This window comes from Mesorhizobium sp. INR15 (genome assembly GCF_015500075.1).
GTDB lineage: Bacteria > Pseudomonadota > Alphaproteobacteria > Rhizobiales > Rhizobiaceae > Mesorhizobium.
In genome coordinates this window covers 860,492-1,312,349 of sequence record NZ_CP045496.1, presented here as the reverse complement: position 1 = coordinate 1,312,349, position 451,858 = coordinate 860,492, and the positions used below count along the sequence as shown (strand labels likewise).

The following is a 451,858-nucleotide window of genomic DNA, read 5'->3' as shown; positions in this document are numbered from 1 at the left end:
TGGCGTAGGGCTCGATCTCCTCGCCGTCGAGGCTTGGGATTGTCGCAACGACGATCTGGTCGGAGCCCTTGGCCTCGAAGTCCGCGAGTTTCTGGGTCAACGCCGCCTTGGTCGCGCCATCGATGATGCCGGCATTATCGACGACACGGCCGGTTAGAGCCGGCAGGTCGGCGGCGAAGGCCGGCAACGCAAGGATGAGGAGCACCAGCGCCGTAAGCGCGGCTACGGCGGAGCATATGCCGCGCGGCCCCTCGTTAACCCGCAGGATCACGACGGTTGGCCCCGGTCGTTACCCGCCCGACTTTGTGCCGAAATCGACCTTCGGCGGCTGCATCTTGTCTTCGTCGACGGTGAAATTGGCGTAGGGCTGGTTGCTGCGGAACCAGAAGGTCGCCCACAGCACCGACGGGAACGTCTTCAGCGTCAGATTGTAGTCCCTCACCGCCTGGATGTAGTCTCGGCGTGCAACCGCGATGCGGTTCTCCGTGCCTTCGAGCTGCGCCTGCAGCGCCAGGAAGTTCTGGTTGGCCTTGAGGTCGGGATAGGCCTCCGACACCGCGATCAGCCGCGACAGCGCGCTGGTCAACCCTGCCTGGGCATCCTGGAACTTCTTGAGGGCTTCGGGATCCTTCAGCGTTTCCGGCGTCACCGTTATCTGTGTCGCCTTGGCGCGCGCCTCGACCACCGCGTCGAGCGTGTCCTTCTCATGCGAAGCGTAGCCTTTGACCGTCTCTACCAGATTGGGAATGAGGTCGGCGCGGCGCTGATACTGGTTCAGCACCTCGCTCCATGCAGCCTTGGCGTTTTCTTCCGCCGTCGGAATGGTGTTGTAGCCGCAGCCGGCGAGCAGCGGCAGCACAATGGCCATCACCAGGAAAGCGGGAAGCGTGCGGAACATGGATGGTGGGGAGAGGCGCTGGGCAAACATGAGAGGTCCCTCGGCAGAAGTTGCAAGCGAAGCATTAGCACAATCGGCGCGCAAGAAAATGGCACGCTGTCATCGTCGGCGAGGCCCTGTAACTGGCCGGGCGAACACGATAAGGTCACCACCAAACAGGACATCTTCATGGCGCAACGCCAGGACAGCGACAAGGAATCGCGCCGGATCCTCGAGCGCATCGCGAGCGAGACCGATCCGGGCGGCACGTCGTTCGTTGCCAGGGCCGCGAAGGGCGCACGCGACCATGTTTCCGCGGCCGATGCCGACCGCTCGGACCCGATCGAAATCTGGGGCACCCGCGTTGGCAGGGTGATTGGCCTGCTTCTGGCGCTGGGCCTGATGGTCTGGCTCGTGCTTTTCCTCTCACGGGGCAGTTAGGAACCAAGAAACAATGAGCGCCGAAAAAACCGACGCGCCGCGTGCGGTCATCGTCATTTCCAGCCATGTCGCGCGTGGTTCGGTTGGCAACCGTGCCGCCGTGTTCGCACTGGAAACGCTGGGGTTTCCGGTCTGGGCCGTGCCGACGGTCATCCTGCCCTGGCATCCAGGCCATGGGCGGGCAACGCGGATCGTGCCGCCGCTGGATCAATTCAAGGCCTTGCTGGCCGATCTTGAGCGCGCGCCATGGCTGGGCGAGGTCGGCGCCGTGCTTTCGGGCTATCTCGGCGAAGCCGGCCAGGCCGAGGCCGTCGCCTCGCTGGTCGCGGCGGTCAAGGCCAAGACGCCTGATGCCGTCTACATCTGCGATCCGGTGATGGGCGATTCAGGCGGCCTCTATGTGCCGGAACCGACAGCCGTCGCCATGCGCGACCGGCTGATGCCGATCGCCGACATCGCCACCCCGAACCGCTACGAGCTGTCATGGATGACCGGTGCACCCTTGCCCGACCTGAAATCGGTGATCGCGGCCGCACACCATGCCGGACCATCGACCATGCTGGTCACCTCGGCGCCATCGATGATGACCGGCGGCACCGGCAACCTGCTGCTCGACGGCACCCAGGCACTGCTTGCCGAGCATCGGCTGATCGACAAGCCGCCGAATGGCCTCGGCGACCTGACAGCGGCGGTCTATCTGGCGCGCATCCTCTCCGGCCAGCCGGCGGTCAAGGCGCTGCAGTCCACGACGGCGGCGGTCTATGAAATCCTGGCGCGCACGGCCAAGCGCGGCGGCGACGAGTTGCAACTCGAAACCGATGCGCAAAGCCTGTCGCACCCAATGGCGATGGTGCAGCTGCGTCATCTCACGCATCCGGGGCGGGACCGCCGGGCGTGACATCGAGCGACGTCGCGCTGGCCGGCGTCGACGGCTGCAAGGCCGGCTGGATCGCCGTGCGGCGCGATCCGGGTTCGGCACCCTGCGTCGATGTCTTTGCCAGCTTTGCCGCATTGCTCGCCGCCCTTCCCCCGGATGCGATCATCGCGGTCGACATGCCGATCGGCCTGCCCGAGTTTTCGCAAAAGGGCGGGCGCGGGCCGGAGGCGCTGGTTCGGCCATTGCTTGGTCAGCGCCAGTCCAGTGTCTTTTCGATTCCGTCCCGTGCGGCGCTTTATGCCGATACCGATGACTTTACCACCATCGAGGCCTGGTATGCCGCGCATCGGCGCGCTAGCGCGGTGGCAAAGGCCACCTCCGATCCACCGCGCGGCGTCTCGATCCAGGCTTTCGGCATTTTCTCGAAGATTCGCGAAATCGATGCCTTGCTGATCGAAAGGCCCGAGTTGCGCGGCCGTGTTCACGAATCGCATCCCGAAGTCGCCTTCTGCCGGCTGAACGGCGATCAGGCCATGCGCCTGCCAAAGAAGATCAAGGGCAGCGTCAATCCGGCTGGCATGGATGAGCGCAAGGCGCTGCTGTGCCGGCACGGTTATGTCAGGCTCTTCCTCGATCAGGCGCCGCCACGCGGTGCCGCGGCCGACGATTTCCTCGACGCCGCGGCGATGATGCTGATCGCCGGCCGCCTCGCCAATGGCGAGGCAAAATCGTTCCCCAACCCGCCGCCCTCCGACCGTTTTGGCATCCCGGTCGCCATCTGGGCCTAGTCACGACACCCGAGCCATGCCTTTCACATGGTGATTTGCGACCCAGCCATTCGCAATTCGGCATTGCTCGCGGCAGGCTTTTGCCGTTAGAGGCTTTCTCGACCACATCGCATCGGCCCGAAATGCGTACGCAGATGTTAGAGCTGCCGACGCCAACCCGGAAAGGCTCCAGACGCCACCCATGCCCCATCTCCCGGAACACCTCCTCGCCGGCTATCGCAATTTCATGAATGGCCGCTATCTCTCCGAGAGCGGGCGCTACCGCGACCTCGCCCGCGAAGGCCAGGCGCCGGAAACGATGATTGTCGCCTGTTGTGATTCACGCTCGGCGCCCGAGGCGATCTTCGACGCCGGGCCCGGCGAACTTTTCGTGCTGCGCAATGTCGGCAATCTCGTGCCGCCCTATGCGCCTGATGGTGAGTTCCACTCGACTTCCGCCGCCCTCGAATTCGCCGTGCAGAGCCTCAAGGTCAAGAACATCGTCGTCATGGGCCATGGCCGCTGCGGCGGCATTCGTGCCGCACTCGACCCCGCCGCCGCCCCGCTGTCGCCCGGCGACTTCATCGGCAAATGGATGAGCCTGATCGCGCCGGCGGCCGAAACCGTGTCTTCCAGCACGTTCATGACCGCGACGGAGCGTCAGACCGCGCTGGAACGCATCTCGATCCGCTATTCCATCGCCAATCTCCGCACCTTTCCTTGCGTCTCGATCCTCGAGGGCAAGGGGCGGCTGTCGCTGCACGGCGCCTGGTTTGACATTTCGACCGGCGAACTCTGGGTGATGAACAAGGAAACCGGCGACTTCGAGCGGCCAAACATCGGATGAGCGGAACGGCGCGCCTGGCGAGCCGGCCGATCCTTTTTGCCGTGACGGCACTGGCGCTGTCGGCGCTCTCCGCACGCGCTGATGATGGCGCGATCATCAACCGCTGGTACTCGGCGCTTCTGGTCGCCGACCGCACCGAACTGTCCGACCTGCTCGCCGACGATGTCCGCATCAAGCTCGACGATCTCGGCATCGTCCAGAGCAAGCAGGAATTCATTGCGTCGATCGACGAGTGGCAAGGCGCCGTCGCCGGCGCCGCGATCCGCCACCGGATCTCGAAGGCGGAGGGCGGCGTCACCACGGTCATCGCCTGCTACGACTTCCCCAGCAACGACATGCTGATGCAGGAAACATTCGCTGTCACCGACAACCGCATCACCGCCAGTTCGCAAGCGGCGATCGCCGAGACCTGCGACGGCTACTGAGCCCGTCGCGGTCAATTGCCATATTGCGGGCCAGCTGACCGCGCCCTACATCGATAGCAGCCCGCCCCTCCTTGCCTTCCATCAGCGAAAGACCGCCCATGCCGTCCTCAAAAACCGTTGACCTCGCGACCCATCCACTCGCCGCATGGCAAGGGCCACTGGGCCTGCCCGACTTCGCCAGCATTGGTGACGGCGACTTCTCCCCCGTCTTCGACGCCGCGTTGAAGGCCCATGAGGCGGAGATCGAGGCGATCGCCGGCAACAAGGAGGCGCCGACCATCGAGAACACGCTTGCCGCGCTCGAACTCGGCGGCGAAGCGCTGGACCACGTCTCGTCGATCTTCTGGTGCCGCGCCGGCGCTCATACCAATGAGGCGATCCAGGCGCTGGAACGCGACATCTCGCCAAAAATGTCCAGGCATTTCTCGGCCATCTCGATGAACGAGCGGCTGTTTGCCCGCATCGACGACCTCTACCAGCGCCGCGCGACACTGAAGCTCGACGCCGAGACGTTGCGCGTCCTGGAAAAGACCTGGAAGGGTTTTGTCCGCTCTGGTGCGAAACTCGACGCCGAGGGCAAGAAACGGCTGGCGAAGATCAGCGAGGACCTGTCTTCGCTCGGCACCAGTTTTGGCCAGAACGTGCTGGCCGACGAGAGCGACTGGGCGCTGTTCCTCGATGAAGCCGATCTTGCCGGCGTGCCGGACTTCCTGAAAAGCGCGATGGCCGAAGCCGCCGAAATGCGCGGCCAGAGCGGCCGCTTCGCCATCACGTTGTCGCGCTCGATCTATGAGCCGTTCACGACCTTCTCGGAACGCCGCGACCTGCGCGAGATCGCTTTCAAAGCCTTCACCATGCGTGGCCAGAATGGCGGCGCCACCGACAACACGGCTGTGGTGCGCGACATGCTGAAGCTGCGCGCCGAGAAAGCGAAGCTGCTCGGCTATGCCTCCTTCGCCGCGCTGAAACTCGACGACACCATGGCCAAGACCCCGAAGGCCGTGCACGCGCTGCTTGACCCGGTGTGGGAAAAGGCGCTGGAGAAGGCCGCCGCCGACCAGGTCGAGTTGCAGCGGCTGGCGACCGAAGCCGGCAGCAACGAAAAGTTCGCCGCCTGGGACTGGCGCTTTTACCAGGAGAAGCTGCGCGCGGAAAAATTCGCTTTCGATGAAGCGGAACTGAAGCCCTATCTGCAGCTCGACCGCATCATCGACGCCTGCTTCGATGTCGCAACGAGGCTGTTCGGCATCACTTTCGAAGAGAAGAAAGGCATTGCCGCCTGGCATCCCGACGCGCGGGTCTTCGTGGTGAAAAATGCCGATGGCAGTGAACGCGGCCTGTTTCTCGCCGACTATTTCGCGCGACCGTCCAAGCGCTCCGGCGCCTGGATGAGCGCGTTGAAATCCGGCTATAAGCTCGGTCAGGGCTCGCGGCCGGTGATCTACAACATCATGAACTTCGCCAAGCCGCCGGTGGGCGAACCCGCCTTGCTGTCGGTCGACGAAGCCAAGACCCTGTTCCACGAATTCGGCCATGCGCTGCATGGCATGCTGACCGACGTCAACTGGCCTTCGGTCGCTGGCACCTCGGTCAGCCGTGATTTCGTCGAACTGCCCTCGCAGCTCTACGAACATTGGCTGACCGTGCCGGCGGTGCTGGAAAAGCACGCGCTGCATGTGAAGACCGGCAAGCCGATGCCGAAAGCACTGCTCGACAAGATGCTGGCCGCGCGTACTTTCGGGGCTGGCTTCGCTACGGTCGAATTCACGGCCTCGGCACTGGTCGACATGGCTTATCACGCACGGCCGAATGGTCCCGAAGAGCCGCTTCGCTTCGAGGCCGAGACGCTGGAGAAGCTCGACATGCCGGACACGATCGCGATGCGCCATCGCACCCCGCATTTCGGCCATGTCTTTGCCGGCGACGGCTATTCCGCCGGCTACTATTCCTACATGTGGTCGGAAGTGCTCGATGCCGACGCTTTCGCCGCCTTCGAGGAAACCGGTGACCCCTTCAACCCTGTTCTGGCCGAGCGGCTGCGCAAGAACATCTATGCCGCCGGCGGCTCGAAGGATCCCGAAGAGCTCTACACCGCCTTCCGTGGCAAGATGCCGTCGCCCGAGGCCATGATGGCCAAGCGCGGATTGGTCTGATCGAGGTAAGGCCGACGCTGAAGCTGCCAATCTCCCCTACGTGGGGAGATGTCCGGCAGGACAGAGAGGGCGTGAAGGGCATGAGACCGCGTCGTCTCTTAAGGCCTACCAAGCGCCTGGATGCTTCCCGCCAGCGCTGCTGGATCGCCCGTGATGCGCAGCGCCTTCAGGCGGCTGGTACCGCCGGCGACGATCGAAACGGTCGATTGCGGCACGCCAAGCGCCTTGGCGATCAGTTTTTCCAAGGCTGCGTTGGCGGCGCCGTTTTCAGGAACGGCGCGGACACGGGCCTTGAGGTGGCTCCGTCCATCCGCCGATGTCTCGACCCCCTCAAGCCTGTCCATAGCCGCCTTCGGCGTCAGCCGGACAAAGAGATCGGCGCCATCGGGCCGTGTCCTGAAAAACTCGGCCGCGGCCACCGCGTCAGTAGAACAGGCTGCGGACGGTGCTGTCGAGGAAACGCTGCAGGAAGAAGATGATCAGCAGCACAATGATGGGCGAGATGTCGATGCCGCCAAGATCAGGCAGGAAGCGCCGGATCGGCTTGAACACCGGCTCGGTCAGCCGATAGAGCATGTTGCCGACATTGCCGACGAACTGGTTGCGCGAGTTGACGACGTTGAAGGCATAGAGCCAGGAGAAGATCGCCGAGGCGATGATGATCCACCAGTAAAGGCTGAGCGCGTAGATCAGCGTATCGATAAGCGCGTTCATTCAAAGCTCCATTGATTTCGCGACATGTATCGATTGCGCGCGAAACCGGCAAGTGCCGCCATCCGCCGCACTCCGGGCCGCCAGCGGTGCCGGCCGGGCACTTCGGCAAAACCTCGCCTTGACAGGAAACCGCCACGCCCGATAAATGCGCCATCCGCTGGACGGGGCTGTAGCTCAGCTGGGAGAGCGCGTCGTTCGCAATGACGAGGTCAGGAGTTCGATCCTCCTCAGCTCCACCAGCGGAATTTTCCCAGAATATTGGTTTTATCCATATTCACTCGAACGATTGCAGCGCTCCAGGGGCGCGAACGCCGGAAAGTCGTACCTGGCATGAACGACTTCGGCTGTGGCCGGTCGACGGCAATCCTGGGTCCGCCGGCCAGTTTCGGAGAAACCGCATCGCGGTCATATCGCCGACACAGATGCGGCGCTATCCAGCATGGCATGGACTTTAGCATCGGCTGATGACGCCATAAAACGGCCATTGATCGCCGCGAGCACCCTCAACCTCGACAAGACCTGGGATTTTTGTTCACCATGACGCTTAAGCCTGAGCTGACCGACTCGAGCTATCCAGGCCCGACCGCGGATATGCTGCGCGGGCCTGAAGCGCGTCGGCAGATGTTTGGCTTCTGGAGCCGTTACCAGCATTTTGCCCTGCCCGCCGCCGGCGTCGTAATCGCGATCGTCACCGTGGTCGTGCTGCAGCAATTCCTGAGCGAGCTTTCTTTTGATCGTGTGATGGTGTCGGCCTCGGAAATCCCTGCCAAGCACCTCATGATCGCACTGGCGTTGACGGTCGTGAGTTTTGCAGCCGTTGCCTTCTACGACGTCGTGGCCGTGGAGACGATAGCACCCGGACGCATTCCCAAGTTCGTGTCCGCGTCAGTCGGCGCCGCCGGTTACGCGATCTCCAATGCGCTCGGCTTTTCGCTTCTCACCGGTGGAATGCTGCGCTATCGCATCTATGCCGGAGAAGGCATTGCCTTGTCGGACATCGGCCGAATCATCGGCACGTCATGGCTGGCGATCTGGTTCGCATTCACCGTCATGATCGCGCTTGGCCTGGTGCTGGATCCCGCACGGACACCGTTTATCGACCAGATCGATCCTCGCCTGGGCCTGGCGCTCGGCATCGTGCTGATCCTTTCGATCGGTTTCCTGGTTGGATGGCTGTCGCGCGGTGAACGCACACTGACCATCGGCAGGTTTTCGATCCGGCTGCCGAATTCACGCGGGGCATTGACGCAGATCGTGGCCGGCATGGTCGACGTCTGCGCCGCGGCGGGAACGCTCTACGTGCTGATGCCCGATACGGTCACCACCAGCCCGGCGGTCTTCGCTCTGGTTTTCGTCGTGGCGACCATCATCGGCATAGCCAGCCACGCTCCAGGCGGGCTTGGCGCCTTCGAAGCTTCGATGATCGCCGGCCTTGGGCTCGGCACCAACCCGGACGCCATCGCCGCGCTGCTTGCTTTCCGCGTCATCTATACGCTTCTGCCTTTCCTGATCGCGATCATCGGTATCGTGGCATTCGAGATTTACGTCAGACACGCCCATGTGTCGCAGCGTGTGTTGTCCGCGGGACGCATCCTCGAGCCGTTGATTCCCCCGCTTGCCGCGGGTGCGACCTTTCTCGGCGGCATCATGCTGTTGCTCTCGGGCTCCATTCCACGTGCGGCCGAACGCCTTGACCTTCTGTCCGACCTCCTGCCGCTTCCGTTCATCGAGGTCTCGCACCTCGCCGCGAGCTTCGTCGGCATCGCCATGCTGATCCTTGCACGTGGCCTCGCACGCCGGCTCCAGCAGGCCTGGGCGGCCTCGCTCATCCTCTTCATCCTGGGGGCCGTATTCTCGATCGGCAAGGGCCTCGACTGGGAGGATGCGATTGTGCTCCTGGGCTTGTCGGCAATCCTCATCGCCTTTCGCGCCACTTTCTACCGTCGTCCGATCGAGGGTGCCGGACCCTTGTCATGGGGCTGGCTCGCCAGTGTTGTCAGCATCGTCGCAATATCGATCTGGCTTGGCTTTTTCAGCTATCGCGACGTCGACTATTCCAACCAGTTGTTCTGGCAATTCGCCATCGACGGCGATGCGCCGCGCTTCCTGCGCGCCAGCATCGTGATCCTGATCGCGACGGCAGCGGCGGCACTTCACACGGCCGTCAATCGGAACGCCATCGACCGCAAGCAACGTGTGGAAATCCCTCCAGCCGTCAGCGCCATCGTCGCTTCCTCGAATGTGACCTATGCGGCCTTGGCGATGCTCGGCGATAAGCAGTTCCTGATGTCCCCGGACGATCGTGGCTTCATCATGTATGCACGCTCGGGAGGCAGCTTTATCGCGCTCGGCGGACCTATAGGGCCAATAGAAGGCGACACCGATCTTGCCTGGGCCTTTCACGATCTTGCCGACCGCTCCGCGGTCCGTACCGCCTTCTATGGCGTGCAACCGGGGCAGCTGCCAATGTATCTCGACATGGGCCTTGTCGCGCTGAAGCTTGGCGAGATCGCGCGCGTCGACCTGATGGGGTTCACCCTCGACGGCCCACGCCGCCAGCCGCTCCGCTACGCCGATCGCCGTGCCGAGAAGGATGGCCTGATCTTCGAGGTCATCAAGGCCAACCAGGTCGCACCGCTGCTTGCCGATCTGCGGCAAGTGTCGGACGCGTGGCTGGATATGAAAGCCGGCAGCGAGAAAGGCTTTTCGCTGGGCTACTTCGAGAATGACTATCTCAGCAAATTCGACATGGCTGTCATCCGCCAGCAGGGCCGCATCATAGCCTTCGCCAATTTATGGGGCAGTGCCGACAAGAGCGAATTGACCGTCGATTTGATGCGCCATGCGCCGGATGCGCCAAAGATCGTCATGGACGCGCTTCTGACCAGGCTGCTGCTCCACGGCAAGGCGCAGGGCTATCGCTGGTTCAATCTTGGCGCGGCCCCCCTGTCCGGCCTGTCCGCCAATCGGCTCGCCTCCCGCTGGAACCGGTTCGGATCCTTTCTCTACCGGCGTGGCCAGAACCTCTATCGCTTCGATGGGCTGAAGGCCTTCAAGGACAAGTTCGACCCGGTCTGGACCCCGCACTATTTCATCTGCCCGCCCGGCCTGGACACCGTACGTTCTCTTTTTGATGTGACTGCCCTGATCAGCGGCAAGCCGTTGGAACTTATCCGCAAATGACGAAGAACCTCGTGAGGGCGCTTGTGGCGGCCCTCGTGGCCGCCGCCGGATTTGGCCTTGTGCATTTCAACCTGGCGCGGGCCGTGCCGCGCTCGATCCGCGTATCCGCCGAGCGGTTGGTCGACATCGCGGTCATGGAGCCGCGGCAAGACCCGGTTGGACTGGTCATACTGTTTTCGCAAAAGGGCGGCATTGGCCAACGCGACCGAGATCTGGCGAATGCGCTGGTCGACAAGGGCCTGATCGTGCTGCCGGTCGATCTCGAAAAATATCGCCAGAAACTCGATCTGGCCGGCGGCGAATGCATGTATCTCGGCTCCGATCTGGAGAACCTGTCGAAGGAGGCCATTCGCGCGATTGGCGGCGGCAGCTATCTACACCCGGTGGTAGCCGGCATCGGCGAAGGCGGCACGCTTGCCTACGCCGCGGTTGCCGATGCCCCCGTAACGACCTTGGCGGGCGCGGTTGCCCTTGATCCGGCCAACGCACTGGTTACCTCCCTGCCGACATGCCCGGGCGCGGCGGCGACAAGGAGCCCCGCAGGCGGCTTCACCTATGCGCTCGACGCGGAATTGCCGTCGCCGGTCACACTGGTCTCGGCCATCCCGCTCACGGGAATGTCCGATCGGCCATCGGACAATGTGGCGCGGGCAAAGGCGATCGTCGCCGACAGTGCGTCAGGCCGATTCGACGCAGCCGTTGATGCCGTGCTGGCTATCGCCGCAAGCGATGCATCGTCAAATGACCTGCCAACGGTCGATATTCCCGCCAGTTCCAAGCCATACGCACTTGCCCTGTTTTTTTCAGGCGATGGCGGCTGGCGCGACCTCGACAAGGCCGTCGGCGACGAAATGGGCAGGCAGGGCGTTCATGTTATCGGCGTCGATTCCCTGCGCTACTTTTGGACGAAACGCACGCCTGGGGAAATCGCCAACGATACCGTCTCGATGATCGACCGCGCTGACCCGACCGGCAAATTGCCGATCGCGATCTACGGCTATTCGTTTGGCGCCGACACCTTCCCGTTCGCCTGGGCGCATCTGCCAGACCGGATCAAGGACCGCATCCGGTTCGTCGGACTTCTTGCCACCCAGCATACGATCACCTTCCAGGTGACAGTCGGCACCTGGCTGGGTGCCGGAGGCGACCATGCCGTGGCGCCGGCGGTGGCCACCATTCCGCGCGGGCGCGTGCTGTGCGTCTACGGCGAGGACGAGGAAGACACGGCGTGCACCGATCCGCTGCTCACTGGGATTGATACACTTAAGACCAAGGGCGGGCATCACTTCGACGGGGACTATCCCGCGCTGGCAAAGATACTTATCGCCAGCATGAGAGCGCGAATGTCGTAACCGTTGGAAGCGGTGCCGAACCCGCAGCGCACCGAGGATTCAAGGACGCGGTCTTGCCCGTGATTTTCCTTCACCGATGGCGGCAAAGCTTCACCAAGCATATGCGGCGACTGAAATGTCGCTGCGTGCGCGACCATGGCGGACGGAGGGCACTGAAAGTGCATGGCGCGGGCCGCAACGCGGTGGCGAGACCGGACTGATCAGCACGGCTCGGCTCGCCACGAGGCGAAGGCGATCGTGCTCCGACGGAAATTTCCTGTCGACCAGATTGCGCGGCGCGACCGCCCGCCGATCCAGCATGGAATGAGGCCAGCCCGGCTGTCTCGGTAGGATCACGCCATTAGGCTCTTGTAAGTTTTGCCTTACCGTTCCACACATTCGTGAACTGACAAGAGAATCGGTTGTCAATAGAACTTAGGGAGATGGCTGTTACGGGATTCGCGCTATTTTTTTTGGTAGCCGCCCCATTACATTGGCTTCGTCAAAACCTGTTTTTCTGCGCTTTGTGCCAGGGCATTCGGTAGGGGCGGCCGAAGATGCCTTGGTGGATTGCAAATCCATCATGATTTCGCCTGCGAAAGCAATGACGTGTCCATTCGCGAGAATCTCGCTGCAAATCTTAGACGGCTCTGCAAGGACCACGCTTCCGTAAGCGCGGTATGCCGTGAACTTCACATCAATCGCACCCAGTTCGAGCGTTATCTCCAAGGGCAGGCCGTTCCCAACAAGGCCACCGCCAAGCTGATTTGCGACTACTTCCGGATCGACGAAGCCGAACTGTATCAGGACCATGGCGCGCAAGAGCCCACGATCCCAGGGCTGCCGCCGATCTCCGAAAGCCTGTTCAATCAGATGATCCGGCCCCCGAGCCCATCGATCGCCGGAGGAACCTACTTCACTTATTTTTCGATCCCAAACCGCGCCGACCTTTTGATGCGCGCGGTAACCTTTGTTCGGCGCGAAGCCGAGCTTGTCACCTTCAGACGTGTGACGGGATGGTCGGAACGCCGGGGCTCGACATGGGCGCGGGCGCGCGGCAACCACTATGGGGTGGCGATCTCGCGCCTGAACTGGATCTATTTTAGCGGCATCAACCGGCGGCAAACCGGAGAACCGTCACTGATCTCCGTTCAATGGGCGCCCATCTCGGAGCCGGTCCTGATGGGCAAGGCGATGCTGCTGACGGAATCCGGTCCGGCATTCGTTTCGGTCATCATGCGCCAGGACGTTGCCAACATCAGCCCAAGGCATGCGATCCGCATGGCGCACGTTATCAGGCTCGATGATCCGAGCGTCGATCAACTGGTGGTCAGCCTGACACGGGATGGGCTTTATTAGCGTCAATCGGCTCAAACCTGACGCGAAATAAGAATAAACCTACACTGAAAAAGCGTACAATCACGGTCAGCCTACTCGGTATTTGAGTAAAATCGATATTTTTACACTTATCCCCGAAAACTATAAATGCGCTGTTGCCCACTCGACTGGCGCCGTTACTACAATTTTAACAAATCATTAACTCTTCCGACCTTACCTTTCTTCTTGTGGATCCCATTTGGGGGGTTCTTTCGACAGATCCCACCATGGGATCAGGAAAGGAATGAAAATGGCGAAGAAAGTAACCACCGCTCCGAAGCTGACGATTGCCGCCGGCACACAGACCGTCTTCTTCTCCCAGGGCATGCATTACAACAAGCGCTGAGATCCCGAGATGTCGACGGGGGATTTCCCGTCGGCATCTCGCCTTCGCAATGGCATCCGTCACCATGAAAATGCGCTCATCAAAAACACTGGTTTTCTATCCCGGACCGCAGAAGGTCACGGCCTGCAATTTTCTGACCAGGAGCGTGTTTGAGTGCAGTTCCGAAGTGGTCGGCCTGCTCGCGTCGTGGGACAATTGGGCATCCACCGCCGATATCGCCCGCGCCCATGGCTGGTCGCGCTCCGAGTTGCGGGCTGTCGTGCCTCAACTGCTTGAATTCTCAGCCCTGGTGCCGGCCGGGTCGCAACTCGCCGAACAGGAAGCGCAATTCTCCGGGCAATGGAACTGGGGCATTCCCACCGCCTTGATGCATTTCTGTGTCCAGGATGCCGAGTTCATCACCATCGAGCAATCGGAGGAGCGGCAGCTCGAACGTGCCGGCCACACCCCGCAACCGGACCTTCTTCTGAAGAATTCAGCAGGCGCCATTCAGCTGCCGAACGCATTGGACGACAATGAATTGCTCGCCTTGATGGCGCAGCGCCGCACCAACCGCACAGCGGGCGCGCCGACCATCACCGCCAAACAGCTTTCCGACTGCCTGTTCGCGGGCCTTGGGATCACCGGTGAAACCAGCAACTGTGTCGGCGCGTTGCCGCTCGGCATGACCCCCTCCGGTGGCGCTAGAAACCCCTACGAGGCCTATGTCGTGGCGCTGGCGGTCGAAGGCCTGGAGCCTGGGGTCTATCACTATTCAGCCGCCGATCATGATCTAGGCAGAATTCCGGCAAATCACCTGCCAAGGATTTCGGAGCTGATCGGGGGCCAGGAGTGGGGCGATGCAATGCCTTGCCTGATCCTGCTGTGCGCAAAGCTCGATCGCACGATGTGGAAATACGAGGACGCCAACGCCTACCGGGTTGTGCTCATCGAGGCGGGCCATATCGGCCAGAACATCATGCTGGCAGCGACCGGGCACGGCTTGTCGGCATGTCCTACCGCGGCGCTGTGTCATTCCTCGATCAAGCGACTACTTGGCCTGGAACGCCTCACCGACGCACCGATCTATGCGCTGACTATTTCGACCCCGGAAATAAATGCGAAGCCTGAAAATCAGCCTCTCAACTGAAGCATCCCAAGTAAAACCAGTGTGCGAGTAAGCGTTCCTTCAATTTAAAAAACCAGATAACAGGAGCAGAACGTGGCAAACCAGAACCTACGCCAGTCGGAAATCGACAGTCTTCAATATATTTCCTCCATGACCAATGAACTCGTGCAGATGGCCGAGGCGAGCCGCTTTCCCATGATCTCCTATCTCCTCGGCATGGCTTATGCGGAGGCCTTCGACGTTCTTCGCGGCGCGCGGCCCGTGAGGCACGCGCAACTGAGCGGCAACCCGATGCATGCGAAGGTCCTGGCAAAGGAAAGCCGCGCCCAGCCAAGGCGAGCCTAGGCCGATGCAACCGGCAACCATCTGCTCAAGGGCGGATACCGCATCCGGCCCGAACCGCTGGGACACGCTGTGCGCGTTGCAAGTACTGCTGCCGTTGCTGAAGAAGGCGGCAGCCGATCTCGACTGCGCCGACATGGTCTACTGGTTCGAGCGGGCCGACGCTGAAGTCGCCAACATCATCAGGGGTCGGCCGACCGACGCGGCCGCAATCCCCTCTCTGATCGCATCCTGCCCGATTGGCCGGCATCCGCACGCGACGACATTGGGGGATTTCGCAAAATGAACATGATTGCTCACATCCGGATTGCCGAAACCGACAGCGACGTCTTCAGCCGGCTCGAGGCATTGATTGCCATGCGCCCGGTATCCCCGGGCGCCGCCAGCACCGAGGCCCGTCAATTGGTCGCGGGCGCCATTGCCGACGTTTGCCACACCGACAATCTTTGGGGTGCCATGGACGCTTTTCACGCCCATTTCGAATTCATGATGCAGACCATCGAGATCAACGGCGCCGACGACCCGAACCTCTGGACGCTTCGCACGAAGTGCCGCTTCTACCTGGAGCAAGTCGAAGCCCTGTGCGCCTGCGGCTAGCTGACGATTCGATTGCCGTCACCCTTCAGTCCATGAATCCGCACTAGGCCATGCCCTCCGGCGTCACCTAATTGCGCAGGTTGAAGACGAAGGGCGCGCCGACGGAGGTGCCCGCGATCTCCGGGGGAGGTTTCGGCACCGTGGCGCCCTGCAGGACAGCGAGTGCGGCGCGATCGAGGTCCGCATCGCCGGAGGAACTGCTGATGCGCGCGGACGATACCTTGCCCGATGCATCGACCCGGAACGTGACATTCACATTGCCTTCGGCGCGCCGGGATCTCGCGGCGGAGGGGTAGCGGGTGTGCCGGTTGATCCATGAGCGCAACTGGGATTTCCAGTTGGCGGGGCTGACACCGGAGCGCGCGGATGCTTCAGAGGCTTTCGGCGCAGCCGTCTTGGCCGCCGCCTTTGCGTCGGCGCTGGCCACGGTCACTGTCTTTGGCGTCACTGCCTTTTCCTTTTTCGGGCGCGGCTTTGGTTTTTCGACCGGCTTTTTCACCTTGACCTCGACCGACTTCTTTTCCTTCGCCACATCGACCGGTTTCGGCTGCGGCAACGGAATGACCACATCCGGCGCGATGGCCTCGACGACGTCAGGCACCACCTCATCGAGCGGCTGTTGGTCGGCTTGTTGCGCCACCGCCGGCTGGGTCGGTTCGGTCTCGTCAGGAGGAGCCGTTTCCGCCTGCTCGACCGGTTTTTCAGGCTCCGTCGTCGGCTCGGCTTCAGCGGCCTTCTCGGCTTCCTGCACAGGCTCGGTCTGATCGGGAACTGCCGCCTCCAGCATGGCGGCCTGCTCCTCGATGGCAGGAGTCACCACCATCGGTGCCATTTCGATCATCAGAGCCGGCGGCGGCCCGCCGTCCAGCGTATCGGCGGGGCTCCAACTCTGCACGCCGTAGGCAATCGCGCCATGCGCCATAAGAACCAGTGTCGCCGCTCCCGCCCACAGACCGAGATCGCGCAGGCCAAAGCGCGACAGGCCTATCGTGGGCATGGTGGCGGCCGGCTGCGTCATGGCACGGCCACTCCGTTTGCCGTCGGCGCCAGAACGCCTGCCGCGGGCCGAGCCGAGGCATCAGCGGCCGGCAAGGTCTCGAGGCCAACCAGCGCGATCTTCAGGTAGCCGGCGCCGCGCAGCAGGTTCATCACCTCCATCAGGTCGCCATAGCCGACAGCCTTGTCGGCGCGCAGGAAGATGCGCGTCTGCTTGTCGCCCTTCGTCTTGCCGTCGAGCGTGGCGGCAAAAGCCGGCCGGGGCACGGTGTCGTTGCCGATCGCCAGGGTGAGGTCTTCCTTCACCGTCAGGAACAGCGGTGTTTCAGGCCTTGGCGCTGGCGTCGCGGTCGAGCCCGGAAGATCGACATTGACGTCCACCGTCGCCAGCGGAGCCGCGACCATGAAGATGATCAGCAGCACCAGGATCACGTCGATGAAGGGGGTGACGTTGATCTCGTGGCTCTCCTCGAGATCGTCGTCCATGGTCTGTCGGATTCTGCTTCCCATGATCTTGCCTCGCTATTCCGCCGCCAGGGCCGTTGCCGGTGCGACGGTGCGGAAATCGAGATCGCGGCTGACCAGCCGTTCGACGCCGGCCGAAGCATCGGCGAGGATCTGCCGGTAGCCGGCTATCGAACGCGCGAAGACGTTGTAGATGACCACCGCCGGGATTGCCGCAACGAGGCCCATTGCCGTGGCCAGCAAGGCTTCAGCGATGCCTGGGGCGACCACCGCGAGATTGGTGGTCTGCGCCTGCGAGATGCCGATGAAGGCGTTCATGATGCCCCAGACTGTACCGAACAGGCCAACGAAGGGCGCTGTCGAGCCGATCGTCGCCAGCAGGCCGGTGCCGCGCGACATGCGCCGCGACGCTGCCGCCTCGATGCGCGACAGCCGCGAAGCCACCCGCTCCTTCAGTCCGTCGCCAGAGACATAGTCGAGCGCCCGCGCCGAAAGCGCGGTCTCTTCCTCGGCCGCCCGCACCAGAAGGGCGCCGGGGCCGCCGCTGCGGTCGAGCGCGCGGCTTGCCTGCCTCAAAGTCGCGGCCTCGCCGATTGCGCGCGCGGCGCGGCGGGCACGCAGCTTGCCGCCCATGATCTCCAGGGATTTCGCCAGCCAGATTGTCCAGGTGACGAGGGAGGCGAAGGCCAGGCCGACCATCACCGCCTTGACGATAATGTCGGCCGCCATGAACATGCCCCATGGCGAGAGATCATGCGGCAGCGTCAGCGATGTCGTGGAAGGCCGGGCTTCAACTGGCATGCTGGTATTCGGCTGGGTGCCAGCCTGCGGCTCGGGCGAAACCGGTGAAGCCCCTGTCACAGGCACCGGTGCAGCAGGGGCAGGGGCAGGCGCAGGCGCCGGAGCTTCGATCGTGGGAGCACTGCCGCCTGATTGCTCCTGAGCCGGCGCACTGCCGGCCGACAGCATGACAGATAAGACCAGCGCCGCGAACAGACCATTTCTCGATAGGTTATTTCCAGACAAAGGGTTTCTTCCTTATTCTCGCAGCGGCCAGCCGCTTCCTATTGCCAATGACGATATGCAGATCTCGTCACTGGACATGGCTGATGGGCCAGTGATGGGGTGTGCGAACACAGCTATCTCCACGCCAAAATGCCTTGAGCGCATCGCCCATGTGATTTCGTCGGCCGCCAGGACCCGCGAGCGCTTCAGCTCGAGCGAGACCGGACCGAGCAATGTGCGCTCGCCGGCAGCGAAGCGCACCATATCGATATGGAAAGCGGTCTGAACTCCAGCCACGGTCTTGGCCTCTCCACATCGGCGCGTGTTTCTCAAAATCCGGTTTCACGCAGCCGCTGCCGGTTGACTATGAAACATGAATTTGATAGTCAAGATTAAAGATGATATTTTGAGTCACCAAGTGGCAAAGGCGGATTTTCGCGCCGAAACTCCAGACAAAAATGACACGCGCCAGCCCGCGCGCCGCCTTCGTCAGTGGCAGGTTTCATCATGCTGACACAGGGAGGCAGGCAATGAGGCCCGCGCTGGCATATTGCTGCCTGGCCATCAGCGCTTGTAGGGAACGACACCGATGGCGGGCAGCGCTCGCATTCCTCGCCCGAAAACCAAGACAGATTGCGGTTCGCCCGGATGATCAAACGTTTCCTTGCCTACTATGCGCCCTGGAAGGGGCTGTTCGCGCTTGATTTCTCATGCGCGGTGATTGCCGGCCTGCTCGAGCTTGGCTTTCCGATGGCGGTGCGTTCCTTCGTCGACAGGCTTCTGCCAGAGCAGGACTGGACGCTGATCATCGCCGCCGCCATCGGCCTGCTTGTCATCTACCTGCTCAACACGGTGCTGATGGCGGTCGTGACCTATTGGGGCCACATGCTCGGCATCAACATCGAGACCGAGATGCGGCGCAAGAGCTTTGACCATCTGCAGAAACTGTCGTTCCGCTTCTACGACAATCACAAGACCGGGCATCTCGTCGGCCGCGTCACCAAGGACCTCGAGGAGATCGGCGAGATCGCTCATCACGGCCCCGAGGACCTGTTCATCGCCGTCATGACTTTCCTTGGCGCCTTCGCGCTGATGTTCGTGGTCAATGCCCATCTGGCGCTGATCACGGCGGTGATCGTGCCTGTCGTCGCCTGGGTGACCATCCGCTACGGCGACCGGATGGAGCGCACCTGGCAAGCGCTCTACGGCCGCGTCGGCGACTTCAACGTGCGCATCGAGGAGAATGTCGGCGGCATGCGCGTCGTCCAGGCTTTCGCCAACGAGGATCATGAGCGGGCGTTGTTCGCGCATGACAACCAGCGCTACCGCCAGACCAAGCTCGACGCCTACCGTATCATGGCGGCTTCGAATTCACTGAGCTACATGGGCATCCGGCTGATCCAGCTGGTGGTCATGATCGCCGGCAGCTATCTCGTCATCACGGGCGGCCTGAGCAATGGCGGCTTTGTCGGCTTCCTGCTGCTGGTTGGCGTCTTCGTGCGGCCGATCGAAAAGATCAATTCGGTGATCGAGACCTATCCCAAGGGCATCGCCGGCTTCAGGCGTTATACCGAGCTTCTCGACACCGAACCCGATATCGCCGACCGCCCGGGTGCCAAAACCGTCAGCGACCTCAAGGGCGAGATAGAATATCGCGACGTCAGTTTCGGCTACGGCGACGGCAAGCCGGTGCTCAGCGGTGTCAACCTGACCATTCGTGCCGGTGAGACGATTGCCTTTGTCGGTCCGTCCGGCGCCGGCAAGACCACCATCTGCTCGCTGCTGCCGCGCTTTTACGAGGTTGATGCCGGCGCGATCCGCATCGATGGCATCGACATCCGCGACATGACGCTGGCCTCGTTGCGGGGCCAGATCGGCATTGTCCAGCAGGATGTGTTCCTGTTTGGCGGCTCGGTACGCGAGAACATCGCCTATGGCCGTCTCGGCGCCTCCGACGCCGCCATAGCCGATGCCGCCCGTCGGGCACAACTCGATGTCATGATCGAAGGGCTGCCGGCCGGCTACGACACGATCATCGGCGAACGCGGCGTCAAACTGTCGGGCGGCCAGAAGCAAAGGCTGGCGATCGCCCGCATGTTCCTGAAAAACCCGCCGATCCTCATCCTGGATGAGGCAACATCGGCGCTCGACACCCAGACCGAACGCGAGATCCAGCGGGCACTGTCCGAACTCGCGGAAGGCCGAACCACGCTGATCATCGCGCACCGGCTGGCGACCATCCGCGGCGCCGACCGCATCGTCGTTGTCTCGGAGTCCGGCATCGTCGAGCAGGGGTCGCATCAGGAACTGATTCACGCGGACGGTGTCTACCGGCGGCTGCACGACGCCCAGCACCTGGTGTCGTCGCGTTAAGGGGGCGCCCGACCGGAAGGCGACCAATGCCTCTTCAACTGGCTGCCCGCGTCTCCTGGCTAACAACACGGGAGACGAACGCACCAGACCGGGCCTCTTCAGCCTCGCGCCGTGCCAGCGAGTTGCGCAGCAAGGCGATCGTCTCGCTGCCCACCGTTGCGATCTCGCGCGGTGTGTCGATGCCGACCACCATGAACTCGTGGATCCCGAGCCCGGCATAGGCCAGCAGCGACAGCGCGACCTGCGCCGGCGGTCCGGCGAGATCGACAGCTTTGTGGCTGGCCGACGAGGGGCCCGGATGGATGCGCACCGGAAGCGCGAAGCGCAGCTTGCCGGCCCGGCCATATTCCGCCGCGGCCCCACGCACGCGATCCATCAGCTGCCGGACTTCATCGATCGAGCCTGGCGCCAGTTCGAAGACATCGGCATGCCGCCCGGCGACCTTGAGCGCCGTTCCCGACTGTCCGCCGAGGCGAATGGTCAGGTTGGCGCCATGCGGCCCCTTGCGCTCGATATAGCCACCCTTGATGCTGTAGAACGCCCCTTCGTGGTCAAAGGGCCGCTCGTTCGACCACAGCCGTTTCAACAGCACCAGATACTCGTCGATGCGCTGCCAGATGACGGTATGCCCGACCGGGCGTGTTTCGGCGTCATCGTCGCTCAGCGGCTCGCTGAGCATTCTGAGCGCCAGCCGGCCGCCGCTTTTTGCGTCGATGGCCGCAAGTTGCCGCGCGGCGACCGTCGGCTCGATGACCCCAGCCCAATGGGCGAGAACGACCTCCAGTGACGCGGTGCGGTCCAGCACCTGGGTGGCGAGATCCATGTTGGTGAGCAGGCCGGCTGAATCGTCAACGACGATCTTCTGGAACCCACCGTCCTCGATCAGCCCAAGCTTGGTCGCCGTCTCGGCGAAGTCATAGAAGAAAGGCACGGTGGCATCGGCGGGATGCGTTTTGCCCGGAACGTGGGTGAACTCGATCGGCATTGCCATCTCCTCCATCTCTGGAATCATTGATGCGGTGTTCGGACCACCAGCCGCGCGAAAGCGCACCAGGATCCGGCTCATTCAACTCCGATTGCCTGAAAGGGCGGCTAGCCCCGGTCGATCTGAAGGCTCAGGGGATAAGACCCAGAACAACTGCCCCGGTGAACACAAACGCGAGGGCAAAGACGAGATAGGCGAAAGCACCGGCATAGGCCGGGCGAAAGGTCTGCGCATTGGCCAGTCTCTGGCCGTTGCTGTCGCTCTGAGCGTTCTGGATATAGGACATATCGACCTCCGTCTCAGCCATTAATCTATAAAATTAGTAGACTTTGTCGATTGCTATTTTTCGGTATTTTCTGGAAATATTTTCTCCCTGAGGCGGCTCCGCTGGAATTACATACCCATTTCCATCAGCCGTATTCGCGCTACCCCTGCGAAAAACCAGCGGGATCATGGGCTTGCCATGGTTCGGTCCGGTCAGGAGGGCCCGCGGTCGACCAGCAAATGCTTGATGAAGGGGTTGAACAGCTCGGTCTGGCTGGAAATGTCGAGCTTGGCGTAGATATGCTTGCGGTGGATTTTCACCGTGCCCTCCGCGATCTCCAGGATCCTGCCGATCGACATGCTGGAGTGGCCGCGCAGGATAAGGCTGACGATGCCTTGCTCGCGCCGTGTCAGCCGCGACGGCGCGAAGGTTTCGAACGCCTGCTCCACATCATGGCCGGTGGGCTTCGGCGCGGGCTCGGCCAGGGCTTCAGCGGGCGCCAGATGCTCCCATGCCGTTGCGCCAGCGACGAGTCGAGCTTCGTCAACGGAACGCACCTGTTCGTGGACAATGGTTTTGCCGCGATGTGAGGCACCCCAGGGCACAGCTTGGCGCCCTTCCTCTACCCCGTCGATCGGGGGAGAGGAAAGGACGCCAAGTCAACTCGCCTACCGCTCTTCCCGCCGGAACGGTTTCAGCAGCGCTGACGGCGCCACCGCGTTGCGCGACATCACCGCCATGGCGACGATGGTGAAGATGAAGGGCAGCATCAGGAACGCTTCATAGGGGATGTGCCCGAGCCCGCTCGCCTGCATGCGCAATTGCAGCGCATCGACAAAGGCGAACAGCAGCGCCGCGCCCGCCGAGCGCCAGGGGTCCCAGCGGCCGAATACGACCAGCGCGATCGCCACCCAGCCGCGCCCGGACACGACGCCGAAGGTGAAGGCATTGAACTGCGCCATCGACAAGAAGGCGCCGGCCAGTCCCATCAGCGCGCCACCAAGGATGACGGCTTGGAAACGCGTGGCGATGACGCTGACACCGGCTGAATCGGCCGCGCGCGGGTTTTCACCAACCATGCGCACCGACAGGCCCCATGGCGTGCGGTAGAGCACAAAGGCCGCCAGCGGGATGGCCAGGATCGCCATGTAGACCAGCGCGAACTGGTTGAACACCGCCGGCCCGAGCACCGGAATGCTGGAGAGACCAGGGATCGAAAATGTCTCAAACCCCTTGATGCTCGGCGGCACCGATTGCTGGCCAAAGATCAACCGGTAGAGGAAATAGGCCAGCCCCGAACTGAACAGCGTCACCCCAATGCCGCAGACATGCTGGCTGAGGCCAAGCGCCACGGTGAACAGGGCATGCAGTGCGCCCATCAGCATGCCGGTCAGCACCGCCACCAGCACACCAATCCAAAGGCTGCCGCTGAGGCTTGTCGCGGTAAAGCCGGTCATCGCCGACAGCAGCATGATGCCTTCGATACCGAGATTGAGCACGCCGGCGCGTTCGGAGAACATTTCGCCAAGCGTGGCGAAGGCCAGCGGCGTGGCGATGCGGATGATGGCGGCAAGGAAGCCGACCTGGAATATCTGTTCGAACACCGCGCTCATCGTGCAACTCCAACACGGCGGATGCGGTAGGCGGTGAACAGCAGCGCCACCAGCATGGCGAGCAAAGCCGTGCCCTGGATGACATCGCTGAGGAAGGCCGGCACGCCGGTCGCGCGCGACATCGCTTCGGCGCCGGTCATGACGGCGGCCAGGAAGATTGCCGCCGGCACGACGCCGAGCGGATTGAGCCGCGCCAGCATGGCAACGACAATGCCGGAATAGCCATAGCCCGGCGAGATGTCGCTCATCACCTGGAAATGCACGCCGCCGACCTCACCGACGCCGGCAAGCCCGGCCAATGCGCCTGACAGCAAGGCCGTCGACAGCAGCACGCGCTGCACATTGATGCCGCCATAACGGGCGGCTTCGGGATTCTCGCCGGTGACCCGGATGCGGAAGCCGAGCGTCGTGCGCACGATCAGGAACCAGATGATCGGTGCAGCGACCAGCGCCGCCACGACACCGAGATGCAGCCGCGTGCCTTCGATCAGCACCGGGAAATTCGCCGAATCCTCGATTGGCGGCGAGATCGGGTAGCCGCTGAAGCTATCCTTCCACGGCCCTTCGATCAGCGCCATCAGCGCGTAATAGATGACCGAGTTGAGCAGCAGCGAGCTGACCACGTCATCGACCTTGAATTTGACCCGCAGCGTCGCCGGGATGAGCGCGACGGCGGCGCCGGCCGCGGCGCCAGCAATCGCCATCAAAAGAATGGCCAGCGGTCCAGGCATCGGGATGGCGCCAACGGCGCAGCTGGCCACCGCGCCGGCGAGCAATTGGCCCTCGGCGCCGATGTTCCAGAATTTGGCGCGGAAGGCGACGGCGACCGCCAGCCCGGTGAAAATCATCGGTGCGGCGCGCACCAGCGTCTCGGTAATGGCGTAGCTGTCGCCAAGCGAGGCCGAAAACATCACGCCATAGGCCTCCATGACGCCGGCGCCGGCCAGCGCGATGAGGCCGCTGCAGAGGACAAGCGTGGCGCCGATCGCCAGCAGCGGCAGCGCTAGGTTGAACCAGGCAGGCGTCGAGCTGCGGACTTCCAGGCGAAACATCAGCTATGCCCCTCCGCCCCGGTCATCAGCAGGCCGAGCCTTGCAACCGTGGCGTCAGCGCTGTCGAGCGTGCCGACGATGCGGCCCTCATACATCACCGCGATGCGGTCGCAGAGCACCAGCAATTCCTCGAGGTCTTCGCCAACAACGATGATGCCGCAGCCCTTGGCGCGCATGTCGAGGAACTTTTCGTGAATAAAGCGGGCCGCGCCGATGTCGAGACCGCGCGTCGGCTGCGAGACAACAAGCACCTTTGGATCGAAGGCGAGCTCGCGCGCCAGAAGTGCCTTCTGCAGATTGCCGCCGGACAGCGCGCCGGCGCGGGTCATCGGACCGGGGCAGCGAATGTCATAGGCCTTGATCTGCGCCTCGGCGAAGGCGCGGATCGCATCCGGCTTGAGCAAGCCCTTGCTGCTGAAGGCTGATGTGCCGATGCGCGGCAGAACCATGGAATCGGCGAGCGGCAGGTTGGTGACCAGCCCGGTGGTCATGCGGTCTTCCGGGATGCGGCCGAGGCCGAGCGCCTGGACTTCGCGCGGCGAAAAGCGCGTGACCTTGCTGCCGGCGATCGTCATCTGCCCGGCATCCGGCGTCAGCACGCCGGAAATCACCTCGGCCAATGCCCGCTGGCCATTGCCCGAGACCCCGGCGATGCCGAGGATTTCCCCGGCGCGGACGGACAGGGAAATATCCCGCAACGCCATGCCGGAATGGCGTGATGTCGAGATGCCATCGAGGGTCAGCACTGCGGCGCCAGGCGTCGATACGCCCCGCGCCGGCGGCACGATTTCATGGCCGCACATCAGCCGTGCCATTTCAGCCGATGTCGTGTTGGCTGGGTCATCGACACGGCCGGCCACCCGCCCATGCCGCAGCACGGTGCAGCGGTGCGTCAGCGCCCGGACCTCGTTGAGCTTGTGCGAAATGAAAATGACGCCGAGCCCCTGCGCCGCCATCGAACGCAGCGCCGAAAACAGGCCGTCGACCTCGCTCGGCGCCAGCACGGCCGTCGGCTCATCAAGGATCAGCAGCCTGGCGCCGCGAAACAGCGCCTTGACGATTTCCAGCCGCTGCTGTTCGCCGACCGAAAGCGCGGAGACCGGAAGATTGGGATCAAGTGTCAGCCCATGCTGCCGGCCGATCTCCGCCAGCCGTGCCAGTCCGCCGGCGCGGTCGATGCGCCCGGTCTTGCCGGGAATGCCGATCAGCAGGTTTTCCAGCACCGACAGCCGTGGTGCGAGATGAAAGTGCTGGTGCACCATGCCGATGCCGGCGGCGAGCGCGTCTGCTGAACTGGTGATCCGCACTGGCTGGCCCTGAATGAGGATTTCGCCAGCGTCGGGCGCATAGGCCCCGAACAGCACATTCATCAGCGTCGTCTTGCCGGCGCCGTTCTCGCCAAGCAGGCCAAGAATCTCGCCAGGCGCCACACTGAGGTCGACGGCTTCGTTCGCCTTCACGGCGCCGAAACTCTTGGTGATGCCGCGCATTTCGATGAGAGGGGCGGACAAGGGTACTCCTGATCGGAATTGGCTTTGCGATTCAGCTTGATGGGAATGCGCTGCACCCCCCTCTGGCCTGCCGGCGAACTCCCCTTCAAAGGGGGAAATCGGATGTCATTTCGGCTTTCGCCAGTCCTCCAACTTTAGGAGAAGAACTGCCGGCAAATCTGCCAATCTCCCCCCAAGTGGGGGAGATGTCCGGCAGGACAGAGGGGGGCGCCACGCGCCTGCCCCTCAAACAATGGCGTCAATCCGAAACCGGCGTGTTCTCGTCGACATCCACGCGGAAGTTGCCTTCGAGGATTTCGGCCTTCTTCTTCTCGACCAGATCCTTGACCTCAGCCGGCAGCGTCTTGTCGAACTTGTGGTAGGGCGCGAGGTGCGAGCCGCCCTTGGCCATGCGCGAGAAATCGCCATAGTCCTGCGCCGTGAAGACACCGGCCTTCACCAGCTTGATCGCCTGTTCGACCGTTGGATACATATCCCAGACCGGACCGGTGATGACCGTATCGGGGCCGAGGCTAGACTGGTCGGACATGTTGGAAATGGCCCAGACCTTCTTTTCCACCGCGGCCTCGATGACACCGAAGCGCTCGGCATAGATCACGTCTGCGCCGGCATCGATCTGCGCGACGGCGGCTTCCTTGGCCTTGGGCGGATCGAAGAACGAGCCGATGAAGGCGACCTTCTTCTTGATGTTGGGATTGACCTCCTTGGCGCCAGCGAAGAAGGCGTTGACCAGCCGGTTCACTTCCGGAATGCCCATCGCCGCCACGGCGCCGATCGTGCCCGACTTGGACATCTTGCCGGCAATCATGCCCGAGAGATAAGCCGGCTCATGAATCCAGTTGTCGAAGACGCCGAAATTGGGCTCCGCCGGCCCGGCACCCGAGCCGAACAGGAAGGCCGTCTTCGGGAACTGCTTGGCCGTGCGGCGCGATTCACGCTCGGCGGCGAAGGCATCGCCCAGCACCAGTTCGTAGCCGCCTTGCGCGTATTCGCGCATCACGCGGCTGAAGTCGGCGGTCTGTACCTTTTCCGACCATTTGTACTCAATGCCGAGTTCCTTCTCGGCCTTTTGCAGGGCGACATGGATCTGGTTGTCCCATGGCTCCTCGATTGGCGTGGCGAAGATCGCCGCCACCTTCAGCTTCTTGTCCTTGGCGAAGGCAGCACCCGGCATCATGGCCGCGGCCAGACCAAGTGCGCCAAGCTCCAGCACGTTGCGGCGCGACAGGCCTTCGCGTTTTATCTGGACTGAATTCTTCCGGTTTTCCATTGTATTCCCCTCTGTTCGACAGCCGTGTCGAGCCGGCCGTTCGCTCAAAAATATCAAGACGGGGAACTATGGAACGACGCCGGACTTTTGTCCACATGGTCAAATTTGGCGGCGGCAAGGAATGCCGCGCAGCCGCTTCGGCCGATCCTCAAAAGCCCGGGGTCAGACCCGTTCGAGCGCAATCGCGATGCCTTGGCCAACGCCAATGCACATCGTGGCCAGCGCATAGCGGGCACCGCGTTCGCGCAGTTCCAACGCCGCCGTTCCTGAGATGCGGGCGCCCGACATGCCAAGCGGATGACCAAGCGCGATGGCGCCGCCATTCGGGTTGACGTGCTCCGCGTCCTCGGCGATGCCGAGTTGGCGGAGCACGGCGATGCCTTGGGAGGCAAAGGCTTCGTTGAGTTCGATGACATCGAATTGCCTTGGCGTCAGGCCGAGCCGCGCGCACAGCTTTTGCGTCGCCGGCGCCGGGCCGATGCCCATGATGCGTGGCGCCACGCCGGCGGCAGCGCCGCCGAGGATGCGGGCGATTGGCGTCAGGCCGTATTTCCTAATCGCCGCTTCTGATGCAACGATCAGTGCCGCCGCGCCGTCGTTGACGCCGGACGCATTGCCGGCCGTCACTGTGCCGCCTTGCCGGAACGGAGTTGGCAGCTTGGCCAGTGACTTGACAGTGGTGCCGGCGCGGGGATGCTCGTCCTTCGAGACAACAATCGCATCGCCCTTGCGCTGCGGGATGGTCACATCAGTGATTTCCTTGGCCAGCCGGCCATTGGCTTGCGCGGCGACGGCCTTGTCCTGGCTGCGCACGGCAAAGGCATCCTGGTCCGCGCGCGATACCGCGAAATCTTCCGCCACGTTCTCGCCGGTCTCGGGCATGGAATCGACGCCATACTGCTTCTTCATCAACGGATTGACGAAGCGCCAGCCGATCGTGGTGTCATGAATCTCGGCATTGCGCGAAAACGCGGTATCGGCCTTGGGCATGACGAAGGGCGCGCGGCTCATGGACTCGACGCCGCCGGCAATCATCAGCTCCGCCTCGCCGGCCTTGATGGCACGCGCTGCGATGGTCAGCGCATCCATGCCCGAGCCGCACAGGCGGTTGACGGTCGAGCCGGGAACCTCCTTCGGCAGACCTGCCAGCAGCAGCGCCATGCGCGCCACGTTGCGATTGTCCTCGCCGGCCTGGTTGGCACAGCCATAGACGACGTCGTCAACCGCTTGCCAGTCGATGCCGGGATTGCGCTCAAGCAAAGCCTTCAGCGGTATGGCGCCGAGGTCATCGGTGCGCACCGACGAAAGAGAACCGCCGAAGCGGCCGATGGGTGTGCGGATGTAGTCGCAGATATAGGCCTCGGCCATGCTAAGCAGCTTTCCCTTTTCCGGTCCCTTCATGCGCCGCCTTGGTGCGGGCCTGCAGGTCGCGCAATGTCTTCAGTTCGAGTTCGCTTGGTGCCGGCGTTTCGTCAAGCGCCTCCGCGAACTTAACCACCCAGCCACAGGTTTCCCGCACCTGCTGGCGCGTGACGCCTGGATGCAGCGACACGACAGTGAATTCCTTGCTGGCCGGGTCTGGCTTCCAGATGGCAAGATCGGTGATGAGCAGCGTCGGGCCAGCGGTATCGATGCCGAGGCGCTGGCGATGATCGCCGCCTTCGCCATGGCCGAAGGAGGTGAAGAAGTCGATCTTTTCCACCATGCCGCGCTTGGTCTGCGCCATGGTGATGTAAATCTCCTTCGATGACGTCGCGATCTCCGGCGCACCGCCGCCGCCGGGAAGCCGCGTCTTGGGATGAAAATAGTCGCCGATGACGGTGGTGTTGATGTTGCCGAACTTGTCGAGCTGCGCGGCACCGAGGAAGCCGATGGAAATGCGGCCGCCTTGCAGCCAGTAGCGGAACATCTCCGGCACGGCGACTGTGGTGACCGCCGTTTCGCACAATTCGCCATCGCCGATCGACAGCGGCAGCACGTCGGGCGCGGTGCCGATCGTGCCGCTCTCGTAGATCAAGGTGATGTCTGGCGCATGCGTCAGCCGCGCCACGTTGCAGGCGGCCGATGGCGCGCCGATGCCGACGAAGCAGACATCATCGTTCTTCAGCGCGCGGCTGGCGGCGATCGTCATCATCTCGTTGGCGGTAAAGCCTGGCTGGACGCTCATGCCGCTTTCCTCAGATGTTCGACGCGACTAGCAAAGTCGTCGGCGGTTCTGTTGATGACGTTCGCCTGCATCCAGGCCTGGAATTTCTCGCGGTCGGCGGCAATCTCGTCCCATTCGAGATAGGCTGCGTTGTCCCTGACATAATAGCCATGCGCGTAGGAGGGATGAGACCCGCCAGGCACGACCGAGATTGCTGAGATGGTCCAGCGCGGCAGCACGGTCAGGTTGGGGTGCAGATCGTCGAAATTGTCGACCACTTCCTCCACGGTCACAACAGCGCGCTTGGCCGCCAGCACAGCCTCCTTCTGGATGCCGATGATGCCTTCGACCAGCACATTGCCTTTCCGGTCGGCCTTCTGCGCGTGAATGAAGGTGACATCGGGCCGTATCGAAGGCACCGCCGCCAGCGCCTCGCCCGTGAAGGGACAGGTGACCGATCTGATGTTCGGATTGACATCCGCCAGCCCGGCGCCGCGATAGCCGCGAAACACCGCGCATGGCAGGCCGGCCGCGCCCGCTTCATAGGCGTTGGCCATGCCGGCATGGCTGTGTTCCTCGATCTCGATCGCTCTGGGAAAGCCGTTCTCGATGGCGTCGCGCGCCCGCCGCAGCAGGCCGACGCCGGGATTGCCGACATAGGAGAAGATGATCTTCTTCGCCATGCCCATGCCGATCATCTGGTCGTAGATCAGGTCCGGCGTCATGCGGATCAGGGTCAGGTCGCGAAACCCCTGGCGGATCGCCTCATGCGCTGCCGCCGTCGGGATCAGATGGGTGAAGCCCTCGAAGGCGACCGTGTCACCATCATTCAGGTTCTCGGCCACGGCCTGTTTGAGCGGCAGGAACTTGACCATCACAGCGGCTCCGTATATCAAAATGTTCGTATTGCGAACATATGTTTTCTATGCGATACTTTTATCGCAAGCTTTGCTGCGGAGTCAATCCGGCGGCATCGTCATTTCCGGAGTCGGCATGGACGAAGAGACCGTTTCGCGTGACCATGTCGGATCGCTGGAGCGCGGGCTGGGTGTGATGGAAATCCTCGCACGGCATCCAGCCGGCCTGACGCTGACCGAGATGGCCGACGAAGCCGGCCTGACCCGTGCCGGCGCCCGCCGCTTTCTGCTGACGCTCGTTGCCACCGGCTATGCGACCCAGTCAGCCCGCGTGTTCTCACTGTCGCCGCGCCTGCTGACCGTCGCCCGCACCTGGCTCGGTGGCGCATCGCTCTGGACGTTCGCCGCGCCCATCATGCGGGCGGTGGCGGGTGAGTTGAACGAAGCCTGTTCGGCGGCGATCCTGTCGGGCGAGGATGTCGTCTATGTCGCCCGCATTCCCGGCCGCCGCATTCTCAGCGTATCCCTAGATGTCGGAACCAGGCTGCCGGCCTATTGCACATCAATGGGGCGGATGCTGCTGGCCGGCCTTGGCCCGGAGGACTTGGAGGCATTTCTAAGCCGCGCAACGATTGAAAAGAGAACCGCCAGGACGATCACCGATAGGCGATTGCTGGCCGGCGCCATTGGCAAGGCCAGAACCGACGGTTTCGCCATCGTCGACGAAGAGCTGGAACTCGGCCTGCGCTCGATCGCGGTGCCAATCCGCGACCGCTCAGGTAGCACGGTCGCCGCCATCAATGTTTCGACCCAGTCGGCACGGTTTTCGGTTGTCGAGATGGAGCGGGAAATCCTGCCGGCGCTGCTTGGGGCCAGGCAGCGCATCGAGGATTTTTTCGTTGTCTAAGGGGCTTCTGCGGATCGGCATTTCGATGGTGCTGAAAGGGCCAATCATGAACGCCGACGCTTGCCCCTCATTGCCCTGCCGGGCATTTCTCCCCGTATAGTGACGGGGAGAAAGTAGCTGGCCGCGACGTTAGGCGCTTGTTCTGCAGCGTTGGCGATTGGCGAAATCATCCGAGACTGCGCCCCTCTCCCCGTCACTACACGGGGAGAGGATGCCGGCAGGCAGGTGAGGGGCAGCGCTAGCGCCAATAGCAATGGCGGCGACGAACCCGACGCACCCCTCAGTGCTTGATCCTGTCCCGCATCGCGTACCACAGCATCCCCAGCACATAGAGCGGACCGCGCAGGGCGGTCCCGCCCGGGAACGGCATGGGTGTGAGCGTCGAGAACAGGTCGAGCCGCGAGGCGTCGCCGGTGATCGCCTCGGCCAGCAGCTTGCCCGACAGCGTCGACAGGATGACGCCCTTGCCGGAATAGCCATGTGCGAAATAGACCTCGCCATAGTGCCCGACATGCGGCAGCCTGGATGTCGTTACCGACACCAGTCCGCCCCAGGCATGATCGATGCGGCATCCCTTGAGCTGCGGAAACGTCGCTTCCATGTGCGGCCGCACGAAGCCGGCGATGTCGGCCGGCGGCGACGGCGTGTAGCGCTCGCCGCCACCGAACAGCAGGCGTCCATCCGCCGACATGCGGTAATAGTTCACGACGAAACGCGTGTCCGACACCGCGACATTGGCTGGAATGACATTGCGTTTGCCCTCCAGCGGCTCGGTGGCGACGATGTAGTTGCCAACCGGCATGATGCGGCTGTTGACGCGCGGCTCCAGCCCGTGGAGCAGCGCATCGCCCGCCAGCACGACATGCTTCGCCCGCACCGATCCCTTTGACGTCGAGACCCGGATGGAAGGCTGCCGCTCCAGTTTCACGGCTACCGAGTTCTCGTGGATGATGACGCCAGCCGCGACCGCTGCGCGGGCAAGGCCGAGCGTGTAGTTCAGTGGATGCATGTGGCCGCCGAGCGGCTCATACATCGCGCCATGATAGGGCGTGTCGACCTTGCTTCGCGCTTGCTGCGCCGAGAGAATTTCCACGTGCGGAAACTTCATTGCGGTAACAAGGCACTCGGCTTCTTCCTCCAGGTCCCTGAGGTCGGAGCTGTTGACCGCGCCGACCAGATGGCCGGCCTGCCGCACATCGCAATCGATGGCATGGCGCTCGATGATATCGAGCACCAGCCCGCGCGCCTCGAAAGCGAGATCGAACAGCACCTTTGCCCGTTCGCGCCCGTAGAGCTTGACCAGCCCCTTGGCGCCCTTGCGCAGGCCGGGGATCATTTGGCCGCCATTGCGGCCTGATGCGCCCCAGCCGATCTTGCCGCCTTCCAGCAGCACCACCTTCAGGCCGCGCTCTGCGGCATGAAGGGCGGCGGACAGGCCGGTGCAGCCGCCGCCGACGACCACGAGGTCCGCGTCGACATCGCCGACGAGTGCCGGATGGTCCGGCGCCGGATTGGCGGTCGCGACATAGTAGGATTTGCCGATATCGAGGCCCGAATTGAAACCTGTTGAACTGGGCGCCATGATCACACCTTCAGCAAAAGGTGGTCGCGTTCCCAGCTCGTCACCACGCTCTGGAACAGGTCGAGTTCGACGCTCTTGACCCGCAGGTAGGTCTGGAAGAAATCCTCGCCGAGCAACGCCCGCACAGGGCCGCAAGCTTCGAAACGGTCAAGCGCCTCCTCCAGGGTTTTCGGCAGCGTGCTCCTTATCTTGTAGGCATTGCCCGACGCCTCGGCCGACCGTGACAGCTTCTGCTCAACGCCGAGATAGCCGGCAAGCAGGGAGCCGGCGATCGCCAGATAGGGATTGCAATCGGCACCCGGCAGGCGGTTCTCCAGGCGCCGCGCGGCGCGGCCACCAGCCGGCACGCGCAGGCCGCAGGAACGATTGTCATGCGACCATTCGATGTTGGCCGGCGCGCTGTGGTTCGGGCGGATGCGGCGGAACGAGTTCACGTTCGGCGCGAACAGCGGCATGATCTCCGGAACATACTTCTGCAGGCCGCCGATAAAATGGCCAAACATCTCGGTGTCGGCATCATCGGCACTGGCAAACAGCGTATTGCCGGCGTCGTCGATGACCGACATGTGCAGATGCATCGAACTGCCGGCCTGTGCCGCGATCGGCTTGGCCATGAAGGTGGCGTGCATGCCGCACTGCTGCGCCGCCTGGCGCGTCAGCCGCTTGAACAGCAGCACCTTGTCGGCGAGCGGCAACGCGTCGCCGTGCAGGAAATTGATCTCCAGCTGCGCTGTGCCCGATTCATGGATCAGCGTGTCGAGCGGCAGCCCGGCAGCGGCGGAATAGTCGTAGATGCGGCGGATCACCGGCTCGAATTCCTCGAGTGCCGCCATGTCATAGGGGTGCTGCACGCCCTCGGCCCGGCCATTGGCGCCGACCGGCGCGGTCAACGGCTTGTCCGGATCGGGATTGGGCGCGGTCAGATAGAATTCGAGTTCCGGCGCCACCACCGCGCGCCAGCCGCGCTGGCGATAGAGATCAAGCACGGCGCTCAGCACATGGCGCGGCGAGGCCATCCATGGCCGTCCGTCCATATGGAACGCGTCGGCAAAGACATAGGCCTTGCCGGGTGCGGCAGGCGCCAGGCAAAGCGTCGAAACGTCAGGCACCATCCGCATATCCGGATCCGAATAGGCAAAGCCTTCGTCGATCGAGCCGGAATAGCGGCCATCGATGCTGACCAGGAAAGCGCTGCTCGGCAGGAACAGCGCACGGTCCTCCAGCGCCTTGAGGAATTTGACCGCCGGCAAGGCCTTGCCGCGCAGGACGCCGTTCATGTCGGGCACTAGGCACTCGACCTCGTTGATCCCGTGCTGTGCCAGCCAGGTCTTCGGGTCGTTGATATCGAGGGTGTTCGTCGTGTGTTTGTCAGGCATTTCGTTCAAGTCCGTATCAAAGAGAGAATGGCTTGCGCGGCCACATCCGTTCCGGGCTTCAGCGCCATTTCGGCGGCATTTTCCCTGAGACGCGCGCGCATCGAGTCATCGGCCAGCAGGCCGAGAATGGCTCTCTCCAATCCCCCTTCGGTCCAACCGTCGCGGCCGATATGGTCGCCGACGCCGGTCTCTCCCGCACGTTGCGCATTGTCATGCCCATCCCAGCAATAGGGCATGATCAGCGACGGCACGCCGAAACGTAGCGCCTCGCAAAAGCTGTTGTTGCCGCCGTGATGGATGAACAGATCGGACTTCGCCACCACCGAAGGCTGCGGAAACCAGGCGTCGAGATAGACATTGTCGGGCACAGCGCGATAGGCATCGCGCAACCCGCCTGCATTGACGATGAAACGCGCCGGTAGCCTGTCGAAGACAGCCAGCATGCGCTCGATCAGGCCGACATCCATGGCGCCGAGACTGCCAAAGCTCATATAGACCAGCGGCCCGTTGTTGCGCGGAAACACCGGCACCTCGAAAGGCCCTTCCGAACGCACGCAGCCTTCGAGATAGACGAAACGCGCCGGGTCGAGCGGCTCGGCGCGCTCGCGGCGCACGATCGACGGCGTCAAAAGCAGATTGAGGTCGGGCGAGGCCTCGAGGAACAGGCCCTTTGGCAAGGGTGCAAGGCCTGCGTCGCCCCGGAAGCGGTTGAAGCGGTCATGCGCCGGCGCGGCCGCCGTCAGGTAACGTGCTTCGAAGGCGGCGCGGCGCGGGTCGTCAGCGCCAAGGCCGGAAAGATAGGGTGGCACGGCGGCATCCGGCAGTTCGGTCTCGGCGCAGGAGACGACACGCACCCACGGACAGCCGGCGGCTGATATCGCCGGGAACATGATGACATTGTCGAGCACCACCGCGTCGGGCTTGAGCCGCGCCAGCAACTGGCGCAGCGGCGCTTCGGCATTGACCGCCGTGTCGACGATCGCTTCCCAGGTCGGCGCGACGTAGGTTTCGAGCTGGTCGACCGGGCTCAGCCTGAAATGCGGCAGGTGCCGGCGCACGAAGGCCTGCCAGTAGCTTTGGCGCTCGCTGTCGCTCAGCGGCTCGTCGGTCGGCAGCTGGTATTCCTGAAAGCCATAGTCGGCGAAGACGCCGGAGAAGCCGGCGTGACAGATGAAGACAGGCCGGGCGCCCCGGGCCCGCAAGGCCTGCGCGATGCCAACGCAATTCAGCGCGGCCCCGAAACTAGCTTCGGGAAACAGCGCGATGGTCGGGCTGGCTTTACGCGTCAATTATTTCCTCTTCGATCGGGCCGGCTGATCATGCCGAACAGTGCGGGAGCCCCGCGGCTGGCCGCCTGCGGTCGCTGGCTGCGGGACAGGCGCAGATGAATGCGAAGCAGATCGGCAGCCACCTCATACTGCCGGCTTTCCAAATGGTCGAGCATGTTCAGGTGTTCGCGCAGGGATTGCTTCAACCTGAATACATTGACCCCGGCATAAATGCCCGGCAGCCGGCGCAACCTTAGATGATCCGACAGCGCATCGGCGAGGAAATGATTGGCACAGCCGTCGGCGATCATGCCGTGAAAATCGATATCCAGCCGCTGGAACTCGCGTGTGTCGAAAGCACCGTCCGGCAGCGCCGACAGCGCCTCCATGCCCTGACGCAAGGCAGCCGCCCTGGCGCCGTCCAGGCGGAAGCCAGGCGTCAGGATGGCCGCCGGCTCCAGCAGCAGCCGGAACTCATAGCTTTCGCCCTGCGCCTCGGGATCGTCCGGCGCGCGCCGAAACAGCCAGGATTGGCCGGGCGCACGATCGAGAAGATTCTCTTCGGTCAGTTTGTTCAACGCTTTTAATACCGTCTTGCGATCAGCGTTGTACCGCCGCATCAGCCCCGCTGCGGTGACCGTCTGGTCCAATCGCCGTGCCGACCGGTCGCGCAGGATCGCTTCCGCCAGCTCATCCTCCTCGGCGGCGGGCAGTTCGGCTGATATGGCCGGCTGCGCGGTGAGGTCAATCGCCAGATGGTAGCCGGAATCCGCCTCCCAGCGCACGACGCCTTGCTCCGCGAGCAGGCTGAGCGCCGCGCGCACTGGCGTACGCGAGACATTGCATAGCGACGCGATCTGCTGCTCCGGCAGGCGCGCGCCAGGCTCGAAGCCGCGCTGGCGCGCGACATCCAGGATGCGCTGCGCCAGATCGAGGTGGTTGGTGCGAGGTCGTCGGGCTGCGGCTTGCATGACAGTTTCTCGTGAACGGGCGGGCGACCATGGTTTGACCGATCGCCAGTGCGGACGCAATCGGCCAGATTCCTCGGTCGCTTGACAAATTATGGATTGACGTACTTTTTTCTGCAATAGTACTGTCTGTGTAATCGGCGAGAAAAAGACCGAGGGAACAGGATCGACGCTGCGACACGGTCGCGGCATTGGTCCGGCAAATGATTTCGACGATCAACCGGAATGGGAGTCTGTCATGACCGCTACCAGCCCGCGGCGCCGTGCGCTCAAGGTATCTTCAATGGCGCTTGGCCTTGCCCTGGCGCTCTCAGTGCCGGCAATGGCCGCCGACCTCGTCATTTCCAACTGGGATGGCTACATGGCGCCCGACGCCATGGCCGCCTTCAAGACCGCCACCGGCGTCTCCGGCGAAGTGGTGGTGCATGCCACCAATGAAGAGATCATGGGCAAGCTGATTGCCGCTGGCGGCAAAGGCTATGACGTGGTCTTCGTCTCCTCGCCCTTCGCCGAGGTGCTGAACAAGCTCGGCCTGACCGAACCGATGGATCACGCCAAGATCCCCAACCTCGCCAATCTCTACCCTGAAGCCACCAAGCTGCCGCACGATGTCGGCAACATCTTCTCCGTGCCTTACACCTGGGGCACCACCGGCCTCTGCTATCGTTCGGATCTGATGAAGGTTGCCCCGACCAGCTGGAGCGACCTTCTGGCGCCGTCCGACGCGCTCAAGGGCAAGACCACGATGCTGGCGACCGACCGTTGGCTGCTCGCCGCTGGCCAGCTCGACAAGGGTTATTCGGTCAACGAAACCGACCCGGCCAAGCTCGCCGAGGTGAAGGATCTTCTAATCTCGGCCAAGAAGACATTGCTCGCCTATGACGACACAACCTTCTACTCCAAGCTGGTGTCGGGCGAGGCCCTGATGGTGCAGGCCTGGGACGGCTGGTGCAACTACGGCATCGCCGACAACCCGCAGATCAAATACATCATCCCCAAGGAAGGTTCCGACCTGTGGGTCGACACGATGGTGGTGATGAAGGCCTCGGCCAACAAGGACGCTGCCTTCCAGTTCATCAACTTCATGCTCGACGCCAAGAACCACGCCTGGGCGGCGCAGAACATCGACTACAAGGTGCCGAACAAGCCGGCGATGGAAAGCCTGCCTGCGGATTTCCTGGCGAAATTCCCCAACATGGCGATGCCGGTGGCCGATCTCGTGAAGTTCGAACAGCTGCGTGACGTGGGCGAAGCCCAACGCGACTATTCGAAGATCGTCAGCGAGATCAAGGCCGCGCAGTAAGCGGCCTCCGGCAATCATTGTTCTGGAAGCAAGCTTGCGTTCCTTCACGCCCCCCTCTGGCCGGCCGGCCATCTCCCCCTCAATGGGGGAGATTCGCTGGCTTGCAGCCCTTCGCCAATTTTCCACGCCGCGCCCCCTCATCCGGCCGCTTCGCGGCCACCTTCTCCCCGCTGGGGAGAAGAGGTTGGCGCCGGCGCTGCCCTCCTCTCCCCTCGGGGAGAGGTCGGATTGCCCCGAATTGCCCTTTGCAATTCGGTTGGCAATCCGGGTGAGGGAGAGCTTGCCCGCTGCCACCAGAGAAGGCGCGGCATGATACGTCCCTCCCGTTCCTCCTTGCTGATGGCGCCTGCGCTGCTCTGGCTGACCGCGCTGATGGTGGTGCCATGCGCGCTGGTGCTGGCGCTCGCCTTCTTCCGGCGCGGCATCTATGGCGGCATCGACTATACGTTCACGCTGGAGAATTTCGGGCTGGTGCTGGACCCGCTCTACGCCGGCATCTTCCTCAACTCGGCGCGCATCGCCGGCACCGCCACCCTGATCGCGGTGGTGATCGGCTATGCCGCGGCCTACGCCATCGCGGCGGCACCGCGCCGCTGGCAGCCGGTCTTCCTGTTCTTCGCCGTACTACCGTTCTGGTCAAACTACCTGATCCGCACCTATGCCTGGATCGTGCTGCTCAACCGCGAAGGCCTGATCACCCAGCTGCTGCGCTGGTTCGGCTACACCGGCGAACCGCCGTCGATGCTCTACACCGAAGGCGCTGTCATTGCCGGCCTGGTCTACAACTACCTGCCCTTCGTCATCCTCGCCTGCTACGCGCCGCTGTCGCGCCTCAACCCGGAGCTTGCCGAAGCCTCGCGCGATCTCGGCGCTTCAGCCGCCACAACATTCCGGCGTGTCATCCTGCCCCTGACCGTGCCCGGCATCGCCGCCGGCGCGGTCTTCGTCTTCGTTCTGTCGATCGGCAATTTCGTCACGCCGGCGCTGCTCGGTGGCGGCCGCTTCCAGATGATCGGCAATCTCGTCTACGACCAGTTCCTCACCGCCAATGACTGGCCTTTCGGGGCGGCCCTTGCCATGGCGCTGATCGCCATCATGCTCCTGGTGCTGATGGCGCAGGCGATCGCCGCCAACCGCGCTTCAGGCCATGCCGCCGAAGCCAGGTGCAATGCCGATGGCTGAACGCTCCCCCGCGACGCGACGCACGCTCTGGCTGGTGCTGAGCCTGGTCTTCGCCTTCCTCTACATCCCCATCGCCGTGCTGGTGGCGCTGTCCTTCAACGAAGGCGGGCTGCCCACGGCCTGGTCCGGCTTTTCGCTCAAATGGTACGTCTCGCTGGCCGGCAATTCCGCGATCCTGTCCGCCGCGCTTAACACGCTGATCGTGGCGCTGGTGTCGACAGCCATCGCCACCTTGCTCGGCACCTTGCTGGCGATCGGCGTCGAGATGCGCCGGCAATACGGCAAAGGGCTCGAAGCGCTGATCTTCGCGCCGATGATCATCCCCGACATCGTGCTGGCCATCGCCCTGCTGTCGTTTTTCTCCATGCTCAACCTGACCATGGGCCTGCACACCATCATCCTCGCCCATGTCGTCTTCAACCTCGCCTTCGTCTGCTCGGTCGTGCGCGCAAGGCTGAAGAGTTTCGACTGGTCGATCGTCGAGGCTTCCGCCGATCTCGGCGCCTCCGCAGTCACAACCTTCCGGCGCGTAACCTTGCCGGTCATCCTGCCGGCGGTGATTGCCGGCGCGCTGCTTGCCTTCACGCTGTCGGTCGACGAGTTCATCATCGCCTTCTTCACCGCCGGCGCCGGCCGTGCCTCGACGACGCTGCCGATGCAGATCTACGCCATGATCCGCTTCGGCATCACGCCGGAGATCAATGCGCTGGCCACCATCGTCATGGCGGTCTCGATCACCGCGCTGACCCTGTCGCAGCGGCTCAATCGTGGGATCATCGGCCAATGAACGAGCCGCGCACATTGCTGGCCATCGACAACGTGTCGAAGAATTTCGGCCGGGTCACCGCCGTCGACGGCATCTCGCTCGATATCCGCGAGAACGAGTTCTTCGCCCTGCTTGGCCCTTCAGGCTGCGGCAAGACCACGCTGCTGCGGATGCTGGCCGGGTTCGAGACGCCAAGCGACGGGCGCATCCTGCTCGACGGCAAGGACATCGCGAGGACGCCGCCCAACAAACGGCCGGTCAACCTGATGTTCCAGTCCTACGCGCTGTTTCCGCATATGAGCGTCCGGGCCAATGTCTCCTACGGCCTCGAGATGGAACGTTTGCCGGCTAGCGAAATCCGCGCGCGCGTCGACGCCATCCTGGCAACTACCGAACTCGTTGCCTTCGCCGACCGCAAGCCCGAGCAATTGTCAGGCGGCCAGAAGCAGCGCGTCGCGCTCGCCCGCGCGCTGGTCAAGCGGCCACGGCTGCTGTTGCTCGACGAACCGCTCGGCGCGCTCGACAAGAAATTGCGCGGCGCCATGCAGCTGGAGCTGAAGCGCCTGCAGCACGAGGTCGGCATCACCTTCGTCATCGTCACCCATGACCAGGAAGAATCGCTTGTCATGGCCGACCGCATGGCCGTGCTGAAGGACGGCAAACTGCTGCAATGCGACACGCCGCACGCGATCTACGAGCATCCCGCCGACCGCTTCGTCGCTGACTTCATCGGTGTGATGAATTTTGTCCCGGGCAAAGCCGTAGCCGATGGCGTTCTGGCGAGCGATGGCACGCGTATCTCCGGCAAGGTTCCCGCCAAGCTCACACCAGGCACGTCCGCTGTGGCATCGGTGCGGCCCGAGCGCATCCGGCTGTTTCCGGAGGCTCATACCGTCAACCGCACCACCGGCAAGGTCAAGGCTCTGGCCTATCAGGGACTGGACCTGCAGCTGCATGTCCGCACGCCGCTGTCGCCAAAACCATTCCTGGTGCGTGTCACCGCCGATGCCGCCGACCGCCGGCCGGTCTCGTCGGGCGACCAGATCGAACTCGGCTGGGACGCGGCCGACGTCAGAATTTTCGCGGATTGAAGGAGAAGCTTGATGGCGCAGAAGACGATCGCGTTTTTTCCGGAGGCCGCCTATGGCCCGGCGCTCAATTCCGTCGGCATCGCCCAGGCGGTCGAGGCGCGCGGCCACAAGGCGGTGTTCCTGTCCGATCCCGGCTTTGTCGACGTCTACAAGGGCTACGGTTTCGAGGCCCATCCGGTGAATCTTTCCGAGCCGATGCCGCCCGAGCAGATGGCAAAATTCTGGGAGGATTTCATCAACGGCCACATCCCGAACTTCCGCAAGTCGCCCTACGACCAGGTCGACAATTACGTGAAGGATTGCTGGACCGCGATCGTCGACAGCGCAAAATGGGCGCAGAAGGACTTGCCGCGTGTGCTGGCCGCGATCAGACCTGACGTCATCTGCGTCGACAATGTCATCCTGTTCCCGGCGATCAAGCGGTTCGGCAAGCCGTGGGTGCGTGTCATCTCCTGCTCGGAAAACGAGATCGAGGACGAAGGCATTCCGCCACATCTCTCGGGCTGCGGCGAGAACGACCATGCCGGCCACCAGCGCTATCGCGACCACTTCAACGCGGTGATCAAGCCGATCCACGATGATTTCAATACGTTCCTCACCGCCAACAACGAAGCGCCCTACCCGATCGGCCAGTTTTTCGAAGCGTCGCCGCACCTCAACCTGCTGCTCTATCCCGAGGCGGCGAAATTCAAGCGCAGCCACCCGCTCGACCCGGCCAAATTCCAGTATCTCGAAGGCTGCGTGCGGCAGGAAAAGCCCTACACGGTGCCGACCTTCGCCAAAAACAATGACGGGCCGCTGCTCTATGTCTCCTTCGGCAGCCTGGGCGCTGGCGATGTCGACCTGCTGAAGCGCATCATCGCGACACTGGGCAGGACGCGCTACCGCGCGCTGGTGAATGTCGGCGGCTACAAGGACCAGTACACGGACGTGCCTGGCAACGTCATTGTCGACGCCTGGTTCCCGCAGCCTTCGGTCATCCCGCAGGTCGATGCGGTCATCCACCATGGCGGCAACAACTCGTTCACCGAGTGCCTCTATTTCGGCAAGCCGGCCATCATCATGCCCTATGTCTGGGACGGCCACGACAACGCAACCCGCGTCGAGGAAACCGGCCACGGGTTCGGCATGCCGCGCTATGACTGGACCGATGCCGAGCTGATCGCGAAGATCGAAACCTGCCTGAACGACGCGAAGATGAAGGTGAAACTGGCCAGGACCTCGGCACAGATGCACGCGCAAAATGGGCCTGAGAAGGCGGCCAACCTTCTGGAGACACTGCTTTGACTTCCGCACCCCACCTCCACCAAGCCTCCACCCGCACCGATCTCGTCGACTGGGGCGTCCAGGCGGATGCCTTGGAAGGCGCTTCGCATTCAACTGGCAGGCTGGTGCACAAGGGGCCGAACAACCAGCCGGAATCCGGCATCTGGGTCTGCACGCCGGGCCGCTGGCGCTTGAGCATCCCGCGTGACGAACTGTGCCATTTCGTTGCCGGCCGCGCGACCTACCGGTCTGATGTCGGCGAGGTGATAGAAGTCTCCACAGGAACCGTGGTCATGTTCCCCGCCGGCTGGACGGGCGAATGCACGGTGCATGAGGCCATGCGCAACGTCTACATGCTGGCCTGACACTTCATAGGAGCAAGACATGCCGACACCGCACTGGCCGCAGGCCTCGACGGTTGAACTGGAGGATTGGGGCGCGGGCAGCAACACGATATCAGGCTCGCCGCGTGCCTCCGGCAAGATCCTGTTCCAGAACCCGGACGGCTCGAGCGAGTGCGGCCTGTGGTCATGCACTCCGGGCACGCGCAAGGTCACCTTCCCCGCCGACGAGTTCTGCCACTTCCTCTCGGGGCGTGGCAGCTACTTCGAGGACGAAGGCGAGGAAATCCCGGTCGAGGCCGGCACGCTGGTGTTCTTTCCCGCCGGCTGGACCGGCAAATCCATCATCACCGAAACGCTGACCAAGGCCTTCATGTGTCGGTAGGCACGCCAATCCATTTCAAAGGAATATCGATATGACCACGCCCATCATGCAGTCCCCGCTCGCGATCACTGACCTCGTCGACTGGGGCGTCATCCCCACCATGATCGAGGGGCAATCCCACACCTCGGGCAAGCTGCTCTACAAGGGACCGGAAGGCCGCTCCGAATGTGGCCTGTGGGTCTGCACGCCCGGCAAGTGGCACTGCCATGTCACCCGCGACGAGTTCTGCCATTTTCTCGAGGGACGCTGCACCTATGTCCACGAATCCGGCGAGGTGATCGAGATCGAGCCGGACACGGCCGCTTTCTTCCCCCAGGACTGGAAAGGCGTCTGCACCGTCCATGAGACGATCAAGAAGGTCTACATGATCCGCTGAACCTTCTCGATACGTCTTCAAGGAGGACTGAATGGACTTTTCACCCGACCGGCCGGCCTTTTTCGTCAATCCGAGCTACCGGCCAATGGCTGGAGCGAACAAACCGGTGATCGACCCGGCGACGCTCGAAACAGTCGGCGCCATCTCTGCGCCTACAGACAGCGAGATCGACGCCGCTCTGACGGCGGCGACGAAGGCGCAAGCCGCTTGGAAAAAGCTCGACGCCAAGAGCCGTGCGAAACACCTGCATGCCGTCGCTAATGCCATCGAGGCGGCTGACTTCACCCGCTGTGCCGAGCTGATGGTGCGCGAGATGGGCAAGCCCTATCCCGAAGCGATCGGCGAGATCGCCAACTGCGCGCCGATCTTCCGCTATTACGCCGAGATCGCGCGCGACGATGCCGGCAAGATCGCCGGCACGACGCAGGCCGGTTCGTTCCAATATGCCCGCTACGAGCCTTACGGCGTCTCCGTCCACATCATGCCCTACAACTTCCCGATCCTGCTGATGTGCTGGACGGTCGCTGCTTCGCTCGCCGCCGGCAATGCCTGCGTCATCAAGCCGGCCGAGGCGACGACGTTGTCGACACTGGACTATATGACCGTGTTCCGCTCGCTGCCCGAAGGGCTGGTCTCGTGCCTGCCCGGAGGTGCCGCGACCGCGCAGGCGTTGATCGCTTCCGACCGCACCCACGCGGTCGCCTTCACCGGCTCGGTCGCCGCCGGCAAGGCGGTGGCGGTCGCCTGCGCTGAACGCATGAAGCCCTGTGTCATCGAGGCCGGCGGCAGCGATCCGCTGATCATCAGCGAACACGCGCCGCTGGAGATCGCGGCGGCTGGCAGCGTCACCGCCGCTTTTCACCTCACCGGTCAGGTCTGCACTTCGGCCGAGCGCTTCTTCGTGGTCGATGCAGTGCACGACCGCTTCGTCGAATTGTTTGCCGAAAGAACGCGCGCGCTGCGCATCGGCAACGGCATGGACAAGACCGAGATTGGACCGCTGGTCAGCGAGGCGGCAAGGGCGAAAGTCATGCGTCTTGTCGACGAAGCCGTCCGCGCCGGCGCCAAGGCCGTCACCGGCGGACGCATCCCACCGGCGCACAATACCGGCTGGTTCTATGAGCCGACGATCCTGACCGGCGTCACACCAGATATGGCGATCGTGCGCGAGGAGTGCTTTGGACCTGTCGCCGCGATCTGCCGCGTCAGGGATTTCGACGAGGCGATCCGGCTTGCCAATGACAGCCCTTTCGGGCTTGGCGCTTCGGTGTTCACCACAGATCTCGCCGAGGCGCATGAGGCCGCCGAACGGCTCGAGGCCGGCATGGTCTGGGTCAACAATCCGCTGATCGACAATGACGCCTTGCCTTTCGGCGGCTGGAAAGCCTCGGGCCTCGGCCGCGAGCTTGGCCGCCAGGGCCTGGACGCCTTCCGCCGCTCGAAAATGGTCATCATCGACCACAAACCGGCGATCCAGGAATGGTGGTATCCCTATCCCGACAGCTGGTTCCGCGAGACCGGCGGCCGCAAGCACGTGTGACGCAATTCCAGGAAAGGTCGCGTCGAAACAAGGGAGACGAGCGGCGCGGTGGAGCCGCGCTGCCACCCGGTTGAGGCTTATGCCTCGATCGCTTCCACCAGAGCCCGCGAGACAGAGGCAATCACCGCGTTGCGCTTGGCCAGCGCCTGCTTCGTGCCCGTGAGATAGACCGCCATCACAACAGGATTGCCGGGGCTCGGCCAGATGACGACGACGTCGTTGGTGCTGCCGCGCTCGCCGGTGCCGGTCTTGTCACCGCATTTCCAGCCCTTCGGCAGGCCGGCCCGGATGCGATCGTCGCCGGTCTTGTTCGCCACCAGCCATTCGACGAGCTGCGCCCGGCCTTTGTCGGACAGGCTGTTGCCGATGGCCAGCCGCTCGAGCGTGTTGATCATGGCGAGCGGAGAGGTCGTGTCGCGCTCGTCACCCGGCAGCGACTCGTTCAGCTCCGGCTCGATGCGATCCAGCCTTGTGACCTTGTCGCCGATCGAACGCAGATAGGCCGTCAACTCTGGCGGCCCGCCAAACGTTTCCAGCAGCAGATTGGCCGCACCATTGTCGCTGACGGTCACCGCCGCCTCGCAAAGCTGCGCCACCGTCATCTCGCCGCCGGCATGTTTCTTGGTCGTTGGTGAACTCGCGACGACGGCATTGTGCGGAACCTTGATGCTGCGGTCGAGCTGTTCGATGCCGCCGTCGACACGATGCAGCACAAACGCCGTCATCAGCGCCTTGAAGGTGCTGCACATCGGAAACAGTTCGTTTTCACGGTATCCAAACTGGGCGGTCGTTCCGGAGATCCGGCACGCCACGCCCAGCCGGCCACCGCTTTTTGCTTCGATCTGCCTTATTTTCGGCAAGACCCCATCAAATTTTGTCGGGCTCGCCGCTGCCCGGGCGAATGCGCCAAGCGTGACGGGAGCGGTCAAAACCACTGCGAGACCACCGATGAAACTGCGTCTGTTCGTCATATCAACACTTTCTCTAGCCCCCCGCAGCAGAACTGGACCGGTTTCGACGCCGCCGCAAACGAGTAAACATCGCCTCAGCCATAAGAAAATCTAGGGTCAGTCTCCATGAAGCGATCGCATCTTCCCTTGAACGGCCTGCGGGCCTTCGAGGCCTCCGCACGCCACCTCAGCTTCACCGGCGCCGGCCTCGAGCTGCGCGTCACGCAGGCCGCAGTCAGTCATCAGGTGAAAGGCCTGGAAGAGGTCCTTGGCGTCAGGCTTTTCCGCCGGCTGCCGCGCGGCCTCGCCTTGAGCGAGGAAGGCGAGGCCCTGCTGCCCGTGCTGAGCGATGCCTTCAACAGGATCAGCTTGACGCTTGACCGTTTCGAAGGCGGGCGCTTCAGCGACATCGTCACCATCGGTGTCGTCGGCACTTTCGCCTCGGGATGGCTGATCCCCCGGCTGCCATCGTTTCACCGGGCCTATCCGGACATCGAGCTGCGCATCTCGACCAACAACAACCGCGTCAACCTCGCCGCCGATGGGCTCGACTTCGCCATCCGCTTCGGCGACGGCTCCTGGCAGGGCACTGAGAACACGGCGCTTGTGCCCGGCGCCTTGTCGCCGGCTTGCGCGCCCGACATCGCCGCACGGCTGCGCCAACCCTCGGACCTCGCACGCGAGACGCTGCTGTGCTCCTACCGCGAGGACGAATGGCAGCGCTGGTTCGATGCCGCCGGCTGCGATTGCCCGCCCATCAAGGGTGTCGTCTTCGACTCCTCCGTCACCATGGCGAATGCCGCTGTCCAGGGCGCGGGCGTGGCGCTGTTGCCGGTAACGATGTTCAGCCGCGAACTTGGCGCCGGCCAACTCGTCCAACCCTTCGATTGTTCCGTCGAGGTCGGCAAATACTGGCTGTCCGCACAACGCAGGCGCCAGAGCTCGCAGGCGATGACGGCCTTCGCCGGATGGTTGATCGCCGAAGCGGCTTGAGGCTCCAACCTGCTGCGCCGCGCGCATATGCCGGGAAAGGCAGGCGTCTCAGCCGATGCTTTCGCCACCGTCGATCACCAGCGCCTGTCCGGTCATGAAGGATGAGCGATCGGAGACGAGGAACAGGATGGCTTCGGCGATCTCCTGTGCGCTCGCCCAGCGCTGCATCGGGATCTTGCCGCGGACGTAGTTCTCGATCGCCTCGCGCCCACCCATCTGGGCGATGAACGGCTCGTTGAACGGGGTGTCCACCCAGCCCGGGCAAAGCGCGTTGATCCGGACATTGTGCTTGGCATAGTCGAGCGACATCTGCCGGGTCATCGCGACAACCGCGTGCTTTGACGTGGCGTAGGCGATCATCTCGCGGTCATAGAACACGCCTGAATTCGAGGCGGTGTTGAGGATGACGCCGCCGCCTTGCGCGATCATCGACGGCATGACGATCCTCGCCGCGAGGAACTGCGCGCGCACATTGATCCGCCACGAGGCATCCATGCCGTCCACCGCGACCTCGGTCAGCGTGCCGCCGACCTGAACCCCGGCGTGATTATGCAGGATGTCGATGCGCCCATGCTTGCCCAGCACATCCGCGATGAGCTGTTCGACCGCGGCGTCCTCACTAACATCCGTGGCGATCGCTTCGGCGCGGCCGCCCGCCGCGACAATGTCGGCCGCCGCTGCTTCGCCGGCAGCCTGATCCCGGTCGGCGATCACCACCACCGCACCTTCCCCGGCCATGATCATGGCGCCGGCGCGCCCGATGCCGGACCCGGCGCCAGTCACCACGGCGATGCGGTCTTTGAGAATCATGATGCGGCTTTCAGTTTGCTTGCTTGCGCTGGCGCAACTGCCATTGGGCAAGCACCACGAGCAGGACGGAAGCGACGAGCACGATCGTCGCGATGGCATTGATTTCGGGCGTCACCCCACGCCGGATCGACGCGAAGACATAGATCGGCAGCGTCGTCTGTGCGCCGGCGACGAAGAAGGCGACGATGAAATCGTCAAAGGAAAAAGTGAAGGCGAGCAGGAACCCGGCAATGACAGCCGGCATGATCTGCGGCAGGACGATGCAGCGGAACGTCGTCAGCGGCGTGGCGTAGAGGTCGCCCGACGCCTCGACCAGATTGCGGTCGAGGCTGGCGAGCCGCGTCCCGACGATCATCGCCACGAGCGCCATCGAGAACAGGCCATGCGCCGCGATAATCGAGCCGTAGCCGAGCGATAGTTTTGGCGGCTGGTCGGTCGGCCAGATCGAGGCGAGGAATGGGTTCACCACCGCGAACAGCTGCACCAGCGCCACCAGCGTCGAGATGCCGATGACAACACCCGGAACCACGATCGCCGCACCAAGCAGCGCGTCGAAGACAGCGCGGGTTCGGACGCTGACGCGCGCCAGGCCAAGTGCTGCCGCGGTGCCGCAAAGCGCCGCCAGCGAAGCGCTGGTCGTGGCTATGAACAGGCTGTTTTTCAGTGCCTCGACCAGGAATGGGTTTGACAGCGCCTTGCCGTACCATTGCACAGAGAAGCCGGTGAACTCGCTGGCGTGGTGGCCGGCATTGAACGAGAACAGCACCACCAGCACGATCGGCAGGTACAGGAACGCAAAGACCGCGATGACAAAGGCGCGCATCAGATCAGATCCACCTGGCGGGCGCCCGAGACTCGGGTCGAAATACGGTTGGCGGCGATCAGCACCACCACCGAAACCAGAACCAGGGTGATCGCGATGGCCGATCCGAACGGCCAGTTGCGCGACTGCAGGAACAGGTCGACCAGCGCATTGCCGATGAAGAACACCTTGCCGCCGCCAAGCAGCGTCGGGATCAGATATTCGCCAAGCAGCAGGATCATCACCAGCGAGAAGCCGGTCATCACGCCCGGCAGCGACAGTTTCAGCGTCACGCCGAGGAACGTGGAGAGCGGCGTCGCGCCGAGATCGGCTGACGCTTCCAGCAACCGGCGGTCGAGCCGCTCGAGGCTGACATAGATCGGCAGGATCATCAGCGGCAGATAGCCATAGACGATGCCGAGCAGTACGGCGCCCGGCGTGTTGATCAGCCTGACATCCTCGATCCCGACATAGGCCAGCAGCGCCGGAATACCGCGCCCGCCAAGGATGTACATCCATGCGTAGGTGCGCATCAGCAGGCTGGTCCAGAACGGGATGACGACGAGCGCCAGCAGGATCAGCCGCCACCGCGCCGGCGCGCGCAAGGCGAGGTAGTAGGCAACCGGATAGGCAACGAGGAGACAGGCAAGCGCGCCTACCGGCGCCAGCAGCATCGTGTTCCAGAAGGCCGTCGCCCGCGCCGGAAGGTTGGCGTATTGCGCCAGCGTAAAGGCGGCCTGGTAGCCGCCCTCCGGTGCCCGCTCGCCGACGCTGAACACGGCGATGGCGATGAACGGCAGCACCAGGAACACCACCAGCCACACGGTCGCCGGACCGAGCAGCAGGGCAGTGACCAGATTTTTGCGAAGGATGTTGCCGTGCATTGAAAGTGTCCCGGCGCCGGCGGGAACGACCCGCCGGCAGGTTGGTTTTGCGTCCGCTTGAGGTCGGCTTTGCTCAGGCCGACTTGAAGCGGGCCATCAGCTCGGCGCGGCCCGGATCGGTTAGCGTCGCCGCCGCGCCGAATTCCAGTGCCGTCAAGAGGTCGGCCGCCGGGTATAGGATCGGATTGTCCAGAACCTCCTTGGGCAGAAGCTTGTTGACGCGCGCATCGGTTGACGGCGCGCCATTGGCCAGGTGCTCTTTCACCGCGACCTGCGGGTTCATCAGGTAGTTGAGCAGCGCGTAGCCCGCCGGCTTGTTCGGCGCATCCTTCGGGATGGCGTAGAAATCGGTCCAGATCTCGCCGCCCTCCTTGCCCAGCACGTAGGCGATGTCGGGAATGTCGCGATGCAGCTGCGCGCCGTCATTGGTCCAGCACATCGTCATCCAGGCATCGCCGGCGCGCATTCCCGGCTGATAGTCGCTGGAAACCGCGAACAGATGCGGCTTGACCTTGAGCAGCAACTCTTCCGCCTTGGCGAGCTCGTCCTGCTTCAGCGAGTTGAACGAGAAGCCATAATATTTGAGCGCGTTGCCGATCGTGGTCAGCTGATAGTCATGAACCATGGTGCGACTATCACCTTCCGCCATGGCCGTGTCCCAGAACTCCTTCCAGCTCGTCATCGGCTTGGTCAGCTTCTTGGTGTTGACGGCAAATCCGGTGGTGCCCCAGTTCTTCGGCACGGCATAGGTCGCGCCGTCGATCGTGCCTTCCGAGGTGAAGCGCGGGTCTTCTTGCGTACCGTCGAAATTCGGCAGCTTGGCCATCTCCAGCGGTTCGATGATGCCGAGCTTCTTGTAGGTCGAGATCGTGTAGTTGGTCGGCACGAAGAGGCTCCAGCCCGACGCGCCGGCCTGTAGCTTGGCCAGCATCTCTTCGTTGGAGCCGAAGACATTGACCTCGACGGCGACACCGGTGTCCTTCTTGAAGTTCTCGAAGGTCTGCGGGTCATGGTAATTCGGCCAGGTGGCGATCGACATGCGGTCGCCAAGGCTTTCGGCAGCGAAGGCCGGCGTCGGCATGATGCCGAGTTCACGCGCCATCACCGCCGTGGCAATTCCAAGCCCGGTAAGGCCGAGAAAGTCGCGGCGGCCGATCGAGCCGCGCTTGAGGCGCATCAATTGGTCGACGAATTTCTCAGGGCTTATCGGCAGTCCATCACGATATGATTTCGACATGTTTATCTACCCTCTGGTTGGTCCCGTTGTTCTTGGTCTCAGGAAACGCCAGCGGCGTTCCGGAGGCAAAGCCGATGGCGACGGGTTCACCCGGCTTGAAGAGAGTTCCATGACCGATCAGGTGGTCGGCCTTGGCCAGCAGCGTTCCGATACCTTGGACCTCGATCGCGTATTCCGCCGTCGAGCCTAGGAAGATCCGGTTGCGGACGATGCCCTTGAACTGGCCGGTGTCCGCTGCAGCGAGATTGAGCGACTCGGGACGCAGGCTGACCGACACGGTCTCGCCTTGCCGCAACGCCGAGCGCTTGCGCGCGGCAATGACGGTGCCGTCAGCAAGCGACACCTCGACGAGATCGCCCGAATGCCCGGCGACCGTGCCACTCAGCAGGTTGGTCTTGCCGACGAAATCCGCAACGAACAAGTCGGCGGGCTCGTCATAGATCTCGCTTGGTTGCCCCAGCTGGACGATGCGGCCACCATTCATGACGCAAACGAAATCGCTCATCGAAAGGGCTTCCTCCTGGTCGTGGGTGACAAGGACGAAGGTGATGCCGATCTCGCGCTGCAGGTTCTGCAGCTCGATCTGCATGTCGGTACGCAGCTTCTTGTCGAGCGCCGCCAGCGGCTCGTCGAGCAACAGCACGGCCGGCTTGTTGACCAGCGCGCGCGCTAGGGCGACGCGCTGCTGCTGGCCACCCGACAGCTCGTGGATCTTGCGCCGGCCATAGCCGGCGAGCCGCACCATGGCCAAAGCCTCGCCTGCCCTCAGGCCGATCTCGCGCGATGACAGGCGTGGCCGTGCCTGGCGCAACCCGTAGGCAACGTTGTCTTCCACATCCAGATGCGGAAACAGCGCATATTGCTGGAACACCATGTTGACAGGCCGCCGGTAGGGTGGCGTGCCGGCCATGTCTTGCCCACGGATGAGCACTTGCCCTTCGCTTGGCTGCTCGAAACCGCCGATCATGCGCAGGCAAGTGGTCTTGCCGCAGCCCGACGGCCCAAGCAGAGCCACAAAGGCGGAGGGCGGGACAGTGAGGTCGATCCCGCTGACCGCGGTCACCGCGCCATAGCGTTTGGTGACGCCGCGAAACTCGATATCGGGCACTGCGGTCACGGCACTGGCTCCAGCAACAGGACGATGCGATTTCAGGACGCTACCAGAGCCAATGGCTGCTAGTATATACCTCAGGGGTGGTATATCTAATCTATTTTATCGTTTGGAGGGGTATGCCATTGAGCCTGTCTCGCAGCGGCGAATACAACCAGCTGGCCAAGCTTGTCGCTGCCACGCAGGAGACGAGCGGCGACCTTTTCGGCAAGGCGGTCGTCGACTGGCTCAGGCAGCATGTCAGCTTCGACCACTGCGTCATCTTCGGCTATCGCGGCGCCGCGCGGCCGCCGCTGCTGTTCGAGACATTCTCGCCGGCGGAAAGCCATGTCTTCGTCGCGCTCTATCAGGAAGGACCCTATTTGCTCGACCCGTTCCATCACGCGGCTGTCGAGCGCAAGGAAGGGTTCTGGCGCATGCGCGAACTGGCGCCCGACCGCTTTTATGCCAGCGAATATTATCGCTCCTACTACAGCCAAACCAGGTTGGCCGAGGAGGTCGGCTTCTTCGTTCCGCTGCCGGGAAAAGACGCACTGGTGCTGTCATTGATGCGGTTGCACGCTTCCGGTCCATTCGGAACCGCCGATACCCGGCTGCTGCGCGACATGGCGCCGGCGGTGATCAGTCTTGCCAGGCTGCGCTGGCCAAATCTTCCAAGCGACGAACCGGCCGACGCGAAACCCGGCGAGGCGGCGGCTCCGGTCAATGAGTTCGACCGCGCGCACATCTGGAAGAGCCTGTCACTGACGCCGCGCGAAAAGCATGTCGTCGATCTGTTGCTGCAGGGCCATTCGACGGAATCGATCGCGCGGGCCATGCGCATCGTCCCGGGAACCGTGAAGGTTCACCGCCGCAACATCTACCGCAAGCTCGAGATCAAATCTCAAGCAGGTCTCTTCGCTCGCTTCGTCGAGATCATCGGCGCCCAGATCTGAATTGGATAACCTTCGCCCGCTCAACCGGGCCGCGCTTTATCCTGTCCACCCCAGGCCCGAAGAGATGCAATTGATCGAGACGAGCAAGGCGTCGGTCGCGCGCTTGCGATCCGCTGCACCGGTTTCTGCCCGGACCTCGCGCAGCAGGTCGACCTGCAGCCGGTGAATGTCGTCCATCTGCCGCCGCAGACTGTCGAAACGCCGCTTGAACATCGGAAAGCGCACGGAAAGATCGCCTCCGGTGACGTCGCCGATTAGCCCGCGCGTCAACTCGTATTCGGCGGCGATTCGGGCATGGATGCGCTGGGAGGCATCGCCGTCGGAGACCAGGCCGGCATAGAGCCGCGCGATGCCCATGTCGGACTGATAGAGTGTCTTTTCGGCCTCGTCGACGATCAGGCGGAAAAAGCGCGAGTGCTCGAACATACGGGCCAGAAGCGCGCGTCCCGGCTCGCCGCGCACCGTGACGAATGAACTGAGCGCGCTGCCTATGCCGTACCAGCCGGTCAGCAGATGGCGGTTCTGGCTCCAGGCGAACACCCAGGGAATGGCGCGCAGGTCTGATATACCGCTGGCGCCGAACCGACGGTCCGGCCGCGAGCCCATCTTCAGCAGTGCCAGCTCGGCGACCGGGCTCGCCTGGTTGAAATAGTCGAGGAAGCCAGGCTCGGCCATCAACCCGGCATAGGAAGCTTGCGACATGCCGGCCAGCGCTTCCAGCGCCTCGTCGAACTCCGGCGTTTCCTTCTTCTCCGTGCCGCCTGACAATCCGACGCTGTGGGCAAGCACGCCGGCCGCGAGAACCTCAAGCTGGTTGAGGCCTGTGCCCCGATTGGCGAATTTCGACGACACGACCTCGCCCTGTTCGGTCACGCGCATGGTTCCGCCGACGGTGCCTTCCGGCTGTGCCGCGATCGCTCGGCCAGTCGGCGCGCCGCCACGGCTAACGGAGCCGCCGCGGCCATGAAAGAAACTGATCCTGACCTTGTGCTTGCGCCCGACGGCAGCGAGCCGTTTCTGTGCCTTGGCCAATTCCCAATTGGAGGCAAGGAACCCGCCATCCTTGTTGCTGTCGGAATAGCCAAGCATGATCTCCTGGCGCGCGCCGAACTCACGCACCGTCTGCCTGACCAGCGACACCCCGAGCAGCTCATTCAGGATGACCGGAGCGGCCTGCAAATCGGCGATGGTCTCGAACAACGGCACGATCCGCAGCCTGACCGTACCGCCGCCATCGGGCGCGGTCGAAAGTCCGGAATGTTGCGCCAGCAGATAGACCGCGAGCAGGTCATCGGCAGAGCGGGTCATGGAGAGCACGAAACAGCCGACCGCACCGACATGCGAAGTTGAGATGTGCGCGCCAATGACCGCGAATGTCGAAAGCAGTTCGACTGCCTCGGGCGACAACCGGTTCGGGTCGATTTCGAGCCGCTCGCCCTGGCTCAATGCTGAGCGAATGCGCGCCGACCATTGCGGCGTGCTGGCGACGACTGGATCGCTGGGATCCGCCAGCGCGAACAGCTCGGCCAGCACCCGGTTGATAACGGTGGAATTCTGCCTGACGTCGAGCGAGACCGTGCGGAAGCCGAAACTTCCAACCTGCCACAACAGCGGCTGGATGAAGCGCCTGGCTACCGAATTCCCGCCAATCGCCTCAAGGACGGAGGAAAGCGCGCTGAGGTCGGCACGAAACGCATCTGCCGAGGGGTACGATGCCAGACCGCTATCGCGTGTCGCCAGCAGCCGGGCAAACAGGGCTGACGCAAACTGCCGAAGCGGCTCGTCAGGATTGCGGGCCGCGATCTCGTGCGCCTGTCCGCTCCGTTCAAGCGCCATTCTCAGCACCGGCCTGAAGCTCACCGGCAGATCGATGACGTTCGAGCTGGCGCTGAGCACCGCCACCAGCCGCTGCACCTGCGCCAGATACCAGTCGATGGCGGTGTTGCGGTACTCCGCCAGGGGATGCGCGGTGGCCGTGGCGGTCACATTCGGATTGCCGTCGCGGTCGCCGCCGATCCAGGAGGCATAGCGCATGAAGGACGGAACCTTGATCCGTTGTCCTGGATAGTGACGCGCGAAGGCGTCTTCGAGCTTGCCGTAGAGCTGCGGCGTCGCCTCGAAAATGACCTCGCGGAAGAAATGCAGCCCCCAGGCGATCTCGCGTTCGACCGTCGGGCGCTCCAGCCGCAGCTCGCCCGTCATCCACAGCAGCTCGATCTCGCTTTCGAGATCGGCGACCAGCAATTCGCGTTCACGCGGCGCCCAGCGCGGCTGGTCGAGTTCCGTCAGCTTGCGGTAGATGCGTCGGTGGATCTCCAGCACCGTGACGCGTTTGGCCTCGGTCGGATGCGCGGTCATCGTCGGCCCGACGCACAGCTCATCGACGGCCGACTGAACCGCCTCGGCCGAATGGCCGCTCGCCGCCATCTGCGCGATCACGCTGCCAAAGGAGCCCGGCACCTCGCCGACACCGGCGCCCTGTTCGAGCTCGCGGCGCGCCCGCATGGCAAGCAACTCGTCGGCTATCGCCAGGAGCTGGAACCAGACGCCGCTCGCCTGCAGCGCCGGGATGCGCTGCTCCGGCGCCAGGGAAACAAGGGACCTGCCGCCTGTGAGGACGCCAGCAATCACGGGTTCGCGCTGGCTGGCGACCTGAAGCAGCAGACGCAACAGCAGGCTGCGTTCGTCTTCGCGAAAATTGATGCGCTTGCTCTGTTCCAAAACTTTGCGCTTTCCTGATTCGTCTCAGGCGACCCGGTCGGGGACCGGCCGGCCCTCGAAGAAGGCGGTCAGGTTCTCCACCACCTTCATGCCCATCGCCACGCGTGTTTCCTCGGTCGCGCTGCCGAGATGCGGCAACAGCACGACATTCTCCAGCCGCTTCAGCGCCTCCGGAACCGCCGGCTCCTCGGCAAAGACATCGAGCCCAGCACCGGCGATTTCGCGGCGTTCGAGCGCGGCGACCAGGGCATCCTGGTCGACAACGTCGCCGCGTGCCGTGTTGATCAGGAAGGCGCTGCCTTTCATCAATCCCAGGCTGCGGGCATTGATGAGATGACGGTTCTCGGCGCCGCCGGGACAGTGCAGCGACACGAAATCCGATGCCGCCAGCACATCCGCCAGAGCGGGCATCTGCAGCGCGCCCATGGCACGCGTCTCGTCATCATCGACCGGCGACCGGTTGAAGAACACGATCTTCATGCCGAAGCCGAAATGCGCGCGCCTCGCTGTCGCCTTGCCGATCCGCCCCATTCCGACAATACCGAGGGTCTTTCCCGACACCTTGGCGCCGGCCATATGGGTCGGCGACCAGCCGCGCCATTCGCCGGCCCGCAGCTGCCGCTCGCCTTCGCCGGTCCGGCGTGCGACGGCCAGTATCAGGCTGAGCGCGAGGTCGGCGGTGCAATCGGTCAGCACGCCGGGCGTGTTGGTCACCACGATGTCGCGGTCGCGGGCCGCCGCGACATCGATGTGGCTGAAGCCGACGCCGAAATTGGCGATGATCCGGGTGCGGGCGTCCCCATTGGGGAACACCGCAACTGGCAAGCTGTCGCTCACTGTCGCCAGGATCGCGTCGAAATCCGAAAACGCCGATGTCATCGCGGCAGGGCTCAGCGGCGTATCGCTGTCGTTGAGCGTCGTATCAAAGCGCTCGGCAAGGATAGCTTCGACGGCGGACGGCCATCTGCGGGTGACAATCAGGCGCGGCTTCATCGGATTTCCTGTTGATCTTCTGGGCTGCAATTTCACGCGGCCTTGGCGCGTTCGGCCATGACGCCGGCAACCACCTCGCCGAAAGAGGACGGCGTCGGCACGATGACCACGCCGGCGTCGCGCAGGATCTCGACCTTCTCCTGCGCCGACTCGCCGAACGCCGAGATGATGGCGCCGGCATGCCCCATGCGCTTGCCTTTCGGCGCCGAAAGCCCGGCAATGTAGGCGATCAGCGGCTTCTTCATGTTGTCGCGCGCCCAAAGTGCGGCTTCCGCTTCCTGCGGCCCGCCGATCTCGCCGATCATCACCACGGCATCGGTGCCATCATCCTTCTCGAACAGTTCGAGAATGTCGCGGAAAGACGAACCGTTGATCGGGTCGCCGCCGATGCCGACGCTGGTCGAGACGCCGATGCCGAGCGCCTTCATCTGCGAGGCCGCCTCATAGCCAAGCGTTCCCGAACGCCCGACAATGCCGACGCGCCCCGGCAGGTAGATCGAGCCGGGCATGATGCCCATCAGCGCCTGGCCGGGCGTGATGATGCCGGCACAATTGGGCCCCACCAGCCGCAGCCGGTCCTCGTAACGGTAGCGGCGCATGTAGCGCTTGACCCGCATCATGTCCTGCGACGGGATGCCGTCGGTGATGCAGACGCAGAACTTGATGCCGGCGTCGGCGGCTTCCATGATCGAGTCCGCGGCGAAGGGCGGCGGCACGAAGACGATGCTGGCGTCGGCGCCGGTTTCACGGACAGCGCCCTTGACCGTATTGAACACCGGCAGGCCGAGATGCGTCTGGCCGCCCTTGCCGGGGGTGACGCCGCCAACCACCTTGGTGCCGTAGCGCTTCATGTCCTCGGCATGGAAACTGCCGATCTTGCCGGTGAAACCCTGGACGATGACGCGGGTATCGCGGTTGAGCAGAATAGCCATCTTTCTCGCCCCTCAGCTTGCTTTTTTCACGGCGGCGGCGCGCCAGGCGGCGACCGTCTTCTCGGCGGCCTCGGCCAGCGTGTCGGCAACGATGATCGCCTCGCCCGACTCTGCCAGGATGCGCTTGCCTTCCTCGACATTGGTGCCGGCCAGCCTAACCACCAGCGGCACCGGAACGCCGACCTCGCGGATCGCCTTGATGACGCCTTCCGCCACCCAGTCGCAGCGGTTGATGCCGGCGAATATGTTGACCAGGATGGCCTCCACCTTCTTGTCGCCGAGCACCGCGCGGAAGGATTTGGCGACCCGCTCCGGCGAAGCGCCGCCACCGATATCGAGAAAATTCGCCGGCTCACCACCGGCGATCTTGATCATGTCCATCGTCGCCATGGCCAGCCCAGCGCCGTTGATGATGCAGCCGATATTGCCATCGAGGCCGACATAGGAGAGGCCGCGGTCACTGGCGAACGTTTCGCGCGGATCTTCCTGGCTCTTGTCGCGCAATTCGGAAATCTCGGGGCGGCGAAACAGCGCATTTTCGTCAAACGACATCTTGGCGTCCAGCGCCACCAGGTTGCCGTCACGCGTCACCACCAGCGGGTTGATCTCCAGCATCGAGGCGTCGTAGTCACGAAACACGCGGTAGCAGCCGAGCAGCGTCTCGGTCGCCTTGCCGATCATCGAGTTCTCCAGGCCGAGGCCGAAGGCAATTTCGCGGGCCTGGAAGTCCTGCATTCCGGCACCGGGATCGACGGTGGCGCGAATGATCGAATCCGGTTCGTTCTCGGCGATCTCCTCGATCTCCATGCCGCCCGAGCCGGAGGCGACGATCATCACCCGTTCGGATTTGCGGTCGAGCACGAAGGCGAGATAAATCTCCTGGACGATGTCGACGGCTTCCTCGACATAGAGCCGCGACACCAGCTTGCCGCGCGGCCCGGTCTGATGTGTGACCAGCTTGCGGCCGAGCATTGCCTCGGCGGCGGCCGAAATCTCGTCGTCGCTTGCGCAGAGCTTGATGCCGCCGGCCTTGCCCCGGGCGCCGGAATGGATCTGCGCCTTGACCACCCATTTCTCGCCGCCGATCTCGCTGGCGCGATAGGCAGCCTGTTCCGGGCTGTAGGCCAGACGGCCGCGCGGAACATGCACCGCGTAGCGTGAGAGAAGTTCCTTGGCCTGATATTCGTGGATGTCCATGGTGAGCCCCTTATCTGCCTGATGCGGCCTGGGCGATCGCGTCGTGCACGACCAGCACATTGCGCGCCATACGCTCGGAGGCGGCGTCGATCATCTTGCCGTCGAGGGCGGCGGCGCCCTTGCCTTGCTCTTCCGCTTCCTTGAGCATCTCGATGATGCGGCGAGCGCGGGCAACCTCCTTTTCCGGCGGCGAGAACACCTCGTTGGCGAGCGCGATCTGTGACGGATGGATGGCCCACTTGCCCTCGATGCCAAGCGCGGCGGCGCGGCGGGCGGCGGCGCTGAAACCCTCCGGATCGGAGAAATCGCCGAACGGCCCATCGATGGCGCGCAAGCCATAGGCGCGGCAGGCGACCGTCATGCGCGACAACGCGGCATGCCACTGGTCGCCGGGATAATCCGGGTTGAGGCCGCCGATGCTGACGGTCCGCGCCTTGCAACTGGCGGCATAGTCGGCGACGCCGAAATGCATGGCTTCGAGCCGGCCCGGGAAAGCGGCGATGGCCTCGACATTGGCCATGCCGAGCGCCGTCTCGATCAATGCCTCCAGGCCGACCCGGGTCTTGAACCCCTTGGCCGTCTCGATCTGGCTGACCATGGCTTCGACCATGTAGAGATCGGCGGGCACGCCGACCTTCGGCACCAGGATGGTGTCCAGCCGGTCGCCGGCCTGCTCCATCACGTCGACAACGTCGCGATACATGTAGTGTGTATCGAGGCCGTTGATGCGCACTGAGACGGTCTTGCCCTTGGCGCGCCAGTCGATGTCGTTCAGTGCCTGGATGATGTTCTTGCGCGCCCGCTCCTTGTCCGGCGGCGCGACGGCGTCCTCGATATCGAGGAAGACGAAGTCGGCGGCGCTGTTGGCCGCCTTGTCGATCATTTCCGGGCTCGATCCGGGAACGGCGAGCTCGCTGCGCTGCAGCCGCAGCTTCCTCAGATGGTTGATCGTGTGGCTCATGTTCGTGTCTCCCGGGTCAGGCGGCTTTGGCGATGGCGGGCTGCTGCGGTCCGCGGAAATGCTCGATCGCGGCACCGACGCCCGAACCCGGCGCCAGCTTGACGCCGCAATCGAGCAGCGTCATTTCGGCGGCGGAGAGCGACCCCAGCACCATCACCTCGTTCAACCAGCCGAGATGGCCGATGCGGAAGACCTTGCCGGCCACCTTGTTGAGGCCGCCGCCAAGCGAGGTCTGGTACTTCTGGTAGGCGCGCTTGACCACGTCACCGCTGTCGATGCCTTCCGGCACCAGGATGGCGCTGACCGTATCGGAGTGCCATTTCGCTTCCTTGGCGCAGAGCTTGAGACCCCAGGCGCCAACCGCCTTGCGCACGCCTTCGGCAAGATGGTGGTGCCTGGCAAAGATGGCTTCGAGCCCTTCTTCGGCGATCAGGTCGAGCGAGGCGCGCAAGCCGCGCAACAGCTGGGTCGCCGGCGTGTAGGGGAAATAGCCGGTGTCATTGGTCTTGATCATGTCCTCGAAGGAGAAGAAGCAGCGCCGCCCGGTCGCGGTCTTTGCGGCGGCGAGCGCCTTCTTGCTGACCGACAGGAAGCCCAGCCCGGCGGGCAGCATGAAACCCTTCTGCGAGCCGCTGACGGCGCAGTCGACGCCCCACTCTTCCTGGCGGAAATCGATCGAGCCGATCGACGAGACGCCGTCGACGAACAGCAGTGCCGGATGGTTCGCCGCATCAAGTGCCGCGCGGCAGCCGGCGACATCGCTGGTGACGCCGGTCGCGGTTTCGTTCTGGGTGCAGAAGATTGCCTTGATGCGGTGGGCTTTGTCGGCCTGCAGTTTTTCGGCGTAAAGGTCGAGCGGAACGCCGGTTCCCCACTCGCAGTCGATGGCATCGACATCGAGGCCGAGGCGCTCGGCCATGTCGACCCATAGGTGCGAGAACTGGCCGAAGCGGGACATGAGCACCCGGTCGCCGGGGCTGAGCACATTGGTCATCGCCGATTCCCAGGCGCCGGTGCCCGACGACGGGAAGATGAAGACGCGGCCAGTCTCGTTCATGAAGACTTTTTTGATGTCCTCGAACAACGGCAGGGTGAACTGCGGAAAGCTGCCGGCGCGCATGTCCTCCATCGGCAGGTTCATCGCTTGGCGGACCTGCTCGGGAATGTTGGTCGGTCCTGGAATGAACAGATGCGTGAAGCCGGCCATGAAGTTCTCCCGATTTTGCGATGTGTCCGGGCGAAAATCCCAGTCGCCGCGATGGTGGGATTTTCAAATCTGCCAGTCCTTGCCGCAACACCTGCCCGGATAGAAACCGGCTGTTCGGGAGGTGGGTAGGGTGTGCCCGCAAGGGTGGGACAACGGACCGGGAGGATAGGACATTCCTACCCTGGGGTAGGCGCATCTGTACCGCCGGGCGCGCTTGAGCGGCTCCAGTTCTCGGCAATCAGGACAGGGAGGGACGGCGCCGCTTCTCGTTGGCGTAGAGCGCGACAGCCATGGCGCGGTTGCGCACGTCGAGCTTCTCGTAGAGGTTCTTCAGGTGATATTTGACGGTGTTTTCGGAAATGCCGGTGCGGGCCGCGATCTGCAGGTTCGTCCAGCCGTCGGCGAGCACGCCGAGCAATTCACGCTCCCGCGTTGTCAGCGCTGAAAGCGGCGTGTCGTTGACCTTGGTGACGTCGATATAGGGAATACAGATGCGGCCATGCGCGACCGCCAGAACTGTGTCGAGCAGGATGCACGGGTCATCGAACTGGTAGCAGAAGCCCGGGACGCCGAGCCGGATACATTGCTTGAGAATGGCGACGTCGTGCTCGCTGGAGAAGATGACGACGCGCGGATTGGCTTGCCGCCGCTGCAACTCGATGAAGACATCGCCGCCATCCATGTCGGACAGTTTCCAGGCCAGGATCGCGACATCGAAGGACGCCGTCTCCGCAGCCGCCAGAAAGGCGCTGCCGGTGCGCACGGATTCGGTCGGGATAAAGCGCTTGTCGCGCTCGAGCAGATCGCACAGGCCAGCGATAACCAGCGGGTTGCGTTCCCCGATCAGAACCTTGAAAGGCCTGGTGTCCACCATCGATTTTCGGCGTTCCTGAAGCATGCTCATCTGCTTCTTGCAGCATGCGTATCGGAACCCGCGCCGCTTCGATTGTCGCGTCAATATGCGACGCCCGGCATCCAAATTTCGGTCAAAAGGCGCTAGTCGATACGAATTCGACCTGGGAAAGCGTGAAATTTCCCAAAAGCAGAAGCGTTTTCGTTCAAACCCCTCATCCCGGCATCACCTGGATGTCAAACCCTAGGCGCCCCAGACCACCGCCTGCTCGTGCCGCTTGATCAGATGCTTGAGATTGTCGAAGCCGAGCCGGATGTGCTTGGCGAAAGCATCGACAGCCGGCGCACGCGGCGTCTCGGCAAGCCTGAGCAGGCCGAGTGCCCGCTCGGGATGCGGGATCGCCACCGGCAGTGCGGTGATCGACTTGTCATTGCGGAAGGCAAAGACCACGCTGTGCGGCAGCACGGTCAGCGCATCGGTCTGCTTCATGTAGTTGATGGCGCTGGTCAGCGATCCGCCGGAGTAGCGGATCTTGATCTCCGTCGCGCCAAGCGACAACAGCAGGCTGCGCAGATCCTCCAGCAGCGGGCTGCCCGGCGGCGGCGCGATCCAGGGATAGTCGAGCAGATCGACCGTCTTCAGCCTGCGCCGCAGCAGCAAGGGATGCGTGGCGCGGCAGGCAACGACATTGCGCCCGGGCAGGATCTCGCGGAACTCCATGCCGGATCCCTCCTCCAGAATGTCGATCGGGCAGACGGCGAGGTCGATGCGGTCGGCGTTGATGGCGGCGCGCAGGTCCGGCAGGTATCCGTAGCTCTGGTCGACGCGCACGTCCGGATAGGCATTCTGGAAATCAGCGATCATGCCGGAGATCAGCGCATCCATGAAGAACGGCGTGCCGCCGACCCGCACCACGCCGGAGCGTCCCTGGCTGAAATTGGCGACGATGTCGGACGCCTTGCGTGATGCCGCCAGCATGATCTGGCCATGGTCGGCCAGCGCCCGGCCGAGCGGCGTCGGCTGCAACGGCCGCCGGCCTTTGAGGAACAGCGGCTCACCCAGCCGCTTCTCCAGCATCGACAGCGTGCGCGAGACAGCGGGCTGCGACAGCCCGACGAGCGCGGCACCCTCGGTGACGCCCCCGCCCTGCACCACGGCCGCCAGCTGGATCAGATGCCTTTCATCGAGCTTCATACCAATATGGTATATTAAACCAGCCAGAAATCATCATCTTTGTGCCTGGGCTGCGCTAGTCTCTCTTCGTGAGATGGAACCGGGGAGGCGCATGTCACATCCAGGCATTCCGTCGTTCAACGAGACCAACTCCGCCGAGATGGTCGCCCAGCGCCTGCTCAAGGCCAGGGCCGGACCATTGCCGCGCTTTCTGGCGACGGTTGTCGACCATCTCCACCAGATTGTCAGGGAGACCCGGCCGACCGCGTCGGAATGGCGCGAGGCGATCGCATTCCTGACCGAAGTCGGCCATGCCAGCGACGAAAAACGGCAGGAGTGGGTATTGCTGTCGGACCTGCTTGGCGTCACTGCCCTGGTCGAGGACATCAACTCGCGCCGTCCCAAGGGCGCCACGCCCAACACCGGGCGCGGACCGTTCTATCGGCCAGACGCGCCACGGCTGCCGCTCGGCGCAAATCTTTCGCTCGATGGCGCGGGAACGCCGCTTGTCGTGTCGGGGTTGGTTACCGACCTCGATGGTTTGCCCATTGCCGGCGCGACTGTCGAAACCTGGCAGGCCAATTCGCAAGGGTTTTACGAGAACCAGCAGCCCGACCTGCAGCCGGAGTTCAATCTGCGCGGCGTCTTCACCACCGACGAGGAAGGCCGCTTCCACTACCGCACGGTCAAGCCGGCGGGCTATCGCGTGCCGGATGATGGCCCGGTCGGCCATATGCTAAGCCGGCTGAACTACCCGCTCAACCGCCCGGCCCATCTGCACTTCCTGATCCGCGCCGAGAATTTCGAAACGCTGACGACGCAGCTGTTCGAGCGCGGCGACCCGCGTCTCGGCGAGGACGCGCTGTTTGGTGTGAAACCGGAACTGGTTGGAGACTTCAACCGCGTATCCGGCAAAGACCCCGAAAGCTGGGCGCTCGATTTCACATTTGTCATGGTCATGGCACGCAAGGGGAGCCGGGCGGCATGAAAAGCTTCACTTATTCCGGCAGTCCGGCCCATATCGTCTTCGGCAACGGAGCGTCATCCGATGTCGCCACATGGGTGGAGAAGCTCGGTTGCGAACGCGCGCTCGTCCTGTCGACGCAGCATCAGGCAGCCGACGGCGAGGCGCTGGCAAAGCGGCTCGGAGCCCTTGCGGTTGGCGTCTTTCCAGGCGCGGCCATGCACACGCCGGTAGAGGTGACCGAGGCGGCGCTGGCGAAGGCAAAAGAACTGGGCGCCGACTGTGTCGTGGCGCTCGGCGGCGGCTCGACCACCGGGCTTGGCAAGGCCATCGCCTATCGCACCGATTTGCCGCAGATCGTCATCCCGACCACCTATGCCGGCTCGGAAGTGACGCCGATCCTTGGCCAGACCGAGAATGGTGCCAAGACCACCGTGCGCGACGCAAGCATCTTGCCGGAGGTCGTCATCTACGACCCGGAGCTGACGCTTGGCCTGCCGATGGCGATGAGCGTGACATCCGGCCTCAATGCGATGGCGCACGCTGCCGAGGCGCTTTACGCGCAGGACCGCAATCCGGTTTCGACACTGATGGCGACCGAGGGGCTTCGCGCCTTACTGGACGCGCTTCCTATCCTGGTGAAGGAACCGAGGCATTTGGAGGCGCGTGGCGATGCCCTCTACGGCGCCTGGCTGTGCGGCACCGTGCTCGGCACGGTCGGCATGGCGCTGCACCACAAGATCTGCCACACGCTGGGCGGCTCCTTCGACATGCCGCATGCCGAGACCCATGCGGTGATGCTGCCGCATACGATTGGCTTCAACGCCGGCGCCGTGCCCGATTTGCTTGAGCCGGTTGCACGCCTGTTCGGCGGCAGTCCCGGCGGCGGCCTCCATGACTTCGCCAGATCGGTCGGCGCGCCGCTCACCTTGAGCGAGCTCGGTCTCAAGCAGGTCGATCTGGACCGTGCCGCCGAGATCGCGACCCAGAATCCATACTGGAATCCGCGGCCTTTCGACCGCGCCGCGATACGCGCCCTGCTGCAGGACGCGTGGGAGGGAAGACGCCCACAAAACTGAAGGCAGACTGGCGCTAAAGGGAGGAACACGACATGATCACCAGACGCGAATTCATCAGGAACACCGCCGCGACCGGCGTGCTTGCCGGGACATCGGGCCTGGCCAGGCCGGCGATCGCACAGAACGCACCGATCAAGCTTGGCTATGTCAGCCCGCAATCAGGCCCGCTGGCGGCTTTCGCCGAGGCCGACAAATTCATCATCGACGGCTTTCTCGCCGCCACCAAGGCAGCCGGCCTCAACTACGAGGTCGTCGTCAAGGACAGCCAATCCAACCCGAACCGTGCCGCCGAAGTCGCCAAGGAACTGATCGTCAACGACAAGGTCAACCTGATGCTCGTCGCCTCGACGCCGGAGACGACGAACCCGGTCGCGACCACCTGCGAGGCCGAAGAAGTGCCTTGCCTGTCGACCGTGGCGCCGTGGCAGCCCTGGTTCATCGGCCAGCAAGGCAATCCCGGTGACCCGGCTTCGTGGAAGCCGTTCAACTATGCCTATCACTTTTTCTGGGGGCTGGAGGACGTCATTGCCGTCTTCACCAACATGTGGGCGCAGGTCGAGACCAACAAGAAGGTCGGTGGTCTCTTTCCCAATGACGGCGACGGCAACGCCTGGGGCGATGGCACGGTGGGCTTCCCACCGGTGCTGGCCAAGGGCGGTTACGGGCTGACCGACACCGGCCGCTACCAGAACCTGACCGATGATTTCTCAGCGCAGATCAACGCCTTCAAGGGTGCCTCCTGCGAGATCATCACCGGCGTGATGATACCGCCTGATTTCACCACCTTCTGGAACCAGGCCAAGCAGCAGGGTTTCACACCCAAGATTGCCTCGATTGGCAAGGCGCTGCTGTTCCCGCAATCGGTCGAAGCGCTTGGCAAGTCCGGCCACAACCTGTCCTCGGAAGTCTGGTGGACGCCGAGCCATCCCTTCAAGTCATCGCTGACCGGCGAAAGCTCGGCGCAGGTCGCTGAGGGCTTCACCAAGGCCACCGGCCGCCAGTGGACGCAGCCGATCGGCTTTGTCCATGCGCTGTTTGAAATCGCCGTCGACGTGATGAAGCGGGCGGGCGAGGCGGGCGATGGCGACAAGGTGGCCGCGGCGATCGCCGCGACCAGGCTCGACACGCTGGTCGGGCCGATCGCCTGGGACGGCGCCAACCTGCCGCCCTTCGCCGCCAAGAACGTCGCCAAGACCCCGCTGGTCGGCGGCCAGTGGCGGCTGAAAGACGGCGGCGGCTACGATCTGGTCATCACCGACAACAAGACCGCGCCGAACATTCCGACCGGCGGCAAGATGGAAGCCATTGCCTGACAATGGCCATCCTCGCGCTCTCCAATGTCTCGAAACGCTTCGGCGCCCTGACCGTCGCCGACGCGGTTTCATTCGAGCTGCGGCAGGGCGAGGCACTTGGTATCATCGGTCCGAACGGCGCCGGCAAGTCGACGCTGTTCAACCTGATCACCGGCAACATCTCTGTTGACGCCGGCACAATCGTCTTCGATGACCGAGATGTGACCAGGCTGCCGCCGATGCAACGTTGTTTTGCCGGCGTCGGCCGCTCGTTCCAGATCCCGCAGCCGTTCGGGAACCTGACCGTGTTCGAGAACCTTCTGGTCGCCGCCGCCTTCGGCGCGCGCAGGGCCGAGGCCGAGGTCGGCGACCGCTGTGCTGAAATCCTGGTCGAGACCGGCCTGATCGACCGCGCCAACCATCCTGCCGGAGGCTTGAGCCTGCTGCAGCGCAAGCGGCTGGAATTGGCGCGGGCGCTGGCGACCGAACCAAGGCTGCTGCTCCTCGACGAGATCGCCGGCGGCCTCACCGAAGGCGAATGCCGGATGCTGGTCGACACCATCCGCGCCATTCACAGGGGCGGCATGTCGATCATCTGGATCGAACACGTCCTGCATGCGCTGAATTCCGTCGTCGAGCGCCTCCTCGTCCTCGATTTCGGCAAAGTCATCGGCATCGGCGCACCGGAGGCGATCATGGCGTCGAGGGAGGTCCGCGAAATCTATCTCGGGATTGAAGTCTGATGGCGCTGCTTGAAACCCATGGCCTCATTGCACGCTACGGCGACTTCCAGGCGCTGTTCGGTGTCGACATCGCGCTGGACGAAGGCGAGACCGTCGCCATCATCGGCGCCAACGGTGCCGGCAAGACGACGCTCATGCGCTCCATTGCCGGCGTGCTGGTCAACCGACCGGAAGCCGTGCTGTTCGATGGCGAGAAGATCGGCGCTTTGCCGGCGCCCGACATCGTCGCGCGAGGCATCGCCATGGTTCCAGAGGGGCGAAAACTGTTCCCCTCGCTCAGCGTCGAGGAAAACCTGTTGATCGGCCGCTATGGCCGCGCGGTCGACGGTCATTGGGACCTCCAGACCGTCTATGAGCTGTTCCCGGTTCTGAAGGAACGCCGCGCCAATCCGGGCACCGCGCTATCCGGCGGCCAGCAGCAGATGGTGGCGATCGGCCGGGCGCTGATGTCCAATCCGCGCGTGCTGTTGTGCGACGAGATCAGCCTTGGCCTCGCCCCGGTGGTGATCAAGGATATCTACGCCGCCTTCCCGCGCATCCGCGCTGCCGGCGCCTCCATCATCATGGTCGAGCAGGACATCGGCCAGGCGCTGAAAGCAGCGAACCGCGTCTACTGCATGATGGAAGGCCGCATCACGCTTTCAGGCGCGCCGTCGGAGCTGACGCGCGAGGCCATTCACGCCGCCTATTTCGGAGTGGCCTGACATGGCGTGGCTCGACACCATCATCCAGGGCATTTTGCTTGGCGGTCTCTACGCGCTGTTCGCTGCCGGGCTCAGCCTCGTCTTCGGCATCATGCGACTGGTCAACCTGGCGCATGGTGACCTTATCGTGCTCGCCGCCTTCCTGATCCTTGTGCTGGTCTCCGCCTTGGGCCTCAATCCCTTCATCGCCGCGCTGGTGGCCATGCCGCTGATGTTCGCCATCGGCTGGGGGCTGCAGTTCTTCCTGCTGAACCGGACGCTGGGCACCGACATCCTGCCGCCGCTGCTTGTCACCTTCGGCCTCTCGATCGTCATCCAGAATGGCTTGCTCGAAGGCTTTACCGCCGACAGCCGCCGCATCTCCGTCGGCGGGCTGGAATCCGCTTCGATTGCGCTCGGGCCGATCAATGTCGGGGTCATGCCGCTGCTGACGCTCGCTTCGGCCATCGCGGTGATCGTCGGCCTCAACCAGCTTTTCTACCGCACATCGCTTGGCCGCGCCTTCCGCGCCACGTCGGATGACCCGGTCACCGCGGGATTGATGGGCATTCAGCCGAAGCGGATTTTTGCGACCGCCACTGGCATTGCCATGGTGGTTGTGACGATCGCCGCGCTCTATCTCGGCACACGCGCCAATTTCGATCCGACCATCGGTCCGGCTCGGCTGATCTATGCTTTCGAGGCCGTCATCATCGGTGGCCTCGGCTCGCTGTGGGGCACGCTGTTCGGCGGCATCGTCATCGGCATCGCCCAGACCTTCGGTGCGGCCATCAATCCGGAATGGCAGATCCTGGCCGGGCATCTGGCCTTCCTTGTGGTGCTGCTGGTCAGGCCACGCGGGCTCTTTCCGCGTGCGGTGGATTGAGCGCCATGACCGACGCCTCGCTCACACGCTGGAAGGTTGAAACGCGGACACGATCCTCGTCCGTGTTCGCCATCGTCGCCGCGCTCATCATCCTGCTCGCCTTCGCCGCCCCCCTCTTCGCCTCACGCAGCGTGCTGCAGGACCTGTTCTTCATCCTGACCATGCTGGTGCTGGCGCAGAACTGGAACCTGCTCGCGGGCTACGCCGGGCTGGTCTCGGTCGGCCAGCAGGCCTTTGTCGGCTTTGGCGCCTACGCGATGTTCGCGCTTGTCATCCTTGCTGGCCTTGACCCGTTGCCGTCGATCCTGCTGGCCGGTGTCGCCGGCGCCTTACTGGCCGTGCCCACCGCCTTCTTCCTGTTTCGCTTGCAGGGCGCCTATTTCGCTATCGGCAGCTGGGTCATCGCCGAAGTCGTGCGGTTGGCATTGGCGCAATGGAAGATGCTGGGCGGCGGCACAGGCACTTCACTGCCGCGCGAGGCGACACGCGACATGTGGGGCCTGAAGCCGATCGGCGATCTCTTCGGCGTCAAATCGTCCGGCGCTAGCGACATCCTCACCTACTGGCTGGCACTGCTGCTCGCCATCGTCACCATCGGCCTCGTCTATCGCCTGCTGCGCTCGAAACAGGGGCTGGGCCTGGCCGCCGTGCGCGACAACCAGGAAGCCGCGCGCTCGGTGGGCGTCGACGCGCGCCGCATGAAGACGCTGGTCTATCTCGCCGCCGGCTTTGGCACCGGCCTCTGTGGCGCCCTCATCTATGTGCAGAAGGCGCGCATCTCGCCGGACGCCGCTTTCTCGGTCGTCGACTTCACCGCCTATGTCATCTTCATCGTCGTCATCGGCGGCATCGGCACCATCGAAGGCCCGGTCGTCGGTGTCATCGTGTTCTTCGTCCTGCGCAACATCCTGGCCGATTACGGCTCCTGGTATCTGCTGATCCTCGGCCTGATCGGCATTGCCATCATGCTGTTTGCACCGCGCGGCCTGTGGGGCTTGTTCGCCGAGCGCACCGGCATCCAGCTGTTTCCCATCCGTCGCCGGCTGACCGGCGGACCTGTATCGTCAAGCAAATCAGATCCATCCAAGGGAGGGCCGCATGGCTGACATCACCACCGACGTGCTGACCATCGGCACCGGGCCGGCAGGCTCGGCAACCGCGGCACTGCTTTCGACCTATGGCGTCGAGAACATGGTCATCAACCGCTATCGCTGGCTGGCCGCGACGCCGCGCGCGCACATCACCAACCAGCGCACCATGGAAGTGCTGCGCGACCTCGGCAAGGAGGTCGAGGCGGAAGCCTACATGCACGCCACCGAACAGGACCTGATGGGCGAAAACGTGTTCTGCACCTCGCTGGCCGGCGAGGAAATCGGCCGCATGCGCAGCTGGGGCAAGCATCCGCTTTCTCGCGCCGAGCATCTCTTGTCCTCACCCTCGCATATGAACGACCTGCCGCAGACCTTCATGGAGCCGTTGCTGTTCAAGACCGCCTGTTCGCGCGGCACCCAGTCGCGCATGTCAACCGAATACCTCTCTCACGTACAGGACGCCGACGGCGTCACCACGACCTGCCGCGACCGGTTGACCGGCAAGGACATCACCATCCGCTCAAAGTACCTGGTCGGCGCCGATGGCGGCAATTCGCTGGTTGCCGAACATGCCGGCCTGCCCTTCGAAGGCAAGATGGGCGTCGGCGGCTCGATGAACATCCTGTTCAAGGCTGACCTGTCGAAATACGTCGCCCACCGCCCGTCGGTTCTCTACTGGGTGGTGCAGCCGGGCGCCGATGTCGGCGGCATCGGCATGGGCCTGGTGCGCATGATCCGGCCATGGAACGAGTGGCTGATCGTCTGGGGCTACGACATCAACCAGCCGGCGCCGAAGGTCGACGACGCCTTCGCCAGGAAGGTGGCGCGAGACCTTGTCGGCGACCCGGAACTGGAGATCGACATTCAGTCGGTATCGACCTGGACCGTCAACAACATGTACGCGACGCAGACATCCAAAGGCCGTGTGTTCTGCATGGGCGATGCCATTCATCGTCACCCGCCGTCGAACGGGCTCGGGTCCAACACCTCGATCCAGGATGGTTTCAACCTCGCCTGGAAGCTTGCCCATGTCATCAAGGGCAAGGCCGGCCCAAAGCTGCTCGACAGCTACTCGCAGGAGCGCGCGCCGGTCGCCAGGCAGATCGTCACCCGCGCCAACAAATCGATCGAGGAATTCGGCCCGATCTTCAAGGCGCTCGGTCTGCTCGATTCCATCGATCCGGTGAAGATGCAGTCGAACATGGATGCCCGCTGCGACAACACGCCGGCGGCCGAGGCGCAGCGCGCGAAGATCCGCGAGACCCTTGCCTCCAAGGTCTATGAATTCGATGCGCATGGCGTCGAGATGAACCAGCGCTACAAGTCCGATGCGGTCGTCACCGACGGCCAGAAGGAGCCAGCCTTCGAGAAGGATGCCGAGCTCCATTATCAGCAGACCTCCTGGCCGGGTGCGCGCCTGCCGCACGCCTGGGTGCATTCGGAAAAGGGTGACAAGGCCTCGACGCTCGATCTGACCGGCCATGGCACGTTCACGGTGCTGACAGGCATTGGCGGCCAAGGCTGGCTCGACGCCGCGAAGATTGTCGGCAAGGAGCTCGGCATCGGCATCGCAGGTCACCTGATCGGGCCGCGCCAGCCCTGGCAGGATTTTTCCGGCGACTGGGCGCGCGCCCGCGAGGTGCGCGACAGCGGCATCCTGCTGGTGCGCCCGGACCAGCATGTCGGCTGGCGCTGCGATGGAATGAGCGCCGACCCCACGGCCGACTTGCGCCGCGTGATGACGTCAATTCTGGACAGGTGAGGACCAACGATGGAAGCGCACGAAAAAGGCTTCTTCACCGAAGAGAATTCGGTCGAGGTCGTCACCGGCCGCAACCGCAATTCCGGGGATGAACGGCTGAAAGCGGTGATGGAGGTCCTGACCCGCAAGCTGCATGAGGCGGTGAAGGAAATCGAACCGACGCAGGAAGAATGGTTCGACGCCATTCTGTTCCTGACCAGGACCGGGCACCTGTCCACCGAATGGCGGCAGGAGTTCATCCTTTTGTCCGATGTGCTCGGCGTCTCGATGCTGGTCGACGCCATCAACAACCGCAAGCCGTCAGGCGCTTCGGAATCGACCGTGCTCGGCCCCTTCCATCTCGCCGATGCCCCGGAACTGCCGATGGGCGCCAACATCTGCCTCGACCAGAAGGGCGAGGACATGTTCATCCATGGCCGCATCCTCGACACCGAAGGCAAGCCGATCGCCAACGCCGTGTTGGATGTCTGGCAAGCCAATGACGAGGGCTTTTACGATGTGCAGCAGAAGGGCATCCAGCCCGACTTCAACCTGCGCGGCGTCTTCCGCACCGGCGCGGACGGACGCTACTGGTTCCGCGCCGTGAAGCCGAAATTCTACCCCATCCCAGACGACGGCACGGTCGGCAAGCTGCTCAACGCGCTTGGCCGCCATCCCTACCGCCCGGCGCATCTCCACTACATCCTCAAAGCCGACGGCTTCGAGACGCTGACCACCCACATCTTCGACCCCGACGACCCCTACATCAACTCGGATGCGGTGTTTGGCGTGAAGGAAAGCCTGCTCGCCGAATTCAAGCAGGTCGACGACCCGGCACGCGCCAAGGAGCTCGAATTTGCCGGCCCATTCTGGGAGGTCGAGCACGATTTCGTATTGGCGAGGGACCAGGGATAGCAGGCACCTCGCCGGGATCGCGATCAGGCCGTAGTGCTGGCGCCCCAGGAGCCTGTCTCGGCCATCGTCTTGAGCAACGGCGCCGGCTTGAAGACATCCTTGCCGGTCCGCTGATGCCAGTGTTCGAGCCGCTCGATGATCCTGGCGGCGCCTTCGAGGCCGGCCCAGAACATCGGACCACCCTTGCCTATGGGAAAGCCGTAGCCATTGACCCAGACGATATCGATGTCGGACGCGCGGGTTGCTATCCCTTCCTCCAGAATCCTGGCGCCCTCGTTGACCAGCGGATAGAGCGTGCGCTCGATGATCTCTTCGGCGCCAATCGCACGCGGCGCGATACCCTTCTCGGCAGCCTTCTCGCGAATGAGCGCCTCGACCTCGGGATCCGGGACGGGTGTGCGTCCGCCGTTCTCGTAGAGATAAAAACCCCTGCCGGTCTTCTGGCCGAAACGGCCCTGCTCGCACAGCGTATCGGCGATGACAGCCGTCTGGCCGCGCGCCTTGCGGTTGCGCCAGCCGATGTCGAGACCGGCGAGATCACCCATCTGGAACGGCCCCATCGGCCAGCCGAAATCGGTGAATGCCTTGTCGATCTGGCTGGGCGTCGCGCCTTCCAGCAGAAGCGCTTCCGATTCCGAACCCCGCGCGGCCAGCATGCGGTTGCCGACAAAGCCGTGGCAGACACCGACGACGACAGCCACCTTGCCGATGCGTCGTGCAAGGTCGAGTGATGTCGCCAGCGCATCGGGCGCGGTCTTTTCGGCTCGCACGATCTCCAGCAGCTTCATCACATTGGCCGGCGAGAAGAAATGCAGGCCGAGCACATCCTGCGGCCGCGAGGTCGACGCGGCGATTTCGTTGATGTCGAGATAGGACGTGTTGGTGGCGAGGATCGCACCGGGCTTGGCTACCGCGTCGAGCTTGCCGAAGATTTCCTTCTTGACCGCCATGTCCTCGAACGCCGCTTCGACGATCAGGTCGCAATCGGCAAGATCGGCATAGTCGGTGGAGCCCTTGAACTGGGCAAGCCGCTGACGCCTGGCCTCTTCCGTGAGAGAACCACGCGTAACCGACACGGCATAGTTTTTGTCGATCGTGCCGAGGCCGCGCTGCAAGGCCTCGTCGCTGGTTTCCAGCAAGGTGACCGAAAACCCGCCATTGGCGAAGGCCATGGCGATGCCGCCGCCCATCGTGCCGGCGCCAATAACGCCGACCCGGGCGATCCGGCGCTTGACGATATCCTTGCCGGGTAGCTTTGCCGCCTCGCGTTCGGCGAAAAACAGATGCCGCTGGGCGCGCGACTGGTCGCCGCCGACCAGTGTCACGAACAGCGCGCGCTCCGCGGCCAGCGCCTCGTCGAAGGGCAGCGTGAGCGCATTGCGCACCGCCTGCGCGCAGGCGATCGGCGCCTCGAGCCCGCGCGCCTTCCTGGCGAGGTCGGCCACCTCGGCGTCGAAGGCAGCGAGATCGGTTTCCCCAAGCTGCTCATCGCGGTCGCGCACCGGCGTGAACGGCCCGCCCTTGCGCGCCAGCTCCCGGGCGAAGTTCACGGCGTGCGTGGTCAGATCGCCTTCGAAGACGGCGTCGACAAGGCCGGCGGCATGCGCTTCTTCCGCGCCGATCGGCGTGCCGGAAACGATCATCCTGAGCGCCTGCGCCGCACCGACCAGTCGCGGCAGCCGCACCGTGCCGCCACCGCCTGGCAAGAGGCCGAGCTTCACCTCCGGCAGGCCGAGTTTGGCCTGCGCATCGGCAACACGGAAATGACAGCCGAGCGCCAGTTCCAGGCCGCCGCCGAGCGCGGTGCCATGGATGGCGGCGACCGTCGGCTTGGCGATGGTCTCGAGCGTCGCCACGATGGCGCGCAGTTCCGGCTGCTGCATCGGCTTGCCGAATTCGGTGATGTCGGCGCCGGCAACGAAAGTCCGCCCGGCGCAGGCGATGACGATTGCCGCCACATCGGAATTGTCGCGCAAGGCGGTCAGCGCCTGCATGAGCGGCTCGCGGACGTGGAAGCTGAGCGCGTTGACCGGCGGGTTGTCGATGGTGACGATGGCAACATCGCCGTCATGGCTGACGTCAAGGAAATCGGACAAGCAAGACCTCTCATTGATGTTGAACGACCACGGGCACGCGGAGGGGATTTACAGTGCCGCGGCGTCGATGGGAACCGGATGTCGGCCTGGCCTAGAGCAGTTCTTCGTTTCAAGGAAACGCCGAACTGCTCTATCTCGTTGTTATCTAGCAGTTCCGGACGGAAAACCGTTTCACACTTTTCCTGAAACTGCTCCAGCGATTAGCGCCGGCCGGCGGCCTCAACCGTGGCCAATTCCGGCATCGCGGCACCCAAGGTGCGGCCACCACACCAGGAAGCCAACGCAGCGACCAGGTATAGGACCGCCGAAAAGGTGAAGGCGAAGACCAGCCCATGCTTGAACGGCCCCGCCATCAGTTCGGGAAAGAAGGCGTGGCCGGTCAACGTGTCGATGCTTTGCTGCGGCAGCGCGTGCAGCACATCGGCCGGGATGAGTTCGCCCATCGGGTTGTAGCCGAGGAAGGCGGCAAACAGGCTGGCAACCGGCGGCATGTTGGCGATCTGGTGCGCGACCGCCTGCGGCACATGCTGCGCCAGCAGGCCGGCCTCCATGCTCTGCGGCAGGCTGGCGGCGAGGCCGAGGATCATCAGGCTGAAGAACAGGCCGATCGACAGCACCTGTCCGGCATTGGTGGTGGTGGCCCGCATGCCCGAGGCCTGGCCGCGTTCGCGCGCCGGCACCGAATTCATGATCTGCGTCGCATTGGGTGCAACGAACAGGCCCGAGCCGAGACCGTTCAGGAACAGCAGCGCGGCGAAGGCCGTGTAGGAGAAGTCGGCGGGCAGCGCCATCAGCGCAATGAAACTTGCCGCACCGGCAACCATGCCGCCGACCGCGAAGGGCACGCCGCCGACACGGTCGGAGAAATAGCCCGAGACCGGACCGGCGATCAGGAAGCCTACCGTCAGCGGCAGCATGAAGATCGCCGACCACAGCGGCGTCTCCTCGAAGGAATAGCCATGCAGCGGCAGCCAGATGCCTTGCAGCCAGACGATGAGCATGAATTGCAGCCCGCCGCGCGCGATGCCCGACGCCAGATTGGCGATGTTGCCATAGGCAAAGCCCGGGATGCGGAACAGTTTCAGGTCGAGCATCGGCTTGGCGACACGCTGCTCGATGACCACGAAGGCAATCAGCGACAGGATGCCGATGGCAAAAAGCGTCAGCACCTTGGGGCTGGTCCACGCCATCACCCGATCGCCATAGGGCTGCAGCCCATAGGTTATGGCGGTTAGGATGAGCACAAGGCCGAGCCCGAAGCTGATATTGCCCAGCCAGTCGATCGTGTGGGTGGAGCGGTTCGGCGTGTCATGCAGCTTCAGATAGGCCCAGACCGTACCGACGAGGCCGAACGGCACGTTGATCCAGAACACCAGCCGCCAGTCGGTATCGGCAAGCAGCCCGCCGATCAGCAGGCCGACGAACTGGCCGCCGATCGCCGCCACCACATTGATGCCAAGCGCGAAACCGCGCTCGTTCTCCGGAAAGGCATCGGTGAGCAGTGCCGTGGAATTGGCCATGATCAGCGCGCCGCCGATGCCCTGGATGATGCGCACGCTGATCAGGTAGATGGCGGCGAAGTCACCCTGGCCGGGAAGTAAGCTGAGCGCGATTGACGCGGCGGTGAAGATGGCGAAGCCGAGATTGTACATTTTCGCCCGGCCGAACTGGTCGCCGAGCCGGCCGAAGGCGACGACGAGCACCGCCGTTGCGATCATGTAGCCGATGATTGCCCACAAGAGATAATTGATGTTGCCGGGGTCGAGCGCCTTCAGGCCAATGCCGCGAAACACCGCAGGCAGACTGATCAGCAGAATCGAGCCATTGATCGCGGCGGCCAGCATGCCAAGTGTGGTGTTGCTTAGAACCATCCATTTGTGGCTCTGTGGGCGCTTCGGTTCGGCGGCATTCATGCTGGCAACTTTCGGACGCGCTGGCATGGTCAATGCTTGCGCTATATATGAGGATAGTCTCAGGTTTGGAAATATGAGGATGGCCTCGGAAAAAGCAAGAGCATCAGTGGCGAATCCGCGTGCACCGCAACAGAAAAGAGGCCGCGAGCGGGTCGCTGCCCTGATGGCGAGTGCGGCGCTGCTGTTTGTCGAGAAGGGTTTCGACGCCACGACGATGACCGAGATCGCCGCGCGGGCCGGTGCGGCGATCGGCACGCTCTATCTGTTCTTCCCAACCAAGGAGGCGCTGGCGGAGGCCATTCTGGCCGAACACGCGGAAGCGCTGTCCGCGCAGCTCGAGGCCTTGCGGGAGCGCGCCAGCGGTCTGGCGCCGGCGGCCATTGCCGATGCCTTGTTCGACGTGCTGGGCGACTTCCTCGCCACCCACCCGGCCTATTCGGCGCTGCTTGATCTGCCCGGAGACGACGGCTGGCGGCGCACGATGCGCACCACACGGCGCGGCCAGATCGCAGCGCTGTTCGCGCAGGCCGACCCGCCGCTGCCGGCAGGCCAGGCCGAGCGGCTCGCCGTCATCGTGCCGCAGCTGATGCGCATCCCGCTGGCGCTCGTTGGCGAGAAAAGGCTGCGCGATGGGGTGCTGGAAGAACTACGGCTGATGCTGGCCAGGCATTTGCAGGTCGTAACCTCGTCATCCTAGGGCGGAGCAAGGAGCGTAGCGACGCGGCGCAGACCCTAGGATCCATGCCGCGACATCAAGGCGTTGCCGCGGTTCAAGTGCTGCTCTTCACGCCCCCGGCGATCGGCTAACTATCGTGTTCCGCAGCATTCCTCGGCTGAGGTCGTGGCATGGATCCTCGGGTCAAGCCCGAGGATGACGAAGGTGCCCTACCGCAGTGCCTTCTGACCTCCCGCCACCGTAATCACCCCCACAATGATCAGCCCTGTCAGCAACAGCCGCACGCCGGCACTGACGCCGAATGTGTTGAGCATCGTCAACAGCAGCACCAGGAACAGCGCCGCGCCCCAGACGCCGGGCACATTGGCCTTGCCGCCCGCCACCGAGGTGCCGCCGATGACAACGACCGCGATCGAGGCGAGCAGATATTCGTTGCCGATATCGACATTGGCGCCACGGAAGTAGCCGGCGAGCAGAGCGCCGTCGATGCCGCCGAGCGCGCCTGACAGCGTGTAGGTGAGAAAGCGGATGCGCCCGACGGGAACCCCCGCCAGCCAAGCCGCGCGGATGTTCTGCCCGATCGCCAGCACCGAGCGGCCATAGACCATGCGCTGCAGCGCGATTGCAGCGCCGATGGTGAACAACACGGTGAGGATCGCCAGCACCGGAATGCCCAGCACCTGCCAGTTGGCGAAATCGGCAAAGCCGGGCGGCGGCTTGATCTGAAGCCCGCGCCCGTAGCTGATGTCGATCGACTGGATGATGAAACTCGCCGACAGCGTGGCGATGATCGGCGGAATGCGCAGCGCCCAGATCAAGAGATAATTGGCGGCGCCAATCGCCATGCCGCAGGCCAGCGCCGCCAGAAGCCCGACCGCGATCATCGAGTCATTGCCGTCCATCACCTTCATCGCGACAGCACTGGCGAGGCCGATATTGGCCGGCAGCGACAGGTCGACATTGCCGGGGCCGAGCGTGATGACGAACATCTGGCCGACACCGACAATGACGGTGAACACGGCCAGCGAAAGTGCTGCCGTAACCATGCCGCCGGCGCCATGGCCGCCGGTGAAGATGATGGTCGCCAGCCACACCAGCAAGGCGCCGGCAAAAGACCAGATCCATGGCTTGGTGAGCAGCGTTTTCAGCGATGGCATCGCTCACCTCTCCTTGCGGCTGATCAGCACCCGTGCCGCCAGCACGATGATCAGGATGGCGCCATTGGCCGCCACCTGCCAGTCCGGCGGAATGTGCATGAAAGTCAGCAGCGGCGATGCCGCCAGCGCCAAAGTCAGCGCGCCGATGACCGCGCCGATCGGCGACACCCGGCCGCCGACGAATTCGCCGCCGCCCAGAATGACGCCGGCAATCGCCAGCAATGTGTAGCCATTGCCGATATTGGCGTCCGCCGAGGTGGTGATGCCGATCAGCGCCATGCCGGATAAGACGCCGAACAGCCCGGCCAGCGCGAAGAGCACGATCTTGGTCTTGAGCAGCGACCAGCCGGCACGGCCAAGCGCCGCCGGATTGCCGCCCGAGCCACGCAATATCACGCCATAGGAGGTGCGCATCAGGCCGAAATGGACGACGAGGCCGATGACCAGCGCGGCAACGATTGGGAACGGCACGAAGGGCGGCTTGAACGCCATGACCGAAAGCAGCCAGTCTGGCGCCTTGCCGCCGGGCTTCGGCAGGACGAGGATTGCGAGGCCCTGCCAGACGAAGCTCATGCCCAGCGTCACCACGATCGAGGGCAGGTTGCGCAGATGGATCAGCGCGCCGAGCAGTGCGTAGATACCGATCGACCCGAGCAGGATGACGGCGCCGAGCAAAGGCGCGTCCTTCAGCCAGGTGGCGGTGACGCAGCCGACGAAGCCGACAAAGGTGCCGATGGACAGGTCGAGCTCGTTGCCAGCAATGACGAACATCTGCGCGATCGTCGCCAGCGCGATCGGGATCGCCAGGTTGAGCATCAGGCTGAAGCCGAAATAGCTGATCGCACGCGGGTTGAGCCAGGCGATGGCAATCAGCACGATCACCAGCGACAGCGCCGGTAACAGGCCGCGCAATAGCCGTGCCCGAGCCGCTGCGCCGCGTTCGGAATTCTTCGATCCATTGTCGACGGGTACAGCCGTCATCTCAGGCTGCGTCGCCGAACGAGGACTGGATGATCTTTTCCTCGGTCAGCTCGTCGCGCCGCAGGTTGGCGACGATGCGGCCGTTCTTGAAGACATAGATGTGGTCGCAATTGTCGAGCTCTTCGGTTTCGGTCGTGTACCAGAGGAAGGTGCGTCCATTGCGCGCCTCCTCGCGCACAAGGTCGTAGACTTCGAGCTTGGTGCCGATGTCGACGCCGCGCATCGGGTCGTCCATCAGCACGATCTTCGCATCCGATCCCAGCGCCCGCGCAAACAGCGCCTTCTGCTGGTTGCCGCCCGACAAAGAGAAGATGTTGTTGTTCATGTCGGGCGTGCGGATGCCGATCTTCTTTTGCCAGAAAGCCGCAAGCTCGGCTTCGCGCTGTGGCGAGATCAGCAAGCCGCCGCGCAGGCGCGCCAGCGAACGGATACCGATATTCTCCGATATCGACCATTGCGGAAAAATGCCGTCCGACTGCCGGTCGCCAGCGACCAGCGCCACCGGCGCCGTGACCTCGATGCCGGTTCTGGCGCGCGCGGCGGCCCCGAAGATCGCCAGCAGCAGATCGGTCTGTCCATGCCCGGCCAAGCCGGCCAGGCCGATGATTTCGCCCGCATGGGCGACCAGTTCCTTGTCATCCTGCTGGCGCGAGGGGCGGGCCCGGACGCTGAGCGCCCCCTTTGGCGGCCTGTCGGCAGCGCTCTCAACGGCCTTCTCGCGCGCCTCGGCACCGCCCATGGCCGTCACCAGCCTCTCGCGATCGAAAGCCTCCGCCTCATCGGTCACGACGACCTTGCCGTCGCGCATCACCACGATGCGGTCTGCATTCCACAGCACCTCGCCCAGCACGTGCGAGATCAGGATGCAGCTTTTGCCGCTGGCGACAAAGCGGCGGACGAAAGCCAGCAACTGGCCGGCGGTGTGGGAGTCGAGCGAGGATGTCGGTTCATCCAGAATGACAAGATCGAGACGGTCATGCGTGACCGTGAAGGCACGCGCCACCTCGACCATCTGGCGACGGCCGATGGAAAGATCACCGACGATGTCGGCTGCCGAGATACTATGGCCGGGAAAAATCTCGTCGAGCTTGGCGGCAATGAGATCGGCGGCACGGCGTCGCCAGCCGAAGCCGCGCAGCGAGGCATGGTTGATGCGCGTGTTTTCGGCGACGCTGAGGTTTGGGCACAGCGACAATTCCTGGAACACGCAGCGTATGCCGAGCTTCTGCGCCCGCGATACCGAATAGTTCTCCTCGATGCCGCCATGCACGCTGATCTGGCCGCTGTCGGGCATCAGCGTGCCCGCCACCATATGCATGAGTGTCGATTTGCCGGCGCCATTATGGCCGACCAGACCGACGCACTCACCGGCACGGACGCCGAAATCAACGCCGGCAAGCGCCCGGACCGCGCCGAAATGTTTTTCGGCACCGTCCAGTCTGACTATCTCGGTATTGGCGGCGCCGAATTGTTTTTCGGCGCCGCCCTGTTTGGCGATATCAGCGCTGGCCTCAGGCATGCTCAACGATATCCAGTCAACGATGCGGGCGGCAACAGCGTTCAGCCATCACTTGATGTTGGCTTTGATGGCCGCGACGGCGTCCTCCTGGCTGTATTCGTGGCTGGCGACGCCGCCCTTGACGATTTTCGGCAGCTCGGTCTCGAAATCGTCCTGGGTGAAGGCGAGATAGGGAACCAGCAGGTCGTGCGGGATGTCCTTGCGGCCATCGAGCACCTGCTGCGCCACCCAAAAGGCCAGCGACGAGACGCCGGGCGCGATCGACGCCGACCAGGTCTTGTAGCCGTCCTTGTCCTTCTGCTCCTTCCACCACTGCAACTCGTCCTGCCGGTTGCCCATGATGATGGTCGGGCGCGGCTTGCCGGCGGCGGCGAAGGCCTGTGCGGCGCCGTAGCCGTCACCGCCCTGGTCGACGATGCCGACGACGTCGGGCAGCGATGGCAGGATGGTCGCCACCGCCTTCTGCGCCGTGGTCTGGTCCCAGTCGCCGGTGACCGAGCCGACGATCTTGAATTCGGGATGGGCGGCGACGCCTTCGAGGATACCGGCATGAATGGCATCGTCGATAGAGGTGCCGGCAAGGCCGCGGATTTCCAGGAGATTCCCGCCCTTGGGCTGGAACTTGGCCATCTGCTCGATTTCCTGCTTGCCCATGTCCTTGAAGTCGACAACGACGCGGTAGGCGCAAGGTTCTGTCACCGTGCCGTCGAAGGACACGACGACGATGCCGGCATCGCAGGCCTGCTTGATCGCGCCGTTGAGCGCATCCGGCGAAGCGGCGTTGATGACGATCGCATCATAGCCCTGCAGGATCAGGTTCTGCACCTGGGCGGCTTGCGTCGGCACCTCCTTGTCGGCGGTGGTGAAGATGTCCGCGGCCCCGACAACCTTGTCGGCGACGGCCTTCTTGGTGACGATGCCATAGCTGTCGAGCATCGCCTGGCGCCACGAATTGCCGGCATAATTGTTCGAGAAGGCGATCTTCTTGCCGCTGGTGTCGGCCATGGCCGTACCGGCCGCGAGCACCGCCGCAAGCGTGCCCAAGACGAATAGTTTCTTCATGTTACTCCTCCCAAGAGTGATGGTCTTACTGGCTGTTGAAGGCTGCTATCTTCCCGTTCCTGTTTTTTATGTATTATCAGACAAATGCAGAATGAGCAGCGGGCTGTCAACATCAATCGCCAACCGCCTCGGGCGATCAACTTGCGGTGCAATGATTGAAAAGGGTTCGCGTCCTGGTCTAGGGAAGGGTCCAGGAGACCGAATGGAATGGCAGTGACGCCGACTGTTGCTCAAGGCGCCCCGGGAATTCCGGCGCGCTGGACGTCAAGCGCCAAGAGTGGCGTCGGAACTTCGCTTTCGCCGGCCGGCCAGGTCTGGTTCACGATAAGCCACGGCATTCTCAACGAAATCTATTATCCGCGCGTCGACAGCGCCTGCACGCGCGACCTCGGCCTGATCGTCACCGGACCGGACGGATATTTCTCCGAGGAGAAGCGGGACGCCACGCACAGCATCGAGCCGTTCGAGGATGGGGTGCCGGCCTACCGGCTGGTCAACACCGCGACCGACGGCGCCTACCGCATCGACAAGCGCGTGCTGGCCGATCCGGCCCGTCCGGCCTTGCTGCAGGAAATCACCTTCACGCCGCTCAAGGGCGCTGCCGGCGACTACCGCGTCTACGCGTTGCTGGCGCCGCATCTGGTCAATGCCGGCATGGGCAACACCGCCTGGATCGGGGATCACAAGGGCAAGCCTATGCTGTTCGCGTCGGGGCGCGGCACTTGCCTGGCACTTGCCTCGTCACTGCCCTGGCGGACCTGCTCGGCCGGCTATGTCGGTTTCTCCGATGGCTGGCAGCAACTGCATCAGGCCGGCCAGCTCGATCCGGCTTGCCAACGGGCCGAGGACGGCAATGTCGCGTTGACCGGCGAGATCGGCTTTTCCGCCACGAAGACAAAGGCCTTGCTGGCCTTGGGCTTTGGCGCGACGCCCGATGAGGCCGCTGAAAATGCCGCCGCCAGCTTGAAGCGGGGGTTCGGGCCCGCCGAAAAATCCTATGTCCAGAAATGGCGCGAATGGCAGGCAGGCCTGCTACAGCTGGATCGACAGGCCGCATCCGGGGTCAACAGCTACCGCGTCAGCACTGCCGTGCTGGCGACGCATCGCTCGATTGCCGTGCCCGGCGCGGCCGTCGCCAGCCTGTCCATCCCCTGGGGCTTCAACAAAGGCGACGACGACCTCGGCGGCTATCACCTGGTCTGGCCGCGCGACCTGGTCGAGACGGCGGGCGGCTTTCTCGCCGCCGGCGACCCGGCAACCGCGGTGAAGATCCTTTCCTATCTGCGCTCCATCCAGCAGCCGGACGGACACTGGCCGCAGAACCTCTGGCTCGACGGCACCCCCTATTGGCCCGGCCTGCAAATGGACGAATGCGCCTTTCCGCTGCTGCTTGCGGACGCACTGCGCCGCGAAGGCCACTTGCCCCACGCCCAGCTGCTCGCCTTTCTGCCGATGATGGAGAGCGCCGCGTCCTATGTCGCGCGCAACGGTCCGGTCACCGGCGAGGACCGCTGGGAAGAGGACGCCGGCTATAGCCCCTTCACGCTTGCGGTCGAGATCGCGGCACTGCTGGCCGCCGCCGACATGCTCGATATCTGCGGCAAGGCCGAGTCGGCAAACTATCTGCGCGAAACCGCCGACGTCTGGAACGACCAGATCGAGCGCTGGACCTATGTCACCGCCACGGCTGCGTGCGAAGAGGCCGGCGTCAACGGCTATTACGTCCGCATCGCGCCGCCCGACAGCGCCGACGCCGCATCGCCGAAGGACGGCTATGTTCCGATCAAGAACCGGCCGCCCGGCGACACCGATCGCCCGGCCGAGGCAATCGTCAGCCCTGACGCGCTGGCGCTGGTACGCTTCGGCCTCAGGGCCGCTGACGACCCGCGCATGGTCGACACGGTCAAGGTCATCGACGCGCAGCTGCGCCGCGACTTGCCGCAAGGGCCGCTCTGGTATCGCTACAATGGCGATGGCTATGGCGAGCACGAGGATGGCGCCCCGTTTGACGGAACCGGCCAGGGCCGGCCCTGGCCCCTGCTGGCCGGCGAGCGCGCGCACTATGAACTTGCGGCGGGCCGCAAGGCCGAGGCTGCCAGACTGCTGGCGGCGCTGGAAGGCTCCGCCGGCCCCAGCGGCCTGTTGCCGGAGCAGGTCTGGGATCAGCCGGACATGCCTGAGCGCGAATTGCTGTACGGTGGCCCTTCAGGCAGTGCCATGCCGCTGGTCTGGGCGCATTCGGAGCATATCAAGCTGTTGCGCTCGCTACGCGACGGTGCGGTTTTCGACATGCCGCGGCAAGGCGTAAAGCGCTACGTCGAGGGCAAGACCACCTCGCCGCTCAGGCTATGGCGCTTCAACAGCAAGATCCGCACGCTGCCGGCCGGCAAGGCCTTGCGCGTCGAACTGCCCGCCCGGGCGACAGTCCACTGGAGCACCGACACCTGGGCGACGGCCCATGACAGCGAGACAAAGGAGAATGCCTTCGGCATTCATCTTGCTGATCTGCCCATGGCCGGCCTCGCCGAGGGCACCACGCTCACTTTCACTTTTTTCTGGCCGGACACCGGTGATTGGGAGAATGTCGACTTCTCCGTGACGATCGGCGACTGACCAGCAGACCTTCCAACCCCTCGAGAAACCAGGACGAGAACATGCAAATCGGAATGATGGGACTGGGCCGGATGGGCGCCAACATGGTTCGGCGCCTGATGCGCGACGGCCACGAATGCGTCGTCTACGACATCAATCCCGGCAGCGTCGCGGCCCTGGTGACCGATGGCGCTCTCGGTGCGGCCTCCCTCGCGGAATTCGTCGGCAAGCTCGCCAAGCCGCGCTGCGTGTGGCTGATGCTGCCGGCGGCAATCACCGGCAAGATCGTCGATCAGGTAGCGGCGCTGATGGAACCTGGCGACATCATCATCGATGGCGGCAATTCCTACTACCATGATGACGTCGACCGGGCAGCGAAGCTCAAGGACAAGGGCCTCAGCTATGTCGATGTCGGCACCAGCGGCGGTGTCTGGGGTCTCGATCGCGGTTATTGCCTGATGATCGGTGGTCCCGACGAAGCCGTCCAGCATCTCGATTCGGTCTTCGCCACGCTGGCGCCTGGCGCCGATCCCGGTGCGCCCGCCCCCGACAAGGCCGCAGGCACCGCGCCCTTCGGCTACCTGCATTGCGGCCCGAGCGGCGCCGGCCACTTCGTCAAGATGATCCACAATGGCATCGAGTATGGCGTCATGGCCGCCTATGCCGAAGGCATGAACATCCTCAAGGCCGGCAATTCAGGCAAGGTCAAGCGCGACGCCGACGCCGAGACCAGCCCGCTGCAGAACCCGGAATATTACCAGTTCGACATCGACCTCGCCAATGTCGCCGAGGTCTGGCGGCATGGCAGCGTCATCGGTTCGTGGCTGCTCGACCTGACGGCCAGCGCGCTCAAATCCGATCCCTCGCTGGCGAATTTCGGCGGTCGGGTTTCGGATTCCGGCGAAGGCCGCTGGACTTTGAAGGCGGCGATCGACACCGGCGTGCCGGCGCCGGTCCTGTCCTCGGCCCTGTTCGACCGCTTCTCCTCGCAAGGCGAATCCGAATTCGCCGACAAGCTCCTGTCGGCCATGCGCTTCGCCTTCGGCGGCCATGTCGAAAAGCCGAAGTCGTGAGAGTGCAAGGGGAGATACGCATATGAGCCAGGAACGGTCCGATACGCTGGTGCTCTTCGGAGCGACCGGCGACCTCGCCCACAAGAAGATCTTTCCCGCCCTCTACGCCATGGTTGCCAAGGGCACACTCACCGAGCCCGTGATCGGCGTTGCTTTCGACGCCTGGGACCTCAAGCAATTGCAGGACCGGGCCCGCGACGGCATCGTCAATGCCTTCGGCACGATCGACGAGAAGGTCTTCGCCAAACTCGCCTCCATGCTGCGCTACGTCAGCGGCGACTACAGGGATGGAGCCACGTTCGAGAAGCTGAAAAGCGCACTTGGCACCGCGCAGCGGCCGCTGCACTACATGGCGGTGCCGCCGACCATGTTCGAAACCGTCGTCCAGGGGCTCGAGCAGTCAGGCACGGCGCATGGCGCCCGGCTGATGGTGGAAAAGCCTTTCGGCCATGACCTGCAATCGGCACGCTGGCTGAACCGGGTGCTGCATCTGGTCTTCGACGAACAGTCCATATTCCGCATCGACCACTATCTCGGCAAGGAAGCGATCCAGAACCTGCTCTATTTCCGCTTCGCCAATTCCTTCCTCGAACCGATCTGGAACCGCAATTACGTCGAGAGCGTGCAGATCACCATGGCCGAGGATTTCGGCGTCGAGGGACGTGGCCGCTTCTACGACGATGTCGGCTGCATCCGCGATGTCATCGAGAACCATCTGCTCAACATCCTGCTGCTGCTGGCCATGGAGCCGCCGGTCGGCCGTTCCGCCGACGACCTGATCGACGAGAAGGTGCAGGTGCTGCGCGCCATCCGCACCTTGGCCAAGGACGATGTCGTGCGCGGCCAGTTCAAGGGCTACCTCGCCGAACCGGGCGTGGCGCCGAACTCCCCGGTCGAGACTTTTGCCGCGGTGCGCTTCTTCGTCGACACCTGGCGCTGGCAGGATGTGCCCTTCTTCATCCGTGCCGGCAAGAACATGCCGGTGCATGTCACCGAAGTGGTGGTGCGGCTGAAGCGGCCGCCGCTCGATGTCTTCGATCCGATCAAGCCCGCCGACCAGAATTACGTGCGCTTCCGCATCGATCCGCAGGTGATGATCGCCATCGGCGCGCAGCGCAAGGCGCCCGGCGACGACATGATCGGCGAACAGGTCGAGCTGACGGCGCTTGATGACAGCAAGGGCGACATGCCGCCCTATGAGCGGCTGATCGGCGACGCCATGAACGGCAACGGTCAGCTGTTCACCCGCCAGGACGCCAGCGAACTTGCCTGGCGCATCGTCGGCCCGGTGCTTGGCGACACCACGCCGCCGCATCTCTATGAGCTCAAGACCTGGGGGCCGGTTGACGCCATGGCCACCTTCGGACCGCCCAATGGCTGGATCAATCCAGTCAAGTGATTTCTAGGAGATGACACCATGAGCAAGGCCGTGAAGCAAACCGTGGCGGACGCCGAAAAGATCGTGTTGTCGATCGATATCGGTGGCTCGCACGTCAAGATCCTCACCAGCGCCGGCGGAGAGGAGCGCAGAACCGATTCTGGGCCGGACCTGACGCCGCAACAGATGATCGACAAGGTGAAGACGCTTGCCGATGGCCTGTCCTACGATGTCGTGTCCATGGGCTATCCCGGCCCGGTGAACCACAACCGGCCCGTGACGGACCCCGCCAATCTCGGCAAGGGCTGGGCCGGATTTGACTTCGCCGGGGCGTTCGGCAAGCCGGTGAAAGTCGTCAACGATGCCATGATGCAGGCGATCGGCAGCTATGAGGGCGGCCGCATGCTGTTTCTCGGCCTGGGCACCGGTCTGGGTGCCGCGATGATAGCCGACAACGTCGCCCAGCCGATGGAACTTGCGCATCTTCCCTACAAGAAAGGCATGAGCTTCGAGGACTATGTCGGCGAACGCGGCCTGGAAAAGCGCGGCAAGAAGAAATGGCGCAAATCGGTCTTCGACGTGGTCGACCGGCTTCGCGCCGCGCTGCAGCCGGACTATGTCGTCATCGGCGGCGGCAACGTCGACAAGCTTGACGAATTACCCGCCGACAGCAGGCGCGGTGACAATACGCGCGCATTCGAAGGCGGATTTCGACTGTGGCGCGACAAGGCGCTGATCGTCTGATATTGTGACAACTCAGTATAGTTGTTCAAAATAACGTGTGGCATAGCCCTATATCATTGCGCTAAGCAGATTTGCCGACTACGAGTGCCACCGCACTACAGCGCCGCCTGCCCTTTATGGGCTAGGCTAGGGCTGCTGTAGCGCTTTGATTTTGTGCATGGTCCGAAACTCAATACCGACTTCCGGATTCATGAGGATAGACGGAGAAAATAGATTGACCGACGATAGCAACAACGCTCGCAAAGACATCGACCTTCTCGAGCTGACCGCTCACATCGTGTCCGCCTACGTCGAGAAGAACCGCTTGCCCGCCGCCGGCCTGGGCGACCTCATCGCCAGCGTCGCCGCCTCGATCAGCGGACTTGGCCAGCCGGTGGTTCCAGAGGCCGTACCGCTGGTGCCAGCGGTCAACCCGAAGAAGTCGGTGACGCCAGACTTCATCATCTGCCTGGAAGACGGCAAGAAGTTCAAATCATTGAAGCGCCATCTCGGCGTTCATTTCGGCCTGACGCCGGACGCCTATCGCGCAAAGTGGGGCTTGCCCTCGGACTATCCGATGGTGGCGCCAAACTATGCCGCCTCGCGCTCGTTGCTGGCCAAGTCGATTGGCCTCGGCCGCAAGGCCGCCCCCAAGGCTCCCGTCAAAGCTCCCGCCAAGGCGCGCAAGGCCAAGGCCTCGGCTTAAACCCACACGCACTGGCCCAACGCATCGGCCCGGGAATCGGTATCGATTCCCGGGCCGATGCGTATAGTCGAGATGCCGGAGTGCATTGCCCGGAAGGGCGCACGCTCCACGGCAATACAAGATCGGATTTTGTGAGCCTGCCGGCAATTGCGCCATGGCAGGCTCGATGTTTTTACGGCTTGGACGGAACCAGGCTCTGGGAGGGGCAAAGATGAATTACACCAGGATGGTGATCGAGAAAGAGGCGCCCGAGGAATACGGCTACGACCGCATCCGCTACAACCTCTCGGAAAGCTCGATCGCCGACCAGAAGCTCTCCGACCTTGGCCTGTCCCTGCCCGATCTGACGCTTTTCTATGGCGAGCATCGCGGCGACAAGGAATTGCGGGCGCTGATAGCGGCGCAAGACAAGGGCATCTCAGCCGACGACGTGCTGGTCACCGCCGGCGCTGCCGGCGCCCTGTTCATCATCTCGACCTCGCTGCTGTCCGCCAGCGATCATCTCGTCGTTATCAGGCCGAACTATGCCACCAACATCGAAACCCCTAGGGCGATCGGCTGCGCCATCAGCTTTGTCGATCTGGCCTTCAAGGACGGCTTCGCCATCGATGTTGCCCGCATCGAAGCGGCCATGCAGCCGAACACCCGGCTGATCAGCGTCACTTGCCCGCACAACCCGACTGGCACGATGATGAGCGAGGCAGCGCTCGATGCGCTGGTGACGCTGGCGGAAAGCCGGAACTGCCATCTGCTGGTCGACGAGACCTATCGCGACCTCTCCTATGGCCGGCGCCTGCCATCGGCGGCCTCGCTGAGCCCACGCGCGATCAGCGTCTCATCGCTGTCCAAGGCCTTCGGCATTCCCGGCATCCGCATCGGCTGGCTGATCACGCGAGATCCCGACCTCCAGGAAAAATTCCTTGCCGCCAAGGAACAGATCGGCATCTGCGGCAGCGTCATCGACGAGGGCATTGCGCGCGGCATGCTGCAGCGCCGCGACGCTTTCCTGGCGACACTGCTGCCCGAGATGACCAAACGCCGTGACATCGTGCAGGCCTGGATCGACGGCGAGCCGCTGGTCGACTGGGTGCGGCCAGAGGGCGGCGTGGTTGGCTTCCCCCGGTTGAATGTCGATCCCGATTTCGACCTCGACCGGTTCTATGTGAACCTGCTGGAAAATCATGGCACCTATGTTGGGCCGGGCCACTGGTTCGAAATGCCAAAACGCTTCTTCCGTGTCGGCTTTGGCTGGCCGACCGAAGCTGAACTCAGGGGTGGTCTCGACGCCATTTCGGCGGCAGTCAGGGAGTAACATCCTCGTGCGGCCGGTCGAACAGCCTGAAAATTTCTTGATACAGCGCTGATTTTGCCGCATATGCGCAGCGAACTCTGACAAGTTTCATTGGCCGGAACAGCGCCCATCCGGGAAGTGCCCCGCCGGCCATCGCATCGGCCCGAAAATCGGTTTCGATTTTCGGAAAGCGCGATGCGAAGACCAAAAAAGTGTTGCCTTCGCAACGGGGCCTTACTGCATGAATTCCCAACAGATATCACCTGATCAGCGCTACGCCGCGTTTCGTCACCGCTCGTTCCTGAGCTACTGGGCGGCGCGGTTCCTCACCACATTCGCCACCATGATCGTTTCCGTCGCGGTCGGCTGGCAGATGTATGACCTGACCCGGAATCCACTTGATCTCGGCCTGGTCGGCATCGTCCAGTTCCTGCCTTCGCTGCTGCTGGTTCTGGTCACCGGCGTCGTCGCTGACCGCTTCGGCCGCCGCCTGATCATGGCGATTGCAGTGGTCGTGGAGGCGATATCCGCTCTCACCTTGCTGGTCTTGACCGTGCGCGGCATCAGCGGACCACTGCCGATCTTCATCGTGCTTGCCATGTTCGGTACCGCCCGTGCCTTCTTTGGCCCGGCCTCGGCCTCGCTGTTCGCCAACCTGGTGCCATCTGAGGATTTCGCCAACGCGATCGCCTGGAATTCATCGGCCTGGCAGACCGCCACCATCGTCGGGCCGGTAGCCGGCGGCCTTCTCTACGGCGTGTCGGCGGAAGCCGCCTATGGCACCGCCGCCGTGCTGATGCTTGCGGCTGGAGCACTGATTTTCACCATCCCCAAGCCCTCGCAACACACCGAAGCCGAGAAGCCGACACTGGAGAACCTGTTCGCCGGCTTCCGTTACATCTGGAGCGAGAAGATAGTGCTTGGCGCCATCTCGCTCGATCTCTTCGCCGTGCTTTTGTCGGGCGCCTCGGCACTGCTGCCGATCTATGCGCGCGACATCCTCCAGCTCGGCCCGTGGGGCCTCGGCCTGCTGCGCTCGGCTCCCGGCGTTGGTGCCATCTGCGTCGCGGTCTGGCTGGCTGGCCATCCGATCCGCAATCACGCTGGCATGATCATGCTCTGCTTTGTCGGCCTGTTCGGCGCTTTCACCGTGCTGTTCGGCCTGTCGACCATCACCTGGCTGTCGATCGTGGCACTTGCCTTCCTTGGCGCCACCGACATGTTCAGCGTCTACATCCGGGAGACCTTGATCCAGCTCTGGACGCCCGACCATGTGCGCGGCCGCGTCAACGCCGTCAACCAGGTCTTTGTCGGCGCCTCCAACGAAGTCGGTGAATTCCGCGCCGGCACGATGGCGGCACTGATCGGCACGGTTCCAGCTGTGGTGATCGGCGGCATCGGCGCCATCGCGGTCGCCGGCCTGTGGATGGTACTGTTCCCGCAGCTGCGCAAGGTACGCCACCTCAATGGCAGAAACTGATGCTTTTTCTGGCTAACCGCCGGCATGTCTCATCCAAATCACAGGAACTGTCATGATCACCTGTCACCTGAAATATGTCATCGACCCCTACAAGCTTGCCGAGTTCGAGGAATACGGCCGCCGCTGGATAGGTCTCGTCAATCGCCTCGGCGGAAACCATCACGGCTATTTCCTTCCGAGCGAGGGAGCCAACAACATCGCCTATGCCATGTTCAGCTTCCCGAGCCTCGCCGCCTACGAGGACTATCGCAAGCGCATGGCCGCCGACCCGGAATGCCAGGAAGTGTTTGAAACGGAAAAGCGCAATCGCAGCATTCTCAGCTATGAGCGCAGCTTCATGCGGCCGGTGCTCGAGCCGTAAATAGCAATTCGAGGAAATCGAGCTACCGCACCGCCGGCTTGCCGAAAATCGTCCGCAAGAACTCGTCGAGCCAACGCTTCAGATGCATGTCCCAGATCAGCCGGCCGCCGAGATGGTCGCGGCCGGGCTGGGCACCCGGCAATTCGAAGCGATGCGCACCGCGCACCACCCATCGCTGCATCATCACCCTTGTCAGCTCGCCATGGAACTGGATGCCCCAGGCATTGTCGCCATAGCGGAACGCCTGGTTGGGATAGGCGTCGGCGGTCGCCAGCAGCGTTGCGTCCCTGGGCAGTGAAAAGCCCTCGCGGTGGAACTGGTAGACCATGTCGGGCCAATGCATGAGCCTCCTGCCGGCTTCGGTCGCCTTCAGCGGATACCAGCCGATCTCGACCAGACCTTCGCCGTGCCCCTCGACCTTGCCGCCGAGATGGTTGACCAGCATCTGCGCGCCAAGACAAATGCCAAGGAACGGACAGTTCTCCTTCAGCGGAATCTTCAGCCAGTCGGTCTCGCGGCGGACGAACTCATCTTCGTCATTGGCGCTCATCGGCCCGCCGAACACGACGGTGCCGGCATGGCCTTCGAGGGTTTCCGGCAGTGTGTCGCCAAGCGGCGGCCGGCGGATGTCGAGATCGAAGCCTTCTTCCAGAAGCATATGGCCGACACGCCCGGCGCTCGAATTCTCCTGATGCAGCACGATCAGGATCTTTGGCTTCGAACGCGTTCTGGGCGGCATGGGCAGGCGAGATCCTATTCGTCGCTTGACGTTCCGGTCGCGCCAGGCGCCTGCGCCGCTGCCTTGCGGCGTGCATCGACGCGATCCTGACGCTCGACGCCGATCAGTTCAGCGACGCGCCACACCGTGTTGTCTTCCAACTCGTGCAGCTCGCCATCGGCATAAACGATTTCCCACATCAGGCCGATGAAGGCCTTGCGCGCGTCGGCGTCGAGATGGCGCTTCAGCACACTGGTGAAGGCATAGAGGTCGATCGCCTCATTGTCGGCCCGCTCGCCGGCGGCGGCCAGCGCTTCGAGTTCCTCACCGCTGATCGAATAGCTTTGCGCCAGCACCGCCTTGAACCGCTCCCACTCGACGTCCTGACGCACGCCATCGGCGTTCATCACATGATAGAGAAGGGCCGACGCGGCGACGCGCGGATCATCCGCACTGGGGCGGGCACCGGCGCCATTCGGCAAGTCCTTCAGAAATGATAGAACGCGTTCGAACATCAATTCATTCCCACTGAGCCGGCCGATTCGGTCAAATCAAAACAAGCGGAACCGGCGCGGCGACTTCTCCGCCTCGTCGTCGGGATCGACACCCGGATCATCGGGCAGCCGCGCCAGCTCTTCCGCCGGGTCGACAGCTTCGGCGTCGGTCGGCACGGCGGCGAAAGCGGCGGCGGTGACCGGCGTGACGTGATCCTCGGGTTCATCCGCTGCTGGATGCTTTCCAGCGGATGTAACCTTATCCGTCGAAGCAACTGCGTGATCGATCACCTCGATCGGCTTTTCCCTGACAGGCTTCGCCGGAGCCTCGATGGCTGGCACCGGGGTGGCCGCATCGTCATGGCTGTCGATCAGATGGTCAAGGCGCTCCATCGGCGCGCGCCATTCGAAGGCGTCGAGCTTGCCTGTGACCGGCGACACCGGTGCCCAGCGCTCGGAAATGACACCGTCGGCGACCCAGGCCGGATCGCGCGGCGCCCGAACGGCTTTAGACAGCAGCTGCCGCACCTTGCCCTGGTCGCCGGTCTCGGCCTCCTCGATATCGGCCAGCAACAGATAGGCGCCTTCGCGGCGGTCCATCCGGATCGCGGCTTCCGCTTCGCTACGGGCCGTCTTGTAGTCCTGCGCATCGAGAGCCGCGCGCGCCACCGTCATCGACGATTCGGCGTGGTTCTTCTTCATCTCCTGCAGCTTCTTCGCCCGGTTCAACCGGTCGAGTACCGCGTCGCCCGGCCGGGCATGCGTATAGAGATCGGCGATCTCTGGATGCGGTTCGGCCTTCCAGGCCGCCTCGAGGATCTTTGACCCCTTGCGCACGTCGTTCTGCCGGAACAGCGTCGTCGCCGCGGCGACCGCGGCCGGGGCAAAATCGGGACACAGCCTGTTGGCTTCGACGGCAGCGGCCTTCGCTCCATTGGGATCGCTGTCGAGCAGCGCCTGCGCCTTGGCGGTGAGCAGCACGGCGCGGCGGCGGTTGGCGGCATCGCGCTCGATCTGGCGTGTCGATTTCTGCGCCTCGACCAGTTTCAGCGCACCATCCCAGTCACCGCGCGCGGTGAGCTCTTCCAGCGTCGATTCGGCGGCCCAGGCCAGTTGCGGCGCCACCGCCGCCGCGCGGCCGGCATAGTGCCTGGCCGCGTTGCGGTCGCCGAGCCGTTCGGCTTCGAGATAAAGTCCGCGCAGGCCGAGCAACCGCATTTCGGGATCGTCGAGCATGGCCTCGAATTTCTGCCGAGCACCCTCGTGATCACCCTCGAGCAGCGAGGCCTGCGCTTCGAGCAGATGGATCAGGGGCTCCTGGTCGGAACGGATGAGCTTTGCCGCTTCCTTGGTCTTCTTGCGCGCCAGCGCGCCATCGCCGGCACCGGCGGCGATCATGCCCGTCGACAGCGCCTGGTAGCCACGGTCACGGCGGCGCACGCGGAAATAGCGCGAAATCGTATAGGGACTGTTCCACAGCGACTTGAGCAGCCACCAGAAGATCATCACCGCCGCGACAACGGCGACGACAGCCACCGCCGCCACCATCAGGCTGACCTGATACTGGTAGCCGCTGAAGGTGACGACCATGTCGCCCGGCCGGTCGGCCAGCCAGGCAAAGCCCAGGCCAAGAGCGAAGACGACGATGAGGAAGGCAAGGATGCGGATCATTGTCTTGTCCTCATGCCTTCATCGCGCCGGCAATCAACGCGTCGATCAGCGTTTCGACTTCGGAGCGCGCCTTGAGTTTGCCGGCAAAGTCCGCACCCGCCGCCTTTGCTGCTTCGGGCAGCGTGTCATATTCGCTGAGCGCCTTGGCATAATCGCCTTGATTGACCGCCACTTCCATGCGCGCCACCGTTTCCGGCGCGCCCGGTCCCTGGACGGCGCCGATCGGCCGGACCTTGACCAGCGATTCGGCGCTCGACAGAAGATTCTGCAGGAAGCCGGCATTGGCATCGACAGGCGTCGCGGCGGCAATCATCGCACTGGCGGCGGCATCGACCTGGGTCGCTATCTCGACCCTGGTTTCGACGCCCTTTTCGGCATAGGCGCGCAGCGACGCCAGTTGCGGCGCCTCGGGTGAAATCGCGGCGAAGGTTTCGAGCTCGGCCGCGAACGGCGCGCCACGGTCCAGTGCTGCTTTCAGTGCAGAGGCAGCGATGGCGAGCGCGATCTTCGGCTGCGAAGCCTGCGCCTCGACCTTGCCGGAAAGCTGCGACACCGATTGCTCCAGCGTTGCCAGCCGGCCGTCCTGTTTTGTTGCCGCCTCGCCGGCCGATTTCACCAGCGCATCAAGACCGGCCAGCTTCTCGTTGAGTGGACCGAGATCGACCGGCGCCGTATTGCTCGCCTGGCCAAGGGCCGCGACCGCGCTTTCGATCTGCTTGACCTTGTCGCCCAGGGCGGCAAGGCCAGCACTGTCGCCGGCGCCACCTTGCTGAACCGCCGATTTCAACGCCGCCACATCGGTCTTGACCTGATCCAGCGCCGAGGACAGTCCAGCCACCTGGCCGGCCGTATCCGAATTGCCACCGGCTTCCCTAAGCGATGCGATTTCGCCCTTCAGAGCGGCAATCTGGCCGTTGACCCCCTCGAGCGAAGCAGCGCCGGACCCCGGCGCGCCGAGCAGGCCGGCGAATTGCAGCCCACCGGCGCCCACCAGGGCGATGACGCCACCGATGATGCCAGCGGCGATGCCATTGATGCCGCCACGCTTCGCGGCAGGAGGTGTCGGTGCCATTCTTTCAGCCCGTGTCTCGGTTTTTGCTTTGCTGTCATCAGGTTGCGCGCGCTTTGCCGCCGCATCCTCGAAACTGTAGTCGAAGGTCTTCGCCGCGCTTGCCGGAGCGTCCGAGACGCCGGGATAGCTGGCTTCCGGTTCGCTGGCGCTCTTCGAAGCCTCGGCCGGCTGTTCCGATTCGGCTTTCGGGGCATCGCTGTGCTCCCAGGGCTCGAGGTCGGTCTGGTCGGCATGCACCGGCTCGTCGGGCGTCTCGGGCTGCGACGCGGCTGCCGCGTCTTCCATCTTGCCACCTTCGGCCTGTGTCTTGACAGCCTCGTCATCGACGATGCGCGAAACCGCGCCGGGCTCAAGATCGATGGTCACCGGTTCGCGGCGGTTTTTCGAGTGTCGCATCTTCGGCGTCTTGACCATGCCTGGGCTCCGCAAATTCGCTTCGTCTCAACGCCTGGAGGCGCATGATGGTTCAGAAAGGGTCTAGCACATCACCAAGCGGTGAAAAGGGGCGGTGTGATGACGCGGCTCAGCGCCAGTCACGCAAAAGCGCCAGCAAAGCCTCTTCATCAGGCTCCGCCGCGATGCGGATTTCCTTGCCGGCAGCCTCGTCAAGAGCGCCGGCAATACGCTCGGAAAGCGCGAAAAACTGTGTTTTTTCAAAGAGCTTGGCCAGGGCAGGCCGCTTGGCGAGGGCCTGCAATGCGGCCGCCGCCTTGGCCGAATAAAGCAGCACCGCATCGGCGGGCTGGCCGGACAGATGAGCAAGGATCGCCTCGTCCGAATAGCTCACGGCAAGCGTGTCATATGTCTCGATGGCATGTACCTCAACGCCTGCCGCTTTCAACCCTTGCTCGAACGCCGGAAACCGCACACGCCCGCACAGATAAGCGATCGCCTCGCGCGAGAATTCCCGAGCAAGACTATAGGCAAGGGCTTCGGCATTCCCCGAACCTTCACTGACTGACAGAAAGCCCGCCTTGCGCGCGGCTTCCGCAGTCTTTTTGCCGACCGCGTGACAGGGCAGTCCGGCAAGTGCCGCGACGATTTCTCTCGGGGCATGGCGTACGGCATTAGCGCTGGTGATAGCGACCGCGACGGCGTTCTTGGCGGGTGGATCGGCCGGCAACGCGACCGTCTCGGTCAGCGGCAGCAGAACCGGCTGAAAGCCTTGTTCCTGCAGCAGTCGCGCGGTGCGGGAGGCGCCGGGTTCCGGTCTCGTCACCAGAACGCGGAGCATTTTAGAGCCAGCCGTCGAAGAATGTTTCGCCGGCTTCAGCCCGAACGGTCCGGGCGGCTTCGTTGCCGATGCGGGCCGCCTCTTGCGCCGGGCCTTGCATCTTGACCGTATGCGACTGCGTGCCATCCGGCGAGATGATCAGGCCGTCGAAAGACACGATGCCGTTGGCGATCACCGCATGACCAGCGATCGGCGTGCGGCAGGAGCCGTCGAGTGCAGCCAGGAAGGCGCGCTCGCAAGCCAGCGCCTGCCCGGTCGGCACATCGTGGATTGCCGCCAGCATCTTCTCGACATCGCGGTCGCCGATGCGGCTTTCGATACCGATCGCGCCTTGCCCGGGCGCCGGCGGAAAACCATCGAGCGGCATCAGGTCGGTGACGACATGTTCGAGACCCAAGCGCTTGAGCCCGGCATAGGCCAGGATCGTGCCGGCGGCGATGCCTTCGTCCAGCTTGCGCAGGCGCGTCTGCACGTTGCCGCGGAACATCACGACATCCAGATCCGGCCGCATCCGGCGGATCAACGCCTGCCGCCGCAGCGACGACGAGCCGACCTTCGCGCCACGCGGCAGGTCGGCTATGGCTTTCGCGACCTTGCCGATAAATGCATCGCGCGCATCCTCGCGCGGCAGGAAGGCGGAGAGTTCCAGGCCATCGGGGAGCACTGTCGGCATGTCTTTGGACGAATGCACGGCAATGTCGATGCGGCGCTCAAGCAGCGCTTCCTCGATCTCCTTGGTGAACAGCCCCTTGCCGCCAGCCTCCGACAGCGGCCGGTCCTGGATGCGATCACCGCTGGTCGAGATTGCGACGACTTCGAACGCCTGTTCGGGCATGCCATGCGCGGCCATCAGCCGCGCTTGCGTCTCATGGGCCTGTGCCAGCGCCAGCGGGCTGCCGCGTGTTCCGATTCTCAAGATTGTTTGCATGGCGCGCGGTCCGTGATAACCCCCGGCTGGCTTTGCGTTTCCGGGCACTCTCCTAACGAGGAACGCCCTGACATACAATCTCTAGGGATAGCGACGAATTGATCCGGGTTTTGGGCATTGAGACCAGTTGCGACGAGACCGCCGCCTCTGTGGTGACGCTCGATGGTGATGCCGCGCCGAAAATCCTCTCCAACATCGTGCTCAGCCAGATCGAGGAACATGCCGCTTTCGGCGGCGTCGTGCCCGAGATCGCCGCACGCGCCCATGTCGAGGCGCTGGACGGCATCGTCGAGGCCGCACTTGCCGATGCGGGCTTCGATCTTGCCGATATCGACGCGATCGCCGCCACCGCCGGTCCCGGCCTTGTCGGTGGCCTGATCGTCGGCCTGATGACGGCCAAGGCGATCGCCGCTGCCGCCAGCAAGCCGCTGATCGCCATCAACCACCTCGAAGGCCATGCCTTGACCGCGCGGCTGACCGACGGGCTCGATTTTCCCTATCTGCTGCTGCTGGTCTCCGGCGGCCATACGCAGATCGTCGCCGTGCGCGGTGTCGGCGACTATCAGCGTTGGGCGACGACCATCGACGACGCACTGGGCGAAGCCTTCGACAAGACGGCCAAGATGCTCGGCCTGTCCTACCCCGGCGGCCCCAATGTCGAGAAGGCGGCGGTATCGGGCAATGCCTCCCGCTTTTCCTTCCCGCGCCCGATGAAGGGCTCTGCGCAGCCCGATTTTTCCTTCTCCGGTCTCAAGACCGCGGTGCGCCAGGCAGCAACGGCTATCGCCCCGCTGAGCGATCAGGACGTCGCCGACATCTGCGCCTCCTTCCAGGTGGCGGTGGCCGATGCGCTGGGCGACCGCGTGGCCCGCGCGCTGAGCCGTTTTCGCCAGACCTTCCCGGAGACCAAGAATCCGGCGCTGGTCGTTGCTGGCGGGGTTGCCGCCAACCACACGATCAAGGCGACGTTGCAGGCGCAGTGCGACGAAGCGGGGTTCACCTTTGTCGCGCCGCCACTGAAGCTTTGCACCGACAATGCGGCGATGATCGCCTGGGCCGGCATCGAACGGCTAAGGGCTGGTATGGCGGAAGAAAACGGCTTCGATTTCGTGCCGCGTTCACGCTGGCCGCTGGACAGTATCTCGGCGCCGATGGTTGGCTCGGGCCGCCGCGGAGCCAAGGCGTGAGCGGCGGCAAAAGCAACTGGCACGTCACGGTGCTCGGCGGTGGCGCCTGGGGCACGGCGCTGGCGCTGGCCATGCTGCGCGCCGGCCACGCAGTGACGCTGTGGGCGCGTGACGCGGACACCGTCGCATCGGTCCGGCGCGGTGAGAATCCGCGCTACCTCCCGGGCATCGCCATCGAGCCCGGCATCGCGGCGAGATCAGACATCGGCGCGGCGCTCAAGGGCGCGGATTGCGTGCTGGCGGTGACGCCGGCGCAGTCGCTGCGCGCGATGCTGGCCGGTGCGAAAACCCATATGCCCAAAGGCGTCCCGCTCGTTCTCTGCGCCAAGGGCATCGAGCGCGAGACCGGCGCGCTGTTGTCGGCCATTGTCGAGGACATCTTGCCCGAGAATCCGGTCGCCGCGCTGTCCGGTCCGAGTTTCGCCACCGATGTCGCCAGGGGCCTGCCGACAGCGGTGGTGGTCGCCGCCCGCGACGAAGCGCTGGCCGCTAATCTCGCGGCCCGTTTCTCGGCCCAGAACCTGCGCTGCTATTCAAGCGACGACCTCACCGGCGTCGAAATCGGTGGTGCCTTGAAAAACGTCTTCGCCATAGCGGCCGGTGCGGTTACCGGCGCCGGGCTCGGCGCCAGCGCCCAGGCGGCAATGGTGACGCGCGGCTTCGTCGAACTGCGCCGTATCGGTGCCGCCTTCGGTGCAAGACCGGAAACACTGATGGGGCTTTCCGGTCTCGGCGACCTCTTGCTGACTTGCTCATCCGCCCAGTCGCGCAATTTCGCCTATGGGCTAGCGCTCGGGCAAGGCAAGCCGCTGGCCGGCCTGCCGCTGGCCGAAGGCGTGCCAACGGCGGCGATCGCTGCCCGCATCGCCACTGAGCGCCAGATCGATGCACCGATCATCGCGGCGGTGGCCGCCATACTGGACGGCACCATCAGCATCCGTCAGGCTGTGACCGCGTTGATGACCCGGCCCCTGAAGACCGAAACCGACGCCTGAAGAATTCAGACAAGGAGTGAAAGATGCTGTTTGCGTTGATTTGCAAGGACAAGCCCGGAAACCTGCAGGTGCGTCTCGACACGCGTCCCGAACATGTTGCCTTTCTTGAAGGGTTGAATGCCGACAAGAAACTGGCCTTTGCCGGCCCGTTCCTCGACGCCGACGGCAAGCCGAACGGCAGCCTCGTTGTGGTGGAAGCCCCTGATATGGCAGGCGCACAGGCCCTGTCCGCCGCCGACCCCTACGCCAAGGCCGGCCTGTTCGAGAGCGTCGAGATCCGGCCATGGAACTGGACCTTCAACAAACCCGCCACCGCGTGATAGACAACGGATCGAAGCAGAGGCGATCGCACAGATGAATTACTGGCTGTTCAAATCGGAGCCGTTCAAGTTCTCCTTCGACATGCTGAAGGAGAAGGGCAAGGCCGGCACGCAGTGGGATGGTGTGCGCAACTATGCGGCGCGCAACAACATGAAGGCGATGCAGGTTGGCGATCTCGGTTTCTTCTACCACTCCAATGAGGGGCTGAACGTGGTTGGCATCGCCGAGGTCTGCGCGCTGGCTCACCCTGACACCACCTCGGACGATCCACGCTGGGAGTGCGTCGATATCCGCGCCTTCAAGGATGTGCCGAACCCGCCGACGCTGGAACAGGTCAAGGCCAACCCCAAGCTCGCCGAGATGGCACTTGTCCGGCTTGGCCGGCTTTCCGTGCAGCCGGTCACCCCGGCCGAATGGAAGGAAGTTTGCCGCATGGGCGGCTTGATGCCGGCTCCGTGACAGCACTGACGCCAAACAGCGCCAGGCAATTCATTCTCGACAACACGGCGCTGATGGCGCCGCCGCATGTTCCGGAAATTCTGCTGCGCCTCGCCGACGAGGCGCATGACCTTTGGCAGCGGACGGAGGATGAGCTGGTCGAGATCGGCCTGCCGCCGCCTTTCTGGGCCTTTGCCTGGGCCGGCGGCCAGGGCCTTGCCCGCTATGTCATCGACAATCCCGAGATGGTGCGAGGAAAACGCGTGCTCGACTTCGCGTCCGGCTCCGGCCTTGTCGCCATCGCTGCCGCCAAGGCAGGCGCCGCAGAGGTGATCGCCGCCGACATCGACCCGTTCTGCGAGACCGCGATCCGTCTCAACGCCGAGGCCAATGCAGTCGGGATCGCGTTTCTCGGCGCGGACCTGATCGGCACGGATGATGGCTGGGACGTGGTCCTCGCTGGTGATGTCTTCTATGACCAATCCTTCGCCGACCGCCTGATGCCATGGTTCGCAACACTCAAGGCACGCGGCGCCGGGATTTTTGTCGGTGACCCCGGCCGTTCGTACCTGCCCAGGGCAGGATTGCAGCCGCTTGCCTCCTACGAAGTGGCGGTGACGCGCGCCCTGGAAGATTCACTGGTCAAGCGCACCACGGTCTGGCGGTTTGCTTGACGCGATCAACGAACAGGCGTTCCATCGAGGCTTGGTAGAGACATCATCTGGTGGGGGAAGTCATGGATTTTTCAGCAGTGAACTGGCTGGCGGTGGTGGTCGCGGCCGTGGTGGCGTGGCTGTTCGGCGCGGCCTGGTATATGGGCCTGAGCAAGCCATGGCTCAAAGCCGCCAGGATTGACCCGAGTGCCATGAAGAGGTCGCCGCTGCCATATGTCGTCAGCTTCGTCGCCGAGCTCATCATGGCGCTCGTCATGGCCCTTGTCGTCGGCGCCATGACAGGCGGCGAGCCGACATGGCTTGCCGGGCTCATCTTCGGCTTTGTCCTCTGGCTGGGCTTCGTCGCGACGACGCTTTCCGTCAACCATCGCTATGAAGGGTTTGGCTGGGACCTGACCATCATCGATGGTGGTCACTGGCTTGGCGTCCTGCTCATCATCGGCGCGGTGATCGGCTGGTTCGGCGCCGCCGCCATTTGATGCTGACGAGGTCTTGATGCCAGGAGAGAATTCCCGATTTCCCGACGAACTGGTGTTCACCCGGGTCTGCCACGTCAAGCAGGGCTACGAGGATCGCCGCCAGCACATCGTCAAGGAATTCGACAGGCGCGGTGTTCCGTTCGAGTTCTATACGGATTGGGATCGGCAGGACATCACGCCGGAGATTCGCGACCGGTTGATCGCGCCTGACTTTGTCCATACGGCGCGCGTTTCGTTGGCCCTCAAGCATGTCGGGATCTGGCAGGCCTTTCTCGAAACCAGGCTGCCATATTGCCTGGTTTTCGAGGATGACGTGTTCCTGGCGCGCGATTTCGTCGCCAAGTTCCGGCAAGGACTGGCCGAGTTCGGCGACCCTTCACGCAATGCCGTCATCTATCTCGGCAATGGCAGCAACTACTACACGCCGAGCTGGAAGTTGCGGAAGGGGCAGAAACTGTACCCGGCGCTGCACGCCAGATGCGCCGATTCCTACCTGATCACGCGGCCGGTGGCCGAGGCCCGCTGCGCCTGGATCGCTGAAAACAAGATATCGCTGCCGATCGACCACCAGATCGAGCAGATCGACGAGCGGCTCGGCATCGAGATGCTCTGGTTCGAACGGCCGGTTGTCGAGCAAGGCAGCGAAAACGGCGCCTTCCAGACCTCCGTTGCCGGCAAGCCGCATTCGCGCCTGTACAAAAAGCTGCAGTGGAACTGGAAGAAATACAACCGGATGATCTTCGGCCATAGCGCCCGGTCTTGAGGGTTCAGCCTATGCCGCGCCGCCTGGATTCTTGTCCACCGTGGGCGTCTTTGCGACCTCTTCGAGCAGCCATTCGCGAAAGGCCACGATGCGCGGATCGTTGACTGACGCCTGGGGGTAGACCAGGAAATAGGCGAATTCCGGCGCAACCTTGATGCCGAGCGCGAAGGGCCGGACCAGCCGGCCTTCGGAAAGGTCGTTCGCCACCATGGCGAAATCGGCGAGCGCCACGGCATTGCCGTCGAGCGCCGCCTGCGTGGCATCGGTGGACGACACGAACACCAGGGTGCGGCTGTCGTCGAAATCGTCGACGCCGGCGGCCGCCATCCACATGCGCCAGTTCGGCCATGTCACGCCTTGCCGCACCCATTCGATGTGAGCCAGCGTATGCTGGAACAGATCGCGCGGCTCGCGCAGCGGCGGGCCGGACGCCAGAAGGGCCGGACTGCACACGGGAATGATGATGTTGTCGAACAGGCGGTGCGTGCAAAGGCCCGGATATTTGCCGGCACCGAAGCGGATGCCGACATCGACGTCATCAAGGTCGAAATCCCGCACATCATAGGTGATGTCGAAGCGCAGCTCGATGCCTGGCCGCTGCTTGCGAAAATCGTCGACACGCCGCATCAGCCACTTGGTGGCGAACTGCGCATCCAGTGTCACCTTCAGCAATTCCGTGCCGCGCGTCATCTTGCGGGCGCGCGAAACGGCGCGGCCAAGCAGATCGAGCGCGTCGGTCGAGGCTTCGAACAAGACCGCGCCGGCCTCGGTCAGCCGGATGGTCCGGCTGGTGCGCGTGAACAGCGTCATCCCGAGCTGGTCTTCTATTTCCTTGATCTGGTGGCTGACGGCGGCCGGCGTCAGGCCGAGTTCATCGGCGGCGCGGGTGAAATTGAGGTGACGGGCCGCCGCCTCAAGCGTTCTGAGCGCGCGCGTTCCGGGCAGCAGCCGGGCCATCAGGGCAAACCGGAAACGGGATGGATCACAGTGCTCGATCCTCAAAGAAAACTTGATGATGAGACGAAAACTACTCGTTTCTCCTCACCATTTCAATGCTGCATGATGTGATCATCAAACCAATATCAAACCGGATTTGATGTCCGGAGCAAATGGATAGCATCATGTCACACATCGCTCTGAGAGCCCCCTAACCACCCGCACGACCTGGTTGCATGAAGTCGTTGAGTGGCTCCGCCTGGCAAGGGTCGCGGTCAACCTCCCGCATCAGGATGTCGAGAACCTCTCGGATCGCCACTTGCGTGACATCGGCGCCACCCGCAACGATGTATCCAGAGCAATGGACCGCGAGACCGGCCGACTCGGCCTCCTCGATATCGGCTGGCAGCAGCCAAGGCGAAACAGGAGGTAGCGCAGCACGGAAGCGCTCCGAAGCACCCTCCTACTGCCTACTGCCTACTGCCTACTGCCTACTGCCTACTGCCCTACCTTACCACCCTCACCACCGTACGGTCCGACAGCAACGGCAACAGCCGCGCCATGGTGCGGGCCGTCACGGCGACGCAACCTTGCGTGGGCGTGAAGCCTGGCCGCGCCAGATGGAAGAAAATGGCGCTGCCGCGCCCACGGCGGCGCGGCGCCATGTTCCAGTCCAGCACCAGGCAGGCATCATAGAGCCGGTCGTCGCGCAGCATCCGCTCATGGCTGGCGCCATAGGGGATCTTGACCGGGCGGTTGTAATTGCGGTCGTCGGGCACCTCGCACCAGCCGAGGTTGGGTGCGATCGGCGCCATTGCCAGCCTGGTACGGCGGCCGCCGGAGAACTGGTCTCCGCGAAAATATCCCGACAAAATCCGCATTGATGCCAGCGGCGTGGCGCCATCGCCCTCCCGCTTGTCGGCGGAGATGCCGCCGCGCCCCAAGGCGCATGCAAACACGGTTTTGCCGGCCTGCAGAAACCCCTGGGTTGGGTGTCCGGGCCTAGCCCGCACGGTCAGTACGCGCAGCCCTTTTGGCAAAATTGCGCCGGCTGCATTGCGATCGCGTTTTTTCTTGTATGATCGTGCCACGGAACAAATCACTGTGAACGGCTGTTACGTCGGTCAGCTTCCGCATAAACAGGCAGCGGTCAACTGAATTTTCTTTTCAAAACAACGGATTGATCCATGACTTCACGCACCATTCTAATCGTTGATGACGATGACGACCTGCGCGGCACGCTGGTCGAGCAATTGTCCCTTTATGAGGAATTCGACGTCCTGCAGGAATCGACCGCGGCAAAAGGCGTCAATGCGGCGCGCGGCGGTCTCATCGACCTGCTCATCATGGATGTCGGCCTGCCTGACATGGATGGCCGCGAGGCGGTGAAGATATTGCGCAAGGGCGGCTACAAGGCGCCCATCATCATGCTGACCGGCCACGACACCGATTCCGACACGATTCTCGGTCTGGAAGCCGGCGCCAACGATTATGTGACCAAGCCGTTCCGCTTCGCGGTGCTGCTCGCCCGTATCCGCGCGCAGCTTCGCCAGCACGAGCAGAGCGAGGATGCCACGTTCTCGGTCGGCCCCTACACCTTCAAGCCGAGTCAGAAACTGCTGCTCGACCAGCGCGGCGGCAAGGTGCGGCTGACGGAAAAGGAAGCCTCGATCATCAAGTATCTCTATCGCGCCGACCAGAAAGTGGTAACGCGCGACGTGCTGCTCGAGGAAGTCTGGGGCTACAATTCCGGCGTCACCACGCACACGCTGGAAACCCATGTCTACCGGCTGCGTCAGAAGATCGAGCGCGATCCTTCCAATGCGGAAATTCTTGTGACAGAAAGCGGCGGCTACAAGCTGGTTCCTTAAACATTTCATTATCCAATAAGCGCTCGGGGCGGGGACGCTTTTTCGGGTACGGTCCTGAAACTGGAGGCGGTTTGGATCGGACTCGCCCGCGCATCGAAAGCACGATGCGCAGGCTCAAGGTGCTAGAGCGTCCTTTGCGCGTCCAAGGGACGCGAGGCGCTCTAAAGGAGGAGCTGGACTATCGGTTCGGGGACATAGCTAGATGGCGCTGGATGACGACATCCGCATCCTGTCCGCCGTGAGGCTCTTCGAGGGTTTCACGCAGGAACAGTTGCGCCTGCTCGCCTTCGGCGCCGAGACCACCTTGCTGCAGGCCGACCGCAAGCTCTACCGCGAGGATGACGAAGCTGATTCCGCCTATGTCGTGGTCAGCGGCCGCATTGCGCTCTACCGGGAGCAGGATGGCGAGCGCGTTGCGCTCGGCACCGCCGGCCCCGGCACCATGCTGAGCGAACTGGCGCTGATCGCCGACACAAGGCGCCTGACGAGTGCCTCCGCCGCGACCGATTCGGAAGTGATCCGGCTGAGCCGCAAGATGTTCCGGCGCATCCTGGAGGAATATCCCGATGTCGCGGCGCAGCTGCACCAGCGCATCTCGGAGGAATTCCAGGCGATGATCCGCCGCATCGAGGAACTCGCGCCCCGCTTTTCAGGGTGACTTGGCACTGACGCCTCAGGTGTGCCGAGATTCAGGTCAGGCCGAGCCGAAAACGGTGGGCTCCGAGAACCGGAGCGGAGCGTACTAAAAGTACGTGAGCACCGGAAGCGCAGGAGACTGCCGTTTGCAGGCCGGCCTCACCTGAATACCGACACGCCTATTCGAGGTCGAACCGCGCAATGACAGGCACATGGTCCGACGGCCTGTCCCAGCCGCGCGCGACGCGCAGGATTTCATAGCCGGCAAAATCCGCCACCAGATTGGGCGACGACCAGACATGGTCGAGCCGTCTGCCTTTGTTGGCGGCATTCCAGTCCTGTGCTCGATAGCTCCACCACGTGTAGAGCTTCTGCTCGAGCGGCACGTTGAGCCGCATCAGGTCGACCCAGTTGCCGGCGAGCCGCATCGCTTCGAAATTCTCGGTCTCGACCGGCGTATGGCTGACGACTTTCAGCAATTGCTTGTGCGACCATACGTCATGTTCGAGCGGCGCGATGTTGAGGTCGCCAACCAGCACCGAGGCCGAAACTTCATCGTGCTCGGCGCGGATGGCATTCATCTCGGCGACGAAATCCAGCTTGTGCTTGAACTTGCGGTTGATCTCCGGGTCGGGCTCGTCGCCGCCGGCCGGAACATAGAAATTGTGCAGCAGGATCGTCTTGCCGCCGGCCCGTACTGTAACCGACAGATGCCGGCTGTCCTCGATCTCGCAGAACCGCCGCTTCTCGACGATTTCGATCGGCCGCCGCGCCACCGTGGCCACGCCGTGGTAGCCTTTCTGGCCATGAAAGGCGACGTGCTGGTAGCCAAGCTGATGGAACGCATCGACCGGAAACAGCTCGTCGGGACATTTGGTTTCCTGCAGGCAGAGCACGTCCGGCTGCTGCTCGACGAGCAGGCGCTCGACGATCGGCATGCGCAGCCGAACGGAGTTGATGTTCCAGGTGGCGATGGAAAAGGGCATGGCAAAAATCCGGCAAGCGTAATACCGCCAAAGCCGGGTGGCCCTGCGGTCAAAACGCCCTAAAAGAGTCCGCCGGGAACCTGCCAGCCACCCGAGGCAAAGACAAGCTCCGCCAGTGCGCTCATCGAGCGCGCACAAACTGGCTTAGCCATCTGATTTGACGGGAAATTATCTTCGCGTATGCGATTTCAGGGCTCGTTCGCCACGGCATGGCGAACCGCTTTCCACAACTATCGTGGCAAGCGGCCCGCCGTTTGTGCCGAGATGACGCAGATCAGCATCGGAGCCGGATGGGCCTGCAACAGGCTCTAGCGGTTAGAGCCGTTGGTGTTGAGCTGACGGTTGGCGGCGTAGTCGATGGCAAAGGTATCGGCTGCGAAGCTGACGCCTTCCTTGACGTTGAAGATCATCACCGTGGTGTCCTTGCCTTGCGCGTCGGTGATCGTCCACTGACGCAGTTCATAGGACTTCGGATCGAACATCATGGTGATCCGGGAATTGCCGAACACCGATTTGTCGGCAAGCTGGATGGTGGTGAGATCGTTCTCTTCCTTGACGGCTTTGACGCGATCTCCGGAGAGGTCGATCTTGTTGTCGAGCAACAGCTTCAGCGGCGTCTTCGACAGCGGGTAGAGATCGGACGTGTTCAGCTTCTTGTTGAGAATGACCACCGACTTGCCGTCGGAGATGACCTTGAAGTTCGAGGAACCGTCATAGTTGAAGCGGATCTTGCCCGGCCGCTCCAGAAAGAACTTGCCGCCGGTCTGCTCGCCCTTCGGGCCGAACTGGACGAACTCGCCGGACATCGATTTGACCGAGGAGAAATGGTCGGCGATCTTCTGTGCCGCCGCCGGCACAGCCGCCTGCGCCGAAGCCAGCAACTGGAACCCTGGCATCACATTCAAGGCCGCGGCACCGGCAATGGCCAGGCCAAAGCCAAGCAGCTGCCGCCGGGTCGGGGCAAAATCGCCGAGCGCGGAAAGATCGTTTTTCATGCCGGTCACTCTCATCTGATTCCTGATTTGTCGCCGTCCTTGAACCCCCACTGGGGCTGAAGTTTGGCGGGATGCACGAGCCTCAGTTGCAGCAACGCTTCGAAAGGGTCAAAGTTTCCATGGAGACGAATGTCGTCTTCCGGGCCCGTTCAGAACTTGTCGTCTTCGGTCGGCACCAGGATTTCGCGCTTTCCAGCGTGGTTGGCCGGGCCGACGATGCCTTCCTTCTCCATCTTCTCGATGATCGAGGCAGCACGGTTGTAGCCGATGCCGAGCCGGCGCTGGATATAGCTGGTCGAAGCCTTGCCGTCGCGCAGCACCACGGACACCGCCTGATCATAGGGATCGTCGGAATCCTCGAAATTGCTGTTGCCGCCGCCGTTGCCCGAACCGCCCTTGCCCGACGGTTCGTCGTCGTCCTCGCCATCGTCCTCTGTGATGGCGTCGAGATATTCAGGCACGCCCTGCAGTTTCAGATGCGCGACGATCTTCTCGACCTCCTCATCGGCGACAAACGGCCCGTGGACGCGCTGGATGCGGCCGCCACCGGCCATGTAGAGCATGTCGCCCATACCGAGCAGCTGTTCGGCGCCCTGTTCGCCAAGGATGGTGCGGCTGTCGATCTTCGACGTCACCTGGAACGAGATACGGGTCGGGAAATTGGCCTTGATCGTGCCGGTGATAACGTCAACCGACGGACGCTGCGTCGCCATGATGACATGGATGCCGGCGGCGCGCGCCATCTGCGCCAGACGCTGCACCGCGCCTTCGATATCCTTGCCCGCGACCATCATCAGGTCGGCCATTTCGTCGATGATGACGACGATATAGGGCATTGGCTCGAGATCGAGATTCTCGGTTTCGTAGATCGCTTCGCCGGTCTGGCGGTCAAAGCCGGTCTGCACCGTGCGCGAGATCTTCTCGCCCTTCTTGTCGGCCTGGCTGACACGCGCGTTGAAGCCGTCGATGTTGCGCACGCCGACCTTGGACATCTTGCGGTAGCGGTCTTCCATCTCCCGCACGGTCCATTTCAACGCCACCACAGCCTTCTTGGGGTCGGTGACCACAGGGGTCAAAAGATGCGGGATGCCGTCATAGACGGAAAGTTCCAGCATCTTCGGGTCGATCATGATCAGCCGGCATTCCTCCGGCTTCAGCCGGTAGAGCAGCGACAGGATCATCGTGTTGATGGCGACCGACTTGCCGGAACCGGTGGTGCCAGCGACCAGCACGTGCGGCATCTTGGCGATATCGACGATGACCGCCTCGCCATTGATGGTCTTGCCCAGCGCCAGCGCCAGCTTGGCCTTGGTGGTCTCGAAATCCCGGCTGGCCAGGATTTCGCGCAGATACACGGTCTCGCGCTTGGCATTGGGCAGTTCGATGCCGATAGCATTGCGGCCGGGCACCACCGCGACGCGGCAGGCGATCGCGCTCATCGAGCGGGCGATGTCATCGGACAGGCCGATCACCCGCGACGATTTGATGCCGGGCGCCGGCTCAAGCTCGTAAAGCGTGACCACCGGACCCGGACGAACGGCGATGATTTCGCCCTTGACGCCGAAATCCTCCAGCACGCCTTCGAGCAGACGGGCATTCTGCTCCAGCGCGTCCTTGGACAGGCTGGCGTCGCGCACCACGTTCTTGGGCTCGGACAGGAAATGCAACGACGGCATTTCGAACTTTTCCGAGCCGATCAGCGACGTCTGCGCTTCGCGCTGGACGCGGGCGCCGGGGGCCGGACGCGGTGCCGGTGCCTCGACACGGGTGGCTGCGTCGGAACGGAACTGCTGCACCTTGGCATTGGGCGAGGCGCGGCGCTGGCCGACAGGCTCGGACTCCGAATCAAAATCCATGTCGTCATCGGCTTCAGTCTCGAAGACATCGGCATCGTCAGGGTCGAGCGAAACGGTCCTGTCATTGACCATCGCAGCGAAGAATTCAGGCTCGACGCGGGCGCGGCCGTCGGCGCTCATGCGTGATTCGGCGAACTCGGCCGATTCGACCCGTTCGGCGGCGCGGCGCCAGGCGCTGGCGCGCGGCTCCATCTGCGGCTCGAAATCATCCTCTTCGCGGCGGCGCGCGGCGCGGCGGCGAAGGTAGGCGCGCAAGGACAGCCACCAGTGGGTGATGGCGCCAAGCGCCAGAATGCCCTCGTCGCCCTCGTCTTCCTCATTGTCGAACAGGGGATCATCCTGATCGCGCGGATCGACGACGGATTCCTCCTGGATGGCAAAGCCGTTCTTGCGGCCGATCAGGGCCGAGCCAAAGGCGAAAAGCCAAAGTGTCGGTGCCGCCAGCAAGAGGGCGATGACGCTGGCGACCAGCCCGGTCGGATAACCGCCAAGGACAAGTCCCGGAATCTTGAGCACCATGTCGCCGAACACGCCGCCAAGACCGGTCGGCAAGGGCCAGGTCTTGGGTGGCACGACGCAGCCGGCGATCGCCGCGGCAAGCAGCGCGTAGCCGAACCAGAACAGCCCGCGCTTCGGCAGCCTGTCGACCCCGCGCGCACTGAACAGCAGGAAGCCCCAGATCACGGCCGGCACCAGCGCCGCGACGGCGGCGAGGCCGAAGAACTGCATGGCAAGATCGGAAAACACCGCGCCGGCATAACCCATGGCGTTGGTGACGGTGTTGGCGGTGGCGTGCGAGAAACTTGGATCAGCGACGTTCCATGTCGCCAGGCTGGCGACGCCGAAGGCGACCACCGCGAACAGGCTGGCACCGACCAGCCGGCCGACCTGACGCCGCGCGAACGCCTGGATGCCGTGCCCCGTATCGGCTAGCGCAAGCGGTGCTGAAGCCCCTGAACGCATACCTCGTTCCCCGTCTGTCATGGACTGACCCGGGCGCATGACGCACTCCGGCAGATTCGAATGCCAGACTATCGGGGGGAAGGTTAAGGGCGCATTAACCATGGCGCATACGCCGGTGCTTCACGCAAATAACTGTCGGCCGGGCGAAGCGGCGCGGCTCTCGGCGGCCCTCAACGACGATGGCGGGCACCGCGCCCGCCATCGTTCCTTCGACATAAAACGATCAGGCGTTGGCCTGATCGCGGCGCTTAGTTGTTGCCGCCGAGCATTTTCACGTTGGCGCAGAATTCAGCATGCGGCTTGCTCATCGCCGCATCCTGGCATTCCTTCTTCATTGCTTCCTGCTTTTCCATCGGCATCGCCATGAAAGCAGTCTTGAATTCCGCCATCGGCTTCATGGTTTTCATGCCGGAATCGGTGAAGAACGGCGCCATGTTATCCGGCTCGTCGAGAGCACCGGCAAATGCCACGCCGCTGACCATGGAAAGAGCGAGTGCTCCGAGGCAGATATTCTTGAAGTTCATGAGAAAATTCCTTCCCTGTTGTTTGTCCGAGCGCCAACATGACGATCGTCCTCACAGTTCGGGGCGAAAGCGGTCGATGTTTCCTCAAAAATCCACATCACGCGAACGTGATTGCCCGGATCGCGGCATAGCCAGAACGATTCAACCAAAAAAGAGGCCCGGACATGATCCGGGCCTCAAAGCGTGAACTCCTTTCGGGAGCATCACGACGGGATTCAGAAGCAATTCCAGGAAAAGTGTTCTGCGGTTTTCCGTCCGGAATTGCGTGGGGATTGGGGACCGGCGGGAGGAGGGTTCCGCCGGTCCCCTGTTTGCATGCCGTCAAAAGCGCATAGCGGTTTTGGAACGACGGCATGCACAGACCGAGACCGGAAGCGCGTCGCCCGAAGCGGCGCGCTCCCGTCGAAGGCCTTACGGCACCACTTCGCCATGCTGGCTGATGTCGAGACCTTCGACTTCGTCCTGCTTCGTCGGGCGCAGGCCGACCAATGCCTTGACGATGTAGAGGATCACGAACGTCGCGACCGCCGTCCACACGATGGTGACGGCAACGCCGTAGATCTGCTTGCCGAGCGAAGCGCCCGACGACAGGCTGTTGATCGCCGGATCGGCAAGCACGCCGGTCAGCAAGGCGCCGACCACGCCGCCGACGCCGTGCACGCCGAAGGCATCGAGCGAGTCGTCATAGCCGAACATGTGCTTGACCTTGACCGCCGAGATGTAACACACGACGCCAGCCACGATGCCGACGATGAAGGCGCCGGTCGGATTGACGAAGCCGGAAGCCGGCGTCACCGCTACCAGGCCGGCAACGGCGCCGGAGATGATGCCGAGCACGCTCGGCTTCTTGGCGATGATCCATTCCGCGAACATCCAGGCCAGCGCCGCGGCTGCGGTGGCAACCTGCGTGTTGAGCATGGCCGCACCGGCGAGACCGTCGGCCGCGAGTTCCGAACCGGCGTTGAAGCCGAACCAGCCGACCCACAGCAACGAAGCACCGATGACCGAATAGACCAGGTTGTGCGGCGCCATGTTGGTGGTGCCGTAGCCTTCACGCTTGCCAAGAACCAGGGCGCAGACCAGACCGGCAACACCGGCGTTGATATGGACGACCGTGCCGCCGGCGAAGTCGAGAACGCCAGCTGTGCCGAGGAAGCCGCCACCCCAGACCCAATGCGCGATCGGGACGTAGACGACCAGCAGCCACAGCGCCATGAAGATCAGCAGCGCCGAGAACTTGAACCGTTCGGCGAAGGCGCCGGCGATCAGCGCAGGCGTGATGATGGCGAAGGTCATCTGGAACATCGAGAAGACGAATTCCGGAATGTTCGCCACCCCAGGCAGCCACAGGCTGGCGGTGGTGATGCCGTGGTGGAAGAATTTCGAGGTGCCGCCGAGATAGCTGTTCATGCCGCCGCCGTCGGAGAAGGCCAGCGAGTAGCCGAACATGAACCACAGCACCGTCACCAGACAGGTGATGGCAAAGCTCTGCATGATGGTGGCGAGCACGTTCTTCTTGCGCACCATGCCGCCGTAGAACAGCGCCAGGCCCGGGATGGTCATCATCAGCACCAGCGCTGTGGAGGTCAGCATCCAGGCGGTGTTGCCGGTGTCGAGCACCGGGGTGGGAGCAGCCGCCGGTGCCGCAGCGGCCACGGCCGGCGCCGCTTGCTGCGCGAAGGCGGCGACCGTGCCCAATGCTGCGAGAGCGAGCGAGCCCAAGAGGGCGGCGCGTCCCGTCGTCTTCAAGGTGGAAGGAATATTCATTGAACTCTCCATTGGAATACGTGTTCGCCGCTCAAAGCGCGTCGGTGTCTGTTTCGCCGGTGCGAATGCGCACCGCCTGGTCGATGCCGAAAACGAAGATCTTGCCGTCGCCGATCTGGCCGGTCTTGGCGGCGGCGGTGATGGCCTCGACGGCTTTGTCGACCATGTCGATGCTGACCGCGACTTCGATCTTGATCTTCGGCAGGAAGCTGACCGCGTATTCCGCCCCGCGATAGATTTCCGTATGTCCCTTCTGACGCCCGTAGCCTTTGACTTCGGTGACGGTCAGGCCCTGGATGCCGACGGCGGTAAGCGCTTCGCGTACCTCGTCGAGCTTGAACGGCTTGATGATTGCCATCACGATTTTCATAAGGTTTCACCCTTTGCTGTTGCGGTGCCCCGCGTTTGCACGACTTCACCGATCCCAAAGAGCCGGAGAGTGCTCAACAGGATTCAAGCTCCGTGCCAGTTGCCGAAGCAGGGTGTTAACCCTCTGTAAACAAAGGGATTGGAGCGCGGGCAAAGGCCGACTGCTCACGACAGCGGGGGTGCTGGTGATTAAAAATTAGGCAGTTTCTTCGAAATGCCTAATCTGCAGGCGGCCGCTTCAGCCGGATCAACCCTTCCTGGGCAACCGAGGCAATCAGCGTGCCGTCGCGGGCAAACAGCGAGCCGCGCGTAAAGCCGCGCGACCCTTGCGTCGACGGGCTGTCCTGCGTGTAGAGCATCCAGTCGTCCAGCGCATGGCTGCGGTGGAACCACATGGCGTGGTCGAGGCTCGCCGCCTGGATATCGCGATCGAAAATGGCGCGGCCATGCGCGAAGGTCGAGGTGTCGAGCAGCGTCATGTCGGAGAGATAGGCGAGCACCGCCGACTGGATGGCGCGATCGGCCGGCACAGGGCCGGTAGTGCGGATCCAGATGTTCTGCTTCGGCTCCAGTTTTTCACGGCTGGTGTAGTGCTTCAGCATCACCGGCTTCATCTCGATCGGCCGGTCGCGCTCCCAGTAGCGCTTGATGCCCTCCGGCACCGCCTCGCCGAACTTGCCCAGCAATTCGCGCTGCGACAGCAACGTGTCGGGCGCCGGCACGTCATGCGGCATCGGCACCTGGTGCTCGAGACCAACCTCATCCTGCTGGAATGAGGCTTCCAGCGAAAAGATCGCCTGGCCATGCTGGATCGCCACGACGCGCCGCGTGGTGAAGGAGCCGCCGTCGCGGATACGGTCGACCTCGTAGATGATCGGCACCTTGGTGTCGCCGGGGCGCATGAAATAGCCGTGCAGCGAATGCACGTGGCGCTCGGGTTCGACCGTCCGCTGTGCCGCGACCAGCGCCTGCGCGATGGTCTGGCCGCCGAAGACGCGCTGCCAGTCGAGCTTGGGGCTGCGACCACGATACAGATTGTGTTCGAGCTTCTCGAGGTCGAGAATGCCGAGAAGCTCGTCCATGGCCGTCATCGTCATGTTTCGTGACCTCGCCGCAAGATGCTATGGCGGGTTTCCGACAGGAACGGCGGGCCGTCAAGGTGCAATGCCCGGCCGGCGTGGAAGGATTGAACATGGTGGAACGCAAGGCGGATGCAAAATCGAGGTCGGAGCTCGACATATTGGTCGCCGGCGCCGGCTATGTCGGGCTCGCCGCCGCCGTATCGCTGAAACAGGCGCGCCCGGGGCTTGCCATCGCCCTCGTCGATGCCGCGCCGGCTGGCGCCTGGCAGAGGGATGGCCGCGCATCCGCCATTGCCGCCGCCGCTTGCCGCATGCTCGACCAGCTCGGCGTCTGGGCCGAAATCGCGCCGGAAGCCCAGGCGATCACCGACATGATCATCACCGATTCGCGCACTTCCGATCCGGTGCGCCCGGTGTTCCTGACCTTCGACGGCGAGGTCGCACCGGGCGAACCCTTTGCGCACATGGTGTCCAACCGGGTGCTGAACGGCGCCTTGCGCGACTGTGCCGAAAAACTCGGCATCGAGATCATCGAAGGCGTCGCTGTGCAGGGGTTCGAGACCAGCGGCAGCGGCATCACCGTGCGGCTGGCCGATGGCGCGGCGCTGAAGGCGCGTCTGCTGGTTGCCGCCGACGGGGTGAATTCGAAGCTGCGCGACATGGCCGGTATCAAGACGGTGAAATGGCAATATGGCCAGTCCGGCATCGTCTGCACAGTGGCGCATGAGCGCCCGCACAATGGCCGCGCCGAAGAGCATTTCCTGCCGGCAGGCCCCTTCGCCACCCTGCCGTTGAAGCCGGACAAGGACGGCACCAACCGCTCGTCGATCGTCTGGGTCGAGCGCGCCGAGGACGCCGAAAAACTGGTCTCCGGCGACGACTTCATCTTCGAGCATGAGCTCGAACAGCGCTTTGGCCTGAAGCTTGGCGAAATCCGCGTCGCCGACAAGCCGCGCGCCTGGCCGCTCGGCCTGACCATTGCCCGCGCCTTCGTCGCGCCGCGCGTGGCGCTCGCCGGCGACGCCGCCCACGGCATCCACCCGATCGCCGGCCAGGGCCTCAACCTCGGCTTCAAGGATGTGGCCGCCCTTGCCGAAGTGATTGTCGAGGCCGACCGTCTCGGCCAGGATATCGGCGCGCTCGACGTGCTCGAACGCTACCAGCAGTGGCGCCGTTTCGACACGGTGCAGATGGGCGTCACCACCGATGTCTTGAACCGGCTGTTTTCCAACGACATCGGCCCGCTGCGCGCGGTGCGCGACATTGGCCTCGGTCTGGTTGAACGCATGCCGCGGCTGAAGGATTTCTTTATCCGCCAGGCATCGGGTCTGTCCGCCAGCACGCCGCGCTTGTTGAAGGGTGAAGCGATCTGAGGCGCGGCGGCTAATTAACTTCGAAACCCAGCTTCTGCCGCAGCCGCAATATCCGCTGGTCTGAAATCTCGAGTCTTTTCTCGCCGCCTTGCGCGGCGCGGTTCACCATCTGCAGCAGGTCATTTCGTTCACCCACGTCGTAGACGTTCGCGCAGGAATGGCGCGAGCTTGTCGATGACGATTGTGGTGTCATCGATCTGCGCCGCCGCCCATTTGGCATAGACGACGGCCTCATCGGTCTTCTTCTTGTCGGCGATCTCGGAAATCACCGCGCGAATGACGGCTTCGCGCTGCGGCAGCACCGGGCCATCTTCGGACACGATCGATGTGATCAGCGTCGCGGCCGCCACCACGGGATCGTCGATCGCCGTCAGCGGTGACAGCGCCGCCTGCTTGCGCAGTTTCTTGCGGCGCACCGAGCCCTGGACCCGGCCGATGACATCGGCAACGTCCCGCGCGGCTTCGTTCATGGCCTTCATCCGGTACCACCAGAACGCCGCCGCTCCCAACAGACCGAAGATAGCAATCAGGAAAGGCATACGAGATCCCCTGGAACCCGGGCGACGATAGGGGAACTAGAGCAAAATCCGAGCGAATAGAATCGATAGGGGTTTCGTGGGGATTGGAAATCTGATTCAGCATATCTGCTGGATTAGGAGGCCGGCGTGGCATGGCGAAATCCTTATCCGAAGACTTGCGGGCTCGCGTGGTCGCAGCGGTTGATGGCGGCCTGTCGCGACGGGCGGCAGCGGCGCGATTTGGCGTGGCGGCGGCAAGCGCGGTGCGTTGGGTCCGGGAATGGCGCGCGAGCGGATCCACCTGCGCAAAGCCGCAGGGCGGCGACAGGCGGTCCCACCGCGTCGAAGCGTATCGCGACATCCTTCTGGCGGCGATCGAGAGGCGGGTGGACATCACGCTGGTCGAACTCGCCGAGTTGCTGCGACAAGAGCATGGCGCGTCGTTTGCGACGAGCACGATCTGGCGCTTTCTCGATCGTCACTCCATGACCTTCAAAAAAAACGGCGCACGCCAGCGAGCAGGAGCGACCAGACGTAGCCGCGCGACGAAACGCGTGGTTCGACGCCCAGCCCGATCTTGATCCCGAGCATCTGGTCTTCATCGACGAGACCGGAGCCTCGACAAAGATGGCTCGACTGCGGGGGCGCACGAAGCGCGGGATGCGGTGCCGATCGCCAATCCCGCATGGCCATTGGAAGACGACGACGTTCACCGGCGCCCTGCGCCTCACTGGCATGACCGCGCCAATGGTCCTGGACGGCCCGATGACGGGCGAATGGTTCGTCGCCTATGTCGAGCAGGTTCTCGTGCCGACGCTGCGGCCCGACGATGTCGTGATCCTCGACAACCTGCCGGCGCACAAAAGCGCAGCCGCCCGTGAGGCGATCGAAGCGACCGGCGCAAGGATGATGTTCCTCCCGCCCTACTCTCCTGACTTCAACCCGATCGAGAACGCCTTTTCCAAGCTGAAATCGATCCTACGCAAAGCCGCCGCACGAACCGTCGCGGAATTGTGGGATACCATCAGCGCCGCACTGCCATGCTTCACACCAACAGAGTGCGCCAACTACTTCGCCGCAACAGGATATGAGCCGGAATGATCAGATTCTGCTCTAGGGCCTTGCTTCAACACGCAAGAGTTGCGAACGGCCAGGAAACCTTTTGCCTGGCCGCACGCTGTGCGCGGCGCCTATGATCCCGGTATGTCGTAGATCGCCCGCACCTCTATGGTGCCCATCTCGGCCAGCGGAATACCGGCGGCAATTTCGAGCGCTTCATTCAGGTCCTTCGCCTCGACCATGACAAATCCCAGCAGCTGTTCCTTGGTCTCGGCGAACGGCCCGTCGGTGACCAGACTCTTGCCCTTGCGCCGGCGCACGGTCTTCGACGTGCTCACCGATTGCAGGGCCTGAGCCATGATCAGGCGGCCGCTTTCCTCCAGGGACCGGTCATAGGCCAGCGAATCGGCATCGAGCTTGGCTCCCCCTGCAGGGGTGAGCGCGTGGAGGTCTTTCTCCTCGCCATAGACCAGGCAGATATATTGCATTTCTATCTCCTTTGCGGGTTTGAACCATAGGACGAAGCGATGGAGACGCCAGCCTGGCTTCTGCCTGCCGCGACATGGTCGAGCAGGCTGAAGCCGACGGCAATGATGGCGAGTGCCAACAGCAGCCGTCCAAAGCCGGATGGCTGCACCCGCACCCAGTCCGTTTCCTGCCCGAACAGCCTTTCGCGTGTTGAAGACAACAGATCCATGTGACGCTCCATGCGGCCACGAATGGCGTGGCCACACGCAGGACGGCTGGCGCTGCGGCGACCCGACATTTCTGCACGCGAGTTTTTTAAACTCTCTATCGCTTGCCGACGTGAAAGCGCGGTGGCCTTCGAAGCCGCGCACGCTATAGTTGACCGGACGCTGATTGACAGCTCACCCACGACAACCCAGGAGGAATTCCATGGACCGCACCGCAAACGCCGTCTGGAAAGGCGATCTGAAAGAGGGCAAGGGCACGCTCGACACCCAGAGCGGCACGCTGAAAGGCACGCCCTATTCGTTCAAGGCGCGCTTCGAGGACGAGAGCGGCAAATCCGGCACCAACCCGGAAGAGCTGATTGCCGCCGCCCATGCCGGTTGCTTTGCCATGCAGTTTTCGCATTTCCTCGCCGAGAACGGCACGCCCGCGGCTGAACTCAACGCCAAGGCCGTGGTGACGCTGGTTCCCGGCACCGGCATCACCGGCAGCGCGCTGACGGTGGTCGGCAATGTGCCGGGCATCGACGCGGCGAAATTCCAGGAACTGGCCGAGAAGGCCAAGGCCGGATGCCCGGTCTCGAAGGCGCTCGGCGCCATCAATGTGTCGCTCGACGCCAAGCTGGCCTGACGCCACATCCCTGTGAAGGCCCCCCGGTGCGTTATCGACCGCGCGCCGGGGTGATGCAGGGGCCGCTCTAGGCGCCCAGCGCGTCAAGCCGGGCGCGTAGTGCCGCGACTTCCTGCTCCAGCGCCTCCAGCCTTGCTTCCAGGTCGGAAGCAGGCATGGCCGGCGCACTCCGCTGCGCCGAAAGGGCGGCGATATCCACCGGACCCGTGAGAAGCTGCACGTAACGGTCCTCGCGCTGGCCTGGCCCGCGCGGAATTTCCTGAATGAGCGGCGGCCGGCGGCCAATCAGCATGTCCAGTTCGGTTCGCAAATCCTCGATCGACGAAAACCGCGCCATGCGCTCAGCCCGCGCCAGCAACTCATGCGCCGTCTGCGGCCCGCGCAGCAGAAGCAGGCCGAGCAGGGCGGTCTGCGGCGTGGTCAGCGAGAAGCGCTGCGCCATCTGATGCTCGTAGCGCTCGACACGCGAGCCGAACATCTGCCGCACCAGCCCCTTCTGCTCAAGCAGCTTCAACGCCCGGTGCACCTCCACCTGCTCCAGTGCCATCACCGGCTCGCGCGCCGTCTTCTGGTTGGCGGCGGCAAGTGCTGCGTTGAGCGACAGCGGATAGACGTCGGGCGTCAGCTCCTTCTTCTCGATCAGGCAGCCGAGCACCCGGGCTTCGGCAGGGGACAGGATGGGAAGGTCGTCGCTCATGGATTGGCTATCCTTTCGGGGCTGGAGGGCGCGAAGGATCGCTACATATGAAGTCGAGTTGGGTCAGACCCTGCGCTCCACCATCATCTTCTTGATCTCCGCGATCGCCTTGGCCGGGTTGAGGCCCTTGGGGCAGGTTTGCGCGCAGTTCATGATGGTGTGGCAGCGATAGAGCCGGAACGGATCCTCGAGATTGTCGAGCCGTTCGCCCTTGGCCTCATCGCGGCTGTCGATCAACCAGCGATAGGCCTGCAGGAGCGTTGCCGGGCCGAGATAGCGGTCGCCATTCCACCAGTAGCTCGGGCACGAGGTCGAGCAGCAGGCGCACAGGATGCACTCGTAGAGCCCGTCGAGCTTTTCGCGGTCCTCGTGGCTCTGTAGCCATTCCTTGGCAGGCGTCGGTGACACCGTCTTCAGCCATGGCTCGATCGAAGCATGCTGGGCGTAGAAATTGGTGAGGTCGGGCACCAGGTCCTTGACCACCTGCATATGCGGCAGCGGATAGACTTTTACCGCGCCGGAAATGTCGTCGCAGCCCTTGGTGCAGGCCAGCGTGTTGGAACCGTCGATGTTCATGGCGCAGGAGCCGCAGATGCCTTCACGGCAGGAGCGGCGCAAGGTCAGCGTCGGGTCGATCTTGTTCTTGATGTAGAGCAGCGCGTCGAGCACCATCGGGCCGCAATCGTCCATGTCGACGAAATAGGTGTCGATGCTCGGGTTCTCGTCATCGTCCGGCGACCAGCGGTAGATGCGGTATTCCCGCAGATTGGTGGCGCCATCCGGCTTCGGCCAGGTCTTGCCTGCCTTGATCTGCGAATTCTTGGGGAGCGTCAGTTCGACCATTACCTCAGGTCCTTTCGGATGACGAGCTTCAGCCCAGACCAGATCTCATTCACGGCGGCGACCTTGACGTCGACAAGGTCGAGTTTAAGCGCTTCTGTGCGCACGATATGTTCGGTGACATCTGTCGGCACTTTCGATGCTTTCTTCGGCCACGACACCCAGACCATGCCGTCCCGCTTGATCGCCGTCTCGACATCGCCGAGACGATCCTCGATCTCGGCGCGCTGCCGGGTGAAGGCATGGACCGCATCATATTTCTGGCGCACGCCCGAAATCCCAGACCAGTCGGCGAGCCGATCGAGACTGGCGAAGTCGACCGCGTCAGCGAGATCATCGAGCTCCGCCGGCAAGGCGATGAAGGCAGCGACCATGCCGTCCTTCAGGCCGAGCTTGGCCGGAAGGGGCGTGCCGGAATATCCCGCTGCCGCCGGTGCCATGGTCAATACACCCGCGCTTTCGGCGCTATCTTGGCCAGGCTGATGCCGCCGTCTTCTTCCTTCAGCTGCGGCTCGGTGTGCACCGGGCGATAGCTGAGCGTCACCTTGCCATCTTCGCTGAGCCGCGCCAGCGTATGCTTGCGCCAGACCTTGTCGTCGCGGGCGGCGAAGTCTTCCCGCGCATGCGCGCCCCGGCTCTCCTTGCGCGCCTCGGCGCCATAGACAGTGGTGATGGCGTTGGCCATCAGGTTTTCCAGCTCCAGCGTCTCGACCAGATCCGAGTTCCAGATCATCGAGCGGTCGAACACTTTCACGTCCTTGAGCTCGGTCCAGATCTGCGAAATGCGTTTGCAGCCGTTTTCAAGCGACTCCTGTGTGCGGAACACGGCCGCGTCTTCCTGCATCGCCTTCTGCATCTTCTCACGCAACACCGCCGTCGGCGTCGAGCCGTTGGCGTGGCGCAGCCGGTCGAAGCGATCCATGATCTTTTCGACCGAGGCTTCGTTGGGCGCCGGGATCGAGGCCTTGCGGTCGATAACCTGGCCTGCCCGGATCGCCGCCGCGCGGCCGAACACCACAAGGTCGATCAGCGAGTTGGAGCCCAGCCGATTGGCGCCGTGTACCGAAGCGCATCCGGCTTCGCCCACCGCCATCAGCCCGGGCGACACCTTGTCCGGGCTCCTCGTGGTCGGGTTCAGCACCTCGCCCCAGTAGTTGGTCGGCACGCCGCCCATGTTGTAATGCACGGTCGGCAGCACCGGGATCGGGTCCTTGGTCAGGTCGACGCCAGCGAAGATCTTCGCCGATTCCGAAATGCCGGGCAGCCGCTCATGCAGCACCGCCGGATCGAGATGGTCGAGGTGCAGGAAGATGTGGTCCTTGTTCTTGCCGACGCCGCGGCCTTCGCGGATTTCCAGCGTCATGCAGCGCGAGACGACGTCGCGCGAGGCGAGATCCTTGGCCGACGGCGCGTAGCGCTCCATGAAGCGCTCGCCCTCGGAGTTGACGAGATAGCCGCCCTCGCCGCGCGCGCCCTCGGTGATCAGGCAGCCGGCGCCATAGATGCCGGTCGGGTGGAACTGAACGAACTCCATGTCCTGCAGCGGGAACCCGGCGCGCGCTGCCATGCCGCCACCGTCGCCGGTGCAGGTATGCGCCGAGGTCGCCGAGAAATAGGCGCGGCCATAACCGCCGGTCGCCAGCACCACCATCTTGGCCGAGAAGCGGTGGATGGTGCCGTCATCGAGGTTCCAGGCAACGACGCCGGTGCAGGTGCCGTCCGGTTCCATGATCAGGTCGAGCGCGAAATACTCGATGAAGAACTGCGCGTTGTTCTTCAGTGATTGGCCGTAGAGCGTGTGCAGGATGGCGTGGCCGGTGCGGTCGGCGGCGGCGCAGGTGCGCTGCACGGGCGGACCATCGCCGTAGTTCATCATGTGTCCGCCGAACGGCCGCTGGTAGATCTTGCCCTCTTCTGTACGCGAGAACGGCACGCCGTAGTGCTCGAGTTCGTAGACGGCGGCTGGCGCTTCGCGCACCAGGTATTCCATGGCGTCGACATCGCCCAGCCAGTCCGACCCCTTGACGGTGTCGTACATGTGCCACTGCCAGGAATCGGGGCCCATGTTGGACAGCGACGCGGCAATGCCGCCTTGCGCCGCCACCGTGTGCGAGCGGGTCGGGAACACCTTGGTGATGCAGGCGGTGCGCAGCCCCTGTTCGGCCATGCCGAGCGTGGCGCGCAGGCCAGCGCCGCCGGCGCCGACGACCACGACATCGAATTTGTGGTCGACATAGGTATAGCCGGCCGAATTGGAGGTCTTTGTGTCCTTGGCCAAGAGGTCAGCCTCCGAATGCCAGTTTGAGCAGGGCGAAGAGCGACGCAACGCCGACCGCTATGCAAAAGAATGTGTTGAGCGCGATTGTCGCCAGCTTCAGGCCTTCACTCGTCACGTAGTCCTCGATGATCACCTGCATGCCAAGCCGCATATGGGTGAGCCCGGAGATCAGCACCAGGGCCATCACCAGGGCCACGAACGGATTGGCGAGTGCTGCCCGCACCTCGGCATAGCCCGCGCCATTGAGCGCAACGAGGAAACCGACGAAGAAGAGAAGAAGCGGAATGTTGGCGAGCGCCGTCAGGCGCTGGCGCCAGAAATGCTGCGTACCCTCGCGGGCCGAGCCGAGGCCGCGGACTTTCGCCAGCGGCGTGCGCATGTCGTTCTTGTTGCCGCTCATCATCAGGCTCCCCGCGCCATATAGCCGGCGACCCAGATCAGCACGGTCAGAAGGATCGAGCCGGCCAGCGAAGCCCAGGCGATCTTCGAGGCCGTGTGCTTTTCAAGACCGGCGCCGGTGTCCCAGATCAGATGCCGGACGCCGCCCAGCATGTGATGCATCAGCGCCCAGGTGTAGCCGAACAGGATGAGCCGGCCGAGCCAAGTGCCGAAGGCCCAGTTGACGAGATCGAAAGTCGATTGCGAGCTTGCCGCCGCCATCAGCCAGACGGCGACCAGCAGCGTGCCGAAATAGAGTGCACCACCCGTGATGCGATGGATGATCGACATCGTCATGGTGATCGGCGGCCGGTAGATCGTGAGATGCGGCGAAAGCGGCCGTTCACGTCTGGCATTGGCGCGGGTGGCTGGTGATTTGCTCATGGCTCCCCCAGTTCGGCGTCAGCCTCAGGTGGAAATGCGGCGTTACCGCTTCCGGTTGCGACTTCGGACAGCCGGTTTCTAATGCTCTTTTTGCACCGCGTCAAAGCCAGAAAATCGTTTTGGAAACGTCATTTAGTCTGACAAAAAGACAGGCTCGGGCTTCAATCGATTAGGGGCTGGCGGCCGAGGCCGGCTCTATATCGCTGCAGTGCAGCATGTCTTGTCCAGAGCCCGGCTGTATTGAGATTCGCACTATCGCTTGCAGGTCTGCGGCGTCGAGCCCCTCTTCATCACCAGCGCCTCACGCCCGTCGATCACGATTGCGTTATGCGTGGCGGCTTCCTGGTAGCGGCTGGACTGGTTGGCGGGCGACGCCACGAACTCCTCGGTCGCGCCATCCGGCTCGATCACGCGCAACGACGAGCCGAGATTCTGAATGGTGATCGCGCTGCCATTGCCGCAGCCATAGGTGGCTTTACCCACAGTGGATCGCGGCGCGGTGAGGTCGGTGGTAATCTTGGTTGCCGGTGCTGAAGGCGCGGATGCCGAGGGCGCCACGGTCGCGCTGGACTGCTGAGCGGGAGCAGGCGAAGCGGGATTGGCCGCCTTCGGCGCGCCATCCTGCGGCACACAGGCAGCAACGATAGTCATCAACGGGAAAACGGACACCCAAACCGTCCGGCCTAACGCCATATGCTGTCCTCCCGTGCGGCAAACTAGCCGCGATACCGCGCCAAGATCAAGGTTGCTCCGACGTCACCTTTGGATCCACTCGGCGCCGGCTGCGATGGAGCGGGCAAGCATGGCCGAATGATGGCCATCGGGTTTTCCCTCCAGTCGGAAATTAACCATGTTTGACGAGACATCGCCGCGCAACGCGCCAGCCTCTTAACAAAGGTTAAGAAAAGGTTAATTTCTGATTCGAGGAGGCTTTCCTCCAACCACGGAGAGGACGCCATGCGTTCGAATTCAGGCCGATCGCGCCTTTCAGCGATCATCTTGGCAGCGGCAGCCATCGGCTTTGCCGCACCGGCACTGGCCGGAGCCCGTCATCAGGACCGCGTCTACGCCGATTCCTTCGGCAATCTCGTCATCGAAAGCGCCGCCGGCTACAAGCGCATCCTCGTCGGCGAAGGCAAGCTGGCCAAGGAACTGTCCGCCTACACAAGTGCTGGTCAGCCAAAGGTCATCTACGAGCACGAATCGGACGATCTGACCGGCTACAGCGATTGCTACCGGCCGCCGGTTTTCGTGAAAGGCCGCAGCTATATGTACGGGCTGTCCGACGGCGAGATGCCTGAACTCAGTCCCTGCCGTTGAGATCCTGGGGTTTGCCCGGCGCCGACGGCTGCTGCCGAGCGCCGGCCTGCCTGGTCGAGATCCGCACGCAGTCGCGTCCACCATTCTTGGCCTGGTAGAGCGCCTCGTCCGCCCGCCGCATCAGGTTGGCGAAGCTTTCTCCCTGCTGCAACTCGGCAACGCCGAAACTCGCCGTGCAGCGGCTGTCGCGCGGCAGCCCTTCGATGGGCAGCGCGCCAAAGGCGCTGCGCGTGCCTTCGGCAAAAAGCCTGGCGGCGGTAAGGTTCGTCCCCGGCAGGATGATGGCGAATTCCTCGCCACCGATGCGGCCGGCGACATGGTGGTCGGCCGCGGCCTCGCGCAGGAACCCTGCGAAGACCTCGATAACCCGGTCTCCTGAAGCGTGCCCGAAACTATCATTGACGGTCTTGAAATGGTCGAGATCAGCGATGACAAGCGCAACCGGAACACCCTGGCGCACCGCGCCGACCAGCGCGATCTCCGCATGACGAACGAACCCGCCCCGGTTGAGCAGCCGTGACAGTGTGTCCATTTCCGACTTCAATGTCACTTCGGCCAGCACATCGCGCACCAGGATGGCAAGGATCAGCAACGCCAGAGCCAGGCCGAAGACCGTGCCCAGCGATTGCGATACCTGCGCATAGCTGCTCTGCATATAGGCCTGAGGATTGGCGCCCCAGCCGCCCAGCGCATGCGCGATAAACGGCTTTGAGGCGAACTGCAGACCGCTGGCGGCCAGAACCGCCATCAAGGCGTGATCGAGCCGATCGCGTTTCTGCCGTGACGACCAGACGATGCCAAGGCCGACAAACTGCATGACCGCATAGGGCAGCTGGTAGACCATCATGCGTGCGAGCGACTGGCGCGGCAGATCCTGCACGACGTAAACCGCGACCGTGGCGGCGAACAGAAAGAACAGCATCGCCGGCCAGGGCGGCGCGACGGCGTATTTATGCGCAACACCAGCGTTGAAAGCGACTGTCGCGCCGAGAAAGACGGCAAAGGCCGCGACGACCATGGGCCGGGCATTGTCGAAGGCCGGGATGCTGAACTCGATGGCGCAATAGACCATGCCGAGGAGATAGCCAAAAGCCAGCCAGCGCGCCGAGGCGCGGCCGACATTATAGACGGCAATCGTCAGGAAGGCCGCGGCCAGCAGCCCGGCAACCGACAGGTTGATCAACAGGATGAAGTTCGCGCTGCCCATCTGGTTTCGCACTCCTGGGCGATACCAAAACATCGACGGGCGAAAAAGACGTTAACAGCGGGCCTGCCGCAAGAGGTCAGCCGGTCTTGGATGGTTCATGAACGAACATCGCTTCCGGCCGCTCGTAGGACAGGCGGACACTGTCGCGGCCATTCTTCTTGGCCTTGTACAGCGCCTCGTCGGCGCGGCGCATCAGTGGCTCCAGCCCTTCATCGCCGGTGCGCGCCGCCACGCCGAAGCTCGCGGTAACCTTGGTGCCCGGCGGCAGCCCATCGACGCTGCCGGCTGAATAGAGCGTGCGCACCGCTTCGGCCAGCAGCCGTGCCGAGGCGAGATCGCTGAGCGGCAGCAATGCGGCGAATTCCTCGCCACCGATTCGCCCGGCCACACCGCGCACGCCGCAGGCGGATCGAAGCTTGGTGGCGAAATCGGCAATCACCCGATCGCCCGCCGCATGGCCATGCACGTCGTTCAGAGCCTTGAAATGATCTAGATCGGCCAGCACCAATGCGACCGGGAACTTGGCCGTGGCGCAACGATGCAGGAGAGATACCGCACGTTCCTCGAAGCCGCGCCTGTTGAGCAGGCCCGACAAAGGATCGGTATAGGTCTCGGTCTTCAGCGCCTTCATCACGTCGAGTGCCGCGGCGGTGAACAGGCAGAGCGCGATGAGCAAGGACAACAGCGCGTGCGACAGCAGCGCCGTCGTCCAGTAGGACGAGCCATAAAACCCGTCATAGTTCGTGAACGGCCCGTGCATGGTGACGATGATGGTAGTCCGTATGAAGAAGTTGACCCCTGAGATCAACGACAGCACGAACAGGATCATTTCGGTCGGGCCATTGTTGCGCACCGTGCGCAGTTCGGCCGCCACCAGCAGGCTGATGCCGCCGAAAGCGAAATTCATCGCATAGATTCGCCAGGTCAGATCTGGCTCGACGAACATGAACCAGCAGAATGAGCCAAGGCCACCGGCCGCCAGGATGGCGATGCCGACATAGGGAACCTTGCGGCCATAGCGCGCCACGACCGCTCCGGAAAGACAGCACCCGGCGAAGGTGAAGAACAGATTGGACACCAGCTTGGTCATCACCATGCCCACCGGCAACGTGAAATATTGCAACAGGAAACCCACGGCCGAGGCTGCGTAGCTTGCGCCAAGCACAGCCAGATAGGGCCGGTGGCGCTGATACGACCAAAGCACGAGAAAGGCCGCGCCGAGCGCGAGCGCGATCGTCGGATTGAGCAGCGCTATGAACAGACCAATGTCCAAAGGACCGTGACTTCCCCTTACTTACGTCGGGGAAGAGCTTAGCCCCGCAAGCCCAAACAAGCGGTTAAGCGAAAGCGAATATGCGGCGGAAATCTCGTCGAAAGAGGCCTGGTCCCGATTTTTCGCGAGATTGCTGACGCGAGATTACAGAGATGGCGGCTGAAAGAAAAACCCGAACCGCCAAGCGGTCCGGGTTTGGCATGCACTCGAATGAAAACCGGAACTTTCCGGAATTTATTTCCAGTCGCGGATGTCGACGAAGTGACCGGCGATCGCCGCTGCCGCCGCCATTGCCGGCGACACCAGATGGGTGCGGCCCTTGAAGCCTTGCCGGCCCTCGAAATTGCGGTTCGAGGTCGAGGCGCAGCGCTCATGTGGCTTCAGCCGGTCGTCATTCATGGCCAGGCACATCGAGCAGCCCGGCTCGCGCCAGTCGAAACCGGCGGCGAGAAAGATCTTGTCGAGGCCCTCGGCTTCCGCCTGTTCCTTGACCAGGCCGGAACCCGGTACGATCATCGCATTGACATTCGGGTTGACCGTCCTGCCTTCGACCACCTTGGCCACGGCGCGCAGATCCTCGATACGGCCATTGGTGCAGGAGCCGATGAACACGCGGTCAAGCGTGATGTCGGTGATCTTCGTTCCCGGCTTCAGGCCCATGTAGTCGAGCGCCCGGTGCTTCGAGGTGCGCTTGTTCTCGTCAGTGATGTCGTCGGGGTTCGGCACGATGCCTTGCACCGACACGACATCCTCGGGCGACGAGCCCCAGGAGACGATCGGCGGCAGTTTGGCCGCATCGAGCACGATGACCTTGTCGAAATGCGCGCCTTCGTCCGACTGCAGCGTCTGCCAGTATTCGAGCGCCGCATCCCATGCCGCGCCCTTCGGCGCGCGCGGCTTGTCCTTCACATAGGCGAAGGTGATTTCGTCGGCCGCGATCAGGCCGGCACGCGCGCCACCCTCGATCGACATGTTGCAGATGGTCATGCGGCCTTCCATCGACAAAGCGCGGATCGCTTCGCCGGCATATTCGATGACATAGCCGGTGCCGCCGGCGGTGCCGATCTCGCCGATGATTGCCAGGATGATGTCCTTGGCGGTGACGCCTGCCGGCAGCACACCGTCGACACGCACCAGCATGTTCTTGGCCTTGCGCTGGATCAGCGTCTGCGTCGCCAGCACATGCTCGACTTCCGACGTGCCGATGCCATGCGCCAAAGCGCCGAAAGCGCCATGCGTCGAGGTGTGGCTGTCGCCGCAAACGATCGTCATGCCCGGCAGCGTGAAACCCTGCTCCGGGCCGATGATGTGGACGATGCCCTGGCGGATATCATTCTCGGAATAATATTCGACGCCGAAATCCTTGGCGTTCTTGGCCAGCGCCTCGACCTGGATGCGGCTTTCCTCGTTCTTGATGCCGAACTTGCGCTCGGGCGAGGTCGAGACATTGTGATCGACCACGGCCAGCGTCTTTTCCGGATGCCGGACCTTGCGGCCGGTCATGCGCAGGCCTTCGAAGGCCTGCGGGCTGGTCACTTCATGGACGAGGTGGCGGTCGATGTAGAGCAGGCAGGTGCCATCGTCCTGGCGGTCGACGATATGGTCGTCGAAAATCTTGTCGTAGAGGGTGCGCGGTGCGCTCATGTGCGTAAATCCGTCGATTTGGAATGGGGAAGAAGCAGATGCCGCAAGCCCGCGGCCGACCGGCAGGGGTCAGCGAAGTCGGCTGGTAAGCGCCCCGGACACACGCGCGGAGAAGCGTGACGGCAGGCGTTTTCTGTCCTGCAGCACGAAACCCTTGTAGGCCGGATCGCCAAAAAGCTCTTCCATGGGCCTGCTCTTATCAATCTTTGCCGATTTCGGCAATTGCGGCGTGGCTCGATGTCGTAGCTGGCGTTGACAAGCTCGCCGAACCATATCAAAGCGCGCGTCCCAAGAGGAACTGGTGATGAATACGCTTCACGACATGCACGGCCATCGCGTCCTCGAATGGCAGGCCGACGGCAATCGGGCACCCAGGGTCCTCGACCTCATCGGCGATACATCGGGGTACGATGTCGATTGGGTCATGATATCGGTCAGCGCTTTGCCGCAGGATTTTTTTCAGCTGAAGACCGGTGTCGCAGGGGAATGGGCGCAGAAATGCGTCAACTACGGTGTCAAGCTGGCGATCATTGGCGATGTCTCGGAACCCGCCAGCCGCAGCACTGCATTCGCCGACTTTGCCCGTGAGGCCAACCGGGGCGAGCAGCTGTGGTTCCTGGCCGACAAGCCGGCCCTTGCCGAACGCCTGGCCAGACGGCCGGCCGCTGGCACCGCGCACTGATAGCCGGTTAAAGAACTTCGAAGACGAAGGTTTTGACCAGCGCGTCAGGCTCGGCGATCGCGTAGCAGCGAAACCATGGGCTTTCTTCGACCGCGCGCCATTTCCCCGCTTGCTTCAGCTCGTCGAACACAGCCTGGAACCCGCCGCTTTCGAACACCTGGTCGCGCACGGTGAAAATGGCGTGGCCGCCCTTCCTGGTGATCCGGACCAGCTCGTGCAGACCTGAAGCCGGCGCATGGCTGATGGTGAACACGCCGGTCGAGAAGAACGCACGGAAATGACCGTCCGGCCAGGGCAGCGGACCACCAAGCATCGCCTCTTTCAACTCGCCATAGGCATTGCGGCTGCCGGCGATCTTCAGCATGTCCTGCGACAGATCGAGCCCGGCGATGTCGACATAGCCGAGCGCCTTCAGCGAAGGCCCCGACAGGCCGGTACCGCAGCCCGCGTCGAGCAAAGGCCCCTCGCCCGATGGGACATGGCGCGCCACCCAGGCGGTGATCAGGAACGGCAGCAGATAGCCGAGCGATGCGGTTTCGCTGTCATAGGTCGCGGCCCATTCGGCATAGGCCTCGGCGAGGGCTTCCGGCGTGTTGGCGATGTAGACCGAATCCAGCGCCGCATTGGCCTTGTCGACGATCATCGGGCGCTCCTCGTTTCAACACGCCGCTCGATGGTAGCGCCGTCTTCGCCCAAAAACTATTCCTGATGCGGGTTGCGCAGCCGCTGTTCCAACGCCCTGAGCGCGAGCGACAGGCTGACCGTCAGCACAAGATAGACATAGGCGACAATCGAATAGGTCTCGAAGAAACGAAAGGAACCGGCGGCATAGACCTTGCCCATCTGCGTGATGTCGGCGACGCCCAGCACCGAGACCAGCGAGGAATCCTTGACCATGGCGACGAAATCATTGCCGAGCGGCGGCAGGATGGTGCGGATCGCCTGCGGGAACACGATCAGCCGGAAGCGCTGCACCCGCGTCAGCCCCAGCGCCTTCGCGGCTTCGATCTGGCCCTTCTCGACGGCCTGGATGCCAGCGCGGAAGACCTCCGAGATGAAGGCTGAGTAGCCGATGGTCAGCGCCATGATGGCGCGCCAAAGCAGCGAGACGTCGCGCACCAGCAACTCACCGAAGAACCCGGCATTCTGCAGCGGCGCGGTCAGCGCATTCCAGGCGGCGACGAAGGCCGGGGCTCCGGCAAAGGCGATCCAGAACAACAGCACCAGGATCGGCACGCCACGGATGATCTCGACATAGAAACGCGCGATCTGGCGCAGCCAGTTCGAGCCGGACAGGCCCATCAGCGCGATGCCGAGCCCGATCACGGACGCCATGGCGAAGGCAACGACGGTGACGAAGATGGTGATGCCGATGCCCTTGGCGATAGTGGCGAACACCTGGGCGTAGAGGTCGCTGGTCGCGACGAAAAGAGCCGCGGCCAGCGCAAGCACGCTCGCCACGGCGAGCCACCAGGGGAAGTCGGCCTTGGCGGTTGATGATGGTGATGGCTGCATCATGCGATATGCAGCGCGCGAAGGTCGCGAAAGGAGCGCAGAGTCAACGCGAGTTCTTGTACCTTGTCGTCAGACTGCACCCGCGCCAACGAAACTACTGCCCCATCTTGTAGTCGAGGAACCACTTCTTGTTGAGCGCGTCGAGCGTGCCGTCGGCCTTGAGCGCCGCGATCGCCGCATTGACGGGCTTCACCAGATCCGAGCCCTTCGGGAAGATGAAGCCGAAATCCTCGGTGCCGAGCGGGCCGCCGATCAGCTTCAGCTTGCCGTCGGCGGCGTCGACATAGCCCTTGCCGGCGGTGCCGTCGGTCAAAACCACATCGACGTCGCCGGACTTGAGCGCCTGCACCGTCGCGCCAAAAGTCTCGAACAGCTTGATGCGCGGGTTCTGCTCGTTGCCGTCCAGCACACTGTAAACGGCGGTATAGAACGGCGTCGTGCCGGCCTGAGCGCCGACCAGCCCGTCCTTGAACGCGCCAAAGGTCTTGGCGTCGGTGAAACGGCTCTCATCGCCGCGCACCAGCATGAACTGTTCGGACCGCATATAGGGGTCGGAGAAATCGACCTTCGCCTTGCGGTCATCCTTGATGGTGATGCCGGTCATGCCGATATTGTACTGGTTGTCGGAAACCGCCTGGATCATCGCGTCCCAGGAGGTGTTCTGGTACTCGACGGTGAAGTTCAGCCGCTTGGCGATCTCGTTCATCGCGTCATATTCCCAGCCGATCTGCTTTCCCGTCTTGGCGTCGATGAACTGCAGCGGCGGGTAGGCGTTTTCCGTCACCACCACCACCTTCTTGCCGGCGAGGTCGGGCAGCGCCTGCGCCAAGGCCGCGACAGGCGTGAGGATGAGGGCCAGCAGGCCGGCCAGCAGCAGTTTCGATTTCGTCATGACACGCTCCAGGAATTGAATTGCCCGGGCGTCGCCGGGCTTGCAGGAAATCCTGCGCCGACTTTAGCTTTCCGCAAGCGTCATGCAAGCCGGTCGGCTGCGCAACTGCGCGCGAAAAAGGATTTCGATGCCTTCATTTCAGCGATTCCGAAACGGTCCGTGTCGTGAACGGCAAGGCACGTCATTCAAGGGCAGGCGCCTTGCCGGTAGCTTCGCGCAACCCACCGATCAGCCGGGTCAAGGTATGATGCAGTGATTTCAGCTCTTCGCCATCGAGCGGCGAATTGCAACGCATCGCCGCCGACACGGCTTTGGCGCTTTCGCGGAGCGCACGGCCCTGATCGGTCGGTTCGACCAGCACCCGGCGCTCGTCGGCGGCATCGCGCCGACGCGTGACCATGCCGCTCGCTTCCAGCCGCTTCAACAGCGGCGTCAGCGTCGCGGAATCGAGCCCCAGCGTATCACCGAGATCGCCCACAGTGCGCGGCGCGTGTTCCCACAGCGCCAGCATGGTCAGATATTGCGGATAGGTCAGGCCGAGCGGTTCGAGCAGCGGCCGGTAGAGCCGCGTCATCAGCCCGCTTGCCGAATAGAGCGCGAAGCAGAGATGCTGGTCGAGCTTCGGCACCCCGGCGAAATCCGCCGGGACGCCTGTCGCTTCGGTGGGTGATCTGGTGGTCATGCTGCCTTTGCTGGAAGCGCCTTTGCCGAAAGCGCCACCTCGATATTGCCCTTGATGGCGTTGGAGTAGGGGCAAACCTGGTGCGCCGCCGATACAAGCGCTTCCGCTGCCGCCTGATCAAGACCTTTTGTTTCGGCGGCCAGGGAAACGCCAAGCACAAATCCACCTTGCGCATTGGTATGCAGACTGACATTGGCCGTCACCGAGGCATCCTGCAGCGGCAATTTCTGCTTGCCGGCGATGAAGCGCATGGCGCTTTCGAAGCAAGCGGCATAGCCGGCGGCGAAAAGCTGCTCGGGGTTGGTGGCGCCACCCTTGCCGCCCAGTTCCTTCGGCATGGCAAGGTCGAGGCTAAGCAAGCCATCATTGCTCTGGACATGGCCGGCGCGGCCGCCAACGGCACGAGCTTCGGTGGAATACAGTGCGGTCATTTCGTCTCTCCATTTATATTGTACACGATCAATTAGTGTACAAGATAAATGGAGTCAACCGAGCCACACTTACTTTTCCTTGATGCCCGATATGCTGATGAAGCGCGGCACGCAGCGCCCCGCTTCGACCGGTTGGCGTCGAAGACCGCTTCCATGATCCGCAAACGAAAAAGGCGGCCGAAGCCGCCTTTCCAAATGCATATGCCTTGAAAACTTATTCGGCCGTGGCTGTTTCCGCTGCCTTGGCGGCGGCCTCATCGGCTGCTGCCTTGGCGGCTTCATCGGCGGCCTTCTTCTCGGCGGCTTCCTGCGCTGCCTTCTCGGCGGCCAGTGCCTGCACGGCGGCGACCTTCTCGGCCTCGAGGCGGGCCTTCTCGGCGTTCAGCGCATCACGCTCTTCGTCGTTCAGCTTGCGGGCGCGCACGCCGGTGTTTTCCGAAATACGGGCCGACTTGCCGCGACGATCGCGCAGGTAGTAGAGCTTGGCGCGACGCACCTTGCCGCGGCGCACGATCTCGACGCCTTCGATCATCGGCGAGAAGACCGGGAATACGCGCTCGACGCCTTCGCCGTAGGAAATCTTGCGAACGGTGAAATTCTCCTGGAAGCCGGCGCCGGCGCGGGCGATGACAACGCCTTCATAGGCCTGGACGCGAGTGCGGGTGCCTTCGGTCACGCGGACCTGGACGCGCACGGTATCGCCGGGCTGGAATTCGGGAAGCTTGCGCTTGGCTTCGATCTTGGCGGCCTGTTCGGCCTCGAGCTGACGGAGAATATCCATCTCAGAAATCCACTTCTTGTTCTTCCGACAGTCAGAGCGTCCGACACTCGCCTTGCAGTACCATTGACCGCTCGGCTATGCCCTCTGTCGTGAGACATCGGGCAGGGGCGACTACACCGCCATTGTTGACGGGTCCGGCAGATTTTTCTTCCGGTTCGGCGCGCACATACAGCTATTTCGGAGCTTTGTCACGCCTTGGCCGTGTCTTTTTTGGCTCGTCTGGCGCAATCGCATCTTCGGCGCGGGGGTTGCGTCCGCTCTTCAAGCTTCCTAATCCGTAAGAAGCAAGCATTTCTCACCGGCGGCGCCACTCTCATGTCTGTTTTCGACGCGGTCCTGCTGTTCCTGGCGGGTTTTCTGTCCGGCGCCGCCAATGCAGTCGCCGGCGGCGGCACATTTATCACATTCGGCGCCATGACCCTGGTCGGCGTGCCGCCGATCGTCGCCAACGCCACCTCCTCGGTGACGCAGTTTCCCGGCTACATCACCTCGACGCTCGCCTACTGGGCCGACATCAAGCATTTCTGGCGTGGTGCGCTGCTGCTCTGCCTGATCTCGGCTGCCGGCGCACTGGCTGGCGCGCTTATCCTGCTGGCGCTCGACAACCCATCGTTCCGCGTCCTGGTGCCGTGGCTGCTGCTGGCCGCGACGGCGCTGTTCGCCGCCGGACCATGGCTGAAGCCGGCGCCCAGGCCCGGTCAGGAGGCTGCCGTCGGATCGCTGGCCGGATCGCTGGCGCAGTTCGTCACCGCCATCTATGGCGGCTTCTTCGGCGCCGGCATGGGCGTCATGATGCTGGCGACGCTCGGCCTGACGCAATCAGGCGGCTACCACCGGCTGAACGCGCTGAAGAACATGCTGGCCATGGTCATCGCAGCGGTCGCGATCATCATCTTTGTCTGGGGCGGCGTCGTCGCCTGGCCTCAGGCGATCGTCATGATCCCTGGCGGCGCGCTCGGTGGTTATACCGGTGTCTGGATCGCCAAGCGCGTGCCGCAGAATGTGGTGCGCGGCTTCGTCATCGCGGTCGGCCTGTTCCTCGCCTTCTACTATTTCAGCAAGGGCTGAGCGGCGAGCAGGTCAGGCCGCCGCTCCCTAGTCAGCCTCTCGGACTCCGCCCGCCGCCACGCGGCGATCTTCTTGTGATTGCCCGAGACAAGCACTTCGGGAATCTCACGTCCTTCGAACTCCTGCGGCCGCGTGTAATGCGGATGTTCGAGCAGGCCGTTCTCGAAGCTCTCTTCATCGCCCGAGACCGCATTGCCCATGACGCCGGGCAACAGGCGCACAATCGCGTCGAGCAGCGCCAGCGCCGCCGGTTCGCCGCCGGAGAGGATAAAATCGCCGACGGAAACCTCTTCCAGTCCACGCGCTTCGATCAGCCGCTGGTCGATGCCTTCGAAGCGCCCGCAGAGGATGACCGCGCCGGGGCCGGCCGCCAGTTCGCGCACGCGCGCCTGCGCCAGTGGCTTGCCGCGCGGGCTCATCAGCAGGCGTGGCCGCGCGTCACTTTCAGGTGAGGCGTGGTCAATCGCCCTGGCCAGCACGTCGGCGCGCATCACCATGCCGGCGCCGCCACCAGCCGGCGTATCATCGACGGTGCGATGGCGATCGGTGGCGAAATCGCGGATCTGGACGGCGTCCAGCGACCATGTGCCGGCTTCAAGCGCCCGCCCGGCGAGCGACAGGCCAAGCGCACCCGGAAACATCTCGGGATAGAGCGTCAGCACCGAGGCCTTGAACGTCACCGGTTGCCCCCGGCGTCGCTTGGTCCTCGCGGCCTGCCTTTCGGGTCGAAGTCCTCGTCGCGGGGCGCATCGCCATCCTCGTCCTCGATCAGACCAGCCGCTGCCGGATCGATGCGGACAAAACCTTCGGCGATAGACACCTCAGGGACGGCGGCCTGCGTGAATGGGATCAGCACGCCTTTACGGCCGCCCAGCGTGACATCGAGAATATCGCCGCCACCGAAATTGTGCACGGCAACGACCTTGCCAACCACACCGCCAGTGTCGTCCCGAACTTCGAGCCCGACGAGATCGGCATGATAGAATTCATCCTCCTCGCCATCGTCCGGCAGCATCGAGCGGTCGACGAACAATTCCGTACCGGCCAGCGCCTCGGCGGCGTTGCGGTCGCTGACACCCTTGAAGCGGACCACGACGACAGTGTTGGCGGGCCGGATGTCGATGATCTGGAAGGCGCGGCCGTCCTTGGCATAGAGCGGGCCATAATCAGCCAGCGCCAGCGGCTCGCCGGTGAAGGTTTTGACACGCAATTCGCCCTTGATGCCGTGGGCGGCGCCAATCACGGCCATCTGGACGGGGTTCTGGGGCTTGGTCATCGGCATGCATCCTTTGCCTTGCTCTAGCTCTACCTCGGCGTCATTTCAATGATCGCCCGATTGTCATTTCCCTGATTGTCATTTCGATGACGGCTCTTCACCGCTTCCTAACCCGGCTGCCGGAAAATGGCGCTCGAATTGGAAGCGCGCCATGCAGGAATTCCTGATCCCGGCAAAACCCGACCTTCAGGCGGCACGCGAAAGCTGGCTGAAGATGCTGGCGCGCGAGCGCCGGCTGTCGCCCGCGACCGTCGAGGCCTATGAGCGCGACTCGAGGCAGTTTCTGCATTTCCTGACCGGCCATTGCGGTGGCGCCCCCGGCATTTCCGACATCGCCAATCTGCGCCCAGCCGATCTGCGGGGTTTCCTCGCCGCCCGCCGCGCCGAAGGTGCCGGCGCCCGCACGCTCGGGCGCGGGCTGGCCGGCATCCGCTCGCTGCTGCGCTTTCTCGAGCGGCGCGGTCTCGCCAACGCCGCCGGTGCCGCCGCCCTGCGCGCACCGCGCCAACCCAAGTCGCTGCCCAAGCCGCTCACCGCAATTGACGCGAAGCACGTCGTCTCGATCGAAGGCCAGTTGGCGGAGGAACCGTGGATCGCCGCCCGCAATGCCGCCGTCCTGACACTGCTCTACGGCTCCGGCCTGCGCATTTCCGAAGCGCTTGGCCTTGCCGGCGCCGATCTGTCATCGCCCGGTGACACGGTGCTGCGGGTCACCGGCAAGGGCGGCAAGACGCGGCTGGTGCCGGTGCTGCCGGTGGCCTTGCGCGCAATCGCCGAATACCGCCGGCTTTGCCCCTATCATCTCGACCCGAAGGGCTTGCTGTTTCGCGGCGCGCGCGGCGGGCCGCTCAACCCGGCCATCATCCAGCGCGACATGGCGAAGCTGCGTTCGGCGCTCAACCTGCCTGACACCGCGACGCCGCACGCCTTGCGCCATTCCTTCGCCACGCACCTGCTGGGGCGTGGCGGCGACCTGCGCACCATCCAGGAGCTGCTTGGCCATGCCAGTCTCTCAACCACCCAGATCTACACCGGCGTCGACACCACCAGGCTGCTCGAAATCTACGAGTCCGCGCATCCCCGCGCATGAACACGTACCCTTTCGGGACAATTTCACGGGGCGGATTAACCGTTTTGCCGCTTTTTGATCCTAGACCTGACCATGATCCCGAAAACTGGGTCCCGGTTTTCGGACAAGATCACGGTCGAGCAAGAAGATAGAGCCATGAAACGCGTCATTGCCATCGCCGACCGCGCAGCGTCAGCATCGCTGAAGCTGCTTGTTGCGGTCAATGTGCTGTTTTTCCTGTCTTTCCTCATCGTGCTCTTGTTCACGGCCGGCAAGGCGCATGCCGTAATCCCGACCTGCACCGGTGCCGACATGATGTCGGCCTTGCAGAAGAGCGATCCCGCCACCTACCGCAAGATCGAGACCGAAGCCGCCGCCACACTGAACGGCAAGGGCCTGCTGTGGAAGCTGGAAAAGCCTGGTGAAAACCCATCGTTCCTGTTCGGCACCATGCACATGACCGACGCCCGCGTCACGTCGCTGCCGCCTGCCGCGCAAACCGCCTATGACGCCGCCGGCACCATCATCATCGAGACCACCGATGTGCTCGACAAGCAGAAGATGATGACGGCGATGCTCAAAGAGCCGGACCTGATGATGTTCACCGACTCCACGACACTGTCGTCCTTGCTGTCGCCGGACGATGCGGCCGCCATGAATTCCGCCCTCGATGCGCGCGGGATTCCGCCACTGACGGTCGCCAAGATGAAGCCCTGGTTGTTGTCGGCGATGCTGGCGCTGCCGGCCTGCGAACTCGCCCGCCAGTCCGGCGGAGCGCCGGTGCTCGACGTCAAGCTGGCCGAAGGCGCCAAGGCCTCGGGCAAGACGGTGGAAGGCCTGGAAACAGCCGAAAGCCAGTTGCGCGCCATGGCCTCCCTGCCGCTCGCTTTTCATATGAAGGGGCTGGTCGACACGGTGAAGCTTGGCGACAAGGTCAACGACGTCAACGAGACCATGATCGTGCTTTACCAGCGCGGCGAGACCGGCATGTTCTGGCCGCTGTTTCGCACCGTGCTTCCTGGCGCCGACGATGACAAGGCCGGCTATGCCGCGTTCGAGGAAACGATGATCACCAGCCGCAACAAGGTGATGGTCGACCATGCCATGCCGATCCTGGCCAAGGGCAACGCCTTCATGGCGGTCGGCGCCCTGCACCTCCCCGGTCCCGAAGGCCTGGTCGAGGATTTCCGCAAGGCTGGCTATACGGTCACGCCTGTCGGGCTTTAGGACATAGCGTCCCGCCTTGGATCAGGCTTTCAGGATCTGAGCCAACACTGCCGGAACGATGATCCGGTGAAACGGCTTGACCATCGCCAGATAGGCCTGCCCAAGCAGATTGTGCGTCTTGACGATCGTCGACGCGGCCACTTCCTGGCGGCCCATGCCAAGGTCCCTGACCTCGACCAGCAAACGGAAATCAAGGTGCCGGTCGTCCAGGCCGAGGACGACCTTGCCGGGAGACTGACTGATGAGCGGAAAAATCCCGATCCTGCCATTCGGCGCGGATGCCGGCTCCTGACCGGTCTTCAGCCCCAACGGCCTGACGGCGAGGTTGCGAAGCTGGGTTAGCCAGTCGACCCATCGCGGCGTTCGCCCCAGGGAGCGTTCGGCCGCCCCGATCGCGGTAAGAGAAAGACCGTCGGTGACCAGCACGAAACGGTCGGCGAACTGGGCGCCGGCAAGAGCGCTATCGGGATCAGGGAAAGTCTGTGCGGCGGGTATCATCACGGCAAATCCTCTAAACAGATCATAGCAAGGGCAAATCCACCGCGCTGCGTGGCGAAACGCCGCCATCAAAGTCAAATTGCCCTGTTTTTGGCGCCTTGCCGGTGCTAAATGAAACCTGTTCAACGATTGCGCGTTGAAGTCTGTTGCTTGATACTTTTCATCCACGGAGGACACTTTTATGGCGAACGCACCTAATCAAAACGACTCGAGGCCGAGTGGCGGTGGCAGCACGTGGCTGATCGCACTCGTCGTCGTTATTCTTGCGGTTGTCGCGTATTATGTTTTTGGGAGAAGTGGTGAGCACCCTGCACCAGCCGAGCCACCGGCGGCGGCCACGCCCGCTCCGGCGCCTGCACCTGCGGCCGAACCTATGAAGCCTGCCGAACCGGCCAAGCCAGCCGCGCCGGCTCCTGCCGCGCCAGCACCTGCCCCGGCTCCCGCGGAGCCAATGAAGCCAGCAGCGCCCGCTCCGGCGGCACCTGCTCCGGCTCCGGCTCCTGCCGCCCCGGCCAACTGATCAGGCCAACGGCATCAAATACAAACGGCCCGCTGAAAAGCGGGCCGTTTTGCTTTCTGAGCAGACCTGAAAGGCCTTTCCAGAAACTCGCTCCGGTGAGATGGGCTGGTGTGGTTTTCGAGAACTGGAGCGCAGCGGACATTGGGTCCGTGAGCACCGGAAGCGGAGAAAACCTCGCCAGATGGCCGCCGGAGTAGCGTTTATGAAAGGCCTTAGATGTGGATCGGCTTGAAGAAGGTGGCCAACGCCGCCTCCTTCACCGCTTCCGACATGGTCGGGTGCGCATGGCAGGTGCGGGCGAGATCCTCGGACGAGCCACCGAACTCCATCAGCACCGCCGCCTCGTGGATCATCTCGCCGGCACCGTAGCCGACGATATGGACGCCGAGCACGCGGTCGCTGGCCTTGTCGGCAAGGATCTTGACGAAGCCATCGGTGTGCAGCATAGCGCGCGCCCGGCCATTGGCGGTGAAGGGAAACTTTCCGGCCCTGTAGTCGATGCCGGCCTTCTTCAGCTCTTCCTCGGTCTTGCCGACCGAGGCGATTTCCGGACTGGTGTAGACGACGCTTGGAATGACGTCGTAATTCACGTGACCCGCTTGCCCGGCAATGGTCTCGGCCACCGCCACGCCCTCGTCCTCGGCCTTGTGCGCGAGCATCGGTCCGGCGATGACGTCGCCGATGGCGTAGATGCCTGGCACATTGGTCCTGAGATGCCCGTCGGTCTTGACCCGGCCGCGCTCATCGACATCGACGCCGGCCTCCTTCAGCCCGAGACTGTCGGCAAAGGCGCGGCGTCCGGTGGCGATCAGCACCGCGTCGGCCTCGATCGTCTCGGCGGTGCCGCCCTTGACCGGCTCGAAAGTGACGGTCGCACCCTTCTTCACCTTGGCGACGCCGGTCACCTTGGCGCCGAGCTTGAACTCGAAACCCTGCTTCGACAGCAGCCGCTGGAACTGCTTGGAGACCTCGCCGTCCATGCCGCCCAGAATGGTGTCGAGAAACTCGACAACGGTGACCTTGGCGCCGAGACGCGCCCAGACCGAGCCAAGCTCCAGACCGATGACGCCGCCGCCGACCACGACCAGATGGCCAGGCACCTTTTCCAGCGACAGGGCGCCGGTCGAGGACACGATCACCTTCTCGTCGATATCGACCTTGACGCCGGGAATGCCGGCGACATCCGAGCCGGTGGCGATGACGATGTTCTTGGTCTCGATTTCCTCGACCTTGCCGTCCTCGCCGGTCACCGAGACCTTGCCCGCCGCAACCACCTTGCCGGTACCGCGAAACGCGTCGATCTTGTTCTTCTTGAACAGGAAGGCGACGCCATTGACGTTCGACGTCACGGTCGCGTCCTTGTGCGCCATCATCTTCTTCAGGTTGAGCTTCGGCGTCACCTCGACACCGAGCGTGTCGAAGGAATGGTTGGCCTCGGCGAACATCTCGGAGGCATGCAGCAGTGCCTTCGACGGGATGCAGCCGATGTTGAGGCAGGTGCCGCCGAAGGTGGCGTTCTTCTCGATCACCGCCGTCTTCAAGCCAAGCTGTGCTGCCTTGATGGCGCAGACATAGCCGCCCGGCCCCGATCCGATGATAACCACGTCATAAGCCATGATGCTTTTCCTTTGCCTGGCGCTCAGCGCCCGCCACTCACATTCAAGATAGCGCCCGTCGTGTAGGACGCCGCGTCGGATAGAAGATAGAGAACCGCGCCCGCGACTTCATCAGCCGTGCCGGCTCTTTTCATCGGCAGCGCATCCTGGAACCGCGCCACCCGGTCCGGCTGTCCGCCGGAAGCGTGGATTTCCGTATCGATGATGCCCGGCCGCACCGCATTGACGCGGATGCCTTCCAGCGCCACCTCGCGGGCAAGGCCGATGGTGAACGTGTCGATGGCGCCCTTGGACGCGGCATAGTCGACATATTCGCCCGGCGAGCCGAGCATCGCCGCCGCCGAGGAGATGTTGACGATCGCGCCACCCGGCCCGCCATGGCGGGTCGACATGCGCTTCACCGCCTCGCGGGCGCAGAGGATGGAGCCGACGACATTGATGCGCATCATGCGTTCCAGCCGCGCCACATCCATCTCGTCGACACGCGCCTTGATGTCGACAATGCCGGCATTGTTGACGAAGGCGTCGAGCCGGCCATAAGCGCGGTCCACCGCCTCGAACATGGCGACGATATCGGCCTCGCTGCCGACATCGCCCTTGACCGCAAAAGCCTCACCGCCGGCGGCCTTTATCTCCGCGGCAAGCGCGTTTGCCGCATCCTGGTTCGACGCATAGTTGATCGCCACGCGATAGCCGGCCCTGGCGGCGAGCCGGCAGATGGCGGCGCCAATGCCGCGCCCGCCGCCGGTGACCAGCAGCACCTTTTGCGTCGCGCTCATTCCTGGCATCCCTTCATGGCAAACACATCCGACGGCACTTTCGAGAAGCCGCTGCCGCCATAGGCCGGGGATTGCCGCAGCACCGGCCCGAGATCGGACAGGATCAACGTCTTCGGCGCCTCGATGCCTTCCGCCGGCAGCAGCCCGATCATGCCCTTGTCATCGCCGCTGTAGATGACGCCGGTCCACAGCGTGCAGGCGGCGAGCTCGGCGCCGGTGACATCGCCTTCGGGGCATTTGTACATCAGCGAACCGTTAGGCCTCGCCACCCCTTCGTTCCACATGACAATGCCGTTCAGCACGACATTGTTGTCGAGGATCAGCCTAAACGTGTTGGTGACGGTGGCCGACGTACCGGTCGGCGTGAAATCGATCTCGGCGCCGCTCGTCTCGGGGCCGCCTTGCGCATCACCATAGACGGCGAGCTCGATGGGGCAGGCGGCGTGGGCGGAGGAACTCGCTGCGGTGAAGTTCAGTGACCCGGCCATAAATCCGATCATGGGCGAGGTGACGTTTGCCATCAGTTCGCCTGGTTGCTCTTGCGGCCGTCGGCATTTTCCAGCACTTCGAAGTCGGTCATCAGGAGAAGTGGTTCGCCGGCCGCGTCCAATCCGCAAAAGGACCGATACGCGCCGTCACCGAAGCCAGTGTCGAACATGGCGACATTAAGCGGGTTCCCATCAATCGGACTATCGACGCAGAATCTGTCGATCGAGCACGCGACGTCAGCGAGATAGTCGTCGAGTTCCTCCGGATCGGACATCATCGTCAGGATCGACTTGTCCATGAACGACGCAACCGCGTCATCGACGATAAATTCGGACCCATAGGCCGACGGGCGATCGCGAGCGAAGCTGGCCAATTCCCAGCGCACTGGCAAGCCGGGGCCGAAACACAACACCGCCGCTGCAATGCGGCCCTGCGCCTCCAGTAGCGCGACCTGATAGCGACCCGGTCTGACCTTGCGGCTAAACGCCGGCCGTCCTAGCCCGGTGATCAAAGGGTCGCAGGCGACGATTTCGCTCGTCGGCAGCTCAAGCTCTCCGATAATAGTGACGACAATCTTCCGTTCAGCCATCTCGGCATCGCTGAGAGCGAAGACCCCGAGATTAGTGTTCTCCAGCTGCGGATCTAAAGCAGTCGATTTCGTCTGCGAAGGGATAGGTGTCGAGCCGGCTGGTCGAAAAATCCGCAGCATGCGACCGATCCGTTCTACCCAGCCGCCCATCGCGGGTCAGCTCCGATCACAGATCGAGAACCAGCCGCTCCGGATCCTCCAGGCTTTCCTTGACGCGTACGAGGAAGGTCACCGCTTCCTTGCCGTCGACGATGCGGTGATCGTAGCTCAGCGCCAGATACATCATCGGACGGATGACGATCTGGCCGCCGACCACAACCGGCCGGTCCTGGATCTTGTGCATGCCCAGGATGCCTGACTGCGGCGCGTTGAGGATCGGCGTCGACATCAGCGAGCCATAGACGCCGCCATTGGAGATGGTGAAGGTGCCGCCCTGCATATCGGCGACCGACAGCTTGCCGTCGCGAGCGGCGATGCCCAGCCGGCCGATATCCTTCTCGATCTCGGCGATCGACATCTGGTCAGCGTTGCGCACCACCGGCACGACGAGGCCCTTTTCGGTGCCGACGGCAACGCCGATATGGGCGTAGTTCTTGAAGACGATGTCGGTGCCGTCGATCTCGGCATTGACCGAGGGGATTTCCTTCAAGGCATGGGTGACGGCCTTGGTGAAGAAGCCCATGAAGCCGAGCTTCACGCCGTGCTTCTTCTCGAACACGTCCTTGTATTTGGTCCTCAGCGCCATCACCGCTGACATGTCGACCTCGTTGAAGGTGGTCAGCATGGCGGCGGTCGACTGCGCTTCCTTGAGGCGGCGCGCGATGGTCTGGCGCAGCTTGGTCATGCGCACGCGCTCTTCACGCGATGCATCGTCGCCCTGCGAAGGCGCACGCACCGCGATCGGTGCCGGTGCCGCCTTCGGTATCTCGGCCGGCTGCGACGGCGCCCCCTTGGAAATCGCGTCGAGCACATCGCCCTTCAGCACCTGGCCGCGCTTGCCCGAGCCTGAGAGCTGGTCAACCGCCAGATTGTTCTCGGCGATCAGCTTCGCCGCCGCCGGTGCCGGTGGCATCGAGCGTGGCTCGACAGCACCGCTGTCGCCGGCGATCTTGGCGGTCTCGGCCGCGGCCTGCTTGGTGGTGTGCGCCGCTTCGGGGCTCGAGGCCTGCGACACCGCTTGCGGCTTTGTCGCCGGGGCGGCAGCTGCGCCGCCCGCCCCGATCATGCCCAGCAGCGCGCCGACGCCGACCGTCTCGCCTTCCTTGACCGTGATCTCCGAAAGCGTTCCAGCAGCGGCAGCCGGCACTTCCACCGTCACCTTGTCGGTTTCAAGCTCGACCAGGGGCTCGTCGGCGGCAATGGCATCGCCAACCTTCTTGAACCATTTGCCGATGGTCGCCTCGGTGACGGATTCGCCGAGAGTGGGAACGCGGATTTCGGTAGCCATTGTGCCTGTCCGTTTCTTGTCAGTTCTGTTCTTTATTCGCCGGGATCTACCTATTCACCGAGCGCGTCTTCGAGCAAGGCGGCGAGCTGGGCGAGATGCTTCGACATCAACCCGGTCGCCGGCGATGCCGCTGCCGGCCGGCCGGTGTAGCGTACCCGCTGATGCTTGGCGTCGATATGCGCCAGCACCCATTCCAGATACGGGTCGATGAACGACCAGGCGCCCATGTTCTTGGGCTCCTCCTGGCACCAGACCATCTCCGCATTGCGGAAGCGCGACAGTTCGGTGATCAGCGCCTTGGCCGGGAACGGATAGAGCTGTTCGACGCGCAGCAGGTAGATGTCGTTGATGCCGCGCTTCTCGCGCTCTTCGTAGAGGTCGTAATAGACCTTGCCCGAACACAGCACGACGCGGCGGATCTTCGAATCCTTGACCAGCTTGATCGCCTGGCCGGAAAGCAGCTGCGCATCGTCCCACAGCAAGCGGTGGAAGGCGCTTTCGCCCGAAATTTCCGGCAGCGTCGACACCGCCCGCTTGTGGCGCAGCAGCGACTTCGGCGTCATCAGGATCAGCGGCTTGCGGAAATCCCGCTTCAGCTGCCGGCGCAGGATGTGGAAGTAGTTGGCCGGCGTCGTGCAGTTCGCGACTTGCATATTGTCTTCGGCGCAAAGCTGCAGGAAGCGCTCGAGGCGGGCCGAGGAATGTTCCGGACCCTGGCCCTCATAGCCATGCGGCAGCAGGCAGACGAGGCCCGACATTCTGAGCCACTTGCGTTCGCCAGACGAGATGAACTGGTCGAACACCACCTGAGCGCCGTTGGCGAAGTCGCCGAACTGCGCTTCCCACAAGGTCAGCGCCTTCGGCTCGGCCAGGCTGTAGCCATATTCGAAGCCGAGCACCGCCTCTTCCGAGAGCATCGAGTTGATGACCTCGTAGCCGGCCTGTGCCGCCGACAGGTTGTTGAGCGGGATATAGCGGGTTTCGTCACGCTGGTCGTAAAGCACGGAATGGCGCTGCGAGAAGGTGCCGCGCTCGGAATCCTGGCCGGACAGCCGGATCGGATTGCCGTCGAGCAGGATCGCGCCGAAGGCCAGCGCCTCCGCCGTCGACCAGTCGATGCCTTCGCCCGAATCGATCGCCTGGCGGCGGTTTTCGAGGAAGCGGATGATCGTCTTGTGCGCCTCGAAATCCTTCGGCACCTCGGTCAGCTTCTTGCCGATTTCCTTCAGCGTCTTGACCGGCACGGCGGTCTTGCCGCGCCGCTGTTCGTCCTGGTTGTCGGCGGTGCGCAGGCCCGACCACGCGCCGTCCAGCCAGTCGGCCTTGTTGGGCTTGTAGTGCTGGCCGACTTCCCATTCGGATTCGAGATGCGCGCGCCATTCAGCCTTGAGCTTGTCGAACTCGTCCTGGCTCAGGTGACCTTCGGCGATCAGCCGGTCGGCATAGATCTGCACCGTCGTCTTGTGGGTGCGGATGTTGCGATACATGATCGGCTGGGTGAAGGCAGGCTCGTCGCCCTCATTGTGGCCGAAGCGGCGGTAGCAGAACATGTCCACCACCACCGGCTTGTGGAACTTCATGCGGAATTCGATCGCCACCTTGGTGGCGTGGACCACGGCTTCCGGGTCATCGCCATTGACGTGGAAGATCGGCGCTTCGATCATCTTGGCGACGTCGGACGGATAAGGCGACGAGCGCGAGAAGCGCGGATTGGTGGTGAAGCCGATCTGGTTGTTGATGATGAAATGCAGCGTGCCGGCAACGCGGTGGCCGCGCAGGCCCGACAGGCCGAGGATTTCGGCGATGACGCCCTGGCCGGCGAAAGCTGCGTCGCCGTGCAGCAGCAGCGGCAGCACCTTGGCGCGCTCTTCCAGCGGCACGATTTCCTCACGGCTGCGGCCGAACAAATAATCCTGCTTGGCGCGCGCCTTGCCCATCACCACCGGATCGACGATTTCCAGATGCGAAGGGTTGGCGGTCAGCGACAGGTGCACCTTGTTGCCGTCGAACTCGCGGTCCGACGAGGCGCCGAGATGGTACTTGACGTCGCCCGAACCCTCGACCTCGTCAGGAGCGGCCGAGCCGCCCTTGAACTCGTGGAAGATGGCGCGGTGCGGCTTGGCCATCACCTGGGAAAGCACATTGAGGCGGCCGCGATGCGCCATGCCGAGCACGATTTCCTTCATGCCGAGCTGGCCGCCGCGCTTGATGATCTGCTCCAGCGCCGGGATCAGCGCTTCGCCGCCGTCGAGGCCGAAGCGCTTGGTGCCCTTGTACTTGACGTCGATGAACTGTTCGAAACCTTCGGCCTCGACCAGCTTCTGCAGGATCGCCTTCTTGCCGGTGGCGGTGAAGGAAATCTCCTTGTCGGCGCCTTCGATGCGCGCCTGGATCCAGGCCTTTTCCTCAGGATCGGAAATATGCATGAACTCGACACCGAGTGTCGAGCAATAGGTGCGGGTCAGGATTTCCAGCATCTGCCGGATGGTGCCGAATTCGAGCCCGAGCACATTGTCGAGGAAGATCGGACGGTCGAAATCGGCTGCCGTGAAGCCGTAATTCTCAGGCGACAGCTCGTTGTAGTCCTCGAGCGTGTTGATGCCGAGCGGGTCGAGATTGGCGTGCAGGTGGCCGCGCATGCGGAAGGCGCGGATCATCATGATGGCGCGCACGGAATCCCGCGTCGCCTGGTGCACGTCGGCATCGGAAAGAACGACGCCGTTGGTGACGGCCTTGTCCTTGACCTTCTTTTCCAGGTGCTTCTCGACGATGCCCCAGTTGCCGTCGAGCGCCGACACCAGTTCGCCATTGGCCTGCAGCGGCCACGAGGGCTTGGCCCACGAGGCGCCCTTGGCGTTCTTGCGGACATCGCCGGCATCGTCCTTCAGCCCGGCGAACACGTCCTGCCATTCGGGATCGACCGAGGAAGGATCGTCCTCATACGCCGCGTAGAGCGCGTCGATGTAATCGGCGTTGCCGCCGTAGAGGAACGAGGTGAGCGAAAACTGGTCGTTGGCCTGATCTTGTCGTGCCATTTTTTTCAGCGGAGCGCCTGCTCCGTCTCCTTAGTTGGAGGGGAGTAGGGGAACAAGGCAGTAGGGGAGTAGGGCGTTTTTTGCCGCCGACTTTTCCCTACTGCCCTACTCCCTTACTGCCCTATTCCCTTAACCCTTGATTGCCTCGACCAGCGTCGTGCCCAGCCGTGCCGGCGATGGCGAAACTTTTATGCCGGCCGATTCCATCGCCGCGATCTTGTCTTCCGCGCCGCCTTTGCCGCCGGAGATGACCGCGCCCGCGTGGCCCATGGTGCGGCCTGCAGGCGCCGTGCGCCCGGCGATGAAGCCGGCCATTGGCTTGCGGCGGCCCCGCTTGGCTTCGTCCTTGAGGAACTGCGCGGCATCTTCCTCGGCCGAACCGCCAATCTCGCCGATCATGATGATCGACTTGGTCTCGTCATCGGCCAGGAACATTTCCAGCATGTCGATGAACTCGGTGCCCTTGACTGGATCGCCACCGATACCGACGGCGGTGGTCTGGCCGAGGCCGACATTGGTGGTCTGGAACACTGCCTCATAGGTAAGCGTTCCCGAGCGCGAAACAACACCTACCGAGCCCTTGCGGAAGATGCTGCCGGGCATGATGCCGATCTTGCATTCGTTGGGCGTCAGCACGCCCGGGCAGTTTGGGCCAATCAGCCGCGAGGTCGAGCGGTCGAGCCGCGCCTTGACCTTGATCATGTCCATCACCGGGATGCCCTCCGTGATGCAGATGATCAGCGGGATCTCGGCTTCGATGGCTTCGAGAATGGCTTCGGCGGCACCCGCCGGAGGCACATAGACGACAGACGCGTTGGCACCGGTTCTTTCCTTGCCCTCGGCCACGGTGGCGAAGATCGGCAGGCTCTCGCCTTTCGAGCCGGTCCAGGTCTCGCCGCCCTTCTTCGGGTGGATGCCGCCCACCATCTTGGTGCCGTGATAGGCCAGCGCCTGTTCGGTGTGGAACGTGCCGGTCTTGCCGGTCAGGCCCTGCACCAGCACCTTGGTGTTCTTGTCGACGAGAATGGACATCGGAGCCCTTTTCTAAAAACCGTTGATGGAGGAAGGCGAGACGCGCCGGTAGACGCCGCTCACCATGTCTTGCCAGGCATCGCTGCCGACGGGCTGGAACTCCACCCGCATGCGATAACTGTCGTTGGTATCGAAGATATGACTGACGCGGGCCGCACCGCGCGGCGATGACCGCAGCAGCACCAGCTCGTTGCCGTTCCAGGCGCCGGTCGCTGGCGACACTGGCACGAAGCCCATGGAATCGAACTGGTGCATCGTGTAAGTGCCGTTCGGCTGATCGAAGCCGAAGACATTGTGCGAGCCGAATGAAATCGTGCCGTCGCGGCGCTGGCGATAGCGCTGCACCACGAACAACCCGCCGAACTCCGCCCCAGCCAGCACTTCCGAAGTCGCTGAACCGCCATCGGCCCATTGTGTATCCGCCACCTCTTCCTCGCCATGCCACGCGCCGACCAGCGCCTGCAGGCGCTGGTGATCGGAAGAGAGCGATGAGAAGGAGGCCGCGTTCATGGTCAGAGCCGCTTCAGATCGGAGACGGTGAGATCGCTCTTGGCGTTGCCGGTGTTCAGCGTCGTTGACGGCTCGAACATCAGCACCACGGGCTCGGCGGTCAGCGAGCGCGGCCGGTGTTCCGTGCCTTTCGGCACGACGATGAAGTCGCCCTCGCCAAGTTCCACAGGACCATCGCGGAAATCGATGGCGATGCGCCCGCGCAGCACGAGGAAAGCTTCGTCCTCATTGTCATGCGCGTGCCAGTCGAAAGTCTCGCCGAACTTGGCGACCTTCGCCTGGCTGTCATTGATGTCGCCGGCGATATGCGGATCGAAGACCTTGGTGATCTTCGCGTCCGCCGCCTCGACCAGGTTTATCTTGCGCGGAGGCATCCGCTCAGCCCTTCACCGCCGCTACGATCTTCTTGGCCGCATCGTCAAGGTCATCGGCCGAAACAACGTTCAGGCCGCTGTCGTTGATGATCTTCTTGCCGAGTTCGGCGTTGGTGCCTTCCAGGCGCACCACCAGCGGCACTTTCAGCCCGACTTCCTTGACCGCGGCAATGACGCCCTCGGCGATGATGTCGCACTTCATGATGCCGCCGAAGATATTGATCAGGATGCCCTTGACCGCCGGATCCTTGGTGATGATCTTGAACGCCGCCGTCACCTTCTCCTTGGAAGCGCCGCCGCCGACATCGAGGAAGTTGGCAGGCTCGGCGCCATAGAGCTTGATGATGTCCATCGTCGCCATGGCAAGGCCTGCGCCATTGACCATGCAGCCGATATTGCCGTCGAGCGCGACATAGGCGAGGTCGTATTTCGACGCCTCGATTTCCTTCTCGTCCTCTTCGGTCGTGTCGCGCAGTTCCAGCATGTCTGGGTGGCGGAACAGCGCGTTGTTGTCGAACGACACTTTCGCGTCGAGCACGCGCAGCCGGCCGTCCTTCATGACGATCAGCGGGTTGACCTCGAGCAGGCTCATGTCCTTCTCGACAAAGGCCTTGTAGAGGATCGGGAACAGCGTATCGCCGTCCTTGGCCGCATCGCCATCAAGCTTCAACGCGCCGTTGAGCGCCTTCAGGTCGGCTGGCGTCACGCCCTTTTCCGGGTCGATGGCGACGGTGATGATCTTTTCCGGCGTATCGTGCGCGACCGCCTCGATATCCATGCCGCCTTCGGTCGAGACGACGAAGGCGACGCGGCCGACCGTGCGGTCGACCAGGATCGACAGATAAAGCTCGCGCTCGATGTCGGCGCCGTCCTCGATGTAGAGACGGTTGACCTGCTTGCCGGCCGGGCCGGTCTGCTTGGTCACCAGCGTGTGGCCGAGCATCTCGTTGGTATTGGCAACCACTTCAGCCACCGACTTCGCCAGCCGCACGCCGCCCTTGGCGTCTGGCCCGAGTTCCTTGAACTTGCCCTTGCCGCGGCCGCCGGCATGAATCTGGCTCTTCACCACATAAAGCGGGCCGGGCAGCGCCTTGGCAGCGGCTTCCGCCTCGCTTGCCTTGAACACCGGCACGCCTTCGGCCACCGGCGCGCCAAAACTCTTCAGCAGCGCCTTGCCTTGATATTCATGGATGTTCATCTGGGATTATCTCCGGATTACTTCGAGGCGAGCTGCGGTGCGATCTTGACGCAGGCCTCGGTCAGGCCCTGCACCGTCGCCACCGAACTGTCGAACATCTTCTGCTCGCTCTTGTTGAGGTCGATCTCGATGATGCGCTCAACGCCGCCGGCGCCAAGCACAACCGGCACGCCGACATAGGTGTTCTTGACGCCATACTGGCCGGAGAGATAGGCCGCGCAGGGCAGCACGCGCTTCTTGTCCTTGAGGTAGGCTTCGGCCATCTGGATCGCCGAGGCGGCCGGCGCGTAATAGGCCGAGCCGGTCTTGAGCAGGCCGACGATCTCGGCGCCGCCGTCGCGGGTGCGCTGCACGATCTGGTCGAGCCTTTCCTTCGAAGTCCAGCCCATCTTGATGAGATCCGGCAGCGGAATGCCTGACACCGTCGAGTAGCGGATCATCGGCACCATGGAATCGCCGTGGCCGCCAAGCACGAAGGCGGTGACGTCCTCGACCGAGACCTTGAATTCCTCGGCCAGGAAGTAGCGGAAGCGCGAGGAGTCCAGCACGCCGGCCATGCCAACGACATGGCTCTTGGGCAGGCCGGAGAACTTCTGCAGCGCCCAGACCATGGCATCGAGCGGGTTAGTGATGCAGATGACGAAAGCCTTCGGCGCGTATTTCTTCAGGCCGGCGCCGACCTGTTCCATCACCTTCAGGTTGATGCCGAGCAGATCGTCGCGGCTCATGCCCGGCTTGCGCGGCACGCCGGCGGTGACGATGCAGACATCGGCGCCTTCGATGCCGGCATAGTCATTGACGCCGGTAAGCCTGGAGTCGAACCCATCGACCGGCGACGACTGCGCGATATCAAGCCCCTTGCCCTGCGGGGTACCCTCGGCGATATCGAACAACACCACGTCGCCGAGGTCCTTGAGGCCGATCATGTGGGCGAGCGTGCCGCCGATCATGCCCGAGCCGATAAGCGCTATCTTGTTGCGTGCCATGTCAGGATGGTTTCCCTTTGTCTGTGATGGCGCCCCAAATCCCCAGCGATTTGGATGACGGCATCGAAGAAGAGGCCGGAATGCCGCGGACAAACCGCGAATTTTCGATGCACCCAATAGCTCCGGTGCGGAAAATATTCAAACGATTATTTTGGAGCGAGTGTTTTCAATCGGTTAGATAATTCGGTATTTACGTAAACGTCAAAGTTTGTAGGCCGACTTGGGAGATTTTACACAATGCCGATCGAAATCAGAAGGCTCAACCCCGGTGATGACGCCCTTGTGATGCGGGTTGCCGACGATGTCTTCGACGAGCCGGTGAGGCCGGATCGCCTTGCCACCTATCTCGCGCAATCGGGCCATTTCATGATCGTGGCCCTGGCGGACGGCGTGGTCGTCGGCCAATGCGCCGCCGTCATCCATCGCCATCCGGACAAGGCAAGCGAACTCTACATCGATGAAGTCGGCGTATCGCCCGCTTTCCAGAGGCAAGGCATCGCCCGAAAAATGCTCGACGCCATGTTCGCGCTCGGCCGCGAACACGGCTGCGAGGAGGCATGGGTCGGCACAGAACCGGACAATGTTGCAGCGCGGGCACTTTATGAGTCGCGCAAGGAGCCTGGCGCGCCAGCCGAGCCCTTCATTATGTATGTGTACGAGCTGTAGCGATTGGCTGATGCACCTTCACATTCGTCATCCTAGGGCGGAGCAGGAGCGAAGCGACGTCGCGGAGACCCTAGGATGACGAATGTATGGTAGCTAAGCCTGCGCCAGCTTTACTTCCGCCGTCCGCGCCTTCTGGCGCTCCGCCCAGTCCTCCAGCCAATCGCGGCTCTGCATCTCGATCAGCCGCGATGCCGTGCGCTCGAACTCGAACACCTCTACGCCGCGCTTGGCGGCGTAAAGCAGTGGAGGCTGGGCTTCGGCGCTCACCACCAGCCGTATGTGATGGTCGTAGAGCGTGTCGATCAGCAGGATGAACCGCTTTGCCTCGTTGCGCCGGCCTTCGCCGAGCACGGGCACATGATCGATGAAGACGGTCGAGAAATGCCCGGCAATCGCCAGGTAATCGCGGGCGCCGAGCGGCTTTTCGCAGAGATCGGCGAAGGAAAAGCGCGCCGCTTCTCCCGCCGCGCGCGGCACGATCACCTGCCGTCCCTTGACGGTCAGCGACATTTCCTGGCTTGGCGCACCATGCGTCATCGCCTGCCAGGCCTCGTCAAGCGCCTTGTCGGCGGCGGCATCTGCCGGCGTGACATAGACCGGCGTGCGGGCGAGCTTCTCCAGCCGGTAGTCCTTGTCGGCGTCAAGCGCCAGCACCTGCGCATGCCGTTCCAGAATGGCGATGAACGGCAGGAAGAGCTGGCGGTTCAGCCCGTCACGATAGAGATTTTCCGGCGCCACGTTCGACGTGGCGACCAGCACAACGCCGCTGGCAAACAGCGCCGAGAACAGCCGCGACAGAATCATCGCGTCGGCGATGTCGGTGACCGAGAACTCGTCGAAGCACAGAACCCAGGCCTGTTCGGCCAGCGCCCTGGCCACGGGCGGGATCGGATCATCCTCCTTGACCGTGCCATCCTTGCGCGCCTGCCGGTGCTTCTGGATGCGGTCCTGCACATCGGCCATGAAATCGTTGAAATGCACGCGGCGCTTGCGCCGCACGGGAACCAGCTCGAAGAACATGTCCATCAGCATGGTCTTGCCGCGGCCGACGCCGCCATGGATGTAGAGGCCCCTGACGGCCTCGTGCGTTTCGCGCTTGCGGGCGAACAGCCAGCCCAGCGCACTCGATTTGTGCGCCAGCCGCTTTGCCGAAATCTCCTCGGTCAGCTTGTCAAGCGCCGCGGCGATCCGCTCTTGTGCCGGGTCGCGCTCGATCGCGCCGGTCGCGGCCAGATGGTCGTAGCGCTGCCTGACGGTCGCATGGGTCTGAAGGCCGTCACGCAGATGCATCGGTCACGTCGTTGTTCAGAGCAGGGCGCTTCAGGGTGGTTGAGCACCGGAAGCGCGGAAAACCGCCGTAGGCCGGCATCACCTGAATACCAGCCTACCCTAGCTTATCTTGTAAGCGAGATGGGCATGCCGTTGGAGGTCTGGCCGTCGAATTTCGACCCGCCCGAGGAATAGAGCCGTGCCAGCGTGCCGCCATTCTCGTCGTAGAGCGTCAGCTGCTTGCCGGCGACATTCCACGACTTGATGCCGTCGATCGGCGCCGGGCAGTGCAACGGACCGGCGCGGAAGCCGGCGCCGAATTTGGTTTGCGGCGTCGCCACCTTGCAGCTCTGGCCTGAAACGCTCGCATTCCAGACGCCGGCGACACTGGCCGCCGTCAGATCCGACGCACCTGCTGGCGCGGTGCCATCCGGCGGCAAGGACGCGACCTGCGTATTCGCCGGCGCGGTCGGGAATTTCGACGGGTCCGTCGTGCCCGGCGAAGCCGGCGGCGGCAGCTGGTTGCCGGTCACCTGGCCGGCCGGAGCCGGCTGCAGCGGCGCGGGCTGCTGGTCATCCATCGATGAGAACCGCGAGGTCGTGCAACCACTCGCGACAAGTGCGGCCAGCGATACGGCCACCAGGCCGCTTTTCGAAAAATTCATTCCAACCTCCGTCGGATCCGGCTGGGGGGATGCCGTCCGCGCAATCTCACCCTCACCAAGATGGAGAAGGTGGCGAAATTTCAACCCGATATGGTTAAAATACGGTTTGCAGCGACATTTGTTGCAAATTTATCGCAATCGCGCTCCCGGATCCGGTGGTGCGGCCAGCATGGATGCCGAGCATCGCATCTCGATTCGCTTGCGCGGTCCGATATCGCGCCTATGTCTTCGCAATCGAAACCTGTCGGAGACGCTAGAATTGGTAGCGAAAAAGAAAGCCGCCAATCGCTACTACAGCGGCCCGCACAGCGATCATTTCGATGGCACCTTGTTCTTCAATCCCCGCGGCAAGCCGCCCGGCCGCTTCACCGACCTTTTGAAATGGCAACTGAGCGGTGGCCGCTCGAAATGGCCGGCGGCCAACCCGAGTCCCTTTCCGCAAGCAAAACCGGCCGAACGCATGGAGGGCTCTGAGCTTCGTGTGACCATGGTTGGCCATTCGACGCTGCTGATCCAGACCGCAGGGCTCAACATCCTGACCGATCCGGTCTGGTCGCCGCGCGCATCGCCGTTTTCCTTTGCCGGGCCGAAACGCGTCAACCCGCCAGGCATCGCCTTTGCCGACCTGCCGCCGATCGATCTCGTTCTGGTCAGCCACAACCACTACGACCATCTCGACCTCGCCACGCTGAAACAGCTGAAGGCCGGCCATGACCCGCTGGTGGTGGCCCCGCTCGGCAATGACGCGATCATCAAAGCCGGCGTTCCCGGCATACGGCTTTCCCCGCAGGACTGGGGCGGCAAGGTCGACATCGGCAAGGGCGCCGTCATCCATGTCGAACCCGTGCATCACTGGTCGGCTCGCGGCGCCGGCGACCGGCGTATGGCGCTGTGGGCGGGTTTTGTCGTCGAGACGCCGGGCGGCAATGTCTATTTCGCCGGCGACACCGGCTTCCATGAGGGCATCAACTACCGGCTGATGGCTGAAAAGCATGGCGGCTTCCGCTTCGCCATCTTGCCGATCGGCGCGTACGAACCGCGCTGGTTCATGGCGCCCCAGCATCAAAACCCGGACGAGGCGGTGCAAGGCATGAGACTTTGCAACGCCGCCCATGCCGCAGGCTGCCACTGGGGCACTTTCCAGCTCACCGACGAACCGATGGACGAGCCGGCCCTGAAACTTGGCGAGGCGCTCGACCATCGAAACATCCCGCGTGACCGGTTTCGCGCCTTGCGGCCTGGCGAGGTCTGGGACGTGCCGGTGACATAACGCTCGCAACCGCCAGATGCCGGTTTACGCCACCACGATTTTCGCCGATGGTCCGCCTCGAAAACCACAAGGGGAATTCGGATGAAGTGGACAATGGCGGTGCTTGTGGCGCTGGCGATTTCGGCGCCGGCGGCTTTCGCGGGCGAAATCAGCGATCAGGCGGCTGAGGCCGAAAAGCTGCTCCAGGCCGGTGACGGCGCTGGTGCATTGGCAAAGTTCAACGGCGCCGAGGAAGCGCTCTGGAAGGCAATGCCGCTTGGCGTGATGAACGTCAGGCAGGTCGATTCGGCCACGGGTTTTGGCATCTACAGCGAGCGCGCCAACCATGTCTACAAACCGGGCGAGCAGGTCGCTCTCTATATGGAGCCGGTCGGCTATGGCTATGGCTCTGACGGCCTCGGCAACAGCTCGATCGCGCTCTCGGTCGACCTCACGGTCCTGTCTGAATCGGGCGAAAACTCGGCACCTTCGAAAAGATCGGCCGCGTCCAGGTCGCCTCACGCTCGCACAACCGCGAACTGTTCTTCAAACTCGACCTTTCCCTTGATGGCTTGCCGGCCGGCAAATACCGCTGCGACTTCGTCATGCATGACGAGAACTCAAGCAAGACGGCGCCTTTCACCACCGACATCGAGATCGCCGGCTAATCGGTCAAAGCCATAGGCCTCGCAGCCAACGGAACCGAGGCGCCACTGGCGTGTTTTCCGGCGACTTCGCCGTGACGAAAGGCGCGTTGCACTGGTAATTCCTGCCCGTTTCCGCCATATAGCGCCAAACAGACATGGATTATCCGGAGCAATGGCAAGCACGGCCCCTTTCGCCAAGATGAATGGCATCGGCAACGAGATCATCGTCGCCGATATGCGTGGCCGTGCCGAAAAGGTGTCGCCAGAGGCCGCGATCGCGCTCAACGCCGATGCCGCGACCAGGTTTGACCAGATCATGGCGATCCATGACGCGAGGACAGTGGGTACGGCTTTCTTCATCGACATCCTGAATTCCGACGGCTCAGGCGCACAGGCCTGCGGCAACGGCATGCGCTGCGTCGTCCAGGCTCTGGCCGCCGAAACAGGCCAGAAGACCTTCACCTTCGAAACCGTGGCCGGCATCCTCAACGCGAGGGAGCATGCCGACGGGTTGATCTCGGTCGACATGGGCCAGCCGCGCTTCGGCTGGCAAGACATCCCGCTGGCCGAAGAGTTTCGCGACACCCGCATGATCGAGCTGCAGATCGGCCCGATCGACGCGCCGGTGCTGCATTCGCCTTCGGTCGTCTCGATGGGCAACCCGCACGCCATCTTCTGGGTCGACCGCGACGTCTGGTCCTATGAACTGGAGCGCTTCGGGCCGCTTCTGGAAAACCACCCGATGTTTCCCGAACGCGCCAACATCACCATCGCTCAGGTGACGTCGCCCGACAGCATGATCATCCGGACCTGGGAGCGCGGCGCCGGCTTGACCAAGGCCTGCGGCTCGGCGGCTTGCGCCTCCGTGGTGGCAGCCGCCCGCACCAGACGCACCGGCCGCAGTGTCAACCTGATGACCCCCGGCGGCGGTTCGCTGCATGTCGAATGGCGCGACGATGATCACGTCATCCTGACCGGCGCCGCCGAGTGGGAGTTTTCCGGCAACTTCGATCCTTCGACAGGCGCCTGGGCCCGCGACACTGAAAGCGCCGCCTGATGACATCTCTCGCCAGAGGTGTCGCAAAGGGCGTTGATGTCGTAACCTTCGGCTGCCGGCTGAACATCTACGAATCCGAAGTGATGCGGCACGAGGCTGAAAGTGCTGGCCTCGGCGAACTGGCTGGCGGCGCCATCATCTTCAACACCTGCGCCGTAACCGGCGAGGCGGTGCGCCAGGCAAAACAGTCGATCCGCAGGGCGCGCCGCGAGAACCCGCAGGCCCGCATCATTGTCACCGGCTGCGCCGCGCAGACCGAACCACAGAATTTCGCCGCTATGGACGAGGTCGATCTTGTGCTTGGCAACGCGGAGAAGCTAAAGGCCAACGCCTATCGCGCGCTGCCTGATTTTGGCGTCAATGACACCGAAAAGGCGCGCGTCAACGACATTTTCTCGGTTCGCGAAACCGCCGCCCATATGGTCGACGCCATTGAGGGGCACGCGCGTGCCTTCGTCCAGGTGCAGAACGGCTGCGACCACCGCTGCACCTTCTGCATCATTCCCTATGGCCGCGGCAATTCTCGCTCGGTGCCGATGGGCGCAGTGGTCGAACAGGTCAAGCGGCTTGCCGGCAATGGCTATGCCGAGATCGTGCTGACCGGTGTCGACATGACGAGTTTCGGCGCCGACCTGCCCGGCGCGCCGAAGCTCGGCAAACTGGTGAAAACCATCCTGAAACAGGTGCCCGACGTGAAGCGGCTGCGGCTGTCCTCGATCGATTCGATCGAAGCCGACGATGATCTGCTCGATGCCATCGCCACCGAACCCCGGCTGATGCCGCATCTGCATTTGTCGCTGCAGTCGGGCGACGACATGATCTTGAAGCGCATGAAGCGCCGGCATTCGCGCGACCAGTCGATCCGCTTCTGCGAGGACGTGCGCAAGCTGCGCCCAAACATCGTCTTTGGCGCCGACATCATCGCGGGCTTTCCAACCGAGACCGACGAGATGTTCGAAAACTCGGAAAAGATCGTCGAGGAGTGCGGCCTGACCCATCTTCACGTCTTTCCGTTCAGTCCGCGCGAGGGCACGCCCGCCGCGCGCATGCCGCAGGTGCGCCGCGAAGTGGTCAAGCAGCGTGCCGCAAGGCTGCGCGCTGCCGGCGAAGCCGCCTATCGCCGCCACCTGGCAACGCTGACCGGAACGCGCCAGTCGATCCTGGTCGAGCGCAACGGTATCGGCCGCACCGAAGGTTTCACGCCGGCTGCGTTTCCCGTGGGCGAGCCCGGCGATATTTTCGAGGCTGAGATATCCGGCCATGATGGTATCCGGCTGATCGCGGCGCCGCTTGCCGCTCACGCCGCCTGAGAAACGCAAAAGCATGGCTGGTTTTTTCAAGAAGATATTTTCGTTCGGCAAGAAAGAGGTTGTCGAAGAGCGGATCGACGAGACCGCTCCGCTGCCGCCGATCAAATGGGAAGCGCTCGACGCGCTGAAGCCGGCCGCCGACCAGGTCGTCCCGGAATTTCTGAAGCGCGATGAGCCTGTTGCGGAAGCGGCGGCGGTGCCTTTGGCCGAGCCGGCGACGCCAGCCGAAGAGCCCGAGCCCGCGCCGGCCATTCCGGCCCAGCCCGAAATCCTGCCGGAACCTATTCCGATCGAAGTGCCGCAACCGCCGGAGCCTGCGCCGGCGATACCGGTTCAAGAGCCGCTGCGCGCGCCCGAAGAAATTCCTGCCCCGCCGGTGGAGCCAATTCCGGTCGCGCCGGCGCCGGAGGTGCCAGACCCAGCACCCGAGATTGTACCTGCCGAGCCAGAAAGGCAGCCGGAGCCCGCGCCCGTCGAGGTGCCTGCTCCACCCGTCGAGATTCAAGCGACAGTCCCTTCCGCAAAACCATCGTCGGAAGCTGGCGCGGCCCCTCATCCGGCTGCCCCCACCTTCTCCCCGTATAGGGACGGGGAGAAGGATGAAGTTCCAACGCCGACGCCCCCCTCGCCCCGTCCTTCACGGGGAGAGGGTAAGGGTGAGGGGCAGCGCCAGCCTGCGGAGATCATCCCCCCGCCGGCCGAAATCGCGCCTCCCATCCGTCAGCCCGCACCGGTTGAGACGCAGCCGATTGTCGCCGAGATAGCACCGGAGCCGCAGGCCGTCCCGCAACCGCGGCCCGAGCCGAAACCCGCTCCCGGCAAGGTGACCGTCGCCAAAAAGGTCGAGCAGAAAGCGGAACCGCAAAAGGCGCCGGAACCGGTGGCGAGGCGCTCATGGTTCCAGCGCATGAAGGACGGGCTTGCCCGCTCTTCCCGCGAACTGACCGGCAACATCGCCGGCGTTTTCACCAAGCGCAAACTCGACGACGAAACCTTGCAGGACCTCGAGGACGTGCTGATCCGTGCCGATCTCGGCATGGAGACGGCACTGCGCGTCACCGACGCGCTGGCCGCGAGCCGCTACGGCAAGGATGTCTCCGACACCGAAGTGCGCGCCATCATGGCGGCCGAGGTGGAGAAGGTGCTGACCCATGTCGCCAGGCCGCTTGAGCTTGATCTCTCGCACAAGCCGCATGTCATTCTGGTGGTGGGCGTCAACGGCACCGGCAAGACCACGACCATTGGCAAGCTGGCGGCAAAGCTGACCGATGGCGGCCTGTCGGTCATGCTTGCCGCCGGCGATACGTTCCGTGCCGCGGCGATCGAGCAGTTGAAGATCTGGGGCGAGCGGACCAAATCGCCTGTCATCGCCTCGAAACTCGGCGCCGATGCCGCCGGGCTCGCTTACGATGCCTTCGAAAAGGCTAGGGAAGCCGGCTCCGACGTGCTGATCATCGACACCGCGGGCCGTCTGCAGAACAAGACGGAGCTGATGGCGGAACTCGAAAAGATCGTGCGCGTGCTTGGCAAGCTCGATCCCGAAGCGCCGCACACGGTGCTGCAGACGGTCGATGCCACCACCGGCCAGAACGCGCTCAACCAGGTCGAGATCTTCCGCAATATCGCCGGCGTCAACGGCCTGGTGATGACCAAGCTGGACGGAACGGCGCGCGGCGGTATTCTGGTGGCAATCGCGGCAAAGCATAAATTGCCGGTCTATTTCATCGGCGTCGGCGAACAGGTCGACGACCTCGAACCTTTCTCGGCAAGCGAATTCGCCAGGGCGATCGCTGGAGTGGCCTAACAAGCATATTCCCGGGAAGCTGAGGAGCTTTCCGGATCAGATTGTGCGCAAGAAAGAGATTTTATGAACCCACCTATCCTCGAGCGCGATCCCTCCGATCCGCAAAAAGAGAAGAAGGAAGGCGTCAATCCGGTGCTCAAGCTGGTGCTTGAGCTTGGCCCCCTGATGGTCTTTTTCTTCGCCAATGCGCGCGGCGAATGGCTGGTGCAGAAATTCCCTGTCCTGGCCGAGTTCGGTGGGCCGATCTTTGTCGCCACCGGCCTGTTCATGGCCGCGACCGTCATCGCGCTGGCTGCCTCCTGGCTGCTGGTCCGCACCTTGCCGATCATGCCGATGGTGTCGGGCGTCGTCGTCCTCATCTTCGGCGCGCTGACGCTCTATCTGCAGGACGACATTTTCATCAAGATGAAGCCGACCATCGTCAACACGCTGTTCGGCGGCGCGCTGCTCGGCGGCCTTTACTTCGGCAAGTCGCTGCTCGGCTATGTCTTCGATTCGGCCTTCAGCCTCGATGCCGAAGGCTGGCGCAAACTGACCTTCCGCTGGGGGCTGTTTTTTCTCTTCCTGGCCATCGTCAATGAAGTTGTGTGGCGCAATTTTTCCACCGATGCCTGGGTTACGTTCAAGGTCTGGGGGATCATGCCGATCACGCTTCTGTTCACCTTCAGCCAGATGCCGCTGATCCTGCGCCATTCGCTTGATGACAGGACCGGAGAGAAGGCCGGTAAATAGGGAGACCGCGATGGAATTCGTCTCGACGCGCGATGAGCTGAGGACGATCTACAAGACGCCTCGGCCGACCGACGGCTCGATCCGCAAGGAACTCAAGGCGCTGGACAGCCATAGCCGTTCCTTCATCGGCAAGAGCCCGTTCGTGCTGATCGGCTCATCCGATGGATCAGGCAATTCCGACGTGACGCCAAGAGGCGATCGGCCGGGCTTCGCCGCCATTCTTGACGACAGCACCATCGCCATTCCCGACAGGCCCGGCAACAACCGGCTCGATACGCTTGAGAATATCCTGCTCAACCCGTCGGTCGGGCTGCTGTTTCTCATTCCCGGCATGAACGAGACGCTACGCGTCAACGGCGATGCCCGCATCACCATCGACGCAACCTTGCGCGAGCGCCTCGCTGTCGACGGCCGGGAGCCGCAAAGCGTCATCGTGGTCGCGGTCAAGGCTGCCTACATGCATTGCGCCAAGGCGTTCATGCGCTCCGACCTATGGAAGCCCGACACCTGGTATGACCGCGCGACGCTGCCGACACTCGGCCAGATCCTGCGCGACCAGCTGGCACTGGCCGATTCCGTCGAGGCGACCGACCGCTGGCTGGACGACAGCTACAAGCAGACGATGTGGTAGGCTTTCTCCCAACGATTCGTCCGGACTGACCTGCCTTGCTCAACCTCCTTGCCATATCGGGCAGCCTGCGGGCTGCCTCGACCAATTCGGCGCTGGTCACGGCTCTGGCGCTCAACGCGCCGGCTGGCTGTGGCGTCACCGTCTATGACGGGCTCGGCCGCCTGCCGATCTTCAACCCCGACGACGAAGGCGAGCGCACGCCCCGCGAAGCTTCCGCGCTGATCGAGGCCGTCACCAGCGCCGACGGCATCATCGTCTCCTGTCCGGAATATGCGCATGGCGTGCCGGGCGGGCTGAAGAACGCCCTCGACTGGCTGGTGTCGCGCGACGCCGCCGTCGACAAGCCGGCGATGCTGGTGCACGCCTCGCCACGATCGATGTTTGCCCGAGCCGCTCTGGCCGAGATCATGCGGACCATGTCGTTTGCGCTGTATGAAGAGACTGCGCTCGAGATCGCCCTGATCGGCAAGAAGCCACCGGAATTCGACAAGATCCTGGCGGAGCCGGCAAGCCGGCAGGCGATGCGTGACGCGCTTGCGGCTTTTGCGCACTTCATCGCCAGTCGCTGAGCAACGGTCAACCACGCCTTCGTCATCCTAGGGCGAAGCAAGGAGCGAAGCGACGCGGCGCAGACCCTAGGATCCATTCCGTGACATACGCCAAGAGAACAGCGCTCCAGAAGGGGTGCCCTACACTGCGATCCCGGGAGCGAATTCTGCACCGGGGTGACACTTGCACGTCACGGCCGCGCCGCTCGCCTCCAGCGGAGCTAACCCTTCCGCAATGTCTCGACATCCGTCTTGCCGACATACCAGTCGCGCGCGTTGACCTCCTCGAAGACCACCCAGACATCGTCGTTGCCGAGCCCGGTGGCATCCATGATGGCTGCCGTGACTTTCCTGGCGATGTCGGCCTTCTTGCCCGCCGGATCGGCGGCGATCACTTCCTTGACGATGCGAATGTTGACGAACGGCATGGCTGCCTCCCTGGTTGCCCTGTTGTCTGACTGCTCGGCGCTCGCTCAATACGTCCTGGCGCCGTTGACCATCAGCCGCACCATGTAGAGCGAGGTGGTGCCGGCGATGTAGAGGCAGTTCAGCTTGTTGCCGCCGAACACGCAATTGGCGGTGACTTCCGGCACCTTGACCTTGCCGATCAATGTGCCGTCCGGGTCGTAGCAATGGATGCCGTCGGCGGCGCTCGACCAGATCCGACCGTCCTCGTCGAGCCGGAAGCCGTCGAACAGGCCGGCGGTGCAATCGGCGAAGACCTTTTCGCCGGAGACTTTCTTGCCGCCCTTGCCGACATTGAACACCCGCATATGCGCCGGGTTCTGCGCACCGTGCGTGCGGCCTGTGTCGACGACATAGAGCTTGCTCTCGTCCGGCGAGAAGGCGAGCCCGTTGGGCCTGACCATGTCGGTGATGACAGCCTCGACGTCGCCAGTGCCGGGATCGACCCGGTAGACATGGCAGGCGCCAATCTCGCTCTCGGCCTTGTCGCCCTCATAGTCGGTGTCGATGCCGTAGCTCGGATCGGTGAACCAGATCGAGCCGTCGGATTTCACCACGGCGTCGTTGGGCGAATTCAGCCGCTTGCCGCGCCATTTGTCGGCGATGGTGGTGATGGATCCGTCAAACTCGGTGCGGCTGACACGGCGGCCTGAATGCTCGCACGTCACCAGCCGGCCCTGCCGGTCGACGGTGTTGCCGTTGGAATTGCCGGACGGCTGGCGGAACACGCTGACGCTGCCGTCGGTCTCGTCGTAGCGCATCATGCGGTTGTTCGGGATGTCGGACCAGACGACATAGCGGCCAGCCGCGAACCAGGCCGGCCCTTCCGCCCAGCGGCATCCGGTGAACAGCTTGTCCACCTGCGCGCTGCCATTGAACAGACGCGCGAAGCGCGGATCGAGAACTTCATAATAGTCTGCGGCCGCCATGCATTTCCTCCCGGCATCAGGTAACGCCGGATCAAGCCAGCCCGCGATCGATCTGGCAAGACGGGACCTTCGCAATTTGTAAGACAAAACAGACAGGAGGGGAAAACCAGCCGGTTCAGGTCCACCACGACGTGCCTTAGGACGCCATTAACCGGCTATGCGCTCAGCGCAATGGTGCATTGCAACATCTTCTTTTTGCAACGCAGCATTCCTATGTCATGTTCCGTATTGATCAAGGGAGGAAGAACCGGCCGCGAGAATGCGGCACAGAAGGAACCCTTGCTATGATCTTCGACAGTCTCGTCACCCGCGCTCGCCAGAGCATCGCCAAGCGCAAGCATTACAACCGCCTCGTCGCCGAAATCGACAGCTTCTCCAGCCGCGATCTGGCCGACATGCGGGCCGACCGCTCGGAAATGCTGTACCAGGTCCACAAGCAGATCTACGGCTGATCTTATACCCATCGACGCGCCACCCACGGCGCGTTGAGATTCAGGTCAGGCCGCGCCGAGAATGGTGGTTTCTGAGAACCGGAGCGGAGCTTACTTAAGTACGTGAGCCCCGGAAGCGCAGGAAGCCACCGTTTGCAGGCCGGCATCACCTGAATATCAATGTGCCGCAAGTGCCTTGTCGATTTGCGGCAGCAGCAGCTCCTTGGCTGACTCAGGCGTCAGCGGGCCGACATGCTTGTAGGCGATCTTGCCGTCCTTGCCGATGACGAAGGTCTCCGGCACCCCATAAACACCCCAATCAATCGCGGTGCGGCCCGCCTCGTCGACACCGATCGCCTGGAACGGATTGCCGAGATCGCCAAGGAAGCGGCGGGCATTTTCCGGCCGGTCCTTGTAGTTCAGCGCCGCCATGGTGAAGCGCTTGTCCTGAGACAATGCCAGAAGCACCGGATGCTCTTCCCGGCACGGCGCGCACCATGACGCAAAGACATTGACCAGCGTCACCTTGCCGGCAAACTGCTTCGAGTCCAGCCCGGGCAGGTTGATGCCTTCGAGTGCTGGCAGATTTGTTGTTGGCGCCGGCAAGCCGATCAGCGCCGATGGCACTTCCGAAATGTCACGCCCGGACAAAAGCTGCGACAGGAACAGTCCTGCCAGCCCAAGAAAGATCAGCAGCGGCAAAAGCACGATCAGACGCCGGCGGGCAGGCGCTGGTGTTTCCGTTTCCGTACTCATGATTTCCCTGCCTTGTCGGAGCGCCTGCGCACGCCGGCGGCCTCCAGCTCGGCGAGTTCGCGCTTTCGGGCCCGCTGGTCGATGAGAATCCAGCCGACCAGACCGGCCAGGCCGACAGCGGTGACGGCATAGGCAGCGGTCACGTAAAGCGCGTGCACGCTCATGCCGGCCGCCCCACCCGCGCACAACCACTCAACGGGAAAATGCCGTTACCTTCGATCATGCCTTCCCTTAGCCTCACCTCGCTGGCCGCGCAATAATTCACCGGACACCTCAATCCGTGCCGTGGCGCAACGCAAGTGCGGCGGCCACAGGTCCGAGCACCAGAAGAAACAGCGTCAGCGCGGCGAGAATGAGGAAGGGCTGCAGGAAGGGATCGGGGTCCGCCGTCGCACCATAGCTGGCTGAAACCCCGAAGATCAGCACCGGAATGGTCAGCGGCAGCACCAGAACCGAAATCAGCAGCCCGCCGCGCGGCAGCGCCACCGCCACCGCCGCACCCACGGCACCGATAAAGGTGATCGCAGGCGTGCCGACCAGCAGGGTCAGCGCGGTGGCGCCGATGCCGGCCGGCTCCATGTTCATGAACAGGCCGAGCAGGGGAGCCGCGATCACCAGCGGCAACACGCTGCCTGCCCAATGCGCCAGGCACTTCACCAGAACCGTCAGCGCCAGCATGTGACGGTCGTTGCCGAGCACCAGCAGATCGAGCGAACCGTCCTCGCGATCGGCCTGGAACAAGCGGTCGAGGCCGAGCAGGCAGGCGAGCAGCGCGCCGATCCACAGGATCGCTGGGCCGATGCGGGCCAGCAGCTTCAAATCCGGACCAACGCCGAACGGGATTGTGACGATGACGGCGAGAAAGAAGATCACCCCGGTCAGTGCGCCACCGCCGGCACGGATGTTGAGGCGAATGTCGCGCAGGAAGAGGGACCACATTACGATGCGGTCCCGTGTTGAGGTGGGAGTTCCTTCACGTGGAGCACCGACATCAGTCGACCTCCCCCATCCGCAATTCCTTCACGCCCTCCAGCCCCAGCGGCAGATGCGTTGCCGCGACAATCATCCCGCCTTCCGCACAATATCTGGTCATCAGCCCGGCAAACCGCTGTTCGGACGCCTTGTCCAATCCCGCCGTCGGCTCGTCGAGCAACCATAGCGGCCGATGGCTGACCAGCAATTTCGCGATCGCCGCGCGCCGCCGTTGCCCCGTCGACAAATATCCGAAGGGCAGATGGCCGAGGCCGCCCAGACCGACTTGCTCCAGCGCCTCTTCGACATCGAGCTGGCCCGCGCCATGAAAATCGCGCCAGAAACGCAGATTCTCCGCCACGCTGAGCGCTGTCTTCATCGCGTTCTGATGGCCGAGATAATGGCAGGCTGAGGCGATCGACGGGAACGCCTCGCCGCCACCCTCGAGTCGCACCTTGCCCTGCGCCACCGGCAGCAGCCCGGCAATGACCCTGAGCAGCGTCGATTTGCCCGAGCCGTTCGGCCCGGTGACGACAAGCGCCTGGCCGTCCTCCAGGGCAAAGCCGATGCCGGAAAACACCGTCTCGCCGCCGCGTTCACCGCCCAGATTTTCGGCGATAAGCCGCATCCCTTGCCTGCCCTGAAACGATTGTTCGGCGATGGTTGCCGCATCGCACAAATTTGCTCTGCAACTGTCTAGAACTATTCCAGAAAATTCTCTATATGCGGGGCATCCGTGCCAGCGGTCGGCGCGGGATCAGAATTAGCGCCGAACCAGCGCACGCGCCGCCTTGAACGGCTCGGGTTGCTTGGGAGCGGACAGCGGAAATGGCCGTACCCGCACCTTTGCGCGTGATTGCATGCCATCGGAGTCCGTTCCCTTTCAGGCTGAACAGACAAGGACGGATCGCACGTGTCAAAATCCCTCGACAGTTTCAATTGCCGCCGAACGCTCACATCGGGCGGCGCTGACTATGTCTATTTCGACCTCATCGAGGCCGAGAAGAACGGCCTCACCGGTATCGCCCAGCTGCCCTATTCGATGAAGGTGCTGCTGGAGAACCTTTTGCGCAACGAGGACGGCCGCTCCGTCACCAAGGAATCGATCCAGGCGGTCGCCGGCTGGCTGACCGACAAGGGCACCGCCGGCGTCGAAATCGCCTATCGCCCGGCCCGCGTGCTGATGCAGGATTTCACCGGCGTTCCCGCCGTGGTCGACCTTGCCGCGATGCGCGACGCCATGGCCTCGCTCGGTGGCGACCCGCAGAAGATCAACCCGCTGGTGCCGGTCGACCTCGTCATCGACCATTCCGTCATCGTCGATGAATTCGGCACGCCGATGGCCTTCGCCCGCAATGTCGAGCTCGAATACGAGCGCAACGAAGAGCGCTACAAGTTCCTGAAATGGGGCCAGCAGGCGTTCCGCAACTTCCGCGTCGTGCCCCCCGGCACCGGCATCTGCCACCAGGTCAATCTCGAATATCTCGGCCAGGTCGTATGGACCAACGCGGAAGACGGCGAAACCACCGCCTATCCCGACACCTGCGTCGGCACCGATTCCCACACCACCATGATCAACGGCCTTGGCGTGCTCGGCTGGGGCGTCGGCGGCATCGAGGCCGAGGCCGCCATGCTTGGCCAGCCCGTCTCCATGCTGTTGCCCGAGGTCATCGGCTTCCGCCTCACCGGCAAGTTGAAGGAAGGCGTCACCGCCACCGACCTCGTGCTCACCGTCACCCAGATGCTGCGCAAGAAGGGCGTCGTCGGCAAGTTCGTCGAGTTCTTCGGCCCCGGCCTGTCCAACATGACACTGGCCGACCGCGCCACCATCGGCAACATGGCGCCGGAATATGGCGCGACCTGCGGCTTCTTCCCGGTCGACGTGGAAACCATCCGCTACCTCACCATGTCGGGCCGTAGCGAGGACCGCATCGCGCTCGTCGAAGCCTATTCCAAGGCGCAAGGCATGTGGCGCGACACCGGCTCGGCCGACCCTGTCTTCACCGACCTGCTCGAGCTGGAGCTGGACAGCGTCGTGCCGTCGATGGCCGGCCCCAAGCGCCCGGAAGGCCGCGTCGCACTGGAAGGCATTCCGGCCGGCTTCGCCAAGGCGATGGAAACCGAATACAAGAAGGCCGCCGAGATTTCGAAGCGCTATGCCGTCGAAGGTACCTCGCATGATCTCGGTCACGGCGACGTCGTCATTGCCGCCATCACGTCCTGTACCAACACCTCGAACCCGAGCGTGCTGATCGGTGCCGGACTTCTGGCGCGCAACGCCAACCGGCTCGGTTTGAAGCAGAAGCCATGGGTCAAGACCTCGCTCGCCCCCGGCAGCCAGGTGGTGGCCGAGTATCTCGAGAAGTCCGGCCTGCAGAAGGAACTCGACCAGATCGGTTTCAACCTGGTTGGCTTCGGCTGCACCACCTGCATCGGCAATTCCGGCCCGCTGCCGGCGCCGATCTCCAAGACCATCAACGACAAAGGCTTGATCGCTGCCGCGGTCTTGTCCGGCAATCGCAATTTCGAAGGCCGCGTCTCGCCGGACGTGCAGGCAAACTATCTGGCATCGCCGCCGCTCGTCGTTGCCCACGCCCTGGCCGGCACTGTGACCAGGGACCTGACGACCGAACCGCTCGGCGATGACCGCAACGGCAACCCGGTCTATCTCCGGGATATATGGCCGAGCTCGGCCGAGATCCAGGAATTCATCGAGAAGAACGTCACCCGCGAGCTGTTTGCCCGCAAATATGCCGACGTCTTCAAGGGTGACGAATACTGGCAAAACGTCAAGGCGCCGGAAGGCCAGACCTATGCCTGGGACAACAACTCGACCTACGTGCAGAACCCGCCCTACTTCGCCGGCATGACCACCGGTTTCGGCAAGATCGGCGACATCAAGGGTGCCCGCGTGCTCGGCCTGTTCGGCGACAAGATCACCACTGACCACATCTCGCCGGCGGGTTCGATCAAGGCGGCGTCACCAGCCGGCAAATACCTCACCGACCACGGCGTCGGCGTTGCCGACTTCAACCAGTACGGCACACGGCGCGGCAATCATGAAGTGATGATGCGCGGCACCTTCGCCAACATCCGCATCCGCAACCACATGCTGGGCGAGAATGGCCGCGAGGGCGGCTACACCATCCACTACCCCTCGAAGGAAGAGGAATCGATCTACGACGCGGCGATGGAGTACAAGAAGGAAGGCGTGCCGCTGGTGGTCTTCGCCGGCGTCGAATACGGCAACGGCTCGTCGCGCGACTGGGCGGCCAAGGGCACCAACCTGCTCGGCGTCCGCGCCGTCATCGCCCAGTCCTTCGAGCGCATCCACCGATCGAACCTGGTCGGCATGGGCGTCATCCCCTTCGTCTTCGAGGAAGGAACCTCATGGGCGTCGCTCAACCTCAAGGGCGATGAAATCGTCGAGATCGATGGCCTCAGCGCCATCAAGCCGCGTCAGACGATGATCGCCAAGGTCACCTATGGCGACGGCACAGTGAAAAACGTTCCGATCATCTGCCGCATCGATACGCTGGACGAGCTCGACTACTTCAAGAACGGCGGCATCTTGCAATACGTGCTGCGCGACCTCGCGGCATAGCGTAAAAATATGATTTCTTTAAACGTCGGCCCCTCGGGCCGACGTTTTTTATTGCTTACTATATAATTCTGGAGTTGTATTCTCTTCGGGAGAGGGGAAATACAATGAAAAAATATTTGCGCGTTTTCGCGAGCGGCGTTCTTTTGTCTGGATGCGCGAGCGGGTCTTTTATTCCTACTGCCGCCGACAGCGCTGTCGACTACGGGCTATTGGTACGAGGATTACGGTGCGAAGTTGAAGATGTGATGGCCTTTGATCGCGTCTCGAAAGAGTCCCCCGGATATTTCTACCAGGCAGATAAAAAGCGGTATGCCTCAATTGCAATACAAATTGACGGGCACCTAGATCGAAGTGTTGGCGTGCTGGCTTCTATCGGTGGCTACAATATAGGCGGACGCAGTGTTCTCTCTGCTTCCACAGGACTCTCGGGTTCCACAAATGATGTTGGAACGGTCATCATGGGTGATAGCGTTTTGCCCAGCGAGCGTGACTGCAAGGACGGCGACAGAACCAAATACGATCTGAAGCGGCTTGGTCTGCTGGAATGGTACAAGCACATCGCCGCGAATGTCCACCCGAGGCACTCAGGCGACTATCTGGACGAAATGAAATTCGTTCGCACTGGCACGGCCATCTTTGGTCCGAACGGTGCATCCGTAGCGTTTTTTAGCCCCGGCACGGTTACACCCAGTGCGGCATTCCAGATCGCGCGTGTGGTTCAAATACAAATTGAATTTGCGGATGTGCCCAAGAAGCCAACGATTGCCCTAGACTCCGACAGCCTCAACGCGCTCGCTGAGATTATCAAGTCCGGTGGCAAAAATGGTGGCGGGAAGAAGCACTCTGCCGGGCGCAACCTCCCGGGTCCCGCAGAAGTGCTGAGAGATGGGCAAATTGAAAGACTGGACAAAAACTTGAACAATCTCGACAAATTAATCCAGCTCAACAACCTTTGAGGCAAGGTGCCCCTCGGTCTCGGACCGAGGGTGTCCGCAGCAAGCCCGGGTCCATTCCGGCTCTATCTGTATTCATCTCGCGGCGCGCCAAAACGCGCCGTCGCCGCGAGCAGCACGCCGGGCATCAGGCCGTTGAAGATATGCCACAGGAAATGCGTGCCGAGCGGGAAGCTTGCGCACACCATCGGGTCGACCATCCTGCAGACGACAGACACGACGAAGATCGCCGAACCCGCCAGGTTGTACCAGCCGGCGCGATTGCCGCTGGCCGTCACCCAGACACCGAAGAAGGCGAGCGCCAGGAACGGCGGCAGATAACCTGTCGTGCCGTTCGAGGCCTGGCGCAGCCAGTCCGGCACGGCGTAGGTGAGCAGGCCCGCGATCGCATAGAAGACAACGAAGATGGCAATCGCCTTGCCCCAATTCATGCCGAGGAACCGCCGCAGGTTGAACAGCGTGTAGGCAAGCGTGAAGCCGGCGATCGGCAGGATATCGGCCCAGATCGTGCCTTTGCTCGCAAATGTATGAAATATCGTCGAGCCGATGCCGATCGCCACCACCCACCAGGCAAGAACCTCGGCGAAGGTGCCTGTACCAAGCCGCCGCACCTCGCGCACGCCCCACAGGCCGGCGGCGATGAAGGCAAGATTGGTCAGCGCATTGACCGGCTCGGACCAGAATTCCGGACCGGTCCGCTCGCAGTAAAGATCAACGGGAGTGAGGAAGGCCTGCCACATCGCGATGTCGCCCGAATCGGTTTCTACCAGGGAACCCTCTGAATCTCCTATTGCGGCCTCATGGTTGGTTGCAACGGCAAAATTTCACCTCAACGTGACTTCCCGTTGACTGCGGCTTCTGCCACATATTTGAGCAATCAGAATAAAGCCGGCACCACCGGCGGGAATTGGAATGATCATGGCCTCGCGAAAATCATTGTGGCCGGCCGCCCTTGCGCTGGCCTTCACGGCGTTTGCCGGCGCGAGCCATGCGGGCGAATCCGACCGGGCCCAGGCCAGCAAACCCGTGGCTGACAAGCCCTTGGGCGTGGTCGAACTGTTCACCAGCCAGGGCTGCAACTCCTGTCCGCCGGCTGACGCGTTCTTCGCCGAGCTTGCCACCAAGGAAGATCTTGTCGCGCTCGCCTATCATGTCGATTACTGGGATTATCTCGGTTGGCAGGACACGCTGAGCCGCAAGGAGAACACCGAGCGGCAATATGACTATATGCGCGCTTTCGGCAGCCGCTCGGTCTACACGCCGCAAGCGGTCATCAATGGCCGCATGCACGTCAACGGCGCCAGCCGTAGTGAGGTCGATGGCGCGCTCGCTCGCATGGCGAAAGCCGGCGAAGGCATGCGGGTCTCGATCAAGGTCAGCCGAACCGCCGATCGTGTGACGATCGATGCCGGCGATGCCGGGACCGGGCCAAGCGATGCCCATGTCGTCATTGTGTATTTCGACCCGCCGCAAGAGATCAAGATCGCCAAGGGCGAGAATGTCGGCCGCGAGATGACCTATTGGAATGCCGTCACCGGCATCCAGACCGCCGGCATGTGGCACGGCAAGGCACAGCGATACGAATTGCCGATGAGCGAGATTTCCAAGAAGGGCGGCTGCGCGGTGCTGCTGCAATCCGTTGGCAAGGACGGCCTGCCCGGGCCCATTCTCGGCGCCGCCTTCATTCACAAACCCTGACACATATCGCCCAAAAAGGCGCGGCATTCTGGAACGGCGGCGCGCGAAAAGCAAAACCCTGGCGCAGGTCGCGCAGAAGCATGCGCAGGGTCTCGGTTCAAAGGGCGCAAGTTGTTGTGCAGCCGATTTGCGTGACGCAATGACTTATCGGCCAAAGCGCTCGAAAATACTGACGCGGCTTCTGTCATGCGGGCAATAAAAAACCGACGTCAGCTTGCTTCTGACGTCGGCTATTTAGGTTTTGGGATCGTCGCACCCGGTTTCTCCAAGGAAAAACCGAGGTTGGTTCGATCCGACGCAGACCCGTGGGCGGGGGGCTTGGGGTTTACGAGCCAGTGCCGGACCGAACCGTCTCAGGCAACACCGGTAAATTCGTCGGACATTGGGGCATGAGCGCGGATAAATAAAGGCGGAAATGTGGCGAAGCATCACCAATTTCAACACCGCGTTTCATAAAAGTGACTGGACGTGACGGAAAAGGCGCGGCGCGGCCCTTGCCCAGCCGGGTATTGCAATTCTGTGACGAACACGCCAACTTTGGTCGGCGAAAGATTCATTTCGAAGGATCGAGGCATGACCGATCGCGGCGGTGGCACGGAGGATGGGGACGCATCCGCGATATTGATCCCGTTGCATGAGGCCAGACGCGAGCGCTTCGACCAGCCGGTACGGTTCGACCGGCCCGAACTGGACCAGATACTCAGGCTCTACGGGCGCATGGTCGCTGCCAATGAATGGCGCGATTACGCCATCGATCACCTTACCGACCGGGCTGTGTTTTCCGTGTTCCGCCGCGCCAGCGAAGTGCCGCTTTTCCAGATCGTCAAGGACCCGAAACTGGCACGCAAGCAAGGCGCTTTTGCCGTTATCGCGGCCGGCGGCCGCATCCTCAAGCGCGGCCAGGAACTCGGCCGGGTGCTTGGCGTCTTCGACAGCAAGCTGAAGCTGGTAGAAGCTTAAGCTGGGGAATCGAGGATCTGAAAAGGCACTCAGCCCCTGATGTAACCGTCCTCTCCTCTTCAGTTCCTCAGCTTCAATTCTTCAGTTCCCTCCGGCGCTCTGCCGGAACACGCGCTCAGGCAGCGAGCCAGGATCAGGAGGAAGCGACGCGCCGCCATTCAGCGGCAACTGCATGAACACCGTTTCCAGCCAGCGCCCGTGCTTGTAGCCGGAGCCTTCAAGCCGTCCAGAATGGCGAAAGCCGAGCTTTTCGTGCAGGCGCACCGAGGCGCTGTCGGGATGGCCGTCGCCGATCACAGCGACGATCTGGCGGAACCCAGCCGCTCGTGTCGCTTCGATCAGCCGCTGCATCAAAAGCATGCCGACGCCCTGGCCTTTGGCTTGCGGAGCGAGGTAGACGGAATCCTCGACGATGAAGCGATAGGCCGGACGTGGCCGGAACGCGCCGGCATAGGCATAGCCGAGCACGCTGCCGTCCTTTTCCGCCACCAGATAGGGAAAGCCGCCTGCCGTCAGAGTGTCGAAGCGCGCGCCCATCTCGGCACGGCTGGGCGGCTCCAGCTCATAGCTCGCGGTGCCATGCACCACAGCGTCGGCATAGATTTCCGTGATCTGGTCGAGGTCGGCCGCGATCGCAGGCCGTATCGTGATATTGCTCATAATTTATGCACGCTATTACACTGCCATGAATAACAGCAAAGCTAATGCATATCGCGCAAAAGTGAACCTCGGTTTTGCGACGACGATATGCATCAAAGCGCGTCGCCTGAATCCGTTTCGACGCAACGCGCTTTAGGCGCAAAAGAAAAGGGCGGCCATTGGGCCGCCCTTCCTAAACTCAGTGGTCCATTCAGACCATGAACGAAACCGTTAGCGGCGATCGCCCATGAACTGCAGCAGGAACATGAACAGGTTGATGAAGTCGAGATAAAGCCTCAGAGCGCCCATGATCGCCTTGCGGCCGGCGACATCCGAAGCGTCGCCTTCGAAATACATCTCCTTGATCTTCTGCGTGTCGTAGGCGGTGAGGCCGGCAAACACCAGCACGCCAATCGCCGAAACAGCGAAGGACAGCGCCGACGACTGCAGGAAGATGTTGATCAGCGAGGCGATGATGATACCGAACACGCCCATGATCAGGAACGAGCCCATCGCGGTCAGGTCACGCTTGGTCGTGTAGCCGAACAGCGACAGCGCGCCGAAGGCAGCGGCCGTGGCGAAGAAGGTCTGCGAAATGCTGGCCGTTGTGTAGACCAGGAAGATCGACGACAGCGACAGGCCGACCAAGCCGGCATAGACCCAGAAGGTCGTCTGCGCGGCAGCGACGCTCATCGACTGGACGCGGAACGACAGGAACATGACGGCGGCGAGAGGGGCAAAGATCACCACCCACTTCAGCGGCGACGCAAAGATCGCATACCCGAAGGAAGTCAGCATCTCGCCGCTTGGCAGCGTCGCGACAGCCGAGGCCGGATCGGTTGTTGTGGCAAGCATGATCGTGCCGACAGCGGCAAGGCCGGTGATGAGGAGGCCAAGCCCCATCAGATTGTAGACCTTGATCATATAGGCGCGCAGGCCCTGATCGATATCGACGGCTGCGCCGGGCACGGCGCGCGTCTGGAAGTTGCGAATGGGTTCAACCATTGTGGTCCTCTATTGCTTCTGCCCCGTCCGGTGTCAGGTCCTGTTGGACATAAATCCATCGGACCCAGGCGCCGCTGGCAGGGCTCCAGCATGCCTAGGCCGAAATATGATGGTTATTCGCGTCAAGAACAAGACCGTAACCCGATGTAACGGTTCGTGAAGCGCCCAAGGCCGGATTTGCGGGCTTTTCCGGGCGAAACATTAATCCGATTTAACCAAGTCGGGCCGCGAACAGGCCTCCGTCAGAGGTTGCGCAGCACCGGCGCTGCCTTGTGGCCCAGCACCCGCCAGGTGCCGGCGAGGCCGATGCCTACCGTGACGACAAGCGAAAAGACGATCGTGGCCACCGCGACTTCAGGCATGAAATGCACCGGCAGCATCATGATGCGCGCAACAACGAACCACGCAGCGATCTCACCGGCGGCAAGCGCGAAAATCGCGGTCGCGAGGCCGATCAGCATATATTCGAGCGAGAAGGCCGAGATCAGCGTCTTGCGTGTGGCGCCCAGCGTCTTCAGCACCACCGCGTCATGGATACGGGCGCGGTTGCCGGCGGCGAGCGCGCCCGCCAGCACCAGCACCGAAGCGATCAGCGCCACGCCGGCCGCCGCCCTGATCGCCGTGCCGAGCTGCCCGACCAGCCGGTTGACGATGTCGAGCGCATCCTTGACCCGGACCGTCGTCACTGCCGGGAAGGCCCTGGTAACCGCATTGAGAAGGCGGGCATCGTCAGCCGCCGTGGCGCTCTTTTCGGTCAGTGTCGCCATCCAGCCGTGCGGGGCGCCGGCGAAGGTGTTGGGCGAGAACACCATGACGAAATTGATGCCCATGCTCTCCCATTGGACCTGACGGAAATTGGCGATCCTGGCGGTGACATTGCGCCCAAGCACATTGATGGTGATGGTGTCGCCTAGCTTCAGGCCGATCTCCCGGCCTTCCTCGGCCGAGAATGAAACCAGCGGTTCGCCGGTATAATTGTCCGGCCACCATGTGCCTTGCGTCAGCGTAGCGTTGGCGGGAAGCTTGGCGTCATAGGTCAAGCCGCGATCGCCCTTCAGCACCCAGGCGCCTTCGGCGGGGACCTTGACCTTGTCGACATCGACGCCGTTCAGCGCCATCACCCGGCCGCGCAGCATCGGCACCTTGGCCAGCGTCCCTTGCGGCGCCTGCGCGCCGATCAGCGCGGAAAAACCGTCGACGTCGCTGCTCTGGATGTCGACGAAAAAGAAGTTCGGCGCCCGTTCCGGCAAGCTGCCGGAAATCTGCCGCCTGAGGTTGCCGTCGATCAGCGCCAGCGTCACCAGCAGCGTCAGGCCAAGCCCAAGCGACAGCACCACCGAGGGCGTCAGCGCCCCTGGCCGATGGATGTTGCCGACGGCAAGGCGAAGCGCGACAAAGCGCACGCGCGGGCTCTTCCTGGCAATCCACTGCACCACTGCGCCGACCAGGCGCAGCACCAGGAAGGCGAAGATGGTGGCGCTGACGAAGATCGAGGCGATGCGCTGGTCACCGGAAAGCAGGATCGCCAGCGCCGCCAGCACAAGCGCGATGCCAAAAGCCGCCACGACATAGACCGCCCGCGGAAACCCACGGCCCTCAAGCCCCATTTCGCGAAACAGCGCCGTCGCCGGTATGTCGCGGGCGCGGCCAAGCGGCAGCAGCGCGAAGGCCAATGTCACCAGCAGCCCAAACAGCGCCGCCATGCCGAGCGCACCGGGGTAGAAACCCGCTTCGGCCGGCACCGGAATGACCGATTGCAAGGCGGCGCTCGCCGCGAACGGCATCAGCGCGCCGAGCACAAGGCCAAGCACAATGCCGAGCGCCGCGATGATCAGGATCTGTACGAGGTAAACGGCAAAGACAAAGCCGCCCGAAGCGCCGAGGCTCTTGAATGTGGCGATGACACCGCGCTTGCCGTCGAGATAGGCGCGCACCGCATTGGCGACGCCGACACCGCCGACCACCAGCGCCGTCAGCCCGACCAGCGTCAGGAACTGCGAGAACCGCTCGATGTTGGAAGACAGCGCGGGCGCTGCGTTGCTGCGCGTACGGACCGACCAGCCCGCCTCGGGAAAATCCCTGGCGGCCTGATCCTGGATTGTCTTGAGCCGCGCCTCGTCGGCATCGGCGGGGAGGCGGATCTTGTAGGCATTTTCGACGAGGCTGCCCGGCTGCACCAGGCCGGTGGCGGCCAGCCCTTGCGCCGATATCATCAGCCGCGGCGCGAAACCGAAACCCTCCGACACCGCGTCCGGCTCGGTCACAAGCCTGGCCCGCAGTTCGAATGTTGCGGTGCCGAGCTTCACCCGGTCACCGATCTGGAGATGCAGCCGGTCGAACAGAAGGTCGGGTGCCGTGGCGCCGAAAACACCGGACTGCTCGCCGAACAGCTGCTGTTTCGATAGTGCCGGTTCGGTCTCCAGCGCGCCAAAGAGCGGATAGGCGTCGTCGACCGCCTTGGCCTCGACCAGCGCCTGGTCGGAGCCGTCTTCGAGGCGGGCCATCGAGCGCATGCCGGAGCTGCGCGACACCGCGCCCAGCTCACTGAAAAAGCCTTGTTCGGCTGGCGTCGCATCACGCTGGTTGATCTGGAAACGCAGGTCGCCGCCAAGCAATGTCTGGCCTTGATTGGCGACCCCCGCGGTGATGGCGCGAGCGACCGAATTGACGCCGCCGATTGCCGCGACGCCAAGCGCGATGCAGGCAAGGAAGATCAGGAAGCCGGACAGGCCGCCGCGCATTTCGCGCAGCGAGAACCGCACCGCGAGCCTCAGCGTTTGCGACAGCGGCATCAGGCCGGCACCTTGGCCAGTTCCGGGGCCAGCCCTGGCGCATCCTCGATTCGGCCCGAACGCATTGAAACCTGGCGCGAGCAGCGCGCCGCGAGCGCCGGATCATGGGTGACCAGCACCAGCGTCATGCCGCGTTCCGCCGCCTTGGCGAACAGAAGGTCGGCGACCTGCCGCCCCGTCGCTTGGTCAAGATTGCCGGTCGGTTCATCGGCGATCAGGATGCGTGGCGAAGGCGCCAGCGCCCGGGCGATCGCCACGCGCTGCTGTTCGCCGCCCGAGAGCTCGCCGGGATAATGGGTGACGCGATCGCTCAGGCCGACCGCCGCCAACTCCCGTGCCGCCACCCCGAATGGATCGGCGTGACCGGCCAGTTCGAGAGGAACCGAGACATTTTCGAGCGCCGTCATGTTGGGAATAAGATGGAAGGACTGAAACACGATGCCAATGTTTCGGCCCCGAAACGAGGCAATCTGATCCTCGCTTTTGCCGTTGAGCAACTCACCCGCGATTCGTATCGTACCCGAATCGACTTTTTCCAGGCCGGCCAAGACCATCAGCAAAGTGGACTTGCCGGAGCCGGAAGGCCCGACGATGCCGGTCGCCTCTCCATCAGCGACATCGAGGCTGACGCCCTTCAGCACATGGACCGATGAGGCCCCTTCGCCCAATGTCAGCGATACGTCTTTCAGCGCAATGACGGCTTCTGTCAAAATGAAATCGTCCTATATGGGAGGGAGAGGGTCAGTCTCTGGTTTACGGAAACGACCTTCGCCGGAAGAATGTTCTTGGTCATATGGGGCCTGCCGCATGGCTTTCAAACACAGTGTTGCCGCCGCCCTGATCCTTTTCCTCGGGATTTGCGGCGCCATTTCGTCGGCGCGCGCCGAGCCCTTCAAAATCGTCGGCTTTGGTGACAGCCTGATGGCTGGCTTCGGCCTCGGGCCGGGCGACGGCTTTACCGACAAATTGGGTGCGGCCCTGCGTGCCAGGGGTCACGATGTGGTGATCGCCAATGCCGGCGTTTCCGGAGACACGTCGAGCGGTGGCCTGGCGCGGCTCGATTGGTCGGTGCCGGACGGGACGCAACTGGTCATCCTTGAGCTCGGCGCCAACGACATGCTGCGCGGCGTTTCGCCCGAAATCACGCAAAAGAATCTCGACGCCATGCTGGCCCGGCTGAAAGAGCGCAAGATTCCCGTACTGCTCGCCGGCATGCGCGCCGCGCCCAATCTCGGCGCCGACTATCAGAAGGCCTTCGACGCGATCTTTCCTGCATTGGCGGCGAAATATGGCGTTCCGCTCTACCCGTTCTTTCTCGACGGGGTCGCGGGCCTACCCGGCCTGCAACTCGAAGACGGCATGCATCCGAATGCCAAAGGTATCGACCAGATGGTCGAGAACATCCTGCCGACCGTCGAAAAGGCCATTTCGGCGGTGCCAGGTGGCGCCTGATGGAAGCGGCCGAGCGCCCGACATGCCGCTGTGGAAACTTTTAAGACAAAGCTGTGACGAACAAACCGCTTGCTCCGTTCGATTTTCGATGATTCGCTAGGGGCATAGTTCGATTCGAGGAAGGGAGGCTCTTCATGCCGCGTCTTTTCACCGCCCTCGAAATTCCGCGTGATGCAGCCCTTTCGCTGTCCCTGCTGCGGGGCGGCCTGCCCGGGGCCCGCTGGATCGATGTCGAAAACTACCACCTGACGCTGCGCTTCATCGGCGATGTCCCTGGCCATATCGCCGACGAGATCGCCAACGCGCTCGACCGTGTTCACCGCCCATCCTTCTCCCTAGCGCTGTCCGGTGTCGGCGCCTTCGGCCAGAAGAAGCTGCATGCGGTATGGGCCGGTGCTTCCGCCTCGCCTGAACTTGCGGCACTGCAGGGCGAGATCGACCGCATCTGCCAGCGGCTCGGCATTCCCGCCGATCCGCGCAAGTTCATGCCGCATGTGACGCTGGCCAGGTTGCGCAACTCCACGCCGCTCGACGTTGCCCAGTATCTGTCGGCGCGCGGCAATTTTTCGACACTGCCGTTCCGGATCGGCCGCTTCGTGCTGATGTCGTCGCGCGATTCCGTCGGTGGCGGCCCCTATATCGTCGAGGAAGCCTGGCCGCTGACGGGCAGTGACGCCCGCGCCGCTAGCCTTGTCGCCAATGCTTCCGACGCCTCGCGCACCATGCGGTAGACGGAGGCGAACGCTTCCACCCCGTCATAGTAGGGATCCGGCACGTCCCGTATCTTGCCCTCGGCGCATTCCATGAACAACTGCACCCGGCCGCGCTGACCGATCGGTGCGATTTCCATGAGATCCCGGACATTTGCCCGGTCCATGCCGAGGATCAGGTCGAAGCGCGAGAAATCATCCGCTACCACCTTGCGCGCCTTCTGCCCGGAAATGTCGACGCCGTGCCGCGCGGCAATCGCGATCGATCGCGGATCGGGGGCGGAGCCGGCATGCCAGCCGCCGGTGCCGGCTGAACCGAGCAGGATGTCCTGATCCAACCCGCGCTCGGCAAGCACGGCGCGGAAGACCCCCTCGGCCAGCGGCGACCGGCAGATATTGCCGAGGCAGACGAAAAGAATGGATTTTACAGGCTTCGCAGGCATTGATCCCAGGCGGCTCCGGCGCATGTCGTTGTCTCAAAACCGCGATATGCACTATGGTGGTGGCTTCAATCGAAATAGCACGGGAAGCGAACATGGCGAGAGAGAAACTGAGCAAAGACGCGGCGGCCAAGGCGCTGGCCGATGTCGCCGGCTGGTCATTGGCGGAGGATGCCGGATCCATCAGCCGCACCTTCACCTTCAAGAATTTCTCAGAAGCCTTCGCCTTCATGACCCGTGTCGCGCTTGCCGCGGAAAAGATGGACCACCATCCCGAATGGTCGAACGTCTACAAGACCGTTGAAGTCATGCTGAACACCCATGATGTCGGTGGCCTCAGCGTGCTCGATTTCGAGATGGCCGGGAAGATGAACCGCTATTTCAGCGGTTGAACTCTTGCAGTGACGGTTGGCTTTCACCACATTTTCTCCCGCGAGCATGCGCGAAACACGGCGCATGTGCTCGCAAGGAGAGATTGATGGCGCAAGAACAGGGTTTTGACTTCTTCGGCTTTGGCGGCAAGCCGGGCAACGAGAGCGAAGTGCGCGAGAAATTCTGGCGCACCGCCAAGAAGGCCGCCAGGCAGATTCCGTTCATGGAAGAGGTGGTTGCCGCCTACTATTGCGCCATGGACAAGAACACGCCGCTGCGCGCCAAGGGCATCCTTCTCGCGGCGCTGGGCTATTTCGTGCTGCCGGTGGACGTCATCCCCGACTTCATCTTCGGGATCGGCTTTACCGACGACATCGCGGTACTGACCGCCGCCATCACCGCCGTCAGCGCCCACATCACGCCGGCCCACAGGCAGGCCGCCAAGCAGGCAATCGCCGACAAAAGCTGAGTCGGGCGCCTAGCACTACTTTGGCACTTTAGGTTCGACGGCGTCGGCGAGGAGTTTCTCACAGTGGGGGCATCGCCTGGGTGGCGGCCGTGCGAAGAGGTCGAGGATGGCTTGCCTGATGGCCGGCATGCTCGGTTGTGGCGGCGGTCCTCCGACTCTTTTTTTTCCGGCCCGCTGCTTTGAGGCGGCGGGCTTGGAGGAAGGCGTAGGCGATCATGGTCATCAGGGCGTGTCGGTGTAACCCGGTCCAGGATCTGCCTTCGAAGTGGTCGAGGCCGAGTTCCTCCTTGAGCTGCTGATGCGCCTGCTCACAGACCCATCTGGCTTTGATCGTGGCAGCGAGCATCTTGAGGCTCGCATCGGCCGGCAGGTTCGACACATAGTATTTTTGCTCGCCAGTCGACCGGCGCTCGCCGACGAGCCAGACCTCGTCGCCCGGCATGCACTGCATACGATTATCGAGCATGCGGTGCTTATGGCCATCCGCAACGCGGACACGGCGGGCCGCGAAGAGACATGTCAGCCGACCCTTGGTGCCTCGCCGCCAGCTGACCCTTTGCCATTTCCCTGCGGCCAACAACGCTTCAGCACAGACCGGGGGCTGATCAGGGATGTGGTATTTGCGGGGCTTTCCAGTCTTCGCGACGGGGAAAATCAGGGCAACGTCGGCGGGATAGACGTTCTGGCGTCGCGACAGACCCACCGCCCACAGCAGACCGCGCTTGCTCAAAGCCTGTCGGAAAGGCCCACTGGAGCCGTACCCTGAATCGGCAAGCACACAGCCGAAACGCGCACCGGAGGCGATGACGCGGTCGATCTCCTCGATCGCAATCTCCGGCTTTGTCAGAGCCGTCTGTCTATCCTTCGGCACATGGGCCCGCGCCATGCGCTCAGGATCATCCGTCCAGCTCTCGGGCAGGAATAGCCGCAGGCCCACCATCACCGGCACCTCGCGCGAGGCCAGCGTTACCGAGACCAGCGATTGACAATTGGCCGTCTTCCCAAGCGACGAGGCATATTGTGGCGCGACGCCAACCGAGTGACGTCCCTTCTTGGGCAACGCCGTGTCATCGATGACAAGAAAGCCAGCCTCATCGCCAACCAGGCCATCTGCCTCCTTCAGCAGGGCAGCCTCGAGTGGAGCACTGTCCCAAACTCCGGCAGCGACGAAATGATGAAGCTGATCGTAGCCGACCTCGCCAGTGCGCGCCGCCATCGGCTGAACGCTCTTGCGATCTCCTGGACCAATCAACCCAGCGATATAGGCCGGACACATCCGTGCCCTCGTCTTGTGCCGTAGCGCCGCGATAAACGGCCCGAGCCAGCGATCCAGATCGGCTTGCCAGTCCACCTCCATTGATCGGCCCTCCATAAGCCGACCTCCCATGAATCACGCAAACCCCCTCTTGGGAATCACAAAAACTCACCCGTTGCTAAAAAATGCCAAAGTAGTGCTAGGCACCCGTCGATGGCCGCTTTTGCCGCTCGGCCAGAAAGTCAAACTCTTGCCGCTTTCGTGGCCTCCAAGTCGCGCCAGGGACATCGTGTAGGCGGCTTTCAAGGGCGGCGGCGCGGAGATGGTGGCGGTTTACTGGGTGAGGGTCCTTTTCTCGAAGGAAGTTCACCGTTTGGTAACCCAGATTAAATCAAAATGAAGCGACGGGCAGGACGCTAGCCGGCCTGCCGCCGCACCAGTTGGAATACGGGAAAAGCGATGCGCGGATTGATTGCACTAGTTTCGAGCCTGGTCCTGGTGGCCGTGGCAGCGCCGGCGCTGGCGCAGTCGGCGACCAAGATCGGCCAGCACAATGCCTGGGGCACCTACAGCTACCAGGCGTCGGGCGGCAAGGTCTGCTACGTCTTGACCGTGCCGACCGACAAGCAGCCGCCGACGCTCGACCATGGCGACATGTTCTTCTTCGTCAGCCAGCGGCCCGGCCAGCAGGTGTCCTACGAGCCGCAATTCATCGCCGGCTACAATTTCCAGGAAGGCTCCAAGGCCACTGTCACGATCGACAAGAAGTCGTTCTCGATGTTCACGCGCGGCAAGTCGGCCTGGGTCGAGAACGCCGCCGAGGAGCCGGTTCTGATCGCCGCCATGAAGACCGGCACCGACATGAAAGTGTCGGCCAAATCAGGCCGTGGCAACCCGACAACCTATGTGTTTTCGCTGAAGGGCATTTCAGCCGCGCTCTCGTCGATCGCCAAGTGCAAATAGACAATCGCCCCATTTGAACGAAAGGCCGGGCCGCAAACCCGGCCTTTTTGCTTTTCACCCCTGGGCGCCTGTCTCGGCCCGCCGGCGCCGGATGGCATCCGCGATGAAGACACGCGACAGCGCGTGATAGAGCGGCTCGTGCGAGATGAGCCGCGCCGTGCCGTAGCCCAGCATCGATGCGCACATCAGGCCGATGACGTTGTCATGGTTGCCGGTCATTTCGAGGATGATGACGAAGGCCGTCATCGGCGCCTGCACCACGCCGGCGAAATAACCGGCCATGCCGAGCAAGGCCGCGACGCCGGCGCTGCTGCCGAAGATCAGGCCGAGCGAGCTGCCGATGCCGGCTCCCACTGCCAGGGACGGCGCGAAAATGCCGCCGGGAATGCCTGATACCATCGACAAGAGCCCGGCCGCGAATTTCTCGGCGAAGAAGAACCAGGGCAGCGGCGTACCCTCCACGGCGCTGCGCGCCTGCGCATAACCTGTGCCGAAGGTCAGCCCGCCCGATGCGATGCCGATCACCGCCACCGCCAAGCCGCAGATTGCCGCCACCAACAGCGCGCGGCGCAAGGGCTGCGCCGTGTTCCAGCGGCGGATGCGCCGCGTCGCCTTCAGCGCCAGCAGCGAGAACAGCGCTCCGCAGCCGCCACCGATGACGCCGCAGGAAAGCACCAGCGGCCAGTCGGCGGCAAAGGAGATCGTGTCCTTCGAGACGCCGAAATAGGTGTAGTTGCCAACGAGCCCAAGAGAGGCGAGACCGGCCAGGATCACCGCCGTCAGCACCAGACCGTTGGTGCGGGCTTCATAGGTGCGGCCCATCTCCTCAATGGCGAAGACGATGCCGGCAAGCGGCGTGTTGAAGGCGGCGGCGATGCCGGCGGCCGAACCGGCGAGGATCAGCCCGCGCGCCTGCGCCATGCCGCCCCAGCGCGCCGATTGCAGCATCAGCGAGGCGCCCACCTGCACGGTCGGGCCCTCGCGGCCAATGGAGGCGCCGCAGAACAGGCCGACAAGGGTGAGCGCGATCTTTCCCGCCGCCAGCCGCAACGAAAGCAGATGGTTTCGATCGTCGTCATCGCGCAGATGCCGGGCAGCGATCGCCTGCGGGATGCCGCTGCCTTGCGAACCCGGAAAGAAGGCGTAAGCCAGCCACGCGCAGAGCACGAAACCGACCGGCGTCATGACCAGCGGCAGATAGAACCGCCAGCCGCCGCCATTGCCGGTGATGACATGGAACAGGCCTTGCGCCTTGTCGGCCAGCACCGCGAACAGCACGCTGATCAGGCCAATGCAGATGGCGCCGGCCCAGAACACCAGGCGCGGCTGCCAGACGCGCCGCGAGCCCCACATCGCGCGCGAACGCCGCAGCATGGGATATTTTCGCGATTTGCCGGCCATGTCTGTCCTCGCTCGGGGAAGTCCGAGCCCTAACACAGGCGGTCGAGCGATTAAACCGGCATCCCGGCGCCAACTCCAGGCATAGGCCATGACTCCGCCCGCAACCTGTGCTATGCGCCGCGCTTGTTCAAGACACTCTGCTGGATCGGCCGTGAGCCGTCCCTATATAAGCGCCGCCATGACCCTATCGCTTGATCTTACCGCCGAAGGCGCCCGTGACGCGTTGCGCGCCCGCGCCGCAACGCCCGAAAAACCGTCGCTGATCGGCCTGACCCGGGCCGAACTCGGCGCGGCCTTGGTCGCCTCGGGCGTCGTTCCGGAACGCCAGGCCAAGATGCGCACCCAGCAGTTGTGGCACTGGATGTATGTGCGCGGCGTCTCCGATTTCGCCGGCATGTTCAACATTTCCAAGGACCTGCGCGCCGAACTCGACAAGCACTTTACCGTCGCCCGGCCGGAAATCGTCGAGGAGCAGATCTCCGCAGATGGCACGCGCAAATGGCTGTTCCGCTTTCCGCCGCGCGGCGCCGGCCGCCCGGTCGAGATCGAGACCGTCTACATCCCGGAAGAGGGTCGTGGCACGCTTTGCATCTCCTCGCAGGTCGGCTGCACGCTGACCTGTTCCTTCTGCCACACCGGCACGCAGAAGCTGGTGCGCAACCTGACGGCTGAGGAAATCCTCGGGCAACTGCTCACCGCGCGCGACCGGCTCGGCGACTTCCCCGACCGCGACACGCCGGACGGCGCCATCGTGCCGGCAGAGGGCCGCAAAGTGTCCAACATCGTCATGATGGGCATGGGCGAGCCGCTCTACAATTTCGAGGCGGTGAAGGCGGCACTGCTGATCGCGTCCGATGGCGACGGGCTTTCCCTGTCGAAAAGACGCATCACGCTGTCGACCTCCGGTGTCGTGCCGGAGATTTTCCGCACCGGCGAGGAGATCGGCGTCATGCTGGCGATCTCGCTGCATGCCACCAACGACGATTTGCGCGACCTTCTGGTGCCGATCAACAAGAAGTATCCGCTGAAGGACCTGATCGAGGCCTGCCGCGCCTATCCCGGCCTGTCGAATGCCAAGCGCATCACCTTCGAATATGTGATGCTGAAGGACGTCAACGATTCCATTGAGGACGCCAAGGGCCTGATCAAGCTGCTCAAGGGCATTCCGGCCAAGATCAACCTGATCCCGTTCAACCCATGGCCGGGCACCAACTACCAGTGCTCGGACTGGGAGACGATCGAGAAATTCGCTGACTACATCAACAATGCCGGCTATGCCTCGCCGATCCGCACCCCGCGTGGCCGCGACATTCTTGCCGCCTGCGGCCAGCTGAAGTCGGACTCCGAGCGCATGCGCAAGGTCGACCGGCTGGCGCTCGAAGCCATGATGATCGCGGGGCACGGCGAGGCGTGAGCCGTCTCATTGCCTATGTCGTCCGCTTCGCCGTCATCCTGTTCGGCTATGCCGTCGCCTCATTGGCGGCCAGCGCCTTCCTCAACATCATGTTCCTGGCCTCCACCGGCTTGCTGGCAAACGATGCACCGTCGGCCGTGCCCGCTTCGTTGTGGTTCTCGGTCCCCTTTGCAGCACTGTTCGTCGCCTATTTCGCCTTCATGCCGGCGATTGTCGTCATCCTCGTTTCTGAAATCCTTGGCCGGCGCGACTGGCTGTTCTATGCCCTTGGCGGCGCCGTGACCGCCGGCGTCTTCCTCGGCTTCTCCCACAGGATGGCCGATGCCGGTTTCGCGGTCAGCGAGCCGCGCGCCATCGCCGCCGTCATCGGCGGCGGCATGGTTGGCGGCATCTTTTACTGGTTCAGCGCCGGGCGCTGGGCCGGAAGCTGGCACGAGGCCGGCAGGGCCTAGCTCCGGCTTCTCCTATTTCGCCTGCGCCGTCAGGATCTTGAGCGCGAAGGCCGAGAACACGCCGGCGAACAGATAGTCGACGACGCGTGTCACGCGCGGGCTGGCTTTCATCGCCGCCGCGAACCTTTCCGCCGCCAGCACCATCGGCACCGTCACCGGTATCGAAATCACGATGAACATCGTGCCGAGGAAGAAAAGTTTTTCCGGCGCGTTGGGGTCGTGAGCCGACACGAATTGCGGCAGGAAGGTCATGAAAAACAGGATGATCTTCGGATTGAGCAGGTTGACGCCGAGCCCGGCGGCCCAGCTGCGAAACAGCGAGATTTGCGGTCCCGTCTTCTTCTCGGGCGAAAAAGCCGAACCCTTGGTGACCGCCTGCCACGCCAGGAAAACGAGATAACCGGCGCCGAAAATCTTGAGCGCGAAGAAGGCCATCGGCGATGCGACGATCAACGCCGAGACCCCGACCACGACCAGCGTCGTGTGAATGACCGTCCCGCAGAACGCGCCCGCCATCGAGGCAAACCCGGCGGCGCGCCCCTGGCTGAGCGTCCGGCTGACGAACAGCGTCATGTCAGGCCCCGGCGTGATGGCCAGGATGAGTATGGCGATCGAGAACTGGATGAGCGTGGTGGTGTCGGGAATGAAGGACATACGCGGCCCCGAAAGGAAGACGCGCAGCCTATATAGGAAGCGTTACGCTGGCGCCAGACATCCCTGAAAGGCGCCTGCCGCGCCGACGTTCAGCTGCCGGTTCAGGCGTATTTCGGCACCGGTCCCACGCGCGAAACGGTCTCGACGTCGGCGTCGGCCAGGGCTTGGGCAAACAGGATCTGATCGATCGGCTTGGGGCGGCCAAGGAAATAGCCTTGTGCCTCGTTGCAGCCTTCCACTTGCAGGATGGACATCTGGACATGCGTTTCGACGCCTTCGGCAAGCACCGGGATTTCGAGGCTGCGCCCCAAGGTCAGCACCGCCCGGATGATTGCCTTGGCCTGCGGGCTGCGTTCGACATCGGCCATGAACGAACGGTCGAGCTTGATCTTGTCGAAGGGAAATGAGCGCAGTGTGTCGAGCGACGAATAGCCGGTACCGAAATCGTCTATGGCGATCGTCACGCCCAGCGTCTTGATCTGGCGCAGGACATGCAGCGTGCGGACCTTGTCGGCGATGATCGTCGATTCGGTCAGCTCGAGCTCCAGCCGCTTCGGCGACAGGCCGGTTTCGACCAGAATCTGGTGGACCAGCTTGGCAAGGTCGGCATGGGCGAACTGCACCGGCGAGAGGTTGACCGCGATCTTGTAGTCATTGTCCCACGATGCCGCCTGGCGGCACGCCGTCCGCAGCACCCATTCGCCGATAGCCAGGATGGAGCCGTTCTCCTCTGCGATCGGAATGAACTCGGCTGGCGGTATCATGCCATGTTCGGGATGGGTCCAGCGCAGCAGCGCCTCATAGCCGCAAATCGCGCCGGTTTGTACCGAGGTCTGCACCTGGTAGTGGAGCGAAAGCTCGCTGCGCTCGACCGCGTGACGAAGATCGGTCGCCAGTGCGCGGCGCGCCCGCGCGGTCTCGTCCATGGCGGATTCATAAAAGCAGACGGCCCGCGAGACGTCGTTCTTGGCCCGGTACATGGCGAGATCGGCGTTGCTGACCAGCCGCTCCCGATCGGCGCCGTCGCGCGGAAAGACGGCAACGCCGATGCTGGCACCCGTGGCGATTTCGAACTCCTCGATCTGCAGCGGCTCGAACAAGGACTTCTCCAGTCTCGAAACCAAGCCGATCAGATCCTTCTGCTCCTTGAAGCGCTTGATCGCGGCGAATTCATCGCCGCCCAGCCGGGCGACGAATTCGCCGTCACCGGTCAGTTTCGCCAGTCGGCGGGCCACGATCTTGAGCGCCTGATCTCCCGCCGCGTGCCCCCTGAGATCGTTGATCTCCTTGAAGCGGTCGAGATCGATGACAATGACGGCGGTCATGGTTTCCGCGTCTTCGCCGGCCCGCTCGATCTCATGGTCGAGCCGGTCGGTGAAGCTGACGCGGTTGGGCAGGCCGGTGAGCGCATCATTGAGGGCGAGGTGCTGAAGCCGCTCGAAGCTTTCCAGGCGGCCGCGCTCATCGATCAGGTAGCTGGCGAAGCCGGTGGCGGCGACAATCAGCCCGACAACGGCGACCGCGACGGCCATCGCCACGAGAATCTCCGGGTTGGTGCCGGTGCTGATGAAGGACATTGGCGTCACCGCCACCGCCGCCATCCCGGTGAAATGAAGGCCGACGATCGCCAGCACGAGCAGTCCGGCACCGACATGTTCCGCCATCCGATAGGACCGGCGCACAACCTGGCCTATGGCGGCGGCCGAGAAGACCACCGAGATGACGAGCGAAGCGGCGACGTAGAGGCTGTCCCATTCGACGATGCCGGCAACGTGATACGCCATCATGCCGGTATAGTGCATGGCTGAAATCGCCAACCCGACGATGCATCCGCCAAATTCGGGGGTGAAACGTCCGCGGTTACCGGATGCAAGAGCGAAGCCTGCCCCGGTTCCGGCAATGGCGATGACCAGCGAGATCATGGTGAGCACCGGATCGAAAGTGATCGGCGCGCCGGGCTGATAGGCCAGCATGGCGATGAAATGCGTGCACCAGATCGAAGACCCGGCAGCGACCGCCGTGAGGAACAGCCAGCCACGCATCTGCACGCCGGCGGTCTTCCTGGCGCGGTCGAAGAGCCCGACCGTCACCCAGCAGCCGGTGACGCAGATCAACGCCGCCAGAAGCACGAGCCACAGATTATGCTCCGTGGCGATACACGATATGACCCGCATCGAATGGTCCCAAGCCCGAGGAAGTGCCTGCGGCGAAACAAGCGAAGCTGTCGCGGCCTGGTTGCGGTGCCGGTGTGGCTTCGCCTTTCCGGATAGTGGCAAGGCATGAAAACTTGATTAAATCACGCCATGAAACACATCTTGCGGTTGCGGTGGGTTGCGGCTGGATAGCCTGGTCCAGTCTGTCCAGCATCGGCCATGACTTCGACCAGCTCTGGCCTGCTTGCTCGCTTTGCCGTTCCTGCTAAAAGGCGCTGCGACAATCCACGGCGCCTTTTGGGCGCGTCCGCCATCGACGGAGTAAACATGTCCAAGGGTAAAGACGTCAAGAAAGTCGTGCTCGCCTATTCCGGCGGCCTCGACACTTCCATCATCCTGAAATGGCTGCAGACCGAGCTCGGCGCCGAAGTCGTCACCTTCACCGCCGATCTCGGCCAGGGTGGCGAATTGGAGCCGGCGCGCCGCAAGGCCGAGATGATGGGCATCAAGGACATCCGTGTCGTCGACGTGCGCGAGGAATTCGTTGCCGACTTCGTCTTCCCGATGTTCCGCGCCAACACCGTCTACGAAGGCACCTATCTGCTGGGCACCTCGATCGCGCGGCCGCTGATCTCCAAGCATCTGGTCGAGATCGCAAAAGAAGTAGGTGCCGATGCGATCGCCCATGGCGCCACCGGCAAAGGCAACGACCAGGTTCGTTTCGAGCTTTCCGCCTATGCGCTCAACCCCGACATCAAGGTCATCGCGCCGTGGCGCGACTGGACGTTCAAGTCGCGCACCGACCTCATCAACTTCGCCGAGCAGCACCAGATCCCGGTGGCAAAGGACAAACGCGGCGAGGCGCCGTTCTCGGTTGACGCCAACCTCCTGCACTCCTCTTCCGAGGGCAAGGTGCTGGAAGATCCGTGGAGCGAACCGCCGGAATTCGTCCACCAGCGCACCATCTCGCCGATGGATGCGCCCGACGCCGTCACCGAGATCGAGATCGAATTCCTCAAGGGCGATCCCGTAGCCCTGAACGGCAAGAAACTGTCCCCGGCGACGATGCTGGCCGCGCTCAACGATCTTGGCCGCGACAATGGCATTGGCCGCCTGGATCTGGTCGAGAACCGCTTCGTCGGCATGAAATCGCGTGGCGTCTACGAGACGCCCGGCGGCACCATCCTGATCGTGGCCCACCGCGCCATCGAATCGATCACGCTTGACCGTGGTGCCGGCCACCTCAAGGACGAGTTCATGCCGCGCTACGCCGAGCTGATCTACAACGGCTTCTGGTTCGCGCCCGAGCGCCTGATGCTGCAGGCGATGATCGACAAGAGCCAGGAAGACGTCGAGGGCACGGTGCGGCTGAAGCTCTACAAGGGCAACGTCATCGTCACCGGCCGCAAGTCGAAAAAGACGCTCTATTCCGACGCGCTGGTCACCTTCGAGGACGATCGCGGCGCCTACGACCAGAAGGACGCAGCGGGTTTCATCCGCCTCAACGCGCTGCGGCTGAGGACGCTTGCCGCGCGCAACCGCAAGGGCTGATGTCCGAACGGCAGGGAACTGCCCCATCAAAGCAGAAGCGGCACAAGAAAAACCCGGCGCCTCGCCGGGTTTTTATTTTGTCCTCCTAATGTAAGAAAGACTAGACTTACCGAGGTCGCTTCCCGTTGACCTTTTGACAGCCCCATCTTAGTTGTCTCGCAGAATTGAGGGGCTAGATGGTGAAAGACGGTATTTTTCTTCTGCTTGCGACGGTCGCTCTCTTGGCAGGGTGCCAGTCCTCGCAAGCAGGCGCGAAGCACGACCCGAAGCTGGATATGAACGAATGCATCGCCTCCGCCCGCACCGGAGACCTTACGTTCAAGCATGACATGGCTTTGTTCATGGGCGTCTCTCAGGAGAGCATGCCCGCCCTGTTTTGCCAGCGCATTGCCGATGGGATACGCAGCGGCCGCATCAGCTATTCCGATATAAACAGGCTGCAGCTCGACCAGCCGACCGAAATCTGGATGGTCATCAAGGGCAAGTCAAAGGCGGCTGCGACCACGCAAGCCCCAACAACCAGGACGTCCAGGTTCCGTCCCTGCAACAGTGTTACCGGCACCTTCCAGGTTCCCGTTTCCCAGAAGTGCCCGCTGAGCGGCTACGCGGACCAACCGACCGAAATGGACACCAAGGGCAGGTCAAAGCCGGCCACGCGCGCGCCGACGTCGCGGACCTCCAAGTTCCGCGCCTGCCGCGGTATGGAAGGCACCTTCCAGATTCCCGCTTCCCGGAAATGCCCGTTGAGCGGCTACGCGCAGTATTGAGCCTGATGTGCCCGGCGCAGCCTCGGTGCAAGGGGCCGGGTTCTGTCCCGTGAACAAAAAAGCCCGGCGCATGGCCGGGCTTTTCAGTCGAATGGAGGTTTCAATCAGGGAGCGTCGATCGCCGTGGCGATGCGGGCGATGGCCTGTTGATAGACGCTGGCGGAATTCCAGCCGGCAATCGCGCCCATATTCGCCTCATTGCTGGCGCCCGCCCGCCAGCCGTGGCCCTTGAGGAAGTTGGCGGTGGAAGCCAGCGCGGTGTTCTTGTCGCGCAGATTTCCGTTGCCGACGCCGTACTTCAAGACATTTCCGGGCAGGAATTGCGTGTGGCCGATCTCGCCATGCGCGGCGCCGACCGACGAGGCTGTCAAAGCTCCGCGATCAACCAGCTTCAGGGCTGCAATGGCGTGCGGGTAAAAGAACTCCGGGCGGCGGCAATCATAGGCAAGCGTCAAAATGGCGGAGACCGTGTTCTGGTTGCCCATGGCGGAACCGAAACCGGTTTCCATGCCCCAGATCGCGAGCAACACGCCTGGCGTCACGCCATAGTTCGCTTCGATCTTGTCGAACAGCGCCGCGTTCGACTTCTTCAGCGAACGGCCCTTGGAGATGATCGAGGCCCCGCCACGGCGTTTCATGAAATCTTCAACCGAGCCGCTGAAAGCCTTGTGAATGCCCCTGTCGACCGAGATCGTCTTTGTCGCGTAGCTCGCGCCAGCCAGAGCGGCCAGACCCTTGGCGCCCACGCCCTCGCCCTTGGCCTCGGCGGCAAACTCCGGCTTCCAGGCCTCAAAGCCGGCGCCGTTCTTGCCGCAACTGGCCGCCGCCTGCGCACCCGTGGCCATCGCAAGCACCGCCACCACCGCGGCTGCAAACATTTTTCCCTTGGCAAGAAATGCCATGTTGTTCTCCTGGTTACCTGATTCACGTCCCGGTTGCGAATTTGCCAGCGAAAAGCCCGCTTGTCACTGTCCCCCGGCGCTGCGCTGGCGAATGCCCGGGAATTTGCCTACGATCAAGTGCATATTGTGGCAGGTTTGTCCTTCAGGACTATCGAGCGGATGAACCGCCGCCATGCTCCGGTGAACTGAGGCACGGATGAAACTCTTCGACTGCCCGCATTGCAGCCATCGTCTCTACTTCGAAAACGCCCAGTGCCTGAACTGCTCCAGTCATGTGCTCTACGATCCCGAGCATGCGCGCTTCGCCCTGTCTGGTGTCGACGGCATCTTGCCTTGCACCAATGCCGATGAATGCGCCTGCAACTGGAAAGCCGAACCCGGACAGCCCTTCTGCCGCGCCTGCGTGCTCAACCAGTTGATCCCGGATTTGTCGGTCGACGGCAACCGCCGCCGCTGGATCCGCGTCGAGGCGGCGAAGAAGCGCGCGATCTATTCGCTGCTCGCCTTCGGACTGCCGGTCGCGCCCAAGCACAACCCATCGGACGAGATTGGCCTCGCCTTCGACTTCCTCGCCGATCCGATCGGCGGCGGCCCCGGCGGCGAGCGCATTCTGACCGGTCACGACAACGGCTTGATCACATTGAATGTCGCCGAGGCTGATTCAGCCGAAAGGGAAAAGCGGCGCGTCGAGATGGGCGAGAACTACCGCACGCTGCTCGGCCACTTCCGCCACGAACTTGGCCACTACTACTGGGACCGCCTGATCCGCGACGACCCGCAACGGCTGGAGGCTTTTCGCGCGCTGTTCGGAGACGATCGCGCCGATTACGAACAGGCACTGCAGGCCTACTACACCAATGGCGCCGCGCCCGACTGGCAGCAAAGCCATATCTCGGCCTACGCCACCTCGCACCCCTGGGAGGACTGGGCCGAGACCTGGGCGCATCATCTCCACATCACCGACACGCTGGAGATGGTCCATGCGCTCAACTTCCCGCTCGGTAGGCTGGAGACGGTGGAAGCCAATGAATTGCCTCGAAGTGACACCGGCGGCGGGCTGCAGGCGGCGCCATCGGAGCCTTCCGCCATACCCGAGCCCTTCGAAAAGATCCTGGCCCGCTGGCTGGTGCTGTCGGAAGCCTCCAATTCGATCAACCGTTGCATGGGCCTGCCCGACCTCTATCCTTTCGTCATTTCGGACGTCACCGCAGGCAAGCTTGCCTTCGTGCATGATCTTCTGACCGGGCGGATGTCGCGGCAGCCGGGATGATTGCCCCCTGACGCTTTGACCTTCCGCGTCGCCTCCTGAAAATCGATTCCGATTCCTGGGGCGATGCGCTAGATCATGCGACCGACGAAACCAGCAAGGGCCATAGCGTGACGATCGACCCCGCCGCCTTCGAACGCTACCGGCAATCGCCAAACCGCAAGACGACCTTGCCACGCCTGTTGCTGGGCACGCTGATCGTCATCGTTTTCTGGACCGCGACCACAATGGCGGTGCTTTATGGCGGCACCTATGCCTTCTTCACCTGGCAGGCATCGATTGGTGCGCCTCCCCCGACGGGCGGGGTGATGCAGGGCTTCCTCGCCTCGCCTGTCGGCGTCCTCACCGTGCTCGCCTCCTTCGGCGGCATCTGGATCGGCCTCTGGATTGCCATGCGCTGGGTCCATGGCGAGCCGCTGGCGGCGCTGATTGGCAACAGCCATCGTGTCTCGTGGTCCGGCTTCCTCAAGGGCCTGATCGCGGTGCTGATCACGTCGCTGCTGTCGGAAATCCTGCTCTACCTCCTGCAGCCCGAGATCGCTCGTGGGCCTGTCAGCCTGCCAGCCTGGTTTTTGTTCTTCATCCCGATTGTCGCGCTGACGCTGCTGCAGATATCTTCGGAAGAAGTGCTGTTTCGCGGCTACCTGCTGCGCGGCCTGGCTAAACGCTTCAAGAGCCCGCTCATCTGGGCGTTGCTGCCGGGCCTGCTGTTCACCTCGCTGCACTGGAGCACCAGCTCGGCCGCCGCCATCAACGCCTGCGTGCTGGCCTCGATCGCGGCTTTCGCCCTGCTGTTGACCCTCATCGTCTATGCCACCGGCAATCTCGGGGCGGCCTTCGGGGCCCACCTTGGCAACAACCTGACCGGCTTCCTGCTGATCTCGCACCAGGAAAGCTACAATTCCTTCGCCTTGTTCAGCGCCAAGCCGCTGGAAGGCCCGGGCTGGACGACCGGGGATGCGGTCATCATCGCCTGTATCGGCATTGTCTGCAGCCTGCTGACCATCGTGCTGCTTCTACACCCGCGTTCGCCGCTGAAGGTCACGCCCGATCTTTATGAGGTGGGCCAGGCGAGCTAAAACGGCTCGATGCCAGGCCCAGCACAGGCCTCGCCTTGACTCTTTGGCCGATTTCCTGTCTACAGCCCGCAATTCCGCGACGAGTATCACTCCGAGCAAGCCGACCAGGACGCCAAACCTCTTAGAGGTGAAGTGCTGTAAATCGATCCTGGAGGCCAACACCCGGCAGCGCTGAGCGCCCCCGGGTGCTTTTTGGTTTTGGCTTTTGCTTGGACGATCGGCGCGAACGCATTACTTCTCCGGCACCATCCGGTGTCAGGGAAAAGGACAAAGAATGTTTGAATCGCTTCAGGAGCGTCTTGGCTCCATCCTGAACGGCCTTACCGGCCGCGGCGCGCTGTCAGAGGCTGATGTCTCGGCGGCGCTGCGCGAGGTGCGCCGGGCGCTGCTCGAGGCCGACGTCGCGCTCGAAGTCGTTCGCTCCTTCACCGACAAGGTGCGCGAGAAGGCCGTCGGCGCCGCCGTCGTCAAGTCGATCAAGCCCGGCCAGATGGTCGTCAAGATCGTCCATGACGAGCTGGTCGACATGCTCGGCGCCGAAGGCGTCTCCATCGACCTCAATGCGCCGGCACCCGTCGTCATCATGATGGTCGGCCTGCAGGGCTCCGGCAAGACGACGACATCGGCCAAGATCGCCAGACGCCTGTCCGACCGTCAGAACAAGAAGGTTCTGATGGCCTCGCTCGACACGCGGCGTCCCGCCGCGCAGGAGCAGCTCCGCCAGCTCGGCGAGCAGGTCAAGGTCGCGACGCTGCCGATCATCGACGGCCAGTCGCCGGTCGATATCGCCAGGCGCGCCGTGCAGGCCGCCAAGCTCGGCGGCCATGACATCGTCATCCTCGACACCGCCGGCCGTACCCATATCGACGAGCCGCTGATGGTCGAGATGGCCGACATCAAGAAGGTGTCGTCGCCGCACGAAATCCTGCTTGTCGCGGATTCGCTGACCGGCCAGGACGCCGTCAACCTGGCGAAAAGCTTTGACGAGCGCGTCGGCATCACCGGCCTGGTCCTGACCCGCATGGACGGCGACGGCCGCGGCGGTGCGGCGCTTTCCATGCGCGCCGTCACCGGCAAGCCGATCAAGCTGATCGGCACCGGCGAAAAGATGGACGCGCTGGAGGAATTCCACCCCAAGCGCATCGCCGACCGCATCCTCGGCATGGGCGACATCGTCAGCCTTGTCGAAAAGGCCGCCGAAAACATCGACGCCGAGCAGGCGGCGGCGATGGCCAAGAAGATGCAGTCGGGCAAGTTCGACCTGAACGACCTCGCCGGCCAGCTTCAGCAGATGTCGAAGATGGGCGGCATGGGCGGCATCATGGGCATGATGCCGGGCATGGGCAAAATGAAGGACCAGATGGCCGCGGCAGGGCTCGACGACAAGATGTTCGGCCGCCAGCTCGCCATCATCTCGTCGATGACCAAGGCCGAGCGTGCCAACCCCGACGTGCTCAAGCACTCGCGCAAGAAGCGCATCGCCGCCGGCTCCGGCACCGACGCGGCTGAAATCAACAAGCTCTTGAAGATGCATCGCGGCATGGCCGACATGATGAAGGCGATGGGCGGCAAGGGCAAAGGCGGTGGCCTGATGCGCGGCATGATGGGCGGGCTCGCCTCCAAGATGGGCCTCGGCGGCATGATGCCCGGCATGGGCGGGATGGGCGCGATGGGCGGCGGCATGCCGGACCTATCGAAGATGGATCCCAAGCAGCTTGAGGCGTTGCAGAAGCAGGCGCAGGCCGCCGGCCTCGGCGGCATGAAGGGCTTGCCTGGCGGTGGCGGCCTTCCCGGGCTGCCAAGCGGCATGCCAGGCCTGCCCGGCGGCATGAAGCTTCCCGGACTTCCCGGCATGGGCGGTGGTCTGCCCGGCCTCGGCAAGAAGAAGTGATGGGCAAGAAAAAGTGAGGACGCGATGAACGAAGAAAAGGACATGGCCGACGCACGCACCATCCTGGCCGACTATCGCGCCTCGATCGACAATATCGATGCCGCACTCATCCACATGCTGGCCGAGCGCTTCCGCTGCACCAAGGCGGTGGGTGTGCTGAAGGCGACGCATGGCCTGCCGCCGGCCGACCCGACGCGCGAGCAGCAGCAGATCGCCCGCCTTCGCCAGTTGGCGAAGGATGCGCATCTCGACCCGGATTTCGCGGAAAAATTTCTCAACTTCGTCGTCCGCGAAGTGATCCGCCATCACGAACAGATTGCCGCGTCTAACGGCGCAGTGACGAAAACCAACTGAACCCCGAAACAAACGAAAACAGAGCTTTTAGGAGAAAAGAAATGACACTGAAGATCAGACTGGCCCGCGCGGGCTCGAAGAAGCGTCCTTACTACCACGTCGTCGTTGCCGACGCCCGTTCGCCGCGCGACGGCCGTTTCATCGAGTCGCTCGGCTCGTGGAACCCGCTGCTGCCCAAGGACGGCGAACGCGTCAAGGTTGATGCCGACCGCGTCAAGCATTGGCTGTCGCATGGCGCCCAGCCGACCGACCGCGTGCTGCGCTTCCTCGACGAGGCCGGCCTTGCCAAGCGCGACGCCCGCTCCAACCCGAAGAAGGCCGAGCCGGGCAAGAAGGCGCAGGAACGCGCTGCCCTGCTGAAGAAGGCGCAGGACGATGCCGCCGCTGCTGCCGCTGCGGCGTCAGCCGCACCGGCCGAGGCGGAAGCCGCTTCAGCCGAATAATTCTTGCCTATCCAATCAACGAAAAACGGCGGGCCCTGTGCCCGCCGTTTTTGTTTCCATCAGCCATGGCCAGATGAGTTCTATTTCTCGGTGGCGCTCTTCAGGTTGGCGAGGCCAGCTTCGAAATCCTTGCCGATCAGCCTGTCGAAATTCATGACCAGGCCCATCAGCTTGGCGATAAAAGGCCGGCTGCCGCGCATGGCCCAGGTGACGGCGGTGTCGCCGCCCGCCGGGGTCAAGGTGAAATCGACCGTGTTGTTGGCCCTGAACGGCTTTTCAAAGTCGAGCTTCAGCGACACGCGCGACGGCGCGGTGGCGTCGGTGATTTCCATGCGCCCGGTTCCGGCCTTGCTGTTGCCGTCCCAGGCATAGGCGGCACCCTTGCCGGTCTCGGCGCCGGACAGCGTACGCCTCATCTCGGGGTCGAGCTTTTCATAAGGCGACCATGCGCTCCAATGCCTGAAATCGTTGATCATCGGGAAGATCGCTTCCGGCGTGGCCTTGATGTTGGCCGAGCGGGTGACGACGAAACTGTCCGGCCGTGTCGCGGCATAGACGAGCACGGCGGCGATCAGAACGACCAGAATGACAAGGATGGTGGTGAACATTTTCTTTTCCTTGTTCGCTTCTAGCGGGTGAAGGGGATCAGCGCACGGACCTTGGGGTCGCGCAGGAACAGGCCGCCCCACAGGATGACGGCGAGATAGACACCGAACAATGTGTGCGAGAACAACGGACTGTCCAGCCGCACTTTGGTGGCGATGGCGCCGCCCATATAGGCGGTGAGCAATATGGCGCCGAGCACCGAGGTGCGTGGCAAGGCGTAGAGCGCCGTCGAGATCAGCCCGATGACACCGAGCATGCGCGCCACATTTGGATCGGCCGGCCAGCCGATCTGCACCATCGTCTGCGTGACGATGTCGAGCGGCGGCAATTTGATGACGCCGTCAAAGATCATGAACAGCACGATGACGCCGCTCATCACGCGGCCAGTCCATAGAGCGCCTTGCGAAACAGGCGTGGTTTGAGAAGTGGTCATTGGTCGTCCTCCGGTATTCATTTCGAGCATTTGCCCTCTCAGGAAGGTCGACCCAAGGACGTGCGGGGATGCGATGATCCTACACACCGAGGGATTCTTTATGCCGCCTTCAGCTTCGGCTGCCGCCGATCTCTCCGTTCCGCAAGCATGATGCCGAGGCGTTTGGCTTCATGGTTCGACAAACCAAATGGTTATTTAACCTTTTGGTTTTGTACGAAGCCGCGGCAGGCAGGTCAGGCCTAGTCTGAGTGATCACGGAGGGATTGGAGGTTCAGCGCGCTAGGAAAAATAGAACTTCTCGGCCGGGATCATTTTCGGCGGCGTCTCGCCCAGCGCCTCGAACACCGAGATCTCGCAGACGCGGCACAGGCCGTCGAGCGCAAGGTCGTTGGCCTCGGTGCCGAACGGATCCTCAAGCTCTTCCGAGAGCGCGTCGAGACCGAAGAACGTGTAGGCGATCAGCGCCGTGAACAGCGGCGTCGCCCAGCCGGTGGTCGAGATCAGCCCGATCGGCAAAAGCAGGCACACGATGTAAGCGGTGCGATGCACCAGAAGCGTATAGGCGAAGGGCAGGGGCGTGCCGGCGATCCGCTCGCATCCGGCCTGGATGGCGGTGATCGATGCCAGCCTTTCATCCAGGATGCGAAAGCCGATCGAATCGAGTTCGCCCGATCGGCGTTGTGCGTTGGCGCGCCGGCCCATGCGCCTGACCATGTCGTCGGCGGGGTTGGAGGCGGTTCCAGCCGCATCCGCTTCCGCGTCAATGAAGGCGCGGGCATCTTTCACGCTGTCGATCTTGCGCAATTGCCCGCGCAGGAAGTGGCAGAAGGCAAGCGCTTCCATCAGAAAGGCGCGCTGCTCGGTCTGGTCGGTGATGAGACTGGTGGTGGCGCGCGCCAGGTTGCGTATCTCGAAGACCAGTGCACCCCAAAGCTTGCGCGCTTCCCACCAGCGGTCATAGGCGGCGTTGTTGCGGAACGAGAGGTAGATCGACAGCGTCACGGCCACCAGGCCGAAAGGCGTGATGTTGAAGACGCCGAGGTCGAGATGGAACCAGCGCGCGACAACCAGAATGATGGCGGAATACAGCGCAAAGCCCAGGATCTGCGGAAGGATGCGGGGCACCACCGATCCGCGCATGACAAAGAACAGCTGCAGGAATGTGGGGCGCGGGCGCACGATCATCGAAGAGCCTTTCGCGGACCTGTCTCGATCCTTGGGTACCTCTATTCTGCTCGGCAACAGATACACAAGCTCGGCCGCCAGCGACATCGCCGTGTCGTCCGCGCAGCGCCGAGCCGGCAAAGGCTATCGGCGCATGCCGGGCACGGCTATTGAGGAGAATGCGGGCTGCGGTCCGCCCCTGCATCAGCACGCGAGAAGAAAAATGGCCGGCGAGACCGATCTGAAAAAACTGCTGGCGACAATGACGCCGGAACTGCAAGCCGGTGTCCACGTCTTCGCCACGCTGGCGCCTGGCGTGCCTGTTCCCCAGGGCGTCGATCCGGTGATGCTGTTTCGCGAACGCGAGGGCACGACGCTGATCATGCTTGAGGACGAAGCCATGTCAGCTGGCCTGACGGCTTCGTTTCGCTGCCGGATGGTGACGTTGAACGTCCATTCCTCGCTCGAAGCGGTCGGCTTCCTCGCCGCCATCACCGCGCGGCTTGCCGCCGCTGGCATGGGCGTTAATCCGGTCTCGGCCTTCTATCATGATCATCTGTTCATTCCCTCCGACCGGGCCGAGGAAGCGCTGGACGCGCTGCGGCAACTGGCCGTCGACAGCGCGGGCTGACTCAGCGCCTTCGAACGTAGAGAATATCCGGAAGGCCTTCCTCGTTTCGCGAGCCGTCGCCGAAGGCTTCGGCGCGAAATCCATGGCGCTCATAGAGGCGCCGTGCGCCGCTGTTGGCCTGGAAACAATACAACTTTGTCATCGGTAAAGCGGCGGTCGCGTCCGTGAGCAACCGGCTGCCGCAATGTCTATGACGAAAAGCACTTTAAACCTGTGCTGCCCCTCATCCCCCTACCGGGACCTTCTCCCCGTATAGTGACGGGGAGAAGGGGCTGGCGGCCAATGGCCGAGCCCGCGACCGCGGGCCGCCGGTTGTCCGGCGCCCCCGCGGAGGGCCCGCCGCGGCAGCGGCGATATGGCCCGTGAGCGAAAACCAAACAGCCGTCAGGCCGCCTTCTTCTTTGGCTGGATCAGCCCCCGCTCGACCAGCAGTTCGGCGATCTGCACCGCGTTCAATGCCGCACCCTTGCGCAGGTTGTCGGAGACGATCCACATCGACAGGCCGTTGTCGATGGTCGAGTCCTCGCGGATGCGCGAGATGAAGGTGGCGTCCTCGCCGGCGGACTCCAACGGCGTGATGTAGCCGCCGTCCTCGCGCTTGTCCAAGACCTGGCAGCCGGGGGCGTCGCGCAGGATGTCACGCGCTTCGTCGGCGGTGATCGGCTTTTCGAACTCGATGTTCACCGCTTCCGAGTGACCGATGAACACCGGCACGCGCACGCAGGTCGCGGTCAGCTTGATCTTCGGATCGAGCATCTTCTTGGTCTCGGCGACCATCTTCCACTCTTCCTTGGTGGAGCCGTCGTCGAGGAAGACGTCGATATGCGGAATGACGTTGAAGGCGATGCGCTTGGTGAACTTCTTGACCTCGACGCCATCGGCGACGAACACGGCACGCGTCTGCGTGAACAGCTCGTCCATGCCTTCCTTGCCGGCGCCCGACACCGACTGGTAGGTGGCGACAACGACGCGCTTGATGGTGGCGAAATCATGCAGAGGCTTCAGCGCCACGACCAGCTGTGCCGTCGAGCAGTTAGGATTGGCGATGATGTTCTTGCGGGTGAACAACGAAATCGCGTCGGGGTTCACTTCCGGCACGATCAGCGGCACATCCTGGTCGTAGCGGAAGGCCGACGAATTATCGATGACGACGCAGCCCTGCTTGCCGATCTTAGGCGACCATTCCTTGGAGACATTGCCGCCTGCCGACATGATGCAGATGTCGGTATCGGAAAAATCATGCTGGTCGAGCGGCCTGACCTTCAGCGTGCGGTCGCCGAACGACACTTCCGTGCCCAGGCTGCGCCGCGAGGCGAGCGCCACCACTTCGTCCACCGGGAAGCCGCGCTCTTCCAGGATGTTGAGCATTTCCCGGCCCACATTGCCCGTGGCGCCGACGACTGCAATCTTGAAACCCATCGAAAAATCTCCTCTTCCCTCTCCGCTCGTTTTGGAGAAACCCGCCGGCCGGTGCGGGCTTCGCCCCCGGGCCGGACCCGGGGAGAGGGCGAGCAGGCCAAGGGAGATCAGACCATTTTAGTGGTCGTTTTGCCGGTTTTCTTGGCCAAGAACGGGGTTTTGGTGAAGCGAGCAGACGCGCCGACGCGCCCGGCCCAATGATGTGCATTGTGGCCAGGGACGTTCAACGAAGAGAGCGCCATGAGAGGGCCGCGCATCGAAACTGTCCTGTTCGGTGCCGGCTTTTACGCGGTTTGCGCCAAGAGTCAATCATCGCGCGGCATGTGCTTTGTCGCGCACCCTGTACAATGGCGGCGGCGCGAAGTACGAACGGGCAAGATTGTTTGGCTGGCACGGCGCCGGCCCCGGAATGCGTATCCTACGAGTGAACGCAGACCCCGAATTCCGAAAGACGGATATGATCAAGATTGATGGCATTGTCCCGGCGCTGGCAAAGGCGCTGGAAAAACGTGGTTATTCCGAGCTGACCCCGGTGCAGAAGGCCGTTCTGGCCCCTGAACTCGGACAGGCCGATGCGCTGGTCTCGGCGCAGACCGGCTCCGGCAAGACGGTGGCTTTTGGTTTGGCGCTGGCGCCAACCCTTCTGGAAGGCGCCGAGCGCTTCTCTCATGCGGCGGCACCGCTGGCGCTGGCCGTGGCTCCGACGCGCGAACTGGCGCTGCAGGTGACACGCGAACTGGAATGGCTCTATGAGCTGACCGGCGCCACCGTGGCGTCTTGCGTCGGCGGCATGGACATGCGCAGCGAGCGGCGCGTGCTGGAGCGCGGCGCCCATATCGTCGTCGGCACGCCCGGCCGCCTGCGCGACCACATCACCCGGCATTCGCTGGACATGTCGGCGCTCAAGGCTGTCGTGCTCGACGAGGCCGACGAGATGCTCGATCTCGGTTTTCGCGAAGACCTGGAATTCATCCTCGACGCGGCGCCGGCCGAGCGCCGCACGCTGATGTTCTCGGCCACTGTGCCGCGTTCGATCGCAACGCTTGCCCAGGGCTACCAGCGAAACGCCGTGCGCATCTCGGCGTCCGGCGAGGAGAAGCAGCATCTCGACATCGAATACCGGGCGCTGAGCGTTGCCCAGGCCGACCGGGAGAACGCCATCATCAACGTGCTGCGTTTCTATGAGGCCAAGAACGCGCTGGTGTTCTGCAACACCCGCGCCGCCGTCAACCACCTGACCGCGCGCTTCAACAACCGCAACTTCTCCGTCGTCGCGCTCTCGGGCGAGCTCAGCCAGAACGAGCGCAGCCATGCCTTGCAGGCAATGCGCGACGGCCGCGCCAAGGTTTGCATCGCCACCGACGTGGCGGCGCGCGGCATCGACCTGCCCAACCTCGAGCTTGTGATCCATGCCGATCTGCCGACCAACCCGGAAACGCTGCTGCACCGCAGCGGCCGGACCGGACGCGCCGGACGCAAGGGCGTCAGCGCGCTGATCGTTCCCAACAGTGCCCGCAAGCGCACCGAGCGGCTGCTGCAGAATGCCGGCCTGAAAGCGACATGGGCAAGCCCGCCTTCGGCCGATGACGTTATCCGCCGCGACGACGAGCGCATTCTTGCCGACTCGACGTTCACGGAGCCGCTGAAGGACGACGAGCGCGGCTTTGTCGCCGCACTTCTCGAACAGCACGGCCCCGAGCAGGTGGCGGCAGCCTTCGTGCGGCTGTGCCGTTCCAGCCGCTCGGCACCCGAGGATCTCATGGAAGTCGCGCCCTTCACGCCGTCGCGTGAAAGACCGGCGGGCGAAAAGTTCGCGCATCGCGATGAGGCGCCAAGCCGCCGCGAGGATTTCGGCGCAAGCGTCTGGTTCTCGGTATCGGTCGGACGCCGGCAGAATGCCGAGCCGCGCTGGCTGATCCCGATGCTGTGCCGCACCGGCGGCATCACCAAGCGCGAGATCGGCGCCATCAAGATGCAGCAGGAAGAAACCTTCGTGCAGATCGCTGCCGACTGGGCCGACCGGTTCTTGGCCGCGATCGGCCCCGACCGCAAGCTGCAGGACAACATCCGGGTCAAGCGGCTGGAAGGCACGCCCGACCTGTCGCGGGCCGGCTATCAGCCGCCATCGCCTGACAAGAAACCGCATCGCGGCAAGGCGCCGTTCGATCCCAACGCGCCCAAGCGCAAATTCGAGAAGCGCCCGCCGGCATCCGCCGACCAGCGCCCGGCGGCCGCCCATGACGCAACGCCGTGGGCGAAGAAGCCCGGCAAGCCAAAATTCGAGAACGCCGGCCCACCGCAGCATAAGAAGGCGAAGAAGCGCCCTTCGTAGGGCGTCGCTGCCTTCCGGCCGGTGCGGCCGAAATTCAGCGCTGACGGGATGCGCTTGCCTGCAGGCCGGCCTTGATCGCGGCCCAGCTTGCCGCCGCCGGCGTCGGCCTGTGGTGCTGGGCGATGCGGTCGACAAGCGAGGAACGCCAAGCCGTGTCGTCGGCCATCTTGCGGATCGCGGCATACCAGCCCGCCTGGTCTTCGGAATCGATCGTCGGCATCAGGCCACGGCTGGCCTCAATCAGCGCCGGCGTTGTCGAGACGATGACCGGGATGCCGAAATCGAGGCACTCCGAGGCCGCGTAGCCCCAGCCTTCGATATGTGAGGGAAACACGCCAAACGACGCGCTGCGATAATATCGGATCAGTTCCTCATCATTGATTGGACCGGTGAACGTGAGCGATTTGGCCAGCTCCGGATGTGCATCGAGATAGGCGCGCAACGGGTCCATCATCCCGCCCCAGCGACCGGCGCAGACAAGCTTCGGCAGCGTTACGCCTTCGTCGAGCGCCTGCTGCCAGATACGCGCCAGCAGGATGTGGTTCTTGCGCACGTTGATGGTCGAGCAATAGAGCACGAACGGCTCGCTGGTCTCGATGCGCGAGGTCATGCCCAGGCGGACAGCAGTCTCATGCAGGATGGATGGCATGGGAAAGCGGTGCACGACTGGCGGGTTGATGCCAGCAAGGCGCATATGATCGATCAGCATCCCGCTGGCTGTCTCCGAGGCACAGAATGCGGTTGCGCCGGATCTTACGAGAGACTCGACATTGGCTCCGAAAGCCTTCTCCAGTTTGCCCTGGTCGACAAGATCGGGACGCACGACCGGAATAAGATCGTGGCAAAGGAAGGCGATCCTGTTGATCTCACCCGAGACAGACGATCTGTTATCTCCAGCAAGCATCTGGTGAGAGATCAGGACGGTCGACTGCTCCAGCTCGGTCGGTTCCGGTGTGGGCATTTGTCTGGATGCGCCAAGCCGGACCCACGCCCGCCGGTAGAGGCGATAGGCGCGAAGCAGCAGCGCAGCCGACTTGAAACCAAACCCTGTCCGGCCATTCGTCACCATCCTCGCGAGTTGGCGATCCGCCTCGCGTTTCGCTATCGGGTATTGCCGCACCAGCTGCAGCGCCCGCGGCAAAGCCGCCATCATGGCCGTCCCGCGCTCGATGCGGCTGGGCGCAATGTCGTTGGCCGCCAATTGGGCCTGCTCGTAGGGGAAAAGTGGTCTAAACCGGTGGTTCGAAAGGTTGACCGCCACGACGCCGACGCGCGGATCGGTCTCCGCCAGCGCCGCCTTTATGATAAAACTCTCAACCCGCTGGATGCCGGCCACGGCCTGATCGCCGCCCCAGGATAGCAGGCCTGTCGCATCGATGGAAATCATCGGCGCGCGGGTGGCCGCTGTATCCGGCTTGCCAGCGGCGCTGTTCAAGATCTCCTCGGTCATTGCTTTCCGATTGCCTGCAGGCCGGTCTTGATGGCGGCCCAGCTTGCCGCCGCCGGCGTCGGCCTGTGGTGCCGGGCGATGCGGTCCACCAGCGAGGAGTGCCAGGCCTTGTCGTCCGCCATCCTGCGGATCGCTGCATACCAGCCCGCCTGATCTTCGGAATCGATCGCCGGCATCAGGCCGCCGCTCGCCTCGATCAGCGCCGGCGTTGTCGAGACGATGACCGGGATGCCGAAATCGAGACATTCCGAGGCAGCGTAGCCCCAGCCCTCGATATGCGAGGGAAACACGCCAAACGACGCGCTGCGATAGTATCGGATAAGCTCTTCGTCGCTGATCGGGCCGGTGAACGTGACCGTCTCGGCCAGGTCAGGATGCGCCTTGAGATAGGCGCGCAACGGGTCGATCATCCAGCCCCAGCGCCCGGCGCAGACAAGCTTCGGCAGCGTGACGCCTTCCTCGCGCGCCTGCTGCCAGATGCGTGCCAGCAGGATGTGGTTCTTGCGCACTTCAATGGTCGAGCAGTAGAGCGCGAACGGCTCGCTGGTCTCGATGCGCGAGGTCATGCCCAGCCGGGAAGCGGTCTCATGCAAGACGGATGGCATGGGAAAGCGGTGCACCACAGGTGGGGCAATGCCAGCTTGGCGCATATGATCGGTCAGCATGACACTGGCCGCATCCGAAGCGCAAAATGCCGTCGCCCCTGCTCGCATAAGCTGTGCAAGCTTGGTGCCGAACTCCTTCTCGGCCTTGGTGCCCGCGACCAGATCGGGACGCACTGACGGGATGAGGTCGTGGCAAATGAAGGCAATCCCGCTGGCGTCATCCGAGACGGCGGGCCCATCCCCGTAGGCAAGGACATTGTGGCAGATCAGCGTGATATCGTTGTCGATGCGTTGTGGCGGCCGCGCAGCAGCCTGACGCCGGCCGGTTCGGCCTGCGGCCCGCCTGTATAGGCGATAGAGGCGGATCAACAGTTTGACCGCCGCCCAATCGAACCCGCCGCTTCCGTTGGTCACCGTTTGGGCAAGATGGCTGTCCGCCGCGCGCTTCGCCCAGGGATACAGCCTCACCATCTGGAAGGCGGATTTCAGTGCCGCCTTGCGCCCCGGCCATTCCGTGACGCGCAAGGGCGCGATCTGACCATCCGCCAGCCGCCTTTCTTCGAAAGGCTCCAGCGAGCGGAAGCCGCCATCCCAGGATTTGAATGCCACGACCCGGACATGGCGATCGGGGTCGGCCAGCGCCGCCTTGATCAGAAAATCCTCGACGCGGGGAATGCCGGAGAGAGCTTTGTCGGGCCATGCCAACACACCCGTCGCATCAATAGCCAGTATTCTCCGGCCTGACGGCCCTTCATCTTGCGTCACACCGCTATCAGAACTCTGGACTGTCATTGCCTGCTTTTGGCGAAGGAAGAATGCAATTCGTGTCTTATGCTTCATTTGCGGCAAGGGCGGTAGCCACTTCATTTGGTGTGGCCTTGCCCTCCGCTTCAGCCTCGTGCGACACCTTGGCCCGAACAGCTGAGGTGACGAGAGGGGCGGCGGATGCGCGGTGAAGTGCTTCACTATGATGAGACTCAGGGCTTCGGCTTCATCACCGGCGCCGATGGCAACCGGTACACGTTCGGCCGCGAGGATTTGCGCCGGGGCGCATCGGTCGCCAAGGGGGCGGCTGTCGAATTCCTGGCGGGCAGCGGTCAGGCGCGTGACATTTTCTCGATTGCCGCCCAGACAGCCGCTCCAGCTGTCGCCCGCCCGCCGGCAGGTGCGGCGGCCCCGGCGGCAGCCGCGCAGACAGGGAATTTCGGCCGCTCAGCCGAAACCAACCCTGCTGAACCCACCGACCTGTGGGGTTACTTCTGGCGTAGCCTGACCCAGAACTACTTCAATTTCGCCGGCCGTGCCCGCCGCAAGGAATATTGGGGCTATTGCCTGTTCTGGACCGTGGCGCTGATCGTGATCTCCATCATCGGCCTCTTCATCGACAATGCCCTGGGCTTTTTGAACGGCAGCGAAGGGCCGGCGGTGACGATCGGCGTTTTCGGCCTGTTCATGCTGGCGACATTCTTGCCCAGCCTTGGCATGATCGTCCGTCGGATACACGATATCGGCCTGAGCGGCTGGCTTGCCCTGCTGCTTATCCTCCCGACCATTGGCAGCCTGATCATCCTGGTCTTCGCGCTGATCCCTACCCAGGACCGCGAAAACCAGTGGGGGCCGATACCGGGCGGCGTCAGGACCTAACCAGGCCGTGCATATTGCAATCAACGGCAACTCTGAGTAGAATCACCGACGCAATGCAAGGGGGCAAGGCATGCGCGGCGCGGTGTATCACTACGACAAGGATCAGGATTACGGTTATATCAACGGAACCGACGGCAAACGCTATATCTTCGCCCTCAATGACCTGAGCCAGGATGTGGCCCTCGTGAGGGGCACGCTCGTCGATTTCCAGCCAGACGACGGCACGGCGCACAATATCGCCGCCGCCTCGACCACACCGCCGCCGGGCACTGGTCAACCACCACGGTCAGGCCGGCTTGCCGGACAGAGTTCCACAGGACTGTGGGCCTATTTCGGGCGCACGGTGAGCGTGAACTATTTCAATTTCAACGGACGCGCCCGCCGTAAGGAATTCTGGGCCTTTTGGCTGTGCCTTAATCTTGTGCTGGTGGTGCTTTTGGGCTTTGGGATACTTGTCAATCTGGCCATCAGCGGCTTCGGCATCAATGCGGATAGGACGTCGATAGGATTTCTGCCCGCCGCTATCTTCATATTTGTATTCGGCCTGCCATGGATTGCGCTGACAGTGCGGCGTTTGCACGACGTCGGTCTGAGCGGCTGGTTTGTCCTGCTCTGCTTCACCCCGGCCTTCGGCGCAGTGGCCTTGCTGGTTTTGGGACTGGTGCAGTCTCAGGTCGGTGAAAACCAGTGGGGGCCGGTGCCGGCAGGGGTCAGGTTCTAGAGGCCAGCTCGGAGAAAACGAGAATGTTTCTTGCTCTAAACTGATTGAAAACAGGGACCAAGACGCGCCGGTCGGCCACCGGCTGTCAGGGTTGAAGATTCCGCTTGCCACTTAATCCGCGCACAGATAGTCTGTGCACAGATCGAATGGTCGATCGAACAGAAGCACCGATGGAGCCGAAAATGTGGAGCAATGAATACACCGCCGTTACCTCCCTTCCCGTGCAGGCGGTTTGGGCCGCGCTCAAGGCGCTGCATGAAGGCCGCCTCAGCTATGAGGGGTCGGACACGTTTGTGCTGCACGGGCCGTTCGCCAAGGGCACCCGCGTCTCGGTGACCCCGGTCGGGCAGGACACGTTTGAATCGACCATCGTCGATCTCGTCGAAAACGTAACCTATGCCGACGAAACCTCGTTCGGTGACACCCAGCTTTTGTTCCGGCACACGCTGGCGCCAGTTGCAGGTGGCACGCGGGTAACGCACCGGCTTGAAATATCCGGCCCTTCGGCCGCCGAAGTCGGGCTTGAGCTCGGCCCCCAGATCAGCGGCGATTTCGACACGTCGATGGCAAAGCTGTTCGAACAGGCGCAGGAGCTCGCCAGCCGTGGCTGAACTCGACACGCGCTTCAAGGGCGGACCATCGGAGAGCCCCGGCTTGCTGCTCTGGCGAACCACCATGCGCTGGCAGCGCGTCATGACGGCGGCACTCGCGCCGCTGGACCTGACCCATGTCCAGTTCGTGCTGCTGGCCTCGGCGATGTGGCTCGGCCGCGATGGCGAGCCGCCCAACCAGGTACAGCTCGCCGCCCAAGCCGGCACCGAGGTGAAGATGACGTCGGATGTCGTCGCCCGGCTCGAAGCCAAGGGGTTGATCGCCAGGGAGACCGACCCCAGGGATTCGCGCGCCAAGGTGATCCGCATCACCCCGGCCGGGACAGCGGCCGCACAGCGCGCCATCGTTGCCGTCGAAGCCGCTGACGCGAGTTTTTTCGAGCCGGTGGATGAGGCCCAGTTCGTCGGCCTGCTGCAGCGGCTGGCCGGTGAGATTCGCTGAGGCGGTTACAGCCTCGCCTTATCCCAGGAACTTGGCGATGATCGCGTCGCCCATCTCGACGGTGCCGACCTCGGTCATGCCCTCGGACAGGATGTCCCGGGTGCGCAGGCCTTCATCCAGCACGGCGGCGATCGCGGCTTCGACGCGGTCGGCTTCCGCGACCATGCCGAAGGAATAGCGCAGGCACATGGCGAAGGACGCGATCATGGCGATCGGATTTGCGATCCCCTTGCCGGCGATGTCGGGCGCCGAGCCATGCACCGGCTCGTAGAGCGCCTTGCGCTTCTTGGTCTTCACATCGGGCGCGCCGAGCGACGCCGACGGCAGCATGCCGATCGAGCCGGTCAGCATGGCGGCGATGTCGGACAGCATGTCGCCGAACAGGTTGTCGGTGACGATGACATCGAACTGCTTTGGCCAGCGCACCAGCTGCATGCCGCCGGCGTCGGCCAGCATGTGATCGAGCTTGACGTCGGAATAGCGGGCCTTGTGGGTCTGGGTGACGACCTCGTTCCACAGCACGCCCGACTTCATGACGTTGCGCTTTTCCATCGAGGTGACGTGGTTCTTGCGGGTGCGCGCCAGTTCGAAGGCGACGCCCGAGATGCGTTCGATCTCGAACGTGTCATAGACCTGCGTGTCGATGCCGCGCTTCTGGCCGTTGCCGAGATCGATGATCTGCTTCGGCTCGCCGAAATAGACGCCGCCGGTGAGTTCGCGCACGATCAGGATGTCGAGACCCTCGACCACTTCCTGCTTGAGCGAGGAGGACGCCGCGAGCGCCGGATAGCAGATGGCGGGGCGAAGGTTGGCGAACAGCTCCATGTCCTTGCGCAGGCGAAGCAGGCCGGCCTCGGGGCGCACCTCGTAAGGCACCGCATCCCATTTCGGACCACCGACGGCGCCGAACAGCACCGCATCCGCCGCCATCGCCTTTTCCATGTCGGCATCGGAAATCGCCGCGCCATGCGCGTCATAGGCGCAGCCGCCGACAAGCCCTTCGTCGGTGACGAAGCCGCTGCCGAGCTTGTCGTTCATCGCTCCGATCAGCTTCTTCACCTCGGCCATGGCCTCGGGACCGATGCCGTCGCCGGCGAGCAGGAGAAGGTGTTTCGAAGCCATGGAGAACCGTCCCAAAACTGTTTCTTGAACGCGGCCTTGCTAAACGGACAGCGGCGAGCGCGCAAGTCCGCGGTTCAGCGCCTACAGCAATTCCAGGAAAAGTGCGCAGCGGTTTTCCGTCCGGAATTGCGCGAAACCAGGGGCTTAAGAGCGGGCCAGCTTCTATCAAACGTTGGACCGCTCTGGGCGAAGAAGCCGTCACAGATGCGAGAGAATGTTGACCAGGCGGCCATAGGGATCACGCACATAGAAGCGCCGCACGCCCCAGGGCTCGTCGGCGGGGCCATATTCGATGGCGAAGCCCGCGGCCTTCATGCCTTCGAGCGCCGCCTCAACGTCGTCGACCTCGATCGACAGATCCGGCACCGGCGTGCCTGAGCCGCCCTGGTTGGCGAAGCTGATCTGCACATCCATGCTCTGCGCCGAGCCATAGGTAGCGATCCAGCCATGATCCATCAGCAGATCGAGCCCCAGCACGTCCTGATAGAAGCGCTTGGCCGCCGCGATATCCTGCGTGCCGATATTGGCAATGATGCGCCTGACTTTCACCATCCGCTCTTCCTTGCTCCATGCATGTCGCCGCCCCAAAGCCGCTTCGCCCTTTGGGCGGCAGGCATCAGGCCGTGCGCCGCAGTGCGGTCACTTCGATCTCGATCTTCATTTCCGGCTTGTTGAGCTGGCAGACGATCATTGTCGCCGCCGGCCTGATCTCGCCGAACGTTGCGCCGAGAATCGGGAAGACGATGTCGGCAAAGGCCTGGTCGGTGATGTAGTAATGCGCGCGCGCCACGTCGGCCATGTCGAAGCCGCCATCCTGCAAGGCCTTGCCGATCGTCGCCAGGCAATTGCGCGTCTGCGCCTCCACCGTCTCCGGCATCGTCATCGTCGCATAGTCGTAGCCGGTCGTCCCGGAGACAAACACCAGTCGCCCTGCACCACGGCGCGCGAATAGCCGGCGGTCTTTTCGAACGGTGAGCCGGTGGAGATGAGCTTTCGCATGGATGTCCTCGCTGTTTGCGGTCATCTAGCAGGGACGAGCTCCGCGCGGCCATGGGCCAGAGGGGATCAGTCTGTTGTTGCGGCCGCTACCAGGCCAAAACGGATGAAGGTGCGGGGGCGCTGCGGGGAAAACCTAGTTCGCCGAACCCAGCGCCTTGTCCAGCGCCTCTTTCACATCCGCCGGCCAGGTTGCCACTGCTGGCCATGCATCCGGCTGGCCATTGTCGCCGCGCCGCGAGAAATACAGCTTGTGGTTGGCGGTATCGACCGCCATGAAGCCGTCATTGCCGCCGCAATCATGCGGCACGCAGCCGGTGGCATAGAAGACGCCGGACGCCGTCTTTTCGGTGCCGCCGCCGACCAGCAGGCTGGTCGCCATGTCGGGCATATCCTTGCCGAGCAGCGTCTGCGCCAGCTTGTAGACCGCTTCATTATGGAAAGCGTCGATGATGTTGTCGTATTTCGACGGATCGACATCCTTCCAGTCCGTGCCGGGTTCCGGCATGTAGGTGAGATTGCCCGAAGTCGTCAGCCCGTCCCTTGGCGACCATTGCAGCGCCGGCTTCGAATCGCCCGGCAGAAGATAGGGCACGAAATAGATCGCGCTGTCCGAGATCGCGGTCGGCGGTGAGCCGCAGTCATCCTGGTCGACGGTGGTGCTCTGAATCGTGCCGCCTTCCGGCTTCCAGACGATCACCGTGGCCGGGCCGCATTGATTGCCGCCATCGCCGGCGTTGAACAGCGCCACCTTGACGCCGCCGACATCGGCGATCTTGTCGAAAAAGACCTCGTAGTTGCTGGCCAGTTCGTTGCCGTCATAGGCAAGCACCTTTTCGCCGCCATCTTCCTTCTGGGTGATGGTCAGCTGGCCGCCTTCGAACGGGATCGGCGCCTGCTTGTCGTCGTCGGAAGCAGCGGCGGCATCCGTGCCTTGATTCGTGGCCGGCGCCTCTGCCGTGGGCGGCGCCTCTGTTGTAGGCGAGGTTTGCTGCGCCGCAGGTGTTTGCGTCTGCGCTTGAGTGCCCGTCATAGGCACCAGGACAAAAGCCAGCCCACAGACCCCGGCAAGAAGCGAGCGCATCACCAATCCTCCGTTGACCGCATGAACGCCCGAGCGGGTGGCTCGAGATCATGCGGCGGCAGAAAACAACGAGGCCGGCCTTTCGGCGCGGCCCAATCCGTTCAGGCCCAAGGGCGCTGTTCGGCGTTCTTCTTCTCGAACGAGGCGATGGCGCCGGCCTTCTCCATGGTCAGGCCGATGTCGTCGAGACCATTGAGCAGGCAGTGCCGCTTGAAGTCGTCGAGGTCGAAAGTGACCACGCCGCCATCCGGGCCCCGGATTTCCTTGGCCTCGAGGTCGACCGAAACCGTGGCGTTGGAGCCGCGCGAGGCGTCATCCATCAGCTTCTCCAGGTCTTCCGGGCTGACGGTGATCGGCAGCACGCCGTTCTTGAAGCAGTTGTTGTAGAAAATGTCGGCGAACGAGGTCGAGATGATGCAGCGGATGCCGAAATCGAGCAGCGCCCACGGTGCATGCTCACGCGACGAGCCGCAGCCGAAATTGTCGCCGGCGACCAGGATCTGCGCCTTGCGGTAGGCCGGCTTGTTGAGCACGAAGTCAGGATTTTCCGAACCGTCCTCGTTGTAGCGCATCTCGGCGAACAGGCCGGTGCCGAGCCCGGTGCGCTTGATCGTCTTGAGATAGTCCTTGGGAATGATCATGTCGGTGTCGACATTGACGATCGGCATCGGAGCGGCGACGCCGGTGAGCTTTGTGAATTTTTCCATGGCTTTTGCCCGTCTTCTCTACCGTTGCGGGGGATTGCTGGCGCCCGGTTTACACAAAGCAGCGGGCAAATAAAAGGCGGCTGTTTGCCATTGCCGCTGATCCGACCAACACAACGGCTGAGATGGCGGGCTTCAAAACCATCGGCGCGTGGTGCACCTTGGCAGCATGACAAAAGATTCCAAAATCCTCTACGCCAGCGAACCGGCGCTCGACATCGCCGAATTCCGCCATGTGCTGGTCGAATCCGGCCTTGGCGAGACACGCCCGGTCGACGACGACAAAAGGCTCAAGGCCATGCTCGACGGCGCCAATCTGGTGCTGACCGCGCGGCTTGACCTGCCGGGCCGGCAGCTGCTCGGCGTAGCTCGCTGCATCACCGACTTTTCCTGGGTCTGCTATATCTCCGAACTCGCGGTTTCCGGTTCGGCGCAAGGCCTCGGTATCGGCAAGGGCCTGATGGACGAGGCGCGCCGGCAGCTTGGCCCGTCGGTTGCCATCAGCCTGATTTCCATGCCGGACGCAGCCGGCTTTTACGAACGGATCGGCATGAAACGCATGGCCGACGCCTTCTGGTTTGGCCGCAAGGGGTGACATCCAACCGTGCCAGGCCGGCCTAAGGATGCTGAACGCGCAGGCTTGACCCGCACCTCAACGTCTCCACATCCTCTTCATGGAGAGATATTTCACGGGCACTGCCGGCTGGGGGATTTCGGCCCGCTACCAAGATGATTTTCCGCAATCCGGATCGCACCTCGAACGCTACGCCGGACGCCTTCCCGTGGTCGAAATCGACACATCCTTTTCAAGATCGCATCGCCGCGAGACATATGAGCGCTGGAAAAGCGTCGTGCCGGACAACTTCCGCTTCTCGGTAAAAACGCCCAAGGCCATGACACATGAACGCCGTCTCGTTGGCTGCGAGGATCTTGTCGAGGCATTTCTCCTCGAGGTCGGAGGTCTCGGCGCCAAGCTCGGCGTGCTGGTGGTGCAGTTGCCGCCGAGTCTGCGCTTCGATGCGAACATCGCGGGGAGGTTCTTTGACATGCTGCGCAAGCGAACCGACGTGCGGTTGGCGAGTGAGCCGCGCCATTCCAGCTGGTTTGAGCCCGAAGCGGACGCGCTTTTGCTCAATGCAGGTGTTGCGCGTATCGCAGCCGACCCGGCTCCGGTTCCTGAAGCGGCAACGCCGGCAGGCCGGCCCGGCCTTGCATATTTTCGCCTGCATGGCGCGCCGCGCGTCTACTACTCGAATTACGAAGCTGAAAGCTTGATCCGGATCCGTCAACAACTGGACACGGCTGCTGCCTCAAGCCAAGAGGTCTGGTGCATTTTCGACAACACGGCCGAAGGCCATGCACTTGGCAACGCATTGGCCGTCGATGGCGCTCAGCTCGCGTCGTATTCTCGATAGCGCATGGCCGTATGCGTCAGCGGATCATCCCGCCTCTGTGCAAAGACTGGCATACCCTAGCGCGAGAACAACTGAAGTGAAGAAGACGATCCCGACGCTGGTCGGTTTTTCAGCCATCCTGACCTGGTCGTTCCTGGCGCTGCTGTCGACCGCCGCGGGCCCGATCCCGCCATTTCAGCTGGCGGCGATGGCGTTCCTGCTTGGAGGATCGGTCGGCGCCGCCAGCTGGATCTTCCGCCCCGCCGCCATCCGGTCCCTGCGCCAGCCCTGGCCGGTCTGGGCAATCGGAACCGCATCTATCACTGCGCCTATTTCTTCGCGATCCAGGCGGCCCCACCGGTCGAGGTCAGCCTGATCGCTTATCTCTGGCCGCTGCTGATCGTCGTCTTTGCCGCCTTCCTGCCAGGCGAGCGGCTGAAGGCGCACCATCTCGTGGGTGTGTTCCTCGGCCTCGCGGGTGCCATCGTCGTCATCACCAAAGGCGGCAGCGTCGGGCTGGCCAATGGCTTGATGAAAGGCCATGTCATTGCCTTGTTCTGCGCCTTCATCTGGTCCGGCTATTCAGTCCTGTCCCGCCGCTTTGGCGCGGTGCCGACGGATGTTGTCGCCGGCTATTGCTTCATCACGTCAGCAGTTGCCTTCGCACTGCACATGGCGCTTGAAACCACGGTCTGGCCGCAGACCTGGACGCAATGGGCAGCCATCCTGATCCTGGGCACGATCCCGCTCGGCGCCGGCTTCTACGCCTGGGACCATGGCTGCAAGCACGGCGACATCATGATCCTCGGCGCCCTGTCCTATGCCGCGCCGCTGTTCTCGGTGATCGTGCTTCTGCTGGCGGGCTTCGGCGTGTTTCACTGGTCCGTTGCGCTGGCCTGCGTGCTGATCACGGTCGGAGCCGTGATCGCCGCCAAGGACCTGCTGTTCGGCCCACGACAGGCCTTGGTCGAACAGGGCGCGGACGACCCGGTCGCCTGATCACGCGCTAGATCACATTCAGCTCGCGGAACGCCCGCCCCTCGGCAACCCGGCTATAACCAAAGGCCGTGCAATTCACCGTGCGATAACCGCCATGCACGATCAGTTCGGCCAGCGCCTTGCCGACCGCCGGCGCCTGCTGCAACCCGTGGCCGGAAAAGCCGTTGGCGAACAGGAAATTGCCAACCCGCGGATGCGGGCCGATCACCGCGTTCTGGTCGAGCGTGTTGTAGTCGTAGTGGCCGGCCCAGGCACGCGTCGGCTTGATCGCCTCGAAGGCCGGGATGCGGGTCGCCAGCACCGGCCAGATCACCTCTTCGAACAGCGGCCAGTTGACCTCGAAATCGCTGGGGTCAGCCGGCCCGTCGCCTTCCTCGGGCTCGGCGCCGCCGGTGATGTAGACCGAACCTTCCGGCCTGACATAGATGCCGGAGGGATCGACCAGCAGCGGCATGTCGTCGTATTTTTCGCGCGCCTCGAAGACGAAGACATTGCGCTTGCGCGGCTCGACCGGCAGCGCCAGCCCGGCCATGCCGGCAACCTTGCCGGCATTCGGCCCGGCGGCATTGACGAAGATGCCGCCCTCGATCGTCTCGCCATTGTCGAGGCTGACGCCGGTGACGCGGTCGCCTTGACGGGTGATGCCGGTAACCGAAGCGGTGATGAAATCGACCTTCTTCGCCCGCAGCGCCTTGCGGAACAGCATCAGCATCGCATGCGCGTCGAACCAGCCTTCGCCGCTGCGGCCATAGGCGCCGGCGGTGATGCCCTCGGCCGACAGCCAGGAGAAGCGGCGGACCAGCTGGTCCGCATCCTCCAGCACGATGTCGGCGCCTTCGGCCATCTGCGCGTCGTGGTTCGCTTTCAGGATCGGCAAGCCGTTCTCGCCGGCCAAGATGAGATAGCCGCCCTCCCGAAAGCCGATATCGGCATCCGCGCCGAATTCCTCGGTCAGCCGGCGGAACAGTTTCAGCGTGAACTGCGACAGCCTGATGTTTTCGGGGATGGAGAACTGCTGGCGTATGGAGGCGCAGGACAAGGTTGTCGCCGCATGGGCGAATTGCGGGTCGCGCTCGATCAGCGCGATCGAACCCGAAAATCCTTCCTCGCGCAGATAGTAGGCGATCGAGGACCCGACGATAGCTCCGCCGATGATGACAATGTCGTAGCGCACTTTTTTCTCCGCTTCCGCCGCCTGCATCATCAAGCAACCGGCAAGATGATCTCGAAGCGCGTGCCGCGCTCGGAGTCAACCAGCCGGATCGTGCCATCATGCGCTTTCAGGAGGGCCAGCACGATGCCCAACCCCATGCCGGTGCCGCCGGAATCGCGGCGCGTGGTGAAAAACGGCTCGAAGATACGGGTCCGGTTGCTTGGCGAAATCCCTGCGCCGTCGTCGCTGACCAGCACGCTCGCCTTGCCATCCAGGCTGGCGGCGGTGATGGAAACCCGCGTCGCGCCATGGCGCGCTGAATTGTCGATGAGATTGGCAAGCACGATGGCCGCGTTCTCGCCTGAAATGCGCAGGCCGATATCGCCGCCCGCCTCGATGCGAACATCCAGCCTGCTGTCGGCGGGCAAGAGCGCCAGTGCCGCCACGGGCGATGTGCTGTCGCCGCTGGGCGCCAGATTCTCGGCCCGCGCCAGGTCGAGCAGCCGCCGCACCAGGAGATTGAGCCGCCCGGCATCGGTGACGATGTTGTTGGAGAACCGCTGCCGCTCGGCATCGTCCATCGCACTGCCGGAATCCCGCAACAGTTCGGCGGCGCCCTGGATCGCCGTCAGCGGCGACTTGAGTTCATGCGAAACATGGGTGGCGAAGGTCTGGATACTGTCCGACCGCGCCTGCAGCTTTTCGGCCATGTCGAGAAAGGCGGCGGAAAGCTCGGCCATTTCGCGCGTGCCATGATGCGCCAGCGGCTTGATCGCTTGCCGGTCGCCGGCGGCGATGCGGCTGGTGCGGTCGATCAGTTCATAGATCGGCCGGCTGACGGTGCGCAGGAAGACAAGGCCGATGAGCAAGGTGCCGCCGAGGATGGCGATGGCCGCCAGCACCACCTTGCCGCGCTCGCCATAGAGATGCTTGACGATGTTGTTGGGCGTCCGCGACATGTAGACGACGCCGGCGACCTTGCCATCGATGGCGACCGGAATGGCAACGAAGACGCGCACCCTGGTGCCGCGGCTGACCGAATAGAGCGGTGGCGACGGCTCCTCGGGTATCCGCAGCCTGAGCGCGCTGGCATAGCGGCCGGCCAGGGCCGCCCGAACCTCCTCGACACCACCGAGCGACAGGCCAATCTCGCTGCGCCCGGCAATGACGATGCCATTGGGGTCGAGCAGCCGGAAGCCGGCGAGCGTGGTTTTCTGCGTCGCATCGAGAATGCCCGACAGGCGCACGCCGATCGCCGCGAAAGCCGGATCGGGTGAGGCGGCGACACCGTCCGGCCGGGTCGGCAGGACCGTATCCGAGGCCAGGTCGAGGCGCGGCTCGATCGCCAGGTAGGGATAGTTGTCTGCGTTGCGGATCACGGGCATCGCCGCGCCGAGTTTTTCGGCCGGAATGCCGGCGTCGCGCACATCTTGCGCATAGATGGCAGCGACAGCGGCACCTTGCGCGATCAGCTCCGCCTCGGTCTGGCGGATCAGCTGGTTCTCATAGAGCCGGAAGAAGAACAGGCCGACCAGCGGCAGCGCCATCACCAGGACCAGGATGGCAATGACGACCGTGGCGAGGCGAGGCCGCCATTTTCTGCCAATCCATTTGTTGCCGTTCAGGCTCCGCATCGGCCGAGCCGGAAACCGACGCCATGGACGGTCTCGATGGCATCCAGGCAGCCCGCCGCCGCCAGTTTGGCGCGGATGTTGCGGATATGGCTGTCAACAGTGCGGTCTGCGACATGGATGTTGGCGGCATAGGCATTGGCCATCACCACGTCGCGGTCGAGCACATGCAAGGGGCGGGCGAGAAACCCCTTCAGGATAGAGAACTCGATGCCTGTCAGGGCCAGCGGCCGGCCATCGAAACTGGCGGCATGGCGGGCCGGCGCCAGGATGAGCTTGCCATGCGAGAACTGCCGGTCGTCGGTTGGCTCGGGCGCTGCCGGGCGCGCGCGCCGCAGGATGACGTTGACGCGGGCGACCAGCTCGCGCGGGCTGAACGGTTTTGTCACATAGTCATCGCCGCCCATCTCCAACCCGAGAATGCGGTCGATCTCCTCGTCGCGCGCCGACAGGAACAGCACCGGCACTTCCGATGTGCGGCGCAGCTGCCGGCAGACCTCCAGTCCGTCCATTTCCGGCATGCCGATGTCGAGCACGATCAAGTCCGGCGCGCGGCGCTCGACGGCTTGCAACGCCGCCGCGCCATCGGCGACTGAAACTGTCTTCATGCCGGCCTTCTCCAGCGCGAAACAGATCACCTCGCGGATGTGCGGATCATCGTCGGCGACCAGTATGTGATGCGGCATGGATCAGCGGCCCGGCAGGGAAGGTTCGGAGACCCTAGGAACCACGGGCGGACCTCTCCTGTCGAGATAGCGCAGAAGCCGCCAGTCGCGAAAGCTCCACGCACGCCAGTTTTGCAGGAGCAGGCGAAACGCGTCGTCTTCCTCTATCCGCACGCCCGCGAGTTGGCGCAGGGCGGGATCGCCGGCTGTCTTGCCTTGATGATCGAGGAAGCGATCGAAGGCAGGAAACGCAGCCGGGCCAAGCGAACGCAGATACCAGGTGTCGAGCTGGGTGCCCTGGCCGGTCATTTCGAGGGAGTGGTCGACATTGTAATTGGCGATCAGTACGGCGAAGTTGATGAAGCAGCAGGCATAGAGCGTCGCCGATAACGTCAGAAGATTGGCGGACAGCAGCCATTCATTGCGTTTTTCCATCGCGATGCGGGCGATGATCAGCGCAAGGCCAGCCGCCACCAGCCCCATCCAGACGAAGGCGGCGACGCGCCAGTAGGTCAGCGCATAGATGCCGATATAGAGATCGAGCCGCAGGATCGACGAGATGACCAGCACGATGTTCTGCGCCACCCAGAGATAGACAAGCCGCCGGATCAACGGGTCGGCGGATGTCGCGCTGCCCGGCCGGAGCGCTGCCAGCACGAAGCCGGCGGCGAGCAGCGCTGTGACGATCAACGGGTAGGCGCCGCGATGCGCATAGGCGGCATAGGTCAGCCCGTCGGGCAAGGCGATGCCGCCCCATAGGTAAGCGCCGTCAAGCACTGTCTGCACCGCGAACAGGACGTTGAAGACAATCAGCGCACGCAGGATGGCGGCTTTGCCGAACAGGACCTCCTCGACCACGTGCCGGCCCGGATTGGCCTTCGGGTGGGCATTGGCAAGCCCGGATCTCAGCCGTGCGATGCGGCGCGGAAAACGCGGCAGGCGCGGCCGCAGGAAGACCCAGACGCCGGCCAGAATGAACAGCCAGAAGGCAATCCGGACAAGCTGGATCAGATCGAGCAGTTTGAAAAGGTCGATCAGCGACAGCCAGTATTCGATGACCGGATTGGCGGCGCCGAACAGGGCGAGAAAGACCGCGCCAAGCGTCAGCGGCATCACCCAGACGGCGATTGCCGCGAAGCGGATGCGGCGCCGTCCGAACCGACGCGCCGTCCGTCGCCAGCGGATGAAATCATGAATGAAGCGGACCGGCGCGGCCAGCAGGAAAAGCGCGATCTGGCCGGCGATCCGAGCAGCCCCGCCGCGCCGCCGCGCGCTCATCGAAAGCGCGAACACGCTCAGCGCCGCGAGCGCGATCGACACGGACAGGGCACTGACATTTTCGGCGAGCGGCAGCAGGGCGACGAGCAGGGCGGCGGGTTTGATCCACAGCCTGCCATCGCTGAACGCTGCCGGATGCACGGCAACGACTGCGGCGGCGATCAGGATGGCGAACAGGAAGACCGTGATGCCGGCGGGCTGGCCGTAGAAGAGAAAATCCGCCAGCACGACCAGCAGCACGGCGACCCCGAAACGGCTGCAATAGCTCGGCGCGGCGCTGAGGAACGAGGTCATGTCAGGGCCTTCCCTATGGCTTGCAGCCGAACCGCCGGCGGTTTCTTGCGGACAAAGGCGATGACGGCCGCCGTCTGGCTCGCTCGCGGCGGGTCGACAAGCCACCAGCCCTCGCTGCGCAGGCGGGCGGGAAGGGACCAACGGTTCTTGCTTGGCTTTTGCATGGCACCGGGTATCGCAGGCCGATATGCAGCCGGCGGGGCGAAGCTCAGGAGGTTTTCGGCAATCCTGTGCAGTTTTTGTGCAGGCGCCAGCGGCTTGCCTCGGCTGGCCGCAAGCGGCATAGATCGGGCATGACAACCGAAATCCATCCACCGCGCCGCTCGGTGCTTTACGTCCCCGCCTCGAACGACAAGGCGCTGGCCAAGATCGGGCAGTTGGCCTGCGATGCGGTCATCATCGACCTTGAGGATGCCGTCGCCCCTGCCGACAAGATTGCCGCACGCGGCAAGTTGAAAAACATCTTCGCCAGCCGCCCTGAACGGCGTTGCGAGATGATTGTCCGCATCAATGCGCTGGCCAGCGAATGGGGCAACGATGACCTGCTGGCCGCCGCCGGCTGCGAACCCGACGGCATTCTTCTGACCAAGGTCGACACGCCGCGCGACCTGCTCGAGGTCGGCGATCTGCTTGACGACAATTTTGCCCCCGACAGCGTGAAACTATGGGCGATGATCGAGACGCCGAAGGGCATGCTCAACATTGGCGCCATTGCCGAACTTGGCCGCGATCCCGCTTCACGCCTTGATTGTTTCATTGCCGGAACGAACGATCTGATCAAGGACACCGGCGTGCTGGCGACGCCTGATCGGCGCTATCTGGTGCCTTGGCTGATGCAGATGGTGTTGGCCGCGCGGGCCGGCGGCATCGATATTATCGACGGTGTCGCCAACGATTTTCGCGACCTGGACGCCTATGCGCGAGAGTGCACGGAAGCGGCGGCAATGGGGTTCGACGGAAAATCCCTCATCCACCCGGCCCAGATCGAAGCCGCCAACCATGCCTTTGCGCCATCCGTGCAAGCCGTGGCCGAGGCCCGCGCGGTGAAGCAGGCCTTCGCGCTGCCCGAAAATGCACAGAAGGGCGTGATCGCCTTGAGCGGAAAGATGGTCGAGCGGCTACATCTCGCGCAGGCGGAAAAATTGCTGGCGAAGGCCGCTGCCATCAGCGCATGATGTTGGCCGGCTACGGGTACACAACAGGACTTGAACGATGAAACTCTACCGTTTTCTGACCGCTGCGGACGACGCCAGCTTCTGTCACAAGGTGACGGCGGCGCTCAACAAGGGCTGGCATCTGTTCGGCTCGCCGACCTACGCCTACGACAAGAAGGCCAAGACCATGCGCTGCGGCCAGGCCGTGGTGAAGGATATCGAGGGCCAGGAATACGGCCCAGACACCAAGCTCAGCGACTGGTAGTCAAACGTCAGGATAGAGCCCGTTCCATCCAGATCCGTTCGGGGTGAAGCAGGCTCTATCTCTTTGTTTTTACGCGATTCCAAAGGGAAAGCGCGAAGCGCTTTTCCCGGGAAGACCGTTCACGCTTTTCCTGAAACGCCCTAGCCCAGGTTCAGCCTGGCCTTGAGCGCGGCATATTGCGCGGGCGAGGTGTCCGCCATCGCCTCTTCGCGGCTGGACGCCAGGTCGGCGAACGGTATCGGCCGGTCGAACTGGCTGATCGTCATGTCCCACTTGATGCCGTCAACCACATTGTAGAAATGCGTGCCGCCACGCGTTTGGGTCTTCAGGATATCGCCGCCGAATGCGTCATGGATGACCAGCGAGGTGACGCTGCATTGGCCTTTGGCCGGGTTTTCGGCGCTCCAGCTTTTCGAGCTTTCGGGGCTCCAGGCGGTTTTCAATCTGTCGAAGAGTTCGCCGGGGTTGGTGAAATTGCGCATGGAACTACTCTGCCGCTTCCTCAATCTTCTCCATATCGTCATCGGATAAGCCGAAATGATGGCCGATCTCATGGATCAGCACATGCGTGACGATGTCGCCCAGGGTTTCCTCGTTTTCGGCCCAGTAGTCGAGGATGGCGCGGCGGTAGAGCGTGATGCGGTTCGGGCCTTCGCCGGTCTGCGGGTTCCAGCGCTCGGCGATGCCGCGTCCCTCGAACAGGCCGAGCAGGTCGAAGGGCGTTTCCAGCGACAGGTCGTCCATGATCTCGTCGGTCGGGAACTCCGCGATCTGGATGACGATCTCGCCGGTCAGCTTGCGGAAATCCTCCGGCAGGTGGGCGTAAGCCTCCAGCGCCAGGAACTCCATTTCCTCCATCGCCGGCGAAAGCTCGTCGTGCCAGGTGCGGGTCTTGTAGATGCGGGCCATGCTTTATCCTTTGATCCCGGCATATAGGCTTTCGCGCCGGGCTCGGCAAATGGCGCGGCAATTCCTGCTCCAGATACTTTGCTGTTCTCAAGGAATCGAGTAGGCATCGGTTCCGGCCATGTATCAGGAGCTCTCATGCCGGACTTTTCCACCATTGGACTTTTCGCCATTGCTTGCCTCGCTTTGACCGCGACGCCGGGGCCGGACATGCTGTTGATCGCATCCCGCAGCGCCAGCCAGGGGCGTGCGGCGGGGTTGGCGACCTATATCGGCATCGCCACAGGCACCTATTGCCATGCGCTGGCCGCCGCCTTCGGCCTGTCGCAACTGTTTCTCGCCGCCCCCATCGCCTACGACATCGTGCGTTATGCCGGTGCTGCCTATCTCGCTTACCTCGCATGGAAGGCGTTCACCTCGGACGGGGCCATGCTCGCGCCGGTCGCCGGCCTGCCGCGCTACTCGCGGACACGCATTTTCCGGCAGGGATTGCTGACCAACCTGCTCAACCCGAAGATGGCGCTGTTCGTGCTGGCGCTGTTCCCGCAATTCGTGCAGCCGCGGGCCGGTTCCGTCGCCGGCCAGATCCTGCTGCTGGCAACCGTGCTCAACCTGATCGGACTGGTGGTCAATGGCCTGGTCATCCTGACCGCGAGCCGGATCGGCGCGGCCTTGTCACGCCGCACGCGGTTTCAGCGCGCGCCACGGATCCTGCTTGGAACCGTGTTCGCGGGGCTTGCCGCACGGCTGGCCCTTGGCGGCCAGCGCTGAGGCAATTCCAGGAACGGCTTCCCAGGAAAAGCGCTTCGCGCTTTCCCTTCGGAGTTGCCTGAAAACGGGGAATTGGAGCGGCTCCGCGATCCCATCAAACGGCGTACCGCTCCAGGGCAAACGACCAGAGAGGAATAAATTCCCCGTGAGTCTGCTTGACTCTTGGAGTGCCCTCTGGAATCTATAGGAACATAACAGGAACAATTGTGAATGGAAGCTGACCGTCATGGCGATAACCGCCGTGGCGCGGGAGACTGTTTTTGCCCTGCGCCGCCAGATCGCGAAGATCGAGGGAACGCTGCCCGAGCGCCTGGAGGCGCCGGCCGGCGCATCGCCCGATGCTGACCGCCCCAATACTGACCGCACAGTGGTCCGGCGCGGCATTGCCGTGGCAACGCCGGATGCGTTCCTGCGCACCGGTGCCGATCGCCTCGATGACACCCTGAGCGGCGGCCTGCCGAAAGCCGCCTTGAGCGAGATCCACGGCGCCGAGACCCGCGATGCCGGTGCCGTGGCCGGCTTTGCCCTGTCGCTTGCAAGCCTGATCCTCAAGCAGGGCCCGCGCCTGCCGCTGCTGTGGATCGGCACCACGGAGATCTTTCACGAGGCGGGCTTCCCCTACGCAAGAGGGCTTCACGCCTCTTTCGGCATCGAGCCGGACCAATTGCTGTTTTCCGAAGCGCCCCGGCTGGTCGACGCTTTGTGGGTCGCCGAGGAGGCAGCAAGGATGACGGCGCTCGCCGCCGTCATCCTTGAAGTGCGCGGCAATCCGCATCGGCTGGACCTGACCGCGACCCGCCGCCTGCACGCAAGGGCGCGGATGGCTGGCCGGCCGGTATTCCTGCTGCGGCAGGCCGCCGAAGCCGAGCCGACGGCGGCGCCGGTGCGCCTCATCCTGTCGTCGGCGCCGGCGACCCCACGCGACACCATCGCCGGGCCGCTTGACGGCTCGATCGGCCGACCGGCCTTCACTGTCACCATCGGCAAGAGCCGCACGGCCTTGCCCGGACAATTCACACTGGAGTGGAACCCCGATGAACGCGTCTTTGAGGAAAGATCCCAGGAAGAACGGGCAAAGAATCCTGTCTCTGTGGTTCCCGCATCTCGCGGCGGAAAGGATCTTGCGGCAGCGTCTGGGGCGGTCCTGGCGTTCGCGGCCGTCGGATCACCGGCCGATGGTGATCAGCCATCGCCAGGGCAACGCGCAGCGCATCGCCGCCCTCGACGAGCGGGCTGAGGCGCTGCATCTGAAGCGCGGCATGGGCATCGCCGATGCGCGCGCCATGCATCCGTCGATCGACATCCTGGAAGCCGATCCGGAGGCCGACCGCCGCCTGCTCGAAGGCCTTGCCGACTGGTGCGACCGCTACACCCCGCTGGTGGCGCTGGACAGCACGGATGGCCTTTATCTCGACGTCACCGGCTGCACCCATCTTTTCGGCGGCGAACGCGCGATGCTGGACGAAATCCTGTCGCGCTTCTTCCATCAGGGTTTTGATGTCCGCGCCGGCCTTGCCGCGACACCGGGCGCTGCCTGGGCGGCGGCACGGTTTTCCGGCGACCGCATCGTTGTGTCAGGCGAAGAGGAAGCGCTGCTCGCGCCTTTGCCGCTGGCGGCGCTGCGCATCGAGCCTGACATCCGCACCAGCCTGGAAAGTGTCGGCCTGCGCACGGCGGGCGCCGTTATGGCGGCGCCGCGCGCGCCGCTCGCCCGCCGCTTCGGCGCCTCCCTGCTTCTGCGCCTCGACCAGGCGCTTGGCCGGCTCGACGAGGCGGTCTCGCCCCGCCTGCCGGTCGCGCCGCTGTCGGTCGAGCGACACCTCTCCGAACCCATCACCTTGACCGAGGACATCGAGCAGCTGGTGCGCATGCTGGCGACGACGCTGAAGGCGGACCTTGAACGCCGAGGCGAGGGCGCAAGACTGCTGGCGCTGCTGCTCTTCCGCGTCGACGGCGCCGTCAGCCGCATCGCCGTCGGCACATCACGGCCGATGCGCGAGCCGATGCTGATCCAGCGCCTGTTCCATGAAAGGCTGGCCGCGCTCGAACAGGATATCGATGCCGGCTATGGCTTCGACCTCGTGCGCCTGTCCGTGCTGTCGGCCGCCGCGTTCGACATGCAGCAGACCGACCTGACCGGCGAGACTAGCGACGACGGCGCCGATATCGCGCTGTTCGCCGACCGCATCCGCGCCCGGCTGGGCGAGGGTGCCGTGCTGAAACCGATCGCCGTCGAAAGCCATCTGCCCGAGCGCGCCGTCGCGACCGTGCCTTTCACCGAAGCGCCGCGAAGGATCGCGCCGCCGAAGAAGCCGGACCGGATAAAGCACCCGACGCCGATGACCGTCTTCCGACCGCAGCGGCCGATCCGGCTGTTCCGCTCGCCCGAACCGATCGAGGTGCCGGCAACCGAAATGCCGGAAGGACCGCCGCTGAACTTCCGCTGGCGGCGCGCGCTCTACCGGGTCACGCGCGCCGAGGGGCCGGAACGCATCGCGCCGGAATGGTGGCGTGAGGCGCCGCGCGACGAAGCCACATCGACACGCGATTATTTCCGCATCGAGGATGCCGATGGCCGCCGTTACTGGCTCTACCGGCAAGGCCTTTACGGCGCCGCCCTGCCTGCGCCGCGCTGGTTCATGCACGGGGTCTTCGCATGAACGCGCTGACCATCATCCCCTATGCCGAGTTCGGCATTCAGTCGAATTTCTCGTTCCTGCGCGGCGCCTCCAAGCCCGAGGAACTGGTGGTCACGGCGAAATTCCTCGGCTTCGCGTCGATCGGCCTTGCCGATCGAAACACGGTGGCCGGCGTCGTGCGCGCGTGGCAGCAGGCCAAGGTCGAGACGCTCGCCTACCACCCCGGCTGCCGGCTGGTGTTTTGCGACGGCACGCCGGATGTCCTGGCCTACCCGCGGGACCGCAAGGGCTGGGGCCACCTCTGCCGAATGCTGACGCAAGCCAATATGCGCGACGAGAGCGAAAAAGGCGCGCCGCTGCTCTATCTCGAGGACCTGCTCGAATGGGGCGACCTGATGTCGCTGGCGATCCTGCCGGAGCTGGCGGCAGCCACCGAAGGCGACCTTGCCTTGCTTCGCCAATTGAAGCAGCGCTTCGGGCGAAACCTGCGGCTTGCCGTTTCGCCTGACTATGCGGGAAACGACCGGTTCAGGATCGAGCAGGCAGCGGCGATGGCAGGCCTTGCCGGCATCCCGCTGATGGCGACCAACGATGTTCTTTACCACGCGGCCGAGCGGCGCCCGCTGCAGGATGTGCTGACGGCGATCAGGCTCAATGTCCCGGTCTCGGAGTCCGGGCTGGAACTGACGGCCAATGCCGAGCGCCACCTGAAGCCGCCGCTGGAGATGGCGCGCCTGTTTCGCCGGCACCCAGAGGCGCTAGCCGAGACGTTGCGCTTCGCGGCGGAGCTGACCTTTTCGCTCAGCGACCTCCAGTACAACTACCCGGACGAGCCGACGGAATCGGGCCTCGGGCCGCAGGCCGAACTCGAAAGACTGGCGCGCGAGGGGGCCATCACCCGTTATCCCTCTGGCGTTCCAGCCAGCGTCCTGCAGCGCATCCAGGAAGAGCTCGCGCTGATCGAGCGGCTGAATTATGCCCGCTACTTCCTGACCGTCCATGACATCGTCAAATACGCCCGCAGCCAGGATATTCTCTGCCAGGGGCGGGGCTCGGCCGCCAATTCCGTCGTCTGCTTCTGCATCGGCATTACCGAAGTGGGGCCGGAGAGGATCGATTCGCTTTTCGAACGCTTCATTTCCGAGGAGCGAAACGAACCGCCTGACATCGATGTCGATTTCGAGCACGAAAAGCGCGAAATCGTCATGCAGTACATCTACAACAAATACAGCGCCAAGCGCACCGCCCTGGCCGCGGCCGTGGTCAGCTATCGTGGCCGCTCGGCCCTGCGCGAAGTCGCCAAGGCAATGGGCCTGTCCGACGATGTCAGGGGGTCGCTATCCGGCTCCATCTGGGGTTGGTCGACCTCGGAGCTCGGCGAGAAGGAGGCCAGGGCCGGCGGCCTCGACCGGGCTGATCCCGTATCCACGCATGTGATCGAACGTGCCAACGAGATCATGGGGTTTCCGCGTCACCTGTCGCAGCATGTCGGCGGCTTCGTCATCACCAGGGACCGGCTGGACGAGATCGTGCCCATCATCAAGACGGCGATGGACGAGCGCAAGATGGTCGAGTGGGACAAGGACGACCTCGACGCGGTGAAAATCCTCAAGGTCGATATCCTGGCGCTCGGCATGCTGACCTGCCTGCAGCGCGCCTTCACCTTGCTTACCGATCACTATCCGAAGGCACGGGATCCGTATGGCCGCCCCTACGTGCTGGGCACGCTCCCGGCGGAAGACCAACGTGTCTACGACATGATCTGCCGTGCCGACACGCTTGGCGTCTTCCAGATCGAGTCGCGCGCGCAGATGTCGATGCTGCCGCGACTTGAGCCGCGCACATTCTATGATCTCGTCATCGAGGTGGCGATCGTGCGGCCTGGTCCGATCCAGGGTGACATGGTCCATCCCTACCTGCGTCGTCGGCAAAAGAAGGAGAAAGCTGAATACCCCAAACCGGAACTGGAAGAGATTCTCGGCAAGACGCTTGGCGTGCCGCTGTTCCAGGAGCAAGCGATGAAGATTGCAATCGTCGCCGGCGGTTTCAGGCCGGGCGAGGCCGACGAACTGCGCCGCGCCATGGCAACCTTCAAGCGCACCGGCACGATCGGCAATTATCGCCAACGCATGGTCGACGGCATGACCGATAGAGGTTACGAAAAAGACTTCGCCGAGCGCTGTTTCAAGCAGATCGAGGGTTTTGGCGAATACGGCTTTCCCGAAAGCCACGCCGCATCCTTCGCACTGCTGGTCTATGCCTCCTGCTGGTTCAAGACTTTCTATCCCGACGTCTTTTGCGCCGCGATCCTGAATTCGCAACCGATGGGATTTTACCAGCCGGCGCAGCTTGTCCGGGACGCCCGCGACCACGGCGTCGAGATCCGAGATGTCGACGTCAATTTCTCCGTCTGGGACTGCACTTTGGAGAAGGCGCCTTTCGATCCGGGACAGATCCTTTCGCGTCACGCCGGCATGCGTGGCGTCATCAAGACTGATTACGCGCTGCGGCTAGGCTTTCGCCAGATCAAGGGCCTGTCGGAGGATCGCATGGCGGCATTCGTCGCCCGGCGTGGCGATGGCTATGAATCCGTGCGGGATGTCTGGCTGCGCTCCAGCCTCGATGTCGATGAGATCGAAAGGCTGGCGCAGGCCGACGCCTTCCGCTCCATCGGCCTTGATCGCCGCGAAGCGCTGTGGGCGGTGCGCGCGCTTGACCGCAAGAGTGCCGCCGAAACCCTGCCGCTGTTTGACCAGCCGGGAATCCGCCTGCGCGAGCTGGAGCCCGAGACCCGACTGCCCAAAATGCCGCTGGGCGAGCATGTCATCCACGACTACCGCGCGCTCGGCCTGTCGCTGAAGGCGCATCCGGTGGCCTTCCTGCGCGAACGGCTTGACCGGGCCGGCGTCACCCCCAATGCCAAGCTGCCCTCCGTGCGCGACGGCCGGCGCGTCTCGGTCGCCGGCCTCGTTCTGGTGCGGCAGCGCCCCGGCAAGGGCAACGCGATCTTCCTGACGCTGGAGGATGACAAGGCCGTCGCCAATGTCATTTTCTGGCAAAGAACCTTCGACCGCTTCCGGCCCATCATCATGGGCGCGCGTTTCGTCCGCGTCACCGGCAAGCTGCAGTCGGAATCAGGCGTCATCCACATCGTCGCCGAGAAAATCGAGGACCTGACACCCTGGCTGACAGTGTTGCTGGAAAAGGTCAGCCCCGCCGGAGCGGCGGACGTGCGCCTTCCGCAGCGGCCGGTTGGGGAGGCGGGGCCGGATCGGCCGGCAATACGGAATGCGCCGGGCGATCTCGCGACGCTGTCGGAAGAGGCTGAAAGCGTCATGCCCAAGGGGCGCAATTTTCAGTAGGAACCGGGAGGTCATTGGTGATGGCATCCATGCATTCGTCATCCACGGGCGGAGCAGCCGCAAAGCGGCGTTGCGCAGACCCGAGGATCCATTCCGTGACCTGGTAGCCCCGCAAGGGAGCAGAATCTCTTCCGGAACGACGAGAACAAAGGAAAAAGTGGGTATTCTGTGCTGCTGCGCTCTTCGGGCCTCGTCCCGGCATGGATCCCAGGGTCTCCGCGACGCCGCTTTGCGGCTGCTCCGCCCTGGGATGACGAAGGTATGAACGCTCAGCTCGGCCCGCTCAGGCGCGGCGGCACCGCATCATCCAGCATGATCGTCCGCGCCTCGGATGGCAGCATGATCGGGATGCCATCGCGCACGGGATAGGCGAGCTTGGCGATCCGCGAAATCAGCTCGCCACGCTCCGGGTCCCAGGCCAGCGGCCCCTTGGTCAGCGGGCAGGCAAGCAGTTCCAGCAGCTTGGGGTCGACATTGACCTTCCTTGCATCACGCCCATCCGCTGCCATTGTTTCCCACTCCGCCCTGCCGCAGAACCAATCTACTGCAGGCTCGAGCCAAAATCGTCATTCTCGCGCGCCAGCGCCATTTCGGTGATGGCGATCAGCGTTTCAGCGCGTGTCCTCAGGTCCGGCGCCTCGAGCAGCGCCTGTTTCTCGGCAGGCCCATAGGGCGCCATCATCGACAGCGCATTGACCAGCATGGCGTTTTCGGCGCGGCTGACGCTTTCCCAGTCCGCTTCGAGATCATTGGCTTGCAGGTAGGCGCGAAATGCCTTGAGCAGCGATGGCCGGTCGACCTCGGTCGCCGGATCTTCATCGAGATCGGTGAGGAAAGGCGAGAGCTTGCACTGTCGAAACGGCGTCTTGACCGTCAGTTCCTGCGCGATGCGAAACCGGCAGACGCCTTGCAGCGAAATCATGTAGCGGCCATCGCCGCTTTCAGAGAACGCGATGATACGGCCGGCGCAACCGACATTGCACAGCTCCGGCTCACCGTCGTCGCGCAAGGCGCCATCAAGGCTGGGCTGGATGATGCCGACAAGCCGCGAACCGGCAATGGCATCATCCACCATCTGCAGGTAGCGCGGCTCGAAGATGTTGAGCGGCATACGGCCGCCCGGCAGCAAAAGCGCACCCTCGAGCGGGAAGATCGGGATCGTCGACGGCAAGTCCTTGCCCTGCCGATAATGCGCGTTTCCCGCTTGCACCTGTTCCTCCGATCGCTTCACCGAGAAGCGCGATTTCCCTTGGTCACGATGCCTGCCAATGCCCTAAAACCGGCGACCATCTTGAGCGGCATGCACTAATCTGGAGCGGTGGCTTCCGTCGCCAAGCCGGTGCGACAAAGCAGCCCGCTCAGGAAAACAGCAGCGACGACAGTTTGCGGCGTGCCGCCAGCGTCGCTTCGTCGGTCATGCCCCAGGCTTCGAACAGCTGCAGCAACTGCGTCTTGGCGCCGTCCTCGTTCCACGTGCGGTCGGCCTTGATGATCGCCAGAAGATTGTCGGCCGCCGCCGTGCGATCGCCCTTGGCGTTCTGGATCATGGCGAGATCGAAACGCGCCTGATGATCTCCTGGGTTTTCAGCCAGCCGCCGCTCGAACTCAGCCGGATTGCCAAGCGCTGCCGCCTGCGCCGCGATCGCCATCTTGGCACGCAGTGCCGCCAGCGGCGGTGCATCCTTCTTGGCTTCCGGCGCACCTGCCAGCAAGGCCTCGGCGCCGTCGATATCGCCGGCCTCGAACAAGAGGTCGCCCAACCCGGCAATCGCCTCGATCGTCTCCGGCGCCTGCTCCAGGATGGAATCATAGATATCGGCCGCGGTCTGCATGTCGCCGGCGTCGCGCGCCTCGGCTGCCGCTGCCAGCGCCTCGGCAACGGGCGGCACGCCGCCGGGACCCTTGCCGCCGACCTTGTCAATGAATTCGGCGATCTGACTCTCCGGAACGGCGCCCATGAAGCCGTCGACCGGCTGGCCGTCCTTGAAGGCGATGACCGCCGGGATGGACTGGATACCGAGCTGGCCGGCGATCGACGGATGGTCGTCGATGTTCATCTTGACCAGCTTGACCTTGCCGCCGGCGGCCTTCACGGCCTTTTCCAGCTGTGGCGTCAATTGCTTGCAGGGCCCGCACCACGGCGCCCAGAAGTCGACCAGCACCGGCTGGCGGCGCGATTCCTGGATGACATCGGCGGCAAAGGCGGCGGTCGTCGTATCCTTGATGACATCGACGGCAGGCGCCTCGCCGAGCGTCACTTTCGGGCGGTCGCGCTCGGTGCCGCCATACTGTACCGAGGTCGTATACTGGCCGCCAGGGCCGCCGAATGGATTGTTGTCGCTCATCTCGTCACCCTTTCAGTCGCGCCCTCGGCCAGCGGCAGCGGCGCAACGGCCTTAAAATGCAGTCGGTTTTCCGCCCTCCATGTGGCGATCATGCCGAGACTTTCAAGATAACAGCATCATGTCCCGTTGCCTCGACGAATCTGATCAAGTCCGAAGCGGCAATCGAGGTTGTCGCCTCGTTGGTCAACGGATGGGCGTTGATGACGGCATGCTCCATCAGCGCCTGGTCGAGAACGATCTTGACCCGATGCCCGGTATCGTTGATCAGCCCGAAAACGGTGACCGCGCCGGGCGTGACGCCAAGCAGTTCCAAAAGCATCTCCGGCTTGCCGAACGAGACTTTCCCGGATGCGCCAATCAGGTGGTGGATCTGCTTGAGGTCGACAACCGCGTCCTCGCCGACGGTGACCAAGAAGAAACTGTCCTTCTTGTCCTTCAAGAACAGGTTTTTCGTGTGCCCGCCGGGGATTTCACCGCGCAGCGACTGCGAATCGGCAACCGTGAACAACGGCGGGTGGCGCCGCGTCGAGGCAATGATGCCAAGGTCGGCGAGAAAGGCAAAAAGCTCGGCTTCGGTCTTCGGCATCGGTTTTCTTCTTCGTCACGTTTCCTGCCATGCCGTTTACGGCCAATGATGCGGATGAGACAAGGCCATCCAGCGATCGGAACAGCGAATCCGCCCTCCTTGCCGCGCGCCCAGCCTTGCCGGCTTCATTTCCGGCCTTCGAAAAAGCCTGCGATTTCCCTGTTGCAATCGCCGCGCTCTTCAGCCATATAGGCCCGGCTTGCGGCCCGAAAGGCCGCTCGAGCGGGTGTAGCTCAGGGGTAGAGCACAACCTTGCCAAGGTTGGGGTCGAGCGTTCGAATCGCTTCACCCGCTCCAGTTTCCTCCAGGGGAAACAAGCATTTACGAAGAAAGGCCGGACTTTGATCCGGCCTTTTCGCTTTTCGGGGCAGCACCTGGGCAGCACTACCCCGGGATTGCAGGACCGGACAGCAGGGTTTCAAAAATCCATGCGATCAATAGCAATGCACCCGTGAGCATTCCCGTTGCCACCACGATCTCGAAAATCGCAAATCTCCGGACCCTAAACGCCAACGCAACACGGGAGGTGTTCCGCAAAATATCGTCGCGCTTCCCATTCTTGAGCGAAAGAAGCACCTGTATAAACCAGATTAGTAGGACCGTTGAGAGCAGTGCCAGGCCGATCCTCTCCTGTATAAACGTGAACAGTGATCGCACCCAAGACAGTTGCTGCGGAACAAGAACCTTGCTGTCTTTTATTAGCGCTGCATAGCCAAAAATTATCGAAATACCCGCGATGACCTTTAACCTCAACCTGTCTAACGCGTTTTTTGGGGAGCGGAATTCTTTTGCGGCAATCAACGGTATAGACGCGTTTATCGCCGCCAACGTCTCGTCCAGGCTAAAACTGAGCGCCTCTCGGTCTGCGGCGCTCATCACGTTGATGCGAAATGCTTTGAGGTAGGCAATTATACCGATCGCTCGCTGCTGCGCTTCAACAGTCTGCACTCTGCGCGCTGAAAGGGCTCTACGCATAAGGCCAAAATTTACCTGGCGCTTCAAAGTATCTAGATCATCGTAAACATCGATGATCGTGTCAGATGATGGTGAGTGAAAACGATGGGTGTGGAGTAGGTCCCTAAGGCAAAAATACGATTGCGCCGCGAACGCGTGTTCAAGCCGTTCTGCCCGAATCTCCGGCCTGTCATCTGGAGCCACCGAGAGGGTATCGATCGCAGTAACGCCGTTTCTCTTTATGTCGAAGCGAGCGCTATACCCCGCCTTGTCGAGATTTTCCTGGCTGAACTCATCGTGCAGCACTGTTTCATCATCCCAAGAAGCTGGCAACTCGTTCAAAACCGCGTCGAAACTCGCCCGAACTTCCCGCCAAACGTTGCGTTCAAAGGCATAGATCCGGCCATTGGCTGACTCCCGATCATCGGCAACTTTAAACAAACACAGAAAGACGAAATTGCCGTCCTTATTGAAAACCCAACTGTCGACCAGGCTCCTCAAAATTGGCCAGTCGGTCAGGAAGGGGATTGTGGTGTCCGATAGATTGCGGTGTTGGAAGCCAATAAAGTGACGTCCGCCTGTGCCGATGTTTGTCGAATGGTGGAACTGCCGGGGGTAAGCTGACGTCCCGCTTAAGGTGAACGACAACTTTCCCGCAACGTTCGGGATCCAGCCTAAATGTAGCCCCACCTGCCCCCCGGCTTAGTTTAGACTAAGGTTTCGAGAACCTCATCGGATACGCGCCCTTGCAGGACAATACGATTGGCCCGCCGGTCGCGGGCTACACCCGCAGCGATCGAGGCATCACGCCGATTGTTGGACTTATAGGTCTCGACTTCGCCCTTGATCACCCGCGATGGCGAGCGAGGCGAATGTGCTTCCGCGTCGCGAATGACGTCCGATCTGGCTGTCAAGTGAATAACAGCTGCTCGAAACAAAGTTGCGGACGCGAACAAGAGCGAACCAGCCGCCAGCACCGCAGCGCCGATCAGGATTCCTTGCATCGATCCCTCCTAGAATGTGATTCGTAACCGTAACACACGAGTCAAGACTTTTCTTTGTGAAAATTTGATCCGTGCATGCAACTAGATATTTGCGGCACAATGTCAACGGCTATGAGATGCGACGTCGCGTTTTAGACCAATAGTTGCGTTTGCCGACTTTGACGGCTGATTCGGAATCAGCACAGCGTTTCGCACGCCACACCGTCGCCGTCCCGATCGAGCTTCCCGCCCCACGAGCAGTTCTGAAGATACCATTGGGCCTCGTCGCATGAACTGATCTGCTTGCACGTTCGCCGCGGTTCGCACGAATAGCCGCTCTGCGCGACCAGCTTGCGGTTCACGATGCCGAGCGGCTGGCTCGACGGCGCTGTACCGTCCGCGTGCGCCGCGCGCCAATACCAAGGCGCTTGGAAAGCCCCGACCCACACTCCGACTTTCGCCGCCTCTGCCTTTGCTTGCTGCGCTGCGTAGGCGCCGTGGCTGTAGCGGGGCCAATCCAGCGCCTGGCCGTGCTCGACCATCCAGGCCGCAACGCTGGTGCCATCTGCGCGCTGGCAGTCGCCCACGAAGCGGCCGTAGCGGTCCCAATCGATGAATTTGCATTGGACGGGCCTCGAGGCCGCCAGGAACTTGTCCAACGCCTCGGCCGATCGCCGGCCGCAGGGATATTCAAACCCCTTGGCGTCGTCGCAGTATTGCCCGCTCTCTGGCGCATCTATGCCGTTGAAGCGGACGCGCTGCCCATGCACTTCGATCGTGTCGCCGTCGATGACGGAGGCGATGCCGACGATCGGCGCTGGAGATGGCCCGACCAAGTTTGACAGATTGAGATCGGGCCCCTTGCCGCCATGCTGCATGAAGAACTGCGCAATCAATGCTGCAATGGCTGCGACCGTGATGACGACGACGCGCTTCGGCGCGCTGGCCAAAAGGATTGCGCGCCGGCGCCTGGCCCCGGTGCGCTTTCGCCACTGATCAGATCGATTGTCGTGCCGTGATCTATCCATGGCGCCCCTCTACGCCGACCAGCCCGGCCATGCCGTGTCGATCATCGGCATCCCGGCGCAGTAGTAGTCGTCCACGAACCGGCCGGTGGCTTTATCTCGACAGCGCCAGATCACGTTGTATCCTTGGCCATAGAACTGGTCCCAGGCAACGCCGTAAACAGGGCGGGGTGCGTAATATCCTCCACCGCCATTGTTAGCGGCAACTGCAACCGCCGCGCCACCCACAGCAGCCACCGCTATGCCAGTCGCAACCGCATTGTCCGCCTGGACAAGGCGCATGCACTTCTCGGCCGTTGCACCGCGCTTTACTAGAAGCGCAGCCGCCCGAATTCGGTAATGTTCGTCAGTGCTCACGGCCAATTCGTGACACAGTGTCACCGTGCTCTTTGCCGTCAATTCGCTGTCGGAAACACTGTATGTAGAGTTGCAACCGCCTAATAGCGTCACAATCGCAAGAATTGATGTTTTGTTCATTTGTTGTCCCCCAGCAAATACTGGAGCAAAGTGACGGAGAGAGTCCAGCTGTTTGTTTCTCAACTCGCAAGCAAACCGAACCGCTGATCGTGCCGGTCCGACGCGAAATTCAGAATGCTCTTTACGATCTCCGCGCGGCCAGGTCGACGACGCGCGCTGAAGAGCGGGCCCCGAGGGCAGAACCGATGATTGATTGCCTTCCAATAGCGTCGAGCCTATTGTGCCCACGGCTAGACTTCAAACCCCTGGCCGCCCATTCTGATTTCAGCCCGCCGGCTCGCGCTGGCGGGTTTTTGTTTCCCATTTGTGGTTTCCCTACGCTTGGCCAGTGCTGGACGCGCTGATGAAGCGAGCCGGGGATAGCTTACTCACGGTTCAGAACAAACGTCATCCAGGCATGAAACGCGAGATTGGCGAGTTGCGCAGGAAGCAGGTGCAGACCCATCCGGGGTAATAGGTGGTAATAGGTGCCAATGAGGACGCCTAAAAGGTGGTATCCAGAGGGACGCCAGCAGCAAACCCGACTTGGCCTTCTGTCCGCTCAGAAACTGAACGTATAGCGTTGATCCATGCGGCGAAAGAACGCGTGGGCAGGCGATAAAAGCCCCGGCCCTTCCTACTATCGTCTGACATAATGATCTGCCTGGCCTTTAGGGCATTGAGGGCATTCGTCACGGTCGTTTTGGCAAGGGCAGACTCTTCAATTATCTGTCTCCGCGAGACCCATTGGTCACCATGCGCTGCCATGGTGTTGAGTACGTGGCGATAGTCGTTTGAAGCAATTCTGAGGTGGTACATTTCGTTAAAATATTTGTCCCCAAGCTGCGACAGCGCCCCATTTTCTGAAAAGGCTCCGCCGATTACATCTTCTGCCGTGATCAGGTTGTCCTTGTCGTACTGAAAGGCGGAGAACGCAAATTGCTGGATGAAATGTGGGTAACCTTCCGAGAGATCGGCCAGCAGATTTGTGGCTTCTAAGGTTATGCTCGTGGCCGCAGTGTTTTTTTCGTTTGCCACTTTCATCCCGCGATCGATTACCTCAATGCGCTCAGCCGGCAAAAGGGGGTCGAGCAACATCGTTGTAAACAAGCGAGGCGAAGATTCGTGGCTTTCCTTTAGTCGACCCAACAACGTCGGCAATCCGGCCAAGCCAAGCACGACGTTGTTGCACTCTTTGCGCGCCAGACGCTCCGTCATCAGTTTGCAAAATTCGCCAAGTTTCGCATCGGCTCCAGGACGGTCCGCTTCATCAATCAAGATCAATATGCCGTCGATCTCGCCCGAAAGTGTGCCGCATAGGCTTGCGACCTGGGAAACGAAGGCGTCGAGAGCCTCGTGAGGGTCGAACGAGTCCCCATCCTTGTGGTATCGGACCCCTAGTATTTCCCAATTTGTGGCCCAATCCCAAAACGCTCTCGCCCGCTCCTTGACGGCAGACTTAGCGCCGATGGTGTCTTTCAACTCGCGACCGATCGTCCGAATGATATCCATTTGATTCGAGGCTGCGCCTAGGTCCACAGATATCACCAAGAAATTCAACTTTTCGTTTGTGAATGTCTCTATTTCTCCATTGGCAACGAGCTTAGTAACGAAGAACAGGGAACTCTTGCCGATCCCTCTTTCTCCCTGAATCATGAAGTGTATTGGATTGCCGTGCTTGGCTTGAAACAAGCCATGTTCGATGGCTCTCATTTCGTCAAGCCTTCCCGTGAATATACCAGGAGAGATAATTCCATTTGGCTTAAACGGGTTAAATTTCATAGATTTGTGTCCCCAGCCGGCTCAAACCGGGCATCGTCGGTCGTGTAAAGCACTTGCGCGGCGAGGAAGACCTGCGGCCTGCTTCGTTGCAGGACTTTCGCGTGGAAAAACTTTAGCCCGCCTTCGCCCCTCGCTCTCGAACCGTACAGTGAGCGTTTTACATCGCTCGGAAGCGGCAGGAAATTTAGAACCTTGCTATTTCACAGCTGGCAACGGGCGGCGGGTTATTTGTTACGAAGGCGTACTGTAAGCTCTCCGCCATCTGAGGCTCAATGATATATTGATCAACTGGTTTGTTGGGGCGCATTTGGAAAGCGACTCCGCCTGACTTAAATGTTTTATCCAGGATACTAACCTCACATTTGGCTATAATGTCGATGCTTGTTCGGATGGGATTGGTTGCAACTATGAGCAAATCACCATTTTGCGCCGGGATTCCAACCGTCATGCAGATGGCGATTTGCACTTGTTCGTCCGCTAAAAATCCCCCCGGTAGGCAACGCCTTTCAGCTAAAGCGTGTGACGGTGCCGCAAATGTTGCCGCTATCAAAGCGGAAAACAATAGATTGTTCATTAAAACCCCACAGCATCCTTTGCCATTATTCTATCAGCGGGGTTTCAAGAGTCTAGATGGATCTGCTGTTAGAAAACCTCGGCCCCTAAGGCGACTATGAGACTCGTGACCTTTCAGATTTTCCTTGCGAGTTGCCGATTTCCGGCATCCACAGGCAATTTGCATAGCTCCACTTTTAGATTCATGTTATCCGGTTTGATCGTGATCGATCTCACGCGATCTGAAACCGATTCCAGGTGCAATGGATTAAGTGGGGCAGTGTAATGAATCGCGGTATCCAGTTGAGGCGGGTGTTCGTTTTGGTCCTAACTGTGGCGACTTTTTTCTCGTCGGTAATCACGGCATATTCTGATGAATTAGACGTCAAGAATCAATGTGACGAACGAGCACGCATTCAAGAACAGAAATGCGAGCGGAGCTGCAGTGTTGGTTATCAAGAACTTGCTAGGTCCTGCAAGGACCGCTGCGCTAATCGTGAAAACGCTACGTTGGATCACTGCCAAGCCGATTATGAGAAAGCTGTTCAAGCAGCCACGCGAAAGTATCAAGGTCGTACAATCAAATGCTTCGGCGGTTGCCAGTCAAATTAAAGCCGGTTTCGATACCGCTACTTCCTCAAAGCTAATGGGCATAAGGCAAATTAAACGCGGGCTTGATCGACCTATCGCATTTTGTCCAGCCGGGGGCATAATTGACTTCATTGCACCTTCGGGTTCTGGGACCAATGCGCGTAAGTCGTGTCGACATCGAGATACCGTCCTATCGAGCGCAGGTAGGCCACAATTTCGTTGCGCAGAAAACCCCGATCGCCGAATTCTTCGCCGATCAGCTGAAGCTCATCTGCCGCCGCCGACATTTCTTCAACGTCGCCGAGTACGTAGCCAAAATGGTCGATCGCACAGATGTCACATCCGGCATCGATCACACGCTTGACGAAAGCCGGGATCTCGCTCGACGTCATCTGTCGGGCGACGGAATGCATAGGGCGGCTCTCTTTGCGAAACTTGGCCACTGGCCGCTAATCCTTCGCCGGCTTCGCTGTGCATTGTGATCTGTGTGTCGGCGCCCCTTCTGGCTTCAGCAAATCGGCCAGAGCCATTGCCGCCTCACACAAAAGCCCTGCGATGTCTTCCGGCGTCATTCGTTCTAGGTTGTCCGCAGCGGTGATAAGCTCGTAGATAAGTTCGACGCCACGTTCGCCCGACAGAGCCATTTTCGGTCCCTCAAATTACTTGTTGCGGACGGGGCTTCTCTACCCCCTTCCGCATTAAATAAGTTCTGATGTTATTTTTCGGGAACAGTTTTTCAAGTTGCACTTGTTGGGCCACCCGTCGAGTGCGCGCATAAAAATGTTGGCAGATCGACGGCTAGGCGCTCGCGGGCCAAAGGCGTTGGAATTGGCGCGGCAACCAAGTGGAACCGAATCGGGGACTTGCAGCTTGTTAGCCTCAATGAGGGTTTCATGAGGCGTGCCTAATGTTCAGGGATAAAGAAACACGAATTTTAGAAGCGGCTCTGGTCGCCGCCGTGCCTCTCTCAATTCTGGTCGCGGTGGGGGTGGTCAGCCTTACGTTCGGTTGGTTCGGATGAGCACGCGAGGTACAAATTTCCTTGATCAGTGGATGCGAAACAACGTGCCGGAGACCGTTGGATCGGACGTGATCTCTGTCGCCGAGCTTACCCAGAAGCTGTTCGCCGATGCCAAGGCGGTAGGCATCAGCAGCACGGAGATCGAGGAAGACGTCGGCGGTAGCATCTACCAGACGATCTTTGACGCCATTGTCCACCACGACGCCGGAGTGACGGATTGAGCCGTCATGCACCCTACGGACAACATGGGTAAAAGCTGGACCCTACAATCTCTCATCGATGCCAAAATGGCAGTGACGGCGTTCTGCTACGTCGCCGCCTGCGGCCACAGCAAGACACTGGATCTCGTAAATCTTCGCGACCGCTTCGGCCCCGACACCCCGGCGATGGAATGGGATCTGCGGCCGAAGCTGAGGTGCGAAGTCTGCAAGACGAAGGATGTCGGCCTGATCTACTCGCCCGATTCGACTAAGACGTCGGGCATGGGGCAAAACCTTTACGCTAAAGCCAAGGGCGGCCGTTAAGATACGATCGCGCGGCCTATCGAGGTGAACGTTCGTTAAGAGTACCGCCGGCCGCCGCTGCCGTGCGCATCGCGGCGGCGCCTGCGATCCGGCCGCCAGTGTTGTTTCTGGCGTTTCGGATCAGGTCGACTGAATTCGGTGCGATGAACATGTCGGCCAGAGTGCCCAGACCGTCGCGCATAGCCTTCCGACGCACCGCGTCGCCCGCATTGGTGAACAACGATCGGCCGAGCGACGTCGCAACCGCGATCGCGCGTGCCGTCGGCGAGGCGTCCCCAAGGTCGGCGTTCGTTGCACGGTTGAACTCGGTGGCGCTGCCGACCGGCTTTCGCCGACCTGTCGCCTGGAGTACGTCCAAAAGCTCGGGCATCGACACCGACGCCTTATCGGCGGGGAGGGATCGCAGCACCGCGTCGAGCACTTCTTGGCGCGTCCCATTGCCCGCCACATCCTTGCGGAATTTGGCGCCGGCGTATTCGTGCGTGCCTTCCTGGCTGTCGGTCGACGCCTTGGTGTGACGATCGGCGAGATTCTGGCGCACCAGCGCGGCCGTCGTTGCGGGATCTTCGGCAGCAAGCCGTCGCGCAGCGTCGCCGGCCTCTCCAGCGGAGCCAGTGAGGGGGTTCTGCGGCAGAATTGCGTTGCCGGCGCCGGTGGTGTCCTTGGCCGCTGCCACTTGGCCGAGCGGGCTGGCGCGAACCGGTGCCATATCGGCATTGGCGCCGATGATCCGCTGAAGACGGGCAGCCATTGCCGGATACTGTGAAAGCATGTCCTGGTTGTCGCGCAACGCGGTCGACAGCATATCGCCGTTGACGCGGCCGCTTGCGTCTGTGGCCTTGTCGAGAATCTGCGTTGCCAGATGGTTTTCGAATGCAATGCGGGCGTCCGTCGGAGCCACGCTGTTGAACTCACGAGCCGCTGTCGGCCCACCCGCACTGATCGTGCCGGGCACCCTTTCAGGCGGGGTGACGAAATTCCGGTTGAACTGGTCGCGACGGATGACGTCGTTCATGGCCGGGTTCTCGAATGGCTGAACCGGCACGCTGGCAGCACGAAAGCCCTGGCGGGCTGCAGCATATTCGGGAACGCTTTCCAGCGCTCCGTCGAGATGCCCTTGCACATTGCGCAGTGCTTCGGCGGTCTGACCGTCGCCTTCCTGCACGGCCCTCGAGATCATCGAATTGATATTGCCTCGCAAATTGTCGAGGCCGGTCACACCGGTGTCGGCACCGTTCGGGCCCATGATGCCCCCACGCACTGTAGTCAGGGCGTCTGCGGTTGTTCCGCGGGCGTTTACCAGCGCCTGGTCGATGTAACGCAGCACCGGGCGCGGATCGACCTGGACGGCGTTCGCACCAGTGCGACTTTCCAAGGCGATCGGCTGCGGTGGTTGATCGACGCGCTGTGGCGTCATGGCCGCAGGTGCTCCCGCCGCCTCATCAGCCGCTGTCGGGCGGATGGAATAGACCGGCCGGTTTGCGGCCACTGTCTCCGGCTGAAGACCGCCGACATCGATGCCAGGCTGCGCGGCACGCGCCGCCGTGTAATCTTGATCGGCCAACGCATCACGCATGCCATCGCGGCGATCGAAGATGCGACGCAGCGCGCCTTGTATGTCTTCGCCAGCCTGCATGGCGGTCGTGCGCGGCCCTGTGCCGTGAACGGCATCAGCAAGTGCTTGGCCGGGCGGCGTGTTGCCGACAGCCCGCTCGGCGGCGGTCGCGACCGCAGGGCCGAGTGTGGACGGCTGCGGGTGCTGCGGCGCGATCTGATCCAACGTGTTGTTGACGGCGGCGTCAACTTGGCCGGGCCGCTGCGCAAAGAAGGCGCCAGTCCGAGCACGACCATCGACGGATCCTTCAACTATCCGCTGCACGTTCGTCAGGGCGCTGGCGCCGTCGGTTGCCTGGCCAATCGCTTCGGGCCCAGTGAGCTTTACGCCGGTCGTATTGGCCTGGAGCTCGCGGGCGCGCTGCCATTGCGCGTCAGTGACGTCGCCAGTGGCCCGCCGAACGATGTTTTCCGGTGCGTTGTGGACGCGAGCGCCGGCAGCGCCGGCATTGCCGAACAGCGCGCCGAGAAAGCGCGAAACGCCCTCGTAGGGTGTGCCCTCCGTCGCCTGGCCAGCCGTCTCGGAAATAATGGCTGGCGCAACCACGTTGCCGATCGCCTCTGAGCCATATTTACGAATCGCCCCGAGGCCAGTCTCAGCCAACCGAGCGCCTTTGCTGGGGAGGCCGCCGGGTGCGAGAAATTCGGCGAAGGTCCCGGCGTATTTGCCGAGACGCGTCTCGGGTGTGTGCAGTGTGCTGTCCATGGCGCCGCGAACAGCGTCTTGTGCAACATATGGCCCTTGGCGAACGTCGGCATTTTCATCACCCGAGACCGTGCGCAACGCATAGTTCGCGGCCCCGGTGAGAGGATTCAGGATAAAGTCTTTGACGCGGTCGTGGTCTGGCCCAGGAACGGCCGGATCCATCCCAAGCGCGGAACGAACCGGACCCTCAGCTTTGTCGAACAGATAGCTGCCGACGCCTTCGGCGGCCCGATTCAACGTGATAGGTGTCATCGCCGTTTCGACAATGCCACGCGGCACACCAGAGGCAACCGAAAGCCCAACATCAGCCGCCGTGGAATGCTGTTGCTGGTCTGGCAGATGCTCGTTCCCACGGATCAGGGTTTCGAGGTTGTTTCCGCCGGCCGGTGGAGCGCCCCGACGCGACGCGGTTTGCTGCTTCGCGACCCGCTGGATAACATCATCGGGCGTCGTGTCGGGAAACTCCAACACCGTGCCGTCGAATAGCTGCGCCTCTTTCGTCATAGCGGATTTCCATTTTCATCGAAGCGCATGCGGCTCGTTGACTGTTGGCCGCCTGTTGGTTGCGCTTGATTGCCGGGTGGTGACGAACTGGCTTTCGGACCACTGCCTGCGGCAATAACAGCGCGCCCGGTTGCGAGCACCTGCTCGGGCGTCATGCCGGCCTTCACGCCTTCCATGGCCAAGTTACGGGCGAACATTTTCTGTTGGATCGTGCCAGGCTTATCACCTGGTCGCGGCAGGAACACGTCGCCATACTGTGCTTCTTCGGCGGGCGGGATCGCCGCGCCACTGTCCAGGCGAAGCACCGACTGGAGGAACACACGCCCGGCATTGCTGGCCTTTTGATAGTTCTCCGTCAGCATGCCATTGCCCGTCTTGATCGTGCCGACGGTCGGCAGAGCGTCATAAGCTGCCTGCTGAAAATCGGTGAGTTCGGTACCGAGTTGATCGAGGATAGGCTGCATGCCCGCCATGCGCGTAACATAGGCATCCTGCTTTCCCTGGAACTCCGTCGTCTTGCCGCCGGCAGAACCGCCTAATTGAATGACGGTGCCATCCGGCAGCGTTGTGGTCATGCCCGCGCCCTTTGGCGCGTCGTAGGGTGCCGCGCCAGCGCGAACGGCCGCACCCGGCGACATATATCGCGGCTTCCCGTCGGGGCCGATCGCTTCGACGGGGGTTTTGTCCCCCGCGAAGCGGTCAACCACCATGTCGTCGCTAATCAGGCCTGCATCTCGCATTTTTTGAACGAGGCCGCCTTGGACTTCAGTTTCCGATAGAGCTTTGGCGCGACCCTGGGCCGCCGGCAGATCGTGGCTTACGCCAAAATTGCCAGCGATGTCGGCCGGCACGTCGGGGCGCACCTGCCCCTCGCTGAGAGGCTGATACAGCTTGCCGAGTTCCGACACGCGGTTCGTCTCCACGGCCCGTGTGTTGTCGGCCGAATTCGTCTGAAGTGCCCTGGCATTGTCGTCGGCGTTGTTGGCGCGCGACGTGGCTGCCGTAACGTCTTGGCCTCGGCGAGTGGTCTGGTCGCCGACATTGACGCTGTAATAACTCTGATTTGGCTGATACGCGCCGGCAGCAACGCCCATGCGATCGAACGTCTGTTGGTCAAAATTCGGGTTCTTCTGGTAGTCGTAAAAATCGGCCAGTCGCTGCGATTCAGCCTTTTTCGCGTTGGCTGCGGCCCAACCGGCAGCGTCGGCGCCGGACGGCGGCTCGAATAGGCCAGCGAGGTTCTGCGCCGCTTGGGCAAAAGCAGGATCGTGAAAATATGGGCTGGACTTGATTGGCACGGGTGCCTCCTAGCTTTCGTTCGTTTCGCCGCGAGGGCGTGCCCAAGCACTTCGAACCCTAAGGTCTCGCAACAGTGGGGAGCCGCGTGCTTTAAGGTTTCGCTTGTGGAATATCAGACGCAACTCGGCGGCGATCAGGCTTGAATAGTCGAGCCGATCGGCGCGGAAGGGGTCGGGTCCGGGGGTCAGCAGACCGGAGACAACGCCAAGGAAAAAATACAGCCGCTCCGATGGAATCTTGCCGTTGATGGATGCGTCGACAATGGGGCAGGCAGCAAACATCAGCCGTCGCGCATCGTCTGCCGTCTCGGGGGAAATCGCGGCGAGGTCCGCGCCGCCCACCGCCGCCATGAAAAGTTCTTGTAGGGCCAGCGCCGCCGCGTACTCGGGCGCAGTATGCTCTAAGCCGACCAGACGGAGACATGCGACGGCGTTGTCCAAGTGCTGGCGCGTAGCGTCCGTGGATTGTTCGGTATTCTCATGCGTCACCGGAAAGCTCCATCAAAGAACCATCAGCGCGAGCGCGCTTGATATGAGGTTCGTTTGAACGTGCCAAGCTGTGAAGCCCGACGGTGGAGCGACTGCCCGAGTTTCGCGGTTTTTCCGGCACTTCGATCATATGGGATTTGGTCCAAGAAAGCCAGCATCACGCGGCAATCGCGAACGTTGTGAGATTCCGCTTCTGCCTGGTGTCGGCTTCGCGCCCGCGCTTGAGTTTGCGGCTCTGCAAATACTCGTAGTCCGACATGTTCCGCATGTCGCGTTCGAACATCCTGATCCACATCTTCGCGTCATCGATTTTGTGGGGGTGTTGGCGAGCCCGTTCTTTGCCCGTGGCGGCCCACTCTGAAACGACGATGGCGGCCGCAGACATCGCGATCGCGATCTGGTGTCGACTGTACTGCTTGGGAAGTCGATCGGCCGCCGCTGCCGCCGCACCAAAAATATCGTTGATGATCTGATCGCGCCGCTTCCCGTCGAGTTGGAATGCCGGTCGGAAACTGCGGATCGACCTTAAAACGAGCGGCATTTCGAAACTGGGCGAGACATGGCCGAGTGTCATCTTCCAGAGATTGAACCGTATGTGGTCGATGGCGTCGTCGAAAGCGATTTCTTCGCGGCTCGGCGGATCGCCTTCTTCGTGCCCATCGTCGGCAAACGGGATGATGAATTCGTACGGCATGACGACCGGTGTCCTATTTCGCTGACAACGATCTTAGAGAAGGGCCGCGCGCGGAAAAATTGCCTATTTTGAAAGGGTTTCGGCGGGGGTTTGTGGAAGGCAAAAGTTTGAAACGGGGTCAAATTTGGACGGCGCGTCGCCGCAGTTCCAGCTTTGTCGTTTTGACTGATCCGGGGGGTGGTGGCTCGGGCTGCGCCGGGCGACAGATAGAGGGGCAAGGCGAGACGACCGTACAGATCGATCGTCTCTCCGGCCCTGTCTTGGGTTTGCCGTCACACCGCCCTTGCTGCGTTGTAACGATCACACAGGGCTTTCATTTCTTCAGCCAAGGCAATCGGAACCAGGCCATCAACGGCCACGCGGCCGCCTTCGCGGACGTAGTTCTTCATGATCGGATCGTCCCAACTGAGAATCTCGAATGACGCTTCATCGTTCAAAACAGGACGTCCAGTGGTCAGTGATATTACGTTCGACATGGTGCGTGCCTCGCTAAAGGTTTGATCCAGGGCTTAGCGAACCGCACAACGGCTCCGTACGGTTTTAGGCAAGAGAGCGCCTTGGACATGCCGTGCAGACCCTGGACCAAATATAGCAGGTAAAAGCTTTCGGAAAGCTTCGCACCGTGTGTTTAGAGGTCGCTAAACCTATCGCTATCTAGGCGCAATCATAAACATACGTCAAGGTTAATTTTGCCGTCACCAAGCAATGTAGATAATAGTGATTTTGTTGATCAACAATACATACTAACCAGTCATCATGGATGATCATTGACTTACTTTGGGCTAAATGATTTATCTTTGGCGTCAGTGCTATCTGGGGGTCGCTTTCCATGCTGTTAACGCAAAATGAGGTCGCCGAGCGGCTTCGCTGTTCCGTCGCAAAGGTCAAGCGTCTCAGGATGACAGGGCTTCTAGCCTACCTCCCTGGCCGACCTGTAATGATCGAGGAAGCTGATTTCGAGAAATATAAAGAGAATCTCAAGGTCAAAGCTTTGCCGCAGGTCGACAAAAAGAAAGAAATACGCGGCGGGACAAAACTGGAAAGTCCGTCGGCACTTGCGCGAAGGATCTGGCTAGGCCGCCAGAATTTTCAACTCGAAAAGGAAAGCCGACGCAGAAAGGCAAATAGGAACCCTTGAACATGCGATTTGGAAAGTTTTCACGTCCGGAAATGCACAAGCCCGGCGCCGCCCAATGGGTGTCACTTCATCGATTTGAGACCCCTGACGCCTCTGTAGAAATGTCGCTCATGCAGGTCGTCCTCTACCCGGAGCAGCTTCCGCGTTGGGCTATGTGGGCGAGGGAGTTCCGAGAACGCCATGCTGCTACACCAGGGATCGAAGCGGCTCTGGCGTGGAGCGATGAACTCATCGCATCGTCCGGGCGACGAGCTAGATCAAAGCTCCTGGTGTTCAATGTGCAAATGCCGTTTGCATTAACTGTAGAGGCGATGAAGGCCTATCGCCGCGAATGGGGCCTCGTCTGCGAAATGTAAGCGGTAGGTGGCCAGAAAGTACACTTTCTGGCCACCACCTCATTGACTGTACTCTTTACGTCCATTAACTATGTGGACACGTTAGTCTCAGACAATAGGGTACAGCAATGGACGGCAAGATGATCGGCTACGCACGGGTTAGCTCGACGGGACAGGACTTCGACACGCAGGTGGAGAAGCTGAAGGCAGCCGGCGTCACCAAGGTGTTTAACGAGAAGCTGTCGGGCCTGGACCGGGAGCGGCCTGAGCTAGCGAAATGCCTGGACTATGCCCGCGAGGGCGACACGCTGGTGGTAACGAAGCTAGACCGGTTGGCGAGATCAGCCTCACATCTTCACCAGATCGTGGAAGGGCTCACGGCTAAGGGCGTCGGGTTTCGGGTACTGGACGACGCGTCGCTGGACACGACTACGCGCACCGGTAAGCTTGTGTTTGGCATCCTCGCCAGCATCGCGGAATTTGAGACTGCTCTCCGGAGAGAACGACAGATGGAAGGGATCGCCAAGGCCAAGGCCGAAGGCAAGAGCGGCGGGCGGCCCGCCATGGTGACACCGGAGATTAAAGCCCAGATCGTGAAACTGAGCAGCGAAGGGCGGAGCATTCGTAAGGTCGCCGCTGAAGTCGGGTTCAGCAAAGCGACCGTGCAGAAAGTTCTTGCGACAGCAGAACGCCCCGCACGGGTTTGATCACTCAAAGGCTCCTTTGCCGGCAACAGGCTTAGTGAGCGCGCGACGCTTTCTCAGCGCCTCGTCAGTGGCTTTCTGAAGTTCATGGCCATCCATTTCAGCCGGGTCTTTTTGGACGCTGGCGTTGCGATCGGCACGATCGAGCAACCCGCCGATTTGGAGCAGGGTTCTCTGAGCACTTGCGCGCGCCTGGGCCGACGCCGTGAGATCCTTGCACACGATCAGCGCGGATTCGAACGCGGCTTCGATGCCTTCGACACGAGCTCGTCTGATAATCGCGGCGCGGCGCCGCTGTTCGTCGTCGTCGAACTCGTCGTCAAAACCGCTCATGCGAAAGCCCCTGTCAGTTTCTGTTGTTCGGATATGACGTGGTCGCGTTCGGCCTTCAGCGCGGCGATCTGACGCTCAAGAGCGACCGTTTCAGCATCGGCCGGCGGCCGTGGCGCCGACAATATCGCGCGGACGCTGGCGGCCGCCTTGCGTTGCTCGCGTGCCTGCTGCCGCAGTGCCGCTGCACCGGGCTGTCGCGCGCGATGCCACGCCTCGTGGCGTTCGCGCTGCTCGTCCGACATCTTCGCTACGCGCGCCGCGCGCTTCGTCTTGGCGCGATCGAGATCCGCAATTTTTCGGTGAAGCTTTTTCGCGACGTCAGGCGCGTCGGCATTCGGCCATCGCGGTTGATGCCATTTGTCCTTCTTCGGGGTGCGGCCCCCGTGCCAGGCGCAGCGGCCGTTAGCCAGGGCGACTTGCCGGCAGACGCCGCCGTCATGTTTTCGCTTGGCGCCGCACTTCGGCAGGATAGGTCGCTTTGCGTTCCAGTCTCGCAAGGCGGCAACGGCGACCAGCCGCTGCGCCGCTGATCCGCGCCAGCCCGTCGACTGTTTGGAGCGCCTTGGGTTCTTCACAGCCGATTTCCCGAAAGGTGTCTTTGAGGTATTCCGACAACCGTCCGTCTACCGTGTGGGGGTCGGGCTTGTCGGTCCGACAACCCCCTACGTAGTAGCGACAAGCACCGACAAGCAAACAAGCATTGAAATCGTTGGGTTTTTCGGCGCCTTGTTTCTTGTTTCCAGAAAACAAGCGGCGACAAGCTGGCGACATACAGGGTAAGTACCTGATTTTGCTGATTTTTTTGCTTGTCGCCGACAAGCTGAAGATAAGGACCGACAAGCATCTTCATCACGCACCAGTCTCTACGGGGTCACGCCGGACAAACCACGGGGCCGTATCGCCATCCTTCTTTTTGAACACGCGAAGTCGGACATCTTGTCCCCCGCGCTGAATTACGCGTCCGGATCCCGTGATGATTGCGGTCACGTAACCCGTGACGGCCGGCCGCTGTTTGGCCTTGATCACGCCCTCCCGCCGAAGATGTTCGCCGACCGTCGCCCAAATGCCGGACAGATTGCATTCGTCGAAATCGGCCATCACCGAGTCCACTATCCGGGCGACATTCAGCGCCTCGTCGTCGGAAACGTCGCGTGCTGTGCCAACACGACTCCTCACATCGACCAGTTCCAACACCGGGGCAAAGTCACCTTCGGCCTTCAGGCGTTCGGCTGGGTCGTCTTGAAAGAGCGCCGCCGCTACACCGCTGGGAATACCCGCTCCATTGTTCACCGGCACGCTCAACCGACGAAACACGGTCGGCTCTGTCGGCTTCCGGTTGTGTGAGACTTTGGCGTAGTCGAGCCGGATCAGTTGATCGGCAGGGGACACGCCCCAGGCCTTCTCGTCGTCCTCGCCAGTGACGTTGGTCAGGGTGAAGGCGCTTCGCACCTTCCCGACGGCTGCAAAGGCGCCACGGCCGGCGCCCATGTCGCCGCGGTGATCGCGGCTTGCCTTACTCGTGTGGTGCAGTATCTCAACGCAGCAGCCGTGCTTGGCGGCTATGTTGGCGATCTCCTGGAGAAGGGCGTTGAGGTCGTCGTTGCTGTTTTCGGCGCCACCCGACATCAAGCTTACCTGCGGGTCGAGGACAACAAGAAGCGGCTTATGCTCGACAATTCTCGCCTCCAACAGATCCGCACCTGGCGCGCGGCACAGCGGCTTGTGGTCATGCGGCTTGTGCATGATCGTCAGCGTTTCGCCATCAACTCCAGACCACAGGATAATGGGGTGCTTCATGTCCTCGGGCTTCAGCCGCAGATATTGCTGGCAGGCTGCCAGCCGGCGTTCCATCTCGCTTAGGCGATCTTCGGCGTTGTAGACCAGAACGGGGCCGGCCTTGTGCAGCAACTCGTGGCTTTCGCCATTGGCGCCGCGAAGCACATCACGTTTCCCCGTTGCAACGATCACCGCGTCTCGGATGGCGAAGGTCGATTTACTGATGCCTGGTTCGCCCACACATTGAGTGACGTCGCCGACCGGCAGCCGTGGCTCGATCAAGAAAGTACGGACCGGCAGGATTTTGGGATCAACCAGCCCGGCCACGACGCTGACCCCGCCTCGAGGCGGATGCTCAAAGTAGAGCGCTGCGAAGTCTGGCACCAATCGATAGTCCGCGCCGCCATGTGCCTGGGTGGCGATGTGAGGGTAGGAGCCATCGGTATATATGATCGCCTTGTTTCGGCCCCCGCCGTACTCGGGCTCGATCGGGTCGGCGCACGTCTTGCGATGGAACTGTTCCGGGTCTGCCAGAATCTCGGCAACCGTTACCCGTCGACCATCGTCCAGATGTAACCGGAAGCTCCCCATGAGTTCCGACCGCTCAACGGCGGCTGAAACGATGCGCTCTGCCACATCTGGCGATTCGCCCGCTGCTACGTACCGATTGATCTCAGCGCTACGGTACTTTGCGGCAATCGCCGCCGCATCGGCCGCGCAGGCCCGTCTGATTTCTTCGACGCGGCGAACAAATTCCGCCTCTTCGTTGGGCGAGAGAGCGGCCAGCCGCCGGGTGTCGAGGAACCCGCCGTTCGGGTTGATAATGCGGGGCTCACGGGCGCCTGGGGCATACGCAAGGCGGACATCGTCGAGCAGCGCACTGGCCTCATACCAGAGCCGCTCCGGCCCTTTTGTTGCGATCTTGTCAATGAGCGTGCGGACCGACACCGCGCCACTCTTGGAAATGAAGGGAAAGCCGAATCCGGCCAGTACAAGCTTGGCGAATAACCTATCAGCAAATGATGCGATGTCGGCGCCGTCGGCGACAAACTGATATCGATGCTGCCCGCTATTTGCGCCCGTCGTCGCCCCGGTCATCGTGTTGACAACGCCAGTCGACGATGACGGTCGGAGAACCGTGCACGCGGTTCCGAATTCGGCGAAGACACCGGTAAGAACGCCAGTCAACTCGCCAGGTGCCGCAGCTACACGCGCCCGGATATCCGCAGGCCAATCTTTCACGTCAAAATCGAGACCGAGCACGGCCGGGCCACGCGGGTGAACAAAGAAGGCTTTGCTTCGCGCAATGGCGTCGGGTTCGGCGTCCAGCATCGCGCCGGTAACAATCTGCGCGCTTTCATTGCCCGCAGGCGGCGGAACGAGAACCAGCGCTTCGCAGCTAGTCAACGCTGTCAAATGTTTCGCAAAGACCGTAGCAATCGACGCCGCGTCACCGGCAATTGTGACCCGACGTGCGAGACCGGTTGCCATGCCTGGGCTACGCGTGCTGATCGGCCTGCCGGTCGTGGGGTCGACGCTGAACGTCTTTGCCAATGCGCCACTGCTCTCCATGATGGAGAACGCCACTTCCTTTCTATCGATCGACACGACTGGGGGGGAAACCTCCTGGATTGTGGCGACCTGTTGCACCGGCGGCCGGGCTCGCCCGATGATGTCGCCGAAGGTCGACGGTTGCACGGTTGGGGGTTTTTGGGCTACATTCACGTCGCTGATACCTTCCCGGCCCGTGAGCTCCTGCAAGAGCCACGGGCCATTGCTTTTCAGGTGTTGTCGATTGCCAGGTAGAGCCGCGTCGGCCGCGTCGGAGGTGCCGACAGCAAGACGCCATCGACGAGTTCGGCCAGACTTCGCACTGTCACGACGAGAGGGCCGCCGGGTGTTACCCGGCAGCCGTGAAGCCGTCCTTCACCTAACCGGTTACGCACCCAGTCTGGCGATCGGGCGACTATCTCGGCTGCTTCGGGGATCGACACAAAGGCGCGGTCGCGCCACGGCACGTATTCGATTTGTTTGGTCTGCATGTTGGTCGCCTTCCGTTGATGGGGCGATCACTTTGCCGTCGACATTTGCGCCGAAAAAGCGGCATGCCGACCGGTCCTTTTGGCGCGTGACGCGGCGGCGCGCTCTTGGCTCATCTTTTCCGCCAGAGCTTCCAGATCTTTGGTGATATCGATGATGATGCGTGCAGCCGACAACAGCGCAACGTCTCGCGTCAATCCAACGCCGGCATACGCCCTGGGCATCAGGCGACGAAAGAGCTTGTCGCCTTTCTCGACGCGGTCCTTCGTGGCGGGAAGACCGAGCCATTCCGCTGCTGCGGCCGCACCATTCTTGACGTGTCGAAACCGGTTTCTCGCGGCCGCATAGATTGTCGCATCGAAAAGATCCGTCGGCGGCCGACCGCGATGAGGACGTTCGAATGATCTGCGCCACTGTCTGAGCCGAGGCTCGACATCGACTTGCCGAGCGTACTGGATGAGAAGTTCCACAGACATTGTGTCGCCGTCGAGCTTGCAGCCCACGCCCTGCAGGATCTGGATCGTGATATCGCGCACGTGGGCCGGGCCAAATAGCTCGACGATGTCTTCAGGCCCTCGCGGGAGGTCGGTGAGGGCGCGCTGCATCAGGGTGCGGGCGCCATTCTTGGCCATCATTGGGCTGCCCCAAGCCAGGCGCGCGCGTCGGCCACGCGGTAACGCGGCCGACCCTCGATAACCGTGACGTTAGGGCCGCGCCGGAGCCGTGCCCATTTTTTGAAGGCTTGCTCTGTGAAGCCTGACAGTGCCGACATCTGCTTTCGGGTGAGTAGGGCATCCGCCGGCAGCGCGGCGAGATTGGGGGTATTTTGCGGAAGCGATAGCATGGGGGCCGTCCGTTGATCGTCTGTTGATTGATCAACCGTAGCCGAGAGGAACCCCCGGTAGCAGGGACATAAACCGTCGCGAATTATGTCCCCTCCGGCGGCCGGTCCATGTAAAGCGTCTGAAGGGTGGCGATCGAGCCCCACCGTTTGAATTGGCGCTTGAACCGCCTACGGGCATTGCCTTCGGCAGATGCTTTTTCGTTCTCACCCCCGTTTATCGCGACCCACTCGCGGATTGCCTGATTAAGGCTGGCGCCGTGTAGGAGACGATATTCGATCACAAAGCGAAATAGGCGCCAGTTCAAATCGTCGTCCGGCTCGCGCCCGGGGCCTTTTTGTGAACCGGGAAGGCCCAGCACATCACGGCATATCTTTGCCAGCACGTCTGACCCCGAGAGCCGCTCCAATAGTTCGGCGGGCTCAACGTCGTATCGGGCAGCAAGCGCGACCAACATGTCGAACCCATCGCTCGGCGCTGGAGCTTTCAATATCCCTTTCCCAACGATGTCGCCCAACTTCGCGGTCATCCAAAGGCTCCGATCTGTGCCGCCTTCACCACACGGTCGACGTGATCCGACCAAGCCTCAAACGCAAAACGGACCCGCTCCGCGCCGTTGTCCCTGTCGTAGATTTCGATCAGGTTCTCCCGAGCATGGCCCAATGACAATTCGGCGGTCTCCGTGTCGATTCCAAGCTGGCTTAGACCGGTGCGGAATGTCCGGCGAAGATCGTGAAAAGTGAAGTCGACACCGCTAACCTTCACAAGGGCTGCCGTCATTTTATTCCAACCGCTCATCGGCCCACCGGTGCGCGCCGAGGGGAACATCAGATCGGAACGCGCATCGACCGGGCACATTGCGAACAAGGCGGCCAACAGGTCCGATACGCCTATGGTGTGCCCGCGCCCTTGCTTGACGAAAGTCGCCGGCAGATTGATGACGGCCTTCTTTGGGTCCGTCCGGTCCACCATCTTCCGCTCGAGCCCTGCGCCCTCGCCGCGGCGACAGCCCGTAAGGATGAGGAAGCGAACGAATCGGCCAAAAACTGTGTCGGGCTTCGCGGCGTTCCATACCCGAACGATCTCATCGTCTGAAAGAGCTCGCCCGTGCCGTTTCTTTGTCAGGCGGTCCGACCGGGTGGCGCGTTGCCGGCGGTAGCCGTAGAGCGGATTGCTGTCGATCACCTTCGCCTTTACCTGGCAGAAGGCCAGAAACGCGCGGCAGCGCGAGCGGAATTCATCCGCAGCACCCTGCATCCCGGCTCGCTCCAAGGCCTCAATGATGGTGGCAAAATCGGTGCCCTTAAGCTGGGCAATGTCCTTTTCGGCATGTTTTTTCAGTCGTCTCCGCAGGACGCTCAGGACCATCTTCCAGGCGACGTAGTTGCGCCGCTTCAGGTCGGCCTCGTAGCGATCGAGCAGCTTCGACACTCGCGCCTTGTCGCGACGCTTTTCCTCCGCCCGATCTTTCGCGGGATCGCCCCCTGCAGCCACCTTGCCCAACGCTGCGAACGCAAGCTTCCGCGCGTCTGCCACGGTCCGGATAGTTTCTGGAGTGCCGAGCCTGATGCGCTTGGTGTTGACGGCCCGGCCAAGTCCACCCGGTCGATATGCAACGATGTAGGTACGGGCGCCGCCACGGAGCCGCAGGCCGAAGCCGGTCACCTCGGTGTCCCAAATCACAGCTTCCGATCTGCCAGGTGGCAGCGTGGCGCGGGCGACGACAGCATCGGTAAGCTTGGTTTTGGACAGCACGGCAATTCCCGGGGCAGCACAGGGGCAGCACCGATTGCGTGAACCGGTGTATCCCACTATAACCCATAGGTATCTCTTAAGCTATTGCTTTCCGCAGCAATTCCGGCGTTGCATAAACCCCGGGGCACCCGAGGAACTGTTGGACCACACACTTGCCAAGGTTGGGGTCGAGCGTTCGAATCGCTTCACCCGCTCCAGTTTCCTTCAGGGGAATCAAGCATCAGTGAAAAAAGGCCGGATCGTTTCCGGCCTTTTTCATTTCTGTGGGCAGCACGGCGAAACTTCTAAGCCGCGTTTCGTATCAATTCCCGCTTTTCGGAATCATGTTGCTTGGAGGATTCTTCTCAAGCACTTTTTCAGCGACCAAGCCGGCCAGCCCAGCCGGCCAGCCCGACCGACGCTTGATTGTCGACCTCCGGAATGCTCCGCTGCCTCAAGACATTCGGAGACGACAATGACCGGGTATATCGACCGCGAACGCGCCACGCAGCTGATGCAACGCGCCGGCATACAGGCGCTGGTGCTATGCGCGCCGGAGGCATTCCATTATGCGACCGGCGCGTGGATCGGACCGGCCGGCCTGTTTCGCCGCGCCGGCGCGGGTTTTGTCGTCATCCCCGACCGAGGCGATTTGCCGATCGGAGTCGTGGTCGGCGATTTCAACGCACCACAGGTTCGCGCGGCAATGCCGGGCGCTATCATCCGCGACCATCCAATCTGGATCGAAACCGCGACGCTGGCTGCCTCGACATCTGCGCAACCGCTTGCTGAACGCATCGAGGCTGGCCTGAAATCATCAGGCCGCGCACCGGAATTTTCACGGCCCGCGACGTTCGAGCTCGCTCGGTCCCTGGATCAGCTAAAAACAATCCTCGCAGAACTCGGACTGGATCGCACCACCATCGGCGTCGATCTGGATTTCATCGCCGCCGCCGATTTTTCCGTCATGCAGGCGCAGTTGCCGACCTCGACGCTGGTTGACGGCGCGCCGGTCCTGGACAGGTTGCGGTCGATCAAGTCGCAGCGTGAGATCGAACATCTCCGGCAAGGCATCATCCTGTCGGAAGCCGGGCTGGAGCGGCTGCAGGTGGATGCCATGGCCGGCATGCGTCAGGCCGACCTCGTCGCGCTTTATCGGCAAGGAGTTTCCAGCGCGGCGGCAGGACTGTCCCATCCTGTCGCGACCGCCGAGTACGTAACGCTGGGCGCCTGGCCCAAGGGTGCCGACGCGATCGCCATGCCTGGCGATCCGCTGAAAGCCGACATGGTCTGCACCGTTGGCGGCTACGCTTCCGACATGTCGCGCAATTTCATCTTCGGACCGCCGTCGGCCGACCAGGCCGAACTGCATGCCATCGCCGAACGCGCCTTCGACGACGGACTGGCCGCGCTCATGCCCGGCAAGTCGCTGGGCAGCGTGCACCGCGTCGCAACCGCGAGCCTGGCGCGGCAAGGCCTGCCTTCCTACCGCCGTGGCCATTTCGGTCACGGCGTCGGCCAGTCGGTATTCTCCGAACAATGGCCATTCATCTCGGCCGGCAGCGAAGTGGTGATCGAAGCCGGCATGGTGCTGGCCTTCGAGGTCCCGCTCTATATCGACGGCCTCGCCAGCTTCAATCTCGAAGACCAGTTCCTGATCACGCCGGATGGACCTGTCGCCATGAACCGCCTGCCGCGACGGCTGGAGGTCATCGGATAGCGAGGGTGGGGCGTTCCCGCAAAGTTTGTTCTCCACGGCGCCCCCCTCTGTCCTGCCGGACATCTCCCCCACAAGGAGGGAGATTGGCAGCTTCGGCTCCAGCCCCTCTTCTTGCTAAGTTGAAAATCAGCGGCAGCGATCACGACAGCCGATCTCCCCCCAACTGGGGGATGTCCGGTAGGACAGAGGGGGGTGCGATAGAGCGTGGATGCCGGACTATTCACCGCTCGGCCCTTGCCGTGCCGGGCAGCTAAGCGCTTATCGGCGGCCGCCTTTCCTTCCAGGGCATCGCCTGTTCCAACTGCGCGGAGGCGGCCAGCACCGTCGCCTCGTCGCCATAGCGGCCGACCAGTTGCACGCCGATCGGCACGCCGCCTTTCGACCAGCCCAGCGGCAGCGAGATCGCCGGCTGTCCGGAGATGTTGAAGGGGTAGGCAAACACCGAGTCCGCCCATTTGGCGTTGTAGCGGTCAATGTCGGTTTCCGACATGTCGTAATAGCCGAGCGGCCTGGGCAGCTGCGTCAGCGTCGGTGTTATGAACAGATCATAGGCGGTGAGATCGCCGACGATGTCGCGGCCGATCTGGCGCAATTGCTCGACATCCGAGACATGCCTGATGCCACTGGTCGAGCGGCCGCGCTCGATGATCGCCCAGGTCACCGCCTCGACATCCCTTGGCGTCACCGGCCGGCCGACCACTGTTTCAAGGTAATCGAAGGTCGCTGCCGTCTGCACGCAGGTCATGTTGGTGTAGGTCGCCCAGACCGCATTGGCGTCGAGCGGCATGTCGTGCTCCTCGACATGGTGCCCAAGACCCTCGAGGGCAGCCACGGTGGCCAGAACAGCCGCCTTCACCTCCGCGTCGATGACCGTGCCGTTCGGCGGTGTCACGGTAAAGCCGATGCGCAGCTTCTTCGGCGCACGCGACGAGAGACTGAGCCAGCTGCCATCGGGAACCGGCGGCGTATAGGCATCGCCAGGCAGCGCCCCGGCCACCGCGTCGAGATAGGCCGCGGTGTCGCGCACCGTGCGCGAGCAGCACAGGAAATAGGCGCCGCCATACCAATAGTCGCCGAACGGCGCGAGGCTGACGCGGCCACGCGACGGCTTCAGCCCGACAATGCCGCAGCATGACGCCGGGATGCGGATCGAGCCGGCGCCATCGCTGGCTTCGGCGATCGGCACCATGCGCGAGGCGATGGCGGCGGCGGCACCGCCGCTTGAGCCGCCCGGCGTGATGCCTTCCTTCCACGGGTTCTTCGTCGCGCCATAGAGTTTTGGCTCCGTCGTGATCGACCAGCCATTCTCCGGCGCGTTCGACTTGCCGATCAGCACCAGCCCGGCGGCCTTCATGCGGCGGACCACCTCGGTATCGAAGTCGGCGACGATGTCTTTCAGGAAGGCGCAGGAATTGGTGTTCGGCGCCCCGGTCCAGGACGACGCCAGCTCCTTGAGCAGGAACGGCACGCCGGCGAAGGGCGCATCTTTGTCGACAGTTCCGGCCTGGGCGCGCGCCATGTCGTAGAGCCTATGAACGACCGCGTTCAGCGCCGGGTTGAGCCGCTCGACCAGCGTGATTGCCGCTTCGACCAGTTCTGCTGGTGTGACTTGGCCGCTCCGCACCAGGCCGGCCAGATCAAGCGCGTCGGACTCGGCATAAGTCTGCAACAGACTGTCAGTGACAGCGGCCATATCTCTCTCCCTTGCAATGCTCCCGCCAACGGCATCCTCGCACCTTGCCGTGGCGGCGCCCGTGTCTGGCTCCAGCGCCAATCGCCGGATGACGTCAGGCCAGTTCGATGGTCCGCCCTTGCTCGATGCTCTGTTCGGCGGCCAGCACGATGCGCAGGCTGTTCACCGCCGCATCCATCTGCTCCGTCAGGTCGAGATCCTCGCGGATGGCGCGCAGGAAGAACGCCTGCTCGCGGTCGCAAAGCTCCTGGTGACCCGGCTCGTCCTCCATGCTGACGATCTCGTCGGGCTTGGAGAAATTCTTGTCGCCATCGACCTGCGCGTAGTGGATTTTCAGCGCGTCGGTCTTGGTGTGCCGGTCGATATCGGCGGAGTTCGAAACTTCGGCGGCGTCAGCGGCAGCGCTCGCCTGCTGGCCGGCGACAATGGAAACCGCGCCCTTGGGCCCAACAACATCCTTCACGAAATAGGCGGTCTCGCTCATCATCGGGCCCCAGCCCGCCTCATACCAGCCAACCGAACCGTCATCGAAGGTAACGTGGAGATGGCCGTAATTCTGCTTGTCGGCTTCCGCCCACAGCTTGGCGCCGATGCCATGCACGCGCACCGGCTTGGCGCCCGTCAGCTGGCACATGACGTCGACATAATGCACGCCGCAATCGACGATCGGGATCAGCGAATCGATCAGGTTCTTGTGCCAGTGCCAGGCGCTGCCGCTGCTCTGCTGGTTGAGGTTGAGGCGCATGACCAGCGGCTTGCCCAACGTCTTGCCGACCTCGATGAATTTGATCCAAGAGGGATGAACGCGCAGGATATAGCCGAGCACCAGCTTGCGGTTCTTCGCCCGCGCCGCCGCAACGACCTTCTCGGCATCCTCGTTGTTGGTGGCCAGCGGCTTTTCCATGAACACATGGCAATTGGCATCAATGGCCTTCAGCGCATATTCGGCATGCGTGTTCGGCCAGCTGTTGATGGAGACGGCGTCCGGCTTCGTCTCCTTCAGCGCCTTGTCGAAATCCTCATAGAGCGGATAGGTCGACAATTCCGCCGGGATCTTCGTGTTGCTCTTGATCGAGCGGCTCATGATGCCGACGATCTCGAAACCGTCGAGCCTGTGATAGGCGCTGGCATGCGACGCGCCCATATTGCCCAGGCCAACCACCAGCACTTTTACTTTTTCGGCCACCACGAGCTCCCAAGTTTTGATTGAATCTTGGACGGCAACTGCGCCACCGCCCGCATTGAACAATTGCCTAAGGCAATCATTTTAGGTTTGCGCTGCCCCTCATCCGCCTGCCGGCACCTTCTCCCCGTATAGTGACGGGGAGAAGGGAGATGACCGCGATGTTGGCGCCTTCTTGCAGTGCCGGCGATTGGCGAAGCCATCGATGGCAGCGTCTTTCTCCCCGTCCCTAAACGGGGAGAAATGCCCGGCAGGGCAATGAGGGGCGGAGCCGACATTGCCCAATCTTGCGCCCTTACTTGATTGCCGAGTCGAACAGATGCGCCTTGATCTTCTCGACATCGAGCGCGGCAAAGCCCTCCGACAGTTTGACGCCATCGGCATCGGCCTTGACCTTGGCCTTGTCGAAAGCATTGGCCGCCTCGATCAGCTCGTTGCTGCAGACATCCTCTGCCTTCACCGGGCTGGTGATCTGGCCGATCTTGTGGATCTCGTCGAAGAAGCCCTGCCAGCTCGCCATGTCGTGCGAGCCCCAGCCGCCGCGCTTGTCCATGTCGCCACGGAAGACATTGATCTGCTGCAGGATCGATGTCGTGCCGAGTTCCGGCCCGAGATTCTTGGCCAGCGTCGGGAATTGCTCGAACACGGCTTCGACCGCCGCGCGCGGGTTCTGGTAGCCGAATTCGAGGCCCATGGCCCAGCCGCGCAGGTACTTTTCCAGGAACGCCTTGCGGTCCGGGTCCGCGAGATCGGCGGCGCGCACGACAAAGGTGTTAGCCGGCAGTTTCGAATTCTTCACGCCGAGCCAGTATTCGAAGTCGAGGCCCTTGGCGATCCACTCGGCGCGCAGGCCTTCCCAGGCCAGCGCCGCGTCGCCCTGGCCGCCAGCCAATGCCGTGCCCCAGGTCGGCCAGCCGGCCTCGACATATTTCACCTTCTTGATGTCGACGCCTTGCGCGGCCAGCAGCGGATCGGTGATCGACTGCCAGGCGGCCGAGCCGAGCAGGATGGTCTTGCCTTCCAGCTTCTTCAGGTCGTTCGAGCCCTCGCCCTTGCGGAAGGCGATGCTGAACGTGTCGCGGGCGCCCATGTGGAACACCGACTTCAGCTTCATGCCGTTCTGGATGGCGAAGGAGAACACGCCGGGCGACGGAAAGCCCATGTCGGCCTGGCCGACATCGACGAACTTCACGGTCGCCGTGCCGTCCGATGGACCCGGCTGCATGTCGGTGTCGAGCCCGTCGAAATAGCCAGCCTTCTTGGCCGCCCAGTAGGGATAGTCGTCGAGCACTTCAAGCGTGCCGCGCGGCGAGATCCAGGTGAACTTGCCGTAGGGCTCGGCCTTGGCCCTGAGGCCCGATGCGCCGAGCGCGGTCGCCGTCACCAGCCCGGCGCCGGTGACCTGCAGGAAGTAGCGGCGGCTGATTCCCGCCTGGCTGATGGAATTCTCTTTGGTCATGGCATTCCCCTTTTTTGTTGATTGTCAGTCTTGCCTTGCCGCCCGCCTCCCGGGCGTTGTCTGCTTCCGCGTCAAGTCGTTGTCCCTATGCCTCCCAGCTCGCCCACTTCTTGCCGATCAGGAAGAACAGGACGTAGATGAGGATGCCGAGCGTCGACAGGATCAGCACCACCGCGAAGAATTGCGGCATCTGGATCATCGACGAATAGGTGGTCAGCCGGTTGCCGAGGCCAAAACCGCCGCCGACCATTTCGGCGCCGACCGCTGTCAGCAGCCCGAAGATGGCGCCGATCATCAGCCCGACCAGGATCATCGGCAGCGCCATCGGCGCGCGGATCTTCCAGAAAATCTGCAAGGTGCTGGCGCCGTAGGACCGCGCCAAAGCGATCTTGGCGCTGTCGACACGGCGGAACCCGGTGGCCGCGTTGATCATCACCATCGGCCCGGCCGCCAGCGCCACCGCGATGATGCGCGGCGTGTAACCGAAGCCGAAGCGCAGGATCAGAAGCGGCACCAGCGCCAGCATCGGCGTGGTGACCAGAAGCAGGATGTAGGGTGCGACAATCTTCTCGGCGAAGGGGAATTGCGTGATCACGGCGGCCAGCACCAGGCCGATGATGGCGCCGATGGTGAAACCCGAAAGCAGTTCGACCAGCGTGTAGCCCAGATGCGGCGCGATCAGCGGGAACTCGTCGAACAGCGCATAGGCGATCGAGCTTGGCGGCGGCATGATGTAGAGCGGCACAAGCAACAGCCGCAGCGCCAGTTCGATGCCGCCGATGATGATCACGGCCACGGCCAGAATGGCGGCGACTTCCTTGCCCGACTTGATGCCGGGGCCGCTGGCGAAGGCGGAAAGGTTGGTCAGGCTGACCTCATGGCCATCGCCGGTCTTTGTTTTCGAGAATTCCGGGATGGCGTCGCTCACGGCCTGATCCTCGCGATTTCAGCGGTGGTGCGCTCGGCTACCTCAGGACGCGTGCGTTCGCCGACAATGTCCATCTTGATCCGGTTGGTGAGATCGAAAACCTCCCGCGTCGCCATGATCTCCAGTGACCGCGGCCTTGGAAACGGCACGCGATATTCCTTGGCGACACGTCCCGGCCGCAAGCTCAGCACCACCACCCTGTCGGACAGGAAGATCGCTTCCTCGATGCTGTGGGTGATGAAGACAATGGTGGTCTTGGTATCGAGCCAGATCTCCTCGACCAGCCGGTTCATCTCCTCGCGGGTAAAGCTGTCGAGCGCGCCGAACGGCTCGTCCATCAGCAGCACCGAGGGTTTCAGCGCCAGCGCGCGCACGATCGCCGCGCGCTGCTGCATGCCGCCCGAAAGTTCGCGCGGGAACTTGCCGCCGAACCCATCCAGCCCGACGCGGTTCAGGAGATGCGCGATCCAGGCGCGGTCGGGCTTCTCGCCCTTGATCTCGAAGGGAAAGCGAATGTTGGCATCAAGATTGCGCCACGGCAGCAGGTTCGCTTCCTGGAAGACGATGCCGATATCGGGATGCGGGCCCGAGATGGGTTTGCCGTCGAGACGAATCTCGCCGCTGGTCAGGCTGTGCAGGCCTGACATCGACCACAGAAGCGTGGTCTTGCCGCAGCCGGACGGGCCGACGATCGAGACGATTTCATTGGCCCTGACATCGAGGCTGCAGCGGTCCAGCGCCAGCAGATCGCCGGAAGCCGTGCGGTAGATCTTGGTCGCTGCCTGCACGCCAAGTTTCGGGGTTGGTGCATCGCCCACGTTCATGCGCCCCTTTGAGATTGCGGGATGATCCAATGGTCATCCATCCGCATAAAATCAGTCTGTAACTATCCTACTTTCCTGTCAAGCGCGGACAGCCAGCTTAGAGCAAGGTCAACGTCTATCGTCTTTTATCTGTCTGTTTTATAACGATTTTCTTTATCTTGAAATGCGTGTTGCTTTCCTACATACTGCGGGAAAGCCGGTGAAACACAGGGCGGGGCCTTGCGGTCGGGATGAGCGGGCAAAGCGGGTGCCATACCCTTGCGGCACGCAGCAGTTGTGACGCCTCCAAGCGCGTGGAACGCCGGCCTGCAAACATGGTAAGAGCTTCGGTCCGCAAAGCATGGAGAGACCCGACCATATGACCGAAGCTGATAGCCAGGCAGGGATATCGGACAGCGACGCCGATGGGCGCGAGCACATCCGGCGCATCCCCGACATCATCTCGCTGGTCAAGGACACCTACGCCGAATTGCGCCCAGCCGAGCGGCGCGTCGCCGATGTCGTGCTCGACGATGTTAAATACGCGGTCGACGCGTCGAACGCCGCCCTGGCCCAGCGCGCCGGCGTCAGCGAACCGACAGTGACCCGCTTCTGCCGCGCCATTGGCTGCGAGGGCGTGCGTGATTTCAAGCTCAAGCTGGCGCAAAGCCTGGTCGTCGGCGCGCTCTATCTGAGCAAGCCTCCGGTCACCAGCGGCGACAACGGCATGCCGTTCTGGAACGCGGTGTTCGGCGAGGCGCGCCGGGCGCTGCAGGAAGCCGAGCGTCAGATCGATCCGGCGCAGCTGCAGAAGGCCGCCGAGCTCATCGCCAGGGCGCGCCAGGTCACGGTGTTCGGTCTCGGCGGCAGTTCTTCCGCGCTGGCGCAGGAAACCCAGTACCGGCTGTTTCGCTACGGCATCACCGTCAACGCCCAGTGCGACCCCTATCTGATGCGTATGACCGCTTCGACCCTGAAGCCCAACGACCTGGTGATCGCCCTCTCGGCGACTGGGCGCACGCGCGAAGTGATCGAGGCCGTCGAGCTTGCCAAGCATTACCGCGCCAACGCGATCGGCGTTACCGCGCCCGATACCGACCTCGCCCGCGCCTGCGATGTGCGGCTGACGGTGGCGGTAGCAGAATACCCCGACACGCTGAAGCCGACGGCCTCGCGCTACGCATTTCTCGCGGCGATCGACTTGCTGGCAGTGGCCACCGCCTACAAGCTCGATGGCGCGGCCCGCGAGACCGTCCGCCGTATCAAGTACAACGCCCAAATCCACCGCACCGGCAAGGAGATGGAGCCGCTGGGGGATTGAGGGGCGCTCTTCCTTCTCCCCCTGTGGGAGAATCGGCGCGCAGCGCCGAGACGGTTGAGGGGTGTTGGACTGAGTGCCGGCATCGCCAAGCTGGAGCACCCCTCATCCGACCTCGCTTCGCGAGGCCACCTTCTCCCACAGGGGGAGAAGGAAAGATCCGGTCGCACCGATTTGAAAGGGATGAAGGAAAAAATGCTCGACATGGCACCATCGAAACAGGCCACCGCATGGCTTGATTCCCTAGCGCGGGCGCTCGAAACAGGCGATGTGGCCGCAGCCGGCAACCTTTTCGTCGACGAGTGCTACTGGCGTGACCTCCTGACCTTCACCTGGAACATCAAGACCATGGAAGGCCGCGCGGCGATCGAGGACATGCTGAAGGCCACGCTTGCGGCAACCAACCCGTCTGCCTGGCAACTGACCGGCGAAGCGGTGTCGGACGAGGGCACCATCGAGGCCTGGTTCAGCTTCGAGACCGCGTCGGCCTGGGGCCAGGGCGTCATGCGGCTGCGCGACGGCCGCTGCCGGACGCTGTTCACGGCGATGACCGACCTCAAGGGGTTCGAGGAGCGCAAGGGCGCGGCGCGGCCCCTCGGCGTGCGCCACAAGGCCGACCCCAACCGCGAGACCTGGTCGGAGGCAAGGACACGCGAGACGCGCGAGCTCGGCGGCAGCGAACAGCCCTATTGCCTGGTCATCGGCGGCGGCCAGGGCGGCATCATGCTGGGCGCAAGGCTGCGGCAGCTCGGCGTGCCCACCATCGTCATCGAGAAGAATGCCCGGCCGGGTGATTCCTGGCGCAACCGCTACCGCTCGCTCGTGCTGCACGACCCGGTCTGGTACGACCATCTGCCCTACATTCCGTTTCCGGAAAACTGGCCGGTATTCACGCCCAAGGACAAGATGGGCGACTGGCTGGAAATGTACACGCGGGTGATGGAGCTCAACTACTGGGTCGCCACCAAGTGCGTCAGCGCCAGCTACGACGAGGCCGGGAAGGTCTGGACCGTGGTGGTGGACCGTGTCGGCCAGCGCGTCACGCTGAAGCCGAAGCACATCGTCTTCGCTACCGGCGCCTATGGCCCGCCGCGACGGATCGATCTGCCGGGAGCCGAGCTATTCAAGGGCGAGTTGCTGCATTCCAGCCAGTATGCCAGCGGCGAGAAATTTCGCGGCAAGAAGGTTGCCGTCATCGGCGCCGCCAGCTCCGGACATGATGTCAGCGTCGATCTCTGGGAAAGCGGCGCCAAGGTGACGATGATCCAGCGCTCGCCAACCACGGTGGTGAAGTCCGACACGCTGATGGAAGTCGGCTTCGAGATCTTTTCGGAGAATGCGCTTGCGCGCGGCATCACGACCGAGAAGGCCGACATGATCGTCGCCTCGACGCCCTTCGCGCTGCTGCCGAAGAGCCAGCAGGCCCTCTACGAAGTGATCAAGGCGCGCGACGCGGCCTTCTACGACCGCTTGCGCGGCGCCGGCTTTGCCATCGACTTCGGCGACGACGAAACCGGCCTGTTGATGAAGGCCTACCGCACCGGCTCAGGCTACTACATCGATGTCGGCGCCTCCGAACTGATCATCGATGGCCAGATCGGCGTGCGCGGCGGCACCGCCATCAAATCGCTGACGCCTGATGGCATCCTGTTCGAGGACGACACCGAGCTTGCCGTCGACGCCATCATCTCCTGCACCGGCTATCAGTCCATGAACGAGACGGTGGCCGGCATCGTCTCGCGCGAGGTCGCCGACAAGGTCGGCCCGTGCTGGGGGATTGGTTCAGGCGTGAAGGGCGATCCGGGGCCATGGCAAGGCGAGCTCCGCAACATGTGGAAGCCGACGGCGCAACAGGCGCTGTGGTTCCAGGGCGGCAACCTTGCCCTGTCGCGCTTCTATTCGAAATACGTGGCGCTGCAGATCAAGGCGCGGATGGAAGGCATTGCAACGCCGGTTTATGGCGCACCCAGCAACTCCGACAGATAAAGCAGACGCTCATCATCTCTCGTGTCCGGCGGCTCCTTCAGCCGTCGCCAATCGAGCGAATGACCCGCGCCGGATTCCCTCCGACAAGTGTATTCGGGGGGACATCCCTGGTGACCACGGAACCCGCGCCCACAACAGAGTTCTCGCCTATCGTCACACCGCCGATGATCGTGGCGCCTGCCGCGATCCAGACGTTTTTCCCGATCACAATAGGCTTTCCGATCGTGACGGCATGGCGCTGCGACGGCTCAAGCGGATGGCCCGTGGTGATGATGCTCACGTTCGGCCCGATCATCACGTCGTCGGCGATGTCGAGCCCGCCAAGGTCATAGAACGTGCAGTTCTGGTTGACGAAGACATTGCGCCCGATACGGATTTCGTCACCGCCGGCGGTATAGAAGGGCGGGATCAGCAAAAAGCTGTCGTCCACCTGCTTGCCGATGAGTTCGCTGAACAAGGCGCGAACTTCGTCCGCATCGTTGAACGTCAGGCGGTTAAGCCGGGCGGTGATCGCCATCGCTCGCTTGACGTTTGCCAGCATCGCCGCTGATTGCGGCGTCCTGCCATGAACTATCTTGGGATTGCCCTCATTCGACATTCATCGTTTTCCTCGGCCGCGTGTCCGGCGCGAGAGGGCAGCACCGAGATTCGCCGAGTGTAGCGGCAAAGCAGGAGGGCTGGAATCCATCTGATCCCGGGACAGGCCCTCAATCATGCCCATGCCCGAAATGTCGGGCCGCGACAGCGACATGCGACTCATCCGCATGCGCCTCGAACCGCTCCGTCTCGTCGTGGTCGTCCGCCTCGTTCGGCCACCAGGTGCCGCCGATCGCGATGCCTTCCGAAACCAGCCTCTGGTCGGCAACCAGCGAGGCACCGACGGCGTCGACAAAGGTGAAACGGCCTGGCCGCTGCCGCAGCACGGCAACGTCGCCAACGGTGCCAACCGCGAGCGTGCCGAGGTCAGGCCGCGCGATCGCTTGCGCCGGCGCTTGGGTTGCCGCGCGCAGAACCTCGACCAACGGCATGCCGAGCACCAGCAGCTTTGACATGCACACCAGAATGTCGAAGGCCGGACCGTCGACGCAGTAGAGATGCACGTCGCTGCTGATCACGTCGGGCGCCAGCCCTTCGGCCAGCATCGCCCGGGCCACGGCGAAATCGAACGAGCCCATGCCATGGCCGATGTCGAAGATGACGCCGCGCTCGCGCGCCAGCCGCATGTCTGGCCGCACCGCGCCCGAGGCGAAGACCGGCGCGTTGGGGAAAGGCCGGAAACAGTGGGTGAGAATGTCGCCCCGGCGCAGACGCGGCAGGACTTCCGAACGCCCGGGCGGCGGCTCGTCGATATGCGCCATCAGCGGCAGGCCGGCCTGGTCGGCGGCCTCCAGCGCCAGGTCGACCGGGGCGATGCCGCTGGTGCCACCGGCATGGCGCCCGGAACGCACCTTGACGCCGACGACGACATCGCGGTGCTCGCGCGCCGCCGCGACAACCTCGCGTGGGTTGCAGAGCCCGAGGTCGCTGCACTCGCCAACTGAAACGGTCTGCGAGAACCCGAAGATGCCGGCAAAGGAAATGTTGACATAGGCCAGGATGCGCACCTTCGAGCGCTCCATGACATGGCGGCGGAAGCCGAGGAAATTGCCGGCGCCGGCGCTGCCGGCGTCGATGAAGGTCGTGGTGCCGCTCTTGGCGGCAAGGCGGTCGGCATCGACGCCGAGTGATGTGCCGCCCCAGTAGACGTGGCTGTGCAGGTCGATCAGCCCGGGCGTGACAACGCAGCCGCTGGCGTCGATGACGCGCGTGGCGCGGTCCGTCGGAATGTCGCTTTCGACCGCGACCACGCGGCCATTGGCGATGGCGAGATCGCGTGGGGCGTCGAGCCCCGACGCCGGATCGATCAGCCGGCCACCCTTGAAAAGGAGATCAATCCGCATCCGCTCTCGCCTCCGCTTCGTTCATCCGGATTGCCTCAGGCCGCCGCCTCATCGGCCTCGAACGGATCGGCGACGATCGGCCAGATCGCGCGCTTGAGCCGGCGGTAGTCGGTGGTGCGCGGATTGTTCGGGTAGCAGCCTTCGACCGCCACATAGATGATCTCGCGCGCAACCGGCGCGAAGCCGGCATGGAAATGGTTGGTCGATTTGACCAGCAGCATCTGCTTGGCCGACGGATCGATGCCGAGATTGGAAAAAATGTCAGGCTCGAAGGTCTGCGTGCGGTTGGTGTTGATGATGATGTCGATCTCCGTGCCGGCCAGCCTGAGCACGGCGGACGGCCCGAGCGGCACCAGGCTTTTGCCGAACGACTGCCAGGCTTCGGGCACCAGCCGGCGGACCTCGAACAGGCCGTCGAAGGGCTGGCCGCTGGCGAGGCTGGTCTTGCCGCCGATGCGGATGTCGAGCACGGTACCTTCGCCGGCACCTTGCGCCAGCGCGATCGCTTGCGGGTCCCAGATGGTGGCGACGCCGGCACTTTTGATGCCGCTCTCGACCAGCGCGCGCAGCAGGGCGGTGTTGTCGCCGGCGGTGCCGCCACCGGGATTGTCCCACATGTCGGCAAGCACGAAGGGCTTGTCGCCATGGCCGCCGGCCTTGACCCGGCCGATGGCCTCACCGACCGTCACGCTGTTCATGGCGGTTGTGCCGCGCATGGAAAACACTTCATGGCCAAGCCGTTCCGCCAGCGCATCGCCGGCGCCGCGGTCATTGTCGCTGACGACAATGACCTGCGTTCCCATCTCCGCGGCGTCGCCGGCCAGGAAGCCATGGATCAGCGACACCGACAGGATGCCATCCTTGCCTTGCAGCGCCTTCATGCGGTCGACGAAAGAGCGCATCGGCTCGCGGCTGGTCGGGAAAACATCGATCATCCGGCAATCGAAGGTCGAGATCAGAGGCCTGATCCTGCCGCGCGTTGCCGCCAATGCCAGTTCGACGACATGCTCGGCGCGCTCGACGAAATCGGTATGCGGAAATTCGAGAAAGGCCGCCAGGATGTCCGCCGCCGCGACACGCTTTCTGGTCAGCTGGCTGTGCGGGTCGAGTTCGGCGGCGACGATGACGTCTGGTCCGACGATCTCGCGGACGCGGGCTAGCAGATCGCCCTCGCAGTCCTCAAGCCCGCGCGCGATCATCGCGCCATGCAGGCCAAGCACCACGCAATCCACCGGCATGGCGGCACGCAATTGACCAAGGATCTCGTCGCGCAGTGCCTCATAGACATCGAGCCTGATATAGCCGCCGGGCTCGGCCCAGGTCGCCGTACCCTCGATCAGCGTGAAGCCCTCGGCCTTGGCCCGACGCCGCAGCACAGGTATCGGCGCCGAGCAGAGTGTCGGCGTTTCCGGATGTTTTCCAGGTGGCGCGTAAAACGCCATCTCGAAGGACGACCGGTCGGTCGATACCGGCGAGAAAGTGTTGGTCTCGGTAGCAAGCGAGGCTGTGAAGACACGCATCGGCGAGTGGTTCCTGTTTGCGGAAGGCGGAAGGCGGCGTCAGACCGGCCTGTAGGCGACGGCCTCGACCTCGATCTTGATGTCGATCATCAGCCGCGATTCCACAGTGGTGCGAGCCGGCGGGTTCTTTGGAAAATGCCTGGCATAGACGACATTGAAGGCGCCGAAGTCGCGCGCGTCTTCCAGCCAGACCGTCGTCTTGACGACATCGTCCATGGTGCAGCCGGCCAGGGCCAGTGCCGCCGTGACGTTGGCGAGCACCTGTTCGGTCTGCTCCGATATGCCGCCCTTGACGACGAGCCCGTCACCGCCGACCGGAACCTGGCCCGAGATGTAGACAAAGTCGCCGGCGCGGACGGCGGGCGACAAGGGGACATGGGATGTTCCAAAACATTGCTTGGGCAAGAAAGATCTCCTGTTGAGCTGATGGGGACACACCTGGCTTATGGGATATCGCTTGTGCCGTTCGGCGGATTTCCTCTGGCCGCGCGATTTGACCCCATTTGCTGGCCGGTCGTCTACGCCTATCGGCACGATCCTGATAGAGGCCCTGTTGGAAAGCAACATATTTTTGGAGTTTGTGTTGCTTTATTACAGGCGCAACAGCATCCTGTCTTTCAGTTGATTGCATCCAGCGGCTCGGCGAGAGAGGATTGGATGGGAACACCAGTCAGGCGGGGAATGGCATGATCGATTTCGGCGGTCGCAACGTGATCGTGACCGGTGCTGGCGGCGGTGTCGGCGGTGCCCTGGTCGAAATTCTCTCGGCATGCGGCGCAAGGGTCATTGCCGCCGATCGCGACGAGATGGACCTCACGGCGAGCGGAATTGCCGAGGCCCACCATTTCGATCTGCTTGACGACAAGGCCGTCGAGGACTTCGCCACCCGGGTCAGCCGCGACGCCGCGCCGGCGGCGGTGATTTCCAACGCCGGCTGGACGCGCGCCGAAACCCTCGCCGATGTCTCGACCGCCGCGCTCGACCACGAGATGGATTTGAATTTTCGCAGCGCCGCGCTTCTGTCGAAAGCGCTGCTGCCGGCAATGCGCAACCAGCCGCTGGGGGCGGCCTTCGTGTTCATCTCCTCAGTCAATGCACAGGCGCATTTCGGCAACCCCGCCTATGCCGCCGCCAAGGCGGCGCTGAATGCCTGGATGCGCGCAATCGCCACCGAGGAGGGCCGCAACAACATCCGGGCAAATGCCGTCGTGCCCGGCTCGATCAGGACCGGAGCCTGGGAGCATCGGCTGGCCGGGAAGCCGGAGATCATGGCCACGGTCGGCAAGCTCTACCCGCTAGGAAGACTCGTGGAGCCGGCCGAGGTCGCCCGCGCCGCCGCCTTCTTGGCATCGCCCTTCGCCAGCGGCATTACCGGCACGACCTTGAATGTCGACGCCGGCCTGATGGCGGGCAACCTGCCGTTTCTGGACCAGATCGGTGGCTGAACGGCCACCCGCACCACAGTCATAGACAGGAGAATAGCAATGGATTTCGACAAGAACCCCTTTCCCGTCGGCGACGCCGACCGTCACGCGCTCTGGGAAATGCTGGTGCGGCGCGACATCGATGCCTTCATCAGCCAGGACTGGTCGATGGTCGAGGACGACTTCGTTGCCGCGAGCTTCTTCGGCATGCACGCACATTTCCTCAGCAATGCCGACGCCTGGCGGCTGCAGTTCCCGACGCTGACCGTCTATCGCGACGAATGGCTTCGCCAGGCCAAGGAAACCGCCGCGACCAAATTCGCCGAACCGCTGCGCGAGGCGCTTTTTCGCGTCACCAACATGCGCGACATCGACGTAAACGGCGACCGCGCCGTGCTGCACAAGAAGTTCGACGGTTCCGTTGCCAAGACGGATGGTAGCGTCGACAGGCTGAAATGGCAGACGCTCTATTTCTGCAGCAAGGTGCAAGGCAGCTGGAAGATAGCAGGCTTCGTGGGCTACATGCCGCATCCGCTTGGCAGCTAGAGCATGATCCCGAAAAGTGGGTACCGGTTTTCGGAAAAGATCTTGCTCAAGCAAGAGACCGGCCTGGCCGGTTCAAGGCGGTGGGGGTGCGGGTGAACGTCAGAGCTTGCGCCACCCGCCATTCACAGCGGCGCTCAGTACAGCGTCAGCAATGCCGGGAAGAGGCCGCTCGCCCTGAGATATTCGACGGCTTCGATGGCCGGGAAAAGCGCCAGGAAATAGAGCCCGTCATAAAAGGTCCGCCGCAAGGCCCGCGTCGAGAACTGAATCTCATCCTGATCGCGGTAAAGCAACGGATTGGGCCAGAACCGCGGCGTGCGCTGTGCATAGGCGAGGTAGGCAGGACCAAACTTGCCGAACAGAAACTCGGCTTCCTTGCGCGCGGTGACGCTGAAGATGACAAAGCTGGCGAGGCCGAGTGCCACGGCCGCCAGCACCGAACCGTAGATCAGGCCGATGCCGAAGGCTCCGACCGTGGAGAAGAAATAAAGCGGGTTCTGGGTTATCGAAAACGGCCCCTTCGAAACCAGCTCCTGGTTCTTCTTGCCGCCAACATAGAGAATGCTCCATAGCCGCCCGGCGACGCAGACCAGCACCAGACTCAAGCCGATAAACTCAAGCATCTCATGCCCGTCCGATCCCTCGATCAGGGCCGGCTTGGCGCAGAACAGCAAGACCACCGCGAGCACCGCCGCGACGCGGACAAAGATGATCCGCTTGTGCTGGAGAAAAGCCTCCGAGGCCGGCTTGAGAGACGCATAGGTCATTGCGGTTTCCTTGGCTTAGGCTGACCGAAGAGCATTGATCACAATCCCGATGGCCGGGCAATGCCATCGCGTTCTTCTATCGGCTGGCCGCGAGGCATCCGTAAAGAGGCTTTGCGGAACCTGCCTCCATTCTTACGAAATTGTAACCCCTGGGACAGATGGAGGTGAAGTCGCGTCCCTACCTTGCTGATACCGGCCTGCCTTGCCGGGAATCAACGGAACCCGGCGGCAAGCCGGCCTCAAAGGGGAAACCTCACATGAAGAAACTTATTCTTGCCGCTGCTCTCGCGGCGGTCGCGGTCTCAGGCCCGCTCTCATCCGCGTCCGCGGCAACCGCGCCTTGCGAAGACACACTGAAAACCCTGCGCGCCGCCGAGGCAACGGCAACGCTCAGCGCCGACGACAAGACGAAGGTCGCGGACCTGGAAGCCAAGGGCGTCGAGCGCTGCAACGCCGACGACGACAAGCGCGCCGACGACTTCTTCGCTCAGGCCATGAAGATCATGGGCAAGTAATTCCCAACCAGCCAATCAACGTCAGGACGCCATCATGCCCGCGCTGAAAACCCAAGCCACCGGACCTGCCTTCAACCGGGTTCCGGAGGTCACCCTCGACTTCTGGCTGATCAAGCTCATGGCGGTGACCATGGGCGAAACCGCCGCCGATTACCTCGCCGTCAACCTCGGCCTTGGCCTGACGGTCACATCGCTGATCATGAGCGGCGTCCTGATTGTCGCCCTGGTGCTGCAATTCGCACAGAAGCGCTACGTGCCCTGGGCCTACTGGCTGGCGGTGGTGCTGATCAGCGTTGTCGGCACGCTGGTCACCGACAACCTCGTGGACAATTTCGGCGTCCGCCTGCAGACGACGACAATCACCTTCAGCGTCGTGCTCGCCGCCACCTTCGCGGTCTGGTACGCCAGCGAAAGAACGCTGTCGATCCACACCATATTCACGACGAAACGTGAGATCTTCTACTGGCTGGCGATCCTCTTCACCTTCTCGCTCGGCACCGCCGCCGGTGATCTGGTCGCCGAAACCTTTGACATGGGCTACCTTGTCAGCGGCCTGATGTTCGGTGGCGTCATCGCGCTCATCACGCTCGCCTACTACCTGGTCAATCTGGACGGCATTCTGGCCTTCTGGCTTGCCTATATTCTGACACGTCCGCTTGGCGCCTCGTTTGGCGACCTGCTGTCGCAGCCGGTCGAATATGGCGGCCTGGGCTTCGGCACGACCTACACCAGCCTGATCTTCCTTGGCTGCATTGTCGCCCTTGTTGTCTACATGACGCTGAGGAGCAGCGCCACCGAGGCCGACGCGCTGCTTGTTGAATCGGAGTAGGATCAGGCGAGGCAAGAGATGAACCGCCATCTCCGACACAATGGCGCCAAGCTCGTGAGCCTAGGAAGTGGCTCCCGGCAGTGTTATCCCTGATGCCGTCAACGGACCGAAACAACCATGCGCCTTCTCCTTGTCGAGGATGATCCACGGACGGCAGACTATATCGTCAAGGGGCTGACCGAAGCCGGCCATGTCTGCGACCTGCTGCGCAACGGCCATGACGCGCTCTATGCCGCGACCAGCGGCAGCTATGACGTGATCGTCGCCGATCGGATGATCCCTGGGCTCGACGGGCTTTCGATGATCAAGGCCGCCCGCGCCGCCGGGGTGCGGACGCCGTCGATCTTTCTCACCTCGGTCGGCGGCATTGACGACCGGGTCGAGGGGCTCGAGGCCGGTGGCGACGACTATCTGGTCAAACCCTTCGCCTTCTCCGAACTGCTGGCTCGCATCAACGCGCTTGGCCGGCGGCCGGCGGCGCAGGAGCAGAAGACAACCTTGCGGGTCGCCGATCTCGAGATGGACCTGATCATGCGCCGCGTGACGCGGCAGGGCCAGGTGATCGACCTGCAGCCACGCGAGTTCAGTCTTCTGGAAGTGCTGATGCGCGGCGAAGGGCGGGTGATCACCCGGACCATGCTGCTGGAGCGCGTCTGGGACTTTCATTTCGATCCCAGGACCAGCGTCGTTGAAACCCACATCAGCCGCCTGCGGGCCAAGGTCGACAAGCCCTTCGAAGCGCAGCTGATCCACACGGTGCGCAACACCGGCTACAGTCTGCATGCGCCGATCTAGAGCATGATCCCGATACGTGGAACCGGTTTTCGGACAGGATCATGACCCAGCAGGAAGATAGAACCTCGGCCCAATACCATCGGGGTGGAACAGGCTCCAGCCTGCTGCGCAGCACGCCTTTTAGGCTGGCGCTGACCTTCGCCTTCCTGTTCGTTCTGGCCTTCGTGCTGTCGGGCGCCATCGTCTACCAGCTGATGAGCGCCGACCTTGCCGAACGGCTCGACGAGTCCATCACGGAAACCTATTCCGTGGTTGCGGCGACCTATGCCGAAAGCGATGTCGAGGACCTGGTTGCCGCGGTCCGGAGCCATTCCCAGCTTAGTCCGAAGAAGGAGCAGTTGTTTTCCCTGACGGGTCCGGCAGGCAATCGTCTGGCGGGAAATTTCACCGCCGCCGGGCTGCCCGAGGGCTTCTCGATGTTCAATGCCGAACTGCCCGGTGTGCCCGCCGGCTCCGAGTACCGGGCCTTTTCCGGTTCGGTTGGCGGCAACAACCTGACGATCGCCTTCAGCCTCTCCGAAACCGAGGAGCTGGAGACGATCGTGATGATGAGCTTCGGCTGGGGAACGCTCATCATCACCGGCCTGGCGGTGGCCGGCGGCGCGGTGCTCGCATCGCGTGTCCAGCGCCGCCTCGACGGCATTGCCACGACGATGGTGGATGTCTCGCACGGCCGGCTCGACGCCCGCATTCCCTTGACCGGCAATGGCGACGACATCGATGATGTGTCCGGCCAGGTCAATTCGGCGCTCGACCGGCTTTCAGCACTGGTCGAAGGCATGAAGCAGGTCAGCGCCAACATCGCGCATGACCTTAAGACGCCGCTCAACCGCCTGCAGATGATCCTGGATGCCGCCGCCGAGAAGACGGCGTCTGGTCAACAGGTCTCCGGCGAAATAACCGAAGCTCATGCTGAAAGCCTGCAGATCAACGAGACCTTCGACGCCCTTCTGCGCATCGCCCAGATCGAGGCCGGCGCGCGCAAGGCCCGTTTCACCGACCTCAATCTCAGCGAGGTCATGAAGACCATCGCCGAGATCTACTCCGACGTTGCCGAGGATGACGGCATGTCATTGCCGCTGCCACGGGAGCGCGAGACGGAGGACCTGATCCACGGCGACCGCGAACTGCTGATCCAGATGTTCGCCAACCTGGTCGAGAACGCGCTGCGCCACTGTCCGCCGGGCACGGTCATTAACCTTTCGGTGAGCGGCCGTGGCGAGCGTATCCTGGCCGGCGTCACCGACAACGGGCCCGGCATTCCCGAAGCTGAACGCGAAAAGGTCTTTCAGCGGCTCTACCGGCTGGACCACAGCCGTTCGACGCCGGGCAGCGGCCTCGGTCTGAGCCTGGTTCGGGCGATCGCCGACCTGCATGGTGCTTCCATCTCGCTGGAAGATTGCCAGCCCGGCCTCGCCGTGGTGGTGAGCTTTCCCAAAGCGCCGGTTGCCTGAGCCGCGCCGCTTACGAAATCGTATGGCTGCGGCCAACCCGGTGAAAACTTGCCCCGCTACGGTTGGCCATCCTCTCTCGACGCGAGGGAGGCGGCCGGGCGTCACGATGCTCCGGCTCTCCCCGGCGCCATTGGCGGGCACAGCCCAGCAACCCCAAATACTCTAGCACGACGAGGGAATCGAGCTTGCTCTGTCCGTGCAGGCGCGGTCCGAACACATAGGGGACTTCCCGAATCCGCAGCGTCGGCGGCGAAGACGAGACAATATCCAGCAGGATCTTGAAACCTTGCCGCGACAGGCGCGGCGCCACCGCATCGACAATGTCACGGCGCACCATGAAGAAGCCGCTCATAGGATCGTTGATCGACACCTTCAGCAGCAAGCGGGCAATGCGCGTCGCCAGCCGGCTGCCGCCCGAACGCAGCCGCGTCAATCCGCCATCGGCACTCCCGTCATCGCCGTAACGGCTGGCGACGACAAGATCGACGTCGCCATTGCGCATGATCTCGAACATGGCGGGAAGAACGGTCTCGTCATGCTGCAGATCGCCGTCCATCACGGCAACGACAGCTGCCGAGCTCGACAGGACGCCTTCGAGGCACGCCCCGGCAAGACCGCGACGGGCGATGCGCCTTATGCCGCGAACCCGATAATCATGGGTGGCGATATCGCGGACAGCGGCAATCGTTCCATCCTTTGAATCATCGTCGACAAAGACCACTTCCCAGTCGATCCCCTGCAGCACACTATTTAGCCGTGCAACCAGCAGACCGATGTTGGCGCGCTCGTTCAGCGTGGGAACGACGACCGTCAGCTCCGCCGCACGGCGGTGTTGATGCGATGCAATGCTGCTTGTATCCGCAGCCAGATCAACCGCCTCGCCAGGCGTTGGATATGTCGTCTTGTTCATGGACGCGGCCCGCCATCGTTTGCCCCGTCCTTGCTTTGTATCGACGGTTGCGTTGCTTCAGCGCGTTTGACCGGCAATACCAGAATTTCGAAAACGGGAAACCCCGCGATGCGCTGTATAAGGCGCCGGGGCGGACCTTCGACGACAAACTGCCCGTTCAGACTGTCGCGGTACTCCTGCTCGCGAGGCGCTTCCTTGCCGAAATCCAGGGCCCCGACAAAGAACCCAGCGCTTCGCGTGTTCAGGCGTCTGTCATCCATGAACTGGAAATGGCGAGGATCGCCGGGCAGCACCTCTATCGGCACGTCTGGTCCAAGGGCATCGGCAACCCGCGCCCCCTGCATCCAGTTCGATGCGACCACGTAGGCATCGGCGCCGCCGAGGCCGCTGCTCTGTGGATCGCCGGTCAGCGCCGACCAGTCGACGAGCTGCCAGTTGACGTCGAATTTCGGTGCCCGTTCATAGAAAGCTCGCGTGAAGGCACCGGTCCGGGTCTGCACGGCGAATCCTACGGCCAGCAGTGAAACGACCGTGGCCGCGACGACAAGCGACAGCCGCAGAAATCCAGGCCGGCGTTCGGCAAGGCTGCCGCACCATTGGCCGAGAAGCGGAAACGTGAACAGGAACCCGCTCATCGACCAGTGCGGCAGCGAATGGGCGCTGAACAGGGCGACCAGGTCGAAGAACACCACCGGCGGCGCCGCGATCGTCACGAAGAACCGATCGGCGGCCGAACCGCTAACGGCAGCGCGCCATAGGCACGCCATGGCGACAAGCCAGGTCGGCGGCCACAGATAGGCCGCCTGGCCGAGCAGCGTGACGGCAAGATTGCCTGGATGTATGGCATGACCTTCCCCGGCCATGCCGCGGCCGGACTGGAACGCAAACGAAATCCAGTGGTGGTCCATGTTCCACAGCAACACCGGCAACAGTCCGAGCGCTGCGATGGCGCCGGCGATCCAAGGACCCGGCATGCGCAGTTCTGCCCGGCCGGGTTTCGTCAACACCAGGACAAGCAAGGCCGAGATGCCGAACAGCCCGGCCTGATATTTGGACATCAGCGCAAGGCCGAGCGCGATGCCGGCGATGACCCATCGCAGCAGAACGAAGCTCGGCTTTTTACCGAGAAGCATGGGCGCCGCGGCGCAGGCACTGGCCAGCAGAAAGAAATCGAGCGGCCCGTCGGGCACCACGAAGTGTCCAGCCGATATGAGAAAGAATGGCGCGACGGTAAACCATGCCGCTGCCCAGAATGCGGCAACCGCGCCATAAGCATCGCGGGTCAGTTGGAACAGCAGCAGCGCCGAGAGCGAGCCGAGCACGACATAGGGCAGCCGCACGACCAGCCTGCTTTCACTTCCGGTGATATCCGCCATGAGACGGGCAAGCGCGAAGCCGAGCGGAGGGTGATCAAAATACGAAAGCGAATGACTGCGCGACACAACAACCGCGTACGCCTCGTCGATTGACAACGGAATGACCGAGGCAAGACCGATCCGCAGGATCAGGAATAAGACGACCAGGATGGCCAGCTGGGCGACCGGAGAGGCGGGGAGGCGCTTTAGTGGGTTTGAAACGAGCGGCCTGGCCGCGCGAACATCGTCCCACAACTGATCCACCTGCATCGGGTTACCAGATCCAAAGCAGATAGGATTGTTCGTCCGCGACTGGCCGGTGGCCGCGCATCTCAACAGCGAGAAAGACGACGACAAGATACACCAGGGTCGCGGCGACCCAAATCCATTTTCCCGAACGGACGGGATAGCTGCGATCCAGCATCGGTAGAAGCCCCCACTTCTAACTCAACAAGCTATCGGCGTGACCGGAACAGTGGCCGCAGCTGCTTGTTGGGTACCATATCCGATCAGATATGCCAGAGTCTTGCCGGTTTATTACAAATCGGTAAGAGCCATGGCGCGATCAGCGGTCGATCCGTGTCGACAGGATAATCGACGACGATGTCCGCTCGACGCCTTCCAGGGCACCGATCTGGTCAAGAAGCGTGTCGAGATCCCGGATCGACGGCGCGTCGGCCACGACGATCATATCGAAATTGCCGCTGACGGAGTGCAGCGTCCGCACCGGCGCCAGTGCCCGCAGGCTGCGCACCACCTTGTCGGCGAGCTTCGGCGTCACGGTGAGCAGCACATGTGCCCGCACCAGCCCCTGTTCGTAGTCCGGCGCCAGCTTGACGCCATAGCCGGTGATGATGCCGCGCTGCTCCAGCCGCTCGATGCGGCTCTGCACTGTTGTTCGCGACACCCCGAGCCGGCGCGCCAGTTCGGTGGTCGAGGCGCGCGCGTTCTCGCGCAGCAGGGAAAGCAGGGCCTGTTCAGCATCACTGAGCATTTTGACGGTTCCTGTCGGCGTATTGTTCAGAACTGTGTTTCGTTTCGAACAATTCCACGCTTCTTTTCGTCCGGCAAGCTGCGAATCTGCGTCAGCAATCAAGCGTTCAGTGAGGGATCCATCCATGAAGAAAATCGTAGTCGTTGGCGCCGGCAAGATCGGCTCGACCATCGCGGAGATGCTCGCCGCCACCGGCGACTATCATGTCACCCTCGTCGACCGCTCGGCGGCGCAGCTCGGATCGGCGGAACTGCCGGCCGCTGTCGCCACGCTTGAACTGGACATCGAAGCGGCAGGCGTGCTGGAAGCGGCTCTCGAAGGCAAGTTCGCGGTGCTGAGTGCCGCCCCCTTCCACCTGACCACGCGCATCGCCGAGGCCGCTGCAACTGCCGGCGTGCACTATCTCGACCTGACCGAGGACGTCGTCTCGACCCGCCGCGTCAAGGAACTGGCGCGCTCGGGCAAGAGCGCCTTCATTCCGCAATGCGGCCTGGCGCCGGGCTTCATCTCCATCGTCGCCAACGACCTTGCCAGCCGCTTCGACACGCTGGAAAGCGTGCGCATGCGGGTTGGCGCGCTGCCGCAATACCCGTCGAATGCGCTGAACTACAATCTGACCTGGAGCACCGACGGCGTCATCAACGAATATTGCGAGCCTTGCGAGGCGATCGTCGAGGGCGAGCTGGTCGAAGTGCCGCCGCTGGAAGAGCGCGAGGAATTCTCGCTCGACGGCGTCACCTACGAGGCGTTCAACACGTCGGGCGGGCTTGGCACGCTGGCCGAGACGCTGAAAGGCAAGGTGCGCACGCTCAACTACCGCACCATCCGCTATCCCGGCCACGCCGCGATCATGAAGGCGCTGCTCAACGATCTCGGCCTGCGTCACCGCCGTGACGTGCTGAAGGACATTTTTGAAAGCGCGCTGCCGGCGACGCTGCAGGACGTCGTCATCGTCTTTGTCACCGTCTCGGGCCGTAAGAACGGCCGCCTGCTGCAGGAAACCTACGCCAACAAGATCTATTCCAGGCGCGTCGGCACTGTCGTGCGCAGCGCCATCCAGATCACCACGGCATCCGGCATCTGCGCGGTGCTCGACATGCTGGCCGACGGCAGCCTGCCGGCGACCGGCTTCGTCAAGCAGGAAGACATCGCGCTCGACACATTCCTCGCCAACCGTTTCGGCCGCGCCTACGCGCAGCACGAGATGGTAAGCCGGCTCGCTAGCTGAGGAGCCTAATCTCCCCCCTTGAGGGGGAGATGTCGCCGAAGGCGACAGAGGGGGTCGCCGCGCGTGAAGCGCCAGCTTCCTTGTGTCGCAGGAGGCCGAGCACGGTCGAACCGACCCCCTCTGGCCTGCCGGCCATCTCCCCCTCAAGGGGGGAGATCACGCCCTCAAATATGCAGCGCGTGCCCGAGCGCCTTCAGCGCCGCTTCCTGGAAACCTTCGCCTTGCGTCGGGTGCGCATGGATCGTACCGGCGATGTCTTCCAGCCGCGCGCCCATTTCCAGCGCCAGGCCGAAAGAGGCCGCCAGTTCCGACACACCCTGCCCGACCGCCTGGATGCCCAGCACCAGATGATTGTCGGCACGGGCGACAACGCGGACGAACCCGTCCTCGCCAAGCTTCGTCATCGCCCTGCCGTTGGCGGCGAACGGGAACTGGCCGATCTTGATCTCGATCCCCAGGGCTTTTGCCTCGTCAGGTGAAAGCCCCGCCGTCACCAGTTCCGGGTCGGTGAAGCAGACGGCCGGAATGGCGCGCTTGTCCCAGGAGCGCTTATGGCCGGCGACGATCTCGGCGACCATTTCGCCTTGCGCCATCGCCCGGTGCGCCAGCATCGGCTCGCCGGTGACATCGCCGATGGCGAAGATGCCGCGCATCGAGGTGCGGCAATGATCGTCGATCTTGATGAACTTCCCCGCCATATCGAGATCGATCTGGTCGAGCCCCCAGCCTTCGGTCACCGGCTTGCGGCCGACCGTGACCAGGATCTTGTCGGCGGCCAACTTTGCGTTCTTGCCGTCAGCTGTTTCGACCAGCAGCGCGTCGCCCTGGGTCGAAAGGCCTTTTGCCTTGGCTTCCAGCATCACCGTGATGCCAAGCTGGGCAAGCCGCTTGACCACCGGCCGGGTCAATTCCGCGTCATACTGCGCCAGCACACGCGGCAAGGCTTCGACAACGGTAACCTGGGACCCCATCCTGGCAAAGGCGATGCCGAGCTCCAGCCCGATATAGCCGCCGCCGACGACTGCGAGTTTTTTTGGCACCTCGTTCAGCGCCAGCGCCTCCGTGGAGGAAACCACCGGCCCACCAAACGGCAGGAATGGCAGTTCGATGGACGCCGAGCCCGTGGCGATGACGATCACCTCGGCACGGATCACCTGCAAGCCGGTTTCGGTCTCGACCTCGACCGTCTTGCCATCGCGGAACGTCGCCCAGCCCTGCACGGTCTTGACCTTGGCCTTCTTGAGCAGGCCGGACACGCCGCTGGTCAGCCGGCTAACGATGCCGTCCTTCCAGGCGATGGTTTTCGCCAGATCGAGCTTGGGAGCCGCAACGGAAATGCCGAGCGGGCTCTTGCCGCCGGCCATATGCGCGATCTTCTCGAACTCCTCGGCAGCGTGGATCAGCGCCTTGGACGGGATGCAGCCGACATTGAGGCAGGTGCCACCAGGTTTGCCGGTTTCCACGATCACCGTGTCGATGCCGAGCTGGCCGGCGCGGATAGCGCAGACATAGCCGCCCGGACCGGCGCCGATGACGAGCAGTTTGCAGGAGATTTCCCTCATGTCAGCTGTCCTTTCGGCGATGGCTGGCGCGAGCCTTGCGTTCTCCCCTTGTGGGAGAAGGTGGATCGGCGCGCAGCGCCGAGACGGATGAGGGTGCGCGAAGGATCACCGTGCGTATCAGGCTGGAGCACCCCTCATCCGTCGCCTTCGGCGACACCTTCTCCCACAAGGGGAGAAGGGGGAGCTCACATTCCAACGCCGCACAATGACGACTCTTCGCTGCCATATGGACTTTCGACATCCGCTCCATCTCAGCCTTCCACGAAAATCATCGCTGGCGTCTCCAGCAGCGTCTTGATCCGCTGGATGAACACGGCGGCATCCCAGCCATCGATGACGCGGTGATCGAAGCTGGAGGACAGGTTCATCATCTTGCGCGGGATGAACTGGGTTCCGTCCCACACCGGCCGCACCATCATCTTGTTGACGCCGATGATCGCCACCTCCGGATGATTGATGACAGGCGTCGTCGCCACGCCACCCATGGCGCCAAGCGAGGTGATGGTGATGGTCGACCCCGAAAGCTCGTCCCGCGTGGCGGTGCCGGACTTCGCCGCCTCGGCCAGCCGGATTACCTCCGCGCCGCATTCCCAGATGTCGCGCGCCTCGGCATGTTTGACCACGGGCACCACCAGGCCTGACGGCGTCTGCGCGGCAATACCGATATGGATGCCGCCATGCTGGTGGATGATGCCGGCCTCATCGTCGAACAGCGCGTTGAGATTGGGCTGGTCGGCGATGGCCTTGACCATCGCCCGCATCAGGAATGGCAGCAGCGTCAGCTTTGGCCGTTCCGCGCCAACTGGGCGCTTTTCCTTGTTGAGCGCGGCCCGCAGGTCTTCCAGCGCCGTGACGTCGATTTCCTCGACATAAGTGATGTGCGGGATGCGCGACTTGGACAACGTCATCTTCTCGGCGATCTTGCGCCGCAGCCCGATGACCTTGATGTCCTGCACACCATCGTTGCGGGCAAGACTCGATGCCTTCGCCACCTGCGGACCGCGCGCCAGGAACGCCTTGATGTCCTCGTGGCCGATGCGTCCCGCCGGACCGCTGCCCGAGACCTGGCGAAGATCGATGCCGGCTTCCTTGGCCCGCAAGCGAATGGCAGGGGAGGCCAGCGGCTTCTCGCCTTCAGCACGTGGCGCGCCGACGGAGGAGGTTGAAAGCGGCTTGGCCGCGGCAGCCGGCGGCGCGGCTTTCACCGGGGCCTCGACCGGCCTAGCCGGCTTTGGGGCTGGTGCGGTTTCAGGCTTCGGGCTTGCCGGCGCTGCTGGCGCTTCGGTGTCAGCGGCCGGCTCCGTCGGCTTGCCGCCAGCTTTCACATTGCCCTCGCCAGCCACCTTTAGCCGCACGATCGGCGAGCCGATCGCCACCGTGTCTCCGATCTCGGCACCCAGCCAGAGAATTTCGCCGTCGACCGGCGATGGAATCTCGACCGTCGCCTTGTCGGTCATGACGGCGGCGAGCACGGCGTCCTCGCGCACGATGTCGCCGACCTTCACATGCCATTCGACAAGCTCGGCCTCGGCGACGCCTTCGCCGACATCGGGCAGCTTGATGATGTGTTCACCCATCTCAGGTCTCCCCAGTCTCTAGGCTTGCATTGTTTCGATGAGCGCACGGCCAACCCGGGCCGGACCGGGGAAATAGTCCCACTCCTGCGCATGCGGATAAGGCGTGTCCCAGCCGGCGACCCGCGCCACCGGCGCCTCGAGATGGTAGAAGCAGTTTTCCTGCACCAGCGCCGAAAGCTCGGCGCCGAACCCGGATGTCAGCGTCGCCTCATGCACGACGACGCAGCGGCCGGTCTTTTTCACCGAGGCGACGATCGTGTCCAGGTCGAGCGGCAGAAGCGTCCTGAGATCGATGATCTCGGCATCGATCCCGGTCTCCTCGGCAGCCGCCTGCGCGACATAGACCATCGTGCCATACGCGAGCACGGTGACGGCCGAGCCCGTCCTGCGGATCGCGGCCTTGCCGAGCGGGACAGTGTAGTGGCCGTCGGCGACCTCGCCGAGCTCGTGTTTTGACCATGGCGTGACCGGCCGGTCATGATGGCCGTCGAACGGGCCGTTGTAGAGCCGCTTCGGTTCAAGGAAGATCACCGGATCTGGATCCTCGATCGCGGCGATCAGCAAGCCCTTCGCGTCATGCGGATTGGACGGCACAACAGTCTTCAGGCCGGACACATGCGTGAACAGGGCCTCGGGGCTCTGGCTGTGCGTCTGCCCGCCAAAGATGCCGCCGCCGGTCGGCATCCGCACCACGATCGGGCAAGTGAAATCGCCGTTCGAGCGATAGCGCAGCCGCGAGGCTTCCTGCGTCAGCTGGTCGTAGGCCGGATACATGTAGTCGGCAAACTGGATTTCCACGCAGGGCTTCAGCCCGTAGGCGGCCATGCCGATGGCGGAGCCAACAATGCCGGATTCATTGATCGGCGCGTCGAAACAGCGGCTCTTGCCGTATTTGGCCTGCAGGCCTTGCGTGCAGCGGAAGACGCCGCCGAAGAAGCCGACATCCTCGCCAAACACCACGACTTTGTCGTCGCGACCCATCGATACATCCATGGCGTCGCGGATCGCCTCGATCATCGTCCGTCTTGGCATGGTCAGACTCCCGCCTGCTGGCGCTGGCGCCGCAGATGCGGCGGCATTTCGGCAAAGACGCCTTCGAACATTTCGCGCGTCGAGGGCTTGCCGCCGGCATGCAACGTGCCGTTGGCTTCGGCCTCTTTTTGCGCCGCGAGCACGGTGTCGAGGATTTCGGCCTCGGCCTGGACATGCCGCTCGTCCGACCAGAGGCCGCGCGCGATGAGATGGTTCTTTAGCCGGACGACGGGATCGCCCAGCGGCCACGCGTCGGACTCGGTTTTCGGCCGATAGGCGGATGGATCGTCCGAGCTTGAATGCGCGCCGGCGCGGTAGGTGACATATTCGATCAGCGTCGGCCCGAGATTCTTCCGCGCGCGCTCCGCTGCCCATTTGGCGACTGCGTGGACGGCAAGATAGTCGTTGCCATCGACACGCAATGCAGGAATGCCGAAGCCGAGCCCGCGCGCTGCGAAAGTGCCGGAACCGCCACGTGCTATGCCCTGGAAGGTCGAGATCGCCCACTGGTTGTTGACGACATTGAGCACCACCGGCGCCTTGTAGGTGGAGGCGAACACCAGCGCTGAATGAAAGTCGGACTCGGCGGTCGAACCGTCGCCGATCCAGGCCGCGGCGATCTTTGAATCATTCGAGATCGCCGACGCCATCGCCCAGCCGACCGCCTGGATATACTGCGTCGCCAGATTGCCGGAGATCGAGAAGAAGCCATGCTCCTTCGACGAGTACATGATCGGGAGCTGCCGGCCTTTCAGCGGATCGGCCTCGTTCGAATAGATCTGATTCATCATCGTGACCATCGGATAGCCGTCAGCGATGAGCAGGCCTGCCTGACGATAGGTCGGGAAATTCATGTCGCCTGGCATCAGCGCCTTGCGGAAAGCGCAGCTCACCGCCTCTTCGCCCAGATGCTGCATGTAGAACGAAGTCTTGCCCTGGCGCTGCGCCATCTGCATGCGCGTATCGAAGCTGCGCAGCGTCATCATGTGGCGCAGGCCGACCAGCAACTCGTCATCGGACAGAGAACCGGCCCAGGGACCGACTGCCTGACCGTCGCGGTTCAGGACACGGATGATCGAGAAAGCGAGATCGCGGATGGTGCGCGGATCGACATCGATTTCGGGGCGTGGCACCGAGCCGGCCTCGGGAATGGTCACATTGGAAAAATCAGGCGTGCCGCCCGGCCGCACTTCCGGTTCCGGAACGTGAAACCGCAACAGTCCAGCATCGGCCATGACCTAAGTCCTCCCATGGTGCCTGGCCGGGATATTCGCACATCCGCGCCGCCGGCAACATGCCGATATCAAGACGAAATTTCTTGTCTATCTTGCGGGGCTAGACGCAACTTGGCGAATGGTTATGCCTGATTTGCCGCAACAGCTGGAAATTCCTGCAGGTCCGGGACTGCCTAGGCTCCACCTCTTCCTTGTGGGAGGTGGGAGTTCACCCTGCCCTCGCACCATGCTAACCAGAACCCATGGCACAGAAGAAAGCTTTCGAGGTCGATTCATGGCTGGCGCGGCCCGATGCGCGCATCTCCATCGTGCTGCTATACGGCCCTGATCGCGGCCTCGTTGCCGAACGCGCCAAAGCCTTTGCCACCAAGACCGGATTGCCGCTGGACGATCCGTTCTCGGTCGTCCGGCTGGAGGGGTCGGAGGTGGACCGCGACGAAGGCCGGCTGCTCGACGAGGCCCGCACCGTGCCGATGTTTTCCGACCGGCGCCTGCTATGGGTGCGCAATGCCAGCGGCCAGAAGGCGCTTGCCGATGACGTCAAGGCGCTGACAGCCGAGCCGCCGCGCGATGCCATCATCCTGATCGAAGCCGGCGACCTCAAGAAAGGCGTCGGCCTGCGGGCGATCGTGGAGGGTGCCGACAGCGCCATGGCGCTGCCTTGCTATGCCGACGAAGCCAGGGACATCGACGCCGTTATCGACGACGAGTTGCGCAAGGCCGGCATGTCTATGACGCTTGATGCCAGGCAGGCGTTGCGCCGCAACCTCGGCGGCGACCGGCTGGCCTCGCGCGGCGAGATCGAGAAGCTTGTGCTTTACGCCCATGGCCAGAAAGACATCGACGTCGAGGACGTCAAGGCAATGTCCGGCGATGTCTCCGGCGCCTCCTTCGACGATGCGGTCGACGCCTTGCTGGAGGGCAAGATCGGCGATTTCGACACCGCCTTTACCCGTCACTGCCAGTCCGGCGGGCAGCCGTTTCTGGTGCTGTCCTCGGCAATGCGGCAATTCCAGGCGATCCAGGTGATGCGCGGCCAGATGGACGCGGGCAACCGCAATGCCGCATCGGTCGTCGCGGCGGCACGTCCCCCGGTGTTCTTTGCCCGGAAAAAGCTTGTTGAAAAAGCGCTAGAGCGCTGGAACAGCGACGCCCTTGGCCGCGCGCTGACCCGGCTGCAGACCGCCGTCCTGCAAACCCGCCGCCGTCCGGACCTTTCGGTTGCACTGGCGCGACAGGCGCTGCTGGGCATCGCGGTCGAGAGCAGCCGGCTGGCTCAGAGGTAGTGCCTCTCCCTTCTCCCCTGTGGGAGAAGGTGGATCGGCGCGCTAGCGCCGAGACGGATGAGGGGTGTTCCAGCGGAGTGAGGCGTTGGTGTTCCCTGGAACACCCCTCATCCGTCGCCTTCGGCGACACCTTTTCCCACAAGGGGAGAAGGGAAGAGCGAAGCTAATTCGTCGGCTAATTACCGATCCTGCTTCAGGCGGCGGCAGAGTTCATCGAGCTGTTCCAAGGTCCGATAGGAGACGCGCAACACGCCGCCTTTCTCCTTGTGGTCGATCGCCACCATCATGCCGATTGTGTCGGTCATCAGCTTTTCCAGCGCCAGCGTGTTCGTATCCTTCTGCGCTGGCCCCGCCTTCTTCGGCGCCGCAGAAGCACCTGCCGGCATCTGCGCCAGCGCTTCGGCCTGGCGCACCGATAGCCCCTCCTCGACGATCCGCTTGGCCAGTCCGGCCGGATCCTCCGCTGTCACCAGCGTGCGGGCGTGACCAGCCGACAACGAGCCATCGACCAGCATGTCGCGGATCACATCGGGTAGTTTCAGCAGCCGCAGCGTGTTGGCGACATGGCTGCGGCTCTTGCCGATCACCTGGCCAAGATCGGCCTGGGTATAGCCATGGTCGTCGATCAGCTGCTGGTAACCGAGCGCTTCCTCGACCGCATTGAGGTCGGTGCGCTGGACGTTCTCGATGATCGCCAGTTCGAGCGCCGTCCGGTCGTTGACATCGCGGACAATGATCGGAATCTCGGTCAGTCCGGCGCGCTGCGCCGCGCGCCAGCGCCGCTCGCCGGCGATGATCTCGTATCGGCCCGGCTGCGCCGCGGATGGCCGCGCCACCACCGGCTGCACGACACCATGTTCGCGGATCGATTGCGCGAGATCGGTAAGGTCGGCATCGCCGAAATGCCGGCGCGGATTTTTCGGATTCGGCGACAGAAACTCGATCGGCACTTTGCCATCCGCGCTCGCCGCCGGCTTTTCCGGGGCGCTTGGACGGTCGATTTCGCCGATCAGTGCCGCCAGTCCCCGGCCCAGTCTTTTTCTTGAAAGGTCTTCGCTCATCACTAATCCAGATCGTTTCGGTATCGAATCGGCTTTTTCTTTATGCAATATCGCTTATATCAAGCGGCGCGCAATTTGCGTTCGCGGCGGATCACTTCCGACGCCAGTTGCAGATAGGCCTGGCTGCCCGAGCATTTGAGATCATAGAGGATCGCCGGCTTGCCGTAGGAAGGCGCTTCCGACACGCGAACATTGCGCGGAATAATGGTCTCATAGACCTTGTCGCCCATATGGGCCCGCACATCCTGCACCACCTGGTTGGCGAGATTGTTGCGGCCGTCATACATGGTCAGCACGATGCCCTGTATGGTCAGGTCCGGATTGATCGAGCGGCGGACCTGCTCGACAGTCTCCAGCAGCTGGCTCAGGCCTTCGAGCGCGAAGAACTCGCACTGCAGCGGCACCAGCACCGAATCCGCCGCCGCCATCGAGTTGAGCGTCAGAAGATTGAGCGACGGCGGGCAGTCGATCAGCACATAGCCGAAATTGGCGGAGCGTTCGGCAGCACCGCGCAACGCATTGCGCAGCCGCAAGACACGGTCCGGCGCCGAAGCAATTTCCATCTCGATGCCAAGCAGGTCAAGCGTCGACGGCACGATCGACAGGCCTGGCACTGCGGTCGGGATGGCCGCTGCCTCCAGCTCCAGTTCACCTGTCAACACATCATAAGACGACACCGTGCGGTCCTTGCGGTCGATGCCAAGGCCGGTGCTCGCATTGCCTTGTGGGTCGAGATCGACAATCAGCACCTTTTCGCCGATCGCCGCCAAGGCCGTTGCCAGGTTGATGGCGGTCGTGGTCTTGCCGACACCGCCCTTCTGGTTGGCTACGGTGATGATTCGAGGGCCATTCTTCATCATGGGCTTATGCCAGAAATTCATTTTTGGGTCGCCTGGGTGCGGTTCAGACAGGCCGCACATTGGACAATTCGAGGATGACGCCAGCAGCGTCGGTCACGCTCGGATGTTCTACCAGATCGAAGTCCCAGCGGTTAACGCTTTCTTGCACTTCGGCGCGATAATCCCGGCCTTTGTGGAACAGGCCGCGCGCGCCTGATGTCAGCCACGGCACCGCCAGGTCGACCAGCACCGGAAGTGACGCCAAGGCCCTCGCGGTGACGATTTGCGGTGCTGGAACAAGCGCATAACTGTCATCTATGCGGCGCGCGATGACCCGCGCCGGCAGATTGAATTGCCCGACAACCGACTGCAGGAACGACGCCTTTTTGCGATTGCTTTCAACAAGATCGATGCTTGCGCCGTCGCGCTCTACAAGCAGGAAGGCTAGCACAAGGCCGGGAAACCCGCCCCCCGAACCGATATCGACCCAGCGCTGCGCCTTGGTCTCAAGCCGCCAGAGCTGCGCACTGTCCAGGATATGGCGCTGCCAGACATCTCCAGAGGTCGATTGGGCAACGAGGTTGATGCTGCGGTTCCATTTCTGGAAGACCTGCTCAAACGCCACCAGGCGATCAAATGTTTCACGTGAAACCGGGCCTGCTGCCTCTTGCAGGCTCTTCCATGTGGCAGCGCTCACGCGACTGCCCTTTGGCCCGAGGCTTCCGCATTGCGGATATGTGCGACAATGATGGCCAGCGCCGCCGGCGTCATGCCTTCCATACGCTGCGCATCCGCGACGGAGCGAGGCCGTCTCGTCAGCATCTTCTGCTTCAGCTCGTTGGATAGGCCGGGCACATCGGCAAAATCGAGCCTTTCCGGGATCAGGCGGCTCTCTTCATGGCGTATCTGCGCGACATCGGCCTTCTGGCGATCCAGATAGACCGAATATTTCGCTTCCGTTTCGAGCCGCTCGACCGTCTTCGCATCGATCTCGCCGAAGCGCGGCTCGACCCGCGCCAGCCATGCAACATCAACGCCTGGATGCGTGAGCAGTTCATAGGCGGAACGGCGAACACCGTCCCTGTTGATCTCAAGCCCATGGCGCGCCGCTTCATTGGGCGTCATTGTCGTCGACATCGCCAGCTCGCGCGCCTTTTCCAGCCGTTGCATCACGTCCTCAAACCGCGCCATTCGCTGCTGCGAAGCGACCCCAAGGCTTGCGGCCAAAGGCGTCAACCGTTCATCCGCATTGTCAGCTCGTAACGAAAGCCGGAACTCCGCCCGTGACGTGAACATCCGGTAAGGCTCGCTGATGCCCCGGCTCGTCAGGTCATCGACCATGACGCCGATATAGGCTTCTGTGCGACTGAGAACGATTCCCTCACCGCCAGACGCACGCCGGGCGGCATTGAGGCCGGCGAGCAGGCCTTGTGCCGCCGCTTCTTCATAGCCCGTCGTGCCATTGATCTGTCCCGCGAGAAACAACCCGCTGACCCGTTTGGTTTCCAGCGTCTGATGCAATTCACGCGGATCGACGTGGTCATATTCAATCGCGTAGCCGGGCTGCAGCATGGTTGCGCGCTCAAGCCCGGGGATGGTCTTCAGGATGTCCAGCTGGACATCTTCAGGCAACGACGTCGAAATGCCGTTCGGATAAACAGTGTGATCGTCGAGGCCTTCGGGCTCGAGGAAGATCTGATGCCCTTCCCGATCGCCAAACTTGACGATCTTGTCCTCGATCGAGGGGCAATAACGTGGCCCGACGCCTTCGATCGACCCGGAATACATGGCGGAGCGACCAAGATTGGCCCGTACCAGATCGTGCGTAGCCGTGGTCGTCCGGGTGATCCCGCAATGGATCTGCGGCACCTCGATACGGTCGGTCATCAACGAGAACGGCACCGGATCCTCGTCCGCGGCCTGGCTTTCCAGCGACTGCCAGTCGATGGTGCGGCCATCGAGCCGAGGCGGCGTTCCCGTCTTTAGACGTCCGAGCTTGAAGCCAACCCGTGTCATCGTCGCCGACAGGCCGAGGCTTGCCTGCTCATTCATGCGGCCGGCAACGATCTTCTTCTCGCCAATATGGATGAGGCCGCGCAAAAAGGTCCCGGTCGTCAACACCACGGCACCGCACGCCAGCCGCCGGCCATCGGCAAGCATCACCGCCGTCAGCTTCTCCTCAAAGATCTCGAAGTCCACAACCTCCCCCTCGATCACTTCGAGATCGTTCTGCTGCCGAATCGCTGCCTCCATCGCCAGGCGATAGAGTTTCCTGTCCGCCTGCGTGCGCGGCCCGCGCACGGCCGGCCCCTTGCGCCTGTTGAGCAGGCGGAACTGGATTCCGGAGGCGTCAGCGACGCGGCCCATCAGGCCATCCATCGCATCAATCTCTCGAACGAGGTGGCCCTTGCCCAATCCGCCAATCGCGGGATTGCACGACATGACACCGATCGTGTCGAAGCGCAGCGTCACCAGCGCGGTTTTGGCGCCGGCGCGCGCGGCAGCACTGGCCGCCTCGCAACCTGCATGGCCGCCGCCCACCACAACCACATCATAGTGATCGCTCATTTCATGATTCCCGAACTTGAAGATTGGCTCGACACATGTCCCCGCGAGGCCGTGCTGTCAAGAAAACTTACCGCTCCGTTTCACGTGAAACAGCGATGTCCAGGCAATGGGCGGGGTTTCACGTGAGTCACGCCTAGCGCGCCGGCCTTGTAGGGCCTCGATGTTTCACGTGAGTCACTTGCCGACACAGAACTGCCCAAAGATCACATCCAGCAGGTCCTCGACATCCACCGCGCCAACGATCCGCCCCAGCCGGTCGGCAGCCAACCTAAGGTCCTCGGCGCGGAGCTCCTGCCCGCTTGGCTCGCCCGCCACTGCTCGAACCAGGAAACGCCGCGTCTCGTTGAGCAGTTCGACATGGCGAAGGCGCGACGGCAACACATCGCCGACATCGCCGACCTGCTCCGCCGCATGGCGCCCTATCAGGGCCAGAAGTTCGTCTACACCCTGGCCTGTGACCGTGGAAATGATGAGATCAAAGCGATCGGAAAGCTGTCCGGCGCCTGGAAGATCACTCTTGGTGCCAACGCGCACTGTCGGGACATCAAGCGGCAGCGCGGTGATCTCACCTGGCGCAAGCAGGTCCTCAAGCACCAACAGCAGATCGGCGCTGTGCGCCTTCGCCTTTGCCTTCTCGATGCCGATGGCCTCCACCTTGCCTGCCGCCTCGCGCAGCCCGGCGGTGTCGGTCAACCGAACTTTCAGTCCTTCAAGGTCCAGTACAACTTCAAGCAGGTCGCGGGTCGTCCCCGGTTCATCCGTTACAATAGCTGCATCACGCCGCGCCAAGGCGTTGAACAGGCTGGACTTGCCGGCATTGGGCGCACCAAGGATGACGACCTCGAAGCCGTCCCGGATGATTTCGGCGGCTCGAAATCCAGCCACGTGGCGATCGATCTCATCGATCATCGCCCGCACATCAAACCAGACCGTATCCGAAACGGAACCCGGCACATCGTCTTCGTCAGCAAAATCGATCTCGGCCTCGATCATCGCCCGGGCATGGATCAACCGGCGCCGCCAGGCCAGATACAGCGCGCTTTGCGCGCCGCCGGCGTTCTGAACGGCGAAGCGCCGTTGCGCCTCGGTCTCCGCGTTGATCAGATCGGCCAGTGCTTCGGTTTTGACGAGGTCCAATCTGCCATTGAGAAACGCGCGGCGCGTGAATTCACCGGGTTCCGCGTGCCTGACGCCTTCGAAATCAGTGATTGTCTCCAGCATCTTGCCGACAACCGCCCGCCCGCCATGAACCTGGAGTTCCGCGACGTCCTCGCCTGTAAAGCTGTCGGGACCCGGGAAAACGATCACCAGCCCGCTGTCGAGCACAGCTCCATCCGGCGCCCGCAGCGTGCGCAGGCTTGCAACGCGCGGCTTAACCATCGTTCCCGCAATCGTTTCGACTACGAATCGAGTCCGGGGGCCGGAAATACGGATGACGGCAACGCCGGCCGGCAGCCGGCCGCTCGACAACGCAACGATCGTATCCCTTGAAATCATTTGCCCGCTCTACCGAACCACCCTAGCCTCGCAGCCCGATCCACCGGATAGCCCATCGTGACTTTGCCCAAGCAAAACCTGCTCGCCGACGAAGCCAGCCCCTATCTGCAACAGCACAGCGGCAATCCCGTGCACTGGCGGGCGTGGTCCCCGGCTTCCCTGGCCGAGGCCAAGGCGCTGGATCGGCCAATCCTGCTGTCGATCGGCTATGCCGCCTGCCACTGGTGCCACGTCATGGCGCATGAGAGCTTCGAGAACGACGGCGTGGCCGCCGTCATGAACCGTCTGTTCGTCAATATCAAGGTCGACCGCGAAGAGCGCCCCGACATCGACCAGATCTACATGGCCGCCTTGTCCTCCATGGGCGAGCAAGGCGGCTGGCCGCTGACCATGTTCCTGACGCCGGACGGCAAGCCGTTCTGGGGCGGTACTTATTTTCCGCGCGAGCCTCGCTACGGCCGACCGGGATTCATCCAGGTCATGGAAGCGATCGACAAGGCCTGGCGGGAGAAGCGGGCAAGCCTCGATCAGAGCGCTGACGGCCTGACCAGCCATGTTGAAGCGCGCCTTGCCGGCACCCACGCCAAGGCCACGCTCGACCCCGAGACGCTTCGGCAACTCGCTGGCGGTATCGCAGGCATGATCGACAAGGACCTTGGCGGCCTGCGCGGCGCGCCGAAATTCCCCAATGCGCCTTTCATGCAGACCTTGTGGCTGTCCTGGCTGCGCGACGGCAACAGCACCCACCGGGATGACGTTCTCATCAGCCTGGAGCGGATGCTAGCCGGCGGCATCTATGACCATATCGGCGGCGGGCTGAGCCGCTATTCGACAGATGCGCAGTGGCTGGTGCCGCATTTCGAAAAGATGCTCTACGACAATGCCCAGCTGATCCGCATGTGCAACTGGGCCTATGCGGAGACCGGAAATGCATTGTTCCGGATACGAATCGAAGAGACGGCCGACTGGCTGCTACGTGAGATGCACGTTGATGGCGGTGCGTTCGCCGCCAGCCTGGACGCCGACAGCGATGGCGAGGAGGGGCTCTTCTACACCTGGAGCGCGACAGAGGTTCAAGCCGCTCTCGGTGACGAATCACCTATATTTTTCAACCACTTCATGCTTTCGAGCCCACATGGCTGGGAAGGCAATCCCGTTGTCCACCAGACATCGCTGCAGCAGGAGCAAAGCGGAGCGGAGCGCGATCTGCTGATTCCGATCAAGCAGAAGCTGCTGGCCGTCAGGGAGCAGCGCATCAGGCCGGGCCGCGATGGCAAGGCGCTGACCGATTGGAACGGTTTGATGATCGCGGCGCTCGCCGAAGCGGGGCGATCGCTTCAGCGAAGCGACTGGATCGAGGCCGCGGAGCAGGCATTCGCTTATATCGCGGGGTCCAGCGAGGACAACCGGCTGCCGCATTCGATGCTCGGCGACAAGAAGCTGTTTCCTGCGCTCTCGACAGACTACGCGGCCATGAGCAACGCCGCGATCTCGCTGTTCGAGGCAACCGGCAACCCGGCCTATGCCGAGCGCGCCCGCCACTTCATCGCACAGCTCGACCATTGGCACGCGGACGCCGAGAAGACCGGCTACTTCCTGACGGCGTCCGACAGCACCGATGTGCTGATCCGCATCCGTGGCGATGTCGACGAAGCCATCGTTTCGGCATCGGGCCAGGTCATCGAAGCCCTGGTCCGGCTGTCATCGCTGACTGGTGATCTCGATATGCAGCAAAAGGCCTGGACCGTTGCCGAGCACGCCGCCGGCCGCGCGGTGCATCAGGCCTATGGCCAGGCCGGCATCGTCAACGCCTGCGAACTCGCAATCGAGCCGCTGAAGCTGGTCATCGTCGACAGCCCGGTCAATCCAACGCTTGTTCCGGTTGCGAATCGGAATCCGGACCCACGCCGCGTCGATATCGTCGTGCCGATTGGTACGGATGCGAATCGACCAAGGCTACCGGGCGGGGTCCTGCCGGCGACCGACAAGGCCGGGGCCTGGTTTTGTACAGGACAGCTTTGCTTGCCTGTCGTAACCAGTCCGGACGAACTCGAGACCCTGCTGCGACGGCAATAGCCAGAGTTCCTTATTGGAACGGAACCGATTCAATCGCCGCGAAGGGACGACAAGCCGAAAGACAAAGCCCCACTCCGATATCCTCGGAATGGGGCTCTGTAAGGCTTTCGATGATTGGCAGACCACGCTGCCACGAACCGACTCAGGTATTCATCGAATCAAAGAAATCGGCGTTGGTCTTGGTCTGCTTGAGCTTGTCGATCAGGAACTCGATCGCGTCGGTCGTTCCCATCGGCGCCAGGATGCGGCGCAGCACGAAGATCTTCTGCAGGTCCTGCTTGGAAACCAGAAGGTCCTCCTTGCGGGTGCCGGACTTCAAAATGTCCATGGCCGGATAGATGCGCTTGTCAGCCACCTTGCGGTCGAGCTGGATTTCACAATTGCCGGTGCCCTTGAACTCCTCGAAGATGACTTCGTCCATGCGGCTGCCAGTATCGATCAGGGCGGTCGCGATGATGGTCAGCGACCCACCTTCCTCGATGTTACGCGCGGCACCGAAGAAGCGCTTCGGCCGCTGCAGCGCATTGGCATCGACACCGCCGGTCAGCACCTTGCCGGATGATGGCACCACGGTGTTGTAGGCGCGGCCAAGGCGAGTGATCGAATCGAGGAGAATAACGACATCGCGGCCATGTTCGACCAGGCGCTTGGCTTTCTCGATCACCATTTCCGCGACCTGGACGTGACGCACCGCCGGTTCGTCGAAGGTCGAGGCGATCACCTCACCCTTCACGGAGCGCTGCATGTCGGTCACTTCCTCCGGGCGCTCATCTATCAGAAGGACGATCAGATAGCATTCCGGATGGTTGGCCGTGATCGAGTGCGCGATGTTCTGCATGAGAACAGTCTTGCCGGTACGCGGCTGTGCATTGATCAGCGCGCGCTGTCCCTTGCCGATCGGCGCGACCAGATCGATGACACGCGGCGAGATGTCCTTGCTGGTCGGATTTTCGATTTCCATCTTCAGCCGCTTGGTCGGATAGAGCGGAGTCAGATTGTCGAAGTGGATCTTGTGCCGGATCTTTTCGGGATCGTCGAAATTGATCGTATTGACCTTGAGCAGCGCGAAATAGCGCTCGCCCTCTTTGGGGCTGCGAATCGGTCCTTCGACCGTATCGCCGGTCTTCAGCGAAAAGCGCCGGATCTGCGACGGCGAGATGTAGATATCATCGGGACCTGGCAGGTAATTGGCATTGGCGGAGCGCAGGAAGCCAAAACCGTCCTGCAGCACTTCGACCACACCGTCGCCGATGATTTCGATGTCCTGGGCTGCCAGCTTCTTCAGGATCGCGAACATCAGTTCCTGCTTGCGCATGACACTGGCGTTCTCGACCTCGAGCGTTTCGGCATAAGCGATCAGCTCTGGCGGTTTCTTGTTCTTGAACTCTGCGAGTTTCATTTCTTGCATAGACGGACCTTGAGTAGATGGAGTCTGGGGAACAGATGGAATTTGGGTAAGCTCTGGGAAAATATCGGCGGGATGCGACAAATGCCGGGCGCGGCCGAAAGCAATTCAGGGCGGCGCATGACGGGAAGGAAGACCCGTCTTTTATCGTCGGTCGGCTGAAAGAGCAAGCCGCCTTTTACGGGTCATTAAGGGGGCTAGAACGGCTTGACGATGACCAGGATCACGATGGCGATCATCAGCAATGTGGGTATCTCGTTGACGATCCGCCAGTGCCGCGCCGGCTTTTCATTGCGGTCCTCGGCGAATTTGCGCACGGCGCCGGCCAGATAGCCGTGAACGCCCGACAGCAGAAGCACAGCGCCAATCTTGGCATGCAGCCAGCCGCCCTGGAAGCCAAAGCCTTTCCAGGCAAGCCACAGGCCGAACACCCAGGTGACGATCATCGCCGGATTGATGATGCCGCGCAGCAGGCGGCGTTCCATCACCTTGAATGTCTCAGACTGCGCCGAGCCCTTCTCGGCATCGGCATGATAGACCAGCAGCCGCGGCAGATAGAGCATGCCTGCCATCCATGAGATCACGGCCAGCACATGGATAGCCTTTGCCCAGAGGTAGAAACCGTCAGGCGCGGCCAGAAACAGCAGCGCTGTCAGGACAACCAGAACGGCAATGCTCACCATCATGCGCATCATCGCCTGACCGGTGCTGTTGGTATTGTCGGCCATCAGCGTGTCGCGCTCCGCACCAGCTTCACCATCGCTTCGACATGCGCGATCGGCGTCTCCGGGGTGATGCCATGTCCAAGATTGAAGATCAGCGGCCCGTCGCCCAGCGCTTTCAGGATCGCTTCGACGCCATCGGACAGTGCCTTGCCGCCAGCCACGAGGCGCAAAGGATCGAGATTGCCTTGAACCGCACCTTGGCGCTGCAAATCCTTCGCCGCCGCCAGGGGCACCGTCCAGTCGATCCCCAGACCCGTCACCCCGGTCTTCTCTCGATAGCTCTGGTAGCGAGCGCCGGCACCTTTGGGAAAACCGATGATAGGAACGTCGGGATGGACAGTCCGCACCTGCCGAACGATCTCCGCCACCGGTTGCACACAGAACAGTTCGAATGACGCATCGTCGAGCACGCCCGACCAGGAATCGAAAATCTGCACCACGTCGGCACCGGCTTCAATCTGGCGAATGAGGTAGGCAGCGGAGTGGTCAGCCAGCACTTTCAGAAGCCGTTGAAACGCCTCCGGCTCGCGATAGGCAAAAAGCCGTGCCGGCGCCTGGTCGGGCGTTCCGTGGCCGGCAATCATATAGGTCGCCACTGTCCACGGCGCACCGCAAAAGCCGATCAGCGTCGTCTCATCAGGCAGCTTTGCCCGCAGGCGGCGAACGGTCTCGTAGACCGGTTCGAGATTCACGTGAAACGTTTTGCCGTCCAGGGCCGCGATCTCGGGCGCGGAGATCGGTGTCAGCAGCGGCCCTCTTCCTTCCTCGAAACGGACATCGCGGCCAAGCGCATGCGGAACAACAAGGATATCGGAGAACAGGATCGAGGCATCGAAGCCGAAGCGTTCGATCGGCTGCAATGTGACTTCGACGGCAAGGTCGGGATTGTAGCAGAGATCGAGAAACGACCCGGCCTGCCTGCGTGTCTCGCGATACTCGGGCAGATAGCGCCCGGCCTGACGCATCATCCAGAGCGGAGGTGGAAACACCGTCTCGCCCTTCAGGACGTCCAGCATGATCCGGCGTTGGGGCATTGAGCGCTCGCTTCTCCAAGCCTCTCTATAATCAAATATCTTATATCTAAGATTCTTCTGATTCTAAGAGTCTGTTGGTTGTGGTGGTTGTCACCTGTCCCGTTTTGCCCCCAAAAAAACCAGCCAGCATATTGTCGCGCGCATCTTTTTCCAGAATGTAGGACGTTGGGGACAGTTCCGAATCCGTCACTGGAGTCAAAGCGTTACGATTGCCCGGACAAACACCGTCCTGTGGACAGTGCCAGGCCAAAATCGGCCCTCCCCGGATTTGTCCCCAGCCGCCCGACGAAGCCGACAGCGCATCGAATTGTGGACAAACCGCCTTCTGATACAGTCGCTGCCGACCGGCCTGTCTTTCCATCCCGCTTTATCCACATCCGCCCACAGCCCCAGGTGTACCCTGTGAACAAACCCCAGAGCTTCTTCCATCTGCACCTGATCTCCGACGCGACCGGCGAGACGCTGCTTGCGGCGGGGCGCGCGGCTTCGGCGCAATACAAGGACGCCCGCGCCATCGAGCACATCTATCCGCTGATCCGCACTGAAAAGCAGGTCGCCAAAGTGTTCGAGGACATAGAGGAGGAACCGGGCATCATCCTCTATACGGTCGTCGACCAGAAGCTGGCGCGCGGCATCGATGAACGCTGCGCCGCCATGGGCCTGCCTTGCGTGTCCGTGCTGGAACCGGTGCTGACCGTCTTCCAGTCCTATCTCGGCACGCCAGCCGGCCGCCGCGTCGGCGCCCAGCACGTTCTCGACGCCGAGTATTTCCGCCGCATCGATGCACTCAACTTCACCATGGACCATGATGACGGCCAGCTGCCGGCCAACATGGATGACGCCGACATTGTCCTGATCGGCATTTCGCGGACGTCCAAAACCCCGACCAGCATCTATCTCGCCAACCGCGGCATCAAGACGGTCAACATTCCGATCGTGCTCGGCGTGCCGGTGCCGGAAAGCCTGGTCGCGGCGACGAAGCCGCTGGTCGTCGGCCTGATCGCCACCGCCGAGCGCATCTCGCATGTCAGGCAGAACCGTATCCTCGGCAACAGCAGTTCCTACGAAGCGACCGACTATGTCGACCGGGCTTCGATCACAGAGGAGCTCGCCTATGCCCGGCAGATCTGCACGCGGCACGGCTGGCCAATGATCGATGTCAGCCGCCGCTCGATCGAGGAAACGGCGGCGGCCATCGTTGCCCTGCGGGGGAAGACGCGCTAGGTCCAAAACGCTGGTGGGACAGCGGGGCGCGAAGGAATGAGACGGGACTCATGACCGAAAAAATCATCCTGGCTTCAGGCAGCCCGTTTCGCAAGGCGATGCTGGTCAATGCCGGCATGGACGTCGAGGCTGTCCCCGCCGATGTCGACGAGCGCGCACTCGAGGCGCCGCTGCAGGACAGCGGCGTTTCACCAGAGGATGTCGCCCTGGTGCTTGCCGAAGCCAAGGCCAGCGAGGTCAGCGAGCGCAAGCCTGGCGCCCTGGTGCTCGGCTGCGACCAGACGTTGTCGCTCGGCGATGAGGTCTTCCATAAGCCGGCCGACATGGAGGGCGCGCGCCGCCACCTACTGGCGCTGTCGGGAAAGACACATCAGCTCAACAGCGCGGCGGTGCTGGTTCGCGATGGCCAGGTTCTGTGGCGGCATGTCGGCATTGCCAGCATGACCATGCGCAAGCTCGACCCGGCGTTTATCGGCCGCCATCTGGCACGTGTCGGGGCCAAGGCGCTGTCCAGCGTCGGCGCCTATCAGATCGAGGGCGAAGGCATCCAGCTGTTCGAGAAGGTCGAGGGCGACCATTTCACCATTGTCGGCCTGCCGCTGCTGCCGCTGCTGGCCGAGCTTCGCACGCTTGGGGCGATCGATGGCTGAGGCATCGAAAAAGGCCTTTGTCACCGGCCATCCGATCAAGCATTCGCGATCGCCCAAGATCCACGGCCATTGGCTGGCGAGCCATGGCATCGACGGCAGCTATCAGGCGATCGATGTAGCGCCGCGGGATTTTGCTGAATTCCTCAGGACATTGCAGGCCAACGGCTATCTCGGCGGCAATGTCACCATTCCGCACAAGGAAGCGGCCTTCGCATCGGTCGATCGCCGCGACCAGGCGGCCGAAGAGATCGGCGCCGTCAACGCGCTGTGGTTCGAGGATGGCAAGCTCTGGGGCGGCAATACCGACGGCCATGGCTTTGCCGCCAATCTCGATCAATTCGCACCGGGTTGGGCGAGCAATGGTCCAGCGGTCGTGCTCGGCGCCGGTGGCGCGTCCCGCGCGGTCATCCAGGCGCTGAAACAACGCGGCGTGGCCGACATCCGCATCGTCAATCGCACCCTTGCCCGCGCCGAGGAACTGCGCCACCGCTTTGGCTCCGGCATCTCCGCGCACGAGATGTCCGCCACGGATGAATTGCTTGCCGATGCCGGCCTGCTGATCAACACCACGGCGCTCGGCATGCAAGGCAATGAGGGTCTCTCCGCCGATCCGGCGCTGCTGCCGGACCATGCCCTTGTCACCGACATCGTCTACGTGCCGCTCGAAACGCCGCTGCTGGCCGCCGCACGGGCGCGGAAGCTGAAGACGGTCGACGGGCTCGGCATGCTGCTGCACCAGGCCGTGCCCGGCTTCGAGCGGTGGTTCGGCATCCGGCCGCAAGTGACGCCTGACCTGCGCGCGCTCATCGTCGCCGATCTGGTGCCGAAACAATGATCGTGCTCGGCCTCACCGGCTCGATCGGCATGGGCAAGTCGACGACGGCGAAGATGTTCACGGACGCCGGCGTGCCGGTTCACGATTCCGACGAAACGGTGCACCGCCTCTACGCCGGCAAGGCGGTCCCTCTGGTCGAGGCGGCTTTTCCAGGAACCGCGGTGTCAGGCTCGATCGACCGCACACGGCTGGCCACTTACGTGCTCGGTGATGCGGCCGCGCTGAAAAAACTTGAAGCCATCGTCCACCCGCTTGTCCGGGCCGATGCCGATGCCTTCCTGGCGCGCAACCGGGCAGCTGGCGCTCCGCTTGCCGTTCTCGATATCCCGCTTCTGTTCGAAACCGGTGGCCGCGACCGCGTCGACAAGGTTGTCGTCGTCACGGCGCCAGCGGAAGTCCAGCGCGCCCGCGTGCTGGCGCGGCCGGGCATGACCGAGGAGAAATTCGCGTCGATCCTGGCCAAGCAGGTTCCCGATGCCGAAAAGCGCCAAAGGGCCGATTTCATCATCGACACCGGACAAGGGCTTGAAGCCGCGCGCGCCGAGGTCGAGGCGATCATCGCAGCACTTGCCGGGGATAAGGCTGCCCAGCCGCACGGCTAAGCTTGCCGTCCGCGCCGCGCGTCGCCATCTTGTGCGCGGCGTCACCTCCAGCAGACTGATTCGATGCGCGAGATTATCTTCGACACGGAAACCACCGGCCTCGATTCACGCGACGACCGCGTCATCGAGCTTGGCGGCGTCGAGCTGGTCAACCGCTTTCCGACCGGGCGCACCTTCCACAAATACATCAATCCCATGGGCCGTGCGATCCACCCGGACGCGCAGGCCGTGCATGGCATCAGCGCCGCCGACCTCGCGGGCAAGCCGACCTTTCTCGAGATCGCCGACGAGTTCCTGGCCTTCATCGATGGTGCCAAGCTGGTTGCCCACAACGCCAATTTCGACATCGGCTTCCTCAATGTCGAATTCGGCCGGCTCGGCCATCCGGTCATCGATCCCGGTGTGGTCGTCGACACGCTGGCCCTGGCGCGCCGCAAGCATCCGATGGGTCCCAATTCGCTGGATGCGCTCTGCCGGCGCTACGGCATCGACAACACCCGCCGCACCAAGCACGGCGCCTTGCTCGATTCCGAATTGCTGGCCGAGGTCTATATCGAGCTCATCGGCGGCAAGCAGGCGGCACTCGTCCTCGACAGCGCCACGTCGCAGGCGGGCGGAGGCGAAAATGTCCGCCAGATCGAAATCATCGTTGCCGAGCGGCCGTCACCCTTGCCATCGCGCCTGACCGAGGCCGATCGGGCGGCCCATGCCGGAATGGTTGGGACGCTGGGCGAAAAAGCGCTCTGGCTGAAGGTTGCCAGAGGCTGAAACCTAGTCTGGTCTGTCTTTGACAAGACAGACGCCTGTGCATGCAGGCTTTGCCGAAGCGCCTGCGATGCCTATCTCTACCGGACAAACAACACGGACAGCAGGATTTGGCACAACGGTCAGGAAGCGCTGATCTCCCCTTGCATGGCGGGCGCGTGCCGAAATGGCTTGGCGATCGCATGACCAGGCTTGGCACGGTCATGTGCGAGGCGATCATTCTTCACTATGGCCGCGCCGAACTGCTGCGCCGCCTCGCACACCCTTTCTGGTTCCAGTCCTTTGGTGCGGTCATGGGGATGGACTGGCATTCGTCCGGCATCACCACCAGCGTCATCGGTGCCCTGAAGCGCGGCCTGTCGCCCCTCTCGGGGGAACTCGGTATCCATGTCTGCGGCGGCCGCGGCGCGCATTCGCGAAAGACCCCGCACGAACTGGCGGTGATCGGCGAGCGGGTCGGTTTCGATGGATCGGGATTGGCCACTGTCAGCCGGCTGGTCGCCAAGGTCGACAGCGCCGCCGTACAGGACGGCTTCGATCTCTATCTTCATGGCTTCATCGTCACCGACGCCGGTGATTGGGTCGTCGTGCAGCAAGGCATGAATGGCGACAGCAAGGTGGCGCGCCGGTATCACTGGCTGTCCGAAGGGCTGACCAGCTTTGTCGACCAGCCGCATGCCGCGATCGAGGGCGCCAACCAAGGCGAGATCGTCAATCTGACCGACCGGCGCGCCGATGCCTCACGCCACGGTCAGCTCGACCTGCTGCGGGACTTTGGGCCGGATCGTATCCTGAAGGAATTCGCGGTACTGGAACATGGCGTTCCGCCCGCGCCGCTGCAGCCCATGCTGCCGCATCTGGTCATGCCCGCTCACCATGATGTCCGCGAAAGCGACGTCGTCATGAGGCGGCTGCACGGCAACATCGCCGCGGCCGTCGATTGCGGTCCGGCCGATTTTTCCGAACTGCTGCTGGTACCCGGCGTCGGCGCCCGCACCGTGCGCGCGCTGGCGATGGTGGCCGAAGTGGTGCACGGCGCGCCTTGCCGGTTCTCGGATCCCGGCCGGTTCTCGCTGGCGCATGGCGGCAAGGACAGGCATCCCTTCCCCGTGCCGCTGAAAGTCTATGATGAGACGATCGGCGTGCTGAAATCGGCCGTCGGCAAGGCGAGGCTCGGCCGCACGGAAGAAATCGAAGCCTTGCGGCGGCTGGACGACCAGTCACGTCAGGTCGAGCGCTATGTCACCGGTCCCAGCCTCAAGGAAATCGTGGCGGGGGAATTCGAGCAATCGCACCTGCTGGGCGGCCGCAGCGTTTTCGGCTGGGAGCCACCACCGGAAGCGTGATGGCGGCAATGGCGTTCGCCGCTTCGTCTGCCCCTAAAACAAAAACCCGGCGCGAGGCCGGGTTTTTGCGAACCGCGATGCTGAAAAATCAGCTTACCTGGACCTTGGCGGCTGCCTGATCCTCGGCCAGCTTCTGCTGGAACATCTGCGCGAAATCGATCGGGTCGAGCATCAGCGGCGGGAAGCCGCCATTGCGGGTTGCCTCGGCGATGATCTGGCGGGCGAATGGGAACAGCAGGCGCGGGCATTCGATGAACAGCAGCGGCAGCATATGCTCCTGCGGGAAGCCGCTGATCGAAAACACGCCGCCATAGACCAGCTCGACGTTGAACAGCACTTCCTGGTCGAAGGATGCCTTGGCGTTCAGCGTCAGGTTGACGTCGAACTGCTTGTCGGAGAGCGGATTGGCGTTGACGTTGACATTGATGGCAATGCCGGGCGCCTTGTCGCGGCCACGCAAGGAATTCGGCGCGCCGGGGCTTTCGAAGGAAAGGTCCTTCACATACTGCGCCAGCACGTTGAGCGAGGGCTGCGCTGCATTGCCGTTTCCGTTGGCTGCGCCAACCGGGGCGTCATCTTTGCTGGCCATGAGCCTTTGTCCTTTTGCCTGGGCAGCATTGCTGACCGAATTGAAATCGGGCGTTCGCTACCATGACCGGCATGACAAGACAAGGTTTGCCGCCTTTGTGACCCGGAGCCTTTTTGGGTGGAGTTGCTGCGGTTCGCTGCCACGGAGCAGCTCAATCCGGGCCGAAATGCCCTACTCGTCCTTCAGGCGGCGCCAGGGAGAGTTGTGGTCTGGCCCGCGCGCATAATCGTCGCTGCGCGAGTAGTCGCCATCGTCGAGGTCGATGGTCTTGTCGCGTTGCCGGCCGCGGAAGCCGCCGGTGCTGAAATTGGTGGCCAGCACGATACGGCCCTTCAGCCTGCTCCAGGCCAGGTCGCGGACCGGCGGCAGGAACAGCAGGAGGCCGATAATATCGGTGATGAAGCCGGGGATGATGAGCAGGATCGCCGCCAGCACGATCATCACGCCATGCGCCAGTTGGCGGCTTGGGTCGCGCCCGGCATCCATCTCGGCGCGCACCCGCGCCATGACGCCTAAACCCTGGTGCCGCAGCAGCAGCGCGCCGGCGATGCTCGATGCCAGCACCAGACCAACCGTTGCCAGGGCGCCGACCTGACGGCCGACCACGACGAAACCCGCGATTTCCAGAAGGGGAAGCGCGAGGAGAAAGAGAGGAAACAGCGAAATGCGCAAGTCTTGCCGACCTTTCGATCGTTGGCCGTTTTGTCTGTTTTGCCTGCCTGCGGGCAATCGCCGCTGGCACTGAGGCTGTTAGATAGGTATGCCTGCCTTTGATTTGAATGATTGCGCCTTGCGTTCTATATGCTTTGAATGTTGAACGCTATGCGACCGTGGCCTTTGTTGGCCTGGCGGTCCGGCCCGGGGCAAGGATTGATTGGCGGAAGATATGGGATTCTTCGACTTCGGCACCATTTTCTTTCTGATTGCGGCAGTGGTGATCTTTTTCCAGCTGCGCAACGTGCTGGGCCGTCGTACCGGCAATGAAAAGCAGCCTTTCGATCCGTATACGGCTGCCCGTGGCGGCGACAAGGATGCCGCCCAGAAATCCGAGAATGTGGTCTCGCTGCCGCGCAAGCGCCTGCCCGGCGAACCGGCGGGCGACACTTATGCGGCCATCGATGCCTTCGCCAAGCCCGATACCGACCTCAACAAGGGCCTGCGCGCCATCAAGGACAATGACCCGTCCTTCGAGCCCAAGGGTTTTGTCGACGGCGCCAAGATGGCCTACGAGATGATCGTCATGGCCTATGCCGACGGCGACCGCAAAGCGCTGAAGAACCTTTTGTCGCGCGAGGTCTATGACGGCTTTGTCGCGGCTATCGGCGAACGTGAGGCGAAGTCGGAAAAGATCCAGTCTTCCTTCGTCGGCATCGACAAGGCGGATATCGTTTCCGCCGAGATGAAGAACGGCGAGGCGCACGTCACGCTGCGCATCATCAGCGAGCTGATTTCAGCGACCCGCGACAAGGCCGGCACCGTCATCGACGGCGATCCCGAAACCGTCGCCGAGGTCAAGGACGTCTGGACCTTCGCCCGCGACACGCGCTCACGCGATCCGAACTGGAAGCTGGTCGCCACCGAAGAAGAAGACTGACTCTCTTACGGCGGCGGGCTGTCGTGTCGCTATCTCCGGCTTTCAGCGAAAAATCCTTTGACGATCTCCCCGGCTGGGCTGACGACGACCACCTGGCGGCTTTTGCCGCCTTTCGGCGCTCCGCCTTCCACGTCCTGACCAAACCGTATCGCAGCGGCGCGCTCGGCGTCGGCTTCAACGCCTTCGCGGACGCTTACGCCGAGGCGCGCACCGTTTCGCCGGCGAATCGGTCGCAGGCACGCGCCTTCTTCGAGCGCCATTTCATTCCCGCGCTGATAACAGGTGAAAGCGGCGGCGCCGGGCTTGTCACCGGCTTCTATGAGCCGGAGGTCGAGGCCTCGTCGGTGCGGACCGATCGGTTCATAGTGCCGCTCTTGTCACGCCCGGCCGATCTCATCGACATCGACGACGCCAACCGGCCATCCGGCATGGACCCCTATCTGGCTTTTGCCCGCGAAACGCCGGATGGGGCCGTTGAATATTTCGACCGTGGCGCGATCGAGCGCGGTGCGCTCGCCGGCAAGGGGCTGGAAATCGCCTGGCTCGCCGACAAGGTCGACGCCTTCTTCATCCATGTCCAGGGCGCGGCGCGGCTCACCATGACCGGTGGCAGGCTCACCCGTGTCACCTACGCCGCCAAATCCGGCCAGCGCTTCACCGGCCCTGGCCGCATTCTCAGTGAAACAGGTGAAATCCCGCTGGAAAAAGTGACGATGCAGTCGATCCGCGCCTGGTTCAAGGCGCATCCTGATAGCATCGACGAGATCCTGTGGCAGAACCGGTCCTACATCTTCTTCCGCGAAGCCGATGTCGACGATGCGGCGCTTGGCCCGATCGCCGCCGCCAAGGTGCCGCTGACGCCGGGCCGTTCCATGGCTGTCGACCGCCTGCTGCACACGTTTGCTACGCCGTTCTACATCGATGCGCCGTCGCTGCTCGCCTTCGGCGGCCAACCCTTCCGCCGCGTTATGATCGCGCAGGACACCGGCTCGGCCATCACCGGGCAGGCCCGAGGCGACCTCTTCGCCGGTTCCGGCGACGCGGCCGGCGAGATCGCGGGTGTCGTGCGCAACGACGCTGATTTCTATGCACTGATCCCGCGCGCGCTCGTTTCGGGTGCGCGGCCATGACCCGCCGCGCGGACAAGCTGAGCGAGGACGACCGGGTTCTGTGGAACCTGGTGGCGCGCACGGCCAAGCCGCTGAAGGGCAAGACTTCGGTAGATATCCCCGACATCGCGGAGGTCAGGCCGGCGCCGGCGCAGCCAGCCCAGCCCGTTGCCGTTCAGGCGGGCGTGGCAAAGCCGAAGGCGCAACACGTCTCGCACGCATTAGATGAACCGACGCTGGACAAGCTGTCGAAGGGCCGGCTGCCGATCGAAGGCCGTGTCGACTTGCATGGCATGACCCAGGACGAGGCCTATTCGCTGCTGTTCTCGTTCCTGCACCGGGCCCATGCCGGCGGCATCCGCTATGTCCTGGTCATCACTGGCAAGGGCTCATCCTCCGGTGGCGATGGCGTCTTGCGCCGCGCCGTGCCGGCATGGCTGTCGACGCCGGCTTTCCGGCCGCTGGTCTCCAGCCACGACCATGCCGCCCGCAACCATGGCGGCTCGGGCGCGCTCTATATCCGCCTGCGGCGGGTTCGCTCATGAGAAGACGCGGATGACACCGTTCGGCGAGAAATTGCGCGCGCTGCGCAGCGAACGCGGCGTCAAGCAAAAGGACATGGCGTCGGCGATCGGCGTCAGCGCCGCCTATCTGTCGGCGCTGGAGCATGGCCGCCGTGGCGCACCGACCTGGACGCTGATCCAGAAGATCATCGGCTATTTCAACATCATCTGGGATGACGCCGAAGAGCTGGCGCGCTTGGCCGAGACCTCGCATCCGCGCGTGAAACTCGACACGTCGGGCCTGAGCCCCGCCGCGACGGAACTTGCCAATCTCCTGGCGGAAAACATCGAAAGGCTGGATGAAGCGGAGCTTCGCCGTATCACCGCCTCGATCCGCGCGGCACTCGGCCAGCGGCCGTAGGCAGGCATTTGCACCACCTGTTGGCGCCGGCGTTCACTTCACCCGAAGAGCCGCCGGCGCACGGTTGGCAAAAGATCACGGCTTGCCGGCCGGGCCATTGTTCCCGCCGTTGGTGCTCGGGCCGCCTTTGTCGCCATGGTCGCGGCCACCATTTCCGCCGCCCAGGCAGTTCGAGTCGCTGACGTTGCAACAGCGGCCGCTCCACAGGTCGTTGAGTGAGCTGTAGGCGCAGCTTGGGACGGTCTCCTTGGCCAGGGCTGATCCGGCAAAGCCCGATACCGCGACAGCGGCGAGGAGGGTGTTACGAAGGAAAGCAGTCATTTGAAGTCTCCGTTGTTGGGTTTCTGTCGTTTACAGCTGTGTGTCGCCGGACGAACGGAAATGGTTCACGGAGAGATGGAAAATTTTATTGGCAGGCAGCGCCGGAAGCTCAGCCAGCGCCACCGCGTCAACGGCAAGGATCAATTGGCGGCGCTAAACCACGACAGATGGATGAAGCAGACAGAACCTTGGCGTCGCCTGCTTGGAATAGTCCGTGTTTGTTTACTGGACGGAGCCGACCAGAACCTGCTGGCCACCACGGATCGAAACCCAGCGGCCGGTGTTCTCGATCGCCTGCCGCTTGAGGAAGCGGTAGCCGGTGGCCTCCCATGGCTTGACCTTGTCGTTCAGGTTGTCGAGCACATAGTCGCCCTTGTCGGTGCGAACCGTCAGCACCGCATGGCCCTCGCCGTCAGGCTTGCGCACGACGGTGATGAGAAGATCGGCAAGTGATATGCCTGATCGGGAAAGCTGGCGCCGTTTTTCCAGCACGTAATCTTCGCAGTCGCCGAAGCCGTTGTCGGGATAGGTCCAGACCTCGTCCTTGCCATAGTTTTCAAGGTCGCTCATCGGTTTGACGGCGGCATTGATCTTGGCGGTAACGCTGGCCAGCTTGCGCATCAGCCCGTCGGTCATTGTGGCGGGAGCGAGATTGGCTGGGCGGATCGAGCACTCGCCCGGATGCAGCTTGCAGAAATCATAGTGGCCGATCGGTTGCGAGGTCATGCCCCCGGTCACCATCGGGCTCGCAGCCAAAGCCGGACCAACCCAGCTTCCCGCTATTGCAAGCCCGGCTGCCATGCACAAGCGCAGCCGTCGCCCTGTTGGTGAGGAATTCATTGTCCCCGCTCGCCCTTCGTTTGTTAACGAAAGGTTAAGAGCGATTTACAGTCCGTGTCAATTACGACGACGATCAGATTTGCGGCATGGTTACCCGGGGGGAGGAACAGCGGCACTTGTGCAACAGATTCGGCTCGCCGGCTGTCATCAGCCGGTGGATTGGCCGAATTCCGAGGCTTTGACCTATCGCCTGGCGGTGCGGACCAGCTTCGGCTTCACCGCGACGCGGTCCTGGCGGCCATAGCTGGTGATGAAGTCAACGATGCGCGGCACGATTTCAGAGCGGAAGCGTGAGCCGTTGAAGACGCCGTAGTGCCCGACCGCCGGCTGCATGTAGTGCGCGTGCCTGTCGGCGGGGATATTGACGCACAGGTCATGCGCCGCCTTGGTCTGGCCAAGGCCGGAAATATCGTCGTTCTCGCCCTCGACCGTGAACAGGGCGACGTTGCGGATCGACGCCGTATCGATCTTGGTGCCGCGATGCGTCATCTCGCCCTTGGGCAAGGCGTGACGGACAAAGACGGTGTCGACGGTCTGCAGGTAGAATTCCGCGGTCAGGTCCATCACCGCCAGATATTCGTCGTAGAAGTCGCGGTGCTTGTGCGCGTTGTCGCCGTCATGCTTCACAAGGTGCATGAAGAAGTCCTTGTGGGCGGTGATGTGGCGGTCGAGGTTCATGCTCATGAAGCCCGACAGCTGCAGGAAGCCGGGATAGACCTCGCGTCCGAAGCCCGGCGCCGGCCACGGCGCCTGCATGACGACATTGTCGCGGAACCAGTCGATGCCCTTTTCCGCCGCCAGAAGGTTGACCGCGGTCGGGTTGCGGCGCGTGTCGATCGGTCCACCCATCAGGGTCATCGTCGATGGCACGAAAGGATCGCCGCGCGTTTCCATCAGCGCCACCGCGGCAAGCACGGGAACGGAAGGCTGGCACACCGCCATCACATGCGTGTCGGGTCCGAGCGCATGGAACATGTCGATGACGTAGTCGATATAATCGTCGAGATCGAAGCTGCCGTCGGCAAGCGGCACCTGGCGGGCATCGACCCAGTCGGTGACATGCACATCGGCATAGGGCAGCATGGCTTCGACGGTGCCGCGCAGCAGCGTCGCATAGTGGCCGGACATCGGCGCCACGATCAGAAGCTTCGGATCCGGCTTGCGATCGGCCGGCACGGCGCGCTCGAAACGGATCAGGTTGCAGAAAGGCCGCGACCAGACGGTCTTTTCGGTGACCGCGACGCTCTTCCAGTCGACCACGGTCTTGTCGAGGCCGAATTGCGGCTTGCCGTAGCGGCGCGTGGTGCGCTCGAACAGTTCAGCCGTTGCCGCGACCGAGCGGCCCCAGGACGTGTGTGAAAACGGATTGAGCGGATTGGTGTAGAGCAGGCGCACCGCATCGGCATAGATGCGCGCTGGCTGCAAGGCGGCATGGTTCAATTCGTAGAGCTGGTAGAACACTGGGGAACCCCGCTGCAGCCTGCCACCGAAGGGACGACGAGCAGCGCCGAGCCTTGAATGTCTCGCGGCGAAGTTAACAACTAATTGCTGCGATGCAATACGTCACCTCGCGTGACCTATGCTTCTTTCGTTCAAAGCCTTGAAAACCCGCCCCGAACGGCGCAGCCGGCTCAATGTGCGCTGCCGAAGTGTGAACTTTATGTGTCCAGCCGTCGCGCCGACGCCAGACCATGATCCCTGGAACAGCTTTCGGCTCTCGGAAGGATCATGGTCGAGGCAATAGCGCGTCAGACGCGTGCCATGCACACGGCGGTCTGGCCGGAACCGATGAAGCCGAGCTGGCCCGCGGCGCCCTTCGACAGGTCGAGCACGCGGCCCTTGATGAATGGGCCGCGATCGTTGATGCGCACGATGACGCTGCGGCCGTTGTTCTGGTTGGTCACCTTCAACTTGGTGCCGAAGGGCAAGGTGCGGTGGGCGGCGGTCATCGCCGAAGGATTCATGCGCTCGCCCGATGCGGTCTTGGAATGCAGGGCGTACCAGGAAGCCCGGCCACACTGGCCGGCTGCGGCGGTGGCTTGAGAGGCGGATGCGCCGACCATCAGGCCAGCCGCGATCGTTACCGCGACCAGCGCGGTTTGCTTGTCGTTTTTCATATTGAGAAGAATGGCTCCGTTGACAGACCCAAGCCGTTAGGGGCGATTAAGGCAGGAAATGCGGCGGCGAGCCGGCGGTTCCGTGGCAACGGCACACGTTTGGAGTCACTGGGAAACAGTCTGTCAGGGATTTTCGCACCCTGGCTTGGCTATTTCATATGATCTTCGGGCCAATATCAGGGATGCGTTTGACAAAATCGAGCGTTAATACTCCAAGTAGAGGCGAGCCTGATCGGGCCGTGTCCTTTGGCTCTTTCATCGCCGCCATCGCACCGTATCGGATCGACTTGAAAAGGGAATCGAGACAATGAGGCTGACCAAAAATCTGCTGGCCTTGATTGTGCTGGCCATCGGCGCAGTGTGGTCGTTGCAAGGCATTGGCCTGGTCGGCGGCAGCTTCATGACCGGCCAGTCGCGATGGCTCTATATCGGCGTTGTCGCCATGCTGGCCGGGCTCGCCGGGCTGATATGGGCGAACCGCTCCCGGGGCTGAGTGATCGCGGCGCGATGACGCTGCCCTCGTTCCGCCGGTGAGGCTGTAGCTCCAGCCAGCGATACCGCAAGCCTTGCTTACATCTGTCCCTCCCGGGGCCGTGCTGCGCCGATGTCGCTTGCGTAGAGCGTTCGCATGGCCTGCTTCAAGCGCCCACTTTGCCAGTTTGCGGCGTCAGGGGCTCGCCGCGCGGTCGATCGGCGATCGCGAAACATTTCTTGATCAAAAGATCGAATGATGTAATTATGCCTTTGTAGCACGATGCCGGGACGGGAGAGCGGGTAAGGGGCCCGTTGGTACGACGTGCGAAACCTGGCCATAAACGAGCCGGGGAGCTGAACAACAATGGGAAGGAATCATATGATCAGGAACGCGCTTCTTGCCATCGCGGCAAGCGTCCTCCTTTGCGCGCCGGCACTTGCCGCCACCGCCTGCCTCACCAAGGCGCGGTAGAAAACCATGGCGAAGTAGCCCAAAATTTCTGAGCCGGCCCGACATCGGACTGCCCCGGTGCCCGGTCATTCAATCCGCTGCAAAGATCAAGAGTTTCCGCGCATGGCCGCTGACACGAACGTGCAAATCCCGCAACCGGGCGGCTCGCGGCGCTTGCTGGCGACGCTCGAGCCCTACCTTTACACGTTCCCGGGCGTGTTCCTGATTGCCGCCACGACGCTTGTGCCGGTGGTGATCGGCATTTCCTATGCGTTCCGCGACATCATGCTGCTGGATCCGATGAGTGGCGGCTATGTCGGCCTGACGCATTTCCGCGACCTGATGCATGACGGCAATTTCTGGAACGCGCTGGGCAACACGGCGATCTGGACGGTGTCCTGCGTGGTCCTGCAATTTGTCTTCGGCTTGATCCTGGCCCTGCTTCTCAACCGGCCGTTCCCGGGACGGGGGGTGATCCAGGCGATCGTCTTCCTGCCATGGGCGGTGCCGACATTCCTGGTCGGTCTCAACTGGGGCTGGTTGCTCAACCCGATCGTCGGGCCGCTGCCGCACTGGGCCTATGCGCTTGGCCTGATGAGCGCTCCTGACAACATCCTGTCCGACCCACACCGCGCCCTGTGGGGCCCGATCATCGCCGGCGTCTGGTGGGGCACACCGTTCTTCGCCATCACCTTGCTTGCCGCGCTGCAGTCGATTCCCAAGGAAATCCACGAAGCCGCGGAAATCGATGGCGCCGGCACGTTCGAGCGCTTCCGTTCGATCACCTTGCCGTTCCTGGCGCCAACGATCGCCATCACGGTCCTTTTGCGCACCATCTGGGTCGCCAATTCGCCGGAGCTGATCGTCGTCATGACAAGAGGCGGCCCGGCCGATTCCTCGCAGATCGTCGCCAGCTACATCTTCACCCAGGCGTTCCAGGGGCTCGACTTCGGCTATGCGTCGGCGGTCGCGACCGCGCTGGTGCTGCTGCTTTTGATCTATTCCGCACTGCTGCTGGCGCTGCGCCACGCGCTGTTGCGGGCAAGCTGAGGGCGAGCGATGCGTGGTTCAACCCTCAAGCGCGGCGGTTTGTGGACGCTGCATTATGCGGCACTGGCCATCTACATGGCGGTGGCGATGTTCCCCCTGTATTGGCTGTTCAAGGTGTCGGTGACGCCGAACGACCTGATCTACAGCGGCGGTATCCAGTTCTGGCCGGCGCGGACAAGCTGGGAACACTATGCCACTGTGATCCGGACAGGCGATTTCCTGCTCTACTTCCGCAATTCCATCATCGTCTCCAGCGTCACGGCGGCGGTGACCACGGTGCTCGCGGCGGCGGCTGGATACGCGTTTTCGCGCTTCACCTTTCGCGGCAAGTTCTGGATCGTCGGGCTGATGCTCGTCACCCAGATGTTCCCGCTGGTGATCGTCATCGCGCCGATCTTCCGCATGTTCGGGCCGCTCGGCCTGACCAACAGCCTGACCGGGCTGATCATCATCTACACGGCCTTCAACATTCCCTTCGCCACGTTCCTGATGCAGTCCTTCTTCGACGGCATTCCCAAGGATCTCGAAGAAGCGGCGATGATCGACGGCGCCACCCGGTTCAAGGCGCTGCTGCAGATCATCGCGCCGTTGACCTTGCCCGGCCTCGCCGCGACGCTCGGCTTTTCCTTCACCGCCGCGTGGAGCGAAATCCTGTTCGCGATGATGCTCAACTCATCGTCCTCGTCGACGACGTTCCCGGTCGGCCTACTCTCCTTCTCAACCCGTGCCACGGTCGATTACGGACCGATGATGGCGTCGGGAGTGCTGGCGCTCATTCCGGTCTGCGTCTTCTTCCTGCTGATCCAACGCTACCTTGTGCAAGGGCTCACCGCCGGTGCGGTCAAAGGCTGAAACGAAAGGCTCTCTACGATGGCATCGATCACAATCAACGGTGTCCGCAAGGATTTCGGCGCCGTCTCCGTGCTCAAGGGCGTGGACCTCACCATCGCCTCGGGCGAGTTCGTCGTCCTGGTCGGCCCCTCGGGCTGCGGCAAGTCCACATTGCTGCGCATCATCGCCGGGCTCGAGGATCTGAACGCCGGCGAAATCCGTATCGGCGACCGGCGCGTCAACGATCTGCCGCCAAGGGACCGCGACATCGCCATGGTGTTCCAGTCCTATGCGCTCTACCCGCATATGAATGTGCGCGACAACATGAGCTACAGCCTGAAGCTGAAGCGCACGCCCGCCGACCGGATCGCCGAAGCGGTCAAGAAGGCCGCCGACAAGCTGGGCCTCGACGCGCTGCAGGACCGCAAGCCGCGCGCTTTGTCGGGCGGGCAGCGCCAGCGCGTCGCGATGGGCCGCGCCATTGTGCGCAATCCCAAGGCGTTCCTGTTTGACGAGCCGCTGTCGAACCTGGATGCGCGCCTGCGCGAGCAGATGCGCTTCGAAATCCGCAAGCTGCACCGCGATCTCGGCGCCACCTCCGTCTATGTCACGCATGATCAGATCGAAGCCATGACCATGGGCGACCGCATCGTCGCGATGAATGGCGGCATCATCCAGCAGGTCGGCGCGCCGCTTGAGCTCTACGACAATCCGGCCAACATGTTCGTGGCCGGGTTCATCGGCTCTCCGGCGATGAATTTCCTCAATGCATGGGCTATTCCCGAGGGCGACGCTGTCGCATTGCATGTTGGTGAGACAAGGCTGCTTGCCGTGCCGGCCCCGGCAAATCTGCCGGCGGACGGACGGGTCATCGTCGGCATCCGGCCAGAACGCGTCAAATTGTTGCCGATGGGCGGGCCGGGGATCGCGGCCAGCATCGATCTCATCGAGCCGACCGGCGCCGCCACCGTCGCCCATGTCGATCTTTCCGGCCAGTCACTGAAACTGTTCACCACCGAGCGGCTCTATCTCGGCATACGCGAGCCGGTCCTGCTTGGCATGAACGCCGGAGATATCTGCCTGTTCGACCCCGCGACCGGAGACCGGTTGCGGGCGCCGGCCTGACCGCGGGCGAAAGCCCGCCTCCAGGCCGGCGGGGTTTCAGTCTTTTTTGTTGAAGCGGAAGAATTCGACGCTGTAGCCGCCGGGGTCACGCATCAGGAACGTGCTGACCATCTGATCCGCCGATTTGTCGAGATCGAGGTGGACGACAAAGTCGGCATTCATGGCCTTCATCCGCTCATACCAGGATTCGAGGTCGGGCGTCTCCATGGACACCATCACGCTCTTGGCGTCCGACGCCTTGTGATGGCCCTTGGCCTGGTCGACCAGCCCGACATAGGAGTGCTCGGTGGTCTTGAAGAACTTCACCCAGCCCTTGTCGAAGGTTTTGTCGAAGCCGAGCATCTCGCCATAGAACCGCTCCGGCTCCGCGAGGTCGGCATAGTAGAGAAATGTCACCTGCGAATTTATCGGCAACGCATCCGGCCTGTCAGCGCTTTTCATGGGTTCTCCTCTGGCGATCAATGCTGGCCTCGGCTGTCGGGCACAGTTTGATCATATGATCACAACCCCCGGCAAAGATCAACGACAGGTCGCCTTGCGGGCGAACTGGAACGACCGGAATGGCACCATCGCGGAAGGGCGAAGGCTTGCGCGAACGGGGCCGCCGCCGAACCCGGACAGTGTTTGGCACGATGGATATTCGGATTTTGGAAAAGCGCGGCGGGCGCCTCAGCTATCGTCGGACAGGCTGTGAAGCAGGCGTTGCGTCGCCTCGATGTCGGCGACGATCGCGGCGCGCGCGGCGACCGCGTCGCCCGCCTTCAGGGCCGCGATGATCTCGTGATGATGCACGGAATAGGTCTCACCCTCCTGCGTCTGCAGGATAGGCTCGAGGTGACGCGTCAGCAGCCGCATGTAAGGGCCGAAACGCAGCCACAGGGTCTCGATCAGCTGGATCAGGACTTCCGACTGCGACGCGGCATAGAGGCGGAAGTGAAATTCCTGGTTCTTGCCCAGCATGGCGTAGAAACTGTCGAGCCGTCCGACGGTCTCATGTTCGTGAACAAGCGTCATCAGTGTGGCGATGTCGCGCTCGGCGATGTTGGGAACAGCGAGTTCGGTGGCCAGGCCTTCCACCGCCATCCGGGCCCGGCACAGGTCGTCCAGCCTGGCGCGGCTGATGCCGGGGATACGGGCGGACCCGTTGGCGGCGACTTCCAGCGCATTCTCGGCGGCAAGCCGCCGCAGCGCTTCACGCACCGGCATATGGCTGGTGCCGAAGGATTCCGAAAGCGAGGATATGGTGAGCGTCTGCCCGGGATCGAAGCGGCCGGTCATCAACGCATAGCGAAGCTGCCGGTAGACGCCGTCCTGGATGGTGCTGCGCGATGATATTGGCGCGAAACCTTCGGCTGACACGAAACGGTCCTTATCCTGAATGCGGTCTGTCACCACTTGGCCGGGCCGCTCCTTGCCAGTCAGGCACAACCCGTCGTAGCCATCCTTGACGCAGGATACAAGAGGCTCGTCCGGCGTCCATATGTTCAGGTCCGGCAGAGGTTTGCCAGCAGCCCGTCCATCACCTCAAGCGATGCCTCGCTCGTGATCAGCCCGGGCGACCAGCGCATCCGGTCGGAACGCGTGTCGCAAACGATGCCTTGCGCCATCAGCCCGCGCTGCACGTAATCGGGCGAAACGCCGGCTGGAATCTCGATGACCACGGTGCCGCCACGGCTTGCGTCGTCACGCGGGCTGACAAGCGTCAAGCCATGCCCGTCGGCGATGTCCATCAACCGGCGGGAGAGGCGAAGATTGTGCGCGCGGATGGCCGCTGTCCCAACCGCCGCCAGCCATTTCAGGCCCGGCACCGTGGCGATATAGGGTGCATAGGATGGCGTGCCGTTGTCGAAGCGGCGCGCGTCCGGCGCCAGCTCAAAACGGTCGAGCCGCCAGTTGAACGGGTCCGGCTGGCTGAACCAGCCGCGCAGCTGCGGCTGCAGCCGCTGCATCAGATGCGGCGCGACATAGGCGAGCCCGGCCCCCGGCACGCCGCACAGCCACTTCAGGGAGGTGGCGGCGGCGAAGTCGACCGCCGGCGCGTTGACGTCGAAGGGTAGGCAACCGACACCCTGGGTGATGTCGACGGAAATGATCGAGCCCATCTTGCGCCCATGCGCGACGAGGCTCTCCAGGTCACAGCGCCGCGACGCCGTTGATGTAACCCAGGTGATCACCGCCAGCGCCACCTGCCCGTCCCACGCGGCCAGGAAATCCTCATCCTCGACGGATGCCGCGCCGGCGCGCTGGCGCACGGTCACCAGCTCGAATCCGAGCCGTGGCGCCATGCCGGTCAGCAGGAAATGCAAGCTTGGGAAGCAATCCTCGGCGATCAGGATCTTGCGTCCAGCCAGATCCTCTGGCGGCAGGGCTTCGAGAAAGGCGTGGTAGCAGGCGGTGACATTTTCCGCCGCCATCACTGTCCCGCTGGCGGCGCCGACCAGCGTCGACCAGAGGTCGATCGCCTCGCGCCGGCCAGCGTCGATCTTGGCCCAGCGGCTGTCGTCGGGCGCGCACCAGTGATCGGCGAAGCCGGCAAGCGCTTCGGTCATCGCTTGCCTCTGCCCCGGAAATTTGCCGACCGAGTGGAACATCAGCCAGCCGCCGTCAGCCTCGGCGCCTCTGGAGTGGAGGTCGGAGGCAGCCGGTGCGCCGGGGGTCATGATTGGCGAAGACACGTTCTGGGAACCTCTAGTCCTGTTCGGATGATCTTTTGGGAGAGCGCCGATATCCATCGCGCTCCTGGAAGGCGCCGCTCTCAGGCGTTGGCGAGATGCGGCCAGCCCGGCGCCCGCATCTCCAGGACCTCGACCGTGTAGCCGTCGGGGTCGGTGACATAGAGAATGTAGATGCCGAAGTCGGCCTTGAAGATTGGCGCCCCCTTGGTCGCGACGCCGAGGCTTTCCAGATGGCGCGACCAGGCATCCGCATCGGCGACAACAAAGGTCAGCGCGGCCATGCGGGGCTGGCTGGCCGGCAGATCCCCGGTTACGAAGCCGAAGAAGCTCTCGCCCGTGGCCTGCAGGATGATGACCTTGCCGTCCCGTTCAAAGACCGTCTTCAGGCCGAAGGTCTCGGCATAGAAGCGCCGTGTCCGCTCCAGATCGCTGACGCGAAAGAAGGAAATCGTCTGGCTTACAGGGAGAATGGTCATTTCGGTCATGGAAACAGTCCCGCAAAATCCGCAATGAACCATGCAAGGGCCAAATGCGCCTTTCATGGAGGCGTTGCTGCACGCCTTGCCCGGCTCGTTCCCGGTTGAATACCGGAGAACCTGAGCTTGACCGAACATTGCATCATTCGATCGTTTGATCAAGACACTATGACAAGTTCGGCGGATCCGACTGGATCGGCCACCCCTCCTGATATGGGATAAAAACTGGACACCGGCAGCCAGCCTGTAGCCTGGCGGCAACGGCTTTCGAGCCCTGCCCGAGGGACGGTCGCGCGGCGACCCTCGCGTGGTGCGCCGCCTTCCTGTCAGCGGCTCTTGCCGCCGGATGTTCGGATCACCGCGACCAGTATTCCCAGGCCCAATAAAAACTCTCGTCGCGTGGCGGCAGGCGGTTGCGTTCGGCATCCCAGCGCACTGGGGCGGGCGACTGAGGCCCGTCGCCAAGTGGCGGCTTCCTCTCATCCTGGACCGAGCGCAGCCGCGCGCCAAGGAAAGCAAACAACGCCGGAGCTGGATGGGCCATGTCGGTCACTCCTTGGTGAGCGGCGATCAGTAGGGGCGAAAGATATCGAGCCTCTGCCGGGCCCTGTTGTCAGTCCCGTCCCGCCCAGGGAATGAGCACGCGCTCGATCCGACGGATGATGAATTCCAGGGCGAAGGCGATGATGGCGATGACCAGGATCCCCATCACCACCACGTCGGTGACAAGGAACTGGGCCGCCGACTGGATCATGAAGCCAAGCCCGCGCGTCGCCGCCACCAGCTCGGCCGCCACCAGTGTCGACCAGCCGGCACCAAGTGCGATGCGCAGCCCGGTCAGGATCGACGGGAGCGCGCTGGGCAGGATCACATGGCGGACCACCTGGGTCCGCGTCGCGCCGAGAGAACGGGCGGCATTGATGCGCTCCTGCGAAACGCCGCGAACACCGGCGGCGGTCGACAGGGCCACAGGCGCCAGCATGGCAATGGCGATGACCAGGATTTTCGACGGCTCGCCGATGCCGAACCAGATGATGATCAATGGCAGGTAGGCAAGCGGCGGGATCGGCCGCAGGAACTCCAGCAGCGGATCGAAAATGCCGCGCCCGACAGTGCTGATGCCGATGGCGAGGCCGACGGGAACACCGATGATGATGGCCACGAGCAATGCCGCGAACACCCGGTAGAGGCTGGCCACGACATGCTGCAGCAACGTCGCGTCGACGAAGCCGTCGCGGGCGACCAGAATGAATTTGGCCCACACAGCGGCGGGCGACGGCAGGAACACCGGCGACACCAGTTGCAGGCGTGCCGACAAAGCCCATAGCGCCAGCACGGCCAGGATGGTGGCGGCGCTGACCACGCGCGCCGAAACGCCGCTTCGCCTTGGCCGAGGCCTGGACCACGGCACGGTCAGGCCTTGAGCCTCGTCGACCCTGGCACCGGGACGTTCCGAGTAAGAAGTAACGCTCATGCCGCCTCTCCTTCGAAGATAGCGTCGGTCAGCTCGCCACGCGCGGCGGCGAAGGCGGGGTCAGCCTTGATGGCGCGGATGGTCTCGCCGGCGGCGTAGCGCCGGCTGAAGCCGGGCTCGAAACTTCGCACCACACGGCCCGGCCCCGGCGCCAGCACGATGATGCGGGTGGCCAGCAGCAGCGCTTCCTCGATGCCATGCGTCACCATCAGCACGCCGACGCGGCTTGCCGTCCACAGATCGAGCAGCGTCGTCTGCATGCGTTCGCGCGTCAGCGCGTCAAGCGCGCCCAGCGGCTCGTCGAGCAGCAGGAATTGCGGCTCGGCGGCCAGCGCCCGCGCCAGTCCGACACGCTGCCGCATGCCGCCGGAAAGCTCCCAGATGTGCTTGTCGCCGGCATTGTCGAGCTTCACCAGCGCCAGCAGTTCGTCGGCCCGGCGGGCGCGTTCGCTTGGTGCGACGCCGCGCAGCCTGAGTGCGAAGGCAACATTCTCGCGCGCGGTCAGCCACGGAAACAGGGCATCGTTCTGGAACACGACAGCCCGGTCCGAGCCTGGCGTGGCGATCGGCTTGCCGCCGATCGTTGCACTGCCGCGTGCCGGCGCGACAAGGCCCGCCGCGACATTGAGCAACGAGGTCTTGCCACAGCCGGAGCGGCCGACCAGCACGACGAAGTCACCTTTGGCGACATCGATCGAGACGCGTTCGACGGCCGGTGCTGGCTGGCCGTCATAGTGGATCGAGATCTTGTCGAGCACGAGATGCGGCATGGCTTGCCATTCTTGCATGGCGAATCCTCGCAGGAGATTCGGTGAAATCCACCTGCCCCGAAACCGCTCGGCGGTTCCGGGGCAAGCAGCACGCGGCGTCAGGGAAGAAGATCCGCGCGCGTCCGGTATTGCTGCGTCTAGTTCGAAGCCTGTGCCTCGGTGACGTATTTCGACGAGACGTATTTCGAGTAGTCAGGCAGCACGGCGTCGATCTTGCCTTGCTCCTTGAGGAAGGCGGACGCCGCCTCGATCGCCTTGACCGTGCCGCCGCCGAGGAACTTGTCCGAAGCCTGTTCTTCCAGCGTTGGGAAGACGTAGCCTTTCAGCAGTTGCGGCACGTCTTCCAGCTTGGCGCCGGTGAGCTTGGCAATCTTGGCGGCCTGCGGCGATGACACCGACCAGGCGTCCGGCTTGGCCAGGAACTCGGCATAGGCGGCGCCGGTCACCTTGACGAAGTCGCGCACCGCTTTCGGGTTCTTTTCGGCAAAGTCGGTCCGCACGATCCAGGCGTCGAAAGTCGGTGCGCCCCAGGCGGCGACCTGCGCGGAATTCAGCACGACCTTGCCTGTCGTCTTGATCTGGCCGAGCGCCGGGTCCCAGACGTAGGCCGCGTCGATGTCGCCGCGCGCGAAGGCCGCCGCGATCTCAGGTGGCCGGAGGTTGAGGATCTCGACCGACTTCGGATCGACCTTCTCATGCTTCAACGCGGCAAGCAGGCTGTAATGCGTTGTCGACACGAAGGGCACCGCCACCTTCTTGCCGGCGAGATCGGCGACCTTCTCGATGCCGGCGCCGTTGCGGGCGACCAGCGCTTCGGATTCGCCGATCAGGCCAACGACGAAAATGGTCTGGATCGGCAGTTCGCGGCTGGCAGCAGCGGCCAGAGGGCTTGAGCCGACATAGCCGATATCGACCGAGCCGGAAGCGACCGCGGCGATGACATCGGCGCCGGAATCGAATTTTCGCCAGTCGATCACCGCTTTGGTCGCGCTTTCATAGGCGCCGTCGGCCTGCGGCACTTTCGAAGGTTCGACCACCGTCTGATAGCCGATGGTGATCTTGAGGTCCTCGGCCATGGCCGGGCCGAGGAAGGCCGCACCCGCAAGGGCCGCCGAGGACAGGAGAATGATGCGTCGCGAAATGGTGGACATGAAACGTTCCTTGAAAATGAGGAAACCGGATGCCCATCCATAGTCGGTTAATTCTATCGTTCTTGTAGAGTTAAATCCTTCCAACCCAAGCGGGCTTGTTAGAAAAAACCTGTCGGTGGCGGAGCACTGAAGCGCACAGGACGGCTTAGGCTGGCCTCACCGCCTCGATGCCAAGTCGCTTTAGGAGCAGGAATGGCGCTCCGCGAACCTTCGCGCCGAAGTTCGGAAGGTTCCGACCTCGACTGCAGTCTGTGCCCTCACCCACGAATGATAATTCTCGCCCTAGCCAATCCCAGGCAAACCCATGCCGCGGACAGCCAGGGAATTGACAACCAGTCCCGGGTGTTCGAGGGTAAGTATAGTATTATTATCGACATTAGGGAGTTGGAGGAGTGATGAACGGCCTTGCCTCGCGCAGCACGGATATCACCGGCGGCCTGGATCGGCTGGCGTGCGTCGCAAGGCTGACACCGGGCCTCGTTATCATGCGGCTTGCCGCCCTCCGGCTGCCGATGCGCATTTTTGCCCCGACAGGGGCAAGGGCGCTGGTGAAATCGGCTGCCGCAGCTTGAAAACGAAGCAAAATCAACGTTTCCTGGCTTGTACATCATGTCACTAGAATTTATGTGTGATGATAGCTTGGGTGCCACAGCGATGGTCCGGAGCGCCGGTGGTTTCGCAGCCGGCGGGCTGGTTCTGCCGCACGACAGAGACACATTGATTTCATGCTCACCAAAAAGGGCAAGTACGGCCTCAAGGCGCTTATCCATCTCGCGCACCTGCCGGCCGGGCAGCTGGCTTTCGTTGGCGATATCGCCACCGGCAACAACATTCCGAAGAAGTTTCTCGACGCCATTCTCGGCGAGCTGCGCAATGCCGGTTTCGTCCAGAGCCGCAAGGGCAAGGATGGCGGCTACCGCCTGGCGCGGCCGGCCGATGAGATCAGGGTTGGCCATGTCGTGCGCGTGCTCGACGGTCCGCTCGCCCCTATCCCTTGCGCCAGCCGCACCCAGTATCAGCGCTGCGAAGATTGCAACGAGGCGACATGCCAAGTCCGACATCTGATGCTGGAAGTTCGGCAGGCGATCGCCGAGGTGCTCGATCAGCGCAGCCTCGCCGAAATGCGCGACATGGCCACCGACGATCTCCAGGAAGCGTTGAAGGTCCAGGCCTGACGCCGGCGCCTCGCACGCGGCGGGCATGCGCATGACCGGTCGTGCGAACAGCTCGATCATCATTGTCGGCGGCGGCGCCAGTGGCGTCGTGCTGGCCGCGCATCTGTTGAAATCGCCCAATCCCGACCTGCGCGTCACGCTGATCGAAAAGCGCCCGCATTTCGGCCAGGGCATCGCCTATTCGACGCTGCTGTCCGCGCATGTGCTGAATGTCAGCGCCGCCGGCATGAGCGCCTATGCCGACGATCCCGGCAATTTCTGGCGCTGGCTCCTGGAGCGCGGCCTGGCAACGCAGGAGCAGGCGCCGGTCTATGCGCCGCGCAGCATCTACGCCCGCTACCTCGGCGAATTGCTGGACGAACTCGAGGCGCGCGAAAAGCAGAGCGGACGCCTGCGCCTCATCCATGAGGAAAGCTTGTCGATCTCGCCGACCGCGTCGGGTGTCGAAGTGGCGCTCGCCAACGGCACCAGTGTCGTCGCGCATCTGGCGGTGCTGGCCACCGGCCATGACGAGGTGCCGGTCAACGGACAAGGCCACACCATCCGCATGGGCTCGGAGGCGGATACCGCGATCGACCCGGAGAGCCAGGTCATGGTGCTCGGCACCGGCCTCAGCATGGTCGATGCCTTCCTGGCGCTGCAGCAGCGCGGCCATCGCGGCGGCATCGTCGCGGTGTCGCGGCGCGGGTTGTTGCCGTCGCCGCATCGCAAGGGCAATCCGATCAAGCTCGACGTCGCCGACATTCCGCTTGGCACGCAGCTGTCCTATTTCGTCGGCTGGTTCCGCGACCTGATAAAGGAGAACCAGAAAGCCGGCATCGACTGGCGTGATGTCGTCGACGGCTTGCGGCCGTTCAACCAGAAGATCTGGCAGAACTGGCCAGCTTCCGCCAAGCGCCGTTTTGTCGAACACACCAAGGCCTGGTGGGACATTCATCGCCACCGCATGCCGCCGGAAGTCCATGCCAGAGTGACCGAGGCCGTGCAGTCAGGCCGCATCCGCCTCGTCGCCGGCCGTGTCGTCGACATCGCGCCGAACGGCGCTTTCACGGTCCAGGTCCAGTCCCGTCACACGCAGCGCGTCGAAGCCTTCGAGGTCGCCCGCATCTATGATTGCTCGGGCATCGTCAGGGACATCTCGACCTCATCGAACAGCGTCGTGCGCTCGCTGGTCGATCGTGGGCTGGCCCGGCCCGATCCCTTGCGCATCGGCCTCGACGTATCCGCCAATTGCGAGATCATCGCCAGCGATGGAGCGGTGTCGAAGAAGATCCTCGTCGTCGGTCCGCTGACGCGCGGCACCTTCTTCGAAATCGATGCCATCCCCGATATCCGCGTTCAGTGTGCGAAGCTGAGCAAACAGCTGCTGGGCTAGAGCAATTCCAGGAAAAGTGCGTAGCGCTTTCCCTTGGGAATTGCGTAAAAACAGGGACTTAGAGCGGGCCAGCGATTCTATCAAACGCTGAACCGCTCTAACCGCCGAGTGCCTCGCACACCAGGCGCGCTGTCTCCGCGCCCGAAAAATTCTGCTGCCCGGTGATCAGGTTGCCGTCGCGCACGGCAAAGCCGCGCCATAGCCCGGCCTGGATGTAGTTGGCGCCGATTGCCTTCAACTCATCCTCTATGCGCCAGGGCATCAGGTGCTTGCCGCGTTCGAGCGCGCCCATCTCCCAAGTCGCCTTGTCAGCGAAATCCTCCTCGATATTGGCGAAGCCGGTTACCGTCTTGCCAGCGGCAAGCAGCGACCCATCGGCGCGCCTGGCATAGCGCAAAATGGCGGTGCCGTGGCATAGCGCGGCGGCCACCTTGCCCGCTTCGTGGAAGGCGACAAATGTCTGCTGTAGGTCGGTCGCGCGCTCATAGGTGAACATCGGCGACTGGCCGCCGGCGACCACGATCGCATCGAAGCTTCCGACATCGATCTCCGCTGCCTGGCGTGTGTTTTCAACCAGCGCCGCGAGCTTCGGGTTGGAGAGGAAGCCGAGCGAGATCAGGTCGGTCTCGGAATAGCCGGAGGCGTCGCGCGGGTCGCTCAGCGCATCGGCTTCGCATTTGCCGCCAAAAGATATCGACCGCGTAGCCGCGCTCGGTAAAGGCGAACCAGGGATGGGTGAGTTCGCTCCACCAGAAGCCGACCGGCCATCCGGTGCTGGTCGACACAGCAGGATTGGCGATGACGATCGCAACGCGCTTTGGCTGGCGTGCATTGACCGGATTGGCGTCGCGTACACTCATCTTGGTTCTCCTGCCTGAGACATACTGACTGGTGGAAACCGGCTCAACCTGACCACATGGCTGGTGAAAACCGGCTTCCGTCGCGGCGGAACCGTGCCTACGATATGCCCATGACCCAACGCGGAAGACTGTATGGTTGCCCGGTCGAGTTCGCGCTCGATACGCTCGGCGGCAAGTGGAAGACGGTTATCCTGGCGCGAATCAAGGAACAGCCCATGCGCTATTCCGAGTTGCGCCGGCTGATCCCGTCGCTGTCCGACAAGATGCTGACGCAACGCCTTGCCGATCTCGTCGACATCGGCTTCGTCACTTTGGCGGCCTCGCCAGACGGCAAGGAGCGCTACACCTTGACCGAGCGCGGCCACGATCTGGCAACCACCCTGCAGGCGCTTTACGACTGGGGACAGGTGCATGGCCGTGCGATCGGCGTGCGCTTCCGCAGCGATATCGACGCTACGGCCTGACAATGCGATCGCTTCCCGCCAGCGCGCCGCAAAAGCCGGCGACGTCCGTGACGACAACCTCGCCAAGAAACCTCAACGTGGCCATCGAGCGATCGCGTGCTTCGTGGTTGCCGAAGCCGCAGGCGTCTTCGATCACTACGGCCACAAAGCCATTGTCGGTAGCCTGGCGAACCGTCGGCTCGATGCCGATCTCCATCGCCACGCCGGCAAGCGCCACGGCGCGCACACCGCAATCATGCAAGGCAAAGCCAAGCGCCGTGGCATCGAAGGCCGACATGGTCAGCTTGTCGAACACCGCCTCATCAGGACGCGGCTCGAGTTCGGCGATGATCCGCGTCGCGTCGGCATCGCGCAGGAACCAGGGCTCGACCGTGTCTGGGCTGTCGCGCCGCTGCCAGGCCATGGACGTGCGCAGCTGCGTGGTGCCCATCCACTTGCGCGGCAAGGACAGGTGGCGCGTGAACGCCACCCGCATGCCGGCGCTGCGCGCCGCCTCCAGCGCGGCGCCGGTGCGTTCGACGATCTCCGCCGCGCCGGCGATCTGGCGGCAGATGCCGACCTGCATGTCGTAGACCACCAGCGCCATGCGGCGCGGATCGCACCATTCCGCCAGGTTGGCCGGAATCTCGATCCCTTCGCTCGACCGGATCATGCGGCTGTCCTGTCCCAGGGCTTGGCGAGATCGACCGTTGGATCGAAGAGATATTCGAGCGGCAAAGGGGCGGGATCGAAGGCAAGGAAATGCCACTCCAGCAAGCCGGCCTTCGAAAGCGGGAAGTCGTCGGTGTAGCGCCTGGCGTCGTCGACGCTGTCGAGTTCGAAGACGATGATCACGCCGCCGACATCGGCGCGGGCATAATTCTCGCGCACGATCCCCGCCTTCCACAGCCGCCAGACATTGGAGACTTCGTCGCGGAGATAGGGTTTCAGGTCGTCGATGGTGACGCCGGGCTTGAAGTTGTCATAGGCGAGAATCTTCATTGGCTGTTCCTTGCATCAAGGGTGGATCACGCGGCCCCGGTGTTCGGCTAGCATGGTCAAATCGACGGCGGCAACGAACGACATGGTGCGTTGAAGCAGCCAATTGCAGCCGCTGAGATGAGCAACGAGGTCGGCACCCTATGGCGCGCCCCTCTGTCCTGCCGGACATCTCCGCCACGGGTGGGGAGATTGGATGCTCCAGCGCTCAGCCCGCCTTCCAACGTGGACAATTGGCGAAAGCAGTAGGGACAGCCAATCTCCCTCCTTGTGGGGGAGATGGCCGGCAGGCCAGAGGGGGGCGCTGTCCCGCCTGCCTTCATCGCTGGCAGCGTCCATCCCGCAGCTGGAATTTCATTCCCCATCTGGCCGGTTGATTGGTACGATCTATCTTCTTTCCAACTGCAAAGGGCTGGAAAAGAGGCTAGGCTACCGCGAGCCCCGGCGGTTGCTCGCCTTGACCATGGAGCATCTGATATGAGCGAGCACGCAAAGGCCGCGGCCGATAATTCCCCCCTGGACAACGCATTGTCGCGCCTGCGTCCGCCCTATGCATCGGTTCTCGACCTGATCGGCCAGACGCCGATCGTCGAGCTGACCAAATTCGACACCGGCAAGTGCCGGCTGTTCATCAAGCTCGAAAGCCAGAATCCCGGCGGCTCGATCAAGGACCGCATCGCCCTGTCGATGATCGCCGCCGCCGAGAAGCAAGGCAAGCTGCGGCCCGGCGGCACCATTGTCGAGGCCACCGCCGGCAACACCGGTCTCGGCCTCGCCCAGGTCGGCATTCCCAAGGGTTATCGCATCATCCTCGTGGTGCCCGACAAGATGTCGCGCGAGAAGATCCAGCATCTGCGCGCGCTCGGCGCCGAGGTGCGCATGACCCGCTCGGATGTCGGCAAGGGCCATCCGGAATATTATCAGGACATGGCCGAAAAGATCGCCGCCGAAGTGCCTGGCGCCTTCTATGCCAACCAGTTCGCCAACCCGGCCAATCCGCTGGCGCATGAGACCACAACCGGCCCGGAAATCTTCGAACAGCTCGACGGCGATGTCGACGCGATCGTCGTCGGCGTCGGCTCGGGCGGCACGCTGACCGGGCTTGGCCGCTACTTCGCCAAAGTGTCGCCGAAGACCGAGATGGTGCTGGCCGATCCCGTCGGTTCGGTACTGGCGCCGCTGATCAAGACCGGCAAGATGGAAGAGGCCGGCAGTTGGACCGTCGAAGGCATCGGCGAGGATTTCGTGCCGCCCAATGCCGACCTGTCGCTGGTCAGCAAGGCTTACGCCATCCCCGACAAGCAGAGCATGCTGGCGGTGCGCGATCTCCTCTCCAGGGAAGGCATCCTCGCCGGTTCGTCCTCGGGCACGCTGCTGTCGGCGGCATTGCGCTACTGCCGCGAGCAGACCGTGCCGAAGCGCGTCGTCACCTTCGTCTGCGACAGCGGCAACAAATACCTGTCAAAGGTGTTCGACGATATCTGGCTGGCCGAGCAAGGCCTGGCCGACCATGAACAGCACGGCGATTTGCGCGACCTCGTCACGCGTTCGCCCCGCACCGGCGACATCGTCTATGTCGGCCCGGATGAAAGCCTGCTCAACGCCTATGGCCGCATGCGCCGCTCCGACGTTTCGCAGTTGCCGGTGCTCGACAATGGCAAGCTGGTCGGCATCGTCGACGAAAGCGACATCCTGGCTCAGGTCGATGGTCCCTATGACGGCCGCTGGGACCGCTTCAACGGCCCGGTGCGCACCGCCATGACCTCCAATTTGCACACGCTGCAGGCCAGCCAGACGCTGGACGCGCTGCTGCCGGTGTTCGATCGCAACGAGGTCGCCATCATCTTCGACGGCGACGAGTTCGTCGGCCTGATAACCCGCATCGACCTGATCAACCATTTGAGGCGCCGCGCAAAATGACATCGCCAAGACCACCACTGGGCAAGAACCGTCTGGCCTTCTCCACCCGCACCATCCATGGCGGCCAGAGCCATGATCCCCTGACCGGCGCGGTGATGGTGCCGATCTACGCCACCTCGACCTATGGCCAGCAGTCGCCCGGCGTGCACAAGGGTTTTGAATATGCCCGCAGCCAGAACCCGACCCGTTTCGCCTTCGAGCGCGCGGTCGCCGACCTCGAAAGCGGCTCGGTGGCCTTTGCCTTCGCCTCCGGCCTCGCGTCGATCGCCACGGTGCTGGAACTGCTCGATTCCGGCGCGCATATCGTCGCCACCGACGACATCTATGGCGGCTCCTTCCGCCTGATGGAGCGGGTGCGCAAGCGCACGGCCAACCTGCGGATCAGCTTCGTCGATTTCACCGACCTCGCCGCCGTCGAGGCGGCGATCCGCCCGGAGACGAAAATGCTGTGGGTCGAGACGCCGACCAATCCGCTGCTGCGCATCGTCGACCTGGAAGGTGTCGCGGCCCTTGCCAAACGCAAGGGCATTCTGTCGGTCGCCGACAACACCTTCTGCAGCCCCTACATCCAGCGGCCGCTGGAACTCGGCATCGACATCGTTGTCCACTCGACAACGAAGTATCTGAACGGCCATTCTGACATGGTCGGTGGCGTCGCCGTGGTCGGCGACAACAAGGACCTCGCCGCCCAGCTGAAATTCCTGCAGAACGCCATCGGCGCCATTTCAGGCCCGTTCGACAGCTTTCTGGCGCTGCGCGGGTTGAAGACTCTGGCGCTCAGGATGGAGCGACATTCCGCCAATGGCTTGAAGATCGCGCAATGGCTGGAAGCGCGAAAAGATGTGCGCCGCGTCATCTATCCCGGCCTCGCCAGCCATCCGCAGCACGCCATTGCCGTCCAGCAGATGCATGCCTTCGGCGGCATGATCTCGGTCTATCTCGACCGTGACCTCGCCGGCACGAAACGCTTCCTCGAGCGCACGCAGCTGTTCACCCTCGCCGAAAGCCTCGGCGGCGTCGAAAGCCTGATCGAACACCCGGCACTGATGACGCATGGCTCGATCCCGGCGGAAAAGCGCGAGGAGATCGGCATATCGGATTCGCTGGTGCGGCTGTCAGCGGGCATCGAGGATGGCGACGACCTGATCGCGGACCTGGAGCAGGCGCTGGGGGGTTGAGGGTACTACTGGCGGCCCCGTTGAATGATTGCAGATGCCGGCGCTGCCCCTCACCTGCCTGCCGGCATCCTCTCCCCGTATAGTGACGGGGAGAGGGGCGCTGTCGCCGATGACTTCGCCAATCGTCAACGCTGCGGAACAGGCGCCGAGGGTGCAGCTGCCCCTTTCTCCCCGTCACTACACGGGGAGAAATGTCCGGCAGGACAATGAGGGGCGGCGCCAACGCCTCGGGAACAAATTCCAATCCCAATTGACCCCAAACCCCTTCTGCCTGAATTGTAGCGTCCGATCCTTCCGGCTCCGGACGACATGGCAACGCGCGACCCACCCAAAACCACCGAGGCGCCGCTCACCTTCGCGGTGCTGGTCTTCCCCGGCTTTCCGATGATGGCGTTCAGCTCCGTCATCGAGCCGTTGCGCGCCGCCAATGTGCTGGCGAAGCGGGAATGCTACCGCTGGATCATCGTCGGCGGCACCAGAGGCGCGATCGAGGCGTCCAACGGCGTCGTCATCCAGCCGGGCTTTTTCGCCGAGGACGCGCCGAAGGTCGACCGCATCGTCGTCTGCTCGGGCGGCGATGCCGATCATCTCGTCGCCGAGGACGCCGCGAGCTGGATCCGCCGCAGCCTGCGCAATGGCGCTCATATCGGCGCGGTGGCGGACGCCGCTTTCTTCCTCGCCCGCGCCGGCCTGCTCGACGGCCATGCCTGCACCTTGCACTGGACCAGCCAGGCCGCCTTCACCGAAGCCTTCCCGGCCATCGAGCTGAGGCGCGACCTCTATGTCATCGACCGCAAGCGCTTCACCTCCGCTGGCGGCGTCGGCAGCCTCGACATGATGCTGGAAATCATCACCCGCGACTATGGCGCCGAACTCGCTGCCGGCGTCGCCGAATGGTTCGTGCACAGCCAGCTACGCTCCAGCGTCGACCGCAAGCTGATGCCGCTGCGCCTGCGCACCGGTGTGCGCAACGAGCTGGTCCTGTCGGCCATCGCCATCATGGAAGACGCGGTGGAGGAACGGCTCGGCATGGCCGAGCTGACCCAGAAACTCGGCGTCTCCTCCGACAAGCTCGAGCGCACTTTCCGCTCTGAACTCGCCATCTCGCCCAACGGCTATTACCGCCGGCTCAGGCTGAAGCGCGCCGCCGATCTGCTGGCGCATTCGACGCTCGCCGTGCGCGACGTGGCGCTGGCCTGCGGCTTTGCCTCGATGTCGAGCTTCGCCCGGGCTTTCCGCGAGGAACACGGCCATCCGCCGAAGATGGCGCGAAGGCATTAGGATCTTTCGCAGGCTGGCGGGACAGCGCGCGTCTTCGTCATCCTAGGGCGGAGCTCCGCGAAGCGGAGCGCAGACCCTAGGATCCATGCCGCGACACCGGCCGAAGAATGCGGCGGTGCAGAACATGCCAACTGGTCGCAACTGTTTGAGGGCTTTCGTTCTGAGCCGCTTTCGCGTGTCACAGACGTCACGGCATGGATCCCAGGGTCTGCGCCGCGTCGCTTTGCTCCTTGCTCCGCCCTAGGATGACGAAGGCGCTCGCCAGCGGCATCCCGCACAACGGTCGCGGTTTTCCGCACAATCCCCCTTCGCGACATACGCCATGGTCAGATCCTGCAACGCATCAGGACCCAGCACCCCATGAGCATCGTCGTTTTCGAACCGGACAGCACCGAGGATGTCGACTTCAGGGATCGCATGCGCCACCCCGCTGCTGCCGATCCGGCTGGCGGCATGTGGCTGTCCGACACCGAGCCGTCCTTCATCGATGCCGACGCGCTGCGCAAGGGCCGGCTGGCCAAATTGCGCGGCTGGATGCGCGACGCCGGCTATGGCGGCATCGTTTTGTTCGACCCCTACAACCAGCGCTACGCCACCGGCTCGCGCAACATGTTCGGTTACTTCCTGCGCAACTCGACCCGCTATTTCTTCATCCCGACCGATGGCCCGATCGTGCTGTTCGAGTATCCGCAGAGCTACCATGTCTCCATGGTGCTGGACACGATCGACGAGGCGCGTCCTTCCAAGCTCGTCTGGTCGTCGGTCTCGGGCCGCGATGATGAAACCGCCGGTCCCTTCGCCGACGAGATCGCTGAACTCCTGAAGAAACATGGCGGCGGCTCGATGAAGCTCGGGCTAGACCGCTGCAGCCATCTGCAGGCGCTGGCCCTGGAAAAGCGCGGCTGCGATGTCAGGGATTGCCAGGGCGAAATCCTGGCGGTGCGCGCGGTGAAGACGCCGGAGGAAGTCAAATGCCTGCAGGTGTCGATGGCCGGCGCCGAGGCCGCCGTCTACGCGGTGCGCGAGGCGATCAAGCCCGGCGTCTCCGAAAACGACCTGTTCGCCATCATGTATGGCGAAGTCATCCGCCAGGGTGGCGAGTTCATCGAGACACGGCTGCTCACATCCGGCCAGCGCACCAACCCGTGGTTCAGCGAGGCCAGCGGCCGCAAGATCCGGCCCGGCGAACTTTTGGCGCTCGATACCGACACGATCGGCTGCTACGGTTATTATTCCGACTTCTCCCGCACCTTCCGCTGCGGGCCGGGCAAGCCGACCGACTACCAGAAGTCGCTCTACCGCATGGCGCATGACCAGGTTCAGCACAACATCTCCATCGTCAGGCCCGGCATGGCCTTCCGCGAGATCGCCGAAAAGGCGTGGAAGATCCCTGACCGCTTCGTCGACCAGCGCTACACTTCGGTCATGCACGGCGTCGGCATGCATGGCGAGACGCCGTTCATCGCGCACGCCATGGACTACGAGACTTATGGCCGCGATGGCCATATCGTGCCCGGCATGGTGGTGAGCGTGGAAAGCTATATCGGCGAGAAGGGCGGTCGCGAGGGCGTCAAGCTGGAGGACGAAATCCTGATCACCGAGACCGGCACCGAACTGCTGTCGCGCTTTCCCTATGAGGATGAGTTTCTGGAGAGACAGTTTTGATGGTGGGTCCGTGCTCGTTGACGATGGGCGCAACCGCCCATCGCTTCGTCATCCTAGGGCGGAGCAAGGAGCGCAGCGACGCGGCGCAGACCCTAGGATCCATGCCGCGACATCAGTGCGCCGCAACGGTACAAGTTCTGCTCCGCGGCACTAGCCGATCGAGGTCACGGCATGGATCCCAGGGTCTCCGCGACGCCGCTGCGCGGCTGCTTCGCCCTGGGATGACGACGTTGGAGACGCCTCGGCCAATCACCACGGCTTGCGCTAGCACCCGGAGAGAAACGGCGTTGGCCGGAAAACCTTCCGCATGAAAACCCCCATTTCCATCAAGCGTGGCACCGTGGCTGCCGTCTTCATCGACCTGCAGGAGGAGCACCGGCAGGACAGGCGCTACCTCGTCGAGGGTTTCGAAAAAATCCTCGCCAACGTGCAGCGCCTGCAGGCGGCGGCGCGCGGGAACCATGTGCCGCTTTACCACTGGGCTTATATCGTCGATCTCGACAAGCAGGACCGGCCGTTTCATCCGGTCGGTGACGACGGCAAGTCGGCCTTCTCCGACAAGAGCGATCCGCTGACGGAGATCTGTCACGAGGTGGCGCCGTCCAAGGGCGAGGCGCTGCTGGTCAAGGCCGAGGCCAGCGCCTTCCGCACCGGTGCGGCCGCCCGCGACCTGAAATCCGCCGGCATCGAATGGCTGGTCATGTCGGGCGTGTGGACAGAGGCCTGCATCGATGCCTCGGTGAAGGACGCCGTGGCCAAGGGCTTTCGCGTGCTGCTGGTCAAGGATGCCTGCGGCAGCGGCAGCGCCGCCATGCACCAGACCGGCATTCTCAACCTCGCCAACCGGCTCTATGGCGGCGCGGTCACCGACACCGGCGGCGCCTGCCGGTTGCTGGCCGGGGAGACGGTCAGCGTCTGGCAGGTCGAAGGCTCGGTGCCGCTGCGCTTCACCTTCGACAACGCGGCCAGCCTCTACGCCGACCTCTGATCCCGGATGGCAGCGATGAGCCGGGGCAAATACGAAACGCTGCTCGACCCCGCCCTGTGGGCCTATATCGACGCGGTCAACGCCTGGTATCCGCCCGAGATCACCGGCCTGCCGATCGACAGACAGCGCGCGGTCTATGACAAGATGTGCCGCGCCTTTCATCCTGGCCGCCCGCCAGGCGTCAGGGCCAGCGACGGCCTGATCGCCGCGCAAAGCCATGGCATTCCGGTGCGGCACTACCAGCCGGCGGGCAAGGCCGCGCGCGCCATGGTGCTCTACTTCCACGGCGGCGGCTTCATCCTCGGCAACCTCGACAGCCATGACGACATCTGCGCCGAACTCTGCGACGGCACCGGTTTCGATGTTCTGTCGGTCGATTATCGGCTGGCGCCGGAGCATCCGCACCCCGCCGCCTTCGACGATGCGGTGACGGCCTTCGAATGGGCGGCGGCGATGTCGGACCTGCCGCTCGTGCTGTGCGGCGAAAGCGCCGGCGGCAACCTGGCGGCGGCGGTAGCGCGGGCAACACGCCGGCATCCGCGCACCGCGATCGGCCAGTTGCTGATCTATCCTGAACTTGGCGGGCCTGAACTTGGCGGGAATGAGCGCGCCGGTTCTTATATCGAGCACGCAGACGCGCCGCTGCTGTCGGTGCACGACATCGCTTTCTATCGCGATGTCCGCTCGGCCAAGCAGCAATCACCAGACGACCCGACATTCGCCCCGCTGCGCGCCGGCGATTTCTCCGCCTTGCCGCCAACGGTGATCATCACGGCTGAATGCGACCCGCTGTCGTCGGACGGCGCGGCCTACCGCGACCGTATTGTTGGCGCCGGCGGCCAGGCGTTCTGGCGCGAGGAACCACGCCTCGTGCACAGCTTCCTGCGCGCCCGCACCACGGTGCCAAGGGCGGCGGAGGCGTTCGCGGGGATTGTCTCGGCGGTCGCGGCGCTGGGCCGGGGTGAGTGGCCGTATTGAGGGCGCTGACAGCGCGGCTCTAATCTCCCCCCTTGAGGGGGAGATGTCGCCGAAGGCGACAGAGGGGGTCGGCCCGACGGGACGCGACGTCCTACCTTCAAAAAGATGACGCCGGCGCTCTACGCCGGGCGACCCCCTCTGCCCTGCCGGGCATCTCCCCCTCAAGGGGGGAGACTAGCTCCGCGCCGTTGCCTGCGGAGCAGCGCACAAGAACTGCGGATTCCCGAACACTCCCCCGCGTCACCCCACCCTATCATCACCCCTCAGGCAATGGCGCTCCGGCGGTCGCATCCGCCCCTCGTTCAAACCGATCCGCCGGGGCGCCCAACAAAGAGGGAACGACGATGAAATTCATGCTGACCGACAGAAAATTGCATCCGCAAGCCAAGCCGATTGCCGACGATTTCAGGAAGGGCGGCCTCAACCGCCGCGAATATCTCGCCATGATGGCCGGCTTCGGCGTAAGTGCCGCCGGCGCGCTGGCGCTGGGCGGGCTCACGTCCAGCCCTGCCCGCGCCGAGGAACCGAAGCGCGGCGGCACCTTGCGCGTTGCCATGAACGTCAAGGGCTTCAAGGACCCGCGCACCTTCGACGGCGTCGAAATGTCCAACATCGCGCGCCACTGCAACGAATATCTGGTGCGCTGGAACACCGACTTCTCCTTCGAGCCCTGGCTGCTCGAAAGCTGGGAGCCGAGCGACGACGCGAAAACCCTGACGCTGCATGTACGCAAGGGCATTTCCTGGTCGAACGGCGATGTCTTCAACGCCGATGATGTCATCCACAACCTCACCCGCTGGTGCGACGCATCGGTGGCCGGCAACTCGGTCGCCGCGCGCATGGGCGCGCTGGTCAATGCCGACACCAAGAAGGTCGTCGACGGCGGCATCCAGAAGGTCGACGACTTCACCATCAAGCTGAACTTGCCGAAACCCGACATTTCGCTGATCGCCGGCATGGCCGATTATCCCGCGCTGATCATGCACCGCTCCTACGAGGGCGACGGCGACCCCATGAAGGCGCTGGCCATCACCACCGGCCCCTGCGAACTGGTCAAGTGGGATGCCGAGACGGGCGCGCAGGTGAAGCGCAAGGACAAGCCGTGGTGGAAGGGCGACTTCCATCTCGACGGCATTTCCTGGGTCGACTACGGCTCCGACCCCAACGCCATGCTGTCGGCCTTCGAATCCGGCGAGATCGACACTGACCACGAAACCGCCTCCGACGCGGTGTCGCAGACCGACAAGATGGGGCTGCAAAATTCCGAGATCGCCACCGGCTCCACCATCGTCGCCCGCTTCAATGTCGCCAACGCGCCCTATGGCGACGTCAAGGTGCGCCGCGCGGTGCAGCTCGCCGTCGACAATTCGGCGGTGCTGAAGCTCGGCCTCGACGGGCGCGGAAAACCTGCCGACAACCACCATGTCGGCCCCATGCATCCCGAATATGCCGATATCGGCCCGGCCAAACGCGACGTGGACGCGGCCAAGAAACTGCTCGCGGAGGCCGGCAAATCAGACCATGAATTCGAGCTGATCTCCGTCGATGTCGAATGGCAGAAGAACACCGGCGACGCGATATCAGCGCAGATGCGCGAGGCCGGCCTCAAGATCAAGCGCACCGTGCTGCCGGCGGCGACCTTCTGGAACGACTGGAGCAAATACCCCTTCTCCTGCACCGAGTGGCTCGGCCGGCCGCTCGGCGTCCAGGTGCTGGCGCTGGCCTATAAATCCGGCGCCGCCTGGAACGAGAGCGCCTACGCCAATCCGGAGTTCGACACCTTGCTCGACAAGGCGCTGGCCACGCCAGACGCCAAGGCGCGCAAGGAGATCATGGCCAAGATCGAACAGACCCTGCGCGACAGCGGCATCATCATCCAACCCTACTGGCGCTCGGTCTACCGCACCTACCGCAAAGGCGTACACGGTTGCGAACAGCACCAGGCGCTGGAGCAGCATTTTGAGAAGGTTTGGATTGAAAGCTGAGCCTTCGCATCCTGGGTTCCTCGCCCCCATGGAAGTGGGGGTCCGAAGGACGGGCGAGACATGCGGCTCGCCCCGGCACGGTGGCTCGACGAAGCCGGGACGGATCGGGGGACGCCTCCGCGAAACCAAACGGCGGTGGAGACTCCTCCAACAGGCGCCGCGCCGCCCCTCATTGCCCTGCCGGGCATTTCTCCCCGTATAGGGACGGGGAGAAAGTCGCTGGCCGTAACGCGGCGTCATCCCTGCAACGCTGGCAATTGGTGAAGGCGGCGAAGACAGCACCCCTCTCCCCGTCCCTATACGGGGAGAGGATGCCGGCAGGCAGGTGAGGGGCAGCGCCAACGCTTGGAATTTGAGGCGTGGGAAATGCATCAACGGCCTGCAAAGTGCCCCCTACCGCCCCACCTTCACGTCAGGCGCCAACCTCCGTATCGCCGCCATCATGTCCCCTTCGGAAATATCCAGGGACGACATCTCCATATGCACGCTATGCCCGCCGCCCGGCAGCATCAGGTTCAGCGCATTGGCGTTGGAATATTTGATCGCCTCGGGCAGTTCCCCGGTCAGCTCGAAATTCACCAGCGTCGGCCCGCCATGGTTGCCATGAACGATCCCGGCGCTGCGCACCGTGTCCCAGGGCACGAGCACATCGCCGCCGCGCTTGTCGCGGAACCCCTTGGCATCCAGCGTCACCTGAACGCCACCATCGAACCCGCTGCTCGCCTTGAACAGCCCCCAGCCAACGCAGCCGACCGCGAACAATCCCAGCAAGAACACCGGCCCGCGCGACCCGCCCGACGACAAGCCCCGCAGCAGCAGCACCCCGGCCACCGCCGCGCCGATGAAGGGCGCGATGATCGCGAAGGTGTTGCTGGACGCGCTGTTGCGGATTTCGACGGGGGTGGACATGGGGCGGGAGTGAAGCGGAAAGGAGGAGCCAAGTCGAGAGGGTGCAGCGCTCTCTTCCCTTCTCCCCTTGTGGGAGAAGGTGTCGCCAAAGGCGACGGATGAGGGGTGCTCCAGAAAACACCAGCGCCTCACTCAGCTGGAACACCCCTCAACCGTCTCGGCGCTTCGCGCCGATCCACCTTCTCCCACAGGGGGAGAAGGGAAGCACGCGTCACCGCGCCGGCTTCACCAACGTCCAGATCCAGCCCACGAAAGTCAGCACCAGGAACGGATAGCCAGCGGCGGGCAGGGGCGACGAGGTCGGCAGCAAGGGCGCCCCCCACAGCACCATACCCACCGACACGATGAACAGCGCGGCGGCCACGAAAGCGGTGAGCCGCATCCACAGCGCAAAAGTGGAGGGCATGCTGACCATGATCAGCGCCGCCGCCCAAAGCGAGATGCCGCCGACATAGGAGGGCACGCTGGCCTCAAGCCCCGCCGCATTGCCGGCCAGCAGCAGGCTTTCGCCGGCAAGGAAGGTCAAAAACCCGGCCGCGACGCAATCATTGCCCAGCCGCTGGTATTTCATGGTGAGCAAAGCCGTCGCCACCACGAGCGCGACGCCGTCGATCGCCCATAGGGATTCGCGCAGCGGAGCGCTGGCGACGAAGGTGCCGGCAAGGCCGAAGATGCCGCCGATGGCGAGGCCGATTGCGGCGGTGGAGTCCAGAAGATTGGTGCGCATTTGAAATTTCCCCCTAAAAACTCGGCAGTGACCATCTGCCCCCCAGGTTCTCCAGAAGTTATGTTGTGACAATAGGCTGTGCAGATGGATCATGGCCCAAAGAGCTAAATGGGGGAACTATCCCAGTGCAAAAGGGCAACACTCTTGTACGTTTGCCGGCACCAGCAGAAGAGTGCCTTGGCCCTTTAGAAGGGGTATGCTACCATTCATCATGTCGTATGTTCAAGCTACGCAAGCTTCTGTGATCACCGGGGTGACAGAAAACCAGTTGAAGGAATGGTGCCTTCGGAGAAATCTGCTACCCCCTGATGTGTTGCCTCAAGGGCGAGGACACAATGCTCTGTTCAGTTGGCGAACATTGGTAGCGCTGCGTCTTTTGGCTGATCTGCACCGACGCTTTGGTGGAACAGTGACACATTGGGGACCAGTGCTGTCCGTGTGGCGTGAACATTTGAACGATGTCTCATTCCACTCCCTTTACGGGCAATACGCCGTTTATGACGGTCGTAGGATGACCGTTGCTACCAAGCCCTCGGTATCGCTTGATGCTTGTTTAGCTCTTAGGCTCGATGAGCATTTGGATGCGATTTCTCGGGGGATGCAATCAAGCTCAAGGGAGAAGCAACTCCCATTGCTTCCTCCAATGTTGGTAAAACGATGACCGATTCAATTTCAGTGGATTGGGGCCGCCGCTTCGGCCTAGCGTGCTCTCCTTTATTTGAAGCCGGCGAGATAGAGCGGCCCAATCTGCACGCCGCCCTGCTTGACGGAGGAAATGGGAGCTTCATTCTTTCGCAATCGCCGGCCCGACTCGATCCCAAGATGATAGCGTCATGGGCGTGGTCGGCGTCGATGCCAAATCACGTGACGCTGATGCCCGATGAGGTGCTTGTAACGCGGTGGGATAATCCACACGGCAACGATCGCTTTAGCCTTAAGAGTGTAACCAACAAGCTGGACGCTTTTTACGACTTTTTATCGACACCCAAATACTCGGGCCGTCGCGATGTGGTCACGACTCTTGTCGATCTCTTTAGGTCAGTGCGCGGCGAAGTTGAAGCTGCCGGAGCTCCTGACGAAGCTTCAGTATCTGAATACTTGGATATCTTGGCGACCTTTGTAGCGTCCGAACGAGGCCAAGGACAAGCGCACCAAGACTTTCTAACGCAATGGGCGAATGCCCGTGACCCTAACGCTTTGGTGCAGGTAATTAACAACGCTCGCCGAGAACGATTAGAGGTTGGCTTCAAAAGCCAAATTGAGGCCCTGACCGCTCTCGACCTGTCGGTGTCGTTGGCCGTAAGGCATGCTGCGAGTGCTATATTCCAAGAGGCCCATTTTGCGTTTCAAAGCTCAGCTCAGTCAGACCTCTTCGGTTATCAACCCAGCAGCGCATCAAAACAAGTTTCACGAGGCGCGCACCATTTCACGCCACCCTCACTAGCGCGGACCATTGTTGAGCAAGCCCTTACGGCACTTTCCGATGTAGCAGGTCGGAAGCTGTTAACGGTCTGCGATCCTGCATGCGGATCGGGAGTCTTCCTAACCGAAACGGCTAGGGCGCTACGACGGCTAGGTTACAAAGGCCGGTTAAGGCTGATAGGTCGCGATCTTTCGCCTGCGGCTGTTCAAATGGCTAGGTTCGCCCTTCATGCGACGCGTTCCGACTGGGCGCCAGAAGGCGGAATAGAAATCGACGTTCAAACCGCCGATTCACTGGAGGCCGGGGCGATACCTCCCGCTGATCTAATTCTTATGAACCCGCCGTTTTTGGCATGGCCAATGATGTCGGATCTGCAGAAAACGAAGGTTTCTGAGCTTTTAGGATCAACTAGCAATTTTCGACCAGATATTTCTATGGTGTTTGTTACTCAGGCCCTTAGTGCGATCAGTAAGGGCGGCGTTGTTGCAAGCCTCCTTCCATCAAGTATCCTCACTCTAGAATCAGGCAGACAATGGAGGACAGAGCTTCTCGACCAATCTCGGTTGGCTTTTCTTGGATCGTTTGGTGAGTATGGTCTGTTTGTTCATGCGCTAGTGTCGGTTGCGGCAATTATTCTTGTTTCGGGCGACTTCCAGCAGAACGGCATTGCTCTACGATCCGGCAATAAAGCAAAGGCAACAGGTGAGGCGTTACGCGCGCTGCGCAAGCTTAACGGCCCCCTAATCGCGGGGTTTAGCGGGGACGCTTGGCGGATTTCTCCATTAGATCAACGCACGTTCGCGAAATCTGATGGGTGGAAAGTTCTTCCCGCGCCTGTTGAGACCGCTCTACGAAGGCTGGAAGAGCTTGGCATCCCGGTCGTTGAGGACCTTTTCGACGTACGACAAGGTCTATTAACCGGTAAGAACGATGTTTTTATTTTGAGCGCTGCACAACGACTGGAACTTCCTACCAAAGAGCGTAAATTTTTCCGGCCGGGTACATTCCGTGATTCGATACTAAACGCTAGAGCGTATGAGAAGTATTTTGTGTTCTTTCCCTACACAAGTTCTGGCTTGGCATTCAAGGATGAGGCCGAACTCCAAGCCCATGTTCCAAATTATTTCGGCGATTATCTCTTACCCCACAGAGAAGATCTCGAAAAAAGATCGGGCGTCGGATCCGACGGCAAGCCTTGGTGGGCACTTTCACGATACTACAAATGGGTTCAGAGAGGCGAATCTCGAATCATTACCAAATATTTTGGTTCAATTGGTGACTTTGTTTTTGATGAGAGCGCGAACTTCGTGCCGCTTCATGGGTATGCTTGGTTCAGAAAAGGTACAGATCGCAGCCATGGCAACTTCGCGCACAAATCGCTGATGAAGGGATATTGTGCTCTGTTTAATACGCGAGCGTTCTCACGCCTGTTGAAAGTCTATTCAGACCAAGTTGCTGGGGGGCAATCTAACCTGAGTGCGCGCTTCACACGCAAAATACCACTTCCAGATTTAAGCTCTGTTCAGCACATAGGCCTTATTGATCAGTTGGCGTCTATGTTGGATGCCGATGATGTCGTTTCCAACTCATGGCTCTATCGGGCCGACAAGTTGGCTGCGCAAGCTTGGGGGGCCGAGTTGGTCGCAGCTCTTGTGGAAATGGACGATGCCTGAGCCTTTCACGGCGTCTCACGGACAATTGGGGCCGCATTGGACTCGGCTCACCAGTGACGTAAAGACCAAGATAGCTGCCCGTGCTTCCGCTTCGCAGCTTGTGGCTAGTGCCGTAGAAGACAAATACATTGTAAGTTTTGTAGGACGAGAAGTTCGACGCGCCGGCAGACTCCGAGGCGAACCCATCGCTGTTGTTCCCTTTCGGATGATAGGGAAGGATTGGGAGGCTTGGATCGGTTACCGGGAAGTTTGGACTCGTAATACGAGTTCGAGGAGATTGGCGTTTTCTTCGGCCGATTTGACAGCTTATTTCACGCTAGTTGGAATAGAAGCATTTGAGCAAGTGCTGCGCGCCGAGTGGACAGGCCTTGTACAGAGTTCAGACGGTTGGTTTTTTCGTCCAGAGAACGCCGGCCATCCTCACTGGCAAATCGACGTGGCCGAGGCACTACAGCAGGATGTCGATTATATATCGGCAAGGCAACTTCTCGAAGAGACGGCTCCGCCGCGCGAATTCGGTGAGCCTGCACCCTCCAAACCATCTTCGCCACCTTGGTTCCAACTTAGTAGATTACATTTGGCGAGTGGAATGAGACCATGGGTGGATTTGGACATTGCGCACGGGCCGCTTGGCTTAGAGTCCATAAGAAGCTGGGTAGTTGAAACGCTAGGGCTTCTACACGCTGAATTTGAAAGACTTTAGTATTTCCCTCAATCGCCCATCTTAAGCGCCTGAATAAACGCCTCCTGGGGAATATCCACCTTCCCAAATTGCCGCATCCGCTTCTTGCCCTCTTTCTGCTTGTCCAGCAGCTTGCGTTTGCGTGAGACGTCGCCGCCGTAGCACTTCGCGGTCACGTCCTTGCGCAGCGCCGAGATGGTTTCGCGGGCGATGACCTTGCCGCCGATGGCGGCCTGAATCGGGATCTTGAACAGGTGGTGCGGGATCAGCTCTTTCAGCTTCTCGACCATCTGGCGGCCGCGCTTTTCGGCCGCCGTGCGGTGAACCAGCATCGACAGCGCGTCGACGGGCTCCTCGTTGACCAGGATCGACATTTTCACAAGGTCGCCTTCCTTGTAGTCGGTCAGGTGGTAGTCGAAGGAGGCGTAGCCCTTGGAGATTGATTTCAGGCGGTCATAAAAGTCGAAGACCACTTCGTTGAGCGGCAGGTCGTAGGTCAGCATGGCGCGTTTGCCGACATAGGACAGGTCGGCCTGGACGCCGCGCCGGTCCTGGCAGAGCTTCAGGATGCCGCCGAGATAGTCGTCCGGCGTCAGGATGGTGGCGCGGATCCATGGTTCCTCGATGGCCGAGATCTTCACCACGTCGGGCATGTCGGCCGGGTTGTGCAATTCCTTCATCGAGCCGTCATTGAGCAGCAGCCGGTAGACGACGGACGGTGCGGTGGCGATCAGGTCGAGGTTGAACTCGCGCTCCAGCCGCTCCTGGATGATTTCGAGATGCAAGAGGCCAAGGAAGCCGCAGCGGTAGCCGAAGCCGAGCGCGGCGGAGGTTTCCATTTCATAGGAGAAGGATGCGTCGTTGAGGCGCAGCTTGCCGACGGCGGCGCGCAGGTCCTCGAAATCGGCGGCGTCGACCGGGAACAGGCCGCAGAACACCACCGGCTGCGCCGGCTTGAAGCCGGTCAGCGCATGCGCGGTCTGGCGCTTGTCCTCGGTGATCGTGTCGCCGACGCGGGTGTCGGCCACTTCCTTGATCGCGCCGGTGAAGAAGCCGAACTCGCCTGGGCCAAGCTCGTCGACATTGATGCGGGCGGGCGTGAACACGCCGGTGCGCTCGACAAGGTATTTGGCGCCGGTGCCCATCATGCGGATGGTCTGGCCCTTTTTCAAAACGCCGTCGATGATGCGGACCAGAACGATGACGCCGAGATAGGCGTCGTACCAGCTATCGACCAGCATCGCCTTCAACGGCGCCGCTGCATCGCCCTCGCGCGGCGGTGGCAACTGATGGACGATTGCTTCCAGCACATCGGGAATGCCAAGGCCGGTCTTTGCCGAGATCAGCACGGCGTTGGAGGCGTCGATGCCGATGACTTCCTCGACCTGCTCGCGGATGCGCTCTGGCTCGGCGGCCGGCAGGTCGACCTTGTTCAGCACCACGACGATGTCGTGATTGTTGTCGATCGCCTGGTAGACATTGGCCAGCGTCTGCGCCTCGACGCCCTGGGAAGCGTCGACGACCAGCAGCGAGCCTTCGCAGGCGGCCAGCGAACGCGACACTTCATAGGCGAAGTCGACGTGCCCGGGCGTATCGATCAGGTTGAGGATATAGTCCTCGCCATTGTTGGCGCGGTACTTTAGCCGCACCGTCTGCGCCTTGATGGTGATGCCGCGCTCGCGCTCGATATCCATCGAGTCCAGCACCTGTTCCTTCATGTCGCGCAGTTCCAGCCCGCCCGTCAGCTGGATCAGGCGGTCGGCAAGCGTGGATTTGCCATGGTCGATATGCGCGACGATGGAGAAATTGCGGATGTGGTCGAGGGGCGTGCTCATGCGCGCGCTTTAGCAGGGGTGCAAACCCGGGGCAAGCGGTGCGGCGCAAGGGCCGCCCAGCCAATCACAAAGCGGTGAGCGGGGCCGGCAGGCGGCGAATCGCGGCGCGGACGCGCGATGTCCTTAAACTTTGATCCATCCCTTTAGCGCATAGTTGCCGTTTGGTGCGCTAAATTAGCGAACCATAACGCGTTTTGGGGGTAAAAAGAGATGCTGAGGTTTGGACGCGATTTCGTTCGCGCCGTGGGCGGTTCGTTCACGCCGGTCCTGGTCATCGCCATCATACCGCTGGTCACCGTCATCGGCTTCTCGGTCGATTACACCTCAGCCGTCACCGAGAAATCGAACATGCAGGCAGCGCTCGACGCCGCGATCCTGTCTATCACCACGCTGCCAATCGATGCGACCTTGGGGGACCGGCAGCAGAAACTGCAGGATTCCTTCGCCGCCAACAGCGGCGATGGCGCAGCCACGCTGAACAGCTTCACCGTCGCCGCCGATGGCAGTGCCGACGCCAAGGCCGTGGCCAGCTTCGCCATGCCGACGAATTTCATGCAGATCGCCAGGATCAACTCGGTGCAGGTTGGCGTGGCATCGTCGGTTCGCAAGATGCCGGCCCTGGTCCAGGCTACGTTCAAGGTCAACAAGGTGTCGGGTTACTGGGCCAAGACCATGACGCTCTACGGCACGAAATTCGGCGCCACCGTGGCCAAGCCGATGATGACCATCACCTATGCCTATAATGGCTATGGCGACCCAAAAGGCTATGGCACGACCACGGTCAGCACCATCACCAACTCGGGCGGCGCCGATATCACCACCGTCGTGCAGAAGCAGGTGTGCACGACCGGCACGGCCAAGTCCCTCAAGAGCCTGCCTACCGGATCGGTCATCCAGACGGATGCTTATGGCACGATGTATTCCTGTGCCGACACGATGTATCCCGCCAATGGCACCGGTGCGGTGATCGACGTCAGCCAGATGGGTGGCCTCTACCTGCAGATGGACGTTCCGTCGGGCTCGCCAAAAGTCCTGAAATCGAACGACCCGCTGACATCGAACCGGCTTTACATCGGCGATGTCGAGGTTGCCTCCGGCACGCCGGTCGACATCTTCACCGCCGTGCCATGCGGCCAGAACAGCACGCAGGCCTGGGAAGACGGCGGCAACGCCGTGCCGGCGCCGGTCGCCAATGCCGACTTCTTCTACACCGTGACCGGCAAATGCGCCTTCAACCAGCGGCCATCGGAAACGGTGCTGACGCAGTAATTTGGCGATCTCCCCCACAAGGAGGGAGATTGGCTGTCGCGACGGCTTTCGCAAATCTCGCGCGGTGCGAACGCCCGCCGATCACAAACCGGTGAGCGTGTAACGAAGCATCCAGCGGCAACGAAGTGGGGACATGAGCGGCTCGTTCGAGGCGCCGCCACCCACGGAGAAAGCCGATGTCGGGATCACAGCGCAGCAAACTCATCGCATTGTCCAGCCTGGGCGCTCTCGCGCTCGCGGCGTCAATCGGCGTGGCCGCCGCCCAGCCGCTCACCGTGGTCGAGCTGTTCACCAGCCAGGGCTGTTCGTCCTGCCCGCCGGCCAACGCCAATCTGATCAAGGTCAAGGACCAGTCCGGCGTGCTGGCGCTGTCCTTCAACGTCACCTACTGGGATTATCTCGGCTGGAAGGACACGTTCGGCAAACAGGAATTCACCCAGCGCCAGGTCAGCTACGAATCCGGGCTTGGCCATGACGGCCCGTTCACGCCGCAAGTGGTGGTCAACGGCCATGCCGATGTCGTCGGTGCCGCGCCCGGCGAAATCCAGAGCCTGATTTCACGCAGCGGCCATACCAAAGGCCCGTCGTTGTCGCTCGATGGCGGCAAGATCAATATCGGCGCCGGCACGGCGCCCGGCGGCAAGGCCGATGTCTGGCTGGTTCGCTACCAGCGCGGCGTCGTCCAGGTGCCGGTGGCGCGCGGTGAAAACACTGGCCGCACCTTGCCGCATGCCAATGTCGTGCATTCGCTGAAGAAGCTCGGCAGCTGGACCGGTGAAGCGACAGCGCTGAACCTGCCGGCGGGCGCCGGTGGCTTCGCCACCGCTGTACTGGTGCAGTCGCCGGGCGGCGGGCCGATCCTGGCCGCGGCCACCAACTAGGGTTCACCCCCGACAGATCCGCGCAACGCCGCATGAGCGGCGCCGCACGATACCGGCCGCCGGATGCGCGCGCCGCCAGACCACCAACCCCCAAGACCCACCAAGGAGACTTCCATGACCAACTTTACCCGCCTGACGCTGCCGGCGCTCGCCTTTGCCCTGTGCTCGACGGCGCTGTTTGCCGGCGGCATCGCCCGCGCCGACGATGCGGCCAACGCCATGAAGCCGGCGGCTGACGCGATGAAGCCCGCGGCCGACGCGATGAAACCGGCAGCCGATGCCATGAAGCCGGCCGATCCGATGGCCACCAACTCCATGAAACCCGCCGCTGACGCGATGAAGCCCGCCGCGGATGCGATGAAACCAGCGGCGGACGCCATGAAGCCGGCAACCGATGCGATGAAGCCGGCTGACGCGATGGGGGCGACCGATGCCACGGCTCCGGCCAACTAGGCCTCGGTAGGTTCCCGGCCGTCCCTGGCCATGGCCATTCCCTGTCCAGGTCAGGGGCGGTCCTTTCGACCGCGGCCATGCGTCGGGCGCACGCGAATGTGAGCCTCCGCGGCAACTCGTGCATCGCGCGGCCGTATCTTCTCCCATAAACTCCCCAACATGATGGAAGCGACAGGAGTGCAACCATGACCGATATCAGGAATTCGAAACGCTCGACCGGTTTTGCCAAGGGCGCGCTCGCGGCACTTGTCCTGGCCGCGGCCGGCGCCGCTTTCTGGCAGACACCGGCCATCTCGGCTGAAGACGCCGTGACCATCCCGGCGCCGGCAATGGATGAGAAGGCGGCCAGCGGCACCGAAAAGGCGATCTTCGCCGGCGGCTGCTTCTGGGGCGTGCAGGGCGTGTTCCAGCACGTCAAGGGCGTCAGCAAGGCCGTCTCCGGCTACACCGGCGGCGCCAAGGGCGATGCCGTCTATGAGACGGTCGGCACTGGCCGCACCGGTCACGCCGAGTCGGTCGAGATCACCTACGATGCGTCGAAGGTGACCTATGGCCAGCTGCTGCAGGTCTATTTCTCGGTCGCCCACAACCCGACCGAGTTGAATTTCCAGGGTCCCGACAGCGGCACCCAGTATCGCTCGACCATCTTTGCCGAGAACGATGCGCAAAAGAAGATCGCGCAGAGCTACATCGCCCAGCTCGACCAGGCCAAGGTGTTCGGCAAGCCGATCGTCACCACTCTGGAAACCGGCAAGACCTTCTACGCCGCCGAGGATTATCATCAGGATTTCCTGACGCTGAACCCGACCTATCCCTACATCGCCTACAATGACCTGCCCAAGGTGGCGAACCTCAAGCAGATGTTCCCCAAGCTTTACAGCGCCAAGCCGGTGCTGGTGCTTTCGGCCAGCAACTAATGCATGTCGCGCAAAAGTGACCCCGGTTTTGCGATAACGACATGCATCAAGCAACGACCTAAGGCGCGGCGCATGAACCCGTTTCAACGCGACGCGCTTTAGACGTGAGTATTTGCGCGGGGAGCCAAAAAGCTCCCCGCGCGCCAGGACCAGCCAGCATCCGGTCCGCCCCAGCCCTGTATAGGGACTGGCGCCGATTGGCCCTGGTCTCCCGGTGCGAAGGCGACTTCGGGGTTCGCCCCACACCCGGATGACGGGGCTCAGTTGCCCATTTTCATGGCGTCGCAGGACACGTTCGGGTTCATGTCGGCGAACATGCCGGTCGGGTTCTTCTTCCACGCCCAGACATGCAGCTCGTAGAAGGCGCCGAGGCCGTAGCGGTTGGGCGCGCTGTTGAAGTTGAACAGCTGGCCCTCGAGTGAGGCCGGGCCTTTCGAGGTGATGTATTCCACCGCCACCAGCTTCAGCTTGCCGTCGGCCATCGGCTCGTACATCACCGCTTCGGGCTTCGCGAGATCGACGGCATCGTCCTTGAGATAACCGGCGTTGACATAGTGGATGCCCATGGCGCCGCCGGTAATGCCGCTGGCGCACGGGATCGGCGCATAGCCCTCGGCGGTCGCCGCCGCCACGTCCTCGAAGCGGCTGTTGGCGTCGCGCACCTTCTCATCCAGCCCGCCCGTCCCATGGGCGTAAGCCGCCGTGGCGGCGATCGACAGGATGGAGAGGTTGATGGCGTGTTTGGTCCAGAAATGGATGTTCATGTTCGTTCCGTTCATTGTTGATGACGCGCGGATCAGGCCGGCCAGGCCTGGCCCTTGCCATGTCGGATGCGTCTGATTTGGATGTCGGTGGGAGTGGGCCGGCCGCTCAAATGGACGGCCGTGCCGCCCCAGAGCAATTCCGGGAAAAGTGCGTAGCGCTTTGCCTCGGGAATTGCGTAGAACGAGGGCCTTAGTGATCCCACCAGTAATAGTCCCAGTATTCCCGCCGCGGCTCCTGCTCCTGCAAACCGATATCGCGTCTCAGATGATCGTCTTGCGGTGGCAGCCTGCGCCGCTTGCCCAGCAATTGTGAAAACAGCGCCGCCGCGAGCCGCCATGGACGGCTCGGCATGGCGGTTGTTGCGCCGGCGTCTCCCAGGACAGCCGCCGGTTCACTGTTCGGCAGGCCGTCAGGCAGGTTACCAGCGCCGCAAAGGGTGGCTTGATGCTCATCGGTGGGATCAACGGTAAAAGTAAGGGTCAAGGACCCGCACCTCCGTGATCTTGTCGACAGGCAGCGAGTTCTTCTGCGCTGTGCTGCGGATCGCTTCCGGCGATGGCGCGTCATAGATGCAGAAACTGCGCTTCTTGTCTGGCGAGACGAAGGACTGCAGCCAGGTGACGCCCTTTTCAGCATTGCGGGCGATCACGCCGCCCATGGCGTCGGCGCCGGCTTCGTTGATCGGCACGTGGAGGCCGTCCACGAATGTGCGTTCAATGAGATAGCGAGGCATGAAAGGTTCCTTTTTCCATTGATTCACGCTCGGTCTGAGCGCGGATGGACAAAGATCACGCTCGCTGGGCCCGCGCATCGGAACCTTTCCCTATGTTTTGTGGGAAGATTCCCTATATTGGCGGCGTTATGTGCAGATGAGCACCGAAATGTGTGGAGGATCACATCGCCGGACTCTTGCCCCTGGGCACTCCTGGAGGAGGCCGGCGGGGTGGTGGAACTCAAGTCTCACGAGCGAACGATGATGCTTCTGGAACGGCAGACACAGCTGGAGCGACTGGACGGCCTTCTCTCGGGGGCCGCGCGTGGCAGTGGCCATGTCGCGGTGCTGGTCGGAGAGGCGGGCGCCGGCAAGACATCGCTGGTCGAGGCCTTTGCCGGCAACGCCGGGCAGGATACGCGCCTGTTCCGCAGCGCCTGCGAGGATCTGTCGATACCCGATCCGCTCGGGCCGCTTTATGACCTGGCGCGCGATGCGCAATGGGCGCTGCAGCAGGCGATCGACGACCGACAGGGGCAAAGGCTGCCACTTTTCTCCGACGCGCTCGACGTTTTCGAGACCAAGGCCGGGCCGACGCTGCTGGTGATCGAGGACCTGCATTGGGCTGACGATGCGACGCTGGATTTCGTCCGTTTCCTCGGCCGGCGCATCGCCAACACGCATATCCTGCTCTTGCTGACCGCGCGCAACGACCGCAGCGAAGGGCAGATGCGGGTGCGCCGCGCGCTGGGCGAAATTCCGGCCGGCAGCGTTGCCCGCATCGATGTGCCATTGCTGAGCGAGGCGGCGGTGCTGTCGCTGGCCGATGCCGCCGGCCGTGATGGGCAAGCCATCTACCGCGCCACCGCCGGCAATGCCTTTTTTGTCACCGAGCTTCTGTGTGCCGACAATGCAATGACGCCGCCGGCCAGCGTGCGCGACGCCGTGCTGGCGCGGGCCGAGCGCCTGTCGGCCGGCGCCCGTTCGATGCTTGACGCGGTGTCGGTGTTTCCGCGCCGTGCCGATGCCTGGGCGCTGCAGGGCCTGTGCGGCGTGGCCAGTGCCGGCCAGCTGGCTGAATGCGTCTCGAATGGCCTGCTCGACGATCTCGGCGACGGCTATGCGTTCCGCCACGAGATCGCGCGGCGCGCCATCGAGATGGCGCTGACGGAGAGCCACAGGCGGCGGTTCAACCAGCGCGCACTGTCGGCGCTGCTCGAAAAAGCCGATGTCCCGACCGCGCGCCTCGTGCATCACGCCGTCGAAGCCAACAATGTCGAGGCCGTACGCGAACTGGCGCCGCTGGCCGCGCGCGAGGCCTCTCATGTCGGCGCGCACCGCGATGCCGCCGGCTATTACGAAGTCGCCTTGCGCGAGGCGGCCGGCCTGCCGCACGACGCCCGCGCCATGCTCCACGAAAATTACGCATTCGAGTGCCATCTCATCGGCCGCATCGAGGAAGCCATCGCGGCGCAGGGCGAGGCGCGCCAGCTGCACAGCGCGGCCGGCAACAAGCCGAGGGAAGGCGACAGCCTGAGATGGCAGTCGCGTTTCGCCTACCTGATGGGTGATCGTGCGGCGGCCGACGGGTTTGGCGAACAGGCGGTCAGGCTGCTGGAAAGCGTGCCGGCCGGTGCCGAACTCGCCATGGCCTATTCCAACCTGTCGCAACTGGCGATGCTCGCCGAGCGGCTCGATGAGGCGCTGCTCCTGGGTGACAAGGCGGTCAGGCTCGCCGAAACGCTGAACCGGCCCGACATCGTCTGCCACGCCCTCAACAATGTCGGTTCGGCCGAACAGTGGCTGGATCTGGCCAATGGCCGGCTGCACCTCGCCCAGAGCCTCGAAATCGCTATCGGGCAGAATTTTCAGGAACACGCGGCGCGCGCCTTCACCAACAGTGCCTGTCTCGAGATGAACCAGCTGGGCTATGGCAAGGCACAGTCCTTCCTCGAGCGCGGCATCAACTATTGCACCGAAAACGATCTCGTCACCTGGCGCGACTATATGCGCGGCGTGCTGGCCCAGCTTCGGCTGCGCCAGGGGCAGTGGGAGGAAGCCGCCGCCGAGGCGCTCGATGTCGTCGGCAACGACCAGGCGACCGCGCTTGTGCGCTACCCCGCCGTCGTGGCGCTGGCCAGGTTGCGGGTCCGGCGCGGCGATCCCGAAACCGAGCCGCTTTTCGAGGAGATGACGCGGTTTCTGGAAAGAGGAAGAGAGCTGCAAAGGCTGGCGCCTTACGCCGTGCTGATGGCCGAACGGGCATTTCTCGGGCAGGCCGACAGGCAAGAGGCGCTGGACCTGATCGATATCGCCGAGCGGTTGTCGCCGACACGCGCGGTGTTCGCCGAACTGGCCAGCTGGCGGCAATTGCTGGCGCCGGACAGCGACCCCGGCGACACATCAGGCATGGCCGCGCCCTACCGGCTGCTGCTGGCCGGCGACTGGCAGGCGGCGGCGGCCTTGTGGGCCGGGATGGGTGCCCCTTACGAACAGGGTCTGGCGCTGCTGCAGGGCGACGAGGCTGCACAGCGTTCGGCGCTGGAAATCTTTGAGAATCTCGGCGCCCGGCCGGTGGCTCAGCAGGTGCGCGAGATCATGCGGCGCAACGGCGTCAGCAACATCGCCCGGGGGCCGCGCCAGACAACGCGCGCCAACAGCGCCGGCCTGACCCAGCGCCAGATGGAGGTGCTGCAGCTGATCGACCGCGGCCTTTCCAACAAGCGGATCGCCGAGTGCCTCACCATCTCACCGAAAACCGTCGACCATCACGTCTCGGCGGTGCTGGGCAAGCTCGATGCGGTCTCGCGCGGCCAAGCCACCGCCGCCGCGCGTGATTCCGGGCTGATCTGACGCCTGGAGCATGATCCCGAAAAGTGGGTGCCGGTTTTCGGAAAAGATCTTGCTCAAACAAGCAGATAGAGCTCCATTCCGGCTATCGGGAATGGAGCATGCTCAATCGTAGGTCAGATCCGTCGCCTTGCCGCCGAACACCCGGTAGGCATAGAACGAATAGAAGATGATCACCGGCAGCACGACCACCGTGCCGACCAGGATGATGGCCAGGCTCTCGGGCGCCGAGGCGGCTTGCCAGATGGTCAGTTTGTCGGGCACCACGAACGGATAGAACGACCAGGCGAGGCCGGCAAAGCCCAGCGCGAAGATAGCGGCGAGCGTCAGGAAAGGCGTCAGCGAATGCCTGTCGTCGGGTTTCGGCAGGTGGAAGGTCTGCCGCCACAGCCAGAGGAACAGCAGGGCCGACAGGATCGGCAGCGGCGACAGGTAGAGCATTTCCGGCCAGACGAACCATTTGGCGAAGATGCGCGGACTGGCAAAGGGTGTCGCCAGCGACACGGCTGCCATGCCGAGCGCGGTCAGCACCAGCGCCGTGCGCAGCCAGCGGACCGCTTTCTTCTGCAGCTCGCCCTCTGTCTTGTAGATGACCCAGGCAGCACCCATCGCCGCGTAGGCGGCGGCTAGGCAGAACGCCACCAGCGCACCGAACGCCATGCCGCCAGGCCCGACATCGAGGCCGAGCACATAGACACCCAGCATATAGCCTTGCGCCAGCGAGGCGATGAGCGAGCCGAGGAAGAAGATGCGGTTCCAGCGGTGCTTCTTGCCGCTCGGCACCTTGGCGCGGAAATCGAAGGCGACGCCTCGCAGGATCAGCCCGACCAGAAGCACGAAGACCGGAATGTAGAGCGCGGTGAGAATAATGCCGTGCGCCAGCGGGAAGGCGACCAGCAGCAGGCCCACGGCCAGCACCAGCCAGGTCTCGTTGGCATCCCAGAACGGGCCGATGGCGGCGATCATCGTGTCCTGCTCGGCATCCTCGGCGGCGGCGAAGAGAATGCCGATGCCGAGATCGAAGCCGTCGAGAACGACATAGATGAGAATGGCGAGGCCCATCAGGCCGGCGAAGATGAGAGGCAGCAGGGTTGGCCAGTCGTAGGTCATCTTTTTCTCCTACTCGCCAGCCGCGGGCTGCGACAACGCTGCCTTCATGACACCTGGCAGCGGTGAGGTGTCGCCATCCTTCGCCGCCTTCAGCGCGAGGTGCACCAGCACCCCGAGATAGGCGATCAAGAGCAGCGCATAGAGGATGAGGTAGATGGCGAGCGTCAGCGCGACATGGCTGCCCGCCACCGGCCCAACCGCGTCGGCGGTCTTCAGTACGCCGGTGACCAGCCAGGGCTGGCGGCCGATCTCGGTCGTGTACCAGCCGGCGAGCGTCGCCAGCCACCCGGACAACGCCATCGGCACCATCAGCATGGCAAGCGGCTTCGGCAGGCTGTGCCGCCGCTTGAGGAAGAAGGCCGCCGACCACGAAACGGCGAGCATCAGCAGCCCGGTGCCGACCATGATGCGGAAACCCCAGAACACCGGGAAAACAGGCGGATGGTTGCCGGGATAGTCGTTGAGGCCCGGCACCACGCCGCTGGCGCTGTGCCGCAAGATGAGGCTCGCGCCATCGGGAACGGCGAGCTCGAACTTGTTTTCCTTGGCCGCTTCGTCGGGAATGGCAAACAGGATCAGCGGCACATTGGGTCCGGTGTTCCAGTTGGCCTCCATGGCCGCGACCTTCTGCGGCTGATGTTCCAGGGTGTTGAGGCCATGCTGGTCGCCGGCGAAGATCTGGACCGGGATCAGGATCGCCGCTGTGAAGACACCGGTGCGCAGCGCCTTCCACATCGATTCCGAACGGTCGCCATGGAGATAGCGCAGCGCCGACAGGCCGGCGATCAAGAACGAGACCGTCAGGCCCGAGGCCAGCAGCATGTGGACGAGGCGGTAGGGCATCGACGGGTTGAAGACGATGGCCCACCAGTCGACCGCATGCGCGACGCCGTCGCGGATCTCGAAACCAGCCGGCGTCTGCATCCAGGAATTGAGCGCGATGATCCAGAAGGCCGACAAGGTGGTGCCGCCCGCCACCAGCACCGTTGCCAGCGTGTGGACGCGGTTGGAAACGCGGCGGAAGCCGAACAGCATGATGCCGAGGAACGCCGCCTCGAGGAAGAAGGCGGTCAGGATTTCATAGGCCAGCAGCGGCCCGGCGATGTTGCCGACCTTTTCCATGTAGCCCGGCCAGTTGGTGCCGAACTGGAAGCTCATGGTGACGCCGGAAACCACACCCATGGCGAACGACAGCGCGAACACCTTCACCCAGGTAAAATAGGCGCGCATCCACGCGGAATCATTGGTGGCGTTGTAGCGCAGCTTGAAGAACAGCAGCACCCAGCCAAGCGCGATGGTGATGGTCGGAAACAGGATGTGGAACGAAATATTCGCGCCGAACTGAATACGCGAAAGTATGAGCGGGTCCATGGCGGCTCCAGCTGCTGCAATTTGCTTTGCGCAATTCCCGATGGAAAACCGTTTTCACACTTTTCCTGGAATTGCTCCAATACTGAAAAAGAATAGGCCCGAAGCGGGTTCAGGTCAAAGCGGCGTCCTGCCGCGAGGCCGGGCGTCGCAGGACAATTTTGTAGGTTGCAATCGGCATGTCCCGGGGGGCTCGCTGTCGATGTCCAGAATTGTCAGCAGCGCCGCTGAACTGTGGGCGGCGCTATCGACTCCGGGTTGCGCGCAACGACATTCGGCCTATATCAGGGGACCTCATTCAAGCAGCCGTTTCAGCCATGCCCTCCATTCTGTCCATTTCCGGGGTCTCCAAGACCTACGCCACCGGCTTTTCAGCGCTCAAGGAAGTCAATCTAGACATCCAGCGCGGCGAGATCTTCGCGCTGCTCGGCCCCAACGGCGCCGGCAAGACGACGCTGATCTCGATCATCTGCGGCATCGTCAACCGCTCGTCTGGCACCGTTACCGTCGACGGCCACGACATCAACAAGGAGTATCGCGCCGCGCGCAGCCTGATCGGGCTGGTGCCGCAGGAGCTGACCATCGACGCCTTCGAGAGCGTCTGGGCGACCGTCAATTATAGCCGTGGCCTGTTCGGCAAGCCGGCGAACCCGGGTTTTGTCGAGAAGGTGCTGCGCGACCTCTCCTTGTGGGACAAGAAGGACGCCAAGGCGATCACCCTGTCGGGCGGCATGAAGCGGCGGCTGATGATCGCCAAGGCGCTGTCGCACGAGCCGCGCATCCTGTTCCTCGACGAGCCGACCGCGGGCGTCGACGTCGAGTTGCGCCAGGATATGTGGGAAATGGTGCGCCGGCTGCGCGAGGATGGCGTCACCATCATCCTCACCACGCATTATATCGAAGAGGCCGAGGCGATGGCCGACCGCGTCGGCGTCATCAACCGTGGCGAGATCATCCTGGTCGAGGACAAGGCCGAACTGATGCGCAAGCTCGGCCGCAAGCGGCTGGTGCTGGAGTTGCGCAGCCCGCTCACAGCCGTTCCGGAAGCGTTTTCGCGCTATGCGCTGGAGCTTTCGCCGGACGGCGGCCAACTGACCTACACCTATGACAACCAGAGCGAACGGCCGGGCGTCGCCTCGCTGATCCGTGAACTGGAGGCGGCCGGCATCCAGTTCCGCGATATCGACACCAAAAACAGTTCGCTCGAGGAGATCTTCGTCAATCTGGTGAGGAAAGACGCATGAACCTGCGCGCTGTATGGGCTATCTACCGGATGGAAATGGCGCGCGCCTTTCGCACCGTGCTGCAGAGCATTGTCTCGCCGGTCATTTCGACATCGCTGTATTTCGTCGTCTTCGGCTCGGCCATCGGCTCGCGCATTACCGAGATCGACGGCATCAGCTACGGCGCCTTCATCGTGCCAGGCCTGATCATGCTGTCGCTGCTGACGCAGTCGATCTCCAATGCCTCCTTCGCCATTTATTTCCCGAAATTCGTCGGCTCGATCTACGAGCTTCTTTCGGCACCGGTGTCCTACCTGGAAATCGTCATCGCCTATGTCGGCGGCGCGGCGACCAAGTCGATCATCCTCGGCCTGATCATCCTGGCGACGGCGTCGCTGTTCGTGCCGCTGACCATCCTGCACCCGTTCTGGATGCTGGCCTTCCTGGTGCTGACGGCGGTGACCTTCAGCCTGTTCGGCTTCATCATCGGCATCTGGGCGAAGAGCTTCGAACAGCTGCAACTGGTGCCGCTCTTGATTATCACGCCGCTGACGTTCCTCGGCGGCAGCTTCTATTCGATCAACATGCTGCCCGGCGTCTGGCGCACGGTGACGCTGTTCAATCCGGTGGTCTATCTGATCAGCGGTTTCCGCTGGAGCTTCTACGGCAAGTCCGACGTCTCGGTCGGCATCAGTCTCGGCATGACCGTCGTCTTCCTGGCGGTCTGCATCGCGATCGTAGCCTGGATCTTCAGGACGGGTTATCGGCTAAGGAACTGACGCCCAACAATTGCGCCTAGATCGCCTTGATCAGCCGCAGCAGCCCCAGCATCTCGATATAGGTCCCCTTGCGGAAGGCGACATAGACCGGCTCTTCCTCGCCGTGGAAGCGGCGCTTGAACGCTGCCTGGCCCTGCAGGTTGAACCTGCGGCGGTTGACCCATGGCGACTCATATGCGCGCTGGAAGGTTGAGCGCCAGAAATCGTTTTCGGCAAATCCGCTCGGCCCGATGTCGAGCATCGGCGAAAGGCCGAGCGTAACGACCGAAATGCCTTCTTCGCGAAAACGGTCGACAGCGTATTTGGTCAGGCCGATCTCGGCATGCGGCGAGGCATCGATATGCTTGCGCTTGAAGGCGGTGGTGTAGCCGATGACTTTGCCATTGCGGAACATCGGGTCGAAGTCGAGCAAGGCGACCAGTTCGCCCTCGTGCCCGTGCAGGACGAAACGGCGCATGTCGGTGCCGAGCTGATCGCCAAAGGGCCGGTTGAGAAAGCCCATCTCCCAGCGTTTGACGATGCGGTCGCCGCGCCAGTTCTCTGAGAGCCGGGCGATCTCGTCGAGAAAGACGGTTCGCTTGTCCTCCTCGAAGGAAAAGCCCTTTTTCGTCAGCCAGCGTTCGGAATAGCGCACCGTTTCGTTGCGCTTGCCGGAAAAATCATGCGCGGGCAGCTCCAGGCGCGTGTCGACGCCGAGACGGTTGATCTTGTAGCCGAGCCCGGCAAGCACGCGTGCGGTAGGCTCGCCGATCTGCACGAACCATGGGCTCCCGCCGGCCTCGACGAAGCGTTTGATATAGTCCGGCCGCCGTGCCGGATCCGCCACCGGATCGCCGAGCGCGAAATGGTGCTTCATCTTGGTGCCGAAGGCGATGTAGCCGTCGGCGTCGCCGAAATAGGAAAGCTTGGCCTGGACGGCGGTCGAATAGGCGAGCGAAAAATCGCCATGGCGGCGCACCAGCGCCAGTCGCTCGACATGCGTTAGGTCCTGGCGCTCGACCTTCGCCGCCGCACCTTCAAGGATGTTGTCCAGGTAGACCCGCAAGGAGGGCATGGTCGAGATTCCGCGTGCCGCCTACAGCGCCGCGCGTCCCTGACGCGCAAAGGGTGCTGTAGCACTATGACTCTGCGCATGATCCCGAATCGAATTCGATCCCGGGCATGCGCGTGGGGGATAACAGAAGACCCGCCATCCCCCGGGTCTCGAATCAATCACATTGCCGCGACCTGATTATCGCTCATATCGCGCATATGCCATATAAAGCGCAACCATGGCCGGGCGGCCCGGCCCGAAATCGGCATCGCGTCCTTTCGCTTGCCGAGGGGCTGCCGCCAGGCCGATCGAATGGGATTGATGAGGGGAATGGCTGAAACGACGATCAAACCGGCGCGCGGAGAACCGGTGCCAGAGAAAGCCGCGGTGGTCGAGCCAGCAATCGTGATTGGCGCTGGCGCGGCCGGGCTTGCCGTCGCGCAGGCCCTGATAGAAGCCGGCGTGGCAACGGCCATCCTGGAAAAGGAACAACGGATCGCCGAGCCCTGGCATCGGCGGCACCGGCAATTGAACCTCAACACCCATCGCGATCTCTCGGCGCTTCCTGGCCTTGCCTACCCCAAGGGCACTCCCGCCTTTCCGCCCAGAACAGTCGTCATAGGCCACATGAACGCGTTCAGGGAGGCAAACCGGCTGCCGGTGCAGTTTGGCGTCGCTGTCGAGGAAGTCCTGTTCAAGGGCGATCATTGGGCCGTGGAGACCAGCGCCGGACCGCGTCTGGCGCGTCATGTCGTCATCGCCACCGGGCGCGACCAGCAGCCGTACATCCCCGAATGGAAGGGCATGAAGGACTTTCCCGGCCGCATCATCCACGCGGCGGATTTCGGCGACATCGGCAACTATGCCGGCAAGAAAGTGCTGGTCGTCGGCGCCGGCAATTCCGGCTTCGACGCGCTCAACCATCTGGCCGGTGCGGACGCTGCCGCTATCTGGCTGTCGGCGCGCAATGGCCCGTCGGTCCTGCCCAAGCGCATAGGCAAGATCGCGGTGCACAGGCTTTCGCCTGTCATGGCGCGCTTGCCGCTGCGGGTCGCCGACATGGCGATCGCGGCGACCCAGCGTCTCGTTTTCGGCGACCTGACCAGATACGGCATGCCGCCGGCGCCTGCCGGCGGCGCCAGCCGCCTGACCACCGAATACAACGCGATCGCTGCCGACGACGGCGCTATCCGTGCCATCAAGGCCGGCAAGATCACGGTGCTGCCGACGATACGCGAATTCACGCAGGCAGGCGTGATGATGAGCAACGGCACCCTGATCGACCCCGACATCGTCATCGCCGCGACCGGCTACCGAACCGGGCTCGAACCCATGGTTGGCAAGCTCGGTGTGCTCGATGGCAAGGGCGTGCCGCTGTTCAACGGCGGCGCCTCCGATCCGAGATTGCCCGGCTTGTGGTTCACCGGCATGCGGCCGAGCATTCGCGGCTGTTTCGCCAATGCCGGTATCCTCGCCAAGGCGATCGCCAGGCGGATAGCCGCGTCGCTGTAACGGCAGCGACGCGGGCTGGTGTTTGACATGCTCCATGCCATGTTATATAACATGTTATTGATTAATCGTGGTAGCCCGGCATGGAAGACATTCTGCGATCTCTTGGGTTTCTGTGCCTGGGCAGCAGGCTGAAACGGATAGGCGAGCAGCTGCAGACGGATACGCAGCGCTTGCTCGAGGGTCTCGATGTCCCGGTTCAGTCGAGCCAGTATCCGTTACTGGCCACACTTGATCGGCTGGGCCCCTTGCCGGTCGGCGAACTGGCGCAGGCGCTTGGCATAACCCAGCCTGGTGTGACACGCAGTGTTTCGCTCCTGGCCGATCTGGGTGTGGTCGAGACCACTCAGCCGGACGGCGACCAGCGGCGGCGGGTGGTCTCCCTGACGGTCAAAGGCCAGCGGCTGGTCGAAGTTGCGAAGCGTGACGTCTGGCCGCGCATCGAGGGCGCCGTCGCGGATCTGTGCAAGAACCTGTCGGGGCCGCTTCTCGATCAGCTGGCCGCCATCGAGGACGGTCTGGCGGCTGCTCCGCTCGACCGCCGTGCCACGAAAAAGCGGGGTGAAGCACAGTGAAACACGTGCTTGACCGCCCGATCTGGAGCGCGCTGGACACGCGGCATCGGGCCTTTGCGCAAGGAGACGGCCTTGCCCGGCGATACGAGCCGTCGATCGTCCCTTTCGCGGCCACCGGTGCCGATGACGCGGAAAGCCTGCTTGCATTCCAGAAACTTGTCCCGCCGGGCGACAGCGTCGTCCTGCTTCAGGCCGACACCATCGTGCTTCCCCCAGGCCTGTCCGCGATCTCGACCGCTTCCGGCGTCCAGATGGTTGCCGCGGAGCCATTGCCAACCGTGTCGGACGAGCGCGTGCAACGTCTGACGCAGGACGATGCCGCTGAGATGCTCGCCCTCGCATCGCTCACCAAGCCGGGTCCGTTCACGCTCAGGGCGCAGGACCTTGGCGAGTTCTGGGGAATAAAGGTCGGAGGCAGGCTTGTGGCCATGGCCGGCGAGCGCATGAAGCAGCCTGGCCATACCGAACTCAGCGGGGTGTGCTCGCATCCCGAGTTTCGCGGCGGCGGCCTGGGCAGGCTGCTGTCCGTTTTCGTGGCAAATCAGATCATGGCGCGCGGCGAAATACCCTATCTCCACGCCTATGCCACCAACAAAGCTGCCATAGGATTGTATGAGTCGATCGGCTTCAGATTGCGAAGCAAGATGCACGTCGCCGTTGTCGAGCGGACTGGATAGAGTCCGCTTCCTGCCCCGGTGTCAGGCGGATTTCGGCTCCAGCCGCCGGAAACTGACGGCCTCCATCAGCATGTCTTCGTCGGTCATGCCGGCATTGTGCAAGGCAAGCAGGGTCAAGGCCAACTCGCGGGCTTCCGAGGACTCGGGCTCCGCTTCGCGTTGCTTGCAGGCTTCATCGAACACGCGCTGCAGTCTGGCGATATCGGCCGGTTTGAGCAGGCCACGGTCATAGACGGATTTCGGCATGGCGGTCTCCGCTATGCATGTCGCCCAAAAGTGGGGTCCGGTGGGACAACGACAAACACAATTCACAAGAGGAGCTAGGGCGCCATGCCTAGATTGCCAGCCTTTCCCGGAGCTTGAGGTGAGAAGAGGGACATCGGTCAGGCCGAAGTCCTCCACCGATAGATCTTAGACCGCGATCTTTCCGCCGCCCTGTTTGGTGATGGCGACGACCGCCGGCCGCACCGGCATATCGGGCCTGAAGTCGGGCCACCGGGTCGATAGGTCCTCATAGTAGGACGGCCGGCCAAAGGGCTTCCAGTCTTCGCCGCCGTCGCCCGGATGCTGGACGGCGACGAAGGCGGTCTGATCGTCTGGCGCAAACAACGGGCCGCACATTTCGGCACCGATCGGCACCCGGAAGAACAACTTTGAGGTGGCCCGCGCGGCGCCTTCGGTGTCGACCGCCCACAGGCCGTCGGTGCGGCCGGTGGCCTTCGGACCCTGGCCGTCGGTGGCGACCCACAGGCGGCCGGCCGAATCGACCGCGCAATTGTCCGGCATGCCGAACCAGCCATTGGCAGTGGTGGCCGTCGAGAAGGTGGCGCCGACTTCGGCCACCGAAGGGTCGCCGCATTTCAACATCACTTCCCACTTGCCCTTGGTGCTGGCGAAGTCGCCGTCATTCTCGGCGATTTCGATAATGTGGCCGAAGGCGTTTTCGGCGCGCGGGTTGGCTGCGTCGACCTGGTCGGCCTTGCGCTTCGAATTGTTGGTCAGCATGACATAGACCTTGCCGTTGACGGCGTTCGGCTGGATGTCTTCCGGACGGTCCATCTTGGTGGCGCCGAGCAGGTCGGCGGCGCGGCGCGTCTCGATCAGCACATCGGCCTGGCCGGCAAAGCCGTTCTCGGCGGTCAGCGGCCCCTGGCCGAAGACGATCGGCAGCCAGTCGACCGTGCCATCCTCGGCGAACCTCGCGACATGCAGCGTGCCGTCGTCGAGCAGGTCATTGTTGGCGGCGTGGTCATCGGCGTTGAAGCGGCCGGTGGTCACGAACTTGTAGACATAGTCGAAGCGCTCGTCGTCGCCGAGATAGAAGACGACACGGCCATCCTTGGCGACGATCGATTCGGCGCCCTCATGCTTGAAGCGGCCCATCGCGGTGCGCTTCCTTGGCGTCGAGTTTGGATCGTTGACGTCGACCTCGACGATCCAGCCAAAACGGTTGGCCTCGTTCGGCTCCTTGGCCAGGTCGAAGCGGTCATAATGCGCGGCCCATTCATAGGCGCCTTCCGGAATGCCGAGGCGCTTGTAATTGGCGGCTTCCTTGTGGCCTGCCGGCAATTCGCCGGAGAAATAGCCGTGGATGTTTTCCTCCGACATCACATAGGTGCCCCAGGGCGTGACGCCGCCGGCGCAGTTGTTGACGGTGCCGAACACCTTGGTGCCCGAGGGGTCGGCGCTGGTCCGGACGCGCTCATGGCCGGCGACCGGGCCGGAAAGCGCCATCTCGGTTTTGGCGGTGATGCGGCGGTTCAGCTTGCCGTCACGCACCACTTGCCACTTGCCGGATACTTTGCGGATTTCGACGATGGTGCCGCCATGCGCGGCCATTTCGACATCGACCTGTTCCTTGCTCAGGGGCGCGAGGTCGAGCGACTTCTTGCCGTCTTTCTCGACGACCGTCACCAGGCCGGGAAACATCAGGTGCGAGTTGGTGTATTCGTGGTTGACCACCAGCAGGCCATGCTCGGCCGATCCGTCGATCGCGATATAGCCGACATAGTCGTTGTTGTAGCCGAACTGTCTTGCCTGCGCCTCGGCAGACTGTTTCGTCGGATCGAATTCCGGCGAATCGGCGAACAGCGGATCGCCCCAGCGCAGCAGCACATCGGCGTCATAGCCCGGCGCGACGTGGTGCTTGTCGTCGATGCCGGCTTCGAGTTCGTCGAACGAAAAGGCCGAGCCTTCGGCCGCATGGGCATTTTCCGCGCTGACCAGCGCGAGCGGGCTCACCGTGGCGGCAATGGCGGAGACGGCCAGTGAACCCCTGAGGAAGTCACGGCGAGAGAACCGCGCGGCGATGATCTCGCCCATGGTGCGGTTGTCGGTGGGATTGGTCGCCGGTCCCTCGTTTTCCTCGAGCAGGCTGGTGCGGAATCGGGCCTCGGTGGGGCGATTTTCGGTCATGGGCTGCCTCTGGCTTGCTGGCGTGGCTGGAGCATCTTGATCTGTTCGACCCGCTTACAGCCGATCGATCACATTTTCGTGACATCCGCCAATGCCCGCCAGATCGCAACTTAGGACTTAGGTCGGGCTCGGACACGCAAAGGTCCATGGAGTGTAGCACATCGATTATGGGCGGCTTATGCAAAGGCCTACCGTTGGGGTAGGGAACTGCGAATTTCGGCCTTGCTGAGGCCAAGAGGAGACCGGGATGCGCGGATTGACCGCGACTCGCAAACGCCATCTGGCATTGAGAGTAGCCTCGGCATTGGCGCTGGCCGTTGCCCCCTATCACATTGCCCTTCACGGCTTTGCCGCGGGTATCGTTGCGTCCAGTGCCCAGGCCAAGGCTGGTGGCAATGACCGCGGCAATCGCAATGGTGGCGGCAATGACGGCAATGGCGGCGGCAACAGCGGCGGCGGCGGCGACGACAATGGCAATGGCAACGGCGGTAGCAACGGTAATAGCGGCGGTGACAACAGCGGCAACAGCAGCGGGCGCAACAATGGCAAGGGCACCGGCAACAGCAAAAGCAGCGGAACAAGTGGCGCCGTCGGGCATGTGAATGCGGCAACCGAGGATCGTGTCGAAATCGATGGCGACAAAATTGAAGTGCAGCACCCCGACGGCTTCCATGAAGAGATCGATAACGGCCGTTTCAAGATGAAGGATGCGCTGGGCCGCACCATCGTCAACCGCCGCGCGACCGCTGCGGACATCAGTCGCTTGAAGGGATTGTGAAGCGGGGAACAGGCAACGCCCTCTTCACGCGTCACCTCCGCCGCCCCCGGCGGAGGTGACATCTTCACTCTGGCTCCGGACGCAGACAGTCCGTTGTTCCCAGAGCGGTCCGCTGCCAAAGAGTTCGCTTGGCTGCAGTAACGCGGCCGGATGGAACGGGAGGCCCATTCAACCCGGGCGCAGGCAATCCTAAGGCATTTCTTGGTTTAGTTGAAGTAAATCAATTTCAGGCACCTGCCATTTAAAGCTTGCAGCCTGCCTTCCTTCTTCGATCTGTGCTCGGTTATCAGCTCTCGACCGAGCATGATCCTCAGGGAAATCAGGACCCGTTTTCCAGATTATGCACTGGTCGCGCCGATCTCGCGCATCAGCAAAGCCGCCTCTGTCCGGTTGCGGACGTTGAGCTTGGACAGCACACCGGTCATATGGTGTTTGACGGTCTTTTCCTGCAGCTTTAGCCGCAGGGCTACTTCCTTGTTGCTCAGCCCCTCGGCCACTAGCCTCAGGATATCGATCTCGCGGCCGGTGAGCTGGCGCAGGCGGTCGGCCTTGCCGTTCGACGGCTGCAGGGATTGCAGGTTCGAAAGCAGCCGGGCCGACAGGGTTGGCGAGACATAGTTCTCGCCCGCGGCCACATTGCCCAGGATTTCCGCCAACGTGCGCGAGCCGACCCCCTTCAGCACATAGCCGCGTACGCCGGCGTTCAGCGCTTGCGTCACGTCGGCATTGTCCTCAGAGACCGTCAGCATGACAATCTTCTGCGCGGGGTGGCTGGCAAGGATACTGGCCACGGAGGCAAGGCCGTCGCCAGGCATGCTGATGTCGAGCAGGAGGATATCGGGCTGCAGGGTGGCGGCAATGCGCTCAGCGTCCTGCGCCGTGGCGCCTTGGGCGACGATCTCGAAGCCGCCGATCTCCAGAAGGCTGCGCGCTACGCCTTCTCGAAACAGCGGATGGTCGTCGACGACAGCAATGCGGATGGCGCCAGTCATGATTGCTCCTCGACAGCCAGCACGATAACCAATCGCGTGCCTTGCGGTCCGCTGGTGGTCTCGAACTGACCACCAATGCTTTCGATTCGTTCCCGGAGGCCAGCCAGACCGAGTCCCTCGGCCCTCGCCGAGCCGAACCCGGGTCCACGATCCGAGACTTCGACGGAAAGCTTGCCGCCCTTTGATCCGGCTTTCACCGCCTGGCCCTTACCTTTTCCGTGCCGATAGGCGTTGTTCAGCCCCTCCTGGACGAAACGATAGATGCTGATCTTCTCCGAAGCCCCCAACTCTGGCAACTGCCCCGAAAGTTCAAGGGCGACCGATGTGCCGGTCCGGCGCTGGTGCTCGTCCGTGACAAGACGCAATATGTCGCCCACTGCAGCCGTTTCGATCTGTGGCAGGACCAGGCCATTGCAGATGTCGCGAATTTCGCGCATCGCATCGTCCAGTGTCTTGCGGATCATGGTGACCTCGGCGTTGCGGCTCTCGCTCGAGGCCCCTTCGCCCGAGAGGATAGGGCTGTCTACCCGCAGCGCCGCCAACGCCACCAGCTGAGCTGGTCCGTCATGAAGGTCGGCGCCGATGCGCCTCAGGTATCTTTCATTGAGGGCCGTGGCACGGCGCGACGCCCGCTGCACACGCAGACGCAGCGCCCGGTTTTGCGAAACCAGCGCCTGCAATTCCGAAACCTGCCCCTGCAACACACCACGCTGCCTGTCGATGGTGCTGCTGCCGCGCATGACGATGCCCGACAGCAGCAGCAGCGCCGCCAGGGTGGCGCCGGCCACGATCAGCCAGCTCGACAACAACGCGGAAGCCAGCGTCGCCTGGAAGTCGTCGGAGATCTCGTAGAATTCAGACACGGCAACGACTTCACCCGACCAGGGCTCTCGTACCGGATTGTAGATTTCGAGCAGCGGCAAGCCCGAGACCCTCTCCTCCTCGTCGTCCTCGCCGTCAAGCTTGTTGAACTCGGCGACAACATTGCCGTCAAAGGCAGATCGCAGGTTGGTACTTGGGGCGAACTGCTGGCCGATCAGGGCTGCGTTCTTCGCATACAGTATCACACCGTCCCGGCGCCAAAGCTTGAACGAAAAGAGCCGCTTGCCGAGCGCGCCCTGGCCGAGTGTCTCGTCAAGCGCCCGTTTGACATTGTCGTTGAGCTCCCGGCTCTTGCGCAGGTCGGGAAGCAGCGGCGCGATCACGCTGTCGACGTAAAGCGCGGTCGTCGCCGCCGAGTTATGGATGACGCTTTGGCGGATCTGCGACGTAACCCAGAAGCCGACCACCAGCATGACCGCCAGCAGCCCGAATCCCCCGGCAACCACGAATTGCAAGGCAAGCGAAAGCCCGTTCCAGCGCCGCGACCAGATCTCGATAAACCGCACAACAGGCTCCTGACTGGCCTTCATCGCGAGAGGCAGGTGACAATCGCGACATTATGCTTCGGTCCCGCCGATACAAGACTGTCCTGGTGCGGCACTCGCTTGACGTGGTGGCGCGCTTGCGAAACAAGGCGGACATCCGTCGTCAAACCGGCATCGAGGCGCAAACGTGAGTTTTTCAGGACTGTTTCAGCTTGGTTTTTCAACGGTGATCTTTTTGCTGGCGGCGACGGCGGCCAAGCAATGGGGGCTTGCGCCCAGCCTGGGCAAGATCCTGCTGACGCTGGCGCTCTATTCCCTTGGCAATCTGGTCATGCTGCGGCTGATCCGCGAATTCGGCATGTCGGTGTCGTTCAGCCTGTCAGCGGTCATCCAGCTGGTGTCGGTCAATGTCGTCGCGCTGGTCTTCTTTGGCGAGCGCGTCAACGCGCTGCAGGCAACAGGCATCGTGATGGCGGTCGCGGCGGTGGCGCTGATCACGCTTGGGCCCTATCTGCAAGGGCGATGATTGCAGGACCGATGAAGAACGCCGCGAACACTCTGGCCAATTGGATCGAATTCCCGGTGCTGCTCGCCGGGCTGATCATTGCTGGCGGGCTGTGGGGTTTCGAGGAGTTGATGGAGGTGGCGCGCGCCACCACGCCGCACGCTTTCGACACCGAGATCCTGCTTGCGTTCCGCCAAGCAGGCCAGCCCAGTGACCCGATCGGCCCACTGTGGCTGGAAGGCGCGATGCGCGACATCACCAGCCTCGGCAGCGCCAGCGTGCTGGTGCTGATCACAACGGCGGCTATTGTCTATCTGCTTTTGATCCGCAGGCCCGGCGCGGCATTTCTCATGTTCGTGGCGGTGGCGGGCGGGCAGGTCCTCTCAAGCCTGCTCAAGCTTGGTATCGACCGGCCAAGGCCTGAGCTTGTCTCGCATCTCGTCACCGAGACATCGCTGTCCTTTCCGAGCGGGCACGCCATGCTGTCAGCGGTGACCTATCTCACTTTGGGCTGCATGGCGGCGCGTTTCCTGCCGGGGCGGACAACCAAGATCTATGTGCTTGCCCTTGCTGTGCTGACGACATTGCTGGTCGGCATCAGCCGCATCTATCTCGGCGTCCATTGGCCGTCGGATGTGCTGGCCGGCTGGTGCGCCGGCTTCGCCTGGGCAATGCTTTGCTGGCTGGCGGCACGGGCGCTGCAGCGTTGGCGCGGCCAGAGCGATAGTGTCTGAACGGATGGGAGATTGGACCCCAGGTCGGCTCCCGCAGGCATGCGCCGTCAGATCATCCGGTTGATGACGTGACCGCAACCGGCAAGCAGGACCATCGCCGACACCAGGCCTGCCGATGTCATCAACAGCTTCAAAATCTTCACCTGCGTTCCCCCTTGCCCCAGATCGAGAAGACCCTACGCTGCATTCTCCGGGAAATATCCAAGAAAATGAAAGATCTGGCGATCCTACTTACGGCTCAGACGTTCATATTGATGCTTGAAACATCATCATGATAGTATTAAACATTGCAATTGCAGACTCAGACGGAGATTGCGGCCGATGATCACCGCTGCGCAGATGCGCGCCGCGAGGGCGCTGGCCGGCATCGATCAGAAGACGCTCGCCGAGCGCGCCGGTGTTTCGCTTCCCACCATACAGCGTATGGAGGCGAGCGACGGGGTGGTCAGGGGCGTGGTCGACACGCTGATGAAGGTCATCCAGGCCCTCGATGAGGCCGGGGTGGAACTGATCGGCGAGAGCCAATCGAGCGAACGCGGCGGCCGGGGCGTGCGCCTTAAGCCTGTCGCGCCGCCCAATCCGAAAGCTGAGCCGGCATAAGTCGCGACGGCGACCGCCGACAGCCCTGCCGACGATCCCGCCGCCTTCAGGGGTGCGGACGGCAATTCATGGATCAGATCCGGCAGTCAAGCCATGCACCGGCCCAAAGACCGGTGAGGCCAACATTTTCCGAGCTGTTCACGCCGAAATTGGTGACGGTCTGGCGCGAGGGCTACACGCGGGATCATCTCAAGGCCGACGCCCTTGCCGGGCTGACCGTCGCCATCGTCGCGCTGCCACTATCGATGGCGATCGCTATCGCGTCGGGCGTGACGCCGGAGCGTGGTCTCTACACTTCCATAGTCGGCGGCTTCCTCATTTCGGCCTTTGGCGGCAGCCGCTTCCAGATCGGCGGGCCGGCCGGCGCTTTCATCGTGCTGGTGGCGGCGACGGTGGCGCGGGTCGGCGTCGATGGCCTGCTTCTGGCGACGATGATGGCCGGTGTCTTCCTGCTCGCCATCGGCTATCTCCGGCTTGGCACCTACATCAAGTTCATCCCCTACCCGGTGACGGTCGGCTTCACCGCCGGCATCGCCATCATCATCTTCTCCGGCCAGATCGTCGAACTGTTCGGGTTGAAGCTGGCAGGGCCGGAACCCGGGCCGCTGGTGCCGAAGCTGATGGCGCTCGCGGAGGCGATCGGCACGATCAACCCTGCCGCCACCTTCGTCGCCGTGTTGACCATTGCCACCATTGTGATGCTGAAGCGGTGGTGGCCGAAATGGCCAGCCATGCTGATCGCCATCGCACTGGCCTCGCTCGTCGTGGCAGTGCTCTCGCTGCCGGCCGAAACCATCGGTACGCGCTATGGCGGCATTCCGAGCAGCCTGCAATGGCCGGCCTTTCCGCCGGTCAGCCTCGCCAGGATGATCGACGTCCTGCCCGACGCCGTCGCCTTCGCGCTGCTCGGCGCCATCGAATCGCTGCTGTCGGCCGTCGTCGCCGATGGCATGACCGGCCGTCGCCATCGCTCCAACTGCGAACTGGTGGCGCAAGGTTTCGCCAACATCGCCTCGGCTGTGTTCGGTGGCATCTGCGCCACCGGCACCATCGCGCGCACCGCCACCAATGTGCGGGCCGGCGCGCATGGGCCGGTCTCCGGCATGATCCATTCGGCTGTACTGCTGATGCTGATGCTGGTGGCAGCGCCACTCGCCAGCTACATTCCGCTCGCCGCCTTGGCCGGGGTGCTCGCCGTCGTCTGCTGGAACATGTTCGAGAAGCAGGCCTTCGCCACGCTGTTGCGCGCCTCGCGCGGCGACGCGCTGGTGCTGATGGCGACCTTCCTGATCGTCATCTTCCGCGATCTCACCGAAGGCATCGTCGTCGGCTTCGCGCTGGGTTCGATCCTGTTCATCGACCGCATGGCCAAATCCATCGCCGTCGAAGCCGACCAGACGCTGGTGCCGGACGATGTCGCCGACGCCACCAGCGCCTATGATTCCAGCGAGGCGACGGATACCGACACCGTTGTCTATCGGATTTCGGGTGCCTTCTTCTTCGGCGCCGCGTCCACTGTCGGCACGGTGCTCGACCGCATAGCCGACCAGCGCAGGAACTTCATCCTCGACTGTTCGGCGGTGCCGTTCTTCGATTCCACCGCCGCCAATGTCATCGAAGGCGCGGCGCACAAGGCGAGACGCGCCGGCGTCCGCTTCATCATATCGGGCGCCTCGCCGCAGATCCGGCGCATGCTGATCAACCACGGTGTCAAGCGGCCACTGGTCACCTACGCCGCTTCGATCAAGGACGCGCGGGCGCAACTGAGACAGAGTGGCGCTGCTGAAACGCTCTGATGTCCGGTCGGTCGAGGTTGCCTGCTATTCTTCGTTGAGCGATCTTGGGCCGCTGACGAACGGATTCCTCCTGACATAGAATCGCAGCAGGCGTTCAGCGTCCTTCGAAATGCCGATCCTGACGCTCTCTCCGATTTCACCGGGTTCGGCATCATCGCGTGCGAGCCAGACAGGGCCTTCCTGGCAAAGATCGAGCCCGTCGAGCGAACGATCGATCCGCAATGCCGCGGCGAGCCGTCCCGGCCCCCGCGCCAGGTCGCGCAAGCGCTCGATGCCGCGGTTCCGCCGCATGATCTCAATGCCCTCGAGAGGCTCAAGAGCCCTGATCAGCACGCCGGTGCCGATCCCCGGCATCTCGCTCGAGACATTCAGCATGTAGGAGATGCCATAGGCGAGATAGACATAGGCATGCCCGCGTTCGAGGAACAGCGAACGATTGCGCGGCGTCATCCCCCGGTAACCGTGCCCGGCGGCGTCGCCGACCACATAGGCCTCGGTCTCGACAATGCGCCCGCTGACAAGACCTTCAGGCAAAGCTCGCACCACCAGCTTGCCGATGAGGGTGCGGGCGAGAGTGGCCGTATCGCCAGGCAATTCCGAGCGGGCAAGCGGGCGGGCGGTGCCTATGGTTGCCACGGTTCACGACATCCGCTCGACCCATTGCGCGCGTGACGGCCCCGGTTCGAACGGATCGCCAAAGTACTGGGTCTCGCGCGCCACCTTGCCATCGAGGAACTCCATGATGCTCACCGTGTATGATGGCCGCCCGTCATAGGCCAGGACATATTCCGTGACCCAGAAATCGCCCGCGCCGGTGATCCGCCGCACGGTGAAGCGCTTGCGGCTCGGCTGCGCGGTGCGGGACGACTGAATCTGGCGCCGACCGCGAATGCGCTCCGCCGATTGCGGATATTCGAGCACGGCGTCTTCTCGATAGATCTCGTGCTCCGCCTCGAGATCGTTCGCATCGGAGGCGGCCCAGTGGCGATCCAGGGCCGCTCGAATCTCGCGATCGTCCATGCCGGACCTCCTTGATCATCGCAATCAGACCGTCGTAGCACAGCCCGACCTGTCAGCGAATGTCCCGGAGATCGGCTCCGAGAGCGCCGCCGGTCGCTCTCAATCGAGCTTCAGCGCCGCCACTTCGCCCTCATTCATCAGCGGCACATAGATCACCGATCTGCCGTCCGTACCGATATCGGCGCTGCCCGGCTTGAATTGCGCCACGACTTCCGGCGTGCCGCCCGCCTTGTAGCGATACAGCGTGCCGGTCATGTAAGCCGTGGCATAGATCGTGTCGCCGATGGCGATGACACCATCGAGGTCGGCGAATTTCTGCGCGCCGGGCAGTGGCGTGATCACCTTGCCGGCGAGGTCGACCGACAGCAGCCCGCCGGGTTCCGCGGTGCTGAAATCGGGCTTTATGCCCTTGCCCCAGGACGCCACGATCAGCCGGTCACCATCGGCGAAGACGCCGTTGGGCGAAGCCAGCGCCGCGTCCTTCACCAGCAGCTCCGGCGTGTCGCCATCGATGCGATAGATCGCGTCGGCCAGCATGTCGGTGACATAGACCTTGCCGGCTTGATCCGATGTCATGTCGTTCAGGAAGACCGCCTTCGGCACATCGATGCTCGACAGCAGCTTGCCGCTGGCCAGATCGACGACGCGGACCTTGGTGATGTCGGCGACATAGAGCTTGCCGCCTGAAATCGCCATGCCCTTCGGCGCATCCATGCCGCCGGTCCAGTGCCGGGTGACCATTTTGCCGTCCAGAGACAGCACGCTGAGATAGCCATTGCCGTCGGCCTCGCCGGGATTGCCGACGATGTTGGACACGATGATGCGGTTGTTGGTGGCGTCGAACAGCGCCGATTCCGGTTGCTCCAATCCCGTGGCGCGCCAGAGCTCGCCGGCCTGGGCCGGCGGGATCGCCGCGATGCCGATGGCGGCGAAAACTGCCGAGGCGATGAGGGTCTTCATGTCTGCTCTCCTTGTTGCGCTGGCGGAGAGCTATGATTTTCGATACTTTTACGGAAGATGGATTCCCACTAGTATCGAATATCGATACGAAACTGCCCGAAAGGGGTGCATCTCATGAACAGCCTGATCTTCGAGGCGCTGAAGCGGACGTTGAAGGCCAAGGGTGTCAGCTATCGCGTGCTGGCCGAGCGCATGGGCGTTTCCGAGCCGACGGTGAAACGCATCTTCCATGAGCGCAACTGCAAGCTCGATCGCCTGATGGAAATCTGCGCGGCCGCCGGCGTCGAGCTGGAAAACGTGCTGGGCTCGATGAACAGGGGGCCGGGCCCGGTCAATCACATCGCGCCGGAGATCGAGCGCCGGCTGGCCAGCCGGCCTGCGCTGCTGTTCATCTTTGTCATGCTATCGGAGAAATTCACGCCGGAAGGCATCATGCGCTCGCAAGGGCTGAGCGAGGCCTCGATGTTCCTCTATTTGCGCGACCTCGAGGAGCTCGGCCTGATCGCACTCGGGCGCGGCCTGTCGGCGCGGTTGCTGGTCGAGACGCCGATCCAGTGGAATTTCGAAGGGCCGCTGAGGCCGCTGTTCGAGATGACCAACAAGAACTTCATCGGCTGGGCCATCACCCATATCGAGAGCGAGGCAACCTTTGTCAGCTTCAGCAGGCGCATGCGGCCGGAGACCGCCGAGATGGTGCGGCGCGAGGCCGAGGAACTGGCCGACCGCGCCAAACTGCTTGCCCATCACGACCAGCATACCACACCGGAGGATGGACTGGTCGGCTACAAGTGGACGTTTGCCTTTGGCGCGACGCCGTTTCCCACGATCATGCCGATCGGCCCGCATCCGCGCGACGCCGGCGCGCGGACAAGCGATCAGTCCGCTGCCAGAGGCCGCCGCCCGCTTCCGGCGTAGTCAATTGGATTACCGGGCGGTTGCCTGAAAGAACCCCTGCGGAAGCACACCGATCGAGCGTGCGACCATCATCGCGGCGAGAAAACCCGACAGGATGGCGCTCGCCAGCACGAAGCCGGTTTCCTGCGCCAGGGCCGGGTCGATGCCTACGGCGACACCCTCGGCGTAGCGGATGACGATGATCGCAACGATGATGACCAGCGGCAGCCAGTCGCCCGACAGAGCCAGTTTGCCGTCGGCAAGCAGCCTGGCGGGACGGCGCCGCGCCACGGCTATGCCGGCAAGCGTGCCGGCAATAGTGCCGCAGACGAAGCCGAGCAGCCCGGCGGCTGACATGCCGGAAGAGGCCAGATTGTGCAGCGCCAGGCCGGCGATGATGACCGGCATGACGAAAAGACGTAATGGCGACACGACGCGGTCCCTTGTGCGGTTCCAGCCGATGAACAGGCCGTAGAGGATCAACGGCCAGACCCACAGCGGCGTGTGCGAAAGGATGTCGGTGACGCCTGGGCCATGGCTGCCGGCATCGGCTGCGAATGCCCCTCCGCCCGATGTCAGCGCGAGAGCGGCGGCAAGCGAAGGCACGGCCGGCTTGCGGAGCGAAAGGGTCATCCGGGCGGCCTCATTAAGGTGAAGAGACATGGCTTAACTCCGTCTGCGGTTGAAGGCTTGCCACAGGCGCGGTATCGCTTGGCGCTGTGGTTCGCCGGCACCATGCTGAGCCGGTGGCATCGCATCAAACGCGTCTTCGGGAAGGGACGATCGGCTACGTGAAAAGCACGCTGTTGCATTCCACGCTTCGCGAAATGCAGGCCTTGTTTTCCGCGCCGCGCTTCTGGGGCGCGCTTGTGGCGGTGTCGGCCATCCTTGGCGCCACCGGACCCTTCGGCACCTTGCAGCAGCTCGACCTGCTGCCGCGCTTCGCCTACTGGCTGGCGCTGGCATTCGCCACTTTCTGCGCCGGTTATCTGGCCATGCGGCTGACGCTTGGCCTGGTCTTCGGCACGGCAGGCACACGGCCGGTCCGCAGCCTGGTCGCCGGCATGGTCGCCGGGCTGCCGGTGACCCTGGTTGTCCTGCTGTTCAACCGCGCGCTTTTTGGCGGGCCGTTTCCGTCGGCCGCCGGCATCGCCGGCCTGTTTGTCAATTGCAGCCTGATCGCGGTCGCCGTGTCCTTCCTGGTCAGCATGGCCGCAAGGAGCCCGCAAGGCGCGCCTCCAATACCGGTCGGTCAGGCGCAGGCAGGCATCCCGGCACTGCCTTCGCCGCTGACGCTCCAGCCCGCCCGCCCGCCGCTCCTCGACAGGCTGCCGCACGCTGTGCGTGGCAAGCTCAGCCACCTGTCGATGCAGGACCACTATGTCGAGGTCCATACCGACAAGGGTTCGACGCTCGTCCTCATGCGGCTCGCCGATGCAATCCGCGAGGTCGGCGAGACGCCCGGCGTGCGGATCCATCGCTCGCATTGGGTGGCGCTGGACGCCGTCACCGGCAAAAGCCGCAAGGATGGCAAGCTGTTCCTGAAGCTCGCCGGCGATGCCATGCTCCCTGTCAGCCGCTCCTATGCCGAGGCCGTGCGCAAGGCCGGCCTAGCCTGACCTATTCGGCGGCCTTTGCTCCGGGATCGGCAAGCTTGCAGTCAGCGATCTTGCCGTCAGCGATCTTGTCGTCCCCAATCTTGTCGTCCCAAGTCACCGCGCGATAGTCGAAACCGTATTCCAGCGTCGGTTTGACGATGCGGAAATAGGGCGACAGATCGAAGTCGCGCGGCGTGTAGAGCGAGTGATGGCGGATATGCAGGATTTCCTTGCGCGAAAAATTCGACTGCGCCGAAGACCGGCCTGGCGCGCGAGTGATTTCCGGCAGGATCGGGTAGCGGATCTGGCCATAGGCTTCGGCGATCAGCGAAGAGCAGATGGCGCGGGTCGGATCACCGGAGCCGAAAGCCAGCATGCGCCGGCGCCAGCGCACCGGCACGGGCGGCGTTGGAAAGAAGTAGCGCAGCATGTCGAAAATGTTCTTGAGATCGTATTTCAGGCCGAGCTTGCCGATCATGAAGGCAACGACCTTGTCGCGGTCCTCCGGCGCCAGGCCGCTCGCCCGGCAGATGCGGGTGTTGTAGGTGCGGTAGCGTGACAGCGGCACGGCGATGCAGCCTTCGCCGAGTGTCACCTCGATAAGCCGGGGCCGCTCCGAACCGTCCTCCGGCTCGGGCAAGGCGTCGCCGATGTAGAAGGCCGCGTGCGACCAGGTCGACTGAGTCAGGTATTTGATCGCCGCCGAGATTTTCTGGTTGCCCTCGACCAGCAGGATGTCGCCCGGCTCAAGCGTGCGGCGCAGCGTCTCGGCGTCGGACGGGGTGTAGGGCTCATAGCCGGAGGATTCTTCCTGCAGCCGGCCGGCCAGCCAGCGGCCAAGTCGATCCAGGAGCGTATCGCCGGTTTCGGTCATGCCAGAACGCGATTACCACAGGCCGGGGACATGAGGCAAAGAATGCTGGAGCATGATCTCTAAAACGGGATACCGGTTTCAGAAAGGTCATGCTCAAGCAAACAGCTTTGGGCAGGGATCAGCCGGCGATCGCTGGAGCGCTCGCTTCATCATGCGGGCCGGCGAGATCGTCGCGCGCCTTGCGGGCCAGTTTCCGTGTCGAGCGCTTTGGACTGTCGCCGAACAGTTCGGCCGCTTCCGCAAGACAAGTCTTCTTCAGCTGCTTTTCCGAACGTTTCAGCAGCTTGCCCAGAAGCCGCGTGTCCTGCCGGTCGCCGAGTGGCTGGTCATCGGCATCGAGCAAAGCGCGCAGAACGAACACATCGTGCAGGTCACCCAGCCTCTCACCCATCTCGTCGACCGCTTTGCGCCGGGCTTTGATCGGGGTCGGCCACAGCCGGCCCAGCAGCGACAGGTGCATGCCATGCGTCTTGGCCGCCTTGCGCAGATCGTGGAAATCATCGGCTTCGCCGCGCGCGCCTGCCTTTTCCAGCGCGCGCCTGGCGCGGCGCAGCGTAACCCGTGCGCCTTCGGCGAGCACGTCGGCAGCCTGTTCCGGCTGGTCTGGCAAAGCCAGCGCCTCGACGCGGCTTAGCCCCTCCTCGCAAGCGGCGGTGGCGGCATCGATCGCCGCGCCGAGGCCGATGGTGCCATGCAGTTGATGCTGGCGGTCAACGAGCCGCTCGCGCACGGCATCGAGACCGCCGCCGGCGCTCTCCTCGGGAAAGCTGGCGGCCAGCCGGTCGATCGTCTCGATCAGCGCGGTTGCCTCGCGCGGCCCGGCCAGCAGGCCAGCCACGTTTCGATAGCACTGATTCTCGGTGTCGCAGAATGTTTCGTCTCCGGAACGAACCAAGCGCAGCAAGGCCCGCGTGCTCTTCAGCCGCTTACGGCATTTGTGCAGCGCTTGCTCAGGCCGGCTGCGCGCGGTGTCAAGATGCGCCAGTGCCTTGCCGATCTCCTCGGCAAGGATACGCCTGACCTCGCCGGTCAGCGGCAGGCGCGGGTCGATACGAAAACTCATGCGGCGATCTCCGGTATCCCCCCGAGGGCGAGCGACGCGTTGTAAAACTTCTGCTCGCCGGTAACTTCGAGGCCGAGCCAGTCTGGCAGCAAATCGTCCGGCACATCGTCCGGTGTCTCAAGCTCGGCGACCACCAGTCCCGCGAGCGGACCGCCAAAAACATCGACTTCATAGAGATAGCCGCGATGCCTAACATGATGACGTGTCTTCTCGATGACACGCCCAAGGGCAAAGGCCAGCATCTCCTCGGCCTCTGCCAGCGGCACCGGATATTCATATTCGTCGCGCTCACGGACCTTGCTGCCGAACTTCAGCGTCAGCCTGGCGGAGACGCCATCGCTGATGCGGATGCGCACGGTGCGGCCAGGCCCGGCAGCAAGATAGAACTGGCGGATGCGGATAGCCGCTTCGGCCAGATCCCGCCACGCGGTGCTGGAAACCAGGAACTTGCGCTCGACTTCCTTGCCCATGGCCGCGCACTAAAGCGGTTGCCGCCACCGATGGCAAGACAGCCGCGCGAGCGAATTGACTTTAATCAATCGATTGATTAAATCGCTGTCATGGCCAAGCCAACGAACAACCAGACGCCGCGCCGCGAGGCATCCGCCGCCGACCAGACCCGCGCGGCACTTGTCCATGCCGCATTGAAGCTGTTCGGCCGGCAAGGGTTCGATGGCACCTCGACGCGCCAGATTGCGGCTGAGGCGCAGGCCAATATTGGTTCGATCGCCTATCACTTCGGCGGCAAGGAGGGACTTCGCGCGGCCGCCGCCGACTACATCGTCGAAACCATCCAGGCCGTCGCCGGCCAGGCGCTTGGCGCCATGCCGGCATCCGGTCCGCCGGCCAATGATTCCGAGGCGGCGCGCGCGCTGCTGTTTGCCGCGCTGGAGCGCATGGTCGGTTTCATCGTCGCGCAGCCACAGGCTGGCGAGATCGTCCAGTTCGTGCTGCGCGAGCTGTCGCACCCGACAGCAGCGCTCGACCGCATCTATGCCGGTGTGTTCGAGCCGACGCATCGCCGCCTGTGCCTGATCTGGCAGCAGGCAACAGGTGAACCGGCGGAAAGCGAAGCCACCAAGCTCACCGTGTTCACGCTGATCGGCCAGGTCATTTATTTCCGCATCGGCCGCGAAGCTGTCATGCGCCGCATGGGCTGGAGCGGGATCGGCGACGCAGAGGCCGCCAAGGTGGTGGCCGCGGTTGCCGGCAACCTCACCGCGATACTGGACGCCCGCAAGGAAGGAAAAACATGAGTTTTCTTTGCTCCATCCCGCTCGCCGCGCATCTCTTCAGTTCCTGCGCGTCGGCTGCGCCCTTGGCGGTCGGCTATGTCGAGGGCGATTACGTTCTGCTGGCGCCGATCGAGGTCGCGCAGGTCGAGACGGTCGTGGTCAAGCGCGGCGACCGTGTCGCGCCCGGCGCGACCGTCGTGACGCTGGAAAGCGCCGACGCCAAGATCGCCATTGCGCAGGCCGAGGCAGCTCTTGCCCAGGCACAGGCGCAACTGGCCGACCTGCAGGTCGGCAAACGGCCAGAAGAGATTGCCGTGCTGAGGGCGGAGGTCGACATGACCAAGGCACAGGCCGCCGACGTCAAACGCAAGTTCGACCGCGCCAGCGACCTGTTCAAGCGCGGCGCCGGCACGCAGGCCGATTTCGATACGGCGTCGGCCACGCTGGAAACGGCCAATGCGCAGGTCGGCCAGGCCGATGCCAATCTGGCGGTCGGCGGGTTGCCGGCGCGGCCCGAGACGATCAAGGCCGCCGACAATCAGGTCAAGCAGGCGCAGGCGGCACTGGAGCAGGCGCAGTGGCGGCTGTCGAAGCGGGTGCTGGCCGCGCCATCGCCCGGCCGCGTCAACGACGTCATCCGCAATCCGGGCGACACGGCGGGCCCGACCGCGCCGGTGATCTCGATCCTGCCCGATGGCGCGGTGAAGCTCAGCGTCTATATCCCGGAAAGCGCCTTCGCCTCGGTCAAGGTCGGCACCTTGCTTGGCGTTCATTGCGACGGCTGCGGGCCGGATGTGAAGGCACGCGTCAGCTATGTCTCGCCGGATCCGGAGTTCACCCCGCCGGTGATCTATTCGCTCGAGAACCGGCAGAAGCTGGTCTACCTCGTCGAGGCGCGGCCAGAGGGCGATGCGAGCGTGTTGCAGCCGGGGCAGATCGTCGACGTCGAACTGGCGGACCCTCGGAAATGAACGCCATCGACGTGCATGGCTTGGTCAAGCGCTTCGGCGACAAGACCGTCGTCGACCATGTGACGATGACGGTGGCGGAAGGCGAGATCGTTGGCTTCCTTGGCCCCAACGGCTCCGGCAAGACCACCACCATCCGCATCATGTGCGGCCTGCTGACGCCGGACGAGGGCGAGGGCACGGTGCTGGGCTTCAACATCCGCACCGAGAGCCTGCGGATCAAGCGCGAAGTCGGCTACATGACGCAGAAATTCTCGTTCTACGAGGATCTGACGATCGGCGAGAACCTTGAATTCGTGGCACGGCTCTATCAGCTCAAGCCGGTCGGCGACTATGTCGCGAAAACGCTGGAGGAACTCGGCCTCACCTCGCGCCGCAACCAGCTTGCCGGCACGCTGTCGGGCGGCTGGAAGCAGCGTCTGGCGCTTGCCGCCTGCATCATGCACAAGCCGAAGCTGTTGCTGCTCGACGAGCCGACCGCTGGTGTCGATCCCAAGGCGCGGCGCGAGTTCTGGGACGAGATCCATCGTCTCGCCAATGGCGGGCTGACCGTGCTGGTCTCCACCCATTACATGGACGAGGCCGAGCGCTGCCACCGCATCTCCTACATTTCCTACGGCAAGATGCTGGCCACGGGCACTGTTGACGAAGTGGTCAAGAACGCCGGCCTGACGACCTTTGTCGTGCAGGGCCAGCATCTCGACCAGGTCGCGGCGGCGCTTGAAGGCCGCCCAGGCGTCGACCAGGTCGCGCCATTCGGCGCCACGCTGCATGTCGTCGGCTCCGACAGGAAAGCGCTGGAAGCGGCGCTCGCCGACGTCGAGAAAAACCACAAGGGGGTGACGGTCAGGCCGGGCGAGACCAGCCTCGAGGATGTCTTCATCCAGTTCATGGCCGGGTCGAAGGACAACATGGCATGAACGGCGTCTTTTCCCTCGTGCGGCTCGGTGCCTTGCTGGCCAAGGAATTCATCCAGATGCGGCGCGACCGCATCACCTTTGCCATGATGCTGGCCATGCCGCTGCTGCAGCTGGTGCTGTTCGGCTACGCCATCAACAATGATCCCAAGAGCCTGCCGGCGGCTTTGGTGGCGACGAGCAGCGACCCCTATACGCGGGCCATGGTCTCGGCACTGCAGACCACCGGCTACTACCGCTTCGACCATGTCGTGCAAAGCGCCGAACAGGCGGAGTTCCTGATGTCGCGCGGCGACGTCGCTTTTGTCGTCACCATCCCCGCCGACTTTGCCCGGCGCGTCGAACGCGGCGACAATCCGCAAATCCTGATCGAGGCCGATGCGACCGATCCGTCGGCCTCAAGCGGCGCCATATCGACGCTTGGCACCGTCGCCAACCAGGCATTGCTGCGCGCGCGTGGCATGCAGGAGACATCAGCCGAGAACGCCAAGGGTCAACTCGATGTGGTGGTGCACCGGCGCTACAACCCGGAAGGCGTCTCGCAATACAACATCGTGCCGGGCCTGCTTGGCGTCATCCTGCAGATGACCATGGTGATGATGACCTCGATCGCGCTGACACGCGAGACTGAGCGCGGCACCATGGAAAACCTGCTGGCGATGCCGTCAAATCCGCTGGAAATCATGATGGGCAAGGTGTTGCCCTACCTGGCGGTCGGCGCGGTGCAGGTGCTGGTCGTGCTGGCGGCGGCCAAGCTTCTGTTCGCTATCCCTTTTGCCGGCTCGCTGCCGCTGCTGCTGAGCGCGGTGCTGATCTTCGTGCTGGCGCTGGTGCTGCTCGGCTACACCATCTCGACGATCGCGCGCACGCAGATGCAGGCGCTGCAGCTCACCTTCTTTTTCTTCCTGCCCTCGATCATGCTGTCCGGCTTCATGTTCCCCTATCGGGGCATGCCCGGCTGGGCGCAGTTTCTCGGCGAAATCTTCCCGCTGACGCATTTCCTGCGCATCACCCGGGCGGTGATGCTGAAGGGCGCCGACGTCACCGCGATCGGCGGCGAAATCGGCTGGCTGGTGTTTTTCGTCGCGCTGTTTGCCGGCGTGGCGCTGGTGCGGTTCCGGCGCACGCTGGATTAGTCACGCCGCCATGATCCCGGCATAGGTGCCGAAATCGACATTGCCGCCGGACAACACCACGGCGACGCATTTGCCAGCGATATTGATGTCGCCCGATGACAGCGCCGCCAGCCCGACACAGCCGCCGGGTTCCACCACCAGCTTGAGATAGGCCATGGCGTCACGCATTGCTTGCGCCACGGCCTTGTCGGAGACGGCGATGCCGCCGGCGAGGTTTTTGCGGTTGATCTCGAAGGTGATCACGCCCGGCTCGGCGGTCAGGATCGCATCGCAGATGGAACTGTGGCCCGGTTCGTTCGAAACCCTTACCCCTTTCGCGAGCGAGACGCGAGTATCGTCGAAATGCTCGGGCTCCACCGCCCAGATCGCGGTGTCCGGCGAGGCATCCTTGACCGCGACCGAAATGCCGCTGGTCAGGCCGCCGCCGCCGCAAGGGATCAGCACCGCGTCGAGGCGGACCCCGAGCGCTTTTGCCTGCCGAACAAGTTCCAGGCCGATCGTGCCTTGGCCGGCGATGATCGCCGGATCGTCGAAGGGTGGCACCAGGATCATGCCCTTGTCGATGTAGGGTGCGACGACGGTCATGCGGTCATCGCGAAACCGGTCGAAGGGAACCACTTCCGCCCCCATCTTGCGGACATTGCCGATCTTCATCGCCGGCGCATCGGCCGGCATGGCAATGACGGCCTTGACGCCGAACATCGCGGCGGAAGCAGCCACACCTTGCGCATGATTGCCCGAGGAAAACGCGACCACGCCCCGGCTGCGTTCCTCGGCCGACAGCGAGGACAGCTTGTTATGGGCGCCGCGGAACTTGAACGAACCGGTGCGCTGCAGCGTCTCCGGCTTGAACAGGATCCTGGCGCCGAAGCGCTTGTTCAGCTCCAGGGATTCGATCAATGGCGTTTCGACGATCAGGCCCGAAAGACGCTTTGCGGCGGCATGGATGTCGGCGATGCCGGGAGGAGTGGTCATGGCAGGTTCCGCGATGTGTTGACCGCTCATGATGCCCGTAAAGGCGGGCAGCCTGCCATCGGAAAAATGTGAGGGTGACAAATTCGCGACAGGGGCGGGTGCACCTCTTCGTCATCCTCGGCTCCAGCCCGGGGATGACGAAGTTGCGGTCGCCTCACCCCAGCAGCGCCCTCTGCCTTTTAGTGCCGCCCAGCTTGCGCCAGCTGTTGAAGCGGTGCGTGGCGGCGGCGAAGGAGATTTTCATCTGCTGGGCTACGGAGTAGCGCGACTTGCCGTCGTCGAACATGCGGTAGCAGCACTCGACACCCTCCTCGGTCAGCTTGCCGTCGGGGGCCTTGTTGTGCGGATTGGCGGGATCGAATTTCTCGACCTGCTGTTCGACCATGTCTTTCAGGCGTCGCAGGTCGGTCTCGATACTGGTGATGAGGTCAAGAATGGGTTTTGGATCAAACGGGTGCGGGTGCTGACTTGCCGGCATCGTGCTGTCCTTCTCTTATTGGCTGACGTATACTTATATAGGCTAACATTACACGATATTAAGAGGCTATTGCGAGGGTTGGCTCCAATAATTTTGCATGGCTCGCACCCGGGCGTATGATTGACCTATGGCAGGCCAAGCCCTAGTTTAGAATAATTCTAAACTAGGGTGATTTCCTCATGCTTTCGCGCGTTTTCGGCTTTGGTCGCCGGTCCTTCGAGTCATTATCCGAGCCGGAGATCCTGGCGCTCGCCATCTCGTCTGAAGAAGACGACGGGCGCATCTACCGCGCCTATGCCGACGGGCTGGCGGAGAACTTTCCGCAATCCGCCAAGGTTTTCGAGGACATGGCCGAGGAGGAAGACGGCCATCGCGACGCGCTGATCGAGCTGTTTCGCAAGCGGTTCGGCGAGCGCATTCCGTTGATCCGGCGCGAGCATGTCAGGGGCTATTACGAGCGCAAGCCCGACTGGCTGGTGCGGCCGCTCGGCATCGAGCATGTGCGCAGCCAGGCCGAGGCCATGGAGCGGCGCGCCTACCTGTTCTATGTCGAGGCCGCGAAGCGCACTGGCGATGCCTCGACCAGAAAGCTGCTCGACGATCTGGCGGCGGCCGAACAGAGCCATGAAACAATGGCGCAGCGGCTGGAACAAAAGCATGTGCCGGGTGCGGTGAAGGAGGACGAGGCAGCCGCCGAGCAGCGCCAGTTCATCCTGACCTATGTGCAGCCGGGCCTCGCCGGGCTGATGGACGGTTCGGTGTCGACGCTGGCGCCGATCTTCGCCGCCGCCTTTGCCACGCATGACACATGGCAGACCCTTCTGGTCGGCCTTGCCGCCTCGATCGGCGCCGGCATTTCGATGGGCTTTACCGAGGTCGCATCCGACGACGGCAAATTGTCCGGCCGTGGCTCGCCGCTCAAGCGCGGCCTGACAGTTGGCATCATGACCACGCTTGGCGGCCTCGGCCACGCGCTACCCTACCTCATCCCGAGCTTCTGGACGGCGACAGGCGTTGCCGCCGTGGTGGTGTTCTTCGAACTCTGGGCGATCGCCTTCGTCCAGAACCGCTACATGCAGACGCCGTTCCTGCGCGCCGCGTTCCAGGTGGTGCTCGGCGGTGCGCTGGTGTTCGCGGCGGGCGTTCTGATCGGCAATGCGTGATATTTCTTCCTTCTCCCCCTGTGGGAGAAGGTGGATTGGCGCGTAGCGCCAAGACGGTTGAGGGGTGTTGGCCGGAGCACGTCATCGCCAAGCTGGAGCACCCCTCATCCGGCCGCTTCGCGGCCACCTTCTCCCACAAGGGGAGAAGGCAGAGACGATTCTGCTCACCCATGCACCGCTAGACTATCCGCCGGCGCTTCTTCCCTTTCGGTCAGCCCGTAGTCGCGCACGACATGGGCAATGCGCAGCCGGTAGCCGGCAAAGATGCCGCCCCGGCCGGCCTTCTGTGCCTGCCGGTGCTCCTCGGTGTTGCGCCAGGCCTTCACGGCTTCCTCGTCGCGCCAGAACGACAAGGACAGGATACGGTTCGGATCGGCCAGGCTGTGGAAGCGCTCGATCGACAGGAAGCCGTCGATGCCGTCGAGCAATGGCCGCAGGTCGGCCGCGATGCCGAGATAGGCATCGCGTTTGCCCGCTGCCGGCTGGACCTCGAAAATGACGGCGATCACGGCAGCACCAGTTTCGCGTGCGGGCCGGAAACGTGCTTCAGGAACATGCGGTCCTCCTTGATGATAAACCTTTCCCGCTTGGCGAATTCATAGTTCGCCTTGCCCGCGGGATCAGCTGCCAGCCTTGCACGATAGGCTTCGTAGGCCGCCAGGCTTTCGATGTTGTAGGCGGCATAGGCGGTGGTCGCCGACCCCTCATGCGGCGCATAATAGCCGATCAGGTCGGCGCCGCAGCGCGGAATCGCCTGGCCCCAGTTGCGGGCATATTCCTCGAAGGCAGCCTTGCCGAACGGGTCGATTTCGTAGCGGATGAAGCAGGTGATAGCCATTGTCGTCTCCTTGATGGGTGAAGTCATTTGCGCCGACACTTCGAGCCGGATCGAAACGTCACGCCTGGTGATCTGCTAGGCAATTCCCTCGGCGGTCATGCCTGCCAGAAGGATTTCGCGCATTCGCGGCGCACGTCTTCAGGTGTCAGGCCGAGATCGCGCAGTAGGTGATCGTCGACCTCCGCGAGATCGAGGCGCTGCAGGTGACGGCCATACCAGCGGGCCAGCAGCCGCGAGCGCAGCCAGGTCACGAACGGGAACGAAGCGCGGTTGGCGGGAACGGAGTTGGGAAGGGTTCTTGCAGTCATCGTCGCCTCCTTGAACTGACCGCAGAATAGTGGTTATCTGACAAGAATGCTTCGATGAGGACCGAACTATGCGTGAAGGACCTGACATTGCCCGCATCGCCAGCCTGGTCGGCGACCCGGCACGGGCAAACATGTTGAACGCCCTGATGGGCGGCACGGCGCTGACGGCAAGCGAGCTGGCGCTCGAGGCCGGCGTGTCGCTGCCGACCGCCAGTTCGCATCTGTCAAAGCTGATGGAAGGCGGATTGCTGACCGTGGCCAGCCAGGGGCGCCATCGCTACTACGGGCTTGCCGGGCCGCAGGTGGCCGGCATGATCGAGGCCATCACCGGCGTCGCGGAAGCCGTTGGCCCAAAACGCGTAAGGCCCGGCCCGCGCGACTCGGCGATGCGCGTGGCGCGTGTCTGCTACGACCATCTCGCCGGTGAGCAGGCGGTGGCGATGCTCGACCGTCTCATCGATCGGAAAATCCTGCTGCGTGACGACAAGGACATCAGGCTGGCGCCCTCGGCCGCGTCGCACTTCGTCGCCATTGGCATCGAAGTCGATGCCAAGCCACGCCGCCCGGTCTGCCGCGCCTGCCTCGACTGGAGCGTGCGGCGCTCGCATCTCGCCGGCACGCTCGGCGCCGCCATCCTCGACAAGATCATCGCCGAGAAATGGGCACGGCGCGAGAAGGACAGCCGTGCGGTGGTCTTCTCTCCGCCGGGCAAGCAGGCTTTTGAGAGGGTGTTTTTGAGCTAGCGGCTTGCTGAGATGATGGCTCGGCGTCGAAAGTTAGCCCCGCTTCAGCGCCTTGCCTTGCTTGAAGAAATCGGCCCACGGATCAGCTTCCGCCAGGCGCGCCAGCGTTGTCTTGTCGCCAAGCGGGAAAGCGTTTGGCGCCAGCCCGGCCTCGATCTCCGGCCAGGTCACCGGCATCGACACCGTGGCGCCCTTCTTGGCGCGTGAGGAATAGGGCGCGACGGTGGTCGAGCCCCTTCCGTTGCGGAGGTAGTCGACGAAGATCTTGCCGGTGCGCGCCTTCTTCGACAGCGTCGCGGTGTAGCGGTCGGGTGCGGCCTGTTCCAGCGCGCGGGCGAAATCATGGCTGAAGGTCTTTGTCGCTTCCCAGTCCGCCAAGGGTTTCAAGGGTATCATGACATGGTACCCCTTGCCGCCTGATGTCTTGACGAAATTCGGCAGCGACAATTCGTCGAGCTTGCCCTTGATATCGAGCGCTGCCGCGCGCACCGCCTCCACCTCGACGCCTTCATCGGGGTCGAGGTCGAAGACGATCTGGTCGGGCTTCTCCAGTTCATCCATGGTGCAGCCCCAGATGTGGATTTCGACCACGCCATATTGCACCAGCGCGGCGACACCATCGAAATCACGGATGAACAGGATTTCCTCGCCGTCGGTCGGATCTTTCATGCGGGCGATCTTGTCGCTCATGCCGGCTGAAGCATGCTTCTGGAAAAAGCGCGGCCCGCCGACGCCGTCCGGTGCCCGCACCAGGCTGAGCGGCCGGTTGACGATGAAGGGCTCCATGCGCGGCCAGACCAGCGCATAGTGATCGAGCAGGCCCTGTTTCGATATCTTCTCGTCCGGCCACAGCAGCTTGTCTGGATGCGAGAGTTTGACCGTGGTTTTCAGCGTGCCGGCTGAACTCGATGATACGACTGCCTTGGCGGCATTGCCTGTCGATGTCTTCGGCTTTTCCTGCACGACTTCCTCCGCCGGCTTGTCCTCGCGCAATCCTTGGAACGAGGCGTGGCGTATTATACGGTCCGATGTCCAGCTGCGAAACTCCACTTCGCCGACAAGCACCGGCTGCACCCAGACCAGGCCCTTGCCTTTCGGCACCGAGGCATCGAATGGCGAGGCCTTGGCCTTCAGGTCATCAAGCTTTTTCTTCAGCTCGGCGGCGCCCTTGACGGAGAAGCCGGTGCCGACGCGGCCGGCATAATGCAGTTTGCCAGCTTCGTGGTAGCCGACCAACAGCGAGCGCAGCCCGCGTCCTGTCGTCTCCGACGGCAGGTACCCGCCGATGACGAACTCCTGCCGCAGCGTGCATTTCGACTTCACCCAGGCAGGCCCGCGCCCACTGCGATAGGGCGCATCGGCACGCTTGGAGACGATGCCTTCCAGGCCCATGCGACAGGCATGTTGGAGCATGATCTGGCCGGGTTCGGCGAAATGATCGCTGAAACGGACAGCCGCGCTTTCTGGCCGGTCGCCAAGCAGTTCCTGCAAAGCCTGCTTGCGCTCGACCAGCGGCTCAGCGCGCAAATCCTGCCCGTCGAGCCGCATCAGATCGAAGACATAGTAGAGAAAACGGTTCGTCCGCTTCGCCGACAGATCGGCTTGCAGCAGCGAGAAGGACGACACGCCGCTGTCGGCAAGCACGACGACCTCGCCGTCAAGGATGGCGTCGCCGCATTTCAGCGCGGCCAGTTCCGCGACGATGTCGCCGCCGAATTTCTCCGTCCAGTCAAGGCCGGTGCGGGTGAGCAGCCGCACCTCGGTGCCGGCGATTTGTGCCTGCAGCCGGTAGCCGTCGAACTTCACCTCATGCAGCCAGTCCTTGCCGGGCGGCGCTTCGCGTTCCAGGGTTGCCAGCTGCGGTTCGATGAACTCCAGTCTGTTGCCCGCACCCTTCGCCTTGCTTGCCGCAGGCTTGTTCGAGTGCCAGACCTCGGGTTTCCGGCCTTTCGCCGTCTTGCCCTCGCCGATCTCCTCGATGGTCAGGCCCGACTTCACTGAAGCGGGCGCTTCCTTCAGAATGTCCTCGCCGGGGCGGGCGGCCGCATCGTCCGACTTGATCAGCAGCCAATTGTCGCGCTTCTCGCCGGCACGCGGCTTCAGCCGCACCAGATGCCACAGCCCGTGCAGCTTGTGGCCTTTGAGCTCGAAGCCGATATGGCCCTTTTTCATCGCCTTGGCGGGATCGATCTCGGGAACCCATGTCCCCTCGTCCCAGACCATGACCGAGCCGCCGCCATATTCTCCCTTGGGGATCGTGCCCTCGAACGGGGCATAGTCGATGGGGTGATCCTCGACATGCACGGCCAGCCGCTTCTCATGCGGGTCGAGGCTGGGCCCCCGGGTCACCGCCCAGCTCCACAGCACGCCGTCATGCTCAAGCCGCAGATCGTAGTGAAGCCGCGTGGCGGCATGTTTGTGAATGACGAAAATGCCGCCTGCCCCGGCATTCTTGCCACGCGCGACCTTGCCCGCCGGCTCAGAGGTTTTCTTGAAGTCGCGCTTGGACTGGTAGTGTTCGAGACCGGCCATGGAAACGCGTCCTCAGGCTGATTTGCGCTTGGGCGCGGCTTTTGGCTTTGAAGACGCCTTGGCTTTCGCCGGGGCCTTGGTTGAGCCGCCATCCGCCGACAGGCTCTTCTTCAGCGCATCGAACAGGTTGACCACATTGGAGGGCTTCGGTGCTGCCTTGGCCTTGGGCGCCTTCTTGCCTGCCTTCTTGGCGCGGATCAGTTCCAAAAGGGCGGTCTCGTATTTGTCGTCGAATTTCGAGGGGTCGAACCTGGCCTTCTTCTTGTCGATGATGAGCTCGGCCAACTCCGTCATTTCCTGATCGGTCTTCACCGCCTTGATGTCGCCGAACACCGTGTCGGGCTGGCGCACTGTGTTGTCGTAGCGCAGCGTCGTCAGCACCATGCCCTTGCCCAGCGGCTCGATCACCACAGGCCGTTCGCGGCTGTAAAGCACGATGCGGGCGAGCCCGGCCATCTTCTTGCCAGCCATGGCATCGCGGATGACGGCGAATGCCTCTTCCGACACCTTGTCCGCCGGCGCGACATAATAGGGCGTATCGAGATAGATCTGCTGGATCGAAGCTTTGTCGACAAAGCCGTCCAGCGCCATCGTGTGCGAGGACTCGATCTGCACCGATGCGATCTCGTCCTCCTCGATATGGACGAAGTCGTCGTCGCTGACTTCGTAGCCCTTGATCTCGTCGCCATCGCCGAGCGGCTTGCCGGTTTCCGCATCGACATAGATGCGCTTCACCGTGTTGCCGGTTTTGCGGTTCAGCACCCGGAACGACACCTTTTCGGTGTGGGTGACGACATTGGTCAGTTCGACCGCGCAGGTGACCAGCGACAGCTTCAGGTAGCCTTTCCAGGCAGGACGCGGCGCCATGACAATTTCCCTTCAAGAGCCAATGAAGGTGAGAACGGACAGACGCGTCTCCAGTTCCGCCGGAACACGTCAGGCTGCGCCATATGGGCCGTCACGCGTCGAGACGCCGGGAACGGAAATTTCACAGTGGCGCCGAATGTTGAAACAGAACCGCGTGCGTGCGACATTCAAACGAAACATATGTGATGGAAAAGTCACAAGGGGCGGAATGACGCCGAACGGCACCGAAAGACCCCGAATCAGCCGCATTCCCGCCACGAACCAGGGCATTTTCGGCCAGATATTAACATCGTGTTCACCGACTATTCACGCCTCGACGCTATGATGCCCATCAATCGGAAGGGACATCCGAAGATCGGGACAGGGACTGGTAAAATGAACTTCCTCACGCACCTCATCGGCTATGCCGCCGCCATCCGCGAATTCGTTTCGCCGACCTACCGGCCGGAGCGCTATTACATGCGTGGCCCCGGTCCGGCCTGCGCGCGTCGCGGTACGTCGCTTGGCGTGAGCGCGCACTGATCATGACGTTCGAAAATCGTCACGACAGCCGCATCTGCAAACCGGCCGCCGATCCCCGCGCCACCACCTACCGTGTGGAGCGACCCGCCTTCGCCGACAGACGGCGTGCGACATCGCCACGGCTTTGATGCCGCCATCGGCTGGCTTAGTGTGATCGCACACAAGCAGCCGAGGCCAAGGTGACCGACCTCCCCGAGCCCAACCGTCCTCCTGAAACATCACCTGTCGATGCGTCCCCACCCTTCGACACCTCCAAAGTCTTTGACTCACCATTGATCGTCTTCGACGGCGTCTGTGTCCTGTGCTCGGGCTTCGTGCGCATGGTGGTCAGGCTCGATCGTAAGAGCCGCTTCCGCTTCGCCACCGCGCAGTCGCCCTTCGGCGAAGCCCTGTTTCGCGAACATGGGCTGCGCACCGACAGCTACGAGACCAATCTCGTCCTCATCGATGGCGCTGCCTTCACGCGGCTCGACAGTTTCGTCGCTGTGATGTCCGAACTCGGTTGGCCATGGCGCGCGGCCAAAATCCTGCTTTTGCTGCCGCGTCCGCTTCGCGACTGGCTCTACGACCGTGTCGCCAAAAACCGCTATGCGCTGTTCGGCAGGAAGGACGCTTGCGAGCTCCCCTCGCCCGCGATGAGGGAGCGGTTCCTTGGCTAGAGGGCAAAGCTTCGGGAGACGCAGCGGATGAAGCTTCTCATCGTCGGCGGCTATGGCACCTTTGGCGGCCGCATCATCGAGTTGCTGGAAAACGAACCGCGCCTGACCCTGATCGTCTCGGGCCGCTCGCTGGCCAAGGCGCAGGCCTGGTGCAAGAGCCGTGGGGCGGTCGCGGCGCGGCTTTTGCCGGCGGCATTCGATCGCGATGGAGATCTCGCCGCGCAGCTGGCTTCGCTCAAGCCTGAGTGCGTGGTCGATGCCAGCGGTCCGTTCCAGGCCTATGGCGACGGGCGCTACCGCCTTATCGAGGCCTGTATCGGCCAGGGCGTGAACTATTTCGACCTCGCCGACGGATCGGAGTTCGTTGCCGGCGTCAGCGCCTTCGATGCAGCGGCGCGCGAGGCCGGTCTGTTCGTGCTGTCTGGCGTTTCCAGTTTTCCGGTGCTGACGGCGGCCGTGGTGCGGCGGCTCTCCGCCGACATGGCGCGGGTCGACAGCATTCGCGGCGGCATTGCGCCATCGCCTTATGCCGGTGTCGGCGAAAACGTCATCCGCGCCATAGCAGGCTATGCCGGGCAGCCGGTGCGGCTGAAGCGCGACGGCAAGGAGATGCAGGGCTATCCGCTGACCGAGCAGATGCGAACCACCATCGCACCGCCGGGCCGGCTGCCGCTTCACAACACCCTGTTCTCGCTGGTTGACGTGCCGGACCTGCGCGAGCTGGCTGAACTCTGGCCGGAGGCTAAAACCATCTGGATGGGCGCCGGACCGGTTCCTGAAATTCTCCATCGTGCGCTGATCGGCCTCGCCTGGCTGGCGCGCGTCAACCTGGTGCGTTCGCTGTCTCCACTGTCGCCGCTCATGCATTGGGCGACCAACCGGCTGCGCTGGGGCGAACATCGCGGCGGTATGTTCGTCGCAGTGGAGGGCGCGGACCGGGCGGGTGCCGTGGTCAAACGCTCATGGCATCTGCTGGCGGAAGGCAGTGACGGGCCGCTGATCCCGTCGATGGCGGTCGAGGCGCTGGTGCGCAAGATGCTGGACGGTCATCCGCATGGGCTCGGCGCACGGGCCGCGGTGCGCGATCTCGAACTCGAGGACTATGAAGCGCTGTTCGAGTCAAAGACCATCCATACCGGCTTCCGCGACGATTCAGGCGACAAGGACAAGCCGCTCTATCCCGCCTTGCTCGGCGATGCCTGGCAGGACTTGCCCGCTGAAATCCGCGCCATGCACGACAGCAACGCGTCGGCCGAGGGCCGTGCCAGTGTCGAGCGTGGCAAGAACCCAATCGGAAGGCTCGCCGCCATGCTGGTTGGCTTTCCCCGGCCCAGCGCCGATGTCCCGGTTCGAGTCCGGTTCGACACCAGCAAAGGCGAGGAAACCTGGACGCGGACATTTGACGCGCAGACCTTCTTCAGCCGCCAGTTTGCCGGCCAAGGCCGCTCGCAGCGGCTGTTGTGCGAACGGTTCGGGCCGCTGACCTTCGCCATGGCGCTGGTGGCCGAAGATGGAAAGCTGAAACTGGTTCTGCGCCGCTGGACCGTTCTCGGCCTGCCGCTGCCGATGTGGCTCTCTCCGCGCTCGACCTCGTTCGAGACCGTGGAGGACGGCAAGTTCCGCTTCCATGTCGAGATTTCTCACCCGCTCACCGGGCTGATCGTGCGCTATCGGGGCTGGCTCGAGCCGTCGGGCTCACAGCGTTCGAGCACAATCGTCTCGCCTGCGGCCTTGCCCAGTTCGCGGCAACCCTGAGCGGTGCAGAGTGTCCAGCCCGCGCCCGTGGCGCCGGAGGCCGCCAGCACCAGGCGCGGCTGCGGTCCGACCTTGGGCGCGTAGACCCACCAGCCATCTTTCAGCACCGCGCCCTCCGGCGGTTCCATGCCGGCTCCTGAACCCTTTATGCGCGCCTCGATCACTTGCAGGCCGGACGGCATCACCTTCCAGTCTTCCTCCCAGCGCGTCTTTTCCACCGAATGCGTCCAGGCGAGCGTGAAGGCGGCAACACCAAGCGTCACCGTCTTGCCGGCGGCGAGGATGCACAGGCTCATGCGGTTCCGACGGCTTTGGCTTGCCGCGCGCGCCAGAAATGCCAGCCGATCCAGGCCAGCGACAAGGCCCAGCCGGTCTCGTCGGTGAGCGGCACCGCCGCGACCAGCAGCACGCCGCCGGCAAAGGCGAAGAGCCGCTCCCAAAGTGCCATGCGGCGGGCGAGGAAACCGACAGCGGCGGCGCCCCACAGCACGATGCCCATGCAGGCTTTGGCAACGATATAGGCGACCTCGACGGGATAGCCGAACTGGGCGGCGATCGGGCCGGCGTCCTGCAGCATCAGCGCCGGGGTGTAGACCGCCATGAACGGCACGACGAAGCCGGCAATGGCAAGCTTGGTCGCCTGGATGCCGATCTTGAGGCCGCTTTCCTTGGCCATCGGGGCGGCGGCGAAGGCGGCCAGCGCCACGGGTGGCGTGAGATCCGCCATGATGCCGAAATAGAAGACGAACATGTGGCTGACCACCAGCGGCACGCCAAGCGACAGCAGCGCCGGCCCGGCCAGCGACGAGGTGATGATGTAGTTGGGAATGGTCGGGATGCCCATGCCGAGCACCAGGCAGGTAAGCATGGTCAGCACCAGCGACAGGAACAGATTGTTCGCGCCGATCGAGATGATCCAGCCGATGAAGGTGGAGGCGATGCCGGTGAGCGTCAGCGTGCCGATGACGATGCCGACGATGGCACAGGCAATGCCGACCGGCAGTGCGTTCTTCGCCCCCTCGGCCAGCGAATCCACGCAGATTTGCAGCGTCTCACGGCCGCCCTTGAAGCCGAGACAGGCGATCACGAGCCCTGATATGACCAGGCCGAGGATGTTGACGCCGAACTTCATGAAGGATGCCGCGGCAAGCCCCAGCGCCAGCCAGAAGACGATGCGGAAAGCCAGCGGTCCGATCAGTGCCGCCAGCGGCGTACCGAGGATGAGCACGATGGTCAGCGCCAGGCCCATCGTCCCGGCGAAGATCGGTGTGTAGCCGGCAAACAGAAGGTAGATCAGCGCCGCGAGCGGCAGCACCAGCGGCCAGTGCTTGCGCACCGCGTCCCACGGATTGGGCAGCTCGTCCTTGGCCATGCCGTGCAGGCCGGCCTTGCCGGCCTCCAGGTGCACCTGCCAGAAACAGGCGCCGAAATAGAGCAGCGCCGGGATGATCGCTGCCTTGACCACCTCGGCATAAGGAATGTTCAGCGTCTCGGCCATGATGAAGGCGACCGCCCCCATCACCGGCGGCATGATCTGGCCGCCCATCGAGGAGGTCGCCTCGACGGCGCCGGCAAAGGCCGAGCGGAAGCCGAAGCGCTTCATCAGCGGAATGGTGAATTGGCCGCTGGCGACGACATTGGCGACGCCGGAACCGGAAATGGTGCCCATCAGCGCCGACGACAGCACGCAGACCTGTGCCGGGCCGCCGCGCCAGGTGCCGACCAGGCCCAGCGCGAAATCATTGAAAAGCGCGATCATGCCGGCCCGTTCGAGGAAGGCGGCAAAGACGACGAAGATGAAGATATAGGCGGCTGAAACGTAGATCGGCGTGCCGTAGATGCCTTCGGTGCCATAGGCGAACGTGTCGACCAGCTGGGCGAAATCATAGCCGCGATGGATCAGGGGCGGCGGCAGATGATTGCCGACAAAGCAATAGGCAAGGAAGATGAAGGCAATGACCGCCAGGGGCAGCCCCATCAACCGGCGCGCCGCCTCGAAGACCAGTACCACCAGCACCGTGCCGACGACCAGGTCCGGCGTGGTCAGGAAGCCGGAGCGGCGGATGAGGTCGGTGTAGAACACCCAATTGTACAGGCCGGTGCCGAAGCCGAGCAGGCCAAGTGCCCAGAAGATGGCCTTTGCCGCTGCGCTTTTGGTCCGCAGATTGGCGATCAGGCCAAAACCAAGCAGCAGCAGGAAGCCGACATGCATGGCCCGCACCACCTGGCTTGGGATGCTGCCATAGGCGGCGACATAGATCTGGAACACCGAAAAGGCGACGGCGATCAGAAACGCTGCCTTGCCGGCGATGCCCTCGCCGAAGCCCGGCGGCAACCCTTCGACAGGTTCGTCCTCGGCAGCGATTTCAGGATTGGTCATCTGGAGCTCCTGGCGAGGATGCCCCTCCCCCTTGAGAGGAGGGTGCCGAGCGAAGCGAGGCGGATGGGGTCACCTCAACCGCCTCGGCCTTTTGACTGAAAGACGGAGCACTGCCGCAGTGACCCCACCCGTCCATCCGCCTTCGGCGGCTGGCCACCCTCCCCCCTCAAGGGGGAGCCCTACTTGATGAGCCCTTTTTCCTTGTAGTAGCGCTCGGCGCCGGGATGCAGCGGCACCGGCATGCCGTCCAGCGCCTTGGCTGGATCGATCGCCTTGGCGGCGGCGTGGGCGGCGGCGAGCTGGTCGAGATGCTCGAACAGCAGTTTCGTCATCTGATAGGCCGTCTCGTCGGAAACATCGGCTCGGGTGATGAGGAAATTGCCGACGGCGGCGGTCGCGACATCCTCGCCCTGGCCCTCATAGGTGCCCTTGGGAATGACCACGGAGAGATAGGGCGCGCCAATCTTGGCGACATCCTCGGCCGGCACCGCAACGACATTGATCGGCAGCGAGGTGGCGAGGTCGCGGATCGAGGCGACGCCGAGCCCGGCCGATTGCAAGGTGGCGTCGAGCTGGCGGTTCTTGATCAGCTCCACCGATTCGGCGAAGGGCAGGTATTCCACCCGTCCGAGATCCTCGTATTTCAGCCCGGCGGCGGCGAAGATGGCACGCGCGTTGAGCTCGGTGCCGGAGGCCGGCGCACCGACCGACAGGCTCTTGCCCTTGAGATCAGCCAGCGTCTTGATGCCGGACTCCTGGCTGGCAACGATCTGGATATAGTTAGGATAGATGGCGGCGATGCCGCGCAGCTTATCGAGCTTGCCGGGGTAGCCGGCTTCGGTGTTGCCCTCCGCCGCCAGCTTGACGGAATCGCCAAGCGCGAAGGCAATCTCGCCCTTGCCTTGCTGCAAGAGGTTGAGGTTTTCGACCGAGGCCTTCGTTGCCTGCACCTGGGCGCGGGCGCCCTCTATGCCCTTGCCGTAGATTTCCGACAGAGCGACGCCGAGCGGGTAATAAACACCCGACGTACCGCCGGTCAGCACATTGATGAATTCCTGCGCCTTGGCCGACACCGCGCCCAGGCCAAGCGAAAGCGCCAGCGCGCTTGCCGCAACAAACTTCGTTCTGAAATGGGACATTCTGATCTCCTCCCTGAAAATAGTGGCCGCCGCACCGCCTCCCCGGTGCCGCCCGAACAACTCTAGACGGCGGACCGGAAATGCCAACCCGCAATTCCGCCGGATTGGACGAATGCCGGATTATGCGAACGGTTGAGCATGGCGGCCGCGCATGCCAGCTTGCGTGAAATGCCGCCGGCGCCGAAAGATTTTTCCAGCGCCTGTCGAAATCGGGCGAGGCGGCGCGACATACGTCTGCTTCGCAACGAAGCGGCCCTGAAAACCAAAGGAGACGACCATGCAGTATTTGCTTCTCATCTATGGGAACGAAGCCGGGATGGCAGCCGCGCCAAAGGAAGCCGCAACCCAGATGACCGCGGCGTATGACGCCTACACCCAGGCGATGAAGAAGGCCGGCGTGTGGGTTGGCGGCGAGAGATTGAAGCCAACGAGCGCCGCGACGTCTGTCCGGGTGGCCGGCGGCAAGACCAATGTGCTCGATGGTCCCTATGCCGACACCAAGGAACAGCTCGCCGGCTTCTACATGATCGAGGCCGAGGATGCGGACGCGGCGATTTCCTGGGCGTCACGCTGCCCTGGAGCCAGCACCGGTACACTGGAAGTGCGGCCGATCTGGGCGCACGCGGACTACTTGCCGCGATGATCAGCCGGCCGGATGCAGTGCGGGCGGCAGCGGAAGCCGCCGCCCGGCAAAGCTACGGCAAGCTGGTTGCCTATCTCGCCGCGCGCACACGTGACGTGGCTTCGGCGGAGGACGCGCTGGCCGATGCCTTTGCTGCCGCGCTCGAGCGCTGGCCCCAGACCGGCGTGCCCGAGAAACCGGAAGCATGGCTGCTTGCGGTGGCGCGGCGGCGCCGCGTCGACGCGGTGCGGCGGCGGCTGACCAGTGAAGCCGGCCAGGGCCACCTCAAGCTCATCGCCGAGGAGATGGAGACACACATGGTCGACGAAGACCTGCCCGACGAACGGCTGCGGCTGATGTTTGCCTGTGCCCATCCGGCGATCGAGGCCGGAGTGCGCGCGCCATTGATCCTGCAGACGGTGCTCGGTTTCGACGCCGCGACGATCGCGTCCGCCTTCCTGGTTTCGCCGGCCACCATGGGCCAACGCCTGGTGCGCGCCAAAACCCGGATCCGCGAGACCGGCATTCCATTTCGCGTTCCCGAGAGAGCCGAGCTGGGCGAGCGGCTGGACGCGGTACTGGAGGCAATCTATGCGGCCTTCGCCGAGGGTTGGTCCGACCCTGCCGGCACCGAGACGAGGCGCCGCAATCTGGCGACGGAAGGCATCTGGCTTGGCCGGCTGGTCGCCTCGCTGTTGCCTGACGAACCGGAGGCGCTTGGGCTGCTTGCGCTGATGCTGTTTGCCGAGGCGCGACGGCCGGCCCGCCGCGATGCCGCCGGCGACTATGTGCCGCTGGCCGAGCAGGATTGCGCCTTGTGGGACGATGCCTTGATCGATGAAGCCGAGGCCCTGCTCGGCCACGCCGCGACCAAAGGCGTTATCGGCCGCTACCAGCTGGAGGCGGCGGTGCAATCCGCGCATGCCGCCCGGCGGCGCACCGGCCTGACCGACTGGGCCGCCATCAGGAGTCTCTATGATGCACTGTCGATGATTGCCGGTTCGCCTATCGTGGCGATCAACCGCGCCGTGGCGGTCGCCGAGACCGACGGCGCAGGACCGGGTCTTGCCGCACTCGACGAACTCAGCGACGACAAGCGGCTTGCCGATTATCAGCCCTATTGGGCGGCCCGCGCGGGTCTGCTCGCCAGGCTCGGCAGGACAGCGGATGCCGCCGAGGCCTATGATCGGGCAATCGGCCTCGAGCGGGATCCGGCGGTGCGGCGCTTCCTGCAGGCAAGACGCGCGGCGCTCGTCAAAAACTGAATGCCGGAAGGCGCGTGGCTCCCGGCAATTCGGCTCAGGCCGGCCACATCTCGTGCGACGCGTTGAGCTTCTTCATCAAGGGATGCGCGCGCAGCTCGGCCCACAGCCGTTCGATATCAGGCCAGGCCGCCCGTGCTTTTTCGGGGTCGGGATGCCAGGCCACCAGCATGACGAGATAGATGTCGGCCAAGGACAGGCTGTCGCCGACAAGCCAGTCACGGCCCCTCAGTGCATTGTCCAGAACCGCGAAGCCGCGGTCCATTTCGGCAAGCGCGGCCTGCTTCACCGCCTCGGTGCCATCGGCATCGGTGGTGTAGCGATGGGCATAGTAGAGCCGCAGGATGGCGGGATAGAGCACCGACGACATGAAGGCCATCCAGCGTAGGAAGTCGATGCGGGCCGGCTCGTCGACAGCCGGTGCCAGGCCGGCATCGGGATGCTGTTCGGCAAGCAGGATGCAGATCGCCGCCGATTCGGTCATCGAACGGCCATCCGGCAAGGTCAGCACCGGAACCTGGTTCAGCGGGCTGATGGCAAGAAAGGCCGGATCGGGCTGGTCCGACCTGGGCACGTCGATCTGGTCGAAAGGCGCGTTGGCCAGGGCAAGTGCCGCCTCGACGACGAAGCCGCCACTGCCCGGGCGGGTATAGAGCTTGTACATAAAATCCTCCACCGGCCCGCACAAAGCGGGCCGCCGGCGATATGATACGGAACCAGCCTCCCGCTCAAGCGAGCGGCGGCCGCCACGGCGGCTTTTTTCTGCGGGCCAGCCTGTCGGCTGGGTTATGCGCCGAGCCCGTCAAACAGTATCGTCGACAGATAGCGCTCGGCGAAGGATGGGATGACGACGACCAGCGTCTTGCCCTTGTTCTCCGGCCGGGAGCCGACGACGATCGCCGCTTGCAGAGCCGCACCCGACGAGATGCCGACCGGCACGCCTTCGAGGCGGGCGACAAGCCGCGCATTGGCGACGGAGTCCTCGTTGGAAACCTTGACGATCTCGTCATAGACCGTGGTGTCGAGGATTTTCGGCGCGAAGCCGGCGCCGATGCCCTGGATCTTGTGCGGGCCGGGCTGGCCGCCCGACAGAACCGGTGAGGCTTCCGGCTCGACGGCGACGATCTGCACCGAGGGCTTGCGCTTCTTCAGCACCTGGCCGACGCCGGTTATGGTGCCGCCGGTGCCGATGCCGGCGATGAATATATCGACGTCGCCCTGGGTATCGTTCCAGATTTCCTCTGCCGTCGTCGTGCGATGGATTTCCGGATTGGCCGGGTTTTCGAACTGCTGCGGGATGATGGCGTTGGGAATGGTCGCCGCCAGTTCATCGGCCTTGGCGATGGCGCCCTTCATGCCTTTCGGCCCTTCGGTCAGCACCAGCTCGGCGCCAAGCAGGGCCAGCATCTTGCGGCGCTCGATCGACATCGTCTCGGGCATGGTCAGGATCAGCTTGTAGCCCTTGGCGGCGGCGGCGAAGGCCAGCGCGATGCCGGTATTGCCCGAGGTCGGCTCGACCAGCGTGGTCTTGCCGGGGGAAATCTTGCCGGAGGCTTCCAGCGCCTCGATCATCGCGACGCCGATGCGGTCCTTGACCGAAGCGATCGGATTGAAGAATTCGAGCTTGGCCACCAGGTTGGCGACAATGCCCTTTTCCTTGGCGAATTTGTCGAGCCGCACCAGCGGCGTGTCGCCGATTGTTTCGGTGATCGAATTGTAGACGCGGCCGCGGCCGGGCACGCGTGCGGAGGTGGCGGGCTTGTTCATTGGTTTTGCTCCCAGGATTCAGGCAAACTCAAACGGCTGGCACAGAGCAGCCAGGATAGGACATCCAGTCGCGCAACATAGGCTGTCGGCCGACAATATCCGAGTGGGAGCCATGCTGAAAACGCCTTTCCCTCGGAAAAACATTTTGCGAAGCAAGCTGTTGCCGGAATGGTTTGGCGTGAAGCTGGTTATTGGCGGGCGGCAATCGCCGCCGCCGCGCCGATCATGAAGCCGGCTGCCGTACGGTTCAGGGCCTTGAGCGCACGCGGCGACTTGAGGAACCAGCGCGCCTTGGCCGCCAGCGCCAGATAGGGCAGCAGCACCACCAGCAAAACGAGGATCGTGAGCGCGACGAGAATGCCGTAGTCGGCCAACGTAATGGTTTTCAGGTCGACGATGGTCGGTGTGATGGCGAGATAGAAGATCATCGTCTTCGGGTTGCCGAGCGTGACAGTGAGCCCGGCCAGGAAACTGGCGACAAGCCCGCCCTTGCCCTTCTTCGCCTCGATCGTCTCTGCCGTAATGCCGCTGTTCCAGAAGCGCCAGGCCAGGAAGGCAAGATAGGCGACACCCAGCCATTTGATGGCGAGGAAAACCATGCCGAAGGTGTGGGCGACGAAGGCAAGGCCGAGCACCACGGCGGTGAGATAGGTAAGATCGCCGATCATCAGCCCGAACGACATGGCGAGCGACGAGCGAAAGCCCGAACCGAGCGCGCGCGCCACAAGCGCGGTGACGCCGGGGCCGGGAATGGCGGCGGCGATGCCGAGCGCGGCGCTATAGGCAAGGAATCCGGTGAGCGTCATGGTGGCGACCTTCAGCTGAAAGGCCTTTTCACACAAAACCGGATCATCGGGAATTCCCTGGTCCGGGATTTAGTTGCACCAGAGCAGCGGCGGCAGGCTGCACCCGGTGGGACTACTCGTGGGTGATGCGCCAGATGGTGCCGTTGCCATCCTCGGTGACGATCAACGCCCCATCATGGGCGACAGCCACGCCGACCGGCCGGCCCCAGACGTCGCCATTGGAAACGACGAAGCCGGTGATGAAGTCCTCATATTCGCCGGTCGCCTTGCCGTCCCTGAACTTCAGCCGCACCACCTTGTAGCCGGTCCTGTTGCCGCGGTTCCACGAGCCGTGCAGGGCGACGAAAGCGTCGCCATCGTACTCGGCGGGAAAGCTCTTTCCGGTGTAGAAGGTGATGTTGAGCGGCGCCGAATGCGCCTGCATCAGCACATCGGGAATGGTCGCCTTGCCCGCGAGGTCGGGGCGCTCGCCCTTGTGGCGCGGGTCCTCGTTGTCGCCGATATAATACCAGGGCCAGCCGTAGAAGGCGCCGTCCTTGACCGATGTCGCGTATTCGAACGGCACATTGTCGCCAAGCGCGTCGCGCTCGTTGACGACGCACCACAGCGCGCCTGTCGCTGGCTGGACGGTCATGCCCGAACAGTTGCGCAGGCCGGTGGCGACGATGCGTCCGTTCTTGCCGTCCGGGTCGAAAGCCAGGACATCGGCGCGCCCATCCTCGGATCCCCAGGCGGCGCCGAGCGGCTTTGATTTGACCCAGGCGTCGAGCCCACCCGTCGGCTCGTTGTCCATGTCCTCGGCGGCGTTCGAACCGGAGCCGACCGAAAGATACATCGTCTTGCCGTCTGGCGAGAACGCGATGTCGCGCGTCCAGTGATGGTTGGACGGGATGCCGTCGACGATGGGCTCGGGTTCACCGGAGGCCTTCAGGTCGCCGCTGTGGTAGGAAAAGCGCACGATGCTGTCGCTGTTGGCGACATAGACCCATTGCGGGTCGTCGCCAGGCGGATAGAAGGCGATGCCGTAGGGCTGGTTGAGACTGCCGGCGAAAATGCCGCTTGCGGCGGGCTTCGCACTGCCCTCGCCGAGACGATAGATGCGTATCTGGTTGGCCTCGCTGTCGGCGACGAACAGATCGCCGTTCGGGGCGACACGGACAGCGCGCGGGTTGTCGATGCCCGAGGCGATCATCTCGGCCGAAAAGCCTGGCGGCAGCTGTGGCTTGGCGCCTTGCGGCCGCTCGACCAGACCGGCGCCGTTCGAGGCGGATTTGGTGACATAGGGTTTTGGCAGGTCTTCCGGCCTGATCAGCCGGCGCACGCCCGGTTTGTCGGCATGCCAGTCGCCAAAGGCTGCAGCACCTTTCAGAACCGGCTCACCCGCCTGCTGGGCGAACGCGGCAGTGGCTAAAAACAGGGTGGGAATCGTCAGCCCGGCCAATCGGATCATCCTGCCCTCCCAACCGGTCACCAAGACGAGACCACACCACGAAGAGCAGAAACGGGTCGATCAGCGGAATCGTTCCACGCCACCATCAATTGAGGCGAGATTTCCCCCCGAATTCCAAAGCGCCTCTCGCCGATCAGGCTGCCATGAGCGGCAGCGTGATGCGAAACAATGAGCCGCCGCGCGGGCCATCGGCCACAGAGACCTGGCCGTCATGGCGCCGCACGACTTCGCGCACCAGATGCAGCCCGAGCCCCGCGCCATGGTCGCGCGCCTGCACTCGATAAAACGGCTCGAAAATATGCTCGCGATGCTCGTCAGGAATGCCCGGGCCCTCGTCGCGGACCTCGATGGTGCCGCTGCGTTCCACAGCAATGACAATCTCGCCACGGCCACCGGCATGCTCGATGGCGTTCTGGACGAGATTGGTGACGGCGCGCTGCAGCGAAGCCTGGTCGCCCGCGATCAGCACCGGGTCCTTGCCGGCCTCGTAGGACAGCCGGTAGCCGGCCGCGATGGCGAGCGGCGCCAGCTCGGCGGTTACCGTCATGCCCATCGCCACGAGATCGACCGGGAATGACCGGCGCGGTTCATGGTCGAGCCGCTGCAGGTCGAGCAACTGGTCGGCCATCAGTGACAGGCGCGCGACATCCGCCAGCAGGCGATCCTGGTCCTGCCCGGACGCCAGATCCTCAAGCCGGGTCTGCAGGATGGCGATCGGCGTGCGCAATTCGTGGGCGGCATCGGCCAGGAAGCGTTTGTGCCGGCCATAGCCTTCGTCGAGCCGGTTCAGCGCTTCATTCACCGCCTTGACCAGCGGGGCGACTTCCGCCGGCACGTTGCCGACCGGCAGCCGGGTGCCGCGCTGGTCGATGTCGATGCGCTGCGCGTCGACGGCGATTTCCCTCATGCCGGCAAAGGCGCGCGTGACGATGAGTGGAATGGCGATGAGTGTCACCAGGGCCAGGATCGCGAACTGCGGCAGGATCATCAGCTGCGAGACCACGACAGCGATGTAGGATACGCTCAGCATCTGGCCATTGCCGGCGAGGACCTTGAAGGCGCCGGCCTTGGTGGTGAGCGTCTGGATCACCCCTGAAAGCTCCTCGCCGGCGTCCAGCGCCGTGATTTCTCCAGAGCTGAACTGGTCGAGATGCTCCGCCAGGTGTTTGAAGGCGGACGGAATGGTGCCGCGTGAGATGGACTTGCCGTGGTCATCGACCACCACGAACCAGAAGCCGGGGGCTTCCTTGCCGAGTCCTATCAGCTCGGACGACGGATCCAGCGTCAGTTCTCCCGCCGGGTTGCGTGAAACGGCGTTGGCGACGATCGAGCCGGCGCTGTCGTCCATGATCTTGGCGGGGAGGTTGGCGCGGATGACGATGGTGACGACGCTGGTCATGAGAATGCCGAGCACGATCGCCTGCAGCAAGAGCAGCTGCCAGACCAACCGCCATTTCAGTGAGCGCGCCGGTTTTTTCATGACGCCCGCTTCATCAGGTAGCCGACGCCGCGCACCGGATGGATTTCCACGCCGGCGCCGGCCTCGGTGAGTTTCTTGCGCAGGCGCGACACGTGCGTATCGAGCGCGTTCGACTGGATCTCGTCATCGAAGGAATAGACGGCCTCTTCGAGCACCGAACGAAGCACGGTCCGCCCCCGGCGTTTGGCCAGGGCTTCGAGAACCAGCAATTCCCGCCGCCGCAGCGGCATGACCTGATCCGCGACCATGGCCTGGCGATTGCCGAAATCGAAGGTGAGCTGGCCAAGACGCAACATGTCTTCGGCGATGCCGGAAGGGCGGCGCATCACGGCGCGCAGCCGGGCCAGCAATTCCTCAAGGGCAAATGGTTTGGCCAGATAGTCGTCGGCACCGGTATCGAGGCCGATGACCCTGTCGGCGAGATCGCCTTTGGCCGTCAGCACGATCACCGGCACGGACATGCCGCGCTCGCGCAATTTCGGGAGCAGCGTCAGGCCGTCGCCGTCCGGCAGCTGCCGGTCAAGCAGGATGGCGTCATACTGGAAAGTCTGGACCGCCTCCATGGCCGCGCCGATTGTCATGACGTGGTCGACCAGCATGTCGTGTTTCGCCAGCACCGAGCAGAGCGCGTTCGCCATCTCGCGCTCGTCTTCGACCAACATGATTCGCATAAGTATGTGCTCCGGCTGCCCCCGCCCCAGTCACATCAAGGAGATTGCAGCTACATTGCAGCGGCCGGACATTCCAGTTCGTGGTTCAAACAATGAATGATGCCACGGCGGGGCCGAGGGCTGGCGTGCTGTTTAAATATGAAGATGAGTTCAACCGTGCGCCGTCACCGGTCGGCGCCACATGGGCTGGTGAAATGGATCAGCTTCCCGCAGCGTAAAAATCGTCGTCGAGGCGTTTTTCCAGTTCAACGAGATCCGCCGGCAGCGGCAGGCCCATGGCGCGCATTTCATTCAGCTTCTCGCGCAGCCGTTCCTGCACTTCATGCTGGTCTTCCGGCTGGTTGACCATCTCCTCGAGCAGCAGGCTGATCTGGGCCTTGAACTCTTCGAGCGCCATTGTTTTTCTCCTTGCAGGACAAGCCCTTCGATTCTGGACTGTAGTCCAGGTCGAGATTCAGGTCAGGCCAGCCTCATCTGAATATCGATATACCTATCGCAGCATGCGGGATATCAGCTGCGCGGTATAATCCACCATCGGCACGATACGGGCATAATTGAGCCGGGTCGGGCCGATGACGCCGAGCGCGCCGACGACGCGGGCGTCCTTGTCGCGATAGGGTGCGACCACCAGCGACGAGCCTGACAGCGAAAACAGCTTGTTTTCCGAGCCGATGAAAATGCGCACGCCGGAGCCCTCTTCGGCGAGGTCGAGCAATTGGATCAGCCCGTCCTGCGTCTCCATGTCCTCGAACAGGTGCCGCAACAGCTCGATATCGGCCTGGGCGGTGACGTTTTCGAGCAGATTGGCGCGGCCGCGCACGATAAGCCTGGCAGGCAGGCCGCTGTCCGCCCCGGCCCACACAGCCAACCCCTTCTCGACCAGGTCCTGCGACAGCGTGTCGAGCGCCGCCTTCGTCTCGTCCTTGATGCGGGCGATCTCGATCCGCGCCTCGGCCAGCGTGCGGCCGCGAATATGCGCGTTGAGGAAGTTCGAGGCCTCGTGCAGCTGCGAAACGGTGATGCCGGCCGGCAGGTCGACAACGCGGTTCTCGACGTCGCCGTTCTGCGACACTAGCACAGCCAGCGCCTTGGTCGGCTCGAGCTGGATGAATTCGATGTGCTTCAGCGCCACTTCGTTCTTGGCGGCCAGCACCAGGCCGGCGCCGCGCGACATGCCCGACAGCATCTGGCTGGCCTCGGTCAGCATATGTTCCAGCGTCGCGCCGGAGCCGGAAGCTCGCACTTGCGCTTCGATGGCGCGGCGCTCCTCGTCGGAAAGATCGCCCAGTTCCATGAAGGCGTCGACGAAGAAACGCAGGCCGGCCTGCGTCGGCAGCCGTCCGGCCGAAATGTGCGGGGCGTAGATCAGGCCGAGATGTTCGAGGTCGCTCATCACATTGCGGATGGTCGCCGGCGACAGCGATGATGGCAGGATGCGCGAGAGGCTGCGCGAGCCGACCGGCTCGCCGTCCCGGAGATAGGAATCGACGATGCGCCGAAAAATATCGCGCGAACGCATGTCCAGCGATTGAAGGGCTGGCGGCTGAAGCGCCGACAGCTGCGAACTCGGATCGACGGCCTTGGTCATTCGGTCAAAAAACCTCCAGCCCAAGGTTACAGGCTTCAACCCCCACCACGCAACCCGGCGCCGCACTGCGGTCGCCCGGCATCGCACTGCGGTCACCCGGTGCCGCATCCCGGGAGCGCCCGGTCCATTTTCCTTTGCGCCATGCCTGCCATGCGGCTACAAGCCGGCCACGATTCCGAAAAATGACTGGAAAGAAGCCTGAATGCGCCCCTCCAAACGCCAATTCGACGAAATGCGCGCCATATCCTTCGAGCGCGGTGTCTCCAAGCACGCCGAAGGCTCATGCCTGGTGAAGTTCGGCGACACGCATGTGCTGTGCACGGCGAGCCTTGAGGAAAAGGTGCCGGGCTGGATGCGCAATTCCGGCAAGGGCTGGGTTACGGCGGAATACGGCATGCTGCCGCGCTCGACCGGCGAGCGCATGCGCCGCGAGGCTTCGGCGGGCAAGCAGGGCGGCCGCACACTGGAAATCCAGCGCCTGATCGGCCGTTCCTTGCGTGCGGTCGTCGACCTGCAGGCTCTGGGCGAACAGCAGATCACCGTCGACTGCGACGTCATCCAGGCCGATGGCGGCACCCGCACCGCCTCGATCACCGGCGGCTGGGTGGCGCTGTATGATTGCCTGCGCTGGATGGAAGCGCGGCAGATGGCCAGCGTCGCCAAGGTGCTGAAGGATCATGTCGCGGCGATTTCCTGCGGCATCCATGATGGCCAGCCGGTCATCGACCTGGATTACATTGAGGATTCCTCGGCCGGCACCGACGCCAATTTCGTCATGACCGGCAAGGGCGGCATCGTCGAGATCCAGGGCACCGCCGAGGGCGAGCCCTTCTCGGAAGAGCAGTTCGCATCGCTCATGGGCCTGGCCAAGAAAGGCATCCAGCGCCTGGTCAGCCTGCAGCAGATGGCGGTCGCCTGAGGGCGTTGAACCAGGGAGAGCGCGGCGTCAACGTTGCAAGTGAGCGGTGCAGCAGCCATTTGAGCCGCTGACCAACGGAGTTTTGAAAGCGATGCAGCCCGCCGCGATCCTTGAATCGGCCCTCTACGTCAACGACCTTGCCGCGGCGGAAAGCTTCTACACCGGCGTGCTCGGCCTTGATCTCCTGGGCAAGGTCGAGGGCCGGCATCTTTTCTTCCGCTGCGGCGCCGGTGTCTTGCTCGTCTTCAATGCAGAAGTCACCAAAGTGCCGCCGTCGCCTGACGCCCGGCTGCAGGTGCCGCCGCACGGTACCGTTGGCGAAGGCCATCTCTGCTTTGCCGCCAGCGCGGATGAAATAGTCGGCTGGAAAGCGCATCTGAAAACGCGGAATATAGACATCGAAAGCGAATTTGAGTGGCTGCAAGGTGGCCGTTCGATCTATATCCGCGACCCTTCCGGCAATTCGATCGAATTCGCCGAACCGAGAATCTGGGGCCTTTGATGCACTCACTTGACGGAAAGAAGATCGTCGTTGCCAGCCACAATGCCGGCAAGCTGCGCGAATTCGCCGATCTGATGGCGCCTTTCGGCTTCGAGGCGAAGTCGGCCAAGGACTATGGCCTGCCGGAACCGGACGAGACCGGCACCACGTTCGAGGAAAACGCCTATATCAAGGCTCTCGCGGCGGCGACCGCGACCGGCCTGCCGTCGCTGTCTGACGATTCCGGCCTCTGCGTCGACGCCCTTGATGGCGCACCTGGCGTCTATACCGCCAATTGGGCCGAAACCCCTGATGGCTCGCGCGATTTTGCCATGGCCATGCAGCGCACCGAAGTGGCGCTGCAGGAAGTCGGCGCGGCCGAGCCGGCGCAGCGCAAGGGACGGTTCGTCGCGGTCATCTGCCTGGCTTTCCCCGACGGCGAGGCCGAATATTACCGTGGCGAGGCCGAAGGCACGCTGGTGTGGCCGCCGCGCGGCGGGATTGGCTTCGGCTACGACCCGGTGTTCCTGCCGGATGGCTTCGAAAAAACCTTTGGTGAGATGAGCGCCGAGGAAAAGCATGGCTGGAAGCCGGGCCAGTCAACCGCCTTGTCGCATCGCGCCCGCGCCTTCCAGAAATTCGCCCGCGCCCGGCTTGGCTCGGAATGACCGGGCCCGGCGTGACCATGCCGCTCGACCGTAGCCCGGGTTTCGGCGTCTATGTCCATTGGCCGTTCTGCGCGGCCAAATGCCCGTATTGCGACTTCAACAGCCACGTCCGCCACCAGCCGGTGGATCAGGACCGTTTTGCAGCCGCCTTCGAGGCGGAGCTTGCAACGATGCGAGAACGCACCGGCCCGCGCGAGGTGACCAGCGTGTTCCTCGGCGGCGGCACGCCGTCGCTGATGAAACCCGAGACCGTGGCGCGGGTTCTCGACGCCGTGGCGAAGAACTGGACGGTGCCGGAAGGCATCGAGGTGACACTGGAGGCCAACCCGTCCTCGGTCGAGGCCGAACGGTTTCGCGGCTATCGGGCCGCCGGCGTCAACCGCGTGTCGCTCGGCGTGCAGGCGTTGAACGACAAGGATTTGCGCTTCCTTGGCCGGCTGCACAATGTTTCGGAGGCGCTGCATGCCATCGGCCTGGCGCGCGAGATCTTTCCGCGCCTGTCCTTCGACCTGATCTATGCCCGGCCCGGCCAGACTCCGGAGGCCTGGCAAGGCGAACTCGAACAGGCGATCGGCCATGCCGCCGACCATCTGTCGCTCTATCAGCTGACCATCGAGGAAGGCACGCCGTTCCACGCCCTGCACGCGGCGAAGAAATTCGTCATTCCTGACAATGACCACGCCGCCGATCTCTATGCGCTGACGCAGGAGATCACCTCGGCGCACGGCCTGCCGGCCTACGAGATTTCAAACCACGCCAAGCCGGGCGCCGAAAGCCGGCACAACCTGACCTATTGGCGCTATGGCGAATATGTCGGTGTCGGTCCCGGCGCGCATGGCCGCTTCGTCGAGAACGGCCGCCGCGTGGTGACGATCGCCGAGCGGATGCCGGAAACCTGGGCCAACCTTGTCGAGGCCAAGGGCCATGGTGTCACCGGCGGCGAAATCCTGACGCGTTCCGAAGAGGCCGACGAGTTCCTGCTGATGGGGTTGCGGCTGGCCGAAGGCATCGATCTTTCCCGCTACGAGGCGTTTTCCGGGCGCGGCCTGTCGACGTCACGGCTTTCGGTGCTGCAAGGCGAAGGACTGGTTGCGCCGATCGGGAATTCCAGGCTACGCGCCACGCCCGCCGGCATGATCGTGCTCGATGCGGTGGTTGCGGATCTGGCACGCTAAGCATGATCCCGAAAAATGGAAGCCGGGACGAGATCTTGCTCCACGGAAAAATTCCTTGAAAAACATCCTCTTCGTCTGCAGCCAGAACCGTCTGCGCAGCCCGACCGCCGAGCAGGTGTTTTCGACGCGCCGCGACATCGAGGTCGCCTCCGCCGGCACCAATCATGACGCCGACAACCCGCTGACGCACGAACAGGTCGAGTGGGCGGACATTATTTTCGTGATGGAAAAGACCCACCGCACGAAGCTGCAGAAAAGGTTCAAGGAGAGCCTGAAGGCGGCCAAGGTGATCTGTCTCGACATCCCGGATGACTACGAATTCATGGATCCGGAATTAATTGCGATTCTGAAGGCGCGGGTTTCACGCTATCTGGACTGAATAGCGTTCGCCATTCAATCCTGGGATCCGCGCCTTCGCTCGGAGACGACGAGGGCTCAGGCGTCGTGCTTGTGGCGGTGTTTGGCGCGGCCTTTCTCGGCGAGCGCCTCTCCGGCACGAACTGGCTTGGCGTCGCCCTTGTCGCGGCGGGCGCGGTGCTGGTCGCCTATCGGGTGTGATGGTGGGCGGGCGGTCTTGGTTTCGAGACGGGTGATGAAAATGTCGAAGCGATTGGGCATCGTCCGGTCAGTGCTCCGTCGTGCTGTCGGGTTCGCCTGAAAGCCTGGTGTCCGCAGGCAAGGAGCCCGCGGCCGGCTTTTGGGCCTGGCTTGTTTCGGTTCTGGCAGTCGGGCGCCGCTCCTTCTGCCCGGCAACGCGATTGCGGCCGGCATAATAGGGCTCGAAGGCGTCCTGTATCTTGAGACTGTCCATCCTGTCCTCCTGGGGAATCAGGGGCTAAATCTGCCAAACCCGGTTTCGTTCCCTACTGTGGCGAAGGCATGGCGGCCGCATTACATCGACATCGGCTTTTGCAAGCCGGCCAGCGCCGTGCCAAACAGGGCTGAACGGAGACTGCCTGGTGACCGGCGAAATCGTAAAACGCAGCTATGTGATCGGCCAGACCGAGATACCGGCGCGGCCGCTCGAGCCGGCGCTCTATCTGGTGGCGACGCCGATCGGCAATCTGGCCGACATCACCTTGCGCGCGCTGGAGACCCTGGCCGCCGCCGACATCGTCGCTTGCGAGGACACACGTGTTTCGCGCGTGCTGCTCGACCGCTACGGCATTCGCCGCCGCACCACCGCCTATCACGAACACAATGCCGGCGAGGCCGGGCCCAAGCTGATCGCCGCGCTGGAAGCCGGGCAGAGCGTGGCGCTGATTTCGGATGCCGGTACGCCGCTCATCTCCGATCCCGGCTATCGCCTGGTCGGCGAGGCGCTGGATCGAAGCCTGCGCGTCGTGCCGATCCCCGGCCCGTCAGCCCCGCTCGCCGCGCTGACCGCGTCCGGCCTGCCCTCCGATGCCTTCCTGTTCGCCGGTTTCCTGCCGGTGAAGAACGGGCAGCGGCTGACACGGCTGGCCGCGCTGAAAACCGTGCCGGCGACGCTGATCTTCTTTGAATCGCCACGCCGGCTCGCCGAAACGCTTGTCGCCATGGTCGAAGCGCTCGGCGGCGAGCGCAAAGCCGCGATCGGCCGCGAGCTGACCAAGACCTTCGAGGAAATGCGCACCGGCACGCTCCAGGTCCTCGCTGACCACTACGCAGCGGCCGACACGCCGAAGGGCGAGATCGTCATCTGCGTCGGGCCCGCCGAGGCCAAGGCCGACGAACCTGAAGACATCGACCGGCTTTTGCTGTCGCTCGCCGCCGAAATGCCGGCCTCCAAGGCGGCCTCCGAGGCGGCGAAAATGACCGGCGGCCAGAAACAGGCGCTTTACCGGCGCCTGCTCGAACTCAAGGACGCCAAGGAACCCGACGGCTCGGAAGGCGGCGGTGGCTGAGCGTCCTGCGGCCAGCCGCCAAAAGGCCTATCGGCGCGGCCATCGCGGCGAATGGCTGGCGGCGGTGGCGCTGATGCTGAAAGGCTACCGGATTCTCGCCCGCCGCTACCGCACGCGGTCCGGCGAGATCGACCTGATCGCAAGGCGTGGCGACCTGGTTCTGTTCGTCGAGGTCAAGGCCCGCCGCACGCTGATCGAAGCCGTGGAAGCGATAGGTCACGACTCGGAACGCCGCATCGAGGGCGCCGCCGACCTCTGGCTGTCGCGCCAGCCGGATTATGGACGGCTGTCGGCGCGTTTCGACATGGTGGCGGTTCTGCCCTGGCGTGGCCGGTGCATGTCGAGAATGCGTTTTACGGGCGGAATTGATGGCGGTTCCAGGAAGCGGCGGGCAGCTCGCCCTTCGCAGGCTCAGGGCGTTCGTCGCTCGGAAAGCCAAGCAATTGGCTTTCCGTCCGCTTCGCGGACCGCTCCTCACCCCCAGATAAACAGCGCTATCAGCCCGACCGTCCCGACCACCAGCCGCCACCAGCCGAACAGCGAATAGCCGCGCTGCGAGACGTAGTCGAGCAGGAAGCGCACGACGACGAGCGCGGTGACGAAGGCGGCGACGAAGCCGATGGCGATGATCGGCAGGTCGGCGCTGGTCAGCACGTTGCGGTTCTTGAACAGGTCGAAGGCGAAGGCGCCGACCATGGTCGGCATGGCGAGGAAGAAGGAGAATTCCGCCGCCGCCCGCTTGTCGACACCAAGCAGCAGGGCGCCGACGATCGTCGACCCCGAGCGCGAGGTGCCGGGGATCAGCGACAGGCACTGGAAAAGACCGATCTGCAGGTAAAGCCGGGTCGGGAAGCGCTCGACGTCGCGATAGACCGGCTTGAGATTCATGCGGTCGACGACCAGCAACACCACGCCGCCGATGATCAGCATGATGCAGATCAGCCTTGGCGATTCGAACAGCACCGTCTTGATGAAATCATGCGCCAGCGCACCGATGATGGCGGCGGGCAGGAAGGCGATGAGGATGCCGAGGACGAAATGCCGCGTCAGCCGGTCATGCGGCAGGTCGATCAGCATCTGCCACAGGCGGCGGAAATAGACAGTCAGGATCGCCAGGATGGCGCCGAGCTGGATCAGGATCTCGAAGGCCTTGCCCGTCGAGTGGAAGCCGAGAAAATGGCCGGCCAGCAGGATATGGCCTGTCGAAGAGACCGGAATGAACTCGGTCAGGCCCTCCAGCAGGCCGAGCAGCAAGGCTTCGACGATGGTCTGGCTTTCCATGGCTACCTCGGCATTCGAGTGACGGCTAACAGAAGGGCTTGCAAAAAGGGCTCGCTTGTCACGGCGCTGAAGTCCCCCTATAGGTCGCAACACCATGACGGCCCGCTAACCGGGCGGCCAAGACTTACCGGCGCCGCTGGCGATTCGCCAGTGCTAGTATCGCGGAACCATGCTGACGCTTTTCCATCACCCCATGTTCGCCACCTGCCGCTTCGTCCGCCTTGCCTTTGGCGAGTACGGCGAGGAGCTGGCGCTGGTCGAAGAAAAACCGTGGACGCGGCGCAAGGAATTCCTGGCGCTGAACCCGGCTGGAACCTTGCCGATCCTGCTGGCCGAAGGCGACGTACCGATCGTCGGCGCCATGGTGATCGCCGAATATCTCGATGAGACGCGCGGCGTGCTGAAGCGCGACAAGCGGCTGTTTGCCGAGGATCCGATGCAGCGCGCCGAGATCCGCCGGCTGACCGACTGGTATCTCAACAAGGCCGAAAGCGAAGTGACCAGGCATCTGGTTCGCGAGCGCGTGCTGAAGCCGGTCATGCCGGAAACCGCCGGCGGGGGCTCGCCCGACTCGGGCGCGATCCGTGCGGCGCGCGCCAACATCCGCCAGCACATGAAATACACCAACTGGCTGGCCGGCACCCGCCATTGGCTGGCCGGCCCGAGGGTCACCTATGCCGATCTCGCGGCGGCGGCGACGCTGTCGGTGCTAGATTATCTCGGCGAGATCGACTGGCGCGAGCACACCGCCGCGCGCGAATGGTACACGCGGGTGAAGTCGCGGCCCTCCTTCCGGCCGCTGCTGAGCGACCGGGTGCGTGGCCTGTCGCCGGTGTCGCATTATGCGGACCTTGACTTCTGACGCCGCCAAACTGCGCGCGCTGATCGACCGCGAGGCGCGTCGCGCCGGCTTTTGCGCTGTCGCCGTCACCACACCAGATGCGATCCCGCAGGCACCAGCCCGGCTGGCCGAGTTCGTCGCCGACGGTTTTCATGGCTCGATGGCGTGGATCGCCGAGACGCTCGAGCGCCGAAGCGAGCCGGCGGCGCTATGGCCGCAAGTGCGTTCAATCATCGTGCTGGCGATGAATTATGGCCCCGACCACGATCCGCGCGCTGTACTGGCCAAGCCCGACCGCGCCGCCATCTCGGTCTATGCCCAGAACCGCGACTATCATGACGTGATCAAGGGCCGGCTGAAGGAGATCGCCGGCAAGATCGTGGCGCGCGCCGGCGGCGATGTGAAAGTCTTCGTCGACACGGCGCCGGTCATGGAAAAGCCGCTCGCCGAAGCCGCCGGTCTCGGCTGGCAAGGCAAGCACACCAACCTGGTCAGCCGCGAGCACGGCTCCTGGCTGTTTCTGGGCACCATCTTCACCACCGCCGGACTTGTGCCCGACACCAGGGAGGCCGACCATTGCGGCTCCTGCCGCGCCTGCCTCGATGCCTGTCCGACCGATGCGTTTCCGGCGCCCTACCGGCTCGATGCGCGGCGCTGCATTTCCTATCTCACCATCGAGAACAAGGGGCCGATCCCGCACGAATTCCGCGAAAAGATCGGCAACCGCATCTATGGCTGCGACGATTGCCTCGCCGCGTGCCCATGGAACAAGTTCGCCCAGGCGGCGTCCGAGGCAAAGCTTGCCGCACGCGATGATTTGCGCGAGCCGACCCTGCTTGAACTGTTGCGCCTCGATGATGCGGCCTTCCGGGTTTTGTTCTCAGGGTCTCCGGTCAAGCGCATCGGCCGCGATCGTTTCGTCCGCAACGTGCTGATTGCCGCCGGCAATTCTGGACAAGCCTCGCTTGCCCCTGATGTGCGTGCCTTGCTTCAGGACGTCTCGCCTTTGGTGCGCGGTGCTGCGATATGGGCGCTGTCACGGCTTGTCCCGGGCACCGAATTCAGCGAGAGCGCGGCAGGCGGGCTGAAGACAGAGCGCGACGAGGCCGTGCGCGATGAATGGCGGCTGGCGCTGCCGAAACCAGGTCCAGTCGGGGCGCATGCATGAGTGACAAGCATATCTTCATCTTCGGCGCCGGCTATTCCGGCAAGGCATTTGCCGGCGCCAATGCACAGCCAGGCAACGCCATTGTCGGCACGACGCGCTCGCCGGACAAGTTCGAGGCCTTGCGCCAGGCCGACATCGCGCCAATGCTTTTCGATGGCGCGCTCAGCGCCGAAATCGGCGCCGCGCTGCGCAAAACCACTCACCTGGTGATTTCCATCGCCCCTGACGAGGCGGGCGATCCGGTGCTGAATGCCGCGCGCGACGTGATCACGGCCCACATGCCGGCGCTCGAATGGATCGGCTATCTCTCTACCGTCGGCGTCTATGGCGACCATGGCGGTGCATGGGTCGATGAGACCGCCGCATGCCGGCCGGTGTCAAAACGCTCGGTGATACGCGTCGCCGCCGAGCAGGAATGGCTGAACCTGGGGGGTTCTATCGGCCGGCCGGTGGCGGTGCTGCGCCTGTCCGGCATCTATGGGCCGGGCCGCAATACGCTGGTCAATCTGGAAAACGGCACCGCGCGGCGGCTGGTCAAGCCGGACCAAGTGTTCAACCGCATCCACTGCGACGACATCGCGGGCGCGCTCTGGCAGCTGATCGGGGGCAATACGGGCGGCATTTTCAACGTCACCGACGATCTGCCGGCGCCGCCGCAGGATGTCGTCACCTACGCCGCCGCGCTGATGGGCATAGAGCCGCCGGCGGAAATTCCTTTCGTCGCCGCCCAACTTTCGCCCATGGCGCGGTCCTTCTATGGCGAGAACAAGCGTGTCGGCAACGCGGCGATCAAGGCGGCGGGCTATCGTTTTCGCTTTTCCGACTACCGCGCCGCCTTCGACCACATGTGGGCAAGCGGCGGCTGGCGCGATGGCGAGCCGCGCAGTCCGATGAAGCGCTCTTGATCGAACTGTCGTGCGTTGCATGGTATGATTCGGGGCCTTGGATGCGGAGGGGTGCGGTTTCATGAAGTCATTGACGCGATCGCGCCCGGGCAAGAACCCGCTCCTGGCGGCAGCGCTTGGCCTGCTCGCCCTGGCCGTGCAGCCGGCATCGGCCGAGGAACGGGCCAAGGACCTGTTCGGCGCCGAGAAACTGCCGGCGGCGACATCGGCGCAATCGATCGGTTTCTATTCCAAGGGCTGTTTTGCCGGCGGCGTCGCCATACCCATGGACGGCCCGACCTGGGAAGTGATGCGGCCCTCGCGCAATCGGCGCTGGGGTCATCCGGCGATGATCGCGCTGATCGAAAAACTGTCGCGCGACGCCGTCGCTGTTGGCTGGCCGGGCCTGTTGATCGGCGATATCGCACAGCCGCGCGGCGGGCCGATGCTGACGGGACATGCCTCGCACCAGATCGGTCTCGACGCCGACATCTGGCTGACGCCGATGCCCAGCCGCCCGCTGTCGATGGCGCAGCGTGAATCGATAAGCGCCACCTTGATGGTCGATGAGAAGACCCACCTGGTAAAGGACGCGCTGTGGACATCGGCGCACATGCGGCTGCTCAAACAGGCGGCCAGCTATCCCGAGGTCGAGCGTATTCTGGTCAACCCAGGCATCAAGAAGAAGCTCTGCGACACCGTCAAGGGCGACCGAACCTGGCTGCGCAAGATCCGGCCTTTCTGGGGCCACGACTATCATTTCCACATGCGCATCGGCTGCCAGCCGGGCTCGCCCAACTGCAAGGGACAGGAAGCCACACCGGCGGACGACGGCTGCGGCAAGCCGCTGGCCTGGTGGTTCACCGAGGAGCCATGGCGTCCCAACAAGAACCCGGATGCGCCGAAGGCTCGCGATGTGATGACGATGGCGAACCTGCCCAAGGAGTGCCGGGCCGTCCTCGAAGCGCCAGCCCCGGCTTCGGCCGAAGCCGCCACCTATCACGGCGGCGGCGTGCCGGTCGCGGTGGCGCCGGCGCTGGAGACAGAGCCCGCGCCGGCGGCAACCACGGCCAGCGGCGCGAACGCCTTGCCATCCTCGCTCAACGCCTTCACCGCCACCCCGGAGATCGGCGTGCCGGTACCGAGGCCACGGCCCGGAAACTGACGCCAATTTCAGCTGCCGAACTGGACATGCGTTAAACGCCGGAGTCAGCGCTGCCCCTCATCGCCCTGCCGGGCACTTCTCCCCGTATAGTGACGGGGAGAAGGGGGTTCGCCGCAGCCTTGGCGCTATTCCAGCAAACGCTGGTGATTGGCGAAATCCTTGATGAGAGCGCCCCTCTCTCCGTCACTATACGGGGAGAGGATGCCGGCAGGCAGGTGAGGGGCAGCACAAACACTGGATAGTAAAGGCGAACTGACGCTTCCCCTTTCCGGGGGCATGCGCTAGTCAACGACAAAAGCAGCAAGACACTGCCAAAAACAGGGACGAGCATGTCAAGCGACAACGACACTTTGTTGCGGTTCCCGATCCTGATCGGCGACATTGGCGGCACCAATGCGCGGTTCTCGATCGTGCTCGACGCGAATTCCGAGGCCGGCGAGCCGACCATCGTCCAGACCGCCAACTACAACACCATCGACGACGCGATCCAGGCGGCGGTGCTCGACCGCTCGTCGATCCGTCCCAATTCCGCCGTGCTGGCGGTGGCCGGCCCGGTCGACAGCGACGAGATCGAACTCACCAATTGCCCCTGGGTCGTCAGGCCGAAGCAGATGTTCGCCAACCTGGGCTTGAGCGACATCGTCGTGCTCAATGATTTCGAGGCGCAGGCGCTGGCCGTCGTCGCGCTTGGCGAAGAGCATATGGAAAAGATCGGCGGCGGCACGCCGGAGCCCAATGCCGGGCGGGTCGTGCTTGGCCCCGGAACCGGTCTCGGCGTCGCCGGCCTGGTCTATGCCTTGAACCACTGGATTCCGGTGCCGGGCGAAGGCGGCCATATGGACATCGGCCCGCGCACGCCGCGCGATTTCGCGGTTTTCCCGCATATCGAGAAGCTTGAAGGCCGCATTTCAGGCGAGCAGATCCTGTGCGGGCGCGGCCTGGTCAACGTCTACCGGGCGGTGGCCAAGGTCGACGGCAAGCCGTCGCCCTTCACCACCCCGGCCGAAGTCACCGCTGCGGCCCTGGCAAAGACCGATCCGGTTGCGCAAGAGGCGCTTGAGCTGTTCGTTACTTGCCTTGGCCGCACCGCCGGCGACCTTGCGCTGGTGTTCATGAGCCGTGGCGGCGTGTTTCTCACCGGCGGCATCGCGCAGAAAATCGTGCCGGCGCTGAAGGCCGGCAATTTCCGCGCCGCCTTCGAGGACAAGGCGCCGCATAGCGAGCTGATGCGCACCATGCCGGTCTATGTCATCACCCATCCGCTCGCGGCACTCCTCGGCCTCGCGGCCTATGCCCGGAACCCCTCGCTGTTCGGCGTTCAGACGGCCGGTCGGCGCTGGCGCGACGAAGTTAGTCATCCCAAGGCATAGGCAAGCCGGTCTCATGGCGCTAAGAGGGAGGCCAGATTCAGCCTGCCTGACGAAGCGGAAACCACGAAGCGCTCCCGATTTGACCCTTCAGACTTCAAACCAGCAGAAGCCCCGGGCGGGTGAGATCGTGGCGGTGGTGCGCCGCATCGTCACCGAGAACAGCCGCGAATACCGCGCATCCTACGTCTTCGCGATCCTCTGTCTGGCGGTTGTGGCGGGAACGACCGCCTTCACCGCATGGATCATGAAGGATGTCGTCAACGAGATATTCTATGAACGGCGCGGCGACCTGATCCCGTGGATCTGTGCTGCGATCCTCGGTGCATTCATCCTGCGGGGCCTTGCCGGGTATGGCCAGGCGGTGACCCTGGCCAAGATCGGCAACAATCTGGTCGCACGCTACCAGAGGCGCATCTTCGATCACTTGATGAAACTCGGCGTCGGCTTCTTCAACGACACGCGTTCAGGCCGGCTGGCCGCGCAGGTCAACGAGAACGTCAACGGCATCCGCGATCTTCTGTCGATGACGCTGACATCGATCGCGCGCGACGCCGTGTCGCTGATCGCTCTGCTCGGCGTCATGCTCTGGCAGGACCCGTTGCTGTCGGCCATGGCGCTGCTTATCGGACCGCCGCTGATCTACACGGTCAGCTATCTGATGCGCCGGGTGCGGCGCATCACGCGGGAATCGGTGCAGATCAACTCGCGGCTGATCGGCGCCATGCAGGAAGCCACGCAAGGCATCACTGTCGTCAAGGCCTTCACCATGGAGGACGAGCTGTCGCGACGCGTCAGCAAGCTGGCCGACGATGCGCAGCAGCGGGCCAACAAGATCGCCAAGGTTTCGGAAAGGCTGACGCCCGTCACCGAGCTTCTGGGCGGTTTCGCCTTCGCCGGCGTCATCGCCTATTCCGGCTACAGGGCAACCGTGCTTGGCGAGCCGCCTGGCGCGGTGTTTTCCTTCATCACCGCGCTGACCCTGGCCTACGACCCCGCCAGGCGGCTGGCGCGCATGCAGGTCGGCATGGAACGCGCCTTGGTCAACGCCCGCATGATCTACGAACTGCTCGATCTCGAGCCGCAGCAAAGCGATGCGGCGGGCGCGGCGAAAGCGAATTTCACCAGCGGCGAAGTGCGCTTCAACAACGTCTCGTTCCGTTATGTCGAGGAAGCGCCGGTCCTGCAGGATCTGAGCTTCACCGCCGCCGCCGGCAAGATGACCGCCATCGTCGGCGCGTCGGGCGCCGGCAAGACGACGCTAGTGGCGCTGCTGCAGCGCTTCTACGATCTCGAGGCCGGCAGCATCGAGATCGACGGCCAGGACATTTCGAAACTCACCAAGCAGTCGCTACGCAATTCCATCGCCTACGTCTCGCAGCAGCCCTATCTGTTCGAAGGCAGCATCCGCGACAACATCCGCTATGGCCGGCCAAGCGCTACCGATGCCGAGATCGAGCAGGCCGCACGGCAAGCCGAGGCCGACCGCTTCATCCGCCAGCAACCGCAGGGCTACGACACGGCGGTGGGCGAAAACGGCGCGACGCTGTCCGGCGGCCAGCGCCAGCGCGTGTCGATCGCCCGCGCCATTGTCCGTCAGGCGCCCATCCTGTTGCTCGATGAAGCGACCTCGGCGCTCGACAACGAGGCGGAAGCGCGCGTGCAGGAGGCGTTGACCCATGTCATGCAAGGGCGCACGACCATCGTCATCGCGCACCGGCTGTCGACCGTGGTCAATGCCGACCACATCGTCGTCATGGAACAGGGCCGGTTGGTCGAAGAGGGCACCCACGCCTCGCTGATGGCCGACCCGCACAGCGTCTATGCCCGCTTCCACCGCGTGCAGGGCGTCAAGGGCCTGGGGCTTGTCGACGACGCCGCGCCGCGCCAGACTTCGCCGCAAGACAGTGGCGCGGACATCGTCGTCGGGGAAAACACATGAGCGAGAAGCCGGCCGGAGACATGGGCGCCGTTGATATGGGCCTTGTCGTGGTGGGTGCCGCCGGCCGCATGGGCCAGGCGCTGATCCGCGCCATTCACACCATTCCCGGTGCCCGCGTCGTCGGCGCGGTCGAACGCGCCGGCTCGCCTTATCTCGGCAAGGATGCCGGCGAACTGGCCGGTGTCGGTGCGATCAACGTTGCGATCGGCGACGACCCGCTGCCGGTTTTCGCCAAGGCCGACGGCGTGCTCGATTTCACCACGCCGGCATCGACCGTAGAGTTCGCCGGCTACGCCGCGCAGGCGCGCATCGCCCATGTCATCGGCACCACCGGCTGTTCGGTGCAAGACAACGAGAAGATCGCGGCGGCGGCGCGCCATGCGACCATCGTCAAGTCAGGCAATATGAGCCTCGGCGTCAATCTGCTGGCGGTGCTGGTGGAGCAGGCGGCGCGCGCGCTAGACGCCGAGGATTTCGACATCGAAATCCTCGAAATGCATCACAAGCACAAGGTCGACGCGCCGTCCGGCACGGCACTGCTGCTCGGCGAGGCGGCAGCCGCCGGTCGCGGCATCGCGCTCGCCGGCAACGATGTCCGCTCGCGCGACGGTCATACAGGCGTGCGCAAGACCGGCTCGATCGGTTTCGCCGCGCTGCGCGGCGGCTCGGTGGTCGGCGATCACAGCGTCATCCTGGCCGGTACCGGCGAACGCATCACCTTGTCGCACCACGCCGAGGACCGCGCCATCTTCGCCCGAGGCGCCGTCAAGGCAGCACTTTGGGCGCGCGCGAAAAAGCCGGGACTGTATTCGATGCGGGACGTGCTTGGGCTCGCCTGAGACGGCCTGATTTCCTTAAAACCCGAAGGAGCAAACATGTCGAGAACCCTCGTGCTCGTGCGCCACGGCCAGAGCGAATGGAACCTGAAGAACCTGTTCACCGGCTGGCGTGACGTCGACCTGACCGAGCAGGGCCACGCCGAGGCCAAGGCCGCCGGCCAGAAACTCAAGGCGCGCGGCCTGAAATTCGACATCGCCTTCACCTCGGCGTTGATCCGGGCACAGAAAACCTGCCAGCACATTCTCGACGCCGTCGGCCAGAGCGATCTGAAAACCATCCGCGACCAGGCGCTGAACGAACGCGACTACGGCGACCTCTCCGGTCTCAACAAGGACGATGCCCGTGAGAAGTGGGGCGAGGAACAGGTTCATGTCTGGCGCCGCTCCTACGACGTGCCGCCGCCCGCCGGCGAGAGCCTGAAGGACACCGGCGCGCGCGTCTGGCCCTACTACCTGCACGACCTGCAGCCGCATGTGCTGCGCGGTGGCACCGTGCTGGTCGCCGCCCACGGCAATTCGCTGCGCGCGCTGATCATGGCGCTGGACGGCAAGTCGGGCGAGGAGATCGTCAAGCTGGAACTCGGCACCGGCGTGCCGGTGATTTACCAGCTCAACGCCGATTCGACCGTGGCTTCCAAGGAAGTGCTGGAGGGCTGACGGTCCCTAAGCCGGCAAGCCACTGGCGCCACTCTCGCCTGAGCATGATCTTTTCCGAAAGCCGGTTTCCACCTTTCGGGATCATGCTCCAAAAAAGCGCGTTGACAGCCATCGCTTGCCCGCTTACATGAGCCCGCACCAGCCCAGATGGCGGAATTGGTAGACGCGCACGGTTCAGGTCCGTGTTCCGCAAGGAGTGGAGGTTCGAGTCCTCTTCTGGGCACCATATTTTCCCGTTTCGAACCATTCGATCCGGTTCAGAAACCCAAAGAAAAAGCCCGGTTCGTCCGGGCTTTTTCTTTGTTCGACGCATCGCTGCCTGGCTCGACGCGGCCAAAAGGACCACTGTCCAGACAAAGCTTTGACATGATCGCGGCTAGGTTAGGAGCATTCCAAACCGGAAGGCTCGAATGAAACCCACCTATACAGGCGCGCAAAAGGCTATTCACTGGGCGGTGTTTCTGCTGGTCATCGGCCTCTATGGCTTGACCTACGTGGCGGACATTTTCCCGCGCGGCGACCCTGGCCGTGCACTCGTCTGGTGGTTCCATATTTCGTTTGGCATGTTGCTGTTCGTGCTGGTCGCCATCCGCCTCGGCCTGCGCCTCACTTTGGGGGCGCCCGGAGTGCCGCAAGAAATGCCGGAGGTGGAACGATGGGCGGCCAAGGTCACGCATCTGCTGTTCTACGCGCTGCTGGTGACCATTCCGGTCCTTGGCATCCTGCTCACCTGGTACAGGGGCGATGCCCTGAGCTTCTTTGGTCTGTTTACCATTCCGGCCCCGATTTCTCCCGACAGCGCCACGGCACGGTCCATCAGGGAGCTGCACAGCCTGTGCGCCAATCTTATCCTCATCCTTGCCGGGCTGCATGCCGCGGCGGCGCTGTGGCATCATTTCATCCGCAAGGATGATGTGCTGAAGCGGATGCTGCCGGAGACCGGGGCAGGCTCCTGAGCGTTGGCGGTCAGCTGAGCCGATCTTGGGCAGCGCCGCGCGACGCCTCAAGTCTTCACGGATCTGGTCATCCCGACACGACGGCCTGATGGCCGTCAGCAACCTCGCCTCCCGGCTAGGCCTCGAACAAACCGCTTCAAACCGCGCGGCTGCTTCGCTACGCTCGAACCATGTCACAAACCGTCAACCCGATCTTCTCGACCCGTCGCGATCAGGCGTTCCCGACGTTGGCCGAAGCCGACATCGAGCGCATGCGCCGGTTTGGCGAGGCCAGTTCCTATGCCGCTGGCGAGCATATCTTTGAAGCCGGCGATGTGGCGCCGGGCCTGATCGTTGTCCTGTCGGGCACGGTCGACATCACCCAGGATGGCAAGCCTGGCCGGCGCGAGACGATCGTCACGCATGGTCCGGGCGGGTTCGTTGGCGAACTCGCGCAGCTTTCGGCGCGGCCGTCGCTGGTCAATGCACAAGCGGCCGAGCCGGTGGAGGCGTTCGTCATCCCTTCGCAGCGGCTGCGCGACCTGATGGTGCAGGAGGCCAATCTCGGCGAGCGCATCATGCGGGCGCTGATCCTGCGCCGTGTCGGTCTGCTGGAGAGCGGCACGATCGGGCCGATCATCATTGGCCTTGCCGGCAACAGCGACGTCTTGCGGCTGCAAGGCTTTCTCGCCCGAAGTGGCCAGCCGCACCGCGTGCTCGATTCAGACGCCGACCCCTGCGCCAAAACCCTGATCGAACAGTTTCACGTCGATCCGCACCACCTCCCGATCGTGCTGTGTCGAACGGCAGGCTGCTGCGCAATCCCGGCGAGAAGGACCTTGCCCGCTGCATCGGCCTGTTGCGGCCGATCGATGCCGACAAACTCTACGATGTCGCCATTGTCGGTGCCGGGCCGGCCGGTCTGGCGGCGGCCGTCTATGCCGCCTCCGAAGGCCTGTCGACCATTGTGCTCGACTGCCGTGCCTTCGGCGGGCAGGCCGGCGCCTCCTCGCGCATCGAGAATTATCTCGGATTTCCCACCGGCATTTCGGGCATGGCGCTGATGGCGCGTGCGTACAATCAGGCGCAGAAATTTGGCGTCGAAATGGTCATCCCAGATGAAGCGAAGCTGCTCAGTGCGGCGAACGATCCCTCCGGCGCCCGCTACCTTCTTGAAGTCGGCGACGGCGAGACGGTGCGGACACGTAGCGTGGTGATCGCCAGCGGCGCGCGCTACCGCCGCCTCGACGTCGACAACCTGGCGCGGTTCGAAGGAACATGCGTGCATTATTGGGCCTCGCCAATCGAGGCGCGGCTTTGCGGCGGACAGGAGGTCGCCCTGGTCGGCGCCGGAAATTCGGCCGGACAGGCCGCCGTCTACCTCGCCAGCCATGTGCGCAAAGTGGCTTTGCTGGCGCGCGGCGGCGGCCTCGAGGCCAGCATGTCGCGCTATCTGGTCGAGCGCATCAGGGCGCAGCCCAACATCGAGGTGCTGACCGGGGCCGAGGTCGAGGCGCTGGAAGGCGACGAGGGCAATCTCGCCGCCGTGCGCTGGCGGGACCGCGCCAGCGGTGTGGAGACGACGCGGCCGATCCGCCATCTCTTCCTGTTCATCGGCGCCGACCCGAACACCGACTGGCTGGCGCAGAGCGACGTGGCGCTGGATGCCAGGGGTTTCATCCGCACCGGATCGGACATAGGATCAACGCATGGTCTGATGGAGACGAGCCGAAGCGGCGTGTTCGCCATCGGCGACGTGCGCTCCGGCTCGGTCAAACGCGTCGCCGCCGCTGTCGGCGAGGGTGCCCAGGTGGTGGCGGCATTGCATGCATATCTGGCGCAAAACGGCAGTCAGGCCGTGGCACCGGAACAGGTCGAGCCGAAGCAAGTCGGGAGAGTGTGATGGCGGATGAATGCAGACACGCGGCAGACGTCAAGGACGTCACGCCGAGCGCCCTTGGCTGCGAGGAATGCCTGAAGAGCGGTTCTGAGTGGGTGCATCTGCGGCTTTGCCGCACCTGCGGCCATGTCGGCTGTTGCGATGACTCGCCCAACCGTCACGCCACCAAGCATTTCCACGCGACCCGCCACCCCATCATCGAGGGCTACGATCCGCCTGAAGGCTGGGGCTGGTGCTATGTCGACGAGGTCTTTCTCGACCTCGGCGACCGCACCACGCCGCAGAACGGTCCGATCCCGCGCTTTATTTGAGCGACGCTTGCCGATCAGGGCATCACTTTCGGGATGCCGGCGCGGGCTTCGGGTTCTCCACGCTGTTTTCGTTCACCTGGAACGCCTTTCCCTGCACCTTCTTTTTATGCAGCGCGTCGCCGGTCTTTGGCTGCGGCGGCGGCTTCGGGTTCCGCGCGGTGTCGTCGTTCACATCGAAGGCCTTGGTCATCATGTTCTCCAGTGGCGGTTCTGGAAGACAATGCCCGATGCAGGCAGGAGTTCCCCCGCCAGGTGACGCGCGCCTCGCGGGGAGCCAAGCTCAACTAACGGCCGTGCCGGTTAGCGCACCGAGCCTGTAACGGTGCGGTCGATGCCGTCGGGAGCGGATTTGCGTTCGTTGCCGGCGAGTGCCGCGATGAGCAGAAGGCTGGCGACAACAGGAACAAACAGGATGCCAACGCGGGCCTGCACATAGAAAATGGCACGCCATTCGTTACGCTTATCAGGGCTGTCGCTCATCATACTCACACTTTTGCCAAGGGCCCCTCGGGCCGTGACATAGCGGCGAACGGTTAAACAACCCCTTCCGAATTCGTTAACCGGCGGAATTCGAGGGCTTGCCTTGGCTTGCGGGGCTGATTGCCTCAGCTCAAGCCGATGCGCCTGCCGGCCTGCCGGAACAGTGCCGCGGCGTCCGGCTCGAAACGAAACGTGCCGATGAAATCCTCAGCGCGATAGTTGGGCAATGTCTTGCGGATGGCGGCAGCGAATTTGCGCGCCTCGTCGAGCCGGCCCGCCAGCGCCAGGCAATGCGCGGCAATGGCCAGGATGATGGCGTGCGAGTTGGGCCGAGCCACCGCTTTCAGCGCCCATTCGGCAGCCTCGTCGAACTGGCCGAGGCGGACATGCGCCATGGCGCGAGCGCCAAGCATGCCGAACAGCAGGGGGTCGAAGGGGCTGAGATGGCGCGAGTGGTCCGAAGAGCCGATCGCCGCCCGTGGATCGCCGGACTGCGAATGCACGAACGACAAAGCGTAATGCCCGAGTGCGAAGTTGGGGCTGAGGTCCACCGCCCGTTCCAGTTCGATCAGCGAGCCATCCTGCTCGCCACGCAACCAAAGCGCCCGGCCCATCGCCCAGTGGGCGGCCGGATTGTGGTCATCGACCAGCAGGCTGTGGCCGGCGGTCTCGAAGGCCAGCCCGCTTTCCCTGTCGCGGTCGCCCCAGCGCTGGAAGGCGTTCTGCCAATGAACGAAGGACAGGCCGGCATAGGCGCGGGTGAAGGTCGGATCGAGCGCGACCGCCATGTCGAAGAAGTGCCGCGCCAGGTCGTTTTCCGGCTGGGTGAAGCGGTACATGTGCCAGAGGCCGCGATGGTAGGCCTCCCAGGCGTTGAGCGAATTCGGCGCCTTGAGCATGGCGCGGTTGCGTTCGACGGTCTCGATCTCGACCGATACCGACGAGACGATGCTGTTGCCGATATCGTCCAGTACGGTGAAGATATCGTCGTGCCGGCGCTCGAATGTCTCGCCCCACACGATCCTTGCCGTGCGCACCTCGACCAGCTCGACGCTGACGATGATGCGGCCGGTCAAGCTGCGCACGGTTCCGGTGGCGACATAGTCGACATTCAGCCGCCGCCCGGCATCCTGAGGCGCGAGGTTCATTTCGGCCAGGGCGAAGACCGATCCGCGCGCGATTACGAAAAAGTCCCTGAGCTTTGCCAGCCGGGTGATGATGTCGTGGGTGAGGCCGTCCGCGAGCCCGCCCCGAACACCGCCGAGGCCGGTTTCGTCGACGAAAGGCATCACGGCCAGCGAAGCGTGGCTGGGTTCGGGCGGTTTGTCGGCGGCCGCGGCGGTCGCCAACGGCGGCACCGTTATCGCGCAGGGCTGGGCTTGCAGCGAAGCGCCGGATGGCCTGTCGCGGATCGCCTGCCAGCCGCGTTGAACCGGACCGAAATCGAGTTCCTCCGACTGGAAAAGCCGTGCCGCCGCCGCCAGATGCTCCTCTGCCGCGCCGAAGGCCCCGCGTATCGCCAGATTGGCCAGCAGCGCCAGGTGCGCCCGCCCGTCGAACGGCGCCAGTTCCACCCATCTGTCGTGAAAGGCAGCCGCTTCCTCGGAACCGGCCGGAAGAGCGCCGACAAGGTGCTCCAGCACCGCCGCGTGACACGACTGGAACCGGCGGCGCTGCGCCGTCAGCCAGTTGTTGAAGAGCGGGCTGCGGTCAAGTTCGAGCCCGTCGAGAAAATCGCCTGCGAACAGGTTGGCCAGCCCCCGCAATCGCTCGATACCGAGTTTCGAAAATCCATGCGCCGTGGCAGCCACGATCACCGGCGCATCGACGAAACAGTCGTCCAGGCGCAGTGCGACGGTGTCGCCCTGCGTCTCGACCCGGCGGCGGTCTGGTCCATCGAGAACACCGCGAAGCTTGCTCAGGCACCAGCGTAGCTCGCCCCGGGGGTCGTTGGGCACATCCCACAAAAGCTCGCACAGCCGGCTGCGTCCGACCGGATGCGGTGCCAGCGCCAGATAGGCGAACAGCGCGCCCATCTTGCGCGAAGCCGGCAATGCGACGGGAACGCCATCGCGGACGATCGCCAACTGCCCGAGCAAGCGCACGGAAAGCCCCGACGGCTCACTGCTTGGGCTCGATCGAGTTGATACCACGGGCGTTTCCACGCTTGTTCCCACGCTGGCCAGCCGGCCTCCATTCTATCACTGGACGAGACAAGGCGGCGCATCCGGCAGCGAATTTCGCTCCAAATGCGCCACACCGCATTGTCGGCACGTCATAGCGCGGCATGGTCTCGAAACCTCGCCGCCCAACCGGCCGGTTTGTAACCGGCCCGTGATCACAACGAACAAGAACGAGGAAATCATCCCATGCCGCAGCAAGCACAGATCAGAACCACGGCCGGGCGCGGCCGCCTGTTTGACAGCATTCTCGACACGGTCGGCGACACGCCGGTTATCCGCGTCAACAATCTCGGCCCAGCCCATGCGACGATCTATGTGAAGGCCGAGTTCTTCAACCCGGCGGCATCGGTAAAGGACCGCCTGGCGCTCAACATCATTGAAGAGGGCGAGCGCAGCGGTGCGCTGAAGCCCGGTCAGACCATCGTCGAGGCCACCAGCGGCAACACCGGCATCGGGCTCGCCATGGTCTGTGCGCAAAAGGGCTATCCGCTGGTCGTCACCATGGCCGACAGTTTTTCCATCGAGCGCCGCAAGCTGATGCGCATGCTGGGCGCCAAGGTGGTGCTCACGCCACGCGCCGAAAAAGGCTTTGGCATGTACAGGAAGGCGGTGGAGCTGGCCGAGGCCAATGGGTGGTTCCTGGCCCGCCAGTTCGAGACGGCGGCCAATGCCGCCATCCATGAGACGACAACCGCGCGCGAGATCATCAACGACTTCGCCGGCAAGCGGCTCGATTGCTTTGTCACCGGCTATGGCACCGGCGGCACCGTGACCGGCGTGGCGCGTGTGCTCCGTCGCGAGCGGCCGGATGTCAGTATCGTTCTGGCCGAACCGGCCAATGCCCAGCTGATCGGCAGCGGCAAGCCACAGCAGCGCGGCGCCGGCGGCGCACCCGCCGCCAGCCATCCGGCTTTCGAGCCGCATCCGGTCCAGGGCTGGACGCCGGATTTCATCCCCAACGTGTTGCAGGAGGCGATCGACGCGGACCTCTATGACGAGGTGATGCCGATCGCCGGGCCCGAGGGCATCAAATGGGCCAGGGCGCTGGCAGGGAAGGAAGGCATCTTCACCGGCATTTCGGGCGGCGCCACCTTCGCCGTCGCCCGGCGGATCGCCGAAAACGCTCCGGCCGGATCGGTGATCCTTTGCATGCTGCCCGACACCGGTGAGCGTTACATGACGACGCCGCTGTTCGACGGCATCGAGGCCGAAATGGACGCCGAAGAAATCGCCCTGTCGCGCTCGACGCCCGGCGCCCAGTTTCCGGCGGCGTAGGGCGGGCGAGGAGCAAAGTGAATGGATACCAGCCAGGAAATGCCGGGCCTCTCCGAGGAGACACTCGACCCGCTCGATTGGGCCGATGTGCGGACGTTGTCGCACAGGATCATCGACGACGCCGTCGGTTACCTGCGCGATGTCAGGGAGCGCCCGGTCTGGCAGGAGATGCCGGCGGCTGTGAGGGCCTCCTTCACAGCGCCCTTGCCGCGCTCGCCTTCGCCGCTCGCTGATGTCTACGGCGAGGTCGCTGCCACGGTGATGCCCTATCCGATGGGCAATACCCATCCGCGCTTCTGGTCCTGGTATATGGGCTCGAGCAACTTCACCGGTGCGCTCGGTGATTTCCTGGCGGCCATACAGGGCTCGAACCTCGGCGGCGGCAATCACGCCGCCGCGCTTGTCGACGGCCAGGTTGTGGACTGGTGCAAGGAGATGCTGGGCTTCCCCGCTTCGGCCAGCGGCACGCTGGTCAGCGGCGGCTCGATGGCCAACATCATCGGACTGACGGTGGCGCGCAACACCAAGGCTGGCATCGACCTGCGCGAGCACGGCGTTGGCGCGATGGAAAAGCCGCTGCGGTTCTATGGCTCGGACCAGCTCCATTCCTGCCACCGCAAGGCGATGGAAGCGCTCGGGCTCGGCAACCGGGCGCTACGACGAATCCCGACCGATGCCGGGCTGCGCATCGACATCGAGGCCTTGCGGGCAGCCATATCGGAGGACCGGGCAGCGGGCTTCATGCCGGCCTGCGTCATCGGCACCGCCGGCACCGTCAACACCGGGGCGATCGACGATCTGCAAGCGCTGGCCAAACTGGCGCATGAGGAAGACCTCTGGTTCCATGTCGACGGCTGCATCGGTGCATTGATCGCGATTGCCCCGCGGAACGCGCACCGCGTCGCCGGTATCGAATGGGCCGATTCGGTCGCCCTCGATCCGCACAAATGGCTGCACGCGCCATTCGAGGTCGGCTGCGCCCTGGTTCGGGATGCCGCCGCGCACCGCAAGACTTTTGCGGTGACGCCGGAATATCTCGAATCGACGCCGCGCGGCCTTGCCTCCGGCGAATGGCTGCATGACTACGGCTTGCAGACCACGCGCGGATTTCGCGCGCTGAAGGTCTGGATGGCGCTGAAGCAGCATGGCGTCGAAAAGTTCGGCCGGCTGATCGACCAGAACATCGCGCAAGGGCAATATCTTGCCAGGTTGATCGAAGATGCGCCGCTGCTGGAACTGGTCGCGCCGCCGGCCATCAACATCGTCTGTTTTCGCTTCCGGCCCGGCGGCATGGCTCCTGGCGGCATGACTGGCGAGGCGCTAAAGCGGCTCAACACCGAGATCATGTTGCGGCTGCAGGAGCAGGGCATCGCCGCGCTCTCGGACACCACGGTGCACGGTGAGCACTGCCTGCGTGTTGCGATCAACAACCATCGCACGCGACGCGAGGACCTCGACCTGCTGGTTCGCGAGACGCAGCGCCTTGGCCGCGAGATGGGGGCGATTGGCGGGGCATCTTTCTAGTTTCCGGCGGCCATGCGATTCTCCAGCGAATGATTCGAAAGGTCCGATCGTGCCGCTCTTTCGCCTTGCCGTGCTCGCCGCATTGCTCCTTACGACCTCGGCCCAGGCCGCCGACATGGCCTTCTTTGTCAAGAACCTGCGCAAGGAGGCCGTCGCGGTCGAACTGTTCAGCCGCGACCGCGAAACGGTCTGGCCGGGCAACGACAAGGTGTTCCTGATCGATCCGAATTCGCAGAAATCAGTGCCATTGTCCTGCAATCAAGGCGAGCACATCTGCTACGGCGCCTGGGTCAACGGCAATGACAGCATCTCGGCCGGCGTCGGCCCCGACAACGACCAGCCCTGCGACACCTGCTGCTTCATCTGCGTGGAACACTCGACCGAGACGATCGACCTCGTCGAGTAGCGCCGATCCACCCAGAATCAGTCAGGGATTGTTCCATTGGTCCCTTTAGCGGCCGCTCGCATCGTGTCATGGTCGCGCCGCGGTCGGACGGGCCGTTTCTTTCCTGGGGGTTACCATGTTCTACGCCTATGCGCGCCGTACGCTGGCCGCGCTCTTTCTTGCCTTGCTGCTGGCGCCGTCGGCGCATGCCGCCGACATCACCTTTGCCGTCAAGAACGGCCATCCCAACGCCATGCGCGTCGAGCTCTACAGCCAGGACCGCGACTATGTCTGGCCGGGCAACGGCAAGGATTTCTATCTCGACGATGGCGAGACCAAGCAGCTTCCTGTGTCCTGCAACGAGGGCGAATCGATCTGCTACGGCGCCTGGGTCGATGGCGATGAGCAGACCTATTGGGGCGTCGGCCCCGGCAACAAGGAAAAATGCGCGGATTGCTGCTACACCTGCAGCGGCGGCGAGACCGAGGAAATCAATCTCGTTCCCTGACCGGATTGCCGGCTTGACGCCTTTCCCGCCCCGGCCATAGCTTGCGAAGGCGGATACCCAGAGCGCGCCGCATCGTCCGTTCGGACGTGGTGCGCTCAAGGCAACAGGAGCACGTCAATGGCCGGCACGGTCGAAACTGACAAGATCGACGTCGGGTTTTCCGGCAAGCGCTGCATCCATTCGCGCAATTGCGTGCTGGGCGACCCGCATGTCTTCGTGCCCAACGCGCCGGGCGAGTGGATTCACCCCGACGCGGCCAGCGTCGAAAAAGTGGTGGCGCTCGCCGAAAGCTGTCCCTCCGGCGCCATCACCTATGTCAGGAAGGATGGCGGGCCGCAGGAAAGGCCGCCGGTGGTCAACACCGTGCGGCTGCGGGAAAATGGCCCGTTGGCCGTGCATGCCGAAATCGTGCTTGGCGACGAGACATTCTTCCGCGCCACGCTTTGCCGCTGCGGCCTGTCGCAAAACAAGCCGTTCTGCGATGGCGCGCACACCAAGGCCGGCTTCACCGCCACCGGCGAGCCGGCGCTGAAGGACACGCCGGCGCTGGAGGCGCGGGACGGGCCGCTGACGGTGACGCCAACGGCCAATGGCCCGCTCAAGCTGGAAGGCAATGTCGAGATCGTCACCGGCACCGGCCACACGGTCGACCGCACCAGAAAGACTTTCCTCTGCCGCTGCGGCCATTCCGCCAACAAGCCGTTCTGCGATGGTTCGCACAAGAAGGTGGGGTTTGTGGGGTAGGCGAGGCGCTGCATCAAAGCCGCCGCTTCCTCCTCGAGGCAGAGATTGCCCCGCATCTCTTGGCCCATCGCTCCCGCCTTTATCCTCCGGGCCTTATCGGCTAAGGGCTTCGCAGCAAACCTCGCGTCCCGGACGTCCGCCAGAAAATGACCACCAAGCCCAAGCAATCGCCTCTCTTCCTCGGTATCGACACCGGCGGTACCTACACCGACGCCGTGCTGTGGTCGGAAACGGACGGGCCGCAGCAGGGCCCGAACAAGGGCAAGGTGCTGGCCAAGGCCAAGGCGCTGACCACGCGGCACGATCTCGCTGTCGGCATCTCCGGCGCGGTCGACGCGGTGCTGCAGAAGGCCGGCACCAATCCCGCCGCCATCAAGCTCGTCTCGATGTCGACGACGCTTGCCACCAACGCGCTTGTCGAGGGGCAGGGTGGCCGCGTGGCGCTGATCATGATTGGCTTTTCCGAGGCCGACCTTGCCCGCGACGGGCTGAAGACGGCGCTCGGCACCGATCCGGTGGTGTTCTGCCCGGGTGGACATGACGTGCATGGCAATGCCGCCCGGCTCGATCTTTCCGGGCTGGAAGCCATGCTGCCGGAGCTCGGCGCCTCGGTCTCCGGCTTTGCCGTCTGCGCCTATTTCGCCACCCGCAATCCGGCGCACGAGATCGCAGCTCGCGACCTGATCCGCGAGAAGACCGGCCTGCCGGTCACCGCCAGCCACGAGCTTTCGTCGAAGCTCGGCGGTCCGCGCCGGGCGCTGACGACACTGCTCAATGCCAGGCTGATCTCGATGATCGACCGGCTGGTGGCGGCAACCGAAGGCTTTCTCGAAGCGCGCGGCATCGCCGCGCCGCTGATGGTGGTGCGTGGCGATGGCGCCCTTGTCTCGGCCGCCTTCGCCCGCCAGCGGCCGATCGAGACCATCCTGTCCGGCCCGGCCGCCAGCCTCGTCGGCGCCCACCACATGACGGGCCTCGACAATGCCGTGGTCTCCGACATCGGCGGTACCACCACCGACGTCGCCGTGCTCGACAGGGGCCGTCCTCGCCTCGACCCCGAAGGCGCCACCGTCGGCGGTTTCCGCACCATGGTCGAGGCCGTTGCCATGCGCACCTTCGGCCTCGGCGGCGATTCCGAAGTGACGCTGGAAGATGGTTCGCTCAACCCGAAGATATTGCTCGGGCCGCGCCGCCTGGTGCCGCTGGCGCTGGCCGGCATGGCGCATGGCGAAGCGGTGATCGCGGAACTCGAACGCCAGTTGCGCGCGCCTAATCCCGGCCGCATGGATGGCCGTCTGGCTGTGCGGACCGGCGTGCCGGACCGTCTCGCCGCCGGCCTGACCAGCGCTGAGGCTCGCCTATACGAAGCGATCGGCGCCACGCCGCTGCCCATCGACAAACTGTTGAACTCGAATGCCCAGAACGCCACCTTGAACCGGCTGGTGTCGCGCGGCCTGGTGCATGTCGCCGGCTTCACGCCCTCGGATGCCGCCCATGTGCTGGGCAAGCAGTCGAACTGGGATCCGGCTGCCGCCCGCCTTGGCGCCGAACTCTTCGCCCGCAAGCGCGATGGCCGTGGCCAGCCGATCGCCGCCTCGCCGGAAGCGATTTCCGAGCGCGTGCTGCTGACGCTGACGCGCTGGTCGGCCGAATATATCCTGGAAACCGCCTTTGCCGAGGACGGGCTTGATGGCGCGGCGACGGTCGCGCACGCGCTGGTGCAGCGCGCGGTCGATGCCCATCCCGGCATCGCCCGCCTCAGCGTCGCACTCGACCGGCCGGTCATTGGTCTCGGCGCCTCGGCGCCGCTGCACTACGCCGGTCTGCCGCCGCTGGTCGGCAACGACTGCGTGGTGCCGGAGGATACCGATGTCGCCAACGCGCTTGGCGCCGTCGTTGGCCAGGTCCGCGTCTCGGCGGAGGCGCGGGTCAGCCAGCCCAAGGAAGGGCTGTTTCGCGTTGCCTCCGGCGAGAGCGTGCGGGACTTCCTCGACGAGCCGTCGGCGATCGCCGCGGCCGAAGCCGATGTGCGGTCGATCGCCGCCGAGCGGGCCAGGGATGCCGGCACCGACAGTGCAGAGATAGAGGTCTCGACCGACTTCCGCGTCTCGACCGTCGAGGGCCAGCGCATGTTCATCGAGGCGCATGTGATGGCGGTGGCGTCGGGCAGGCCAAGGATTGCGGTATAGTGATGGCGCCAGAGCACGGGTAATCTCCCCCTCAAAGGGGAGATCAGCAACCTCGCTGGCCGCGAAAATGCGCTACCTTCATCCTTAGCCGAATTGACCCCTGCACCCTGACATGCCAAAGGCCCGGTCGAGCCTTTTCGTCTGGAGAAAGCCCTAATGACCGACCGCGTCGAAATCGCTGGATTGCGGATCGCCCACGAACTGCACGACTTTGTCGTCAACGAAGCCCTGTCCGGCACCGGCATCAGCGCCGAGGCGTTTTGGAATGGCTTCTCGGCCATCGTCCATGATCTCGCACCCAAGAACCGGGCGCTGCTCGAAAAACGCGACGCCCTGCAGGAAAGGCTCGACGGCTGGTATCGTGACAATGGCGCGCCGGTCGACATGGACATCTACAAAACCTTCCTGAAGGAGATCGGCTATCTCGTTCCGGAAGGACCCCCCTTCAGCGTCTCGACCGAAAATGTCGATCCGGAGATCGCGGTCGTTGCCGGGCCGCAACTGGTGGTGCCGGTGATGAATGCGCGCTACGCGCTCAACGCTGCCAATGCTCGCTGGGGCTCGCTCTATGACGCGCTCTACGGCACCGACGCCATTCCCGAAACCGATGGCGCCGAAAAGGGCAAGGGTTTTAATCCCGCGCGTGGTGCCAAGGTCGTCGCCTGGACAAAGAGCTTCCTCGACGAGGCGGCACCGCTGACCTCGGGCAAATGGGCCGGTGTCAACGGCCTGTCGCTGGCCAACGGCGCGCTGCGGCTCAGCGCCGGTGCCGGCTCGACCACGCTTGCCGACCCCCGGCAATTCGTCGGTTATCGCGGCGACGCCGCCAACCCGCAAGCCGTGCTGCTGGCCAGGAATGGCCTGCACATCGAGATATTGATCGACCGCGACAACCAGATCGGCAGGACTGATCCGGCCGGGATCGCCGATGTCATCCTGGAATCGGCGCTGACCACCATTCAGGACTGCGAGGACTCGGTCGCGGCTGTGGATGCGCAGGACAAGGTCGTCATCTATCGCAACTGGCTCGGCCTGATGAAGGGCGACCTCCAGGAAGAGATTACCAAAGGCGGCAAGAGCTTCGTGCGCAAGCTCAACCCGGATCGCGCTTATACCGCGCCCGCCGGCGGCACGCTGACAGTGTCCGGACGTTCGCTGATGCTGGTCCGCAATGTCGGCCACCTCATGACCAACCCGGCGATCCTGGATCGCGACGGCAACGAGGTGCCGGAAGGCATCATGGACGCCGCTTTGACAGCGCTGATCGCACTGCACGATGTCGGCGCCAAGGGCCGCCGCGCCAATTCCCGCGCCGGCTCGATGTATGTGGTGAAGCCGAAGATGCACGGGCCGGAGGAAGTCGCCTTCGCCGTCGAGATTTTCGACCGTGTCGAAGCGCTGCTCGGCATGGCGAAAAACACCATCAAGATGGGCATCATGGACGAGGAACGGCGCACCACCGTCAACCTCAAGGAAGCGATCCGCGCGGCGAAGGACCGTATCGTGTTCATCAACACCGGCTTCCTCGACCGCACCGGCGACGAAATCCACACCTCGATGGAAGCCGGCCCGATGATCCGCAAGGGCGATATGAAGCAGGCCGCCTGGATTTCCGCCTATGAAGCCTGGAATGTCGACACGGGGCTCGAATGCGGCCTGGCCGGCCACGCCCAGATCGGCAAGGGCATGTGGGCGATGCCCGACCTGATGGCGGCGATGCTGGTCGAGAAGATCGCCCACCCCAAGGCCGGCGCCAACACGGCCTGGGTGCCGTCGCCGACGGCGGCGACGCTGCACGCCACGCATTACCACAAGGTCGATGTCCACGCCGTGCAGGCGGCGCTGAAGAGCCGCCCGAAGGCCAAGCTGGACGATATCCTGTCGGTGCCTGTGGCGGTGCGGCCGAACTGGACGCCCGACGAGATCCAGCGCGAACTCGACAACAACGCGCAAGGCATTCTGGGCTATGTCGTGCGCTGGATCGACCAGGGCGTCGGCTGTTCGAAAGTGCCTGACATCAACGATGTCGGCCTGATGGAAGACCGCGCCACGCTGCGTATTTCCTCGCAACACATCGCCAACTGGTTGCGCCATGATGTCTGTTCGCGAATCCAGGTGCTGGATTCGCTGCAGCGCATGGCGGCCATCGTCGACCGCCAGAACGCCGGCGACCCGCTCTACCAGCCGATGGCGCCGGATTTCGACAGCTCCATCGCCTTCCAGGCCGCCTGCGACCTCGTCTTCAAGGGCCGCGTCCAGCCCAACGGCTACACCGAGCCGGTGCTGCACGCGCGGCGGCTGGAGCTCAAGGCGGCGAGCTGACGGATCCATTGTCGATAGAAGTTCACCCAATCTTGACTGGGTCGCCACACGCTGGCCGAGCAGTGCTCATAATCCAAGACACTGAAAGCTGAAGCCGGGTCTTATGTCACAGACCGATCTCATCGCCGAACGCGCAGGGTCCTTCAAATACTCAAGGATCAACAGGCGACTTTCGCGGGCCAACACCTTCAACAGTTTGACGTCCACATTGCGTTGTTCCACCGGTTGATAAACCTGACGAAGGATGTCTTCCCGAATCGACCGAATTCGTCGGCGATAGGTCGACGGTGTCTCGGGCCTGCTGCCGGCTCCATGGATACCGAGATGAGGTGGCCATGGAACCGGCGACAGGCCAACCCGGCAGCAGGCCACCTTGATGGTACTCTCGATAGCCAGTTCCAGCGTCAGAGCGACGAACGGCGACATCCATCTCCAAACGAGGAGAGATTGCCACAATTTAGGGCAACGTGCTTTCCCATGAATGCACTAATCGCTTTGGTCGGCGCATCAAGCTTTCCGAAAATCGATTCGGATTTTCGGGCCGATGCGCGAGAGTCCGCGCAAGGGCTGTTGGCGTAACGATCAGCGCTTGACCGGAGCTTTCCGTGCGCCGGCTGGCTCGCCTTCCGGCTTCGGCAAGTCGTCGCCACCCGACGCTGCTGAAGCAGCGCTGGCAATGTCATGGGACGGTGCTGGTGGCTCCGAGATCGAAGCTGTCAAACCACCGATCCCTGACATGGGGGTCGGCGGCATGTCTTGGCCCGAGGCCAGCGCCATGCTCGCCGATGGCGTTGGCACGCCGCCTTGCGATAGTGTCGCCGTACCGGACCCGAAATCCATTGGGGACGGCGCCTCGCCATGCAGCGAGACTCCACCGGCTATGCCGCTTGAATTGCCGTCGCCGATATCCAGGCGGATCGTAACAGATGTGATCGACATCGAACGCTCCTTAAAATTGGTTGCGAATATAGGCCTGGGTGCAACCGCGCAGCCGCACCCAGGTAAGCAGATTCGGATCGGCAGGGGTTCAGTTCATGTAAAGTGTGTAGAGCATGTTGTTGCTGTCGTCGTATGACCCGGACACCGTACGCCCGCCCGCCTTCGCCGCGTTCAGCAGAGTGAACATGTTACCGACTCCATCGGTGCTGATCGGCTGTACCTTGCGCCACGGTTGGGTTTCGATGTTTGCCCAAGCGTTCATGGAATGCGGGCTGGTGAAGGTAAGAAGTACGCGGGCGTTAGAGAAACTGACGTATGCCATGATAGTCCTCCAGAAAAACAGTTGGGGTTAAAAGACGGGGATTCGCGTTCCGTCGCTCAACTCAGGCTGCGTAGGCCTGGTAGATAAGGGTTGCGTCTACGTAGACGTGCACCTTGGTGCTCGACGACTGCGAGTCAGCCAGCAAGGTGAACATGTTATTGACTCCGTCGGGAGTCAGGGTCTGAACCTTACGCCAGCCATTATCTTGGATATAGGCCCAAGCATTGGTCGAATGCGGACTGGTGAAGGTCGAGAGTACCGCCTTGTTATATTGCCAAGACAGCACCACCGCGACATCTATGCCTACGTCGTGCCAAGCTTTTATCACTTTGTCTCGGACCGCAGCACCAAAGAGGGAATTGGCGTTGTCGACGGTCAGATTCGCGAAATCCACGAACTGTGCCGTTTTCGTCAAACGGCCATCGAGCAGCGTCTTGTACCAGACCTTGCCGGCGCCATCCCAGGAATTCCCGCCGATCGCTACCGCGGCAAGGTAGAATGCCTTGTTGGGGATGCCTGAGTTGATGTGCACTCCGCCGTTGTCCGAGGCTGTGTTGACGTATTTGCTCATGTGATCGGGCTGAGGATCCTTGCCGAGCAGCGGGTCGTCGTAAGCGGTTCCGGGCGCTTTCATCGAACGCAGGGCCACGCCGTGAATGCCCGCGGCAAGCAGGCCTGCACCGATCAGCCAGTCAGCCTGGGCCGCCGTCTGGCCGAGCGAGCGTTGCTTGACCAGCGAGCCAAAGCAGTCCGAGATCGACTCGTTAAGCGCCCCTGGCTGGTCGTGGTATTCGAGGGCTGCCGTCGCGCCGGTCACGCCATGGGTCAATTCGTGGCCCTCGACGTCGATCGCTATGGTGAAACGATTGAAGATCGTTCCGTCCCCGTCGCCGAAGACCATCTGTGCGCCGTTCCAGAAGGCGTTGTTGTACTTGTTTCCGTAGTGGACCGTCGCAATCAGGTCCATGCCGTTGTCGTCGATCGAATTGCGTCCATAGACCTGCGCATACAGATCGAAGGTCGCCCCAAGCCCGTCGTAGGCCTCATCGACGGTGACGTCGCCACTGGCGCCCTGACCCTCGGAGCGGACCAAGGTACCGGGCAAGCCAGTGCCATGGTTTGCAGTATAGGTGCGCCGGCTCTTATGCAGAGCGCCCGCGCCCTGAACCCTCTCGGGCGGCGCCTGTAGCGGCTGGGCCACGCGTTGCGCCCGAAACGTACGGTCGATGGACAACGCCTGACGCGCCTTCTCGCGCTGATCGGCGGTGCCGTTTTCCGCGATTTTCTCCAGCATGTGGGGTGGAATGATGAAGCACGTGCACCCACCACCGCCGTGGGCATGTAGATGTCTCATAGTGTCCTCCTGCTAGGTTGAAATAAACACTTGAAGAGGGGCAAAGGGTGAGCACTTCACCCGGATCAAGGGCGCTTCAAACGACCAATGGCCTGAATCCGATCAATCAGGAGCTGTAGAGAAGGATCGGCAATCGGGTCGGTAATACGGACCGTATGGACCCGACCTCCATCTCGAACCGTCACAATATAGGTCATAAGGTCGGCCGACCCTGGCTTTGTTGTACCGATAGACTCCGGTTGATCGAAGAAATTCGTCTGTTCCAGCAAAGAATTCAACTCGTCTGCAGCACGAGCGTCAATCTTGTCTGTTTCTATCGTCATAGGCATGCTTAGTTTGGGGATCGCGGCAAAGCCGCCGCTGATCTCAATGGATATCTCCATTTTATCCTCATCCAATCCTGTCGAAGTGAGCTAACGAAATTCGCTAACTAGATCACAACGAGAGATGGCGTTAGAGAATAACTGGCAGCTCCATTATCATCATAATATATCATGTCCTGATGCTTGCCGCAACATATTATTTAGAAGGCGCTAAAGTTACAGGTTACAGAAATTATTATTACTATTTGAGCCTTTTTATACTTTTGATGCGGGAGGATCTGGGCCCGGAGCCCCAAGGCGACCGCGAAAGCATTTCAGGATGCACGCCTTGTCCGGATCCAGGCGGCAAAATGAACACCGTCTGGCTGAGTTGCGTCCGGCGGCGATACTGGTACCACCTTTACGTTCTGGTGGTCGTCGTTCCCGCCATCTACCTCAAGCCCTACCTGGATTTGCAGGCGTCGGCTGTCGGCGCGGCAGAGGCCGGTTTGCGCGGCGAGTCCCTGGCTGTCGGCCCATGGCACCTGGAGCTGAAGGAGCGTGCGGAGGAAGAGCCCTTCTGGCACCCCAGTGAGGGATTTGTGAAGTCATTCCGCCTCAAGCCTTGCGCGGCTTGTGTCAGCCAGATCAGGCCATTTTCATCAGCCTGAAGCACCCGGGATCCAGTGCTTACGGCGTTGCCTTCGAGGGCAACCCCTATCGGGCCTATGCCAACATGCCGGTTCGCAAGGATGCCGGCCCGGACGACACGGCATGGATCACCGCTGAGGGCTGGGACGGTTCGTTCCACCAGGGGACCATCGCTCTTGAGGACGCTTCGCCGGTCACGGCGCATTGGCTGCGGCGGCACGGCGCGAGCATGCGCTAAGCGAAGCATGGTCAGGCGGATTGGCTTATCAGCCTTGCCTGCACAAAGCTTTCCAGCGTGTCCTCATCCTCGACGCCGCCATTGATATCGCCAAACGGCATGCTGAGCGATCGGCCGTCGCGCTGATTGAGAAACAACACGTCGCTGGCGATATCGCGTCTGAGATCGCCAATCGCTGTTTTCGACGTCGTGTATGCATATAGAGCCAGGCCGGGACCAACGCGGTTTGCCTCGGTGATCGCGGCGTCATACCGCTCGAAGCGGCCGATCACCGCGATCGGCCCGAAAGGCTCGTCGTTCATCAAGCGTGCTTCCGATGTTGGCTCGGTCAAGACCGTAGGCCAGAAGAAATGTCCGAAATTGCCGAAGCGATGCCCACCGGCCACCACGGTAGCCGACCGGTCCACCGCATCGGACACCAGGGCTTGCACGGCCATGAAGCGATGTTCGCCCGCAAGGGGGCCCATCTCAACGCCGTCCCGAAGGCCGTTTCCGATGGTGATCCTCCTTGTCGCTTCGATGAAGTCGTCGAGGAACCGCTCGTAGACGGATTCCTGGACCAGGATGCGCGAAGGCGCGAAACGGGCTTGCCCCGCATTTCTGAACTTCGCCCTGCAAAGCGAATTCACCGCGAGGCCAATCTCGGCGTCGGCGAAGACGATCGCCGGGGCATGCCCGCTGAGCTCCAGGACAATCCGCTTCCCACGGGCGCTTGCCAGGTCGGCCAGCCGCGCTCCGAGCGACGCCGGGCCGCTGTATGAGCCTTGCATGATCGCAGGATGGGCGATCAGGTATGGCGCGACCTCCGCTTGGGGGCCGTACACCAGGTTCAGGACGCCGGCGGGCAGGCCGGCATCGGCGAAGGCAACGGCAAGCGCGGCGCAGCTGGCCGGCGCCGCCTCGGGCCCCACAAGAACCACGGAGCAGCCGCTGGCCAGCGCCGCCGACACCTTGCGCGCGGCCTGTCCTAGGGGGAAACTCCATGCCACGAACGCCGCCAACGGTCCGGCCGGCGCGAGTTGGGTGGTCCTTTGGTTGGCGGCCGCCTCGCCCTGGCTCTCATTCGCGAACCAGTCGATCAGGGCCGCAGCGGCCGCCGTCTCGGCGCGAGACTCGGCAAGCGGCTTTCCCTGTTCCATCGTCATGAGATGTGCGATCGGCTCGATGCGTTTGCGCAGCAGATCGGCCGTCCGTGTCAGTATCCGGTGCCGTTCAAGCGCGCTCACCTGCCGCCATATCCAGAACCCTCGCTCGGCGCTGGCCGCGGCTTCGTCCAGGTCCCTCACGCCGGCTGCGGAAAAAGTGCCTATGCGTGTCTCGGTCGCCGGATTCATCACCGGCAAACCGGGCCGCAGTCCTTCTCTCCAACGCCCGTTGATATAGAGCACGGTGTCGGCATAGTCATAGGTCATCATCGCCCCCTCCGGCGGCTATCGAATAGCCAAGCGCCGGTTACCTCCCTCAAGGCACCCGCGGCGGCATCAGCCGCCAGGGTCAACTATGCGACCTGTTCTTTTCGCTAGTTTTTCCGCACTGTTACACGTTGTTTCCGGATTGTTTCCCGAGCCATTGTGCGATCGGAAAGGCACGCTGGACCAACCAATGCCACGGGTGCCGGCTCTCGGTGGTGCGGTATCGAGACGTCGCGGATCGATGGTTTCTATGCCGCCTGCGCCACCCGCTCCGAACTCATGCGATAAGAAATCGCCTCCGCCAGATGGATGCGGCCGACGGTTTCGCTGGCATCGAGGTCGGCCAGCGTTCGCGCGACTTTCAGCACGCGATGGTAGGCACGCGCGGAAAAGCCGAGTTTCTCGCTGGCGTCGCGAAGCAGGGCCAGGCCGGCGGCATCCGGCATGGCGATCGTCTCGATGACAGCCGGCGAGCAATGCGCGTTGGTGGTGGCTGTGGTTACGCCGAGCGCTTCGAAGCGCTCGCGCTGGATATTTCTGGCGCGCGCCACGCGCAGCGCCACGTCAGCACTTTTCTCCGCCCGATCAGGCCGGATCAGGTCGCTGGCCGAAACCGCCGGCACTTCGATGCGCAGATCGATACGGTCGAGCAGCGGGCCGGAAATGCGCGCCTGGTAGTCGGTGCGGCAGCGTTCGCCGCGCACGCAGCGATAGCCCGGTTCGCCGGCCATGCCGCAGCGGCATGGGTTCATCGCCGCGACCAGCTGGATGCGGGCCGGATAAGTGACGCGGTAATTGACGCGGGCGATCATGCAGTCGCCGGTTTCCAGCGGCTGGCGCAGCGCGTCGAGCGTCTGCGGCGTGAATTCGGGAAACTCGTCGAGGAACAGCACGCCGTGATGGGCAAGCGACACCTCGCCCGGACGCGCCCTGAGGCCTCCGCCGACCATCGCCGCCATCGATACCGAATGGTGTGGCGCGCGGAACGGCCGCCGGTCGGTCAGCTTGCCCTCGCCGAGTTCGCCCGCGACGGAAGCGATCATCGAGACTTCCAGAAGCTCCTTCGGCGCCAGCGGCGGCAGGATTGACGGCAGCCGCTGCGCCAGCATCGATTTGCCGGATCCCGGCGGGCCGACCATGAGGAGATTGTGGCCGCCGGCCGCGGCCACTTCCAGCGCCCGCTTCGCAGTCTCCTGGCCCTTGATCTCGCAGAGATCGGGCAGGTCGCGTGCCGAGGCATGAATACCGGCTTCCGGCCGTGACAGCACCTGCGTGCCGCGAAAATGATTGGCGATGGCAATCAAGCTGCGTGGCGCCAGAATGTCGAAGTCCCGTCCCGCCCATGCCGCCTCCGGCCCGCAGGCGAAGGGGCAGATCAGGCCCTTGCCCTCGGCATTGGCGCCGATCGCCGCAGGCAGTGCACCGGCAACCGCGGCGATGGTGCCGTCGAGCGACAACTCGCCCAGCACGACATAGTTGGCCAGCATGTCGCCCGGAATGGCGCCAAGTGCCGCCATCAGGCCAAGCGCGATGGGCAGGTCATAGTGGCTGCCTTCCTTCGGCAGGTCGGCGGGCGCCAGATTGACGGTGACCTTCTTGGACGGCATCGACAGGCCCGAGGCATGCAGTGCCGCCTGTACCCGCTCGCGGCTTTCGGCCACCGCTTTGTCGGCGAGGCCAACGATGTGCATGTTGACCTTGCCGGGCGCGATCATCACCTGCACGTCGACCGGCACGGCCTCGATGCCCTGGAAAGCCACCGTGCGAACCCGCGCCACCATTTTTCTGCCCCCGGATGCCGGCTCGCTCACGCCCGATGCGACCGGGCCGTGAGCGATGTCATCGGAGACAACCATAGATTTTCGAATTGTTCAAGAACAATAAGGGAACAAAATCGGCAAGTATTACGGCTTAGCGGCCAGGAAGGTGTCCCCTCGGTGGTCATGTCTGCCGACGCGGAACGCGTGCGAGAGAAGCTCCATGCCAGCCCTCCATAAGTGCCGCGAAGTCGTCCTAGCACCCAGAGCCTCCGCCGGCACGCTCATCTTTCTCTCCCATCGTGTCAGTTAGATCCCCTGAAGCGGAACCGCTATGCGCGGAGCACATCACGCTCAACGGATGCTGCCGTAAGGTGCGTGGCCGTCGAGCAGGCCGATGTCGCGCTTGAAATGATCCGACAGTGCGTTCTGGTCGAACCTGCGCGGCCTTGGCCGAAAGGGGGCGGCGAAAAAGTCGAGGATCAGACGGCGAGGCGTCGTGTGATGTGCTGTGGTGCTCATGGCCATGTCCTTTCGTGTCTGGTTGATGGCAGGAGTGTGCACCGATGCAGCCTTGGTTTCCAATCGAACATCGCGTATCATGCATCAGGAGGATTGATGCGTCATGAGCTTTGAACTGCCGCCTTTGGGCGCGATCAGGGTGTTTGAAGCGACCGCGCGGTTGGGCAGCTTTACCAAGGCGGCCGAAGAACTCGGCATGACCCAGTCGGCGGCAAGCTATCAGATCAAGGTTTTGGAAGAGCGCGCGGGAACGCCGCTTTTCATAAGGAAAACAAGGCAGATTGCCCTGACCGAGGCTGGCGAACAACTGGCGCCGCACGCCACGGGCGCGTTCTCGGCACTGGCTGATGCGTGGGTGGCAACGAAGGGCGGCGCCAGCGGCGTGCTCTCCGTCACCACCATCCAGACATTCGCCTCGAATTGGCTGGCGGTGCGCCTCGGAGCATTCCAGCTGATGCATCCGGATCTGGCGGTGAAGGTCGATACGTCGTCCCGTATGGCCGATTTCGTGCGCGATGGCATGGATATCGGCATTCGGACCGGAACCGGCAAATGGCCCGGCCTGACAGCGCATTATCTGTTCAAGGCCGACTACACGCCGATGCTCAGCCCAAGGCTGGCCGCGAGCGTAGGAGGCATCCGCCACCCCGAGGATCTTTACAAGGTCGCGCTATGCTGCGCTGACGACCCCTGGTGGAAGATCTGGTTCGAAGCCGCCGGCGTCCCCTTCGATCCCAGCCGCGTCATCGCCGGCCCGGCACTGGGCACGCAGGCCTATGATGCGATGGCCGCGCTGACCGATCAGGGCGCAGCCATCCTCACCCGCAACCTCTACACGGCATTGCTGGCGACGGGACAGCTGATACAGCCATTCGAGACCCTGGGGTCCGATGGCGACGGCTACTGGCTCGTGCATTCGGAGAGCCGCCGCAACACGCCGAAGATCAAGCTTTTCCGCGACTGGGTGCTGGCCGAGACGGCGGGCATCCGCGAGCAGGAAAGGCAGCGGCCCTGAAGGGCGCTGGCGCGTGCCACCCAAACCTTGGCGATCACTTGATCAAAACAGGAACATCGGGTGAACCGTCGGCTCCCTGGGTCGCGCCCGGGTTGTACCCGGCTGCAAAAACGGAACAGGGTTAATACAAAATGAAAACGGATTACGTCCGCTTGGCTTCCACCGCATCCCAGAACAGGCTGGCAATGTCGGCGCCGCCGAAGCGGGCGACTTCGCGCACGCCGGTCGGCGAGGTCACGTTGATCTCGGTCATGTAGTCGCCGATCACATCGATGCCGACGAGGACGAAGCCACGCTCTCTCAGCGACGGGCCGATACGGGCGCAGATTTCGCGCTCACGCGCCGTCAGCTCGGTTTTCTCGGCGCGGCCGCCGACATGCATGTTGGAGCGGGAATCATGCTCGGCGGGCACCCGGTTGATGGCGCCGACCGGCTCGCCGTCGATCAGGATGATGCGCTTGTCGCCCTTGCGCACGTCCTTTAGGTAGCGCTGCACGATATAGGGTTCGCGAAACAGCTGGCCGAACATTTCAAGCAGCGAGGCCAGGTTGCGGTCGGCCTCGAGCAGATGGAAAATGCCTGCGCCGCCATTGCCGTAGAGCGGCTTGACGATGATGTCGCCGAACTCCTTGCGGAAAGCGGCGACCTCCAGCGGATCCTTGGTGATCAGCGTGTCCGGCATCAGGTCGGCGAATTCGGTGACGAAGATCTTTTCCGGGCTGTTGCGAACCCAGGCCGGGTCGTTGACCACCAAAGTCTTTGGATGAATGCGCTCGAGGATATGCGTGGTGGTGATGTAGTTCATGTCGAAGGGCGGATCCTGCCGCAGCAGGATGACATCCATCTCCGACAGGTCGGTGCGCACCTTGTCGCCCAATGTGTAGTGATTGCGCTTCTCGTCGCGGACGGTCATTTCCTCGATACGGGCAAAAACCTTGCCGTCGCGCAGCGACAGCCGGTCAGGCGTATAGTGGAACAGCTGGTGGCCGCGCCGCTGCGCCTCCAGCGACAGCGCGAACGACGTGTCGCCGGCGATCGACACCGTGGAGATATGGTCCATCTGGACGGCGATTTTCAGCTTCATGGCGGTCTCCGGCGCGCTCGGATTGGGCAATGACTGCCTGTACAGCGTCGCCGCTCATCTGCCAATCGAGACATTTTGAAGATGTGGATCAATCATCCCGGCGCGATCCTGGCGGACGGATGATGACAAGACGAGGCTCTACATCATCGTTTTCTTAAGTCTTGCCGTGGCATGGATGGTGAGAATGCGCGCCAGGACAGGCGCAAAGCCCACTCGATGGAACAGCGACCATGAACGCCGTCACCGCGATCAGTGCCGTCCAGACCAAGCAACTCGAACTTACAATCCTGATGCCGTGCCTCAATGAGGCCGAGACGCTGGCTGTCTGCATCGGCAAGGCCAGGGCCTTCCTCGACAGGTCGCGGATTTCCGGCGAGGTGCTGATTGCCGACAATGGCAGCACGGACGGCTCGCAAGAGATCGCCACCGCGATCGGCGCCCGTGTCGTGCCGGTCGCACAGAAGGGCTATGGCGCCGCGCTCCTGGGCGGCATCGCCGCCGCCAAGGGCCGCTTCATCATCATGGGCGATGCCGATGACAGCTATGATTTCGGCGCGCTGGATGCGTTCGTGTCGCGGCTGCGCGATGGCGCGGATCTGGTCATGGGCAACCGGTTCCAGGGTGGCATCGAAGCCGGCGCCATGCCGCTGCTACACCGCTATCTCGGCAATCCGGTGCTGAGCTTCATTGGCAGGCTGTTCTTCCGCATTCAGACAGGCGATTTCCACTGCGGCCTGCGCGGATTCAATGCTAACAGCATCCGCAAGCTCGATCTGCAGACGACAGGCATGGAATTCGCCAGCGAGATGGTGGTGCGTGGAGCGCTCGCCGGCCTGCGTATCGAGGAGGTGCCAACGACACTTAAGCCTGATGGCCGCAGCCGCGCGCCGCATCTCAGGACCTGGCGTGACGGGTGGCGGCATCTGAAGTTTCTTCTGGTCTACAACCCACGCTGGATGTTCTTCATCCCGGGCGCTGTCCTTAGCGGGCTTGGCTTGCTGTTCGCGGCGCTGCTCGTGGTCGGGCCGCTGCGGGTGATCAACAATCTGTCGCTCGACTTGAACACCTTTGTCGCCGCCTGCTTCATGGTCGTGACTGGCATCCAGCTGATCACGTTTGGCGCGATTTCGCGGTACTATGCGCAGATAACCGGCATTCTTCCCGCAAACCCGCGCTCCGACTGGCTGACCAGGACCATCAGCACCGATCGTCTGGCCAGCAACGCCGCCATCTGCTTCACCGGTGGTGCCCTGTTTTTCGGCTACGCAGTGCTGCGCTGGGCGCATCTTGGCTTCGGTCCGCTCAACGATTCCGAAATCCCGCGCATCGTCGTGATGGGCTTGAGCCTGATCGTCATTTCTTTCCAGGCTTTTTTCTCGGCATTTCTGCTCGGAGTGCTGGAAATACCGGTCAAGCGGCTGAAGGCCGGTCAGGCCGGCCGATCGGATGCATCCGTCGGGTTTGCTGAAAAGTGAAAGGGCTTGCGCGAAAATTGGCCGCGGTTCGGCTTTTCCGGTTCGGCGTGGTCGGCGTCGGAGCGGCGCTTCTGTTCTTCGTATTGTCGTGGGCCTTGGTTTCAGCCGGCTTGCCGCCGTTTTTCGGAAGTGTCATCGCCTATGCGCTGGCGTTCATAGTGGCGTATTCGGCGCAGCATGGCTGGACCTTCGAGGGACAGCACGACCATGGCCGCGCACTGCCGCGGTATCTTGTCACCCAGCTTGTCTGTGCAATGGTCGCGGGCCTGTCCGCTCATGTCGCCGTATCGATATTTTCCGCGTCGCCGCTGGCCATGTCAGCCATCGTCACGCTCGTCGCGGGCGCGGCGAGCTATGTGCTTTCATCGGTCTGGGTATTTCGCGACGATCAAAGAGCCACGTGAAGGCGTTCGCCCCGCTGGGTTAGCGGAGCGATGCGACGAAGTGCAGTCCCCTGTCGAACAGGAGGTTCGCTGGAAACGGGTAGAGCGCCAGGTTCTCGCGCCAGCTTTGGGCCTTGAGCCCGGCCTGGCCGAAGATCGCGCCCCACTCCTGTCTGGAAAGATAGTTATAGGGCAGCCTCACATCGTGGCCCCTGTTTCCCACCCAGTCCATGAACCTGAGCGTGCTGTAGGCGAAGGGCCCTTCCCGCAGATGGTCCTTGATGACGACGCCCTTGCGCGCGACCCTTGCGGCTTCGGCGACAAGACGGCCGGGATCGTCCGTGTGGTGGAGAACGTCGACTATGGTCACCCAGTCGAACGACCCGGAAGCGGCCGGAATGGTCGCGCCGTCGAAAATCTCCACCGGGATGGCCGTAAGCGGACGGACAAAAACATCGATCCCACGAAACGTCAGTCCGGGTTTTCTGTCCATCACCGCCTTGGCGAGCGAACCGTCGCCGCAGCCGAGATCGAGCACGGTGCCGTCAGCGCCCAGCGCGGCGGCGATATGGTCGGAAAGGACGCGGATGCGGCGTTGAAACACCGCCCGGTTATGGGCCGCGTTCAGGATCTTCTTTTCGACCGCAACAACACTCATGCCAGGTTCAAGTCGCCTATTCGGTTCTACTCGGGGAACGTAACTATGAATGGCAAACAAAGCGTTTCGTTGAATGGATTGCCTTCGCAAGTCTGGCTTAAGGTTTGCGCAGTGAGTTCGCGCTAGGCTTTCTCGCGCAAAGCGCAACCACAGGCCATTCCGTGAACCCAGCTGATGTCATGATGCCCCCCAAGGCCGCGCCGCACCCGTCATGGCGCGGCGACCTTGCGCTTGCGCTCATCGCCGCGCTGGCGTTGGTTGCCGTCAGCGCGCTCAGCGGATTTCGCGAGCTGACCGATGCCGGCGGCGACAATGACAGTCTGCTGCGGCTGGTCGAAGTTCGCGACATGCTGGCCGGACAGGGCTGGTTCGATCTGCATCAGTACAGGATGGGCCTTGAAGGCGGTTTCGTCATGCACTGGTCGCGGCTGGTCGACGCGCCACTCGCCGCCATCATCCTTTCGGCCTCGGCGCTGACCGGCAGCATGGCGCTGGCCGAGGCGATCGCGCAGGTGCTGTGGCCGGCGCTGCTTTTCGGCCTGACCATGTTCTTTCTCATTCGTGCCGCGCGCAGCTTCGGCGGCGACAGCGCGGTTTTGCCAGCAGTCATCGTCGGCGGCGCCGCGCTTTACTACCTCGGCGTCTTCTCCACGGGCGCGCTCGATCATCACAATGTCCAGCTGACCTTGACCATGGCCAGCCTCAGTCTGCTGCTCGAGGCGCCCGCGCGGCGCTGGGCGGCGCTGGCTTCCGGCCTGTGCGCGGCGCTGACGCTGGCCGTCGGCATGGAAACCGCACCCCATGTTGCCACCATCGGCGTCTGCATGTCCTTGCTGTTTGTCGTCGACCCCGGCGGCGAGCGCCGGATCGCCAGGGATTTCGGCCTCGGCTTTGCCGGCGTGTCAGCGCTGGTCTTCGTCACCACCATCTCGCCGTCAGCCTGGGGGCAGCCGCAATGCGACGCCTTCTCGACCGTGCAGTTCGTTGTGGCAGCGCTTGCCGGCTGCGGCCTTGCCGTCGTGGTCTCGCTCAATGCATCCGGCGGCACGGCCAGCCGGCGCCTGATGTCGCTCGGCCTGCTCGCTATTGTGCTGGGTGGCGTTCTCGTGGCGCTGTTCCCGCAATGCCTCGCGGCGCCCTATGCAAATCTCGATCCGCGCCTCAAGGAATTGTGGCTTGACCACATCGACGAGGCGCAATCGCTGTTCACCCTCATGACCAACGATCCGGCTTTGGCGGTGGCGCGCTACGTCACGCCTTTGATGGCGATCGTGCTGATGGCGCTTCGTCTTTGGCGCGGGCCCTGGCGGCGGCAAGACAGCCTTGTCGGGGCACTTCTGGTCATGGCCTTCCTGGTCAGTGCCTGGCAGGTGCGCGGCTCGACCTTCGCGATCACCTTCGCGGTGATTCCGCTTTCGGCCTGGATCGCAACCTGGCGCGAGCGGGCCAGGATCAGCCCGTCGCGCGGCGTGTCGCTGCGCATGGCCGCCGTCTGGCTGGTGTCTGTGAATGCCGTCTGGACCAACGCTGCCACCGCGACCTCGGCGGCTTTCGAGGCCAACAACGGCGCCGTCAAGGACGCCAGCATGGACTCTAGCTGCCATGCCAAGGCCTCGTTCGTGGCGCTGGCCCGGCAGCCGGACACCACCGTGCTTGCCATTGCCAACCTCGGCTCGCCGATCCTGGCCTATTCCGGCCATCGCGTCCTCGCCGGCCTCTATCATCGCAACATTGCTGGCAACTTGCTTTCGCTCGACGCCTTCCTCGGCTCGGCGGACCAGGCGAGGACCATGGTGGCCGACCACCATGTCGGCCTGGTGGCGCTGTGTCGCGGCAGCGCCGAAACCAAGCTGCTCGCCGCCGAGGCATCGCAAGGGTTTCTTGCCGCACTGGTTGCAGGCAGCGTGCCGGACTGGCTCGAACCGGTTGCCGAGACGCGCGGAGAACCGATCGAGCTCTACCGCGTCCGCCAGTCCGGCTAAGTCAATTATTCCAGGCAAAAAATCGATTTCAGGATACGTTTCCTAAAGGGTTTGCTGCCAGTCTGAAAATAAATTCCGACTTCTAAAACAGGGACACCGATGCAAACTTCGTTTGGCACCGGTCAGGCAAACAGGGAGAGCACGGATCTGGCATTCACCGATCCGTTGACCGGGCTTGGCAATCACCGCCGCTTCTTCGACAAGGTCGATCGCCTGATCAGCGACCGTGCCGACGACCCCGCGCCGTTTACCGTCGGCATTCTCGATCTTGACGGCTTCAAGCCGATCAACGACCTGTTCGGCCACAAGGCAGGCGACGATATCCTGATCCAGGTCGCCATGCGGCTGCGCGCCTCGATGGACGGCTATTCCACCGTCTGCCGCATCGGCGCCGACGAATTCGCCTTCCTCTACCCGATGGTCTTCTCGGAGGACGCCGCGGCCGAAAAGTCGCGCATGCTGATCGAGATCCTGTCGGCGCCGTACGATGTCGGCGAACGCACCGCCAGGCTTTCGGCCTCGGTCGGCTGCTCGCTGTTCTATTCGGGCGACGAAACCACCGAGATCCTCATCAACAAGGCCGAGACCGCTCTCTACCATGCCAAGCGCTCGGGCCGTGGCCGGGTCGTCGTCTACACCCGCGAGATGGAAGAGGCGGCCAAGCGCGTCACCCGTATCGAGCAGGCGCTGCGCCGCGCCGTCTCCGCCGGCGAGGTGGAGCCGCATTTCCAGCCCATCGTCGATCTCAACACCCGCCGCACCGTCGGCTTCGAGACACTGGCGCGCTGGACCGACCGCGACCTCGGCTCGGTGCCGCCGACGGTGTTCATTCCGATCGCCGAGGAGCGCGGCATCATCGGCCCGCTGTCGCAGCTGGTGCTGCGCAAGGCCACCGAAGCCGCCAGGAGCTGGCCGAAAGACCTGTTCCTGTCCTTCAACCTGTCGCCGTCGCAGCTCGTCGACCAGAACACCGGCCTGCATATATTGGCGATCCTCGACCGCACCGGCTTTGACCCGCGCCGGCTGGAGATCGAAATCACCGAGACCGGCCTGATGAACGATCCAACCTCGGCCGAGAAGATCGTCGAGGATCTGCGCCGCGTCGGCATCCGCGTCTCGCTCGACGATTTCGGCACCGGACAGTCCTCGCTCGGGCGCCTGCGCGAATTCCATTTCGACAAGCTCAAGATCGATCGCGCCTTCGTCTCCTCCATCCTCGACGACCGCCCGTCGGAACACATCATCCGGGCCATCCTGGCCATGTGCGAAGGGCTTGGCATGGATGTGGTTGCCGAGGGCATCGAGCACGAAGCGCAGGCCGATCGTCTCGTCCAGTTTGGCTGCGCCGGGGGGCAGGGATACCTGTTCGGCCGGCCCGCGGACGCCGACGCCACGCTTGGCTACCTGCGCGATTCGTTCCGGGGCGCCTTGCGCGCCAAGGCGATCTGACCCGGCAAACGGTCAAATCGGCTGGAGCTTGTGGCGTCACCACGAGGCCGTCGTGGCTTTTTGTCTGACATAAGCCGAAAAATCCGCCGTTTCGCCCTTGCCCGCTCGACGTGTCTGGCTAGGATGCGCGCCGATCACGCAGGGAGAAAAAATCATGATGCCATCGGCGCATTTTGCCGACCTCGATGGAGCCTCGGTGCTGATCACCGGTGGCGGGTCCGGCATCGGTGCGGCGTTGACCGAAGGCTTTGTCCGCCAGGGCGCGAAAGTCGCTTTCATCGACATCGCCGACGGCCCGAGCATGGCGCTGGCAGATCGCGTCGAGAAGGAGCACGGCCAGCGTCCGCTCTACCTCAAGACCGACATACGCGACATCGAGGCCTTGCGTGCCTCCGCCGCCAGGGCAGCCGAGGCGCATGGCGACGTGACCGTGCTGATCAACAATGCGGCACTGGACGATCGCCACGCCGTGGAAGACGTCACGGTGGAGTTCTGGGACAACAACCAGGCGGTCAACCTGCGCCCGCACTTCTTCAGTGCCCAGGCCGTGGCGCCCGGCATGAAGCGGGCCGGCGGAGGTTCGATCATCAATTTCACCTCCACCTCCTATCTGATCAATCACCCCGACATGCCGGCCTATACAGCTGCCAAGGCCGGCATCCTCGGTCTCACCAAAGGGCTGGCCGGCAAGCTCGGCAGCGATGGCATCCGCGTCAACGCCATCGCGCCCGGCTGGGTGATCACCGAGCGCCAGAAAGAGCTCTGGGTGACCGAGCAGGCGCTAGCCGCCCATGTCGCTAAACAGTGCATCAAGCAGGTCATGCAGGCCGATGACATCGTCGGCACGGTGCTGTTCCTCGCGTCGGATGCCTCACGCATGCTGACCGCGCAGATGCTGATCGTCGATGGAGGCTTCCTGTGAGCAAGATCCCGGCAGTTGCCGCCGTCGACTGGGGCACCACCCGCATGCGGGTCTGGCTGATCGACGGAGCGGGAAACGTCCTTGCCGAGCGCCGTGGCGATGACGGGCTGATCACCGCGCAGCAGAAAGGCTTTTCGGCCATTCTCGAAGGCCATCTGGCCGCCATGGGAGCGCCGGAGGCATTGCCCGTCATCATCTGCGGCATGGCCGGCTCGCGTCAGGGCTGGATCGAAGCTTCCTATGTCACCGTGCCGGCGCCGATCGGCGCCTTCCTTGCCGGTGCTGCCCGCATTCCCGGCCAGCACCGCGACATCCGCATCGTGCCGGGCCTCGCCCAGCGCCAGGCCGACGCGCCCGATGTCATGCGCGGCGAGGAAACCCAGCTTGCCGGCGCCGGCCTGCCGGCCAAGGGGCGCCAGCTGGTCTGCATGCCGGGCACCCATTCGAAATGGGTGCTGGTCGAGGACGGCGGCGTTGCCGGTTTCGGCACCTGGCCGACCGGAGAACTGTTTTCGGTGCTGGCCGCGCATTCGATCCTGCGCCACTCGCTGGGTGAGCAGCCAAAGCCGGTTGCTTCAGACAATCCGTTTTTCCGCAGCTGGTGCGAAACCGCCTTGGCGGAAGGTGGCGACGTCACCTCGAGGCTGTTTTCGATCCGCGCCGCCGGCCTGCTTCAGGACTTGAAGGCCGACGATGCCGCCGCCTGCCTGTCCGGCCTGCTGATTGGCGGCGAGATCGCCTCGGCGCGCCGCCGCCATGGCGCCGGCGCGGCATCCGTGGTGTTGATTGCATCCGGCGCGCTAGCCACGCTCTATCAGGCAGCGCTCGGGTTTGCCGGCTTGACGGTGCGCACCGTCGACGCGGACGAGGCGGTGCGCGCCGGCCTGATAGAGGCGGCGCGTGAGAACGGCATGATCGCCAAGACATGATTGCCAAGACTTGATTGCCAAGACAGGAGTTGCCTGATGAGCCAGACCGCGGTCTTTCCAAAACTCAAGCGTGGGCTGGTCGCCATCCTGCGCGGCCTTAAGCCGACTGAGGCGGTGGCCATCGGTCATGCGCTGTTCGACGCCGGCATCGAGGCGATCGAGGTGCCGCTCAACTCGCCGGATCCCTTTACCTCGATCGCCAGCATCGTCGGCGCGCTGCCGAAAACGGCGCTGGTCGGCGCCGGCACGGTGCTGACAGCGGCCAATGTCGATGATTTGCACAAGGCCGGCGGCCGATTGCTGGTCAGCCCCAACATCGATGCCGAGGTGATGGCGCGAGCGATGCATCACGGCATGGTGACGATGCCTGGCGTGTTCACGCCGACCGAGGCCTTCCAGGCGATCCGGCTTGGCGCTTCGGCGCTGAAATTCTTTCCGGCGAGCGCGCTGGGCGCGGGTGGCATTTCAGCGATCCGGGCGGTGCTGCCGGCGCAGACCCTGGTCGGCGCGGTCGGCGGTGTCTCGGAGAAGGACTTTGCCGGTTACAAAGCGGTGGGGGTCACGGTCTTCGGGCTCGGCTCCAGCCTGTTCAAGCCGGGCATGAGCGTCGATGACGTCGCGGCGCGCGCGGTCGCCGCCGTCGCGGCCTGGGATGCGGTCTACGGGGAAGCATGATGAGCGAAGCGATCGTTTCCGTTTTTTTCCGACCACATCTGCAAGCTCGGCGAGGGGCCGAGCTACGATCCCGCCACCGATACGCTATACTGGTTCGACATCGTCAACGGCCGGCTTCTGGACAGGCGCCTGTCGGGTGGCGCGACCAATGTTCATGAACTTGGCCAGATGGCCAGCGCCATCGCCATCATCGATGACCAGCGCCAGCTGATCGCCACCGAGACCGGCCTCTTCGTCCGCGACGTCGCGACCGGCAAGATGACGCTGCACACAGCGATCGAAGCCGACAATCCGGTCACCCGTTCGAACGATTCCCGCGTCCATCCCTGCGGCGCATTCTGGGTCGGCACGATGGGCAAGGGCGAGGAGAAGGGCGCGGGCTCCATCTACTGGTTTTTCAAGGGCGAGCTGCGCAAGCTGTTTTCGGACATCACGGTGTCGAATTCGATCTGCTTTACCGAAGACGGCGCGATCGCCTATTACACCGATACGTCGACCGGGCTTTTGATGCGCGTCGGCTGCGACCCCGCGACCGGCCTGCCGGTTGGCGAGCCGAAAGTGTTCGTCGATCACCGTTCGGCCAAGGGTTTTATCGACGGCTCGGTGCTCGACCGCGATGGCATCCTGTGGAATGCGGTCTGGGGCGGCAGTGTGGTCAAAGCCTATGGCCCGGACGGCAAGCTGGTGCGTTCGATCGCGATGCCCGTGACGCAACCGTCCTGCCCGGCCTTCGTCGGCAAGAATGCCGATCGGCTGGCGGTCACCTCCGCCTGGCAAGGCAACGACGACAAGCAGCGCAAGCTCGATCCTCAGGCCGGCAAGACCTTCCTGCTTGATATCGAGGTCAATGGCCGCTTCGAGCCTCGCGTCCTGATCTGACGCTTCTGTCGTGCAGGCGTCCGGCACGTGTCGGATTCTGGAAAAGCAGGGCCGGCGGCGAATGCGATGGTGGGCCAGCATATCGAATCCCGCCAGGAATTTCCCGCCATGTCACGTCCCAAGCTTCTGCTGGTCTACGAGCCGGAAAAGGCCTGTCTCGACAGGCTGGTCGCTGATGGCCATGCACCTGAACGCGCCGGCGAAATTGCCTCCTATCTGGCGCAGTCGACCGATCTTGCCCACGAGTTCGACGCGCTCGCCGCCGCTTGCCTGACGCGCGGCCTGGCCTTCACGCCCGTAGCGCTCGATGACGCACCGGCGGTGTTCGCCGGCGAAGACCCGAAGACCACGCTGGTCTGGACGCTGACGGACGGCATCGCCTATTTCAGGGGCGGCGCCGCGCCGGCGCTGGCGCGGCTGCGCGGGCTGAAAAC

The 451,858-nt window shown here is 63.2% G+C and carries 456 protein-coding genes, 3 tRNA genes and 5 pseudogenes (2 of these 464 cut by a window edge); 217 read left to right on the top strand and 247 right to left on the bottom strand.

Annotated elements, in window-relative coordinates; translation table 11 throughout:
• Positions 1-271: the beginning of a TPM domain-containing protein gene (locus tag GA829_RS06285; protein WP_195177681.1), read on the bottom strand. 545 nt of this gene lie to the left of the window's left edge; only the first 271 of its 816 coding nucleotides appear in the window; its start codon is at positions 269-271; its stop codon lies beyond the left edge, outside the window.
• An 18-nt stretch (positions 272-289) separates the two neighbouring features.
• Positions 290-928 carry a LemA family protein gene (locus GA829_RS06280; protein WP_195177680.1) on the bottom strand — a complete coding sequence of 213 codons (639 nt, stop codon included), beginning with the start codon at positions 926-928 and terminating at the stop codon, positions 290-292.
• Between the two features lie 138 nt (positions 929-1,066).
• On the opposite strand from GA829_RS06280, the gene GA829_RS06275 reads away from it, so the two are divergent.
• The 6 genes from GA829_RS06275 (at position 1,067) to GA829_RS06250 (ending at position 6,387) form a co-directional block, all read left to right on the top strand.
• Positions 1,067-1,318, top strand: a complete 252-nt coding sequence (locus GA829_RS06275) for a hypothetical protein (RefSeq protein WP_195177679.1) — start codon at positions 1,067-1,069, stop codon at positions 1,316-1,318.
• 13 nt (positions 1,319-1,331) lie between these two features.
• Positions 1,332-2,216, top strand: coding sequence for a pyridoxal kinase PdxY (pdxY, locus tag GA829_RS06270; protein WP_195177678.1), 885 nt, complete (start codon positions 1,332-1,334; stop codon positions 2,214-2,216).
• A complete protein-coding gene (locus GA829_RS06265) occupies positions 2,213-2,983 on the top strand; it encodes a DUF429 domain-containing protein (protein ID WP_195177677.1) in 771 nt (256 codons plus the stop codon). Before pdxY ends, GA829_RS06265 begins: the two co-directional genes overlap by 4 nt.
• A gap of 181 nt (positions 2,984-3,164) precedes the next feature.
• A complete protein-coding gene (locus tag GA829_RS06260; RefSeq protein WP_195177676.1) occupies positions 3,165-3,809 on the top strand; it encodes a carbonic anhydrase in 645 nt (214 codons plus the stop codon).
• The gene (locus GA829_RS06255) at positions 3,806-4,234 is read left to right on the top strand and encodes a nuclear transport factor 2 family protein (protein ID WP_195177675.1); all 429 of its coding nucleotides are present in this window, start codon (positions 3,806-3,808) and stop codon (positions 4,232-4,234) included. The genes GA829_RS06260 and GA829_RS06255 overlap by 4 nt, the downstream gene beginning before the upstream one ends.
• A 98-nt stretch (positions 4,235-4,332) precedes the next feature.
• Complete coding sequence (locus GA829_RS06250; RefSeq protein ID WP_195177674.1) at positions 4,333-6,387, top strand: M3 family metallopeptidase; 2,055 nt, start codon at positions 4,333-4,335, stop codon at positions 6,385-6,387.
• Positions 6,388-6,485: 98 nt separating this feature from the next.
• On the opposite strand, the gene GA829_RS06245 is transcribed toward GA829_RS06250, so the two are convergent.
• Positions 6,486-6,806, bottom strand: a complete 321-nt coding sequence (locus GA829_RS06245; RefSeq protein ID WP_195177673.1) for a DUF167 family protein — start codon at positions 6,804-6,806, stop codon at positions 6,486-6,488.
• Between the two features lie 4 nt (positions 6,807-6,810).
• Complete coding sequence (locus GA829_RS06240) at positions 6,811-7,101, bottom strand: YggT family protein (RefSeq protein ID WP_195177672.1); 291 nt, start codon at positions 7,099-7,101, stop codon at positions 6,811-6,813.
• Positions 7,102-7,264: 163 nt separating this feature from the next.
• Between GA829_RS06240 and GA829_RS06235 the strand changes: the two genes are divergently transcribed.
• The 8 genes from GA829_RS06235 to GA829_RS06200 all read left to right on the top strand — a co-directional run bounded on the left by GA829_RS06235 (position 7,265) and on the right by GA829_RS06200 (position 15,385).
• Positions 7,265-7,340: transfer RNA gene (locus tag GA829_RS06235), tRNA-Ala, on the top strand.
• Between the two features lie 352 nt (positions 7,341-7,692).
• Positions 7,693-10,284, top strand: coding sequence for a bifunctional lysylphosphatidylglycerol flippase/synthetase MprF (gene mprF / locus GA829_RS06230; protein ID WP_195179541.1), 2,592 nt, complete (start codon positions 7,693-7,695; stop codon positions 10,282-10,284).
• Positions 10,281-11,636, top strand: a complete 1,356-nt coding sequence (locus tag GA829_RS06225) for a virulence factor family protein (RefSeq protein ID WP_195177671.1) — start codon at positions 10,281-10,283, stop codon at positions 11,634-11,636. The genes mprF and GA829_RS06225 overlap by 4 nt, the downstream gene beginning before the upstream one ends.
• Before the next feature lie 588 nt (positions 11,637-12,224).
• Positions 12,225-12,974, top strand: coding sequence for a helix-turn-helix domain-containing protein (locus GA829_RS06220; protein WP_195177670.1), 750 nt, complete (start codon positions 12,225-12,227; stop codon positions 12,972-12,974).
• Positions 12,975-13,402: 428 nt separating this feature from the next.
• Positions 13,403-14,467, top strand: a complete 1,065-nt coding sequence (locus GA829_RS06215) for a SagB/ThcOx family dehydrogenase (protein ID WP_195177669.1) — start codon at positions 13,403-13,405, stop codon at positions 14,465-14,467.
• A 72-nt stretch (positions 14,468-14,539) separates the two neighbouring features.
• Positions 14,540-14,791, top strand: coding sequence for a hypothetical protein (locus tag GA829_RS06210; RefSeq protein ID WP_195177668.1), 252 nt, complete (start codon positions 14,540-14,542; stop codon positions 14,789-14,791).
• 4 nt (positions 14,792-14,795) lie between these two features.
• Entirely contained in the window at positions 14,796-15,074 is a 279-nt protein-coding gene (locus tag GA829_RS06205; protein WP_195177667.1) for a hypothetical protein, read from the top strand.
• A complete protein-coding gene (locus GA829_RS06200; RefSeq protein WP_195177666.1) occupies positions 15,071-15,385 on the top strand; it encodes a hypothetical protein in 315 nt (104 codons plus the stop codon). The genes GA829_RS06205 and GA829_RS06200 overlap by 4 nt, the downstream gene beginning before the upstream one ends.
• 67 nt (positions 15,386-15,452) lie before the next feature.
• On the opposite strand, the gene GA829_RS06195 is transcribed toward GA829_RS06200, so the two are convergent.
• Genes GA829_RS06195 through exbB form a run of 3 tightly spaced genes read right to left on the bottom strand, consistent with a single transcriptional unit; the run spans position 15,453 to position 17,815 of the window.
• The gene (locus GA829_RS06195; protein ID WP_195177665.1) at positions 15,453-16,403 is read right to left on the bottom strand and encodes an energy transducer TonB family protein; all 951 of its coding nucleotides are present in this window, start codon (positions 16,401-16,403) and stop codon (positions 15,453-15,455) included.
• A complete protein-coding gene (exbD, locus tag GA829_RS06190) occupies positions 16,400-16,891 on the bottom strand; it encodes a TonB system transport protein ExbD (RefSeq protein WP_195177664.1) in 492 nt (163 codons plus the stop codon). The genes GA829_RS06195 and exbD overlap by 4 nt, the downstream gene beginning before the upstream one ends.
• Before the next feature lie 12 nt (positions 16,892-16,903).
• Positions 16,904-17,815, bottom strand: coding sequence for a tonB-system energizer ExbB (gene exbB / locus GA829_RS06185; RefSeq protein WP_195179540.1), 912 nt, complete (start codon positions 17,813-17,815; stop codon positions 16,904-16,906).
• Here exbB and GA829_RS06180 point away from each other — a divergent pair.
• Entirely contained in the window at positions 17,814-18,137 is a 324-nt protein-coding gene (locus GA829_RS06180; protein WP_195179909.1) for a hypothetical protein, read from the top strand. The genes exbB and GA829_RS06180 overlap by 2 nt on opposite strands.
• A 362-nt stretch (positions 18,138-18,499) precedes the next feature.
• Positions 18,500-20,224 (top strand): ABC transporter ATP-binding protein, encoded by a 1,725-nt coding sequence (locus GA829_RS06175; RefSeq protein WP_195177663.1) that lies wholly within the window; start codon positions 18,500-18,502, stop codon positions 20,222-20,224.
• Between the two features lie 34 nt (positions 20,225-20,258).
• Here GA829_RS06175 and GA829_RS06170 read toward each other — a convergent pair whose 3' ends face one another.
• From GA829_RS06170 to GA829_RS06125, 10 genes are all read right to left on the bottom strand, one after another.
• Positions 20,259-21,209 (bottom strand): LLM class flavin-dependent oxidoreductase, encoded by a 951-nt coding sequence (locus GA829_RS06170; protein WP_195179539.1) that lies wholly within the window; start codon positions 21,207-21,209, stop codon positions 20,259-20,261.
• A gap of 130 nt (positions 21,210-21,339) precedes the next feature.
• The gene (locus GA829_RS06165) at positions 21,340-21,495 is read right to left on the bottom strand and encodes a hypothetical protein (RefSeq protein WP_195177662.1); all 156 of its coding nucleotides are present in this window, start codon (positions 21,493-21,495) and stop codon (positions 21,340-21,342) included.
• Positions 21,496-21,686: 191 nt separating this feature from the next.
• The gene (locus tag GA829_RS06160; protein ID WP_210337734.1) at positions 21,687-22,079 is read right to left on the bottom strand and encodes a helix-turn-helix transcriptional regulator; all 393 of its coding nucleotides are present in this window, start codon (positions 22,077-22,079) and stop codon (positions 21,687-21,689) included.
• Between the two features lie 63 nt (positions 22,080-22,142).
• Positions 22,143-23,087: an ABC transporter permease gene (locus GA829_RS06155; protein ID WP_195177661.1), complete on the bottom strand. Its 945-nt coding sequence runs from the start codon at positions 23,085-23,087 to the stop codon at positions 22,143-22,145.
• Positions 23,084-24,139 (bottom strand): ABC transporter permease, encoded by a 1,056-nt coding sequence (locus GA829_RS06150; RefSeq protein ID WP_195177660.1) that lies wholly within the window; start codon positions 24,137-24,139, stop codon positions 23,084-23,086. The genes GA829_RS06155 and GA829_RS06150 overlap by 4 nt, the downstream gene beginning before the upstream one ends.
• Positions 24,139-25,650: an ABC transporter ATP-binding protein gene (locus tag GA829_RS06145; protein ID WP_195177659.1), complete on the bottom strand. Its 1,512-nt coding sequence runs from the start codon at positions 25,648-25,650 to the stop codon at positions 24,139-24,141. Before GA829_RS06145 ends, GA829_RS06150 begins: the two co-directional genes overlap by 1 nt.
• A gap of 238 nt (positions 25,651-25,888) precedes the next feature.
• Positions 25,889-26,920 carry a BMP family protein gene (locus GA829_RS06140; RefSeq protein ID WP_195177658.1) on the bottom strand — a complete coding sequence of 344 codons (1,032 nt, stop codon included), beginning with the start codon at positions 26,918-26,920 and terminating at the stop codon, positions 25,889-25,891.
• Positions 26,921-27,082: 162 nt separating this feature from the next.
• Positions 27,083-28,288 carry a 3-oxoadipyl-CoA thiolase gene (gene pcaF / locus GA829_RS06135; protein ID WP_195177657.1) on the bottom strand — a complete coding sequence of 402 codons (1,206 nt, stop codon included), beginning with the start codon at positions 28,286-28,288 and terminating at the stop codon, positions 27,083-27,085.
• 1 nt (position 28,289) lies between these two features.
• Entirely contained in the window at positions 28,290-29,087 is a 798-nt protein-coding gene (locus tag GA829_RS06130; RefSeq protein ID WP_195177656.1) for a CoA-transferase subunit beta, read from the bottom strand.
• Positions 29,084-29,941, bottom strand: a complete 858-nt coding sequence (locus GA829_RS06125) for a CoA transferase subunit A (protein ID WP_195177655.1) — start codon at positions 29,939-29,941, stop codon at positions 29,084-29,086. Before GA829_RS06125 ends, GA829_RS06130 begins: the two co-directional genes overlap by 4 nt.
• 118 nt (positions 29,942-30,059) lie before the next feature.
• Between GA829_RS06125 and GA829_RS06120 the strand changes: the two genes are divergently transcribed.
• Positions 30,060-30,830 (top strand): IclR family transcriptional regulator domain-containing protein, encoded by a 771-nt coding sequence (locus GA829_RS06120; protein ID WP_195177654.1) that lies wholly within the window; start codon positions 30,060-30,062, stop codon positions 30,828-30,830.
• 280 nt (positions 30,831-31,110) lie between these two features.
• On the opposite strand, the gene GA829_RS06115 is transcribed toward GA829_RS06120, so the two are convergent.
• Genes GA829_RS06115 through GA829_RS06100 form a run of 4 tightly spaced genes read right to left on the bottom strand, consistent with a single transcriptional unit; the run spans position 31,111 to position 36,216 of the window.
• A complete protein-coding gene (locus GA829_RS06115) occupies positions 31,111-32,412 on the bottom strand; it encodes an NAD(P)/FAD-dependent oxidoreductase (RefSeq protein ID WP_195177653.1) in 1,302 nt (433 codons plus the stop codon).
• A gap of 2 nt (positions 32,413-32,414) precedes the next feature.
• A complete protein-coding gene (locus GA829_RS06110; protein ID WP_195177652.1) occupies positions 32,415-33,788 on the bottom strand; it encodes a glutamine synthetase family protein in 1,374 nt (457 codons plus the stop codon).
• Between the two features lie 5 nt (positions 33,789-33,793).
• Positions 33,794-35,077 (bottom strand): glycosyltransferase, encoded by a 1,284-nt coding sequence (locus GA829_RS06105; RefSeq protein ID WP_195177651.1) that lies wholly within the window; start codon positions 35,075-35,077, stop codon positions 33,794-33,796.
• On the bottom strand, positions 35,074-36,216 hold the full coding sequence (locus tag GA829_RS06100; RefSeq protein WP_258052171.1) for a GntR family transcriptional regulator: 1,143 nt from the start codon (positions 36,214-36,216) through the stop codon (positions 35,074-35,076). Before GA829_RS06100 ends, GA829_RS06105 begins: the two co-directional genes overlap by 4 nt.
• Positions 36,217-36,262: 46 nt before the next feature.
• Between GA829_RS06100 and GA829_RS06095 the strand changes: the two genes are divergently transcribed.
• From GA829_RS06095 to GA829_RS06055, 9 genes are all read left to right on the top strand, one after another.
• The gene (locus tag GA829_RS06095) at positions 36,263-37,327 is read left to right on the top strand and encodes a polyamine ABC transporter substrate-binding protein (protein ID WP_195177650.1); all 1,065 of its coding nucleotides are present in this window, start codon (positions 36,263-36,265) and stop codon (positions 37,325-37,327) included.
• A 339-nt stretch (positions 37,328-37,666) separates the two neighbouring features.
• Positions 37,667-38,509, top strand: coding sequence for an ABC transporter permease (locus GA829_RS06090; RefSeq protein ID WP_195179536.1), 843 nt, complete (start codon positions 37,667-37,669; stop codon positions 38,507-38,509).
• Positions 38,502-39,296 carry an ABC transporter permease gene (locus GA829_RS06085; RefSeq protein WP_195177649.1) on the top strand — a complete coding sequence of 265 codons (795 nt, stop codon included), beginning with the start codon at positions 38,502-38,504 and terminating at the stop codon, positions 39,294-39,296. Before GA829_RS06090 ends, GA829_RS06085 begins: the two co-directional genes overlap by 8 nt.
• Positions 39,293-40,366 carry an ABC transporter ATP-binding protein gene (locus GA829_RS06080; protein ID WP_195177648.1) on the top strand — a complete coding sequence of 358 codons (1,074 nt, stop codon included), beginning with the start codon at positions 39,293-39,295 and terminating at the stop codon, positions 40,364-40,366. The genes GA829_RS06085 and GA829_RS06080 overlap by 4 nt, the downstream gene beginning before the upstream one ends.
• A 12-nt stretch (positions 40,367-40,378) precedes the next feature.
• Positions 40,379-41,653, top strand: a complete 1,275-nt coding sequence (locus tag GA829_RS06075) for a glycosyltransferase (RefSeq protein ID WP_195177647.1) — start codon at positions 40,379-40,381, stop codon at positions 41,651-41,653.
• On the top strand, positions 41,650-41,997 hold the full coding sequence (locus tag GA829_RS06070) for a cupin domain-containing protein (RefSeq protein WP_195177646.1): 348 nt from the start codon (positions 41,650-41,652) through the stop codon (positions 41,995-41,997). Before GA829_RS06075 ends, GA829_RS06070 begins: the two co-directional genes overlap by 4 nt.
• A gap of 19 nt (positions 41,998-42,016) precedes the next feature.
• The gene (locus GA829_RS06065; protein WP_195177645.1) at positions 42,017-42,358 is read left to right on the top strand and encodes a cupin domain-containing protein; all 342 of its coding nucleotides are present in this window, start codon (positions 42,017-42,019) and stop codon (positions 42,356-42,358) included.
• A gap of 31 nt (positions 42,359-42,389) precedes the next feature.
• Entirely contained in the window at positions 42,390-42,734 is a 345-nt protein-coding gene (locus GA829_RS06060; protein WP_115139971.1) for a cupin domain-containing protein, read from the top strand.
• A gap of 31 nt (positions 42,735-42,765) precedes the next feature.
• Positions 42,766-44,274, top strand: coding sequence for an aldehyde dehydrogenase family protein (locus GA829_RS06055; protein WP_195177644.1), 1,509 nt, complete (start codon positions 42,766-42,768; stop codon positions 44,272-44,274).
• Between the two features lie 77 nt (positions 44,275-44,351).
• Here the strand turns inward: GA829_RS06055 and bla are convergent, their stop codons facing one another.
• A complete protein-coding gene (gene bla, locus GA829_RS06050; RefSeq protein ID WP_195177643.1) occupies positions 44,352-45,245 on the bottom strand; it encodes a class A beta-lactamase in 894 nt (297 codons plus the stop codon).
• Between the two features lie 105 nt (positions 45,246-45,350).
• On the opposite strand from bla, the gene GA829_RS06045 reads away from it, so the two are divergent.
• Positions 45,351-46,217, top strand: coding sequence for a LysR family transcriptional regulator (locus GA829_RS06045; protein WP_195177642.1), 867 nt, complete (start codon positions 45,351-45,353; stop codon positions 46,215-46,217).
• Between the two features lie 48 nt (positions 46,218-46,265).
• Here GA829_RS06045 and GA829_RS06040 read toward each other — a convergent pair whose 3' ends face one another.
• The 5 genes from GA829_RS06040 to GA829_RS06020 all read right to left on the bottom strand — a co-directional run bounded on the left by GA829_RS06040 (position 46,266) and on the right by GA829_RS06020 (position 51,067).
• Positions 46,266-47,027, bottom strand: coding sequence for an SDR family NAD(P)-dependent oxidoreductase (locus GA829_RS06040; protein WP_195177641.1), 762 nt, complete (start codon positions 47,025-47,027; stop codon positions 46,266-46,268).
• A 10-nt stretch (positions 47,028-47,037) separates the two neighbouring features.
• On the bottom strand, positions 47,038-47,850 hold the full coding sequence (locus tag GA829_RS06035) for an ABC transporter permease (RefSeq protein WP_195177640.1): 813 nt from the start codon (positions 47,848-47,850) through the stop codon (positions 47,038-47,040).
• Positions 47,850-48,713: an ABC transporter permease gene (locus GA829_RS06030; protein WP_195177639.1), complete on the bottom strand. Its 864-nt coding sequence runs from the start codon at positions 48,711-48,713 to the stop codon at positions 47,850-47,852. The genes GA829_RS06035 and GA829_RS06030 overlap by 1 nt, the downstream gene beginning before the upstream one ends.
• Positions 48,714-48,786: 73 nt before the next feature.
• Positions 48,787-49,950, bottom strand: coding sequence for an ABC transporter substrate-binding protein (locus tag GA829_RS06025; protein ID WP_195177638.1), 1,164 nt, complete (start codon positions 49,948-49,950; stop codon positions 48,787-48,789).
• Positions 49,931-51,067: an ABC transporter ATP-binding protein gene (locus GA829_RS06020; protein WP_195177637.1), complete on the bottom strand. Its 1,137-nt coding sequence runs from the start codon at positions 51,065-51,067 to the stop codon at positions 49,931-49,933. The genes GA829_RS06025 and GA829_RS06020 overlap by 20 nt, the downstream gene beginning before the upstream one ends.
• A 113-nt stretch (positions 51,068-51,180) precedes the next feature.
• On the opposite strand from GA829_RS06020, the gene GA829_RS06015 reads away from it, so the two are divergent.
• On the top strand, positions 51,181-51,996 hold the full coding sequence (locus tag GA829_RS06015) for a response regulator transcription factor (protein ID WP_195177636.1): 816 nt from the start codon (positions 51,181-51,183) through the stop codon (positions 51,994-51,996).
• A 36-nt stretch (positions 51,997-52,032) separates the two neighbouring features.
• Here GA829_RS06015 and GA829_RS06010 read toward each other — a convergent pair whose 3' ends face one another.
• From GA829_RS06010 to GA829_RS05975, 8 genes are all read right to left on the bottom strand, one after another.
• Entirely contained in the window at positions 52,033-54,717 is a 2,685-nt protein-coding gene (locus GA829_RS06010; protein WP_195177635.1) for a phosphoenolpyruvate carboxylase, read from the bottom strand.
• 24 nt (positions 54,718-54,741) lie between these two features.
• On the bottom strand, positions 54,742-55,710 hold the full coding sequence (locus GA829_RS06005; protein WP_195177634.1) for a 2-hydroxyacid dehydrogenase: 969 nt from the start codon (positions 55,708-55,710) through the stop codon (positions 54,742-54,744).
• A 32-nt stretch (positions 55,711-55,742) separates the two neighbouring features.
• Entirely contained in the window at positions 55,743-56,642 is a 900-nt protein-coding gene (sucD, locus tag GA829_RS06000; protein ID WP_195177633.1) for a succinate--CoA ligase subunit alpha, read from the bottom strand.
• Positions 56,643-56,654: 12 nt separating this feature from the next.
• Positions 56,655-57,839, bottom strand: a complete 1,185-nt coding sequence (locus GA829_RS05995) for a malate--CoA ligase subunit beta (protein WP_195177632.1) — start codon at positions 57,837-57,839, stop codon at positions 56,655-56,657.
• A 10-nt stretch (positions 57,840-57,849) separates the two neighbouring features.
• Positions 57,850-58,800: an HpcH/HpaI aldolase/citrate lyase family protein gene (locus GA829_RS05990; protein WP_195177631.1), complete on the bottom strand. Its 951-nt coding sequence runs from the start codon at positions 58,798-58,800 to the stop codon at positions 57,850-57,852.
• A 16-nt stretch (positions 58,801-58,816) separates the two neighbouring features.
• Complete coding sequence (locus tag GA829_RS05985; protein ID WP_195177630.1) at positions 58,817-60,007, bottom strand: aminotransferase class V-fold PLP-dependent enzyme; 1,191 nt, start codon at positions 60,005-60,007, stop codon at positions 58,817-58,819.
• A gap of 238 nt (positions 60,008-60,245) precedes the next feature.
• A complete protein-coding gene (locus tag GA829_RS05980) occupies positions 60,246-60,911 on the bottom strand; it encodes a LuxR C-terminal-related transcriptional regulator (RefSeq protein ID WP_374940387.1) in 666 nt (221 codons plus the stop codon).
• 192 nt (positions 60,912-61,103) lie between these two features.
• Complete coding sequence (locus GA829_RS05975; RefSeq protein WP_195177629.1) at positions 61,104-62,054, bottom strand: LysR family transcriptional regulator; 951 nt, start codon at positions 62,052-62,054, stop codon at positions 61,104-61,106.
• Between the two features lie 91 nt (positions 62,055-62,145).
• On the opposite strand from GA829_RS05975, the gene GA829_RS05970 reads away from it, so the two are divergent.
• The 9 genes from GA829_RS05970 to GA829_RS05930 are packed head-to-tail and all read left to right on the top strand — an operon-like array spanning position 62,146 to position 71,427.
• Complete coding sequence (locus GA829_RS05970) at positions 62,146-63,021, top strand: dioxygenase family protein (RefSeq protein WP_195177628.1); 876 nt, start codon at positions 62,146-62,148, stop codon at positions 63,019-63,021.
• The gene (locus GA829_RS05965) at positions 63,018-64,076 is read left to right on the top strand and encodes a maleylacetate reductase (RefSeq protein ID WP_195177627.1); all 1,059 of its coding nucleotides are present in this window, start codon (positions 63,018-63,020) and stop codon (positions 64,074-64,076) included. The genes GA829_RS05970 and GA829_RS05965 overlap by 4 nt, the downstream gene beginning before the upstream one ends.
• Positions 64,077-64,108: 32 nt before the next feature.
• Positions 64,109-65,389 (top strand): ABC transporter substrate-binding protein, encoded by a 1,281-nt coding sequence (locus GA829_RS05960; protein WP_195177626.1) that lies wholly within the window; start codon positions 64,109-64,111, stop codon positions 65,387-65,389.
• Between the two features lie 2 nt (positions 65,390-65,391).
• Positions 65,392-66,111 carry an ABC transporter ATP-binding protein gene (locus tag GA829_RS05955; RefSeq protein WP_195177625.1) on the top strand — a complete coding sequence of 240 codons (720 nt, stop codon included), beginning with the start codon at positions 65,392-65,394 and terminating at the stop codon, positions 66,109-66,111.
• Positions 66,111-66,815 carry an ABC transporter ATP-binding protein gene (locus GA829_RS05950; RefSeq protein ID WP_195177624.1) on the top strand — a complete coding sequence of 235 codons (705 nt, stop codon included), beginning with the start codon at positions 66,111-66,113 and terminating at the stop codon, positions 66,813-66,815. The genes GA829_RS05955 and GA829_RS05950 overlap by 1 nt, the downstream gene beginning before the upstream one ends.
• A gap of 1 nt (position 66,816) precedes the next feature.
• Entirely contained in the window at positions 66,817-67,680 is an 864-nt protein-coding gene (locus GA829_RS05945) for a branched-chain amino acid ABC transporter permease (protein WP_195177623.1), read from the top strand.
• A gap of 5 nt (positions 67,681-67,685) precedes the next feature.
• Entirely contained in the window at positions 67,686-68,786 is a 1,101-nt protein-coding gene (locus tag GA829_RS05940) for a branched-chain amino acid ABC transporter permease (RefSeq protein WP_195177622.1), read from the top strand.
• The gene (locus tag GA829_RS05935) at positions 68,779-70,533 is read left to right on the top strand and encodes an FAD-dependent oxidoreductase (RefSeq protein ID WP_195177621.1); all 1,755 of its coding nucleotides are present in this window, start codon (positions 68,779-68,781) and stop codon (positions 70,531-70,533) included. The genes GA829_RS05940 and GA829_RS05935 overlap by 8 nt, the downstream gene beginning before the upstream one ends.
• Before the next feature lie 9 nt (positions 70,534-70,542).
• Entirely contained in the window at positions 70,543-71,427 is an 885-nt protein-coding gene (locus GA829_RS05930; RefSeq protein WP_195177620.1) for an intradiol ring-cleavage dioxygenase, read from the top strand.
• A 23-nt stretch (positions 71,428-71,450) separates the two neighbouring features.
• On the opposite strand, the gene GA829_RS05925 is transcribed toward GA829_RS05930, so the two are convergent.
• Both GA829_RS05925 and GA829_RS05920 read right to left on the bottom strand, forming a co-directional pair.
• The gene (locus GA829_RS05925) at positions 71,451-73,523 is read right to left on the bottom strand and encodes a 3-hydroxyacyl-CoA dehydrogenase NAD-binding domain-containing protein (RefSeq protein ID WP_195177619.1); all 2,073 of its coding nucleotides are present in this window, start codon (positions 73,521-73,523) and stop codon (positions 71,451-71,453) included.
• Positions 73,524-73,723: 200 nt separating this feature from the next.
• Entirely contained in the window at positions 73,724-75,463 is a 1,740-nt protein-coding gene (locus GA829_RS05920; protein WP_210337732.1) for an MFS transporter, read from the bottom strand.
• 79 nt (positions 75,464-75,542) lie between these two features.
• On the opposite strand from GA829_RS05920, the gene GA829_RS05915 reads away from it, so the two are divergent.
• Positions 75,543-76,133: a TetR/AcrR family transcriptional regulator gene (locus GA829_RS05915; RefSeq protein ID WP_195177617.1), complete on the top strand. Its 591-nt coding sequence runs from the start codon at positions 75,543-75,545 to the stop codon at positions 76,131-76,133.
• A gap of 188 nt (positions 76,134-76,321) precedes the next feature.
• On the opposite strand, the gene GA829_RS05910 is transcribed toward GA829_RS05915, so the two are convergent.
• Genes GA829_RS05910 through GA829_RS05895 form a run of 4 tightly spaced genes read right to left on the bottom strand, consistent with a single transcriptional unit; the run spans position 76,322 to position 80,831 of the window.
• The gene (locus GA829_RS05910) at positions 76,322-77,269 is read right to left on the bottom strand and encodes an ABC transporter permease (protein WP_195177616.1); all 948 of its coding nucleotides are present in this window, start codon (positions 77,267-77,269) and stop codon (positions 76,322-76,324) included.
• 3 nt (positions 77,270-77,272) lie between these two features.
• A complete protein-coding gene (locus GA829_RS05905; protein ID WP_195177615.1) occupies positions 77,273-78,250 on the bottom strand; it encodes an ABC transporter permease in 978 nt (325 codons plus the stop codon).
• Between the two features lies 1 nt (position 78,251).
• Positions 78,252-79,769: a sugar ABC transporter ATP-binding protein gene (locus tag GA829_RS05900; RefSeq protein WP_195177614.1), complete on the bottom strand. Its 1,518-nt coding sequence runs from the start codon at positions 79,767-79,769 to the stop codon at positions 78,252-78,254.
• Positions 79,770-79,817: 48 nt separating this feature from the next.
• Positions 79,818-80,831, bottom strand: coding sequence for a substrate-binding domain-containing protein (locus tag GA829_RS05895; RefSeq protein WP_195177613.1), 1,014 nt, complete (start codon positions 80,829-80,831; stop codon positions 79,818-79,820).
• A 207-nt stretch (positions 80,832-81,038) separates the two neighbouring features.
• Here GA829_RS05895 and GA829_RS05890 point away from each other — a divergent pair, with 207 nt between their 5' ends.
• The 6 genes from GA829_RS05890 (at position 81,039) to GA829_RS05865 (ending at position 88,615) form a co-directional block, all read left to right on the top strand.
• The gene (locus GA829_RS05890; RefSeq protein ID WP_195177612.1) at positions 81,039-83,444 is read left to right on the top strand and encodes a glucan 1,4-alpha-glucosidase; all 2,406 of its coding nucleotides are present in this window, start codon (positions 81,039-81,041) and stop codon (positions 83,442-83,444) included.
• Between the two features lie 41 nt (positions 83,445-83,485).
• Positions 83,486-84,496: a phosphogluconate dehydrogenase (NAD(+)-dependent, decarboxylating) gene (gene gnd, locus GA829_RS05885; RefSeq protein ID WP_195177611.1), complete on the top strand. Its 1,011-nt coding sequence runs from the start codon at positions 83,486-83,488 to the stop codon at positions 84,494-84,496.
• 22 nt (positions 84,497-84,518) lie between these two features.
• The gene (zwf, locus tag GA829_RS05880) at positions 84,519-85,895 is read left to right on the top strand and encodes a glucose-6-phosphate dehydrogenase (RefSeq protein ID WP_195177610.1); all 1,377 of its coding nucleotides are present in this window, start codon (positions 84,519-84,521) and stop codon (positions 85,893-85,895) included.
• 18 nt (positions 85,896-85,913) lie between these two features.
• Positions 85,914-86,618 (top strand): ROK family protein, encoded by a 705-nt coding sequence (locus GA829_RS05875; protein WP_195177609.1) that lies wholly within the window; start codon positions 85,914-85,916, stop codon positions 86,616-86,618.
• A gap of 214 nt (positions 86,619-86,832) precedes the next feature.
• Positions 86,833-87,303 carry a Ros/MucR family transcriptional regulator gene (locus tag GA829_RS05870; RefSeq protein ID WP_308462329.1) on the top strand — a complete coding sequence of 157 codons (471 nt, stop codon included), beginning with the start codon at positions 86,833-86,835 and terminating at the stop codon, positions 87,301-87,303.
• 211 nt (positions 87,304-87,514) lie between these two features.
• Positions 87,515-88,615 carry a pyridoxal phosphate-dependent aminotransferase gene (locus GA829_RS05865; protein WP_195177607.1) on the top strand — a complete coding sequence of 367 codons (1,101 nt, stop codon included), beginning with the start codon at positions 87,515-87,517 and terminating at the stop codon, positions 88,613-88,615.
• Here GA829_RS05865 and GA829_RS05860 read toward each other — a convergent pair.
• Positions 88,605-88,847: a hypothetical protein gene (locus GA829_RS05860; protein ID WP_195177606.1), complete on the bottom strand. Its 243-nt coding sequence runs from the start codon at positions 88,845-88,847 to the stop codon at positions 88,605-88,607. The two genes, GA829_RS05865 and GA829_RS05860, sit on opposite strands and share 11 nt — an antisense overlap.
• Here GA829_RS05860 and GA829_RS05855 point away from each other — a divergent pair.
• A complete protein-coding gene (locus tag GA829_RS05855) occupies positions 88,836-90,074 on the top strand; it encodes an MFS transporter (protein ID WP_195177605.1) in 1,239 nt (412 codons plus the stop codon). The genes GA829_RS05860 and GA829_RS05855 overlap by 12 nt on opposite strands.
• A 52-nt stretch (positions 90,075-90,126) precedes the next feature.
• On the top strand, positions 90,127-90,435 hold the full coding sequence (locus GA829_RS05850) for an NIPSNAP family protein (protein WP_195177604.1): 309 nt from the start codon (positions 90,127-90,129) through the stop codon (positions 90,433-90,435).
• Between the two features lie 22 nt (positions 90,436-90,457).
• On the opposite strand, the gene GA829_RS05845 is transcribed toward GA829_RS05850, so the two are convergent.
• The 6 genes from GA829_RS05845 to hemC all read right to left on the bottom strand — a co-directional run bounded on the left by GA829_RS05845 (position 90,458) and on the right by hemC (position 96,552).
• The gene (locus GA829_RS05845) at positions 90,458-91,174 is read right to left on the bottom strand and encodes a glutamine amidotransferase (protein ID WP_195177603.1); all 717 of its coding nucleotides are present in this window, start codon (positions 91,172-91,174) and stop codon (positions 90,458-90,460) included.
• Between the two features lie 14 nt (positions 91,175-91,188).
• The gene (locus GA829_RS05840; protein ID WP_195177602.1) at positions 91,189-91,668 is read right to left on the bottom strand and encodes a tellurite resistance TerB family protein; all 480 of its coding nucleotides are present in this window, start codon (positions 91,666-91,668) and stop codon (positions 91,189-91,191) included.
• Between the two features lie 36 nt (positions 91,669-91,704).
• A complete protein-coding gene (locus tag GA829_RS05835; protein ID WP_195177601.1) occupies positions 91,705-93,318 on the bottom strand; it encodes a heme biosynthesis protein HemY in 1,614 nt (537 codons plus the stop codon).
• Between the two features lie 10 nt (positions 93,319-93,328).
• Positions 93,329-94,804: a COG4223 family protein gene (locus GA829_RS05830; protein ID WP_195177600.1), complete on the bottom strand. Its 1,476-nt coding sequence runs from the start codon at positions 94,802-94,804 to the stop codon at positions 93,329-93,331.
• A 109-nt stretch (positions 94,805-94,913) separates the two neighbouring features.
• Positions 94,914-95,624 carry a uroporphyrinogen-III synthase gene (locus GA829_RS05825; protein WP_195177599.1) on the bottom strand — a complete coding sequence of 237 codons (711 nt, stop codon included), beginning with the start codon at positions 95,622-95,624 and terminating at the stop codon, positions 94,914-94,916.
• Position 95,625: 1 nt separating this feature from the next.
• On the bottom strand, positions 95,626-96,552 hold the full coding sequence (hemC, locus tag GA829_RS05820) for a hydroxymethylbilane synthase (protein WP_195177598.1): 927 nt from the start codon (positions 96,550-96,552) through the stop codon (positions 95,626-95,628).
• A gap of 101 nt (positions 96,553-96,653) precedes the next feature.
• Between hemC and tsaD the strand changes: the two genes are divergently transcribed.
• The 7 genes from tsaD to GA829_RS05785 all read left to right on the top strand — a co-directional run bounded on the left by tsaD (position 96,654) and on the right by GA829_RS05785 (position 101,409).
• Positions 96,654-97,739, top strand: coding sequence for a tRNA (adenosine(37)-N6)-threonylcarbamoyltransferase complex transferase subunit TsaD (gene tsaD, locus GA829_RS05815; protein ID WP_195179534.1), 1,086 nt, complete (start codon positions 96,654-96,656; stop codon positions 97,737-97,739).
• Positions 97,736-98,734 carry an NAD(P)H-dependent glycerol-3-phosphate dehydrogenase gene (locus tag GA829_RS05810; protein WP_195177597.1) on the top strand — a complete coding sequence of 333 codons (999 nt, stop codon included), beginning with the start codon at positions 97,736-97,738 and terminating at the stop codon, positions 98,732-98,734. The genes tsaD and GA829_RS05810 overlap by 4 nt, the downstream gene beginning before the upstream one ends.
• A gap of 23 nt (positions 98,735-98,757) precedes the next feature.
• Positions 98,758-99,054 (top strand): YciI-like protein, encoded by a 297-nt coding sequence (locus GA829_RS05805; protein WP_195177596.1) that lies wholly within the window; start codon positions 98,758-98,760, stop codon positions 99,052-99,054.
• A gap of 34 nt (positions 99,055-99,088) precedes the next feature.
• The gene (locus GA829_RS05800; protein WP_195177595.1) at positions 99,089-99,514 is read left to right on the top strand and encodes an EVE domain-containing protein; all 426 of its coding nucleotides are present in this window, start codon (positions 99,089-99,091) and stop codon (positions 99,512-99,514) included.
• A complete protein-coding gene (locus GA829_RS05795; protein WP_195177594.1) occupies positions 99,469-100,167 on the top strand; it encodes a class I SAM-dependent methyltransferase in 699 nt (232 codons plus the stop codon). Before GA829_RS05800 ends, GA829_RS05795 begins: the two co-directional genes overlap by 46 nt.
• Before the next feature lie 62 nt (positions 100,168-100,229).
• Positions 100,230-100,646 (top strand): DUF1761 domain-containing protein, encoded by a 417-nt coding sequence (locus GA829_RS05790; RefSeq protein ID WP_195177593.1) that lies wholly within the window; start codon positions 100,230-100,232, stop codon positions 100,644-100,646.
• Positions 100,647-100,662: 16 nt separating this feature from the next.
• Complete coding sequence (locus tag GA829_RS05785; RefSeq protein ID WP_195177592.1) at positions 100,663-101,409, top strand: glycosyltransferase family 25 protein; 747 nt, start codon at positions 100,663-100,665, stop codon at positions 101,407-101,409.
• Positions 101,410-101,418: 9 nt separating this feature from the next.
• Here GA829_RS05785 and gcvA read toward each other — a convergent pair whose 3' ends face one another.
• Together gcvA and GA829_RS05775 are read right to left on the bottom strand one after the other, a co-directional pair.
• Complete coding sequence (gene gcvA, locus GA829_RS05780) at positions 101,419-102,366, bottom strand: transcriptional regulator GcvA (RefSeq protein WP_195177591.1); 948 nt, start codon at positions 102,364-102,366, stop codon at positions 101,419-101,421.
• A gap of 485 nt (positions 102,367-102,851) precedes the next feature.
• Positions 102,852-103,388 carry a L,D-transpeptidase family protein gene (locus GA829_RS05775; RefSeq protein WP_195179533.1) on the bottom strand — a complete coding sequence of 179 codons (537 nt, stop codon included), beginning with the start codon at positions 103,386-103,388 and terminating at the stop codon, positions 102,852-102,854.
• A 144-nt stretch (positions 103,389-103,532) separates the two neighbouring features.
• Between GA829_RS05775 and GA829_RS05770 the strand changes: the two genes are divergently transcribed.
• Positions 103,533-104,216, top strand: coding sequence for a response regulator transcription factor (locus tag GA829_RS05770; RefSeq protein ID WP_195177590.1), 684 nt, complete (start codon positions 103,533-103,535; stop codon positions 104,214-104,216).
• Positions 104,217-104,418: 202 nt separating this feature from the next.
• Positions 104,419-104,874 carry a cyclic nucleotide-binding domain-containing protein gene (locus GA829_RS05765; protein ID WP_195177589.1) on the top strand — a complete coding sequence of 152 codons (456 nt, stop codon included), beginning with the start codon at positions 104,419-104,421 and terminating at the stop codon, positions 104,872-104,874.
• Positions 104,875-105,031: 157 nt separating this feature from the next.
• On the opposite strand, the gene GA829_RS05760 is transcribed toward GA829_RS05765, so the two are convergent.
• From GA829_RS05760 to tesB, 7 genes are all read right to left on the bottom strand, one after another.
• Positions 105,032-105,838 (bottom strand): exodeoxyribonuclease III, encoded by an 807-nt coding sequence (locus tag GA829_RS05760; protein ID WP_195177588.1) that lies wholly within the window; start codon positions 105,836-105,838, stop codon positions 105,032-105,034.
• Positions 105,839-106,146: 308 nt separating this feature from the next.
• Positions 106,147-106,833: an outer membrane lipoprotein carrier protein LolA gene (locus GA829_RS05755; RefSeq protein ID WP_195177587.1), complete on the bottom strand. Its 687-nt coding sequence runs from the start codon at positions 106,831-106,833 to the stop codon at positions 106,147-106,149.
• A 149-nt stretch (positions 106,834-106,982) separates the two neighbouring features.
• A complete protein-coding gene (locus GA829_RS05750) occupies positions 106,983-109,652 on the bottom strand; it encodes an FtsK/SpoIIIE family DNA translocase (RefSeq protein ID WP_195177586.1) in 2,670 nt (889 codons plus the stop codon).
• Between the two features lie 248 nt (positions 109,653-109,900).
• Positions 109,901-110,176: a hypothetical protein gene (locus GA829_RS05745; protein ID WP_195177585.1), complete on the bottom strand. Its 276-nt coding sequence runs from the start codon at positions 110,174-110,176 to the stop codon at positions 109,901-109,903.
• A 411-nt stretch (positions 110,177-110,587) separates the two neighbouring features.
• The gene (locus GA829_RS05740) at positions 110,588-111,943 is read right to left on the bottom strand and encodes an ammonium transporter (protein ID WP_195177584.1); all 1,356 of its coding nucleotides are present in this window, start codon (positions 111,941-111,943) and stop codon (positions 110,588-110,590) included.
• Between the two features lie 31 nt (positions 111,944-111,974).
• Positions 111,975-112,313 carry a P-II family nitrogen regulator gene (locus GA829_RS05735; protein WP_195177583.1) on the bottom strand — a complete coding sequence of 113 codons (339 nt, stop codon included), beginning with the start codon at positions 112,311-112,313 and terminating at the stop codon, positions 111,975-111,977.
• A gap of 217 nt (positions 112,314-112,530) precedes the next feature.
• Entirely contained in the window at positions 112,531-113,403 is an 873-nt protein-coding gene (gene tesB / locus GA829_RS05730) for an acyl-CoA thioesterase II (protein ID WP_374940409.1), read from the bottom strand.
• A 101-nt stretch (positions 113,404-113,504) separates the two neighbouring features.
• On the opposite strand from tesB, the gene GA829_RS05725 reads away from it, so the two are divergent.
• Entirely contained in the window at positions 113,505-114,767 is a 1,263-nt protein-coding gene (locus tag GA829_RS05725; RefSeq protein ID WP_374940386.1) for a ubiquinone biosynthesis hydroxylase, read from the top strand.
• A 128-nt stretch (positions 114,768-114,895) separates the two neighbouring features.
• On the opposite strand, the gene GA829_RS05720 is transcribed toward GA829_RS05725, so the two are convergent.
• Entirely contained in the window at positions 114,896-115,306 is a 411-nt protein-coding gene (locus GA829_RS05720) for a hypothetical protein (protein ID WP_258052164.1), read from the bottom strand.
• Between the two features lie 131 nt (positions 115,307-115,437).
• On the opposite strand from GA829_RS05720, the gene GA829_RS05715 reads away from it, so the two are divergent.
• Positions 115,438-116,386, top strand: a protein-coding gene (locus GA829_RS05715) for an IS630 family transposase (protein ID WP_258052023.1) whose coding sequence is annotated in 2 segments (ribosomal slippage) — positions 115,438-115,781 and positions 115,780-116,386 — 951 coding nt in all. Because the reading frame shifts where the segments join, the coding sequence is not laid out codon by codon here.
• An 89-nt stretch (positions 116,387-116,475) separates the two neighbouring features.
• Here GA829_RS05715 and GA829_RS05710 read toward each other — a convergent pair.
• On the bottom strand, positions 116,476-116,832 hold the full coding sequence (locus GA829_RS05710) for a YciI family protein (RefSeq protein WP_195177581.1): 357 nt from the start codon (positions 116,830-116,832) through the stop codon (positions 116,476-116,478).
• Between the two features lie 2 nt (positions 116,833-116,834).
• Positions 116,835-117,041 carry a hypothetical protein gene (locus GA829_RS05705; protein ID WP_258052163.1) on the bottom strand — a complete coding sequence of 69 codons (207 nt, stop codon included), beginning with the start codon at positions 117,039-117,041 and terminating at the stop codon, positions 116,835-116,837.
• A gap of 200 nt (positions 117,042-117,241) precedes the next feature.
• Between GA829_RS05705 and GA829_RS05700 the strand changes: the two genes are divergently transcribed.
• Positions 117,242-117,667 carry an OsmC family protein gene (locus GA829_RS05700; protein WP_195177579.1) on the top strand — a complete coding sequence of 142 codons (426 nt, stop codon included), beginning with the start codon at positions 117,242-117,244 and terminating at the stop codon, positions 117,665-117,667.
• Positions 117,668-117,734: 67 nt separating this feature from the next.
• On the opposite strand, the gene GA829_RS05695 is transcribed toward GA829_RS05700, so the two are convergent.
• From GA829_RS05695 to GA829_RS05665, 7 genes are all read right to left on the bottom strand, one after another.
• Positions 117,735-118,364 carry a YceH family protein gene (locus tag GA829_RS05695; RefSeq protein ID WP_195177578.1) on the bottom strand — a complete coding sequence of 210 codons (630 nt, stop codon included), beginning with the start codon at positions 118,362-118,364 and terminating at the stop codon, positions 117,735-117,737.
• Between the two features lie 63 nt (positions 118,365-118,427).
• On the bottom strand, positions 118,428-119,207 hold the full coding sequence (locus GA829_RS05690) for a succinate dehydrogenase iron-sulfur subunit (RefSeq protein ID WP_195177577.1): 780 nt from the start codon (positions 119,205-119,207) through the stop codon (positions 118,428-118,430).
• Entirely contained in the window at positions 119,207-119,644 is a 438-nt protein-coding gene (locus GA829_RS05685; protein WP_195177576.1) for a DUF3052 family protein, read from the bottom strand. The genes GA829_RS05690 and GA829_RS05685 overlap by 1 nt, the downstream gene beginning before the upstream one ends.
• Positions 119,645-119,646: 2 nt before the next feature.
• Positions 119,647-121,482, bottom strand: coding sequence for a succinate dehydrogenase flavoprotein subunit (sdhA, locus tag GA829_RS05680; RefSeq protein ID WP_195177575.1), 1,836 nt, complete (start codon positions 121,480-121,482; stop codon positions 119,647-119,649).
• A 4-nt stretch (positions 121,483-121,486) separates the two neighbouring features.
• A complete protein-coding gene (sdhD, locus tag GA829_RS05675; RefSeq protein WP_195177574.1) occupies positions 121,487-121,882 on the bottom strand; it encodes a succinate dehydrogenase, hydrophobic membrane anchor protein in 396 nt (131 codons plus the stop codon).
• A gap of 2 nt (positions 121,883-121,884) precedes the next feature.
• On the bottom strand, positions 121,885-122,304 hold the full coding sequence (sdhC, locus tag GA829_RS05670) for a succinate dehydrogenase, cytochrome b556 subunit (RefSeq protein WP_195177573.1): 420 nt from the start codon (positions 122,302-122,304) through the stop codon (positions 121,885-121,887).
• Between the two features lie 252 nt (positions 122,305-122,556).
• The gene (locus tag GA829_RS05665) at positions 122,557-122,997 is read right to left on the bottom strand and encodes a hypothetical protein (RefSeq protein ID WP_195177572.1); all 441 of its coding nucleotides are present in this window, start codon (positions 122,995-122,997) and stop codon (positions 122,557-122,559) included.
• A 264-nt stretch (positions 122,998-123,261) separates the two neighbouring features.
• On the opposite strand from GA829_RS05665, the gene GA829_RS05660 reads away from it, so the two are divergent.
• Positions 123,262-123,624 carry a hypothetical protein gene (locus tag GA829_RS05660; protein ID WP_195177571.1) on the top strand — a complete coding sequence of 121 codons (363 nt, stop codon included), beginning with the start codon at positions 123,262-123,264 and terminating at the stop codon, positions 123,622-123,624.
• Here GA829_RS05660 and GA829_RS05655 read toward each other — a convergent pair.
• The 3 genes from GA829_RS05655 to leuC all read right to left on the bottom strand — a co-directional run bounded on the left by GA829_RS05655 (position 123,608) and on the right by leuC (position 127,748).
• The gene (locus GA829_RS05655) at positions 123,608-124,831 is read right to left on the bottom strand and encodes a GGDEF domain-containing protein (protein ID WP_195177570.1); all 1,224 of its coding nucleotides are present in this window, start codon (positions 124,829-124,831) and stop codon (positions 123,608-123,610) included. The genes GA829_RS05660 and GA829_RS05655 overlap by 17 nt on opposite strands.
• A gap of 76 nt (positions 124,832-124,907) precedes the next feature.
• Positions 124,908-126,104: a GGDEF domain-containing protein gene (locus GA829_RS05650; protein ID WP_195177569.1), complete on the bottom strand. Its 1,197-nt coding sequence runs from the start codon at positions 126,102-126,104 to the stop codon at positions 124,908-124,910.
• 234 nt (positions 126,105-126,338) lie between these two features.
• Positions 126,339-127,748, bottom strand: coding sequence for a 3-isopropylmalate dehydratase large subunit (gene leuC, locus GA829_RS05645; RefSeq protein WP_195177568.1), 1,410 nt, complete (start codon positions 127,746-127,748; stop codon positions 126,339-126,341).
• Between the two features lie 304 nt (positions 127,749-128,052).
• On the opposite strand from leuC, the gene GA829_RS05640 reads away from it, so the two are divergent.
• Positions 128,053-128,430, top strand: coding sequence for a DUF4180 domain-containing protein (locus GA829_RS05640; protein WP_195177567.1), 378 nt, complete (start codon positions 128,053-128,055; stop codon positions 128,428-128,430).
• 7 nt (positions 128,431-128,437) lie between these two features.
• On the opposite strand, the gene GA829_RS05635 is transcribed toward GA829_RS05640, so the two are convergent.
• The 6 genes from GA829_RS05635 to rplS all read right to left on the bottom strand — a co-directional run bounded on the left by GA829_RS05635 (position 128,438) and on the right by rplS (position 132,731).
• On the bottom strand, positions 128,438-129,073 hold the full coding sequence (locus GA829_RS05635; protein ID WP_195177566.1) for a class I SAM-dependent DNA methyltransferase: 636 nt from the start codon (positions 129,071-129,073) through the stop codon (positions 128,438-128,440).
• A gap of 56 nt (positions 129,074-129,129) precedes the next feature.
• Positions 129,130-129,945, bottom strand: a complete 816-nt coding sequence (locus GA829_RS05630; RefSeq protein ID WP_195179531.1) for an amino acid ABC transporter permease — start codon at positions 129,943-129,945, stop codon at positions 129,130-129,132.
• Positions 129,946-130,039: 94 nt separating this feature from the next.
• The gene (locus tag GA829_RS05625) at positions 130,040-130,837 is read right to left on the bottom strand and encodes a transporter substrate-binding domain-containing protein (protein WP_195177565.1); all 798 of its coding nucleotides are present in this window, start codon (positions 130,835-130,837) and stop codon (positions 130,040-130,042) included.
• Between the two features lie 181 nt (positions 130,838-131,018).
• Positions 131,019-131,519, bottom strand: coding sequence for a MarR family winged helix-turn-helix transcriptional regulator (locus tag GA829_RS05620; RefSeq protein ID WP_195177564.1), 501 nt, complete (start codon positions 131,517-131,519; stop codon positions 131,019-131,021).
• On the bottom strand, positions 131,516-131,950 hold the full coding sequence (locus GA829_RS05615) for an organic hydroperoxide resistance protein (RefSeq protein ID WP_195177563.1): 435 nt from the start codon (positions 131,948-131,950) through the stop codon (positions 131,516-131,518). Before GA829_RS05615 ends, GA829_RS05620 begins: the two co-directional genes overlap by 4 nt.
• 214 nt (positions 131,951-132,164) lie before the next feature.
• On the bottom strand, positions 132,165-132,731 hold the full coding sequence (gene rplS, locus GA829_RS05610) for a 50S ribosomal protein L19 (protein WP_195177562.1): 567 nt from the start codon (positions 132,729-132,731) through the stop codon (positions 132,165-132,167).
• A gap of 315 nt (positions 132,732-133,046) precedes the next feature.
• Between rplS and GA829_RS05605 the strand changes: the two genes are divergently transcribed.
• Positions 133,047-133,799 (top strand): sulfite exporter TauE/SafE family protein, encoded by a 753-nt coding sequence (locus tag GA829_RS05605; protein WP_195177561.1) that lies wholly within the window; start codon positions 133,047-133,049, stop codon positions 133,797-133,799.
• Here GA829_RS05605 and trmD read toward each other — a convergent pair.
• A complete protein-coding gene (gene trmD, locus GA829_RS05600) occupies positions 133,781-134,479 on the bottom strand; it encodes a tRNA (guanosine(37)-N1)-methyltransferase TrmD (RefSeq protein WP_195177560.1) in 699 nt (232 codons plus the stop codon). The two genes, GA829_RS05605 and trmD, sit on opposite strands and share 19 nt — an antisense overlap.
• Positions 134,476-135,075 carry a ribosome maturation factor RimM gene (gene rimM, locus GA829_RS05595; protein ID WP_195177559.1) on the bottom strand — a complete coding sequence of 200 codons (600 nt, stop codon included), beginning with the start codon at positions 135,073-135,075 and terminating at the stop codon, positions 134,476-134,478. The genes trmD and rimM overlap by 4 nt, the downstream gene beginning before the upstream one ends.
• Positions 135,076-135,226: 151 nt before the next feature.
• Between rimM and GA829_RS05590 the strand changes: the two genes are divergently transcribed.
• Positions 135,227-136,165 carry a tyrosine recombinase XerC gene (locus tag GA829_RS05590; protein WP_195177558.1) on the top strand — a complete coding sequence of 313 codons (939 nt, stop codon included), beginning with the start codon at positions 135,227-135,229 and terminating at the stop codon, positions 136,163-136,165.
• Positions 136,166-136,300: 135 nt separating this feature from the next.
• Entirely contained in the window at positions 136,301-137,371 is a 1,071-nt protein-coding gene (locus GA829_RS05585; RefSeq protein WP_195177557.1) for a TraB/GumN family protein, read from the top strand.
• 21 nt (positions 137,372-137,392) lie between these two features.
• Here the strand turns inward: GA829_RS05585 and GA829_RS05580 are convergent, their stop codons facing one another.
• From GA829_RS05580 to mdh, 12 genes are all read right to left on the bottom strand, one after another.
• A complete protein-coding gene (locus tag GA829_RS05580; protein WP_195179530.1) occupies positions 137,393-137,869 on the bottom strand; it encodes a DUF2867 domain-containing protein in 477 nt (158 codons plus the stop codon).
• A gap of 732 nt (positions 137,870-138,601) precedes the next feature.
• A complete protein-coding gene (lpdA, locus tag GA829_RS05575) occupies positions 138,602-140,005 on the bottom strand; it encodes a dihydrolipoyl dehydrogenase (RefSeq protein ID WP_195177556.1) in 1,404 nt (467 codons plus the stop codon).
• Between the two features lie 23 nt (positions 140,006-140,028).
• Positions 140,029-140,784 carry an SDR family oxidoreductase gene (locus GA829_RS05570; protein WP_195177555.1) on the bottom strand — a complete coding sequence of 252 codons (756 nt, stop codon included), beginning with the start codon at positions 140,782-140,784 and terminating at the stop codon, positions 140,029-140,031.
• Positions 140,781-141,305: a hypothetical protein gene (locus tag GA829_RS05565; RefSeq protein WP_195177554.1), complete on the bottom strand. Its 525-nt coding sequence runs from the start codon at positions 141,303-141,305 to the stop codon at positions 140,781-140,783. Before GA829_RS05565 ends, GA829_RS05570 begins: the two co-directional genes overlap by 4 nt.
• Positions 141,305-142,012 carry a DUF4241 domain-containing protein gene (locus GA829_RS05560; RefSeq protein WP_195177553.1) on the bottom strand — a complete coding sequence of 236 codons (708 nt, stop codon included), beginning with the start codon at positions 142,010-142,012 and terminating at the stop codon, positions 141,305-141,307. The genes GA829_RS05565 and GA829_RS05560 overlap by 1 nt, the downstream gene beginning before the upstream one ends.
• A gap of 16 nt (positions 142,013-142,028) precedes the next feature.
• Entirely contained in the window at positions 142,029-143,309 is a 1,281-nt protein-coding gene (gene odhB / locus GA829_RS05555; protein WP_195177552.1) for a 2-oxoglutarate dehydrogenase complex dihydrolipoyllysine-residue succinyltransferase, read from the bottom strand.
• Positions 143,310-143,359: 50 nt separating this feature from the next.
• Complete coding sequence (locus GA829_RS05550) at positions 143,360-146,344, bottom strand: 2-oxoglutarate dehydrogenase E1 component (protein WP_195177551.1); 2,985 nt, start codon at positions 146,342-146,344, stop codon at positions 143,360-143,362.
• Positions 146,345-146,473: 129 nt separating this feature from the next.
• Positions 146,474-147,376 (bottom strand): succinate--CoA ligase subunit alpha, encoded by a 903-nt coding sequence (gene sucD / locus GA829_RS05545; protein WP_195177550.1) that lies wholly within the window; start codon positions 147,374-147,376, stop codon positions 146,474-146,476.
• A gap of 12 nt (positions 147,377-147,388) precedes the next feature.
• Positions 147,389-147,886, bottom strand: coding sequence for a DUF1579 family protein (locus GA829_RS05540; protein WP_195177549.1), 498 nt, complete (start codon positions 147,884-147,886; stop codon positions 147,389-147,391).
• Positions 147,887-147,888: 2 nt separating this feature from the next.
• A complete protein-coding gene (locus GA829_RS05535) occupies positions 147,889-148,260 on the bottom strand; it encodes a cupin domain-containing protein (protein ID WP_195177548.1) in 372 nt (123 codons plus the stop codon).
• A 4-nt stretch (positions 148,261-148,264) separates the two neighbouring features.
• Entirely contained in the window at positions 148,265-149,458 is a 1,194-nt protein-coding gene (gene sucC, locus GA829_RS05530; RefSeq protein ID WP_195177547.1) for an ADP-forming succinate--CoA ligase subunit beta, read from the bottom strand.
• 17 nt (positions 149,459-149,475) lie between these two features.
• A complete protein-coding gene (gene mdh, locus GA829_RS05525) occupies positions 149,476-150,444 on the bottom strand; it encodes a malate dehydrogenase (RefSeq protein WP_195177546.1) in 969 nt (322 codons plus the stop codon).
• Between the two features lie 237 nt (positions 150,445-150,681).
• On the opposite strand from mdh, the gene GA829_RS05520 reads away from it, so the two are divergent.
• Positions 150,682-151,110, top strand: a complete 429-nt coding sequence (locus GA829_RS05520; protein WP_195177545.1) for a GNAT family N-acetyltransferase — start codon at positions 150,682-150,684, stop codon at positions 151,108-151,110.
• 93 nt (positions 151,111-151,203) lie between these two features.
• Here the strand turns inward: GA829_RS05520 and zapE are convergent, their stop codons facing one another.
• Complete coding sequence (zapE, locus tag GA829_RS05515; RefSeq protein WP_195177544.1) at positions 151,204-152,400, bottom strand: cell division protein ZapE; 1,197 nt, start codon at positions 152,398-152,400, stop codon at positions 151,204-151,206.
• Between the two features lie 104 nt (positions 152,401-152,504).
• Complete coding sequence (locus GA829_RS05510) at positions 152,505-153,044, bottom strand: protease inhibitor Inh/omp19 family protein (RefSeq protein WP_195177543.1); 540 nt, start codon at positions 153,042-153,044, stop codon at positions 152,505-152,507.
• A 259-nt stretch (positions 153,045-153,303) separates the two neighbouring features.
• On the opposite strand from GA829_RS05510, the gene GA829_RS05505 reads away from it, so the two are divergent.
• From GA829_RS05505 to GA829_RS05470, 8 genes are all read left to right on the top strand, one after another.
• The gene (locus GA829_RS05505) at positions 153,304-154,314 is read left to right on the top strand and encodes an MBL fold metallo-hydrolase (RefSeq protein WP_258052159.1); all 1,011 of its coding nucleotides are present in this window, start codon (positions 153,304-153,306) and stop codon (positions 154,312-154,314) included.
• Between the two features lie 81 nt (positions 154,315-154,395).
• Complete coding sequence (locus GA829_RS05500) at positions 154,396-154,977, top strand: hypothetical protein (protein WP_258052158.1); 582 nt, start codon at positions 154,396-154,398, stop codon at positions 154,975-154,977.
• A 135-nt stretch (positions 154,978-155,112) separates the two neighbouring features.
• The gene (gene dapF / locus GA829_RS05495) at positions 155,113-155,997 is read left to right on the top strand and encodes a diaminopimelate epimerase (RefSeq protein WP_195177541.1); all 885 of its coding nucleotides are present in this window, start codon (positions 155,113-155,115) and stop codon (positions 155,995-155,997) included.
• Positions 155,997-157,307 (top strand): tRNA (N(6)-L-threonylcarbamoyladenosine(37)-C(2))-methylthiotransferase MtaB, encoded by a 1,311-nt coding sequence (mtaB, locus tag GA829_RS05490; RefSeq protein WP_195177540.1) that lies wholly within the window; start codon positions 155,997-155,999, stop codon positions 157,305-157,307. Before dapF ends, mtaB begins: the two co-directional genes overlap by 1 nt.
• Before the next feature lie 13 nt (positions 157,308-157,320).
• Positions 157,321-159,111, top strand: a complete 1,791-nt coding sequence (ftsY, locus tag GA829_RS05485; RefSeq protein ID WP_195177539.1) for a signal recognition particle-docking protein FtsY — start codon at positions 157,321-157,323, stop codon at positions 159,109-159,111.
• 63 nt (positions 159,112-159,174) lie between these two features.
• A complete protein-coding gene (locus GA829_RS05480) occupies positions 159,175-159,843 on the top strand; it encodes a septation protein A (RefSeq protein ID WP_195177538.1) in 669 nt (222 codons plus the stop codon).
• Positions 159,844-159,853: 10 nt separating this feature from the next.
• Complete coding sequence (locus tag GA829_RS05475) at positions 159,854-160,474, top strand: pyridoxamine 5'-phosphate oxidase family protein (RefSeq protein ID WP_195177537.1); 621 nt, start codon at positions 159,854-159,856, stop codon at positions 160,472-160,474.
• Positions 160,475-160,509: 35 nt separating this feature from the next.
• Positions 160,510-161,043: an NADPH-dependent FMN reductase gene (locus GA829_RS05470; protein ID WP_195177536.1), complete on the top strand. Its 534-nt coding sequence runs from the start codon at positions 160,510-160,512 to the stop codon at positions 161,041-161,043.
• A gap of 200 nt (positions 161,044-161,243) precedes the next feature.
• Here GA829_RS05470 and GA829_RS05465 read toward each other — a convergent pair whose 3' ends face one another.
• Positions 161,244-161,450, bottom strand: coding sequence for a tautomerase family protein (locus GA829_RS05465; RefSeq protein ID WP_127280266.1), 207 nt, complete (start codon positions 161,448-161,450; stop codon positions 161,244-161,246).
• 45 nt (positions 161,451-161,495) lie between these two features.
• On the bottom strand, positions 161,496-162,416 hold the full coding sequence (locus tag GA829_RS05460) for an SMP-30/gluconolactonase/LRE family protein (protein ID WP_195177535.1): 921 nt from the start codon (positions 162,414-162,416) through the stop codon (positions 161,496-161,498).
• A 284-nt stretch (positions 162,417-162,700) separates the two neighbouring features.
• On the opposite strand from GA829_RS05460, the gene GA829_RS05455 reads away from it, so the two are divergent.
• A complete protein-coding gene (locus GA829_RS05455; protein ID WP_195177534.1) occupies positions 162,701-162,868 on the top strand; it encodes a hypothetical protein in 168 nt (55 codons plus the stop codon).
• A 156-nt stretch (positions 162,869-163,024) separates the two neighbouring features.
• Here the strand turns inward: GA829_RS05455 and GA829_RS05450 are convergent, their stop codons facing one another.
• From GA829_RS05450 to ccmA, 4 genes are all read right to left on the bottom strand, one after another.
• Positions 163,025-163,603, bottom strand: coding sequence for a DsbE family thiol:disulfide interchange protein (locus tag GA829_RS05450; RefSeq protein ID WP_195177533.1), 579 nt, complete (start codon positions 163,601-163,603; stop codon positions 163,025-163,027).
• The gene (ccmD, locus tag GA829_RS05445; protein WP_195177532.1) at positions 163,600-163,767 is read right to left on the bottom strand and encodes a heme exporter protein CcmD; all 168 of its coding nucleotides are present in this window, start codon (positions 163,765-163,767) and stop codon (positions 163,600-163,602) included. The genes GA829_RS05450 and ccmD overlap by 4 nt, the downstream gene beginning before the upstream one ends.
• A 109-nt stretch (positions 163,768-163,876) precedes the next feature.
• The gene (ccmB, locus tag GA829_RS05440) at positions 163,877-164,542 is read right to left on the bottom strand and encodes a heme exporter protein CcmB (RefSeq protein ID WP_195177531.1); all 666 of its coding nucleotides are present in this window, start codon (positions 164,540-164,542) and stop codon (positions 163,877-163,879) included.
• Positions 164,543-164,594: 52 nt separating this feature from the next.
• Positions 164,595-165,203: a heme ABC exporter ATP-binding protein CcmA gene (gene ccmA / locus GA829_RS05435; protein WP_195177530.1), complete on the bottom strand. Its 609-nt coding sequence runs from the start codon at positions 165,201-165,203 to the stop codon at positions 164,595-164,597.
• Between the two features lie 285 nt (positions 165,204-165,488).
• Here ccmA and acnA point away from each other — a divergent pair, with 285 nt between their 5' ends.
• Positions 165,489-168,179 (top strand): aconitate hydratase AcnA, encoded by a 2,691-nt coding sequence (gene acnA / locus GA829_RS05430; protein ID WP_195177529.1) that lies wholly within the window; start codon positions 165,489-165,491, stop codon positions 168,177-168,179.
• 104 nt (positions 168,180-168,283) lie between these two features.
• Positions 168,284-169,135, top strand: a complete 852-nt coding sequence (locus tag GA829_RS05425) for a hypothetical protein (RefSeq protein WP_195177528.1) — start codon at positions 168,284-168,286, stop codon at positions 169,133-169,135.
• 62 nt (positions 169,136-169,197) lie between these two features.
• Here the strand turns inward: GA829_RS05425 and GA829_RS05420 are convergent, their stop codons facing one another.
• Complete coding sequence (locus GA829_RS05420) at positions 169,198-169,872, bottom strand: ceramidase domain-containing protein (RefSeq protein ID WP_195177527.1); 675 nt, start codon at positions 169,870-169,872, stop codon at positions 169,198-169,200.
• 172 nt (positions 169,873-170,044) lie between these two features.
• Between GA829_RS05420 and GA829_RS05415 the strand changes: the two genes are divergently transcribed.
• Together GA829_RS05415 and GA829_RS05410 are read left to right on the top strand one after the other, a co-directional pair.
• On the top strand, positions 170,045-170,830 hold the full coding sequence (locus tag GA829_RS05415; RefSeq protein ID WP_195177526.1) for a DUF1223 domain-containing protein: 786 nt from the start codon (positions 170,045-170,047) through the stop codon (positions 170,828-170,830).
• A gap of 573 nt (positions 170,831-171,403) precedes the next feature.
• Positions 171,404-171,790: a DUF2794 domain-containing protein gene (locus GA829_RS05410; RefSeq protein WP_195177525.1), complete on the top strand. Its 387-nt coding sequence runs from the start codon at positions 171,404-171,406 to the stop codon at positions 171,788-171,790.
• Positions 171,791-171,871: 81 nt separating this feature from the next.
• Here the strand turns inward: GA829_RS05410 and GA829_RS05405 are convergent, their stop codons facing one another.
• The 4 genes from GA829_RS05405 to GA829_RS05390 form a co-directional block, all read right to left on the bottom strand.
• Complete coding sequence (locus GA829_RS05405) at positions 171,872-172,450, bottom strand: GNAT family N-acetyltransferase (protein ID WP_195177524.1); 579 nt, start codon at positions 172,448-172,450, stop codon at positions 171,872-171,874.
• A 210-nt stretch (positions 172,451-172,660) separates the two neighbouring features.
• Entirely contained in the window at positions 172,661-173,434 is a 774-nt protein-coding gene (locus GA829_RS05400; protein WP_195177523.1) for a Bax inhibitor-1/YccA family protein, read from the bottom strand.
• A 242-nt stretch (positions 173,435-173,676) separates the two neighbouring features.
• Complete coding sequence (locus GA829_RS05395; RefSeq protein ID WP_195177522.1) at positions 173,677-176,226, bottom strand: ABC transporter permease; 2,550 nt, start codon at positions 176,224-176,226, stop codon at positions 173,677-173,679.
• On the bottom strand, positions 176,226-176,936 hold the full coding sequence (locus GA829_RS05390; protein WP_195177521.1) for an ABC transporter ATP-binding protein: 711 nt from the start codon (positions 176,934-176,936) through the stop codon (positions 176,226-176,228). The genes GA829_RS05395 and GA829_RS05390 overlap by 1 nt, the downstream gene beginning before the upstream one ends.
• A gap of 97 nt (positions 176,937-177,033) precedes the next feature.
• On the opposite strand from GA829_RS05390, the gene GA829_RS05385 reads away from it, so the two are divergent.
• Together GA829_RS05385 and thpR are read left to right on the top strand one after the other, a co-directional pair.
• Complete coding sequence (locus GA829_RS05385) at positions 177,034-177,678, top strand: arylesterase (protein ID WP_195177520.1); 645 nt, start codon at positions 177,034-177,036, stop codon at positions 177,676-177,678.
• A 134-nt stretch (positions 177,679-177,812) separates the two neighbouring features.
• Entirely contained in the window at positions 177,813-178,409 is a 597-nt protein-coding gene (gene thpR, locus GA829_RS05380; protein ID WP_195177519.1) for an RNA 2',3'-cyclic phosphodiesterase, read from the top strand.
• On the opposite strand, the gene GA829_RS05375 is transcribed toward thpR, so the two are convergent.
• On the bottom strand, positions 178,313-178,831 hold the full coding sequence (locus GA829_RS05375; protein WP_195177518.1) for a low molecular weight protein-tyrosine-phosphatase: 519 nt from the start codon (positions 178,829-178,831) through the stop codon (positions 178,313-178,315). The two genes, thpR and GA829_RS05375, sit on opposite strands and share 97 nt — an antisense overlap.
• A gap of 92 nt (positions 178,832-178,923) precedes the next feature.
• Here GA829_RS05375 and GA829_RS05370 point away from each other — a divergent pair, with 92 nt between their 5' ends.
• A complete protein-coding gene (locus tag GA829_RS05370; protein ID WP_195177517.1) occupies positions 178,924-179,220 on the top strand; it encodes a 4a-hydroxytetrahydrobiopterin dehydratase in 297 nt (98 codons plus the stop codon).
• Between the two features lie 86 nt (positions 179,221-179,306).
• Positions 179,307-179,669 (top strand): YkvA family protein, encoded by a 363-nt coding sequence (locus GA829_RS05365; protein ID WP_195177516.1) that lies wholly within the window; start codon positions 179,307-179,309, stop codon positions 179,667-179,669.
• A 58-nt stretch (positions 179,670-179,727) separates the two neighbouring features.
• Here GA829_RS05365 and GA829_RS05360 read toward each other — a convergent pair whose 3' ends face one another.
• Positions 179,728-181,041, bottom strand: a complete 1,314-nt coding sequence (locus GA829_RS05360) for an IS701 family transposase (RefSeq protein ID WP_374940380.1) — start codon at positions 181,039-181,041, stop codon at positions 179,728-179,730.
• A 342-nt stretch (positions 181,042-181,383) separates the two neighbouring features.
• Between GA829_RS05360 and GA829_RS05355 the strand changes: the two genes are divergently transcribed.
• Positions 181,384-181,887 (top strand): invasion associated locus B family protein, encoded by a 504-nt coding sequence (locus tag GA829_RS05355; RefSeq protein ID WP_195177515.1) that lies wholly within the window; start codon positions 181,384-181,386, stop codon positions 181,885-181,887.
• 54 nt (positions 181,888-181,941) lie between these two features.
• On the opposite strand, the gene GA829_RS05350 is transcribed toward GA829_RS05355, so the two are convergent.
• Entirely contained in the window at positions 181,942-183,288 is a 1,347-nt protein-coding gene (locus tag GA829_RS05350) for a chloride channel protein (RefSeq protein WP_195177514.1), read from the bottom strand.
• Between the two features lie 178 nt (positions 183,289-183,466).
• Between GA829_RS05350 and rlmN the strand changes: the two genes are divergently transcribed.
• Both rlmN and GA829_RS05340 read left to right on the top strand, forming a co-directional pair.
• Positions 183,467-184,702 carry a dual-specificity RNA methyltransferase RlmN gene (gene rlmN, locus GA829_RS05345; RefSeq protein WP_195179529.1) on the top strand — a complete coding sequence of 412 codons (1,236 nt, stop codon included), beginning with the start codon at positions 183,467-183,469 and terminating at the stop codon, positions 184,700-184,702.
• Entirely contained in the window at positions 184,699-185,154 is a 456-nt protein-coding gene (locus tag GA829_RS05340; RefSeq protein WP_195177513.1) for a hypothetical protein, read from the top strand. Before rlmN ends, GA829_RS05340 begins: the two co-directional genes overlap by 4 nt.
• 12 nt (positions 185,155-185,166) lie before the next feature.
• Here GA829_RS05340 and GA829_RS05335 read toward each other — a convergent pair whose 3' ends face one another.
• A complete protein-coding gene (locus GA829_RS05335; protein WP_195177512.1) occupies positions 185,167-185,808 on the bottom strand; it encodes a LysE family translocator in 642 nt (213 codons plus the stop codon).
• 101 nt (positions 185,809-185,909) lie between these two features.
• A complete protein-coding gene (locus GA829_RS05330) occupies positions 185,910-187,982 on the bottom strand; it encodes a putative bifunctional diguanylate cyclase/phosphodiesterase (protein WP_195177511.1) in 2,073 nt (690 codons plus the stop codon).
• 306 nt (positions 187,983-188,288) lie between these two features.
• Between GA829_RS05330 and GA829_RS05325 the strand changes: the two genes are divergently transcribed.
• Together GA829_RS05325 and GA829_RS05320 are read left to right on the top strand one after the other, a co-directional pair.
• Positions 188,289-189,512: an argininosuccinate synthase gene (locus GA829_RS05325; RefSeq protein WP_195177510.1), complete on the top strand. Its 1,224-nt coding sequence runs from the start codon at positions 188,289-188,291 to the stop codon at positions 189,510-189,512.
• A 275-nt stretch (positions 189,513-189,787) separates the two neighbouring features.
• The gene (locus GA829_RS05320) at positions 189,788-190,279 is read left to right on the top strand and encodes a hypothetical protein (RefSeq protein ID WP_258052155.1); all 492 of its coding nucleotides are present in this window, start codon (positions 189,788-189,790) and stop codon (positions 190,277-190,279) included.
• 104 nt (positions 190,280-190,383) lie between these two features.
• Here GA829_RS05320 and GA829_RS05315 read toward each other — a convergent pair whose 3' ends face one another.
• Positions 190,384-191,181, bottom strand: coding sequence for a lytic murein transglycosylase (locus GA829_RS05315; protein WP_195177509.1), 798 nt, complete (start codon positions 191,179-191,181; stop codon positions 190,384-190,386).
• A gap of 196 nt (positions 191,182-191,377) precedes the next feature.
• On the opposite strand from GA829_RS05315, the gene GA829_RS05310 reads away from it, so the two are divergent.
• The 5 genes from GA829_RS05310 to rpsP all read left to right on the top strand — a co-directional run bounded on the left by GA829_RS05310 (position 191,378) and on the right by rpsP (position 196,215).
• The gene (locus tag GA829_RS05310) at positions 191,378-192,451 is read left to right on the top strand and encodes a zinc-binding metallopeptidase family protein (RefSeq protein WP_195177508.1); all 1,074 of its coding nucleotides are present in this window, start codon (positions 191,378-191,380) and stop codon (positions 192,449-192,451) included.
• 107 nt (positions 192,452-192,558) lie between these two features.
• The gene (locus tag GA829_RS05305; protein ID WP_195177507.1) at positions 192,559-193,527 is read left to right on the top strand and encodes a CPBP family intramembrane glutamic endopeptidase; all 969 of its coding nucleotides are present in this window, start codon (positions 192,559-192,561) and stop codon (positions 193,525-193,527) included.
• Positions 193,528-193,801: 274 nt separating this feature from the next.
• Positions 193,802-195,418 carry a signal recognition particle protein gene (ffh, locus tag GA829_RS05300; RefSeq protein WP_195177506.1) on the top strand — a complete coding sequence of 539 codons (1,617 nt, stop codon included), beginning with the start codon at positions 193,802-193,804 and terminating at the stop codon, positions 195,416-195,418.
• Positions 195,419-195,442: 24 nt separating this feature from the next.
• Positions 195,443-195,772 (top strand): chorismate mutase, encoded by a 330-nt coding sequence (locus GA829_RS05295; RefSeq protein WP_195177505.1) that lies wholly within the window; start codon positions 195,443-195,445, stop codon positions 195,770-195,772.
• A gap of 41 nt (positions 195,773-195,813) precedes the next feature.
• On the top strand, positions 195,814-196,215 hold the full coding sequence (gene rpsP / locus GA829_RS05290; protein ID WP_195177504.1) for a 30S ribosomal protein S16: 402 nt from the start codon (positions 195,814-195,816) through the stop codon (positions 196,213-196,215).
• A gap of 80 nt (positions 196,216-196,295) precedes the next feature.
• Here the strand turns inward: rpsP and GA829_RS05285 are convergent, their stop codons facing one another.
• From GA829_RS05285 to GA829_RS05275, 3 genes are all read right to left on the bottom strand, one after another.
• Complete coding sequence (locus GA829_RS05285) at positions 196,296-196,823, bottom strand: SRPBCC family protein (protein ID WP_195177503.1); 528 nt, start codon at positions 196,821-196,823, stop codon at positions 196,296-196,298.
• A 20-nt stretch (positions 196,824-196,843) separates the two neighbouring features.
• Positions 196,844-197,254 (bottom strand): DoxX family protein, encoded by a 411-nt coding sequence (locus GA829_RS05280; protein WP_195177502.1) that lies wholly within the window; start codon positions 197,252-197,254, stop codon positions 196,844-196,846.
• Positions 197,255-197,533: 279 nt separating this feature from the next.
• Positions 197,534-198,439 (bottom strand): bestrophin family protein, encoded by a 906-nt coding sequence (locus GA829_RS05275; protein ID WP_195177501.1) that lies wholly within the window; start codon positions 198,437-198,439, stop codon positions 197,534-197,536.
• A gap of 202 nt (positions 198,440-198,641) precedes the next feature.
• Between GA829_RS05275 and GA829_RS05270 the strand changes: the two genes are divergently transcribed.
• Positions 198,642-199,049 (top strand): ACT domain-containing protein, encoded by a 408-nt coding sequence (locus GA829_RS05270; protein ID WP_195177500.1) that lies wholly within the window; start codon positions 198,642-198,644, stop codon positions 199,047-199,049.
• A gap of 384 nt (positions 199,050-199,433) precedes the next feature.
• Here the strand turns inward: GA829_RS05270 and GA829_RS05265 are convergent, their stop codons facing one another.
• Positions 199,434-200,468 (bottom strand): aspartate-semialdehyde dehydrogenase, encoded by a 1,035-nt coding sequence (locus tag GA829_RS05265; RefSeq protein WP_195177499.1) that lies wholly within the window; start codon positions 200,466-200,468, stop codon positions 199,434-199,436.
• 457 nt (positions 200,469-200,925) lie between these two features.
• Between GA829_RS05265 and GA829_RS05260 the strand changes: the two genes are divergently transcribed.
• On the top strand, positions 200,926-202,800 hold the full coding sequence (locus GA829_RS05260; protein WP_195177498.1) for a DEAD/DEAH box helicase: 1,875 nt from the start codon (positions 200,926-200,928) through the stop codon (positions 202,798-202,800).
• A 34-nt stretch (positions 202,801-202,834) separates the two neighbouring features.
• Here GA829_RS05260 and GA829_RS05255 read toward each other — a convergent pair whose 3' ends face one another.
• Both GA829_RS05255 and GA829_RS05250 read right to left on the bottom strand, forming a co-directional pair.
• A complete protein-coding gene (locus GA829_RS05255) occupies positions 202,835-204,250 on the bottom strand; it encodes a glycosyltransferase (protein ID WP_195177497.1) in 1,416 nt (471 codons plus the stop codon).
• Positions 204,247-205,563 carry a glycosyltransferase gene (locus GA829_RS05250; RefSeq protein ID WP_258052154.1) on the bottom strand — a complete coding sequence of 439 codons (1,317 nt, stop codon included), beginning with the start codon at positions 205,561-205,563 and terminating at the stop codon, positions 204,247-204,249. The genes GA829_RS05255 and GA829_RS05250 overlap by 4 nt, the downstream gene beginning before the upstream one ends.
• A 237-nt stretch (positions 205,564-205,800) precedes the next feature.
• On the opposite strand from GA829_RS05250, the gene GA829_RS05245 reads away from it, so the two are divergent.
• The 4 genes from GA829_RS05245 (at position 205,801) to GA829_RS05230 (ending at position 208,273) form a co-directional block, all read left to right on the top strand.
• On the top strand, positions 205,801-206,499 hold the full coding sequence (locus tag GA829_RS05245; protein ID WP_195177495.1) for a DUF805 domain-containing protein: 699 nt from the start codon (positions 205,801-205,803) through the stop codon (positions 206,497-206,499).
• Between the two features lie 70 nt (positions 206,500-206,569).
• On the top strand, positions 206,570-207,220 hold the full coding sequence (locus tag GA829_RS05240) for a DUF805 domain-containing protein (protein WP_195177494.1): 651 nt from the start codon (positions 206,570-206,572) through the stop codon (positions 207,218-207,220).
• A 182-nt stretch (positions 207,221-207,402) separates the two neighbouring features.
• The gene (locus GA829_RS05235; protein WP_195177493.1) at positions 207,403-207,831 is read left to right on the top strand and encodes an SRPBCC family protein; all 429 of its coding nucleotides are present in this window, start codon (positions 207,403-207,405) and stop codon (positions 207,829-207,831) included.
• Complete coding sequence (locus GA829_RS05230) at positions 207,824-208,273, top strand: MarR family winged helix-turn-helix transcriptional regulator (RefSeq protein ID WP_195177492.1); 450 nt, start codon at positions 207,824-207,826, stop codon at positions 208,271-208,273. Before GA829_RS05235 ends, GA829_RS05230 begins: the two co-directional genes overlap by 8 nt.
• An 18-nt stretch (positions 208,274-208,291) precedes the next feature.
• Here GA829_RS05230 and leuB read toward each other — a convergent pair whose 3' ends face one another.
• The 5 genes and pseudogenes from leuB to leuD form a co-directional block, all read right to left on the bottom strand.
• A complete protein-coding gene (gene leuB / locus GA829_RS05225; protein WP_195177491.1) occupies positions 208,292-209,395 on the bottom strand; it encodes a 3-isopropylmalate dehydrogenase in 1,104 nt (367 codons plus the stop codon).
• Positions 209,396-209,593: 198 nt separating this feature from the next.
• Positions 209,594-209,944, bottom strand: coding sequence for a VOC family protein (locus GA829_RS05220; protein WP_195179528.1), 351 nt, complete (start codon positions 209,942-209,944; stop codon positions 209,594-209,596).
• Positions 209,945-210,011: 67 nt separating this feature from the next.
• A pseudogene (locus tag GA829_RS05215) lies at positions 210,012-210,394 on the bottom strand (RidA family protein).
• Positions 210,395-210,527: 133 nt separating this feature from the next.
• Positions 210,528-211,478: a hypothetical protein gene (locus GA829_RS05210; protein WP_195177490.1), complete on the bottom strand. Its 951-nt coding sequence runs from the start codon at positions 211,476-211,478 to the stop codon at positions 210,528-210,530.
• A 98-nt stretch (positions 211,479-211,576) separates the two neighbouring features.
• A complete protein-coding gene (gene leuD, locus GA829_RS05205) occupies positions 211,577-212,182 on the bottom strand; it encodes a 3-isopropylmalate dehydratase small subunit (protein ID WP_195177489.1) in 606 nt (201 codons plus the stop codon).
• 166 nt (positions 212,183-212,348) lie between these two features.
• On the opposite strand from leuD, the gene GA829_RS05200 reads away from it, so the two are divergent.
• The 3 genes and pseudogenes from GA829_RS05200 to yddG all read left to right on the top strand — a co-directional run bounded on the left by GA829_RS05200 (position 212,349) and on the right by yddG (position 214,572).
• Positions 212,349-212,774 (top strand): GNAT family N-acetyltransferase, encoded by a 426-nt coding sequence (locus tag GA829_RS05200; RefSeq protein WP_195177488.1) that lies wholly within the window; start codon positions 212,349-212,351, stop codon positions 212,772-212,774.
• 187 nt (positions 212,775-212,961) lie between these two features.
• Entirely contained in the window at positions 212,962-213,594 is a 633-nt protein-coding gene (locus tag GA829_RS05195) for a DUF72 domain-containing protein (RefSeq protein WP_308462328.1), read from the top strand.
• 76 nt (positions 213,595-213,670) lie between these two features.
• Positions 213,671-214,572, top strand: a pseudogene (gene yddG, locus GA829_RS05190) (aromatic amino acid exporter YddG).
• Between the two features lie 7 nt (positions 214,573-214,579).
• Here yddG and GA829_RS05185 read toward each other — a convergent pair.
• Genes GA829_RS05185 through GA829_RS05170 form a run of 4 tightly spaced genes read right to left on the bottom strand, consistent with a single transcriptional unit; the run spans position 214,580 to position 219,593 of the window.
• Complete coding sequence (locus GA829_RS05185; RefSeq protein ID WP_195177486.1) at positions 214,580-215,746, bottom strand: NAD(P)/FAD-dependent oxidoreductase; 1,167 nt, start codon at positions 215,744-215,746, stop codon at positions 214,580-214,582.
• A 29-nt stretch (positions 215,747-215,775) separates the two neighbouring features.
• Complete coding sequence (locus tag GA829_RS05180; protein ID WP_195177485.1) at positions 215,776-217,359, bottom strand: ATP-binding protein; 1,584 nt, start codon at positions 217,357-217,359, stop codon at positions 215,776-215,778.
• On the bottom strand, positions 217,347-218,042 hold the full coding sequence (locus GA829_RS05175; RefSeq protein ID WP_195177484.1) for a response regulator transcription factor: 696 nt from the start codon (positions 218,040-218,042) through the stop codon (positions 217,347-217,349). The genes GA829_RS05180 and GA829_RS05175 overlap by 13 nt, the downstream gene beginning before the upstream one ends.
• A 3-nt stretch (positions 218,043-218,045) precedes the next feature.
• Positions 218,046-219,593 (bottom strand): DUF4153 domain-containing protein, encoded by a 1,548-nt coding sequence (locus GA829_RS05170; RefSeq protein WP_195177483.1) that lies wholly within the window; start codon positions 219,591-219,593, stop codon positions 218,046-218,048.
• A 293-nt stretch (positions 219,594-219,886) separates the two neighbouring features.
• Here GA829_RS05170 and GA829_RS05165 point away from each other — a divergent pair, with 293 nt between their 5' ends.
• Positions 219,887-220,768, top strand: coding sequence for an HpcH/HpaI aldolase/citrate lyase family protein (locus GA829_RS05165; protein ID WP_195177482.1), 882 nt, complete (start codon positions 219,887-219,889; stop codon positions 220,766-220,768).
• A gap of 37 nt (positions 220,769-220,805) precedes the next feature.
• Positions 220,806-221,012, top strand: coding sequence for a DUF1737 domain-containing protein (locus tag GA829_RS05160; RefSeq protein WP_195177481.1), 207 nt, complete (start codon positions 220,806-220,808; stop codon positions 221,010-221,012).
• 140 nt (positions 221,013-221,152) lie between these two features.
• Here the strand turns inward: GA829_RS05160 and GA829_RS05155 are convergent, their stop codons facing one another.
• Together GA829_RS05155 and GA829_RS05150 are read right to left on the bottom strand one after the other, a co-directional pair.
• Positions 221,153-221,494 carry a YunG family protein gene (locus tag GA829_RS05155; protein ID WP_195177480.1) on the bottom strand — a complete coding sequence of 114 codons (342 nt, stop codon included), beginning with the start codon at positions 221,492-221,494 and terminating at the stop codon, positions 221,153-221,155.
• Positions 221,495-221,498: 4 nt separating this feature from the next.
• Positions 221,499-221,921 carry a metallopeptidase family protein gene (locus tag GA829_RS05150; protein WP_195177479.1) on the bottom strand — a complete coding sequence of 141 codons (423 nt, stop codon included), beginning with the start codon at positions 221,919-221,921 and terminating at the stop codon, positions 221,499-221,501.
• A gap of 135 nt (positions 221,922-222,056) precedes the next feature.
• Between GA829_RS05150 and GA829_RS05145 the strand changes: the two genes are divergently transcribed.
• The 4 genes from GA829_RS05145 (at position 222,057) to GA829_RS05135 (ending at position 228,690) form a co-directional block, all read left to right on the top strand.
• The gene (locus GA829_RS05145; protein WP_195177478.1) at positions 222,057-222,689 is read left to right on the top strand and encodes a LysE family translocator; all 633 of its coding nucleotides are present in this window, start codon (positions 222,057-222,059) and stop codon (positions 222,687-222,689) included.
• Between the two features lie 226 nt (positions 222,690-222,915).
• On the top strand, positions 222,916-223,926 hold the full coding sequence (locus tag GA829_RS36560) for an ImuA family protein (RefSeq protein WP_258052153.1): 1,011 nt from the start codon (positions 222,916-222,918) through the stop codon (positions 223,924-223,926).
• Positions 223,868-225,349: a DNA polymerase Y family protein gene (locus tag GA829_RS05140; protein ID WP_258052324.1), complete on the top strand. Its 1,482-nt coding sequence runs from the start codon at positions 223,868-223,870 to the stop codon at positions 225,347-225,349. The genes GA829_RS36560 and GA829_RS05140 overlap by 59 nt, the downstream gene beginning before the upstream one ends.
• Positions 225,346-228,690, top strand: coding sequence for an error-prone DNA polymerase (locus GA829_RS05135; protein WP_195177476.1), 3,345 nt, complete (start codon positions 225,346-225,348; stop codon positions 228,688-228,690). The genes GA829_RS05140 and GA829_RS05135 overlap by 4 nt, the downstream gene beginning before the upstream one ends.
• 269 nt (positions 228,691-228,959) lie before the next feature.
• Here GA829_RS05135 and GA829_RS05130 read toward each other — a convergent pair whose 3' ends face one another.
• The 4 genes from GA829_RS05130 to GA829_RS05115 all read right to left on the bottom strand — a co-directional run bounded on the left by GA829_RS05130 (position 228,960) and on the right by GA829_RS05115 (position 231,621).
• Positions 228,960-229,199 carry a Trm112 family protein gene (locus GA829_RS05130; protein WP_195177475.1) on the bottom strand — a complete coding sequence of 80 codons (240 nt, stop codon included), beginning with the start codon at positions 229,197-229,199 and terminating at the stop codon, positions 228,960-228,962.
• 32 nt (positions 229,200-229,231) lie between these two features.
• Positions 229,232-229,900 (bottom strand): LON peptidase substrate-binding domain-containing protein, encoded by a 669-nt coding sequence (locus tag GA829_RS05125; protein ID WP_195177474.1) that lies wholly within the window; start codon positions 229,898-229,900, stop codon positions 229,232-229,234.
• Positions 229,901-230,048: 148 nt separating this feature from the next.
• Positions 230,049-231,035, bottom strand: a complete 987-nt coding sequence (gene trxA / locus GA829_RS05120) for a thioredoxin (RefSeq protein WP_195177473.1) — start codon at positions 231,033-231,035, stop codon at positions 230,049-230,051.
• A gap of 88 nt (positions 231,036-231,123) precedes the next feature.
• Complete coding sequence (locus tag GA829_RS05115; protein WP_195177472.1) at positions 231,124-231,621, bottom strand: prolyl-tRNA synthetase associated domain-containing protein; 498 nt, start codon at positions 231,619-231,621, stop codon at positions 231,124-231,126.
• Between the two features lie 222 nt (positions 231,622-231,843).
• On the opposite strand from GA829_RS05115, the gene GA829_RS05110 reads away from it, so the two are divergent.
• Positions 231,844-231,918 (top strand) — tRNA-Gly (locus GA829_RS05110).
• Between the two features lie 87 nt (positions 231,919-232,005).
• Here the strand turns inward: GA829_RS05110 and GA829_RS05105 are convergent.
• From GA829_RS05105 to GA829_RS05070, 8 genes are all read right to left on the bottom strand, one after another.
• Complete coding sequence (locus tag GA829_RS05105) at positions 232,006-233,223, bottom strand: hypothetical protein (protein WP_195177471.1); 1,218 nt, start codon at positions 233,221-233,223, stop codon at positions 232,006-232,008.
• A 59-nt stretch (positions 233,224-233,282) separates the two neighbouring features.
• Entirely contained in the window at positions 233,283-233,579 is a 297-nt protein-coding gene (locus GA829_RS05100; RefSeq protein ID WP_195177470.1) for a hypothetical protein, read from the bottom strand.
• Positions 233,580-233,755: 176 nt separating this feature from the next.
• The gene (locus GA829_RS05095) at positions 233,756-234,586 is read right to left on the bottom strand and encodes a thermonuclease family protein (protein ID WP_195177469.1); all 831 of its coding nucleotides are present in this window, start codon (positions 234,584-234,586) and stop codon (positions 233,756-233,758) included.
• A 9-nt stretch (positions 234,587-234,595) separates the two neighbouring features.
• Complete coding sequence (locus GA829_RS05090; RefSeq protein ID WP_195177468.1) at positions 234,596-235,060, bottom strand: hypothetical protein; 465 nt, start codon at positions 235,058-235,060, stop codon at positions 234,596-234,598.
• Between the two features lie 483 nt (positions 235,061-235,543).
• Positions 235,544-236,821 carry a P-loop NTPase family protein gene (locus GA829_RS05085; protein ID WP_195177467.1) on the bottom strand — a complete coding sequence of 426 codons (1,278 nt, stop codon included), beginning with the start codon at positions 236,819-236,821 and terminating at the stop codon, positions 235,544-235,546.
• A 184-nt stretch (positions 236,822-237,005) separates the two neighbouring features.
• Positions 237,006-237,395 (bottom strand): hypothetical protein, encoded by a 390-nt coding sequence (locus tag GA829_RS05080; RefSeq protein ID WP_195177466.1) that lies wholly within the window; start codon positions 237,393-237,395, stop codon positions 237,006-237,008.
• 697 nt (positions 237,396-238,092) lie between these two features.
• Positions 238,093-238,407: a hypothetical protein gene (locus GA829_RS05075; RefSeq protein ID WP_308462327.1), complete on the bottom strand. Its 315-nt coding sequence runs from the start codon at positions 238,405-238,407 to the stop codon at positions 238,093-238,095.
• A 6-nt stretch (positions 238,408-238,413) separates the two neighbouring features.
• Positions 238,414-238,608 carry a hypothetical protein gene (locus GA829_RS05070; RefSeq protein WP_195177465.1) on the bottom strand — a complete coding sequence of 65 codons (195 nt, stop codon included), beginning with the start codon at positions 238,606-238,608 and terminating at the stop codon, positions 238,414-238,416.
• Positions 238,609-239,029: 421 nt separating this feature from the next.
• On the opposite strand from GA829_RS05070, the gene GA829_RS05065 reads away from it, so the two are divergent.
• Both GA829_RS05065 and GA829_RS05060 read left to right on the top strand, forming a co-directional pair.
• On the top strand, positions 239,030-239,206 hold the full coding sequence (locus GA829_RS05065) for a DUF768 domain-containing protein (protein WP_374940385.1): 177 nt from the start codon (positions 239,030-239,032) through the stop codon (positions 239,204-239,206).
• 6 nt (positions 239,207-239,212) lie between these two features.
• Positions 239,213-239,509, top strand: coding sequence for a hypothetical protein (locus GA829_RS05060; protein ID WP_258052152.1), 297 nt, complete (start codon positions 239,213-239,215; stop codon positions 239,507-239,509).
• A 16-nt stretch (positions 239,510-239,525) separates the two neighbouring features.
• Here GA829_RS05060 and GA829_RS05055 read toward each other — a convergent pair whose 3' ends face one another.
• The 5 genes from GA829_RS05055 to GA829_RS05035 all read right to left on the bottom strand — a co-directional run bounded on the left by GA829_RS05055 (position 239,526) and on the right by GA829_RS05035 (position 245,251).
• Positions 239,526-242,333 (bottom strand): hypothetical protein, encoded by a 2,808-nt coding sequence (locus tag GA829_RS05055; RefSeq protein WP_195177463.1) that lies wholly within the window; start codon positions 242,331-242,333, stop codon positions 239,526-239,528.
• On the bottom strand, positions 242,330-243,631 hold the full coding sequence (locus GA829_RS05050; RefSeq protein WP_195177462.1) for a hypothetical protein: 1,302 nt from the start codon (positions 243,629-243,631) through the stop codon (positions 242,330-242,332). The genes GA829_RS05055 and GA829_RS05050 overlap by 4 nt, the downstream gene beginning before the upstream one ends.
• 9 nt (positions 243,632-243,640) lie before the next feature.
• Positions 243,641-244,120 (bottom strand): hypothetical protein, encoded by a 480-nt coding sequence (locus GA829_RS05045; RefSeq protein ID WP_195177461.1) that lies wholly within the window; start codon positions 244,118-244,120, stop codon positions 243,641-243,643.
• Between the two features lie 157 nt (positions 244,121-244,277).
• Complete coding sequence (locus tag GA829_RS05040; RefSeq protein WP_195177460.1) at positions 244,278-244,814, bottom strand: hypothetical protein; 537 nt, start codon at positions 244,812-244,814, stop codon at positions 244,278-244,280.
• Between the two features lie 272 nt (positions 244,815-245,086).
• On the bottom strand, positions 245,087-245,251 hold the full coding sequence (locus GA829_RS05035; RefSeq protein WP_195177459.1) for a hypothetical protein: 165 nt from the start codon (positions 245,249-245,251) through the stop codon (positions 245,087-245,089).
• A 392-nt stretch (positions 245,252-245,643) separates the two neighbouring features.
• Between GA829_RS05035 and GA829_RS05030 the strand changes: the two genes are divergently transcribed.
• The 3 genes from GA829_RS05030 to GA829_RS05020 all read left to right on the top strand — a co-directional run bounded on the left by GA829_RS05030 (position 245,644) and on the right by GA829_RS05020 (position 246,994).
• The gene (locus GA829_RS05030) at positions 245,644-245,952 is read left to right on the top strand and encodes a helix-turn-helix domain-containing protein (protein ID WP_195177458.1); all 309 of its coding nucleotides are present in this window, start codon (positions 245,644-245,646) and stop codon (positions 245,950-245,952) included.
• 2 nt (positions 245,953-245,954) lie between these two features.
• A complete protein-coding gene (locus GA829_RS05025; RefSeq protein WP_195177457.1) occupies positions 245,955-246,308 on the top strand; it encodes a hypothetical protein in 354 nt (117 codons plus the stop codon).
• A 107-nt stretch (positions 246,309-246,415) separates the two neighbouring features.
• Positions 246,416-246,994: a recombinase family protein gene (locus tag GA829_RS05020; RefSeq protein ID WP_195177456.1), complete on the top strand. Its 579-nt coding sequence runs from the start codon at positions 246,416-246,418 to the stop codon at positions 246,992-246,994.
• Here GA829_RS05020 and GA829_RS05015 read toward each other — a convergent pair whose 3' ends face one another.
• From GA829_RS05015 to GA829_RS04985, 7 genes are all read right to left on the bottom strand, one after another.
• The gene (locus tag GA829_RS05015; RefSeq protein ID WP_195177455.1) at positions 246,995-247,324 is read right to left on the bottom strand and encodes a hypothetical protein; all 330 of its coding nucleotides are present in this window, start codon (positions 247,322-247,324) and stop codon (positions 246,995-246,997) included.
• Positions 247,321-247,899, bottom strand: coding sequence for a hypothetical protein (locus GA829_RS05010; RefSeq protein ID WP_195177454.1), 579 nt, complete (start codon positions 247,897-247,899; stop codon positions 247,321-247,323). Before GA829_RS05010 ends, GA829_RS05015 begins: the two co-directional genes overlap by 4 nt.
• A 274-nt stretch (positions 247,900-248,173) precedes the next feature.
• Complete coding sequence (locus GA829_RS05005) at positions 248,174-250,708, bottom strand: AAA family ATPase (RefSeq protein ID WP_195177453.1); 2,535 nt, start codon at positions 250,706-250,708, stop codon at positions 248,174-248,176.
• Positions 250,709-250,881: 173 nt separating this feature from the next.
• Positions 250,882-251,142, bottom strand: coding sequence for a hypothetical protein (locus tag GA829_RS05000; protein WP_195177452.1), 261 nt, complete (start codon positions 251,140-251,142; stop codon positions 250,882-250,884).
• Positions 251,143-251,169: 27 nt separating this feature from the next.
• Positions 251,170-251,775, bottom strand: coding sequence for a hypothetical protein (locus tag GA829_RS04995; protein WP_195177451.1), 606 nt, complete (start codon positions 251,773-251,775; stop codon positions 251,170-251,172).
• A 292-nt stretch (positions 251,776-252,067) separates the two neighbouring features.
• Positions 252,068-252,511, bottom strand: a complete 444-nt coding sequence (locus GA829_RS04990) for a hypothetical protein (RefSeq protein ID WP_195177450.1) — start codon at positions 252,509-252,511, stop codon at positions 252,068-252,070.
• Complete coding sequence (locus GA829_RS04985) at positions 252,508-253,737, bottom strand: tyrosine-type recombinase/integrase (protein WP_195177449.1); 1,230 nt, start codon at positions 253,735-253,737, stop codon at positions 252,508-252,510. The genes GA829_RS04990 and GA829_RS04985 overlap by 4 nt, the downstream gene beginning before the upstream one ends.
• 454 nt (positions 253,738-254,191) lie before the next feature.
• Here GA829_RS04985 and GA829_RS04980 point away from each other — a divergent pair, with 454 nt between their 5' ends.
• Entirely contained in the window at positions 254,192-255,436 is a 1,245-nt protein-coding gene (locus GA829_RS04980) for a M24 family metallopeptidase (RefSeq protein WP_195177448.1), read from the top strand.
• A gap of 250 nt (positions 255,437-255,686) precedes the next feature.
• Here GA829_RS04980 and GA829_RS04975 read toward each other — a convergent pair whose 3' ends face one another.
• From GA829_RS04975 to GA829_RS04955, 5 genes are all read right to left on the bottom strand, one after another.
• Positions 255,687-257,129, bottom strand: coding sequence for an amidase (locus tag GA829_RS04975; protein WP_195177447.1), 1,443 nt, complete (start codon positions 257,127-257,129; stop codon positions 255,687-255,689).
• Between the two features lie 94 nt (positions 257,130-257,223).
• A complete protein-coding gene (locus GA829_RS04970) occupies positions 257,224-258,315 on the bottom strand; it encodes a Gfo/Idh/MocA family protein (protein ID WP_195177446.1) in 1,092 nt (363 codons plus the stop codon).
• A gap of 292 nt (positions 258,316-258,607) precedes the next feature.
• Positions 258,608-259,771 carry an ABC transporter substrate-binding protein gene (locus tag GA829_RS04965; protein WP_195177445.1) on the bottom strand — a complete coding sequence of 388 codons (1,164 nt, stop codon included), beginning with the start codon at positions 259,769-259,771 and terminating at the stop codon, positions 258,608-258,610.
• 85 nt (positions 259,772-259,856) lie between these two features.
• Positions 259,857-260,699: an ABC transporter permease gene (locus GA829_RS04960; RefSeq protein WP_195177444.1), complete on the bottom strand. Its 843-nt coding sequence runs from the start codon at positions 260,697-260,699 to the stop codon at positions 259,857-259,859.
• Positions 260,696-261,523, bottom strand: coding sequence for an ABC transporter ATP-binding protein (locus GA829_RS04955; RefSeq protein WP_195177443.1), 828 nt, complete (start codon positions 261,521-261,523; stop codon positions 260,696-260,698). Before GA829_RS04955 ends, GA829_RS04960 begins: the two co-directional genes overlap by 4 nt.
• Positions 261,524-261,881: 358 nt before the next feature.
• Here GA829_RS04955 and GA829_RS04950 point away from each other — a divergent pair, with 358 nt between their 5' ends.
• Together GA829_RS04950 and GA829_RS04945 are read left to right on the top strand one after the other, a co-directional pair.
• Positions 261,882-262,823 carry a MurR/RpiR family transcriptional regulator gene (locus GA829_RS04950; RefSeq protein ID WP_195177442.1) on the top strand — a complete coding sequence of 314 codons (942 nt, stop codon included), beginning with the start codon at positions 261,882-261,884 and terminating at the stop codon, positions 262,821-262,823.
• Between the two features lie 192 nt (positions 262,824-263,015).
• Positions 263,016-264,806, top strand: a complete 1,791-nt coding sequence (locus tag GA829_RS04945; protein WP_195177441.1) for an NAD(P)/FAD-dependent oxidoreductase — start codon at positions 263,016-263,018, stop codon at positions 264,804-264,806.
• Positions 264,807-264,843: 37 nt separating this feature from the next.
• Here GA829_RS04945 and GA829_RS04940 read toward each other — a convergent pair whose 3' ends face one another.
• The 4 genes from GA829_RS04940 to GA829_RS04925 all read right to left on the bottom strand — a co-directional run bounded on the left by GA829_RS04940 (position 264,844) and on the right by GA829_RS04925 (position 268,671).
• Complete coding sequence (locus tag GA829_RS04940) at positions 264,844-265,404, bottom strand: sugar O-acetyltransferase (RefSeq protein ID WP_195177440.1); 561 nt, start codon at positions 265,402-265,404, stop codon at positions 264,844-264,846.
• A 109-nt stretch (positions 265,405-265,513) separates the two neighbouring features.
• Positions 265,514-266,746 (bottom strand): amidohydrolase/deacetylase family metallohydrolase, encoded by a 1,233-nt coding sequence (locus tag GA829_RS04935; RefSeq protein WP_195177439.1) that lies wholly within the window; start codon positions 266,744-266,746, stop codon positions 265,514-265,516.
• A 35-nt stretch (positions 266,747-266,781) separates the two neighbouring features.
• A complete protein-coding gene (locus GA829_RS04930; protein WP_195177438.1) occupies positions 266,782-268,266 on the bottom strand; it encodes a M81 family metallopeptidase in 1,485 nt (494 codons plus the stop codon).
• Between the two features lie 39 nt (positions 268,267-268,305).
• Complete coding sequence (locus tag GA829_RS04925; RefSeq protein ID WP_195177437.1) at positions 268,306-268,671, bottom strand: RidA family protein; 366 nt, start codon at positions 268,669-268,671, stop codon at positions 268,306-268,308.
• A gap of 281 nt (positions 268,672-268,952) precedes the next feature.
• Between GA829_RS04925 and GA829_RS04920 the strand changes: the two genes are divergently transcribed.
• Positions 268,953-269,711, top strand: a complete 759-nt coding sequence (locus tag GA829_RS04920; RefSeq protein WP_195177436.1) for an SDR family NAD(P)-dependent oxidoreductase — start codon at positions 268,953-268,955, stop codon at positions 269,709-269,711.
• A gap of 39 nt (positions 269,712-269,750) precedes the next feature.
• Positions 269,751-270,236, top strand: a complete 486-nt coding sequence (locus tag GA829_RS04915; RefSeq protein ID WP_195177435.1) for a hypothetical protein — start codon at positions 269,751-269,753, stop codon at positions 270,234-270,236.
• A gap of 134 nt (positions 270,237-270,370) precedes the next feature.
• On the opposite strand, the gene GA829_RS04910 is transcribed toward GA829_RS04915, so the two are convergent.
• A complete protein-coding gene (locus GA829_RS04910) occupies positions 270,371-271,003 on the bottom strand; it encodes a methyltransferase family protein (RefSeq protein ID WP_195177434.1) in 633 nt (210 codons plus the stop codon).
• Positions 271,004-271,260: 257 nt separating this feature from the next.
• Here GA829_RS04910 and GA829_RS04905 point away from each other — a divergent pair, with 257 nt between their 5' ends.
• The 4 genes from GA829_RS04905 to GA829_RS04890 all read left to right on the top strand — a co-directional run bounded on the left by GA829_RS04905 (position 271,261) and on the right by GA829_RS04890 (position 274,596).
• Positions 271,261-271,518 (top strand): hypothetical protein, encoded by a 258-nt coding sequence (locus GA829_RS04905; RefSeq protein ID WP_195177433.1) that lies wholly within the window; start codon positions 271,261-271,263, stop codon positions 271,516-271,518.
• A 34-nt stretch (positions 271,519-271,552) separates the two neighbouring features.
• Positions 271,553-272,347 carry a COG4705 family protein gene (locus GA829_RS04900; protein ID WP_195177432.1) on the top strand — a complete coding sequence of 265 codons (795 nt, stop codon included), beginning with the start codon at positions 271,553-271,555 and terminating at the stop codon, positions 272,345-272,347.
• A gap of 117 nt (positions 272,348-272,464) precedes the next feature.
• Complete coding sequence (locus GA829_RS04895) at positions 272,465-273,142, top strand: winged helix-turn-helix domain-containing protein (protein ID WP_195177431.1); 678 nt, start codon at positions 272,465-272,467, stop codon at positions 273,140-273,142.
• 41 nt (positions 273,143-273,183) lie between these two features.
• Positions 273,184-274,596 (top strand): HAMP domain-containing sensor histidine kinase, encoded by a 1,413-nt coding sequence (locus GA829_RS04890; RefSeq protein ID WP_195177430.1) that lies wholly within the window; start codon positions 273,184-273,186, stop codon positions 274,594-274,596.
• Between the two features lie 10 nt (positions 274,597-274,606).
• Here the strand turns inward: GA829_RS04890 and GA829_RS04885 are convergent, their stop codons facing one another.
• The 3 genes from GA829_RS04885 to GA829_RS04875 form a co-directional block, all read right to left on the bottom strand.
• Positions 274,607-275,506 (bottom strand): polyprenol monophosphomannose synthase, encoded by a 900-nt coding sequence (locus GA829_RS04885; RefSeq protein ID WP_195177429.1) that lies wholly within the window; start codon positions 275,504-275,506, stop codon positions 274,607-274,609.
• Entirely contained in the window at positions 275,503-277,131 is a 1,629-nt protein-coding gene (locus tag GA829_RS04880) for an ArnT family glycosyltransferase (RefSeq protein ID WP_195177428.1), read from the bottom strand. The genes GA829_RS04885 and GA829_RS04880 overlap by 4 nt, the downstream gene beginning before the upstream one ends.
• A gap of 295 nt (positions 277,132-277,426) precedes the next feature.
• Positions 277,427-277,855 carry an Lrp/AsnC family transcriptional regulator gene (locus GA829_RS04875; protein WP_195177427.1) on the bottom strand — a complete coding sequence of 143 codons (429 nt, stop codon included), beginning with the start codon at positions 277,853-277,855 and terminating at the stop codon, positions 277,427-277,429.
• Positions 277,856-277,979: 124 nt separating this feature from the next.
• Between GA829_RS04875 and GA829_RS04870 the strand changes: the two genes are divergently transcribed.
• Entirely contained in the window at positions 277,980-279,083 is a 1,104-nt protein-coding gene (locus tag GA829_RS04870; RefSeq protein WP_195177426.1) for a saccharopine dehydrogenase family protein, read from the top strand.
• Between the two features lie 164 nt (positions 279,084-279,247).
• On the opposite strand, the gene lpdA (GA829_RS04865) is transcribed toward GA829_RS04870, so the two are convergent.
• The 4 genes from lpdA (GA829_RS04865) to GA829_RS04850 all read right to left on the bottom strand — a co-directional run bounded on the left by lpdA (GA829_RS04865) (position 279,248) and on the right by GA829_RS04850 (position 284,489).
• Positions 279,248-280,645 (bottom strand): dihydrolipoyl dehydrogenase, encoded by a 1,398-nt coding sequence (gene lpdA, locus GA829_RS04865; RefSeq protein WP_195177425.1) that lies wholly within the window; start codon positions 280,643-280,645, stop codon positions 279,248-279,250.
• Positions 280,646-280,896: 251 nt separating this feature from the next.
• Positions 280,897-282,222 (bottom strand): dihydrolipoamide acetyltransferase family protein, encoded by a 1,326-nt coding sequence (locus GA829_RS04860; protein WP_195177424.1) that lies wholly within the window; start codon positions 282,220-282,222, stop codon positions 280,897-280,899.
• 18 nt (positions 282,223-282,240) lie between these two features.
• Positions 282,241-283,254, bottom strand: a complete 1,014-nt coding sequence (locus tag GA829_RS04855) for an alpha-ketoacid dehydrogenase subunit beta (protein ID WP_195177423.1) — start codon at positions 283,252-283,254, stop codon at positions 282,241-282,243.
• A gap of 2 nt (positions 283,255-283,256) precedes the next feature.
• Positions 283,257-284,489: a 3-methyl-2-oxobutanoate dehydrogenase (2-methylpropanoyl-transferring) subunit alpha gene (locus GA829_RS04850; protein ID WP_195177422.1), complete on the bottom strand. Its 1,233-nt coding sequence runs from the start codon at positions 284,487-284,489 to the stop codon at positions 283,257-283,259.
• A gap of 242 nt (positions 284,490-284,731) precedes the next feature.
• Between GA829_RS04850 and holA the strand changes: the two genes are divergently transcribed.
• Positions 284,732-285,775, top strand: a complete 1,044-nt coding sequence (holA, locus tag GA829_RS04845) for a DNA polymerase III subunit delta (RefSeq protein WP_195177421.1) — start codon at positions 284,732-284,734, stop codon at positions 285,773-285,775.
• A 179-nt stretch (positions 285,776-285,954) separates the two neighbouring features.
• Here holA and GA829_RS04840 read toward each other — a convergent pair whose 3' ends face one another.
• The 5 genes from GA829_RS04840 to mnmE form a co-directional block, all read right to left on the bottom strand.
• On the bottom strand, positions 285,955-286,836 hold the full coding sequence (locus tag GA829_RS04840; protein WP_195177420.1) for a ParB/RepB/Spo0J family partition protein: 882 nt from the start codon (positions 286,834-286,836) through the stop codon (positions 285,955-285,957).
• Positions 286,837-286,895: 59 nt separating this feature from the next.
• The gene (locus GA829_RS04835; protein WP_195179525.1) at positions 286,896-287,696 is read right to left on the bottom strand and encodes a ParA family protein; all 801 of its coding nucleotides are present in this window, start codon (positions 287,694-287,696) and stop codon (positions 286,896-286,898) included.
• A 43-nt stretch (positions 287,697-287,739) separates the two neighbouring features.
• Positions 287,740-288,372 carry a 16S rRNA (guanine(527)-N(7))-methyltransferase RsmG gene (gene rsmG / locus GA829_RS04830; protein WP_195177419.1) on the bottom strand — a complete coding sequence of 211 codons (633 nt, stop codon included), beginning with the start codon at positions 288,370-288,372 and terminating at the stop codon, positions 287,740-287,742.
• Entirely contained in the window at positions 288,369-290,243 is a 1,875-nt protein-coding gene (gene mnmG / locus GA829_RS04825) for a tRNA uridine-5-carboxymethylaminomethyl(34) synthesis enzyme MnmG (protein ID WP_195177418.1), read from the bottom strand. Before mnmG ends, rsmG begins: the two co-directional genes overlap by 4 nt.
• 174 nt (positions 290,244-290,417) lie before the next feature.
• Positions 290,418-291,740, bottom strand: a complete 1,323-nt coding sequence (gene mnmE / locus GA829_RS04820) for a tRNA uridine-5-carboxymethylaminomethyl(34) synthesis GTPase MnmE (protein ID WP_195177417.1) — start codon at positions 291,738-291,740, stop codon at positions 290,418-290,420.
• Positions 291,741-291,797: 57 nt separating this feature from the next.
• Between mnmE and GA829_RS04815 the strand changes: the two genes are divergently transcribed.
• Entirely contained in the window at positions 291,798-293,816 is a 2,019-nt protein-coding gene (locus tag GA829_RS04815; RefSeq protein WP_195177416.1) for a thioredoxin domain-containing protein, read from the top strand.
• Positions 293,817-293,958: 142 nt separating this feature from the next.
• Here GA829_RS04815 and rho read toward each other — a convergent pair whose 3' ends face one another.
• From rho to GA829_RS04795, 4 genes are all read right to left on the bottom strand, one after another.
• The gene (gene rho / locus GA829_RS04810) at positions 293,959-295,224 is read right to left on the bottom strand and encodes a transcription termination factor Rho (protein WP_195177415.1); all 1,266 of its coding nucleotides are present in this window, start codon (positions 295,222-295,224) and stop codon (positions 293,959-293,961) included.
• Positions 295,225-295,418: 194 nt separating this feature from the next.
• Positions 295,419-295,949 carry a protoporphyrinogen oxidase HemJ gene (gene hemJ / locus GA829_RS04805; RefSeq protein ID WP_195177414.1) on the bottom strand — a complete coding sequence of 177 codons (531 nt, stop codon included), beginning with the start codon at positions 295,947-295,949 and terminating at the stop codon, positions 295,419-295,421.
• Positions 295,949-296,980 (bottom strand): uroporphyrinogen decarboxylase, encoded by a 1,032-nt coding sequence (hemE, locus tag GA829_RS04800; RefSeq protein ID WP_195177413.1) that lies wholly within the window; start codon positions 296,978-296,980, stop codon positions 295,949-295,951. The genes hemJ and hemE overlap by 1 nt, the downstream gene beginning before the upstream one ends.
• A gap of 46 nt (positions 296,981-297,026) precedes the next feature.
• Positions 297,027-297,341 carry a hypothetical protein gene (locus GA829_RS04795; RefSeq protein ID WP_195177412.1) on the bottom strand — a complete coding sequence of 105 codons (315 nt, stop codon included), beginning with the start codon at positions 297,339-297,341 and terminating at the stop codon, positions 297,027-297,029.
• On the opposite strand from GA829_RS04795, the gene GA829_RS04790 reads away from it, so the two are divergent.
• From GA829_RS04790 to GA829_RS04765, 6 genes are all read left to right on the top strand, one after another.
• A complete protein-coding gene (locus GA829_RS04790) occupies positions 297,290-298,204 on the top strand; it encodes a pyruvate, water dikinase regulatory protein (RefSeq protein WP_374940384.1) in 915 nt (304 codons plus the stop codon). The genes GA829_RS04795 and GA829_RS04790 overlap by 52 nt on opposite strands.
• Positions 298,205-298,254: 50 nt before the next feature.
• On the top strand, positions 298,255-298,854 hold the full coding sequence (locus GA829_RS04785) for a Maf-like protein (protein ID WP_195177410.1): 600 nt from the start codon (positions 298,255-298,257) through the stop codon (positions 298,852-298,854).
• Complete coding sequence (locus GA829_RS04780; RefSeq protein ID WP_195177409.1) at positions 298,847-299,689, top strand: shikimate dehydrogenase; 843 nt, start codon at positions 298,847-298,849, stop codon at positions 299,687-299,689. Before GA829_RS04785 ends, GA829_RS04780 begins: the two co-directional genes overlap by 8 nt.
• Entirely contained in the window at positions 299,686-300,291 is a 606-nt protein-coding gene (gene coaE, locus GA829_RS04775) for a dephospho-CoA kinase (protein ID WP_195177408.1), read from the top strand. Before GA829_RS04780 ends, coaE begins: the two co-directional genes overlap by 4 nt.
• Before the next feature lie 63 nt (positions 300,292-300,354).
• Positions 300,355-301,059 carry a DNA polymerase III subunit epsilon gene (gene dnaQ, locus GA829_RS04770; protein ID WP_195177407.1) on the top strand — a complete coding sequence of 235 codons (705 nt, stop codon included), beginning with the start codon at positions 300,355-300,357 and terminating at the stop codon, positions 301,057-301,059.
• Between the two features lie 107 nt (positions 301,060-301,166).
• Entirely contained in the window at positions 301,167-302,402 is a 1,236-nt protein-coding gene (locus tag GA829_RS04765) for a DUF763 domain-containing protein (RefSeq protein ID WP_195177406.1), read from the top strand.
• A gap of 88 nt (positions 302,403-302,490) precedes the next feature.
• Here the strand turns inward: GA829_RS04765 and secB are convergent, their stop codons facing one another.
• Complete coding sequence (gene secB / locus GA829_RS04760; protein WP_195177405.1) at positions 302,491-302,991, bottom strand: protein-export chaperone SecB; 501 nt, start codon at positions 302,989-302,991, stop codon at positions 302,491-302,493.
• A gap of 171 nt (positions 302,992-303,162) precedes the next feature.
• Complete coding sequence (locus GA829_RS04755; protein WP_195177404.1) at positions 303,163-303,663, bottom strand: FxsA family protein; 501 nt, start codon at positions 303,661-303,663, stop codon at positions 303,163-303,165.
• A 214-nt stretch (positions 303,664-303,877) separates the two neighbouring features.
• Here GA829_RS04755 and GA829_RS04750 point away from each other — a divergent pair, with 214 nt between their 5' ends.
• The 4 genes from GA829_RS04750 to GA829_RS04735 are packed head-to-tail and all read left to right on the top strand — an operon-like array spanning position 303,878 to position 306,618.
• Positions 303,878-304,585, top strand: coding sequence for a Tim44/TimA family putative adaptor protein (locus GA829_RS04750; protein ID WP_195177403.1), 708 nt, complete (start codon positions 303,878-303,880; stop codon positions 304,583-304,585).
• Positions 304,586-304,608: 23 nt separating this feature from the next.
• Positions 304,609-305,715 carry a murein transglycosylase A gene (mltA, locus tag GA829_RS04745; protein ID WP_195177402.1) on the top strand — a complete coding sequence of 369 codons (1,107 nt, stop codon included), beginning with the start codon at positions 304,609-304,611 and terminating at the stop codon, positions 305,713-305,715.
• Entirely contained in the window at positions 305,712-306,239 is a 528-nt protein-coding gene (locus tag GA829_RS04740) for a Smr/MutS family protein (RefSeq protein WP_195177401.1), read from the top strand. Before mltA ends, GA829_RS04740 begins: the two co-directional genes overlap by 4 nt.
• A gap of 10 nt (positions 306,240-306,249) precedes the next feature.
• Positions 306,250-306,618, top strand: a complete 369-nt coding sequence (locus GA829_RS04735) for a helix-turn-helix domain-containing protein (protein WP_195177400.1) — start codon at positions 306,250-306,252, stop codon at positions 306,616-306,618.
• Positions 306,619-306,693: 75 nt separating this feature from the next.
• Here the strand turns inward: GA829_RS04735 and GA829_RS04730 are convergent, their stop codons facing one another.
• The 4 genes from GA829_RS04730 to GA829_RS04715 form a co-directional block, all read right to left on the bottom strand.
• Positions 306,694-306,939, bottom strand: coding sequence for a hypothetical protein (locus tag GA829_RS04730; protein WP_195177399.1), 246 nt, complete (start codon positions 306,937-306,939; stop codon positions 306,694-306,696).
• Between the two features lie 222 nt (positions 306,940-307,161).
• A complete protein-coding gene (locus GA829_RS04725) occupies positions 307,162-307,779 on the bottom strand; it encodes a transglutaminase-like cysteine peptidase (RefSeq protein WP_195177398.1) in 618 nt (205 codons plus the stop codon).
• Between the two features lie 183 nt (positions 307,780-307,962).
• A complete protein-coding gene (locus tag GA829_RS04720) occupies positions 307,963-309,240 on the bottom strand; it encodes a polyhydroxyalkanoate depolymerase (RefSeq protein ID WP_195177397.1) in 1,278 nt (425 codons plus the stop codon).
• A 287-nt stretch (positions 309,241-309,527) separates the two neighbouring features.
• On the bottom strand, positions 309,528-309,896 hold the full coding sequence (locus GA829_RS04715; protein WP_195177396.1) for a septal ring lytic transglycosylase RlpA family protein: 369 nt from the start codon (positions 309,894-309,896) through the stop codon (positions 309,528-309,530).
• A gap of 307 nt (positions 309,897-310,203) precedes the next feature.
• On the opposite strand from GA829_RS04715, the gene GA829_RS04710 reads away from it, so the two are divergent.
• The 4 genes from GA829_RS04710 (at position 310,204) to GA829_RS04695 (ending at position 313,827) form a co-directional block, all read left to right on the top strand.
• The gene (locus tag GA829_RS04710) at positions 310,204-310,389 is read left to right on the top strand and encodes a hypothetical protein (RefSeq protein WP_195177395.1); all 186 of its coding nucleotides are present in this window, start codon (positions 310,204-310,206) and stop codon (positions 310,387-310,389) included.
• Positions 310,390-310,944: 555 nt separating this feature from the next.
• Complete coding sequence (locus tag GA829_RS04705; RefSeq protein ID WP_195177394.1) at positions 310,945-311,871, top strand: carbohydrate ABC transporter permease; 927 nt, start codon at positions 310,945-310,947, stop codon at positions 311,869-311,871.
• A 75-nt stretch (positions 311,872-311,946) separates the two neighbouring features.
• On the top strand, positions 311,947-312,723 hold the full coding sequence (locus GA829_RS04700) for a carbohydrate ABC transporter permease (protein ID WP_374940408.1): 777 nt from the start codon (positions 311,947-311,949) through the stop codon (positions 312,721-312,723).
• An 18-nt stretch (positions 312,724-312,741) separates the two neighbouring features.
• The gene (locus tag GA829_RS04695) at positions 312,742-313,827 is read left to right on the top strand and encodes an ABC transporter ATP-binding protein (protein ID WP_195177392.1); all 1,086 of its coding nucleotides are present in this window, start codon (positions 312,742-312,744) and stop codon (positions 313,825-313,827) included.
• A gap of 36 nt (positions 313,828-313,863) precedes the next feature.
• Here the strand turns inward: GA829_RS04695 and GA829_RS04690 are convergent, their stop codons facing one another.
• From GA829_RS04690 to tauA, 8 genes are all read right to left on the bottom strand, one after another.
• A complete protein-coding gene (locus GA829_RS04690; RefSeq protein ID WP_195177391.1) occupies positions 313,864-314,268 on the bottom strand; it encodes a VOC family protein in 405 nt (134 codons plus the stop codon).
• Positions 314,269-314,496: 228 nt separating this feature from the next.
• Positions 314,497-315,219: a GntR family transcriptional regulator gene (locus GA829_RS04685; protein WP_258052148.1), complete on the bottom strand. Its 723-nt coding sequence runs from the start codon at positions 315,217-315,219 to the stop codon at positions 314,497-314,499.
• Between the two features lie 92 nt (positions 315,220-315,311).
• The gene (locus tag GA829_RS04680) at positions 315,312-316,502 is read right to left on the bottom strand and encodes an aminotransferase class V-fold PLP-dependent enzyme (RefSeq protein WP_258052147.1); all 1,191 of its coding nucleotides are present in this window, start codon (positions 316,500-316,502) and stop codon (positions 315,312-315,314) included.
• A gap of 80 nt (positions 316,503-316,582) precedes the next feature.
• Complete coding sequence (locus GA829_RS04675) at positions 316,583-316,987, bottom strand: VOC family protein (protein ID WP_195177390.1); 405 nt, start codon at positions 316,985-316,987, stop codon at positions 316,583-316,585.
• 346 nt (positions 316,988-317,333) lie between these two features.
• Entirely contained in the window at positions 317,334-317,522 is a 189-nt protein-coding gene (locus GA829_RS04670; RefSeq protein ID WP_195179908.1) for a hypothetical protein, read from the bottom strand.
• Positions 317,523-317,591: 69 nt separating this feature from the next.
• A complete protein-coding gene (locus GA829_RS04665; protein ID WP_195177389.1) occupies positions 317,592-318,452 on the bottom strand; it encodes an ABC transporter permease subunit in 861 nt (286 codons plus the stop codon).
• Positions 318,449-319,222 carry a taurine ABC transporter ATP-binding protein gene (locus GA829_RS04660; RefSeq protein WP_195179522.1) on the bottom strand — a complete coding sequence of 258 codons (774 nt, stop codon included), beginning with the start codon at positions 319,220-319,222 and terminating at the stop codon, positions 318,449-318,451. Before GA829_RS04660 ends, GA829_RS04665 begins: the two co-directional genes overlap by 4 nt.
• Before the next feature lie 137 nt (positions 319,223-319,359).
• A complete protein-coding gene (gene tauA, locus GA829_RS04655; RefSeq protein WP_195177388.1) occupies positions 319,360-320,373 on the bottom strand; it encodes a taurine ABC transporter substrate-binding protein in 1,014 nt (337 codons plus the stop codon).
• Positions 320,374-320,768: 395 nt separating this feature from the next.
• Between tauA and GA829_RS04650 the strand changes: the two genes are divergently transcribed.
• The 3 genes from GA829_RS04650 (at position 320,769) to GA829_RS04640 (ending at position 322,923) form a co-directional block, all read left to right on the top strand.
• A complete protein-coding gene (locus GA829_RS04650) occupies positions 320,769-320,945 on the top strand; it encodes a hypothetical protein (protein ID WP_195177387.1) in 177 nt (58 codons plus the stop codon).
• Between the two features lie 153 nt (positions 320,946-321,098).
• On the top strand, positions 321,099-321,548 hold the full coding sequence (locus tag GA829_RS04645; protein ID WP_195177386.1) for an RrF2 family transcriptional regulator: 450 nt from the start codon (positions 321,099-321,101) through the stop codon (positions 321,546-321,548).
• Between the two features lie 31 nt (positions 321,549-321,579).
• Positions 321,580-322,923, top strand: coding sequence for an FAD/NAD(P)-binding protein (locus GA829_RS04640; protein WP_195177385.1), 1,344 nt, complete (start codon positions 321,580-321,582; stop codon positions 322,921-322,923).
• Positions 322,924-323,020: 97 nt separating this feature from the next.
• Here the strand turns inward: GA829_RS04640 and GA829_RS04635 are convergent, their stop codons facing one another.
• On the bottom strand, positions 323,021-323,779 hold the full coding sequence (locus tag GA829_RS04635; RefSeq protein WP_258052146.1) for a type 1 glutamine amidotransferase domain-containing protein: 759 nt from the start codon (positions 323,777-323,779) through the stop codon (positions 323,021-323,023).
• A 114-nt stretch (positions 323,780-323,893) separates the two neighbouring features.
• Here GA829_RS04635 and GA829_RS04630 point away from each other — a divergent pair, with 114 nt between their 5' ends.
• Entirely contained in the window at positions 323,894-324,247 is a 354-nt protein-coding gene (locus GA829_RS04630) for a winged helix-turn-helix transcriptional regulator (RefSeq protein ID WP_195177384.1), read from the top strand.
• On the opposite strand, the gene GA829_RS04625 is transcribed toward GA829_RS04630, so the two are convergent.
• On the bottom strand, positions 324,237-324,899 hold the full coding sequence (locus GA829_RS04625; protein ID WP_195177383.1) for a cysteine hydrolase family protein: 663 nt from the start codon (positions 324,897-324,899) through the stop codon (positions 324,237-324,239). The two genes, GA829_RS04630 and GA829_RS04625, sit on opposite strands and share 11 nt — an antisense overlap.
• Positions 324,896-325,228: a hypothetical protein gene (locus GA829_RS04620; protein ID WP_195177382.1), complete on the bottom strand. Its 333-nt coding sequence runs from the start codon at positions 325,226-325,228 to the stop codon at positions 324,896-324,898. Before GA829_RS04620 ends, GA829_RS04625 begins: the two co-directional genes overlap by 4 nt.
• Before the next feature lie 474 nt (positions 325,229-325,702).
• On the opposite strand from GA829_RS04620, the gene GA829_RS04615 reads away from it, so the two are divergent.
• The 7 genes from GA829_RS04615 to GA829_RS04585 all read left to right on the top strand — a co-directional run bounded on the left by GA829_RS04615 (position 325,703) and on the right by GA829_RS04585 (position 335,220).
• Complete coding sequence (locus tag GA829_RS04615) at positions 325,703-327,145, top strand: pyridoxal-phosphate dependent enzyme (RefSeq protein ID WP_195177381.1); 1,443 nt, start codon at positions 325,703-325,705, stop codon at positions 327,143-327,145.
• Entirely contained in the window at positions 327,142-328,323 is a 1,182-nt protein-coding gene (locus GA829_RS04610) for a trans-sulfuration enzyme family protein (protein WP_195177380.1), read from the top strand. The genes GA829_RS04615 and GA829_RS04610 overlap by 4 nt, the downstream gene beginning before the upstream one ends.
• A 309-nt stretch (positions 328,324-328,632) precedes the next feature.
• Entirely contained in the window at positions 328,633-329,604 is a 972-nt protein-coding gene (locus GA829_RS04605) for a GlxA family transcriptional regulator (RefSeq protein ID WP_195177379.1), read from the top strand.
• Positions 329,605-329,964: 360 nt separating this feature from the next.
• The gene (locus tag GA829_RS04600; RefSeq protein WP_195177378.1) at positions 329,965-331,269 is read left to right on the top strand and encodes a M24 family metallopeptidase; all 1,305 of its coding nucleotides are present in this window, start codon (positions 329,965-329,967) and stop codon (positions 331,267-331,269) included.
• Between the two features lie 307 nt (positions 331,270-331,576).
• The gene (locus tag GA829_RS04595; protein WP_195177377.1) at positions 331,577-332,257 is read left to right on the top strand and encodes an isochorismatase family protein; all 681 of its coding nucleotides are present in this window, start codon (positions 331,577-331,579) and stop codon (positions 332,255-332,257) included.
• Positions 332,258-332,272: 15 nt separating this feature from the next.
• Positions 332,273-333,235 carry an alpha/beta hydrolase gene (locus GA829_RS04590; protein WP_195177376.1) on the top strand — a complete coding sequence of 321 codons (963 nt, stop codon included), beginning with the start codon at positions 332,273-332,275 and terminating at the stop codon, positions 333,233-333,235.
• Positions 333,236-333,579: 344 nt separating this feature from the next.
• Entirely contained in the window at positions 333,580-335,220 is a 1,641-nt protein-coding gene (locus GA829_RS04585) for an ABC transporter substrate-binding protein (protein WP_195177375.1), read from the top strand.
• A 393-nt stretch (positions 335,221-335,613) separates the two neighbouring features.
• Here GA829_RS04585 and GA829_RS04580 read toward each other — a convergent pair whose 3' ends face one another.
• Positions 335,614-336,129 (bottom strand): hypothetical protein, encoded by a 516-nt coding sequence (locus GA829_RS04580; protein ID WP_195177374.1) that lies wholly within the window; start codon positions 336,127-336,129, stop codon positions 335,614-335,616.
• 211 nt (positions 336,130-336,340) lie between these two features.
• Complete coding sequence (locus GA829_RS04575; RefSeq protein ID WP_195177373.1) at positions 336,341-336,856, bottom strand: hypothetical protein; 516 nt, start codon at positions 336,854-336,856, stop codon at positions 336,341-336,343.
• Between the two features lie 657 nt (positions 336,857-337,513).
• Between GA829_RS04575 and GA829_RS04570 the strand changes: the two genes are divergently transcribed.
• Positions 337,514-339,952 (top strand): N-6 DNA methylase, encoded by a 2,439-nt coding sequence (locus tag GA829_RS04570; RefSeq protein ID WP_195177372.1) that lies wholly within the window; start codon positions 337,514-337,516, stop codon positions 339,950-339,952.
• Positions 339,953-340,663: 711 nt separating this feature from the next.
• Here the strand turns inward: GA829_RS04570 and lepA are convergent.
• Positions 340,664-342,469: a translation elongation factor 4 gene (lepA, locus tag GA829_RS04565; protein ID WP_195177371.1), complete on the bottom strand. Its 1,806-nt coding sequence runs from the start codon at positions 342,467-342,469 to the stop codon at positions 340,664-340,666.
• Positions 342,470-342,679: 210 nt separating this feature from the next.
• Between lepA and GA829_RS04560 the strand changes: the two genes are divergently transcribed.
• From GA829_RS04560 to msrA, 4 genes are all read left to right on the top strand, one after another.
• Positions 342,680-343,738, top strand: coding sequence for a TadE/TadG family type IV pilus assembly protein (locus GA829_RS04560; RefSeq protein WP_195177370.1), 1,059 nt, complete (start codon positions 342,680-342,682; stop codon positions 343,736-343,738).
• Positions 343,739-343,914: 176 nt separating this feature from the next.
• Positions 343,915-344,619, top strand: coding sequence for a DUF1223 domain-containing protein (locus GA829_RS04555; protein ID WP_195177369.1), 705 nt, complete (start codon positions 343,915-343,917; stop codon positions 344,617-344,619).
• Positions 344,620-344,733: 114 nt separating this feature from the next.
• Complete coding sequence (locus tag GA829_RS04550) at positions 344,734-345,072, top strand: hypothetical protein (protein ID WP_195177368.1); 339 nt, start codon at positions 344,734-344,736, stop codon at positions 345,070-345,072.
• A gap of 185 nt (positions 345,073-345,257) precedes the next feature.
• Positions 345,258-345,989, top strand: a complete 732-nt coding sequence (msrA, locus tag GA829_RS04545) for a peptide-methionine (S)-S-oxide reductase MsrA (RefSeq protein ID WP_195177367.1) — start codon at positions 345,258-345,260, stop codon at positions 345,987-345,989.
• Between the two features lie 260 nt (positions 345,990-346,249).
• Here msrA and GA829_RS04540 read toward each other — a convergent pair whose 3' ends face one another.
• The 3 genes from GA829_RS04540 to GA829_RS04530 all read right to left on the bottom strand — a co-directional run bounded on the left by GA829_RS04540 (position 346,250) and on the right by GA829_RS04530 (position 347,487).
• Positions 346,250-346,753: a hypothetical protein gene (locus tag GA829_RS04540; protein WP_195177366.1), complete on the bottom strand. Its 504-nt coding sequence runs from the start codon at positions 346,751-346,753 to the stop codon at positions 346,250-346,252.
• A gap of 190 nt (positions 346,754-346,943) precedes the next feature.
• Positions 346,944-347,237 carry a hypothetical protein gene (locus GA829_RS04535; RefSeq protein WP_195177365.1) on the bottom strand — a complete coding sequence of 98 codons (294 nt, stop codon included), beginning with the start codon at positions 347,235-347,237 and terminating at the stop codon, positions 346,944-346,946.
• Complete coding sequence (locus GA829_RS04530) at positions 347,215-347,487, bottom strand: DUF4242 domain-containing protein (RefSeq protein ID WP_195177364.1); 273 nt, start codon at positions 347,485-347,487, stop codon at positions 347,215-347,217. Before GA829_RS04530 ends, GA829_RS04535 begins: the two co-directional genes overlap by 23 nt.
• A 243-nt stretch (positions 347,488-347,730) precedes the next feature.
• On the opposite strand from GA829_RS04530, the gene GA829_RS04525 reads away from it, so the two are divergent.
• Entirely contained in the window at positions 347,731-350,319 is a 2,589-nt protein-coding gene (locus tag GA829_RS04525; protein ID WP_195179521.1) for a helix-turn-helix transcriptional regulator, read from the top strand.
• A gap of 102 nt (positions 350,320-350,421) precedes the next feature.
• On the opposite strand, the gene GA829_RS04520 is transcribed toward GA829_RS04525, so the two are convergent.
• Both GA829_RS04520 and GA829_RS04515 read right to left on the bottom strand, forming a co-directional pair.
• Complete coding sequence (locus GA829_RS04520; RefSeq protein WP_195177363.1) at positions 350,422-351,426, bottom strand: cytochrome d ubiquinol oxidase subunit II; 1,005 nt, start codon at positions 351,424-351,426, stop codon at positions 350,422-350,424.
• Between the two features lie 9 nt (positions 351,427-351,435).
• Positions 351,436-352,797 carry a cytochrome ubiquinol oxidase subunit I gene (locus tag GA829_RS04515; RefSeq protein ID WP_195177362.1) on the bottom strand — a complete coding sequence of 454 codons (1,362 nt, stop codon included), beginning with the start codon at positions 352,795-352,797 and terminating at the stop codon, positions 351,436-351,438.
• A gap of 314 nt (positions 352,798-353,111) precedes the next feature.
• Here GA829_RS04515 and GA829_RS04510 point away from each other — a divergent pair, with 314 nt between their 5' ends.
• Together GA829_RS04510 and GA829_RS04505 are read left to right on the top strand one after the other, a co-directional pair.
• Positions 353,112-354,038, top strand: coding sequence for an ABC transporter ATP-binding protein (locus GA829_RS04510; protein WP_195177361.1), 927 nt, complete (start codon positions 353,112-353,114; stop codon positions 354,036-354,038).
• Positions 354,035-354,796 (top strand): ABC transporter permease, encoded by a 762-nt coding sequence (locus GA829_RS04505; RefSeq protein ID WP_195177360.1) that lies wholly within the window; start codon positions 354,035-354,037, stop codon positions 354,794-354,796. Before GA829_RS04510 ends, GA829_RS04505 begins: the two co-directional genes overlap by 4 nt.
• A gap of 16 nt (positions 354,797-354,812) precedes the next feature.
• Here GA829_RS04505 and GA829_RS04500 read toward each other — a convergent pair whose 3' ends face one another.
• A complete protein-coding gene (locus tag GA829_RS04500; RefSeq protein WP_195177359.1) occupies positions 354,813-355,850 on the bottom strand; it encodes a phosphatidylglycerol lysyltransferase domain-containing protein in 1,038 nt (345 codons plus the stop codon).
• 309 nt (positions 355,851-356,159) lie between these two features.
• Between GA829_RS04500 and GA829_RS04495 the strand changes: the two genes are divergently transcribed.
• The 3 genes from GA829_RS04495 (at position 356,160) to GA829_RS04485 (ending at position 358,590) form a co-directional block, all read left to right on the top strand.
• Complete coding sequence (locus tag GA829_RS04495; RefSeq protein ID WP_195177358.1) at positions 356,160-357,341, top strand: flavin-containing monooxygenase; 1,182 nt, start codon at positions 356,160-356,162, stop codon at positions 357,339-357,341.
• Between the two features lie 80 nt (positions 357,342-357,421).
• Positions 357,422-357,913 carry a MarR family winged helix-turn-helix transcriptional regulator gene (locus tag GA829_RS04490; RefSeq protein ID WP_195177357.1) on the top strand — a complete coding sequence of 164 codons (492 nt, stop codon included), beginning with the start codon at positions 357,422-357,424 and terminating at the stop codon, positions 357,911-357,913.
• Complete coding sequence (locus GA829_RS04485; RefSeq protein ID WP_195177356.1) at positions 357,910-358,590, top strand: GNAT family N-acetyltransferase; 681 nt, start codon at positions 357,910-357,912, stop codon at positions 358,588-358,590. Before GA829_RS04490 ends, GA829_RS04485 begins: the two co-directional genes overlap by 4 nt.
• Positions 358,591-358,611: 21 nt before the next feature.
• On the opposite strand, the gene GA829_RS04480 is transcribed toward GA829_RS04485, so the two are convergent.
• Together GA829_RS04480 and GA829_RS04475 are read right to left on the bottom strand one after the other, a co-directional pair.
• Positions 358,612-358,836: a hypothetical protein gene (locus tag GA829_RS04480; RefSeq protein ID WP_195177355.1), complete on the bottom strand. Its 225-nt coding sequence runs from the start codon at positions 358,834-358,836 to the stop codon at positions 358,612-358,614.
• A gap of 165 nt (positions 358,837-359,001) precedes the next feature.
• The gene (locus GA829_RS04475; RefSeq protein ID WP_195177354.1) at positions 359,002-361,005 is read right to left on the bottom strand and encodes a PhoX family protein; all 2,004 of its coding nucleotides are present in this window, start codon (positions 361,003-361,005) and stop codon (positions 359,002-359,004) included.
• A gap of 304 nt (positions 361,006-361,309) precedes the next feature.
• Between GA829_RS04475 and GA829_RS04470 the strand changes: the two genes are divergently transcribed.
• Positions 361,310-361,783, top strand: a complete 474-nt coding sequence (locus GA829_RS04470) for a hypothetical protein (protein ID WP_308462326.1) — start codon at positions 361,310-361,312, stop codon at positions 361,781-361,783.
• Between the two features lie 338 nt (positions 361,784-362,121).
• On the opposite strand, the gene GA829_RS04465 is transcribed toward GA829_RS04470, so the two are convergent.
• Together GA829_RS04465 and GA829_RS04460 are read right to left on the bottom strand one after the other, a co-directional pair.
• On the bottom strand, positions 362,122-362,775 hold the full coding sequence (locus GA829_RS04465) for a response regulator (RefSeq protein WP_195177352.1): 654 nt from the start codon (positions 362,773-362,775) through the stop codon (positions 362,122-362,124).
• On the bottom strand, positions 362,772-364,187 hold the full coding sequence (locus tag GA829_RS04460) for a sensor histidine kinase (protein ID WP_195177351.1): 1,416 nt from the start codon (positions 364,185-364,187) through the stop codon (positions 362,772-362,774). Before GA829_RS04460 ends, GA829_RS04465 begins: the two co-directional genes overlap by 4 nt.
• Positions 364,188-364,329: 142 nt before the next feature.
• Between GA829_RS04460 and GA829_RS04455 the strand changes: the two genes are divergently transcribed.
• The 4 genes from GA829_RS04455 (at position 364,330) to GA829_RS04440 (ending at position 367,777) form a co-directional block, all read left to right on the top strand.
• Positions 364,330-364,668: a hypothetical protein gene (locus GA829_RS04455; RefSeq protein WP_195177350.1), complete on the top strand. Its 339-nt coding sequence runs from the start codon at positions 364,330-364,332 to the stop codon at positions 364,666-364,668.
• A gap of 11 nt (positions 364,669-364,679) precedes the next feature.
• Positions 364,680-365,381 carry a phosphatase PAP2 family protein gene (locus GA829_RS04450; protein WP_195177349.1) on the top strand — a complete coding sequence of 234 codons (702 nt, stop codon included), beginning with the start codon at positions 364,680-364,682 and terminating at the stop codon, positions 365,379-365,381.
• Between the two features lie 321 nt (positions 365,382-365,702).
• A complete protein-coding gene (locus GA829_RS04445; RefSeq protein ID WP_195177348.1) occupies positions 365,703-365,981 on the top strand; it encodes a helix-turn-helix domain-containing protein in 279 nt (92 codons plus the stop codon).
• A 68-nt stretch (positions 365,982-366,049) separates the two neighbouring features.
• Positions 366,050-367,777, top strand: a complete 1,728-nt coding sequence (locus GA829_RS04440) for a SulP family inorganic anion transporter (protein ID WP_195177347.1) — start codon at positions 366,050-366,052, stop codon at positions 367,775-367,777.
• Positions 367,778-367,801: 24 nt separating this feature from the next.
• Here GA829_RS04440 and GA829_RS04435 read toward each other — a convergent pair whose 3' ends face one another.
• The 3 genes from GA829_RS04435 to GA829_RS04425 all read right to left on the bottom strand — a co-directional run bounded on the left by GA829_RS04435 (position 367,802) and on the right by GA829_RS04425 (position 369,757).
• Positions 367,802-368,413, bottom strand: a complete 612-nt coding sequence (locus tag GA829_RS04435; protein WP_374940383.1) for a DNA-3-methyladenine glycosylase — start codon at positions 368,411-368,413, stop codon at positions 367,802-367,804.
• 3 nt (positions 368,414-368,416) lie between these two features.
• Positions 368,417-368,797 (bottom strand): nuclear transport factor 2 family protein, encoded by a 381-nt coding sequence (locus GA829_RS04430; RefSeq protein WP_195177346.1) that lies wholly within the window; start codon positions 368,795-368,797, stop codon positions 368,417-368,419.
• 99 nt (positions 368,798-368,896) lie between these two features.
• Complete coding sequence (locus tag GA829_RS04425) at positions 368,897-369,757, bottom strand: SMP-30/gluconolactonase/LRE family protein (protein WP_195177345.1); 861 nt, start codon at positions 369,755-369,757, stop codon at positions 368,897-368,899.
• A gap of 114 nt (positions 369,758-369,871) precedes the next feature.
• On the opposite strand from GA829_RS04425, the gene GA829_RS04420 reads away from it, so the two are divergent.
• Positions 369,872-370,672, top strand: coding sequence for a helix-turn-helix domain-containing protein (locus tag GA829_RS04420; protein ID WP_195177344.1), 801 nt, complete (start codon positions 369,872-369,874; stop codon positions 370,670-370,672).
• 9 nt (positions 370,673-370,681) lie between these two features.
• Here the strand turns inward: GA829_RS04420 and GA829_RS04415 are convergent, their stop codons facing one another.
• Entirely contained in the window at positions 370,682-371,284 is a 603-nt protein-coding gene (locus GA829_RS04415) for a DUF6622 family protein (RefSeq protein ID WP_195177343.1), read from the bottom strand.
• Between the two features lie 158 nt (positions 371,285-371,442).
• Between GA829_RS04415 and GA829_RS04410 the strand changes: the two genes are divergently transcribed.
• Entirely contained in the window at positions 371,443-372,270 is an 828-nt protein-coding gene (locus GA829_RS04410; RefSeq protein ID WP_195177342.1) for a LytTR family DNA-binding domain-containing protein, read from the top strand.
• 1 nt (position 372,271) lies between these two features.
• Here GA829_RS04410 and GA829_RS04405 read toward each other — a convergent pair whose 3' ends face one another.
• The 3 genes from GA829_RS04405 to GA829_RS04395 form a co-directional block, all read right to left on the bottom strand.
• Positions 372,272-373,123, bottom strand: coding sequence for a C40 family peptidase (locus tag GA829_RS04405; RefSeq protein ID WP_258052144.1), 852 nt, complete (start codon positions 373,121-373,123; stop codon positions 372,272-372,274).
• A 118-nt stretch (positions 373,124-373,241) separates the two neighbouring features.
• Entirely contained in the window at positions 373,242-374,186 is a 945-nt protein-coding gene (locus GA829_RS04400) for a CHAD domain-containing protein (protein WP_195177341.1), read from the bottom strand.
• On the bottom strand, positions 374,183-374,656 hold the full coding sequence (locus GA829_RS04395) for a CYTH domain-containing protein (RefSeq protein WP_195177340.1): 474 nt from the start codon (positions 374,654-374,656) through the stop codon (positions 374,183-374,185). The genes GA829_RS04400 and GA829_RS04395 overlap by 4 nt, the downstream gene beginning before the upstream one ends.
• A gap of 90 nt (positions 374,657-374,746) precedes the next feature.
• Between GA829_RS04395 and GA829_RS04390 the strand changes: the two genes are divergently transcribed.
• The 4 genes from GA829_RS04390 to GA829_RS04375 are packed head-to-tail and all read left to right on the top strand — an operon-like array spanning position 374,747 to position 378,442.
• On the top strand, positions 374,747-375,442 hold the full coding sequence (locus GA829_RS04390) for a CerR family C-terminal domain-containing protein (RefSeq protein WP_195177339.1): 696 nt from the start codon (positions 374,747-374,749) through the stop codon (positions 375,440-375,442).
• Positions 375,439-376,392 carry an HlyD family secretion protein gene (locus tag GA829_RS04385; RefSeq protein ID WP_195177338.1) on the top strand — a complete coding sequence of 318 codons (954 nt, stop codon included), beginning with the start codon at positions 375,439-375,441 and terminating at the stop codon, positions 376,390-376,392. Before GA829_RS04390 ends, GA829_RS04385 begins: the two co-directional genes overlap by 4 nt.
• On the top strand, positions 376,389-377,309 hold the full coding sequence (locus GA829_RS04380; protein ID WP_195177337.1) for an ABC transporter ATP-binding protein: 921 nt from the start codon (positions 376,389-376,391) through the stop codon (positions 377,307-377,309). Before GA829_RS04385 ends, GA829_RS04380 begins: the two co-directional genes overlap by 4 nt.
• Entirely contained in the window at positions 377,306-378,442 is a 1,137-nt protein-coding gene (locus GA829_RS04375) for an ABC transporter permease (protein ID WP_195177336.1), read from the top strand. Before GA829_RS04380 ends, GA829_RS04375 begins: the two co-directional genes overlap by 4 nt.
• Here GA829_RS04375 and GA829_RS04370 read toward each other — a convergent pair whose 3' ends face one another.
• Positions 378,443-379,417 (bottom strand): threonine/serine dehydratase, encoded by a 975-nt coding sequence (locus GA829_RS04370; protein WP_195177335.1) that lies wholly within the window; start codon positions 379,415-379,417, stop codon positions 378,443-378,445.
• A gap of 154 nt (positions 379,418-379,571) precedes the next feature.
• Positions 379,572-379,895, bottom strand: coding sequence for a hypothetical protein (locus GA829_RS04365; protein WP_195177334.1), 324 nt, complete (start codon positions 379,893-379,895; stop codon positions 379,572-379,574).
• A 179-nt stretch (positions 379,896-380,074) separates the two neighbouring features.
• On the opposite strand from GA829_RS04365, the gene mbfA reads away from it, so the two are divergent.
• Positions 380,075-381,058, top strand: a complete 984-nt coding sequence (gene mbfA, locus GA829_RS04360; RefSeq protein ID WP_195177333.1) for an iron exporter MbfA — start codon at positions 380,075-380,077, stop codon at positions 381,056-381,058.
• 164 nt (positions 381,059-381,222) lie between these two features.
• Here the strand turns inward: mbfA and GA829_RS04355 are convergent, their stop codons facing one another.
• From GA829_RS04355 to GA829_RS04345, 3 genes are all read right to left on the bottom strand, one after another.
• A complete protein-coding gene (locus tag GA829_RS04355) occupies positions 381,223-381,567 on the bottom strand; it encodes an antibiotic biosynthesis monooxygenase family protein (protein ID WP_195177332.1) in 345 nt (114 codons plus the stop codon).
• Positions 381,564-381,896 (bottom strand): NIPSNAP family protein, encoded by a 333-nt coding sequence (locus GA829_RS04350; RefSeq protein WP_195177331.1) that lies wholly within the window; start codon positions 381,894-381,896, stop codon positions 381,564-381,566. The genes GA829_RS04355 and GA829_RS04350 overlap by 4 nt, the downstream gene beginning before the upstream one ends.
• Before the next feature lie 95 nt (positions 381,897-381,991).
• Positions 381,992-382,204 (bottom strand): DUF1127 domain-containing protein, encoded by a 213-nt coding sequence (locus tag GA829_RS04345; RefSeq protein WP_195177330.1) that lies wholly within the window; start codon positions 382,202-382,204, stop codon positions 381,992-381,994.
• Between the two features lie 68 nt (positions 382,205-382,272).
• Between GA829_RS04345 and GA829_RS04340 the strand changes: the two genes are divergently transcribed.
• Positions 382,273-382,947 carry an ArsR/SmtB family transcription factor gene (locus GA829_RS04340; protein ID WP_195177329.1) on the top strand — a complete coding sequence of 225 codons (675 nt, stop codon included), beginning with the start codon at positions 382,273-382,275 and terminating at the stop codon, positions 382,945-382,947.
• A gap of 33 nt (positions 382,948-382,980) precedes the next feature.
• Here the strand turns inward: GA829_RS04340 and ligD are convergent, their stop codons facing one another.
• Together ligD and ku are read right to left on the bottom strand one after the other, a co-directional pair.
• Positions 382,981-385,479 (bottom strand): DNA ligase D, encoded by a 2,499-nt coding sequence (gene ligD, locus GA829_RS04335; RefSeq protein WP_195177328.1) that lies wholly within the window; start codon positions 385,477-385,479, stop codon positions 382,981-382,983.
• Between the two features lie 12 nt (positions 385,480-385,491).
• Positions 385,492-386,346 carry a non-homologous end joining protein Ku gene (gene ku, locus GA829_RS04330; RefSeq protein WP_195177327.1) on the bottom strand — a complete coding sequence of 285 codons (855 nt, stop codon included), beginning with the start codon at positions 386,344-386,346 and terminating at the stop codon, positions 385,492-385,494.
• 375 nt (positions 386,347-386,721) lie between these two features.
• On the opposite strand from ku, the gene GA829_RS04325 reads away from it, so the two are divergent.
• The 3 genes from GA829_RS04325 to GA829_RS04315 all read left to right on the top strand — a co-directional run bounded on the left by GA829_RS04325 (position 386,722) and on the right by GA829_RS04315 (position 389,282).
• Positions 386,722-386,868, top strand: a complete 147-nt coding sequence (locus GA829_RS04325; RefSeq protein WP_195177326.1) for a hypothetical protein — start codon at positions 386,722-386,724, stop codon at positions 386,866-386,868.
• A gap of 179 nt (positions 386,869-387,047) precedes the next feature.
• Entirely contained in the window at positions 387,048-387,527 is a 480-nt protein-coding gene (locus GA829_RS04320; RefSeq protein WP_195177325.1) for a thiol-disulfide oxidoreductase DCC family protein, read from the top strand.
• A 27-nt stretch (positions 387,528-387,554) separates the two neighbouring features.
• The gene (locus GA829_RS04315) at positions 387,555-389,282 is read left to right on the top strand and encodes an SDR family oxidoreductase (RefSeq protein ID WP_195177324.1); all 1,728 of its coding nucleotides are present in this window, start codon (positions 387,555-387,557) and stop codon (positions 389,280-389,282) included.
• Here the strand turns inward: GA829_RS04315 and GA829_RS04310 are convergent.
• From GA829_RS04310 to GA829_RS04295, 4 genes are all read right to left on the bottom strand, one after another.
• Entirely contained in the window at positions 389,195-389,578 is a 384-nt protein-coding gene (locus GA829_RS04310; protein WP_195177323.1) for a DUF1850 domain-containing protein, read from the bottom strand. The two genes, GA829_RS04315 and GA829_RS04310, sit on opposite strands and share 88 nt — an antisense overlap.
• Positions 389,575-391,662, bottom strand: a complete 2,088-nt coding sequence (locus GA829_RS04305) for a TRAP transporter permease (protein WP_195177322.1) — start codon at positions 391,660-391,662, stop codon at positions 389,575-389,577. The genes GA829_RS04310 and GA829_RS04305 overlap by 4 nt, the downstream gene beginning before the upstream one ends.
• 179 nt (positions 391,663-391,841) lie before the next feature.
• Positions 391,842-392,801 carry a TAXI family TRAP transporter solute-binding subunit gene (locus GA829_RS04300; protein WP_195177321.1) on the bottom strand — a complete coding sequence of 320 codons (960 nt, stop codon included), beginning with the start codon at positions 392,799-392,801 and terminating at the stop codon, positions 391,842-391,844.
• 62 nt (positions 392,802-392,863) lie between these two features.
• On the bottom strand, positions 392,864-393,031 hold the full coding sequence (locus tag GA829_RS04295) for a hypothetical protein (protein ID WP_195177320.1): 168 nt from the start codon (positions 393,029-393,031) through the stop codon (positions 392,864-392,866).
• Between the two features lie 47 nt (positions 393,032-393,078).
• Between GA829_RS04295 and GA829_RS04290 the strand changes: the two genes are divergently transcribed.
• Positions 393,079-393,444 (top strand): YciI family protein, encoded by a 366-nt coding sequence (locus GA829_RS04290; RefSeq protein WP_195177319.1) that lies wholly within the window; start codon positions 393,079-393,081, stop codon positions 393,442-393,444.
• On the top strand, positions 393,441-394,688 hold the full coding sequence (locus tag GA829_RS04285; RefSeq protein ID WP_195177318.1) for an RNA polymerase sigma factor: 1,248 nt from the start codon (positions 393,441-393,443) through the stop codon (positions 394,686-394,688). Before GA829_RS04290 ends, GA829_RS04285 begins: the two co-directional genes overlap by 4 nt.
• 34 nt (positions 394,689-394,722) lie before the next feature.
• On the opposite strand, the gene GA829_RS04280 is transcribed toward GA829_RS04285, so the two are convergent.
• The 8 genes from GA829_RS04280 to hrcA form a co-directional block, all read right to left on the bottom strand.
• Positions 394,723-395,349, bottom strand: coding sequence for a glutathione S-transferase family protein (locus tag GA829_RS04280; protein WP_195177317.1), 627 nt, complete (start codon positions 395,347-395,349; stop codon positions 394,723-394,725).
• Positions 395,350-395,471: 122 nt separating this feature from the next.
• Positions 395,472-396,452 (bottom strand): cysteine synthase A, encoded by a 981-nt coding sequence (gene cysK, locus GA829_RS04275; RefSeq protein ID WP_195177316.1) that lies wholly within the window; start codon positions 396,450-396,452, stop codon positions 395,472-395,474.
• A gap of 188 nt (positions 396,453-396,640) precedes the next feature.
• Positions 396,641-397,258 carry a LysE family translocator gene (locus tag GA829_RS04270; RefSeq protein ID WP_195177315.1) on the bottom strand — a complete coding sequence of 206 codons (618 nt, stop codon included), beginning with the start codon at positions 397,256-397,258 and terminating at the stop codon, positions 396,641-396,643.
• A 112-nt stretch (positions 397,259-397,370) separates the two neighbouring features.
• A complete protein-coding gene (locus tag GA829_RS04265) occupies positions 397,371-398,708 on the bottom strand; it encodes a PQQ-dependent sugar dehydrogenase (RefSeq protein WP_195177314.1) in 1,338 nt (445 codons plus the stop codon).
• A gap of 133 nt (positions 398,709-398,841) precedes the next feature.
• The gene (locus GA829_RS04260; RefSeq protein WP_195177313.1) at positions 398,842-400,188 is read right to left on the bottom strand and encodes a sensor histidine kinase; all 1,347 of its coding nucleotides are present in this window, start codon (positions 400,186-400,188) and stop codon (positions 398,842-398,844) included.
• Entirely contained in the window at positions 400,185-400,859 is a 675-nt protein-coding gene (locus GA829_RS04255; RefSeq protein ID WP_195177312.1) for a response regulator transcription factor, read from the bottom strand. Before GA829_RS04255 ends, GA829_RS04260 begins: the two co-directional genes overlap by 4 nt.
• Before the next feature lie 199 nt (positions 400,860-401,058).
• Positions 401,059-401,256 (bottom strand): hypothetical protein, encoded by a 198-nt coding sequence (locus GA829_RS04250; RefSeq protein WP_195177311.1) that lies wholly within the window; start codon positions 401,254-401,256, stop codon positions 401,059-401,061.
• 93 nt (positions 401,257-401,349) lie between these two features.
• The gene (gene hrcA / locus GA829_RS04245) at positions 401,350-402,447 is read right to left on the bottom strand and encodes a heat-inducible transcriptional repressor HrcA (protein WP_195177310.1); all 1,098 of its coding nucleotides are present in this window, start codon (positions 402,445-402,447) and stop codon (positions 401,350-401,352) included.
• Between the two features lie 202 nt (positions 402,448-402,649).
• On the opposite strand from hrcA, the gene rph reads away from it, so the two are divergent.
• From rph to GA829_RS04215, 6 genes and pseudogenes are all read left to right on the top strand, one after another.
• A complete protein-coding gene (gene rph, locus GA829_RS04240; RefSeq protein ID WP_195177309.1) occupies positions 402,650-403,366 on the top strand; it encodes a ribonuclease PH in 717 nt (238 codons plus the stop codon).
• Positions 403,367-403,457: 91 nt separating this feature from the next.
• Positions 403,458-403,868 carry a VOC family protein gene (locus tag GA829_RS04235; RefSeq protein WP_195177308.1) on the top strand — a complete coding sequence of 137 codons (411 nt, stop codon included), beginning with the start codon at positions 403,458-403,460 and terminating at the stop codon, positions 403,866-403,868.
• Positions 403,868-404,515 (top strand): RdgB/HAM1 family non-canonical purine NTP pyrophosphatase, encoded by a 648-nt coding sequence (gene rdgB / locus GA829_RS04230; protein ID WP_195177307.1) that lies wholly within the window; start codon positions 403,868-403,870, stop codon positions 404,513-404,515. The genes GA829_RS04235 and rdgB overlap by 1 nt, the downstream gene beginning before the upstream one ends.
• Positions 404,512-405,690, top strand: a complete 1,179-nt coding sequence (gene hemW / locus GA829_RS04225) for a radical SAM family heme chaperone HemW (RefSeq protein WP_195177306.1) — start codon at positions 404,512-404,514, stop codon at positions 405,688-405,690. The genes rdgB and hemW overlap by 4 nt, the downstream gene beginning before the upstream one ends.
• A gap of 55 nt (positions 405,691-405,745) precedes the next feature.
• A complete protein-coding gene (locus GA829_RS04220) occupies positions 405,746-406,069 on the top strand; it encodes a low molecular weight protein tyrosine phosphatase family protein (protein ID WP_195179519.1) in 324 nt (107 codons plus the stop codon).
• A 59-nt stretch (positions 406,070-406,128) separates the two neighbouring features.
• Positions 406,129-406,248: pseudogene (locus GA829_RS04215) on the top strand (EamA family transporter); the annotation flags it as partial.
• A 67-nt stretch (positions 406,249-406,315) separates the two neighbouring features.
• On the opposite strand, the gene GA829_RS04210 reads toward GA829_RS04215, so the two are convergent.
• Entirely contained in the window at positions 406,316-406,501 is a 186-nt protein-coding gene (locus GA829_RS04210) for a hypothetical protein (RefSeq protein ID WP_195177305.1), read from the bottom strand.
• 148 nt (positions 406,502-406,649) lie between these two features.
• On the opposite strand from GA829_RS04210, the gene rsmI reads away from it, so the two are divergent.
• Positions 406,650-407,576, top strand: coding sequence for a 16S rRNA (cytidine(1402)-2'-O)-methyltransferase (gene rsmI, locus GA829_RS04205; RefSeq protein ID WP_195177304.1), 927 nt, complete (start codon positions 406,650-406,652; stop codon positions 407,574-407,576).
• A pseudogene (locus GA829_RS04200) lies at positions 407,569-407,945 on the top strand (YraN family protein). Before rsmI ends, GA829_RS04200 begins: the two are co-directional and overlap by 8 nt.
• A 105-nt stretch (positions 407,946-408,050) precedes the next feature.
• Here GA829_RS04200 and GA829_RS04195 read toward each other — a convergent pair.
• Positions 408,051-408,857 carry an undecaprenyl-diphosphate phosphatase gene (locus GA829_RS04195; RefSeq protein WP_195177303.1) on the bottom strand — a complete coding sequence of 269 codons (807 nt, stop codon included), beginning with the start codon at positions 408,855-408,857 and terminating at the stop codon, positions 408,051-408,053.
• A gap of 169 nt (positions 408,858-409,026) precedes the next feature.
• Between GA829_RS04195 and GA829_RS04190 the strand changes: the two genes are divergently transcribed.
• The 12 genes and pseudogenes from GA829_RS04190 (at position 409,027) to GA829_RS04135 (ending at position 420,866) form a co-directional block, all read left to right on the top strand.
• A complete protein-coding gene (locus GA829_RS04190; RefSeq protein WP_195177302.1) occupies positions 409,027-409,719 on the top strand; it encodes a glutathione S-transferase family protein in 693 nt (230 codons plus the stop codon).
• On the top strand, positions 409,700-410,866 hold the full coding sequence (gene queG / locus GA829_RS04185; RefSeq protein ID WP_195177301.1) for a tRNA epoxyqueuosine(34) reductase QueG: 1,167 nt from the start codon (positions 409,700-409,702) through the stop codon (positions 410,864-410,866). The genes GA829_RS04190 and queG overlap by 20 nt, the downstream gene beginning before the upstream one ends.
• Positions 410,863-411,771, top strand: coding sequence for an SDR family oxidoreductase (locus GA829_RS04180; protein WP_195177300.1), 909 nt, complete (start codon positions 410,863-410,865; stop codon positions 411,769-411,771). Before queG ends, GA829_RS04180 begins: the two co-directional genes overlap by 4 nt.
• Before the next feature lie 61 nt (positions 411,772-411,832).
• Entirely contained in the window at positions 411,833-412,915 is a 1,083-nt protein-coding gene (gene mepA / locus GA829_RS04175) for a penicillin-insensitive murein endopeptidase (RefSeq protein ID WP_195177299.1), read from the top strand.
• 329 nt (positions 412,916-413,244) lie between these two features.
• A complete protein-coding gene (locus tag GA829_RS04170; RefSeq protein WP_195177298.1) occupies positions 413,245-414,285 on the top strand; it encodes a glucokinase in 1,041 nt (346 codons plus the stop codon).
• Between the two features lie 79 nt (positions 414,286-414,364).
• Complete coding sequence (locus tag GA829_RS04165; RefSeq protein ID WP_258052143.1) at positions 414,365-416,224, top strand: ABC transporter ATP-binding protein; 1,860 nt, start codon at positions 414,365-414,367, stop codon at positions 416,222-416,224.
• Positions 416,221-417,063, top strand: a complete 843-nt coding sequence (gene dapB / locus GA829_RS04160) for a 4-hydroxy-tetrahydrodipicolinate reductase (RefSeq protein ID WP_195177296.1) — start codon at positions 416,221-416,223, stop codon at positions 417,061-417,063. Before GA829_RS04165 ends, dapB begins: the two co-directional genes overlap by 4 nt.
• Positions 417,064-417,099: 36 nt before the next feature.
• Complete coding sequence (locus GA829_RS04155; protein WP_195177295.1) at positions 417,100-417,720, top strand: 2,3-bisphosphoglycerate-dependent phosphoglycerate mutase; 621 nt, start codon at positions 417,100-417,102, stop codon at positions 417,718-417,720.
• A 141-nt stretch (positions 417,721-417,861) separates the two neighbouring features.
• A tRNA-Leu gene (locus tag GA829_RS04150) sits at positions 417,862-417,946 on the top strand.
• A gap of 184 nt (positions 417,947-418,130) precedes the next feature.
• A complete protein-coding gene (locus GA829_RS04145; protein ID WP_195177294.1) occupies positions 418,131-418,676 on the top strand; it encodes a cytochrome b in 546 nt (181 codons plus the stop codon).
• Between the two features lie 170 nt (positions 418,677-418,846).
• A pseudogene (locus tag GA829_RS04140) lies at positions 418,847-420,558 on the top strand (FAD-dependent oxidoreductase).
• Positions 420,558-420,866 (top strand): UBP-type zinc finger domain-containing protein, encoded by a 309-nt coding sequence (locus GA829_RS04135; protein ID WP_195177293.1) that lies wholly within the window; start codon positions 420,558-420,560, stop codon positions 420,864-420,866. Before GA829_RS04140 ends, GA829_RS04135 begins: the two are co-directional and overlap by 1 nt.
• Before the next feature lie 22 nt (positions 420,867-420,888).
• Here the strand turns inward: GA829_RS04135 and GA829_RS04130 are convergent, their stop codons facing one another.
• The 3 genes from GA829_RS04130 to GA829_RS04120 all read right to left on the bottom strand — a co-directional run bounded on the left by GA829_RS04130 (position 420,889) and on the right by GA829_RS04120 (position 423,499).
• A complete protein-coding gene (locus GA829_RS04130; protein WP_195179907.1) occupies positions 420,889-421,056 on the bottom strand; it encodes a hypothetical protein in 168 nt (55 codons plus the stop codon).
• 110 nt (positions 421,057-421,166) lie between these two features.
• Positions 421,167-421,346 (bottom strand): hypothetical protein, encoded by a 180-nt coding sequence (locus GA829_RS04125; RefSeq protein WP_195177292.1) that lies wholly within the window; start codon positions 421,344-421,346, stop codon positions 421,167-421,169.
• A gap of 125 nt (positions 421,347-421,471) precedes the next feature.
• Complete coding sequence (locus tag GA829_RS04120; protein ID WP_195177291.1) at positions 421,472-423,499, bottom strand: transcriptional regulator; 2,028 nt, start codon at positions 423,497-423,499, stop codon at positions 421,472-421,474.
• Positions 423,500-423,715: 216 nt separating this feature from the next.
• Between GA829_RS04120 and GA829_RS04115 the strand changes: the two genes are divergently transcribed.
• The 7 genes from GA829_RS04115 to GA829_RS04085 all read left to right on the top strand — a co-directional run bounded on the left by GA829_RS04115 (position 423,716) and on the right by GA829_RS04085 (position 432,476).
• The gene (locus GA829_RS04115; RefSeq protein ID WP_195177290.1) at positions 423,716-424,804 is read left to right on the top strand and encodes a PLP-dependent cysteine synthase family protein; all 1,089 of its coding nucleotides are present in this window, start codon (positions 423,716-423,718) and stop codon (positions 424,802-424,804) included.
• 21 nt (positions 424,805-424,825) lie between these two features.
• Positions 424,826-426,328: a pyridoxal phosphate-dependent decarboxylase family protein gene (locus GA829_RS04110; protein ID WP_195177289.1), complete on the top strand. Its 1,503-nt coding sequence runs from the start codon at positions 424,826-424,828 to the stop codon at positions 426,326-426,328.
• 49 nt (positions 426,329-426,377) lie between these two features.
• The gene (locus tag GA829_RS04105; protein WP_195177288.1) at positions 426,378-426,734 is read left to right on the top strand and encodes a hypothetical protein; all 357 of its coding nucleotides are present in this window, start codon (positions 426,378-426,380) and stop codon (positions 426,732-426,734) included.
• Positions 426,735-426,849: 115 nt separating this feature from the next.
• Complete coding sequence (locus GA829_RS04100; RefSeq protein ID WP_195177287.1) at positions 426,850-427,221, top strand: hypothetical protein; 372 nt, start codon at positions 426,850-426,852, stop codon at positions 427,219-427,221.
• Positions 427,222-427,338: 117 nt separating this feature from the next.
• Positions 427,339-427,965 (top strand): CDGSH iron-sulfur domain-containing protein, encoded by a 627-nt coding sequence (locus tag GA829_RS04095; RefSeq protein WP_195177286.1) that lies wholly within the window; start codon positions 427,339-427,341, stop codon positions 427,963-427,965.
• Between the two features lie 146 nt (positions 427,966-428,111).
• Complete coding sequence (locus GA829_RS04090; RefSeq protein WP_195177285.1) at positions 428,112-430,154, top strand: hydantoinase/oxoprolinase family protein; 2,043 nt, start codon at positions 428,112-428,114, stop codon at positions 430,152-430,154.
• Positions 430,155-430,310: 156 nt separating this feature from the next.
• Positions 430,311-432,476: a malate synthase G gene (locus GA829_RS04085; protein ID WP_195177284.1), complete on the top strand. Its 2,166-nt coding sequence runs from the start codon at positions 430,311-430,313 to the stop codon at positions 432,474-432,476.
• 66 nt (positions 432,477-432,542) lie between these two features.
• Here the strand turns inward: GA829_RS04085 and GA829_RS04080 are convergent, their stop codons facing one another.
• From GA829_RS04080 to GA829_RS04060, 5 genes are all read right to left on the bottom strand, one after another.
• Positions 432,543-432,902: a hypothetical protein gene (locus GA829_RS04080; protein ID WP_195177283.1), complete on the bottom strand. Its 360-nt coding sequence runs from the start codon at positions 432,900-432,902 to the stop codon at positions 432,543-432,545.
• Positions 432,903-433,058: 156 nt separating this feature from the next.
• The gene (locus tag GA829_RS04075) at positions 433,059-433,415 is read right to left on the bottom strand and encodes a hypothetical protein (RefSeq protein WP_195177282.1); all 357 of its coding nucleotides are present in this window, start codon (positions 433,413-433,415) and stop codon (positions 433,059-433,061) included.
• 88 nt (positions 433,416-433,503) lie between these two features.
• A complete protein-coding gene (locus GA829_RS04070) occupies positions 433,504-433,737 on the bottom strand; it encodes a peptidase M6 (protein ID WP_195177281.1) in 234 nt (77 codons plus the stop codon).
• 61 nt (positions 433,738-433,798) lie between these two features.
• Complete coding sequence (locus GA829_RS04065; protein ID WP_219738836.1) at positions 433,799-435,031, bottom strand: M4 family metallopeptidase; 1,233 nt, start codon at positions 435,029-435,031, stop codon at positions 433,799-433,801.
• Between the two features lie 125 nt (positions 435,032-435,156).
• Positions 435,157-435,474, bottom strand: a complete 318-nt coding sequence (locus GA829_RS04060; protein WP_195177279.1) for a protealysin inhibitor emfourin — start codon at positions 435,472-435,474, stop codon at positions 435,157-435,159.
• 119 nt (positions 435,475-435,593) lie between these two features.
• Between GA829_RS04060 and GA829_RS04055 the strand changes: the two genes are divergently transcribed.
• Together GA829_RS04055 and GA829_RS04050 are read left to right on the top strand one after the other, a co-directional pair.
• The gene (locus GA829_RS04055; protein ID WP_195177278.1) at positions 435,594-436,064 is read left to right on the top strand and encodes a hypothetical protein; all 471 of its coding nucleotides are present in this window, start codon (positions 435,594-435,596) and stop codon (positions 436,062-436,064) included.
• A gap of 65 nt (positions 436,065-436,129) precedes the next feature.
• A complete protein-coding gene (locus GA829_RS04050) occupies positions 436,130-436,282 on the top strand; it encodes a hypothetical protein (protein WP_195177277.1) in 153 nt (50 codons plus the stop codon).
• 11 nt (positions 436,283-436,293) lie between these two features.
• On the opposite strand, the gene GA829_RS04045 is transcribed toward GA829_RS04050, so the two are convergent.
• From GA829_RS04045 to GA829_RS04035, 3 genes are all read right to left on the bottom strand, one after another.
• Complete coding sequence (locus GA829_RS04045) at positions 436,294-437,697, bottom strand: aldehyde dehydrogenase family protein (protein WP_258052142.1); 1,404 nt, start codon at positions 437,695-437,697, stop codon at positions 436,294-436,296.
• Positions 437,698-437,942: 245 nt separating this feature from the next.
• Positions 437,943-439,475, bottom strand: a complete 1,533-nt coding sequence (locus GA829_RS04040) for a YifB family Mg chelatase-like AAA ATPase (protein ID WP_195177276.1) — start codon at positions 439,473-439,475, stop codon at positions 437,943-437,945.
• Between the two features lie 330 nt (positions 439,476-439,805).
• Positions 439,806-439,973, bottom strand: a complete 168-nt coding sequence (locus tag GA829_RS04035; protein WP_195177275.1) for a hypothetical protein — start codon at positions 439,971-439,973, stop codon at positions 439,806-439,808.
• 103 nt (positions 439,974-440,076) lie between these two features.
• Here GA829_RS04035 and GA829_RS04030 point away from each other — a divergent pair, with 103 nt between their 5' ends.
• Positions 440,077-440,988, top strand: a complete 912-nt coding sequence (locus GA829_RS04030) for a LysR substrate-binding domain-containing protein (RefSeq protein WP_195177274.1) — start codon at positions 440,077-440,079, stop codon at positions 440,986-440,988.
• Positions 440,989-441,130: 142 nt separating this feature from the next.
• Here GA829_RS04030 and gshB read toward each other — a convergent pair whose 3' ends face one another.
• Entirely contained in the window at positions 441,131-442,072 is a 942-nt protein-coding gene (gshB, locus tag GA829_RS04025) for a glutathione synthase (protein ID WP_195177273.1), read from the bottom strand.
• A gap of 230 nt (positions 442,073-442,302) precedes the next feature.
• On the opposite strand from gshB, the gene GA829_RS04020 reads away from it, so the two are divergent.
• On the top strand, positions 442,303-443,547 hold the full coding sequence (locus GA829_RS04020; RefSeq protein WP_195177272.1) for a glycosyltransferase family 2 protein: 1,245 nt from the start codon (positions 442,303-442,305) through the stop codon (positions 443,545-443,547).
• On the top strand, positions 443,544-443,951 hold the full coding sequence (locus tag GA829_RS04015; protein WP_195177271.1) for a GtrA family protein: 408 nt from the start codon (positions 443,544-443,546) through the stop codon (positions 443,949-443,951). The genes GA829_RS04020 and GA829_RS04015 overlap by 4 nt, the downstream gene beginning before the upstream one ends.
• Positions 443,952-443,970: 19 nt before the next feature.
• Here the strand turns inward: GA829_RS04015 and GA829_RS04010 are convergent, their stop codons facing one another.
• Positions 443,971-444,588 carry a class I SAM-dependent methyltransferase gene (locus GA829_RS04010; RefSeq protein ID WP_195177270.1) on the bottom strand — a complete coding sequence of 206 codons (618 nt, stop codon included), beginning with the start codon at positions 444,586-444,588 and terminating at the stop codon, positions 443,971-443,973.
• A gap of 179 nt (positions 444,589-444,767) precedes the next feature.
• Here GA829_RS04010 and GA829_RS04005 point away from each other — a divergent pair, with 179 nt between their 5' ends.
• The 7 genes from GA829_RS04005 to GA829_RS03975 all read left to right on the top strand — a co-directional run.
• Positions 444,768-446,570, top strand: a complete 1,803-nt coding sequence (locus GA829_RS04005) for a GtrA family protein (RefSeq protein WP_258052141.1) — start codon at positions 444,768-444,770, stop codon at positions 446,568-446,570.
• Positions 446,571-446,669: 99 nt separating this feature from the next.
• On the top strand, positions 446,670-448,019 hold the full coding sequence (locus GA829_RS04000) for a putative bifunctional diguanylate cyclase/phosphodiesterase (protein ID WP_195177268.1): 1,350 nt from the start codon (positions 446,670-446,672) through the stop codon (positions 448,017-448,019).
• 154 nt (positions 448,020-448,173) lie between these two features.
• Positions 448,174-448,941, top strand: a complete 768-nt coding sequence (locus tag GA829_RS03995; RefSeq protein ID WP_195177267.1) for an SDR family NAD(P)-dependent oxidoreductase — start codon at positions 448,174-448,176, stop codon at positions 448,939-448,941.
• Between the two features lie 44 nt (positions 448,942-448,985).
• The gene (locus tag GA829_RS03990) at positions 448,986-449,870 is read left to right on the top strand and encodes a 2-dehydro-3-deoxygalactonokinase (RefSeq protein WP_258052323.1); all 885 of its coding nucleotides are present in this window, start codon (positions 448,986-448,988) and stop codon (positions 449,868-449,870) included.
• Between the two features lie 36 nt (positions 449,871-449,906).
• A complete protein-coding gene (locus tag GA829_RS03985) occupies positions 449,907-450,545 on the top strand; it encodes a 2-dehydro-3-deoxy-6-phosphogalactonate aldolase (protein ID WP_195177265.1) in 639 nt (212 codons plus the stop codon).
• Between the two features lie 36 nt (positions 450,546-450,581).
• Positions 450,582-451,424, top strand: coding sequence for an SMP-30/gluconolactonase/LRE family protein (locus tag GA829_RS03980; RefSeq protein ID WP_195179517.1), 843 nt, complete (start codon positions 450,582-450,584; stop codon positions 451,422-451,424).
• A 108-nt stretch (positions 451,425-451,532) separates the two neighbouring features.
• Positions 451,533-451,858, top strand: partial view of a D-alanine--D-alanine ligase family protein gene (locus GA829_RS03975; protein WP_195177264.1) — the 5' portion only. It continues 724 nt past the right edge of the window; the window shows 326 of its 1,050 coding nt (coding positions 1-326); the start codon lies at positions 451,533-451,535; its stop codon lies off the right edge, out of view.

Bases quoted from the DNA above. Each gene is read 5' to 3' on its own strand.
- GA829_RS06280 (WP_195177680.1), bottom strand. From the start codon at position 928: ATGTTTGCCCAGCGCCTCTCCCCACCATCCATGTTCCGCACGCTTCCC.
- GA829_RS06275 (WP_195177679.1), top strand. From the start codon at position 1,067: ATGGCGCAACGCCAGGACAGCGACAAGGAATCGCGCCGGATCCTCGAG.
- pdxY (WP_195177678.1), top strand. From the start codon at position 1,332: ATGAGCGCCGAAAAAACCGACGCGCCGCGTGCGGTCATCGTCATTTCC.
- GA829_RS06260 (WP_195177676.1), top strand. From the start codon at position 3,165: ATGCCCCATCTCCCGGAACACCTCCTCGCCGGCTATCGCAATTTCATG.
- GA829_RS06255 (WP_195177675.1), top strand. From the start codon at position 3,806: ATGAGCGGAACGGCGCGCCTGGCGAGCCGGCCGATCCTTTTTGCCGTG.
- GA829_RS06250 (WP_195177674.1), top strand. From the start codon at position 4,333: ATGCCGTCCTCAAAAACCGTTGACCTCGCGACCCATCCACTCGCCGCA.
- GA829_RS06240 (WP_195177672.1), bottom strand. From the start codon at position 7,101: ATGAACGCGCTTATCGATACGCTGATCTACGCGCTCAGCCTTTACTGG.
- mprF (WP_195179541.1), top strand. From the start codon at position 7,693: ATGCTGCGCGGGCCTGAAGCGCGTCGGCAGATGTTTGGCTTCTGGAGC.
- GA829_RS06225 (WP_195177671.1), top strand. From the start codon at position 10,281: ATGACGAAGAACCTCGTGAGGGCGCTTGTGGCGGCCCTCGTGGCCGCC.
- GA829_RS06215 (WP_195177669.1), top strand. From the start codon at position 13,403: ATGAAAATGCGCTCATCAAAAACACTGGTTTTCTATCCCGGACCGCAG.
- GA829_RS06205 (WP_195177667.1), top strand. From the start codon at position 14,796: ATGCAACCGGCAACCATCTGCTCAAGGGCGGATACCGCATCCGGCCCG.
- GA829_RS06200 (WP_195177666.1), top strand. From the start codon at position 15,071: ATGAACATGATTGCTCACATCCGGATTGCCGAAACCGACAGCGACGTC.
- GA829_RS06195 (WP_195177665.1), bottom strand. From the start codon at position 16,403: ATGACGCAGCCGGCCGCCACCATGCCCACGATAGGCCTGTCGCGCTTT.
- exbD (WP_195177664.1), bottom strand. From the start codon at position 16,891: ATGGGAAGCAGAATCCGACAGACCATGGACGACGATCTCGAGGAGAGC.
- GA829_RS06180 (WP_195179909.1), top strand. From the start codon at position 17,814: ATGACAGATAAGACCAGCGCCGCGAACAGACCATTTCTCGATAGGTTA.
- exbB (WP_195179540.1), bottom strand. From the start codon at position 17,815: ATGCTGTCGGCCGGCAGTGCGCCGGCTCAGGAGCAATCAGGCGGCAGT.
- GA829_RS06175 (WP_195177663.1), top strand. From the start codon at position 18,500: ATGATCAAACGTTTCCTTGCCTACTATGCGCCCTGGAAGGGGCTGTTC.
- GA829_RS06170 (WP_195179539.1), bottom strand. From the start codon at position 21,209: ATGCCGATCGAGTTCACCCACGTTCCGGGCAAAACGCATCCCGCCGAT.
- GA829_RS06165 (WP_195177662.1), bottom strand. From the start codon at position 21,495: ATGTCCTATATCCAGAACGCTCAGAGCGACAGCAACGGCCAGAGACTG.
- GA829_RS06155 (WP_195177661.1), bottom strand. From the start codon at position 23,087: ATGAGCGCGGTGTTCGAACAGATATTCCAGGTCGGCTTCCTTGCCGCC.
- GA829_RS06150 (WP_195177660.1), bottom strand. From the start codon at position 24,139: ATGTTTCGCCTGGAAGTCCGCAGCTCGACGCCTGCCTGGTTCAACCTA.
- GA829_RS06140 (WP_195177658.1), bottom strand. From the start codon at position 26,920: ATGGAAAACCGGAAGAATTCAGTCCAGATAAAACGCGAAGGCCTGTCG.
- pcaF (WP_195177657.1), bottom strand. From the start codon at position 28,288: ATGGCCGAGGCCTATATCTGCGACTACATCCGCACACCCATCGGCCGC.
- GA829_RS06130 (WP_195177656.1), bottom strand. From the start codon at position 29,087: ATGAGCGTCCAGCCAGGCTTTACCGCCAACGAGATGATGACGATCGCC.
- GA829_RS06125 (WP_195177655.1), bottom strand. From the start codon at position 29,941: ATGGTCAAGTTCCTGCCGCTCAAACAGGCCGTGGCCGAGAACCTGAAT.
- GA829_RS06120 (WP_195177654.1), top strand. From the start codon at position 30,060: ATGGACGAAGAGACCGTTTCGCGTGACCATGTCGGATCGCTGGAGCGC.
- GA829_RS06115 (WP_195177653.1), bottom strand. From the start codon at position 32,412: ATGGCGCCCAGTTCAACAGGTTTCAATTCGGGCCTCGATATCGGCAAA.
- GA829_RS06110 (WP_195177652.1), bottom strand. From the start codon at position 33,788: ATGCCTGACAAACACACGACGAACACCCTCGATATCAACGACCCGAAG.
- GA829_RS06100 (WP_258052171.1), bottom strand. From the start codon at position 36,216: ATGCCGCGACCGTGTCGCAGCGTCGATCCTGTTCCCTCGGTCTTTTTC.
- GA829_RS06095 (WP_195177650.1), top strand. From the start codon at position 36,263: ATGACCGCTACCAGCCCGCGGCGCCGTGCGCTCAAGGTATCTTCAATG.
- GA829_RS06090 (WP_195179536.1), top strand. From the start codon at position 37,667: ATGGCGCCTGCGCTGCTCTGGCTGACCGCGCTGATGGTGGTGCCATGC.
- GA829_RS06085 (WP_195177649.1), top strand. From the start codon at position 38,502: ATGGCTGAACGCTCCCCCGCGACGCGACGCACGCTCTGGCTGGTGCTG.
- GA829_RS06080 (WP_195177648.1), top strand. From the start codon at position 39,293: ATGAACGAGCCGCGCACATTGCTGGCCATCGACAACGTGTCGAAGAAT.
- GA829_RS06075 (WP_195177647.1), top strand. From the start codon at position 40,379: ATGGCGCAGAAGACGATCGCGTTTTTTCCGGAGGCCGCCTATGGCCCG.
- GA829_RS06065 (WP_195177645.1), top strand. From the start codon at position 42,017: ATGCCGACACCGCACTGGCCGCAGGCCTCGACGGTTGAACTGGAGGAT.
- GA829_RS06060 (WP_115139971.1), top strand. From the start codon at position 42,390: ATGACCACGCCCATCATGCAGTCCCCGCTCGCGATCACTGACCTCGTC.
- GA829_RS06055 (WP_195177644.1), top strand. From the start codon at position 42,766: ATGGACTTTTCACCCGACCGGCCGGCCTTTTTCGTCAATCCGAGCTAC.
- bla (WP_195177643.1), bottom strand. From the start codon at position 45,245: ATGACGAACAGACGCAGTTTCATCGGTGGTCTCGCAGTGGTTTTGACC.
- GA829_RS06045 (WP_195177642.1), top strand. From the start codon at position 45,351: ATGAAGCGATCGCATCTTCCCTTGAACGGCCTGCGGGCCTTCGAGGCC.
- GA829_RS06040 (WP_195177641.1), bottom strand. From the start codon at position 47,027: ATGATTCTCAAAGACCGCATCGCCGTGGTGACTGGCGCCGGGTCCGGC.
- GA829_RS06035 (WP_195177640.1), bottom strand. From the start codon at position 47,850: ATGCGCGCCTTTGTCATCGCGGTCTTTGCGTTCCTGTACCTGCCGATC.
- GA829_RS06030 (WP_195177639.1), bottom strand. From the start codon at position 48,713: ATGCACGGCAACATCCTTCGCAAAAATCTGGTCACTGCCCTGCTGCTC.
- GA829_RS06025 (WP_195177638.1), bottom strand. From the start codon at position 49,950: ATGTCGAAATCATATCGTGATGGACTGCCGATAAGCCCTGAGAAATTC.
- GA829_RS06015 (WP_195177636.1), top strand. From the start codon at position 51,181: ATGCCATTGAGCCTGTCTCGCAGCGGCGAATACAACCAGCTGGCCAAG.
- GA829_RS06005 (WP_195177634.1), bottom strand. From the start codon at position 55,710: ATGAAGCCGCGCCTGATTGTCACCCGCAGATGGCCGTCCGCCGTCGAA.
- sucD (WP_195177633.1), bottom strand. From the start codon at position 56,642: ATGGCTATTCTGCTCAACCGCGATACCCGCGTCATCGTCCAGGGTTTC.
- GA829_RS05995 (WP_195177632.1), bottom strand. From the start codon at position 57,839: ATGGACATCCACGAATATCAGGCCAAGGAACTTCTCTCACGCTACGCG.
- GA829_RS05990 (WP_195177631.1), bottom strand. From the start codon at position 58,800: ATGAGCCACACGATCAACCATCTGAGGAAGCTGCGGCTGCAGCGCAGC.
- GA829_RS05985 (WP_195177630.1), bottom strand. From the start codon at position 60,007: ATGGCCGGCTTCACGCATCTGTTCATTCCAGGACCGACCAACATTCCC.
- GA829_RS05980 (WP_374940387.1), bottom strand. From the start codon at position 60,911: ATGAGCATGCTTCAGGAACGCCGAAAATCGATGGTGGACACCAGGCCT.
- GA829_RS05975 (WP_195177629.1), bottom strand. From the start codon at position 62,054: ATGAAGCTCGATGAAAGGCATCTGATCCAGCTGGCGGCCGTGGTGCAG.
- GA829_RS05970 (WP_195177628.1), top strand. From the start codon at position 62,146: ATGTCACATCCAGGCATTCCGTCGTTCAACGAGACCAACTCCGCCGAG.
- GA829_RS05965 (WP_195177627.1), top strand. From the start codon at position 63,018: ATGAAAAGCTTCACTTATTCCGGCAGTCCGGCCCATATCGTCTTCGGC.
- GA829_RS05960 (WP_195177626.1), top strand. From the start codon at position 64,109: ATGATCACCAGACGCGAATTCATCAGGAACACCGCCGCGACCGGCGTG.
- GA829_RS05955 (WP_195177625.1), top strand. From the start codon at position 65,392: ATGGCCATCCTCGCGCTCTCCAATGTCTCGAAACGCTTCGGCGCCCTG.
- GA829_RS05950 (WP_195177624.1), top strand. From the start codon at position 66,111: ATGGCGCTGCTTGAAACCCATGGCCTCATTGCACGCTACGGCGACTTC.
- GA829_RS05945 (WP_195177623.1), top strand. From the start codon at position 66,817: ATGGCGTGGCTCGACACCATCATCCAGGGCATTTTGCTTGGCGGTCTC.
- GA829_RS05940 (WP_195177622.1), top strand. From the start codon at position 67,686: ATGACCGACGCCTCGCTCACACGCTGGAAGGTTGAAACGCGGACACGA.
- GA829_RS05935 (WP_195177621.1), top strand. From the start codon at position 68,779: ATGGCTGACATCACCACCGACGTGCTGACCATCGGCACCGGGCCGGCA.
- GA829_RS05930 (WP_195177620.1), top strand. From the start codon at position 70,543: ATGGAAGCGCACGAAAAAGGCTTCTTCACCGAAGAGAATTCGGTCGAG.
- GA829_RS05920 (WP_210337732.1), bottom strand. From the start codon at position 75,463: ATGCCAGCGCGTCCGAAAGTTGCCAGCATGAATGCCGCCGAACCGAAG.
- GA829_RS05910 (WP_195177616.1), bottom strand. From the start codon at position 77,269: ATGCCATCGCTGAAAACGCTGCTCACCAAGCCATGGATCTGGTCTTTT.
- GA829_RS05905 (WP_195177615.1), bottom strand. From the start codon at position 78,250: ATGACGGCTGTACCCGTCGACAATGGATCGAAGAATTCCGAACGCGGC.
- GA829_RS05900 (WP_195177614.1), bottom strand. From the start codon at position 79,769: ATGCCTGAGGCCAGCGCTGATATCGCCAAACAGGGCGGCGCCGAAAAA.
- GA829_RS05895 (WP_195177613.1), bottom strand. From the start codon at position 80,831: ATGAAGAAACTATTCGTCTTGGGCACGCTTGCGGCGGTGCTCGCGGCC.
- GA829_RS05890 (WP_195177612.1), top strand. From the start codon at position 81,039: ATGGCAGTGACGCCGACTGTTGCTCAAGGCGCCCCGGGAATTCCGGCG.
- gnd (WP_195177611.1), top strand. From the start codon at position 83,486: ATGCAAATCGGAATGATGGGACTGGGCCGGATGGGCGCCAACATGGTT.
- zwf (WP_195177610.1), top strand. From the start codon at position 84,519: ATGAGCCAGGAACGGTCCGATACGCTGGTGCTCTTCGGAGCGACCGGC.
- GA829_RS05875 (WP_195177609.1), top strand. From the start codon at position 85,914: ATGAGCAAGGCCGTGAAGCAAACCGTGGCGGACGCCGAAAAGATCGTG.
- GA829_RS05865 (WP_195177607.1), top strand. From the start codon at position 87,515: ATGAATTACACCAGGATGGTGATCGAGAAAGAGGCGCCCGAGGAATAC.
- GA829_RS05855 (WP_195177605.1), top strand. From the start codon at position 88,836: ATGAATTCCCAACAGATATCACCTGATCAGCGCTACGCCGCGTTTCGT.
- GA829_RS05850 (WP_195177604.1), top strand. From the start codon at position 90,127: ATGATCACCTGTCACCTGAAATATGTCATCGACCCCTACAAGCTTGCC.
- GA829_RS05845 (WP_195177603.1), bottom strand. From the start codon at position 91,174: ATGCCGCCCAGAACGCGTTCGAAGCCAAAGATCCTGATCGTGCTGCAT.
- GA829_RS05840 (WP_195177602.1), bottom strand. From the start codon at position 91,668: ATGTTCGAACGCGTTCTATCATTTCTGAAGGACTTGCCGAATGGCGCC.
- GA829_RS05835 (WP_195177601.1), bottom strand. From the start codon at position 93,318: ATGATCCGCATCCTTGCCTTCCTCATCGTCGTCTTCGCTCTTGGCCTG.
- GA829_RS05830 (WP_195177600.1), bottom strand. From the start codon at position 94,804: ATGGTCAAGACGCCGAAGATGCGACACTCGAAAAACCGCCGCGAACCG.
- GA829_RS05825 (WP_195177599.1), bottom strand. From the start codon at position 95,624: ATGCTCCGCGTTCTGGTGACGAGACCGGAACCCGGCGCCTCCCGCACC.
- hemC (WP_195177598.1), bottom strand. From the start codon at position 96,552: ATGCAAACAATCTTGAGAATCGGAACACGCGGCAGCCCGCTGGCGCTG.
- GA829_RS05805 (WP_195177596.1), top strand. From the start codon at position 98,758: ATGCTGTTTGCGTTGATTTGCAAGGACAAGCCCGGAAACCTGCAGGTG.
- GA829_RS05800 (WP_195177595.1), top strand. From the start codon at position 99,089: ATGAATTACTGGCTGTTCAAATCGGAGCCGTTCAAGTTCTCCTTCGAC.
- GA829_RS05795 (WP_195177594.1), top strand. From the start codon at position 99,469: ATGGAAGGAAGTTTGCCGCATGGGCGGCTTGATGCCGGCTCCGTGACA.
- GA829_RS05790 (WP_195177593.1), top strand. From the start codon at position 100,230: ATGGATTTTTCAGCAGTGAACTGGCTGGCGGTGGTGGTCGCGGCCGTG.
- GA829_RS05785 (WP_195177592.1), top strand. From the start codon at position 100,663: ATGCCAGGAGAGAATTCCCGATTTCCCGACGAACTGGTGTTCACCCGG.
- gcvA (WP_195177591.1), bottom strand. From the start codon at position 102,366: ATGGCCCGGCTGCTGCCCGGAACGCGCGCGCTCAGAACGCTTGAGGCG.
- GA829_RS05770 (WP_195177590.1), top strand. From the start codon at position 103,533: ATGACTTCACGCACCATTCTAATCGTTGATGACGATGACGACCTGCGC.
- GA829_RS05765 (WP_195177589.1), top strand. From the start codon at position 104,419: ATGGCGCTGGATGACGACATCCGCATCCTGTCCGCCGTGAGGCTCTTC.
- GA829_RS05760 (WP_195177588.1), bottom strand. From the start codon at position 105,838: ATGCCCTTTTCCATCGCCACCTGGAACATCAACTCCGTTCGGCTGCGC.
- GA829_RS05755 (WP_195177587.1), bottom strand. From the start codon at position 106,833: ATGAAAAACGATCTTTCCGCGCTCGGCGATTTTGCCCCGACCCGGCGG.
- GA829_RS05750 (WP_195177586.1), bottom strand. From the start codon at position 109,652: ATGCGTTCAGGGGCTTCAGCACCGCTTGCGCTAGCCGATACGGGGCAC.
- GA829_RS05745 (WP_195177585.1), bottom strand. From the start codon at position 110,176: ATGAACTTCAAGAATATCTGCCTCGGAGCACTCGCTCTTTCCATGGTC.
- GA829_RS05740 (WP_195177584.1), bottom strand. From the start codon at position 111,943: ATGAATATTCCTTCCACCTTGAAGACGACGGGACGCGCCGCCCTCTTG.
- GA829_RS05735 (WP_195177583.1), bottom strand. From the start codon at position 112,313: ATGAAAATCGTGATGGCAATCATCAAGCCGTTCAAGCTCGACGAGGTA.
- tesB (WP_374940409.1), bottom strand. From the start codon at position 113,403: ATGACGGCCATGGACGAGCTTCTCGGCATTCTCGACCTCGAGAAGCTC.
- GA829_RS05725 (WP_374940386.1), top strand. From the start codon at position 113,505: ATGGTGGAACGCAAGGCGGATGCAAAATCGAGGTCGGAGCTCGACATA.
- GA829_RS05720 (WP_258052164.1), bottom strand. From the start codon at position 115,306: ATGCCTTTCCTGATTGCTATCTTCGGTCTGTTGGGAGCGGCGGCGTTC.
- GA829_RS05710 (WP_195177581.1), bottom strand. From the start codon at position 116,832: ATGCAATATATCTGCCTGGTCTATGGCGAGGAGAAAGACCTCCACGCG.
- GA829_RS05705 (WP_258052163.1), bottom strand. From the start codon at position 117,041: ATGGATCTGTTGTCTTCAACACGCGAAAGGCTGTTCGGGCAGGAAACG.
- GA829_RS05700 (WP_195177579.1), top strand. From the start codon at position 117,242: ATGGACCGCACCGCAAACGCCGTCTGGAAAGGCGATCTGAAAGAGGGC.
- GA829_RS05695 (WP_195177578.1), bottom strand. From the start codon at position 118,364: ATGAGCGACGACCTTCCCATCCTGTCCCCTGCCGAAGCCCGGGTGCTC.
- GA829_RS05690 (WP_195177577.1), bottom strand. From the start codon at position 119,207: ATGGTCGAACTGACGCTCCCCAAGAATTCGCAGATCAAGGCAGGCAAG.
- GA829_RS05685 (WP_195177576.1), bottom strand. From the start codon at position 119,644: ATGGCACCGGCGGCAGCGGGATATTCCGGCACGCCCCTTCCGGCCAAG.
- sdhD (WP_195177574.1), bottom strand. From the start codon at position 121,882: ATGAGCGGCAACAAGAACGACATGCGCACGCCGCTGGCGAAAGTCCGC.
- sdhC (WP_195177573.1), bottom strand. From the start codon at position 122,304: ATGAGCAAATCACCAGCCACCCGCGCCAATGCCAGACGTGAACGGCCG.
- GA829_RS05665 (WP_195177572.1), bottom strand. From the start codon at position 122,997: ATGGCGTTAGGCCGGACGGTTTGGGTGTCCGTTTTCCCGTTGATGACT.
- GA829_RS05660 (WP_195177571.1), top strand. From the start codon at position 123,262: ATGCGTTCGAATTCAGGCCGATCGCGCCTTTCAGCGATCATCTTGGCA.
- GA829_RS05655 (WP_195177570.1), bottom strand. From the start codon at position 124,831: ATGGGCAGCGCGAACTTCATCCTGTTGATCAACCTGTCGGTTGCCGGG.
- leuC (WP_195177568.1), bottom strand. From the start codon at position 127,748: ATGAGCGCACCGCGCACCCTCTACGACAAGATTTTCGACGACCATATC.
- GA829_RS05640 (WP_195177567.1), top strand. From the start codon at position 128,053: ATGAATACGCTTCACGACATGCACGGCCATCGCGTCCTCGAATGGCAG.
- GA829_RS05635 (WP_195177566.1), bottom strand. From the start codon at position 129,073: ATGATCGTCGACAAGGCCAATGCGGCGCTGGATTCGGTCTACATCGCC.
- GA829_RS05630 (WP_195179531.1), bottom strand. From the start codon at position 129,945: ATGCAGCCATCACCATCATCAACCGCCAAGGCCGACTTCCCCTGGTGG.
- GA829_RS05625 (WP_195177565.1), bottom strand. From the start codon at position 130,837: ATGACGAAATCGAAACTGCTGCTGGCCGGCCTGCTGGCCCTCATCCTC.
- GA829_RS05620 (WP_195177564.1), bottom strand. From the start codon at position 131,519: ATGACCACCAGATCACCCACCGAAGCGACAGGCGTCCCGGCGGATTTC.
- GA829_RS05615 (WP_195177563.1), bottom strand. From the start codon at position 131,950: ATGACCGCACTGTATTCCACCGAAGCTCGTGCCGTTGGCGGCCGCGCC.
- rplS (WP_195177562.1), bottom strand. From the start codon at position 132,731: ATGGATATTCTCCGTCAGCTCGAGGCCGAACAGGCCGCCAAGATCGAA.
- GA829_RS05605 (WP_195177561.1), top strand. From the start codon at position 133,047: ATGTCTGTTTTCGACGCGGTCCTGCTGTTCCTGGCGGGTTTTCTGTCC.
- rimM (WP_195177559.1), bottom strand. From the start codon at position 135,075: ATGACCAAGCCCCAGAACCCCGTCCAGATGGCCGTGATTGGCGCCGCC.
- GA829_RS05590 (WP_195177558.1), top strand. From the start codon at position 135,227: ATGCAGGAATTCCTGATCCCGGCAAAACCCGACCTTCAGGCGGCACGC.
- GA829_RS05585 (WP_195177557.1), top strand. From the start codon at position 136,301: ATGAAACGCGTCATTGCCATCGCCGACCGCGCAGCGTCAGCATCGCTG.
- GA829_RS05580 (WP_195179530.1), bottom strand. From the start codon at position 137,869: ATGATACCCGCCGCACAGACTTTCCCTGATCCCGATAGCGCTCTTGCC.
- lpdA (WP_195177556.1), bottom strand. From the start codon at position 140,005: ATGGCTTATGACGTGGTTATCATCGGATCGGGGCCGGGCGGCTATGTC.
- GA829_RS05570 (WP_195177555.1), bottom strand. From the start codon at position 140,784: ATGAGCGCGACGCAAAAGGTGCTGCTGGTCACCGGCGGCGGGCGCGGC.
- GA829_RS05565 (WP_195177554.1), bottom strand. From the start codon at position 141,305: ATGGCAAACGTCACCTCGCCCATGATCGGATTTATGGCCGGGTCACTG.
- GA829_RS05560 (WP_195177553.1), bottom strand. From the start codon at position 142,012: ATGGGCGGCTGGGTAGAACGGATCGGTCGCATGCTGCGGATTTTTCGA.
- odhB (WP_195177552.1), bottom strand. From the start codon at position 143,309: ATGGCTACCGAAATCCGCGTTCCCACTCTCGGCGAATCCGTCACCGAG.
- GA829_RS05550 (WP_195177551.1), bottom strand. From the start codon at position 146,344: ATGGCACGACAAGATCAGGCCAACGACCAGTTTTCGCTCACCTCGTTC.
- sucD (WP_195177550.1), bottom strand. From the start codon at position 147,376: ATGTCCATTCTCGTCGACAAGAACACCAAGGTGCTGGTGCAGGGCCTG.
- GA829_RS05540 (WP_195177549.1), bottom strand. From the start codon at position 147,886: ATGAACGCGGCCTCCTTCTCATCGCTCTCTTCCGATCACCAGCGCCTG.
- GA829_RS05535 (WP_195177548.1), bottom strand. From the start codon at position 148,260: ATGCCTCCGCGCAAGATAAACCTGGTCGAGGCGGCGGACGCGAAGATC.
- sucC (WP_195177547.1), bottom strand. From the start codon at position 149,458: ATGAACATCCATGAATATCAAGGCAAGGCGCTGCTGAAGAGTTTTGGC.
- mdh (WP_195177546.1), bottom strand. From the start codon at position 150,444: ATGGCACGCAACAAGATAGCGCTTATCGGCTCGGGCATGATCGGCGGC.
- GA829_RS05520 (WP_195177545.1), top strand. From the start codon at position 150,682: ATGCCGATCGAAATCAGAAGGCTCAACCCCGGTGATGACGCCCTTGTG.
- zapE (WP_195177544.1), bottom strand. From the start codon at position 152,400: ATGCATCTGCGTGACGGCCTTCAGACCCATGCGACCGTCAGGCAGCGC.
- GA829_RS05510 (WP_195177543.1), bottom strand. From the start codon at position 153,044: ATGAATTTTTCGAAAAGCGGCCTGGTGGCCGTATCGCTGGCCGCACTT.
- GA829_RS05500 (WP_258052158.1), top strand. From the start codon at position 154,396: ATGAAGTGGACAATGGCGGTGCTTGTGGCGCTGGCGATTTCGGCGCCG.
- dapF (WP_195177541.1), top strand. From the start codon at position 155,113: ATGGCAAGCACGGCCCCTTTCGCCAAGATGAATGGCATCGGCAACGAG.
- mtaB (WP_195177540.1), top strand. From the start codon at position 155,997: ATGACATCTCTCGCCAGAGGTGTCGCAAAGGGCGTTGATGTCGTAACC.
- ftsY (WP_195177539.1), top strand. From the start codon at position 157,321: ATGGCTGGTTTTTTCAAGAAGATATTTTCGTTCGGCAAGAAAGAGGTT.
- GA829_RS05480 (WP_195177538.1), top strand. From the start codon at position 159,175: ATGAACCCACCTATCCTCGAGCGCGATCCCTCCGATCCGCAAAAAGAG.
- GA829_RS05475 (WP_195177537.1), top strand. From the start codon at position 159,854: ATGGAATTCGTCTCGACGCGCGATGAGCTGAGGACGATCTACAAGACG.
- GA829_RS05465 (WP_127280266.1), bottom strand. From the start codon at position 161,450: ATGCCGTTCGTCAACATTCGCATCGTCAAGGAAGTGATCGCCGCCGAT.
- GA829_RS05460 (WP_195177535.1), bottom strand. From the start codon at position 162,416: ATGGCGGCCGCAGACTATTATGAAGTTCTCGATCCGCGCTTCGCGCGT.
- GA829_RS05455 (WP_195177534.1), top strand. From the start codon at position 162,701: ATGATCTTCGACAGTCTCGTCACCCGCGCTCGCCAGAGCATCGCCAAG.
- GA829_RS05450 (WP_195177533.1), bottom strand. From the start codon at position 163,603: ATGAGTACGGAAACGGAAACACCAGCGCCTGCCCGCCGGCGTCTGATC.
- ccmD (WP_195177532.1), bottom strand. From the start codon at position 163,767: ATGAGCGTGCACGCGCTTTACGTGACCGCTGCCTATGCCGTCACCGCT.
- ccmB (WP_195177531.1), bottom strand. From the start codon at position 164,542: ATGTGGTCCCTCTTCCTGCGCGACATTCGCCTCAACATCCGTGCCGGC.
- ccmA (WP_195177530.1), bottom strand. From the start codon at position 165,203: ATGCGGCTTATCGCCGAAAATCTGGGCGGTGAACGCGGCGGCGAGACG.
- GA829_RS05425 (WP_195177528.1), top strand. From the start codon at position 168,284: ATGAAAAAATATTTGCGCGTTTTCGCGAGCGGCGTTCTTTTGTCTGGA.
- GA829_RS05420 (WP_195177527.1), bottom strand. From the start codon at position 169,872: ATGTGGCAGGCCTTCCTCACTCCCGTTGATCTTTACTGCGAGCGGACC.
- GA829_RS05415 (WP_195177526.1), top strand. From the start codon at position 170,045: ATGATCATGGCCTCGCGAAAATCATTGTGGCCGGCCGCCCTTGCGCTG.
- GA829_RS05410 (WP_195177525.1), top strand. From the start codon at position 171,404: ATGACCGATCGCGGCGGTGGCACGGAGGATGGGGACGCATCCGCGATA.
- GA829_RS05405 (WP_195177524.1), bottom strand. From the start codon at position 172,450: ATGAGCAATATCACGATACGGCCTGCGATCGCGGCCGACCTCGACCAG.
- GA829_RS05400 (WP_195177523.1), bottom strand. From the start codon at position 173,434: ATGGTTGAACCCATTCGCAACTTCCAGACGCGCGCCGTGCCCGGCGCA.
- GA829_RS05395 (WP_195177522.1), bottom strand. From the start codon at position 176,226: ATGCCGCTGTCGCAAACGCTGAGGCTCGCGGTGCGGTTCTCGCTGCGC.
- GA829_RS05385 (WP_195177520.1), top strand. From the start codon at position 177,034: ATGGCTTTCAAACACAGTGTTGCCGCCGCCCTGATCCTTTTCCTCGGG.
- thpR (WP_195177519.1), top strand. From the start codon at position 177,813: ATGCCGCGTCTTTTCACCGCCCTCGAAATTCCGCGTGATGCAGCCCTT.
- GA829_RS05375 (WP_195177518.1), bottom strand. From the start codon at position 178,831: ATGCCTGCGAAGCCTGTAAAATCCATTCTTTTCGTCTGCCTCGGCAAT.
- GA829_RS05370 (WP_195177517.1), top strand. From the start codon at position 178,924: ATGGCGAGAGAGAAACTGAGCAAAGACGCGGCGGCCAAGGCGCTGGCC.
- GA829_RS05365 (WP_195177516.1), top strand. From the start codon at position 179,307: ATGGCGCAAGAACAGGGTTTTGACTTCTTCGGCTTTGGCGGCAAGCCG.
- GA829_RS05360 (WP_374940380.1), bottom strand. From the start codon at position 181,041: ATGGAGGGCCGATCAATGGAGGTGGACTGGCAAGCCGATCTGGATCGC.
- GA829_RS05355 (WP_195177515.1), top strand. From the start codon at position 181,384: ATGCGCGGATTGATTGCACTAGTTTCGAGCCTGGTCCTGGTGGCCGTG.
- GA829_RS05350 (WP_195177514.1), bottom strand. From the start codon at position 183,288: ATGGCCGGCAAATCGCGAAAATATCCCATGCTGCGGCGTTCGCGCGCG.
- rlmN (WP_195179529.1), top strand. From the start codon at position 183,467: ATGACCCTATCGCTTGATCTTACCGCCGAAGGCGCCCGTGACGCGTTG.
- GA829_RS05335 (WP_195177512.1), bottom strand. From the start codon at position 185,808: ATGTCCTTCATTCCCGACACCACCACGCTCATCCAGTTCTCGATCGCC.
- GA829_RS05330 (WP_195177511.1), bottom strand. From the start codon at position 187,982: ATGCGGGTCATATCGTGTATCGCCACGGAGCATAATCTGTGGCTCGTG.
- GA829_RS05325 (WP_195177510.1), top strand. From the start codon at position 188,289: ATGTCCAAGGGTAAAGACGTCAAGAAAGTCGTGCTCGCCTATTCCGGC.
- GA829_RS05320 (WP_258052155.1), top strand. From the start codon at position 189,788: ATGAACGAATGCATCGCCTCCGCCCGCACCGGAGACCTTACGTTCAAG.
- GA829_RS05315 (WP_195177509.1), bottom strand. From the start codon at position 191,181: ATGGCATTTCTTGCCAAGGGAAAAATGTTTGCAGCCGCGGTGGTGGCG.
- GA829_RS05310 (WP_195177508.1), top strand. From the start codon at position 191,378: ATGAAACTCTTCGACTGCCCGCATTGCAGCCATCGTCTCTACTTCGAA.
- ffh (WP_195177506.1), top strand. From the start codon at position 193,802: ATGTTTGAATCGCTTCAGGAGCGTCTTGGCTCCATCCTGAACGGCCTT.
- GA829_RS05295 (WP_195177505.1), top strand. From the start codon at position 195,443: ATGAACGAAGAAAAGGACATGGCCGACGCACGCACCATCCTGGCCGAC.
- rpsP (WP_195177504.1), top strand. From the start codon at position 195,814: ATGACACTGAAGATCAGACTGGCCCGCGCGGGCTCGAAGAAGCGTCCT.
- GA829_RS05285 (WP_195177503.1), bottom strand. From the start codon at position 196,823: ATGTTCACCACCATCCTTGTCATTCTGGTCGTTCTGATCGCCGCCGTG.
- GA829_RS05280 (WP_195177502.1), bottom strand. From the start codon at position 197,254: ATGACCACTTCTCAAACCACGCCTGTTTCGCAAGGCGCTCTATGGACT.
- GA829_RS05275 (WP_195177501.1), bottom strand. From the start codon at position 198,439: ATGATCGTGCGCCCGCGCCCCACATTCCTGCAGCTGTTCTTTGTCATG.
- GA829_RS05270 (WP_195177500.1), top strand. From the start codon at position 198,642: ATGGCCGGCGAGACCGATCTGAAAAAACTGCTGGCGACAATGACGCCG.
- GA829_RS05265 (WP_195177499.1), bottom strand. From the start codon at position 200,468: ATGGGTTTCAAGATTGCAGTCGTCGGCGCCACGGGCAATGTGGGCCGG.
- GA829_RS05260 (WP_195177498.1), top strand. From the start codon at position 200,926: ATGATCAAGATTGATGGCATTGTCCCGGCGCTGGCAAAGGCGCTGGAA.
- GA829_RS05255 (WP_195177497.1), bottom strand. From the start codon at position 204,250: ATGACCGAGGAGATCTTGAACAGCGCCGCTGGCAAGCCGGATACAGCG.
- GA829_RS05245 (WP_195177495.1), top strand. From the start codon at position 205,801: ATGCGCGGTGAAGTGCTTCACTATGATGAGACTCAGGGCTTCGGCTTC.
- GA829_RS05240 (WP_195177494.1), top strand. From the start codon at position 206,570: ATGCGCGGCGCGGTGTATCACTACGACAAGGATCAGGATTACGGTTAT.
- GA829_RS05235 (WP_195177493.1), top strand. From the start codon at position 207,403: ATGTGGAGCAATGAATACACCGCCGTTACCTCCCTTCCCGTGCAGGCG.
- leuB (WP_195177491.1), bottom strand. From the start codon at position 209,395: ATGGCTTCGAAACACCTTCTCCTGCTCGCCGGCGACGGCATCGGTCCC.
- leuD (WP_195177489.1), bottom strand. From the start codon at position 212,182: ATGGAAAAATTCACAAAGCTCACCGGCGTCGCCGCTCCGATGCCGATC.
- GA829_RS05200 (WP_195177488.1), top strand. From the start codon at position 212,349: ATGACAAAAGATTCCAAAATCCTCTACGCCAGCGAACCGGCGCTCGAC.
- GA829_RS05180 (WP_195177485.1), bottom strand. From the start codon at position 217,359: ATGCGGAGCCTGAACGGCAACAAATGGATTGGCAGAAAATGGCGGCCT.
- GA829_RS05175 (WP_195177484.1), bottom strand. From the start codon at position 218,042: ATGCCGCATCACATACTGGTCGCCGACGATGATCCGCACATCCGCGAG.
- GA829_RS05170 (WP_195177483.1), bottom strand. From the start codon at position 219,593: ATGACCTCGTTCCTCAGCGCCGCGCCGAGCTATTGCAGCCGTTTCGGG.
- GA829_RS05165 (WP_195177482.1), top strand. From the start codon at position 219,887: ATGACAACCGAAATCCATCCACCGCGCCGCTCGGTGCTTTACGTCCCC.
- GA829_RS05160 (WP_195177481.1), top strand. From the start codon at position 220,806: ATGAAACTCTACCGTTTTCTGACCGCTGCGGACGACGCCAGCTTCTGT.
- GA829_RS05155 (WP_195177480.1), bottom strand. From the start codon at position 221,494: ATGCGCAATTTCACCAACCCCGGCGAACTCTTCGACAGATTGAAAACC.
- GA829_RS05150 (WP_195177479.1), bottom strand. From the start codon at position 221,921: ATGGCCCGCATCTACAAGACCCGCACCTGGCACGACGAGCTTTCGCCG.
- GA829_RS05145 (WP_195177478.1), top strand. From the start codon at position 222,057: ATGCCGGACTTTTCCACCATTGGACTTTTCGCCATTGCTTGCCTCGCT.
- GA829_RS36560 (WP_258052153.1), top strand. From the start codon at position 222,916: ATGGCGATAACCGCCGTGGCGCGGGAGACTGTTTTTGCCCTGCGCCGC.
- GA829_RS05135 (WP_195177476.1), top strand. From the start codon at position 225,346: ATGAACGCGCTGACCATCATCCCCTATGCCGAGTTCGGCATTCAGTCG.
- GA829_RS05130 (WP_195177475.1), bottom strand. From the start codon at position 229,199: ATGGCAGCGGATGGGCGTGATGCAAGGAAGGTCAATGTCGACCCCAAG.
- trxA (WP_195177473.1), bottom strand. From the start codon at position 231,035: ATGAGCGACAACAATCCATTCGGCGGCCCTGGCGGCCAGTATACGACC.
- GA829_RS05115 (WP_195177472.1), bottom strand. From the start codon at position 231,621: ATGCCGAAGACCGAAGCCGAGCTTTTTGCCTTTCTCGCCGACCTTGGC.
- GA829_RS05100 (WP_195177470.1), bottom strand. From the start codon at position 233,579: ATGCAAGGAATCCTGATCGGCGCTGCGGTGCTGGCGGCTGGTTCGCTC.
- GA829_RS05095 (WP_195177469.1), bottom strand. From the start codon at position 234,586: ATGGATAGATCACGGCACGACAATCGATCTGATCAGTGGCGAAAGCGC.
- GA829_RS05090 (WP_195177468.1), bottom strand. From the start codon at position 235,060: ATGAACAAAACATCAATTCTTGCGATTGTGACGCTATTAGGCGGTTGC.
- GA829_RS05085 (WP_195177467.1), bottom strand. From the start codon at position 236,821: ATGAAATTTAACCCGTTTAAGCCAAATGGAATTATCTCTCCTGGTATA.
- GA829_RS05080 (WP_195177466.1), bottom strand. From the start codon at position 237,395: ATGAACAATCTATTGTTTTCCGCTTTGATAGCGGCAACATTTGCGGCA.
- GA829_RS05070 (WP_195177465.1), bottom strand. From the start codon at position 238,608: ATGGCTCTGTCGGGCGAACGTGGCGTCGAACTTATCTACGAGCTTATC.
- GA829_RS05060 (WP_258052152.1), top strand. From the start codon at position 239,213: ATGCACCCTACGGACAACATGGGTAAAAGCTGGACCCTACAATCTCTC.
- GA829_RS05055 (WP_195177463.1), bottom strand. From the start codon at position 242,333: ATGACGAAAGAGGCGCAGCTATTCGACGGCACGGTGTTGGAGTTTCCC.
- GA829_RS05040 (WP_195177460.1), bottom strand. From the start codon at position 244,814: ATGCCGTACGAATTCATCATCCCGTTTGCCGACGATGGGCACGAAGAA.
- GA829_RS05030 (WP_195177458.1), top strand. From the start codon at position 245,644: ATGCTGTTAACGCAAAATGAGGTCGCCGAGCGGCTTCGCTGTTCCGTC.
- GA829_RS05025 (WP_195177457.1), top strand. From the start codon at position 245,955: ATGCGATTTGGAAAGTTTTCACGTCCGGAAATGCACAAGCCCGGCGCC.
- GA829_RS05020 (WP_195177456.1), top strand. From the start codon at position 246,416: ATGGACGGCAAGATGATCGGCTACGCACGGGTTAGCTCGACGGGACAG.
- GA829_RS05015 (WP_195177455.1), bottom strand. From the start codon at position 247,324: ATGAGCGGTTTTGACGACGAGTTCGACGACGACGAACAGCGGCGCCGC.
- GA829_RS05000 (WP_195177452.1), bottom strand. From the start codon at position 251,142: ATGCAGACCAAACAAATCGAATACGTGCCGTGGCGCGACCGCGCCTTT.
- GA829_RS04995 (WP_195177451.1), bottom strand. From the start codon at position 251,775: ATGATGGCCAAGAATGGCGCCCGCACCCTGATGCAGCGCGCCCTCACC.
- GA829_RS04990 (WP_195177450.1), bottom strand. From the start codon at position 252,511: ATGACCGCGAAGTTGGGCGACATCGTTGGGAAAGGGATATTGAAAGCT.
- GA829_RS04980 (WP_195177448.1), top strand. From the start codon at position 254,192: ATGACCGGGTATATCGACCGCGAACGCGCCACGCAGCTGATGCAACGC.
- GA829_RS04975 (WP_195177447.1), bottom strand. From the start codon at position 257,129: ATGGCCGCTGTCACTGACAGTCTGTTGCAGACTTATGCCGAGTCCGAC.
- GA829_RS04965 (WP_195177445.1), bottom strand. From the start codon at position 259,771: ATGACCAAAGAGAATTCCATCAGCCAGGCGGGAATCAGCCGCCGCTAC.
- GA829_RS04955 (WP_195177443.1), bottom strand. From the start codon at position 261,523: ATGAACGTGGGCGATGCACCAACCCCGAAACTTGGCGTGCAGGCAGCG.
- GA829_RS04950 (WP_195177442.1), top strand. From the start codon at position 261,882: ATGACCGAAGCTGATAGCCAGGCAGGGATATCGGACAGCGACGCCGAT.
- GA829_RS04945 (WP_195177441.1), top strand. From the start codon at position 263,016: ATGCTCGACATGGCACCATCGAAACAGGCCACCGCATGGCTTGATTCC.
- GA829_RS04940 (WP_195177440.1), bottom strand. From the start codon at position 265,404: ATGTCGAATGAGGGCAATCCCAAGATAGTTCATGGCAGGACGCCGCAA.
- GA829_RS04935 (WP_195177439.1), bottom strand. From the start codon at position 266,746: ATGCGGATTGATCTCCTTTTCAAGGGTGGCCGGCTGATCGATCCGGCG.
- GA829_RS04930 (WP_195177438.1), bottom strand. From the start codon at position 268,266: ATGCGTGTCTTCACAGCCTCGCTTGCTACCGAGACCAACACTTTCTCG.
- GA829_RS04920 (WP_195177436.1), top strand. From the start codon at position 268,953: ATGATCGATTTCGGCGGTCGCAACGTGATCGTGACCGGTGCTGGCGGC.
- GA829_RS04915 (WP_195177435.1), top strand. From the start codon at position 269,751: ATGGATTTCGACAAGAACCCCTTTCCCGTCGGCGACGCCGACCGTCAC.
- GA829_RS04910 (WP_195177434.1), bottom strand. From the start codon at position 271,003: ATGACCTATGCGTCTCTCAAGCCGGCCTCGGAGGCTTTTCTCCAGCAC.
- GA829_RS04905 (WP_195177433.1), top strand. From the start codon at position 271,261: ATGAAGAAACTTATTCTTGCCGCTGCTCTCGCGGCGGTCGCGGTCTCA.
- GA829_RS04900 (WP_195177432.1), top strand. From the start codon at position 271,553: ATGCCCGCGCTGAAAACCCAAGCCACCGGACCTGCCTTCAACCGGGTT.
- GA829_RS04895 (WP_195177431.1), top strand. From the start codon at position 272,465: ATGCGCCTTCTCCTTGTCGAGGATGATCCACGGACGGCAGACTATATC.
- GA829_RS04890 (WP_195177430.1), top strand. From the start codon at position 273,184: ATGACCCAGCAGGAAGATAGAACCTCGGCCCAATACCATCGGGGTGGA.
- GA829_RS04885 (WP_195177429.1), bottom strand. From the start codon at position 275,506: ATGAACAAGACGACATATCCAACGCCTGGCGAGGCGGTTGATCTGGCT.
- GA829_RS04880 (WP_195177428.1), bottom strand. From the start codon at position 277,131: ATGCAGGTGGATCAGTTGTGGGACGATGTTCGCGCGGCCAGGCCGCTC.
- GA829_RS04875 (WP_195177427.1), bottom strand. From the start codon at position 277,855: ATGCTCAGTGATGCTGAACAGGCCCTGCTTTCCCTGCTGCGCGAGAAC.
- GA829_RS04870 (WP_195177426.1), top strand. From the start codon at position 277,980: ATGAAGAAAATCGTAGTCGTTGGCGCCGGCAAGATCGGCTCGACCATC.
- lpdA (WP_195177425.1), bottom strand. From the start codon at position 280,645: ATGAGGGAAATCTCCTGCAAACTGCTCGTCATCGGCGCCGGTCCGGGC.
- GA829_RS04860 (WP_195177424.1), bottom strand. From the start codon at position 282,222: ATGGGTGAACACATCATCAAGCTGCCCGATGTCGGCGAAGGCGTCGCC.
- GA829_RS04855 (WP_195177423.1), bottom strand. From the start codon at position 283,254: ATGCCAAGACGGACGATGATCGAGGCGATCCGCGACGCCATGGATGTA.
- GA829_RS04850 (WP_195177422.1), bottom strand. From the start codon at position 284,489: ATGGCCGATGCTGGACTGTTGCGGTTTCACGTTCCGGAACCGGAAGTG.
- holA (WP_195177421.1), top strand. From the start codon at position 284,732: ATGGCACAGAAGAAAGCTTTCGAGGTCGATTCATGGCTGGCGCGGCCC.
- GA829_RS04840 (WP_195177420.1), bottom strand. From the start codon at position 286,836: ATGAGCGAAGACCTTTCAAGAAAAAGACTGGGCCGGGGACTGGCGGCA.
- GA829_RS04835 (WP_195179525.1), bottom strand. From the start codon at position 287,696: ATGATGAAGAATGGCCCTCGAATCATCACCGTAGCCAACCAGAAGGGC.
- mnmG (WP_195177418.1), bottom strand. From the start codon at position 290,243: ATGAGCGATCACTATGATGTGGTTGTGGTGGGCGGCGGCCATGCAGGT.
- mnmE (WP_195177417.1), bottom strand. From the start codon at position 291,740: ATGATTTCAAGGGATACGATCGTTGCGTTGTCGAGCGGCCGGCTGCCG.
- rho (WP_195177415.1), bottom strand. From the start codon at position 295,224: ATGCAAGAAATGAAACTCGCAGAGTTCAAGAACAAGAAACCGCCAGAG.
- hemJ (WP_195177414.1), bottom strand. From the start codon at position 295,949: ATGGCCGACAATACCAACAGCACCGGTCAGGCGATGATGCGCATGATG.
- hemE (WP_195177413.1), bottom strand. From the start codon at position 296,980: ATGCCCCAACGCCGGATCATGCTGGACGTCCTGAAGGGCGAGACGGTG.
- GA829_RS04795 (WP_195177412.1), bottom strand. From the start codon at position 297,341: ATGGAAAGACAGGCCGGTCGGCAGCGACTGTATCAGAAGGCGGTTTGT.
- GA829_RS04785 (WP_195177410.1), top strand. From the start codon at position 298,255: ATGACCGAAAAAATCATCCTGGCTTCAGGCAGCCCGTTTCGCAAGGCG.
- GA829_RS04780 (WP_195177409.1), top strand. From the start codon at position 298,847: ATGGCTGAGGCATCGAAAAAGGCCTTTGTCACCGGCCATCCGATCAAG.
- coaE (WP_195177408.1), top strand. From the start codon at position 299,686: ATGATCGTGCTCGGCCTCACCGGCTCGATCGGCATGGGCAAGTCGACG.
- dnaQ (WP_195177407.1), top strand. From the start codon at position 300,355: ATGCGCGAGATTATCTTCGACACGGAAACCACCGGCCTCGATTCACGC.
- secB (WP_195177405.1), bottom strand. From the start codon at position 302,991: ATGGCCAGCAAAGATGACGCCCCGGTTGGCGCAGCCAACGGAAACGGC.
- GA829_RS04750 (WP_195177403.1), top strand. From the start codon at position 303,878: ATGGGATTCTTCGACTTCGGCACCATTTTCTTTCTGATTGCGGCAGTG.
- GA829_RS04740 (WP_195177401.1), top strand. From the start codon at position 305,712: ATGACCCGCCGCGCGGACAAGCTGAGCGAGGACGACCGGGTTCTGTGG.
- GA829_RS04735 (WP_195177400.1), top strand. From the start codon at position 306,250: ATGACACCGTTCGGCGAGAAATTGCGCGCGCTGCGCAGCGAACGCGGC.
- GA829_RS04730 (WP_195177399.1), bottom strand. From the start codon at position 306,939: ATGACTGCTTTCCTTCGTAACACCCTCCTCGCCGCTGTCGCGGTATCG.
- GA829_RS04725 (WP_195177398.1), bottom strand. From the start codon at position 307,779: ATGAATTCCTCACCAACAGGGCGACGGCTGCGCTTGTGCATGGCAGCC.
- GA829_RS04715 (WP_195177396.1), bottom strand. From the start codon at position 309,896: ATGAAAAACGACAAGCAAACCGCGCTGGTCGCGGTAACGATCGCGGCT.
- GA829_RS04710 (WP_195177395.1), top strand. From the start codon at position 310,204: ATGAGGCTGACCAAAAATCTGCTGGCCTTGATTGTGCTGGCCATCGGC.
- GA829_RS04705 (WP_195177394.1), top strand. From the start codon at position 310,945: ATGGCCGCTGACACGAACGTGCAAATCCCGCAACCGGGCGGCTCGCGG.
- GA829_RS04700 (WP_374940408.1), top strand. From the start codon at position 311,947: ATGGCGGTGGCGATGTTCCCCCTGTATTGGCTGTTCAAGGTGTCGGTG.
- GA829_RS04695 (WP_195177392.1), top strand. From the start codon at position 312,742: ATGGCATCGATCACAATCAACGGTGTCCGCAAGGATTTCGGCGCCGTC.
- GA829_RS04690 (WP_195177391.1), bottom strand. From the start codon at position 314,268: ATGAAAAGCGCTGACAGGCCGGATGCGTTGCCGATAAATTCGCAGGTG.
- GA829_RS04675 (WP_195177390.1), bottom strand. From the start codon at position 316,987: ATGACCGAAATGACCATTCTCCCTGTAAGCCAGACGATTTCCTTCTTT.
- GA829_RS04670 (WP_195179908.1), bottom strand. From the start codon at position 317,522: ATGGCCCATCCAGCTCCGGCGTTGTTTGCTTTCCTTGGCGCGCGGCTG.
- GA829_RS04665 (WP_195177389.1), bottom strand. From the start codon at position 318,452: ATGAGCGTTACTTCTTACTCGGAACGTCCCGGTGCCAGGGTCGACGAG.
- GA829_RS04660 (WP_195179522.1), bottom strand. From the start codon at position 319,222: ATGCCGCATCTCGTGCTCGACAAGATCTCGATCCACTATGACGGCCAG.
- tauA (WP_195177388.1), bottom strand. From the start codon at position 320,373: ATGTCCACCATTTCGCGACGCATCATTCTCCTGTCCTCGGCGGCCCTT.
- GA829_RS04650 (WP_195177387.1), top strand. From the start codon at position 320,769: ATGAACGGCCTTGCCTCGCGCAGCACGGATATCACCGGCGGCCTGGAT.
- GA829_RS04645 (WP_195177386.1), top strand. From the start codon at position 321,099: ATGCTCACCAAAAAGGGCAAGTACGGCCTCAAGGCGCTTATCCATCTC.
- GA829_RS04640 (WP_195177385.1), top strand. From the start codon at position 321,580: ATGACCGGTCGTGCGAACAGCTCGATCATCATTGTCGGCGGCGGCGCC.
- GA829_RS04630 (WP_195177384.1), top strand. From the start codon at position 323,894: ATGACCCAACGCGGAAGACTGTATGGTTGCCCGGTCGAGTTCGCGCTC.
- GA829_RS04625 (WP_195177383.1), bottom strand. From the start codon at position 324,899: ATGATCCGGTCGAGCGAAGGGATCGAGATTCCGGCCAACCTGGCGGAA.
- GA829_RS04620 (WP_195177382.1), bottom strand. From the start codon at position 325,228: ATGAAGATTCTCGCCTATGACAACTTCAAGCCCGGCGTCACCATCGAC.
- GA829_RS04615 (WP_195177381.1), top strand. From the start codon at position 325,703: ATGAGCGAGCACGCAAAGGCCGCGGCCGATAATTCCCCCCTGGACAAC.
- GA829_RS04610 (WP_195177380.1), top strand. From the start codon at position 327,142: ATGACATCGCCAAGACCACCACTGGGCAAGAACCGTCTGGCCTTCTCC.
- GA829_RS04605 (WP_195177379.1), top strand. From the start codon at position 328,633: ATGGCAACGCGCGACCCACCCAAAACCACCGAGGCGCCGCTCACCTTC.
- GA829_RS04600 (WP_195177378.1), top strand. From the start codon at position 329,965: ATGAGCATCGTCGTTTTCGAACCGGACAGCACCGAGGATGTCGACTTC.
- GA829_RS04595 (WP_195177377.1), top strand. From the start codon at position 331,577: ATGAAAACCCCCATTTCCATCAAGCGTGGCACCGTGGCTGCCGTCTTC.
- GA829_RS04590 (WP_195177376.1), top strand. From the start codon at position 332,273: ATGAGCCGGGGCAAATACGAAACGCTGCTCGACCCCGCCCTGTGGGCC.
- GA829_RS04585 (WP_195177375.1), top strand. From the start codon at position 333,580: ATGAAATTCATGCTGACCGACAGAAAATTGCATCCGCAAGCCAAGCCG.
- GA829_RS04580 (WP_195177374.1), bottom strand. From the start codon at position 336,129: ATGTCCACCCCCGTCGAAATCCGCAACAGCGCGTCCAGCAACACCTTC.
- GA829_RS04575 (WP_195177373.1), bottom strand. From the start codon at position 336,856: ATGCGCACCAATCTTCTGGACTCCACCGCCGCAATCGGCCTCGCCATC.
- GA829_RS04570 (WP_195177372.1), top strand. From the start codon at position 337,514: ATGACCGATTCAATTTCAGTGGATTGGGGCCGCCGCTTCGGCCTAGCG.
- lepA (WP_195177371.1), bottom strand. From the start codon at position 342,469: ATGAGCACGCCCCTCGACCACATCCGCAATTTCTCCATCGTCGCGCAT.
- GA829_RS04560 (WP_195177370.1), top strand. From the start codon at position 342,680: ATGCTGAGGTTTGGACGCGATTTCGTTCGCGCCGTGGGCGGTTCGTTC.
- GA829_RS04555 (WP_195177369.1), top strand. From the start codon at position 343,915: ATGTCGGGATCACAGCGCAGCAAACTCATCGCATTGTCCAGCCTGGGC.
- GA829_RS04550 (WP_195177368.1), top strand. From the start codon at position 344,734: ATGACCAACTTTACCCGCCTGACGCTGCCGGCGCTCGCCTTTGCCCTG.
- msrA (WP_195177367.1), top strand. From the start codon at position 345,258: ATGACCGATATCAGGAATTCGAAACGCTCGACCGGTTTTGCCAAGGGC.
- GA829_RS04540 (WP_195177366.1), bottom strand. From the start codon at position 346,753: ATGAACATCCATTTCTGGACCAAACACGCCATCAACCTCTCCATCCTG.
- GA829_RS04530 (WP_195177364.1), bottom strand. From the start codon at position 347,487: ATGCCTCGCTATCTCATTGAACGCACATTCGTGGACGGCCTCCACGTG.
- GA829_RS04525 (WP_195179521.1), top strand. From the start codon at position 347,731: ATGCTTCTGGAACGGCAGACACAGCTGGAGCGACTGGACGGCCTTCTC.
- GA829_RS04520 (WP_195177363.1), bottom strand. From the start codon at position 351,426: ATGACCTACGACTGGCCAACCCTGCTGCCTCTCATCTTCGCCGGCCTG.
- GA829_RS04515 (WP_195177362.1), bottom strand. From the start codon at position 352,797: ATGGACCCGCTCATACTTTCGCGTATTCAGTTCGGCGCGAATATTTCG.
- GA829_RS04510 (WP_195177361.1), top strand. From the start codon at position 353,112: ATGCCCTCCATTCTGTCCATTTCCGGGGTCTCCAAGACCTACGCCACC.
- GA829_RS04505 (WP_195177360.1), top strand. From the start codon at position 354,035: ATGAACCTGCGCGCTGTATGGGCTATCTACCGGATGGAAATGGCGCGC.
- GA829_RS04500 (WP_195177359.1), bottom strand. From the start codon at position 355,850: ATGCCCTCCTTGCGGGTCTACCTGGACAACATCCTTGAAGGTGCGGCG.
- GA829_RS04495 (WP_195177358.1), top strand. From the start codon at position 356,160: ATGGCTGAAACGACGATCAAACCGGCGCGCGGAGAACCGGTGCCAGAG.
- GA829_RS04490 (WP_195177357.1), top strand. From the start codon at position 357,422: ATGGAAGACATTCTGCGATCTCTTGGGTTTCTGTGCCTGGGCAGCAGG.
- GA829_RS04480 (WP_195177355.1), bottom strand. From the start codon at position 358,836: ATGCCGAAATCCGTCTATGACCGTGGCCTGCTCAAACCGGCCGATATC.
- GA829_RS04475 (WP_195177354.1), bottom strand. From the start codon at position 361,005: ATGACCGAAAATCGCCCCACCGAGGCCCGATTCCGCACCAGCCTGCTC.
- GA829_RS04465 (WP_195177352.1), bottom strand. From the start codon at position 362,775: ATGACTGGCGCCATCCGCATTGCTGTCGTCGACGACCATCCGCTGTTT.
- GA829_RS04460 (WP_195177351.1), bottom strand. From the start codon at position 364,187: ATGAAGGCCAGTCAGGAGCCTGTTGTGCGGTTTATCGAGATCTGGTCG.
- GA829_RS04450 (WP_195177349.1), top strand. From the start codon at position 364,680: ATGAAGAACGCCGCGAACACTCTGGCCAATTGGATCGAATTCCCGGTG.
- GA829_RS04445 (WP_195177348.1), top strand. From the start codon at position 365,703: ATGATCACCGCTGCGCAGATGCGCGCCGCGAGGGCGCTGGCCGGCATC.
- GA829_RS04440 (WP_195177347.1), top strand. From the start codon at position 366,050: ATGGATCAGATCCGGCAGTCAAGCCATGCACCGGCCCAAAGACCGGTG.
- GA829_RS04430 (WP_195177346.1), bottom strand. From the start codon at position 368,797: ATGGACGATCGCGAGATTCGAGCGGCCCTGGATCGCCACTGGGCCGCC.
- GA829_RS04425 (WP_195177345.1), bottom strand. From the start codon at position 369,757: ATGAAGACCCTCATCGCCTCGGCAGTTTTCGCCGCCATCGGCATCGCG.
- GA829_RS04420 (WP_195177344.1), top strand. From the start codon at position 369,872: ATGAACAGCCTGATCTTCGAGGCGCTGAAGCGGACGTTGAAGGCCAAG.
- GA829_RS04415 (WP_195177343.1), bottom strand. From the start codon at position 371,284: ATGACCCTTTCGCTCCGCAAGCCGGCCGTGCCTTCGCTTGCCGCCGCT.
- GA829_RS04405 (WP_258052144.1), bottom strand. From the start codon at position 373,123: ATGACCGAAACCGGCGATACGCTCCTGGATCGACTTGGCCGCTGGCTG.
- GA829_RS04400 (WP_195177341.1), bottom strand. From the start codon at position 374,186: ATGAGTTTTCGTATCGACCCGCGCCTGCCGCTGACCGGCGAGGTCAGG.
- GA829_RS04395 (WP_195177340.1), bottom strand. From the start codon at position 374,656: ATGGGCAAGGAAGTCGAGCGCAAGTTCCTGGTTTCCAGCACCGCGTGG.
- GA829_RS04390 (WP_195177339.1), top strand. From the start codon at position 374,747: ATGGCCAAGCCAACGAACAACCAGACGCCGCGCCGCGAGGCATCCGCC.
- GA829_RS04385 (WP_195177338.1), top strand. From the start codon at position 375,439: ATGAGTTTTCTTTGCTCCATCCCGCTCGCCGCGCATCTCTTCAGTTCC.
- GA829_RS04380 (WP_195177337.1), top strand. From the start codon at position 376,389: ATGAACGCCATCGACGTGCATGGCTTGGTCAAGCGCTTCGGCGACAAG.
- GA829_RS04375 (WP_195177336.1), top strand. From the start codon at position 377,306: ATGAACGGCGTCTTTTCCCTCGTGCGGCTCGGTGCCTTGCTGGCCAAG.
- GA829_RS04370 (WP_195177335.1), bottom strand. From the start codon at position 379,417: ATGACCACTCCTCCCGGCATCGCCGACATCCATGCCGCCGCAAAGCGT.
- GA829_RS04365 (WP_195177334.1), bottom strand. From the start codon at position 379,895: ATGCCGGCAAGTCAGCACCCGCACCCGTTTGATCCAAAACCCATTCTT.
- mbfA (WP_195177333.1), top strand. From the start codon at position 380,075: ATGCTTTCGCGCGTTTTCGGCTTTGGTCGCCGGTCCTTCGAGTCATTA.
- GA829_RS04350 (WP_195177331.1), bottom strand. From the start codon at position 381,896: ATGGCTATCACCTGCTTCATCCGCTACGAAATCGACCCGTTCGGCAAG.
- GA829_RS04345 (WP_195177330.1), bottom strand. From the start codon at position 382,204: ATGACTGCAAGAACCCTTCCCAACTCCGTTCCCGCCAACCGCGCTTCG.
- GA829_RS04340 (WP_195177329.1), top strand. From the start codon at position 382,273: ATGCGTGAAGGACCTGACATTGCCCGCATCGCCAGCCTGGTCGGCGAC.
- ligD (WP_195177328.1), bottom strand. From the start codon at position 385,479: ATGGCCGGTCTCGAACACTACCAGTCCAAGCGCGACTTCAAGAAAACC.
- ku (WP_195177327.1), bottom strand. From the start codon at position 386,346: ATGGCGCCGCGTCCTGCCTGGAAAGGCTACCTGAAGCTGTCGCTGGTC.
- GA829_RS04325 (WP_195177326.1), top strand. From the start codon at position 386,722: ATGAACTTCCTCACGCACCTCATCGGCTATGCCGCCGCCATCCGCGAA.
- GA829_RS04315 (WP_195177324.1), top strand. From the start codon at position 387,555: ATGAAGCTTCTCATCGTCGGCGGCTATGGCACCTTTGGCGGCCGCATC.
- GA829_RS04310 (WP_195177323.1), bottom strand. From the start codon at position 389,578: ATGAGCCTGTGCATCCTCGCCGCCGGCAAGACGGTGACGCTTGGTGTT.
- GA829_RS04305 (WP_195177322.1), bottom strand. From the start codon at position 391,662: ATGACCAATCCTGAAATCGCTGCCGAGGACGAACCTGTCGAAGGGTTG.
- GA829_RS04300 (WP_195177321.1), bottom strand. From the start codon at position 392,801: ATGTCCCATTTCAGAACGAAGTTTGTTGCGGCAAGCGCGCTGGCGCTT.
- GA829_RS04295 (WP_195177320.1), bottom strand. From the start codon at position 393,031: ATGTCGCGCCGCCTCGCCCGATTTCGACAGGCGCTGGAAAAATCTTTC.
- GA829_RS04290 (WP_195177319.1), top strand. From the start codon at position 393,079: ATGCAGTATTTGCTTCTCATCTATGGGAACGAAGCCGGGATGGCAGCC.
- GA829_RS04285 (WP_195177318.1), top strand. From the start codon at position 393,441: ATGATCAGCCGGCCGGATGCAGTGCGGGCGGCAGCGGAAGCCGCCGCC.
- GA829_RS04280 (WP_195177317.1), bottom strand. From the start codon at position 395,349: ATGTACAAGCTCTATACCCGCCCGGGCAGTGGCGGCTTCGTCGTCGAG.
- cysK (WP_195177316.1), bottom strand. From the start codon at position 396,452: ATGAACAAGCCCGCCACCTCCGCACGCGTGCCCGGCCGCGGCCGCGTC.
- GA829_RS04270 (WP_195177315.1), bottom strand. From the start codon at position 397,258: ATGACGCTCACCGGATTCCTTGCCTATAGCGCCGCGCTCGGCATCGCC.
- GA829_RS04265 (WP_195177314.1), bottom strand. From the start codon at position 398,708: ATGATCCGATTGGCCGGGCTGACGATTCCCACCCTGTTTTTAGCCACT.
- GA829_RS04260 (WP_195177313.1), bottom strand. From the start codon at position 400,188: ATGAAAAAACCGGCGCGCTCACTGAAATGGCGGTTGGTCTGGCAGCTG.
- GA829_RS04255 (WP_195177312.1), bottom strand. From the start codon at position 400,859: ATGCGAATCATGTTGGTCGAAGACGAGCGCGAGATGGCGAACGCGCTC.
- GA829_RS04250 (WP_195177311.1), bottom strand. From the start codon at position 401,256: ATGGCGCTCGAAGAGTTCAAGGCCCAGATCAGCCTGCTGCTCGAGGAG.
- hrcA (WP_195177310.1), bottom strand. From the start codon at position 402,447: ATGACCAAGGCCGTCGATCCGAGTTCGCAGCTGTCGGCGCTTCAGCCG.
- rph (WP_195177309.1), top strand. From the start codon at position 402,650: ATGCGCCCCTCCAAACGCCAATTCGACGAAATGCGCGCCATATCCTTC.
- GA829_RS04235 (WP_195177308.1), top strand. From the start codon at position 403,458: ATGCAGCCCGCCGCGATCCTTGAATCGGCCCTCTACGTCAACGACCTT.
- rdgB (WP_195177307.1), top strand. From the start codon at position 403,868: ATGCACTCACTTGACGGAAAGAAGATCGTCGTTGCCAGCCACAATGCC.
- hemW (WP_195177306.1), top strand. From the start codon at position 404,512: ATGACCGGGCCCGGCGTGACCATGCCGCTCGACCGTAGCCCGGGTTTC.
- GA829_RS04210 (WP_195177305.1), bottom strand. From the start codon at position 406,501: ATGGACAGTCTCAAGATACAGGACGCCTTCGAGCCCTATTATGCCGGC.
- GA829_RS04195 (WP_195177303.1), bottom strand. From the start codon at position 408,857: ATGGAAAGCCAGACCATCGTCGAAGCCTTGCTGCTCGGCCTGCTGGAG.
- GA829_RS04190 (WP_195177302.1), top strand. From the start codon at position 409,027: ATGCTGACGCTTTTCCATCACCCCATGTTCGCCACCTGCCGCTTCGTC.
- queG (WP_195177301.1), top strand. From the start codon at position 409,700: ATGCGGACCTTGACTTCTGACGCCGCCAAACTGCGCGCGCTGATCGAC.
- GA829_RS04180 (WP_195177300.1), top strand. From the start codon at position 410,863: ATGAGTGACAAGCATATCTTCATCTTCGGCGCCGGCTATTCCGGCAAG.
- mepA (WP_195177299.1), top strand. From the start codon at position 411,833: ATGAAGTCATTGACGCGATCGCGCCCGGGCAAGAACCCGCTCCTGGCG.
- GA829_RS04170 (WP_195177298.1), top strand. From the start codon at position 413,245: ATGTCAAGCGACAACGACACTTTGTTGCGGTTCCCGATCCTGATCGGC.
- dapB (WP_195177296.1), top strand. From the start codon at position 416,221: ATGAGCGAGAAGCCGGCCGGAGACATGGGCGCCGTTGATATGGGCCTT.
- GA829_RS04155 (WP_195177295.1), top strand. From the start codon at position 417,100: ATGTCGAGAACCCTCGTGCTCGTGCGCCACGGCCAGAGCGAATGGAAC.
- GA829_RS04145 (WP_195177294.1), top strand. From the start codon at position 418,131: ATGAAACCCACCTATACAGGCGCGCAAAAGGCTATTCACTGGGCGGTG.
- GA829_RS04135 (WP_195177293.1), top strand. From the start codon at position 420,558: ATGGCGGATGAATGCAGACACGCGGCAGACGTCAAGGACGTCACGCCG.
- GA829_RS04130 (WP_195179907.1), bottom strand. From the start codon at position 421,056: ATGACCAAGGCCTTCGATGTGAACGACGACACCGCGCGGAACCCGAAG.
- GA829_RS04125 (WP_195177292.1), bottom strand. From the start codon at position 421,346: ATGAGCGACAGCCCTGATAAGCGTAACGAATGGCGTGCCATTTTCTAT.
- GA829_RS04115 (WP_195177290.1), top strand. From the start codon at position 423,716: ATGCCGCAGCAAGCACAGATCAGAACCACGGCCGGGCGCGGCCGCCTG.
- GA829_RS04110 (WP_195177289.1), top strand. From the start codon at position 424,826: ATGGATACCAGCCAGGAAATGCCGGGCCTCTCCGAGGAGACACTCGAC.
- GA829_RS04100 (WP_195177287.1), top strand. From the start codon at position 426,850: ATGTTCTACGCCTATGCGCGCCGTACGCTGGCCGCGCTCTTTCTTGCC.
- GA829_RS04095 (WP_195177286.1), top strand. From the start codon at position 427,339: ATGGCCGGCACGGTCGAAACTGACAAGATCGACGTCGGGTTTTCCGGC.
- GA829_RS04090 (WP_195177285.1), top strand. From the start codon at position 428,112: ATGACCACCAAGCCCAAGCAATCGCCTCTCTTCCTCGGTATCGACACC.
- GA829_RS04085 (WP_195177284.1), top strand. From the start codon at position 430,311: ATGACCGACCGCGTCGAAATCGCTGGATTGCGGATCGCCCACGAACTG.
- GA829_RS04080 (WP_195177283.1), bottom strand. From the start codon at position 432,902: ATGTCGCCGTTCGTCGCTCTGACGCTGGAACTGGCTATCGAGAGTACC.
- GA829_RS04075 (WP_195177282.1), bottom strand. From the start codon at position 433,415: ATGTCGATCACATCTGTTACGATCCGCCTGGATATCGGCGACGGCAAT.
- GA829_RS04070 (WP_195177281.1), bottom strand. From the start codon at position 433,737: ATGGCATACGTCAGTTTCTCTAACGCCCGCGTACTTCTTACCTTCACC.
- GA829_RS04065 (WP_219738836.1), bottom strand. From the start codon at position 435,031: ATGCTGGAGAAAATCGCGGAAAACGGCACCGCCGATCAGCGCGAGAAG.
- GA829_RS04060 (WP_195177279.1), bottom strand. From the start codon at position 435,474: ATGGAGATATCCATTGAGATCAGCGGCGGCTTTGCCGCGATCCCCAAA.
- GA829_RS04055 (WP_195177278.1), top strand. From the start codon at position 435,594: ATGCTTGCCGCAACATATTATTTAGAAGGCGCTAAAGTTACAGGTTAC.
- GA829_RS04050 (WP_195177277.1), top strand. From the start codon at position 436,130: ATGCCGGTTCGCAAGGATGCCGGCCCGGACGACACGGCATGGATCACC.
- GA829_RS04045 (WP_258052142.1), bottom strand. From the start codon at position 437,697: ATGATGACCTATGACTATGCCGACACCGTGCTCTATATCAACGGGCGT.
- GA829_RS04040 (WP_195177276.1), bottom strand. From the start codon at position 439,475: ATGGTGGCGCGGGTTCGCACGGTGGCTTTCCAGGGCATCGAGGCCGTG.
- GA829_RS04035 (WP_195177275.1), bottom strand. From the start codon at position 439,973: ATGAGCACCACAGCACATCACACGACGCCTCGCCGTCTGATCCTCGAC.
- GA829_RS04030 (WP_195177274.1), top strand. From the start codon at position 440,077: ATGAGCTTTGAACTGCCGCCTTTGGGCGCGATCAGGGTGTTTGAAGCG.
- gshB (WP_195177273.1), bottom strand. From the start codon at position 442,072: ATGAAGCTGAAAATCGCCGTCCAGATGGACCATATCTCCACGGTGTCG.
- GA829_RS04020 (WP_195177272.1), top strand. From the start codon at position 442,303: ATGAACGCCGTCACCGCGATCAGTGCCGTCCAGACCAAGCAACTCGAA.
- GA829_RS04010 (WP_195177270.1), bottom strand. From the start codon at position 444,588: ATGAGTGTTGTTGCGGTCGAAAAGAAGATCCTGAACGCGGCCCATAAC.
- GA829_RS04005 (WP_258052141.1), top strand. From the start codon at position 444,768: ATGATGCCCCCCAAGGCCGCGCCGCACCCGTCATGGCGCGGCGACCTT.
- GA829_RS04000 (WP_195177268.1), top strand. From the start codon at position 446,670: ATGCAAACTTCGTTTGGCACCGGTCAGGCAAACAGGGAGAGCACGGAT.
- GA829_RS03995 (WP_195177267.1), top strand. From the start codon at position 448,174: ATGATGCCATCGGCGCATTTTGCCGACCTCGATGGAGCCTCGGTGCTG.
- GA829_RS03990 (WP_258052323.1), top strand. From the start codon at position 448,986: ATGCGGGTCTGGCTGATCGACGGAGCGGGAAACGTCCTTGCCGAGCGC.
- GA829_RS03985 (WP_195177265.1), top strand. From the start codon at position 449,907: ATGAGCCAGACCGCGGTCTTTCCAAAACTCAAGCGTGGGCTGGTCGCC.